Below are 461373 nucleotides of genomic sequence, written 5' to 3'. Positions count from 1 at the left end.
GCTCGTGCTGACGCTGCCGAAGGTGACGTACCCGGAACAGGTCACCGCGTTCGTCCGCCTTCTCGAAGCCTTCGAGGAGGCCCATGGCCTCGACGCCGGCCGGCTCGGTTTCGAGATCCAGATCGAGACCAGTCAGTCGATCCTCGCCGCCGACGGCACCGCCGCCGTGGCCCGCATGATCGACGCCGCTGGGGGCCGGGCGACCGGTCTGCACTACGGCACCTTCGACTACAGCGCCTGCGTCGGTGTCAGCGCCGCGTACCAGGCCAGTGACCATCCGGCCGCCGACCACGCCAAGGCGGTCATGCAGGTCGCCGCCGCGGGCACCGGCGTGCGCGTCTCCGACGGCTCCACCAACGTCCTGCCCGTCGGTCCCACCCCTCAGGTCCACGACGCCTGGAGGCTCCACTACGGACTCACCCGCCGTGCCCTGGCCCGCGCCTACTACCAGGGCTGGGACATGCACCCGGGGCATCTGCCCACCCGCTACGCGGCCGTCTACACCTTCTACCGCGAGGGCCTGGAACAGGCCGCGGCCCGCCTCGCCGCGTACGTCGCCAAGGCGGGCGGCGACGTCATGGACGAACCGGCCACCGCCAAGGCGCTCAGCGGCTACCTGCTGCGCGGCATCGACTGCGGCGCCCTGGACACCGCCGAGGTCGCCCGGCTCACCGGTCTCACCCGCGCGGACCTCGACGCCTTCGCCTCGCCGCGCCGGGGCGGGCTGACGGTCACCGCGCCCTGAGGGCCGTCCCGCGGGCGTTCTCCGGGACACGCCGGACGGTGCCGGGCAACGCCGGACGGCTTCCGGCGGGGCCGGACGGCTTCAGGCGGGCGGCAGTTCGCCGGAGCCGCGTGCGATGAGCGTCGTCGGGAGCTCCACCCGGACCGGGGCGTGGTCGACGCCGTCCAGGCGGCGGAACAGATGCTCGGCGGCGGTGCGGCCCACTGCCGCCGCGTCCTGCGAGATGACGGTGATGCCGAGCAGATCGGCCAGCTCGATGTCGTCGAAGCCGACCAGGGCCACGGGGCGTTCCCGCTCCGCCAGGACGCGTACCGCGGTCACCGTCACCCGGTTGTTGCCCGCGAACAGCGCGGTGACCGGTTCCGGTCCGGCGAGCATCCTCTCGGCCGCCGCCCGGACCCGCCCGGGGTCGGTGGAGCCGAGCGAGACCCAGCCGTCCTCGACCTCGACGCCCGCGTCCGCCATCGCCGCGTGGTAGCCGCGCAGTCGCTCGGTGGCCGTGTGGATACGGGGCTGGTCGCCGATGAAGCCGATCCTCCGGTGGCCGTGCGCGATCAGATGGGCGACGCCTTCGCGGGCGCCGCCGAAGCTGTCCGAGAGGACCATGTCGGCGTTGATCCGGCCCGCCGGGCGGTCCACGAAGACCGTGGCGATGCCCGCCTTCATCTCCGGCTCCAGATACCGGTGGTCGTCGCCCGCGGGGATCACGATCAGACCGTCCACACGGCGGGCGCACAGCGCGAGGACGAGTTCCTGCTCGCGCTCGGGGTCCTCGGCGCTCGAACCGTTGATCAGGAGCGCGCCGTGCGCGCGGGCCACCTCCTCCACCGCGCGGCTCAGCGGGCCGTAGAAGGGGTCGGCGAGGTCTTCCAGGACCAGGCCGATGGAGGCGGTGCGGCCCTTGCGCAGGACGCGCGCGCTGTCGTTGCGGCGGAAGCCGAGAGCGTCGATCGCCTCCTGGACCCGGCGTTCGGTGTCGGGGGTGACACCCGGTTCGCTGTTCACCACCCGCGAGACCGTCTTGAGGCCCACTCCGGCGCGGGCCGCCACGTCCTTCATGGTCGGCCGGTTGCCGTAGCGGGGCTCGGAGTGACGGGTGGTCTCGGCCACGTGCGCTGTCCTGTCGTCGATAAGGTCGGGTCCGGCGGGTCCGGGCGGTCCCGTGAAAGGTGCCGGGAGGGGCCGGAAGGCTGTGGCGTCGAGCATAGGCCCTGGACAACGTTGTCAGCAGAATGGAGACTGTGCAGACCATCGACCGAACTCGCAGGTCCCGCCCCTTCACTTCACCCGGAGAGCCCACACCGATGCATACCGACCTCGTCGCCGCGCTCGACATCGGAGGCACCAAGATCGCCGGTGCGCTGGTGGACGGCGGCGGAACCCTTCTCGTACGGGCGCAACGGCCGACGCCCGCCCGGCGGGATGCCGAGACGGTGATGGGCGCCGTCGGTGAGGTGCTGTCCGAACTGATGGCGTCGCCGCTGTGGAGCCGGGCGGCCTCCGTCGGGATCGGCAGCGCGGGCCCCGTGGATGCCTCGGCCGGTACGGTGAGCCCGGTCAACGTCCCGTGCTGGCGGGACTTTCCGCTGGTGGAGCGGGTGCACAAGGCGACCGGGGGACTGGTCGTCACACTCGTCGGCGACGGGGTGGCGATGACTGCGGCCGAGCACTGGCTCGGTGCGGCGCGCGGCTACGACAACGCGCTCTGCCTCGTGGTGTCCACGGGCGTCGGCGGTGGTCTGGTCCTCGGCGGCAGACTGCACCCGGGCCCCACGGGCAACGCCGGTCACATCGGTCACCTCAGTGTGGACCTGGACGGTGACCCGTGCCCGTGCGGCTCCCGCGGCTGCGTCGAACGCCTCGCCAGCGGGCCGAACATCGCCCGCCGGGCCCTGGAGAGCGGCTGGAGCCCCGGCCCGGACGGCGATGTCACAGCCGCCGCCGTGGCCGCCGCCGCCCGTGCCGGGGACCCGGTCGCCGTCGCCTCGTACGAGCGGGCGGCCCAGGCACTGGCCGCCGGGATCGCCGCTACCGCCACGCTCGTCGAGATCGGGATCGCGGTGATCGGCGGAGGCGTGGCCGGTGCGGGAGACGTGCTCTTCGCCCCCCTGCGCCGGTCCCTGCGTGACTACGCCACGCTCTCGTTCGTCCGTCAGCTCGTGGTGGCGCCCGCCGTGATGGGGACGGACGCGGGGCTGGTGGGAGCCGCGGCCGCCGCCGCGACGGCCGCGCGACGGCCGACGGCCCCCTGACTTCCGGGGGGTGCCCGGTTCGTCAGGCCGGACACCCCCCGGACGATTCCCGGCGCTCCCGCGGCCGGCCGGCGGGCCGGCACCGGAGGGAACCCGTCCCCGGCGGCGGCCCCGGTCCCCGGCTCCCTGGCCGCGGGCTCCGACGACGCCCGGCAGCCCGCCGTTACGGCGCTCCGGGAGCCGGGCCTCGTACAGTGGTACGCCCGGCAACGGGCATCCGGCCGCCACGTCCCGGCAACGGCATCGCCACATCGGGGTTTCCGCGGCAGGGTGTTGCGGGCAAGCCACAGGGGGCTACGGAAGAGGGGGAACCGTGATCGTCTGGGTCAACGGTGCGTTCAGTGCGGGCAAGACGAGCGCCGCGTGCGAACTGATCGATCTGATCCCGAACAGCACGTTGTACGACCCCGAGCTGACCGGCGCCGGGCTGCGCGGCCTGCTGCCCCAGAAGAAGCTGGCCGAGGTGAGCGACTTCCAGGACCTGCCGATCTGGCGGCGGCTGGTGGTGGACACGGCGGCCGCGTTGCTCGCCGAGGTGCCGGGGGTGCTCGTGGTGCCGATGACGCTCCTGCGCCAGGAGTACCGCGACGAGATCTTCGGCGGGTTCGCCTCCCGGCGCATTCCTGTGTGCCATGTACTGCTCTCACCTGAGGAAACGATCCTTCGAAGCCGGATCGCGGGCCGGGAGGAAGTGCCGGCCGACCCCGAGCACAGCGAACGCGTCCGACGGTGGGCATATGAGCACATCGACCCCTATCTGGCGGCCCTCGACTGGATCGAGGCGGACGCCCACACGATCGACACCAGCGCGCTCACCCCGTACGAGACGGCCGAGCGGATCGCCGAGGCGGTACGCACCGGAGCGGCCGGGGCGTGCGAGATAGTCCAGACCCCCGATCCGACCGCGGAGACCGTCGCGTCCGGAGTCCTGCTCTTCGACGAACAGGACCGTGTCCTGCTCGTCGATCCCACCTACAAGCCGGGCTGGGAGTTCCCCGGCGGAGTGGTGGAGGCGGGGGAGGCTCCGGCGCAGGCGGGGATGCGGGAGGTCGCGGAGGAGATAGGGATCCGGCTGGACCGGGTGCCGAAACTCCTGGTGGTCGACTGGGAGTCGCCGAAGCCGCCCGGCTACGGGGGGCTGCGCTTCCTCTTCGACGGTGGCCTGCTGCGCGGTGAGGACGCCGCGCATCTGCTGCTTCCGGGGTCGGAGCTGCGCGGCTGGCGGTTCGTCACCGAGGCGGAGGCGGCGACGATGCTGCCGCCCACCCGCTACGAGCGGCTGCGCTGGGCGCTGCGGGCACGCGAACGGTCGGTCGTGCTCAATCTGGAGGCCGGCGTGCCGGTGGGCTGAGGGGCCGGGGCGCGGGTGGGCCGGGGCGCGGGGAGCACGCCCCGCACCCCGCACCCCGGCCGGACACGAAGGGCTCTAGGGCGTGTGCCGAAAGTGGCGCCGTCCGCCCGAAGGGCGGGGCTCACGGCGTCCGGTGCGTGCGATCGCACGGCGGAGGAGTGTCCTCGTACTGGACGTACAAGGACACCCCGACAACGCCGACAACGCGGACAACGCGGCGAGCGTGCGTGGCGGGCGTCGCGAGCCAGGCGGGACTTTCGGCACACTCCCTAACCCTTCTTGGACTCCGCGTAGTTGCGCAGGAAGAGCGCCTCGGCCACCGAGAGACGTTCCAGTTCCTCCGGGGACACGCTCTCGTTCACCGCGTGGATCTGGGCCTCGGGCTCGCTGAGACCGATCAGCAGGATCTCCGCCTCCGGGTACAGGCTCGCGAGCGTGTTGCACAGCGGGATCGAGCCGCCCATGCCGGAGGACTGCATCTCCTCGCCCGGGTACGCGTCCCGCATGGCGTCGGCCATCGACGTGTACGCCGGGCTCGTGATGTCGGCGCGGAACGGCTGGCCCTGGCCCACCTGTTCCACCAAGACCCTCGCTCCCCAGGGGGCGTGCGACTCCAGATGGGCGGTCAGCAGCTTCGTCGCCTCGGCGGCGTCCTGGCCGGGCGGCACCCGCAGGCTCACCTGCGCGCGGGCGCTCGCCTGGAGGGACGGCGTGGCACCGACCACGGGCGGGCAGTCGATGCCGATGACCGTGACGGCGGGACGCGCCCAGATCCGGTCCGCGACACTCCCCGTACCGATCAGTTCCACACCGTCCAGGACCTTCGCGTCCTTGCGGAACTCCGCCTCCGGGTACTGCAGCCCCTCCCACTCCGTGTCCGTGGTGAGACCGTCGACCGTCGTCGTGCCGTCCTCGGCGCGCAGCGAGGCCAGCAGCTGGATCATGGCCGCCAGCGCGTCCGGGGCCGCGCCGCCGAACTGCCCCGAGTGCAGGTTCCCTTCGAGCGTGTCGAGCTTCACCCGCAGCATCGTCATCCCGCGCAGTGTCGCGGTGACGGTCGGCAGCCCGACACGGAAGTTACCGGTGTCGCCGATGACGATCGTGTCGGCGGCCAGCAGTTCGGGGTGCGCCTCCGCGTACCGCTCCAGGCCGCCGGTGCCCTGCTCCTCCGAACCCTCGGCGATCACCTTCACGGAGACCGGCACGCCGCCGTTCGCCTTGAGCGCGCGCAGCGCGAGCAGATGCATGATGAACCCGCCCTTGCAGTCGGCCGCGCCCCGGCCGAACCAGCGGCCGTCGCGCTCCGTCAGCTCGAACGGCGGGGAGAGCCAGGCGGACTCGTCCAGCGGCGGCTGCACATCGTAGTGCGCGTAGAGCAGCACGGTCGGCGCACCGGCCGGGCCGGGCAGGAAGCCGTAGACGGACTGGGTTCCGTCGGGGGTGTCGAGCAGGGCGACGTCCTGGAAGTCCTCGGCGCGCAGTGCCGAGGCGACCCATTCGGCCGCCGCTTCGCACTCGCTCTTCGGGAACTGGGCGGGGTCCGCCACCGACCGGAACGCCACCAGTTCGGCCAGCTCCGTCCTGGCGCGGGGCATCAGCGAGGCGACGGTCTCGGAAATCGGACGGGCGGTCATGGGCACGCTCCTCGTGGGTGCGACGTTATGAATACGGCGCGGTGTGTACGCGACCGTGGGCGACGCCTTTTGTCCGGCGTTGTTCGTACGACGAAATCATGGCCGATCCTCCCACAGAGGGGCTTGGCCGAATCGCGCCGTAGGATGCCGTGAGCAGCTTGGGGCCACTGGTTGATCGGGAGCAGAAGCACATCGTGAGCAGCGAGAACGCAGACGCCGGACGTGAGTCGGAAGAGCCGTCCATTTCGGAGGAATCGTCCGTTCCGGAGGAGTCGTCCGTGTGGGACGTCGTCGTGGTCGGCGCGGGTCCGGCCGGAGCATCGGCGGCATACGCGGCCGCTGTCGCGGGCCGACGGGTGCTGCTGCTGGAGAAGGCGGAACTGCCCCGCTACAAGACCTGCGGCGGCGGAATCATCGGGTACTCCCGCGATTCGCTGCCTCCGGGCTTCGAACTGCCCCTCAGGGACCGCATCCACGCGGTGACGTTCTCGCTCAACGGGAAGCTGTCGCGTACACGCCGGTCCAAGCGCATGCTCTTCGGGCTCATCAACCGCTCCGAGTTCGACGCGGGTCTGGTCGAGGAGGCGCAGAAGGCCGGCGCCGAACTGCGCACCGGAGTCGCGGTGGCGCGGGTGGAGCAGCACGGTCCCGCCGTCCCCGACCGGCGCACCGTCGCCGTGGTGCTGGCCGGGGGCGAGACCGTGCTCGCGCGGGCCGTCGTCGGCGCGGACGGCAGTGCGGGCCGGATAGGGGCTCATGTCGGGGTCAAGCTCGACCAGGTGGACCTCGGGCTGGAGGCGGAGATCCCCGTCCCGGCGACGGTGGCGGAGGACTGGGCGGGGCGGGTGCTCATCGACTGGGGCCCGCTGCCCGGGAGTTACGGCTGGGTGTTCCCCAAGGGCGAGACCCTGACCGTCGGGGTGATCTCGGCGCGCGGTGACGGCGCGGGGACCAAGCGGTATCTGGAGGACTTCATCGCCCGGCTCGGCCTCGCCGGGTTCGAGCCGGAGATCTCCTCCGGCCATCTGACCCGCTGCCGCAGCGACGACTCCCCGCTGTCGCGCGGCCGGGTCGTGGTGTGCGGCGACGCGGCGGGGCTGCTGGAGCCGTGGACGCGGGAGGGCATCTCCTTCGCGCTGCGCTCCGGACGGCTCGCCGGTGAGTGGGCGGTGCGGATCGCCGAGTCCCACGACGCGGTGGACGCCCGCAGGCAGGCCCTCAACTACGCCTTCGCCATCAAGGCCGGGCTGGGCGTGGAGATGGGCGTCGGACGGCGCATGCTGAGGCTGTTCGAGCGCCGCCCCGGACTGCTGCACGCGGTGCTGACCGGTTTCCGGCCCGCCTGGAACGCGTTCGCCGGCATCACCCGGGGCACCACGTCCCTGGCCGAGCTCGTCCGTACGCACCCGCTGGCGCAGCGCGCGCTGAGCGCGATGGACCGGTAGAGGCTGTCCCGCGGGGCGTGAGCTGGAAGTCCGGCCGCCCGCCCGGACGACGTACTCCCCGGGGAGTACGGGCGACCACCACGCCCGGCGGACGCCCGCGCGGCGGTGGCCCGTCTAGCGTTGCCGTCATGGACGAACAGCAGCCATCACGCACGGGCGGTGCTCCCCCCGGGGGCCGCGGGGGCGCACCGCACTGGCCGGCGGTCCTGGGGGAGCGGTCCGCCGCCGGGCTGCCCTGGCCCTCGACGGCCGCGCTGCTGGTGTTCGTCATGGTCGGCACGGGCTTCGCGGCGCACGGCCAGGACCGGCAGCCGGTGGACCTCTTCGCGCGGCTGCTGCTGTTCGTCGCGGTCGCGGTGCTGCTGGTGCGCCACCGGCACCCCGTGGTGGCCGTCGCCACGACCTCCGCCGTGACCCTGCTCTACATGGGGGCGGGTTATCCGTACGGACCGGTCTTCGTCGCCGTCGCCGTGGGCTGCTTCGGCGCCATCGTGTCCGGGCACCGCAAGGCGGCCTGGTGGTCGCTCGGCGGACTGTGGGCCGGCCATGTGCTGGTGGGCCACTGGCTCTACCGGTGGCTGCCGCCCGCCGGGGACGGCGCCGCCCCCTGGGGGCAGGAGGCGTTCATCGCCGCCTGGGTTCTCGCCATCGCCGCCGCCGCCGAACTGCTGCGGGTACGCCGCGAACAATGGGCGGCGGCCAGGGCACAACGGCAGGCCGCGGAGCAGCGGCGGGCCGACGAGGAACGGCTGCGCATGGCCCGCGAACTCCACGATGTGCTCGCCCACAGCATCTCCGTCATCAATGTGCAGGCCGGTGTGGGGCTCGCGCTGCTCGACTCCGATCCCGAGCAGGCCCGCACCGCGCTCATCACCATCAAGGGGGCCAGCAAGGAGGCGCTCGGCGAGGTGCGCCAGGTCCTGGCCGGCCTCCGTACGCCCGGCGAGGCCCCCCGCGCCCCGGCCCCGGGACTGGGCCATCTGCCCGAACTCGTGGAGCAGGCGGCGAGCGCCGGTCTCACCGTCACCGTCGAGACCGGGGGCGTGCGCGCGGCCGTCCCGCCCAGCACCGACCTGGCCGCTTTCCGGATCGTGCAGGAGGCCCTGACCAACGTCGTACGGCACTCGGGTTCCCGCACCGCACTGGTCCGGATCGGATACGGCACCGGGCGCCTGAGGCTCCGTGTCGACGACGAAGGACCGGCGACCGGCGGCGACGCGGGCGGCAGCGGCAACGGACTCGTGGGGATGCGGGAGCGGGCGGCGGCGCTCGGTGGCACGATCGAGGCGGGCCCCCGGCCCGGCGGCGGCTTCCGGGTGCGGGCGGAACTCCCGCTGGCCGCCACCGAGCCGGACCGTGCCGCCCCGCCCCGGGACCCCGGGGCACACCCGGAGGAGACCCCGTGATCCGTGTCCTGCTCGCCGATGACCAACTGCTGGTCCGGGCCGGCTTCCGGGCGCTGCTGGACGCCCAGCCGGACATCGAGGTGGTCGGGGAGGCGGCCGACGGGGAGGAAGCGGTCCGGCTGGTGCGCGAGCTGCGGCCCGACACCGTGCTGATGGACATCCGGATGCCCCGCCTGGACGGCCTGGCCGCCACCCGGCGGATCACCGGGGACCCCGGGCTCGGCGAGGTGAAGGTGGTCATGCTCACCACCTTCGAACTGGACGAGTACGTCTTCGAGGCGATCCGGTCCGGGGCCTCCGGCTTTCTCGTCAAGGACACCGAGCCCGAGGAACTGCTGCGCGCGGTACGGGCGGTGGTGGGCGGGGACGCCCTGCTGTCGCCCGGAGTGACGCGCCGGCTGATCGCGGAGTTCGCCGCCCGGTCCAAGGAACCCGCGGCGGCCACCGCCCTCGGCCGGCTCACGGAACGGGAGCGGGAGGTGATGGCGCTGGTCGGTATCGGGCTGTCGAACGAGGAGATCGCCCGCAGGCTCGTGGTCAGCCCGCTCACGGCCAAGACCCATGTGAGCCGCACCATGGTCAAGCTGGGCGCCCGCGACCGGGCCCAGCTCGTCGTGCTCGCCTATGAGTCGGGGCTCGTACGGCCCGGTTGGCTGGGCTGAGCGTCGGGCACCCTGCGGCCCTCCGCCGGACGCGGGAAACGCCGGAGCACATGGACGACCCGGGCGAGGAACACCACGGCGGCGGCCCCCACGGCGATCTTGAACAGCAGATGCTCGCCGGTGCGCGTGAGATCGAGGAACATGGCCGGTACGTAGATGCCCGCGCAGGTGACCGCGGCGACCGCGACACCGCTCACCACCGCGTAACCGATCTCGATGGTGATGGCGTCCCGGTCTGCCTGTGTGCGTCGCCCCATACCCGGATTCTCACAGGGGTGCCGGACGGCGGCAAGGGACCCCCGGGTGCCGCGCGCCGGCTCCGCGTCGCTCCTCGTGGAGCTTCAGGTGACCGCGGAGCGGTCCGCCCACAGCCGCGCCACCGCGCGGTCGCCGGTCAGGGTGACGGCGGAGAGCGGCAGCCGGTTCCACAGCGTCAGATAGATCCCCTCGGCCGTCCCGCGCAACTCGCAGTCGGCGGGCGGCAGGTGGCCGCTCCCGTGCTCCCGTACCGCCGTCGGCGGCTCGGCGGACAGCCGTACGGTCCACACCGCGTCCGTCCGTCCCCCGGCTCCGTCGGCCGCGTCCGTGGCCCACAGCCGCAGGGTGCGCGGAGTGCCGGTGCGCACCTTGCTCGTGGAGCGGGCATGGAACCCGGTCAGCAACTCGTCGATGCCGTCCAGCGCGTGCTCCGCGGTCACCGGCGTGAGCGGCCCGCCGAGCGCCGACTCGGCGTCGACCCGGTGCACCGTGGTCTCGTGCAGCTGACGGCGCGCCCAGAACGCCAGGGGTGAGGGCGCGGGCAGGAACGTCCAGCAGTCGAGGTCGGCGGGTGCGGCTTCCAGGGCTTCGACCAGATGGCGATGGCCCGCGCGGAACCAGTCGAGCAGTTCCTCCCCGTCGAGATCCGGCTCACCGTCGCCGGGGCGGTACTTCCTGTGTCCCTCGGTCACCAGATCCGCCGCCCAGCGGTGCACCATGCCGGTGTGCCGCACCAGATGACGTACCTGCCAGCCGGGGCAGGTGGGGACCGAGGCGCCCGGACCCGCCGCTCCGGCCGCCGCCGCGAGCAGACGGCCTTCCGCGGCCAGGGCCGCGATGTTCTCCGAGATCGCCATGAGGCCGATTGTGCCAGGGGCCCGGCGGCTCGGGGGAGCAGGTTTCAGACGCCCTGAGGGTGCGCGGACCGGGCCCCGCCGCCCCGGCGCAGCAGCCGAGCGAACCAGCCGAGCGCCAGCGACTGCACCAGTACCGACACCACGAGGGCGAGATACATGAACCAGGCGGGCCCGCCCGACTCCGCCCCCGCCAGGGAGCTGCCGACGAAGAAGACGAACACGGTCGGCGCGGCCAGCAGGAACAGCCAGACTCCGGCGAACGAGGCGTCGTCGTGCGAGACGAACAGGGTGTCCACGGTCACGAAGACCGCTGCCGCGAGCACCAGGGCGAGGTAGCACAGTGAGGCGGCGTTGCCGAAGGTCAGCCGGACCAGTGCGCGCAGGTGCGGGTGGTTGACGAGCTGGTTCTTCACTGAGGGCTCCCGGGTGAATGGTCGAGACCTCCATCGTGCGCCGGGACAGCCGGTCCGGCCTGAGTACACCTACTCAATCGCTCACGTGTACGCACGCTCAGGTGTGTGTCGCGTTGCGGGCGCCGTAGCCCAGCGCGGCGGCCGCGGCGGCCAGCAGGGCCACGGTCGTCAGAGCCACCGGCAGGGAGGACCAGTCGGCCAGGAAGCCGATCGCGGGCGGACCCAGCAGCATTCCGCCGTAGCCGAGCGTCGAGGCGGCGGCGACCCCGCTCGGCCCTGCCAGCTCCCCGGCCCGGCTCACCGCGACGGGGAAGATATTGGCGAGACCCAGGCCCGTGACGGCGAAGCCGGCGAGGGCGAGCCAGGTGGCCGGCGCGAGCGCGCCGAGCAGCATTCCGGCCGCGGCGATCGCGCCGCCCATGACGAGCGTCCGGGTCTGGCCGAGCCGTTCGAGCAGCGTGGTGCCGGTGAGCCTGCCGATGGTCATGGCCAGGGCGAAGAGCGAGTATCCGGCTGCGGCCAGACCGGGGTGGGCGTGGAGATCCTGTTCCAGGTGCAGCGCGCCCCAGTCGGCGAGCGCGCCCTCGCCGTACGCGGTGCACAGGGCGATCACCCCGAAGAGCAGGACGACCCGGCGGGCCCGTCCGTCCAGCCGCCGATTCGGGGCCGAAGGGGTGCGCGGGGCGGCGGGCGCCGCGGAGCGCGAGGGGTGGCGCAGCAGCACCGGCCCCACGGCGGCGGTGACGACCAGCCCGACTCCGGTCAGGACGAAGAGGTGCGTGGCGGGCGAGAGTCCGCCCGCGACCAGCCCGCCGAGCCCGGCGCCGATCATCCCGCCGAGGCTGAACGCGGCGTGGAAGCTCGGCATCACCGGTCGTCGCAGGGCGGCGACCAGATCGACCGCGGCGCTGTTCATCGCCACGTTCATGCCGCCGTAGGCGGCGCCGAAGACCAGCAGCACCAGGCCGAGCGAGGTCGCCGAATGGGTCTGCGCGGGAAGCGCGATGCTCAGGGAGAGGAGGACTCCGCAGACCACGGTGACGGCATGGCTGCCGTAGCGGCGGCAGAGCCGGCCGGTGAGCATCATGGTGATCACCGCACCCGCCGAGACGCCCAGCAGGGCGAGTCCCAGGGTGGAGGCGGAGGCGCCGGTCTGCTGCTTGATGGCCGGGATACGGACCACCCAGCCGGCGAAGAGGAAACCGTCGAGGGCGAAGAACACGGTCAGCGCGGTACGGAGGCGGGCCGACGAGGGTGGGGCGGTGTCTTCGCCGAGTCCCCCCGTCAGGGCCGTCCGCAGTTTGTTTAGTTGCGGCACAAACTCAGCATAGGGGCGCGCGGCCGAGGGACGCAAGACAGTTGCCGGGGGCGCCCGGCGATGCGTGGGCGGACAGCGGGGGAGTGGCGGTCACCGGTCCCCGGGGCGTCGGCAATGCCTCCGGATCATGGGAGACTCGCCCCCATGAACGGCAAGGTGACCACCACCCGGACGAAGTTGGAGAGGGGCCGCAGCGCGCTCGGGCCCGCCCTGGAGCTGGTCCACACCGGACGCGCGCCCACCCGCGCCGTGCTCACCTCGGAGCTCGGTGTCACCCGTGCCACCGCCGGCGCGGTCGCCGCGGAACTGGAAGCGCTCGGGCTCATCCGGGTCGACTCCAGCCCCGGTTCCGCGGCCGGTTCGCAGGGCCGCCCCTCGCACCGGCTGGCCGTCCGCGAGACCGGACCGGTCGCCCTCGCCGCCCAGGTGCACGCGGACGGCTTCCGTGCCGCACTCGTCGGGCTCGGCGGCCGGATCGTCGCCACCGCACCGGGCTGTGTCGCCGTGATGGCCGACCCCGCGCAGGTGCTCGGGGAGGTCGTCGGGGAGGGCGCCCGGCTGCTGCGAGAGAGCGGGCTGCGCTGCGTCGGCGCCGGGCTCGCCGTGCCCTCGGCGGTGGCCGAACCCGAGGGCACGGCCCTCAACCCGCTCCACATCGCCTGGCCCGCGGGATCGCCGGTCCGCGAGATCTTCGCCTCGTGCGTACGCGAGGCGGGCATCACCGCCCCCGCGTTCACCGGCAACGACGTCAACCTCACCGCGCTCGCGGAGCACCGGCACGGCGCGGGGCGCGGGGCGCAGCATCTGCTCTGCGTCGCCACCGGACACCGCGGTGTCGGCGGCGCCCTGGTGCTCGACGGCCGCCTGCACAGCGGGAGTTCGGGGCTCGCCCTGGAAGTGGGGCATCTCACGGTGAACCCGGAGGGGCGCCCCTGTCACTGCGGCGGACGTGGCTGCCTCGACGTCGAAACGGATCCGCTGGCCTTTCTCACCGCCGCCCGCCGGGAGCCGGGGCCGGAGGAGTCACTGCTGAAGCAGGCCGGAAACCTGCTGCGTACGGAGTACGAGGACGCCGACGTGCGGAACGCCGCCGAGGAGCTGATCGACCGGCTCGGTCTCGGCCTCGCCGGTCTGGTCAACATCCTCAACCCGGACCGCATCATCCTGGGCGGGCTGCACCGGGACCTGCTCGAAGCCGACCCGGAGCGGCTGCGCGCCGTCGTCGCCGACCGCAGCCTCTGGGGGCGCAGCGGCAGTGTGCCGATCCTGTCCTGCACCCTCTCCCACAACAGCCTGGTGGGCGCCGCCGAGCTGGCCTGGCAGCCGGTGCTCGACGACCCGCTCGCCGCCCTCGCCTGACCGCTCCCGTGCGGTACGGAGGACGAGGGGGAGCGGGCCGCGGACTGCCACGTCGACCGGGAGCGGCGGGAGGGAGGGGGGCGGGGGAGCAGCCGGGAGTGCGCCGACTGCTCCCGAGGGGGTACACACACTGCCGCCGGCCGTACGACGCCCCGGACCCCCTGCCGGGGACATTCTCGTAAGCGTCAGGAAAGCACGACAACACCCCCTGCACGAGGGAGCTGACCGAAGATGAACACCCTGGCGTACAACGGCGGACCCGGACCCTGGATCCTCCTCTTCCCGATCATTTGGGCGGCGGTCGTCGTCGGCGCCGTCACCCTGCTGCGGCGCACCGTGTGGCGCGGCCGACGCGGCCCCTGGCAGGCCGCCCGGCCCCTGCACAACGCTCCCGGCGAGCCCTCGCCGATAGCCCTGCTGGGCCGCCGCTTCGCGACGGGCGAGATCGACGAGGACGAGTACTGGCGCCGGCTCTCCGTCCTGGACGAGCAGTTCGGCCCCGCCTCCAAGGGCGGTGCGGTATGACGGAAGACCGCGCGTAGCGGATGGAGCGGCCGGAGCGGCCCGCCCGACGGCGGGCCGCTCCCCGTGCGGTCAGCCGACGACGGCGGGCCGTACGGGGACCGCGACCGCCGCTGCGGGGCCGGTGCGCTCGGCACCGAACGGCCCGTCGGTCATCGACCCGTACACCGGGAGCGGTGGCAGGGTGGAGGTGTCGGACGGCGCCGGCAAGGTGAACCAGACGGCCTTGCCGGACCGGCCGCTCGGCCGTACACCCCAGCTCTCGCTGACCGCGGCGATCAGGGCCAGGCCCCGGCCCGAGGTGGCGAAGGAGTCCGCGTCGTTCACGGTGGGCAGCCGTGGGTCGTGGTCGTGGACGGAGACCGTCAGCCGGTCGAGCAGCAGCTCGATCTCGACGGTGCATGACTTGTCCGGCTGTGCGTGCCGGTGGACATTGGTCAGCAGTTCGGTGACGCCCAGTGCTGCCTGGTCGATCAGAGGATCGAGATGCCAGTAGCGCAGTTGCGCCGAGATGATTCTGCGGACCTGACCGATCCGCGACGGCAGGGCCTGGAGCTCCACCGTGCAGTGCCTGCTTGGCTCGCTGATCACGGCTGCGACTCCCCGAAATAGGTCCGGAAGAAGACGAAGGAACGGATCCAGCATGTGGCTGGCTGCTGTTTCTGGTCTGCTTTTGCTGGGACTGCTGGGACTGCTGGGACTGCTGGGACTGCTGCGCGTCCTGAATGCTGCCGGCCGGCGGACTGGATCACAGTGTCACCACCGGTACACCATCAGTGACGTATCTCCAGAGTGGACCAGGGGTTACCGCGCCGCAACTCGCGGTGCCCGGCCGACGGATCCCCGCCGGCCGCCCTTCACCTCCTCCGGCCCGCTCGGGCCGTCGCCGGGCCTCGCCGGCTCCGGCTCAGCCGCGTCGGCCACCCGTGCTGCCCAGCACCTCCAGGAACCGGCTCACGGGAGCCGCGCCGTCCCGCAGGTGGCTGCGCTGGCCCATCGTCAGCCTGTACCGCACCCCGTTGACCCGCGCGATCGCCGAATCGGCGGCCGCGAACCAGCGTTTGCCCGCACTCACCGTCCCCAGCGGGGCGCTGTCGATCTCGCGCCCATTGCTCGTCAGAAGAGCCACCCGGCCGTCCTTGACGATCACCTGTCCGGCATTGGTGAGCGACCTGGTCCATCGCTCGATCCTGACCCCGGTCGCACTGAACTCGACGTCCGCCATTGTGGCTTCGCCCCCCTTCGTACCGACTCCTGCTTGGGCAGTCTGCCCAAACCGAGCCGGATTCGCCAGGTGGCATCCGGACCGAATCGCGCTCCGGCGGCGTCGCGCGCCACAACCGCCCCACCGGTCAACACCAAGGCAGTGCTATGGGTCATCAAAGTCAATGTTTGCGCAGGTGGGGGGAATATCGTGGTGGGTGGGCAACAGCGATGACACGAGGAGGCACGCGCTGATGGACACCAGTGAGCACGGGCGTGACAGTGGGGCCACGGCGACCCTGGACATCGACCGCAGCGACCCGGAGTACCGGGCCTGGCTCAAGGAAGCCGTACGCAAGGTCCAGGCCGACGCGAACCGCTCGGCCGACACCCATCTGCTGCGCTTCCCGCTGCCCGAGCAGTGGGGCATCGACCTCTACCTCAAGGACGAGTCCACACACCCCACGGGCAGTCTCAAGCACCGGCTGGCCCGTTCCCTGTTCCTCTACGGGCTCTGCAACGGCTGGATCCGCCGGGGCAAGCCGGTCATCGAGGCGTCCAGCGGCTCGACCGCCGTCTCGGAGGCGTACTTCGCGAAACTGATCGGCGTGCCGTTCATCGCCGTGATGCCGCGCACCACCAGCCCGGAGAAGTGCCGCCTGATCGAATTCCACGGCGGACAGTGCCACTTCGTCGACGCGTCGTGGAAGATCTACGAGGAGTCCGCGGCTCTCGCCGCCGAGACCGGTGGACACTACATGGACCAGTTCACCTACGCGGAGCGGGCCACCGACTGGCGGGGCAACAACAACATCGCGGAGTCGATCTACCAGCAGCTGCGGCTGGAGCGGTATCCGGAACCCGCCTGGATCGTCGCCACGGCCGGGACCGGCGGCACCTCGGCGACCATCGCCCGCTACGTCCACTACATGCAGCACGACACCCGGATCTGTGTGCCCGACCCGGAGAACTCCTGTTTCTTCGACGGCTGGACCCAGCACAACCCGCTGGCCACCAGCGACTGCGGCTCCCGTATCGAGGGCATCGGCAGGCCCCGTATGGAGCCGAGCTTCGTGCCGGGCGCCATCGACCGGATGATGAAGGTGCCCGACGCCGCCAGCGTCGCCGCCGTACGCGCGCTGGAGCGTGCTATCGGACGAAAGGCGGGCGGTTCGACGGGCACCGGCCTGTGGAGCGCGCTCAAGCTGGTCGCCGAGATGGTGGAGCAGGGGCGCACCGGCAGCATCGTCACGCTGCTCTGCGACCCGGGCGACCGCTACCTCGACAAGTACTACTCCGACAGCTGGCTGAGGGAACAGGGCCTGGACATCGCCCCGTACACCGAGACCATCGAGCGATTCCTCGGTACGGGAAGCTGGTCCGGCTGACCGTCCCGGGCGCCGGGACACCGCGCGCCGGGACACCGGGGAGCCGGTGCGGGAGCCGGTGCGCCGGGGTGCTGCGCCGCTCTCAGGCCGGTGCCCCCGCCAGCCGCTTGTCGAGCCGGCGCACGGCGCCGCGGAACGAGCGGCCCACCCCGGCGCGGCCCAGCCCGAGCGCGAACCGGAACAGCGCGCTCCCGTCGGCGGCGAACGTCCACTGGACATGCGTGCCGGTCCCGGCGGGGGTGAGCCGCCACTCCTCCAACAGGGCGGTGAGACCGGGTGCGTTGGCGTCGTCGACCCGGTAGGCGTACCGCTCGTCGGGTTCCGCCGCGACGATCGTCTCGCGCAGCAGCGTGCCGCCCTTGAGCCGTACCTCCCGGCCCGCCCCCGCGTCGGTGGACGCGGCACTGGTCACCGCGGTGAACCAGCGGGGCCAGGCCTCCACGTCGTCGGCCAGCGCCCGGTACACGGCGTCGGGGGGTGCGGCCACTTCGGCGGCGAAGACCAGGCGCAGCGGCGCGGACTCGGTGAAGTCCAGTCCCACGGTACGGAGTCGGCGTGCCATGAACGCACCTCCCGGGCGATCGGCGGCGGACGGGCGGGGCATACCATAGCCGTCCGCCAACCAGATGTCTGTACCAATAGACCGATCGGTTCGTACGGCCTGCCAGGCATCGCCACTTCCGTCCCGCGCCGTATCTCCCGTTTCCCGGGCGACATGGGATGGTGCCGCCGCGGTGGGCGGATCCGGCACGGGTGCCGGTACGGAGGAGCGGGCAGGTCCCTCAGCGGTCCCACTGGACCGGGTCGTCGAGCAGATGGTCGAGGACCCCGCCGAACACCCGTCGCCCGCACGAGGCGAGCAAGGGGTCTCCCCAGCCCGGCAGCAGCCGGACGTGCAACTCCTCCACCCACACCACATGGGATCCGGAATTGGTCGGCAGCACATCGATCGAGGCCCGGCCCAGCACCACCGACCCCCGTTTCTCCAGTCTGCAGACCCCGGCACGCCCGACGGCCGGCGGAGTCCACCGCACCACTTCCATCGGATCGTCGAAGCCCAGCGGGCCCATGCCCGTCCGGGCCACGAACAGAGTGCCCCTCGCGGTCGGCAGCCCAGTCGGGACGGTCACCGAGGTGAGCGGGACATGCGTGCCGTGCCGTTCCCAGTCGGTCACCCGCCGCCAGGACTCGGCGGCGGGAAGGGGAGTGAAGCGCTCGATCCGGAAGACGGCCACACATGAATTCTAGGACGCCCGGGGCATACGGCGAGCCGAGCGGAATCTTCCGGCAGCGGCCGGGTCCCCGTACGGGCACCTGTCGGCGAACGGGACATCTGTCGGTGTACGGCCATCGGTCGTCGTACGACGCCCGTCGGCGTGCGGGCATCGGCCGGCGTGCGGGCACCTGTCGGCGCGCGCACGGAAACACGGCCCCGGGTCAGCTCTCCGGGGCCGCCTCGTCACACGATTCGCCCGCCACCACGAGACCCGGCAGATGCTCCTCGATCTCCTCGCGGGCACCGGCCGAGAGGCCCGAATCCGTGACGAAGGCGGCCACCTCGTCCAGCGACGCGAAGGAACTCAGCCCGACCGTGCCCCACTTGGTGTGATCGGCCACCACCACGACCCGCCGCGCCGCCTGTACGAAACGGCGGTTGGTCTCCGCCTCCGCGAGATTCGGCGTCGACAGACCGGCCTCGACCGAGATCCCGTGCACGCCGAGGAACAGCACATCGAAGTGGAGTGATCCGATGGCCCGGTCGGCGACGGGACCCACCAGGGAGTCCGACGGAGTGCGTACACCGCCCGTCAGTACCACCGTCGCCGCCCCCGCCCGTGCCGCGCCGCCCGCCGCGGGGCGCTGCGCGCCGTGGAACACATCGGCGACCCGCACCGAGTTGGTCACCACCGTCAGATCCGGTACGTCCAGCAGATGCTGGGCCAGCGCGTACGTGGTGGTTCCCCCGGACAGGGCGATGGCGCTGCCCGGCACCGCCATCGCCGCGGCAGCCCGCGCGATGTCCTCCTTGGCGCTCAGTTCGAGCGTCGACTTCGCCTCGAACCCCGGTTCATGGGTGCTCGCCTCGACCACCGGCACCGCGCCGCCGTGCACCTTCTCGATGACGCCCTGCCGCGCGAGCGCGTCCAGATCCCGGCGGATGGTCATGTCGGAGACGCTCAGCTTGCGGGTCAGCTCATTGACCCGGACCCCGCCGCGCCTGCGCACCTCGTCGAGGATCAGGGCGCGCCGCTGCTCCGCGAGCAGGTTCTGATTCTCGCTCAACGCCGGGTCCGGTCCTTCCTTCTGGCCATGCGGTTCCGCGTCGGGCCGCAGAACGTGGTTCATCCTGCCACGCAGGAATGTTGGCCGCGTCACTGGGGAGATTCGGTGAGACATCTGCCGTACCCGGCCCGGGTCCGGGATTCTGGTGACCGCGCTTCGGCTCGTGTCCCCGCGCGCCGCCCCAATTTTTGTCGCGCCACTCTTCCCTGTCCGGCTCCCCGTGTCCTCGCCTTCCCGGTCCTCCTGCTGTTCTCCCTGCTCCTTCCACTCCTTCCACCCCCGGCCGCGAGGCCGGACGGCCCAGAGAGCGAGTCACCCCCTTGCCCCCTGCCACCCAGGCCCCGCAGAGCTCCGGGGCAGCGCTCGAACTGCTGGTCCACGGTGTCGGCGGCACCACACCCCAGGAGATGCTCGACGATCCCCGGGCGGTCCGGGTCACCGGTGACGCGACGGCCGCCGTGTACCGGCGTCCCGAGGACATCGACGGCGAGCGGCACCCGGAGCGGTACCGGGAGGAACCCGTCGCGGAGGCGTACTGCTGGTCCAACCTCACCTCCGGCAACGCCTCCCGCGCCCTGTGGCTGCTCCTGCTCCCGTTCATGGTGGTCAACCTCGCCCACTGGATGCGGCCGACCGCCTCCGGCCGTACCCGCGCCGTCCGGCTGTACGGCGTACTGGTGCGGCTCCTCGCGCTCAGCCTGACCGTCCTGCTGACGGCCGCGGCCTGCGAAGTGGCCCTGGATCTGGTGGCCTGGCAGTGTGCGGGCACGCCCGACTGCTCCGGCCGGCGGTCCTGGCTGGGCTTCCTGTCGGCCGAGCAGGGCGGCTGGTGGTCCCAGCCGGGACGCCGCCTGGCGGTCGCGGCCCTCGTGCCCACCTCGCTGGTGGGGCTTCTGTGGTACCTGTCCAACCGCACCTGGAGCGCGTACGAATCGCAGCGCCCACTGGACGGGGCGGAACCGGGCGAGGACACCTCCGGCACTTCCGGCACCTCCGAAACGACCCACACCCCCGACACTCCTGCGGCCTCGCAGCCGGCCGCCGGTCCGGTCCGTCCCGCGCTCGGCCGGCCCGGATTCTGGTACGGGCGCAGGATCGTCGCCCGGCTCCGCGCCGCCCACACCGCGGCCGGGTTCCTCACCGTCGCCTCCTGCGTCGCGGGTGCCGCGGTCCGCCACGACCGGGCCGCGGACGGTCCCGTACCGGAGACGGTCGGCGGCCTGATCGAGGCGGCCGTCGGGGCGTGCGCGCTGGTGGCGGTCTGGGTCGTGTGCCGGCGGGGCCGCAGCGAGCGGCGCCTGGACCAGCGGCTCGACAGCGCCCTCATCACCTTCCTGCCCGGCACCGCGCTGGCCCTGCTCGTTCTCGCCGCCGGATACGCCGCCTGGTCACGTCCGGCCTGGGAGTCCACGGGCTCCCTGCCCGGCGAGACGGCGTTCCGGGCCCTCGCCATCGGCCAGGGCGCCCTCGTCGTCGTGCTCGCCGTCGTGGCCCGCACCCTGTACCGCCGCGCTCCGGAACCCCGCACCACCATGTACGGACTGGGTGGGCCCGCCGTCGCGATGCTCGCCTGCGCGCTCGGCGGTGTCATGACCGGCGGGGTCGCCCAGCGCGTGGCCGACTGGCTCGACGGGCCGGGCACACCGGGCATGGGCCGCGGCGCCGCCATCGAGGGCCCGCCCGTACTGCTCAGCTGGCAGGCATCGGTCATCCCGGTCCTGCTTCTGCTCCTGCTCGTCCCGGTGATCGCGCTGGTCGTCCGCACCGCGCGCGACGCCCGCCGCGCGGGCCCCGGAATCGAGGCGGAGTACGGGGCCGAGCGGCCCGAGCCCGGCCGTACCCGGCGGATCGCGCGGACCCGGGCGCTGGCCGCGCTCACCGACTCCGCGCCCTGGATCGTCGGCGTGGTCTCCGGCGCCTCCCTGCTGCTGGGAGCCGGTGCGGTGGGCGGGGCCTGGCTGAGCGGACAGGTACCGGGCCTGGCGATGGAAGGGTCCAGTCCCTTCGTCGAATCGCTCGCCGAGACCGCCCAGTCGACCGGCTCCTGGCTGGTCGGCTTCGGGTTCGTCCTGTTCGTCGCCTGCGGGCGCCGCGCCTACCGCGACGCCTCCGCCCGGCGCACCATCGGCATCCTCTGGGACGTGGGGACGTTCTGGCCGCGTGCCGCCCACCCCTTCGCCCCGCCCTGCTACGCCGAGCGGGCCGTCCCCGACCTGGCCTCCCGGATGTCCGCCTGGACCGGCGCGAACACCCGCGGCCGGCTCGTCATCTCGGGTCACTCCCAGGGCAGCGTCCTCGCGGCGTCCGCGGTGTGGCAGCTGCCCGACGCGACCCGCCGCCGGGTCGCCCTGCTCACCTACGGCTCACCGATCGAGCGGCTGTACGGGCGGTGGTTTCCGGCCTACTTCGGTCCCGTACCCCTGCACGGGCTGCACCGCTCCGTGCACTGCTGGCGCAATCTGTGGCGGGCCACCGACCCGATAGGCGGCCCCGTCCGCCTCGACGAGGGCCGGCGCACGGAGGTCGACCGAGGGCCGCTGAAGGACCCGCTGGCCTATGGACGTACCCCCGAACTCCCGCTGCCCGAACCGATCCTGGGGCACTCCGATTACCAGGCCGACCCGGTCTTCGCGCAGGAACGGGCCGCGCTGCTCGAACAGCTCGGGCCGCTCCTGCCGACGCAGGCCGACGGGGAGGCTCAGACAAGCTCCGGGAGGTCCTCCGGGTAGAGCAGGGTGAGGTCGTCCGTGCTTGTCTCGACGAGCTGGGCGACCCGGCCCGCATGCCGTTCCACCATCGATTCGAAGGTCTGGCGGGCCGTGCGGCCGTTACCGAAGGCGGGGCCCTTGGGCAGCTCCGAGAAGTACGTGAGCAGGGCCTCCCCGGTGCCGTCCGCGAGGCTGTACTCCTGCTCCTCGGCCTGCTGTTTGACGATCCGCAGCAGTTCCTCGGGCAGATAGTCACTGAAGGTGATGGTCCGGGAGAAACGGGACGCCACACCGGGATTGACGGTGAGGAACCGCTCCATCTCGTGGGTGTATCCGGCGACGATCACCACGACCGCGTCCCGGTGGTCCTCCATCAGCTTCACCAGCGTGTCGATGGCCTCCCGGCCGAAGTCCCGGCCCGAGTCCTCGGGCGAGAGCGCGTACGCCTCGTCGACGAACAGCACCCCGCCGCGCGCCCGGTCGAACGCCTCCTGGGTCCGGATGGCGGTCGAGCCGATGTGCTCGCCGACCAGGTCGACCCGGGACACCTCGACGAGATGGCCGCGTTCCAGGACTCCGAGGGAGGCCAGGATCTCCCCGTACAGCCGGGCCACCGTCGTCTTGCCGGTACCGGGGGAGCCGGTGAAGACGAGATGGCGGCGCACCGAGGCGGCCTTGAGCCCGGCCTCCCGGCGGCGCCTGCCGACCTCGATCATGTCGGTGAGCGCCCGCACCTCGCGCTTGACGCTGTCCAGGCCCACCAGCGCGTCCAGTTCGCCGAGGACGGCCACCGAATCGCGTGCGGCCGCCGCCGCGGGCTCCGGGACCGGGACGCCCTGCGGGGCCGTACGCTGCCCCGGCATCGCCCCCAGCAGCCCGGGGGTCGACTGGGTCGCCGTCAGTACCGCGGGCGCCGGGGGAGCGGCCGCCCCGCGCAGCCCGCTCTCGTCGCTCGTGCAGTCCTCCACCACCGGGCCCGTCCCGCTCCCGTCGCCGCTCGGCGAGCCGCCCTCCGCGAACTCGTAGCCGCCCCGTGCGCACCGCTCGGTGCGGCAGCGCGTGAGGGTGGTGCGGCAGCCGTCCATCACATGGAAGCCGTAGCCGTCGCTGCCGGTGACACGGCAGCCGTGGAAGGTGCCGCGGCCCTCCGCGGAGACGTAGAACCCCGCCTCGGCGGGTGAGGTGACCGTGCAGCGCTCGATGGTCGGGTCGGCCCCCTTGGTGACGATGACTCCGGTCTGGGCGGCGTCGATGGTGCAGTTGTTCAGCGTGCCGCCGCTGCCGTGGTCGCGGAACCAGGCGCCCGTGGAGGCCTCCCGGATCCGGCAGTCGTCCAGTTGGGCGGTGGCTCCGTCGCTCACGGAGACCGCGGTGTTGCGGATCTGGGAGAGATCGCTGTCCACGACATCGGCGCGCGAACCCCGGTCGAGGACGAACAGCGCGTCGGGCACGTCGTGGACACGGCACGCGTCGAGTATCACCGTCGCCCCGTCGCTCACCCAGACCGCCGGATAGTCGCCCGTGCTGTCGTGGATCTCGCACTGGTTGGCGTCGACCCTGGTGCCGGGGTCCCAGACCGAGAGTCCGTTGCGGCCGAAGCGGCGCACCGTGGAGCGGGTCAGGGTGAGCACGGAACGGGACCGCAGATCCACCGCGTTCTCGGGAATGTCATGGATGTCGCAGTCGGCGAGCGTCAGCACGGCGTCGGTGTCCAGCGTGACGCCGTCCGCGGACGTGCGGTGCACGGTGCAGTCGGTGAGATGGGCGGACGCACGGGCGGTGACCTGGATCCCGCTGCCCTTGATCTCGTACACCTCGCAGCCGACGGCCTCCAGGCCGCTGCCCTCGCCGGTGACGCTGAGGCCCGCGCCCGAGGCGTGGTGGATCCGGCACCGGTCCAGGCGGGGATGTCCGCCGTCGCGCACGGCGACACCGGACTGCCCGGCGGAGACGACCTCGCACTCCTCGAACACCCCTCCCGCCCCGTCCAGTACGGCGATGCCGACCCCGGCCGGATTGTCCACGGTGCAACGCCGCACGGTGGGCCGGGCGGCGCCGCGTACCTCGATCCCGGCAGCCGACCGGGTCACGATCCGCAGATCGGCGAACTCGGGCGCCCCGTCCTCGACGAGCAGCGCGGGAGCCGCGGAGTCCTGGCCCTCCACATGCAGGTCCTGGACGATCGCGGAGGCCCGCACGGTCAGTGGCACGCCGTCGACCGGCGCGATGCGTACGGAGCCGACCGAGCCCTCGGGGCCGCGCAGCGTCACCGCGCGGCGGACGACGAGATTCTCCCGGTAGGTCCCGGGCGCGACGGTGAGGACGTCACCGTCGGCCGCCGCTTCCAGAGCCGCGGAGAGGGAGGCGTATTCGCCCGTGCGGCGCCGCCATCGAGATGTGCCGGTGTGCGTCACCTGGACGGTTCCCTGTGCCATGGCGCTGCTGTGCCCCCACCTCGTGCTGTGTGCGATCCCCCGGGTACGTCCGCATTGCGGCGGGCGATGCGCCGGTGCCGCCGTCCAGGGGACGGCGACAGCTCCGGGTCCGCCTGCCGAGGGGGCGGGCGGCCGGTCCACCGTAGCGCGCGCGAGGCGCGGGAGTTGACGGGTCTGCCGCTGATCAGCCGGATGGGCGGCCCTGTGTGACGGTCCGTGGCCCGCCGGTCACGGCCGCACCCGGCGGGAGGGGTGCCGGGGCCGGGAGCGCGGGCGGGGCTGTGCGCGGGGAGGGGCGGTCAGCTGCCGGTCCCGGCTCTGCCCCAGTCCGGACCGGCCCTGGCCCAGGCCCGGTCCAGCTGTGCGTAACGCCGGTGCGCCATGCGCCAGACGATCAGCCGTCTGCCCACTTCGATGAATCCGGTGGCGAGCAGGAACACGCCGACTCCGGCCAGCACCGCGTGGGTGTGGGCGGTGGGCACGTCCATGGGGCGCGGCGCCGGCCGCCCCGCGGCGTCGGTCCAGATCCGGACCCGGGAACCGGGACCCCCGGCCTTGGAGGTGGTGGACACCGTGCCCTTGCGGGGCCTGCCGTCGGGTGCCCGCCACGTGGCTACCACCGATGTGTGCGCGGCCCGTCCGGAGGAGCCCTCCTGCTCCCCGGCGAAGCGCGGCGGGCCCGCCGCGCGGCGCACCACGACCGCGGTCGTGAGATGGCGCTGGGCCCGCTGGGCGCGGACCGACTCCTGGAGGGCGTCGTCGGTGAGCGCGCCGCACACCCAGCCGAGCACCGGCGCCACCAGCACCACCAGCAGCAGGGCGGCCAGCGCCAGCCAGGCTTCGCACCGGTCGGTGGCACGGCGCAGGGGATTGTGGCGCCAACGCCAGACTCCCGAGACGGCTCGCATCTCCGCGCACCCCGTTCCGTATCCGTGACCCACCGAATCCGTGATATCCCGATATGGCACGGATCGCCTGCCGGGGAAGCGAGGAGAGAGCAACCTCACTGCTCCAACGTCCGGCCTGTCCGGGCGAGTTCCCGGCTTTCGGGCCGGGAGGCCGGCCGGTGCTGCGGACAGGATCCCCGACCCGGTCCGCCGCGGTCCGCTCGGGGATCCGATTCCGGCCGAAGAGGAGGTTCATCCCGGCTGCGGTGATCACACGGTGCCCGCACGGCCCGACCGTCCGGGAAGAGGGCTCGCCGATGCCGATCCGCTTCCGGTGCGCGGCTGACACCTGCGTCGTACACGGCTGCTGACCTTGCGTGACGACCTCGCCCGCGCTGTCGACCGGCATCCGGGGGCGGTCGTCGTCGAGTCCCCATGGCTCGACGACGGCTTCACCGGGGGCACCCGCGGCCGGTGGCCCGGCCGGGTGCGGCCCATACGGCGGCGCCCCGGAGCGGCCGTGCGTCCACCCCGCCGGTCCCCTCGGCGCGCACGGCCGTCCGCGATCGGGCCTGCGCCGCGGTCGTGCGTGGCCGCGGGCCCGCTGCGCGGCTCCCCTGTCGTCCGGCTGTCAGTACCCCCGGCCCTGGTACGGGCGGTTGTACGGGTCCTCGTAGGGGGACGGTGCCGGTGCGGGCCGGGGAGAGGCCGGCCGCATCGATTCGTACCCGGTCCCGGGGGCGGGCCGCTGCGGCTGCGGCTGGGGCTGATAGCCGCGTGCCGGGGCCGGCTGCTGCGGGATGTACGGCGCCGGGGCGTGCTGCAGATGGGCGGGCTGCATCGGCGCGTGCTGCACCGGGGCCTGCTGGTACTGAGGGGCCATCGGCTGCTGGTAGCCGTACGACGGGCCCGGCTGCGAGGGGGCGGCCGGAAGGGCCGGCAGTGCCGAAGGCAGCGCGGGCAGATAGCTGTTGCCGGTGTCATAGGCGGCAGGCACTCGGATCGGAGCGATCTGAGGGGTGCCCCGCTCCGCGACCAGGGAGTCGTAGATCGGAGTGTCGGCGAACGACGGTGCGGCGTAGTAGCCGCCGCCGTAGGTGGAGCGAGGGGAGGTCATGACACCTAAGTTAAGCCCACGATGAGCTGGTTGGGGAGCCCGATAAGAGGGTTGTTTTACGTGTTGTGAGTGAACCACGATCCCCAATGCGAGCGAACTTGGCAAAAAAGGGCGCCTGGCGGCGTAGTGATCGTGTAAAGGGCGAGTTCACGGCAGGTTACCGGCGATCGACGGGCGGGTCCCCGCGCCCGCCGGGGTCTGTGGGGGCGTCCGGGGGATTAGGTTTGGCGGGAAAAGCTTTTGGGCACCCGGACTCGCGATGGGGGCGAGCATGACCATGCTAAAAGGAACCAATGTTCCGGTGCCGGCTCGGGCCGTGCGGGTCGAATTGGGTTGGCGGGCCTCTCCGGGGACGCCGGATGTCGATGCCTCGGCACTCCTTCTGGTGTCGGGAAAGGTGCGCGACGACGCGGACTTCGTCTTTTACAACCAGCCCGCGCACGCCTCCGGCGCAGTCCGTCACGAAGGCAGGACGACCGGTGACGGCGGGGTCACCGACACCCTCACGGTCGACTTCACGCGGATCGAACCGGAGATCGACCGTGTCGTCGTCACGGCATCGGCGGACGGCGGCGGTTTCGGACGGGTGAGCGGTCTGTACGTACGGATCGTGGACGCGGCGGACGGCGCCGAGATCGCCCGCTTCGAGAGCGCGGACGCCACGGTCGAGACCGCCCTCATCCTGGGGGAGCTGTATCTGCGTCAGGGCGCCTGGAAGTTCCGTGCCGTCGGCCAGGGATACGGCGCAGGGCTCGAAGGCCTCGCGACGGACTTCGGCATTTCCGTCGATGAACCTCGACAGCCGGCATCACCCCGTCCGCCCCGGCAGCCGCGACCGCACCGGTCCCAGGGGTCACCCCCGCGCCCGTCGTCGCCCGCTGCGCAGCCCCCACCCACCCTGTCCGTCCCCGCGGCCCCGCCGGCACCGCCCGCCCCTCCCGCTCCGCCCGTCCCGCAGCCGGTAAGGCTGACCAAGGTCACACTGACGAAGGAAGCCCCTTCCGTCTCTCTCGCCAAACAGGGCGGTTCCTCCGGAGCACTTCGCGTCAATCTCAACTGGGAAGTGCGCAAACAGTTCAAGGGCTGGGGAGCCAAACTCGGCAGGGCCATCGCCATGCACGCCGACCTCGATCTCGATCTCTGCGCCCTCTACGAACTCACCGATGGCAGCAAGGGAGTTGTTCAGGCACTCGGAAACGCCTTCGGCTCGCTCCGGCAGCCGCCCTATATCCATCTGGACGGGGACGACCGCACCGGAGCGGTCTCCACCGGTGAGAACCTCACCGTCAACCTCGACCACAAGGGCCGGCTCCGCCGCGTTCTGATCTTCGTCACCATCTATGAAGGCGCCCGGAGTTTCGCCGATCTCCACGCCACCGTCACCCTGCAGCCGCAGAACGGCGCGGCGATCGACTTCTCGCTCGACGAATGCACCGTTCCCTCCACCGTCTGCGCCCTCGCCCTGATCAGCAGCGACGGGGGAGACCTCACCGTGCGGCGCGAGGCCCGCTATCTCGTACCGGAGCGCGGAGTGAGCCCGCAGCGCACCATCGACGCCGCCTACGGATGGGGCATGAACTGGACCCCGGGCCGGAAGTAGCCGGCCGAGGCCGGGGCGAGGACCGGGTCACAGGTCGGGGGTGGCCTCGGGGCGGGAGTAGGTACGCCCCTTCCAGGCCGACCCCCGGCCCCGGTAGTGCTGTACGGCCGAGTCCACCGTCATCAGGAGGTACAGCACCGCGGTGAACGGCAGCAGCGGCGCGAGCCACGGCGACTGCCGGTAGTACGCCAGCATCGGCAGATACGTCCCCGTCATCACCGCCCACGCCGCACCGCCCGCCCAGGCCGCCGCCGGATCACCCGTCAGCAGCCCGGCCACCAGCGTGACGGGCGGCGCGAGATAGACGAGCGCCAGCCCCGGAACGGTACCGGCGAGCAGCAGAGGGCTGTGCCGCAGCTGCGCGTACGCACTGCGCGAGACCATCTGCCACAGGTCCCCGAGCCGCGGATACGGCCGCACGCTGTCCACCCGCTCCGCGAGCCCCAGCCAGATCCGGCCACCGCTGCGCTGCACCGCACGGGCCAGCGACACATCGTCGATCACCGCCTGCCGGATGGACTCCGGGATGCCCGCCCGCTCGGCGGCGTCCGTACGCAGCAGCACACAGCCGCCCGCCGCGGCCGCTGTCCGGGCACCCGCACGGTTCACCCGCCGGAACGGATACAGCTGCCCGAAGAAGTACACGAACGCGGGCACCACCAGACGCTCCCAGGCGCTCACCACCCGCAGCCGCGCCATCTGGGACACCAGGTCGAACCCGTCGGCGCCTCCGCACCCCGCCGCCGCCACCAGGTCCCGCAGGCTGTCCGGTTCATGCGCGATATCGGCGTCCGTGAGCAGCAGGAACTCGGGCTTCCGCTGCCGGGCCAGCGCGATCCCGTGCCGCACGGCCCAGAGCTTGCCCGTCCACCCTGGCTCCGGCTCCCCGGGCGAGACCACGGTCAGCGGCAGCCCGCCGTACCGCACCGACAGGGCCCCGGCCAGCTGCCCCGTACCGTCCGTGCTGCAGTCGTCGACCAGGATGACCTCCGCCTCCCCCGGATAGTCCTGGGCCAGCAGCGACGGCAGACTCACCGGCAGCATCCCCGCCTCGTCGCGCGCGGGCACGACAACGGTGACGGACGGCCAGCGCGCGGGTTCGGCCTGCCGGGGCAGCCGCTGGTCGGTGCGCCAGTAGAACCCCTGGCCCAGCAGCAGCCACACCCACGCGATCAGCGAACCCACGGCGATCCAGGCAACGGCGCTCATCCGCCGAAGTCTGCCCCACTTCGGGCGGGCCGCAAGGGCTGTCGACTATGGTGACTGGGTGAAGATCGCGCTCATGGACTCCGGAATCGGCCTGCTCCCGGCGGCCGCCGCGGTACGCCGCCTGCGGCCCGACGTGGATCTCGTACTCTCCTCCGACCCGGACGGGATGCCCTGGGGGCCCCGTACGCCGCAGGATGTGACCGCCCACGCGCTGGCCGTGGCCCGCGCCGCCGCCGCGCACCGTCCGGACGCGCTGATCGTCGCCTGCAACACCGCATCCGTCCATGCCCTGCCGGCCCTCCGCGCCGAGCTGGAACCCGCACTGCCCGTCATCGGCACGGTCCCCGCCATCAAGCCCGCCGCCGCGGGCGGCGGACCCGTCGCGATCTGGGCGACCCCGGCGACCACCGGCAGCCCGTACCAGCGGGGGCTGATCCAGCGGTTCGCCGACTCCGTGGCGGTCACCGAGGTCCCGTGCCCCGGTCTGGCCGACGCCGTGCAGAACGCCGACGAGGCGGCCATCGACCGTGCCGTCGCCGCGGCCGCCGCCCTCACCCCGCCCGATGTGAAGGCCGTCGTCCTGGGCTGCACCCACTACGAGCTGGTCGCCGAACGCATCCGGGCCGCGGTGCGACGGCCGGGCCGGCCGCCGCTCGCCCTGCACGGTTCCGCGGGCGCTGTCGCCGCCCAGGCGCTGCGCCGGATCGGTGCCGTGCCCGCGCCGTCGGACGGACCGTCCGGAGCGCTCGACATCATTCTCAGCGGACGGGCCGCCGCCCTGCCCGAGCCCGCAATGGCCTACGCGGAGGGGCGTCTCCTGAAGGCGGTCAGCCCCGCGTTCTGAGCGCTCCGACCGCCGGTCGCGGCGTCTCGGTCTCCTCCCCGGCGGTGCGCGACGTGAGTACGCTGCTTGACATGACGCACCACGGCGACAGTGCGGGTCACGGCTCCAGCCAGGCACCGTCCAGCGTATGGACCGGCCGGGCCACCAATCGTGTGCAGTGGCTGCTCGCCGCCGTGGGCGCGGGATGCATGGCCCTGGGCATCCAGCTGGCCGTGGTCTCCACCTGGACCTCCGGCATCGCCCCGCTGCTGATGTCCGTGATCGGCTGCGTCGCCGCGGGGCTGCTCATGCTGTTCGGAACGCTCGCCTTCGTCCATGTGGCCGTCAAGGTCGACGGGGACGCGCTGGAGGTGCGCTGCGGCCACGCGGGTCTGCCGCGCCGCCGGATCCTGCTCACCCATGTGGTCGGCGCGGAGTTCGCGCCCACGGTCACCCCACGCCAGTGGGGCGGCTGGGGCTACCGCTGGCGGCCCGAGCAGGGCACCGCCGTGGTGGTGCGCAAGGGCGAGGGCCTGGTGCTCAGACTCGGCGACGGCCGGACCTTCACCGTCACGGTGGACGACGCGGAGGCGGCCGTCCGGTTCATCCGGGACCGTCTGCATCTCCAGGGCACGGGAACGCGCGCCGGAGCCTGACCTCCCGGGCGCCACCCGATGCCGCCCCCGACCCGGCGCCGATACGGTCCGCGTTCTGCCCCGCCCCGACCCGACCCGACCCGACCCGAAGGGACGGATCCGCCCCCGGCCCGATCCGCCCCGGCCCCGTCCGTCCTTGTTCGTCGTCGCCGCTCAGGCCGGTGGCGCACCGCCCGCCGGCTGCTGCCCCTCCGCGCTCCCGCCCACCGGGTACCGCGCCGAGGCGAGACCGGCGAGCAGGCCGGCCCCCGCCGTCACCGGGGTGAAGCTCAGTGCGTTGCCGACGACGGCCAGGGCCGCCAGCGCGGTCAACGCGGCGCCCGCCGTCAGGACCACCGCCGTCGTACGGGGCGAACGCCACAGGACGTACAGCAGCCAGCCGAACGCGGCCGCCAGCAGCCCGACACCCACCACGCCCTGCTCGGCGGCCTGCTGCAGGGGGGCGGAGTGCGGCTTCCCGTCGGAGCCCAGCGTCTCCTGCGCGGTGGAGCTCAGTTCACCGAACCGGTCGGGCCCCACTCCCAGCAGCGGATGCTCCCGCGCCAGCTCCGCCGCGTCGCGCCAGAGCAGCACCCGGTTCCGGGTGAGCTGACCCTCCAGGGAGACCGCGAGACCCCGCGGCAGGGCGTCCTCGGCCACCGCCCAGGAGACCCCGGCCATCAGCCCGGCGATCAGGGCGAGCCCCGCCATGCCCGCCAGCCGGTGCCGCGTCCGGACCGCGGCCAGCGAGCAGAGCAGCACCCCCACGGCCGCGGCGAATCCGACGGCCGAACCGAGCGTCAGAGCGGCACAGGCGGAGCCGAGGGCCAGCAGCCGCAGGGCGGCCCGCGGCGAGGCCCGCCCCGCCGCCGCTGCCGCGCAGCAGGCGGCGCCCGCCGCCAGCACCAGCAGGGCGGCGGCCGCCCCGGTGTGACCGGGGGTGATGTCCGCCGCCGCCGTGGCGCCCGGCATGCCGTGGCGCGACACGAGGGCCATGACCAGTGCGGCGACGGCGACCGCGGTGGCCGCCGCGACCGGCAGCAGGGTTCCGCCGATCCGGCCGCAGGTGAAGCCCGCGGCGACGGCCAGCAGCGCGAGGAGAACGCCTTCCGGCCGGGTGTCCCGCCCCGCGGCGCTGACCAGCGACCAGACCGCGCAGGCGGCCAGGATCACGGCTCCCGCCGCGTCGGAGGCACTGCCGCGTTCCCGGGTGCGGACCCGGCCCGCCGGTGCAGTCATCCTGTCGACCCCCGACCTGTGACCGTCCCGCCCACGACGGCCGGACCGGCCGGTCCGCGGGGGACTGGCGCACACCGTAACGGCCGGAGGCCACAGATGTGAAGGAATGGCGCAGAAACGTTGTGGCAGGAGGCGTCGTACCAGGCCGGGCGCGCGGGCCCGTTCACGGCAGGCGGGTGCGGGCGGCGCGGGCGTTCTCACGGTCCATCGGATCACGTGGTGCCGCGCCGTGCGGGGCGGCGCGGAACCGGCCCGCGCCGCCCCGCACAGGCGCCCACCGTAGACTCCGCCGGGTGAGCGCCACCATCACCACCGTCGACGACCCGTCGCCCGCCGTCACGCCCTCCGGCCGCAGGCTGCTGCCGGGGCTCGTCAGGCCGTCCGCCGCCGTACTCTCCGGCCTGCTGCTCTACGCGAGCTTCCCGCCCAGGCCGCTGTGGTGGCTGGTCCTGCCCGGTTTCGCGCTGCTCGGCTGGGTGCTGCACGGACGCGGGCCGCGCGCGGGCCTGGGCCTCGGACTCCTCGCGGGGCTCGGCTTCATGCTCCCCTTGCTGCACTGGACGGGTGAGGAGGTCGGCCCGGTTCCGTGGCTGGCGCTCGCAGCCGCCGAGGCGCTGTTCATCGCGGTGGGCTGCGTCGGGATCGCCGCGGTGTCCCGGCTCGCGTACTGGCCCGTCTGGGCCGCCGCGGTCTGGACGCTGGACGAGGCGGTCCGGGCCCGGGTGCCCTTCGGCGGATTCCCCTGGGGCAAGATCGCCTTCGGACAGGCGGACAGCCTGTTCCTGCCGCTCGCCGCGCTGGGCGGCACCCCGCTGCTCTCCTTCGCGGTGGTGCTGTGCGGCTTCGGGATCTTCGAAGCGGTACGCCGGTTCCGTATCCACCGCACCACCGGAACGGTTCCCCGCGCCGCGGTCGTGGCAGCGGCGGCGACCGTGCTGGTGCCCGTGGCCGCCGCGCTCGCCGCACTGCCACTGGTCGACGACTCGGCGGAGGACGGGACGGCCACCGTCGCGGCGATCCAGGGCAATGTGCCGCGCCTCGGCCTCGACTTCAACTCCCAGCGCCGCGCGGTCCTGGACAACCACGCCAAGCGCACGGAGCAGCTCGCCCGCGATGTGAAGGCGGGCAAGGTGCCCCGGCCCGACTTCGTGCTCTGGCCGGAGAACTCCTCCGACCTCGACCCCTACCGCAACGCCGACGCCCGGACGGTGATCGACGACGCGGTGAAGGCGATCGGCGTCCCCACGGTCATCGGCGCGGTCGTCGAGCCCGAATCGGCATCGGGCAACCTCCGCAACACCCTCATCGAGTGGGAGCCGGACAAGGGCCCCATCGACACCTACGACAAGCGGCACATCCAGCCGTTCGGCGAGTACATGCCGATGCGGTCCTTCGTCCGCATCTTCAGCAAGGACGTCGACCGGGTCCAGCGGGACTTCGGACCGGGGAAGAAGGTCGGGGTCTTCGACCTGGCCGGTACGAAGGTCGGCCTGGTCACCTGCTACGAGGCTGCGTTCGACGACGCCGTACGCGACACGGTGAAGCACGGCGGGCAGCTGATCGCCGTACCGAGCAACAACGCGACGTTCGGCCGCAGCGAGATGACCTACCAGCAGCTGGCGATGTCCCAGGTACGCGCCGTCGAGCACGGGCGCTCCGTGGTCGTCCCGGTGACCAGCGGGGTCAGCGCGGTGATCAGGCCGGACGGGACGATCGTCGAGCGGACCGAGATGTTCACGCCGGACGCTCTCGTCGACGAGGTGCCGCTGCGGTCCTCGCTGACACCCGCGACCCGGATGGGACCGCTGCCCGAGGGCATCATCGCCCTGCTCGCCGTGACCGGCCTCGGCTGGGTGACCGTCCGCGCGGTGCGTACCCGGCGGGGAACACGCGGGAGCACACGGGCGCAGGGCCCGGGAACGGCCGCGTAGGCTCGCCGCATGGGTACCCCCGACTTCATCCGTGACATCCGCGCCACCTCCGGCCATCAGCTCCTTCTGCTGCCGGGGGTCACCGCGGTGGTCTTCGACGACGAGGGCAGGCTGCTGCTGGGGCGGCGCGCGGACACGGGCAAGTGGGCGCTCGTCGCCGGAATCTGCGAACCGGGCGAGGAGCCCGCGGAGACCGCCGAGCGCGAGGTGTTCGAGGAGACCGCCGTGCGCTGTGTGGCCGAGCGCGTGGTGCTCACCAAGGCGCTGAAGCCGGTGCAGTACGCCAACGGCGACCGGTGCCAGTTCCTCGACATCACCTTCCGCTGCCGGGCGACGGGCGGCGAGGCCAAGGTCAATGACGAGGAGTCGCTGGAGGTGGGCTGGTTCGCGGCCGACGCGCTTCCCCCGCTCTCCGAGTTCCATCTCTTCCGGATCAAGCAGGCCATCGCGGACGGACCCACCTGGTTCCAGCCCACGGCCCGGACCTGAGGCAGCCGCCGCCCGTCCGGCGCTCACCCCGCAGGGGCGTCGGCGGACACGTCCGCGTCGAGCACGCGCGGCGGGTGGGGTCAGGTGACGAAGAGCCGGCCGGCGAGCATTTCGTCGAGGCTCATCCTGAAGGCCCGGAAATGGGCGACGGTGGACCACCGGATCGAACTGATGTCGACGTGCGCCCAAGGCGGAGGAACGCCCGCATGCTGGATGTATGCGGGCGTTCCGACAACGCGGCGAGGTGCCGTAGCTGACGTCGTGCGCCCGCCAGGGATTACGGGACAGCCCTCAGGGCAGGGCCTCGCGGGGTGATCCGTCAGACCGGGTTGCCGCGCAGCTTGCGCCGTTCCCAGCGGCCGGGGTGGCGGATGACGACTCCCGCCATGCCGCCGGACCCGGTGAGCCGGATCAGCGGAGTCCCGGGGAGCCGGTCGGGAGTGGTCCTGTCCTTCAGACCGCCGATGCCGGGATCCATGCCGGTGGTGTCGACGGCCCAGGAGTCGGGAATGACGATGGTGACTCCGGCCATCTCCCCATGCGCCTCCACCGCGACCTCGGTGAGGCGGCACCGCGTCCGGGTGAAGTCGAGCTTGACGCCGCCCATGCCTCCGCGGGCGACCACGTGCCCAGGAACATCCCAGCACCCGGGGCCCCGGGACGCACCGTGCATGCCGCCCTTGAGTACCAGCGGCGGCAGGCTCTGAGGGGAGCTCGCCCCCGGCAGGTCGGCGGTCAGCACGGCCAACTCCGCGTAGGTCCTGGACGTCAGCGCCTGTTCCAGGCGTGAATCCAGCTCGTCAAGATCTATTCGTCCCTCGGCTGCGGCATCGCGCAGCCGCTCCACCACCGCTTCGCGGTCGTCATGAGAGGCGCGGAGCTCTCCTGAGGGAGCGGGGCGCGGAGAGGGCTCCGGAGGCTGGGCAGTCATGGCCACAAGAATAGGCAACCCGGGCCGTCCCGCTCCTGCCGGCCGCACCGTCACCGCGTCACCGCCGCTGCCGCGTGGCCGGGTCGCCCGGCACCAGTACCCCCGTTGGGCATCAGCTCTCATCACTGAGTGATCGGCGAGAACATGGACCTGCTGTCGACACCGGCCTTCGCGTCGGCCGTACCGGCGGTCACCGAACTGCGCGGCCGGGGCGGGCGGATCTGCACTCCTCTCCACAGGTCAGGCGCCGCGCGTCGGCCCCGTACCGATCAGGTCGCTCAGCGGGCGTCCGGGCGAAGGGCGCTCCGTGCGCATGGTTTCCCGCGCGAGCTCCACCAGTTCCCCGGGGGTGAGTTCGGCGAGTGTGGCCCGGAAGTGCGCGAGGAGGCCGGACGCGGCCGTGTGCAGGGAGGCGTCGTCGTTGGGGCGCGGCGCGATCTCGTCACCGGTCAGCAGCAGGGCCCGTGCCAGCGCGTAGAGCTGGGCGGTGCCGGCCTCCCGTACGGTCAGTGACAGGTGCGCCGACGGGGTGTCGCCCACTGCCACGGCGGAGTGCGCGAACGCCCGTGGCACATACAGGACTTCGCCCTCCCCGAGTACCGTTTCCAGGAGCGGGGCGCCCAGGTCGCCCGCCGCCCGTTCGGGCTGCCATTCCCCGTCCGCCGGTCCGCCGTACACCCGCCAGCGCTTCGCGCCGTGGATCTGGACGGCGAGGATGTCGGCGTCGTCGCGGTGCACGGGGCGGCCCTGTGTGCCGGGCGGGGTGAGGAAGTAGAACGCCTCGACCTGCCGTGCGAACCGCTCGGCGAGCCCGTCCGTGAGATCGCGTACACCCGCGTGCCACTGGTCGACGTAGCGGAGGAGCAGGGTGGCCCGCTCCTCCGCGACGATCCGGCGGACCGACCCGGCGTCCACGTACCGCTCGACGATCTCGCCGAGAACCACGCGTGGAAGGCAGAAGCGCTCCGGCGCCACCACGCTCTCCTCGTGGACGAGTTGGACGTAGGGGGTCGCCAGGGTCCCGGCGTCCAGGAGACGGTCCACCTCGGCGACCGTCAGCACATCCACGGGAGGGCTGTCGGGGCGCAGTACGACGGGCTCCTTCCGCCAGTGGCCGGCGAAGAACGTCTCGGGTTCCGGTACGCACCGGGTCAGCCAGTCCATGGTCGTTGCTCTTCCTTTCACGCCGCGGTGGCGCGCGATGGCACCAGCGGTGCGGGGGGCGGCGGATGGTGCCGCCGGGACGGTGTCAGGCGGTCGGGCGGCTGCTGAAGGCGTGCGGCCGGGCCTGGGCCACGAGGGCCTCGGGCGTCACGTCGGCCAACTGCTCCCGGAGGTGTCCGAGCAGGGAGGCCGCGGCGCCGAGCAGGGCGTCGTCGTCCAGCGGACGGCCCGGGAGGGTGATTCCCCCGGAGATCCGGGACAGCAGGGCGTTGCGCAGATGGTCGGTGCCGGCCTCGCGGATCACCACCGTGAGATGGGCCGAGGGAGCGTCCCCCACCGCCGCCGCCGTGTGCGCGAAACCCCTGGGTACGTAAAGGATTTCGCCGGGGTGTACGACGGTGTCGAGGAGCAGCGGCCCCGGTTCGTCCGCCCGGACCGGCTCCCAGTTCGCGTCGGCGGGCCCGGCGTACACGTGCCACCGTTTGGCGCCGCCGAGCTGGATCGCCAGCAGATCGCCGTCGTCGCGGTGCACCGGCCCGTGGCGGCCGGGCTGGGAGAAGAAGTAGAACGCTTCCACCAGGCGCCCGAGCTGTTCGCCGATGCCGGCCGCGAGCGCGCGTACGGGTGGGTGCCACTGGTCGACGTATCGCAGCTGCAACGTGGCGCGTTCGTCCCGGATGAGGTCGCGGACGGCCTGTCCGTCGACATAGCCCTCCACGGCACGTCCGGTGACCCGGCGGGGCGGGCAGAACCGCTCGTCGGGGATCTGGCCGTCCGCCGTGTAGAGGCCCGCGTACGGGGTGCGCAACAGTCCGCCGTCCAGGATCGCGTCGAGCCCCGCGCCGGTCAGCAGCTCAAGCGGCGGTTCGGCGGGCCGGAGGACCACCGGGGCCGTACGCCAGTGGGTACGCAGGAACGTCTCGGTGTCCGGTACGCACCGTTCGAACCAGTTCATGGTCCGCCTCTCGTTGGGGTGGGCCCACCGGTCCGATCGCCGGTGGGCCCACGGGGTCGTGCCGGAAGGTCAGATGACGTCCGGGTAGCATTCGCCGCAGCCCGCGGTGGTCTGCTGTTCCGACGACGACGGCCCCGTGTTCGCGACCGCGGACGGCGCGAAGGCGGCACCACCGATGACGGCGGCCGCGGCCACGGAGAGCGCGGCGCGCTTGGTCAGCCGAGCGCGCTTGGTCGGCTGCGGTGCGGCGGCATCCTGGCGGACGTTCATGAACTCTCCTTGTTCCCGGTGGATCCGGGCGTCGCCGAGCGCCGGCCGTCGGCCGGTGCCCGGTCATCGATTGCGGCCCCGAAATCCGGTGCCGTGATCAATGGTTGCTGCATGCTTCACCTCTTGGACAGGCCTCATACGGGTTCGATACGGCCCTGACGGTTTTCTTGACGCCGGGCCCGGTCAGGCCCGTGGCGCGGCCGTACGCCGTTGTGCGCCCCGGCCGCACGAGCGGGTCGCCGGGCCTCGATAGGATTGCGGGCGCATACGCGAAGGAGAACGTGGTGGGGTACTTCGAGGGCTTCGACGGCACCGGCTTCTGGGAGGACTCGGCGTACGCGCTGGACAACTACGTCGAGGACCCGCCGTCGCCGGAACAGATCGTCTCCCTGGAGAAGGAGATCGGCGGCTACCGTCTGCCCGCCTCCTATGTCGCCCTGATGCGCGCGCACAACGGCGGTATCCCGGCCCGCGACTGCTTTCCCATGACCGAGCCGACATCCTGGGCCGAGGACCACATCGCCATCAACGGGATCATGGGCATCGGACGCACGAAGCCGAACTCGCTCGGCGGCGAGTTCGGCAGCCGTTTCTGGATCGACATGTGGGAGTACCCCGACATCGGCGTCTACTTCGCCGACACACCCTCGGCCGGCCACGACATGCTCGCCCTCGACTACCGCGCCTGCGGCAAGGACGGCGAGCCGTCGGTGGTGCACGTCGACCAGGAGGACGACTTCGCCGTCACCCCGGTGGCGGAGACCTTCGAGGCGTTCGTCGAGGGTCTGGTCGAGGCGTCGGTCCACGACACCTCGGAGGAGGACCGGCTCGCCGCCCTCGCCACGGTGCGCGAGGGCAGCTTCTCACCCGTTCTGCTGCGCGCCTTCCGGGAGGCCGAGGACGTTCTGCCGGACGCGGACGGGCTCCTGAGGCGGCTCGCCGAGGCCATCGTGCGGGAGAAGGGGTTCTTCTCCCTGCACGCCGACGCGCGTTCGACGCTGATGTACGACTGCCTGTTCTGGCTGTTCACCCGCGGCAACCGGGTCGACTCCTTCGCGCGATACCTCAGGGCGCCGGACACGCAGGAGCGCTCCTACGCGAGCCCGGACTACGAGCTCATGATCGTCTTCTGTCTTGTGTCCGACCCCTTCGGCTTCCGCACCGGCGGGTACGCCCCCGGCTTCCTGGAGGACTGGTGGAGTTCCCGTGTCACCCGGGGCGCCATCGTGGAGACGTCAGAAGGGCATCGGATGACCGAGGCCGCCGTCGCCGTGATGATCGAGGAGCTCACCGCCGCGGCCGGTGAGCCGTAGGCGCAGGTCAGCGGCTCCTCTCCGGCTGGAGGCGGATATCGTCGTCCTGCCCGGGTCCCGGAGGTGGCGGAGGGTTTGGTCCCGGTCGGCGCCCCGGACGGACGCGGGCGGGGAGCGGCGTTCGTGTCCCGCGCCGCCGCATGCGATGCCACGGGCCGGCCCCGACCTCGGCGGGCGTCCGTGAGGCGCCCGGCCGGTCCATGGGTCCGGCTCGCCGGCTGGGGCTACCGGCCTGTGCCGGGCGGGGTGTTCAGGGCGCGGGTCAGGGCATCCGTGCGGTAGCCGACGATGCGCGCACTGAGTTCGGCGTCGGGGGCGAGCAGTTCGCCGGCGTGGATGCCGCCGGGGTAGACGTGGAGTTCGACCGGGACGCCTGCCTGCATGAGCCGGTTGGCGAAGGCGATGTTCTCGTCGCGGAACAGGTCGAGTTCGCCCACGTCGAGATAGGTCGGCGGAAGGCCGCTCAGATCCTCGGCACGGGCGGGCGCGGCGTACGCGTCGACCTCGTCGATGCCGGCCCGTTCGCCCAGCAGGGACTGCCACCCCTGGAGGTTGGCCGCGCGGTCCCATATGCCGATGCCGGTGATCTCATGGCTGGACGGGGTGGTGTTGCGGTCGTCGAGCATCGGGTACGGAAGCATCTGGAACGCGAGCGGCGGATTGCCGCGGTCACGCGCCAGCAGGGCCACCCCGGCTACATCGCCCCCTTCGTGGAGCGGTCGGAACTCGGTGTCATTACCGGCACGGTGCTCTTCGTCTTCGGCCTGGGCTCCATGGGGGGCGTCTGGGTCGCCGGCGTCACCGCCGACCGCCGGCCGCGCACCGCGATACTCGGCCTGCTGGCCCTGGCGACCCTGTGCCTGGTGTCCTTCGGTCTGTTCGGCGGCAGCGTGGTGGCCGTACTGCTCGGTGCCCTGCTCTGGGGCGCGACCCACGGCGGCATCCCCACGCTGATGCAGACCGCGGGCGTACGAGCGGCCGCCCACGATCCCGACACCGCCAACTCCCTCTGGGTCACCGGCTGGAACATCGGCATGGCCGGCGGATCGCTGCTCGGGGGCGCGGTCCTCACCGGTGCCGGCACCTCGGCACTGCCCTGGGTGGCGGCGGCGCTGCTCGCGGTGTCCGCCCTGACGGCCGCGCTCGCTCGGCGGAACGGCTTTCCCCCCGCCCGCTGAGGGGCCGGACGTCCGGCGGAGCCGGGCGGGTCCCCGTCGGGCGGCCGGGCGAGCGATTCTGCTGGAAGGGTGGCGGACCCACCGGAGACCGGCGGGCCGGTGAAGGCCGGCCGGGTCGCGGACGCGGTCCGTGAACCGCCCCGCACCTCGCGGGAGTCGCTCGTGCCGGTACGGGAGACGGCCCGGCCGGTGGTCATGTGCGGGCGGGGAAGGCCTGGTCGAGCGTGGGTACGGTGAGCAGTCCAGAGGTCAGTGCCTGCCGGACACCGTCCACCCGCAGATACCGCCCCTGCTGGATCACCGGCCGGATGCTGCCGATCGTGCCCGTCTCGCTGAGGTGGAAGACGGTCCACGGCATCCGGGAGGCCTCCAGCGTCCGTCCGTCACGGACGATCTCGCGGGTCTTCGCGGTCGTGCCGCGGGTCCCCGGGACCTCCTGATTGACCGTTTCCACCGCCGTGACCTCGAAGACCGTGCCCCGGCCTCCCGGCCGGTACGCCACCAGCAGCCGGGGGCGCGCGAGCCCGACGTGGCTGCTGCTGAGCGGGCACAAGTACGCGCTGTACGTGGCGAGTTCATCCATCGCCAGACGGTTGGCCGGCACGATCACCGCATGGTCGTGCAGCGTGCGGAACCAGGCCACCGCGGGCTCCTCCACCCAGACGGACCTGCCGCGGTTGCGGTGGGTCGCGTCCGCGAGGAGTCCGCGGGCCGCCATCAGCTCAAGGCTGCGTCCTCCGCGGCCCGCGATGGACGCGAAGTCCGACCGTGTCAGGACCTCCGGCAATTTCTCGAAGTAGGACAAGTAAGCGCCCTTCCGTGGAGTGGGGTCGAGGAACCGGATCGCTCCTCCTTCAGCACGATAGGGATCCCGGGGGCGGGCAGACGATGTTCCGCACCCTCGTCACCCTTTCCGGGGACGGCCGCCGGGAGCGGTGCCGGCGCTTCCCGGCCCGCGCCCCCTCTGCGGCGGTCAACAGGCCGGAACCATAGGCGGGTTGGCTCTCGCCCATGCTGTTCCCGGCCCGGTGCGACTGTTGCCTACCGGGGGGTAGGCGAGCCGGGCCTCTTGTTATACCTTGTGTCTAACAAGAGGGTCGTGACGGGCCGGGCGTGCCCCCGCCCGACCCCCTTGCCCGGACGCCGGCGGGCAGTCGCCGGCCCGTACGCGAGCAGCGCGTACGCGCGGGCGGCAGCGAAGAGGAACGCACGCATCCGAGCCAAGGAGCCGCAGCATGGCAGGCAGCACTGTTCGGCCGGTCACACAGAACGACGCCCAAGACGACGGTGTGTCCCGCAGGTTGCTCGACTCGGCAGCCGTGCTGGCGTACGACCCGGCCACCGAGGTCGACTGGGACACTCCGCTGGACCTGGACTGCCACGGGGCGAGCCCGGAATGGAGCACGCTCTACGGCACCACCTACTGGGCGGAGCTGACCGAGGCCCAGCGCAAGGCACTGACCAGGCAGGAAGCCGCGTCGGTGGCCAGTACGGGCATCTGGTTCGAGATGATCCTGCAGCAGATGGTGCTGCGCGACGTGTATACGAAGGACCCCGCCGGAGACGAGGTCCAGTGGGCGCTCACCGAGATCGCGGACGAATGCCGGCACTCGATCATGTTCGCCAGGGGCGCCCAGAAGCTCGGAGCCCCCTCCTACCGGCCGTCCCGGCCGGTGATGGAACTCGGCAGGGCCTTCAAGACACTGGCGTTCGGCGAGGCGGCGTACGCCGCGATCCTCGTGGCCGAAGAGGTTCTCGACGTCATGCAGCGTGACTGGATGCGCGACGAACGGGTGGTGCCGTTCGTCCGCACGATCAACAACATCCATGTGGTCGAGGAATCGCGGCACATGAAGTTCGCCCGCGAGCAGACACGTAAACGGCTCAGGGGCGCGGGACGGGTGCGCCGCCAGATCAATGCCTTCGTGGTGGCCGTCGCGTCGTACTACATCGTCACCAGCATGGTGAACCGAAAGGTCTACGAGAACGCGGGACTCGACGAGAAGCGCGCCCTGGCCGAGGCGAAGGCCAACGAGCACCACAAGTCCATGATGAGGTCGAGCTGTTCGGGCCTGATGGAGTTCCTGGCCTCGGCCGGCCTGCTCACCGGGCCCGCCCTCGCCTTCTACAAGCGCGCCCACCTGATCTGAGCCGAGCCGAGCGGAACCGAGTCGAGCCGACGCCATGACCTATGCCATCACCCAGACCTGCTGCAACGACGCCACCTGTGTATCCGTGTGCCCGGTCAACTGCATCCACCCGACCCCCGAGGAGCGGGCGTTCGGCAGCACGGAGATGCTGCACATCGACCCGAAGACCTGCATCGACTGCGGGGCCTGTGCCGACGCCTGCCCGGTCGACGCGATCTTCCCCGCCGACAGCCTGCCCCCCTCGCAGCAGGAGTACGTCGCGATCAACGCGGCGTACTACGAGGACGCTGCTCCCGTACCACCCCCGGACGGTCCCAACTTCCACGTCTGGGGCGAGCCGTCCTTCTCCCGGATCCTTCCCTCGGACTTCGCGCCGCTCAGGGTGGCCGTGGTCGGAACCGGGCCGGCCGGCATGTACGCCGCGGAGGACCTGCTGCTGCACACGAACGCCGAGGTGACCCTGATCGACCGGCTCCCGGTGGCCGGCGGCCTGGTGCGGTACGGCGTGGCGCCCGACCATCCCGCGACCAGGAAGGCCGGCGACACCTTCGCGCGCTTCCACACACATCCGCGCGTACGGATGCACCTGGGAATCGGCATCGGCACAGACATCAGCCCGGAGGAACTCGCCGCGCACCACGACGCGGTCGTCTACGCCGTCGGGGCATCGGCCGACCGCCGGCTCACCGTCCCGGGCGAGGAGCTGCCCGGCAGCGTCTCGGCGCGCGCGTTCGTCGCCTGGTACAACGCCCACCCGGACGCGGCACAGGAGCCGGTCGACCTGTCGTGCGAACGCGTGGTCGTCGTCGGCAACGGCAACGTCGCCCTGGACGTGGCCAGGATCCTGCTCGCCGACCCCGAGGCCCTCGCCCGTACCGACATCGCCGATCACGCCCTGACGGCACTGCGCGGGAGCAAGGTGCGCGAGGTGGTGCTGCTCGGCCGCCGGGGCCCGGAGGACGCCGCCTGCACCCGCTCCGAGCTGCTGGCGCTGCGCCATGTGCCGGGCGTCGAGCTGATCGTCGACGACCACGATCCCCGGATCACCAGGGCCGTCGCCGCGGCCGGGCCGAACGACAGGGCCGCGGTGCTGCGGGGCGTGGCGACCGGCCGGCCGGACCTGGAAGGGCCGCCCGCACCGGGCCGCCGCATCGTGCTGCGCTTCCATTCGACGCCCGTCGGGATCGAGGGCAGGGAACGCGTCGAAGCCGTACGGGTGGAGAGCGCGGCGGGGGAGCGCACCATTCGTGCGGGTCTGCTGATGCGCGCGATCGGCTACCGAGGGGTACCGGTCGCCGGGCTGCCGTTCGACGAGAGTGCCGGAGTCGTTCCGAACGAGGGCGGCCGGGTGACGGGACAGCCGGGGAACTACGTCGTGGGCTGGATCAAACGCGGACCCACCGGCGGCATCGGCGCCAACCGGACCTGTGCCGCGGAGACCGTCTCCGCCCTCCTGGCGGACGCGGTGGCCGGCGCTCTGCCCGCGCCGACCCGTACGGCGAAGGCCTTTCAGCGGCTGGTCCGGCGCCGCAACCGGCATGTCGTCGACGCCCGCGGGCTGGCCGCCATCGAACGGGCCGAGGTGGCGCGCGGCCACCGCGACGGCCGGCCGCGCGTCAAACTCGCGACGGTGGAGGAACTCGTCTCGACGGCGAGAGGGAGCCTCGGCGGGCTGCTGCGCTGAGCCGGGGCCGTCCGGCGTCGTCCCCCGCCGCGGACACCGCGCTGCGGGGGACGACGCCGGACGGGCCGCCCTCAGCCGATGAAACGCACCTCGGGGTAGCGGGCGGACGGACCTTCGAGGACGGGGGCCGGCCGGTGGCGCAGATGAAGGTCGAAACAGGCGCGCAGGAAGTGCCGTTGGACGCGGATGGCCCGCGTCCCGTCGAGCGGGCCGATGAACTCGGCGATCTGCTCCTCGGTCGCCCCAAGACGTTCGGCGGCCTGCGGAATGAAGGCCTCGTAGTCGGTGTACGAGAAGTGCCGCGTCCCGGTCAGCCGGAGATTGCGGCGCCAGCCGCGCAGATGGGGCCAGGCCCTGGCCCAGCTCGGATCGGTGTCCGCGTCCTCGCTCATCAGGAGGAACGGTTTGCGCAGCCCCGAATCCACCACGGGGCCGAACAGGGAACCGTCCAGGTTCGCGCCGGCGCGCAGCGGCACCCCCGACGCCATCGCCGCGGCCGCGGTCGCGCCGCCCAGCGAGTGACCGAACATCGCGACCCGGGACAGGTCGAGGACATCGGCGAGACCGCGCGGGAGCGGCCCGCCGCCCGGACGCCGGGAGCGTACGATCCGCGACAGCTCCTCCAGGACGAAACGGGTGTCGGCGACCCGTACGTCGACCGCCTTGCCGATGACCGGGTCGTCGTCCCCGTCGCCGAGGGGCGGCATGGCGTAGGTCTCGACCCGGCCGCCGGGGAACTCGACCTGGCCGGCGTCGTAGGTGTGGTCGATGGTGACGACGACGTACCCGTGGCTCACGAGGTCCTCGACCAGCGATGTGCTGGACGCGCGGTGCTGACCGTGCCCGTGGGAGTAGAGGATCACCGGGCGCGGGCCCGTGCGGGTATCGGCCGGTGCGCCGTCACGGGCGTGGGTGGCCGGGAGCGTGACATAGCCGTCGAGCAGGTACCCCGTCCTCTGGAAGACCTTCGCCGCCTCGGCGGTCATCCACGGAGCCCGGTGGCGGCCCGTGCCGGTCGGGGCGGGGGCGCTGCGGGCGGGGTACCAGAACTGGACCATCAACTCCCTCACCGGCCGTGCGGGCACCCATGGATCGCGGCGGCCGCGGTCGCGGAGGTGCAGAGCCGCGGTGCCGATGGGCCGGGGACCGGTCGGCCGCGGCAGGACCAGCCGTACGGGCGGTTCCGCGCCGGGGGCCGGTGCCGCGGCACCGGGCGCGCGACGGGGCGCCGCGACGGCGGGGGCGGCGGCTGCCGCGAGGCCGGTGGTGAGACCGGCGGCGATGACCGCGCCCGTGCTCACCACCTGTCTCCTGCTGGGCCGGGGCCGGGGCCGGGGCCGGGGCCGGAGCTGGAGCCGAGCCGGTGCGGGAGCGGGGGCCGAGGCGGGGGCCGGGTCAGGGAGCGGCATGGCGGTCTCCTTCGGTTCGTACGTGCGAGGTGCGGCACGTGAGATGCCCGCCCCCGTTCACAAACTAGGCGCCGCCGGGCCCCTGACCTGTGGTGGTCTCTCACCGCTTTCGCTGACATTTGTCACTGGAAGCACCGTGTCGGCACCGGCGCGACGCGAGGGATGCTCAGGGCCGGTGCCACGGATGCCCCGGGCCGCAGGTGCCCGTGGATGCTTCGGGCCGGCCGGTTGTCACGGAGGGCCGGAGCCGTTCAGCCAGAACGCTCCGTACACGGAGCTGACGACAGCCATCGCGGCCGGCACCGCCCGGGCGAGGGCCGGGCGGGCACGTGCCATCCGGATGGCCAGGGCCAGCAGAAGGGGAAAGGCGGGTATGAGGAGACGTGGTTTCGATCCGAAATATCCGGAAGCCCCTACTGCCATCACGGTGATGATCGCGGAATAGACGATCAGTGCGATCGGCTGCCGTTGCTTCCACGCGATCCAGTGCGGCCATACGCAGAGGAGAACGATGACGGCCAGAATACCCGCTGCGAATACTCCGGAATCCAGGACGGGTGCGGCAAGGAATTTCGCGAAGGCGATGCCGCCGTCGAATCCGTTCCCCCATTCCGCCTGCACGTCCAGATAACCGAAGAGCTTCTGCCGCTGATGTCCGACCCACAGAATGAAACCGACGGCGCCGAGCGGGGAGACCAGGCTGCTCGCGATGATACGGATCCGTTTGTTCCTGCTGAGCTCGGACCATTCGGTCACGAGCACCACGACCGCGGACACGACGATGGCAGCGCTGATCGCCACCCCGACGGGCCGGGTCAGACCGGCGAGAACCGCGAGCAGGCCCGCCGTCATCCACCGGTCGCGCAGCAGGGCGAGGAGAGCCCAGACCGCCAGCGCGACGAAGAGCGATTCGCTGTAGGCCATCGACTGGACGATGGCGACCGGAAGGGTGCCCCACAGACAGGCCAGGATCACTCCGGCCCGCGCGCTGTGCACCTGCTCGCCGAGCCGGAAGAGCCCGAGAGCGGCAACGAGCGAGGAGACCGCGCTGATCACGAGACCGATATCGCCCGTACTCCAGGAGGTGATGCGGGACCCCCCTTCCTCCAGCCAGGGGAGGAGGGGGAAAAAGGCCATGCTGGAGAGGTTTCGCCCATCGGGAGCCTGAAGCGAAAACGCATAGCCGCTCTCGGCGATACGTGTGTACCAGAGCGAATCCCAGCGCTCGCTCAGCAACGTATGAGCGCTCTTCCCGCGGGAAGCGGACCAGATCGTCAGGACGACGAGACCGAGAATCTTGGTCGCGGCGAAGAGGATCACCGCGGAAGCGGCGCTGTCGAGGCGCCCCTTTCCGGGCGCTTCCGGGGGTCGGCCGGGTTTCGATGTGTCGAGCGATGGTGCGTGGATTGCCAACCCCCGTGTCATGACGGACTCTTTGGATCTTTGACTCTTTGCGGGAAACTCTTTCCGCCGCGTTCCGGGTACACGGTACTCAACGAGAGGGAAGCGGCAGGCGGCAGCTCCCTCGGGGTGGGGGCCATCCATCCGTCCGATACGCCGACGGCCCCACCGCACTGTCTGCGGTGGGGCCGTCGGTATGCCGGGCTGCGGTGTGCGCGGATCAGCTGTAGAAGTTCCGCTCCCAGCGGTGCCCGGCCAGGACGGCGAGCTGATCGGCGGAGAGAGGGTGTCCGTCGCTCAGAGCCGTGTTGCGCTCGACATTGCGAAGAGTCCGCATCCCGGGGATGACGGTGGAGACCGCCGGCGAACTCAGGACGAACCGCAGCGCGTTCTCCGCGATCTCGTCGGGGGCGATACCGAGGTCGGCGACGATCGAGGCGACCCGCTTCTCGACCTGTGCCGGGCGGTCGTCACGGAAGTAGCGGTTGCGCCAGTCGCCTTCGGGGAACGTCGTGCCGGCGGTGATCCGGCCGGTGAGACCACCCTCGTCCAGTGCCACCCGCACGATGACGCCGACGCCGTGCTCCTCGCAGGCCGGAAACAGTTCGTCGGCGGGGCTCTGGTCGAAGATGTTGTAGATGACCTGCACACTGTCCACGTTTCCGCTGCGGACGAGTTCGAGCGTGCTGTCGGGCCGGTGGTCGTTCACCGAGACGCCGAACAGGCCGATCTTCCCTTCCTGCTTCAGCTCGGCGATCGTCTCCAGCCAGTCGCCGCGGCCGACCCAGTCGTCGTTCCAGACGTGGAACTGAAGCACGTCGAAGTGGTCCAGGCCGGCCGCGAGCAGGCTGGTCTCCAGGCTCTCGCGGATGTGAGCGCCGGGGAACGTCTCCGAGGGGTCCAGGCCGTCCGGCGCCGGCCACATGCCGTTCTTCGGCGGAACCTTGGTCGCGACACGCACCTGGTCACCGGTCCGTTCGCGGACGACCCGGCCGACGATCCGCTCGCTCTCGCCATAGCCGCGGGCGGTGTCGATGAAGTTCACACCGAGGTCGATGGCGCGGTGCAGGGCGCGTACGGACTCGTCCTCCGAGGCGCCCACCCAGCCCGACTCACCGATGCCCCACGCGCCGTACCCGATCTCGGACACGGACAGACCGCTGCTTCCCAGCTCGCGGTAGCGCACAATCATCCTCCACGTCATGGTTCCGCCCCGGCGGAGCCGAGGCGGCCGCCGGGAATCACGTTGACGATAGGCGACCGGGAAGACGGGGTCAGGTGGGTTTCAAGCCCTTGGGGGCAACGGCCTGAAAACCACCTGACCTCGGGTTTCGGTCTGTGCTCCACAGGCTGGGCGGCGGTCTTCAGCCGTTCTCGGTGCCTCGGTCGGGTGCGTACACCCGGATCTTCGACTGGCCGTGCGGCCGCTCTTCCCAGTCGTCCATGAACCGGGCTTCGAGGCCGTGCTCGGCGGCGAGGGCGATCAGTGTCCCGGTGCGGTAGTAGAAGTCCTCCCGCAGTACCGCGTGCTCGACGCCGTCGGTGCGGTCGAAGGTGAAGTCGAAGAAGCCCCCGGGAGCGAGGATCCGTTCGACGTGCGCCAGGCACTCGGCGATGACCTCGATCGGCGAGTGCGAGAACACGCTGTGCGCGTGCACCACGTCGAAATGGCCCTGAGGAAGGAAGTCGAGGGTCAGATCATGGGTGATCGTGAGATGAGGGAGCTTGTCCTGCAGGTGGTACGTGCTGACCGTTCGCTTGGCGGAGATGAGGATGTCCGGCGAGATGTCGATTCCGTAGTAGTTCCCGGAATCGAGATAGTCGATGAAGCGCCAGCCGGCGCGCAGGTTGCCGCAGCCGATGTCGAGCATCCGGTGGCCGGGCTTCAGCCCGTGCTCCGTCAGATAGTCGAACTGCATCGCGCCGAGCGCGAGCCAGCGCTCGTGCGTCCGGCTTCCGACGGCCGCCTCGGGGTTGCGGCCGGTGTCCGACGCCATCACCGCCCGGTAGTAGGCGACGTGGTCCCGGTGCTTGGCGCTGAGCCAGGTGTCGCGCACGGAACGGCGCACATAGGGAGCGATGCGCCCGGGGTTGCGCAGGGCATAGGACACGCGGTGGGACAGGGCGGAACGGTTGGCAGCCAGGGATGTGGGCGTCTTTTTCGGCATGATGCGACCTTCGTCAGGTGAAATGGGCATGCGGGGGTAGGGAGTTGGCGCCGTCAGGCTCAAGGGAGAAGAGACAGGGACGGGACGGGAGACAGAACGGGAGGGGGAGAAGAGGGTGGTACGAGGGGCGAGGGGACCGGGAGGGGAGTGCGCGGCGCGTCGGTCGGGGCGGGCCGGTTCAGTCCCTGCCGCCGATGACCACCACTCCGTGTTCGTAGGCGTAGATGGCCGCCTGGGTGCGGTCGCGCAGGCCCAGCTTCACGAGCACCTTGCTGACGTGTGTCTTGACGGTGGACTCGGTGACGAAGAGATGGTCGCCGATCTCGGTGTTGGACAAGCCCTGGGCGATCAGTGCCAGCACGGCCGTCTCGCGTTCGGTCAGCTCGGGAATGCCGGTCCTCGCCGGGGGCAGCGGTCCCGCGTGGGCGCGGGCTCCGTCTCCGGCACCGGCCCCTGTTCCGGCCCCTGTTCCGGTTCCGGCGAGGCGGGTGAACTCGGTGATCAGCCGCCGGGTGGAGGAGGGGGACAGCAGGGAGTCACCCGCGGCCACGACCCGTACACCTTCCGCCAGCTGCCGCGCCGAGGCGTCCTTGAGCAGGAATCCGCTCGCCCCGGCGCACAGCGCCTGATAGACGTACTCGTCCAGGTCGTAGGTCGTGAGGATGAGGACCTTGGTGTCCGGGGTGCTCGCGACGATCCGCGCGGTCGCCTCCAGGCCGTCCATCTCCGGCATCCGTACGTCCATGAGCACGACGTCCGGGCGCAGCTCGGCGACCTTGACGAGGGCTTCGACGCCGTCCGCCGCGGTACCGGCGATCTCGATGCCGGGCTGGGACGCCAGGAGTACGGCGAAACCCTCGCGCACCATCTCCTGGTCGTCAGCGATCAGGACTCTCACGGGGGGCTGCTCAGGCATGGTCGGCGTCCTCCTCGCGGGCCTGCGTCACATCGGGCAGGAACGCGGTGACGTCGAACCCGCCTTCGGCGGTCGGCCGCGTCGTCAGCCGCCCTTCGAGCATGGTGATCCGCTCGCGCATCCCGATGAGACCGTGGCCGGCGCCCGGCGAGGCACTTGCCGGACGCTGTGCGGGACCGTTGACCACCCGCAGTCCGAGACCGGTCGTCACATAGGAGAGTTCGACGGTCACCGTCGCGCCGGGCGCGTGCCGCAGGACATTGCTGAGCGCTTCCTGCACGATCCGGTAGGCGGACAGTTCCACCCCCGGGGCCAGTACGCGCACCTTGCCGGTCACCGTCTTCGTCACCTCCGCCCCCGAGGCGCGCACCCCGGCGATCACCGGGCCGAGGCGGGCGAGGGTGGGCTGCGGCGCCCGGTTCCCGGGACCCGTCCCCGGCTCCGTGTCCGCCCGGATGACGCCCAGGATCCGGCGCATCTCGGCGAGTGCGAGCACGGCGTTCTCACGGAGGGCGGCAAAGGTCTCCGTCAGCTCGGGAGGCGGGTTCTTCACCCGGTACTGGGCCGCCTCCGCCTGAATAGCGACCACCGACATGTGATGGGCGACGACATCGTGGAGCTCCCGGGCGATGGCGGTGCGTTCCTCCAGCCCGGCACGCCGGTCGCGCTCGTCCTGCGCGGCCGACGTCTGCTCGGCCGCGCGCCGTCCGGCCCGCTGCCAGCCGCCCATCAGTACGGCGACGACTCCGGCGGGAGCGAGGGCGAGCACCTGGAACGACAAAGGCGTACCGATGCCGAGCACTCCACCACCCCCGAGCACGAACGCCCCGGTGATCAGCCACATCCAGACAGCGGCCCATGACCCCAGCCGCATCGAGGCCACCACGAGCACCACCGGGCATGTGAGAAGCAGGAGTGACAACCCCATGCCCCCGAGGTTCGCCAGGTCGGCCGACCCGACGAGGATCGCGAGCATCGTCAGCCACCAGGCCCCCACCGGCATGACCAACGTCAGCAGCACAGGCGCGCCGGCCAGCAGGAGGACGGGGAACCCGTGGGCGAAGCCCGAGACCCGGAACGCGGCCACCACCGCCAGCACGGCGAGCGCGACGACCGCGAGGTGCGGTGCCCAGCGGGCGGCGTCGCGCAGTCCGGCCGGCAGCGCCGAGCGGGCGCGGTTCAGCGCGGGCGAATCGCTCAGCGGCGGGAGGGGGCGGACGGTGAACGCGTGACGGAAGAGGTCGCCGCGCAGCGCGGCGAGGGCCGGGGAACGGCCGCCGCCCGCGGCGCTCTTCGTACCGCTGGGTGTGCCGCGCACCATGGCCGCCGTCCGGGGTGGTTCGAGCAGATCGGGTTTCACAGGAACGACGCTAAAAGACGCCGGTCGTCGCGGCATCAGTCGCAGGTCCCGTTCGCCGATCTCATACTCACGACCTACGCGGGCGGCGGCACCCGGCCGTCCGGCCGTTCCCCGGCCACCGTTCCCCCGGCTCACCGTGTCCGGTCCCGGTCGGCCCGGTCGGCCCGGTCAGCCCGGTCGGCCCGGTCGGCCCGGTCGGCCCGGGGAGGCTTCGGGGAGGCTCCGGGCCGACCGGGGCCGCTATTCGTCGAACATCGAGACTCTGAAGATCGTGCGGGCGGTGGCCCCGTCGATGTGCCGCGACAACTCCGAGAGCGCCGACTCCCCGTACCGCAGATGCCCGTGCGCCTGCGACGAACGGGCCGCCGTGTCCACCAGATGCCAGAGCGCGGGGTTCGCGGCCAGCACCCGTGGATCCAGCTCGGCCAGCCCCCCGTCGGCATCGCGGATGACGAGCCGACGGACGACACCACCGGACCACCGGGCCGAGACGAGCAGGTCGGTCCGCACCCGCTGCCTGCGCAACGGTCCGCGCGACTCCAGCCAGCCGTGCCCCGCGGTCACCCGGGCAGGCAGCAGGATCACGAACAGCAGCAGCGCCAGCCCGGACCAGAGGGCCACGCGTGGCGCGGTCAGTGTGCCGTCGCCCCCGTCGACGGTCAGCAGCAGTCCCAGGAAGAGCACCGCACAGCCGCACGCCGCCCGGAACTCACCCGGCCAGTGGCTGTCGTGGACCGTGCCGGGTACCGCGGGATCTGCATCGGGCGGCCGGATGCGCCGGGATGCGGGGCGTTGTCGCATGAGGCGACACTAGGAAGGCTTCACCGGGATCCGGAACGGTCTGATGTGCCTTTGACGCTGCGGTCGCCTGTCTTGACGGATGTCTGACACGGCCGGCGCCGCGACCGTGCTCGCCCATGCGGTCCGCGGGGCGGCCGTGCGGCTTCCCGGGGTCCCTGTGCCTCGTGCACGGACGGGGGCCCTCGCATGAATTGCGCTGAATGCGCCACTTCTGTGCAGGTTCTTCCCCGGCGCGCCTTACGTTGGCCCTGTGCTCAACGTGCCGGAACTCCTCAAGCGCCTGGTGATCGGCCGGGCGATGCGCAGCGAGGCACTGGGCGGGACGCTGCTCACCAAACGGCTCGCCCTGCCGATCTTCGCTTCCGACCCGCTGTCCTCGGTGGCGTACGCGACCCAGGAGATCCTGCTGGTCCTGACCCTCGGCGGTCTGGCGTACCTCCACTTCACGCCGTGGATCGCGGCCGCCGTCGTGGCCCTGATGACGGTGGTGGTCCTCTCCTACCGTCAGGTCGTGCACGCCTATCCGAGCGGCGGCGGCTCGTACGAGGTGGCCTCGACGAACCTGGGACCGTCGGCCGGCCTGGTGGTGGCCGCCTCGCTGATGGTGGATTACGTCATGACGGTGGCCGTGTCCGTGGCGTCGGGCGTGGACAACATCATCTCGGCCGTGCCCCGGCTGGCCGACTACCGGGTGCCGATGGCGCTGGTCTTCGTCGCCCTGCTGAGCGCGATGAACCTGCGAGGAGTGCGGGAGTCCGGCCGCGCGTTCGCCGCTCCCACCTATCTGTTCATCGGCGGTGTGCTGATCATGGTCGCCACCGGACTGTTCCGCTACGCGCTGGGCGACGCGCCGGTGTCGGAGAGCGCGGCGTACGGCGTCACCCCCCGGCCGGGGGACGCCGATCTCATGGGCCTGGCCCTGGTGATGCTGGTCCTGCGGGCGTTCTCCAGCGGTTGTACGGCCCTGACGGGCGTGGAGGCGATCTCCAACGGCGTCCCCGCCTTTCGCCGTCCCAAGCCGAGGAACGCCGCGACCACCCTGGCCGCCATGGGCATCATCGCCGTCACCATGTTCGTCGGCGTGACCACACTCGCGCTGATCACCGACGTGCACATCACCGACGACGCCTGCCGGCTCACCGGCCTCGGCGGCGACTGCGCGGACCACACCCAGCGCACGGTCATCGCCCAGGTCGCCTCCGCCGTGTTCGGCAGCGACAGTGTCGGCTTCTACTTCATCCAGGCGGCCACCGCGCTGGTCCTGATCCTGGCCGCGAACACCGCGTACAACGGCTTCCCGTTGCTCACCTCGATCCTCGCCCAGCACCGCTACCTGCCGCGGCAACTGCACAACCGCGGCGACCGGCTGGCCTTCTCCAACGGCATCCTGGCGCTGGCCATCACCGCCGGTCTGCTGCTGTGGGGCTTCGGGGCCAATGTGACCAGCCTGATCCACCTCTACATCCTCGGTGTCTTCACCTCCTTCACGCTCTCCCAGTCGGGCATGGTCCGGCACTGGAACCGTGAACTGCGCACCGAGACCGCCCCCGCCGTGCGGCGCGGTCACCGGATCGCCCGTGTCATCAACGCCACCGGCGCGGTCGTCACAGGGCTGGTCCTGATCATCGTGCTGGCCACCAAGTTCACCCAGGGCGCGTGGCTGGCCGTGCTCGCCGCGACCCTGCTGTGGCTGATGATGCGGGCCGTACGCCGTCACTACGACAGCGTCGCCGCCGAACTCGCCGTCACCGACGCGCACAGCGAACTCGCCCCTCCCTCCAGGGTGTTCGCGATCGTGCTCGTCTCCACCGTGCACAAGCCGACGATGCGGGCCCTGGCCTACGCCCGCGCCTTCCGTCCGGACCGGCTGGAGGCGCTGACCGTCTCGGTCGACCCGGAGGGGGTGGCCGAGGTCCGGAGCAAGTGGCAGGAGTACGACATCCAGGTGCCGCTCACGGTCCTCGACTCCCCGTACCGCGAGATCACCCGGCCGGTGGTGGGGTACGTCCGCTCGATCCGGCGGGCCGGGCCGCGCGACGTCGTGGCGGTCTTCATCCCCGAGTACGTCGTCGGACACTGGTGGGAGAACGCGCTGCACAACCAGACGGCACTGTGGCTGAAGAGCCGTCTGCTCTTCACCCCCGGGGTGATGGTCATCAGCGTGCCGTGGCAGCTGCACTCCTCCCGCCGTGCCGACCGTCCGGCCGGACGCGCCCCGGGCGCGGTCCGCCGCGGCGAACCCGCCCCGCCGGGCCCGTCCGGCGGGGAGCCGGTGGGCGGACACGACGGCCCGGCCTGACCCGCCGGACCCTGCCGCCGCTACCTGCTTCCTGCCCCCTTGCTTGTGCTCCGGTGTCCGCCTCCGCCTCGCGCCCCGCCGGGCCCGGGGTCAGAGCCGCCGGCAGTGCAGGAACAGGTGCGGCTCGGGTTCCCCCGCCGGGTGGTCGGGCGTGAACACACTGCTCTGCTGCCACTCGATCGCGAACCCGGCCTCCTTCACCAGCGCGGTGAACTCCTCCGCGCCGAAACTGGTCACGCGCACCGGCTGCCCCATGAACACGCCGCCCACGTCCTCCACGTCCAGCGGCACCGTCGCCACGACCAGCCGCCCGCCGGGCTTCAGCGACCGGCGGAACCTGTGCAGCAGCCGGGACTGGTCTTCGCGCGGCATCTGGAGCAGCGAGAAATACACACAGACCGCGTCGAACCCCGCTCCCGCGGCGCCCGCATCCGTCTCCGTCTCCGTCTCCGTCTCCGTACCCGCACCCGTACCCGCACCCGTATCCGCGTCGGCGCCGTCCAGCGGCAGCGTACGGATGTCGGCGCACCGGAAGACCGCGTCCGGCACCTGCCGGGCCGCGATCTCCGTCATGACCGGTGAGACATCGACGCCCAGCACCCGGTGTCCCGCGTCCGCCAGCGTCTGCGCGGTCGGCCGTCCCGTACCGCTGCCCACGTCCAGGATCCTGCTGCCGGGCGCGAGCTGTTCGCTCAGCCGGCGCAGCGAGTCGTGGTGGGCCGGTGAGCCGGCGAAGGCCCGCTCGTACTCGGCTCCCAGCGCGTCGAACGCTGCTGCGGCCGAGAGTTCGTGACCTTCACCCATGAAGACGATCCTTACGTCGGTCCGGCATTCCCCGGGATCGTCGCACCGATCACGCAGGCCTTCAACGCCCTCCGGGGAACGGGCCGTTCTCACCGGACGGCGGTGGCCGGTGCGGTGCGACACGGACGAGCCCCGTCCGGTAGGCGATGACCACCAGCTGGGCCCGGTCCCGTGCGTGCAGCTTGGACATCGCCCGGTGGACATGGGTCCGCACGGTCAGCGGGCTCAGATGCATGAGCTCGGCGATCTCGGTGTTCGACAGGCCCTCGGCCGCCTGCGTCATGACCTGGCGCTCGCGTGCGGTCAGCACGGCGAGGGCGTCCGGCGAGGAGATCCCGGCCGGCTCGGGGCGTGCGAGGTAGCGGCCGATGAGCGCACGGGTCGCGGCGGGGGAGAGCAGGGAGTCCCCGGCATTCACCGTGCGGATGGCTGTCAGGAGCGCCTCGGGGCCGACGTCCTTGCCGAGGAAGCCGCTGGCGCCCGCGCGCAGCGCCTGCGCCACGTACTCGTCGATCTCGAACGTCGTGAGAATGAGGACCCTCGTCGAGCCGAGGGAGTCGTCGGCGCAGATCTCGGCCGTCGCCGCCAGGCCGTCGACACCCGGCATCCGGATGTCCATGACGATCACATCGGGGTGTGTCTCGCGCGCCTTGTCCACCGCCTCCCGGCCGTCGGCGGCGATGCCGACGACCTCCATGTCGTCGCAGGAGTCGATCAGCAGCCGGAAGGTGCCCGCCAGCAGTGCCTGGTCATCGGCCAGCAGTACGCGGATGGTCATGGGGCCGTACGCTCGCTTTCCTCGCCGGAACGCGCATCGCTGCCCGCGTCGGCATTCGTACCGGAATCCGCACGGCCGTCCGCAGCCGTGCTCCGGGTGGCCTGCCCGGTCCGCAGGGGCAGCTCCGTGGTCACCTCGAATCCGCCCTCCGCCCGGCGTCCGGCGAGCAGCAGGCCGCCCACCGAAGCGGCCCGCTCCCGCATGCCGATCAGACCGTACCCCGGCTCCGACACCGCCTCCGGCGTGCCCGGTGACCGGCCCCTGTCGGTGACGGAGAGGGCCAGCCGGTCGTGGGTGTAGGTGAGACGCACCGTCGCCGCTGACGTACCGGCGTGCTTGGAGACATTGGTCAGGGCTTCCTGGACGATCCGGTACGCCGTCAGGTCCACGCCCGGCGACAGCGGCTGTTCCTCCCCCTCCGTGACCACGGACACCACCAGACCGGACCGTCGGAACGAGTCGACCAGCGACGGGAGCCGGCCGAGCCCCGGAGCGGGGTCCAGCGGCGCCTCGGCGTCACCGCTCTGCCGCAGCAGCCCGACGGTCGCCTTGAGCTCGCGCAGCGCGGAGGAAGTGGTTTCCGCGAGGTGGTCCATGACCTGCTGGGCCCGCTCGGGGTCGGCGCGCATCAGATACGAGGCGGTGCCCGCCTGGGCGTTGGCGAGGGCGATGTGGTGCGCGACGACATCGTGGAGGTCGCGTGCGATACGGATCCGCTCCTCGCCGACCCTCCGCCGCGCCTCGTCCTCCCGGGTCCGCTCGGCGAGCTCGGCGCGTGCCTCGACGGCCGCGACGTAGTCGCGTCTCGTCCGGACGGCGTCGCCCACCGCACCCGGCAGCAGGGCCCAGGCGATCAGCCCGATCTGGTCGACGACGAAGACCGTTCCGGGCCCGAAGGCCATGGTGAGAGGCAGCAGGACGAGGATGGCACCCAGCGTGAAGGTCCGGGACGTACGGCGGTCGGTGCGGACGGCCAGCGAGTACAGGGCCACGACGACCGGGCCCGAGGTGAACACGGTCAGGGCGAACCCCAGCGACGCCAGTACCGCGCTGCACAGCGCGGTCACGACCGTGACGGTACGCGGGTGACTGCGGTGCCACATCAGCGCGGCGCTGGACACCGCGCCGAGAAGGACGACGGGCACATACGGCGAGCCGCCGGAGTCGGGAGCGGTGCCGGAGCCGGTCTTCTGCCCGGCCCCGTCGAGCGAGCCGACCAGGAACGACAGGCCGAGCAGGGCCAGCGCGAGTGCGGCGTCGGCCGTCCGGGGATGCCGGAGGGCCGGCTGTCGCCAGTCGGTGATCATGTGCGTTCCTTCTGTCGGTTCCGGACCATGGTCGGCCATGAGCCGGACAGTTCCCAAAGGCCACGGGCCGCCCGCGTCAAGGCCACGGGCCGCCCGCGTCGCGCGGGCGGCCCTGCGGAGAGCTGTCGCGGCCGTACCGGGGAGGTCAGACCCGGGTGGGCTCGGGCTCCGTACTGCTCCCCGGTCCGGGGACGGCCGTCTGCCGGCGGCTGAGCCCCTCACCCTCGATGTCCACGTTCGGCAGGATCCTCCCGAGCCGTCGCGGCAGCCACCACGCCCGGTCGCCGAGCAGGGCGAGGACGGCCGGGACGATGGTCATCCGGACGACGAACGCGTCGAAGAAGACGGCGGAGGCGAGACCGAGCCCCATCATCTTGACCATCGAGTCGCTCATCCCGATGAACCCGGCGAAGACGGCGATCATAATCACGGCGGCGGCCACGACGACCCGTGCGCTGTGCCGGAAACCCGTCACGATCGCCTGTCCCGGGCGCTCCCCGTGGACGTACGCCTCGCGCATCCGCGTGACGAGGAAGACCTCGTAGTCCATGGCCAGGCCGAAGACGACCCCGATCAGGAAGATCGGCATCAGGCTCGACACGGGGCCGGTCTCCTGGATGCCCAGCGTCTCGGCGAGCCAGCCCCACTGGAAGACCGCGACGATGACTCCGAACGAGGCCCCCACGGACAGCAGGAAGCCGACCGCGGCCTTCACGGGCACCAGGAGCGAGCGGAAGACGACCATCAGCAGCAGCACGGCCAGTCCCACGACGACCGCCAGATACGGCACGAGCGCGTCGGTGACCTTCTGCGACACATCGATGTTCACCGCGGTCGTGCCGGTGACGAGCAGGGTGGCTCCGGTGCCGGACTCCAGACCGGCCGCCTCGTCGCGGATCGTGCCGACGAGTTCCTTGGTCCCGGTGGAGCTGGGGCCGGTGCCGGGCGTGGCGGTGATCACGGCGGTGTCGCCGGCCTCGTTGAACGCCGCGGGGGAGACCGAGACGATCCCGTCGGTCGCGGCGAGGTCCTCGGCGGCCTGCGCCGCCGCTGCCTTCGGGTCGTCGGAGCCCTTCGCGTCGACGACGACGGTGAGCGGTCCGTTGAAGCCGGGACCGAAGCCGTCGGCCAGCGCGTCATAGGCACGGCGCTCGGTGGTCGAGGTGGACTTCGTCTCGTCGCCCGGCATGCCGAGCCGCAGATCGAATGCCGGTACGGCGATCACACCGAGGCCCAGCACGGCGAGAACGAGAACGCCGAGGGGGCGCCGGATGACCATGCGCGCCCAGCGTGTTCCCATGGCGGCCGCCTCCCGGGCGGGGTCCTGGGAACCGGACTTCGTCCGGCGCGCCCTGCGTGCGCCGCCCACCGGGCGCGCGGAGACCGCCGAGCCCGGCGCACGGGAGGCGCGCGGCAGCACCGCCCGCTGGGCGAATCCGAGCAGTGCCGGCAGCAGGGTCAGGGCGATCACGACGGAGATCACCACGGTCCCGGCGGCGGCCACACCCATCTTGGTCAGGACGGGGATGCCGACGACGGACAGTCCCATGAGCGCGATCACGACGGTGAGACCGGCGAAGACGACGGCGGAACCCGCGGTCCCGTTGGCGCGCGCCGCGGCCTCCTCGGCGGTGTGACCCTCCGCCCGTTCCGACCGGAAGCGGGAGACGATGAACACGGCGTAGTCGATGCCGACGGCGAGGCCCAGCATCATGGCGAGCGTGGCCGTCGTCGGCGAGAACCCGAAGGCGCTGCCCAGCGCGGTGATCGCGGCGATGCCCAGCCCGACGCCGATCAGGGCGGTGAGCAGCGGCAGCCCGGCGGCCGCCAGAGACCCGAAGGTGATCAGCAGGACGACCGCGGCGACGGCGACGCCGATGATCTCGGTCGCCCCCATCTCGGCTTCGGGCGTCAGCGCGGAGCCACCCATCTCCACGGTGAGCCCGGCCTCGCGGCCCGACTCCGCCGCGTCCGTGAGCGCTTCCCTGGTGGCGTCCGTGAGGTCGCTGATCTTCGCCTTGTAGTTGACGGTGGCGTACGCCGTAGTGCCGTCCTCGCTGACCGCCCCGGTGTCGAAGGGGCTGAGAGCGGCGGCGACCTGCGAGCCGCCGCCCACCTCTTCGACGACGTGCTCGACGGCCGCCTTGTGCGCGCTCGCGGTGATCTTCTGGCCGTCCGGGACGACGAACACGATCCGTGCCTCGGCCCCGTCGGAGTTCACGCCGGGGAAGCGCTGGTCCAGCAGGTCGAACGCCTTCTGCGACTCCGTACCGGGAATCGAGACACCGTCGTCCGCGGCTGCGGGCGCCTTGACCGCCGCGAACGTGCCGGCGGCGAGCAGCGCCACCCAGATCAGGACGACGAGTCGTCGTCTCCGGAAGGACAGCCGGCCTAGCCGATAGAGGAAGGTAGCCACGAAGGAAGCGCTCCAGTCTGGATCGTGCGACGGGACGATGCGGTGACACACCCACGGCCGGGCGACCGCCACGCGGCAGGGCGGGGCGGAACCGGATCCGGGGGAGTACCGCAATCCTTCGTGAAAGGGGGCGCCGCGTCGTCGTGCGCGCGCAGGCAGTCCCAGGTACTGCCGTTGCCGTACCCGCGGACGGGCGCGGACCGGGGCGAAAGGCTGTGAGGGCGCGGCGTCCGGCGGCGCACGCCGGGTGCGGGTCCCCGGTGCGGCGGCGGTCCGGCCTGAGTACCTGCCGGGGCGGGGCTGAGTATCCTGCCCGATTCACCGGGGCCCGGAAGCTGTTGGGATGTGGGCATGAACAACGACTCCGGATCGCTGCGGCACCCTCGTATCCAGCACGTCACGACCGCCGGATCCGCCCTGGCCGTGACGCTGCTGCCGCTCGTGATCGGAGTCCTGCTGGCCAGGACGATGGCGGCGGACCCCATGACGTCGGTCAACGCGCTGGTCACCAACGGCGGGCATCGTGCCCGTGTGTCGCCGAAGGAGTGGCGCACCTGCGGCAGGCACGCGCTGCGGCGGTGGAGGACCGCCGAGCGCGTCTGAAGGCTGTCCCGCAACCCCTGACGGGCACGCGACGGCCTCTGGCCTGCGCCCGGGGTCAGACCCCTGCCGAGTGCGACAGCCGTTCGACGGGGAGTTCACCCTCCGCGTACCGGCGGCGCAGCTCCTTCTTGTCGAACTTGCCCACGCTGGTCTTCGGGATCTCCGGCAGGGACGTCCAGCGTTCCGGGAGCTGCCAGCGGGCGACGCACGCACCGAGGTGGGCGTGCAGACCGGTGTAGTCGCCCGGGGCGCCCGGGTCCGCGGCCCAGACCACCACCGCGAGCGGGCGCTCGTCCCAGCGGTCGTCCGGGACACCGATCACCGCCGCCTCCCGGACCGCCGGGTGGGCCATCAGATGGTTCTCCAGCTCGACCGAGGAGATCCACTCACCGCCCGACTTGATGACGTCCTTCGCCCGGTCCGTCAGGCGCAGATAACCGTCGGACGTGAGCGTGCCCAGGTCCCCGGTGCGCAGCCAGCCGCCGTTGAACTTGTCGGCCGGTGCCCCGACGAGGTGGTAGGAGCCGGTGACCCAGGGACCGCGGACCTCGACCTCCCCCACGGTCGCACCGTCGTCCGGCAGAACGGTGCCGTCCTCGCCCGTGAGGCGCAGCTCGACCCCCGCGGGCGGACGGCCCGCCGTGGAGCGGTAGAGCATCGCGCCTTCCGGGGAACGCACATGGTGCGGCGCCCTCGCGACCGTACCGAGCGGTGAGGTCTCGGTCATGCCCCAGGCGGCGACGACCCGTACCCCGTGGCGCTCCTCGAAGCCGGTCATCAGCGAGGGCGGGCAGGCGGCACCGCCGACCAGGACCTCGCGCAGGGAGGAGACATCCCCGCCGTGCGTGTCGAGGTGGGCCAGGAGCGCGGCCCAGACGGTCGGGACCGCGCCCGCGGTGTGCGGCTTCTCGGTGGCGATGAACTCGGCCAGGGGCTCGGCCTGGAGATGCGGACCGGGGAGGAGGAGGGAGGCGCCGGCCATGAAGGCGGCGTACGGCAATCCCCAGGCCATGGCGTGGAACATCGGAACGACCGCCAGAGCGCGTCGCGTGTCGTCCAGACAGAGGGCCTCCGGCATGCACACCTGCATGGAGTGCAGGTAGACCGAACGGTGCGAGTAGACAACTCCCTTGGGGTCGCCGGTGGTTCCGGAGGTGTAGCACATCGCCGCGGCCGTGTCCTCGTCGATGTCCGGCCACTCGAAACCGTCGGGTGCCCCGGCGAGCAGTTCCTCGTAGCCGTGGACCCGCACACCGGGAAGGTCGGGCAGCGGTCCCCCGCCCACGACGACGACGTGTTCGAGATCGGGAAGTCCGGGCAGCAGCGGGGCGATCAGCGGCACCAGGCTCGCGTCCGCGAGGACGACACGGTCCTCGGCGTGACGGGCGATGTGACTCAGCTGATCGGCGGGCAGCCGCAGATTGAGCGTGTGGAGCACCGCGCCCATGGACGGGACGGCGAGATACGCCTCCAGGTGCTCCTGGTTGTTCCACATCAGGGTGGCCACCCGCTGGTCGCCGGTGATGCCGAGGCCGCGCAGTGCCGCGGCCAGTTTCGTCGCACGGTGGGCGACCTCGGCATAGGTGGCGCGCCGGGCCGCCGCACCCGTCCAGGTGACCGCCTCGCTGCGGCCGTGCACCGTGGCGCCGTGGCGCAACAGGGTGGTCACGGTCAGGGGATGACGCTGCATGGTGCTGAGCACAGGGGTCTCCTGGAGAACGGGAAGAGCGGCTTCTGGGCGGACGCACATGGCAGCACCGCGGCGTCGCGGCCGCGAGGGCCGGCGCGTGATCGGTTGCCGGGTACCAAGCAGTCGGGTGCCGTGTTGTGCGCCGTGCACAGTGGCGCGAGGCAATTACGGTCGGGGGTCTCCCTTTTCCGGCCAGGTCGTGCCACTCTCACCGGCCATGGAGCCGATGGCGTTGTCACCCCGCACATCCGGTGCACCGCCCGTCGGCGTGCCTCTGCTCATCGAGGAGGTACGGGACGAGCTGCGGAGCCGGTTCGAGCCGGCGGCCGACCGGCTGGCCGCGCAGATCCTCGCCGAGGACCCCGCGTACGCCAGGCTGATCGGCCGGAAGGAGCTGGGCGACCGGATCCACCGCAACCTGTGCCAGGCGCTGAGCGGGATCGCCCAGGCGGCGCGGGAACAGCCGGTGGACCTCCACGACGCGATGAGCACCGGGAGCCGCCGCGTCGAACAGGGGCTGCCGCTCGCCTCCCTGCTGCAGAGCTACCGCCGGGGCGGCAGGCTGCTCTGGGAGACGATGTACGAGGTGGTCGCCGAGCGCTTCCCCGCCGCTCTGCCCACCCTGCTGCCCGCCGCCGCGGTCGTCTGGGACGTCCTGGAACAGATCACCGACGCGGTCGCCGAGTCCTACCGGCAGGCCGAGGCGGCCCGCGCTGCGCGGGACCGGGAGCGGCGCCACTCACTCCTCGACGCCCTGCTGGACGGCTCGGGGGTGGCCGCCGGGCTGGCCTCCGAGGCCGCCGCCCGGCTGGGGCTCCCCGAGCGCGGCCGCTACGCCGTCATCGTCCTGCGCACGGCCCCCGGCGCGCTGCCGCCCTCGTCCGACCCCGGCCCCGAGCCGCTGTCCGGTCCGCGCATCCTCTGGCGGATCAGGGCGGACGGCGAGACCGGTCTGGTGCCCCTGGGGAGCGGCAGCCCGGAGGACCTCCGCGAGCTGCTGGCCGGGTACGACGTACGGGCCGGGGTCAGCCCGGTCGTGGGTTCCCTGGCCGACCTCGGGCGGGCGCGCTGGCTGGCCGAACTGGCCCTGCGGACCTGGCGGCCCGGCGCGGCGTCGGTCGTACTGCTCGACGAGCGCCTGCCCGAGGCCTTGATCGCGGCCCAGTCGGACCTGGCCGGACGGCTGCGTACGGTGGTGCTGGGACGGGTGCTCGCGCTGCCCGCCGAGGAGTGCGGCACCCTGCTGAGCACGCTCGGCGTCTGGCTGCGGGCCGGGGGCTCCTCGGCCGTCGCGGCCGAGCGTCTGTACTGCCACCGCAACACGGTCTCCAACCGGCTGCGCCGTCTGGAGCAGCTCACCGGGCGGACCCTCACCGACCCCGCCGGTGCGGTCGAGCTGTCACTCGCGTTGGCGGCCGTGGAGCAGTTCGGCGCGCGCTGAGCCTCAGGTCCGCCCGGCCGGGGGAGTCAGCCGACGGGGCGTCCCTCGGTGGCGGCCGGGCGCTCGAACTGGGTGCGGTGCAGCTCCTCGTACCGGCCTCGGGCGGCCAGCAGTTCGGCGTGCGTACCGCGTTCCACGACCCGGCCCTCCTCGATGACCAGGATCAGATCGGCGGCCCGGACGGTCGACAGCCGGTGGGCGATCACCACGGCTGTCCGGCCCGCCAGCGCTTCTGCCAGCGCTTCCTGGACCGCCGCCTCCGAGGTGGAGTCGAGATGGGCGGTCGCCTCGTCGAGGATGACCACCCGCTGCCGGGCCAGCAGCAGCCGGGCGATGGTCAGCCGCTGCCGTTCACCGCCCGAGAGCCGGTACCCGCGCTCGCCCACCACCGTGTCCAGGCCTTCGGGCAGGGAGGCGACGAGCCCGTCGAGCCGTGACCTGCGCAGCGCGTCCCAGATGTCCTCCTCGGTGGCCCCGGGGCGGGCGAGCAGCAGGTTGGCGCGTACGGACTCGTGGAACAGATGCCCGTCCTGGGTGACCATGCCGAGCGTTTCCCGGATCGAGTCGGCGCTCAGATCGCGTACGTCGACGCCGTTCAGCCGTACGGAACCGGAGTCCGCGTCGTACAGCCGGGGCAGCAGCTGGGCGATGGTGGACTTGCCCGCCCCCGAGGAGCCGACCAGGGCGATCATCCGGCCGGGCTCGGCGCGGAAGGAGACGTCGTGCAGGACTTCGGTGCCGCCGCGGTTGTCGAGCGTCGCGACCTCTTCGAGGGAGGCGAGAGAGACCTTGTCGGCGGAGGGGTAGCCGAAGGAGACCCCGTCGAACTCCACCGAGACCGGCCCTTCCGGCACCCGGCGGGCGTCCGGCTTCTCCTCGATCAGGGGCTTGAGGTCCAGGATCTCGAAGACCCGCTCGAAGCTCACCAGCGCGCTCATCACCTCGACCCGGGCACCGGCCAGCGAGGTCAGCGGGGCGTACAGCCGCGTCAGCAGCAGGGCGAGGGCCACGACGGCGCCCGGTTCCAGGCTGCCGCGCAGGGCGTAGAAGCCGCCGAGCCCGTAGACCAGGGCGAGGGCCAGGGCGGAGACCAGGGTGAGGGCGGTGATGAACGTGGACTGCGCCACGGCCGTACGGATACCGATGTCCCGCACCCGGCCGGCCCGTGCGGCGAATTCCGCGGACTCATCGGCGGGGCGCCCGAACAGCTTGATGAGGGTCGCGCCGGGTGCGGAGAACCGCTCGGTCATCCGGGTGCCCATGGTGGCGTTGTGACCGGCGGCCTCGCGCTGAAGTGCCGCCATCCTGGCCCCCATCCGGCGGGCGGGCACGACGAACACCGGCAGCAGGACCAGAGCGAGAAGGGTGATCTGCCAGGAGATGCTGAGCATCACGACGAGGGTCAGCAGCAGCGTGACGACGTTGGAGACGACGCCGGAGAGCGTGTTGCTGAAGGCGCGCTGGGCGCCGATCACGTCATTGTTGAGCCGGCTGACGAGCGCACCGGTCCGGGTCCTGGTGAAGAAGGCGACCGGCATCCTCTGCACGTGGTCGAAGACCGCGGTACGCAGATCGAGGATCAGCCCCTCGCCGAGCGTGGCCGACAGCCATCGGGTGAGCAGGCCGAGTCCGGCCTCGGCCACCGCGATGGCGGCGATCAGCAGCGCGAGCCGGGTGACCCTGCCGGAGTCCCGGCCCTCCACGATCGCGTCGACCACCTGCCCCGCGAGCACCGGTGTGGCCACCGCGAGCAGCGCGGTCACCACGCTGAGCAGCAGGAAGCGGTTCAGCCGGCCGCGGTGCGGCCGGGCGAAGGCCATGATGCGTCCCAGGGTGGCCCGGGAGAAGGGCCGCCGGTCCTGCTGGGCGGTCATCGCGCTGTGCATCGATGTCCATGCCGTGACTTCCATGTCCATGGGGTGCTCCGGAATCTGGTGGCCGACGTGCGGATCCCGCCGACCGTACGGCCTCGGGTACGAACAGCACGCTAGGACCTCAGGCAAGGTTGAGGTCAACCGGGCGCGCGGCGGAGGGCCGTCCCGTACCCTCTGGGCGCATGACGATGGAACACCGCGTGCGGGTACGTGAGTTGGGTGTCGAGCTGACCGGCGAGCCGGGACCATGGAACGCGATCACCGATGTGCCGGGTGTCGAGGTCGGCTATGTGACCCTGGTCGAGGGCGACGGCGTACGGACGGGAGTGACCGCGATCCTGCCGCGCGGCCGGGGCGGTGTGGGCGTGCCCTGCTCGGCCGGGTGGCACTCCTTCAACGGCAACGGCGAGATGACCGGCACCGCGTGGATCGAGGAGAGCGGCTCGCTCGCCGTGCCGGTCGTCATCACCAACACGTACGCGGTCGGGCCGGTGCACCGCGGGGTCATCGAGTGGGTGCGCGCCAACTGCCGCGGCATGGCGCCCGAATGGCTGCTTCCCGTGGTCACCGAGACCTGGGACGGGCACCTCAACGACATCCACGGTGCGGCCGTGGGACCCGGCCACGCGGCGGCGGCGATCGACGCGGCGGCGGCGGGACCGGTAGAGGAGGGCTGTGTCGGCGGCGGTACGGGGATGCGCTGCTACGGCTTCAAGGGCGGCTCGGGCACGGCGTCCCGGGTGGTGGAGTACGGCGCGGACCGCTACACGGTCGGCGCGTTCGTCCAGGCGAACTTCGGCGCACGGCGGGAACTGGTGATGGCAGGGGTACCGGTGGGACGCGAACTGACCGACCCCGCGGGCGGAGCGGCGGACGCCGCCGCAGTGGGGGACGGGGAGCGCCCGGTGCCGCCCGGGGCGGGCTCGGTGATCGTCGTGGTGGCGACCGACGCCCCGCTGCTGCCGGGCCAGTGCAAGGCCCTGGCCCGGCGGGTGTCACTGGGCCTGGCCCGCACGGGAACCACCGGCAGCCACTTCTCCGGAGACATCTTCCTGGCCTTCTCCACGGCCAACCGGGGAGCGCTGACCAGTACGTTCCCCGAGACGGACGGGCCCGCGGGTGCGCCGTACGAGTCTTTGCGCTTCGTGCCGTGGGGGCGGATGGACCCCTTTTACGAGGCGGTCGTCGAGTCCGTCGAGGAGGCGGTGCTCAATGTGCTCACCGGAGCCCGCGCGATGACCGGCCGCGACGGCCACCATGTGCCCGCGCTCCCGCTGGACCGGGTCGGCGCGCTGCTGGCGGCACGGGCGCGCTGAGGGAGGGGCCGAAGGGCACGGGGGTGCGGGGGCTCCGGGCGCCGCGCGGGCGGCGTCCGGGCCCGGGGCGCCGTAGCGTGGCCCGGAAGCGACCGATACGCGAGTCCGGGCCCGGGGTGACGCCATGTGCTGGAGTGCGACCGCCGACCTGGTGGCGGGCACGGGCATCGCGGTGATCGGCGTCGCCGCCGTCGCGGGCACCCGACGCGCCCGCGATCTGCCGCTGGCCGCGCTGCCCCTGCTGCTCGGGGCCCACCAGATCATCGAGTCGGTGGTCTGGCGCTCCGACGGAGGGACCGGCCCGGCCACCGTCGCCTGGGCGGTCGTCGCGCTCCCGCTGCTGGCCGTGTGGGTGCCCCTCGGCGTGTACTGCGCGGCGCGGCACCGGGTCCGCACGCGGCTGCTGGTGCCGCTCGCGGCCGGAGCCGTCACCGCCGTGTTCCTCGGGTACGCCCTCGCCGCCCGTCCGGTGACGGCCGAGGTCCGGGGCCACACCCTCGGATACGTACTCGACCTGCCGCACCCGCAGTGGCTGATCGCGGGCTATCTCCTCGCCACCGTGGGCTCGCTGCTGCTGTCGGGCGACCGTCGCCTGGTCCTCCTGGGGGTGCTCGTCGCGGTCGGTGCGGCGGTCTGCGCGGCGCTGTGGCGGCTGGAGTTCATCTCCACGTGGTGCGCGTTCGCGGCGGTGTGCTCCGTCGTCCTGTTCGACTGGGCCCGGCGGCGCCCGCGGGCCGTCGCCGGGGGCCGGGCCGGCGCGGTGAGCGGCGGCTGACCGCGCACGGCCGGATCGGCGGGGCGGAACGGTCATGCGGTGCTGGCATGATCAAGGGATGGACGAGTGCATCATCGCCGCGTGTGACGGGGCGTCGAAGGGTAATCCCGGGCCGGCCGCCTGGGCGTGGGTCGTGGCCGACGGGCAGGGGCGGCCGGAGCGCTGGGAGGCGGGCCCGCTGGGCACCGCCACCAACAACGTCGCGGAGCTGACCGCACTGCGGGAGCTGCTGGAGTCGACCGATCCCTCGGTACCGACCGAGGTGCGGATGGATTCCCAGTACGCGATGAACGCCGTGACGAAGTGGCTGCCGGGCTGGAAGCGCAACGGCTGGAAGACCTCGGGCGGCAAGCCGGTCGCCAACCGGGACCTGGTGACGCGCATCGATGAGCTGCTGAGCGGCCGGAACGTGACCTTTCGCTATGTGCCCGCCCATCAGGTGGACGGGGACCCGCTGAACGCGCTCGCCGACCAGGCCGCCAGTGAGGCCGCGGTGTCGCAGCGGGCGGCGGGCACGGCGCACGGTTCCGCGGAACTGCCGGTTCCGGCTCCGGCCAGGGCGGTCAAGGGGCGGTCGGAGGCGTCGGGCGGCGGGACGGCGCGGGAGGCGACGGGGGCTTCGCGCGCGGGGCGTTCCACCGGCACGATCCGGGCCCGATTCGCGGGCCGGTGCCACTGCGGAAAGCCGTACGCGGCCAAGGAGATGATCGCGAAGAACCCGAACGGCTGGGGCCATCCGGAGTGCCGGACCGCCGCGGGCTGACCGGTACGGGAGGGCGGGACGGGTCCTGCCCCGTGGGAATCGACCGGTCTGATCCACCGGTGGATTCCGCCGGACCGCCGTCCGCGAACAGCCACCGGTGCGCGCCTGGCCGGGGCGAGCCGATCCGGTGGGCGGCGGAGTGCGGCGCGGTGAGGGCGGTGCGGTCCGATCGCGTGATCAGATGTCGGCCCAGACCAGCCGGCCCGCCAGGGCGGCGCGTGTTCCCCACCGCGCCGCCAGCGCGTCCACCAGCAGCAGGCCCCTGCCGTCCTCGGACAGCGCGGCGATCTCGGCTCCGGGGCCGGAGTCGCCGCTCGCGTCGGGCGCGTCCGTCGCGGGCGCACCGGGTGCTGGCCCCGCCAGGCCCCCGGGTGGGGTCGGAGCCGGGATGTGGGCCCGGCCCCGGTTCCACACACAGATCCGCACCCCGTCCGCCGAGCGGAGCAATCGGCAGCGAATCCGCCGGGTACTGGTGTGCTGGACGGCGTTGGCGACCAGTTCGGTCACTATCAGCGCCGCGGCCTCGACGCGGTCCGCGGGTTCTCCCCACGCCCGCATCGCCTCCTGCACGCGGTGGCGGGCATCCGGAACGCCTTTGGCGATGCGGGGGACCCACCAGCTGTGCGCCCTCGGGCCGCCCGAATCATCTGGAGCGCGTTTCGCGCAACTGACTATTTCCGACATGTATGTACTCTCGGTGCAAAGCGCATACTTTGCAAGCGACAGAATGTGCACCGCGCTCCACATCGGGGCCCCAGCGAGGAAGGTACGAGCATGCGACCCCGATCCGGTCCCACCGTGGAGCACCGCGTCCTGGCCGTACGGCTCCGGCTGCTGCGGGAGCGGGCGGGTATCAGCCTGCAGGCCGCCGCCGAGGCGCTGGACGCCCACCCGGCCACGGTGCGGCGCATCGAACGGGCCGAGACCGGGCTGGACGCCCGGCAGGTCGGAGAACTCCTGGACTGCTACGGGGTCCCGCCCGCGGTCGCCGAGCCGATCATGGCCGGTCTCGGAGCGGCGAACCTGCCCGGATGGTGGCATCGGTGGCGGGACGCGATGGAGACCTGGCAGCAGGACGTCATCGGCGTCGAATCCTCCGCCAGCCTCGTACGGACCTGGCACCCCGCCCTCGTACCGGAACTGCTGCGTACGCCCGCGTACGCCGCCGCCCTGTACCGGACGCAGTACCCCGACGACACGCCCGCCCAGCTGGACCGGCGCGTCGAGCTGCTGCGGGAGCGCCAGCGCCGCCTGCGTGAGCGGGGCGCCGCGCTGTGGGCGCTGATGCCCGCCGCCGCCCTGCACACCACGGTCGGCGACCGCGCTGTCATGGACGAACAGCGCGAGAGGCTGACCGAGGCCGCGCACCGGCCGCACCTCACCGTGCAGGTGGTGCCGCTCGACCATCCGCCGCACGCCATGACCGGCGTGCCGCCCCTGCATCTGCTGCGGGTGCCCGCCCCCGAGATCGGTGACCAGGCCGTGCTGGAGACCCCCGGCGTCCGGGTGGACATCGTCGACGACCCGGAGACCGTGATGAACCACCGCATCCGGCTCGACGCGGCGTGTGCGGCCGCCCCGCACCCCGGCATCCCGCTGCCCGGGAACTGAGCCCGGCCCCGGCCCTCCCCGCGCCCCGCGGAGCCTCCGTGACACCCCCGCCGGACCGGGATGGCGGTGCGGGCCGGTGCCGGACAGGGTGGGGGAGTGGTGCAGCAGCGCAGAGCCCAGTGGATCCCCGTCGGGGTCATCGTGCTGGCCGTGGTGGTCGACCTCGTGACCCCGACCGCGGTGACCTCCGCACCGCTGCTCGTGGTGGCACCCGTCTCCGCCGCACCGCTGCTGGGGCTCCGGGGCATCATCGCGGTGGGCGTGGCCTCGATGGCCGTTCACGCGGCGCTCGCCCAGGTCGACAGGACGTTCGGCTGGCAGCGGGGGGTGGCCAACCAGCTCACCCTTCTGGCCGTAACCGTGCTCGCGGTCTTCATCCACCGCACCCTGGAGGGCCAGCACGCGACGACCCGGCGCGCCCGTCAGGTCGCCGAGGTGGCCCAGCGCGCCGTGCTGCCCAGGCCCCCGTCGCGCCTGGGTGACCTGCTGATCGCGGCGCGGTACGTGCCCGCCGAGGACGAGGCCATGATCGGCGGCGACCTCTACGTCGTCCAGGACACGCCGTACGGCACCCGCGTCATGGTCGGGGACGTGCGCGGCAAGGGGCTCGGTGCCGTGAGCGCGGTCTCCGCCGACCTGGGAGCCTTCCGGTTCGCCGCGGACGAGGCGGAGGACCTGCCCGGCCTGGTGAGATCCCTGGAACAGGCGCTGCTGCGGGAGGGCGAGCGGCGGGGCGGCCAGGAGCAGGAGGAGGGGTTCACCACGGCCCTGATCGCGGAGTTCGCCGCGGACCTCACCTCCGTACGCGTCGTCAACCGCGGACATCCGGCGCCCGTGCTCCTGGACGCGCGGGGGGCCGCCACCGTGCTGGAACCGTCGCAGGCGGCACCGCCGCTGGGGATGGGCGCGCTGGGAGCCTGGACGACCCCCGTCGACACCTTTCCCTTTCCGCCCGGTGCGACCCTGGTGTGCTTCACGGACGGCGTCACCGAGGCCCGGGACGGCACCGGAACGTTCTACGACCCCGCCGAACGCCTGCCGGTCCTGGTCCGGCACCGCGCGCTCGTCGGCGACCCGGCCACCCCGGCGCAGATCCTGCAGGCCCTGATCGAGGACGTCGGACGCCACACCGGCGGTCGCGCCCAGGACGACCAGGCACTTCTCGCCCTGCACCGCCCCCGGCACTGACCGGGACCGGGCCGCCCGTGCGGATGCCGCCGCCCCGTTCGTGGTTTCAGGCGCCCGTTGTCGGTCACCCGCACCGGTACGGACCGAGCAGAACCTAAACCCGAACCCCGGGAGTGAGTCACATGGAGAACTGGCGCATGGGCGCGGCCTGCCGCGAGGAGGACCCCGATCTGTTCTTCCCCATCGGGAGCACGGGCCCGGCGCTCGTGCAGACGGCGGACGCCAAGGCGGTGTGCGCGAGCTGCCCCGTACGGGAGCCGTGCCTGCGCTGGGCTCTGGAGAACGGCCAGGATTCCGGCGTCTGGGGCGGTCTGGGCGAGGACGAGAGGCGCGCCCTGAAGCGCCGTACCCGCCGGCGCGCCAGGGAGAACGGCTGACCGCCGCCACACGGACACCCGCGACACCGGCATCCCGGCCGGTCGGCCGCCCACGGGGCGCGGCGGGGCCCGCAGGGTGCACGATGAACCATGGACACCACCGTTTGGCTTCTCCTCGGCGCTCTCGTCGCACTGCTCACCCTGGGCGTGGCGGCGGTACTCCTGGTCCGGGTCATCAGGGCCAGGAACCTGCTGCGGGACGCGGGGATCCCGCTGCGCGACAAGGCGCTGGTCTGGGCGGCGGTGATCTACACGGTGTCCCCGGTGGACCTGCTGCCGGACCCCGTCTACCTCGACGACATCGGGTTCCTGATGCTGGCCCTGCGCGCACTGCACGCCGCCGCCGCGGACCGGACGGGAGCGGTGCCGGCCGCCCTCCGGAAGCGGGGGAGCCGCCGGGGACCTGTCAGGACGGAAGTGCCCGCCCCCGGCCCGGCCGGCAGCTGATGTGACGATTCGTCAGCACGGGGACGGTGCCGGCCCGATCATCCGGTCGGCACCACCCGAGTGCGGTCCCTCAGGGGTTACTTGAGATACGGTCCCGCCGTCCCGGTCTTCCCCGGGGCGGCGTTCCTTCCGCCGAGGTCGAGGACGTACACGCGCAGGTTGCCCTTGCCCGGTGCCGGGACGGCGGGCGTGCCGCCCGTCACGACCCGGGTGTCACCGGTGACGGCGTCCCGGCAGGTGCCGTCGGGGATACCGGTGTACGTCGCGCTGCCGGATGCCGTCACCAGGGCGAAACTGTCGGTGCCGCTCGCGGTGTCGGTGTAGCGGCGCTTGTACGCCATCGACCCGGTGATGCCCTCGGTGGAGTACTGGCCCATCTGGAGCGCGGGCACCGCCCGGCGGATCTCGTTGAGCCGCTGGAGATGCCTGGCCAGCGGTTTGGCCAGGGTGTCGGCGACCGCTCCGGTCGCGGAGGTGACCCTGCCGAAGCCGGACACCTCCACCTCGCCGGCGAGATGGTCGCCGAAGCAGGCGCGTCCGGTGGTCGCCAGCGGGCAGGAGGGCCCGCAGTCGATCTTCCTGCCCGCCTGGAATTCGATCTCCGATCCGTAGCACAGGGTGGGGATGCCGCGGAACGTACACATCAGGGACAAAACGGCGGTTCCAGGTCGTCCGGGGAATGTGCACGGCCGTGTCGACCCGGAAGCCGTCGACCCCCATGCCGATGTACTTGTCGTAGGCGCCGATCAGACAGTTCTGGACGGGCGCGCTCTCGGTGTTGAAGTCGGCGAGGTCCTCGTGGAGCCGGCAGCTGCGCGAGTCCTCGCCCTCCCAGTTCCCGATCCAGCATTTGTGGTAGTAGGCCTTGGGAAACATGCCCGAAGTGGGGTCGGGTCACTGGCAGTTGTAGATCCGGTACCCCTCGGGTGAGGAACTCCCGGTGGGTTTGCCCCAGTTGAGACAGGTGTTGCCCGACGGCTCGGCCATGGAACACGGATCGCCGTTGTAGTAGAACTTCCCGGACTTCGGCTCGACCGTCAGGCCGTCGTACTCGAACCCCTCGTCGCGCTCGTCGTAGGACCAGCTCCATTGGGTGCCCCGCACCCCGTAGGTCTTCGAGGTGAACGGTCCCTCGGCGCCCCAGCGCGACGAGTGGTTGTGGACGACGTCCTGGTAGATCTTCATGCCCTTGGCGTGGGCCGCGTTGATCAGGTCCTGGTGCGAGGCGCCCGCGGACTCCAGTCGGGGGTCGACCCGGTAGAAGTCGTAGCCGTGGTAGTCGTAGTCGGACCGGTTCAGGACCACCGGGGTGATCCAGACGGCGGAGAAGCCGAGGCCCTTGATGTGGTCGAACTTGTTAACGAGGCCCTTGAAGTCGCCGCGGAACATGGGGTCGTCATTGGCGGCTTTGCCGGACTTCTCGTGCTGGCTTCCGCCCCGGTTGTCGCCGCTGTCGCCGTCGTCGAAGCGGGCGGTCAGCACGAAGCAGACCGGGTCCTTGCGCGGGTCGGTGCTCCACGAGCACCGGCGTGGACCCCGCCGGAGAACCCTGGCGCGCCTCGGGGTTCGGGCGGGCAGCGCGTTCCGTCAGCAAAGGCTGTCAGAACCTTTCCGCAATCTCTTGTGGGAGGGAGTTGCCGGTGCATGACATGGGCGTAAAGGTTCCGGCGGGGCGGTGTGCGGCCGGAGCGAGGAATGGCGCGACGCACGCCGGTGTTGCCACCGTCATGACGTTCTCTGTTGACGTGGCCGTCCGGGGCTACGAGCTCGACACCCAGGGCCACCTGAACCAGGCCGTGTATCTGCAGTACGCGGAACACGCGCGCTGGGAACTGCTGCGCGCCGCCGGACTGCCGCAGGAGAAGCTGCTGGCGAGTGGAGTGGGGCCGGTGCAGCTCGAAGTGCGGGTGAGGTATCTGCGGGAGCTGCGGGGCGGTGAACGGGTCCGGGTGACCTGCCGTTTCGACTACGGCACCGGAAAGACGTTCACCCTGGCGCAGCAGATCATCAAGGAGGACGGCACGGTCGCCGCCGAGATCTCGGGAGTGGCGGGCGTGCTCGATCTGACGGCCCGCAAGCTCGTCGACGACCCGAAGGGGCGGCTGGCCGCACTGGCCGGCAATCCGGACCTGCTCACCGGCTGAACGGACGCCGGGGGGAACGGGCAAGGGGCACCGGCGCCCAAGGGGGCGCGCGCCCTTCGTTTCTGCTGATCCGGGCTCCGCGCGCCCGCACGGGGCGGGATTCAACCGGGCAGGCGGAGCGGGCTGTTGGATGTACCGATGGCGCCGCACCGCCCGCCGCCACCCACCTCCCGCGCAGCGGCCGGGGCGGCGCCGGTGGACGCTCCGACCGGCTCGCGAGGTTCATGACACGGGGCGCGCAAATGCACTCGCCTGCGCGGCGAGCACCCCCTGTGTGCCCTGTCGCTCCGTCAGGTCCCCCTCTGATCGGTTGATTACCGAGTGTGTGTGACATGTTCCCATGGGTTATGGGGGAGGTAGCCGGGGTCTGTTTCCGGGCCCGGAGGCGGCACACCCCTGAACGCCCCGAACCGGTCATTGGGAGAACCTCGGTGGAGAACATGGAATCCGTACGGAGCTGTCCGTTCGACTATGCCCAGCAACTGGATTTCGATCCCCAGCTCCGGGAGCTGCTGACCGAAGCGCCGGTCTCCCGCATCCGCATGGCATACGGAGAGGGCGAGGCCTGGCTCGTCACCCGCTACGAGGATGTCCGGACGGTCACCACCGACCGGCGCTTCAGCCGCAGCGCGGTCCTCGGCCGCGACTTCCCGAGAATGACTCCGGAACCCATCGTCCAGGCGGAATCCATCAACCTGATGGACCCGCCCGACAGCAGCCGCCTGCGGAGCCTGGTCGCCAAGAGCTTCACCCCGCGCCGCGTGGACCACATCCGCCACCGGACCCAGCGCATCGTGGACCAGCTCCTCCAGGACATGGAGGACAGCGGCTCCCCGGCCGACTTCGTGGCCGGAGTGTCCGCACCGCTGCCGCTGATCACCATCTGCGAGGCGCTCGACATCCCCGAGGCGGACCGTCCATGGCTCCGCGCCCACGCCCTGACCATGATGAACACCGGTGCCGCGGGGAAGGACGACGCGGTACGCGCCAAGGCCGAACTGCGCGCGTACTTCGCCGAACTGACCGCCGACCGGCGCCGCTCACCCGGCGAGGACCTCATCAGCACACTGGCCACGGCCAGGGACGGCGCCGAACTGCTCGACGACAACGAACTGGCCGTCATGGCCATGGTGCTGCTCATCACCGGGCAGGACACCACGACGTACCAACTCGGCAACATCGCCTACACACTGCTCACCAGGCCCGCGCTCCTGGAGTCGCTCCGGGCGGCTCCGGAACTGCTGCCCCGCACCCTGGAGGAGCTCCTGCGGTACATCCCGTTCCGCAAGGGGGTCGGCATCCCGCGGATCGCCACCGAGGACGTGGAGCTCAGCGGGGTCCTCATCCGGGCCGGCGATGTGGTCCATGTGTCCTACCTGACCGCGAACCGGGACGACAGGAAGTTCGAACGCCCCGACGAACTGGACCCGGACCGGCCGTCCATCCCGCACATGACATTCGGCTGGGGCGCGCACCACTGCCTGGGTGCGCCGCTCGCCACGATGGAACTGGAAGTGGCCTTCTCATCGCTGCTGACCCGATTCCCGGCCCTGAGCCTCGACGTACCGCCCGAGGATGTCGAGTGGAACACGACCTCCATCTGGCGCTATCCGCTCGCCCTGCCCGTCACGTGGTGACGAGAGCCTCCGCATCACAGAACGAGGAGAACCCATGGCGACTCTGTGCCGGCCGGCCATCGCTGTGCCCGAACATGTCATCACGATGCAGCAGACCCTCGACCTGGCGAGGGAGACGCACGCCGACCACCCGCAGCGCGCCCTCGTCCTGAGGCTCATCCAGAACACCGGTGTGCAGACCCGCCACCTCGTCCAGCCGATCGAGGAGACCCTGCGGCACCCCGGATTCGAGGTGCGCAACAGGCTCTACGAGGCGGAGGCGAAGCGCCGCGTCCCCGAAGTCGTCCGGGGGGCCCTCGCCAACGCCGAACTGGAGCCCGCCGAGATCGACCTGATCGTCTATGTGTCCTGCACGGGCTTCATGATGCCCTCGCTGACGGCATGGCTGATCAACTCGATGGGCTTCCGCTCCGAGACCCGGCAGCTCCCCATCGCCCAGCTCGGCTGCGCCGCGGGCGGCGCGGCGATCAACCGCGCACACGACTTCTGCCTCGCCTACCCGCGGTCCAACGTCCTGATCGTGTCCTGCGAGTTCTGCTCGCTGTGCTACCAGCCCACCGACATCGGCGTCGGATCGCTGCTCTCCAACGGGCTGTTCGGAGACGCCGTCTCGGCGGCCGTGGTCCGCGGACAGGGCGGCAGCGGCATGCGCCTGGAGCGCAACGGCTCCCATCTGGTGCCCGACACCGAGGACTGGATCTCCTACGCGGTACGTGACACGGGATTCCACTTCCAGCTGGACAAGCGGGTGCCCGGCACCATGGAGATGCTCGCGCCCGTCCTCCTGGATCTCGTCGACCGGCACGGCTGGACGGTCCCGGCCATGGACTTCTTCATCGTGCACGCCGGTGGACCGCGCATCCTCGACGACCTCTGCCACTTCCTGAACCTGCCGCCGGAGATGTTCCGCTACAGCCGGGCCACACTCACCGAACGGGGCAACATCGCCAGTTCGGTCGTCTTCGACGCACTCGGGCGGCTGTTCGCGGACGGCGGTCCGGCGGAATCCGCCCAGGGGCTGATCGCCGGGTTCGGCCCCGGCATCACGGCAGAGGTGGCCGTCGGCCGCTGGGGCAGGCATACGGAACCCTCCCTGGAGGGCGACCGCAAGGACCAGGACCTCGCGCCGAGCGTTGCGCTGTCCGGCTGATACCGCTAAGGCACCCCCGGGGTGGGGACGAAGGGACGGGTGTTCGTGCTTCGCAGAACCGTCCCTTCCCTTCCCTGAACGATCCCCCCACCCCGAGGAGAACGCATGCGCCTGCGCGCCCGCTGGACACCGGCCGCTCTGCTGCTGATCGTCCCCCTGATCGGCACCACCGAGGCCACCGCGGACACCGGACCGGGTGGTGTCCCGGTGCGGCAGTCCGCCAGGGCCGTCCCCGGTCAGTACATCGTCACCCTTGAGCCCGGACTGTCGACGGACACCGTCCTGCGGCAGTTCGGGCTCAGCGCGATGTTCACCTACGGTGATATCGCCCGCGGCTTCGCCGCCACGCTCACCCCCGGCCAGCTCAGCGCGGTGCGCGCCTTTCCCGGCGTCCGCTCCGTCGAGGAGAACGGCGAGGTCGCCGTCGTACCCACGACCTCCGCCGCCGGGACGGGCGGACTGCGGACCTCCGCCGCGACCTGGGGCCAGGACCGGATCGACCAGCGGCTGCTGCCGCTGGACGACACCTTCACCACGGCCGCCACGGGCCGGGGAGTGACCGCGTACGTCCTCGACACCGGGATCGAGACCGGGCACAGCGAGTTCGGCGGCCGCGCGGTCAGCGGGTTCGACGCCGTCGCGGACGGCCGGGACGGTCAGGACTGCAACGGCCACGGCACCCATGTGGCGGGCACGGTCGGCGGAGCGACGTACGGCGTCGCCCCGTCCGTCTCGCTCGTCGGTGTGCGGGTGCTCGACTGCCAGGGCCAGGGCACCTGGGCCGGGATCCTCGCGGGGCTCGACTGGGTGGTCAAGGACGTCGCCGCCTCCGGGCGTCCCGCCGTACTGAACGCCTCGCTCGGCGGGGAGAAGTCGCAGACGGTCGACGACGCGATCGACGCCGTCGCCGAGGCGGGCGTGCTGCCCGTCGTCGCGGCGGGCAACGACAACGCGGATGCCTGCGACGTATCCCCGGCCGGCGCAGGCCGCGTGGTGACCGTGGGCGCGACCGACGACGGGGACCGGCAGACCGCGTTCAGCAACTGGGGCACCTGCCTGGAGCTGTACGCCCCGGGGCAGGGCATCGTCTCGGCCGGGCTCGGCGGCGGCTCCGTCGCCCTCGACGGCACCTCCATGGCGAGTCCGCACGTCGCCGGAGTCGCCGCACTCCAGAAGGAGGCGGACCCGACGGTGAGTCCCGAGACCCTGGCGAAGCGGCTGGCCGACGAGGCGACGCCGGGCGTGCTGACGTCGCTGAGCCCGGGTTCGCCGGACCGGCTGCTGTACACCGGTGGACTCTGACGGTCCTCCCGTACACCGCCCGTATCGCCTGCCGTACGCCGCCCGGACCCGGTCCGGGCGGCGTACGGCAGGATCGCGGGGGAGCGGGGGCTGCGGCAGAGTGGGGCGTATGGATGACCTCAACGCCCTCGCCGACGAGCATCTGGCCGCGGCCCGTGAATCCGCCCATGGACGCAGTGCCCACCTCCTGCTCCAGCAGCCGCCCCTGCGCCAATCGGTGATCGCATTGACCTCGGGGACGGCTCTGGACGAGCACAACGCGCCGCCCGCCGCCTCCCTCCAGGTCCTGCGCGGCTCGGTCCGGCTGACCGCGGGCTCCGGCGACGTCGAACTGACCGCCGGGACGCTGCACGCGATCCCGCAGGAACGCCACGGACTGCTTGCCCTCGCGGACGCCGTGGTCCTGCTGACGGCGGTCAACGACTGACCGCGGCCGGTGACCGGCGGGGGTGCGGCCGACGGGACCGGTGTGCGTCGACGGGTACGAGGCATGAGAGAAAGGTGCAGCCGGGGGCGTCCGAGGAGCGGACGAAGGATCCCGGCCCCGTCGCATCTGCCCACGTCCCCGGAGTACGAGCTTGCCCAGCCGGACCGCCACACCCGCCGCCGAACGCACGCCCCGCGCCACCGGGCACACCGGCCACACCGGGCCGTCGGCCCGCTGGTTCGGCGCCCTGCGCCGCACGCCCGTCGCGATCTGGAACGATGACATCTCCGACTGGGCCGCCGCTCTGACGTACTACGCGATCCTCGCGCTGCTGCCGGCCCTCCTCGTCACCGTTTCGGTGATCGGCCTGGCGAACCCAGGGGCCACGAGTGCCCTGATCTCCGACATCACCTCGTTCGCGCCCGCGGAATCCGGCGCGGCGCTCCGCCAGTCACTGGAGGAGGCCACCCATGAGCGCACCGCTGTCTGGCTGCTCGTCGCGACCGGGACCGTGAGCGCGGTGTGGTCGGCGTCCAGCTATCTGGCCGTCTTCCGCCGGGCGCTGCACGCCATGCACCATGTCCAGGACACCCGGCCGGCGCTGCGCAAGGCCCACATCATCGTCGCCTCGGCCGTCGGACTGCTGGTGCTGCTGATGGCCAGCGCCTTCGCTCTTGTCCTCACCGGCCCGCTGGCCCGCTGGCTCGGGCACCGGATGGGCCTGGCCCACGCGGGCGAGGCGCTGTGGGCGGTCCTCAAATGGCCCGTTCTGCTCTGCCTGGTCGCCTGCCTGATCCTGGTGCTGTTCCGTACCGGTCCGCGATCGGCCCGGGGGATGAACCAGGGGCTGCCCGGCGGCATCCTCGCCGCGTTCCTCTGGCTCGTCGCCTCGGCGGGATTCGCGTTCTACGCGACCCACATCGGCAGCTACAGCCGGCTCTACGGTTCGCTCGCCGGCCTGGTCGTCTTCCTGATCTGGGTCTGGTTCACCAATCTCGCCCTGCTGACCGGGGCGCAGTTCAACGTGGAACTGGCCCGCTCCGTACGGGAACCCTCCCGCACGGCCGCCCCGGACTGAGGGGCGCCCGCACGGAAGGGGAAGGGCGAGCGGGCCGGGGACATCCACCAGGACATCCACCGGGCCGGGAGGCCGGGCCGGAACGTTCTACCGCGCCCGGACCCGTTCCCGTACCCACAGGGCCGTGCTCATCGCGGCCAGTGCCGCGCCCAGGGCGCACACTCCCGGCCAGCCCGCACTCGCCCACACCACCGCGGTCAGCGAAGCGCCCGCCGCACCGCCGGCGAAGAACAGCGTCATGAAGGCGGAGTTGATCCGGTTCCGGGCATCCGGGTTGAGCGCGTAGATCACGTTCTGACTGCTGTTGAGCCCCGCCTGCTGGGCGATGTTCAGCATGATCACCCCGGTCGCGAGCCACCACAGCGAGGTCTCGCCCGCGAGCAGCGGCAGCCAGGCCAGCGTCAGGAGAATGCCCGCGGCGCCGGACACCGCCTGGACATGGCCCCGGTCGCCGAGGCGCGCCGCGAAGTTCATGCCCACCACGCCGATGACACCCAGCAGCCCGAAGAAGCCGATGCCGGCGGCTGTCCACCCGTAGGGCCGCTGGGTGAGCAGGAAGGTCAGCGCGGTCAGCTGCACGCTGTACGAGGCCATGGAGAAGGCGCCGATCGCGGCCCGTGAGCGCAGCAGGGGTTCCTGGCGCAGCAGGGCGAGCGTGGAGCGGATCAGCCCGCCGTACGACACCGGCACCGTGCCGGCCGCCGGGGACAGCCGGGGCAGCTTGAGGTGGAGGAGCACCGCCATGATGATCATGAGCAGGGCGTTCACCCAGTAGACGGTCCGCCAGCCGCCCAGCTCGGACAGGGCGCCGGCCGCCATGCGCCCCAGCAGGCCGCCGAGCAGCACTCCGGACATGACGATGCCGACGATCCGGCCCCGGGCCTCCGGGGCGGCGAGCGTGGCCGCGAAGGGCACGACGACCTGGGCGCCGACCGAGGTGAGGGCGACGAGCGCCGTGCCGGCGAGGAGGACCGGACCGGAGGGGGCGGCGGCAGCCAGCAGCAGGAACAGTGCCGTCGCGGCGAACAGCCCCACGGCCAGGCGGCGTCGCTCGGTGATGTCGCCGAGCGGCACCAGCAGGATCAGGCCCAGCGCGTAGCCGGCCTGGGCGGCCGAGACGATCAGCCCGGCCAGGGTGACGCCGATGTCCAGGTCCCGGGTGATCAGGTCCAGCAGCGGCTGCGCGAAGTAGTTGCCCGACGCCGACAGCCCGGCCGCCAGCGCCATCAGAAGGATGAGGCCACGCCCGAGGGACGGGCTCGCGGCGGCAGCGCTGCCGGTGGCCGCTTTCGCGGCCGAAGGGGGCCGAGGGCTCCGGAGCGGGGTGCCGGAGGTGTGAGAGGAGGGGGACATGGACATCAGCGTCCCGCGGCACCCGGCGATCAGTCCAACACATGTTTTTCATTCCAACCATCGTGATTCACGATGGTTGGATGGAACTGCAGCAGATGCGCTATGTCCTCGCGGTCGCCGAGACGAGGAACTTCACGCGGGCCGCGAAGCGGTGCCTGGTCGTCCAGTCGGCGCTCAGCCATCAGATCGCCCGGCTGGAGAAGGAGCTCGGAGCCCGGCTCTTCGACCGCTCCAGCCGTCATGTGCGGCTGACCGCGGCGGGGGAGGCCTTCCTGCCGGCCGCCCGGCAGGCACTGGACGCAGCGGAACGGGCCCGCGCCGAGGTGGCGGCGGCGGCCGGTGAGATCAGCGGGCGCCTGGCCATCGGGGCGATTCCCACGGTCACCGCGGTCGACATTCCGGGCGCGCTGGAGGAGTTCCACCGACGTCATCCGAAGGTGGGGATCGTCCTGCGTGACGGGGCGAGCAAGGACCTGGTCGAGGACGTCCGGTCGGGCGCGCTCGACCTGGCCTTTCTCGGGGTGCTGCCCGACTACCGGCCCAAGGGAGTCAGTGACCACGAGCTGGCCCGCGGCGAACTGGCCGCGATCACGGCCACCGGCCACCCGCTCGCGGACGAGACCGAGGTGGACCTGGCGCGCCTCGCGAGGGAGACGTTCGTCGACTTCCCCGACGGCACGGCGGCACGGGCGCAGTCCGAGGAGGCGTTCACCGCGATGGGACTCACCCGGAACGTCGCGTACGAGGTCAGCGGCGCCGACTACATCGCCCGCCTGGTCCGCAAGGGGCTGGGGGTGGCCCTTCTGCCCGCCGCGTTCGCCGAGGAGGTGCCGGGGGTGCGGGTTCTGCGGGTGCGCAACGCGCCGGGGCGGGTGGAACGGCTCGTCTGGAGCCGCTTCCGCCCCACGCCGGCCGCGGCGGCGTTCCTGGCCGGCCTGGGAGTCGGGCCGCGGGGCGCCGATGCCACGGGTGCGGGATGAGCCGGTCCGGGCCGCCCGTCACCTCCCGCCGCGGTACCCGGCGACGATGGGCAGGGTCGCCCGCAGCACGCGGACACTGTCGTTCTCCGTGTCGCCCAGCCGCCGGCCCCGCCAGGCCCCCTGCGCGCTGGAGAACCGGCTGATCCGCTCGCAGCCGTCGCCGCACGAGGACCGGTACGCCATGATCGTGTAGTACTTGCGGTCCTCGGTGACCCAGCCGGTGTTGTACGGGCGGGTGTGGCTCACGTCCATCGAGCCGTGCGCGTTCTCCTCGATGGTGACGCGGTCGTGGGCGAGGCCGAGGTTGTGGCCGATCTCGTGGCTCACCGAGTCCAGGGCGATCCCGTCGACATCGGCGACCGAATAGGCGTACTCGTCCGATGTGCTGTCGAGCGCCGCCGCGTAGTCCGCGGTCCCGCCGCCGCGCTCGGGCGGGTCCACCATGAGGGTGACCAGATCGGCGCCGTACCGGCCGCGCCGCTCATCGGCCTCCCGGCCCAGGGCGGAGTTGGTGCGGTCCTTGAGGGCGCGGTACGCCGCGTGGAACTGCTCCGGACCGTCGTACCCGGTGGCGGTGTACGGGTGGACGATCCGGATGGCCCCGCAGACCCCGCTCTCGCGGAGGGAGCGGTTCATCCGGATGGCGATCTGCTGGGCGGAGGCCGCGACCCGGTGCACTCCTCCCACCCGCGCGGCGGCCTTCGGGGTGTAGACCGCCAGTACGTCGACAACGGGGCAGCGCGCCGCGGCGTGGCGGGTGGGGGCGGCCTGCGGCGCCGCGTCGAAGGAGGGGGCCGCGTAGAGCGACGCACCGAGGGAGACGACCAGGGTGGTCTTCAACAAGGTCGATTTCATGGGGAGTTGCCTCCAACCGGAGCGGCCGAACGGGCAAATGGGCAATGACACGGAGTGTCCTAGTTTTAACAGTCAGTGACGAGCTCTGCCTGACGTGCCCGTTGGCGGGTGCGGCGCGGGGGTGCCGGGGGCCTTCGCGCGACATCGGTTTCACGGAACTCCCGCGAGGGCACCCGGGGTCGCTGCCCGGTGATGCGAAGCCCGGCCTGCTTCCTTCAAGTGCCTGGGAGGAGAGGCGAGTTGATGGAGCTTCGAAGCGCTGGAGAGGTGGGGGCGGTGGCCGGCGGAGCAGCCGGGTCCCCTGGGGGGTGGGATGAGATGTAAAGACTTGTGCAGATCTATGGGCGAATCGCCGAACGGTGCCGCCATCGGGGAGCGGGAGCGCCCGGGATCCCCGGATCGGGTGAGTGCCGGGTGCCGCGAGAGGCGTGAGGGCCTCCGCCCCGGCCCGACGGCTCCCGGCGGGCCGAGGGGTGCGGTGGCCGTGACGTGGGCAGGTACACCTGTGCGAGCACGGACGAGTGCGTCGGAAGTCGGTGGCGGAGGGGCGTGTGTGACGTGACGGAGCAGGGTCAGTGGCGGTTCTCCGACGACCGGGGCCGGCTGTCCACGGCAGCCCGGCGCCCCACACGGGTGCTCGCGTACGTGCAGGCCGGAGCCACGCTGTGGGATTACGGGATACGGCCGCAGGGCATCTTCGGGTCCGGCCACGACGCCCCCGCCGCCGGACCCGACCGGGCCAGGACCGGGACGCTTCCGCTGGACGAGGTCGCCTACTCCGGCGCGGGCGGCGCCCTGGACGTGGCGACACTGCTGCGTGACGGGCCGGACCTCGTGGTCGGCGTCGGCTACGGCGACGGCCGGGTCTACGGGCTGGCCCCGGACGTCGCCGAGCAGCTGGAGGAGCGGGTCCCCGTCGTCGTCCTCGATGTGGGTCGGGCCCGCACGTTCGCCGGGATCGGTGAGCGTTTCGCCGAGCTGGCACGCTCCCTCGGCGCCGGGCCCCGGCCCGCGGCGGACGGCGAGCTGGAGACCGCCCGGCAGCGGCTGCGCGCCGTCGTGGGCGAAGGGCCCGCCGACGCCGTCCGGGTACTCGCCCTGTCCCCGGCCGGTCCGGCCGAGGCCCATGTGGCCCGCCCCGGGACGTGGCCCGAGCTGCGGGTCCTCGCCGAGCTCGGCGTACACCTCGTGGAGCCGGCCGCGGGGCCCGGTGCGAACTGGTCCACCGTCGGCTGGGCCTCGGTGGCGTCGCTGCGCCCGGACGTCGTGCTCACCGACACCCGGTCCCATGCCACCCCGCTCGATGAGCTCCGGGGGGTCGCCGACTGGTCGACGCTCCGCCGGAGCGCGCCCATCGTGCCGTGGAACCCGGAGCCGCTGTTCGGCCCGGCGGCGCACGCCCGATTCCTCGGCCTGGTGACGGAAGCGGTCGGGGCCGTCCGCAACGGGTGAGTCTTCCGCTCGCCGGGCGGCCCCCGTTCCCGCCGGGGCCCCGCACCCGGCAGGATCGGACTCAACGTGTCCGGGGCCGCGCCGCCTGCCAGGACACCGTCGTCACGGCACTCCAGGAGGCCCCCACCCATGTCTCGCGAGCTCGACGGACCCGATCTGCTGGTCATCGGCGAAAGCGTGGCCGACATCGTCCGGCTGCCGGGCGCCGCCGACCAGGTGCACCCCGGCGGCAGCCCGGCGAACGTCGCGTACGGCCTGTCCCGGCTCGGCCACGGCGTGACCCTGCGCACCCAGCTCGGTGCGGACGCCAACGGCCGGCTGATCCGGGAGCACCTGGAATCCGCCGGGGTCGCGGTGCGGACCGACGCCCCGGCCGCGCCCACCCCGTCCGCGGCCGTGACCCTGGACGCCGCGGGCCGGGCCACGTACACCTTCGAGATCACCTGGACGCTGGGCCCGGCAGCGGAGGAACGGCCGCCCCGCCATGTGCACACGGGGTCGATCGCCGCGGTGATGGCACCCGGCTCGGCCACCGTCCTGGACGCCGTCGGTGCGCTGCGGAGCGCCGCGACCGTCAGCTACGACCCCAACGTACGGCCGGAACTGATGGGCGATCACGCGGAAGCGGTGCGCCGCGTCGAACGGTGCGTCGCGCTCAGCGATGTGGTCAAGGCCAGTGACGAGGACCTGGAGTGGCTGTATCCGGGGGACTCCCCGCGGACGGTCGCCGGGCGGTGGCTGGGCCGCGGTCCGGCCATGGTCCTCGTCACCCGGGGCGGCGACGGCGCCCTGGCGGTGATCCCGGACGGACAGGTCACGGTGGCCGCGCTGCCCACCGAGGTCGTCGACACCGTGGGCGCGGGCGACGCGTTCATGTCGGGCACCCTGCACGCCCTCGCCCGGCGGGGGCTGCTCGGGGCCGACGGCCGCGCACGGCTGTACACGCTGGACCGGGACACCGTCGCCGATGTGCTGCGCCACGCGGTGGCCGCCGCCGCTGTGACGGTCTCCCGGGCGGGCGCCAATCCGCCCGACCGGAGGGAACTGACGGAGGCACTTGCCCGGACCTGACACACGACGCCGCAGCCGCGTGGGCCAACTCGGTTTAAGTCGCGCGGAATAGGGCATAATTTTTTGCCGATTCCCCCGTTTGGCCCAATCGAACGCACCCCCGCCGAGCGCTTCACCGTTCGCCAACCGGTTGGCATGCTCGACAAGGGAATCGGGGCAGTGGGTGGCGAGGCGACGCGCAGTCGACAGCGGTACGGGGCCGGGTGCCCAACGGGGTGTCTTACGGACCGGCGCACGCACGGCGGTACTGGAGAGCGTGGCGGGGTGGGTGCCGGGCGAACCGGTCGGCAATGACCAACTGCCCGCGGCGTGGGGGGTGGACGACTCCTGGGTACGCACCCGGACGGGCATCGGCAGCCGTCACCGGGCGGGGCCGGGACTCGCGACCGGCGATGTGGCGTTCGAGGCGGCCGGCCGGCTGCTCGGCAGGTACCCGGTACCCGGACCCGTGGACGCCCTGGTCCTCGCCACCGCGACCCCCGACCACCTCTGCCCGGGAACGGCACCCGCCCTGGCCGCACGGCTGGGGCTCGGCACCGTCCCCGCGCTCGACATCGCGGCGGTGTGCAGCGGCTTCGTCTACGGGCTGGCGGTCTGCCACGGGCTGGTGGCCTCGGGTCTGTACGAGCGGGTGCTGCTCGTGGGCGCCGATGTCTATTCGGCCTGGCTGGACCCGGCGGACCGCTCGGCCGGTGTGGTCTTCGGCGACGGGGCGGGGGCGGCTCTCGTGGCGGCCGGGCGGACCGGGGCGCCGGGCGAGCTGCTCGCGTTCGACCTGGGCAGCGACGGCACCGGGTACGACCTCATCACCGTACCGGGCGGCGGCGCCCGCGCCCGGTCGACGGACCGGCCGGCCGCGGCGGGCGACGAGTTCTTCCGTATGCAGGGTCCCACCGTGTACCAGCACGCCGTCCAGCGGATGACGGGATCGTGCCGCGAACTGCTCACCAGGGTGGGCTGGGACGCCGCGGAGGTCGATCACTTCGTGCCGCACCAGGCCAACGCACGGATCCTGCGCGCGGTCGCCGAACGCGTCGGCATCGGGCCGCAGCGCTGTGTCACCCATCTGGAGCGGGTCGGCAACACCGGTGCGGCCTCCATTCCCCTGGCCCTGGCGGACGCCGAAGGACGGGGCCGGCTCAGGGCCGGGGACCGGATCCTGATCACCGCCTTCGGGGGCGGGTTGACCTGGGGTTCCGCGGCGCTTCGCTGGCCGGGCACCCCGCAGACGATTTCTATGGAAGGAACACAGAATGGTGCAGTCCGCTGACAAGGACACCGGAGCCGGTACCGCTGTCGCGGTGACGGGAGTGGGCCTGGTGACTCCCGCGGGGGCGGACGAGCACAGCTTCTGGGAAGGGCTGTGCTCCGGATTCTCCACCGCCCGGCGCTGCGAGGAACTGGCGGGACTGGCGGTCGACTTCGCCTGCCCGGTCGACGGCCTGGACCTGGACGCGGCGGTGGGCGGACGCTCGGTGTGGCGGATGGCCCGGTTCGTGAAGCTGGCCGTGGTCGCCGCCCGGCAGGCGGTCGCGGACGCCGGGTTCGACCCGGCCCGCTGGGACGGTACCCGGGTCGGTGTGGTGCTGGGCGTCGGTGTCGGCGGCGTGTCCGTACTCGTCGACAACGCCGCCAGGCTGGCGTCCGGCGGGCCGGACGCGGTGTCACCGCTGCTGGTCCCGATGATGATCCCCAACGCGGCCGCCGGGGAGGTCGCCATCGCGCTCAAGGCGTACGGCCCCAGCCTGGCACCCGCCACCGCATGTGCCTCGGGGGCCACCGCGATCGCGGTGGCGCGCGATCTGCTGATCGGCGGCAGCTGCGACGTGGTGGTGGCCGGCGGTGCCGAGTCCGTACTGACTCCGCTCGTGGTCACCGCGTTCGCGCGGATGGGCGCGCTGTCCACCCGGAACGACGATCCGGCGGGCGCCTCACGCCCGTTCGCCGCGGACCGGGACGGCTTTGTGATCGGGGAGGGCGCCGCCATGCTCGTCCTGGAACGCGCGGACGGGGCCAGGGCCCGCGGCGGACGCCCCCGCGCGCTGCTCACCGGTGCCGGGTCCAGCACGGACGCCCACCACCCCACCGCGCCGGAACCCGGCGGCCGGGGTGCCCAGCGGGCGGTGGAGGCGGCCCTGCGTCAGGCGGGCTGGACTCCGGGCGACGTCGACCACATCAATGCCCACGGCACCTCCACCCCGCTCAACGACGCGATGGAGACCACCCTCATCTCCCGGCTCTTCCCGCACCGCCCCCCGGTCACCGCGCCCAAGGGCGTCACCGGACACACCCTGGCGGCGGCGGGCGCGATCGAGGCGGTGGCCACCGTGCTGACGCTGGAGCGGTCGCTCATCCCGCCGATCGCCAACCTTGACTCCCTGCCGGACGCCTTCCCGCTCGACTGTGTGACCAAGGAAGCCCGCCACCAACGGGTCGAGACCGCGGTGAGCCACTCGTTCGGATTCGGCGGCCACAATGTCGCACTTGCTTTCCAACGGGCATGAACGGTGCACATGTCCGGGAACGGCGAGGGGTGTCCTCGCCGTTCCTTGATCGTTCTACGTCTGTGACCGTAACCATGAACAGTGTGGCCCCTCCGTCCACCAAGGATCTGCTGACCCGGGTGCTCCTCGGCGACAACTTCCGTCAGGAGCACGGGTTCTGGCAGCGACTGATCACCACAGAACCGTTCCGCCGTCTCGCGACCGGCACCCCCGAGGAGCGCCTCGCCCTTTCCTACGACCGGTTGAGGATCCTCAACGATTCCCTCGACAACCCCGCCCGGCTGGCCTCCGACCCCCGCGCTCTCGCCGCCCTGCACGAATGGCTCGGCCCGGTCGACGCGACGCTGATCACCGTCGCCGGCATCCACTACAACCTCTTCCTCGGCAGCCTCCTCGACCACGACCCGGTCGACCGCGACCTGTCCGACTTCATCCGACTCCGGCGCACCGGCACCTTCCTGTGCACGGAAGTGGCGCACGGCAATGACGCGCCCGCCGTCGAGACCACCGCGACGTACGACCGCGAACGCGACGGCTTCGTCCTGAACACCCCGCACTGCGGGGCGCAGAAGTTCATGCCCAACACCAGCCCGGCCGGGGGCCCCAAGTCCGGAGTGGTGGCCGCCCGGCTGCTGGTCGACGGCACCGACCACGGCGTCTTCCTCTTCCTCGCACCGCTCACCGACGAGGCGCGCGCACTGCCCGGCGTACGGGTGCGGCGGCTGCCGCCCCGGATGGGCAGCCCGGTCGACCACTGCCTGACCTCCTTCGACCGGTTCTTCGTGGGGCGCGACGCCCTGCTCGCCGGAGCGCACGGGCACCTCGGCGAGGGCGGGGAGTTCAGCAGCGAACTGGCCAACCGCAGGCGCCGGTTCCTCACCTCCATCGGGCGGGTGGCCCCCGGCAAGATCTCCATGAGCGCCTGCGCGGTCGGTTCCGCCCGCACGATCCTGGCGATCGCCGTCCGCTACGCCGGCCACCGCTTCATCTCGGGGGTCCGCGGCTCCCAGCGGGTTCCCGTGTACGCCCACCGGACCCACCACGGCCCGCTCGCCGGGGCGATGGCCACAGTCTTCGCGATGAGTCTGCTGCACCGCCGGGCGCTCCAGCGCTGGGAGGAGCGCACCGATGCCGACCGGGACGATGCGGAGCGACTGGTCGCCGTGGCCAAGGGGTGGATCACCTGGCAGGCCCGCAGCGTCATCGTCGAGTGCCGGGAGCGGTGCGGGGCGCAGGGGCTGCTGGAGAACAACGGCATGACCGAAGTGTTCACGGGGGTGGAAGGGGTGATCACCGCCGAGGGCGACAACCTCGCCGTCCACGCCAAGGCCGCCGCCGAGATGCTGTTCGGTGCCGCGCGGCAGAACGGGGCCGCCGCCCCCGCCGAGCCCGGCGACCTGGCCGACCCCCGGTTCCTCGGCCGGCTCCTCGCGGCCGTGGAGGACCTCTGGTTCACCCGGGCCGGGGAGCAGATGAGCGGGGCCCCCAACGGTGACCTGCTCAGCCGCTGGAACGCGGCGTCCGGCTCCGCCCTGCGCGGTGTGGAGGCGTACGCGTACCGGCAGGCGGCCGAGGCGTACGCCCAAGCCGTGGCCGGGCTGCCGGAAGGGCAGGCGAGGGACCGGCTGGCCGAGCTGGAGCGGCTGTTCGCCCTCCAGTGGGTGGCCCGTAACAGCGGCGACCTGCTCGCGGCGGGACAGATGACCGCCGAACAGGTGAACGCACTGCCGGATGCCATCGAGGAGCTGATCGCGGCGGTCGCCGAACACGCGCCCGCGCTGATCGAATCCTTCGCGCTGCCGGAGGAACTGCTCGCGGACCGGCCGATCGCGGGGCCCGGCTACGCGGACGCCTACGACGATCCCGAGGGCCCGTGGCACGGTGGCGGGGACCGGGCACCCCTGGGCGGAAGCGCGCCGGTGAGCGGACGGGTGGCGCGGCCGGCGCAGCCGGTCCGGTCGGTGCGCAGGCGCCTGCGGGACCGGAGTCGGCCGCTGCGCGAAACCGCGGCGTCGCTCGGCGTCGGAGGCCTCATGCTGGCGTACTGGGGAACGACCTCCCTGCTCTCCCGCTGGTTGGAGAAGCCGCAGGTGAGCGTAGACGAATCGGTTCGCCGGAAGGCGTAACCGGAAGAAAGGCATCCAGTTATTTCGTTGGTGGATCGCTGCGTTTACCGCCCACCACCGAGGTACCTGCCGATGAGAGGAAGACCGTGAAGACCGCGAGTACCGTGAATACCGCGAATACGATGGAGAGGGAACGGGTGATCCACCCGACGATCACCGAGGTGCTGACCGGGACCTTCAAGGTACCCGCTGTCGAGATCCTCCCGGAGTCCACGATGGACAGCCTGGAGATGGACTCCCTGGCCATCGCCGAATTCGCCGTCATCATCAAGGAGACGCTGGGCGTCGAAGCCGACTCGGACAAGCTCTACAAGGACGCCACACTCACCGACATCTCGGAGTTCATCCGCGAGGGCATCGACGGTGCGGTGCCGGTGAGCCACGCGCGATGAACAAGCCCGCCATCGCCGTCACCGGCCTGGGGATGATCACCCCGGCCGGTAACGACACCGACACCACCTGGGACGGCGTCTGTGCCGGGGTCTCACCGGCCCGCACCGTCCCGGAACTCGAAGGCTGCGCGGTCGACTTCGCCTGCACGGTCTCGGGCATCGATCTGGACGCCGCGGTCGGAGGCCGTACGGCGTTCCGGATGGGCAGATACGTCAAGTTCGCCGTACTCGCCGCACGGGAAGCGGTCGCCGACGCCGGACTCGACCCCGCCGGCTGGGACGGGAGCCGGGTCGCCGTGGTCGTGGGCACCAGCAGCGGAGGCTCCGCCGGTCTGACCGAGCAGGCCGTCGCACTGGAACGGCGCGGCCCCGCGGCGACCTCGCCCTCGGGCATCCTGCTCACGATCCCGAACATGCCCGCGGCGGAGATCGCCATCCAGATGAAGGTGACCGGCCCCAGCCTCGCGCCGTGCACGGCGTGCTCGTCCGGGGTCACCGCCCTGTCCGTGGCCCGGGACCTGCTGGCCACCGGCCAGTGCGACATCGCGATCGCGGGAGCCACCGAGTCGATCGTGTTCCCGGTCGCCATGACCGGCCTCGCCCGCTCGGGAGCCGCGGCGCTCCGGGACGGCGATCCGTCCCGGCTCTGCCGGCCGTTCGGCGCCGACCGGGCCGGACTCGTGATGGGCGAGGGGGCCGCCATCATGGTGCTGGAACGGGCCGAGGACGCCCGTACCAGGGGCGCGATCCTCCGGGCGCTGGTCGCGGGCACCGGTGCCACGACCGACGCCCACCATCCCACCAGCCCGCACCCCTCCGGCACCATCGCCCGCGCGGCCGTCGACGCGGCTCTGCGGGATGCCGGATGGCAGGCCGAAGACGTCGACCACGTCAACGCACACGGCACGTCCACACCGCTGAACGACGCCACCGAGGCCGCCCTCATCAGCCGGGCCTACCCGCACCGGCCGCCCGTCACCGCCCCCAAGGGCGTACTGGGGCATTGCATGGGGGCGGCCGGTGCCATCGAGGCCGGGCTGACCATCCTCACCCTTCAGCACGGTGTCGTACCGCCGATCGCCAACCTGGACGCTCCCGCGCCCGGGTTCGACATCGACTGCGTCACCAAGGTCCCGCGGCGGCTGCCCGTACGGCGGGCCGTCAGCCACTCCTTCGGCTTCGGCGGCCACAACGCCGTGATCGCTCTGCGGCGGCCCTAGGACGTGTGTCGAAAGCAGCGCCGTCCGCCCGAAGGGCGGGACTTTCGGCACACGCCCTCGGGGTGAACGCATCGGTGCGGCCGGGACGACCTCCCGGCCGCACCGGCCGCTGTCGCACCCCGGCTGCCGGGCGTCCGCGGACGTCGCAGCCGGACGGGCCGTGAGCACGGGACCGTCCGGCTGCCGAGGACGTGGGAGCGGCCTCCGGCCGCGGTGTGCGGGAATCAGCGGCGGCGTCCCTGGCCGAACTCGCCGCCCATGTCCTTGCCGGTTCCCATGTCCTTGCCGTCCGCGTAGTCGATCTTCTCCTTGCGGATCTCGGCGGAGACTTCCTTCTGCTCGGTGACCTTGTTGGTCTCCAGGCGGACACGCTCCACCGGAACGGCTTCCTTGCGGACGGTGGCCCGTTCTGCGTGCAGGGTCACCTCGACGTCCTGCTCGCCGATGTTCGTCGTCCCGGTGTTCTTCTCACCCGGCTGCAGCGCCTCGCGGACCACCCGTACCTCTTCGTGGTAGACCGGCACGGTGCGGGTGACGTTCTCGGTCACGACGTACTTGTGCAGACGCGCCTTCCCGCTCTCGTACTCCTCCGTGCTGACGTGCAGCTGTTCCTCGGAACGGATCATCTCCTCCTTGCCGCCGAGACCGGCGGCGGACCGTTCGGCCCCCGCACCGGCGAGCGGCCGTGACGTCGCGGAGGTGTCCATGTCGCGGTTCTTGCCCATTCCGGTACCCGCTCCCGCCATCCCTGTGCCGGCCGCCCCGGCAGCCGCCGTTCCGGTGGTGGTGGCCCTGCCGGTCGTCCCGCCCGCGCCGGCTCCCGCCGCTCCGGCCGTACCCGCTCCGGCCGCGCCCATCGCGCCGGTTCCGGCGGCGGTCGGTGCGCCGGGGCCCGTACGCGCCTTGTCGCCGAGGTTGCCGGCCTTCCTGGTCAGCCCGTAGTGCCGGTACAGTTCCTCCTCCTCCGAGACGGACAGGTGCGCGTCCGCGTCCACCCTCGGGGCGTCCTTGACGCTCTCCTTCGGGTGCGAGATGTGCAGGTCCGAGGCCACGCGCCGGGCTCCGGCGAGCGGGACGAAGCTCTCCTTCATGCCGAACAGGCCGGTCTTGACCGTGACCCAGTCGGGCCTGCCGGTGTCGTCGTCGACATACACCCGGCCCACGCTGCCGACCTTTTCCCCTTCGCTGTCGTAGACGGTCAGACCGTCCAACTCCCCGGAATCCGTGAAACCGTCAGCGGCTCCCATGACCGATTCCTCCTCGCCCGGACACGCCCTGTGGGTGGATCCACCAGGTGAGGCGCCTCCGGCTTCCATCGCGCCTCACCCGGATGGACGCTGCAACCTCCCGGCTCACGGGGCCGGGAGGCCGCGGCCCCGGTCCTGGGTCCAGGGCCCGTACGACACCGATACGGTTCCACGGCTCCGATTAGGCTGATCGGGTGAGCGGCGGGCTGCCGCGGTCATGGGCACCCCCGCGTGGCGCGGTCCGTGCGGCTTCTATGATCGACGGACGACTGTCGGCCGTCGTCCTGCCGTACCACCCGGGGGTGCCCCATCCGTTCCGCCAGTACCCCTCTGCCCGGACAGCGCGGTGTGCTGTCGTCCCGGCGGGACGACGGACAGGACCTGCGTCATCTGGTGTGGCGGCTGGGGCCCGGCGTACGCGTGTGCAGCAGCGCCGTACTCGGCGGCGGGATCGGCCCCCGCGAGTGGATCCTCAACGCACAGGTGCCCGGCGGCTATCCACGGCTGGACCCCGACCGGCACCTGGCCGGGATCGCCGCCGCCGAAGGTCTCACCGGGCCGGGCGCGGGGCTGATGACGGCGGCCGATGTCACCGCCCGCGCGGAAGCCGCCGACGAGGGGGTCACGGCGACCGCCACCTGCGGCCTCGGTGTCCGGGGCTGGGCGGCCGCACCGGCCGGAGCCGCCGCCGGGGCACCGCGTCCCGGCACCGTCAACATCGTGGTCACCGTTCCCGTCGCCCTGTCCGACGCCGCCCTGGTCAACGCGATCGCCACCGCCACCGAAGCCAAGGTCCAGGCGCTCCTGGACGCCGGCCTCGACTGCTCGGGCACACCCACGGACGCCGTGTGCGTCGCCGCCCCGGAGCCGGGTCCCGACGGCGGCGAATCCTTCGCGGGGCCGCGCTCGCCATGGGGGTCCCGCATCGCCAGGGCGGTGCACGCCGCCGTCCTGGCGGGAGCGCGTACCGAACGCGGCTCGCGCCCGGATCACCCCCCGGCCGCGCGGGAGGGACCGGTCCGGGACAGCGGTCCCGACCCGGTCCGGGTGAGCTCCGCCTGAGTGTCAGGCGCCGGGCGGGGGCGGCGCCGCGATCCGCTCCGTCGCGCCGCCGAACGCCAGCACCAGAGTGCGCGAGGCGAGCAGCCAGACCCCATCGGTCCTGCGGAACGTGTCCTCGTAGTGACCGACGTTGACCGGCGGGCGCGGGGCGGGCAGGGTGTCCGTCGCACCGTCGACCCGGTAGGTCGCGAAATACGTTGTCGACGAGGCCGTCGTGGGCGAGTCGACGGTCACCAGAATGTTCGTACACATCCGGCGGGAGCGGCGGTCCGAGGGGCGGGAGCCGAAGTAGGACCGCAGCGCCTCCCGCCCCTCGACGTGGCGCCCGCCCGCGGGCCAGTCCCACCGGCCGTCCGGGGCGAACAGTTCGGCGACGGTGGACGGATCGCCGAGATCGAGCCTGCGGACGAACTCGATGACGAGCCGTTCGCAGGCCCGTTCGGCCAGCAGCTGTTCCAGCGGGTCGAGTGGGTGCGCTCCGGGAATCATGACGGGTTTCTACCAGCCGCCCGCCCCTGCCCGCACGCGCGTTTCCCCGGTCACACCACCGTCACCGGATGCCGGACCACCGCGTCGAACAGATAGCCCTGGGTGTTGTGGACCGCGGTCTCGGGCTGCGTACGTCCGGAGCGGTCCGTCGCGCGGGCGAGGAGCACCCCCGCCCCCCGGTCCCGGGGCACCCAGTCGGCCGACCACCGGACCCAGCTGCCGGCCCGGGGCTCGTCCCGCAGCCGGGCGCGACGCCAGCGGGTGCCGCCGTCGGTGCTGATCTCGACCGAATGTACGGGCGCCCCGCCCGACCAGGAGCGGCCCGTCAGCAGTACCGGGCGGTGTGCCGGGAACGAGGCGCCCGGCTCCAGTTCGAAGGCGCTCTTCAGGCTCTGGCGGGTCAGCGGAGCGCTGCCCTCCGGCGGATAGCCGGGGCCGAACAGCCGGTACAGCCCCGTGTTCCACGGAGTGAGCAGCGGCTCCTCGCTCACCTCGATGTCGCCGACCCACTTGATGTTCGCGATGCCCACCCACGACGGGACGATCAGACGGACCGGATACCCGTGATCGGGCGGCAGCGGCTCACCGTTCATCTCATAGGCGAGCAGTACGTCGTCCAGGGCCTTCTCCACCGGCAGTGGCCTGCGCACCCGGCCCAGGGTGACACCGTCGCTGATGACCTCGTCGTCCAGGCCGCGCGGCAGGACGTCGACCGCGTGCCGGCCCAGCCCCGCCCGGCGCAGCACATCGGCGAGCCGCACCCCGCGCCAGCGCGCCGTGCCGATCGCGCCCAGCGTCCACGCGGTGCCGCCGACCGGCTGGTTCTGCTGCGAGGCGTAGAAGCTCCGGGCATTGCCCGCGCACTCCACGAACGCCGTGCGGGTGACCGCGGGCAGCGCGCGCAGATCGGCGTACGAGAAGTCCACCGGGTCTCCCGTCAGCCCGCTGCCCCAGACGGTCAGCCGCCAGCCGGACACATCGATCCGGGGTGTGGCGGTGTGGTTGCGGACGAAGAAGCGGTCGGCCGGGGTGAGCAGGCCCGTGGAGCGCAGCGCCGCGAAGTTCGTCTCGGCGTTGGTGCCGCGCACCGTGAACAGCTCGGGCGGCAGCGGCTTCACCACCCCCGGCAACGGCGTCGCTCCCGGCACCGGCTCCGGCACGGACGCCCGCGCGGGGGACGCGGCCGAGGCCAGCGGACCCGCCACCGACGCCGCCGCGACCAGTTTCAGCAGATCCTTGCGGTCGATGCCGGCGGAGCGCGCGTCGTCCCGCGCCCACTGGCGAAGCCGTATCCGGTCGTACTGTTCCTCGGCGTCCAGTGCGGTGCCGGTACCGGGATCCGGGCTGTTGCCCGAGCCGGACAGGGGTGCGGGACTCATGGGCGCTCCTGAGGAAGGTGGGAGGGGCGGGGTGGAGGAAGCAACTCCCTCACTATCATGCCCACTTGACCGGTCTCGACAAGGAATCCGTCATGTCCGTACGGTGATTCGACGGTCCTGATCCGGTCCGCGCCGGGCAGCAGCGCCGCCAGTTCCGCCTGCTGCCCCAACGGGTAGAGCCGGTCCGAATCGACACCCGCGACCAGGGCGGGCATCCCCGCACGGCGCAGTGCGGCGGCGACACCGCCCCGGCCCCGGCCGACGTCATGACCGTTCATCGCCTCCGTCAGCACCACATAACTGCCCGCGTCGAACCGGCGCACCAGCTTGGCCGCGTGGTGATCGAGATACGACTCCACCCGGTAGCGGCCGCCCCGGCCCGGCCGCTCACCCGGCTGCGGCTCCCTGCCGAACCGGGAGTCCAGCTCGGGTTCGCTGCGGTAGGTGACATGGGCGATCCGCCGCGCCTGGCCGAGGCCCCGGTGCGGACCCTGGCCCGGGACCGCGTCGTGGTAGTTCCCGCCCCGCCATCCCGGGTCCGCACGGATCGCGGAGATCTGTACCGACCCCCAGGCGATCTGCTCGGCGGACGCGGCGGCCGGGGCCGCCAGTACGAGCAGGGAACCGGTGCGCTCCGGACGGCTCACCGCCCACTCGAGGGCACGCATGCCTCCCATCGACCCGCCGACGACGGCCGCCCATCGCTCGATGCCGAGCGCGTCGGCAAGGGCCGCCTCGGCCGCCACCTGGTCACGGACCGTCAGATAAGGGAACCGGCCGCCCCATCGGACACCGTCCGGCCCGCGGGACGAGGGGCCGGTGCTGCCCTGACAGCCGCCCAGCACGTTCGGCGCGACGACGAACCAGTGATCGGTGTCGAGCGCCCTGCCCGGTCCGACCAGCGCGTCCCACCAGCCGGCGGTCGGATGCCCCGGGCCCGCGGGCCCGGCCACATGACTGTCACCGGTCAGCGCGTGCAGGACCAGCACCGCGTTGGCTCCGTCGGGTGCCCGCCGCCCCCAGGTCTCGTAGGCCAGGCGCACGCCCGGCAGCGCCGCCCCCGACTCCAGCGGCAGCGGCCGGTCCAGGACCACCCAGGAGCGGCGGCCGGGCGGATCCCCCTCCCGCCGGCCTCCGGCGGCCGGCGGGAGGGGAAGCGCGCGGGAGGTGGCCGCGGGGTTCAGGACGCCGCCTTCGCGGCCCGGAACCCCGCCTCCAGATCGGCCTTGAGGTCGTCCACGTTCTCCAGTCCGACCGACAGCCGCACCAGCCCCGCGGTGGCACCGGTGGCCGCGAGCTGCTCCTCGGTGAGCTGGCTGTGGGTGGTCGACGCGGGGTGGATGATCAGGCTCCGGACATCACCGATGTTGGCGAGGTGGCTGAACAGTTCGACCGCGTCCACGAACCGCCGGCCCGCCTCGGCCCCGTCCCGCAGTTCGAACGACAGCACCGCTCCGGCACCGCGCGGCAGATAGCGTTGCGCCGCCCCGTACCAGCGGTTCGACTCCAGTCCGGCGTAGTGCACGGCCGCCACTTCGTCGCGCTGTTCCAGCCACCGGGCGAGCGCCAGCGCGTTGGAGGTGTGCCGCTCCAGCCGGAGGCTGAGCGTCTCCACACCCTGGATCAGCAGGAACGCCGAGTGCGGCGAGAGCGCGGGCCCCAGGTCGCGCAGCAACTGGACGCGGAGCTTCACGGCGAAGGCGCTCGGTCCGAGGTCCGGCCAGTAACGCAGCCCGTGGTAGCTCGGGTCCGGGGTGTGGAAGTCGGGGAAGCGCTCGGAGTGCGTACCGAAGTCGAAGGTGCCGCCGTCCACGACCACCCCGCCGAGGGTGGTGCCGTGCCCGCCGAGGAACTTGGTCGCGGAGTGGACCACGATGTCCGCGCCGTGCTCGATCGGCCGCAGCAGATAGGGCGTCGGCACGGTGTTGTCGACGATCAGCGGCAGCCCGGAGGCGTGTGCCACGTCCGCGACGGCGCGGATGTCCAGCACATCACCGCGCGGGTTGCCGAGCGTCTCCGCGAACAGCGCCTTGGTGTTGGGCCGGATCGCGGCCTGCCACTGCGCGGTGTCGTCGGGGTCCTCCACGAACGACACCTCGATACCGAACCGGGGGAGCGTGTGCCGGAACAGGTTGTACGTGCCGCCGTAGAGCGAGGTGGAGGAGACGACATGATCCCCGGCACCGGCCAGCGTCAGGATCGCCAGGGTCTCCGCCGCCTGCCCGGAAGCGAGCGCGACGGCCGCGACGCCGCCTTCCAGCGCGGCGATCCGCTGCTCCAGGACGTCCTGGGTGGGGTTGTGGATCCGGGTGTAGATATTGCCGGGCTCGGCGAGCGAGAACAGGTCGGCCGCGTGCTGGGTGTTGCGGAAGACGAACGACGACGTCTGATAGATCGGCACCGCACGGGCACCCGTGGCCGGGTCGGGGGAGGCGCCGGAGTGGATCTGCTTGGTCTCGAACGACCAGGCGGGCCCGGCGTCCTGCCGCTCCTGGTCCTCGGGGGTGTGCCCTGCGGTGACGGAGTCGAGGGGCTGGCTCATGTGTTTCCTCGCACGCTGGTTCAGTGGCTGATCGGCAAGAAGCACGCGCTGGCGACGGGCTGACTACGGACCGTAGAGGCGTTCGCGCGGTCCGGGAAGCGTGTCGGCCGCTTGGCCATGAACCTGCAATGCGGAAGCAACACAAGGGCGCCGGCGGCTACTCCTGGGTGAGCATCCCGCTGCGCAGTTTGTGCAGCATGCGGCTGATCAGCCGCGACACATGCATCTGGGAGATACCGAGCTCCGCGCCGATCTGCGCCTGCGTCAGCTCCTGGCCGAAACGCATGTCGATGATGCGCCGCTCACGGTCGTCCAGTTCCCCGAGCAGCGGGGCGAGCGTGTGCAGATTCTCCACGTTCTCCAGGGCGGGGTCCGGTTCACCCAGCACATCGGCGAAGGTGCGCCCGCCCGCGTTGTGGCGTCCCGACTGCGAGGTGTCGGTCGGCATGTCCAGCGAACCCGCGGTGTAGCCGTTGGAGGCGACGATCCCCTCGGTGACCTCCGTCTCCTCGATCCCCAGGTGCTCGGCCAGTTCGGGCACGGTGGGGTCCCGGTCGAGATCGCCCGCGAGGGATTCCTTCGACTTGGCGAGATCGACCCGCAGCTCCTGAAGGCGCCGGGGCACATGAACGGCCCAGCTGGTGTCCCGGAAGAATCGTTTGATCTCCCCGACGATGTACGGGACGGCGAACGAGGTGAACTCGACTTCGCGGGACAGGTCGAACCGGTCGATCGCCTTGATCAGACCGATGGTGCCGACCTGGACGATGTCCTCCATGTCGCCGCTGCCCCGGTTGCGGAACCGTCCTGCGGCGAACCGGACCAGGGACAGATTCATCTCGATGAGCGTGTTCCGCGCGTACTGGTGCTCCCGCGTCCCTTCCTCCAGGACCTGGAGGCGGTCGAAGAAGAGCTTCGACAGCTTGCGCGCGTCCATCGGGGCGATCTTCCCGGCGTCCTCGATCCACGGGAGCCGGTCCGTGGCGCCCGCCCGTCGCGCTGTGTCCGGCAGTTCCGCGGCGCCGGTGACCCCGGTGGTCCCGGTACCGGTGATCCCGGTGGTCCGCCGCGCGGTGTGCGCCGTCATCTCGTCACGCTCCCCTGGTCGTAGGCCATGAGGTGTTAGCGCCTGCCCCGGGGCGTCACTCCCATGCGCGCGACGAGCGTCGATCCGGTCAAACAGGGGGAATTGGCCGAAAGGTGCTGGGTTCGGCCTGAGGTGCCGTCATGAAGAGGTGAGGAGACGGCGAGAGCGGCGACGCGGCGACCGGGCGGGAAGCGGCGTCGGCGGACGCGCAGAACCGCCCCACCGGTACGGGGGAGCCCGGTGGGGCGGTCGGCACCAGAGTGCCACAGCCGGGCGGCTGTTGGGGACCGACCGGCGCGTATTGACCGGTGGTTGAGTCGATTTCGACGGTTCCCGGCTCCGTGTACGCGTGTCAACGGTCCAGGTGTACGCGGGCCGGGGCTCGGGCGCACGCGTGTCAGCGGTTCGGGCCCGCGCCGTCATCCGGTGCCGTCACCGGGACGCGGTGTGCCGGGCGCGCTGTTCAGCGGGACCGGCGAGGGTGGGGAAGCCGCCTCCGCCGCACCGGCCGCCGACGGCGTGCGCGACCGGACGGATCCGTTGATTGCGCGCGCGTGAACAGTTCGCCGGCCCGGGAATACCGGGCGATCTCCCCGGCTTCTGGCTGCTGGCGGCGGCCCGCGGGCCGCCGGAAGGCCGCCGAGACGGACCGGAACGAGGAGCTCATGGCCAAGGCGTACATATTCCACCGCTACGGCGGACCCGAGACGGAAGCCTTCGTCGACCGGCCGGTGCCCGTCCCGGGGCCCGGTGAGCTGCTCGTCGCCGTCCGGGCGGCCGGGGTCAACCCCGTCGACTGGAAACGACGGTCCGGCCATCGCAGGCCGGGGAGCGATCCCGTGCCCCTGCCGGGCGTGTTCGGCAGCGAGGTGTCGGGGACGGTCGAGGCGGTCGGACCGGACGTCGAGGGCTTCGTGCCCGGGCAGGCCGTCCTCGGCTCCCCGCTGACCGGCGGCTACGCGGAGTACGCGCTGCTTGCGGCCTCCGCCACCGCCCACAAGCCGGACGGGCTGTCGTTCACGGACGCGGCGGTCCTGCCGGTGGCGGCGGCCACCGCGTACGACGGACTGCGCCAGCTCGACCCGGCTCCCGGCTCCACGCTCCTGATCACCGGGGCGGGCGGCGGCGTCGGCGTGGCGGCGGTGCAGTTGGCCCGGCACTCCGGGATCCGGGTCATCGGTACGGCGAGCGAGGCGAAGAAGGCCCTCGTCGAGTCCCTCGGCGCCGTCCATGTGACGTACGGACCCGGAGCGGCGGACCGGATACGGGCCGTGGCCCCCGGAGGCGTCGACGCGGCCTTCGACCTGGCGGGCGGCGAGGCGCTGACCGTCGCCGCGGGCCTCGTGGCGGACCGGAAGCGGCTGATCAGCGCCGGGTCGCCCGAGGAGGTAGCGGCGCTCGGCGGCTCCGCCGTACGCCGGAGCCGTACCGCGGCCGTGCTCGACGAACTGGCGCGCCTCGTCGTCGGCGGCGCCCTGCGCACGCAGGTGACCGGCACGTTCCCGCTGGCCGAAGCGGCACGGGCGCTGCGTACCGTGGAGAGCGGTCACGCACGCGGAAAGACCGTGATCGAGGTGGCCCGATGAGCCCGCCCGCCCCCGCCGCCCCCCACGCCCCCGCCGCCACTGAACCCGAGACCGGAAAGGCGCTCCCGCCCGTGCATTCCCCCGGCAGCCACCTGCCCCACCAGCCCCATCCGCTCCACCAGCCCCACCCTCTGGACAATCCGGCCCGCTCCTCGCTGACCGGCCCGCACGCCCGCTTCGCCGAGCGCCGCGGCCGCATCCTGCGCTATCCCGTCGACGTCACCCCGTGGCTCGCCCTTCCGGATGCCCCGGACGACCAGGACTGGGCCGATGTCGCGGCACTCGCCGGCCCCGGCGCGTCGGTCACCCTGACCGCGTTCCGTGAGCCGCCCCCCTCGGACTGGGAGATCGTCTTCCACGCCGAGGGAGTCCAGCTCGTCGACGAGTCCGTGGCCGCGGCACCGGACGCGGAGGCCGTCACCCTGGGACCCGCGGACGTCCCCGAGATGCTGGACCTGGTGGCGCGCACCCGGCCCGGTCCCTTTCTGCCGCGCACCGTGGAGCTCGGCACCTACCTGGGCATCCGCCGCGACGGAGTCCTCGTCGCGATGGCCGGGGAGCGGCTGCACCCGCCGGGCTGGACCGAGATCAGCGGAGTCTGCACCGACGAGTCCGTGCGCGGTCAGGGACTGGCGGGCCGGCTCGTCCGGGCCGTCGCCCACGGCATCAGGGAGCGGGGCGAGACCCCGTTCCTGCACGCGGCCGCCTCCAACACCCACGCCATCCGGCTCTACGAGGCACTCGGTTTCCGGCTCCGCCGCCGTACGCAGTTCCTGTCGGCCCTCGTCCCCCCGAACGCGCCCGGCCTCCGCGCGGACGCGGGCCGGGAGCCGGTGCCGGTCCCGGGCCGGCCATAGGCCCCGCGCGCGGACACCGAAGGCCTTCGGCCCGGGACCCAGGGCCGAAAGACCCGGGCCGAAGGTCACGAGCGGGACCTTCGGCCCGGTCTCGGGGCCGTAAGCCTCGTGTGCCGACGCTCCGGTCCCGGTCCACTGGATGGAGAACCGTCCTGAGGGCTGTCCTGTCAGCGAGTACAGGGACAGCCCTCGACGACGGCCGACCCAGGACCGAGGACCGAGCAGGAGGCATCACCGTGGCCATGGGGCTTCAGCGAGCGGAGACGACGCGCACGCCAGAGCTGCCGGAAGTGGACGCCGGCGAGGCGGCGGCTGCCGCGCCCCGTGTCGGGAACTGGCCACTGGCCGCAGGACTGGCGCTGCTGACCCTGGCGATCGTGCTCCTGCACGTCTTCTCGGGCGACGACTTCGAGGTCGCCCCGCTGCTCGTGGTCGTCCCCGCGCTGGCCTCCGTGTTCTGCACGGTCCGGCAGACGGTGGGGGTGGCCGTCTGGATCATGATCGTGGTCGTCGGCTCCCGGCTGGCCTCGGACGGGTCCTTCTGGGACCTGGCGCTCGGCATCGGTTTCACGGTGCTCGCCTGTGCCCTGGGTGTCGGTTCCTGCGCGGCGCGCATCCGGCACACCACCCAGATCGCCCGGCTGCGCTCCGCGGCCGGCGCGCTCCAGCGCCAGATACTGCGCCCGCTGCCCGTGCTGACCGACCAGATCTTCGCGTACGGGCTCTACGAGCCGATCGAGGAGGACCGGTTCGTCGGCGGTGACATCTACGAGGTCGTCGAGTCGCCGTACGGCACCCGGGTGATCATCGGCGATGTCCAGGGCAAGGGGCTCCCCGCCATCGGGGCGGGCTTCGCCGCGCTCGGCGCCTTCCGCGAGGCGGCCATCCGCGAACCCACGCTCACCGGAGTGGTGGCCGCGCTGGAGGACGCGGTCGTGCGGCACAACGAGTTCTCCTCCCAGACCGGTGAGACCGAACGGTTCGTGACCGCGCTGGTGCTCGGCTTCGACGGCGGGGACCAGGTGCAGGTGGTCAACTGCGGCCATCTGCCGCCGCGCCTGCTGCTCGACGGCGAGGCTTCGATGATTCGGCTGCGACGCACGTACGTCCCACTCGGCATGGCCGAACTCAGCGAGGAGGAGCGTACGGCGGAGTGGTTCGGCTTTCCGCCCGGCGCGACCCTGCTCGTCGTGACGGATGGTGTCACCGAGGCACGTGACGCCTCCGGCGCCTTCTACCCGCTGGACGACCGGCTCGGCCCGTGGGCGCGGCGTGGACCGCGCGAGGTCCTGGACGCGCTCCACGCCGACCTGGAGAAGTTCTCCGGCGGTGTCCGGCGCGACGACATCGCCGCGCTCGCCCTGCGCAGGGCCCCGTCCGGCGGCGGGCCCGGCCTGCGCCGCTCCGAGGCGGTCCATGAGGACGCCCGCCGGGCCACCGAGCCCCTGCGCGACCGGTAACGGGCCGCCCGCCGGCTGTCGGCCCGCGCGGCCGACGCGCCCCCCGCCCGATGCGGTACTCCGCGCCCGGTGGCCGCGGCACACCTCCGCGATCCCCCGTGCAATGTCCTCCTGGGACTAGTGTCGCGTGGGGACATTTTCAGGTGTACGGTGCAACTATGAATCCGGAACGGAAGACCCCGGAGAGGCGCAGCCGCAAGGCCCGCCGGACCCGGGACACGCTGGCGCAGGCCGCCTTCGAGCTCGTGCTCGACCGGGGACTGCGGAACGTGACGGTCGAGGAGATCGCGGAAGCCGCGGACGTCGACCGGCGCACGTTCAGCCGGTACTTCACGAGCAAGGAAGACGCCGTCCTCGACTCCGTACGGGGCGACGGCGACCGGATCAACGACGCCCTGCGGGCCCGCCCCGCCGCCGAGTCACCCCTCACCGCCTACCGGCGCGCCGTGCTCGACTGGCTCGGCGACCCTGTGGCGGAACCCTGGCACCGCCGCTCCCGGATCTTCGAGCTGATGGTCGTCGCCGAGCGGGAACCGACCCTCTACGCGGCCTTCCACCACATCCGGGTGGACGCCCAGGAGGACTCGGTCACCATCCTCGCGGACCGGCTCGGCGTCGATCCCCGGCTGGACATCCGCCCCGCCGTCACGGTCGCCGCGGGGGCGGGCGCGTTGCTCGCGGCCCAGGCGGCCTGGGTACGAGGAGGCCGCCCGGACGCCCTGCCCGAGCTGGTCGTCCAGGCATTCGACGCCCTCACCGAGGACCTGCTCACCCAGCAGCGGGCCGGTGCGGCGTCGCACAGCACCACAGAAGGAAAGGCAGCATCATGAGCACCAGCACCCCCACCGACGCGGAGTTCGCCGGCCGCACGGCCCTCATCACCGGCGGCGCGTCCGGCATCGGCCTCGCCCTGGCCGGGCGGCTCGCCGCGAGCGGAGCGGCGGTCGTCGTCGCCGACTACGACGAGGAAGCCGCCCGCAAGGCCGCCGCCGAGCTGGAGAGCACCGGGGCGAAGGCCGCCGCCGTCGCGATGGACGTGACCGACCCGGCCTCCGTCGAGGCGGCCGTGCGCTTCACCGTCGACACGTTCGGGGCACTGCACCTCGCCGTCAACAACGCGGGTATCGGCGGCCCCAGCAACCCCACCGGTGAGTACGCCGTCGAGGACTGGAACCGCGTCGTGGCCACCAACCTCAGCGGTGTCTTCTACTCCATGCGTTACGAACTGCCCGCCATCGTCGCCGCGGGCGGCGGCGCCGTGGTCAACATGTCCTCGATCCTCGGCACCAACGGCTTCGCCGGTTCGCCCGCGTACGTCGCGGCCAAGCACGGCGTCGTCGGCCTCACCAAGACCGCCGCCCTCGAATACGCCGCCCGGAACGTCCGGATCAACGCCGTCGGCCCCGGCTTCATCGACACCCCCCTGCTGCGCAACACCGAGGGCCCGGCCCGCGACCACCTGATCTCGCTGCACCCGGCCGGCCGCCTCGGCACGGCGGAGGAAGTGGCCGAACTCGCCGCCTTCCTCCTCTCCGACAAGGCCTCCTTCATCCATGGCAGCTACCACCTGGTGGACGGCGGCTACTCCGCCTCGTAGACCGCCCCGAGTGGCGGACCGGGGGCACGGGGGCGAGAAAGAGAACAAGGAAACACCGAGGAGATCCCATGAAAGCCGTTCAGTACCGTGCAGTCGGTTCCGCTCCCGAGGTCGTGACCGTCCCGGATCCCGAGCCCGGCCCCGGGCAGGTGCTGCTGAAGGTCACGGCGGCGGGCGTCTGCCACTCCGACATCGCGGTGATGAGCTGGCCCGCCGACCAGCTCCCCTTCCCGCTTCCCCTCACCCTCGGCCACGAGGGCGTCGGCACGATCGCCGCACTCGGTGACGGCGTCACCGGCTTCGCGACCGGCGATTCCGTCGCCGTCTACGGCCCCTGGGGCTGCGGTACATGCGTGAACTGCGCGGAGGGCAAGGAGAACTACTGCCTGCGCGCCAAGGAGCTCGGCATCACGCCGCCCGGACTCGGTGCCCCCGGCGCCATGGCCGAGTACATGATCGTCGACGACCCGCGCCACCTGGTGCCGATCGGCGACCTCGACCCCGTGAAGACGGTGCCGCTCACGGACGCGGGGCTGACCCCGTACCACGCGATCAAGCGCTCCCTGTCCAAGCTGGTGCCCGGTGCCACCGCCGTGGTCATCGGCACCGGCGGCCTCGGCCACGTCGCGATCCAGCTGCTGCGCGCCATGACCGCGGTGCGCGTGATCGCGCTCGACGTCACCGAGGACAAGCTCGCCCTGGCCCGCACGGTCGGCGCCCACGAAGCCGTACTCTCCGACGGGAACGCGGCGGCCAAGGTGCTCGAACTCACCGGCGGCCTCGGTGCTCAGGTCGTCCTCGACTTCGTCGGCGCCCCGCCCACCGTGAAGACGGCCGGAGCGGTCGCGCGCGTCGACGGTGACGTCACGATCGTCGGTATCGGCGGTGGCGCCCTGCCCGTCGGCTTCGGCACGCTGCCCTACGGCACGACGGTGACCTCCCCGTACTGGGGCTCGCGCAAGGAACTCGTCGAGGTGCTCGACCTCGCCCACGCCGGGGCGGTCGACGTCCATGTGGAGACCTACTCCATCGACGAGGCGCCCCTCGCCTACGAGCGTCTGCACTCCGGCAGGATCAACGGCCGGGCCGTCATCCTTCCCAACGGCTGACCCCAGGCCCCCGACGACTGAGCCCAGGCCCCCCGACGACGGGGCCACGACACGGGCCCCGCCCACACCGGACACGCGGGCCGCCGCAGCACAGCGACGGCCCGCGTTCCCCTGTCCGGTCGCGGCCCCTTCCTGTCCGGTCGGCATGCCGATTCGGGTGCGCCCGGCCCCGTACACGGGCGAGACTGGCCCCATGGAGTTCCTCGCACTGATGACCCTTCCCGGGCTGGTGATCGGGCTGACCGTGCTCGCCTTCGTCGACCAGGTGCTCCTGCGCGCCGGGCGGGCCGGGGTGCTGCCCTGGCGCAACAGCGCCCGGCAGGGCCAGGTCTCGGCGACCGGCTTCGAACAGCTGCACGCGACTTTCTCGCCCGGCAAGCAGAGCGAACTCAAGGAGCGCCGGAGCGCGTTGCTGATCAGGGACGACGAGGAGGACGGCGCCCCGCCGAACAGGACCACCATCGACCTGAACGGAGGCCGGGCGGTCATCCGTCTCCCGAAGGCAGGCTGACCCGTTTATTGCCGAGCAGGCCCGCCCGGCTCTCGCTAGACTCGGACCCATGGGTTCGTACTCGTACTACTTCTTCCGCTGATTCCCGGCCAGGACGCCGCCGCCCGACGCTGAGCGTCGCAGGGTGACCCGCAGGGTCGCCGACGCGTGCCGCAGTCCTCTTCCGCCGTCCGGTATCCATGCCCCGCCGTGCGCTCCCGCGCGCCCTCGCGGGCTTGTCCACAGGGAAGAAGCACCCATGCACCCCCAGCGCGACCGCGCCCAGCTGACATTGAAGGACGTCTCCAAGACCTACGGTGACCGCTCGGTACTCGACCAGGTGACGCTCACGGTCCGCCCCGGCGAGAAGGCCGGCGTCATCGGCGAGAACGGCTCCGGCAAATCCACACTGCTGCGACTGATGGCGGGGGCGGAGACACCGGACAGCGGCGAGATCACCGCCCGGTTCCCCGGCGGCATCGGATACCTCGCCCAGACACTCGTACGCGCCCCCGGCGACACCGTCCAGGACACCGTCGACGCGGCGCTCGCCGAACTGCGTCACCTGGAACGCCGCATCCGTGCGGCGGAGGAGGCGCTGTCCACCGCACCGGAACCCACGGGCGGGGAACTCGCCGCGTACGGGGACCTCCTGACCGCGTACGAGGAACGCGGCGGCTACCAGGCGGACGCCCGCACCGACGCGGCCCTGCACGGTCTCGGGCTGGCACACCTCACCCGCGACCGCCCGGTCTCCACGCTCTCCGGCGGGGAGCAGTCCCGGCTGGCGCTGGCCTGCGTGCTGGCCGCGGCCCCCGAACTGCTGCTGCTCGACGAGCCGACCAACCATCTGGACGTCCGGGCCGTCCACTGGCTGGAGGAGCACCTGCGCGCCCACCGCGGGACCGTCGTGGCCATCACGCACGACCGGGCCTTCCTGGAGCGCGTCACCTCCGTGATCCTGGAGGTCGACCGCGATCTGCGCGGCGTCACCCGGTACGGGGACGGCTGGGACGGCTATCGCACGGCGAAGGCAGCGGCCCGGCGCCGCTGGGTCCAGGAGCACCAGGACTATCTGACGGAACTGGCCCGCATCGAGGAACTGGTGAAGGCGGCCGGGCAGCGGCTCATGGCCACCGGAAAGGACCCGAAGGAGGGGTACGGCAAACACCGCCGCTCGCACGAGGCCAAACTGTCCGGCCAGGTCAGGGCGGCCCGAACCCGCCTCGAAGCACTGCGCCGCTCACCCGTGCCCGCCCCGCCCGCGCCGCTGGCCTTCACCGCCAGGCCGGCCGTCGCCACCGACGCCGGCGGGCACGGGCCGAGGCCTCTGCTCACCCTGGAGTCCGTCGGTGTCGGCGACCGGCTCCACCTGCCCGCCCTGCGGGTGGAACCCGGGCAACGGCTCCTGGTCACCGGGCCCAACGGCGCGGGGAAGTCCACCCTCCTGCGGGTTCTCGCGGGGGATCTCGCCCCGGACACGGGAACGGTCCGGCGCCGGGCCAGGGTCGGCTACCTCCCGCAGGAACTACCCGCCCGGCCGACCCGGCGTTCGCTGCTGGAGACCTTCGCCGCGGGCCGTCCCGGTTTCCCGGACGAGTACGCGCCGGAACTGCTCGGCCTCGGCCTGTTCCGGCCCGAGGACCTGGCCGTTCCCGTCGCCGCGCTCTCCATCGGCCAGCAGCGCAGGCTGGCGCTGGCCCGGCTGGTCACCCGTCCGGCCGATCTGCTGGTCCTGGACGAGCCGACGAACCACATCGCGCTGAGTCTGGTGGAGGAGTTGGAGGAAGCCCTCGCGGAGTACCGCGGGGCCGTCGTCGTGGTCTCGCACGACCGGGGCTTTCGCGCCCGCTTCAGCGGCGACGTGCTGGAACTGCGGGCCGGCCGCCCGGTCAGCGGCCCGCAGGAGGCCGACGGGGCGCGGAACGCCCGACGGGCCCTGGACACACGCGAGACGGCGGACCTGCGGGAAACCGGCTATCCGCCCGTGGAGTCACGCGTCTCGCGGACATGACCGCGCAGGCGGTCGAGGAAGACCCGCTGGCCCGTGACCAGCCGCTCGGCGGCCTGCTCCGGCGCGCACCAGGCGAACCGGTCCATCTCCGGGAACTCCTGCTGCACGCCGGACCCCTTCGGCCACTCCATGGTGAAGGTCCCCGGTACGGCCGTCGCCGGATCCAGCTCCGCCTCCAGCGCCCATACGGTCACCGTCTTGCCGCTCGGCTGCCGCGCGGAGCCGAGCGGTACCCACGCGCCCTCCGGGACCGGTAGCCCCAGTTCCTCCTCGAACTCCCGGCGGGCGGCCGCGGCAGGCTGCTCCTCGGGGCCGTACTCGCCCTTGGGGACCGACCAGGCGGCCGCCTCACGGCGCGCCCAGAACGGGCCGCCCATATGGCCGATCAGCACCTCGAACTCCGGCCCGTCCCCGGTGTCCGTCACCCGGTAGAGGAGAAGGCCCGCGCTGCGCTTGAGCGTCGACATGCCGTCAAGTGTGCGGCCCTCGACGGTGGGCCGCCACGCCGGCGCGGCGCATCTGGGTGATCATGACGGTCATCCGCCCGCCGTGTGGTGTTCCCTCCGATGTCCCCGACGTCCTCTGGTGCCTCCCTGTCCGTGCGGCCATGCTGTCCGCCGTCAGTGCTTTCCGCCCGTGCAACCAGCTTCTTCCCAGGAGGACTTGTGGGCCTTGGCATAGTCGGTACCGCTGTGCGGCCGCTCGTGCTGCTCGCGATGGTGACCGCGATGACGGCCGGGGCACTCGCCCCGGCGGCCGCCGATTCGACCCCCGACCCCCGTCCCCGTGATGCCGCCGAAGTCCTCAGACCCGTCGCCCCGCCCGCCGCGAGCGGCGCGGCCGGCGCGGTCCGCTCCGTGGTGGACGGCGACGGCATCGAGACCGCCCGTACCTCCCGGCCGATCGCTCCCGGTGTCCGCCTCAGCTCGTACGACCGGCTGGAGTCCGACAAGTGGCTGCGGGTGGATGCCCTCTCCGTGGACCTCGGCGGTGACCAGGTGCGCGCCGACTACCTCTCCTCGGGCAAGGTCGCCGACCGGCGCCCGGTCTCCGACCTCGCAGCCCGGCACGATCCGGGACGCGGCCGCCGTACCGTCGCCGCGATCAACGCGGACTTCTTCGACATCAACGAGACCGGTGCTCCGCTCGGTCCCGGTATCAAGGACGGCCGGGCCGTCCACTCCCCGGCGCCGGGCATCCACCGGGCGGTCGGCATCGGCCCGCAGAGCGCGGGCCGGATCCTGGAGCTGTACTTCGAGGGCACGCTGACCCTCCCGTCCGGCGAGCACCCGCTGGCCGCGTTCAACGCCGCCAACGTGCCGGCCCAGGGCGTGGGCGCGTACACCTCGGCCTGGGGCAGCGCGGACCGCGGGCTGACCGTCGACGCGGCCGTCCCGGTCGCGGAAGCCGTCGTACGGGAGGGGAAGGTCGTCTCCGTGTCGGACACCCCCGGCACGGGGCCCGTCCCGGACGGCACCACCGTCCTGGTCGGCCGGGAGGCGGGCGCGGCGCTCGTGACCGCGCTGCGTCCGGGCGACCCGGTCGCACTTGCCCACCGGGCGCGCACGGACGGCGGGCCCGTACCGCGCACGGCGGTCGGCGGCCGGGAACTCCTCGTCGTCGACGGCACCTCCCAGAACCACGACGGCGAGGGCAACAACACCCCGGCGCCCCGTACCGCCGTCGGTTTCTCCAAGGACGGCCGCACCATGCAGGTCGTCACGGTCGACGGCCGGCAGGCCGACAGCGGTGGCGTCACCCTCACCGAGCTCGGCCTGATGATGCGCCGCGCCGGTTCGTACAGCGCCCTCAACCTGGACGGCGGCGGCTCCTCGACGCTCGTCGCCCGCGAGCCCGGCAGCGACACGCTCCAGGTGGAGAACAGCCCGTCCGACGGCAGCGAGCGCACCGTCCCCAACGGCCTCGCCCTCACCGCCCCCGACGGCAGCGGGAGACTGAAGGGCTTCCGGGTGGAGACCCGGACCCCCGCCGGGGCCGCACCGGGCACCGATCCGGTCAGGGGCGGACACCCGGACCGGGTCTTCCCCGGCCTGAGCCGTTCCCTCACCGCGGCCGGTTACGACGAGACGTACGGCCCCGCCGCGGGAGCCCCGCGCTGGGGTACGAGCCCGGCGGCGGGCCGGGTCGACAGCCACGGTCTGTTCACCGCCCGCCGCAGCGGCAGTACCGAGGTGACGGCCCGGCGCGGAGCCGCGCACGGCAGCATCCGGCTGACCGTCCTGGACGAGCTCGCCCGCATCGAGCCGACGACACGGCGCGTCGGCCTCGCGGACGCGAAGGCCACGGGAACGTTCGGCTTCGTCGGGCTGGACGCCCACGGCACCAGTGCCCCCGTCGAGCCGCGCGACATCGAACTCGACTACGACCACACGCTGTTCGACATCCGTGACAACGGACAGGGATCCTTCGAGGTCCGCTCCCGCACCGGCGGCGGAGCCGGCCGGATCACCGCGACCGTCGCGGGCGCCACCACCGTCCTCGCGGCCGGCGTCGGCCTCACCGAACAGGCCGTCGCCGCCTTCGACGACGCCGCGGCCTGGAAGTTCAGCCAGGCGCGCGCCGACGGTTCGCTCGCCGCCACACCGGAGGGCCACACCGGCACCGGACTGAAGCTCACCTACGACTTCACCCGGTCCACCGCGACCCGCGCCGCCTACGCCACCCCGCCCGCGCCGGTCGCCGTACCCGGACAGCCCCAGTCGTTCCGGCTGTGGGTCAAGGGCGACGGCAAGAGCGCCTGGCCGACCCTGCACCTCAAGGACGCGGCGGGCTCCGACCAGTTGCTGCGCGGCCCGTACATCACCTGGACCGGGTGGCGGCAGATCACCTTCGCCGTCCCGCAGGGCGTCGCGATGCCGCTGAGCGTGCACCGGTTCTATCTGGCCGAGACGGCGGCCGCCCGGCAGTACACCGGCGGGATCGTCATCGACGACCTGACGGCGCAGGTCCCGCCGACCGTGGACCTGCCCGCACAGCCGGTGCCGTCCGACCCGCTGATCGACCCGGCCGCGACGACCGAGCGCCGGGACTGGCAGTTCGCGGTGATGTCGGACGCCCAGTTCGTCGCCCGTGACCCGGACAGCGCGATCGTCGACCGGGCCCGCCGCACCCTGCGCGAGATCAGGGCCGCGCGGCCCGACTTCCTCGTCGTCAACGGAGACCTGGTGGACGAGGGCTCGCCCGCCGACCTCGCCTTCGCACGGAAGATCCTGACCGAGGAGCTCGGCGATGCCGTGCCCTGGTACTACGTACCGGGCAATCACGAGGTGATGGGCGGCCGCATCGACAACTTCGTGACCGAATTCGGGCCCGCCCAGCGGACGTTCGACCACAAGGGCACCCGGGTCATCACCCTCGACACCTCCAGCCTCAGCCTGCGCGGCGGAGGCTTCGCCCAGATCAGGCAGCTCCGGGAGCAGCTCGACGCGGCCGCCCGGGACCGCCGGATCGGTTCGGTCATGGTGATCGAGCACGTCCCGCCGCGCGACCCCACCCCGCAGCAGGGCAGCAGGCTCGGCGACCGCAAGGAAGCCGCCCTGGTCGAGCAGTGGCTCGCCGGCTTCCGCCGTACGACGGGCAAGGGCGCGGCCTTCATCGGCGGCCATGTGGGGGTCTTCCACGCCTCGCACGTCGACGGAGTCCCGTACCTGATCAACGGGAACTCCGGCAAGGCCCCGGCGGGTCCCGCCGGGGAGGGCGGATTCACGGGCTGGTCCCTCATCGGCGCCGACCGGGTCCAGGCCGGTGAACAGGCGGCGGCCCGCAACAACCCGTGGCGGGGCGGCCCCGACTGGGTCTCCGTCCAGACCCGGGCGCACGTCGACTCCCTCGTCCTCGACGCACCGACGGTGATCCGCCCGGGGGAGCGTACGAAGGTGGGCGCGAGCGTCGTCCAGGGGGCGCGCTCCGTACCCGTGGCCTTCCCGCTCAGCGCGGACTGGACGGGTTCGCCGAACGTGTACGTCGGTGACCCGGACGACGCCCGGCGACGCCATGCGGCCGTCCTCGACCCGGTCACCGGCGTCCTCACGGCGCTGCGGCCCGGCACCGTCACACTTGCGGTGACGGTCAACGGCACGACGCGGCGGGCCCGCGTCGAGATCGCGGCAGCGGTGGGGGCAGCGGTGGGGGCGGCGGTCCCGGCCGCCTGACACCCGGCCGGCCCCGGTCCCGCGTCCACCCAGGTGGACGCGGGACCGGGGCGTACCCCGGGGCGTCCAGGGCCGGCCCCGAGTCGGGCTGGTCCGGGGCCGCTCCATGTCGGCCCCGGGTCCGTTCCGGGCCGTCCGCCCCCGTCCGGATCAGGCCCCGGGCAACGGCCTCAGGCCTTGCGGTATCCGTACGCCTCCGAGGCCGCGGCCTCCACCGCCGCCAGATCCCCGCCCGCCGACGCGGTGACCAGAGCGGCCACGGCCCCCTCGACGAACGGCGCGTCGACCAGACGTGCCCCGGCCGGCAGCTCGTCGCCCTCGGCGAGCATCGACTTCACCGTCAGCACCGCGCTGCCAAGATCGACCAGCACCGCGATCCCGGCCCCGCGGTCGACCGACTCGGCGGCGCGGGCGATCAGTTCGGCGCTGGTCCCGAACCCCCCGTCGGGCAGACCACCGGCCGCGGCGACGGGTGCGGTGGCACCCCCCGCCGCGAGCCCCCGTGCCAGCTCGGCGACGGACTCGGCCACCGGCCCGCTGTGCGAGACCAGGACGATCCCGACCTGCTCGCGCGCACTCATGCGCCGCTCCCGTCCGTCATCCCGCCGGCCCCGGTGTTTGCGGTGCTCTCCCCGGCCCCGGCCGGCTCTTCGGCCTCGACCAGCGCGGCGACCAGCAGCGCGGACGAGGCGGCCCCCGGATCCTCGTGCCCGATGCTGCGCGCGCCGAGATAGCTGGCCCGCCCCTTGCGCGCCTGGAGGGGAACCGTGGCCAGCGCACCGGCCCGCGCCGCGTCCCCGGCCGCCCGGAACGACGAACCCAGGGCGTCGGCGGCGGGCAGCAGCGCGTCGAGCATCGTCTTGTCCCCGGCCTGCGCCCCGCCGAGCTGCCCCACTGCCGCGACCCCCGCGGCGAAGGCCTCGGCCAGTTGCCCCGGCGTCACCTCGGCGGACTCGCCCAGGGCCTTGCCCGTACGGCGCAGCAGCGTTCCGTACAGCGGCCCGGACGCACCGCCCACGGTGGAGATCAGCTGTCGTCCGGCGAGGGTCAGTACGGCTCCAGGCGTCGAGGGGGCGTCCTTGGCCAGGACCGCCGTCACCGCGGTGAAGCCGCGCTGGAGATTGCTGCCGTGGTCGGCGTCACCGATCGCCGAGTCCAGTTCGGTCAGACGGTCCGCCTCACGGTCCACGGCAGCCGCTACGGCGGCCATCCAACGGCGGAAGAAGTCGGTGTCGAGCACAAGGTCTCCTGTTCCTCGGTCCGGTCCGGCGCGGGGGATCCCGGCGCTGTGCGCGCAGCGGACGGGCGGGGCGGGCGGTACGGGTGAGAGCGGGGCGGTCGGTACGCGGGGCGCCGGGGCTCAGCAGCCCCAGCGGAGCGCGGCAGTCCGCACGGGCGCGTCCCAGAGCCGCAGCAGCTCCTCGTCGACCTGACACAGCGTCACCGAGCAGCCCGCCATGTCGAGCGAGGTCACGTAGTTCCCCACGAGCGTACGGGCCACGGGGACACCTCGCCCGGAGAGCACCCGCTGCACCTCGGCAGTGAACCCGTACAGCTCCAGCAGCCCGGTCGCCCCCATACCGTTCACGAGCACCAGCACCGGGCCGGTGGGCCGAAGGTCGTCCAGCACGGCGTGCACCGCGAAGTCGGCGATCTCCCCGGAGGTCATCATGGGGCGCCGTTCCCGGCCGGGTTCGCCGTGAATGCCGATGCCCAACTCCAGCTCACCCGGGGGAAGATCGAAGGTGGGACTGCCCTTCGCCGGAGTGGTGACCGAACTCAGTGCCACCCCGAAGCTCCGGGACCGCGCGTTCACCTGCCGCGCCACCTCGGTCACCCGCTCCAGCGACGCGCCCTCGTCGGCGGCGGCCCCGGCGATCTTCTCGACGAACAGCGTCGCCCCCGTGCCCCGCCGCCCGGCCGTGAACGTACTGTCGCTCACCGCCACGTCGTCATCGACGAGAACCTGGGCGACCCGTACGCCCTCGTCCTCGGCGAGTTCGGCGGCCATCTCGAAGTTCAGCACGTCACCGGTGTAGTTCTTGACGATGAAGAGGACCCCGGCCCCGCTGTCGACCGCGGCGGCGGCCCGTACCATCTGATCCGGTACGGGCGAGGTGAACACCTCCCCGGGACAGGCGGCGGAGAGCATCCCCGGCCCGACGAACCCGGCGTGCAACGGCTCGTGCCCGGACCCGCCGCCGGACACGAGCCCGACCTTCCCGGCCACGGGGGCGTCGCGACGCACGACCACCCGGTTGTCGACATCGACGGTCAGCTCGGGGTGCGCGGCGGCCATGCCCCGGAGCGCGTCGTCGACCACGGTCTCCGGGACGTTGATGAGCATTTTCATGTCTGTCTCCTCGTGAACCTGGCAGAGGTCTGACGAAGTGCGCCGTTCCTGCTGAGCACGGTAGTGACGTGTACGGACGTGGACGCCGACCGCTGACACGGGCGGTCCATGACCGGCCGGTCTTCGGGCCGCCCGCCGGGCAGTCGCTCTCCACCGTAGACCCGGGCGTGCGGGAGCGTGCTCATGGCGGTGTCGCTCAGGGGACCCGGGCCTCTGCCCGCCCACGAGTCCCGAAGGTGATCCCCGGAGTGTTCGGGGAGTGATTTTCGGCCAGTGGGTCCGTCACCACGGCCGGGCGCAGGGTGATTCCGTGCACCGCGGCCGCACCTTGACGGGTCTCCGTCAAGGCAGGCATCCGCCAGGGCGGAACGGTCGACACGCGAGTTGCCGCCGCGAAAACTCTGTGCAGCACCCGGAACCACCCATTCACCGGGTGCGTGGAGGAGAAGCCATCCATGACCAGATCATCCGCGAGACGGAGGACCAGGCTGCTGGCGGCGGGGCTGTCGCTCGTCCTGCTTCCGGCCGGGCAGGCCGTCGCGGCCGGGGCATCGGGCGCGGCGGGGGCGGGCACCGACCGTGCCGCATCGCCCGTCCGTGCACCCGGCACCGCGCGAACCGTCACCCTGATCACCGGTGACCAGGTGACCGTGACCGACCTCGGGGCGGGCCGGAAGGCGGTCGCCGTGGAGCGCCCCGAGGGCGCGACCGGAGCGGTTCGCAGCGAGATATCGGACGGCCGGATCACCGTCGTACCCGACGAGGTCCGGCCCTACCTCCGGGCGGGCGTCCTCGACGCCGGACTCTTCGACGTCACGGCTCTGATCGAGCAGGGGTTCGGCGACGCGTCGTCCGGTGGCCTCCCGCTCATCGTGACGTATGCGAAGAACGCCCGGAGTACGACACCGCACGGAGCCCGCCAGGTCCGTGGGCTGCCGAGCATAGGCGGTGCGGCCCTGGAGGCATCGAAGTCCGGGGAGTTCTGGCGCACGGTCGCACCGGAAGCCGGCTCCGCCGTACGCGGAGCGACTTCAGGCCGCGCGCGTCTGTCGGGAGGCGTCGAGAAGATCTGGCTGGACGCACGCGTCGACGCCGCGATGGAGGCCAGTAACGCCCAGATCGGCACCCCCGCCGCCTGGGAGGACGGGCTGACCGGCAAAGGTGTCAAGGTCGCCGTCCTCGACACGGGCGCGGACCTGACCCATCCCGACCTCAAGGACCGGGTGAGCGAGACCAGGAGCTTCATCGACGGCCAGGAGGTCGCCGACCGGCACGGCCACGGCACCCATGTCTCCTCCACCGTCGGCGGCAGCGGTGCCGCGTCCGACGGCAAGGAGAAGGGAGTCGCGCCCGGCGCCACGCTCGCCGTCGGCAAGGTTCTCAACAACGAGGGTTCCGGATTCGATTCACAGATCATCGCCGGGATGGAATGGGCGGCCAAGGACGTCCACGCCAAGATCATCTCCATGAGCCTCGGATCGCGGGAGGGCAGCGACGGCACCGACCCGATGGCCCAGGCGGTGAACGCCCTCTCCAAGGACACGGGCGCCCTGTTCGTGATCGCGGCCGGCAACGCCGGCTCACCCGGCAGCATCGGTTCCCCCGGCGCGGCCGACTCCGCGCTGACGATCGGCGCGGTCGACTCCGCCGACAGGCGTGCGGCGTTCTCCAGCCAGGGCCCGCGCTTCGGCGACAACGCGCTGAAGCCCGACCTGTCCGCGCCGGGCGTGGACATCCTCGCGGCCCGCTCGCAGCTCGTGAGCGGCAGTGGCCCGTACACATCGATGAGTGGCACGTCCATGGCCACCCCGCACGTCGCGGGCGTGGCGGCGCTGCTCGCCGAGAAGCACCCCGACTGGAGCGGACAGCAGCTCAAGGACGGGCTGATGAGCACGTCCGAGCAGATCGGCGGTACGTCGTACGAGGTGGGCGCGGGCCGCGTGGACGTCCCGTCCGCGATCGCCGCGCAGATCACCGCGACCGGCAGCGCCGACCTCGGCTTCACCAGCTGGCCCTACGAGATGAACCAGCCGGTCACGAAGACGCTGACCTACACCAACGGATCCGACCGGCCGGTCACCCTGGCGCTGTCCGCCGAGGGCGCTCCCGACGGCGTGATCACGCTCGCGGACCGCACCCTCACCGTTCCGGCACACGGCACCGCGCGGACCACCGTCACCGGTGACGGTACCGCCGCGCCCGTCGGCTCCACCTCCGGACGGATCGTCGCCATGGAAGGCGACACGACGGTGGCGCACACGGCCTTCGGCCTGACCAAGGAGGAAGAGCGCTACACGCTCACCGTCCACGTCAAGGACCGCGACGGCGCGGCGTCCGCCGCAAACCTGACCTTGAAGAGGCTGGCCGAGGACGAGTCGGCCTTCCCGGCCGCGGTCGGCCAGTCCGGCACGCTCGAACTGCGCCTGCGGCCCGGCACGTACTCCCTGTCCAGCTTCCTCGATGTGCGCGGCAGCGGGGGCGGGGACTCGCTCGGCCTCGGGTTTCTCGCCGAGCCCGAGGTCACCATGGACCGGGACCGCGAAGTCACCCTCGACGGGGCGAAGTTGCGGGAGATACGCGCCGAGGTGGACCGGCGGACAGAGACCCGTCAGCTGCTGATGAGGTACAACCGGGCCGCGAACGGCACGTCCCTCACGGGGACCGTGCAGGTCCCGCCGATGTACGACAGCGTCTTCGCCGCGCCGACCCGTAAGCCCGGCACGGGCACCTTCGAGTACCGGACCGTCTGGCGGCTCGGCAAGCCGCAACTCGATGTCGCAGCAGGCGGCAAGCGGCTCGGTGAGGCCACAGTGCAGTACGGATCGGACCAGTTCACCGGGCGGAAGCGGATGTCCCTGGTGGACGCGGGCGCCGGAAGCCCCGCCGACTACGCCGGGAAGGACGTGACGGGCAAGGCGGTCGTCGTGCGCCGCACCGACGGGCTCCCGACCACTGAACTGGCCCGGAACGCGCAGGACGCGGGCGCCAAGGCCCTGTTCGTCACCGACGAGGTTCCCGGGCGGCTGATGGCCGACTTCAGCGTGCCCGGCGGTACGACCCGTCCGCTGTACAGCGCGACGGTGAACGCTGAGGACGGGGCGGCGCTGATCGAGGCCGCCCGGCTCGGCCGGGGCGTGGAACTGACTGGTACCGAGTTCACGCCGTATGTCTACGACCTCAGTGAGGGATACCCGGGGGCGATCCCCACCGATCTCACGTACCGGCCGGGCAGGAGCGAACTGGCCGTGGTCAACAACAAGTTCCATGCGCCGAAGCCCGCCGACGGCGGCGAGTTCCGCTACTCGATCACCGACAGCTTCCCCGTCGGCATCGGATTCCAGGAGAGGATCGCGTTCCCCGCGGAGCGCACCGACTACGTCAGCGTCGGTGCCGGCCAGGGCTGGCACGAGTCCATGTCCAGCGGTCCGGGCGCCCTTGAGCAGCGCAGCGGCGTCGTGCACTACCGCGGCGGCGCGCGCTCAGGGACCGACTGGTTCAAGCCGGTCTGGCACCCATGGCTGGGTACCGGTCTCGGCTGGGGCCAGCGGCGCGCGGGCAACAACCTGGAGTTCAACACGCCGGGCTGGGGCGACTCCGGACCGGACCACACCGGCTTCGGTTACGTGTTCAACCAGAGCTCGATGACCCAGTTCACCGAGGTGTACGTGGACGGGGTACGGGTCGACCGGAAGCAGAGCTCGGGGGTGCACGCCTGGAACGTCGAGCCGACCGAGCAGGACTTCAAGGTGGTCACCGACACCACCCTGGACCCGGGCGTCTGGCGGATCTCCACGAAGGGCCACTCCGAATGGACCTTCAAGTCGTCCGCCACGCCCGCCGACCGGTGGACGTATCTGCCGGTGCTCAACCTCGGATTCGACGTCGACACCGACCTGCACGGTGATGTGAGGGCCGGGAAGCGGCTGGATCTCGGGATCTTCTCCGAGTACATCAAGGGTGCGACGGACACCGGGAGGATCACCGGCTCCGCTCTGGAGGTCTCCTTCGACGACGGCGCGACGTGGACGTCCGTCGAACTCGACGGCGTACGCGGTGAGTCCGCCGCCTGGGCCGGCTCCGTACGGGTGCCGCGCGACGCGCGGTACATCTCCGTGCGGGCCTCGGCCGCCGACGACAGGGGTGGCGAGGTCAAGCAGGAGATCATCCGCGCGGTCGGCGTGCGGAAGTGACCGACCGGGTGGGAGCCGCACGGTCGGCGGCCCGGCTCCCACCCGAACGGCTGCTGTCAGCGGGGCCGGTGGTGTGACCCGAAGGTGTTCCCGCCCACCCCGGGAGCCTGACCGAGTGCCCGTGTCACCTGTCCGGGCCACGAGGCGGTCCGTTTCCGGTGATGGTCCCGGTGACGCACCGGACGTGCGGCACCGGGACCGACACCAACAGGGGCCGGGGAGTGCGGGGTCCCGTGCGGGTGGTCCGAGTTGCCCGGACCACGAAGATGGCTGTCTTGTGAGAGGGGACGAATGCATCCATATGCCTTCCCCGCTGTGTGCATGCCGGAGGGGAGGCCGGACCTGGGCGACGGAGAAACGGCATGGCGAAGAAGAAGTTCATGGCCGAGGCGGTACGGCTGGCCAAGGAGTCGGTGGTGAACGGCTGGGGCGGGCCGTTCGGCGCGGTGGTCACCCGGAACGGTGAGATCATCGCCCGCGGCCAGAACCGGGTCCTGCTGACCGGTGACCCCACCGCGCACGGTGAGGTGGAGGCCATCCGCAAGGCGATCCAGGTGCTCAACCCGGAGGCTCCGACCATCGCGGTGAAGTACCGGAACAAGAGCACGCTGAAGCTCATCCGCCGTGAGCCCGAGTCGCCCGACCGGGTGCCCAGGCGGGCCCGGATGCTCAAGGGCTGCGAGATCTACACCAGCGGCCAGCCGTGTCCGATGTGCATGAGCGCCATCTACTGGTCACGGTTCGACGCCGTCTACTTCAGCCGCGACCTGAAGGCCACCGAGGAGATCGGCTTCAGCGACGAGTACCAGTACGAGGACTTCAAGAAGCCGATCGGCGAGCGGAGCATCCGTATGGTGCAGAGCTTCCCGGAGCTCGGCAGAAGCGCGTACGACGCGTGGCGGAACAGGCCCGAAAAGCACCCCTACTGAGGCGGATCCGCCGGCCTCCGCCCTCCGGACGCCTTCCAGGGACCGGCTACGGGACACGCTTTAGGATGGGCGCCACGACACGAGGAACGCAGGGGGCCACCACATGACGTCTGATCCTTCCGGACCGGATGAGGCCGGGCGGGCCGCGGGACTGGTGGCGGCGCAGGAGAAGGCCGTCGCGCTGTTCGCCGAGGTGGAGGCGCGCGGACTGGTCGCGCCCGGTGCAGGGGAGCGCGAGGCGAGCGACCGCATCCGGGACCTGGCCAACGACATGTTCGGCACCACCAAGCACTGGCACAAGCGGATCATCCGCTCCGGGCCGAACACGCTGCTCCCCTACAGGGACAACCCGCCCGACCGCGTCATCGGCGAGGACGACGTGGCCTTCGCCGACTTCGGCCCGATCTTCGAGGAGTACGAGGCGGACTTCGGCCGCAGCTATGTCTTCGGCGACGATCCGGACAAGCGCCGGCTGCTGGTGGATCTGCCCCGCGTGTTCGACGCGGGGCGCGCGGTGTTCGCGGGGGATCCGGACATCACCGGCCGGCAGCTGTACACCGAGGTCGAGCGGCTGGCGGAAGAGGCCGGCTGGGAGATCGGCATCTGGCACTCCGGGCATCTCGTGGGGGAGTTCCCGCACGAGACGAACGACGGTGCCAAGGCGCGGTCCTACATCACCCCGGACAACACGGCACCGCTGCGGGGTACCGACCGTGCGGGGCGGGTCCGCCACTGGATTCTGGAGCTGCACTTCGTGGACAGACGACGTGGATTCGGCGGCTTCTACGAACAGCTGCTGGACCTGGCCTGACCGCCGCGCGGCCGGAGGCGGGGAAGGGGGCCGGGCCCAGCACCCGGCCCGAACGCCGGCCGGGTGTGCCGCCGGTGCTCGGGCCGGCCCGGCGGCCCGGGGGTCCGTGCCCCCGAGGGCCGCGGAACCCCGGCTCCGGCCCCGTCGCACCTCAGAGGGCCCACCAGCAGTACAGCCGGTGACCGGCCGACCGTGCCCGACCGGCCAGTTCCGCCAGCTGGACCGCCACTTGGGCCGCGGTCTCGGAGGGTATGCCCGAGGCGAGCAGCTCATCCGTACCGGCCCAGGTGCCGGCCGCTTCGCGCAGGGAGTCGTGGGTGGCCGAGGCCAGCGCCTCCTGAAGGGTGTCGGACACGCTCACGATGAACGCGCTTTCCGCTTCGGGGGACGAAAGCAGCTTCCCGGAGCGGGGATGTCCGACCGCCTCGTCATAGGTGCGGCCCGTCAGGATCGACTCCAGCCGCGGCATCACCACGACCGGGTCGATCCCTTTCAGCGACACCACGTCGAAGACCGAAGGATCCGGTCCACCTGGTTCGTCGAGAACGCTGACGGCCGCGTCGTCATCGGAGGCCGAGAAATAGTCACACATCACCATGCCGTGATCCTCGCACCCAGGACTGACAGTCCCCGGACCGCCCGGACCGCCCGGACCGCCCGGACCGCCCGGACCGCCCGGACCGCCCTGACCGCCCGGACCATGCGCCGCGTCTGGGCACCGTTTGAATGATCAAAGTGGCATGGGGTTACCATATGAGCGCCGCCTAGCTCGAAAGATAAACCTGTGACTGTCAATGACGACTCGTTCACCAACTGGAAGACCCGCGAGGAGATCGCGGAGTCGATGATCCCGATCATCGGGAAGCTGCACCGGGAGCAGGACGTCACCGTCCTCCTCCACAGCCGCTCCTTGGTGAACAAGTCGGTGGTCAGCATCCTCAAGACGCACCGGTTCGCCCGGCAGATCGCCGGTGAGGAGCTCTCGGTCACCGAGACGCTGCCGTTCCTCCAGGCCCTCACCACGCTCGATCTCGGCCCTTCGCAGATCGACATCGGCATGCTCGCCGCGACGTACCGGGCCGACGGGCGCGGGCTCTCGGTGGCGGAGTTCACCGCCGAGGTCGTCGCCGGCGCCACGGGTGACAACAAGATCGACCGCCGTGAGCCGCGCGATGTCGTCCTCTACGGATTCGGACGCATCGGCCGTCTCCTCGCCCGTCTGCTCATCGAGAAGACCGGCTCCGGCAACGGTCTGAGGCTGCGGGCCATCGTCGTCCGCAGGGGTGTCGGCCAGGACATCGTCAAGCGCGCCTCGCTGCTGCGCCGCGACTCCATCCACGGCCAGTTCCACGGCACGATCACCGTTGACGAGGCGAACAGCACGATCGTCGCCAATGGCAACGAGATCAAGGTGATCTACTCCGACGACCCGACAGCGGTCGACTACACGGCGTACGGCATCAAGGACGCCATCCTCATCGACAACACCGGCAAGTGGCGCGACCGCGAGGGCCTGTCGAAGCACCTGCGCCCCGGTATCGCCAAGGTCGTCCTGACCGCGCCGGGCAAGGGCGACGTCCCCAACATCGTCCACGGCGTCAACCACGACACGATCAAGCCGGACGAGCAGATCATCTCCTGCGCCTCGTGCACCACCAACGCAATCGTGCCGCCGCTGAAGGCGATGGCGGACGAGTACGGCGTCCTGCGCGGACATGTGGAGACCATCCACTCGTACACCAATGACCAGAACCTTCTGGACAACTACCACTCGGGCGACCGCCGTGGCCGCTCGGCGGCGCTCAACATGGTCATCACCGAGACCGGCGCCGCCTCCGCCGTGGCCAAGGCGCTGCCCGCGCTCAAGGCGCCGATCACCGGCAGTTCGATCCGCGTCCCCGTGCCGGATGTCTCGATCGCGATCCTGAGCCTGCGGCTGGCGCGCGAGACCACCCGCGAGGAGGTCCTCGACCACCTCCGCGATGTCTCGCTCACCTCGCCGCTCAAGCGCCAGATCGACTTCATCAGCGCCCCCGACGCGGTTTCCAGCGACTTCATCGGCTCGCGCCACGCCTCGATCGTCGACGCGGGCGCCACCAAGGTCGATGGCGACAACGCGATCCTCTACCTGTGGTACGACAACGAGTTCGGCTACTCCTGCCAGGTCATCCGGGTCGTCCAGCACGTCTCCGGCGTGGAGTACCCGACCTACCCGGCCCCGGCGGTCTGATCCCGGCCGGCCGGTCCGATTCACCGTCCGGACAGGAGTCTCCTGTCCGGACGAGCGGGCGCGGCGGTGGTGGTGCGGCAAGGATTCCGAGAGGTGTCCGGTTGCCGCCCCGCCACCGCCGCGCCCGTGGTCGTTTCCCCTGACTGAACAGCCTCGTGAACATTCGTGGGACCGGATGGGGGCGGACATGCTCGCCCCTTCCGCCGATGGGTCCAACACGGACTTGGCGAGGTGGGCCGGTCATCCGGAACGCCCCTGGCACAACAGCACTTTGGAAGATGTGGCACCCCCGGGACGCAGCTACTTTGCTAAGTGACGGAAAGTGAAGGAAATACCTTCCGGCATGAAATGTGAAGATCGCCAAGGGTGAGTACCGCGAGGTCACCGAGGCACGGTGGCGGACCTTCCTGTCACTGCTCGGCGCCGTGACCGTGCCGATGGATTCTGGGGGTAGGGATGCGTCAATTCGCTGTGCGGGCCGAGCGCGGAACGGTCGGCTTCTTACCGGTGCGGGCCCTGATCGGCACGGGTGTCACGGCCACGTGGTCCCGGCAGGCGCGCGTCGGTCTGAGGCTGATCGCCCCCGAGGACCCCGCGTGTGCCGCGAACGAGGACGACGGGAGCCCCGCCGAACGGATTCGGCGCCACGGGGCGGGACGGTTCCCGCACCGGGACCGGGTGGTCCACAGCCTCCGGGAGATCGCGCTGGCGTGGCTCGGCCAGGTGGGCCCCTGCCGTGTCGACGTGGTCGACGCGGACCTGCTCGACGAGGGGAGCCGGCTGTTCTTCGCGATCCTCGACGAACTGGGGGAGGGGATGATCACGCTCCGCCGGCCGGCGGACCCCGGCACGGGCCCGGAGGACCTGATTCCCACGGCCGCCAGCCCCCGCGAACGGCACATCGAGCTCCTCGCGTCCTCGGCGGGCCGGCTGAGCGGGGAGGAGGCGGACTTCCTGTACCGCCAGGCGGTCGGCTACCTGGGCACCGGCGACGGCTGGACCGCGGAGCGCATCCTGCGCACGGTCCAGCGGCACCGCCCGACCCCCGCCGGCCGGGCCAAACTGCAGGTTGCCCGCGCCATGCTCGGCCACCCCCCGGGCGGGGGCCACCCTTCCGGGAGCCAGGTGCCGGTGCGGCGTCCGGCCGGTGCCGACCCGGCCGTACGCGGACCGCTCCGGCTGACCGCGGGATGGGAGCTGCTGGAGCGCTGGTCGCGCACGGCCTGCCAGATCCACCGGAACGCCGTGCACAAGGCGCTCTTCGCCATTGCCGACAGATCGGTTTTCCGGGCGTACGAGACCGACGATGTCCCCGGCCGGCCGCTGGAGTTTTCCGTCAGGGTGAGGGACGGGCTCGTTCTCAAGATCCGCATTCGCGACCTGGACACCTTCGAGATCACCCATGTCGGTGCCGAAGGCGAGGCATCCGGAAGGGAGGGGGGAACTCTCCGGGCGGCTTGAAACGTTCCCCTTCGGGCCGGTGTCGAATCCCCAACACCGGCCCGCACAACCGTGCTTGACAGGGTGCAGGGCCTGTGAAAATGTCGTGGGCACTTGCGACACCTGGCTTCCTTTTCGAGAAATCGGGGAGATTTTGATGGCGCCACTGGAAGTGTCCGGAATAGACGTTTCCTCGCGGGTCCGGGCCCGTGACATTCAGATGGCGGGCGTCGCAGACATACGCCGTCATGTGCTGATGATTTCCGGTGCAATTGACACCGTCGACCACGATGTCTCCGTCTGTGTGAATCTCCCCGAGCCGGGTCGCTGGCAGATCATCAAGTCCGAGACCAACCTGACGGACCGTACGTGGGTGGCCATGCAGGCGGCCACCGACGAGGACTCCGTGTTCGTCGACGACGCCGACACCCTGGTGATGTCGCGCCAGTTCTCCAAGTCCTTCATCACCCCCGATCAGCGCCGGCTCACGTTCTACGGCGGCGAAGTGCGCCCCGGCGAAGCCGTGGTGAAGATGTATTCCCTGGAGACCACGGGCCGACGGCCCACCTACGCGTACTCCCGGTACAGCCCGATCGCCACGGACAGCCCGGAGACCAGCGCCAGGACGCTGGAGCAGCTGGTCGCCGAGGGAATGCCCCAACGTCCGGTCATCGAGGTCATCGTCCCGGTGACGGTCATCGGGTGATCACCTTCGTCCCCGAGCCCCACCTGCTGGACTCGCCCCGGGGGCGCGACTGGCTGCCCGCCCCGTACAGCACGCCCACCGCCCCGCCACCCGCCGAGGCGGACGTGGTCATCGTCGGTGCCGGCCCCGCGGGACTCGCCGTCGCCTCCGCGCTCTGGCACCTCGGCGTGCGCGATGTCGCCCTTCTCGACCGGGAAGGGCGGCCGTGCGGCCGCTTCTTCGACCGCGTCGACGTTCTGGGGCAGCGGGTCCTGCGCTCGCCCTACGAGCACCACCCCGGAGTCGAGGGCTACCGCGACTGCGAACTGCTCGACTTCGCCCGGCTCCACTGGTCGCGGCTCACGCCCGTCGAGCGCCGCGAGATCCGTATGGCCCAGGCGGGGCACCGCTCCGTCGTGCCCGTCGATGTCTTCGAGGCCTACTGCGAGCACGTCGCCTCGCTGCACCATGTGGACCGGCGCACCTGGCGGGCCTCCGTCCGCGAAGTCCGGCCCACCGCGGACGGTGTCACCGTCCGCGGCGACGGTTTCGCGGTCACCGCCCCGTACACGGTCCTGTGCCTCGGTGAGGAGCGCCGCCCCGCGCCCTTCGACTGGTGGGACGGCGAGGCCACTCCCCGCAACGTCAGCTACTGGGACGAGCCGGTGCCCCAGGACGCCCAGCGCCTGGTCGTCATCGGTTCCGGTCTCAGCGCGGCCCACCTCATCACCAACGCCCTCAACGACGGAAAGCGCGTGCACTGGGTCCTGCGTGCTCCCCAAGAGCGCTATCAATGCGCCGACGTCAACGCGTCGTTCTTCCGTGCCGAGGGCCGGGCACGTTTCGACGGGACGAGCTGGGAGGACCGCCGGATCCTGATGGGCGGACAGCGCCGGGCGTCGGTCATGTTCGAGTTCCGCCCCCTGCTGCAACGCGCCGAGGCCGACGGCCGGCTGACCGTTCACCGGGGCCGTTCCGTCACCGCCGTGGCACCCGGACGGGCCGGCCGCGCCGCCGTCCGGCTCTCCGGCGGTGCGGAGGTCATCGGCGACCATGTCGTGCTGGCCCTCGGCACCACCGTCTCCAACGGTGAACAGCTCCTGCCCCGCGGCATTCCCTCGCCCCGCGACGGCTGGCCCGACCTGGACGAGCGGACCCTGGCCTACCGCAACGCCCCCCGGGTGTTCGCCGTGGGCGCGGCGGCCGGGATGGTGCTGGGCCCGGCCGCCCGCAACATCGACGGCCACCGTGTCGCGACCGCCCGGGTGGCCACCGCCGTCGCCGCCCGCCTGGAGGCGTCCGCGGGCCTGCGGCGCACCGAGGACAGAGTGGCCGCCCGTGTCTGACCGCGACAGCCTCGGACACCGCGGCGCCCACGAGCACACCGAGTACCGCGACGGCCGCGACCGTCACGGGGACGACTACGATCCCCGGTTCTCCCTGTCCTCGGTCGATGACCCCGCGCTCACCGAGACGGGCGTCATGCTGATGGGCCTGGACGCCGAACGGCTCCTGGCGGGCCTCGGCATGGCCGCCCTCATGGACGATCCCGCCCAGGTGGCCCTGGCCGTCGACCGGGTCCGGCACGGTGTCACCGCCCTCCCCGGTTTCGACGGCCTCCTCGAAACCGGGGTCCGCCGCTGGCGCTCCGCCCGTGTTGCCCTCGCCGCCGCCGGCTCAGGGCCACCGGCACCCGCCTCGCTCCGCAGGGCCTGGGACGAGACGCTGCGCATGCTCGGGTACTGCGACCTCGGCGACGCGGGCTCCGCCACCACCGCCCACCTCGCCGCCTGCTGGCTCCGCCAGGAGGAGATCGACCGGTGCGCCCGCCGCCCGGCATCCGCAGGGAGCTGACCGTCCGATGTCCTATCTGCGCTCCCAGTCCGCCGACGCCGCCCTGTTCGATGCCGAGGGGCTCGGGATCTCCACCGACCCCGGCTACTTCCCCACCTCCGCCGCCCGGCTCCACCAGCACGGCTACGAGGCCCTCAGCCGCACGCCCCCCGCCTGAGCGCCCGCTCGCCGGACACCGGCCGAATCTCCCGGCAGGACCGGGGACAGCCCCGCCCCGCTCTCCGGGTGCTCACGTCCCCGGGCGCTCCGGACCCTGCCCGGCGGGCCCCGTCCGGGCCACGGTGCCGACGCGCTTGACGGTACGCATGACGGGCGCGCTCTCCACCGCGTCGACGCCGTCCAAGGTTCCGACGCGGTCGGTCAGATAGCTGTAGAGGTGTTCGTCGTTTGGGCAGAGGACGGAGGCGAGCAGGTTCGTCCGCCCTGTGGTCGCCGCCGCGTACGCCACCTCGGGATGGTCCGCCAGGGCGGCTCCGACGGCCGCCAGCCGCGACGGCCGCACCGACATCCACAGGGCCGTGCGGACCGGTTTGCCGAGTGCGCGCTCGTCCATGTCCAGGGCGAAGAAGAGGGCCCCGGCCTCACGCAGGTGCGCGATACGGCGGCGCACCGTCGACTCGTGGCAGCGCGCCTCCGCCGCCAGCGCGGCATACGGCGTGCGCCCGTCCCGGGCCAGCGCGCCGATCAGGACGTGGTCGAGGGCGGTGAGCAGGACCGGCGGCGACTGGGCGTCGGGCGACGGGTACGGGGGAGTGAGCGCGGCAGCCGCCTCCCGGCTCAGCACGGACGCCGGGCCGGCCCAGCCGGTCGGGCCCCCCTTGAAGAGCCGCAGCATGCGGTGCGCGGAGACCGCGGTGACCCGGCGGCTCGCCGGAATCCTTTTCATCAGCAGCGCGTCCCGGTCCTGGTCGCTGTGGACCGCGAGATGGCTGATGATCTCCGTTCCGCCGGAGGCGAGCTGGACCCACCGGGTGTCCGCCCGCTCGGCCAGCGCCCGCGCCAGGCCGAGGGAGGCACTGGGCACACAGCTCAGCCGCAGAATCCACACGGACTGTCCGACGGGCCGGGGATTGAGCCGGCCGATGACACGGAGCCCGGCCGTCTCGTGCAGGCGGGCGTAGTGGCGGGCGATCATCTGGTCCGAGACGCCCAGCGCCGAGGCGATCCGGCGCAGCGGCGCGCGCCCGTCGATCTCCAGTGCATGAATGAGCTGCAGATCGAGGCTTTCCACGGTTCACGACTCTAGTCCGCGCAGAAACCGGCAGGGCGGGCCGCACTCGTTGAGCACGGTCGTGGCCGGTCGGAATTCTCGATGTGCGGGCACCCCGCGCGCTCACCATCCACGCGGAGCCGCACCCCTGCGGTGTCGCTCCGGGCGCGGCTGCCGACAGCACGGAAGAGACCGGAAGAGGAGGACGGGAGAGACCGGGCGCACTGTCCGGCTCCCGACGGCACATGACCGCATTCAAGGATCTTCGGCACTACATCGACCGCATGACCGAAACACTCGGGGAGGACGAGGTCCTCCGGATCGACGGCGCGGACCGCGATCTGGACATCGGAGGCATCACCGAACTGCTGGCGGAGCAGGAAGGCCCCGCCCTGATGTTCGACAACATTCCCGGCTTCCCGGCGGGGTACCGGGTCTTCACCAATTTCATGGGGACGGCCGCCCGTACGGCGGTGGCCCTCGGCCTGCCCGCCGACACACCCAAGCTCGACATCGTGCGGGCCTGGAAGGACCTGAGCAAGCGGATCGAACCGGTCCCGCCGGTGGACGTCACCACGGGACCGGTCCTGGAGAACGTCCTGACCGGCAAGGACGTGGACCTGGGCATCTTCCCCGCGCCGCGCTGGCACGACGGGGACGGCGGCCGCTACATCGGCACCGCCTGCATGGTCATCACCCGCGACCCCGACAGCGGCTGGGTCAACGTCGGCACCTACCGGGCCTGTGTCCAGGGCAAGGACCGGCTCTCCCTGTGGATGCTCGGCAACCGGCACGCCAGGGCGATCGCGGAGAAGTACTGGGAGCGCGGCCGGAGTTGCCCGATCGCGGTGGTGGTGGGCCAGGACCCGATCCTCTCGACCGCCGCGGCGATCGCCGCACCTTCCGGAATGTCGGAGTACGACCTCGCGGGCGGGCTGCGCGGCCAGGGGGTCGAGGTCCTGTACCCGCCGGGCAGCGAACTGCCGGTCCCGGCCCACGCGGAGATCGTCATCGAGGGCGAACTGCCGCCGCTCGAAGAGGAGTCCGTACTGGAGGGCCCCTTCGGGGAGTGGACCGGCTACTACACGCACTCGGGCCGGGAGACCGTCGTGCGTGTCACACGGATCCTGCACCGCGACGATCCGATCATCCTCGGCGCCCCACCGATGCTCCCGACCGTGCCCGCAGGTGACCAGGCCGTCCCGCTGTACTCGGCATCGGTGACCTGGGACCACCTGGAAGCCTCCGGAGTGCAGAACGTCCAGGGTGTGTGGGGTTACGCACGCCAGCTGATGATGGTCGTCTCCCTCAAGCAGACCGGGGCGGGCGACGCCATGCACGCGCTGCTCGCGGCAGCCGGGCGCAGGCGCACCGGCGGCATGGAACGGTACTTCGTCGTGGTCGATGAGGACATCGATGTCACCGATATCCATCACGTCCTGTGGGCGGTGTTCACCCGGGTCGATCCGTCCGAGTCCCTCCAGGTGCTGCGCGCCCCCACCACCGCCATCGACCCGAGGCTGTCGCCCGACAAGCGGGTCGCGGGTGATCTCGCGATGGGCATCGTGCTGATCGACGCGACCTAGCCGTTCGCCTGGAAGGACCGCTATCCGGCGGCCAACCGGTTCGACGAGCAGGCCCGCCAGGAGCTGCGCGCACGCTGGAAGGATCTTCTGCCGCTGTAGGCCGGCGGGACAGCCTTGAGTAACCGGACCCGAGCACCGAGGCACCCATCACCTCGGGAATGCCCGGGGAGCCGGCCCGTCCGGGCCGCCTCCCCGGGCCCGGCCCGGACACCCGCACAGCCGGTCCGGCTCCTCGTCCCGCCCCGACCCCGCCCGTCCCTCCCCGACCCGCCCCACCGCACCAGGAGCCCGCTGTGATCACCACACCCCCCACCCGCCTTGTCGTCGGAGTCACCGGCGCCACCGGGGCCCCGTTCGCCGTCCGGCTGTTGGAGATCCTGAGGGACGTGCCGGAGGTGGAGACCCATCTCGTGCTGAGCACCTGGGCCCGCTCCACCATCGAGGTGGAGACTTCACGCACCAGCCGGCAGCTCTCCGAACTCGCCGATGTGACCCACAAGTTCGGCGATCAGGGCGCCACGATCTCCTCCGGCTCGTATCCGGCCGCGGGGATGGTCATCGTTCCGTGCAGCATGAAGACACTCGCCTCGGTCCGGCACGGACTCGCCGACAACCTCATCTCCCGTGCGGCCGATGTGATGCTCAAGGAGCGGCGCCCGCTGGTCCTCGTACCCCGGGAGACGCCGCTGAGCGAGATCCATCTGGAGAACATGCTCGCTCTCTCCCGCATGGGAGCCCGCATCGTCCCGCCGATGCCGGCGTTCTACGACGCGCCGCGCAGCATCGGTGACCTCGTGGACCATATCGCCATGCGGATTCTCGACCAGCTGCCCCTTCCCCCGGCCGTCGCGGATGTCGCGGAGCGCTGGCAGGGCCTCGCCGACGCCCGTCGCGGGCGCCCCGCGGGGTCCACTCCGTGACCCGCACTTGGTCCAGACCTATTGACCGAAGGTCTGGACCACTTTACGGTTTGGCAGGGTCACGACATGGGTGGGCCGGGCGCGAACCCTTCGCGCCGGGCGGCGGCAGGCCCTGGCTGGAGAGGACAGAGATGATGGGTCGGACGTCACGTCTGCTGGGCATCGGCCTGGCAACGGCTTTCGCCGTGCAGATGCTGGTCGCGGCGGCGCCGCCGAGCGCGCCGCCGAGCGCGCCGCAGGAGGAGACCTGCGCGGTGAAGTCGAAGCCCGCGGGCAAGGTGCTCCAGGGCTACTGGGAGAACTGGGACGGTGCGGCGAACGGGGTGCACCCGCCGCTCGGCTGGATCCCGGTCACCGACTCCCGCATCACGGCACACGGTTACAACGTCATCAACGCCGCCTTCCCCGTCATCCGCTCGGACGGCACCGTCCTGTGGGAGGACGGGATGGACTCGACGGTCAAGGTGGCCACCCCCGCCGAGATGTGCCAGGCCAAGGCATCGGGCCTGACCACCCTCATGTCGATCGGCGGTGCGACGGCCGGGATCGACCTGAGCTCCACCGCGGTCGCCGACCGGTTCGTCGAGACGGTGGTGCCGATCCTCAAGAAGTACAACTTCGACGGCATCGACATCGACATCGAGACAGGTCTCGTCGGTACGGGAAACATCAACCAGCTGTCGCCCTCGCAGTCCAACCTCATCCGGATCATCGACGGCGTGCTCGCGCGGATGCCGTCGAACTTCGGCCTGACGATGGCTCCCGAGACGGCGTACGTCACCGGAGGCAGCGTGGTCTACGGCTCGATCTGGGGCGCGTACCTGCCGATCATCAAGAAGTACGCGGACAACGGCCGCCTCTGGTGGCTGAACATGCAGTACTACAACGGCAGCATGTACGGCTGCTCCGGTGACTCGTACTCCGCGGGAACGGTCCAGGGCTTCACCGCCCAGACGGACTGCCTCAACGCCGGGCTCGTCATCCAGGGCACCACGATCAAGGTGCCCTACGACAAGCAGGTGCCCGGACTGCCCGCGCAGCCCGGCGCCGGAGGCGGCCATATGACGACCGGCCTCGTCTCCCACGCCTGGAACCACTACAACGGCGCGCTGAAGGGCCTGATGACCTGGTCCCTCAACTGGGACGGTTCCAAGGGCTGGACCTTCGGAGACAACGTGAAGTCCCTGCAAGGGCGTTGAGCCACCCGGCGCACCGGACGGCATCGGCCGCGTCCGGTGCGCCGTGCTCCTCGCGGCCGGTCCACGGCGTGAACCGGCCGGGGCGGCGGGTCCGTCGGAGCCGGAGCCGCGGATCGGGTACATATCGTGGTGCCCGTCCGACCCGGGTGATGGCACACCCGTGCGGACCGACCGACGACAACGAGGAGAACCGATGGTGCACGAACGGGCCGGGCAGCCGGCACAGCCGGGAGACCTGGTCGACGTGGCACGGCTGGTGACGGCCTATTACGCTCTTCACCCCGACCCGGCGGAACCGGCCCAGCGCGTCGCCTTCGGCACTTCGGGACACCGCGGCTCCGCCCTCGCGGCAGCCTTCAACGAGGACCACATCGCCGCCACCACCCAGGCGATCTGTGAGTACCGGGCCCTGCGGGGCACCGACGGGCCGCTCTTCCTCGGCGCCGACACCCACGCGCTGTCCGAGCCCGCCCGGGTCACCGCGCTGGAAGTGCTCGCCGCCAACGGGGCGGTCGCCCTGATCGACTCCGACGACGGATACACGCCCACCCCCGCCGTCTCGCACGCCATCCTGACGTACAACCGGGGCCGCACCGGTGGTCTCGCCGACGGCATCGTGGTCACCCCGTCGCACAACCCGCCCGCCGACGGCGGTTTCAAGTACAACCCGCCGAACGGCGGCCCGGCCGGTTCGGACGCCACTTCGTGGATCCAGGACCGCGCCAACGCCCTGATCGAGGGCGGCTTGAAGGAGGTCCGCCGCGTTCCGTACGCGCGGGCGCTGTCCGCGGGGACCACCGGGCGCCACGACTTCCTGACCGGATACGTCGACGACCTGCCGTCCGTACTCGATCTGGACGCCGTACGGGATGCCGGGATCCGGATCGGCGCCGACCCGCTCGGCGGCGCCTCGGTCGCGTACTGGGGCCGGATCGCCGAACGGCACCGGCTCGACCTCACCGTGGTCAATCCGCTCGCCGACCCGACCTGGCGGTTCATGACGCTGGACTGGGACGGCAGGATCCGGATGGACTGCTCGTCGCCGCACGCCATGGCCTCGCTGATCGCGCAGCGCGACGCCTACACGATCTCCACCGGCAACGACGCCGACGCCGACCGGCACGGCATCGTCACCCCGGACGGCGGCCTGATGAACCCCAACCACTACCTGGCCGTCGCCATCCGCTATCTGTACACGCACCGCGACGGCTGGCCCGCCGGTACGGGCATCGGCAAGACGCTGGTCTCCTCCTCCATGATCGACCGGGTCGCGCACGAGCTGGGCCGTCCGCTGGTGGAGGTCCCGGTGGGCTTCAAATGGTTCGTCGACGGGCTCTTCGACGGAACCCTGGGCTTCGGCGGCGAGGAGTCCGCGGGCGCCTCGTTCCTGCGCCGCGACGGGCGGGTCTGGACGACCGACAAGGACGGCATCCTGCTCGCCCTGCTGGCCTCCGAGATCACCGCCGTCACCGGATCCACCCCGTCCCAGCACTACGGCGAGCTCACGGCCCGCTTCGGCGATCCGGCCTACGCCCGGGTCGACGCGCCCGCGACACGGGAGGAGAAGGCGGTACTGGCCCGGCTCTCCCCGGACCAGGTCACGGCCGGCACCCTGGCCGGAGAGCCCATCACCGCCGTCCTCACCGAGGCCCCCGGCAACGGCGCCGCCATCGGCGGACTCAAGGTCTGCACGGACAGCGCCTGGTTCGCCGCCCGGCCCTCCGGTACCGAGGACGTCTACAAGGTGTACGCGGAGAGCTTCCAGGGCCCCGGTCATCTGAGCCGGGTGCAGGACGAGGCGCGGGCACTGGTCTCCACCGCACTGGGCGGCGCCGGCTGATCCGGGGGACCGCCCGGCGGACCGTGCCCGGCGTTCAGGCGCCGGGCACGGTCCGGTGCACCTGACGGAGGAACGTGGCGTTGTCCGGGGTGCGGCGGAGCCTTTCCAGAAGCACCTCCAGGGTGGCCTGTCCGTCCCCCCTGGAGCGGAGGGCGCGGCGCAGTCCCCGTACGGCCGTCAGCGTGGCGGCGGGCAGCAGGAGTTCGTCCCGGCGGGTGCCGGACGGGGCGATGTCGACGGCGGGGAAGACGCGCTTGTCCGCGAGCGAGCGGTCCAGACGCAGCTCCATGTTGCCGGTGCCCTTGAGCTCCTCGAAGAAGTAGTCGTCCGCACGGGAACCCGTCTCGACCAGAGCGGTCGCCAGGATGGTGAGCGAACCGCCCTCCTCGGCCAGGCGCGCGGCGCCGAACAGCTTCTTGGGTCCGCCGAGGGCCGCCGCGTCGACGCCCCCGCTCAGGGTGCGGCCGCCCGCGCCCGCCGCGTTGTTGTGCGCCCGGCACAGCCGGGTGAGGGAGTCCAGCAGGATCACGACGTCCCGGCCCTGCTCGACGAGGCGTTTGGCCCGCTCCACGGCCAGGGCGGCGAGAGCGACGTGTTCCCGGGCGGGCCGGTCGAAGGTCGATGCGTACACCTCGCCCCGTACCGAGCGGCGCATGTCCGTGACCTCCTCCGGGCGTTCGTCGAGGAGTACCACCATGAGATGGCACTCGGGATGGTTGGCGGCGACGGCCGCGGCGAGCTGTTGCAGCAGCACCGTCTTCCCCGTCCTGGGCGGGGCGACGATCAGCCCGCGCTGGCCCTTGCCGACGGGTGCGAACAGGTCGATGACACGCATCGCCGCCCCGCCCGCCGGGGTTTCCAGCCGCAGCCGGTCGCGGGGGTGGAGCGGGGTGAGGTCACGGAAGTGGGGGCGGCCGGGCAGGGTCCGGGGATCACGGCCGTTGACGAGACCGACCGTGGCCAGGACACGAGGCCGCTCGCAGATGCCGTCGACGGCATCGCCCTTGCGCAGGCCGTAACGACGGATCAGCGCGGGCGGCACCTGGACGTCCTTGGGGGAGGCGTGGCCGCCGCTGACGCGGAGCGTGCCGTGCCCGTTGTCCGTGGTGTCCAGGAGACCGGCGGTCCGCAGAGGCCGGTCATCCTCGTGGGCTACGGGGCGTTCGAGTGTGGTGGTCATGAGAGGGGTCCTTTCGCGGACATGGCGCATGAGGGGTCCGGCGAAGGGAGGGCGGCGGAATCACGCCCCGTACCAGGGGTACCGAAGGGGTACCACCGGGTACACGGGCGACGGAGCGCCCGGACCGGACAGAGGAATCGTGCGAGAAGCTGGATCGCCGGTCCGTGAGGACAGGTGTCGCAGCGGGAGAAAGAGGATCGGCACCGGCGCCCTCAAGAGGGGGCGTACGCAAATGCCACTCGCACTGTATCACTCATGCCCGAGAGCTGGACAGGGGCAGGCGGAAGAAAAGAAGGACGGGCCGGCGGCGGGGCACCCTCGCCCGGGTGGCCCCGCCGTCCGCGGTCAGGTCCGGCGGAACGCGCCGAGGATCTGCTCGGCGGCGAGAGTGGCCGTCAACTCGCCCTCCCGCACCCGGCGTTCGAGATCCGGGGCGAGCGCCCGTACCGCCGGATGGGCGCGCAGACTGTCCAGCAGCTCGTCGCGGACCATCGTCCAGGTCCAGTCCACCTGCTGCTCGCTGCGCTTGGCCGCCAGCCGCCCGGTGGATTCGAGGAGCGTACGGTGCTGCTCCAGCCGCTCCCACAGGGCGTCGAGACCGCTCGACTCCCGGGCGCTGCAGGTGAGGACCGGGGGAGTCCAGGCGGCATCCGCCGGGTGCATCAGCCGCAGCGCGCCCGCGAGTTCACGTGCCGCCGAGCGGGCGTCACGCTCGTGCGGTCCGTCGGCCTTGTTGACCGCGATGGCGTCCGCCAGCTCCAGCACCCCCTTCTTGATGCCCTGGAGCTGATCGCCGGTGCGGGCCAGGGTGAGCAGCAGGAACGTGTCGACCATGTTGGCGACGGCCGTCTCGGACTGCCCGACGCCGACCGTCTCCACCAGCACCACGTCGTAGCCCGCCGCCTCCATCACCACCATGGACTCACGGGTCGCCCGCGCCACCCCGCCCAGTGTTCCCGCCGTGGGCGAGGGCCGGACGAACGCGTTCCGGTCCACCGCCAGCCGTTCCATCCTGGTCTTGTCGCCCAGGATGGAACCGCCGGTGCGACTGGACGACGGGTCCACGGCGAGCACCGCGACCCGATGCCCGAGCCCCGTGAGCATGGTGCCGAGCGCGTCGATGAAGGTGGACTTGCCCACGCCGGGCACCCCGCTGACGCCGATGCGCCGGGCCCGCCCGGAGTGCGGCAGCAACTCGCCGAGCAGCCGCTGGGCCAGCGCCCGGTGGTCGGGACGGGTCGACTCGACCAGGGTGATGGCGCGGGCGATGAACGCCCGCTTCCCGTCGAGCACCCCGCCGGCGTAGGCGTCGGTATCGATCTTCACAGCCATCCGGTCAGCGGCTCACAGCTCGTGGCCGAGCGCGGCGGCGAGCCGCGTGACCAGATCGTGGGCGGCGTCGGGGATCACCGTTCCCGGCGGGAACACCGAGGCGGCGCCCGCCTCGTGCAGGGCCTCGATGTCCTGCGGCGGAATCACCCCGCCCACCACGATCATGATGTCCTCACGGCCCTCGGCGGCCAGTTCCTCGCGCAGCGCCGGTACGAGCGTGAGGTGCCCGGCCGCCAGCGAGGAGACGCCCACGATGTGCACGTCCGCCTCGACCGCCTGCCGGGCCACCTCGCCCGGCGTCTGGAACAGCGGGCCGACATCGACGTCGAAGCCGAGGTCGGCGAAGGCCGTCGCGATCACCTTCTGGCCGCGGTCGTGGCCGTCCTGGCCCATCTTGGCGACCAGGATGCGGGGACGGCGGCCCTCCGCCTCCTCGAAGCCGTCGACCAGCTTGCGGGTGCGGTCCACCGAAGGGGACTCTCCTGCCTCTTTGCGGTACACCCCGGAGATCGTACGGATCTGGCCCGCGTGCCTGCCGTACACCTTCTCCAGCGCGTCCGAGATCTCCCCGACCGTGGCCATGGCGCGGGCGGCGTCGACCGCCAGCGCCAGCAGATTGCCCTCCAGCCCCGGCCCCGGGTCCCGTCCGGCCGCGTCCGTCAGCGCGCGCAACGCGTCCTGGCAGGCGCTCTCGTCGCGCTCCTCGCGCAGCCGGCGCAGCTTCTCGATCTGCCGGCTGCGGACGGAGGAGTTGTCGACCTTGAGCACATCGATTTGCTCATCGGTCTCCACCCGGTACTTGTTGACGCCGATGACGGGCTGACGCCCGGAGTCGATCCGCGCCTGGGTGCGGGCCGCGGCCTCCTCGACCCGGAGCTTCGGGATGCCCGCGTCGATGGCCTTCGCCATCCCGCCGGCCGCCTCGACCTCCTCGATGTGCTGCCACGCCCGGCGCGCCAGATCGTGCGTCAGCTTCTCCACGTACGCACTGCCGCCCCACGGATCGATGACCCGGCAGGTGCCGGACTCCTGCTGGAGCAGCAGCTGGGTGTTGCGGGCGATCCGCGCCGAGAAGTCCGTCGGCAGGGCCAGCGCCTCGTCCAGGGCGTTCGTGTGGAGGGACTGGGTGTGGCCCTGGGTGGCGGCCATCGCCTCCACACAGGTCCTGGTGACGTTGTTGAACACGTCCTGGGCGGTGAGGGACCAGCCCGAGGTCTGCGAATGGGTGCGCAGCGAAAGGGACTTCGGGTTCTTCGGATCGAACTCCTTGACCAGCTTGGCCCAGAGCAGCCGGGCGGCCCGCAGCTTGGCGATCTCCATGAAGAAGTTCATGCCGATCGCCCAGAAGAAGGAGAGCCTCGGCGCGAACGCGTCCACGTCGAGTCCCGCCTCCCGGCCCGCCCGCAGGTACTCCACACCGTCGGCCAGGGTGTAGGCCAGCTCCAGATCGGCCGTCGCCCCGGCCTCCTGGATGTGGTAGCCGGAGATGGAGATCGAGTTGTAGCGCGGCATCTTCTGCGAGGTGAACGCGAAGATGTCGGAGATGATCCGCATCGAGGGGGCGGGCGGATAGATGTAGGTGTTGCGGACCATGAACTCCTTGAGGATGTCGTTCTGAATGGTCCCGGCCAGCTTCTCGGGCGGTACGCCCTGTTCCTCGGCGGCCACGATGTACAGCGCCAGCACGGGGAGCACCGCGCCGTTCATCGTCATCGACACCGACATCCTGTCCAGCGGGATGCCGTCGAAGAGCTGTCGCATGTCGTAGATCGAGTCGATGGCCACCCCGGCCATGCCGACATCGCCCGTCACCCGGGGGTGGTCGCTGTCGTAGCCCCGGTGGGTGGGCAGGTCGAAGGCGACCGACAGACCCTTCTGCCCGGCCGCGAGGTTGCGCCGGTAGAAGGCGTTGGACTCCTCGGCCGTGGAGAAACCCGCGTACTGCCGGATGGTCCAGGGCTGGTTGACGTACATCGTCGGGTACGGGCCGCGCAGATACGGGGCGATACCCGGGTACGTCCCGAGGAAGTCCAGCCCTTCGAGGTCCTGCCCGGTGTAGAGCGGCTTGACCGTGATGCCCTCGGGGGTCTCCCACAGCAGGTCCTGCTCACTGCCGCCGCTCGACTCCTTCACCGCCGCCCGCCACTGGTCGGCGCCGCCCTCGGGCGCCGCCGGGGAGTCGAGCGCCACGGTGGAGAAGTCCGGAACCGGGCCCACGGGCGCCCCGGAGGACGTCTCACGGGTCCCGGAGGCCGCCCCGGGGGTCTTCGCGGGGGTCGTCTCGGGGGTCTGCATCACGCCACTCCCATGCGGTCGAGTACGGAGGAGAGGACGGTGACCGCGTCGCAGCCGGCGAACACACAGGAGTCGACACCGGGGTACTCACCGGGCCGCCCCGCGAGGAACACCTGTCCGGCGCCCGCGGACCGGAGCGCCGAGGCCACCGCCCCCGCGTGCTCGGCGTACAGCGGGTCGGAGGAGCACAGGCACGCGGCCGACGCCCCACTGGCGGTGAAGGCGTCGGCGGCCGACGACGCGTCCACCGACACCGGGTCGTGCACCGCCTCGATCCCGCCGGCCAGGAAGAGGTTGGACGCGAAGGACGCCCGTGCCGTGTGCGCGGCGGCGGGTCCCAGCGCGGCGATGAACACCTTGGGACGCGATCCCGTGGCCGCGAGGTGCGCGTCCGACCGGGCCCGCAGTGTCTCGAACGCCTCGTCGCGGCGGACGACGGGCAGCCCGCCCGGCGCACCGGAGGCGGCGGGCGCGGGCTCGCGTTCCACCGGCCGCTCCGACAGCTGCGGGAACTCGCTGACGCCGGTCACCGGCTCCTTGCGCCGCGCCAGGTCCTTGGACCGGGCGGCCCAGGTGGCGGCGAGCCGTTCACCCACCATCCCGGAACGCAGGGCGGCGGCCTGGCCGCCCGCCCGCTCGATCTCCTGGAAGAAGGACCAGGCGGCGGCCGCGAGTTCACCGGTGAGCCGCTCCACGTACCAGGAGCCGCCCGCCGGGTCGATGACCCGCGCCAGATGCGACTCCTCCATCAGGATGGTCGAGGTGTTGCGGGCGATCCGCCGGGCGAACGCGTCCGGCAGGCCCAGCGCGTGATCGAACGGCAGCACGGTCACGGAGTCGGCGCCGCCGACACCCGCACCCAGACAGGCCAGCGTGGTCCGGAGCATGTTCACCCACGGATCACGACGCGTCATCATCACCGGTGACGTCACGGCGTGCTGGCGCTGGGCACCCGCCCCGGCGGCCCCGCAGACCTCGGCGACCCGCGCCCACAGCCGGCGCGCGGCCCGCAGCTTGGCGATGGTCAGGAACTGGTCGGCGGTGGCCGCGTAGCGGAACTCCAGCTGTGCGCAGGCCGCTTCGACGGACATGCCCGCCCCGGTCAGCTCCCGCAGACAGGCCACCCCGGTGGCCAGGGAGAGGCCCAGCTCCTCGGCGGCCGAACCACCGGCCCCGTGGTACGGCAACGCGTCCACGCTCAGCGCGCGCAGCCCGGGATGCTCGCGCTCGCACACCTGCGCCCAGTGGACGGCGGCCGAGAAGTCGGCCTCGGTGCCGGTGCGGGCCGCACGGCCGAGCGGGTCCGCGCCGAGACTGCCGCGCACGGCGTCCGCCGCCACCCCGCGCTCCTGGCAGAGTCGGAGCAACTCCCTTGCGGCGGAGTCGAATTCGGTGGGGGCGTCGAGGGCGACGGGGGCCAGGTCGAGATAGACGCCGTCCAGCGCGCGGGCGAGGCCGGAGACCGGGACCCCGTCGGGGCCGCCCACGGCCAGCCACAGCGAGGTGACGCCGTTCTCCAGATCGCCGAGCAGGGCCTCGTTGAGCCGGGCGGGGTCGGTCAGCGCGTGCCGCTGCCGTACGTCCCAGCCGCCCGCCGCGGTCCCCTCGGCCCTGCTTCCCCGGGTGAAGGGGGCGAAGCCGGGAAATCCGGTGTCGGGCGAGGTGTCGTGCGAGGTGTAGAGGGGGCGGGTGGTGAGCCCGTCCTCCAGTGTGGTGGACAGCGCTTCCTCGGCCGCCGCGCCCGAGACTTCCTTGCCCGACTTGCGCAGTACGCCTTCGACAAGGCTCTGCCACTGGTCATGGGAGGGGTCAGGGAACTCGGCGGCCAGGGAGAGCCCGTCAGCAGGCAGGACCGTCATGCTCAGATGTTAGGTCAGGGCATGGAATGAGCAGCAGGGGAACCGCCTGTGACCTTGCCCTCTCCGGAACGCACTTGATCCTTTACGGACCGTGGCGTAACCGGGCCGCCCGTGTGTGTGCCGGGGCGGCGCGGACGGGCGAGCGGTCGATGCCCCGGGTGGTATCCGGCGTTTTCCGTTGTCGATTCGTGCGGCGCGTGCGACTTTGATCCTGATATGCGTAATTCGCTGAACTCATAGGGAAAGAGGCATTTCATCGTGCAGACCGCCCGGGCCGTCCCGGCCGCCACCGTTGTCAATCTGCGCGATCTGGGCGGTATCGCCCTGGGGTGCGGCCGCCGGGTGCGGCAGGGGGTGCTCCTGCGCTCGGGGCAATTGAGTGACTACGACCCGCAGGGGGACATGGCGGTGGCCGCCCTCGGTATTCGTACCGTCGTCGACCTGCGTACCGCCGACGAGCGCCAGTGGGCCCCGGACCGGCTGCCCGCCGGGGCCAGGCTGTTCGTCGCCGATGTGCTCGGTGGGAACCCCGGGGTCGCGCCGGCCCGGCTGCGGGCGCTGCTGGCGGACCCGGCCGAGGCGGGCCGTGCGCTCGGCGGCGGCAGGGCCGAGGGGCTCTTCGCCGACACCTACCGGCAGCTGGTGCTCTCGCCGTCCGCCGCGGCCGCCTACCGGGCCTTTCTGGAGACGGCGGCCGACGCGCGGGCCAGGCCCGTGCTCTTCCACTGCACGGCGGGCAAGGACCGTACCGGCTGGGCGGCGGCCGTCCTGCTGATGATCGTGGGTGCCTCGCGGGAGGTCGTGCGCGCGGAGTTCCTGGCGGTGAACCCGGCGGTGCGGGCCGCCTTCGCGCCGTATGTGCAGAAGTTCCTCGACGCGGGCGGGGATCCCGGCATCGCCGCCGCGATCACCGAGGTCCGTCCCCGCTATCTGGACGTGGCGCTGGACGCGATGGAGGAGCGGTGGGGCGGGCTCGACGGATATGTGCGCAACGGGCTGCGGATCCCCGAACCGACGGTGGAGCGGCTGCGCGGCGAGCTGGTGGTCTCCGGCTGAGTGGCCCCCGGGCTTGACTTCATACCCCCAGGGGGTATGTTTTAGGGGTCGGGAAGAACACCTGTCCGTGGCGTCCGCCATCGACGGCGCCCGTCATCGACATCCGTCGGCCACAGGGAGACCGTCATGAACACCGGACTGAGGATCACCGCCTTCGCCGCCGCGCTCGCCGCGACGTTCGGTACCGCCTACGGCGTGGGCAACGGCGCCGACCCGGTGTTCGAGGCCGCGCCCGGCCATGCCGCGCCCGGTCGTGCCGCGCAGCAGCCGGACGGGCACGGCGGCCACGAGGAGGAGTCCGCGGGGGCGGCCGAAGGAGGGGAGGGCGGGGACCGGGGGGCGGCCGGCGGGCTGCAGGTGTCCGAGGGCGGCTACACCCTGGACCTCGACACCCCCACCCTGACCGCCGGGGCCCGGAGCGAGATCCGTTTCGCGATCAAGGACGAGCACGGCCGCAAGGTCACCGCGTTCCAGCGCGAGCACACCAAGGAACTGCACTTCATCATCGCCTCGCGCGACCTGACCGAGTACCGCCATGTGCACCCCGTGCGCGGGGCGGACGGCACCTGGTCCACCGTCGTCAGGCTGCCGGACGCCGGTGGGTACCGTGTCTTCGCCGACTTCACTCCCGCGGGCAAGGGGGCCACCGGCCTCACGCTCGGGGCGGACCTGGCCGTCGCGGGCGATGCCCGCCCGCAGCCCCTGCCGCCGGTCCGCGGCACCGCCACTGCCGACGGGTACGAGGTCGCCCTCGACGGTGCCCTGCGCGCCGGGAAGCCGGGGGAGCTCAAGCTCACCGTGAGCAGGAACGGCCGCCCGGTCACCGACCTCCAGCCCTACCTCGGGGCGTACGGGCACCTCGTCGCCCTGCGCTCGGGCGACCTCGCCTATCTGCACGTTCACCCGAACGAGGGCGGACCCGGCCCGGAGGTGTCCTTCACGGCCACCGCGCCCAGCAGCGGCGCCTACCGGCTGTTCCTGGACTTCCGGCACGACGGCGAGGTCCGCACCGTCGCGTTCACCGTTCACGCCGGTCACGCGGGGTCCTGACCAACCGCCCGGCAGCCCCCGCCCGGCAGCCTCTGCCCCGGCCGATGGGTAATACTCCCCGTATGACTTCAGGCACGACGTTCCCCGGGGGCGGTACGCACCGCGACGACGTGGTGATCAGGCGGGCGACGGCGGGCGACGCCAAACGGCTCACCCGCCTGGTCAGGACCTCGCGCGCCTACGAAGGCCCCTACGCGCCGATGGTCGCGGGCTACCGGGTCGGGCCGGACTACATCGAGGCGCACCAGGTGTTCGTTGCCGCCACGGTCGCGGGTGGCACCACGGGGCCGGGCGCCGGTACCGGACCGGCCGTCGGTACGGGCGTGGGCGTCGGTACGGGCGCCGGGGCTGTCACCGGGACCGGCCGGGTACTCGGCTTCTACTCGCTGATCCTGTCGCCGCCCGAACTCGACCTGATGTTCGTCGCCGACGACGCCCAGGGTCTGGGCATCGGGCGTCTCCTCGTCGGTCATCTGCGCGGCGAGGCGCGGCGGGCCGGGCTGAGCCGGCTGCGGATCGTCTCGCACCCGCCGTCCGAGGGCTTCTACCGCAGCGTCGGAGCCGAGCGTGTCGGCACCTTGGCCGCCAATCCGCCCGCGGTGATGTGGGACCGGCCCGAACTGGTCCTGCCGGTCGTGTGAGCGGCCCGTGATGCTGAGCCCCGGGCGCCGCGTTCGGCGGTCTCCTGATGTACGAGGTGACGCCGTGCGGTGGCCGGGCCCTCCGCCCGCCCCGCGCGAGCGTCGGACCGATCACCGCGGGGAATCCGGTGTCCCGCGACGCGGTGCGATCTCCGGCGTGAGGGATTCGATCTCCGGCGTGGGGGAGCCGTCGAGCGGGCGGCGTCGGTGGGTGAGGGTTCGGTCGAGCAGCTGCGCCAGGCGGGGGACGGTTGCCGGGGGCAGGTAGGCCTCGGCGCCCGCGTCGAGCAGGCGTCGGACCGGGCCCTGGTAGCTGACGCCGAGTTCGTCGTCCTCGATCTCGGCGACGACGACCCGGGCCTCGGGGAACGCCGACCGCAGGCTCCCGATCAGCTGCGGGCTGACCGGCGGCACCAGCAGGACGTCGGCCGATACGGGCGCCGCGTGGATGTCGAGCACGATGTAGTCCGCGCCGAGCCGGTCGGAGAGCGAGGAGCGGGCCGCATCCGAAAGCTCCATCGCCGTCACGACGACCGTGACGTCCTTGCCGGTGGCCGACGGCTCCTCATCGGCCGCGCTCGGCGTGACCGGATCCATGACGGTGCCGATGACGACGGTGCCGGGGACGCCGGAGATCCTCGCGACCGGTTCGCCGTCCCGGGTGATCACCAGGTCCTCTCCGGGGGCGAGGGCGTCGATGCGTGCCATGACGTCCTCGGGCAGGCGCGTCGCGTCGATCGCACGCGAGGCGCGTTCACCGGAGGCGAATGCTCGGTTCATGATCCTGCTGCGGTGCGCTGCTCCGGCTTCCGGCGGTCACCGTGACCGGTCTTGTGACGCGTACGGGCATTCCTTCTCCAAGCGATCCGTCACATACGAGGCAATGGTTTCGGAGAATAACGCGGGAATGGCTGTCCCCGGGACCGGCTCGCCCGTCGGCGACGGTCCTCACCGGGCGCGTCGTCCCGGAGCCGGAGGGGGCGGACGTCACAAGGACGTGGAGCCGCGGCGACCTGGAGCGTCCGCCCGGCCTCGTCCGCCTGTGCGTGCGCCTCGGCGTGTGTGTGCCGGATGGGCCTGTCCCGTCTCAGTCGGACTGGGCGTCCACCAGGGTCGTGCCCGTGGCCGAGCGGAAGTAGAGGACCGACCGGCCCGCGCGTCTGCGCTGGATCAGGTGGGCCGCGAGCAGGATCTTGAGGTGCCGCCCTACCGAGCCCAGGCCCTGGCCGGTCAGGGCAACCAACTGCGTGGTGCTCTTCGGGGTGTCGAGCAGTACGAGCACGGCAGCGCGCCCGGTGCCGAGCAGCGCACCCAGGGACTCGGGAACCGGGGCGCGGTCGGCTCCGGCGAGCGCGCCGGCGCACGGGTAGACCACGGCACACCGGCGCACTGTGCGGTCCGCGGCCACCCTCGGCGCGTTCCAGCAGACCCAGCTCTGGCTCGGGGTGACGGGGACGAACATCAGCTGTGCGCCGGAGACTTCGAGCGAGGGGCTGTCACAGGTGGTGATCTGCAACCGGTTCTGTCCGAGCCAGCGCATGCCCGGACGCATGCCGGCCAGGGCCGTCACCCAGCCGCCCTGTCCCAACCGGGCCGTGCGGGCCACGACATCGGCCTCGATGATGTGCTTGCGCACCGGCCAGGAGGGCAGCACCGTCTCGGTCCATACCCATGCGAGCAGGTCGGCCGCCCGCTCCGCGAGGTCGTCGCTGTGGTCGAGGGGAGCGGGCAGCGGGCCGGACAGCGACTCGCGCAGATCGGCGCGGGCGGTGGCCGCGGGGGTCCGGCGGACCTGCTCCAGTTCTTCGGCGAACGCGCGGTCGCCCGCGTCGGCGGGCGTCGGCGTCAGGAACGTGGCATTCCAACTGCGCCCGAGCGCCGCCCGTACCAGCGACGCCGTGGTCGCGTCCCGCGCCAACCGCTCCCGGTAGCGCGGCAGATGGGCGTCGAGCCAGTCACGCTCGCCGGCATGCGCCGCCGCGCCCCGGTGCAGGATCTTGAGGCAGGCCGTGGTCTCGGCGAGCGGAGACGTGACGAACCGGCTCGTGGCCAGTGTGTCGGCGCTGACCTGCCACCAGCTCATGGTTCGGCCTCCCGGCGAAAGAATAACGCCGTGCCGATCCGCCGCCGGCTCATTGGGTTCGCCGCCCCGCGAAAATCTGGCGATCCGTCGATGATGCCGGAGAGAATCTCCGCCATGCGTACTTATCGGGAACTCTTCCTTACCAAGGAGTTCACCCCGCTCTTCCTCGCCTCCGCGGGGCAGACCGCGGCTCAGACGGTGAGCGGACTGGCCCTCGGCATCCTGGTGTACCAGCGGACCGGCTCGGCGCTCCTGTCCTCACTGGCCATGTTCGCCCCCGCGCTCGCCCATATGGTGGGGGCGGCCACCGTGCTGTCCGGGGCGGACCGGCTGCCGCCGCGGGCGGCCATCACGGGCCTCAGCCTGCTCTTCGCCACGGGTACGGCCCTGCAGGCGATCCCGGGGCTGCCGGTCTGGGCGCTGTTCGTGGTGCTGCTGGGGCTCGGCGTCGTCGGGTCGGTCAGCGGCGGGGTGCGGTACGGGCTGCTCAACGAGATCCTGACCAGGGACGGCTACCTGATGGGGCGGTCCGTCCTCAACATGTCGGTCGGGATCATCCAGATCTGCGGATTCGCGCTCGGCGGCGCCCTGGTGATGGTGTTCTCGGCGCGCGGCACCCTGCTCCTGTCCGCCGTCCTGTATCTGCTGGCCGGCGTGGTGGCGCGCTGTGGGCTCACCAGGCGGCCGCCCCGGGGCGCCGGGAAGACGTCGGTCGCCGAGACCTGGCGCGTCAACGCGCGGCTCTGGTCCTCGGTTCCCCGGCGGTACGTCTACCTCGCGCTGTGGGTGCCCAACGGCCTGATCGTGGGGGTGGAGTCGCTCTACGTCCCGTACTCGCCCAGCAACGCCGGCCTGCTCTTCGCCTTCGGCGCCGTGGGCATGCTGGTCGGGGACATCGTCGCGGGCCGCTTCCTGCCCGCCCGGTGGCGGGACCGGCTGGCCGTCCCGCTCTGCGTGCTGCTCGCAGCCCCCTACCTGCTGTTCGCGCTGCATCCGGGCCTGCCGATGGCCCTGGTGCTGGTCACGGTCGCCACGTTCGGGTACGCGGCCGGGCTGCTGCTCCAGAACCAGCTGATGGCGCTGACCCCCGACGAGTTGAGTGGGCAGGCTCTGGGCCTGCACAGCTCGGGGATGCTCACCATGCAGGGGGTCGGGGCGGCATTGGCCGGCTCGGTGGCCGAGCTGACGTCGGCGTCCACCGGAATCGTGGTGACGGCCGCGGCATCGCTGGTCACGACCCTGGTTCTGGCCCCCGGACTGCGCAGGGCGACGGCAGCGGGCCAGAAGGAGGGCCCGAATCAGGACGCCGTACCCGCCCAGCCGTAGCGGTCCCGCCGCGTCCGGCACGCCCCGGCGAACGCGACGCCTGCCGCGAGCGCCGGCCGCGTGGGTGCACGTGGCTTCGATGTCGCTTCCATCCGGCTTCCATCCGGGCCGCGCAGCCTGGACCGGTGCTGACTTCGAGCGATGACCTGTCCCGGTTCTGTGCCTTCCTGTTCACTTCGATGTCCCGTGCCGACCAGCGCCGCTGGGGTGAGGTGTACGTGCGCGGCCTGGTGGAGGTCCCCGGCCGGAAGTCGGTGCGCCGGATCTCCGAGTGGGTCCTGGGGCAGCGGGCCGATCAGAGTCTGCAGCAGTTCGTCAACCAGAGCTCCTGGGCGTGGGAACCGGTCCGCCGAAACCTCGCCCAGGAGACCGCCACCGCCCTCCGCCCCACGGCCTGGGTGGTCGGGGAAGTCGTCATGCCGAAGAACGGCAAGAGCTCCGTCGGCGTCGACCGGCAGTTCTCGCAGACCGCCGGCCGGGTGCTCAACTGCCAATTGGGGCTCACCGTCATGCTGGTGTGCCCGGACGGCTCCGTGCCGATCAACTGGCTGCTGCTGCTGCCACCGTCCTGGGACGCCGACGAGGAGCGTCGCTCCCGCAGCAGGGTGCCGGGCCACGAACGGCACCGCTCGCGCTGGCACTATCTGTTCGAGGCCCTGGACGAGATGGTCGTCGCCTGGGGCTTGCAACCGCCGCCGGTGGTGGTGGAGGCGCGTGGAAACCCCGCCGCGGACCTGCTGATCCGCGGTCTGGAGATCCGCGGACTGCAGTACATCGTGCGGGCCTCGGCCACCGCCCCCCTGGCGCGCCTCGGCTCCGGTGAGGTGGTGACCGGCGCCGGAGGTCTGGCCAGGTCGGCCGGCCGCCGGGGCACGACACAGCACTGGCGCCACGGCCGGCCCCGCGGCCCTCGTTACGTCACGGCCCCGCTGCCGCCCAGCACGCCGCCGTACGCCGCGGGCGGCGCCGGACGACCGCAGCGGGCCCGGAAGGTCATCGCGGAATGCCCCCCGGACCGCGGCTGCCCCGAGTCGGTGTGGATCACCAATGTCGAAGTCGCGCAGACCGCGGCGGTGTTCGAGTTCCTGTCCCTGCAGTCCCAGGCCGCCCGGGAGTTGGAGGAGCTGAGCGAGACGGCCGGCCTGAGGCACTTCGAGGGCCGGTCGTTCTGCGGCTGGCACCATCACGTCACGCTGGTGTCGGCGGCGCATGCCTTTGGTCTGTCCCGGCGTGCGGCGCCGAGCTGACACGTGTCGATGCCGGCTCAGGCGGGCGGGCCGCTGGTGAGCAGGTCGAGGGTGCGCACCAGCGCGCCGGACCGGCACCGGGGCGGTTCGAGCTCGGGGTCGGCCGAGAGCAACGCCTCGTGCAGCCGCTTGATCCGGCGGGACGGCTCGATGCCGAGCTCTTCGGCCAGTGTGTGGTGCGGCTTGCGGAAGACGGCGAGGGCCTGGGCCTGGCGCCCGGACCGGAAGAGGGCGACCATCAGTTGCGCGTGCAGATTCTCGTGGACCGGGTACTCCTCGGCCAGGCCCACGAGTTCACCGATCAGCTCGTTGTGCAGTCCGAGCTTCAGTTCGGCCTCGATGCGCAGTTCCAGGCTGTTGAAGCGGACTTCCTGCAACCGGGCGACATGGGTCGCGATGAGCGGGCCCGCATGGATGTCGACGAGTGGCGGTCCCTGCCAGAGCCTCAGGGCCTCGTTGAGTGTCGCCGCCCCGCGCTCACAGTTGTCGTCGGAGAGCGCGCGCTTCGCGTCGTCGACACAGTCCATGAAGCGGAACAGATCGAGTTCGGGCCGCGCGACGCGACGAAGGCCTCATCGATCTCCCTCATGACCTGCGCCACTACCGCAACGCCCCCATGCCGCCCCATCTGGAACCCCTGACCTGGCTCGGCGTCCCGCACTACATGGCCTCACCCCGTCAACCCGGCGACGACGCCCTGCGCTACATCCGCGCTCCCCGCGCGGACCTGCCCTACTTCCAGCGCGCAGAGGCCCACGACCCCCGTGTCGGCGTCATCCATGAGGGCGTTCACGCCTGGCAGTCGGCACTCTCATGGCGCCGTCCCGACCCGGTGCGACGCCACTACTACGACTCCGCCGTCAACGAGGGCATCGCCTTCCACGCCGAGGAACTCACCCTGCACGCAGGGTTGTTCGATGACGCCCCGGCCAGTGCTCTGTTCGTGGTGAACGCGATGCGCCTGCGTGCCCTGCGGGTGGAGGTGGACATCGGCCTCGCCCTCGGCGAAATGACCCTGGAACAGGCCGCCACCCGGCTCGCGGAGTACGTCCCCATGGACTCCGGCACCGCCTGGGAGGAAGCGGCCTTCTTCGCCGGGCACCCGGGCCAGGGGCTGAGCTACCTCATGGGCAAGACGCAGATCCACGACCTCCTCGCCGACGCCGCCCAGCGCGAGGGCGACACCTTCGGGCTCGCTTCCTTCATGGGCCGCCTGTGGCGCGAGGGCAACGTCCCCCTCGCCCTGCAGCGTTGGGAGCTCCTCGGCGACCGGGGCCACGTGGACGCGGCCCGGCGGCTGGGAGGTGACCCCGGTGCGCCCGCTGCCGGCCTGACGGAAGCTGCTCTCGGGTGACGAGGGCGGCACCGGCCCGGACGGCGCGGACGGTCCGCGGTGGGGACGAGTGTGAGGCCGACCGCCCGGAGCCGGCCCCATGGCAGCTGCCCGGTCGTCCGGCGGACGGGGCAGCTGCCATGTCATGTCGTGCTCACAGGCGCCGTACGGCTACGAAATGCCGCCGTACGGACGGGTGATGAGCTCCAGGGCATGGCCGCTCGGATCGAAGAAGTACACGCCCCGGCCGCCGTCGTTGTGGTTGATCTCGCCGGGGAGTTTCTGATGGGGATCGCCGTAGTAGGTCAGCCCCTGCTCCTTGATCCGGGCGAACGCCGTGTCGAACTCCGCCTCCGAGATGAGGAAGGCGTAGTGCTGCATCGCGATCGAGTCTTCGGGAACCGTCGCGAAGTCGAGTGTGACGCCGTTCGCGAGGTCGACCGGAATGAAAGGGCCCCATTCCGGCCCGGTCTCCAGGTCCAGAAGGTGCGCCAGGAACTCGGCGGATTCCCGGTTGTTCCGGCAATGAACGATGGTGTGATTCAACTCTACTGACACTGTGGAATGCCTCCAACGGGCATCTCACGGGCTACCTCCACGCCTCACCCGGCCGGTGACCGACGCGCGATGCCGTGCGGGGATCCTAGGCAGGCGGACGGAGGGACGTCGAGGGCTCCTGGCGTGATGGCTCATTTCCGCCCCCTGCCCACCGCCCCCACCGAGCCCGGGCCACCGACCCCCGCTCCGGTCGGCGGCCCCTGCCCCTGCCCCGGCCACCGGCCTCCCCCCCACTCACCGGCCTCCCCCCCCACTCACCGGCCTCCCCCCTCACTCACCGGCCTCCCGCCGTGCGGCCGTCTCCGGCGGGCGGAGCCGCCCGTGATGCGCTCACCATGGAGGGAGAGGGTTCGCCACGCGGCACCGGAGGAACGCGCGGTACCTCGGGCCCACCGTCGCGGAGAGATCCGTACAGGCGCAGTGAGGAGGCATCCGGTGGTACGGAGTTCTGACGGCGCCCGGGACGGGGATGCGGACGCCGGGGCGGCCGGGGGAGCGGACCGGGCGACGGACCGGGACAGCGGGCGCCGGGAGACCGAGGAGGAACGGGCGGACCGGCGGTGGAGCGATCTGCTCCAGGAACTGCGGGTCGCCCAGACCGGCGTACAGATCCTCTTCGGCTTCCTGCTCGCCGTGGTCTTCCAGCCACGGTTCACCGAACTGTCGGTCACCGACCGCAACATCTACGTGGTGACGGTCCTGCTCGGCTCGGCGACGGCGGCCACGCTCATCGGGCCCGTCTCGTACCACCGGCTGCTCACCGGCCGCCGGGTCAAGCCGGTGACGGTCGTCTGGGCCTCGCGGCTGACCGTGCTCGGTCTGGTGCTGCTGTTCTGCACGATGTGCTCGGCCCTGCTGCTGATCCTCCGCGTCGCCCTGCACAATGGCGCGGCCCTGTGGCTGGTGGGCGGCATGGCGCTGTGGTTCCTGGTCTGCTGGTTCGCGTTCCCTCTGTGGGAGCGCGCCCGCGCGGACGGCCGGGGCCGGCGGCGGCGCTCGGGCCCGCGGGACTGAGCGGCCCGCAGGACCGAACGGCTCAGTCGTCCGTCCGCGCCGGGCTGCGCACATCGGTCACGGTGAAGAGCGCTCCGTCCGGGTCCCGCAGGGTCGCCTCACGGCCGCGGAGCACGGCCTGCTCCTCGACCAGGGTGCCGCCGTGCCGCTGTGCCGCCGCGATGGTTCCCGCCAGGTCCGTCACGGGGAACTGGACCTGCCAGTGCGGGCGCACGACGGGGTCGACGGCCGCCTCCACCGCCCCGGAGCTGATCCGGGCCAGTGGCCGCCCGTCGCACCGCACGATGACCTCGTCCCCCTCGTACGCGACGTCGCAGCAGCCGGGACGGCCACTGGCCCAGTCGAGCACCTCGCCGTAGAAGATCGCGGCATCGAACGCGTCACGGGTGCGCAGCCGCAGCCAGGCGTGCGAATGGCCGTCCGGGGCCGGTGGTGAGGTGGCGGGCTCGGTCCGCTCCCAGAGGCCGAACGCCGCCCCGTCCCGGTCGGCGGCCAGGACCCCGCGTCCCTTGCCGAGCGTCAGCGGACCGACCGCCACCGTCCCGCTGCGCTCACGGATCCGGGCGGCGGCGACATCGGCGTCCTCGACGGCGAAGTAGGGCATCCAGGCGATGGCGACCTGGTACACGGACGACATGGCGCTGATCCCGGCGACGGGCACCCCGCCGCGGCGGGCGACGGCGAACTGCCGGCCGAGCCTTCCCGGGCGGAACGTCCAGCCCAGGACGGCACCGTAGAACCGTTGCGCGGCCTCCTGGTCGCTGGTCATGAGATTGACCCAGCACGGTGCCGCCGCTCCTGTCAGCGGCGCCGCACCGGGTCCCGTGCGCGACTGTCCCGAGGTCATGAACCCACTGCCTTCATCGGTTCTGCGGGGGATCCGTGTCGGGTGGGATCACCTCATTGCCGTGATCACCCAGCTCGTACGGTGACAGGCCGCTGCCGTTCTCCGGGAACCGGTCCGAGCCGTGCTTGTCGGGCTCCTCGATGTGGGCGCGGTGGTCGGGTGCGTGGGGCTGCTCGTCGGGGCGCGGCGGTGGCAGCTCCGTGTCCCGTTTGCGCATGCCCCACCAGAAGGCGCCGATCAGCAAGGCCACCACGGCGACTCCGGCGATGGGCAGGACAACCCCGAGGGCGCCCGCTCCGTCCGCGAGCGTGGTGGCGAGGGAAGCCTGGGCTCCGTTCGTTACGTCCATGCATGCCGCATACCCCGGACCGGGGCCGACAGTCAGTTATTCACACAAATTCATATTTTATGGGGATGTAAGGGAGAAAAAGTTTCACCGCAGTGTCCGACGGCCGAGTGCCGCTCTCGTGTCGCCGCCGGCCGGCTGCGGGGTGAGCCTGGAAGGGGTCCCCGAATTTCCGGCTCCCAGTGGGAAGGAACCACGGTGAACAGCACGCGAGAGCAGAGCCGCGACCACCCGGCGGGCCGCGAGGTGGTGGTCGCGCTGACCGGATGCTCCACGCAGGACGCACGGACCGTGTTCGACGTGCTGCGCCGCTCCTTCGATTCCGACCGCCCGGAGAGCGATTCACCCAGGCAGGCGGAAGGGCCGCGGCCGACCGTGTGGATGGCCACGGTCGATGTCTCCGAAGCCAGGGCCGTGGCCGAACCGGCCCATCTGTCGGCTCCTGTGATGGTCGACGCGCAGGGCGGCTACTGGGCGGTCGAACGGCTGCGTCAGCAGCTGACGGGGGCCTTCGCCGTGCGGGTCGTCGGGACCGCGGCCGGTGACCAGGAGGAAGAAGTCCGTCTGCGCTTGGAGAGCCACTAGTGGACCCCTACAAGGCCGGAAGCCGGGGCGCCGGGCTGCGGCGGGACGCCGGCACGTCCTCGACGCTCACGTTGTACGTCAACGGCACCGCGACGACCCTCACCCTCGACCACCGCACCACCGTCCTGGACATGCTGCGCGAGCACCTCGGACTCACCGGTGCGAAGAAGGGCTGCGACCACGGGCAGTGCGGAGCCTGCACCGTGATCGTCGACGGACGCCGTGCCAACAGCTGTCTCCTGCTCGCCGTCGCCCACGACGGCGCCGCGGTCACCACCGTCGAGGGGCTGGCCGAGGGCGACCGGCCGCACCCCGTGCAGCGGGCCTTCGTGGAGCGGGACGCCCTCCAGTGCGGCTACTGCACGCCGGGACAGATCTGCTCCGCCGTCGGCATGCTCGGCGAAGCCGCGGACGGGTTCCCCTCGCACGCCACGCCCCGGGGCGCCGCCCACGGAGGGCCCGCCGTCCTGGACGCGGACGAGATCCGCGAGCGCATGAGCGGCAATCTGTGCCGCTGCGGCGCCTACCCCCGGATCGTCCAAGCGATCGAGGACGTGGCGCCGTGAAACCGTTCGCCTATCTGCGCCCCGCGTCCGCCGCCGAGGCCGTGCGCCTCCGGGCGGCCCGGCCCGGCTCCCGCTTCCTGGGCGGGGGAACCAACCTCGTCGACCTGATGAAACTCGGGGTCGAGACCCCGGAGCTGCTCATCGACGTCAGCGGGCTCCCGCTGGACCGGGTGACCCGGACCCCGGAGGGCGGCCTGCGCATCGGGGCGACGGTGCGCAACGGCGACCTCGCCGCACACCCGGACGTACGCACCCGCTACCCCGCGCTCTCCCAGGCGCTGCTGGCCGGAGCCTCGGGACAGCTCCGCAACACGGCCACCACCGGCGGGAATCTGCTCCAGCGCACCCGCTGCCCGTACTTCCAGGACACCTCCAAACCCTGCAACAAGCGGTCACCCGGCTCCGGCTGTCCCGCCCGCGAGGGCGCCCACCGCGACCTCGCGGTCCTCGGGCACTCCGCCGAGTGCGTCGCGACGAACCCCTCGGACATGGCGGTCGCCCTGGCCGCGCTCGACGCCACCGTCCTGCTGCTCGGACCCGAGGGCGAGCGCGCGGTACCCGTCACCTCGTTCCACCGGCTGCCGGGGGAGAACCCGGATCAGGACACCACGATCCGGCCCGGCGAGCTGATCACCGACGTGCTGCTCCCGCCGCGCCCCGACGGTGCCGTCTCCCTCTACCGCAAGGCGCGCGACCGGGCCTCGTACGCCTTCGCCCTGGCCTCCGTCGCCGCCCTCGTCCAGGTGCGTGACGGCCGCGTCGCGCACGCGGCCCTGGCCTTCGGCGGACTCGCCCACCGGCCGTGGCGCGCCCGCACGGCGGAAGGGGTGCTGACGGGCGCGCCCGCCACGCGTGCCACCTTCGCGCGTGCCGCGGACGCCGAGCTCGCCGCCGCCCGGCCGCTGCGCGACAACGCGTTCAAGGTGGACCTCGCCCGCCGGCTGGCGGTCGACGTGCTGAGCGAACTGAGCCGGCCGCCAGGACGGGCGGAGCCGGACGGACCTTCCGGACAGCCCGTCCGGCCCGGCTGAGCCCCGTACACCCGACACCCCCCATCCGGATCAAGGACTCCCGCCATGAGCCACGCCCCCCAGCCGCCCGGTGCGCCCGTCGTCCGCCGCGAGGCACTGGACAAGGTCACCGGCAGCGCGCGCTACGCGGCGGAGCACACCCCGCCCGGCTGCCTGTACGCCGTCCCCGTCCCCGCCACCGTCGCCGCCGGGCGCGTCGTCGCCGTGCGCACCGCCGACGCCCTCGCGCTCCCGGGCGTGCGCACGGTCCTCACGCACGAGAACGCCCCGCGGCTCAAGGACCCCGACGACCCGGTGCTCGCCGTGCTCCAGGACGACCGCGTCCCGCACCGCGGCTGGCACATCGCCCTCGTGGTGGCGGACAGCCCCGAGGCGGCCCGGGAGGGGGCCGAGGCCCTGCGGGTCGAGTACGAGCGTGCCCCGGCGTACGACGTCACGCTCACCGACGACCACCCGGGCCTCTACACCCCGGAGCAGGCCAACGGCGGCCATCCGGCCGTCCGGGAACGCGGCGACTTCGACGCGGTGTTCGCGGCGGCGCCCGTACAGATCGACGCGACGTACCGGCTCGGCGCCCTGCACAACCACCCCATGGAGCCGCACGCCTCCACGGCGGTGTGGGCCGACGGGCATCTGACCGTCCACGACTCCAGCCAGGGTTCGACCCGGGTGCGCGACAGCCTCGCCCGGACCTTCGGCCTCGAACCCTCGCGGATCACCGTCGTCTCCGAGCACGTCGGCGGCGGCTTCGGCTGCAAAGGCACCCCGCGCCCGCAGGTGGTGCTCGCCGTCATGGCTGCCCGCCACACCGGCCGTCCGGTCAAACTGGCACTGCCCCGAAGGCAGTTGGCGGCGGTGGTCGGGCACCGCCCGCCCACCGTGCAGCGGGTGAGGCTCGGCGCCGACCTCGACGGGATCATCGGCGCGCTCGCCCATGAGGTGGTCACCCACACCTCCACCGTCACCGAGTTCGTCGAGCAGGCGGCGGTGCCCGCGCGCACGATGTACATCTCGCCGCACAGCCGCACGACCCACCGGGTGACCGCCCTCGACGTCCCCAGCCCGTCCTGGATGCGCGCACCCGGGGAGGCCTCCGGGATGTACGCGCTGGAGTCGGCGATGGACGAACTGGCCTGCGCGCTCGGTGTCGACCCGGTCGAACTGCGGCTGCGCAACGAACCGGCGAGCGAACCGGACAGCGGCCGGCCGTTCAGCAGCAGGGGCCTGGCCGCCTGTCTGCGCGAGGGCGCGGAACGCTTCGGCTGGTACGACCGGGACCCCGCACCCGCCGCCCGGGAGGAAGGGCGGTGGCTGCTGGGCACCGGGGTGGCCTCGGCGACGTACCCCGTGCTCGTCGCCCCCTCCACCGCGTCGGCGCACGCGGCCCCCGACGGCGGCTACCTCGTCGCGGTCAACGCCACCGACATCGGCACCGGCGCGCGCACGGTCCTCGCGCAGATCGCGGCGTCCGCCCTCGGCGCACCGGTGGAGAGCGTCCGTATCGCCATCGGCGACAGCGACCTGCCCACCGCCCCCCTGGCCGGCGGCTCCTCGGGCACGGCCTCCTGGGGCTGGGCGGTGCACAAGGCGGCCACCGCCCTGGCCGCACGGCTGGAGGCGCGTACGGGGCCGCTCCCCGCCGAAGGCCTCACCGTCACCGCCGACACCGAACAGGAGACCTCCGGGGAATCCCCCTACGCACGGCACGCCTTCGGTGCCCACTTCGCCGAGACGGCCGTCGACACGGTCACGGGAGAGGTCCACGTGCGGCGGCTGCTCGGTGTGTACGCGGCCGGGCGCATCCTCAACTCCCGTACCGCACGGTCCCAGTTCATCGGCGGCATGGTCATGGGTCTCGGTATGGCGCTGACCGAGGGGAGCACCATGGACCCCGCCTTCGGTGACTTCACCCAGAGCGACCTCGCCTCGTACCATGTGCCGGTCAGCGCGGACGTGCCCGACATCCAGGCGCACTGGATCGACGAGGACGACCCGCACCTCAACCCCATGGGCAGCAAGGGCATCGGCGAGATCGGCATCGTCGGCACCGCCGCCGCCATCGGGAACGCCGTGCGCCACGCCACCGGGGCGCGGCTGCGCGAACTCCCGCTCACGCCGGACAGGCTGCTGCCCTATCTGCTCTGAGGGCCGCGCGGCATCCACTCATCGGGGCATCCGGCCCATCTGTTGCGCGTTCGACACCCCCGGGTCACTCTAATGAGTGACCCAGAAGTGATAGGTGCTCACGCTTCGTATTCGGGGGTCGGTGGTTCACCGGGGTGAAGCACGTGGGCCTCGCGGTGAGGAGCCTCGACGATGACCGTTCCACTCGACCGGCACTACCTGGTCGAACTGCAGGTATCGGCTGAGCGTGCTGCCCAGCTGCGGCGGATCGTCGCCGCACACCTGCGCCACTGGAGCCTTGATCTGCAGGTCCGGCCGGTGTGCCGGGCGCTGGACGAGCTCCTGACCAATGTCCACCGGCATGTCGGTGACGACAACGAGTGCGTCATCGAGCTCCGCTGGACGGGACGGCACCTCACGGTGTCCGTCGCGGACAACGGCCGCGAGATGCCCCGGCTGCTCGGCGCCGGTGGGGGACTGAGCCGGGTGATGGCCCTGAGCGACAGCTGGGGCACCTGCCGGACCGCCGAGGGCAAAGTGGTCTGGTTCACGCGCTACGCCGAGGCGCCGCGCACCGCGGGACTGCTCCCGCACACGCCCCTGCCCGGAACGGGTGAGTCCCGGCTCCAGCCCCTCGCCGCGCTGGTGTGAGGCGCCGCGCGCGGCTCTCCGGCGGACGCGGATCCGGTGCCCGGGGCACGGGTGATCCGCGTCGGCCGGGCGCGTGCGGCGAGGCGCCGCGTTGCGCCGCCCGGCGTGGCACGGCACGGTCGGAGTACCGAGGCAAGGAGGCCACTGCCATGCCCATCGCGACGGTCAACCCCGCGAACGGCGAACTGATCGAGACCTACGACGCGCTGGACGGGGAGGAGATCGAGCGCAGGCTCGTCGCCGCCCGGACCACCTTCGGCCAGTACCGCGCCACCACCTTCGCCGAGCGGGCGGGCTGGCTGAACCGGGCCGCCGACCTGCTGGACGGGGACCGTGACGAGATCGCCCGCACCATGACCACCGAGATGGGCAAGCCCGTCGGGGCGGCCCGCGCGGAGGCCGCCAAATGCGTCAAGGCGATGCGCTGGTACGCCGCCAACGCCGAACGGCTGCTGGCCGACGAACACCCCACGGACGCCGACGCGCACGACGCCGGCGCCTCCCGGGCCCTCGTCCGCTACCGTCCGCTGGGCGTCGTCCTCGCCGTGATGCCGTGGAACTTCCCGCTGTGGCAGGTGGTGCGCTTCGCCGCGCCCGCCCTGATGGCGGGCAACGTCGGACTGCTGAAGCACGCCTCGAACGTCCCGCGGACCGCCCTGTACCTGGAGGACCTGTTCCGCCGTGCGGGCTTCCCCGCCGGCTGCTTCCGCACGCTGCTCATCGGCTCCGGAGCCGTCGAGGCGGTCCTGCGTGACAGCCGCGTCGCCGCCGCCACCCTGACCGGCAGCGAACCGGCCGGACGCGCCGTCGCGGCGGTCGCGGGCGACGAGGTGAAGAAGACCGTACTGGAACTGGGCGGCAGCGACCCCTATCTGGTCATGCCGTCGGCGGACATCGAACAGGCGGCCGCGACGGCGGTGACGGCGCGTGTGCAGAACAACGGCCAGTCGTGCATCGCCGCCAAGCGTTTCATCGTGCACACGGACGTGTACGACGCGTTCGCCGAGCACTTCACCGCGGGCATGACCGCGCTGACCGTCGGGGACCCCCTGGAGGAGACCACCGACGTCGGCCCGCTCTCCAGCGAGCAGGGCCGCACCGATCTGGAGGCACTCGTCGACGACGCCGTCGACCGGGGCGCGAGCGTGCTGTGCGGCGGGAGCAGGCCCGGGAACCTGGGCGCCGGCCTGGACCGGGGCTTCTTCTACCTCCCCACGGTGCTCGCCGGGATCACCGCGTCGATGCGCATCCACCACGAGGAGGCCTTCGGCCCCGTCGCCACGCTCTACCGCGTAGCCGACCTGGACGAAGCGGTGCACCTGGCCAACGACACCCCCTTCGGGCTCAGCTCCAACGTCTGGACGCGGGACCCGGCGGAGATGGACCGCTGTGTACGCGACCTGGAGGCGGGCGGCGTCTTCTTCAACGGGATGACGGCCTCGCACCCCGCGCTGCCCTTCGGCGGAGTGAAGCGCTCCGGCTACGGGCGGGAGCTCGCCGGGCACGGGATCCGCGAGTTCTGCAACGCCACCACGGTCTGGTACGGCCCCGTCCACCCGTAGCCCGGGTCACCGTCCGCGGCACGGCCGGCTCCTCCACCCCGCGCCCGTCGAGCTGACCCGGGCCTGCCGCTCGGCCCCCCCCCGCGGCCTCTGAACGCCGCGGGGCGGGCCGAGCGGGGCCGGGGGCGGACGGGCGGGGCGGCAGGCCGGGGCCTCAGTAGCGCAGGGCCGCAGCGATCCGGCCGTGCTCGGTGAGGGAGTCGTCGGCGACGAACACGACGTCGGCGCCGTTGTCCAGGGCCGCCTCGACGAGCTCGTCCACGATGTCCTCGCGCACCTGCCCGTCCGCCGACCGCGCACTCTCGTCCCCGGTCACCGGCTCCAGGTGCTCTTCGGTGACCCTGACGGTCCGCTGGACATGCTCCTCGACCGCGACGAGCCCGGCGCGGCCCTCCCGCACCGCCGCCCACACCTCGTCGAGTCCGCCGGCGAACGCGCGGCTGCCGCGTGCGTGCTCGAGCCGGGTGTCGATCTCGGCCGCCCGCTGCCCGGACCCTTCCCTCAGGGCGGGGCGCAGCTCCTTGAGCAGCTCGGCCGGCGGGATGTCGGCGGGCGCCCCCTTGGTGACCCGGCCGGCGGCCGACCTGCCGCACTCACCCACCTCGTCGAACAGCGCGAGCGCGGGTGCCAGGCCGACGAGGTACAGCGGGCGCGGGTCGGTGGCGAGCACTCCGCGCAGCTTCTCGTCGACCGTGCGCAGGAACTGCCGGGTCTCCTCGTCGCTGAAGGTGCTCGGGGTGTCGCCGATCCGCTCCTCGCGCTGCGGGTTCGGGGGTTCCTTGGGGGCGGTCACCGGGAACCCGCCCCGCTCCTCCGGACGGACGCCGTCCGCGGTGCCGCTCCACAGGGCCGCGTGGTCGGCGGCGACCGTGAGCACCCAGAACGGCCGGGCCTGGGCCTTCGCGGCGACGAGGTTGCGGGTGAGGTAGGTGTCGCTCAGAACCACCCGTTCGGGTGCGGTACGGGGCAGCTGCCAGATCTGGTACTCCTCGGCCGTGGCCAGGATGACCAGGGAGTCCAGCGCCCGGCGCGGGTCCACCTCGGTGACCGCGCGGTCCAGCTGTCCCTTGACGGCGGCGGCGGCCTCACGGGTCACCCGCGGATCGGCGTCCAGCCGGCCGCCGGCCTCCGCCACCAGATTGCGCAGCCTTACCGCGTCCTGGGCGTTGTCCGGCGCCCGCCGATGGGTCGGCATGGTCAGGGACACGGCCGGATAGGGCCTGGTCGCCCGCAGCTCCTGCAACAGACCGGCGGTCAGGGCGTCCGTATCCATCGTTCCCTCCGGGGGCTCGCCCCCGCTCCCGGATGGAGCGGGGGAATCAACGAGTCAATTCATACCTTTTCAACCTAATATGGGCGAATTGGTGGTCGGTGGGTATGGCCCTGGACGGACGGCCCTGGACGGACGGAGGGTCCGTGAACCGGAACAGTTCCCCGCAGAACCCCGCGACGTGAGCGCCGCCGATGCCGTGACCGGCGCCCTGCGTGAACTGCGTGCCGAGTTCATCGGCGTACGCGAGGGAGAACCGGCCGACTACATCCCGCAGTTGGCCCTCGCCGACCCGGACGCCTTCGGGCTGGCCCTGGTCAGCATGGACGGGCACCGCTACAGCACGGGCGAGGCGGATGTCCCCTTCACCCTCCAGTCGGTCTCCAAGCCCTTCGTCTACGCGCTCGCCCTGTCCGTCCTCGGGCTCGACGAGGTGGGCCGCTGGGTGAGCGCCGAACCGAGCGGCGAGGCCTTCAACGCCATCAGCCTGGAACCGGTGACCGGGCGGCCCGCCAACGCCATGGTCAACGCCGGTGCCATCGTCACCACCGCACTGGTCCCCGACAGCCCGGACGAGCCCGCGTTCGACCGGATCCTGGGCTGCCTGGGCCGCTTCGCCGGACGGCCGCTGGACGTCGACGAGGAGGTGTACGCCTCCGAGGCGGCGACGGGGGACCGCAATCGCGCGCTCGCCTATCTGCTGCGCAGCGCCAGAACCCTGCCCGTCGACCCCGTGGCGGCGGTGGAAACGTACTTCCGGCAGTGCGCCGTGCGGGCCACCGCCGTCGATCTCGCCACGATGGCCGCGACCCTGGCCCATGGCGGCGTCAACCCGTACACGGGCGACACCGTGGTCTCGGCGCGGGTCGCGGCGCAGGTGCTCGCCGTCATGGCCACCTGCGGAATGTACGACTCCTCCGGCGACTGGCTGCTGCGGGTCGGGCTGCCGGCCAAGAGCGGTGTGTCGGGAGGGCTGATCGCGGCGGGTCCGGCGCGATTCGGCCTGGCCACCTACAGCCCGCCGCTGGACGCGTCCGGCACATCGGTCCGCGGCCACGCCGCGCTCGGCGCGCTGTCGCGGCGGCTCGGACTCCACCTCATGAACAATCCGGCGCTGCCCGGCTCCACCGTCGCCCTCGTCACCACCGCCGACGATCTGCCCTCGGCGCCCGCCGGCGGCCGCGAACGCGCCCTGCGCGAACGGGTGGGGGTCGTGGCCGCGCAGGGTGCCCTCGACTTCCCCGCCGCGGAACGGGTGCTGTACGCCCTGGACGAGTCCGGACCGGACCGGAGCGGCTCCGTCGTGCTCGACCTGAGCGATGTCACCTCCATCGACTCGGTGGCCCTGGCGACACTGCACTCCGGACTGCGCCGGCTCGCGGGCGACGGGCGGCGCGCGGCGGTCGTCGACCCGGCCGACCGCCTCGGTCCGCCGGACCTCGTCCGCGAGCGGACCGGGCAGGACCTGCCGCGCTACGCCTCCCGGGAGGAGGCCGTCCGGCGGTGCGCGCACGCGCCGGACACACCCCCGGCGAGGTGAGGCGGATGCCCGCCCGCGCCGGGGGAGTGTGCCGGAACGGTTCTTCTACCAGATGGCCTCGACCCACTCGGGGTGGTCGATGAACGGGTTCCGGTTGTGCTGGTACTGGTCGAATATGACGTCGTTGCGCCGCTTCTCGAAGGTGTCCGGCGGGTCTTCCTGGCTCCACTGCTTCAGCACGGACAGCTTGCCGATGTTCGGGGCCGAGCCGTTGCCGACCCGCTCGTTGGGTTCGAGGTCGGCGAAGGAGTCGTCTCCCTCGTAGCGCACCGCCATGTAGAGGATCATGCGGGCGACATCGCCCTTGACCGCGTCGCGCGGCTCGAAGGAGTCGCTGTCGGTGTAGTTGCCCGGCGCGTCGCCGAGTTCGCTGCCGCCGTTGTCGAAGTCCTTGTTGCCGCGGGTGGAGTTGACCTTCACGTTGGTCGGGCGCAGGTGGTGGATGTCGGTGCCCGGACCGGTCGCGGTGCCGAAGTCGCCGTGCGACTTGGCCCAGACGTGCTCCCGGTTCCACTGGTTCGTGTTGCCGCCGTTGTCGTTCTTGGACTGGGAGCGCCCGGTGTAGAGAAGGATGACGTTGGAGGTGTTGGCGGGATCCTCGTCGGTTTCCTTGAGGGCGTTCCACACCTGGCTGTAGGAGAGCTTGGTCTGGTCGCTGATGATCGTGTGCAGGGCGCCCTTGAGTTCGGTGCCGGTCTTGCCGAGGGCGTCCTGGTAGTACGTGTCGTCGAGGGCGGTGGACGAGGCTGCCGCCCCGTCCGGCAGGGCCTGGGCGGGCGCGGCGGCCGCGGTGCCCGCGAGCACGGCCACGGTGGCCGCGGTGGCCAGCAGTGGACGCGCGTAGAACAGATGACGACGGGACATGTGGGGTGTCCTCTCCGGAAACACGGGTGACACGACGCCGCCACTGGGTGGAGGCGGTGCCGCGGTCGCGGTGTGATGTGTGGTCAGCCGGGAGCCTTCCACACGCACAGTGACCCGTGTGTGAACGCTGCGTACCTATCATGTGCAGGTCAAGTGAGGGTGCGGCGGCGGCGCCCCGGGAAGAGGCCGGGGGCGGTTCCGCCCTCGGATGCGGCCACGCCCGCGCGGAGCGAGAATTGCCGCAAGGACGAGGAGGCGGCATGAGCGAAGAGCCCGAATCCGTATCCGTGACCACGGCCGTGCCCGAGGGGCAGGGGGTGACTCCCGACCGGCTGCTGCACACGGGCGGGAGTGATCAGCCGACGGCGGAGGACCTGGTGCTCGCCTCGGGGCGGGACCTGACACCGCAGACGCTGGAGTGGGCACGGCGCAAGCTGGCCGCCGAGGGGCGGTCCGCCATCGACAAGCGGCTTCCGTAACGGCCGGGGCGGGGGACGGGCCGGTACGGGGGCCGCCGGACATCCGGGGGCGTGTGGGGCGCCCCCGGATGTTTCCCCGGCGCTCGGCTAGCCTGAGTGCACAATGAACCGTTTGACGACGTCACAGGGCGTTCTCGACCTCGCCCGCTTCCCCGAGCACCCGCGCGACCCGTTCCGCGCGTGGGACGCCGCCGATGAGTATCTGCTGCGGCAACTGGCGGACCCCGGCACCGGGGCGCCCGTGGACCTCTCCGGCACGGTCGTCGTCGTGGGCGACCGCTGGGGCGCTCTGACCACGGCGCTCGCCGGCGAGCACCCCGTACAGATCACCGACTCGTATCTCACCCGGCGCGCCACCCTGGCGAACCTCGCCCGCAACGGCGCCGACGCGGACGGGGTGGGGCTGCTGTCCGCCCGCGACACCCCGCCGGACCGGATCGACGTCCTGCTGGTGCGGGTGCCCAAGAGCCTCGCGTTCCTGGAGGACCAGCTGCACCGGGTGGCGCCCGCCGTCCATGCAGGCACCGTGGTCATCGGCACCGGCATGGTCAAGGAGATCCACACCTCCACGCTCAAGCTCTTCGAGCGGATCATCGGGCCGACCCGCACTTCGCTCGCGGTGAAGAAGGCGCGCCTGATCCTCTGCACCCCCGACCCGGACCGGGCCGCGGTGCCCAGCCCCTGGCCGTACCGCTACGACCTGCCCGCCGATGTCGGCGCCGTCTCCGGCCTGACCGTGACCAACCACGCGGGGATCTTCTGCGCCGAACGCCTCGACATCGGCACCCGCTTCTTCCTCGGTCATCTGCCCGCACGGACCGGCCCCGAGCACGTCGTCGACCTCGGCTGCGGTAACGGGGTGCTCGGCCTGTCCGCCGCGCTCGGCAACCCCGGGGCGGCCGTCACCTTCATCGACGAGTCCTACCAGGCGGTGGCCTCGGCCGAGGCCACCTTCCGGGCCAACGCTCCGGCCGGCGCCAAGGCCGACTTCATCGTCGGCGACGGCCTCGCGGACCTCGCCCCGGGCAGCGTGGACCTGGTGCTCAACAACCCGCCCTTCCACTCCCATCTGGCCACCACCGACGCGACCGCCCGGAACATGTTCCACGGCGCCCGCACCGCGCTGCGGCAGGGCGGCGAGCTCTGGGTCGTCGGCAACCGCCACCTCGGCCACCACACCCAGCTGCGCCGTATCTTCGGCAACTGCTCCACCGTGGCCGGTGACCCGAAGTTCGTCGTCCTGCGCGCCGTCAAGCGCTGACGGCGGTCCGCGGAGCCTTCCGGCTCCCCGGTCCTCGCCCGTCCGCCGCCCTTCCAGATTCTTGCAACACGTTCTACTGTGTGCGCCGCCGCACACGGGCGACGCGAACGCGAGACTCTGGAGGGGCCGTGCACCTCGAATACACGTCTGAGCAGCAGCAGTTGCGCGCCGAACTGCGCACGTACTTCGCCGGCCTGGTTCCCGACAACGCCTATGCGCGCTACGCGGAGCCCGCCGCCCAGAAACGCTTCTACCGCGAGACCGTCCGCCGGCTCGGCACCGACGGCTGGCTCGGTGTCGGCTGGCCCGAGGAGTACGGCGGACGCGGGCTGTCCCCGATGGAACAGTTCATCTTCTTCGACGAGGCCGCCCAGGCCGGCGTACCGCTGCCGCTGATGGCCCTCAACACCGTCGGACCGACGATCATGCAGTTCGGCACCGATGAACAGAAGGCGTACTTCCTGCCGAAGGTGCTCTCGGGGGAGATCGACTTCGCGATCGGCTACAGCGAACCCGACGCGGGCACCGACCTCGCCGCGCTCCGGACCCGCGCGGTCCGCGAGGGGGACGAGGAGACCGGCCGCTACATCGTCGACGGACAGAAGATCTGGACCACCAACGGCGACACCGCCGACTGGGTCTGGCTCGCCGTGCGCACCGACCCCGACGCCCCGCCGCACAAGGGCATCACCATGCTGCTGGTCCCGACGAGCGACCCCGGCTACTCCTGCACCCTGATCAACACCCTCGCCTCGCACGACACCACCGCCAGCTACTACGAGAACATCGAGGTCCCCGTCTCCCGCCGTGTCGGCGACGAGAACAAGGGCTGGCGGCTCATCACCAACCAGCTCAACCACGAACGCGTCACCCTCGCCGCCCACGGCACCATGGCCGTCCGCGCCCTGCACAACGTCCAGCGCTGGGCCTTCGGCACCAAGCTGGCCGACGGCCGCCGGGTCGTCGACCTCGGCTGGGTCAGGGCCCTGCTGGCCCGCACCCACACCCGGCTCGACGCGATGAAGCTCCTCAACTGGCAGATGGTCTCCGCCCTCCAGGACGGCACCCTCACCCCGCAGGACGCCTCGGCCGTCAAGGTGTACGGCTCCGAGGCGCGCCGCGACGCGTACGCCTGGCTGATGGAGGTCGTCGGTTCGGCGGGGCCGCTCAAGGAAGGCTCGGCGGGCGCCGTCCTGCACGGCGAACTCGAACGCGGCTACCGGTCCGCCGTCATCTTCACCTTCGGCGGGGGCAACAACGAGATCCAGCGGGAGATCATCTCGTGGATCGGCCTCGGGATGCCGCGGGTACGGCGATGAACGTGCCACGACGAGGATGTGCGGCGGGCCACAGGAGACGGAGGGCGGGCACGGATGACGGTCCCCCGTTCCGCACGGAGTGATCGGCGGAGTAATCGCTTGATGCGGAAGGTGACTTGGCGGACACTGTCGCGGTGTTCTCCGACGCTGATGTGGCCGCGCTGTACGACGTGCTGAACCCGTGGGAGCCCGTCCGACGGGCCGAGGACGGCTTCTACTTCCCGTTGGTCATGGACGCGGAGTCGGTGCTGGACATCGGCTGCGGCACCGGGGCCATGCTGCGGCTCGCACGTGAGCGGGGCCATCGGGGCCGGCTCGCCGGGCTGGACCCCGATCGTGCCGCGCTGGAGCGGGCCCGGCGCAGGGCCGATGTCGAGTGGATCGAGGGCACCGCGGCGGACGCGAGGAGCGGCGCCGGATTCGCGCTGGCGACGATGACCGGCCACGCGTTCCAGAACCTGCTCACCGATCACGATGTGCGCTCCTCGCTCGCCGCGATCCACGGGACGCTGCGCCGGGGTGGCCGCTTCGTCTTCGACACCAGGCATCCGCGGGCACGGGCCTGGGAGGGGTGGACCCCGGCGAACCCGGACGACATCGTCGATGTCGTCCACGAGGACGGCCGTGCCCTGCGCTACTGGCACGACGTCGAATCCGTCACCGGTGATGTGGTCACGCTCCGCGGGACGGTGGCCGAGCCGGACGGCACCGTGCTCCGCGTGCTCCGCGAGAGCCTGCGGTTCCTCGATGTCGCGGCGCTCGGCCGGTTCCTCGGCGGGGCGGGCTTCCTGATCGAGGCGCAGTACGGCGACTGGCACCGGGGACCTGTCACCGGGGACAGCCGGGAGATCGTCACGGTCGCCCGCCGCGGCTGAGGCCGGCCCGTGGCCCGCGTCACCGCGCGGCCCTCGCGCACCGGGTGCCCGAGGGGCACAGTGTACGGACGTGCCAACGCCAGACCTGGGTCACCGAGCGGGAGGCAGAAGCGGATGGACGACATGGACCCGGGGCTCTTCGGGCCCCGATCGGTCACCTGGCAGATGCACGGCGACCCGATGATGTGGGTCGCGGGAGTGCGGGCGTTGTACCTCCAGGCACTGCACCCGCGCGCCGTCCGGGGTGTCATGCAGAATTCCGACTTCCGCGAGGACGCCTGGGGGAGGCTGATGCGCACCGCCTCGTTCGTCGGCACCCTCACCTACGGCACCACCCCCGCCGCCGAGAAGGCCGGTGCCAGGGTCCGCAAGATACACCGTGCCCTCAAGGCCACCGACCCGGCGACCGGCGAGACCTACGGCATCGACGAACCGGAACTGCTCCTCTGGGTGCACTGCGCCGAGGTCGACTCCTACCTCCAGGTCGAACGCCGCTCCGGCTACCCGCTGACCGACGCCCTCGCCGACCGCTACGTCGACGAACACCGCCGGAGCGCCCGCCTCGTCGGACTCGATCCGGACCGTGTGCCGGCCTCCACCGCCGGGCTCACGGACTACTTCGACCGGGTGCGCCACGAACTCGCCGCAGGGGAGGAGGCGTCGGATGTCGATGACTTCCTGTGCAACCCGCCCGTTCATCCCCTGCTGGTTCCGGCGCGTGCGGTGCTCTGGCGGCGCGTGGCGGCACTCGCCTACCAGTCGCTGCCCTCGTACGCCCATGAGCTGTACGGCCGTCCGGCGCCGCCCCCGGAGGTCGTCGACCGCCGTCTGCGCGCCGCCGGTACCGCCCTGCGTGCCATCCCCGCCCGGCTGCGCTGGCAACTGCCGCCCGGACACATTCTGAAGGCGATGGCACGACTCGGCCCCGGAAGCCGCCCCACCCCGTACAAACTCCGCAGGCAGGAAGCCATACTGGACGAGGGGCCGGGGAGGGCGCGGGCGTAGACGGAGCGACGGGGGCGAGAAGCAGGCGATGGCGGACACCAGGCTGATCCAGAGCCGGTACCGGCTGCTCGATGTGATCGGGCGCGGTGGCATGGGCGAGGTGTGGCGGGCGCGGGACGAGTCGCTCGGCCGCCAGGTCGCCGTCAAGTGCCTCAAGCCGGTGGGATCCCAGCACGACCAGTCCTTCACCCGCATACTGCGCGAACGCTTCCGGCGCGAGGCCCGGGTGGCCGCCTCGCTCCAGCACCGCGGCGTCACCGTCGTCCATGACTTCGGCGAGCACGAGGGCGTGCTCTTCCTGGTGATGGAGCTCCTGGACGGGAGCAACCTGAGCCAGCTCCTGGAGGGGAACAGGCAGCACCCCCTGCCCGTCGAGGACGTCGTCGACATCGCGGAACAGGTCGCCGACGCCCTCGGGTACACCCATCAGCAGGGCATCGTGCACCGGGACCTCAAGCCCGCCAACATCATGCGTCTCGCCGACGGCACGGTGAAGATCTGCGACTTCGGCATCGCCAGGCTCGGCCGGGAGATCGGCTTCACCTCGCGTCTCACCGGCACCGGCATCGCCATGGGCACCCCGCACTACATGTCGCCCGAGCAGATCAGCGGCGGCCAGGTGGACCACCGCAGCGACCTCTACTCGCTGGGCTGCGTGCTGTACGAGATCGCCACGGGCGTACCGCCGTTCGACCTGGACGACGCCTGGTCCATCCTCGTCGGACACCGTGACACCCCGCCGGAACCCCTGCGCAGCCACCGCGCCGAACTTCCGGGCTTCCTCGACCGCGTCGTCCTCGACCTGCTGGCCAAGACGCCCGACGGACGGCCGAGCGACGCGGGCGACCTGCGCCGCAGGATCGTGCTCGGGCGCACGGGCGAGCAGCCGTACGCCGGTGTACCCGGGCGGGTCCACCTGGCCGCGCAGGCCCGCACTCCGCAGGCACTGGCCCCGTCCGTCCCGGCCCTGCCCGTTCCGGTCCCGCATCCGGCCCGTCCGCCCGCCGTCCGGGAGCCGGCCCTGCCGGCCTGGACGCGCAACATGACCACGGGCCACAAGGCGACCGCCGGGCCGCGGCCCGGCGCGCACCTGCCCGACCACTCGGCCGGGCTGACCGGGCAGTGGACGGCCGGCACCGTGCTGCCGGCCCCGTCGGACGCCGACCCGTCCGGCCTGCCGGGGTGCCCCACGACCGCACCCGCCGCCCTGCCCGGCAACGGCCCCCCGCCCGGATTGCTCGCCGCCCTCGCCGCACGCCACGGCGCGGGCGTCGCCCTGAGCCGTCGCGGGCTCTGGGAGGAGGCGGGCGAGGCGCACCGCGCCGTCGCCGTCGCGCGCGAACAGGCGCTCGGCCCCGATCACCCCGACACGCTCGCCAGCCGGTACGAGACCGGGTTCGCCCTCAGCCGCACGGACCGTGCCGCCGATGCCCTGCGGGAGTTCGGCCGGGTCGCCGAGGGCCGCGAACGCACCCTGGGCCCGGACCATCCGGAGACTCTGGCCGCCCGCCAGGAGACCGCGTACGTGCTGGGCAGGCTCGGCCGGCACCTCGACGCCCACCGGGTGTACGCGGCCGTCCTCGCCTCCCGTGAGCGCTCCATGGGCCACGATCACCCGGACACGCTGCGCTGCCGCCACAACCTGGCGTACAACCTCAGCAGGCTCGGGCGCCTGGAGGAGTCCTGCCGGATGGCCCGGGAGGTGGCCGACGCCCGCGCCCGGCTGCTCGGCCCGGCGCACCCCGACACCCTCGTCACCCTGTACGAAGTGGCGTACACCCTCGGTCAGCTGGGGCGCTGGGAGGACGCGCTGGCGACGTACCGGGAGGTGGCGCGGGCCCGCGCCGTCACGCTCGGCGCCGATCACCCCGACACCCTCTCCGCCCGCTACGAGATCGGCATCAGCCTCGGCAGGCTGGGCCTCGGCGCGGATGCCCTGGAGCTGTACCGCGGTCTGGTCACGGACCGGACCAGGATCAACGGGCCCGCCGACGCGGAGACCCTGCGCGCCCGGCACGGACTCGGGGTCAACCTGGGGCGGATGTCCCGCTGGGAGGAGGCGCTCGCCGAGGCGCGCGAGGTGTGCGCGCTCCGGGAGCGGACGCTGGGCCCCGGTCACCTCGACACCCTCATCAGCCGCCGCGAGATCGCCGTGGGTCTCGGCTGGCTGGGCCGTTGGGCGGAGGCCCTCACGGTCTACCGGGAGGTCGCCGAGGCCCGCGTCCGCGTACTGGGCGCGGACCATCCCGACGCCCTGGCCAGCCGGAACGACGAGGCCCACTGCCTGGAACAGCTCGGGCGGACGGGTGAGGCGGCGGAGCTGTACCGGTCGGTCGCCGCGCGACGCGGCCAGCGCGGTCTCCCGCCGCACTGAGCCCACGGCACCCGTGCTCGGCACAGCTCTCCGTACGGCACAGCTTCCGGCACGGCACGGCACGGCACGGCACGGCACGGCACGGCACGCCGCGGCGCACCGCACCGTGCCGGGAAGCGCCGCGGGGGCGGACGCCCGGTGGGCCGGCGGTGCCTGCCGCACCGCCCCGGACGCCCGCCCCCGCCGGACCCGCTACCGGCCGAACACGCCCCGCAGCGCGCCGAGCTTGCGCGGCAGGTCGTACTCCGCGCCGCCTTCGTGCCCGTTGTACGTGAACACCTCGATCTCGGCGGGTCCCGCGTAGCGGTGATAGGCCGCGAACACGGTCGAGGACGGGCAGATCTTGTCCATCAGCCCCACCGAGAACCACGCCGGAGCGGTCGCCCGCGCCGCGAAGTTGACCCCGTCGAAGTACGACAGCGTCTCCATCGCCTCCTCGGCCCGGAAGCGGTGCCCCGACAGCCAGCGGGCGATCTCCGCGTACGGTCCGGCGTCCGTGATCTGCGAGGCGCGCCGGTAGTGGCAGAGGAAGGGCACATCGGCGACCGCCGCCGCCAGATCGTCGCGCAGCCCGGCGACGGCGAGCGCGAGCCCGCCGCCCTGGCTGCCGCCGAGGACCGCCACCCGGGAGGAGTCCACGGCCTCATGTGCCTTCGCCGCGTCGACGGCCCGCACCGCGTCGGTGATGAGCCGGCGGTAGTAGTGCTTGTACGGGTCCTCGATGCCCCGGGTGAGGAAGCCGGGGGAGGAGGAACCGTGTCCCTCGGGCCCGATGTCCGGGGTGTCCGCGGTCTGCTTGCCACCGCCGCCCTGCCCCCGGTTGTCCATGATCAGGTGGGCGTAGCCGAGCGCGCTCCAGGTCAGCCAGGAGTAGGGGATGCCGCGGCCGCCGTTGTAGCCGATGTACTGCACCACGGCGGGCAGCGGGCCCGAGCGGGCCTTGGGGAGCATCAGCCAGGCCTTCACCGGCTGGCCGCCCCAGCCGCGGAACGTCACGTCGAACACGTCGACGGTCGCGAACCCGGCGTCGTACGGGACGAACTCGGCGTCGAGGCCGTGCCGTTCCGTCTCGGCGAGGGTCTTCGCCCAGAAGGCGTCGAAGTCGGCCGGCTCCTGCGGCTCCGGCCGGTATTCGCGCAGCCGCTCCAGGGGCATGTCGAACAGCAAGGGTCTAGCTCCTCTTCAGGGTGAGGTTGAGGGTCGCGCCGTGGTGCGCGGCGGTGTCGGCGGTGATCCTGATGCCGTCGGCGGTGGGCGCGGCGCTGATCCCGGTGTCGGACGAGGCGAGCGTGAGGCCCCGCCCGGTCAGCTCGATGACCACGGAGGACCGCAGCTGGGTCGGGTCGGACAGGGACACGGTCACCGTCTTTCCGGCCGGGCGCACGAGCACCGAGGCCGGACCGTCGGCCTTGAGCTCCTGCGCGGTGCCCGCGGTCCAGAAGTTGGCGGCGAGCAGGCCGTCCGCGCAGCGGCGTACCGCGTGCACGGCGGTGGAGCCCGCGACCAGCTTCACCGGCGGGGCGGCCGACAGCAGCTTCGTGCGCTCGGCGGAGGCGGCCGGGGCCTGGAGGTAGAAGTAGCCCGCGTCGCTCGGCGCGGTGCCGTGGTCCTGCCACAGCGTCAGATACGGGCGGGTCACCGGGGTGTCCGTGCCGTACTTGAGGTTGATCTCCCGCCAGGTCGCGGTGCGCTCCTCGCGCAGACCCCGCAGCGTGGTGGCCGTGGGGAAGACATAGCCGCCGGTGCCGGCGACATGGAGCCATCTCACCTTGTCCAGCTGCGCCGACCAGCCCGCGTCGGTGGGCGCCGCCGTACCGTTGACCAGCAGCGCGGCCTTCGGGTCGCGCAGCTTGCGGTTCTCCACCACCGTCTCGGCCCGGCCCGCGTCCGCGGTGATGCCCGAGCCGACACACGCGATGACATCGTCCAGACAGAACCAGCTCTTCAGCCCGTGCAGCGTGCTGCCGAACGCGCGCAGTTCCATGCCGTAGGCGCCGAGTGTCGTCCCGGGCAGCGCGGTACCGCCCGCCCAGTCGGCCGTGCTGGTGGTGCGCTGGCCCGCCGCGTCCGCCGGCCGGCCCGCGATGACGGTGGTGCCGGGCAGCCTGGCCGGGTCGACGGTCGGCCAGTAGTCCTCGCTGTAGTGCCCGAGGTCGTCCGTGTACAGCAGCACCATGCCGTCGGAGAGGTGCCAGGCGCGCAGGTTCTCGTTCTGGATCGACTCGTAGTTGTAGATCCGGGTCGAGTACGCGGAGATACCGAGCGCGAACGAGGGCCTGTGGTGCGCCGCCTTGTCCATCCGGGGGTGCTGCTTGTGCGCCACCAGCGGGCCGCGGGCGGGCACGGCGGAATCGATGACCTTCCGGGCGGCGACCAGCGAGGCCAGGTCGGTGACCGCGAGGAAGTCCCGGTAGGTGTCCTCGGCGATCCACTGCTTGACCAGTGCGGTGAACCGTTCGCCGCTCTCGCCGGGGAAGCTCGGGATCAGCCGCAGCACCGCCTCGATGACCGTCTGCGCCGAGACATGGCCCTGCTTGCTGGGCCGGGCGATCTCCCGGCCGCAGACCGAGGCCATCATGTCGCCGCGGGTCATCAGGGGGTCGAAACCGTCGTCGACCCAGCTGCGGACGTTGTCGAGATCGGGGTCGGTGACCTTCCAGGCCGTACCGGCCAGCAGGTTCAGCAGCCGGGAGAGGTTGTTGAGCAGTTCCTTGCCGTAGCCGCCGTTGTACGGGTGCTTGTAGTGCTGGAGGAACGAGCCGTCGGAGTAGAAACCCTCGCCGGTGCCGGCCGCGCCACCGGTGCCGTTGAAGGCGAGGACGCTGTTGGCACCGGAACCCTCGACGTCCGAAAGAGCGTCCCGGACCCGGGCCAGCGCGTCGCTGTCGTCGCGCAGCACGGCGTTGACGGCGACGACGGTGGAGATCCAGACCCGGTTGGCGCCGGTCGCGATCTGACGGTCGGCCCGCCAGAGGTTCGGGTCCGGGGTGTAGTGCCGCACCGCGGTGGTGATCCGGGTCAGCCGCTCGGCGCCGAGCACGTCGTACAGCAGCACCGAGGCGTCGTTGAGCGCCAGCGCGGAGCCGATCTCCCAGTCCCAGTCGTTGTCGAACCGGGTGTGTTCGGGGCCGTAGCGGTGGGTCAGCATCCAGTCGATGCCGCCGAGCAGCAGTTCGCGCAGTGCGCTGTCGCCGTACTGCGGGGTGCCCGGGACCGCCCAGGCCGTCGCGGCCGTGGCGAGCCGCTTGAACGACGTGGTGACGTGGTTGGAGAGCGTCGTGCTGGTCAGATCGGGGAACAGCCCGTCGGTACGGGTGGGGTCCAGGTCCTTGGCGGCGGTGGTCGCGGCCCGGCCGATCCGGGCGACCGCGGCGGCGATCCGCGCGTCGCTCTGGTCAAGACCGGGGCCGCCGGTCAGCAGGGTGTGCCAGCGGACGCGCAGCGCTGCCGCGTCCCCGGTGGCGGCCTGCGCGCTGCCGCCGAGAGCCAGCGGCAGCGCGGCGGCGGCGCCCAGCGCGGCGGCACCCGCGAGAACGGTGCGCCGGGTGGTGCCGGGGGGCGTGGTCCGGGGAGTGGTCGGGGAAGTGCCTCGGGTGGTGCCTCGGTTCATCATGCGGGCCCTCACAGGAGGTGTCGGCGGTCCACGGCCGCGGCGAGCGCGGCATGGCCGGAGGGGGTGGGATGCAGGCCGTCACCGCTGTCGTACGCGGGCAGCAGGCGTGCGGGGCGGGCCGGGTCGCGCAGCGCGGCGTCGAAGTCGGCGACGCCGTCGAAGAGCCGTCCGGTGCGTACGGCGCGGTTGATCCGCTGCCGGACCGTGTCGAGCTCCGGTGTCCAGCGGATCCACCCCTCGAAGGGGGTGATGGTGGAACCGATGATCCGCAGCCCGGCGCCCCGGGCCCGCAGCGCCAGCTGCCGGTAGCCGGCGAGGACGAGCGCGGGGTCGGTCTGGCTGGGCGGCTGCTGGAGGTCGTTGATCCCCAGGTGCACGATCACGGAGCGCAGTCCCGGCAGCGAGAGCACATCGCGGTCGAAGCGGGACTGGCCGCCGGGCCCGAAGCGGGCGTCGTCCAGCAGTACCCGGTTGCCGCTGATCCCGAGGTTGGCGACGGCCGAGCCGGGCAGCCGCCGGGCCAGCTGGTCGGGCCAGCGCAGATCGGCGTCGTCGGGGGTCCCGACGCCCTCGGCGATGGAGTCGCCGAGGACGGCGACGACCGGTCCGTGCGCCCCCGTCGTCTCGACGCCCGTCAGCAGGAAGACGGAGGTGGTGCGGACGCCGTCGACGGTGTGCGACGCATGGGTGTTGCGGTGGAAGGACAGCGGCCCGGTGGGACCGGGCAGCCGGGTCGTGACCGTCAGCCGCGACCCGTCCGCCGCCCGCAGCCCCTCGACCGTGTCACTGGTGAGCGAGGCGCCCGCGGCCAGCCACGCCTGGCCGCGGCCGGCGAACGTCACGGGGCGCCCGCCCGCGGTCACCGGACCGATCAGGACCGGTACGGCGCCGAAGGCGTTGCCGTACCGCAGCCGTACCTGCCCGCCCGCCGACAGCCGCAGTACCGCGGTGAACTCGCCGTCGGTGAGACCGGCGCTCGCCACGGTGTCGGTGGGCGTCGGCGCGGTCTGCGCGGTGGCCCAGGACGTGGTCCAGCGCGAGCGGCGCGTACCTGTCCGGTCCGCGGCCTCGGCGGTGGGAGCGGCGAGTGTCACCGCGGCCACCCCGGCGGCCCCGGCGGCCGCCGCCTGGAGTACCCCGCGTCTCGCGGGCCCCCGGCCGGTCACTGGGGGCACGCGCCGGTCGGGTTGTACTCGGCGCCGTAGGTGCCGACCGCGTTGCCGCCGGTGTTGCCGCTCATGGTGTTGGTGCAGACGTCGTTCTGCGGGGTGCGCATGAACTTGATGCCGCCGCCCGCGTTGCCGGTGATGGTGTTGCCGTAGACGCTGGTGTCCGTGCCGTCCGTCGCGGTGTCGCCGCCGAGCCGGATGCCGGCGCCCGTGTTGTCGTGAACGGTGTTGTACCGGAAGATGTTGCCGCTGCCGCGTGCGTCCAGCCCGCCGGAGCTGGAGTCCTTCTGGCCGCTGCAGTCGTTGTACTCGACGTAGTTGTTGGTCGAGTTCTCCTTCACGTCCACGCACTCGTTGCCCTGGGTGGCGATGGTGTTGTGGTGGATGCGGTTGTTCCTGCTGATGTCGGCGGCCGCGTCCGGGGCGCCGTTGGCACCCTGCTGCTCGGGGGCGGTGCCGAGGTAGATGCCCTCGCCGTTCTTGCCGCCGCCGCCGAACTTGAAGTCGGCCACACCGCAGTTGGTGATGGTGTTCTCGTCCACCTCGGCGCCGGTGACGAGATAGCGCAGCCGCAGGCACTCGTCGGCGGCGTTCTTCAGGGTCATCCCGGTGATGCGCAGTGCGCCCACACCGTTACCCGGAGTCGTGCTCATGACATATATGAGCTTGAGGCGGTAGCCCGACACATCGGTGGACGACCCGTGCAGCCCGTCCACCGTGAAGCCGCTCAGCGTCGTCGAGTCGTGCTGGACCTGAATGATCCGGGCGTCACCGGCGCCCTTGACCACCGCGTTCGAGGGGCCCGTGATGGTGACCCCGGCGCGCTTGGTGATGACGTCCTGCTTGTACGTACCGGCCGCGAGGTTCACGACCGCACCCGTCGGGGCCAGATCCACGGCCTTCTGGATCGTGGCCAGCGGGGCGCCCGCCGACGTACCGGCGTTGCTGTCGCTGCCGGACGGCGAGACGTAGTACGCGCTCGCCGCCTCGGCGGCGGCCGCCGGGGAGGGCAGGGCGAACGGGGCGACGCCTGCGGCGAGCGCCGCGGCGAGGGTGGTGCGCATGACACGGCTCATGGGGTATGCCTCCTGGGATCCGCGAAGGACAGAGCGAGCAGTACGGGGATGCTGGGGCCCAGAAGCAGCGGACCCAGCGGTACGACGAGGGAAAGCAGCACGGCGGAGATCACCGCGCCGAGCAGTGCGGTGCCCCGGGCCGGAGACCCGAAGCCGAGCGCCAGCGCGCGGAGCGACCAGGTCCGCGGAGAATCCTCCGGACTGAGGCCGGCCTCCGCGGCGAGCGCCACGTGATGGATGACGAGCGCGGCCGCGATGCCCGCCTGGGCGGCGAGCACCACGAACGTCCAGGGCTCGGAACGGCCCAGGAAGTAGACGATGTTGGCGGCCAGCACGCCCGCCGCGGCGGTGGACAGGAGCCCGTGCCGCCACAGTGCGCGCCAGTACCGCCCGAACGCGGTGAAGGTGTTGGTGAAACAGCGGCTGTCCCCCTCGGCGCGCCACCGCTGCAGGGCGGACCCCATCGCGGCGAGCGCGGGCAGCCACGTCACGACACCCAATGCCAGCACGGCGAACGCGGCACCGGCGGCAACCGGATACGCCACGAACTCCAGGCGGCGCAGCAGTGTCGGCCAGGCGGAGGACTTGGGGGCGCGCTCCGGCGCGGAGAGGGTTGCCCGCATGGTTCAGCCGACCTTTCCTGTGTACGGCTCGGTGACATCGAGGAGGAGCCGGCCCTCCAGCTCCAGCCGGGTGGCCGCCACCACGTACGGCGCGTCCGCGCCGCCGAGGAGGACGGCCGCGGCGTCGGCGGAGAGCGCGGCGGTGCGGATCCGGCGGGCGACGGGGGAGAGGAACACACGCTCCACGGCGTCCTGGCCCGCCCCGTCCGCACCCTCCGCACGGAAGATGACGCCGTGCCCCTCCTCGCACACGGCCGCTTCGGCCGTGCCCGCCCCGCCCGGGGCGATCGTGGTGAGGAAGAGCCCGTCCCGGGACCGGGGGGTCGTGGCCCGCAGCGTGTGCAGGGTGCGGGTCAGACGCAGCTCCGGCGTACTGGACGTCGGATTGGCCTCGACCTCGGTGACCTCGCAGCTCACGGAGGCGTCCAAGGGCGCGAACCGCTGGACGAGGGCGGTGGCCGCCCCCGACCGGATCAGCCGGCCGCCGTCCGCCAGCGGCTCGGTCGGCCGGTCGGTCTGGAGCAGGAACGTCCACGCGCGCTCCTCGTCCGCCTCGGCGAGGTCGAGCAGGACGAGCCGCCCCGCCGGGGTGAACACCAGGGTCCGGTCCAGCCGTCGGACCCCCAGTGCGGGGTCGTACATCGCGGCGATCCCGGCCGTCGCGTGTGCCCACCCGCCCCCGGCCTCCACCAGCACATCGCGCTGACGGGCCTGGCGCTCGTAGGGAATGTCCTGGTAGACGTGGTAGCGGTCCTCATCGGCGTACCCCTGCCCGTCCACCAGCAGCAGATTGTGGTGCGCGGCCCGCTTGCGGTTGCTGTACCCCTCGTCCACGGCGAGGTACGCGCCCTGCGAGACCAGCACGAAGGAACCCGAATCCGGGTGGTGATGCCCCTGGTTCAGGGTCTCCCAGCCCCGCTCCGCCCGGTGCTTCTCACTCGTCTCCCACGCACCGTGGCCACCGCCGGGGCTCGCCTTGAACGACACCAGCGTGGCGTCGTCCTCCCAGCCGGTCCGGGCCGCGAGCAGCCCCAGGTCCGGGAAGAACGCCCGGGTCTCGGTGGGCCGAGCCGCCGCCACGGACGGGTCGTACCAGAGGTATTCCAGGTACGCCTCAGGCAGGATGCCCGGCCGTACCCCGCTCTCGGCCGCCTCGGCCCACAGCAGTTCGCCCGCGGCCAGATCGCCCATCCACTGCGCCTCAGGGATGCCGTACTGCGCGGCCAGCCGGTAGTAGAGACCGGCGCTGTGGCCACTGCGCCGGTCGTGGCAGTCCCCGTGATCGACGTTGAACGCGAAGCCGGGCGCCGTCTGATGCAGCCGGTAGCGGAAGGTGTTGGCCAGGAATCCGCCCCGGTCCCACCAGTCGATGCCCTCGGCCTCCTGGAGGAGATCCAGATGGACCGCGAGGAACGGCACCCCGTAGCGCCAGTACACGACGCCCTCGGCATGCGAACCGTCCTCGGGCATCAGGTCCAGGACCGTGCCCAGATTCTCCTTCGCGCGCTCGGTCCACTCCTCCTTGCCCAGCGCGTAACCGGCCGTCGCCAGACCCGCGTAACAGATCCAGTTGTGGTTCTGCCAGTACGACGACGACCACCAGCGACCCTCGCTCGCCACCGCGAACTCGTACAGCCGCCGCCCCTGGAGCAGCAGCTTGTACCGCAGCAGGGCCCGTACGCCGTCCGGGAGTTCGTCACCGATCCACCGGAGGGCGAGCGAGAGATGGTGCAGCAGCCAGCCCGCGTCCAGGTCGTGGTCGGGCATATGGGCCTTGCCCCAGTGCGGCAGGCGCACCGCCGCCTCGATCCACCGCCGGCTCTCCGCCAGATCGGCGGGGTCCCCGCCGATCCGGTACGCCAGCGCCGGGTTGGACGCCGCCGGGCCCAGCCAGGTGATGCTGGCCGAGGGATGCGTACGGGGCGGAGTCAGCCCGCGATGCCGGGCCGCCTCCTCCCGTACCCGCCTCTCCTGGGCGGGGCGCGGACCGGGCGGCGGGGTCGCCGAGAGCAGCAAGGATCAGCCCTCCGTCCGGAAGCGCGCCGTCGTGCCGTCCGCCAGTTCCACCGTCAGCTCCTCGCCGTCCAGTCGTACCTCGCTCACCGCGGGACCCGCGGACGCCGCCTGGTACACCGAGGCGAACACCACGTGCTCCGACTCCGCGGTGAGGTCGACCCGGGTACGCGTGCGCTGCGGGTCGTCCGCGGGACCCGGTCCGGGCCGCGTCAGCGGACGTACCGTGACCCCGGAGGTGTGGGTGTGCCAGCCGTGCAGGGTCTCGTCGCCGTACCAGGTGGTGCGCATCGGACCGGCCGCCTGCACCTGGACGTCCAGCGAGGTGGCGGGACGCAGCTGCGCCGTGACCCGGCGCGCCTGCCGGCCCGTCACCGTCAGCAGATCCACCAGATAGCAGGCGCCCACCGCGACATGCCGGACCGCGCGCACCCCCTCGTACGCCCCGGTGACCTCGGCGGTCACCGAGACGGCGTCCGAGCCGAGCAGCGTGCCCGCGCACTCGGCCTGCTCGGCGCCGTCCACCCGGAACGCCGGGTGGGCCTCGGTCGACGCGTAGAGATCACGGAACTCGGTGTGGGCGTACGGCACCTGCCCGGGATCCGGTTGCCACGGGGTGGTGTCCCCGTACAGATACAGCGACAGCTTGTCGCGGTGCCCGTGCGAGCCGCCGTGCGGGCCGAAGTCCACCAGGGCGTGGATGCCCGCGGCGCGCAGCACCCCGTACCCGGCCACCGGATACACGGTGACGGGCGTGGCGGGCGCCGGGCGCTCGGGCAGCGGCGGGCCGGCGAACCAGCCGTCCAGCAGCGCGTCGAGCCCGTCGTCGGCCGCGCCCAGCTCCTCCCGGGCCCGCGCGGCCACCGGCTCCAGCGCGGCCGAGGGCACCAACTGCTGGGCCAGCGCGACCAGTTCGAGCCACTCCAGAGCGAGGGGAGCGCGCAGATACGGGCCGTCGTGCAGCGCGGGCAGAATGCCGCCCGGAGTCGCGACCGTGGCCAGCACGTCCGTCATCCCGGCCAGCACGCCCACCACATCGGCGGGTATGGCCGACGGGTCGGTGGAGCGCAGCGCCAGCAGCGCCGCCCGCAGGACGAAGCCGTGGTAGTAGGTACTGCCTTCCCACTCCCAGCCGTCCTCGGCGACGGCGGCCCGCAGATGCGCGTACAGCCCGCCCTCGCCCTCCAGCCACTCCTCGGCCCCGTCCCACTCCCGGCCCCGCACCGCCGCGGCCGCACGGCTCGCGGCGGCTCCGGCGGAGTTCAGCCACGCCGTGTAGTTGGAGGCCAGATGGCCCTGGCCGGTGAGCACCTCACGGGCGTCGAGCGCGGCCTGTTCCAGGTCGTCCAGCAACGGCAGCAGAACGGCCAGCCCCTGGACACCCCGCTCGGCGAGGGTGCTCACCGTGTCGCCGACGTTCACCGCCCAGATGGCGTCCGTCAGCGCCTGGTGGAACAGCCGGCCGCGCAGCATCCAGGTCTGCGCCTCGCCGTGCCGGTCGACGGCCAGCTCCGCGTACAGCGCCGCGTACTCCACCAGCCGCGCCACCGCCTCGGAGTCCTGCCCGCCGCGGTGGGCGAGCACCCGCAGGTGCCGCGCCCACGCCTGGTGCGACAGCACCGTCCAGGCGCCGCGCACCGCCTCGTTGTCCACCCGGCAGCCGTGCGCGCAGCGCGCGCCGCCCGCCGGGAAGACGCCTGCGAGCAGATCGCCGTGCTCCAGCTCCACACCGTGCGCCGGGCAGATGTACGCGTGCCACCAGCCGCCGCGCTCCCGGGCGATCCGCCTCAACGCGGCCATACGCCACCGTCGATGTCCACCGTGGTGGCGGTGAGGAAGCCGGAGGCGGGCGACGCGAGGTGCACCACGGCGGAGGCGACGTCCTCCGGGGTGCCGGCGCGGCCCACCGGGATGCCCGCCTCCATCGCCTGCTGAGCCTCGGGCGCGGTGAACGTGTCGTGGAAGGCGGTGCCCTTGATGAAGCCCGGGGCGACCGTGTTGACGGTGATCCCGGTACCGGCCAGCTCCTTGGCCAGGCCCTTGGTGAACCCGCGGATACCGGCCTTGGCGGCGGCGTACGCCACGGAACCCGGGCCGCCGCCGTTGTGCGCGGCCAGCGAGGACATCGTGATGACGCGCCCGGCGGACGACTGTGTCAGATGCGGCAGCGCGGCCCGTACCGTGCGGAAGGCCGAGGTGAGGTTGACGGAGAGGACCTGGTCGAAGTGGTCGTCGCTCATCTCGGCGATCTTCGCGCGGCCGATCAGGTGGCCCGCGTTGCAGACCAGTACGTCGAGCCCGCCGAGGAAGCCGGTGGCCTCCTCGACCAGGCGGTCCACATCGGCGGTGACCGTCACATCGGCCTTGAACGCCTTCGCCCGGCGGCCCAGTGCCTCGATCGCGGAGACCGTCTTCGCGGCCTCGTCGGCGGAGGAGTGGTAGTGGACGGCGACATCGGCGCCGGCCTCGGCGAGGGCGACGGCGATGGCACGGCCGATGCCGTGGCCCGCCCCCGTCACCAGTGCGCGGGAGCCGTGGAGATCAGCAGACATGGGTGAAGCCCTTTCGATAACCGGTCGTCCGAGGACCGGAACCGGTCACTTGAGACCGGCGGTTGCGAAGCCCTGCACGAAATAGCGCTGGCCGATGAGGAAGAGAATGACCATGGGCAGGGTGGCCAGCGTGGTGCCGGCCATCAGGAAGTGCCATTGGGGACCGTTCTCCGTCTTGAAGACGGAGAGCCCCACCTGGATCACGCGGAGGCTGTCCGTGCGGGTCACCAGCAGCGGCCACAGGAAGTTGTTCCACGAGGTCTCGAAGGTCAGCAGCGCCACGGTGGTGAGCGCGGGCTTGACCTGCGGCGTCATGATCCGGGCGTAGATCCGGAACTCGCCGAGCCCGTCGAGCCGGGCCGCCTCCTCCAGCTCCACCGGGAGGTCCAGATAGAACTGGCGGAAGAGGAAGACCGCGAACGGGGTGACGGCACCGGGGACGATGAGCGCCCACCAGGTGTCCAGCCAGCCGCTGCCGCCCTGGCCGAGGATGTCGTTCCCACCGGCCAGCGGCATGAAACGGACGATCAGGAACTCCGGCAGCACCTTGGTGTACGTCGGGATCATCAGCGCCGCGATGAACAGGAAGAAGATCACCTCGCTGCCGCGGAACCTGATCCGCGCCAGCGCGTACCCCGCCATCGAGGCGATCAGCACATTGAGCACCGTGTGGCTGAGGGCGATGATGAAGCTGTTGCGGGCGTACGTGGCGAACGGTGCCGCCTTCAGCGCGTCGACGTAGTTCCCGAACGCCCAGTGCTCCGGGAGGAGTCCGGCGTCCTGGGAGGCGATCTCCACCGGCGTCTTGAGCGAGGTGAGCACCATCCAGACGAACGGCACCACCATCAGCAGGGAGACCAACGACAGCGTCAGATAGAGCGCGATCCTCCCGCCGGAGACCGCCTTGCGCTTCTGCCGGGGCAGCGGCGCGGGCGCCGGCTTCTGCAGCTCAGCTGTGGCCACGGGTGCCTCCCATGATCCGCCGGTTGACCAGGGTGAAGCCCATCAGCAGCACGAACAGCACCAGTGACTGCGCGCTGGCGTAGCCGACGCGGAACTCCCGGAAGGCGGACTTGTAGATCTCGAACGTCATCATCGTGGTGCTGTTGGCGGGGCCGCCGTCGGTGAGGATGTAGATCTGGTCGAAGGACTGGAACGCGGTGACCATCGAGGTGATGAGCACGAAGAACGTCGCGGGCTTCAGCAGCGGCAGCGTGATGGAGAAGAACTGCCGTGCCTTGGAGGCGCCGTCCACCGAGGCCGCTTCGTACAGCTCCCTCGGCATGGACTGGAGCGCGGCCAAGTAGATGAGCATCTTCATGCCGATGCCCTGCCAGATGCCGACCAGGATCACCGAGGGCATCGCCCAGCTCGTCGAGGCCAGCCAGGCCGGACCGTCGACGCCCACGAACGACAGCAGCGCGTTGAGCAGGCCGTTGCCCGGGTTGTAGATCCACAGCCAGACCAGGGCGATGGCGACGGTCGCCGTGATCTGCGGCAGGAACACCGCGGTACGGAAGAGGCCGCGCGCCTTGAGACCGGTGTGCAGCGCCAGGGCCACCAGCAGGCCGAGCATCATCCCGACGGGCACGGTGAAGAAGGTGTAGATGACCGTGTTGACGACGGACTTGCGGAAGACCGCGTCGTCCATCATGTCCCGGAAGTTGTCCAGGCCCACGAACTGCGGCGCCGTCAGCACGTCGTACTTCGTGAAGGCCAGGACCACCGAGGCCACGACCGGCAGGCCGATCCACAGCGAGGCGTGCAGCAGCGCGGGCGCCACCATGAGCATGCCTGCCCGGCGGCGTCGGCGCCCGGGTCCCGCGGGGACCCGGCCGGTGCGACGCTTCGGCGCCGATTTCTCAGGTGAGGCGGGCGGCCGCGCGGGCCGTGCCTTCAATACGGATGTCGCTCCCACAGTGACGGGTCCTCACATCCGGCCGATGGCGGCCTCGGCGAGCCGGCCGAGTTCCGCGATGGCGTCCTTCGCGGACTGGTCGCCCACGATCGCGGGCTCCAGCGTCGGCTTGATCTTTTCGCGGATCTCCATCCAGGCCGCGGTGCCGCCCTCGGAGACGGCGTGCTGGAGGTTCTGCAAGGAGAGGTCGACGAACTGGTTCTCCTTGACGTAGCTGGAGTCGTTGAGGTCGCGCAGACCCGGCACCGAGCCGCGCTGCGAGGCCGCGCCGAGGATCGATTCGGGGGTCGCGAGGTACTCGACCAGCGCGCGTGCCGCCGCCGGGTGCTTGGAGCTCGCGGACTGGGTGACGAGTGTGCCGCCCTGGAGCATCGCCGGCCTGCGGTTGGCGAGGATGAACGCGCCCAGCTTGTCGTCCTTGATCAGGTCCGGGTTCTGTTCCTTGACCTGGACCCACTGGCCGCTCGTCGACATCATCATCGAGGCCTTGCCGGTCTGTATGTTCGTCGGTGCGCCGAGCTCCGTCTTCTTGGCGTAGACCGCCGAACCGTCCTTGACCAGGTCCTTGAAGAACTGCAGGGCCTCGACCCCGCGGGCGTCGGTGAACAGCACCTTCTTGCCGTCCTCGCTGAACAGCTGACCGCCGTTGGAGAAGAGGAAGGTCTCCCAGCACTGTCGCAGATCGATGGAGAACGGGTCGAATCCGACCCGTCCGTCCCTCGTCAGCTGCTTGGCCACGGCACGCAGCTCGGCCCAGTTGGCCGGGGTCTTCTTGATCCCGGCCTCCGCGAAGTGGTCCTTGCGGTAGACCACGATGCGGGTGTCCAGGATCACCGGAAGCGCGTACAGCTTGCCGTCGTAGCGGGACGGCTCCAGCACCCGCTTCTCGTAGTCGTGCGCGGTGGCCAGCTTCTCCGGCAGTTCGGCGATCGCCTTCTTGGCGGCGAACGGCGGTATCCAGCCAACACCCATCATCAGGACGTCGGGCAGCAGCCCGCCCGCGAGACCGGTGGTGATCTTCTCGTTCAGCTGGGCGTACGTGGTGTAGTCCACGTTCACCTTGACGTCCGGGTACTTCTTCCGGAACCCGCCGAGGATCTCGCCCTCCAGTACCTTCTTGCCCTTGGCGCCTTCGTAGATGGGGGTGAGCAGCGTGATCTCACCCTCGGCGGGGCCGTCGGCCGAACCGGCCGACGAGGAGCCGGTGCCGCAGCCGGTGAGGGCCGCGGCAGTGCCCGCGCCGATGACAGCGAGCAGCGACCGTCTGTTGAGTTCCATGGGACACCCCTTTTGAGGTGGAGACTGTGGATCGATCCAGCGAGGCATGTCCCAGCCATGGCCGAGAAGTGCTGGTAAATCGATGCACTGAGACTAGGAACGCCCGGAGAGCGGCGTCAACAGCTGATGCACAACAATTTTTCGGGAAAGTTAACGGGTGTATCGATGGAGAGAGTTAAGTAAATCGATACACTACGATCGGCACGGTGTTCCGAACCGGAGGTGGCATGAGCGGGGTTACGATCCATCAGGTTGCGGCGGCCGCGGGGGTGTCCGCGAGCACGGTCTCCAACGTCCTCAACGGGCGTACCGACCGTATGCAGGCAGCGACACTGGCCCGCGTCGAGCAGGCCATCGAGCAGCTGAGCTACCGGCCCAACCGGGCCGCGCGGATGCTGCGCACGGGCCGGATCAAGGTGATCGGCCTCATCGTGCCGTCCGTCGCCAACCCCTTCTGGGGGGCGCTCGCCCGCGAGCTGGAGGCCATCGCGCTCGCCGAGGGCTATCACGTCCTGCTCTGCAACAGCGAGCGCGACCCGGCCCGTGAGCTCAAGTACGGCGAGGAACTGCTCGCGGACGGGGTGAGCGGCGTAGTGCTCTGCTCATCGCTGCCCTCGCTCGAACATGTCGCGCCGCTGCTCAGCCGGGGTCTGAAGATGGTCGCCTTCGACCGCACGGCCCAGGCGGGCGACCCGGCGTCGCTGGCCAGCATCAGTGTGGACAACGCGATGGGCGCCGAGCTCGCCACCAGGCATCTGATCGAACTCGGCCACCGCAGACTCGCCTTCGTCTCCGGTTCCGTCAACAGTGTCAACCGCCGCGAACGGCTCCGCGGCTTCCGTGCCGCCCTGGAGTCGGCCGGCCTCGACCCGGCCGACGCGATCGTGTGGCCGGGCGCGGACACCGCGGAGTTCGGTGACAAGGACGCCGCCGAGCTGGGCCGGAACGCGGCCCGTGAGCTGCTGGCCGCGCCGCGTCCGCCCACCGCGTTCGTCGCGATCAACGACATGTGCGCGATCGGGATCTGCCGGGGGGCCAAGGACGCCGGGCTCAGCGCCGGAGCGGACATCTCGGTGGTCGGCTTCGACGACATCCTGCTCGCCGACCTCTTCGAACCCCCGCTGACCACGGTCCGCCAGCCGCTCCCCGAGATGGCCGCGGAGACGTTCCAGCAGCTCAGGGCCCGGATCGACGCGGCCCCCTCGGCAGGGCGCTCGCTGCTCATCCGCCCCCGGCTGGTGGTACGGGAGTCGACGGCACCGGCACCGGTACGGGTGCCCGCACCGACGCCCGCGCCCGCCTCCGCACCGACGCCCGCACCGACGCCCGCGCCGTCGCCGGTGGCGTGAGCACCGGAGCGATCGGGCCGGTGCGGATCGGGCCGGTGGCGCGGAGGCCGGTGCGGGCGCGGACGTCCGGCTCAGTCGGCCGAGGCCGTCCAGCCGGCTGCCTCGATCCGTACGGCATCCTGCGGTCGCGACTCGTCGAAGACCGTGCGGCCGCCGTCCCGGACCCGGATGGCGTCCACGTACGCGCCGCGGCCCACGTACAACTGGTCCGTGGTGTAACGCCAGCGCAGCCGCACCTCCTTGCCGCGCCACGCGACCAGATCCGCCTCCAGGCGGTGCCAGCGGCGCCCCGACCAGCCGGACACCGCGCCCGTCGGGTGGGGTTCGGGCTCCGGCGTTCCGGCTGAGCCCGACGCCGCCGTGGTGAACGGCACCGGCTGCCAGCTCACGCCCGCGTCGGCCGACGCCTCAAGGGCGAGGACGTCGGAGCCGGGCTCGGTGTCCCACCACAGCGCACAGCTCAGCCCGGCCCGCGCGGACACCGGGCGCAGCGCGGGCAGGGTCAGCGTGGCGGTGGTGGCACCGGCCATGCCGGAGAACCAGGCGGTGCGCCCCCGGGCGGGCCGCACCGCGACGGCCCGTGCCATCCGGTTCGCCGCGGCGACACGCGGGGCGCTGCCCGAGCGCCAGTTCCGTACGGGATGCACGGAATTGCCCAGCACGATCAGGAACGAGTCGGTCGACGGGTCCAGCACCAGGCTGGTGCCGGTGAAACCGGTGTGGCCCGCCGTACGGGGCGTGGCCATCGCGCCCATGTACCAGTGCTGGTAGAGCTCGAAGCCGAGGCCGTGCTCATCACCCGGGAACGCGGTGTTGAAGTCGGTGAACAGCAGCTCGACCGAGTCCTCGGACAGGATCCGGGAGCGGCCGTAGGCCCCGCCGTTGAGCAGCGTACGGGCGAGAACCGCCAGGTCCCAGGCGCAGGAGAACACCCCGGCGTGGCCCGCGACCCCGCCCAGGCCGTAGGCGTTCTCGTCGTGCACCTCGCCCCAGACGAGCCCGCGCTCCAGCCCCGACCAGGGCAGCCGGGCGTCCTCCGTGGCGGCGATCCTCGGCTTCCAGGAGGCGGGCGGGTTGTAGCGGGTGCGGTGCATCCCCAGCGGAGCGGTGATCTCCTCGCGGAGCAGTTCGTCCAGGGCGCGGCCGGTGATCCGCTCCAGGATCAACTGGAGCGAGATCAGATTGAGGTCGGAGTAGAGATAGGCGCTGCCGGGCGGGCTCGCCGGTACCTCGTTCCACAGCAGTCGCAGCTTTCCCTCCCGGGTCGGCTCCTTGTAGAGCGGGATCCAGGCCCGGAAGCCGGAGGTGTGCGTCAGCAGCTGACGGACCGTGATGTCCTTCTTCCCGCCGCCCGCGAAGTCCGGGAGGTACGAGGCGACCGTGGCCTCCAGCTCCAGCGCGCCCCGTTCGATCTGCTGCACGGCCAGGATCGAGGTGAAGAGCTTGGAGACCGAGGCGAGGTCGAAGACGGTGTCCTCGGCCATCGCGATCTGCTGCTCGGGGGGGAACTCCACCCCCGTGTCGGTCTTCTCGTCGTACGCGGCGTAGCGCACCGCCTTGCCGATCGGCCGGTGCAGCGCCACCGTGCCGCCGCGCCCGGCGAGCAGGACCGCGCCCGCGTACCAGGGGTGCGCGGGGGAGTCGGCGAGGTATTTCTCCGCATCCGTGACGAGTTGGTCCAGCGGCTCCTGGAGGAGTCCCGCGCGGGCGGCGGAACCGCGCCGCAGCGTGGGGCGCCCCCGCGCCGGTCCGCTGCCCTCGCCCTGGTCCATGCCCGTACCCACGCCCGTTCCTGTGCCCGGCTCCGCCCCGGCGGCCGTCCCCGCAAGGGGGATCGGTGCCAGGACGAGCGCTCCGCCCAGGGCAAGTATCCCGCCGCCCAGCCTCCGGCGGCTGAATCCTCTCCCCGTCGCGTCCCCGGTCATCCGCAACCCCTTCCCGCATCTGGGGGCGCCCACGGGGCGGCACCCGCGTGTCAGCGCCCGCGCGAAAGTAACTTTCGCGATCTCTCCGAAGAGTGAAACTTCTTGCCGCCGCCGAGATTACTGTCACCTCCGCCGCCCCGTACGCCCCCGGCGCCACAAAGAATCTGACACTGCATCAGAAAATCTCTTCCCTCGGTTGTCCGGCTGCGGCATCCTGCGGCCCATGGAGACGGAGCTGAGCAAGAAACTGGGGATCGAGCACGCCATCTTCGGCTTCACGCCGTTCCCCGCGGTCGCCGCTGCCATCACCAGGGCCGGCGGTTTCGGTGTGCTCGGGGCGGTCCGTTACACCGCGCCGGACGACCTGGCCCGCGACCTCGACTGGATGCAGGCGCATACCGACGGCAAGCCGTACGGCCTGGACGTCGTCATGCCGGCCAGGAAGGTGGAGGGGGTCACCGAGACGGACGTCGAGGCGATGATCCCGGAAGGGCACCGCAGGTTCGTCCGGGACACCCTCGCCAAGCACGGCGTACCCGAGCTCGCCGAGGGCGAGGCATCCGGCTGGCGCATCACCGGCTGGATGGAGGAAGTCGCCCGCAACCAGCTCGATGTCGCCTTCGGCTACCCCATCAGGCTCCTCGCCAACGCCCTCGGCTCCCCGCCCCCCGATGTCGTCGAACGCGCCCACGAGAACGGCGTACTCGTCGCCGCGCTCGCGGGCAGCGCCAAGCACGCACGGCGGCACGCCGAAGCGGGCATCGACATCGTCGTCGCCCAGGGATACGAGGCGGGCGGCCATACGGGCGAGATCGCCTCCATGGTGCTGGTCCCCGAAGCGGTGGACGCCGTCGGCCCGCTGCCCGTCCTCGCCGCCGGAGGCATCGGCAGCGGTGAACAGATCGCCGCCGGACTCGCCCTGGGCGCCCAGGGCGTCTGGCTCGGCTCCCTCTGGCTCACCACGGAGGAGGCCGACCTCCACTCCCCGGCGCTGACCCGCAAACTCCTCGACGCCGGATCCGGCGACACCGTCCGCTCCCGCGCCCTCACCGGGAAACCCGCACGTCAGCTGCGTACCGAATGGACCGACGCCTGGGACGACGCCGCCGGACCCGGCACCCTGCCCATGCCGCTCCAGGGACTCCTGGTCGCCGAAGCGGTCTCCCGGATCCAGAAGTACGAGGTCGGCGCCCTGCTCGGCACACCGGTCGGCCAGATCGTCGGGCGCATGAACACCGAACGCAGCGTCCAGGCGGTCTTCGATGACCTGACCCGCGGTTTCGAACGCGCCGTGGACCGCGTCAACCGCATCGCCGGACGGAGCGCCTCATGAACCAGCCGCCCAACGGCTTCTGGGCCCAGGCCACCGCCGACCCCGGCCGCACCGTCCTCGTCGCGCCCGACGGCGAGGAGTGGAGCGCGGGCCGGCTGCACGCCGCCGCCAACCGCATGGTCCACGGACTGCGCGCCGCCGGCCTCGGACGGGGCGACGCGTTCGCCGTCGTCCTGCCCAACGGCGTCGAGTTCTTCACCGCCTACCTCGCCGCCGCCCAGGCCGGTTTCTACCTCGTCCCCGTCAACCACCACCTCATCGGCCCCGAGATCGCCTGGATCGTCGCGGACTCCGGCGCCAAGGTGCTGATCGCCCACGAACGGTTCGCACCGGCCGCGACCGCCGCGGCCGACGAGGCGGGACTGCCCGCCACCCACCGCTACGCCGTGGGCACCGTCGACGGCTGCCGCCCGTACGCGGAACTGCTCGACGGCAGGCCGGACACCCCGCCCGGGGACCGGACGCTGGGCTGGGTGATGAACTACACCTCGGGCACCACCGGCCGCCCCCGCGGCATCCGGCGGCCGCTCTCCGGAAAACTCCCCGAGGAGAGCCACCTCGGCGGCTTCCTCGGCATCTTCGGCATCAGGCCGTTCGACGACAACGTCCACCTGGTCTGCTCGCCGCTCTACCACACGGCCGTGCTCCAGTTCGCGGGAGCGTCCCTGCACATCGGCCACCCGCTGGTCCTGATGGACCGATGGGCACCGCAGGACATGCTCAGGGTCATCGACGCGTACCGCTGCACGCACACCCACATGGTCCCGACGCAGTTCCACCGGCTCCTCGCCCTGCCCGACGAGGTGAAGCGCCGCTACGACGTCTCGTCGATGCGGCACGCCATCCACGGCGCCGCTCCCTGCCCCGACCACGTCAAGCGGGCGATGATCGACTGGTGGGGGCGGTGCGTCGAGGAGTACTACGCGGCCAGTGAGGGCGGCGGGGCGTTCGCCACCGCCGAGGACTGGCTGAAGAAGCCGGGAACCGTCGGCAGGGCCTGGCCCATCAGCGAACTGGCCGTCCACGACGACGACGGGAACCGGCTGGCACCCGGTGAACTGGGCACCGTCTACATGAAGATGAGCACCGGCGGCTTCAGCTACCACAAGGACGAGACCAAGACGCGGAAGAACCGCATCGGCGACTTCTTCACCGTCGGTGACCTGGGCATCCTGGACGAGGAGGGCTATCTCTTCCTCCGCGACCGCAAGATCGACATGATCATCTCGGGTGGCGTCAATATCTACCCCGCCGAGATCGAGGCGGCCCTCCTCGCCCACCCCGCGGTCGCCGACGCCGCCGTCTTCGGCATCCCGCACGGGGACTGGGGCGAGGAGGTCAAGGCCGTCGTCGAAGCGGCGGAGGGCCACGAGCCGGGTGAGGCGCTGGCCGCCGGGATCCTCGCCCACTGCGAACAGCGGCTCGCGGGGTTCAAGCGGCCCAGAAGCGTCGACTTCATCGCCGCGATGCCCCGCGACCCCAACGGCAAGCTGTACAAACGGCGCCTGCGCGACCCGTACTGGGAGGACCGCCCCGGCGCCCTGTGATCCGGCGACCGGTTCCCGGGGGAGGGACGGGGCCGCCCCCCCCCGGGAACCGGCCGGGGTGCCGGCAGCGGTGCCGGTCACTGGCGCCGGTCAGCGGTGCTCGCGCACCCGCTCCACCCGCAGTTCCGGAGAGCGCGCGATGTCCTTCTCGCAGAACCGGGAGGTCACCCAGCGCTCCTGGGAGTACAGCCGGGTCTGATCACTGAAGTGCGCCGACGCGGGGTTCGACGACTGGGAGTACGTCAGCAGCGTCCGGGCGACCGGGCATTTTCCGCCGTCCCAGCCGACCGCCTGGATGTAGCTGGAGCCGTCCGACACCTCGGTGTAGCCGCCGGCCGCCCCGTTCCACCGGGGCTCCGTCTTGTTCCAGATGCCCAGCGACTCCGTACCGCCGCTGATCGGAAGGCGCTGCCCGTTCCGCGCGACGAACTGGTGGTCGCCCAGCGGGGCGTCCGGAGCGATTCCCGCAGCCCGCAGCTCCGCCACGGCGTCGGCGAGCGCCGCCGTGACCCCGGGGGCCGAGGTGTTGAGGGTGTTCGGGGTCCGTACCGGATCGGCGGGGCTGTAGGGCACCTGCCACAGCCGGTCGGCGGGCACCTTCGCCGCCCGGCGCCAGAAGCGGTCGAAGAGCAGCGCGCCCCGGCTGGCGGTGTCCACGCTCCGGTCCCAGCGGCGCAGCACCGGGCAGGCCGCGGACACATCGACCGGTGAGCCGTCGGTGCCCACCGCGATGCCGCCCGGCAGCGCCGAGCACGCCGCCGCCATGTCGGCGGCGGTCAGATCACCGGCGGGCGCGCGGTTCGCGAACTGCTGGCGCTGCAGGTCCGCGACGCGCAGCCGCCCCCGCTCCGCCATCGCCGACACATCCTCGACCGCCCCGCGCGTACGCATCGAGCGGTTCGTCCCGATGGTGCCGAAGACCCGCTCGTAGCCCGTCAGCGGGTGTGCGGCGTTCGTCAGCCAGGCACTGTCGTTGGAGTTCTCGACATACTCGGTGTCCTTCAGCGTGGGCATCCGGCCCGGACCGAAGATCCCCGGCTGCACCGCGTCCGGGTCCGACCCCAACGCGCAGTCGCTCTTCGAGCCGTCCAGCACCGCGAGCCCGGACGAGGGGTAGGTCGCCCTGCCGAGCGCGGTCGAGCAGCGCCGGGCCAGGTCGTCCGTGATCCGGGGCAGGACCTGGGACTGGGAGAAGAAGGAATGCCCGGCGGAGTCGGCGGCGATCGTGTTCACCCAGGGGAGGCCCTGCGTACGGCGCAGCGCGTCCTGGATTCCGGCGGTGCCGCGCGCCCTGCTGAAACCGAGCGCCGTGTCCGAGGCGCGCAGATTCGACGCGTTCGGGTCGTTCAGCGCGTACGCGGTGTCCGCCGTCCACGGCAGCGGCAGCCCGGTGCCGAGCGAGGTGACGACCGGCCCGAACCGGGTCCACCACTGGGTGCGGGTCACCGGGGCGGCGTCCTTCACCGGCACCGAGACCGTGCGCTTCACCATCCGCTCCGGGACGCCGTCCACGAGGTACACGGTCGGGTCGGCCGGGTCCAGGGCCAGCTGGTGCAGATTGAGCGTGACGCCCGTGGCGACCGTATGGCTCCACGCGATGTGCGCGTTGTGCCCGATCGACATCGTGGACGAGCCGAGGAGCGATCCGCCCGAGACGTTCAGTTCGCCCGGAATGGTCTGCTGCGACTGCCAGAACCTGCGTCCGCCCTGCCACGGGTAGTGCGGGTTGCCGAGCAGCAGCCCGCGCCCGTTCGCCGTCGTCGCCCCGTTGAAGGCGACGGCGTTGGAACCCATGTCCGCGTTCTGTGTGGACAGCAGCCGCGCGGCCGCCTGTGCCGCCTCGCCCGGTGTCACACCGGGCTGCGCCGCCGCGCCGGACGGGGGTCGCGCGGCCGTGATGCCGTCGATACCCCGGCCCTGGCCGCCGAGCACGGAGAGCGCGAAGGCCCGGACCGCGACATCCAGCGCGGTGACGGGCCGTACCCAGGAGGCACCCCGGCAGGCCGGGTCGGTGATCCGGTTCTGCTCGATCCAGGCGTTGTACCCGGCCGCGAAGCCGCGCATCGACTCCTTCGCGTCGCGGCTCGGGCCCGCGGGCGCGGGAGTGCCCAGCAGCTTCTCGACGGTGCGGCTCCCGCGGACCCCGCGGAAGTACAGATCGCTGGAGAGGTTCGTGGACGCCGAGGACAGCGAACCGTCCGGCACCCCGTCCGCGCCGAGGTACGCGGAGCGTTCACCGCGCACCGTGAGGAACCCGTCGGCCAGGTTGCAGACCTGATCGGCCGCCTGCGCCCAGCCGTTGCCGAAGCCCAGATTCGCGTAGTCCTTCGCCACGATGTGCGGGATGCCGTACTCGGTGTACCGGATGACGGCGGAGAGACCGCCGCCGGAGGGATGCCGTTCGTGCGGGGCACCGGCCGCGGCGGGTGGCAGCCCGGCCGACACGCCGGCCAGCGCGAGACCGGCGACCGCGATCATTCTCAGACGGTTACGGAGGGACAAGTCTGCTCCCAACTGTACGGGTGGGAAGGATGGTTGCCCGAGGCTGCGGGCAGCCTGGCGTCACTCAGCCAGCAGCCTCGGGCATCTGTCAACCGGTTGATCGCTATCCGGCCTCTTGACCACCCGTTCGTGGCCGCACAGGATCACGCCATGACAGGTGTACGCAGCAGCACAGTCGACGGTGTCGTGACCCGCAGCGCACGGCGCACCCCCGGCCGCACCGCCCTGCGGTACGGCGGGCGGACCTGGACCTACGGGGCCCTGGACACCGCGGTCAGTACCGCGGCCGCCGTCCTGACCGGCGAGCACGGCCTGCGCCCCGGAGACCGGGTCGCCTCCTACGCGCACAACTCCGATGTCTACGTGATCGCCTTCCTGGCCTGCGCCCGCGCCGGGCTGGTCCATGTGCCGGTCAATCAGAACCTCACCGGCGAGGATCTGACGTACCTTCTCGGCCAGTCCGGAAGCTCACTCGTCCTCACCGATCCGGACCTCGCGGGACGGCTTCCGGCCGGAACCGGGGTGCGCGCGCTGCGCGACGCGCCGGACAGTCTGCTCGACGCGCTGGAGTCCCCCCGGCCCTTCACCCCCGAGCGCGAGCCGGGCGCCGACGACCTGGTGCAGCTGCTCTACACCTCCGGCACCACCGCCCTGCCCAAGGGCGCGATGATGACGCACGGGGCGCTGGTCCACGAGTACGTCAGCGCGATCACCGCGCTCGGTCTGGCGGCCGGGGACCGGCCCGTGCACTCCCTGCCGCTGTACCACTCCGCCCAGATGCATGTGTTCCTGCTGCCGTACCTCGCGGTCGGCGCCGAGAACACCATCCTCGACTCGCCGGACGCCGCCCGGATCTTCGACCTGGTGGAGGCCGGGCAGGCGGACAGCCTCTTCGCCCCGCCCACCGTCTGGATCGGGCTGTCCAACCACCCGGACTTCGCCACCCGTGAACTCGGCGCGCTGCGCAAGGCGTACTACGGGGCGTCGATCATGCCCGTACCGGTCCTGGAACGCCTCCGTGAACGGCTGCCGGACCTGGCCTTCCACAACTGTTTCGGGCAGAGCGAGATCGGGCCGCTGGCCCTCGTCCTCGGCCCCGACGAGCACGAGGGCCGGATGGACTCCTGCGGCAGGCCCGTCCTCTTCGTCGAGGCACGTGTCGTCGACGAGGACGGCGAGGAGGTTCCCGACGGAACGGCGGGCGAAGTGGTCTACCGGTCCCCCCAACTGTGCCGGGGCTACTGGGAGAAGCCCGAGGAGACCGCGGAGGCGTTCCGCGACGGCTGGTTCCGCTCCGGCGACCTGGCGGTGCGTGACCCGGAAGGGTTCTTCACGGTGGTCGACCGGGTGAAGGACGTCATCAACTCCGGCGGGGTGCTCGTCGCCTCCCGCCAGGTCGAGGACGTCCTCTACACCCATCCGGCGGTCGCCGAGACCGCCGTCATCGGGCTGCCCGACGAGCGCTGGATCGAGGCCGTCACCGCCGTCGTCGTGCTGCGCGGGGCTGCGACGGAGGCCGAACTGATCGACCACGCCCGCGAGAAGCTCGCCGGGTTCAAGGCCCCCAAGAGAGTCCTGTTCGTGGACGGACTCCCGCGCAACGCCAGCGGGAAGATCCTCAAGCGGGAGCTGCGGGACCGGTTCGCCGGCCGGCCGTAGAGCGGGTTCCGGCCCGAGGCGTGCCCGGGGCCCCGGTCCTGAGGATTCGTCGGGTCCCGGCCCCGAGGAGTTGCCCGGCGGAACGCCGCCCGGTGTCCGCCCCGGTACGCCCGTTCGCCGTCCGCCCGGGGGGTTCACCTCCACGGCCGTCCCCGCGTCGGTGACCTGCGAAAACGATCAAGCAGGAGCCGTCGTTGAGGCTGACCGGGTGAGGCCGGTGGCGATGCGTCATGTTGCGGAGGTGACGGGGTGTCGGTTGCCTCGGAGACGGAGCACAGCAGAGGCGCCGCGCAGACCGGCCGGACCCTGCTCCCGTTGGAGGATCCTCATGCGCAACACACGCGTCGGCGCAGGCGTCGCCCTGCTCATCGGTGCCCTGGGACTGTCGGTGCCGACGGCGGTCGCCGCCGACAGCCCGGCGGGCGAACAGGCCATCACCATCCGCCCGGGGCACGCCTCCGCGGGCTCCACCGTCACCGTCAGCACCGAGGCCTGCGGCAAGGAGACCTATGGCAAGGGGGTCTCCGAGCTGGGCGGGGACTTCCACCTCCTCGCCGGGGACCGCGAGGGAGTGCTCGTCGGTCAGTTCCGGATTCCGCTCGATGCCGAACCGGGCAGCGACACCGTCACCGTCAAATGCCCGCCCCGGATCAAGCTGACGGCAACGTACAAGGTCATCGGCCGGACCCCCAGCGGCTCGGTCGCCGCCGGCTTCGGATCTCCCACGGACCAGGGCACCCAGCTCGCGGTGGGCGGTGTGCTGCTCGCCGGAGCGGCCGCCGGTGGGGTGCTCAGGCTGCGCCGCCGCGTGAACGGCGGCGCCGTCCGCACCTGACGGCACACCACATCGCCTACGCCGTACGGGCCCCGGACGCCGCGTCGATCCGGGGGCCCGGACCGTACCCCCGTCCCACCCGCAGCGAGGCAGAGGCACAGACGCGATGGAAACCGGGCGCAAGACCAGCCAGTCCCCGCACTCGTTCGTCCCTTCGGCCAAGCACCTCGTCTGGGCCCTGCTGGCCGGGACCGTGCTCGTGATCAGCGGGACACGCGACAACGAACCGCCGCAGCCGTCGGCCGCGCAGGCGTTCAGCACCCCGTCGGCCACTCCGTCGGCACGGGTGCCGGCGCTTCCCCCGGCCGTCTCGCCGGCACCCCCCTCGGCAGCTTCCGGGAGCGCGGCGCCGGTGGCTTCCGCCCCCGTGCGGCCCGCCTCCGGAGCCGCCCCCGCGCGGGTCGCTCCACCGCTCGCGCCCCCCGCGGTCCGGCCGGCGAGGCCGCCGATGGCCCAGGCCTACTTCGCCCCCGTACGCACCGCCCCCGTACGCACCGCCCCCGTACGCACCGCCCCCGTACGCACCGCCCCCGTACGCACCGCCCCCGTACGCACCGCCCCCGTACGCACCGCCCCCGTACGCACCGCCCCCGTACGCAGCGCCCCCGCCCGCACCGCGCCCGCTCCGGCCCGCACCGCGCCCGCCCGTACGGCTGCTCCCTCCCCGGCCGCGCGTCCCGCCGTCCAGCCGCTGCCTCCCTCGGATCCGGTGCGCCTGCGGATCCCCGCGCTCCGTGTCGACGCCCCCATGACGCGGCTGGGCCTGGACGCGGCCGGGGCGCTGCGGCCCCCGCCCGACAACGACCCGCTCCTCGCCGGGTGGTACGGCGAGGGCACGGCCCCCGGCTCGACGGGGACCGCGATCACCGCCGGGCACGTGGACACCCGTGTCGGCCCCGGTGTCTTCCAGAAGCTCGGCCTGCTCACCAAGGGCGCCACCGTCGAGATCGTCCGGGCGGACCGGCGTACCGCCGTGTTCACCGTCGACGCCGTCGAGATCTACGACAAGAAGTCGTTCCCGGACAAGAAGGTCTACGGCCCCTCGGAACGCCCCGAGCTGCGAGTGATCACCTGCGGTGGGAACTACACGCGGAAGACCGGCTACCGGAGCAACGTCGTCGTCTACGCGACGCTGACCGCGGTCAAGTCCTGACCGCGCCCCGGACACCGTCGGCGCCACGGGGCATCCCCGGCAGCGGGAGGACACCCGCCGGACCGGCGGAACACCGGCCGGGACGCCCGTGGTTCAGTCCTCGTCCCGCAGGTCCACGATCCGCCTGATCTTGCCGACCGAACGCTCCAGCGACTCGGGGTCCACGATCTCGACCCCGACCGACACCCCGATGCCGTCCTTCACCGCCGCCGCGATGGACTCCGCGGCGGCCGTCCGCTCCTCGCCGGTGGCCTCGGCCCGCGCCTCCGCCCGGACCGTCAGCGCGTCGAGGCGCCCCTGCCGGGTCAGCCGCAGCTGGAAGTGGGGCGCCACGCCGACGGTACGCAGGACGATCTCCTCGATCTGGGTCGGGAAGAGGTTCACCCCGCGCAGGATCACCAGGTCGTCGCTGCGCCCGGTCACCTTCTCCATCCGGCGGAAGACCCGGGCCGTGCCGGGCAGCAGCCGGGTCAGGTCGCGCGTCCGGTAACGGATCACCGGCATGGCCTCCTTGGTTAGCGAGGTGAAGACCAGCTCGCCCTTCTCCCCGTCCGGCAGCACCTCACCGGTGAACGGGTCGACGACCTCCGGATAGAAGTGGTCCTCCCAGATGTGCGGTCCGTCCTTCGTCTCCACGCACTCCTGCGCGACTCCCGGGCCCATCACCTCGGAGAGCCCGTATATGTCGACGGCGTCGATCGCGAACCGCTCCTCGATCTCGCGCCGCATCTCCTCGGTCCACGGCTCGGCGCCGAAGATCCCGGTACGCAGCGATGTCGTACGCGGATCGACGCCCTGGCGCTCGAACTCGTCGAGGAGCGTCAGCATGTACGACGGCGTGATCATGATGACCTCGGGCCGGAAGTCCTGGATCAGCCGCACCTGCCGGGCCGTCATGCCGCCGGACGCGGGGATGACCGTGCAGCCGAGCCGCTCCGCCCCGTAGTGCGCCCCCAGTCCGCCGGTGAACAGACCGTATCCGTACGCCACATGGACCTTGTGCCCCGGACGGCCTCCGGCGGCCCGGATCGACCGGGCGACCACATCCGCCCAGGTGTCCAGGTCCCGCTGCGTGTACCCGACGACGGTCGGCCGGCCGGTGGTCCCGCTGGAGGCGTGGATCCGCCGGACCCGGTCCTCCGGCACGGCGAACATCCCGAAGGGATAGTTGTCCCGCAGATCGGCCTTGGCGGTGAAGGGGAAGCGGGCGAGGTCGGAGAGCGTACGGCAGTCCTCGGGACGCAGCCCCGCCTTGTCGAAGGCCGTCCGGTAGAAGCCCACGTTCTCGTACGCGTGCCGAAGCGTGGCGCGCAGCCGTTCCAGTTGCAGCGCCTCCAGTTCGTCGCGGCCGAGCCGTTCCGCTGCGTCCAGCAGAGCCGTCATGCGCGTGCTCCTCTCCCGAACGGGCGACCGATCATTCGGTCGATCTTCCCGGGAGCAGTAATTCAGGATGGAGAGTCCCTGGCAAGAGGCGTGCGCGGCCGATCGCCGGCCGGTCCGGCCGGTCGCCGTCCCGGCCGTCCGCGTGGGTCAGTCCCGGTGGAGCACGGAGGACAGGGCCTCGTGCAGGGTCGCCTCCGGGTCGGCGACGGAGCCCGTCGACCGCCATGCCACGAAGCCGTCGGGGCGTACGAGCACGGCGCCTTCGGCGGTGATGCCGTGCGCCCCGGCCCAGTCGGTGCCCTCCTCGGTCTCCAGGGCGGAGCCCGGTGCCGTGCCGATACCGAAGGCGTCCAGGCGGACCGACAGCCGGTCGGCGACCCGTTCCGCCGCGCGGCGCCATTCCGTGTCCCCGGCATCGCTGAGCAGCACGAAGGACCGCTCGTACAGATCGAGCGTGGACACACGTTCGCCGGACCGGTGTACCCATAGATGTGGTGCGCGGGAACCCGGTTCGCCGGTCAGCCGCATGCCGTCCGGAACCACCGCGACCTCGGGGTCCACCCCCAGCACGGCACCGTGGACGTAGCGGTAGCCCAGCACCACCGGCAGCATCCCGCCCTTCCGCCCGCCTCCGGGACCTCCGGGACCTCCGGGACCTCCCGGGCCTCCGGGACCTCCCGCCTCCGGCGCGGGGACGTAGCCGGGGTGGCTGTGCTCGCCGGAGCGGGCCGAAGCACGTGCGCTGGTCGCCCTCGCCACGGGAAGACGCTCCGCCTCGTAGGTGTCGAGCAGACCGGGGCCCGCCGCGCCGCCGAGCACCGCGGCCAGCTTCCAGGCGAGGTTGTGCGCGTCCTGGATACCGGTGTTCGAGCCGAACGCGCCGGTGGGGGACATCTCATGGGCGGAGTCCCCGGCGAGGAAGACCCGGCCGGACCCGTACCGCTCGGCCACCCGCTCGGCGGCGTGCCACGGGGCCTTTCCGGTGATCTCCACATCGAGACCGGGTGCGCCCACCGCCCGGCGGATGTGTTCGGCGCACCGCTCGTCGGTGAAGTCCTCCAGCGTCTCGCCCCGGTCGGGCTGCCAGGGGGCGTGGAAGACCCAGCTCTCCTCGTTGTCCACGGGCAGCAGCGCCCCGTCCGCCTCCGGGTTGGTCAGGTAGCACACGATGAAGCGCCGGTCACCGACCACCGCCGCGAGCTGCCGGGACCGGAAGGTGATGCTCACGTTGTGGAAGAGGTCACCGGGACCCGACTGGCCGATACGCAACTGCTCCCGGATCGGGCTGCGCGGCCCGTCGGCCGCGATGACGTAGTCGGCGCGCACCGTGCTGTGTTCACCGCTCTCGCGGTTCTTCACCACCGCGGTGACCCCCGAGCCGTCCTGGGAGAAGGACATCAGCTCGTGGGAGAACCGCACATCACCGCCCTGCTCGCGGGTGTGCTCCAACAGGACCGGTTCCAGGTCGTTCTGACTGCACAGGCACCAGCCGCTCGGGCTGAAACGCGCGAGCGCGCCACCGGGGTCGATCTCCTTGAACAGCCATTCCTGATCGTCGCCGGTCAGCGAGAACGCCTGGAGGATGCCGTGGTTGCCGGCGAGGACCGAGGCGGCGTCCCTGATCAGCGGCTCCGCACCGGCGACCCGGAAGACCTCCATCGTGCGCACGTTGTTGCCGCGCCCCCGGGGATGGGTCGAGGTGGCCGCGTGTTTCTCGACCAGCAGGTGCTCGACGCCGAGGCGGCCCAGGAAGAGTGAGGCGGACAGGCCCACCAGGGAGCCGCCCACGATGAGGACAGGTACGCGGAGGTCGACGTTCTCGTTCATCTGCTGCTCCAGCTCGGACGCCGTGCGGACGCAGTGTCCATGCCCTTGCCGGAAGCGGTTCGGACATCGGCTCACCTGAACGGTTCATTAATCTCGCACCAGCCGTACCAGCGTTCCACGATCAGTGAGGGAACGATGCCCGCGTGATGGGGGGGGCGGACGGCACACATGCGGTCGGGCGGGTCCCCGCTGTGAACCCCACCGGAATCCGACGGTTGACGAAGGGCCACGGACGTGGCCGCCGCACCGTCTTGAAGGAGAGCGAAAGATGACGACCCTCTCGGAACGGATATCGCAGTCCGCCTTCGACGGTTCGAGGCTCCGCGTCGTGCTGCTGCTGGACCTGCACGACGGAGCTCAGAAGCAGTTCCTGGAGGCGTACGAGCACCTGCGCAACCAGGTGGCATCCGTCCCCGGACACATCAGCGACCAGCTGTGCCAGTCCATCGAGAACCCCTCGCAGTGGCTCATCACCAGCGAATGGGAGAGCGCACCGCCCTTCCTCGCCTGGGTGAACAGCGAGGAGCACGTCGAGACGGTCCAGCCGCTGCACGGCTGCGTACGCGACACCAGGTCCCTGCGCTTCAGCATTCTGCGCGAGACGGGCAAGACCTTCGTCGCCGCCCCGGAGCCGGTCAAGGGCCGGCTCCAGTCCGCGCCCCGCCTCGGCGACGGAGTGGTGCGCCACGCCCTCACCTTCACCGTGAAGCCCGGCAGCGAGGAGGCGGTCGCCAAGATCCTGGCCGACTACGACTCCCCGAAGGCGCGCGTCGACGAGAACACCCGGCTGCGCCGCACCTCCCTCTTCATGCACGGCAACCGTGTCGTACGGGCCGTGGAGGTCGAGGGCGACCTGCTGGCCGCCCTGCGCCATGTGTCCCGCCAGCCCGAGGTCAGGGCCGTCGAGGAAGCGATCAACCCCTATCTGGAGCAGGACCGGGATCTCGGCGATCCCGACTCCGCCCGGATGTTCTTCACCCGGGCGGCCCTGCCGACCGTCCACCATGTGACGGCCGGCCGGCAGAAGCCCGAGGACGTCAAGCGGCACGCGCTGTTCTACCAGGCGAAGGAAGGGTGCGGCATGGCGCTCGCCCGGCTGCTGGCGGGACAGGACGAGGAGGCCGCCGACAACCCGGAGAGCCCCATCGACAGCAGCACCATCTTCCAGCGCGACGACGTCGTCGTCCGGCTCCTGGAGGTGGGAGGCCCGCTCGACGCGCAGCCCGCGCAGGCGCTCGGGATCGACGGTCACCGCAAGGCGGCCGTGCTGGGGCGCCTCCTGGCCGGCGGCGCGAACGGCCTGCCGACGACCGATCAGGAGGCCGCGCGCTTCCTCGCCCAGTCCGAGATGCGCCTGATCACCGACCGGCGGGCCACGGAGTCCTGATCCGCGCACGGCACACGCGCACCGTGCCCCCGGCACCACGCACCCGCGGCGTGCGGACAACCACCCGACGCCGTCGGCCATCACGTACAACGCGCCTGGAGGAGAGCAGAATGACCACGTTCCGGCCCCGCATCGTCGACCTCGGCGAGACTCAGCCCAACCGCAGGCGCGGAGGAGATCTGCGCGCCATGCTCACACCCACGGCGGTGGGCGCCACCAGCGGCTTCATGGGCCTGGCCCTGGTCCAGCCGGGGGAGCGCATCGGCGAGCACTACCACCCGTACTCCGAGGAGTTCGTGTACGTCGTGCAGGGCCGCCTGGAGGTGGACCTCGACGGCGAGCCGTACTCCATGCGGCCCGACCAGGGCCTGCTGATCCCGCCGCACGTACGCCACCGTTTCCGCAACGTGGGCGATGTGGAGGCGCGCATGGTCTTCCACCTCGGCCCGCTCGCCCCGCGCCCGGAACTCGGGCACGTGGACACCGAGGAGACCGGCGCGGAAAGCGGTGGGACCCAGGAGCGGGGAGCGCCGCCAGAACGAACCGGGGCGGCTTCGTGAACCGGCGTGTGGCGGTCACCGGAGTCGGAGTGGTCGCGCCCGGCGGCATCGGTGCGCCGGCCTTCTGGGACCTCCTGGCGGCGGGCCGTACCGCGACGCGCGGCATCACGCTCTTCGACCCGGCCGGCTTCCGCTCCCGGATAGCCGCCGAGTGCGACTTCGACCCGGCCGCGCACGGCCTGGACGAGGAGCTGATCGCCCGCTCCGACCGGTACGTCCAGTTCGCGCTGGCGGCCGCGGCGGAAGCACTCGGCGACGCCGGGATCGACCCGGAGAAGGAGGACCCCTGGCGCATCGGGGTCTCCATGGGCACCGCGGTCGGCGGCACCACCCGTCTCGAACACGACTACGTCGCCGTCAGCGGGAGCGGCGCCCGCTGGGACGTGGACCACCGCCCGGCCGGACGCCACCTGGAACGGGCCTTCTCGCCCAGCACCCTGGCCTCCGCGGTCGCCGAACAGGTCGGCGCGCACGGCCCGGTGCAGACCGTCTCGACGGGTTGCACCTCCGGCCTCGACGCGATCGGCTACGCCTTCCACGCCGTCGAGGAGGGCCGCGTCGACGTCTGCCTCGCGGGGGCGTCCGACTCGCCGATCACCCCCATCACAGTGGCCTGCTTCGACGCCATCAAGGCGACCTCCGCCAACAACGACGACCCGGAGCACGCCTCCCGGCCGTTCGACGCGGGCCGGGACGGCTTCGTCATGGGCGAGGGCGGAGCCGTACTCGTCCTGGAGGACCTGGAGCACGCCCGCGCCCGCGGCGCCACCGTGCACTGCGAGATCGTGGGTTACGCCACCTTCGGCAACGCCTACCACATGACCGGGCTGACCCCCGAGGGCCTGGAGATGGCCCGTGCCATCGACACCGCGCTCGGCCACGCCCGTATCGACGCCACACGGATCGACTACGTCAACGCGCACGGCTCGGGCACCAAACAGAACGACCGGCACGAGACGGCCGCGGTGAAACGGGCACTGGGCCAGCACGCCTACAAGGTGCCGATGAGCTCGATCAAGTCCATGGTCGGCCACTCGCTCGGAGCCATCGGGGCGATAGAGCTCGCGGCCTGCGTGCTGGCGCTGATCCATCAGACGGTGCCCCCGACGGCGAACTACGAGACGCCGGACCCCGAGTGCGACCTCGACTATGTGCCCCGTGTCGCGCGCCCCCTGAAGCTGCGCAGCATTCTCTCGGTCGGCAGTGGCTTCGGCGGATTCCAGTCCGCCGTCGCCCTGACCCGGCCCGGAGGGAGGACCCCATGAAAACCCCGCAGGAACGGCGGCCGGTCATCACCGGCATCGGCGTCGTCGCCCCCAACGGGACGGGCGCCGGAGCCTTCTGGAAACAGACCCAGGAGGGAGTGAGCGTCCTGGACGCGGTGTCGCGCGAGGGCTGCGCGCACCTGCCGCTCCGGGTGGCCGGCGAGGTCCGTGACTTCGACCCGGTGGACCTCATCGAGGAGCGGTTCCTGGTGCAGACCGACCGCTTCACGCACTACGCGATGGCCGCGGCCGACCTCGCCCTGGACGACGCCCGGCTCGGCCGGGCCGACTACGAGGACGCTCCGTACGGCGTGGGCGTGGTGACGGCCGCCGGGTCCGGCGGCGGCGAGTTCGGACAGCGGGAGCTGCAACGGCTGTGGGGCCAGGGATCCCGCTACGTCGGCCCCTACCAGTCGATCGCCTGGTTCTACGCCGCGAGCACTGGGCAGATCTCGATCCGCGGCGGGTTCAAGGGGCCGTGCGCCGTCGTGGCCAGCGACGAGGCCGGCGGACTGGACGCCCTCATGCACGCCGCCCGGTCCGTGCGGCGCGGCACCGACGCCGTGGTCGTCGGCGCGGCCGAGGCCCCGCTGGCCCCGTACTCGGTCGTCTGCCAGCTCGGGTACGAGGACCTCAGCACCTGCGACGACCCGGCGCGCGCCTACCGCCCGTTCACCGCGGACGCCTGCGGGTTCGTGCCCGCCGAGGGCGGCGCCATGCTCGTGGTCGAGGACGAGGCGGCGGCACTCGCCCGCGGGGTCCCGGGCCGGGCCGAACTGGCCGGCCACGCCGCGACGTTCACCGGGGCGTCCCGGTGGGAGGAGTCCCGGGGCGGGCTGGCGCGGGCGATCGGTGGCGCGCTCGCGGAGGCACGCTGCGCGCCCGAGGAGATCGATGTCGTCTTCGCGGACGCGCTCGGTGTCCCGGCGGCCGACCGGGCCGAGGCGCTCGCCATCGCCGACGCCCTGGGCGCGCACGGACGGCGGGTACCGGTGACGGCGCCCAAGACCGGCACCGGCCGCGCCTACTGCGGTGCGCCGGTGCTGGACACGGCCGCCGCCGTGCTCGCCATGGAGCACGGCCTGATCCCGCCCACCCCGAACGTCTTCGATGTGTGCCACGACCTCGATGTGGTCACCGGCCGCGCGCGCCCCGCGGAACTGCGTACGGCGCTCGTGCTGAGCCGGGGGCTCATGGGATCGAACGCGGCGCTGGTGCTGCGGTACCTCCCCGGCACCCCCCTGTGAGAAGGAGAAACCCCCCATGACCGCTCAACTCACCTATGAGGAACTCGCCACGCTGATGAAGAACGGCGCCGGAGTCAGCGTCGATCCGCTGGAGATGGAGAGCCGGCCGGCCTCCGCGTTCGACGAGTTCGGTCTCGACTCGCTCGGACTCCTCGGCATCGTCGCCGTCCTGGAGAACCGGTACGGCGTACCGCTGCCGGCCGACGCGGACAAGTGCAAGTCGCCCCGTGAGTTCCTCGACCTCGTCAACAGCAGCCTCGTGACAGGAGCCTGAAAGTGTCCGGACACACCGAGAACGAGATCACCATCGCCGCCCCCCTGGACCTCGTCTGGGACGTGACGAACAACCTGGAGGAATGGCCGCGGCTGTTCAGCGAGTACGCGGAGGTCGAGGTGATCGAGCGGCAGGGCGAGACGACGACGTTCCGGCTGACGATGCACCCCGACGACAACGGCAAGGTCTGGAGCTGGGTCTCGGAGCGGACCACCGACCGGGCCTCGCGCACCGTCTCGGCCCGCCGCGTCGAGCCGGGCCCCTTCCAGCACATGAACATCCGCTGGGAGTACGCGGAGGTCCCCGGCGGTACGAGGATGCACTGGAAGCAGGACTTCGCGATGCGCCCCGACGCCCCGGTCGACGACGAGTGGATGACCGCGAACATCAACCGCAACTCCCGCGTCCAGATGGAACTCATCCGGGACAAGATCGAGCAGCGGGACCGGGAGCGCCGCGCCGCCTCGGTCACGGCCAACTGACCCGGCGGAAAGGCACCCTTCGATGCACCACGCACTGATCGTCGCCCGGATGGCGCCGGGTTCGGCGCCGGACATCGCGGAACTGTTCTCCGCCTCGGACACCACCGAACTGCCGCACCTCGTCGGGGTCAGCCGGCGCACGCTGTTCCAGTTCGGCGACGTCTACATGCACCTGATCGAGTCCGACCGGCCGCCGGGCCCGGAGATCGCCAAGGTGACGGAGCACCCGGAGTTCAAGAGCCTCAGCGACCGGCTCACCGCCTTCGTCAGCCCCTACGACCCGCAGACCTGGCGTGGTCCCAAGGACGCGATGGCCCAGGAGTTCTACCGGTGGCAGCGCGACAGCGCCCGCTGAGACACGCGATCGCCCCGGATCCGGTGTGTGCCGGATCCGGGGCGATTCCCTGTGCGCCCGAGGGCTGGTCCCACAGGGCTGGTCACCGGGCAGGTCTCACCCGGGGACGACGCATTCGAAGGCGTGCAGATACGCGTTGACCGGACGGATCTCGCCGACGGCCAGTCCGGCGTCCGACAGCCGGCCGACCAGGCTGTCCCTGGAGTGCTTCGCGCCGCCGACATTGAGCAGCAGCAGCAGGTCCATGGCGGTGGTGAACCTCATCGACGGGGTGTCGTCGACCAGGTTCTCGATGATCACGACCCGGGCGCCCGGCCGGGCCGCCGCGACCACATTGCGCAGGGTCCGGCGGGTGCTCTCGTCATCCCATTCGAGGATGTTCTTGATGATGTAGAGATCCGCCTCGACGGGGATGCTCTGCCGGCAGTCCCCGGCGACGATGTCCGCCCGCCCGGCGAGGTCGCCGCCGTCGCGCAGCCGGGCATCGGCCCTCGCCACCACGCCCGGCAGGTCCAGCAGGATCCCGCGGACCTCCGGGTGCTTGTCCAGCAGACTGGCGAGCACATGACCCTGACCACCGCCGATGTCGGCGACCACGGACACCCCGGTCAGGTCGAGCAGTTCGGCGACATCCAGCGCGGACTGTCTGCTGGAGGTGGTCATGGCGCGGTTGAAGACCTGGGCCGACTCGGCCGCGTCCTGGTGGAGGTAGTCGAAGAACCCCTTGCCGAACGTCTCGGGGAAGACGCTCGTGCCCGACCGCACGGCGTCGTCGAGCTGCGGCCAGACCTTCCAGGTCCAGGGCTCGGTGCACCACAGGGAGATGTACCGCAGGCTGTTCGGGTCGTCCTCGCGCAGCAGCCGGGACATCTCCGTGTGGACGAACGTCCCGTCCTCCCGCTCGCTGAAGATCCCGTAGCAGCACAGGGCCCGGAGCAGCCGCCGCAGCGGTACGGGCTCGGTGTTCACCACCTTCGCGAGCTCCGCCGCAGTGGCGGGCGATTCACCGAGCGCGTCGGCGACGCCCAGCCGGGCGGCGGCGCGGACGGCCGCGGCACAGGCGGCCCCGAAGACGAGCTCCCGCAGCCGCATGGCCGGGGGCGGGCCGGGGACGGGAGTCTGTCCCGGGGAGGGGGTGGCGGGGGTGGGCGCCGGGGTGGGGCTCACGGTGGTCATTCCGCCTCGATTCTCCTGGTACGGGGGGACACGCCTCAGCACATCCCCGCGGGCTCGGACGTCCCGCACTGATTGCGGGCGAAGGTGTTGCCCGTTCCGGTGTCCCGGTCGGCGAGGTCGGCGGGCTGATTGCCCCGTACGACGTTGTCGCTGATGGAGTTGCCGGTGTTGGGGGCGCCCACGAAGCTCTTGAACAGCACGATGCCGCCGGACAGCGGTGTGGCGCCCACGTTGTTCTCGACGACGTTGTCGCGGACGACGGTGTCCTCGCTGCCGGTGAGGACGATGCCGGTTCCCTGGATGGCCGACAGCCGGGGGGTCTCGGGGCAGAACTTGTTGTTCTCGACGATGCGGTTGTCCTGGACGGTCATCGCGCCGGCCTTCGGCTTCGACTCGTCGCCCACGACGAACACGCCGCTGCAGTTGCCGGTCATGGTGTTGTCGTCGATCGCGAGATTCCTGACCCGACGGGCGGTGACACCGATGCGGTTGCCGGTCAGCCGGTTGTCGCGGATGTCCGTGCCCAGGGTGTCGGTGGCCCCGTCCTCCTCGTCGACCGTGTTCGCGACGAAGACCCCGGCGTCGCCGTTGTCGCGGGCGGTGTTGTGCCGGAACGCGCCCCGGGTGGACCTCTCCTGGGCGATGCCCCAGGTGCCGTTCTTCTCGGACGTCACCTTGTGGACGCCGAGCCGGTCGGTCCAGGAGGCCCAGATGCCGCTCTTGGCGAAGCCCGACACGGTCAGCGAGCGGATGCGGACTCCGTCCACCGGCTTGGCCTTCGTGCCCAGGACGCAGATGCCGTTGCCGCCCTTCGCGCAGGCGTTGGCGGTCTTCTCGGCGGCCGTCCCCGGCAGGATCACGGTCCTGTCCCCGGACCCGGCCAGGGTCAGGTCCGGCTTGGTGATCAGCACGCTCTCCCGGTAGGTGCCGGGCAGGACGACGACCGTGTCACCCGGCTGCGCGGCGTCCACGGCCTTCTGGATGGACTCGCCGGGACGGACGACGTGGCCCGCGGTGGGGGCGGCGGCGGAGGGGACGGCCGTGGCCAGTCCGGTTGCGGCGATGGCGGCGATACCCGCCAGGCATGTGAGGTGTTTTGTTCTCATGAGCCGAAGCTATGGGGGATCACCCACCCCTGCCACACAGGGTGAGCGGATGGATACACCACGTCCCTGAATGGCTTACTCCGGCCCGGTCCGGCGCCCGTCCCGCCCCCGCGCGGCCCGGCCCGCTCAGTCCGGTGCGCCGGGGCGCGCGGCGACGACCGAACGGGCCCACCGGTAGTCGGCCTTTCCGCTGGGCGAGCGCTGGATCCGGTCGGTGAAGACGGCGGTGCGGGGGATCTTGTAGCCCGCCAGCCGGGTGCGGCAGTGCGCCTGCACCGCCGCGAGGTCCAGCGGGCCGGCCCCCTCGCGCAGCTGGAGCACCGCCGCCACCCGGTTGCCCCACCGCTCGTCCGGCACCCCGGCGACCAGGACGTCGTACACATCCGGATGGGCCTTGAGAGCCTGCTCGACCTCCTCCGGGTAGACCTTCTCGCCCCCGGTATTGATGCACTGCGATCCGCGCCCGAGCACGGTGACGATGCCGTCCTCGTCGACCGTCGCCATGTCGCCGAGCAGGACCCACCGCTCCTCGCCCCTGCGGAAGAAGGTCTCCGCCGTCTTGCCCGGGTCGTTGTAGTAGCCGAGCGGTACGTGTCCGCGCTGGGCGATCCGCCCCGGCTCGCCGGGGGCCACCGGCTCGTACGTCGCCGGATCGACCACCGCCGTACGGGAGTTGACCTGGAGCCGGAATCCCCGGTCCGGGCCCGAATCGGCCGTCGCCGTGCCGTTGAAGCCGGATTCGGACGAGCCGAAGTTGTTGAGCAGCATCACCGTCGGCACCAGTGCCTGGAACTCCGCCCGCACCGAGTCGGACATGATCGCCCCCGAGCTGGAGACGGAGAACATCGACGAACAGTCCGTACCCCTGAGCGGCCCCCTGAGCGAGTCGATCAGCGGCCGCAGCATCGCGTCGCCGACCAGCGAGACGCTGGTGACCTTCTCCTTCTCGATCGTACGGAGTACCTCGTCCGGCACGAACTTGCGGTGGACGACGATCCGCTGGCCGAAGTTGAAGCCGATGAACGCGGTGAGCGTGGACGTGCCGTGCATCAGCGGGGGAGTGGGGAAGAAGGTGATCCCGTCGCCGCCCGCAGCCACCCGCTCGGCCAGCTCCTGAGGGGACTTCACCGGCTCGCCGGTCGGTGCGCCGCCGCCGAGGCCGGAGAAGAACAGGTCCTCCTGGCGCCACATCACCCCCTTGGGCATGCCCGTCGTGCCGCCGGTGTAGATGATGAACTGGTCGTCGCCGGAGCGCGGCGCGAAGCCGCGCGCGGGGGACCCGGAGGCCTCGGCGTCCGTGAACGCCACGGCGTCCGGACCCGGGGAGTGCGCGGCCGGTGTCCCCACCCGGAGGAGATGCCGCAGCCTGGCGGCCTGCGGGGCCGCTGCCGCGACCCGCTCGCCGAACTCGGCGTCGAAGACCAGGGCCGCCAGATCCGCGTCGCGGTAGAGGTAGACCAGCTCCTCCTCCACGTACCGGTAGTTGACGTTGACCGGAACGATGCGGGCCTTGAGGCAGGCCAGCACCGTCTGGAGGTACTCGACGCCGTTGTAGAGGTGCAGTCCCAGGTGCTCGCCGGGCCGGATGCCCGCGCCGGCCAGGTGGTGGGCGATCCGGTTGGCGGCGGCGTCCAGCTCCGCGTAGGTGAGCCGGCGCTCGGCCCCCGTACCCGGATGGTCGACGTAGACGAGCGCCTCGCGGTCCGGGACCACATCGACGACCGACTCGAACAGGTCGGCAAGGTTGTACTCCACCGTTCCTCCTGACCCCGGGGGTGCTGAGTGGCTCGGCGGTCATTAGAGCGCCGACCGGCGCAAGTGGGAAGAGGGGCCGCCGAAGAAATCTGACTGAGTGTCAGAAAACTATTGAACTGAACACCCGCCTACTGCAACCTGTTCTGAATCTGGAGACGGAGGCAGGCAATGGGCGGTACGGAACATCTCGGGACACGGCGCGAGGGCGCCACACTGGTGCTCACCCTGAACAGGCCGGAGGCGAAGAACGCACTCTCGCTGCCGATGCTGGTCGGCCTGTACGACGGCTGGCTCGCCGCGGACGCGGACGACTCGGTCCGCTCCGTCGTGCTCACCGGCGCGGGGGGTTCCTTCTGCGCCGGCATGGACCTCAAGGCCCTGGCGGGCGGGGGAATGGCGGGCGAGGAGTACCGGGACCGGCTGAAGGCCGACCCCGACCTGCACTGGAAGGCGATGCTGCGCCACCACCGCCCCCGCAAGCCGGTGATCGCCGCCGTCGAGGGGTACTGCGTCGCGGGCGGCACCGAGATCCTTCAGGGCACCGACATCCGCGTCGCCGGAGCGGGCGCCACCTTCGGACTGTTCGAGGTCCGGCGCGGACTCTTCCCCATCGGCGGCTCGACCGTACGGCTGCCGCGCCAGATCGCCCGGACCCACGCCCTCGAAATGCTCCTCACCGGCCGTCCGTACAGCGCCGAGGAGGCCGCCCGTGTCGGACTCGTCGGCCATGTGGTGCCCGACGGCACCGCGCTGGAGAAGGCGCTGGAGATCGCCGAACGGATCAACGCCTGCGGACCGCTCGCCGTGGAGGCGGTCAAGGCCTCCGTCTACGAGAGCGCCGAGCTGACCGAGACCGACGGCCTCGCGGCCGAACTCGCCCGCGGCTGGCCGGTCTTCGACACCGCGGACGCCAAGGAGGGCGCCCGCGCCTTCGCCGAGAAGCGCCCGCCCGTCTACCGGCGCGCCTGAGCCAAGGAGACAACCGTGCCCGAAGTCCTCAGCGCACCGCTGGTGGTCGAATTCCCCTTCACCCGCTCGCTCGGCCCCGTACAGAGCGCCTTCCTCACCGGACTGCGCGAGCGGACCGTGCTCGGCGTGCGGACCGGCGACGGAAAGGTCCTCGTACCGCCCGTCGAGTACGACCCCGTCACCGCCGAGGAGCTCCGCGAACTCGTCGAGGTCGCCGCCACCGGCACCGTCACCACCTGGGCCTGGAACCCCGACCCGCGCCGCGACCAGCCCCTGGACACCCCGTTCGCCTGGGTCCTGGTCCGGCTCGACGGCGCCGACACCGCGCTGCTCCACGTCCTGGACGCCCCGGGCCCCGAGGCCGTACGCACCGGGATGCGGGTCCGCGTCCGCTGGGCGGCGGCCCGTACCGGCGCGATCACCGACATCGCCTGCTTCGAACCGTACGAAGGGGACGCGGACACCGGCCGGCCAGTCCGGCACAGCGGAGAGTTCAGCGACCCGGTCACCACCATCGTCACCCCCGCCCGGCTCGACTACACCTACACCCCCGGCCGCGCCCAGAGCGCGTACATCAACGCCCTCGCCGAGCGGCGCACGGTCGGCGAGCGCTGTCCGTCCTGCCGCAAGGTGTACGTGCCGCCCCGCGGCGCCTGCCCCACCTGCGGCGTCGCCACCGCGGAGCCGGTCGAGGTCGGCCCGCGCGGCACCGTGACCACGTACTGCATCGTCAACATCAAGGCCGCCCACACGGCGAACCTCGGCATCGAGGTGCCGTACGTCTACGCCCATATCGCCCTGGACGGCGCCGACCTCGCGCTGCACGGCCGGATCGCCGGCATCCCCTACGACCAGGTGCGGATGGGGCTGCGCGTCGAACCGGTCTGGACCGAGGGCGGCCGCTACCCCGACCACTACCGGCCCACCGGAGAGCCCGACGCCGACTACGACACGTACAAGGAGCTGCTGTAGATGCGAGACGTGGCGATCGTGGCCTTCGCGCAGACCGCGCACCGGCGGCGCACCGACGAACTCTCCGAAGTCGACATGCTGATGCCCGTCCTGCACGAGGTCCTCGGCGCGACCGGCCTGAAGGCGAGCGACATCGGCTTCACCTGTTCCGGCTCCAGCGACTACCTGGCGGGCCGGGCCTTCTCCTTCACCATGGCGCTCGACGGTGTCGGCGCGTACCCGCCGATCTCCGAGTCGCATGTGGAGATGGACGGCGCCTGGGCGCTGTACGAGGCGTGGGTGAAACTGCAGACCGGTGAGGCGGACACCGCCCTGGTCTACGCCTACGGCAAGTCCTCGCCGGGCGAGGTCCGCGATGTCCTGACCCGGCAGCTCGACCCGTACTACGTGGCCCCGCTCTGGCCGGATTCCGTGGCTCTCGCCGCCCTCCAGGCGCAGGCGCTCATCGACGCGGGCGCCACCGACGAACAGGGCCTGGCCGAGATCGCCGCCCGCAGCCGCACCGCCGCCTCGGCCAACCCGTACGCCCAGCTCACCGGGGACGTCCCGGCGGGCCGCCAGGTGGTGGGGCCCCTGCGGACCGGCGACTGCCCGCCCGTGGGCGACGGTGCCGCGGCCGTGGTCCTCGCCGTCGGGGACACCGCCCGCGCCCTGTGCGCGCGCCCCGCCTGGATCCGGGGCATCGACCACCGGATCGAGGCCCACGGCCTCGGCGTCCGCGACCTGACCGACTCGCCCTCCACCCGGCTCGCCGCCGAACGCGCCGGTGCCTTCGACCGGCCGGTCGACACCGCCGAGCTGCACGCCCCCTTCACCTCCCAGGAAGTCGTGCTCCGCGCGGCGCTCGGGCTGGGGGACGAGGTCAGCGTGAACCCCTCGGGCGGGGCCCTCGCCGCCAACCCGATGATGGCCGCGGGTCTGGTCCGGCTCGGTGAGGCCGCCGCCCGGATCCACCGGGGCGAGTCCGACCGGGCCCTGGCCCACGCCACCTCCGGACCGTGCCTGCAACAGAATCTGGTCGCCGTCCTGGAAGGGGAGAGCGCTCATGTCTAAGGAGCCCGTGGCCGTCGTCGGCATCGGCCAGACCAAGCACGTCTCCGCCCGGCACGATGTCTCCATCGCCGGGCTCGTCCGTGAGGCCGCCGTGGCCGCCCTCGCCGACGCCGGGCTGACCTGGGCGGACATCGACGCCGTGGTCATCGGCAAGGCCCCCGACTTCTTCGAGGGGGTGATGATGCCGGAGCTCTACCTCGCGGACGCGCTCGGCGCCGTCGGCAAACCGATGCTCCGCGTCCACACCGCCGGATCGGTCGGCGGATCCACCGCGCTGGTCGCCGCCAATCTGGTGGCCGCCCGTGTCCACCGGACCGTACTGACTCTCGCGTTCGAGAAGCAGTCCGAGTCCAACGCCATGTGGGGCCTCTCGCTGCCGATCCCGTTCCAGCAGCCGCTGCTGGCCGGTGCGGGCGGCTTCTTCGCCCCGCACGTGCGCGCGTACATGCGCCGCAGCGGCGCCCCCGACACGGTCGGCTCCCTCGTCGCGTACAAGGACCGGCGCAACGCGCTGAAGAACCCGTACGCGCACATCCACGACCCCGGCATCACCCTGGAGAAGGTCCAGGCCGCGCCGATGCTCTGGGACCCCATCCGCTACTCCGAGACCTGCCCGTCCTCCGACGGCGCCTGCGCCATGGTCCTCACCGACCGCGACGGCGCGGCCCGCTCCCCGCACCCGCCCGCCTGGGTGCACGGCGGTGCCATGCGCAGCGAGCCGACACTCTTCGCGGGCAAGGACTTCGTCTCGCCGCGGGCCGGGAAGGACTGCGCCGCCGATGTGTACCGGCAGGCCGGGATCACCGACCCGCGCCGGGAGATCGACGCCGTCGAGATGTACGTGCCGTTCTCCTGGTACGAACCGATGTGGCTGGAGAACCTCGGCTTCGCCGCCGAGGGCGAGGGCTGGAAGCTCACCGAGTCCGGCGTCACCGAACTCGACGGCGACCTTCCGGTGAACCCCTCGGGCGGAGTCCTGTCCACCAACCCGATCGGGGCATCCGGCATGATCCGTTTCGCCGAGGCGGCCCTCCAGGTACGCGGGCGGGCGGGCGAACACCAGGTGGAGGGGGCCAGGAAGGCACTGGGCCACGCCTACGGCGGCGGGGCACAGTTCTTCTCGATGTGGCTCGTCGGATCACAGCCGCCACCCGGCTGAGACAGCGGCGCGCCCCACGGCGGGCGGGGGCACCCGGTGCCCGCCGCCGCCCACCGTGCGCGCGGGCCCGGCTCCGCGACGTGAGCCGGGACACGTAACATGTCCGCATGTCCTTCCTCCGCCGCCGTAGCGCCGCCACACCCGCGGGCCCGGACTTCGATGTCCTGGCCATGGATCCGGGGGACTGGCCCGGAAACCTCGGCGCGGGTCTGCTTCCCGCTCCCGACGGGAGCTGTCAGGGCGTCTTCCTCCGCTACGACCTGTACGGCGGACGAGGCCCGGCCATGATCATCGGCAACCTCCCGACGGGCTCGCCCGCCCGTGAGACGGAGGAGGGCCAGGTCCCCTTCGAGGTGGCACAGCTGCTGCTCGCCCTGGAGAACGACGAGCCGATCGAGGTGACGAGCACCGAGGACGTCCCGGTGATGCAGGGGGACAACCTGCTGATCGTCCGCCGGGTCAAGCTCTCCGAGAGCCGGATCGCCTGCGTCCAGTTCGACCGCAGTGACGGTGTGCTCGTCACGATCGCCAGCTGGGACCGGCCCATCACCGACGACCTGTACGCGCTGCTGAAGCCGCTGCCGGCGGAGCTCTTCCAGCAAGGCTGAAACGTCCCTGCGCACGGCCGCCCGCACCGCGACGGGCGGCTTTCGGCTGCCTGCGCGCCACCGCCTGCCCGGTGATGAAGGAGGCCGCATGTCTCCCACCTCTTCGCCCCCCATCCGGGCCGGCGGATCGAACCCGGCAGCGAGTGGGCCGACGCGGCCAGGCTCTCGCTGACGGCACGCGGCGACGGCGGAACCGGCTGGTCCAAGGCCTGAAAGATCAACTTCTGGTCGCGGCTCCGGGACGGCGACCACACGCACAGGATGCTCGCCGAACAGCTGAGGGGCTCGCGGGCTGCGGGCCAGGGGCGGCCTCACCGTCGACATCGACCGGGCCGCAGGTGCGGCCCGCCGTGTCGTCATCACGGCGGGACGCAGCCACTCGGTGACCATCGGCAGCACACTGTTCGCGGGCGGCCGGAAGACCTTCCGGGCGCGTGCGGGCGGCCGCTACACGCTGCTGCCCGACAGCTGAGCCATCAGCCGCGTCACGCGCGCGGCGGACGTGCCGAGCCCCGTGGGACCGCCGAGGTGCCACGGGGCGCCGGTGCCGCGCCGCAGATCCTCCTCGCGGTAGCGCCGGCAGCCCCGGTGCCAGATCAGGATGCCCGCCATCCAGTTCCGGAGCTCCAGCACATAGCCCGCCAGGATCTCCCGCGCCTCGGCGTCCAGGCCGAAGTCGTCGTACAGCACGGGCAGTTCCTCCGAGGCCACGTGCTGGAACTGCCGCAGTCGTGAGTTCATCAGGTCGTGCACGATCGCCACGCCGGTCGGATAGTCGACCCCGAAGAAGTTCTGCACGACCAGGACGCCGTTGTGCACCTCACCCTCGTACTCGATCTCCTTCTGGTACGAGAACAGATCGTTCATGAGCGCGGCGTAGTCCGCGGCGGCGTTCTCCAGGGACCGGAGCGGGCCGCTGCGGTAGATCTCCGCAGGAACCTTTCGTCCGTGGCCGACCCGGCACAGGCTCATCGTCAGATCCGAGCCGAAGGTCATACGGCGCATCTCGACATAGTCGACCGGGTCGGGGATACGGTTCTGCGCCTGGTTCGCCAGCTCCCACAGCCAGCTCTCCGTCATCGACTCGATCCCGTACCGGAAGGCGCGCCGCTGCTCCCCGTCCATCGGGGCCACGGTCCGCCGCCACAGATCGGCGAGCCCCCGCTCCAGCGCGTTGACCGGCTCGGGCGTCCCGGTGCCCTCCAGCGGCATGAACTGCGAGAGCCGCTCGTTGGCCAGCCGCGCCCCGGCCAGATCACGGGTCCGCCCGTGCACCACGGGAAACCAGTCGTCGCCGTACGTACCCCAGGCCAGCCACCCCGAGGAGAGGTCCAGCTCCTCCGGTGTCGCGTCGGGATGGATCCCCGCCGCGCACAGCGGCAGATCGATGTCGAGCAGGCGCTTCTCGTCCCAGATGTGCGAGCCCGGCACTCCCGGCTGTGCCTGAAGAATGCCCATCCGCCGCGCCCAGTCGACCATCCGTACCCGCGCGCCCTCCAGATGCGGGCTCAGCGTCGTACGGAACGGGAGGTCGAAGTCGGGCAGCAGGGAGGGGCCGACATGCCGGTACGGCACATGGGTGTGGCCGCGCAGTCGCGACGACTCCGAGCGCGGGGTGAACCTGATCGAGGCGGCGGACATCCCGAGCGCCGGGGCGGCCTGCCCGGCGCCGCCGTCGTTCATGTAGCGGCTGGAGCGCAGGTGCCACTCATGGCCGCCGGACTGCCAGTCCTGGAGCCCCTTGACGTAGGCGAGGACGGCGGTGGTCTCCGCCGGGTCCAGACCCTTCTCCGCGCAGAGCGGCCCCAGTTCTGTCAGCGTGGTGTTCTCGAACTGCTGGAGCCGCGAGGTCAGCAGATCGTTGACGGCCTCGGCGGCCTCCTGGGTGGAGCAGCCGAGGAAGGTCTCCAGGACCAGTACCCCGTTGCTGTTCTCGCCCTCGTCCTCGACCTCGCGCTGGTACGAGAACAGGTCGTTGCGCAGGTGCACCGCGTCGGAGAAGGCGTCCCGCAGCACCCGCAGCGGGCGCGAGCCGGCCACCGCGTCGGGCACCTCGGCGCCGGCGGCGTACTCCACGAGCCCCGCCGACCAGGGGGCGCCGCCCACCTTGCGGCGCATCTCGATGTACTCGACGGGGTTCGCGATGCGCCCCTCGTTGATGTTGGCGAGCTCCCACAGCGACTCGTTCAGCAGATTCTCGGTCGACTCCGCGAACCGGGCCCGCCAGGCGTCCGACATCGCGGGCACCGTCCGCGCCCACAGATCGGCCAGCCCCGCCTCGACGGGGTTGGCGGGCTCGGGCATCGGCGCGCCGCGCTCCATCGGCATGAAGGCCGGCAGCCGGTCCAGATACCGCTTCCCGCCCGGCCGGTCCGGGGTGCGTTTGAACAGTTCCAGGAAGTGGTCGTCGAAGAAGAAGACCCACACGTACCAGTCGGTCACCAGGGACAGCGCCTCGGCGGAGCAGTCGGGGTGGGTGTACGCGCACAGCAGCGCGTAGTCGTGCGCTTCGAGGTCCTTCTCCTCCCAGATGCCCGAACCCTCCAGCATCCCCATTCCGCGCGCCCACTCACGGGTGTGCCGCCGTGCTTCCTCGACATGAGGATTGAGCCGTGCCGGATACGGAACATAGAAGTCCGGCAGTGAGAAGGGCTGTGCCATCTGCGTCAGGCCTTTCCAGGAGCTGCCGCGCGACATCCGCGCGGACCAGTGGTGTCCGCGCCAGCACTACCCTTCGGCCATCCGGGGCACGCACACCATCAATTAGTCAGATGAACGCCAATGGGATCGGGTGGACCGCTTCGCAGGTCAGGGCGTTCGTCAGTGGTCTGGTCCAGTGGCTCAACGAGTTGTCCGCCCAGCACTCTTGACGCATCATCACCACACGCCACAGAGTTTCCGCCCAGAACGGAGATCGCCCCCAGGCACGGATCCGGTACGCCCAGCTTCCAGAAGGGTTGTCATGACGTCCAAGCGGAGGACCAGACTCGCGCTCGCGCTGACCGCGGCCGGTGCGCTGAGCGCCGCCCTGCTCGCCCCGGCGGCCCCGGCGGGTGCCGACGGGGTGCGGCCCGAGTGCCCGCGCGGTCTCGGCTGCGACTGGGTCCCGGCGGCCTATCAGCAGACCGGCGACCCGGCCGACAAGGAGACGTACGGCAACTACGACACCGCGGACCGGCCGCACAGCAACAGGATCAAGTTCATCGTCCTGCATGACACCGAAGTGGACTTCGACACCACACTGAAGATCTTCCAGAACCCGCTGAAGCAGACCTCCGCCCACTATGTGGTGCGCTCGTCCGACGGCCACGTCACGCAGATGGTCAAGAACAAGGACGTCGCCTGGCAGGCCGGAAACTGGTATCTCAACACCCACTCGATCGGCATCGAGCAGGAGGGCTTCGCCGCCGAGGGCGCCACGTGGTACACGCCCGAGATGTACCGCTCGACAGCCAGGCTCGTACGTCATCTGGCGGCCGAGTACGGCATTCCGCTGGACCGGCAGCACATCATCGGCCACGACGGCGTCCCGCCCACCAGTGCCTCCGGGACCAAGAACATGCACTGGGACCCGGGCCCCTTCTGGGACTGGAACCGCTTCATGGCGCTCCTCGGCAGGCCCACCGTGCCGACCGCCCCCAGGGACGGCGAACTCATCACGGTCAGCCCGGACTTCAAGCGGAACAAGCAGGCCTTCCGCGACTGCGAGAAGGGTGCCGATCTGCCCCTCCAGGGGAGCAGCGCCGTCCCGCTGTACACCGAACCGTCCACCGGCTCACCGCTGTTCGCCGACCCGGGTCTGCACCCCGACGGCTCCCCGGGCACCAACTGCGCCGCCGACTGGGGCAGCAAGATCAGTGCCACCCAGCAGGCCGTCGTCGCCGGCCGGGCCCCGGGGTGGACGGCGATCTGGTGGTACGGGAAGAAGGCCTGGCTCCAGACCCCGGACCGGGCCCGGGTCACCACGCCGACGGCCGGTCATGTGGTGAGGCCCAAGGACGGGAAGGCGGAGGTCCCGGTGTACGGGGTGGCGTACCCGGAGAAGTCCGAGTACCCGCAGGACCACGCGTCGCCGGTCGTCGGCAGTCCGCTGGTCTACACGATCAAGGCGGGCCAGGCGTTCCCGGGTGGCGGCGAGGCGCCCACCGGGTACTTCTACGCGCCCACGATCGACTCCTCCAAGCCCTACGACCACACCTACTTCACGGGCGGACAGAAGTATGTGACGGTCCAGATCGGACACCGGATCGGCTTCGTGAGGGCGTCGGACGTGGATGTGGTCCGCGTACGGTGACGCACGGCGCGGCGGGGAGGGCGTGGCCTCTTCCCGCCGTGCGCCGGGTGGGGCTCAGTAGGCCGAGTCGACGTTGTCGATCGAGCCGTAACGGTCCGCGGCGTAGTTGGCCGCGGCGGTGATGTTGGCGACCGGGTCGGTGAGCTTCTTCGGCGTACCGCTGACGTGGTACGCGTCGAAGGTGGGCTGGATCACCTGGAGCAGCCCCTTGGAGGGCACGCCGTTGCGGGCGTTGATGTCCCAGTCGTTGACCGCGTGCGGGTTGCCGCTGGACTCGCGCATGATGTTGCGGTGCAGCCCCTCGTAGGAGCCGGGGATGCCCTTGGCCTTCATGATGTCGAGCGACTCGCGGATCCAGCCGTCCAGGTTGTTCTTGTACTGCGTGGGTGCGGCGGCCTTGCGGTCGGTGGAGCGGTTGGCGGCCTGCTCGGACGTGTGCGCCTTGAGGACGGCGGTCTTCTTGGCCTCCGTCTTCGCGGCCGTGGTCTTCTTGGCGGCCGCGTCCTTGATCACCGCCTCCTTGATCGCGGCGTCCTTGGCCGCCTGGATGCCGGTCGCCGGTATTCCGGCGGCCGCGACCGGCTTGACGTCGATGGAGGAGTGCGCCGCCGCGGGCCGCGCGTCACCGGACGCGCCGGTGGCGGCGAGAGCGGTGACGGAGCCTGTCGCGACGAGCACGGCGGCGGCGATCTTCTGCGAACGGTTGATGCGGATGGTGCGGATGGTGCTGAGGCGAGGCATGCGGGAGCTCTTCCGGTGGGGGACGGGCGTGGCGGCCTTCGGCGGCGCGGGGTGCAGGTACCGAATGGCCCGGCCGCGTTCGCCGGAGGCGTGGGTCGCAGGCTCGTTCTCGGTGCTTGCCGGGATCCATGGTTAACGGGCAGAACGAGGGGAGGCAATGACCCTCTTTACTACCCTTCATCGTGAGATCTTGCGGAATGGTCGTTTTGATCGGTTGATTGCACAGCGAAAGCGGTGTCGCCGCTACTACCGGCAGTCGTACGTGACGAAGGTCCTGTGGCGGGCTTCACCTGTCGGGGCAGGGGAGGCGGCACCGGTGCGCCGCAGGGTCACAGGGGCTTCACCGAGCGTGGAGGAAAACCCGTGGGGGAGTGCGGAAGGCAGCCGGAGGCGAGCGCCGGGAGGAAGGGGGAGGGGGAGCGGAGGCCGCGCCGAGCGGCGGCGGGGCGTGGGGGCGGACCCGGGCGGACTTCGGCGCTCCGGCCCGCTCACCCCCGGTCCTCAGCGGGCGCAGGTGCTTCGCCCGCTCACCACCCGGTCCTCAGCGGACGCCGGCGCTCCGCCCGCTCACTTCCGGTAGGGGGCGCAGGTGCTCCGGCCCGCTCACCGCCCGGTCCTCAGCGGACGCCGGCGCTCCGCCCGCTCACCACCCGGTCCACCTGCTCCACCGACAGGGCGTGTTCGATCGCCAGGATCCCCGCCCCCACCGCTGCCGCGTTCTCGCCCGTCCGGCTCGGCTCGATCCGCAGCACGTGCGTCGCCAGCGGGTGCGAGCGCCGGTAGACCGCCTCCCGGACCCCCGCGAGCAGCTGGTCGTGGACGGCGGCCAGCGCGCCGCCCAGCACGACCGTGTCGGGGTTGAAGAAGTTCACCAGACCGGCCAGCACCTCGCCCACCGCCCTGCCCGCCTCACGGACCATCCGTACCGCGTCCCGGTTGCCGGACTTCACCAGCCGCACCACATCGCTGCCCGATGTCGCCTCCAGCCCGAGACCGGACAGCTTCGCCGCCAGTGACGCCCCGCCCGCGACCGCCTCCAGACAGCCCGAATTGCCGCACCGGCACGGGTCGTCCAGCTCCGCGACCCGGATATGACCGATGTCACCGGCGCAGCCCTGCGCCCCCCGGTGCAGCAGGCCGTCGGCGACGATCCCGCAGCCGATCCCCGTACCGGCCTTGATGTACAGCAGATAGCGGCAGTCGGGGAAGGCACGCCGCTGCTCGGCCAGCGCCATCACGTTCACATCGTTGTCGACGAGCGCCCGCACCCCGAACCGGGCGGCGAAGAACTCCGGGATCGGGTACTGGTGCCACCCCGGCATGATCGGCGGATCCACCGGCCGCCCGGTGGAGAACTCCACCGGCCCCGGCACCCCCACGCCGATCGACCGCAGCGTGTCCGGCTCGCGCCCGGCCGCCGCCAGCAGGGTGCGCAGCGTGCGCTCCACATGGCGCAGGACGGAGTCCGGCCCGTCACCGATCGACAGCGGATCCTCCTGGGCGGCGAGCATGGTGCCGCCGATGTCCATCAGCGCCACCCGGCAGTGCGAGGCCCCCAGATCCACTCCGGCCACGGCGTGCTCGGCTGTCCGCAGCGCCAGCCTGCGCGGTGGCCGGCCGCCGGTGGAACCACCGTCCGCGTCCTCGTCCACGAAGCCGTGCCCGATCAGCGCGTCCACCCGCTGGGAGACCGTCGAGCGGGCCAGGCCGGTGATCCGGGCGATGTCCGCGCGGGTCGCGGCCGCCCCCGAACTGATCAGGGCGAGCACCTCGCCGGGGGAGTTCGAGGCGGTCGAGGAGAGGCGAACCGACGGCGAAGGCATGGCAGTCACCATAGGGACGACTTCCGCTGCTCACAAGGCTTCAATTGTTCGTTCATCGGCCTAAGTGAGGCTCAACTTCCTTGCAAATAAAGCTGCTTGAGCCCTTGACAGGTCAAAGGTGCATCACGAATCTGCTCTGCAGACCGCTTACCGAGGAGCCAGTCGATGCTGACGATGCAGGGCGTGTCCAAGAGCTTTCTCGGGGTCCGTGTGCTCCACGATGTGGGGCTCGACCTCGAAGCCGGTGAAGTGCATGCCCTCGTGGGCGAGAACGGCGCGGGCAAATCCACCCTGATGAAGATCCTCGCGGGTGAGCACACACCGGACACCGGCACCATCACTCTCGACGGCACCACGCACTCCTTCGGCCACCCCGCGCAGGCACAGGCCGCCGGGATCGGCATCATCCACCAGGAGTTCGCGCTGCTGCCGCACCGCACGGTCGCCGAGAACGTCTTCCTCGGCCGCGAACCCACCCGACGCGGTCTCGTCGACCGCCGCGCCATGGAACGCCGCACGGCCGAACTGCTGGCCCGGATCGACGAAACCGGGATCACCCCGCGCACCCCCGTCCAGGAACTCTCGGTCGCCCGCAGGCAGACCGTCGAGATCGTCAAGGCCCTCGCCTCCGACGTACGGGTCCTGGTCATGGACGAACCCACCGCGCCGCTCGCCGGCCACGAGGTCGCACGGCTGTCCGCCCTGGTGCGCAGACTGGCCGCGAGCGGGCTCGGCATCCTGTACATCTCCCACCGGTTGCCCGAGGTCTTCGACCTCTCCCACCGCGTCACCGTCCTCAAGGACGGCCGTCACGTCACCACCCTCACCACCCGCGACACCGACCCCGGCACCGTCGTACGGGCCATGGTCGGCCGTGAACTGGGCGCGTACTATCCGCCCCGGGCCCGCCCCGAGGAGCTGGGGGACACCGTCCTCGTCGTCAGCGGCGGCGCCAACTCCCATATATCCGGGATCGATCTGACCCTCCGGGCCGGCGAGGTCGTCGGTATCGCCGGACTCCAGGGATCCGGGCGCACATCCCTGGCCCGCGCGCTGTTCGGCGCCGCCCCCTTCACCGCCGGCAGCATGACCGTCGCCGGAGAACCACTGCGCCCGGCCCGCCCCCGCGAGGCCATCAGGGCCGGGATCGCCCTGGTCACCGAGGACCGCAAGGGCGAAGGACTCGCCCTGCGCCAGTCCGTCCGCGACAACGCCCTGCTCGTCACCCGCGCCGGAGCCGCCCGGTCCGGAGCCGCCCGGTCCGGAGCCGCCCGGTCCGGAGCCCTCCGCGGCGGACCGCCCGCGGGCCGCGCCGTCACCGCACTGCTCGAACGCGTACGCCTGCGGGCCCGCGGCGAGGACCAGGAGGTCCAGTACCTCTCCGGCGGCAACCAGCAGAAGGTTGTCATCGCCAAATGGCTCGCCGCCCGCCCACGGGTGCTGCTCTTCGACGAACCGACCCGGGGCGTCGACGCCGGCGCCAAGGCGGCGATCCACACCCTCGTCCGGGAACTGGCGCGCGAGGGCCTCGCCGTACTGATCATCTCCTCCGAACTGCCGGAGCTGATCGGGATGAGCGACCGCGTCGTCGTCATGGCCGACGGGCGCCCGGCAGGTGAACTGCCCGCCGGGGCGACGGAAGAGGCCATCATGCGTGTCGCCACCGGCGGCGGCCGTCCGAAGGAGGACGCCGCATGACCGAGGTCCGGACCGGCCCCACACCGGGGAAAACGCGCGGCCGGCCGCGCACACCCGCCGGGCCGCGCCTCACCGGCCCCGTCACCGGGGTCTGGCTCGCCGCCCTCGCCGTCACCGTACTAGGCTGGATCGTGGTCGCCGCCCGGGGCGGGGACTTCCTCACCGTCACCAACACGGTGGCCATCCTGCAGAACTGCGTCGCCCTGGGACTCGTCGCCGTCGGCCAGTCCGTCGTCATCCTCACCGGATCGCTCGACCTCTCGGTCGCCTACCTCATCAGCCTCGGCACCCTGGTCGCCGCCGAGACCATGCGGAGCGGCAGCGTCCTGGTCGCGATCCTGGCCGTCCTCGCCCTGTCCGCCGCCGTCGGACTCGCCAACGGCCTCATCGTCACCGGGCTGAAGGTCAACGCCTTCATCGCCACCCTCGGCACCGCCTTCATCCTGCGCGGCTGGATCGAGAACACCTACACCGGCCCCGCGGGCGAGGTCCCCGCCTCCTTCCAGCGCCTGGGCTACGACCGTGTCGGACCCGTCCCGGTCTCCGTCTTCCTGCTCCTGGCCGTCGCCGTCGTCATCTGGACCGTCACCCGCCGCACCCGGCTCGGCCACCACATGTACGCCACCGGCGGCGACGAGCACGCCGCCCGGCTCTCCGGGGTCCGCACCCGCCGCACCGTCGTCGCCGCCCACGTCCTGTGCTCGCTCTGCGTCGGCACCGCCGCGCTCTTCCTCGCCGCCCGGCTGGGCGCCGGAGCCCCCTGGGCGGGCACCGAGGCGCGCTACGACCTGGAGTCCATCGCCGCCGTCGTCCTCGGCGGCACCGCACTCGCCGGCGGACGCGGGGGAGTGGCGGGCACCCTCGGCGGTGTCCTCGTCCTCGCCGTCCTCGACAGCGTCTTCAACCAGCTCGCCGTCGACCCGTTCTTCAAGAACGTCGTCCGCGGCGTCGTCATCATCGCGGCGGTCGCCCTGTACGCCGGGCGCCGCCGCGCCCCGCAGGGGAGGACCGCATGACCGCCGCCACCGAGGCCGCGCCCGCTGGACGCCGCCTCCTGCGCGCCCTGGGCACCGGCACCCCCGTATGTGTGCTGCTCGCCGTGCTGCTGGCCGCCCTCGCCCTCACCGACCCCGGATTCTACGAACCCGACCGCTTCCTCGCCTTCGTCAAGCGCGCGGCTCCCCTCGTCATCCTCGCGGCGGGCCAGTATCTGGTCATCGTGTGCGGCGAGTTCGACCTCTCCGTGGGGGCGATCGTGACCGCCGGGGTGGTGGTCGCGGCCGAACTGTACGGTTCCTTCCCCGGCGCGCCCTGGCCGCTGGTCACCGCTGCCCTGCTGCTCGCCGGGGCGCTGGCCGGACTGGTCAGCGGACTGATCACCACCCTGCTCAGGGTGCCCTCCTTCATCACCACGCTCGGCATGATGCTGATCCTCGAAGGGGCCGTCTTCTTCTGGACGGGCGGCTCCCCGCACGGTGCCCTGCCCGCCGCGTTCCGGCAGCTCGGCCGGGGCACCGCGCTGGGCTGGCTGCCCTGGGCCGTGCTCGCCTGCCTCGCCGCCGGGCTGCTCGCCGTGGCGCTGATGCGCTCCGACTTCGGCCGCACCCTGATCGCCACCGGCGACAGCGAGCGGACCGCCGGACTCTCCGGTGTCCGGGTCGCCCGCGTCCGCACCATCGCCTTCATCCTCTCCGGCGTCGCGGCAGCCCTCGCCGCCGTACTCGTCGGCGGCTTCTCCGGGGTCTCCGCACAGGCGGGCCGGGGCTACGAGTTCGAGGCGATCACCGCCGTCGTGCTGGGCGGGGTCCTGCTCGGCGGTGGCCGGGGCTCCGTCGTCGGGGCGATGGCGGGGGCCTTCTCCCTCCAGGCCCTGTTCACGCTGCTCAACCTCCAGGGGGTCTCCGGTGCCCTGGAATCGACCGTGCAAGGCGTCATCGTCATCGCCGCCGTCGGACTCGGCGCGGCCGACCGGTCCCGGCCGCGCCGCCGGCGTACCGAACCCTCGGGAGTGAAACCCACATGAGTACGCGACTGACCCGGCACACCCTCCTCCCCGTGACCGCTGTGCTCGGCGCGGCCCTGCTCGCCGGGTGTACGAGCGATGTGCCGTCGAACCCCCCGTCGGCCACGTCCGCCGGTCCCGCCGACGGCTCCGGGACCGGCGAACAGTCGAAGTTCTTCGACCGGACCGAGTACGAACGGCAGCTCGCCCTCGGCGAGGAGGCGGCCCAGGGCCCGGCGGACAGGCCGTGGGAGCAGATGCTCCGGCCCGAGTTCACCGACACCTCCCAGTACCGGCGCAAGGGATCCGGTGGCCTGCACCTGTGCTTCTCCAACGCGGGGGTGTTCAACCCCTGGCGTCAGGTCGGCCTCAGGAACATGAGGGCCGAGGTCGCGCTCCACAAGGAGATCACCGAGTTCACCGTTCTGGACGCCCAGGGCAAGGACGACAAACAGATCTCCGACATCCAGGAGCTCACCGGCAGGGGCTGCGACGCCCTGATCGTCTCCCCGAACACCACCGCGACCCTCACCCCCGCGGTGAAACAGGCCTGCGCGAAACTGCCCGTCATCGTCTTCGACCGGGGTGTGGACAGTGACTGCGCGGTCACCTTCATCAACCCCGTCGGCGGCTACGGATATGGGGCGGCCGCCGCCGATTTCCTGGTCGGGAAGGTCAAGTCCGGGGGCAAGGTCCTCGCCCTGCGGATCTCGCCCGGCGTCGATGTGCTGGAGACCCGCTGGTCGGCGGCGAAGCTCGCGTTCGACCGGAGCGGACTGGACGTCGTGGACGTGAAGTTCACCGACGGCGACCCCGCCAGGACCAAGTCCATCGTCTCCGACGCACTCACCCGCCACGGCAGGATCGACGGCGTCTGGATGGACTCCGGCGCGACCGCCGTCGCCGCCGTCGAGGCGTTCGAGGACGCGGGCAGGGACGTACCGCCGATCACCGGAGAGGACCAGCAGGACTTCCTCCAGGCGTGGAAGGACAAGAAGCTCACCGCCGTCGCCCCCTCGTACCCGACGTTCCAGTGGCGTACGCCCGTCATCGCCGCGCTGAGGATCCTCCGGGGCGAGCAGGTCCCCAGGGAATGGAAACTGCCGCAGCCCACCGTCACCGAGGACACCCTCGACCAGTACCTCAAGCCCGGTATGCCCCCGCTGCACTACGCGATGTGCGGCTGCGAGGACCTGCCCGGTTTCCCGGAGAAGTGGGGAGGGAAGAAGTGAGCCCCGTACGCCTCCCCCTCGGCGCGAACCCGTGGATCTGGCATTCCCCCGTGACGTACGAAGCACTCGGCGACGTCCTGCCGCGCCTGTCCGCCTGGGGTTTCGACTGTGTCGAGATCCCGCTGGAGAACGAACGTGACTGGTCACCCGCGTCGGTGGGCAGACTCCTCGACGTCTCCGGGCTCGCGCCCGCCGCGGTGATCGCCGTGATGCCGCCCGACCGCGATCTCGTCCGCACCGACCCGCGTACCGTCCAGGTCACCCAGGACTATCTGCGCCGCTGCGTCGACGCCGCCCACGCGCTGAACGCCCCCACCGTCGCCGGGCCCCTCTACGCGGCCGTCGGGCGCACCTGGCGGCTGGACCGGCGCGAACGCGAAGCGGCCTACGCGGAGTTGCGCGAGAACCTCGCTCCGGTCGTCCGCCATGCCGCGGACGCCGGTGTACGGCTGGGGGTGGAACCCCTCAACCGGTACGAGACGAGTCTGCTCAACACCGTCGAGCAGACCCTCGACGCCCTCACCGGGCTCCCCGGGGACACCATCGGCCTGGCGCTGGACACGTACCACCAGAACATCGAGGAACGCTCCCTGGCCGCCGCCGTCCACCGCGCCGCGGGCCGCATCGTCCATGTCCAGGTGTGCGCCAACGACCGGGGCACCCCCGGCGCCGACTCCCTCGACTGGACCGGTTTCCTCACCGCGCTCCTGGCGAGCGGGTACCGGGGGCCGCTGTGCATCGAGTCGTTCACCGCGCACAACGACGCCATCGCGGTCGCCGCCTCGGTGTGGCGGCCGCTCGCCCCCGCCCAGGACACCATCGCCACGGAGGGCCTGGCCTTCCTGCGTACCGCTCTGGCCGCCCTGGAACAGCCCCCGGCCGCCGCCCCCTGACCCCCGGGCCGCCGCCGTACCCCGACCCTGCTCGTCCACCCGTCGAGAGAGGACCCATGTGAGCCGCCAACGATGGAAATGTCATGCTCGTGACATAGGGAGGGCGCTGATCGCCTCGGTGGGCGCCCTGCTCCTCGCCCTGACCGCGCTGCCGGCCGGCGCGGCGACCACCGGCAAGGCACCCGCCTTCAACGTCCTGCTCTTCACCCGTGCCGCGGGCTATGTCCACGCCTCCATCCCCGCGGGCATCCAGATGTTCGAGGAGGAGGCGGCGGAGAACAACTTCTCCCTCGTCGAGACCGCCGACCCCGCGGTCTTTGACGACGCGAAGCTCAAGGAGTTCGACGCCGTCGTCATGCTGCAGAACTCCGGCATGGTGTGGGACACCGACGCCCAGCGCGAAGCGTTGCGTTCCTATGTACAGGGCGGAGGCGGCATCGTCGCCCTCCACAACACCCTCGACATGGGAGTCGAGCAGGAGTTCCCCTGGTGGGACGAGGTCATCAACGGCGGCGCGCACATGCCCGCCCACTCGCCCGGTGTCCTGAAGGGCACCGCCAAGGTCGCCGACCGTGTCCACCCCTCCACCGCCGGTCTCCCCGAACGCTGGGAGCGCCCCGAGGAGTGGTACAACTTCGACGCCAACCCCCGCGGTGACGTCCATGTCCTGGTCACCGCCGACGAGACCACCTACGACCCGGGCGGCTCCGCGATGGGCGCCGACCACCCCATCTCCTGGTGCCGCAACACCGAGGGCGGCAGGGTCTGGGCCACCGCCATGGGCCACGACATCCCCGCGTACACGGAGGCCGCCTTCCGCGACCACGTCATCGGCGGTCTCCGGTGGGCCGCGGGCAACAAGCCCGGCGACTGCGGCGGCACCGTGTGGAACGGCTACGAGAAGGTCACCCTCGACGACAACACCGCCGACCCGATGGAACTGGACGTCGCCAAGGACGGACGGGTCTTCTACATCCAGCGCAGCGGTGAGGTGAACGTCTTCGACCCCGCCACGCACGCCACCACCACCGCCGGAAAGCTCGACGTCTACGGCGGTGGCGAGGACGGCCTCGTCGGGATGGAACTCGACCCGGACTTCACGAAGAACCACTGGATCTACCTCTACTACGCCCCCGCGGGCGCCACCCAGGACGTCAACCGGCTCTCCCGCTTCACGGTCGAGGGCAACACCCTCGACCTCACCAGCGAGAAGACACTCCTCGACGTCCCCGCCTACCGCGACCGCACCTTCCCCGAACCGGGCCACACCGGCGGCGCCGTCGAGTTCGGCCCCGGCCGTACCCTCTACCTGGGCGTCGGCGACGACACCCCGCCCAACCTCGATCCGGACTGGCAGGGTTACGCCCCGCTCGACTGGCGCGAGGGCAAGGAGATGCTCGACGCCGCCCGTACCGCCGGCAGCACCGACGACCTGCGCGGCAAGATCCTGCGCATCAGGCCCACCGACGCGGGCGGCTACACCATCCCCAAGGGCAACCTCTTCGCCGAGGGAACCGTGGACACCCGCCCCGAGATCTACGCCATGGGCTTCCGCAACCCGTTCCGCTTCACCGTCGACCCGAAGACCGGCTACGTCCACGCCTCCGACTACGGCCCCGACCGCGGACTGCCCACCACCGACCGCGGCCCCGAGGGCCTCGTCGAGTACAACGTCATCAAGAAGGCCGGGAACTTCGGCTGGCCGTTCTGCCACGGCAACAACCAGGCGTACGCCCCCTACAACCCGGACACGGAGGAGGTCGGCCCCAAGTTCGACTGCGCCAAGCCGGTCAACGCCTCACCCAACAACACCGGGCTGCGCGAACTCCCCCCGGTCCAGCAGCCGGAGATCTGGTACGGATACGGCGCCTCCCCGGAGTTTCCCGAGGTCGGCAGCGGCGGCTCGGCCCCGATGAGCGGACCGGTCTACCACTACGACAGCAAGAACCCCTCCACCACCAAGTTCCCCGCCTACTTCGAGGGCGCGAGCTTCTTCTACGAGTGGGCGCGCGACTACGTCAAGGAAGTCCGCTTCGACAAGGACGACAAGGTCCTGAAGATCAACGACTTCCTGTCCTCGCAGAAGTTCAACAAGCCGATGGACATGACGTTCGGCCCCGACGGCTCGCTGTACGTCCTCGAATGGGGCTCCTCCTTCGGCGGCGGCAACAACGACTCGGGGCTCTACCGCGTCGACTACGCCCAGGGACAGCGCGCCCCGGTCGCCAGGGCCACCGCCTCCGCGACCGACGGTCCCGTGCCGCTGAAGGTCGACTTCTCCGCCGAGGGCAGCGAGGACCCCGACGGCGACGCGCTCGGCTACGCCTGGGACTTCGACGGCGACGGCACCTACGACTCCACCGAGCCCGCCCCCAGCCACACCTACACCGTCAAGGGCGACTACGCGGCCCAGCTGAAGGTCACCGACGCCGGCGGCAAGTCCGGCTACGCCAACATCCCCGTCACGGCGGGCAACACCGCCCCGGAGGTCACCATCGACTTCCCCGTCAGCGGCAGACTCATCGAGTTCGGCGACAGGATCCCGTACAGGGTCACCGTCACCGACCCCGAGGACGGCCCGGTCGACTGCGCCGAGGTCACCGTCAACCCGGCCCTCGGCCACGACGACCACGAACACCCCACCACCGACATCCCCGGCTGCGAGGGCACCGTGGACACCGGTGACCTGGGCGGCCACCCCGAGGGCGCCGACCTCACCTATGTACTCAACGCCAAGTACACCGACAAGGGCGGCGACGGCGTCTCGGCCCTGACCGGCTACGGGCGATCGGTGCTCCAGCCCCGGCACAAGCAGGCCGAGTACCACGACGCCCAGTCCGGCACCCGGATCGTTTCCCAGGAAGGCGCCGAGAACGGCAAACGGATCGGGGACATCTCCGACGGTGACTGGGTCGCCTTCGACCCGATGAGCGTCGAGGGCATCGCCACCGTCAGCTACACCCTCTCCTCGCCCAACGGTGTGGGAGCGGTCGAACTCCGCGCGGACGCCCCGGACGGCACCCTGCTCGCCACCACCCCTGTTCCCGACACCGGAGGCTGGGACACCTACCGGGCCACGCCACCCGTTCCCGTCCAGGCACTGAACGGAACCCACAAGCTCTATCTGGTCTTCACCTCGCCGCAGGACAATTCCTTCGACGTGGACGCGGTGGACTTCGCGACCGGCTGACACCTGACAGCTGCTGCCAGGCAGCTGCCAACTTCCGGCCGACAGAAGGGCCTTGCTGTCAGGACCGGGCTCCTCTGCCAGGCCCTGCTCCCGGGGCACTGGCAGAGGGCCTGACACCGGTCCTGACACTGGTCTGACAACCGGCGCCGGGCAAGGAACAGCGCGCTGCGGGACCGGTGTGTCGGCACCGGCCCCGCAGCGCGTTTCCCCTCCGCCCCGGTCCTGCTCCCGCGGTCCCCGTCCCCGCGCGGACCGCGCAACTGCCGCGGTCCGCTCAGCGGGTGCCGACCGCCGCCCGCACGGCCCGCCGCGCCATGGCGCAGTCGTCGTGCAGCCTGCGCAGCAGTAGCCGCTGCTCCTCGCCCGAGAAGTGCGGACCCGGCCGGTCCTGGACGGCACCCGCCGGCGACGCCTCGCGCATGGTGCGCTGCACGGCCGTCTCGTACTGCCGGATCTCCCGCGTCAGCACCAGCATCAGGTTCACCAGGAACGCGTCGCGCGCCGCCGGACCCGCGGCCTGCGCCAGCTGACTGATCTGCCGCCGCGCCACCGGTGCGTCACCGAGCACCGCCCACAGCGTCGCCAGGTCGTAGCCCGGCAGATACCAGCCCGCGTGCTCCCAGTCCACCAGCACCGGGCCGGTGGGCGACAGCAGGATGTTGGAGAGCAGCGCGTCGCCGTGGCAGAACTGCCCCATGCCCTGCCGTCCGCCCGCGTGCGCCAGACCGTGCAGCAGCTTCTGCAGATCACCCAGATCACGGTCGGTGAACAGACCGAGCTCGTGATAGCGCGCGATCCGCGAGGCGTAGTCCAGCGGTGCCTCGAACAGACCGGGCGGCGGCCGCCAGGCGTTGACCCGGCTGATCGCACCGAGCGCGGCCCGCACATCCGCCCGGGGCGGGGCCTCGGAAGGGTGCCTCGTCAGGGCCGCGACCCGGCCGGGCATCCGCTCGATGACCAGGGTGCAGTTCTCCGGGTCCGCCGCGATCAGCCTGGGCACCCGAACCGGTGGGCGGTGCCGGACGAACGCGCGGTACGCAGCTATTTCGTGCCGGAACCGTTCCGTCCATGCCGGGGAGTGGTCCAGTAAGCACTTGGCCACGGCCGTGGCCCGGCCGGTGGTGCCGACGATCAGGACCGAACGGCCGCTGCGGCGCAGCACCTGGACCGGGTTGAACTCGGGGCAGATGCGCTGCACCGAGACGATGGCCATGCGCACCTGCGCGCCCTGCGGCCCGGACAGGTCGATCCTTCCGCTGAGCGGCCCGGCGCCCGGCCCCCCCGCCCGCCGCGGCCGGCCCAGCACCGGCGTCGGCGCACCGGAGTGGGGAGCGAGATACGGACCGCCCCCCGCTCCCATGGGTCGGATCGGCCGGGGCGGGGCGGACACGGAGGACGATGCTGTGTACATGGGCGAGACAGATCCCTTCGCGCGCCGACAGATTGCGTGCGCCGCCCCGGCCGGCGGCCGTTCGGCACCCTGGGGAGTACCGAGGGCTGCCGGGCGGGGTGGCGCTTTCCTACCTGACACCGGACCGCGGGTGGCAGACCATCTGGCGTGCCCTGGCGAACCCTGGCGAATAGTCGACCCGCATCTGACAGGGGGTTAGTGTCAAGTCAGCCGAGAACCTGGGGGCTTGACGTGACCGGACTACCCAACACCCGTCTCTCCGACCTGTTCGGCCTGGCCGGCTGGTCCAAGGGCGAACTCGCGAGAATGGTGAACCGGCAGGCGGCGGCCATGGGCCACCCCCAGCTGGCGACCGACACCTCGCGGGTCAGGCGCTGGATCGACATGGGGGAATCCCCGCGCGATCCCGTGCCCGAAGTGCTGGCAGCCCTGTTCACCGAGCGGCTCGGCCGTGTCGTGACCATCGAGGACCTCGGGTTCGGCCGACGCGGGCGTGTGGGGAAACGGCGTGACTCCGGGACGGACAAGAATCCCGACGGATTGCCGTGGGCGCCCGAACGGACGGCAGCGGTCCTCACCGAATTCACGGGAATGGACCTCATGCTCAACCGACGCGGCTTGGTGGGGGCGGGCGCCGCGCTCGCCGCCGGATCAGCCATCACCGGCGCCATGCACGACTGGCTGCACAGCGACCCCGCTCCGGCGGCCGATGTGCCACGCACCGACGACCCCCTGCACGCGGACCCGGCCGGCTTCGACCGGTACGAGGCGGCACCCGTCGGGTCCCAGGAGATCGAGGCCCTGGAGCACTCGGTCCAGGTGTTCCGCGCCTGGGACGCCGCCAGGGGCGGCGGACTGCAGCGCAAGGCGGTCGTGGGCCAGCTCAACGAGGTGGGGGGCATGCTCTCCTACCGCCACCCCGACCATCTCCAGCGGCGGCTGTGGGGTGTCGCCGCCGACCTCGCCGTGCTCGCGGGCTGGATGTCCCACGACGTCGGTCTCGAACCCACGGCCCAGAAGTACTTCGTCATCGCCGCCCACGCGGCCCGTGAGGGCGGCGACCGGCCACGCGCCGGGGAAGCACTTTCCCGGGCGGCCCGCCAGATGGTGCACCTGGGCCGGCCCGACGAGGCACTGGACCTGATGAAGCTCGCGAAGTCGGGATCCGGCGACGAGGTGCTGCCCCGCACACAGGCGATGCTGCACACCATCGAGGCCTGGGCACAGGCGGCCCTGGGACGGGGTCAGGCCATGCGGCGGACACTGGGCGAGGCCGAGGAGTACTTCGTCTCGGACAAGGGTGATGTGCCGCCCCCCAGTTGGATGCAGATGTTCGACGAGGCCGATATGCACGGCATGCAGGCGCTCGCCTTCCGCACGCTGGCCGAGCACGATCCGGCGGTCGCCGCACTGGCCCAGCGCCATGCGAAGGAAGCCCTGGAGCTGCGGATCGACGGACGCCAGCGGTCCAAGATCTTCGACTACATCTCGCTCGCCTCGGCCTGCTTCATCGCCGACGATCCCGAGCAGGCCGACCGGTACGCACGGCTCGCCCTGGTGGCGATGGGGGAGACCTCCTCGCACCGCACCTGGGACCGGCTCCACGAGATGTACCGGCTCACCGACCGGTTCACGGGTGACGCGCGGATTCAGGACCTGCGTGAGGAGATCGAGCACCTGCTGCCGCAGACCGCCGCCAAGAAGGCCGGGAGTTCCCGGATCTGATCCGGCGCGTCCGATTCCGGGACGCCGTCCGAACCCGTCGCGCTGTCACCGGCCGCGCACCCTTCCGCCCGTACCCGTCCCGACCTCCCGTGTCCCACCACTCATCGCTCGTACACCCACCGGCGTCCGACAACGGCGTCCGGCACCGGCGGGCGTCACACCGCCTCTCGCTCCGTCATGCCCCGATGCGGGCAATCAGCACACACGCGTCGTCCGGGCGCTCGGTCCCGCCGAACTCCTCGACGACGGTCCGTACGCATTCCTGTGCCGTGCGGGTCCGTGCGAACCGCGGCGCGAGGCCGAGCAGCGCTTCCGGTCCCGCACTCCGGTCGCCGCGCCGGGTCAGTCCGTCGGTGTGCAGAACGAGCACGTCGCCGGGCAGCAGGCGCACTTCCTCCTGCTCGTAGGTGACCCCGGACGCCGCTCCGAGCAGCACCCCGTCCGGCGGGGGCAGCGGACGCCCCGTTCCGCCACGGAACAGCAGTGGTGCGGGGTGCCCCGCCTGTGCCCAGCTGAGGATGCCGGTCGTGCGGTCGAACCGGCAGCACAACGCGCTGCCCAGCGAGGGCTGCATCGACGATTCGAGCACCTGGTTGAGATGCCCCATCAGGGCTCCCGGATCGATCCCGGCCACCGCCATGCCCCGCAGGGCGCCGAGCATCATCGCCATGGCGGAGGTGGCCGGGATGCCGTGGCCGGTCAGATCGCCGACGGTGAGCAGGGTCCTGCCGTCGGGCAGCTCCATCGCGTCGTACCAGTCGCCGCCGATGAGGCTGCTCGACTCCGACGGCAGATAGTGGGCCGCGACGTCCAGTGCGCCCGGTCCCTGCTGGGGGAGGCGTAAGGATCCGCGCCACGGGGGCAGGACCGCCTCCTGCAGCTCGACCGCCATCCGGTGTTCGGTGCGGACGATGTGCTCGCGGCGGCGGGCCGAGTCACGGGTCCGGCCGACCGTCCGCTCACCGCGGCGCAGCTCGCTGACGTCGCGCAGTACCGCCCACATGGAGGCGGTGCAGCCCTCGGGGTCCAGGAGGGGTTCGCCCATCATGTGCAGGGTCCGCGTCCCGCCGTCCGGCCGCAGGACGCGGAACTCTCCGTCTATCGGCTTTCCGTCGACGAGGCAGTCCGTCACCATCGCGGTCAGCAGCGGCTGGTCCTCGGGGGGGAGCACGGAGGGCAGCTCGTCGAGCGACAGCGGTCCCGCTCCGGGCTCCCTGCCGAAGATCCGGTACAGCTCCTCGGACCAGCTGACCTCGTCGGTGAGAAGGTTCCATTCGGCGCTGCCGACCCTGCCCACGAGTGACCCCGGCCGTGGCGCGGCCGGCGCTCCGGGCGCGGGGAGGTCAGGGCCGGGCGCGGCGCCGACGGCGCTCCGCGCCGACGGGCCCGCTCTCAGCTGCCCCAGGTGCTCGTCGAGACCGTCGAGGTGGATGACCGCGAGATCACACAGGGCACGCTGCCAGCGCAGCTGGGGATCGTCCTCGCCGATCACCGCGGAGTCCCGCCGCACGGCGTCCACGTCCCCGCGCAGCCGGCGGGTCCGGTCGATCAACGCGTCGACGGCATCGTGTTCGGGAGACTGTGGTGCGGGGCGGTCCGCGAAGAGAGGGGACGGCATCTCGAACTCCGATACAGGCGCGGCGCGGCCGGTTCTGAAGGGTGGACCGAAGACGACTGTTGCACAGGCGGCGGGAGCCCGTAAGGGATTTGGCAACACTCGATACGTTGTTGCGCCTGGCATATGTCATGGGCTGTGTGGAGCGGTGGCTCGCCGAACACCCTTTCCTCCGTCGGGATGTTGACGCAAGTCGCCCGGCGTGCACCACCTCGTCGCACGCCCGCGCAGGCGGTCCCCACGCGGTGCGCGACCGGGAGTCCGGGGCATATGCGATCCGTGGCGCCCGCTGTGCGGCTGGGGCGTCCGGGATGCCGGGTGGCCATGTGCGGGAATGCGGGCGCGGGGGCTCGCGTTACTCCACCAGAACGAAAACGACACCCATTCCCGAAACGGGGCGGGGTCGCCGTACATGTCGGGAGGTGCCCATGGCACGCAGTGAAGCCAGGCCCGTCGTCACACTCCGCTCGACCGCCGGAACCGGTCACAGCTATGTGACGCGCAAGAGCCGCCGCAACGACCCGGACCGTCTGGAGCTGCGCAAGTTCGACCCGGTCGCGGGGCAGCACGTGCTGTTCCGTGAGGTTCGCTGAGCGCCCGCGAGGCCCACGTCCGTCCGTACGCCACCGCCTCGGAACGCGGTGAGGAAGGAAAACCCATGAAGTCCCGCATTCACCCCGTCTCCCGTCCCGTGGTCTTCCGCGACCGCGCTGCCGGAGTGGCCTTCCTGACCCGTTCGACCGCCGACGCCGAGCGGCGGGTGGAGTGGGAGGACGGCAGCGTCTACCCGGTCATCGATGTGGAGACCTCGTCCGCGAGCCATCCGTTCTACACCGGCGCACGCCAGGTGCTGGACACGGCCGGACGGATCGAGCGGTTCCACCGTCGCTACGGCACCGCCGCGCGGGCCGGAAGCTGACGGGCGCCGGGATGTCCGTGCTCCGGATCACACAGGGGGTGCGGATTCCTGGGAACGCCGCCAGGTGGTTTATCGTTCATCTATAAGTGGGAGTGAGGGGACAGTGTCCCCGGGCCTCAGCCGTAGCCCTTGGGGAAGGTCGTCAGGCTGAAGCCCCATGGAGCCCGCCGCCGGGAGGTGGCCGCCCTTCACACCCGCGCACGAGCCGCCCCGGCTGGATTCCCCCGATCCGGCCGGGGCTTCCCCATGCCCTCGGACGTGCGCGGTCTCGCGGTCACACGGTCTCGCGGAGATCCTTCGCGTACGTCTCGATGGCCCGCCGGTAGCGGCGTACGGACGTGTCGTCGCTGGTCGCGGCGACCAGCTCCAGCAGGATCCGCATCGCCTCGTGGTGCTCATCGGTGTTGAACAGGGCCATCGAGAGAAAGGTCCTGAGCGCGCCGTCGTCCGGGAACTCCGACACGCCCCGGCGCAGCGTCTCCACCGCCTGTCCGTATCTGCCCAGCACCCGGTAGGTGCTGCCGAGACCGAGCAGCGCGCCGGCACGGTCCTCCGCCGTGAGGTCCGTGCCGCGCAGGCACCGCTCGTAGTACGGCACCGCCTCGGCCTCCAGGCCGAGCGTGTCGTGGACCCACGCGGTCTGGTAGGCCACCTCGGCGTCGTCCGGGAATTCGGCCGTGAGGGAGAGGAGGCGTGTCCGGGCCTCCTCGGGACGCCCTTCCGTGCGCAGTCGCACGGCTTCGGCCAGCAGGTCTTCCTTGTTCTGTGAGTTCATCCGGCAATCGTCGCAGGCGTGATCCGGCCATCCGGGCGCAGGGCGTCCTGCCGGATGAGAGGGGGGCGTGAGCCGGTCGGAGCAGGGCGGCGCCCGCCGGGCCGACGGCCATGGCCCGACAGGGCCCCGGCTCCTCCCGGCGGTGTCCGCCCCGTCACGCCTCACTTCGGGGCGGACACCACCAGTCAACAACGTTCGTGATCAATACACCTAGAGTGCCGGGTGGGCGTTCTTCATGAGCTCCTGGAACTGGGCGGAGAACCACTGTCCGGAGATCGGGGCGTTCGGCAGCGCGCCGGGCATGTTGTTGCCGTTGCGGACGTTGCCCGGATACGTGGGGTCGCACATCCGGTCGAAGCCCTTGCCCTCCTCGTTCGGGATCTCCTTGCTGGAGCCGTCGGACTCGCCCGGCGGCTTCATCCAGACGTAGGCGTCGATTCCCGCTTCGGGTGCCGCCTGGGGCCGCTCGCCGAGGCCCGCTCCGGACTGGTTGCACCAGTTGCCCATGTGGATGCGCCGGTCGTAGCGGCCGCCGTCGACGTACGTGTCCACGCTGGTGGTCGCGCCGGGGCCGGTGGGGCGTGCCGTGCCGCCCCAGCCGTTGCGGGAGGTGTCGATCAGCATCCCGATGCCCGAGTCGAAGCCGACCGAGACGAGCTTGGTGCGGAAGGCCTGGGCGAAGGACAGTTCGTCGGTGTAGCGGTTCCAGTCGACCCACTTCGACTGGCGTACGGAGGTTCCGTTGACGGAGTCGCCGATGGTGAAGTTCTCCTCCTTGAGCGCGCTGTAGTTGGCCGTGTTGGTGATGAAGCCGTGCACGTCGCCGACCGTGGCGCCCTCGGCGGTCGCCGCCTGCTTGAAGGTGTCGGCCGACGGGGCGAAGTTGTCGTCCCAGCCGATCCAGCCGTGGTGCCCGGCGTCGATGTAGTTGTAGACATTGGGTGCGTCAGCCAGTTTGTTCAGGGCGTAGCCGACGCCCTTCACGTAGTTCCCGTTGGCCTTCATCGTGTCGCAGGCGGGGGTGGCGGTCGGGCGGCTGCCGGTGTTGGTGACCAGGTTCGGCAGGGAGTCGATCTCGACCGTGGTCACGATGCGCAGCCCCGCGTACTTCGCGTCGCCGAGGATCGCCGCTATCGGGTCGATGTACTCCGTCCTGTACCGGCCCAGATCGTTCGGCCCGAGCTCGCCGTTGGAGGCCAGTGCCGCGCAGTCCCGGCCGGGCAGGTTGTAGATGACGAGCTGGACGACGAGTTCGCCGTCGCCCTTCTGCACCAGGGCTGCGTCCAGGTGGTCGCGCAGGCCCATCCCGCCGTTGACGCCCTCGATGGCGGCGGTCCGGTCGAGCCAGACCCCGGTGGGCTCGTCGGCGATCCGGTCGCCGCCGGGCTCGGTGCCCGCCTTCGCCGCCCACTCCGGGTTCACATAGACCCGGGCGCCCGCGTACGGGTTGTCGGCGCGGGAGGTGGGATCGGTGGGATCGACCGGGCCCGTGGGGTCGGCGTCGCACGTCACCCCGTTCAGCTTGAACGCCGCGGGGACGGCGCTGCTGCCGCCGGCCGTCGCGTTGAACCCGAAGGTGGCCGAGGCGCCGGAGGCGAGGGCACCGTTGTACGTGACGTTCTTCGCGGTGACGGACGTGCCGTTCTGCGAGACGGCGGCGTTCCAGCCCTGGGTGATCCGCTCGCCGCCGGCGAACGTCCACTCCAACTGCCAGCCGGAGAGCGCCTCGCCGATGTTGGTGACGCTGACGGCGCTGGTGAACCCGCCGTTCCACTGGTTCTGGATCGTGTAGTCGACGGTGCATCCGGGCGCCGCGGCGGAGGCCCCGAAGGGCGTGGCTCCGGCGGTGCCCGCCGCAGCGGCGACCAGGGCCGCCGCGGCGATGAGGGACGTACGTGATCGGCGCAGTGCGGTGCGGCTCGTGCGGCTCATACGCATTCCGTTTCCTCAGCTGTCGAGGGCGCGCGGATGATCGCGCGGCCCGATTCCGTACGGGGTGGAGGTTCCTTCGTCGTCACTGGTCAAGGACGGTCCCGGGACGTGGCCCCAGGTGTTCCGGGCCGATCCGGGAGGGGAGGGTCCGCGGTCGTCGGACCACCGCACGACCCGGTCGGCGAAGCCGTGGGAGCCGGTGTTCTCGCCGGTCTCGCCCGGGACGCCAGGGCCGTCGAAGATGCCACGGACCTGTACGCCCTGTACGCGGACGAAGCCGGCGGAGGTGCGGTCCACCGTGCGGGCAGAGCGGGAACCGGAGGCGGAGACCGCGGGCGCGATGGTAGGACCGGCCGTGGTGGGCGCTGCCCCGAAGGGCGGCGCGAAGAGGCGCCGTACGTGCGGTTGGGTGCGGGGGATGTCGCATGAGCGACTCCTTGCAGTTCGGACGTGCCCCTACGACACGTCGACTGGTGGAACCGCTCCCACTGGTGGGGCATGACGTTAGAGCGTCATGAGGTGTCGGTCAACAGACACGTTCTGATCTGTCGCTATCGAATTTATTCGAGTCTTCAACTCTCTTGACTCCCTTTCTCCTCATCTCCATGATGGGAGCGCTCCCACTGGTCAAGGCTTGTGCTCAGCCCCGCACGCCCCCCCATGTCGCCGAGCCGCGAGGAGAAGACCCGCGCATGCCATCGGGAAGCACACGAAGGCCATGATCGCCGAGGAAATCCGGCACAACCGGAACGAGAAATCGCGCCGCGACAGGGGAAGGGCCCCGGTCTCCGGTCGGCAGACCGGAGACCGGGGCCCTCCCGGAGTACGCGCCGTCAGCCGTGAGCGACGGACGGCTTCCGCGTACGGCGCAGCCCGACCGCCGCGAGGGCGGCTCCGAGCAGGCACAGCACGCCGGCCACGGTCACCGCGGTGTGCAGCATGCCCAGCGTCATCGACAGCCGCGCGCCGAACCTCTCGGTGAGCGCCGCGCCCAGCGGGGAGGCGACCACGGAGGCGAGGCTCAGCGGCAGCGTACGGACGCCGGCCTCGACGGGGCTGTAGCCCCGGAGAGACCGTCTCCCATGTGGCGTGCTCGACGAGGAGGCCGCCGACGATGGGGCCGAGCGCGGTGGAGACGGACGAGACCATCGCCAGGGGTTGGCCCGGCGCCCGGCCGTCCCCCGGGACGGTCCGGGTATCGGTGTTCCGGTGGTCGGGGAGCGTGCGCGGGCATGACGAGATCGCCCGCGGAGGGGGAGGATACGGGGAAGTGCCTTTCGGGTGTACGGGGGTCGAGCGGCGGGGAGCGCCGCGGTGCGGGCCGGGGCGTGTCAGCCCGCGGCGGAGCGGACCTGTCGCGCGAGTGCGGAGAGGCCGGGCAGGGCGCGGGCGATGGCGGCGACCTCGTCGTCCCCCAGGGACCGGAGTCCTTCCTCGACGCAGGCGCTGAACAGTGTGTCCACGGCGGTGCTGTGTTCGCGGGCCCGCTCGGTGGTGTGCAGATGGGCCACCCTCCGGTCGGCGGGATCCTGCTTCCGCTCCAGGAGACCTCCGCCGATCAGCTGGGACACCATCGCGCTCACGTTGTTCGGCTTCATGAGCAGGGTCTCGGCCGCCCGCCTGACGGTGATGCCGTCCTGCTCCGTCACCAGTCGCAGCAGGGCGAGCTGGCCCTCCGACGGCTTGGGGTGGGCGTAATCCCGTTCGACCCGGCGGTCCGCCGCCCGCAGGAGCACAGGGAGTACGGCGGTGAGCGCCGAGGCGACCTCGCCGGGGGCGGGGTCGGCCGGGCCGGAGAGGTCGGGAAGCATGGGCGCACTTTAGGTATGAGGGGATAGGTATGTCCAAATAGCCAATTGGCGCGTTCTCCCGGACGCCCCGTTCTGCCCTCACGTCTCCGGACGCCCGCGCCGTGTCCTGTGCCGACCGGGTGGAGCGGCGGCACCCGATCGGCCCGTGGCCGATTGCGGGCCCGTCCCCCCGGCCGGAGCGTGGGGTGATGTCGTACGCGTGGATGCCGTACGGATCACCTGCCGAGGAGACGCGACATGGCCGAAGGCCAGTGGAGCCCGGGGCGTGCCGCGGGGGACGCGGGCGAGTTCCAGCCCGTCCTGGACATCATCGAACCGACGCGCCAGCGCCGGCTGACCGTGCTCCTGCGACTGCTGCTGCTCATCCCGCACTTCATCGTGCTGGTCTTCCTGTACATCGCGGCCGTGGTCACCGCTGTCGTGGGCTGGTTCGCCGCCCTGGTGCTGGGGCGGCTGCCCCAGCCCGTCTTCCGTTTCCTCTCCGGATACCTCGGCTACCACGTACGCGTCTCCGCGAGCGAGATGCTGCTCATCGACCGCTACCCGCCGTTCGCGCTGACACCGCCGCCGGACTATCCGGCGCGGATCGAGGTGCGGCCCACCGGCCTCAACCGCCTCGCTGTCCTGTTCCGGGTGTTCCTGATGATCCCGGCGGCGGTCGTGCAGGGGCTGGCCGCGACCGGCTGGTTCGCGCTCTCCTTCGTGTGGTGGCTGGTCACGCTGGTCCTCGGCCGGATGCCCCGGCCGCTGTTCGAGGCGACGGCGGCCGTGCTGCGCTACCAGACGCGGTTCTACGCCTACGCGATGATGCTCACCCCGGCCTACCCGAAGGGCTTCTTCGGCGACGACGACCTCTCCGTACTGACCGGGCACACGCGCTCCGCCACCCGGCCGCTGGTCATGAGCGGGGCGGGCAAGGCGCTGCTGGTGCTCTTCCTGGTGGTCGGACTCGCCGGCGGCATCAGCTCGTCCGTGAGCGGGACCTGGTCCGACGAGGGCGACGACTACCGGATGAGCCGCCGATAGGGCTCGCGCGTGCGGCCGCCCCCAGGGCATGATCACGTGATGACATGGACCGCGCCCGAAACACTCCGTACGCCCGGCACCCGCACGGCGGGTGAGCGCAAGACACTCGCCGATCTGCTCACCGACGGCTCCCTCGTCGCGGGGGAGCGCGAGACGCTGGCCGGTTTCCTCGACAACTTCCGCGGTTCGCTGCTGAAGAAGTGCGCGGGCCTCACGGGGCAGCAGCTCGCGGAAAGGACCGTGGAGCCGTCCAACCTCACCCTACCCTGCTCGGCCTGGTCCGGCACATGGCGAAGGTCGAACGCACCTGGTTCCGCGAGCGGTTCGCCGGGCAGACGCTCCCCCCGATGTACGAGGCAGCCAAGGGTAAGGACGCGGACTTCGAGGACCTGGACCCCGGCCGGGCCGGTGAGGACTACGACCGCCTGCTGGAGGAGATACACCTGGCCGACGAGGCGATCGCCGACGCGTCCCTGGACGACACCTTCGTCCACCTCGGCACCGAATACTCGCTGCGCGTGGTCCACGTCCACATGATCTCGGAGTACGCCCGTCACGTCGGGCACGCCGATCTGATCAGGGAGAGCCTGGACGGTGTCACGGGCAGCTGATCCAGCACGGCCCGTCCCCACCGGCATCCGGCCGTCGCCCCGGCGCGAGCGTGACGGGCCGGTCCACCCCGAACCACCGGCCCCGGCCGCCCCGGGCGAGTCCCTGATGTGTGGCCGGAATTCCACTGCCCCGCCGTGCGGCGCCCTTGACGTGCAGGCGGCCGTCAGTATGGTCTAGTCCAAGTGCAAGGCTTTTTCGGACAGTTGAGATCCGGAACCGTCCGGAGTGGTTCTTGCCGTGCCCTTCGCGCCCTCTTGGCCCCACACTCGCGAGGCCGCACCGCCGAAGCCGGGTCACCCCACGGCCCGCCACCGCGCGGCACGGTCTCATGTGAAGGAGAAGCATGCACGCGAAAAGGAAGACCGCCCTCGCCGTCGGTGCCGTACTCGCGCCCGTACTCGCCCTGAGTCTCCCGACGAGTTCCGCCAGTGCCCACGGCTACATCTCCTCGCCCCCCAGCAGGCAGGCGCAGTGCGCGGCCGGAACCATCAGCTGCGGTGAGATCAAGTACGAGCCGCAGAGCGTGGAGGGCCCCAAGGGGCTCACCAGCTGCAGCGGTGGCAACAGCAGGTTCGCCGAACTCAATGACGACTCCAAGGGCTGGAAGGTCAGCCCGGTGAGCCGCAGCCAGTCCTTCCAGTGGACGCTCACCGCGCGGCACTCCACCAGCACCTGGCAGTACTACGCGAACGGCCAGAAGATCGCCGAGTTCAACGACAACGGTGCCCAGCCGGGAGCGACCGTCACCCATCAGGTCAACTTCGGCAGCCACACCGGCAGGCAGAAGGTCCTCGCGGTCTGGAACATCGCCGACACCGCGAACGCCTTCTACGCGTGCATCGACGTGAACGTCAGCTGAGGCCGGTCCGGTTCGGACCGCTGCCCGGCCGGAACTCCCGGCCGGGCAGCGGTGCTGTGCGACATGGCCGGAAAACGGCATGGCGCTGCTGCGTCACGTGATCGACCGGTTACCCTTCGTCAGCTGTCTGATTGATCATCAGTGCCCGAGGGGACCTCTGAATGAACCGCATGCGTACCGTACTTGCCGCGCTCGGCATCACCGCCGGCATGATCACGGCACCTGCCGCGAGCGCCGCGCCGCAGCCCGAGAACCGGGCCCCGGCAGTCTCGGCCCGGCACGAACCCTGCACCGGAGAGTTCCAGGGAGACGCCCGGCTCGGCCCCAAGTGGCTGCCCAACAAGAACCTGGCCCCTGTCGGACCGCTCCTGAAGGGGTACAAGCGCACCGGCACGCTGTCACCCCAGGCCTTCCTGAAGAAGTACTGGGAAGGGCCCGCGGACACCGGAAGCTGGAAGTACCCGCCCAACGACGGCTTCGGCGAGGTCAACGGCGCGATCGACAAGGAGCCCGCCAAGCTGCGCCCCGGCCAGCGCCTGGACCGCTTCGGATCCGAGTACGGCGGCTACCTGGCGCCCGCCGGAGACGCCTACGCCGAGCGCGCACTGCCGCCGCAGAACCTCAACACCCGTGACGCGGCGGTGCCCTGCGACTACCGCGTCTACAAGGTCGCCAAGCCGTTCTGGGTGTGGCAGGGAAGCATCGCTCCCTGGTTCGAGCAGCCCGGCGGCGGCCAGCAGATCAAGCTCGACGCCGTCTTCCTGGACCCGGGGGAGGGGCAGCGGCTGAATGTGAAGTGGCTGCTGGAGCACGACTACCTCAAGCCCGCGGGCGTCTGACACCCCGTGGAACGAAGGGAACTGGGGGCGGTTCTCGCCGCGGCGGGTGTGCCCGACGGTTACTACCGCATCGAGGGTGTGCACGAGCCGGTCCCCACGCCCCCGGACTTCCTGTTCCTCCGGAAGGCGGACGACGGGGCGTGGGAGACCGGGGCGTACGAACGCGGTGTGTCCGAGGTCATCGCCCGGCACCCTGACGAAGCGGCGGCCTGCGCGCATCTGCACCACCTGCTCGTCTGAGCCCGCCGCCCGCCGCCATGTTGCTGAGGGGCTCGGTCGACTGCGGGTGGCGGTCCGGCACCGGATTTGCCGGACCGGCAAAAATCCTTGCTCCGGTCGCCCCCGCCACGAATGATCGGGGCGGGGACGGGGGCGGCGCGGCGCAATGGCCGGGCCGCCCCGTTCACTGCCACCGTCCCGGGGCCGGGACACCGAGGAGGACGCATGCCGAACCCCACCCCTTCGACCCCGCTGCCGAGGACGGACCGGGTGTGGCCCTCCACTGAGGTCCCCGGGGCCGTCCATCGCCTGGTGGGAGGCCCCGGCGGCCGCGTCCACCTGGTCGAACAGGGCACCGGCCCGCTCGTTCTCCTTGTCCACGGCTTCCCCGAATCCTGGTACTCCTGGCGCCACCAGCTCCCCGCGCTCGCCGCCGCCGGGTTCCGGGCGGTGGCCATCGACGTACGCGGCTACGGCCGCTCGTCCAAGCCCGCGGCCGTGGAGGCCTACCGGATGCTCGACCTGGTGGCCGACAACGCCGGGATCGTACGTGCGCTGGGCGAGGAGACCGCCACGGTCATCGGCCACGACTGGGGCTCCGCCGTCGCGGCCAACAGCGCGCTGCTCAGGCCCGACATCTTCACAGCCGTGGGAATGCTCAGCGTTCCGTACGCGCCCCGCGACGGTCACCGCCCCACCGACGGCTTCGCCCGGATCGGCGGCGACGAGGAGTTCTACGTCAGCTACTTCCAGTCGCCCGGCCGGGCCGAGGCCGAGATCGAGGCGGACGTACGCGGCTGGCTCACCGGCTTCTACACCGGGCTCTCCGGCGAGACCCATGTGCCGCAGGACCACGCCGGCCTCTTCTTCGTCCCCCCGGGCGGGAAGCTCTCCGACCGGTTCCCCGGCGGGCCGCCGCCCTCCTGGCTCACCCAGGCCGACCTCGACGTCTACAGCGGCGAGTTCGAACGCACCGGTCTGACCGGCGCACTCAACCGCTACCGCAACGTCGACCGGGACTGGTCGGATCTCGCCCCCTGGGACGGGGCGCCCCTCACCCGGCCCGCGCTCTTCATCGGCGGCGGGCTCGACGCGTCCACCACCTGGATGGCCGACGCGATCAGCGCCTTCCCCACCACCCTGCCCGCTCTGAGCGCCGCACACATCCTCGAAGGCTGCGGACACTGGATCCAGCAGGAACGGGCCGACGACGTCAACCGCCTGCTGACCGACTGGCTGCGCGGCCTGTAGCCCCCGGGTCCCGGCCCCGGACCTCGGCCCCCGCTGCCCCGTCCGTCCCCGCTGCCCACGGCCCACAGCCGACCGTGCCCAGGACTGCGCCCGCCGGGCGCACGGGGCATGGTGATCGTATGAACATCGCAGGCTTGCTGGACGATGCCTTCGACCGCATCCGGGAAGCGGTGCACGCGGCGGCCGAAGGGCTCCCGCCCGACGACCTCAACGCGCGGCTCGACGACGGCGCGAACTCGATCGCGTGGTTGATCTGGCACCTCGCCCGGGTCCAGGACGACCACATCGCCGACGCGGCCGGGACCGAGCAGGTCTGGCTCGCCCAGGAGTGGTCCGCCCGGTTCGCTCTGCCCTTCGAGGAAAGGGCGACCGGATTCGGTCACGGCGAAGGAGAGGTCGCAGCCGTGCGTGTGCCCTCGGCGGAACTGCTCCTCGGGTACTACGACGCCGTGCACGAACAGACCCTCGCCCTCATCCGTGGTCTGAACGGCCACGCGCTCGACCGGGTCGTCGACGACAGCTGGTCACCTCCGGTGACCCTGGGCGTCCGGCTGGTCAGTGTGCTCGCCGAGGGGCTCCAGCACGCCGGTCAGGCCGCGTTCGTGCGGGGCTCGCTGCAACGCTCGTAGTCCTCCGTACGGCCCGGTGCGCACCCGGCCCTGCGGAGGCACACCGTGCCGCACAAAAGGGCACCGGACCGCACAGAAGCACCGGACCGCACATCCGTGCGAGTTCGGGTGTCCGGTGTCATAATGGGAAACCAGTCTGCTGGAACGACTGTCCTTGGCCGAAAGGCGACACGTCATGAGCTGGGCATCGTGGACGACCAGCGGTGTCTTCGCGGGAACCGGCGGAGTCCGCACCGAAGAGGTAGGCATCCTGAGCGGTGATCTGACCGTCCACACCACATGGTCCGACGGGCAGGCGTCGGTGGCCGTGCAGTACAGCGGCTCCTCGGACTGGTTCACGCTGGCGGGCAGCCCCGTGCCGTGCTCCTCCGAGGAGGAGAGCCGCACGTTCCACCAGAGCGTGGTGGAGGCGGTACGCGCCGGAGCGGGCGCCACCGTGCCGAGGACCGGGAATACGGTCGGCCCGCCCCCGTCGCCGGCCGGCTGAAGGCTGTCCCACACCGCACTCGACGGCAAGCCACCGATCAGCCGAGTCAACAACGCTGAGGGTCAATACACCTAGAGTGACCCACGGGCCGCTTCCGGTACGGGGCGGGCGGTGAACACGGGGCGGGGAGCGGCGACATGGTGCTGGCGGGGGCACGGCGGACGAAGCCGAAGAAGCAGCGGCCGTTCTGGGTGGAACTACCGCTGCTCATCGGGATCGCGCTGGTACTCGCCCTGCTCATCAAGACATTCCTGCTGCAGGCGTTCTCGATTCCTTCGGAATCCATGCAGAACACCCTGCAGAAGGGCGACCGGGTACTGGTCGACAAGCTGACTCCGTGGTTCGGATCGGAACCCGAGCGCGGGGAGGTCGTCGTCTTCCGCGACCCGGCCCACTGGCTCGACGGCGTGCCCGTCGACAAGCCCAACGCGGTCCAGAAGGTGCTGGGTTTCGTCGGGGTGATGCCGTCGGCCGAGGAGAAGAACCTCATCAAGCGCGTGATCGGTGTCGGCGGGGACACCGTGGAATGCGCGGGCGACGGCCCGCTGAAGGTCAATGGCAGGCCACTGGACGAGCCGTATGTGTTCCCGGGCAACTCCGCGTGCAGCAACGACGACGGCGGCCGGTTCAAGGTGACCGTGCCGGGCGGCCGGCTCTGGGTCATGGGGGACCACCGGCAGGCTTCGGAGGATTCCCGCTATCACCAGGACGATCCCCACGGCGGAATGGTCCCGGTCGACGACGTGGTGGGCCGCGCCGTCCTGGTCGCCTGGCCGGTCACCCGCTGGAGCACGCTTCCGGTGCCCGGCACCTTCGGGCGGGCGGGTGCGGCTGCCGCCGCGTACCCGGGTGGGGCGGCCCTCGCCGGTGCTCTGTCGCTCGTACTGATCCGCAGGCGCCGCGTGAACCGCTGACAGCGGGTGCCGGGCGAACCGCTGGGGAACGGGCCCGCGGATTGCCGGATCGGCAAGGGAAGTCGCCCGCCGGGCGGCGCACGGGCACAGTGACGGCATGAACTCTCACCACTCGGGGCACCACGATCACACCGGGAACACGGACCACCACTTCACCCAGGAGTTCTGGGACGCCCGCTACAGTGCGGGCACCAACTGGAGCGGGAACCCCAATCCCCTCCTGGTGAAGTACGCGGGCGGCCTCACCCCGGGCACGGTGCTGGACGTGGGCAGCGGCGAAGGCGCCGACGCGATCTGGCTCGCCTCGCGGGGATGGCAGGTCACCGGCGCCGATCTGTCGCCGGTCGCGCTGGAGCGCGCCGCGGGGGAGGCGGCCCGTGCGGGCGAGGACATCGCGGGCCGGATCACCTGGCGGCAGGCCGACTTCCTCGACTGGGACCCGGCCCCGCAGCGGTTCGACCTGGTGTCGGCGCAGTTCATGCATCTGCCGAGGCCCTCGCTCGAATCGCTGTACCGCAGGCTCGCGGCCGCGGTGAACCCCGGCGGAACGCTCCTCGTCGTGGGCCACCATCCGGCGGACCTGGACACGTCCATGGGCCGGCCGATGGCGGCGGACACGTTCGTGACAGGTGACGAAATGGCCGCCGTGCTCGACCCCGACGCGTGGGAGGAGATCGAGACGGCGGCCCCCGGACGTACGGCACCGGACCCCGACGGCCGCCGGATCGTCATCCGTGACGCCGTGCTCCGGGCCGTACGCAGCAGCTGACGCGGCGAGACGTGTGAAGGCCGGGCACGTGAGGCGGACGGGGCGGACGGGGCGGGCAGGGGAGGAGCGCGGCGGACTGCCGGGGCCGGGTTTCGGCTACTGGTCGACGGTGAAGATCGCTGCCCGGCCCGCCCGTGCCGCTTCCTTGTAGAAGTCCCGCAGGTCGGGCAGGAAGGCGAGCGCGTACTCGATGTCGTCCTCGCCGCCGCTTCCCTGGTACTCGGGGAACGTCAGAGCGGCGAAACGCTCCCTGAGCCACTCCTCGTCGAGGGGCGCCAGAGCTCGGGCGATGTCATGGACCTGCTCCGCGTCGACGTACGAGATGACGTAGTCGTCGCCTTCGTGGAGCAGGATGCCTCCGAGGACGGCGTGCGAGAGCGGGTACTCACCTCCGTCGAAGGTCAGGCTGCCGTCCGTCAGACAGCGGTGCAGGACGTCCCAGGACTTGTCCAGCTCCATCAGCCATGCCACGTCCCAGCCCTCTTCGACCGTTTCGACGAACTCCATCGCCGCCGCATCGCCCTCGGCCGCCAACAGCCTTTCGGCGTCCGCGGTTTCCAGTGCGAAGAGGACTCCACGACAAGCCATGTGCTTTCTCCCGACCGACGGTGATTGGTTCCCGCTGCGGATCCAACCACACGGTGGCGGGCGCTACTCGGCCTGCCCGAAGCGCCGTACGTATCGACGCTGCCACGGTGTCTCCACCGCGCGCGGGTGGTACTGGCCGCGGACGAAGGCCACGGCCCGGTCCGAGGGAACACCGTCCAGGACCGCCAGGCACGCCAGTGCCGTTCCCGTGCGCCCGATGCCGCCTTCGCACGCGAGCTCGACCCGCTCGTGGTCCGCCCGGCGCCACACCTCTTCGAGGAGGTCCCGCGCCTGCCGACGGTCGGCGGGGAGCCGGAAGTCCGGCCAGCGCAGCCAGCGGGACTCCCAGGCAACGGGTGGCGGCAGGCGGCCCAGCAGATAGACGCCGAACTCCGGTTCCGGCCCGTCGGGACGAGGGCGGCGCAGGCCGCGTCCCCGTATCAGCCGCCCGGAGGGAAGGCGGACGACGGCACGGTCGGTCGGGCTCCAGGTCTCGGTCACACGGCCAATCTAGAGGTTGTCCGCCGGGGGAAGCAGGTCGCCGTCGTCCAGGTTCCCGAAGCGGGCGAGGTACGCCTGCCCGAACGTGCCCGGGCCGACGAGCGGAACGATCCGGCGGGCGGCCGGAACACCGCGCGTTTCCCCGCGGCCCCGGCACCGGCGGGGCGTCCGCCGTCAGCGGGCGGGAGGGCTTCCCTGACTCAGCGGGCGGACCAGCAACGGCACACCGGGAACCTGATGCCCGCCGCTCGCCAGCATGCGCACCTCACCGCGGTCACTGATCTCCGCGCGCACGATCCCCGTCTCGTCCTCGTAGACCGGGTACCCGCCGGCCCCGTCCCGGGCGGTCAGCCGCACGGTGACCACATCGTCCTCGGCACCGAACGACTGGAAGATCAGCTCGTAACTCTCCGGGTATTCCATGACCGCCTCCCGACCGGGCCGCGGCGACAGGAGCCGGCGCCCGTCCAGTCCATTGTTTCCCACCTGCGCGCGACCTGCCCGGGGAACGGCGTCCCCGGTACGGGGTGCCGCACCGCTCGGGGCGCGTACGGGTGCCGGGAGGACGGCCAACGGGCGGAGAGGGCCGTTCGATCGGGTGACTCCGGCAGGTCGGTCAACATGACTGATCGCCGGGAGGGCTAGGCATGCGCATATGAGACTTGAGCCCCGACGAATGACCCGTGTTTCCCCGCGTGCCCGAAACCTCCGCGTCGCAGGAGCCCTCTGCGTGGTCGCCGCCGCCGTGCTGGTGACGGGATGCGGGGCCGGCAGCGGCGAGACGGCGGCCACGGCCACTTCCGAGGCCGCGAAGGTCGTTCCGCAGCGGACGACCACACCGTCGAGCAGCCCGTCGAGCACGGCACAGCTGACCGAGGACCAGAAAGAGCGGAAGCGGGTGATCGAGGCCACCAAGGTCACCTACAACAAGGCAGCCACCACAGCGGTCGGCGAGGTGGCCGGCAGCACCCTGGTCGACCTCGAACTGGACGACTTGGACGACGACAACGACGCCAGCGCGAGCCCCAGCGGGACCGCGAGCCCGAGCGGCACCGCCGACGCCAGTCCCAGCGGCACCGCGAGCCCGAGCGGCAGCGCGAGCCCGAGCGGCAGCGCCAGCGCGAGCCCCGGATCCGAGAAGCCGGAATGGGTCGCGGAGGTCGCCGAGAAGGACGGCACCGCGCACACCGTCCGTATCGACGCGGTCTCCGGAGAGGTGATCGAGGCCAAGGCGGACACGGACCAGGACGCCGAGGACAAGCAGGAACTGGCCAAGTGGATCGCCGAGGCGACGCAGACGCCCGAGCAGGCCGCCAAGGTGGCCACGGACAAGAAGAAGGGAACGGTCACCTCGGTCAATCTGGACGACAACGACGGCAAGGGCGTCATCTGGTCGGTCGACGTGGTCGACACCGACTGGAAGAGGACCACCTTCGACGTGGACGCGAAGAACGACACCATCCTCCGTGAGGAGACCGACGAGGACTGACCGCCGACGAGGCGACACACGTCGGTGGTGTGCTGCGACGGCGCACCACCGACATCCGGGGGTGCGGACGGCACGCCGTCGCGGGCACGGACGGATCAGTGGGGCGGGGCGCTCAGGCCGAGGGTGTACAGGCGTCCGGGGCGGCCGTCGAACGAGGCCTCCCCCGTCGGTTCGAAGCCCGTACGGATCAGCACGGCGTGCGAGGCCGGATTGTCCAGGGTCGTGGCCGCCCGCAGAGTGGTCAGCCCGTACTCGGAGGCGGCCAGAGCGCAGACCTGCCGTACGGCGTACGTCGCCAGCCCCCGGCCGGCCGCCCGCTCGGCGATCCGGTAGCCGAGCTCGGCGGACCCCTCCGCGACATCGAGCAGGTTGACCCGGCCCAGCACCGCGCCGTCGCCGTCCTCCACGAGGTGGAAGTGATGCAGCCCGGCACTCTGCTCGGCGAGCAGCTCATCGTGCCGTATCCCGAAGCGCGTGAAGTAGTCGTCGCCGCGGTCCGGGACCGAAGCGGCGAAGTACGCCCGGTTCCGTTTCTCGAAGGCGAGCAGGGCGGGGCCGTGGTCGGGGCGGAGCCGGCTGATGACGATCATGCGGTCACGCTACCGGATCGGAGTGCCCGTGGGCCGGGCGGAATCACGGCACAGTCCTCAGGGGCTGTGCCGTTCCAGTGCGTGGGCCAGGCCGCGCTCGGCGTCGTCGGCCGAGGCGCGGTGGTAGGCACGCTCGTAGGCCGTGTCACCCGCGGCCTCCCGTGCCTGGCGCTCCCACCGGGCGCGGATCGCGCCGAGCTCGGGGGTACCGCGATGGGGGTGGCCGATCATCCGCCAGTACGTGTGTCCCGTGCCGGAGGTGCGGGCCGCCTCGACCCCGTCCCCCTGGGCGGCGATGGCCCCGGCGAGCAGATCGAGCCCGAGCGCGATGCCGAGACTGTCGTGGAGGTCGTTCTTGCTCGCGAGCATGGAGCGCGCGTGGGCTTCGGCATGCCGGGGGCGCCCTTGGAGCATGTGTATCAGGGCGAGCTGGTGGTCGGCGTACGCGCGGGCCCAGCGTTCACCGTGGCGCAGGCTGATCCGCTGGAGCCGGGTGGCCTCCTCGTACGCCTCGTCCAGGCGACCGAGCGCGGAGAGCGCGAAGAGCCTTATCACCCGGCAGCGCAGTTGTGAGGGGGCGTCGTCCGCGCCGTCCGGCAGATGGCGCAGCGCATGGTCGCTGACGGAGTGGGCCGTCTGCGGACGGCCCATCATCAGGTACGTGAAGCTGATGCTGTGGGCGGCGGAGAGTATCGACTCGGCGTCCTGGTCGCGGCGCGCGGCGCGATTGCACTCCTCGCCGACCCGGCGGGCGGCCTTGTGGTCGCCCTGGAGCGTGAGCGTGATGCCGAGGGCCCAGAGGGCGCGGGTGTGGTGCGGCCCGGGTGAGGGCGGCAGGGCGAGGGCCCGTTCGAGATAGGCACGGGCCTGGTGCAGATGGCCGCAGCAACTCCAGAACAGCCCGGTGCATCCGGCCATCTCGACGGCCTTCCCCGGGTCCTCGGCGAGCAGGTGTTCCAGGGCGGCACACAGATCCGCGTGGGTGTCGGCGATCCTGCGGTACCAGTCGACCTGGGACGGGCCGAGCCAGCCCGCGTGGGCCTGCGCTGCGACGGTGGCGAAGTGCTGGGCGTGGCGTTCGGCGAGAGTACGGTCCTCCGCCAGTTCCGCGAGCCACATGGCACCGTACTCGCGCAGGGTGTCGAGCATCCGGTAGCCGTCCCCGACCCGCTGGAGGACGGACTGGGAGGCGAGCCGTTCCATCGTGGGAGCGATCGTGCCGGCGGTGAGCGGCCCGCCGGAGCACACGGCCTCGGCGTCGGCCGTCCCCACGACCCCCCGGAAGACGGAGAGCCTGGCCCACAGCAGGCGTTCGAGCGGCGCGCAGAGCTCATGGCTCCAGCCGATGGTGGTGCGCAGCGTGCGGTGGCGCCGGGGCCACAGCGCTTCGTCGGTGAGGGCGTCGAGCCGGGAGGCGAGACGGCCGGTGATCTCCCACGCGCTGCTCTCACGGAGCCGGGCACAGGCCAGCTCGATGGCCAGCGGGACTCCTTCGAGGCGGCGGCAGATCTCCACCACCGCCGATGCGGTGTCCGGGTCGTCGAGCATCAGATGGGGAGCCGCGGTGGCGGCGCGGTCGAGGAACAGCCGCACCGCTTCGTCCTGCGGACGGTCCCCTTCCACCGCCCCGTCCTCGTCCACGCCCGTCGACAGCGGCGGCACTTCGACACAGTGCTCCCACTCGACGCCGAGGGGCTGCCTGCTCGTGATGAGCACGGTCAGTCCCGGTGCCGCGTCGAGGAGTTCCTCCACCAGGTGCCGGCAGGAGGTGACGACGCGCTCGCAGCAGTCGAGGACGAGCAGCAGCTGCCGGTCGGCCAGCCATTCGCGCAGCGCCTGCTCCGGGAGACGCGAGCTGTGATCGAGCAGCCCGACGCCGTCGCACACCGTCGTGATGAGCAACTGGTCGTCGTAGAGCGGGGACAGATCGGTCCACCACACACCGTCGGGGAAGCGGTCCCCGACGAGGTCCGCGGCGCGGAGCGCCAGCCGGCTCTTGCCGACGCCCCCGCTGCCCGTGAGCGTGACCAGCCGGTGTTCTTCGAGTGCCCGTTCTATGCGGGCCAGTTCGCTGCTGCGGCCGACGAAACTGGTCCTCACGACAGGAAGGTTGCCCATCACGGAGGACATCCTGCCTCGCAAGCATCCTGGCTCTGCGTTCATGACGGACAACAGTCAGAAACGGCCGACAATGAATCCTGAACAGTCGTGAATTGGCGCGATCTGACGCCGAGTGGGCAGCGGGGGTGCGTACGTGTGGCGGGTAGCCGTAGGTGTCCTGGTAGTGCGTCTACTCTCCGGTCTCGCCGTCGACGGCTTCACGCAGAAGGTCGGCGTGGCCGTTGTGGCGCGCGTACTCCTCGATCATGTGGGTGAGGACATAGCGGAGGCTGAAGACCTCCTCGCGCCACCGCACGGTGGTGTCCAGGGAGTCGACGGATGCGACGATCGCGCGGGAGCGTTCGCAGGCGGCGTGCCAGAACGTGAACGCCTCGTCGGGATCGGCCGATTCGACGTCGAACTCGGCGAAGGTGCCATCGGCGTTCCTCGGCCAGTGGGGGCCCGTCTCCTCCCCGTTCCAGACGTACTGGAACCAGCTTCGTTCGACCTCGGCCGCGTGCCGGACCAGTCCGAGCAGGGACAGCCCGGACGGCGGGCACGCCTTCCGTCTCAGCCGGCCGACGGTCAGTCCGGCGCACTTCATCGCGAGAGTGTCCCGCTGGTACTGGAGGAATCCGGTCAATGACGTGCGCTCGTCCGCTGTCCGTGACGGCTCTGTCCGCTGGTGATCATTCATCGGGTCATCATCCTGGAGGGGTGGCCGAGCCGCGGCACGGCGGGCACGTTCACCCGTCGATGCGCAGACGCTCGGCGGTGGCCGCGGGCGCCGGGCAGACGCGCTCCGGAGGGAGCAGTCGCCGGGCCTTCGAGGCGTGCCCGCTCTGTACGAGCCCGGCGATCCTGCGGGCCTGCGCGGTGACGTCGGTGAGGTCGACGATCCAGTCGTCGACGAACGTCCGGATCAGTCCGCGGCCCACGCCCACTTGGATGCTGTAGTGGTTGAGTGCCGCTCCCCGCAGCGAGCGTTCCGGGTCCCACTGGACGTGCACAGCGGCCCGTGCGACATGCGCCGGGTCGGATGTTGTCAGTACGGCCTGCGAGAGGGCCTCCTCCCACCCTTCCCGGGTGATCCGTACCGCGAGGACGCACTCCTGGCCCGGCTTCTGCGCCCAGTTGCTGCGATGCATGAGCCACAGGAACGAGGGTTTGATCCATGTCATGCGGTTGAACGAGAAGGGTGCCACGAAACGGTCGGCCCGCAGGGCGGGGACCGCGACCGCGGGCGAGTACGCCTGATACACGACGATGGTCCGGGCGTCGTACTGGGCGCGTATCTGGCGCAGGGGAGGCATGCGGTCACAGTGGCAGGGCGCGAATTCCCCGGGCAAACGCTTTTCCGGGCGCTCCCCGGGGCGTTCTCGGGGTGGAGCACGGGCTCCCGCGCGGCTCCCGGCGAATGACTGAAAGTGATCTTCTGTCCACGCACTGTCAGTGACTGCTGCTTTGATGGGGTCGCTGCGCGGGGAGCCGCAGCGGACCGGGAGGGAAACGTCGTGCCCTGGGTGCATTCGTGCGGACGTCGGGACGGCCGGGACGGGACAAGGACGCGGCAACGCCCCTGGAGCGGCCGGTGAATGCCCGCCGCCCTTCCCGCCGTCCTCCCTGGCGTCCTGCGCGCCGTACCGTGCGCAGCCCCGCCGGCTGTACGTCCCGGCGGCCCCGACCGGCCCGCTCGCGGAAGCGTCAGCAGGTACGGGCGGGAGAGGTGCTGGTGGTGGCCGCCGTGGGCCTGTGGGTTCTCGGCGGAATCCTGAACTGGCTCGCGGACCACTTCTGGGCCGTTCCGTCGGCCCTGGCCGTTCTGGTGGCCGGTGGTGTCCTGTGGCAGCGGCATCGGATCCGGCTGAACCGGCAGCGGCGGACGAGGGAGAGCGCCCTGCGCTACCCGCTGGCCCGGCTCGACCAACTGCACCACCGGGACTTCGAGTACGCGATAAGGGACCTGATGATCCGTGACGGCTGCGAGGACGCGGTCCAGGTAGGGGGAGCCGGGGACAACGGAGCCGACGTCAAGGCCACCGATCCCTACGGCCGACGCTGGGTGATTCAGTGCAAACACCGCCGGGACGGCCTGGCGGGGGCGGCCGTGGGCACCCCGGACCTACAGGTCCTCAACGGCACGGGACGGCCCGTGCACAAGGGGGACGTCATCGTCCTGGTGACGAACGGTCGGTTCTCCGCACCGGCTGTGGAGTTCGCGAAGACGCAGCGACTGCATCTGGTGGACCGCCGGACTCTCGGCGCATGGGCCGGCGGCTCGCGTCCTCTGTGGGAGCTGCTGGGTGTGGTGCCGCCGCCGCGCCGGCCGAGTTCGCTGTCCTGAGGAAGCCGCGTCCCGGCCGGCGGGGCGGCCCGGGGCGGCCCGCCGGCTTGCGGGAGAGTCCTCAGCCTTGCCGGCGCCCGAGTCCGGCGAAGGCGCGAGCGGCCCGGGGAGCGACGACCGCGGCCAGGAGCAGGACCGCGGGGATGACCGCGTCGGCCCACGGGGGCCGGATCGGCCGGTACACCGCGGCCCCCTTCCTGATCTCGATGAATCCGAGGGGACGCGCCGTCGCGGCGCCGCCCCCTCCACCACCCTCGCTGGTTTTCCTGTCACCGCTCTCCTGAGCGGCGCCGCCGCCGAATCCGATTCCGGCCGACGCCACAGGGATCACGGTGATGTCGTCGCGGACGACCGGCTCCCCGAAGACGGCCGACACCGATGCCCTGCCGCCGAGGCGCTCGGCCACCCGGTCCAGCAACCGGCCCGCGGCCTCCGCGCTCGCGCCCCGCGTCGTACCGGCTTCCTGCGGCGTCCTGGGTGGCGTTGCCATGGTGTTGCCTCCGGGGCTGGTGTGCTGATGGGCGGGCGTACCGAGTATTGCCGCCGGGGACCGGCCGGGGAATGCCGGAGTACGGGGCGGGGGTCCGCCGGCGGGGCGGCCCCGCCGCCTCCATGCCGCAAACCGCGCCAGTGCGGGGATGGTTCGCACGGTCGCGGACGTGGACGCGTGCCGGACGCCGCAGGCCGGGTGGGGTGTGTCCGGACAGCCCCTAGGGTTGCGGCATGAGCGATGCGCGGGTGGTGCTGATCGGTGGAACGTCCAATGTCGGCAAGTCGACTGTCGCCCAAGCGGTGGCGGAGCGTCTCGGGTTCGTGTGCCTGTCGACCGACGGGCTGGCGCGTCACCCGGGGCGGCCCTGGGCCACGCCGGACCACGAGGTTCCGCCGCATGTCGCCGAGCACTACCGGTCGTTGACGGTCGATGAGCTGATCACGTCCGTTCTCGACCACTACGAACGGCTGTGGCCCCGCATCGAGGATCTGATCGCGTCACATGTGGACGGGAGCGGCGACAGGCCCGGTCTGGTCCTTGAGGGTTCGGCTCTCCGGCCCGCTCGGGTCGCGGAACTGACGGTCCCGTACACCGCCGCCGTGTGGCTCACCGCGGACATGGACGTCGTACGCGCCCGGGTGCACGAGGCGGGTGGATACGAGCGGGCGGCGGAGGGGGAGCGGCATCTGATGGAGAAGTTCCTGGCGCGTACGGAGCGCTATCAGGTCCTCATGGTGGAGGCCGCCGACCGGCTGGGCCTGGACCGGATCGACGCCGGCGGCGGCCGGTCCGTTCCGGCGCTGGCGGACGCGGTGCTCGCGGTCGTCGGAGCGCGGCAGGCGGGGGGACGGCCGTCCGCCCGGCGCTGAACGGGCCGCCGTCGGGTCGCCGTCGGGTCGCGTACGGAATCGGCCGGTGCCGCGTACGGCATCGTCCGGGGAGGGCGATGCCGTACGCGGCACCGGCCGGGAACGGGTGGGTGAGGGGCGGGTCAGCCGTTCAGGGTCTGCTTGAGCCAGTCGACGATGACGGGCAGCACCTCGGGCAGCTTGGAGATGGCGCAGTGGCCGGTGCCGGGGACGAGTTCGACCCGGGTGTCCCGGCGGTTCCTGAAGACGAGTGTGTCCTGCTGGGGGATGTGCACGTCGTCGGCCCCGTTGATCACGAGCATGGGCACCTGGGTGTCCTGGTCGAGCAGCGGGCGCAGGTCGAACCGGGAGAACGCGTCGCTCTGCTCGTCGGGGGTCGGGGGGCGGTTGAAGCCGAGCGCGTTGCCGACGATTCCCTCCATGCCGTACGCGAATCCGCGGCCGGGCGCGAACGCCGCTTCCACCGGCCCGCCCAGGACGATGGAGGCGTCCACCGCGCCGGTGAGTCCGGTGCGGGCGGAGTAGTAGCCGCCCATGGAGATCCCGAAGTGCGCCACCTTGCCGTCGCTGATCCTGCGGGCCTCGGCGATCACCCCCTCGATGATCTCGGTGCCACCGTCGGGAGTCATGGGGATGTGGCTGGTCTCGCCCGTTCCCGCGAGGTCGAACGTGATGACCCGGGTCCGTGAGAGCTGGGCGAGCTGGACCCACAGCGGGTGGAGGTCCATCTTCCAGGAGTCCACCCCGCCGCTCGCGAGGGTGACGGGGGCGTCGGCGGGCAGACCGGGCACCGCCAGGATGTGGATCGCCACCCGCGCCGTGCCGCCCCGGTGCGGGACGGTGAGGATACGCCGCTCGAAGTCCACCGGGAAGCCGGGCGCGGAGAGCTCGTACTGCTCGGCCTGCCGGGCCAGCGCCGTGCGCTTGGGCTCGTCGGCCAGGGTGGGGAACTTCGCCCAGCCGTGGGCGAGCACCGCCAGGTCGTGGCGGCCGGCGGCGGCGTAGCGGTCGGCGAGCCGCGTCCACTCGTGGACCCAGCCGCCCGGCGCGTCCGGCCACATGGCCACGATCGCGGCACGGGCCGCGTCGACGTCCTCGGCGGGCAGTCCGAAGCCGAGCATCTGCGGGTACCGCTCGACGAACAGGTCACGGGGGTCCAGAGGCCATACGTACGACATGTCGACTCCTTACGCGTCACCCTCGGTGACGCTAAAAGTGAGAAAACTTGCTTTAAGCACCATGGATCACTTCGGCGATAAAAGCAAGAAGACCGGCGTTAGTATGGGTGCGAGGAGTGATGTACATGACCGAGGGCGAAATCCGGCGCCGTCCCGGCGGCCGGGGGGCGCGCGTGCGCCAGGCCGTGCTGGACGCGGCTGTCGAGGCGTTGGTGGAGAACGGGGTGACCGGATTCAGCTTCGCCGACGTCGCCGCGAGGGCCGAAGTGAACGAGACGTCCGTCTACCGTCGCTGGCGCACCCGCGAGAACCTGATCACCGACGCGCTGCTCGCCGTCAGTGACCGCCGCATCCCGGTGCCGGACACGGGTTCGGTGCGTGAGGACCTGTACGCCTTCGCCGCCCTGGTGGTGGACTACCTCAACAGCCCGTTGGGCGGAGCGCTCGCCCGTGCCGCTGTGATCACCGTGGACGACCCCGAACTGGCCGCGGCCCGCGAGGAGTTCTGGCGGTCGAGGCTGGAGCTGGCCGGTGCGATGGTGGAACGCGGCATCGCACGCGGTGAACTCCGCGCGGGGACGAATCCACGCGTGGCCCTCGAAGCGCTGATCGCCCCCCTTCACAGCAGGGCGCTGCTGACCCGTGAGCCGCTGGACGAGGATCTGCCGCGTGCGCTGGCCGATCTGGTCCTGGACGGGCTGGGCGCACACGGGGGCGGTCCGGCCTCCCCGGCCTGACCCGTGCCGGGTCAGGTGTCGAATCTCATCGAGACCGCCTGTTCCAGTGTGAGACCGCTCGCGTCCTCGTCCGGTTCGAGGAACGCGTGGATCACGGCGAGAGCGACCGTACCCATGAGGGAGCGGCGGTTCGCGTGGTCGACGACACCGGAAGCGGGGTCACCGATGGCGCGCAGCGTCATTCCGTCCGTCGTCGCGGAGAGGGCGTTGGCCAGGTCGTCGAGGGTGAGCCCCGGGCGCAGCCGCAGGCCGCGCTCCCGCATCACGGCGCTGTACAGCTCCTTCCATGAACCGAGATAGTCCTCGTACATGGCGGAGACGGCCTGCGCGATCTCCTCGTCGCCCTCGGCCGAGGTCATGAGGGCCAGGCCGAGCCGTACGGACGGCATGGCGGCACCATCGGCGGTGTGCCGGTACGCCGTCTCGTGCACCGCGCGCACGAAGTCCGGCCCGTTCACCAGCTTCCTGGTGTTCGCGGCACGCTGCTCGCGGTACTCGGGCCGGTAATTCTCCCGCCACACCGCGAAGTTGATCAGATCGGCGACGTACGCCGACTGCGCGCTCCAGCGGTCCCGCAGCATCGCGACGGTGCCCTGCCGGGGAAACGGGCGAGGGTTGTTGGCGACCTCGGCGGCGATCGCGCGCTGGGAGAGAAAGCTGAGAAACGGACGCTCCCCCTGCGCCCGCCCCGGGGATCCGGGGCCGAGGTGCTGCCCCAGCAGACGCATACCGGCCGCCAGATACGCGGCCGTGACCGGGTCGTTCGCCAGCCGGGAACGGAACGTGCGGGTACGACGGTTGAGATGCCGCAGCACCCCGGAGAGGTCCCGGTCGTAGGGGAAGGGAAGCTCGCGCTTCGGCCCCTTGACCCAGGGAGTGCGCGGCTCGTTCGCGTTTGCCATGCCCGCATCCTTCCCCGGGCCGCGTTCCGCCGGAAGGCGCGCGGCTGCGCGGAGGTGTCACCGCGCGGGCCGCTACCGCGCGCCTGCGGGGCTGCGCACCGTCGGACGATCGCGCTAGACAGGGTCCTCCCGAATGGCGGAGGTGTGATCGACGATGCTCCCGACAGGCATGAGCGGAGCGGCATGGCTGCTGGTGGCCGCCGCGGTCAGCGGCCCGGCTGTCCGGCTGATCCTCGGTGTGCTGACCATCCGCGCGACCCGCGAGGCTCTTCGTCCGACAGCCGGCTCGAAGGCGGCCGACCGGCTCCGCGCCCACCGCCTCGCGGTGCTCCGAGCCCTTCTCAACAGCCTGAAGCCTCCTGGAAGGTGAGGAGTCCGCGGCGCGGGGCTGCCCGGTTCCGGCCAAGGTACTGGCGTTTGGCCATTGTCAGTTGTTCAGGAGTGCCCTGTAGACCAGTGGGATAGAAAGCACCGGACGTTCGACGGTATTTCTCTCGGCAGCTCGGTGAATACTGGGGGGTTCCTCGCGTGATCGGCTTCATGGACCTGGATGCGCAGCTGGAGAACTTCGACAAGAGCGGCTACCTGGTACTGCCCGGATTCCTTCCTCCCGGTCTGGTCGGGCGGCTCGCGCCCGAGGTCGACCGGTGGGTCGACACGGGCCTGCGGCAGATATCCATCGACGCGTGCCTGCGGCCGGGGGAATGCGCCCCGCCGTCGACGGTGGAGTTGGAGATGGAGGCGCACGGGGAACTCGCCTCCTGCACCCCGCTGCTGGAACTGCTCGGTGACGACCGCCTGCTGGGGGCCGACTTCGTCTTCCATCACCTGCACAGCGACCGCCGTCCGCCCGGCGGCAGCGGCAAGAACTGGCACCACGACTACGAACAGCGCCCACAGCGGGACCGCGACCACCCCATGATCCACGCTCTGCACTACATCGGCGGGCTCACGCCCGCCATGGGCTCCCTCGCCGTCATGCCCGGATCGCATGGGCAGGTGACCGAGAAGGACGCCTGGAACCACCTCGGCACGGCCTGGCAGCCGGGCGAAGTGCTCATCGACGAGCTTCCGCCGGGCTCCACCGTGCTGCTGCACTCCGCGCTGTTCCACACCCGGCGCGCCGCGACCGGTCCGGCGACGGGCGGGGGCCCCCGGTACATGATCGACGCGTCGTACTGCCGGACGGGCACGCTGTGGCCCCCGGTCAAGCCGTACTGGCGCAGGGTGCTGGCCGCGGGCCGGGACCGGGGGCTGGGCCACGGACGCTGGCCGGAGCTCTTCTCCGACCGGCATTTCAGCGAATATGTCCGCACAGGCAGGGGAACACCGGCATGAAGGTGCTGGAAGCCGTCACGTTCGACGCGCTCATGAGGCGTTTCGGCCAGGAACACCCGTACGACCGGAACGACGAGGCCAACTCCAACGACGAGGCCGAAACCCATATCCGTAACGCGCAGTCGGCCCTGGGCGGGCGCTGGCACGAGGTGCTGCTGGAGGGCACCGAAGTGCTCGATGTCGTCCTGCCGTGGCACCTGGGGGAGGACGGCGATGTCGAGCTGATCCCGAGGACCGGACTCACCGTGGCCGCGGCGGCGTCCCGGCTCGCCGCGCTGGGGCCGTCGTACGCCCGTACCAATCCGCTGTGCGGACTCAAGCTGGCACGCCAGATCCACGCCCCGCCCCGGGCACTCTTCCTCAGCACCGGAGCGGTGCCCGGGGCGGACTACGAAGAGCTGACGGTGCGCGAGGGGCTGATCCATCTGGACGGCCTCCACCGGATGCTGGCCTGGCAGCGGGCCGGGCAGCTGGTCCCGGGCCGATGGGTGAAGGCGTATGTCGCGGGGCTATCCCCGGCCGACGTACGGCATGGAGCTCGGCATGACCAGGACGGACTGAATGTTCACCCCGGCGGGTAGTGCGGCCATGGCACGGACCATGTCGACGACATGGCGCATATCCATGGTCGGCTCGGATCGGACCGAGCCGTCCGCCTGGCGTACGGCGGGCTGCGGCCGGTCCTGCGGGGTCACATTCCCGATGTCGATCTGGCCGCAGGAGATGTCGTGCCGGCGGCCGTCGAGGGAGAGCGAACGCGTCAGTCCGGCCACCGCGTGCTTGGCGGCGGTGAAGGCGATCGAGTCGGGCCGGGGAGCCTGGGCGGAAGGGGCACCGTTGTTGATGATCCGGCCGCCGCGCGGGGACTGCGCCTTCATCATCCGGAACGCGGCCCGGGAACAGAGGAAGGTACCGGTGGCGATGGAGTCCATGACGCGGTGCCAGTCCTCGGCGCTCACCTCCTCGGTCGCGGTGTACGGCATGGTGTCGGCGGCGTTGTTGAACAGCAGGTCGAGCCGGCCGAACCGGCCCTCCACCGCGGCGAACAGGTCATCGACGGCCGCCGGGTCGGTGATGTCGGCGCGGACCGCGACAGCGCGCTCCCGGTCCCGCTCGGGCGCGAGGGCGGCCGTCTCCGCCAGGGCGGCGGCCCGGCGGCCGGTGAGTACGACCGTCCAGCCGTCGGCCAGCAGCCCCAGCGCGCAGGCCCGCCCGACGCCGCTCCCGGCCCCCGTGACTATCGCCGTTCTCACCGTCATGTCGCACACACCCTCTTTCCGTGAGCCACCGTCTCCACGCATGGCTCCCGGAGCGTGTCCCACGGCTTTCCCATCCAAACAGGAGCAGCGATGAATGACGCTTTCCCGGCGCTGGGCGGAACCGACGGCAGCCGATCCTGGTTCGAGCGGGCGCAGGCGTCCCTGGCCGGCGGTATCAGTTCCTCCGCCCGCCTGACCTCGACCGGACCGCACCCCTATCCGCTCTACATGCACAGCGGGTCGGGCTCCCGCATCCGGGACGTCGACGGCAACGAGTACATCGACTACCTCATCTCCTACGGCAGCGCCATCCTGGGGCACGCCTCTCCGCTCCTCACCGACGCCCTCACCGACGTACTGCACAGCGGCACGATGTTCGGCACCTGCAACGTTCCCGAGGTCGAACTGGCCGAACTGATCTGCCGGATGGTGCCCTGCGCGGATCTGGTCCGCTTCGCGAACTCGGGCAGCGAAGCGGTACAGGGCGCGGTGCGCGCGGCACGCGGGTACACCGGACGGTCCAGGATCCTGAAGTTCGAGGGCCACTACCACGGCTGGTCCGACACCCTCGCCATCTCCAACCGTCCCACCGTCGCCGAAGCCGGGCCCTACGGCACTCCGCACCCCGTGCCCCACTCGCCCGGCATTCCGGCCGGAGTCGTGGACGATGTGGTGGTCTGCCCCTGGAACGACCCCGCCGCACTGCGGGACGTCCTCGACGCCCATCCCGAACTCGCCGCCGTCATCTGCGAACCCATCGTGGCCAACAACGCCTGCACCATGCCCGATCCGGGATTCCTGGACCTGCTGCGCGAGGAGTGCACCGCCCGCCGGATCGTGCTGATCTTCGACGAGGTGTGCACCGGATTCCGGACGGGCCCCGGGGGAGCGCAGACCCTCTTCGGGGTGGTCCCCGACCTCGCGGTGTTCTCCAAGGCGCTGGGCGGCGGGCTCCCGATCGCCGCCTTCGCCGGGCGCCGCGAGGTGATGGAGCCGCTGGCGCGGGCGCGGGTGAAGCACGGCGGGACCTACAACGCGTCACCGCTGTGTGCCACGGCCGCCCTGGTGACGCTGCGTGCCCTGAACGATCCCGCCGTCACCAAACGGATCGACGAGACCGGCCGCCGCGTGATGGAAACCGTGCGGCGCGCGGCTCATGACGAAGGCGTCCCCTGCGCGGTACAGGGCGTCGGAGCCATGTTCCAGGTGGTCTTCTCCCCGGACGGCACACCCACCCGCCAGTACCGGGACCTGCTGCGGGCCGACCAGCCCCGCTACGACGCCTTCCGCCACGAGCTGCTCAAACGCGGTGTGCACACCAACGCCTACGGCATGGCCTGCTGGTTCGTGCCCGCCACCGTGTCGGACGACGACCTCGACGCCACCTGCCGGGCGGTCGGGGAGGCCTTCAAGGCGCTGTGAGGCCTCCCCGGCATCAGGCGAGGCCCACCCACGCCTCGGCCCCGAACGTGCCCTTCACGTCGGAGGCGACGGTGGCGGCGTTCACCGTGGCGTTCAGGGCGTAGACGGTGGTCTTCCGCGCGCCGCGCACGCTGAGGTGGACCGGGCTGTCTCCCGGGTGGTCCGTGAGGATTCGCTTCAGGTCGCTCACGGACCGCTCGGTGATGCGGTGGGCGGGCAGCGCGAGCCGTACGGGAGGCCGCCCGCCGTGCTCGGCCGCGGACACGTCCAGCACCCGCAGTTCCCTGCCGAAGATGTTCACGGTGCCGTCGCGGTCCTCGATCCTGCCCCTGACGGAGACGACGTTGTCCTCGGCCAGCGCATGCCGCACGAGCTGATAGGACGCCGGGAAGAAGAGGACCTCGATCCCGGCGTCCCGGTCCTCGAGATTCACGATGGCCCAGGCGTTGCCCTGTTTGGTGACCTTCAGCTGGATGCCGGTGATCAGTCCGGAGAGCTGTACGTCCCCGGCGGTGCGGCCGGAGGCGAGGAGTTCGGCGACGGAACAGTCGCGGGCGCCGGAAAGAATGTGCTCGGCTCCGTCCAGCGGATGGGCGGAGACGTACAGGCCGAGCATCTCGCGTTCGGTCGCCAGCAGCCGGTGGCGGGGCCACTCGGCGTCGTCGACGGGGAAGTCCAGCCCGAACGCCGTCCCGCCGTCCTCCTTCCCGCCCAGCCCCGCGAAGAGGTCGTCCTGCCCGAAGCCGGCCGCTCGCTTCACGGGGATGACCGCGTCGATGGCCTCCTCGTGGATGGCGGTGAGGCCCTTGCGCGAATGCCCCAGGGAATCGAAGGTGCCGGCCTTGACCAGGGACTCGACGGCCCTCTTGTTCAGGGCGGGCAGGGCGGCCTTGTCCAGGAAGTCGGAGAAGGAGGTGAACCTGCCCCTGGCGCGGCGGGCGCCGACGACGGCGTCGATGACGTTGTCGCCGACATTGCGCACCGACCGCAGCCCGAACCGTACGTCGTCGCCCACGGCGGTGAACTCCGCGACGGACTCGTTCACATCGGGCTGGAGGACCCGCACGCCGTTCTTGCGGGCGTCGGCGAGGTAGACCGCGGCCTTGTCCTTGTCGTCGCCGACGGAGGTGAGCAGGGCCGCCATGTACTCGGCCGGGTAGTTGGCCTTGAGATAGGCGGTCCAGTACGAGACGAGGCCGTATCCGGCGGTGTGGGACTTGTTGAACGCATAGCCGGAGAACGGCAGCATGACGTCCCAGAGCGCCTTGACGGCCTCCTCGCCGTAACCGTTGCCCCGCATGCCGTTGTGGAACTTGTCCCACTCCGCGGCCAGCACCTCCGGCTTCTTCTTGCCCATCGCCCGGCGCAGCAGGTCGGCGCCGCCCAGTGTGTACCCGGCCAGTTCCCGGGCGATGGCCATGATCTGCTCCTGGTAGACGAGCAGATGGAAGGTGTTGCCGAGGATCGGCTCCAGGGCGTCGCGCAGCTCGGGGTGGATCGGGGTGATCTCCTGGCGGCCGGTCTTGCGGTGCGCGTAGTTGGTGTGTGCGTTCGCCGCCATCGGACCCGGGCGGTAGAGGGCGTTGACCGCCGCGATGTCCTCGAACCGGGTGGGCTCCATCTGCTTCAGCAGGACCCGCATGCCGCCGCCGTCGAGCTGGAACACCCCGAACGTGTTCCCCTCGGCCAGCAGCCGGTACGTCCTCGCGTCATCGAGCGGGATCACGGTGTCGCGGGAGCCGTTGTCCATGGGGTCCACGGTGGCGAGGCCGACCCCCCGGTTCTCGCGGATGTTCTCGATGGCCTGATCGATGACCCCCAGGTTCCGCAGCCCCAGGAAGTCCATCTTGATCAGTCCCATCGCCTCGCACGACGGATAGTCGAACCCGGTGATCCGTACGCCGTCCGAGGCACGCATGTGCAGCGGGATACGGTCGGTCAGCCTCGTCCTGGACAGGATCACCGCGGCGGCGTGCACACCCGTCCCGCGCGTCAGGCCCTCCACCCCCAGGGCGGTGTCGATCACCCGCTTCACATCGGGTTCGCTCTCGTACATCTGCCGGATCTCCCCGGCCTCGCCGTACCGCTCGTGCGAGGGGTCGAAGACGGCCGCCAGCGGGGCGGACCTGCCGTTCTGGTCCGGCGGGAGCGCCTTGGTGATCCGCTCCCCGTGCGAGAAGGGGTAGCCCAGGATCCGTGAGGAGTCCTTGGTCGCGTTCTTGGCCTTGATCCTGCCGAACGTGTTCACCATGGCGGTGTACTCGCCGCCGTACTTCTCGGTGACGTAGCGGACCATTCTGTCGCGCTGACGGTCGTCGAAGTCGAGGTCGACGTCCGGCGGGTTGATGCGTTCGGGGTTGAGGAACCGCTCGAACAGGAGGCCGTGTTCCAGCGGGCACAGTTCGGTGATCCGGGTGGCGTACGCGACGATGGAGCCCGTGGCCGAGCCGCGGCCCGGACCGAGGGGAATCCTGTTCTCCCGGGCGTGCCGGCAGATGTCCGCGACGACGAGGAAGTACGAGCTGAAGCCCATGGGGCCGATGACCGCCATCTCGGTCTCGAAGCGGTCCAGGACGTGCTGGGGGACCGGGCTTCCGTAGCGCAGGGCCAGGCCCCTGAGGACTTCCCCGCGCAGCCAGGACTCCTGGGTCTCGCCTTCGGGTACGCCGGGGAAGCGCGGCATTTCGTCGATGTAGTCGAAGACCTCGTCGTAGGACTCGATGCGCTCGGCGATCAGGAGGGTGTTGTCGCAGGCCTGCGGAAGCTCCGAGAACAGGGCACGCATCTCGGCGGCTGTCCTGAGGTAGTAGCCGGAGCCGTTGAAGCGGAAGCGGTCCGGGTCGTCCTTGTTCCTGCCGACGCCGATGCACAGCAGACTGTCGTGGGCGTCGGCCTGGTCCTCGGTGACGTAATGCGCGTCATTGGTGGCCAGCAGCGGGATGCCGAGCTCCCCGGCCAGGCGCAGCAGCCCGCCGCGGACCTCCCGCTCGATGTCCAGGCCGTGGTCCATCAGTTCGAGGAAATAGTTCTCTCGGCCGAAGATCTCCTGGTACGCCGCTGCGGTGGCCTTCGCCTCGTCGTACTGGTTCAGCCGCAGACGGGTCTGGATCTCGCCGGACGGACAGCCGGTGGTGGCGATGATCCCCTCCGGCCGCTCGGCGATCAGTTCCCGGTCCATGCGCGGCTTCCCGGCGGGGAACTGGCCCTCGTAACTGGCCTGTGTGCTGAGCCGGAACAGGTTCCGCAGCCCCTGGACATTCCGTGCCCACATCGTCATATGGGTGAAGCGGCCGCCGCCGGAGACGTCCTTCGAACCCTCCCCGCCGGCGCCGACGGCACGGCGTCCTCCCGGCCCCCAGAACTCCTGCTTCCGGGCGAACCGCGAGGAAGGAGCCACGTACGCCTCGATGCCGATGATCGGTGTGATGCCCTCGAAACCCTTCGCGACCTGGGCGAACTCATGGGCGCCGAACATGTTGCCGTGGTCGCTCATGGCGATCGCGGGCATGCGCTGCCGGGCGACCTCGCCGAACATCGGTTTCAGCTTCTGCGCGCCGTCCAGCATCGAGTATTCGGTGTGGTTGTGCAGGTGGACGAAAGAATCCGGCACGGGTGGGACACCTCCGGGGCGAGCGCATCGGCGGATGCGGCGGCCGGGTCCCCCGCTGCCGCGCCGCTGCGAAACCAGACGTTGACCGGAGACATCAAAGCGAGCCGGGAGAGTGGGAATCAAACAACCATGTGACCGCGATCAATCAACGATTGGTTGAGTACCTATGATGTCGGCGTGGACCTCACCGCTGTGCGCACCTTCGTCACCGCCGTCGACGCGGAGCAGTTCCAGGAAGCCGCCGTCGCCTTGTCGATCACTCCACAGGCCGTCTCCAAGCGCATCGCCGGGCTGGAGACCGACCTCGGTGTGCGGCTGTTCCACCGCACCGCGCGCGGGGCCCGGCTCACCATCGACGGACAGGCGTTCCTGCCCCATGCCCGCACTCTGCTCCGGGCCGAGGAGCGGGCCGCCGCCTCCGTACGGCCAGGCAGCCGCGCACTGCGGGTCGACGTGATCGGCCGCCGTCTCTCGGTGGCGGGGCTGCTGCGCGGATTCCACCGCGCGCACCCCGACGTCGAGCTCGATGTCGTGACCCTGCTCGACTCGGACGCGGCCGTCGCCGCCATCCTGTCCGGCACGATCGACGCGACCTTCCGGGCCGTGACCATGCCCGGCCGACAGCTGCCCGAAGGCATCGAGTCCACCCCGGTCCTCGACGAGCCCCTCCGCCTGTTCACCGGTCCGGCCCACGAGTTCGCCTCGGCTCCCGCCGTCGCCCTCGGCCGGCTCGCCGGGCGCCGGATCTGGATGCCCGGCAACCGCCCCGGAACCGAGTGGGCCGCCTACTACGACGAACTCGCCACCACGTTCGGGTTCACCATCGACCCGATCGGCCCCGACTTCGGTATCGAGCACCTCCTCGACACGATCGCGGACTCCGCCACACTGGCGACCTTCGTCAGCGAACAGACCCCGCTCGTCTGGCCCGCCGGCCACGACCTGAGGCTCATCCCGCTGCGCGACCCGACCCCCGTCTACCCGCACTCACTGCTCTGGCGCGCCGACAACCAGCACCCCGCTCTCACCGCCCTCCGCGCCCACCTCGTCGCCACCTGCCCCGCCCGCCCCGACGGCGAGATCTGGACACCGGCATGGGCCCGGCGATCGGGACCGCCGTGATGGCGGAGCGGTGACCTTCCCGGCCGTCAGCGCCGGGGCCGCGGTGCGGTCCGGGACCTGGCCGGCGCCACCAGGGCCGCTCCCAGCACCGCGCCGAGCACCGGACCGAGCAGGTAGATCCACAGATGGGTGAGGTCCTGGGCCAGGAGCGCCGGACCGAACTGCCGTGCCGGATTGGCCGATCCGCCGCTGACGGGGCCGAGCGTCGCGATGATGACCGCGGTGGCGAGGCCCACCGCACAGGGGAGCAGCCTGCGGCCGGCCGGGTGGGCCAGAAGGACGGACAGCATCATCGTCAGCAGCACGAGGACTCCGGTCTCCGCCGTGAGCACCGCGCCGGCGGGCCATGAGGGATCGGCACGGACGGTCGCGTAGCCGACCGGGAAGCGGGATACGGCCGGTCCCCAGACAAGCCGGCCGAGCGCCGCTCCCGCGACGGAACCGGCCAGCTGGGCCATGACGTACGGGACGACGGCGCGGGCCGGGAAGGCGCCGAGCCGCCACAGTGCGACGGTGACGGCGGGATTGAGATGTCCGCCGGACCGTCGTCCGGGCGGGGACGCCATGAACGCCATGAGGAGCACACCGACGGCGGCGCCCAGGATGGCGAGGGCGCCGTGGATGTCATGGACGGCGATCGGTGAGTCGGGTGCGAGGAGCCAGCGCACGCCGGTGACGACGAGGAACAGCAGCATGCCGGTAAGGGCGAATTCGCAGGCCGCGCGTCGTGGGATGCCGGGTTCCGCGGTGGTGGGCGCGCCGGTCCGTACCGGCACGGCCGGAGTGGTGGGTGTCATGAACGTGGTCCTCGGAGATCGCTGTTCGCCGGGCCGCGCCGAGGAGAGCCCGGGGCGCGGGGCCCGCCCTGGAGCGGCGGGGATCCCCTGATCAGCAGGGGATCCCCGCCTGTGTGCGCGGACGGAGCTCACGCCTGGGCGTGTGCGCCTTCCAGCCAGTTGGTGAACTCGCACGCGAAGTGCCACTGGTGTCCGACGAAGACGTGCTCGGGAGCGCCGGCCGGGAACTGGATGGTCAGACGGATGCGCAGACCGTCGGGACCGTCGCCGAACTCGTGCATGACACGGGCGATCTCGGTGCCGTCGGCGAGGCGTCCGGTGCCGCCGATGCGCACGGGGTACTCCTCGTGGCCCTCGTCCGTGATGTCGACGTCGTCGTGGAAGGTGAGGAAGAACCGGAGCGGGCCCGAACCTATGGTCTCGATGATCTCGACCACTCCGCCGCCGGAGTCGGCGAGGTAGTGCTCGGGGTTGGCCGAGAGCAGCGCGGACCGGTCACCGCCCGCGAGCCGGCCCTGCCACCAGGTGAGGAACCGGTCCGCGTCGAGCCCGGCGACCGTCATCTCGGTGACGGCAGACCTCCAGGCTCCCGCGGATCCGCTCGGCAGCGGCGCCATCGCCGCGTCCGACGCGGCGAGATCGGGGGCGAGGAGCTCCCGCATCCGACGGTCCCCGATCCGCTGCTTCAGCAGGGTGAGCGCGGCCCGGGACCGCTCCAGTTCCCACCGCCGAACGGCCTCGTCCCCGTACTCGACACCGTCGATGACCGTGCGGACACGCAGCGCGCCAGTGTTCATGGCGAACCCCTTTCGAGCGAAGCGGAGAAATTTTCTCCGCCTACGGCACGCTAGCATAGGCGGAGAGAAGTTCTCCGTTTCATTGATGGAAGGTGGGTCTCATGCGGGCGGACGCCGAACGCAGCAGACGACGGATCCTGGATGCCGCCCGCGATGTGTTCCTGGAGCGGGGTCTGGGCGCTCCGCTGGACCTGATCGTGCGCAGGGCGGGCGTGGGGCCGGCCACGCTCTACCGCCGCTACGCCGACCGCGAGGCACTCGTACGCGATCTCACCGGTGACCTGCTCTCACGCCTTGAGGCCGCGGCCCATCGGGCGGGGCGGGAGGAAGGTGACGCGTTCGAGGCGGTGCGGCGCTTCGTCCACGCGGCGGCGGACCTCCGGATGGGTGCGGTGATCCCGGTCCTGCTCGAACAGCTCGTCGTCGACCAGGAGTTGATCGACAGCCGGAACCGTACGTCGGCGGCGCTCGATGACCTGATCCGCGCGGCGCACGACTCCGGCCGGCTGCGCCCCGAGGTGGGGTCGGGCGACCTGATCCTCCTGTCGATCCGGCTGTCCCGTCCCCTGCCCGGCAGCCTCTCCCGGCTCGACGCGGACGGCGCGCTGCTGCACCGCCACCTCGACCTCGCCCTCGACGGCCTGACCACGCGGGCCGCGCCGGCTTCCGATCCGGCTTCCGGTTCGGCTTCGGGTCCGGCCCCGGGTGAGCCGCTTACCTTCGCCGACCTCGTCGCCGCCGCCGACCGCCCGAACGTGACCGACTGAGCGCGCCGGGCCGGATGGGGCGTTCGCCTGCGCGGACGGGCCGCGCCGCGGGGCAAGTCTGTCAGCGGCCCGTCCGCGGCGTGAGCGAGCGGCAGCGGTTCCGCTCGATCTGATGGGACAAAGTGTGATATAGCGCCGAATCGATGCGGCTGAACCGGCCGAGAGGCACAGTGCTGCCATGACTACTCACGAGAGCAGGTCCGATCTGCTGGCACCCGCCGTGCTGCTGGAGTTCTCCGACGACCTGCGATACGAGGACATCGAGCCCCTGCGTACGTTCCTGGAAGGCCGGCTGGCCGAGCTGGTCGCCGGTCAGGAAGAGGGCGGGGAGGCCCGCTTCGCCGCTGTCAGGCTGCGGGACATCACCGTTTCCGACTGTGTGCACCTGGCCGATCTGCTCACCGAATGGGAGCCGGTGGTCCTCGCGCGCATGCAGGAACAGTGCGGCCATGTCCAGACCCTGCGTCAGAACATCGCCGAGTGGTGGAACCGCCTCACCCTCACCGCGCAGCGCTTCTCCGGTCACCCCGGGTACCGGCCCCGCTGGCGCCCTCTGTGCCACATGTGCGTGGCCCACGCGGAGTTCCTCGAGTCGGACGGCGGCGGCATGAGCCGCCATGGCTACGAGGGCACGAGCGCCCACCCGTGACCGCGGCCGCCGGCGCCGGTGCGCACAGGGGCCGGCGTGCACCGCCTCCGGCCGGGCGCCCGGCGCCCGGCCCTTCGAGCCGTCGTCCCGCCGTCACCGCGGTCCGCGGTCACCACGGCGCACCGGGGTGCCGGGTACGGGTCACGGCAGTTCGCGCCGTACGAGCGACCTGGCGATGGGCTCACCGGTCCGCTCCGCGAACGCCATCCGCTCACGTACCTCGTGCAGCGTGCGCGGCCGGTAACCCGGTCCGCCGCAGCAGCTCTTGTGGAAGCGGACGCCCGCGTTGAGCAGGACGGAGAGTGTGCGCCAGGCCGCCGTGTCCCGGCGCCGGGGCACGGCGAAGGCCGACCCCACGTGGATCAGCGATCGTGCGCAGCGCGGGCAGATCCGCTGCCTCTCGCTGTCATAGGGCTGCTTGTACGAGGCCCGGCAGGGCAGACAGACGTACGAGGTCTTCGTATGGGTCATACGGTCAGCCTAGGTACCGCCCCTCGGCGGCCGCGACGAGATTTCGGGGCCGCCAAGGGCGTACGCCCCCAGCGGTGCGGCAGCGGCCGGCCGGCCGGGCACGACGGGACGGGTCCTCAGTGATCCGACGGGGCGGGGACGAGGCCGTCGGCGACCAGGCCGGCGAGGACCGCCTCGCTCAGCACATGCACCGCGGACTGCGGACGGACCATCACGGTGAACTCCTTGATCCGCCCGTCGTCGTCGAAGTGGAGCAGGTCGATGCCGTGGATCTCCTTGCCCTTCACGGTGGCGCGGAAGAGCAGGGCGGCCGAGGGGGACTCGGTGCCATCGGTGCCCGTCTGCGCGGCGCCGTCGAAGCGTCCGACGTAGCGGAAGTCCGCGAAGGTGCGCAGGAGGACCCCGAGGAGCCCCAGCACCATCGGCCTGCCTTCGAACGGCGTGAACTTCACCGGGCTGTAGAAGCGGACGTCCTCGGTGAACAGGTCCTCCAGGGCGGTGGGATCGCGGCTGTCGACGGCGGCACGGAAGCGGTCCGCGGCGGTCATGACTCCTCCTGGATACTCATGGAAGTGATTAGTCATTTTCTTGACTATCATGGAGGTGGTGTTCGTGGACAGAGGTGAGAAGGGGGCGGTCCGATTGGCCTTGCGTCACGCCGTGCTGGCGGCGCTGCTCGACGTGGAGCTCAGCGGGTACCAGCTGGCCAAGGCGTTCGGCACGGGAGTGGCGAACTTCTGGCACGCGCTGCCGCAGCAGCTGTACGCCGAGCTGACGAAGCTGGAGAAGGAAGGGCTGATCACGGGCCGTGAGGTGGTTCAGGAGGCCCGGCCCAACAAGCGCCTGTTCCGTGTCACCGACACCGGCCTGGCCGAACTGGAACAGTTCGCGGAATCGGCCACCAAGCCCTCCTTCATCCGTGACGACCTGCTCGTCAAGGTGCAGGCCGCCGACCATCTGGACACCGGGACCCTGATCGCACAGCTCACCGAACGGGCCACCTTCGCCGAGGCGAAGATCGGACGGTTCGGCGAGCTGCTGCGGAACATGCGCGGTGAGCGCAGCGAGGAGGAGTTCCTGCGCCACGGCGAGCGGATCGGGCCCTATCTGACCTGCCGGCGCGGCCTGGACTTCGAGCTGGGCAACCGGGACTGGTGCACGCACACCGCGGCGATCCTGCGGGAGAGGGAGGCGGCCCGTGCCGGGCGATGACCGGGTGCGGCGCTTCGTCGCCCTCGGGGACAGCCAGACGGAGGGGCTGGGCGACGGCGACGACACCACAGGGCTGCGGGGCTGGGCCGACCGGCTCGCCGAGCGGCTCGCGCCGCACAACCCCGGTGTCCAGTACGCCAATCTGGCCGTACGCGGCCGGCTCGCCGGGCAGGTCCGGGAAGAGCAGCTCGCCCCGGCCCTGGCTCTGCGGCCGGACCTGGCCACCGTCGTCGCGGGCGTCAACGACCTGCTGCGGCCCCGCTTCGACGCCGACGAGGTCGCCGGCCACCTGGAGGCGATGTTCGCGGCGCTCACCGGCGGGGGAGCCCGCGTCGCGACCCTCACCTTCCCCGACATGGCGCGGATCACCCCGCTCGCCCGCCCGGTCGCCCCACGTGTCACCGCCCTGAACCACCGCATCCGGCGGGCGGCGCACCGGCACGGCGTCGTGGTGGCCGACACCGCGCACCACTCCGTGGTCACCGACCCCCGTCTGTGGAGCCCCGACCGGCTCCATGCCGGACCGCTCGGCCATGACCGGATCGCCGCCGCGGTCGCCGAGGCCCTGGGCGTGCCCGGCGCGGACGACTCCTGGACCCACCCCCTGCCCGGCCCGCGGGAAACCACCCCCGCCGGATGGCGCACCGCGGCGGGCGACCTGCGCTGGGCCGCCTCCTTCCTCGGCCCCTGGCTCGTCCGCCGCCTCCAGGGCCGCTCCTCCGGCGACGGCCGCACGGCCAAGCGCCCGGACCTCCTGCCCGTACGCAGGTGAGGTGGGGGAGGAGGTCAAAGGCGGTCACTCCCGCATGCCGTGATCCCCCACCGGGTGCCGTCCTCATGGTGCGGCGGACTCCGGTCGAAGACTCAGGCATGACGAACTCACGCACACGACGCGCGGTCCTCACGGGCGCGGCCCTCCTCGGAGCCGGCGGACTGCTCGGTGCCGCCCCGGCCCCCGGCGCCACGGGCCGGGTGATCGCGGAGCGGAGGCCGGACGAACGGCTGGTCGAGCTGACCCTCGACTCCCCGGCGCTGGGCGGCCCCGCCACCGTGGCGCTGCTGACCCCGCGCGGCTGGGACCGGCGCCGTCCCGGTGACCGCTGGCCCACCCTCTATCTGCTCGCCGGCGGGGACGGCGACCACACGACCTGGACGACCCTGTTCCGGGTGCAGGAGCTGGCCGAACTGCGCGATGTCCTGGTCGTCATGCCGGGCATGCCGTTGTTCGGGTTCTGGACCGACTGGTGGAACCAGGGGAAGAAGGGCGCGCCCCGGGTGCGTACGTACTTCCTGCGCGAAGTCATGCCCCTGATGGAGGAGAGTTACGGGGCCGGGCCCGTCCGGGCGGCGGCGGGGGAGTCCCAGGGAGGCTTCGGCGCACTGGGTTTCGCGGCCAGGACTCCAGGGCTGTTCGGTGCGGTCGCCGCCTTCGGGGCCCCCGTGCACCCGGTCCGGCACCCGGAGATGTGGCTCTCGGGAGCCAGGTTCCTGGAGGTGGACGGCTACGCGATCTTCGGCGACCCGTGGAAGGACTGGGAGGTCTGGCTCGACTGGGATCCCTACCACCGCGCCGAGGGACTGCGCCGTACGGCCGTCTATCTGGCCTCCGGCGACGGAACCCCCGGCCCCCTCGACGGGGAGGAGCCCGATCCGCATATTCCGGGCACGGAGAAATGGGTCGCGCTCGCCGATGACGATGTCGTCTCCGTCACCGAAGCCGTCTGCTGCGAGGAGACGCGGATGCTCAGCGGCCGGCTCACGTCCCTGGGCGCCCCCGTGACCACGCACATCTACCCGGGCACCCACAGCGGGACCTACGGTTACCGCGAGCTGCGCCATGCGCTGCCGGTGCTGATGCCGGCCCTGCGCCGGTGAAACGGACAGGCGCCTGCCACCCCGTCGAGGCCGGTCCGCCCGGCCGGGATCCGGCCCCGGCGGCCGGACCGATCACAGTTCCCTGACGAGCGGGTGGTGCGAGCAGCGGAAGCCGCCGGCGAACGGGGTGACCGCGTCGTAGGGCAGCGTATGCACCGTGACGTCATGCGCGGTGAGCGCTTCCGCCAGATGGGAGAGCCGTTCGTCGACGACGACTTCGCCCGGTGCCAGCACCAGGCTGTTGCCCGCCAGCAGGTTGACGGCTTCCCGGAGACCGATGTCGATCAGTTCCCAGTCCGCGACCGGTGCCGGGACGCCATCGGCGAACTGTTCACGGCAGATGACCGCCAGCCCCTCCCGGACGGTGGTGAGGCCGTCGTCCAGATGGATGACATCCGCGGTGAGAGGCACCTCATGGACGCGGTATCCGCCGCCGAGCCGCTGTGCCAGCCAACGGGCGCCGGCCGCGTCGGACGCCGCGCCGCCCCGCCCCAGCCCGACGAGGATGTCGCGGCCCATGAGCAGGACGTCGCCGCCCTCCAGGAAGGGGCCGGTGGCCGCCGCGATGTCCGGGACCGGTACGGGAGCCGGTGGCGGCATGACGGCCCAGCTCGCTCCCCTCGCCACGGCCTCCTCGAACACCGGCCGCAGGCCGAAGCGTTCCTTGTAGCGAACCGGCAGCCGGAGCGCCGATTCGACGACCAGGTCGCCGACCACGATCATCGGGTCGCGCACGAACGTCTGCATATGGAACGTGCCGCTGTCGCCGTACGGCGCGAGTTCGCTCTCCGTCAGCTCGCGCGGACGATGGACCTTCACCCCGCGGCCGGTGAGGAAGCGGGCGAGCCCCTCGACCTGTTCGACACACCGGCCGTAGCCGTCGGGATCCGCCACCGACCACGGCAGACCGGCCCACCGGGGCATGTCGGCCCTGGTCCGTTCGGGCAGGAACCCCAGGGACGCGGGCACCCCCGAGGCGAGCGCGGCGGGGAACGTGAAGTCGATGACACGTCCGACGACCGTTTCCCTGAGGACGCCCCAGTCGTGGGTGACGTTGATCCGTTCGGATGCGGTCATGAGTCCGTCTCCTTTCCTGTCCGTACGGCGGGACGTACGGCAGCGATGACCTGCGGAACCTGCGGAACGTGCGGCTGTGCCGGACAGCCGCGGCGGGCGGGCGTGCCGGCGGGGCCCGCCCGTCAGGGCAGGCGGTGCCAGAAGGCGAGCCGGTGCCCGGCGGCGTAGTCGACGGGCCCGATGTGGTCCGGGGCCAGTGACTGGGTGTACGGAATATCGGCCTCCGGCATGAACCGGGGCCACTTCGGCAGGCCGGGACCGTTCGGCGTACCGGTGCGGGCGAACCGTGCCCAGTAGTCCGTCATCGTGTCCGAGAGCCGGACCTGGGCAGGGGTGAAGCGGGACGTGGCCTCCTTGTCCTCGAAGAGGTACGGAGTGTCCCCGGCATGGTAGGCGCCGAACGGGAACCCGCCCGGCAGCGGGAGGTACATCGGGGCGTCGCGGTCGGCGAACTCGTAGGCGTAGGTGGGTGTGTGCCGGCCGAGCGCGGAGTTCTGGGCCCAGGTGCCGCGGGCCCACATGCGGTCGGTGACCACGGTTGCCCAGGCCAGCGCGGGCGAGGCGAAGCCGTCGGCCGGATACCGGTCGCGCACGGTGCCCGCCAGCGCCCCGAAGGCCGTGTCGAGCGCCCGGTCGTAGTCGTCCTCGGTGAAGACACGTCCCACGGCGTCGTACAGCATGCCGACGAACAGCCGGTGCTCGTCCCGGGTGGCCCCGGACAGCACGGGAATCCGCGGGAAGCGGCCCGCGCGCAGTGGTTCTTCGGGAAGCTCCGGCAGCACGCGGTTGCCGAACGCGAAGGCTTGGAAGAGGTTCATGACGTGCGGCATTTCCAGCACCTTCTTCACCGGCAGCGCGCGCAGACATCGCAGCGCCCGTTGCGGGACCGGGTCGGAACAGCCCAGTGCCCGAGCCGTCGTGACGCCGGTGTCCGCCATCTCCCGGCCGGTCCGCCAGGTGTACCAGGGATAGGCGGGAATGCCCGGCCCCATCACCCCGGCGGGCATGTCCATCATTCCCTCTCCGCTGGAGAGGATCGCCCGGTGGAACAGCCCGCGGGCGCCGGGCGAGACCAGATGCGCGGTGATCGCGGCCGCGCCGAAGGACGAGCCCGCCACCGTCACCCTTCCGGGGTCGCCCCCGAACACGGCCGCATTCCTCCGTACCCAGCGGAGCGCGGCCTGCTGGTCCTGGAGCGCGAACGTCCCTGATCCCTCCAGCCCGGGGTGGGCGAAGCCGCCGAAGACGCCGAGCCGGTAGTTGACCGTGACGACGACCACGCCGCGGGCCGCGAGACGCCGGGCGTCGAAGAGGCTGCCCCCTCCCACCGTGCCGTCCCCGTGGATCCAGACCATCACCGGTGCACGGCGGCGGGAGACGGACGGTGCGGGAGCCGTGACATTCAGAACCAGGCAGTCCTCCTCCAGGCTTGAGACATCGGCGTACTGGGACGGGACCTGCGGGCACAGCGGGCCGGGTTCCGTGGCATCCCTGACTCCCTTCCAGGGGCGCACCGGGCGAGGTGGCGCCCATCTGTGCGCGCCCTTCGGCGCTCCGGCGTACGGGATGCCGAGGAAGACGCGGTGGCCGGCGGTCCGGATGCCGCGTACCCGGCCGTCCTCGGTACGGACCACGGTGGTGGTGTCGTTCCGGGCCGCCGCGGCCGGTGCGCCTGCGGGAGCCGCTGCCGCTGCCATCGACACGGTCACTCCCATGAGTGCGGCTGCCACGGCACCGCGCTTCCCTGTCATGTCCGGACTTCTCCTTCGGGAGGATCTGAAGGCATCCGAGCGCACCGCAAGGATGGTTCCTTGTGGTGTGATCGGCCGGTTTGCCCTCCCGCTCCACGACGGCGGCGGGATATCACCTGAATGTCGTCCCCGCTGCGCAGGGGATCGGCGCGGTGCGCTGTGTCAGGGTTGGCGGGTGAACGCCTCTCGATGTGAACTGCTGCGCTGGCAATTCGACTTGACCTGGTCGTTGTTCGACTATCACCTGGACCGGCTGGAGCCCGAGGACTTTCTGTGGGAGCCCGCCGAGCTCTGCTGGACGGTACGCCGCGGCAGTGACGGAACATGGGTGCCGGACTGGGCCGAGAGTGAGCCCACGCCTGTTCCGGTCCCGACGTCGGGCTGGGTCAGCTGGCATATCGGCTGGTGGTGGAGCGTGACCATCGACCACCTCCAGGGGCGGGTGCCGAGGGAGCGGGAAGAGATCACCTGGCCCGGTGACGGAGAGGCCGCCATCGCGTGGCTGCGTGATCTGCGTACGGACTGGCTGTCGGTGCTGGAACGGCTCACGGACGCCGACCTGGATGCCGTCGCCCCGTTCTCCTGGCACGACGACCCCGCCCACACCGTCGTGCACACGGTGGCCTGGGTGAACGCCGAGTTGATGAAGAACGTGGCCGAGATCGGCCAACTCCGGCTCCTGCGGGCGGTGTCCACCGGCTGATCCCCGCCTGTCCGGAGAGGCTTCCCCCGCGGCCCCGGATCCGCCTGCCGCGGGGGTGCCGAGGCTCCCGGGCGGGCGGCGTGACGGCGTCGGCCCGGGAACCTCGGGGGGCTGGCGCCAAACAGGGGACTCGGACCTGGGCGCAGCCCGTTCACCTTCTCGCGCCGGACGGAACCCGCGCGGTGACGCGCGGGCGGAGGGACCGGGCGTCACCTCATCGGCTGCCCGCCGTCCCTGCCCCGCGCCTCCACTCCTTCCAGGTGAGCGCGCGGATCCCGTGACGGGCGCCGGTCAGCAGCGGACCGACGCCAGGGGGCTCATCATGTGTGGGGCATCGGTCCGCGACGCGGTGGACATCGCCTACCCCCAGGTGAGCGGGTCGAGATGGAGATAGAACCGTTCACGGTCCCGGTCGAGCGCGATGCCGTACCGGTCGGCGAACGCGTCGTCCGCGGAGCGCGCCTGCCGGGCGTCGGTCCAGGTCTCCCGGGAGTTGGCGAGAAGCAGCGCGATGTCGGCGTACGGGTCGGCCGCTCCCAGGCGGCCGAGATCGATGAAGCCCGCCACATCCATCGTCTCCGGATCGAGGATGATGTTGGGCAGGCACAGGTCCCCGTGACAGACGACGGCCTCGGCGGCCTCCTGGGCCAGGCGCCGGTCGAGTTCGGGGACGAGGCGCGCGAGCAGTTCCGCGGGGGGAGTCCGCCGCTGGTCCTCCGGCAGGAACTCCGGATCGACCGCACCTCTCGCGACGACATCGCGGGCCCGCGCGAACATCCGCGCGAGGTCACGGGTGAACGGGCACCCCCGTAGGGGCAACCCGTGCAGACGGCGCACCGCATCAGCGATCGAACCCCATGCCGCCCGGAGTTCCGGAGCCGGGACACGATCGGCGGTGACCCCCACGACGGCACTGGTGACCAGGCAGGACCCGTCGGGAGTGACGCGCCAGTCGAGCACGCGTGGACCTGGAACGCCCTGCCGGCTCAGCCATTCGACACGGTCCCGTTCCTCCGCCAACGGGGTCGCACGGTCCGCCGGGACACACTTGGCGAACCGTGAGCCATCCGCCGAACGAAAGACAGCGGCGTCGGACTCACCGGCCGTGACGGGCTCCCAGCCGCCCTCCCGCAGCAGCTCTCCGAATGACGGACCGATCACATCGACCATCCCCACGAAGCGCGACCGAGGCCGCCGGAGGCAGCGGGAAACCGCGCGTATCCGGCTTCGGAGGCAGAGGTTCTCCTGGGCATCAGGCGTCGATCACGGCGGCGACAGCCTCGATCTCGACGAGCTGATCGTCGTACCCGAGCACCGTGACACCCATCAGGGTGCTGGGAACGTCATGGTCACCGAACGCGTCCCGGACCACCTCCCACGCGGTCACCAGGTCCTCCTGGCGAGTGGAAGCGACGAGGACCCTTGTACTGATGACGTCCTGCGGAGACGCGTCGGCGGCGGCGAGAGCGGCCCGCATGTTCTCGAAAGCCTTCGCCGCCTGGCCCGCGTAGTCCCCGACCGCCGCCGTGGAGCCGTCCTCGTCGAGCGGACACGCCCCGGCGAGGAAGATCAGCCGGGACTCCGCGGGCGCGGTGGCGGCGTAGGCGTACTCGACGACGTCGGACAGGACGGAGGAGCGGATCAACGTAACGGCACGAGCCATGGTCGTACACGTCCTTTCGCTTCAGGCATGGGACAGAGGCCATCCTCGCAAGGTCCCTCGGACGGCGCCCCAGCTTTTTCGCCCGTTGCCAGGAGGGCTCGCGGGCCGCGGCCCCCCCCGGCCGTACGGGCGAGTCCCGTACGGCCGGAGCCACCGCCCGGCCGCGTCCGGCCGCTGCGTCACGCGAGGACCCCGGCCTCCACCGGAGTCAGCGGCCGGTCAACAGCGCCTCCAGAGCTTCCGCCGTCGCGGGGTGGCGGCCGGTGAGCATCGCGCCGGACGCGGTGGAACCGGGTGTCTCCCACACTCCGTCGCAGCCCAGCAGGGCGGCCACCGCGTCGCAGGCCGCCGGGTGAGCGGCGAGCAGCACGCCGGTGCCGGTGCCGGGCGCGGGGCGCACAGCCTCGTCGGCAGACTGGTCCAGCCAGGGCGGCACCCATGCGTCCAGCGCCGCGAGCCGGCCCGGGAAGATCCGCCCCGCCTCGCGGATCAGCAGGGGAGCCAGCTCCGCGCCGTCGGCGCGCAAGGTGCTGATCAGGGTCGGCAGCCACGGCAGCAGCACCGGATCCGGCAGGCGTGCGAACGCGCTCGACACCCGCTCCACGACGAAGTCCGACAGCTGCGGCACCGGTTCCAGCGCATGGAGGAAGCCGCTGAGATAGCGCGGATAGGCGGACACCACCAGGGGGTTGCCCAGCATGTCCTCGCAGCGCGTCCGAAGGCTCGCCCGGGACAGCTGCCCCAGATGCGTCTGAGCTGCCCACAGCAGCGCCACCTTGGCCTGCTCCTGCGGATGCGCCTGTGCGACCGCCAGCTCCAGCTGGGTTCGGTCGCAGCCGAGCGACAGCGCCAGATTCTCCATGCTGAACAGGAAGCCCAGCATCGCGGCGACCTGACGGACGGTCGCGTCCTCGTCCGTGAACGCCGTCGGCAGCAGGGTGCAGTAGTGCGCGTAACCGGCCTTGACGAAGGACTCGATCCACGGCGGCAGCACCGGTTCGGCGGTCCGGTAGTACGCCAGGAGCCGGCGCACCCGGCGCAGCACCTCCGGCGCGCCGTCCACGCCGCGCTCGGTCGTCAGGATCTCCAGGGCGCGCGTGCCCAGCTCGTCGGCCAGGCGACGGCTGCGCAGATACAACGTCGCGTCCTCGACGGCCTGGAGGGCGGTCGCCGCGGTGGCGTGCGGGCCGTACACGGTGCGCCGCAGACGCTGCTCCAGGACCTGCTCGATGCTGACACCCTCGTAGCCGAGCTCGATGAGGGCCCGCTGATGGGTGCCCAGCGCCAGGTCCCAGGACTCCTGGATCGGCCGCTCCCCGAGCTTCCGCTCACCCATGATCGGCCGCGCGGCGTTCTGCGGCAGCAGCCGGCGCAGCATCCACAGAACGTCGGAGCACCGCTCCAGTTCGGGCCGGGACGCCATGTCGAGCAACGCCCGTTGCACACCACGCTGCTGGAGCTTGAGATCCAGCGGCGCGAGCCGGTCGTGGACGTCGCGGGCCAGGGGCGGCAGCGCGTCGTAGCCGACCTGGCCGACGCGGTCGCCGCCCATCATGATCTCCACGAGCCGGCGCACATCGCGCCGGCCCGGCACGGCGTCCTTCTCGATACAGGTGATCGCCGCGTCCTGGAAGTCGTACGGCGTGGGCCTGGCCCGGTCGCGCATCCCGGCCAGCAGGATCGATGTCTCGAACACGGCGATGGCGTCGGCGGTGGAGGCGAGGTAGCCGTTGCGGCGCGCGGCGCGCACGATCTCCACCGACCAGCCGAGGAGTTCGCTCTCGTCCAGGTGGTCCAGGGCGGGCGGACGCCGCAGAAAACCGGTGAGCCTGTCCGAGGGCGCTTCCGCCGCCGGGGGGACGGGCTGCGCCGCGGGCCTGCCGGGCTTCGACGCCTTCTTCGTACCCGCCTGCCCCACGAGCCGGAACGGCCGTACCTTCGCGCGCTTGAGGTTCGTCGCCCACTGGGCCGCGGCGATGGACACCGAACCGGCGGCAAGGCCGAACTGCGCCTCGATGGCCGCGTGACTGGAGGGGATCAGGCCGTGCTGCCAGGTGCTCGCGCCGGGCGGGCTGATCTCGAACGTGTCGGTGCCGTGGACGCCGAACTCCGCGACCCGGCTCGCCGCGTGGAAGGCGCCGCAGACGTAGAGGCAGTCCGCGGGGTCGGTACCGGACGCGGCGAGGTGTTCGCGCATCCGGGTCCACATGTAGCGCTCACGGTCCTCGTCCGTGCCGGCCCGCTCGGGATCACCGGGCGCCAGCCGTCGGAACAGGCTGCCGATCAGGAGCATGACCTGCCGGTAGGTGTCGTGATCGCTGTCGCCCAGGGGGAGTTCGACGTACTGGTGCCACCACTCCGACCAGTGCCGCACCCGTCCGTGGTGCAGCAGGTGTTCCTCCAGTTCGGCGAAGCGCGGCCGCAGGTCGCCGATCTCCACACCGACCGCGTCGCCGTGCAGCGCGGCCTCCTCCTCGGCGGGCGGCGCGTCGGGACCGGCGGCCGGTTCGGCGGACCCGGTGCCCTGAGTCTGCCACTGGAACACATGGTCCGAGGAGCGGTCGACGAGGACCAGCTCGACGCCCGGTGTGTCCAGCGCGTACGCGATCGCCTGGTACTCCGCCGACGCCTCGGTGATCGGAGCGACGACGGACAGCGGCGCCCATTCCGCCGGGAAGCCCTGGACCTCGCTGGCGAACGCCTGCACCGCCACCGGGAGCCGGCAGTTGCGCAGCTCGGGCAGGAGCGGCGCCATGTCCTCGCACAGCTCCAGATAGACGACCTTCGGCTGCTTCTCCCGCAGCCGCCGCGCCATCGCGATCGCCGAGGCGGGTGAGTGATGGCAGACGGGGAAGATCTCCAGCGGTTCGCGCACCGCGCGGTCGACGTCGTCGACCATGCCGAGCAGGATGCCCTCCAGCGCGTCGGGCCCGTCGGCGAACACGGAGGCGGCCTCCTCCAACTGCGCGCGCAGCGCGTGGAAGGCCGACCCTTCGGGCGCGGTGCTCATGACAGGGTGGCGATCGCGTCGCGGCCGCCCTCCAGGAACTCCGGCCAGGACCCGCCCTCCTCCTTGCTGCGCGGCTCGACGACGCCGTGCAGGTACTTGTTGAGGATCGCCAGGTCCTCCGGCTCGCGCCGCGCCAGGGAGCCGACGAGTGACGAGGCGAGGGCACGGGCGGTCAGCGTGTGTTCGCCGAAGAAGTTGCTGTGCAGGATCGCGTCCTCCAGCACACCGATCTGCTCGGCGCTCGACAGCGCGGACTCCAGCTTCTCGTCGTCGCTGCCCGCCGCGGCGGCGGAGGCGCGCAGATCGGCGAAGCTCTGCAGCAGTACATCCAGCAGCGTCGGCGGCACATCCAGCTCGATCCGGTGGCGGCGCAGCAGCTCCTCGGTGCGGAAACGGACGATCTCCGCCTCGGCCTTCCTGTTCGTCACGACAGGGATGCGGACGAAGTTGAAGCGGCGTTTGAGCGCGGACGAGAGGTCGTTGACGCCCCGGTCGCGGCTGTTGGCCGTGGCGATCACGGAGAAACCGGGCTTGGCGAAGACGATGTTGTCGCTGTCCAGCTCCGGGACGGAGACGTACTTCTCCGACAGGATCGAGATCAGCGCGTCCTGGACATCACTCGTGGAGCGGGTCAGTTCCTCGAAGCGGCCGATGGCTCCGGACTCCATCGCGGTCATGATCGGCGAGGGGATCATCGACTCCCGTGACTGGCCCTTGGCGATCACCATGGACACGTTCCACGAGTACTTGATGTGGTCCTCGGTGGTGCCGGCCGTGCCCTGCACCACCAGGGTGGAGTTGCGGCTTATCGCGGCGGACAGCAACTCGGCCAGCCAGCTCTTGCCCGTTCCCGGATCACCGATCAGCAGCAGGCCGCGGTCGGACGCCAGAGTGACAATGGAGCGCTCGACGAAACTGCGGTCGCCGAACCACTTCTGCGGGATCTCCCGGTCGAGGCCGTCGGAGCGCTCCGACCCCAGGATGAACAGACGGACCATCTTCGGGGAGAGGCGCCAGGAGAACGGCTTGGGGCCGTCGTCGACCGACTCCAGCCAGTCCAGCTCCTCCGCGTACTTGATCTCGGCGGGGGCGCGCAACAGGTCGGACATATCGGGGCCTTTCTTAAGTCTTAAGCGAGAAAAGTCTTGAGCTCATGAACAAGCTTGCGAATGTGGCCGGAGAGCACCGGCGTGCCGAGATCCTTGAAGCGCTCCCGGAACCACGGGTTGACGCTGCCGCGGCCGGCACTGTTCACCGATCCGACGGGGATGAACCTGGCCCCCGAGCGGTGGATGGCGGCCATGTTCTCGAACAGTTGTTCAACGCGTGTCTCGTAGAAGTCCGAGATCCACACCACGACGGTGTTACGGGGCTCGGCGATCTTGGGCTGGGTGAGCGACATGGCGACCATGCCGTCGTTGCCTCCACCGAGACGGGTGCGCAGCAGGGTCTCGAAGGGGTCGTGCACCCACGGCGTGAGGTCGAGCGCCCGGGTGTCGTACGCGATGAGGTGGACGTCGACCTTGGGCAGCCCGGCGAAGATCGAGGCCAGGATCGTGCAGTTGACCATCGAGTCGACCATGGAGCCCGACTGGTCGACGACCACGATCAGCCGCTGGGGCGTCGTCCTGCGGGCGGTGTGGCGGTAGTGGAGGCGGTCGACGTACAGCCGCTCCTCCTCGGGGCTCCAGTTGGTGAGGTTCTTCCAGATCGTGCGGTCGATGTCCAGGTTGCGGAAGACCCGCTTGGGCGGCACCGAGCGGTCCAGCGCGCCGACCGTCGTTCTCTCCACCTGCGTACGCAGCACCTCGGCGACTTCATCGACGAAACGGCGGATCAGGGCCTTGGCGTTGGCCAGGGCCACACCGGACAGGTTGTCCTTGTCGCGCAGCAACTGCTCGATCAGCGACATGCTCGGCGTCAGCTGCGCGGCGAGCCGCGGATCGGCGAGCACCTCACGAAGGCGCATCCGCTTGACGAGGTCGGCCTCGATGGCACCGAGCTCCGGGCCGAGGGCGGGAATCAAGCGGCTGAGATCGGGTGCCGCCCTGCGGCTCCCGGACCCGTGCGGTCCCACGCCGTGGCCCACCGCGCCCCCCGCCGGCCGGCCGCCGCGCAGCCCGCCCGGCTCACAGCCCAGCGCACGCTCCAGCCAGCCCGCGTCGGACTGCCAGCGCGACAACTGCCCGGCGGTGACCGTTCCGGAGCCGGGGGCGAAGACATTGAGCAGCACCTTCGACACCAGCGCCGCGCGCCGTACCTCGGCGGCGCGGTCACGTCCCTCGTCCCCCGGGCCGCCGTCCGCGGCGCTCCCGGGTGCGGGCACCATCAGCCCGTCGAACTCGTCGGCCAGCTCGGGGTGGCGCTGCACGATCGCGCCCACGGACGCCTGCGGGTCCAGCAGCGCGGCGGGCAGGTCCATGTTCTCGACGACCGCGAGGCTCGACGACTCCAGCGTCGCCTGCTCCTCGGGGTCGAAGAGCCTGGCGAGGAGCCGCCAGTAGAGAACCTGTCGCCGGTTGTCGTGGGCACTCACCCCGGGATCCTGTTCCGTCATTTCCGCAACAGCCTTCCGGCGCGCTCGCGCAGTACCGCGGCGGCATCGGTCGCGGCCTTCTCGGCCCTGGCTCCCGCCTTGTCGGCGGTGCCCCCGGCCCAGGCCCCGGCGTGAACCGCGACGGCCTTCTTCCGTACGAGCGTCTCGACGGCGAGCGGCTGCACGCTGTACGTTCCGTCGTCCCAGCGCAGCAGTCCGACGCATGCCTTCGACGCCGCCACGGCCTCGGGGGTGAGCGGTCCGGCGGCAGGCACGCGGTCGGTGTCGACGGCCAGGCCGTACCCGGCGACGGTGAAGGTCAGCTTCTCCCCGTCGGTCCGCGCCTCGTACCCCTCCAGGAAGACGGGCACAGCGATGCGTGCCGGGTGCCGGTCCAGAGGGGCGGTCGGCGAAGCGGTCGCGGTGGGCAGCGCCACCCGGGCCGTGGTGAGCGCGTCGGCGGGCTCGCCCCGGCGCGCGTGCGCGTCGCTCCAGAGGAGGTCTCCCTCGGCGGTGAGCGGCATGCCGGTCAGGTGCATCGAGAGGCCTTCGCCCAAGGCCGCGAGAAGTGACATGTGCGGGCGGAGCAACTGCCAGAGACCGGCTCCGAGGACCGTGTCGGGCTTCGGCACCGATACGGAGGCACGCACCAGCCGGGGTGCCGTGCCGTCCGCCGGCTCGAACACCGCGTGCACCTGGGCCTGTACGGCGGTGGGGTGCTCGTGCACATCCACGCCGAGGGGCAGGAGGCGGCCGGTGGCCGGACCGGTCATCGGTACGCCGGCGGCACCCGGCAGGGTCAGCAGCATCGCGCGTGACCACAGGTCGGCCCAGCGGCGTGCCGGAATCCGGTCCAGCGCCGCGCCGGGGCAGGAGGCGGCGAGTTCGGCGGCGAAGCCGTCGAGGAGCGCGGCCGGGCGGCGCAGGGCCGGGTCCGGAAGCATCGCGGAGACGACCGGCGCCGCCCCGGACACCAGGTCGTGGTCGATACCCCGCCACCCGGCGCGCGCCAGATCGGACAGCCAGGACCGGGCCGCGACGAGCAGGTTCGTCTCCTGACGCGCGCCGGGCGCCGGCACGGTTCCCTCGCCGCGCGACCGGCCGGTCGCCTCCTCGACGCGGTCCATCAGCGCGTCGTGGACGGAGCCGAGCAGCGCGGTGCGGGCGGCGGCGAGGGCGACGAAGTGGTCCTCGCCCGCCGCTCCGGCCGCGGCCTTCTCCGCCGCTTCGGTGACCCTGGCGGCCAGCGGTGTCCCGGCGACCGCCCGGGCGATGTCCGCCAGTCCGGCGGCCTCGGCCGGCCGGGGGCGGAGGAGGCCCGCGACCAGGGCCCGGTCGAAGGAGTCGACGGCGGTCAGTGCCTCGTCCAGACCGGCGATGGACTCGGCGAGCAGGTCGGTGCGCATCAGGCCGCCGCCCTGGTGGGCGGGAACCACTGCATCTCCGGCAACGGCACGGTGGCCGGGGCGAGTTCCAGATAGGCGAGGTGGCGCAGGAAGCGGCTGAAGACGGGTGCGGCGGCTCCGGTGTCCCCCTGCGGGGGACGTGCGCCGGTCATGCCGGAGGTGATGGACTGCGCGCTCGGCTCCCCGTCCGCGTCCTCGACCCGGAGGTAGCGGGCGACGCGCTCGGCGCCGTACTGGAGCACCGCCTCGCTGATCAGGGCCCGGAGGTGATTGCAGAACGAGCCCCGGGCGCCGCCGCAGGGCCGGTTGTTGTTGGTGCTGCACGTGAACGCGTAGGTGCCGGCCGCGACCGACGAGACATAGACCCGCGCGATGTCCGAACCGCTGGACACCACACCCTGCAGGCGTCCGTCGGCCAGCTCGACGAACGGCACCTTGGCGAGTTTGCGTGGCCGAGCGGGTGGGATCACCCGTGCGGTACTCGACCTCTCCCAGTCGGACAACTCACCATCTCCTGTACGCCAGAGGGAAGTCCACGCCACAGCGGCGGGACACGACTGAACATACTTGCGACCACTGACAACGCCGATCGGATGCGCCGTCGGCCGCCCGCGGCACGGGGCCTGGAGTGATGGGCGTACGGGAGGGGGAGGGCCCGGCAGAGGCTTTGCCGCGGCGGCGGCCGCAGCACCTGTGGTGCGGGACGGCGTCGATCTGTTCGGTCACCCGTCACCCCGTCCGTCCGCTCCCGCAGGAAGTCGGCATGGCCGTTGTGGCGGGCGTACTCCTGGATCAGCAGCACATGGACCCAGCGCAGGCTGAGCGGCAGGCCGCCGGAGGACAGGAAGGTCTCGTCGAGGTCATGCCCGGCCGCCGCGGCGTCGCACGCCTCGATCTCGTCCCGGAATCGTCCGAAGTCCCGCTCCGCGTCGGCTGCGCGAACTCCGACGAGCCCCTCGTCGCCGTCCGCGGGGCCGGTGAACACGGCACCGACCGCCTCACCGGCGAAGCCTCGCCGGAACCACCAGCGCTCCACCTCCGCCATGTGCCGTACCAGCCCGAGGAGGGTGAGGTCAGACGGCTCGACCGTCGTCCTCGCCAACTGGGCCGGTGTGAGCCCCGCGCACTTGGCGAGCAGGGTCTCCCGGTGCCAGTTCAGCCGGCCCTCCAGCATCTGACGCTCGGGAACGGTGCCCAGGACGTCCAGCAGTACGGTGCGCTCCACCAGCGGTGCTTCCCATGTCATGCACCCACCCTCGTCGCCGTCCGGGTGAATGCCAACAGACATACCGCCCACGTCCGTCCGGAGCCGGGCGGGCGGCCGTGCCGCCTCCGCTCCCGCCGGCGGTCCGATCCCCGCGGAACGGACCGGTCGCTTCAGCCGACGGGCAGGCCGCGACGCGTGTGCGGTTGCGGTGTCTCCGGATTCCCGGGTCTCACGAAACGCCGGCATAGAGGTAGACACCGGGCTGCGCGGGATCGGCGACCATCAGCACCTGCTCGCCGGCGCGGGGTATCTGCAGCTTCGACACGATGGTCTGGAGCTCGATCCGGCCGGCCACCCCGGACGGCTGGGGGACCAGATCGACGACGAGTTCGACGACCGGGTCGAAGTTGACCAGCTTGCCCGTGTCGGTGATCGATACGACGACGGCGGGCACGGGGGGCACCCCCATGGCGATCAGCTGCTGGGCGGTGAGGCCGGTGTTGTAGGCGCCGACCGACTCCTGGAGCCGGGCGAAGTCCTCGCCGCCCACGAACGCGCGCGTGGCCCGGCCGTAGAAGCCCTTGCCGCTCGCGACCTTGTTGGCGATCTCGTGAGCCCGCTCTTCGCGGCTCTTGCGGTGTCCGAAGAGTCCCATGATGTGCTTCCTCTCTGCTGCTGCCATGCGTCGGCGTGCCGGGCACCGGTGGTGAGCAGCCCGGCCGGCACGCGCCGGGCGGGCTCGCCTGGCCCTGCCGCGAGGACCGTGCGGTTGGCCGTGGCGGTCATCCGGTCTTCTTCACACCGTCGGACCTCCCGACACCCTGGAGGCTAGGAGGCCGGGGCAGCCTACCGATCCCAGGTTCGCCCGCCCGTTTCGGTCCGTCGTACTCTCGTGCCATGCCGTCCTCGACCCAGCCGACCGGCGAACGCGTTCCGCGCGCCATGGTCATCGACAGAGCCTGGCGCGGCCTCGGGCAGGGACTGGAGCCGCTGAGCGGCCCCGGGGGCGCACCGCTGACCCGGACGGTCAAGCTGATCGTGCTGCCTCTGCTGGTCAGGCCCTCGCTGCGGCCGGAACTCGCGACGGACTACCTCGGCCCGGCGGAGGCCGCGTGCCTTGAGGAGCTGATCCACGACGACCGCGAGCGCCTCGCGGCGACGGCGCGGTGGTTCACCCTGCTCAAGAAGACCCGCCGGGCCCTGGGCATCGTGGTGGGCAACCCCCAGGACCTGTACTTCCAGCTCTGCTTCGAGCTGGCCGCCGAACACGGAACACCTTCGGCCGGTGCCGACGCGCTGGCCAGGGCCACCCTCGAAGGGGTCGCGGACGCGGCCGGCGGCCGTACGGTGCAGGCGCTGAAGGACCATCTGGCCGACCCCGTCCGGCGTACGGTGCTCGAACGGGACCTGGCCGCCGCCTGGGAGAGCCGTCGGCCGGCCCCGGCCGGTGATGCGGTCGCCGCGGCCGCACTGGCCACCGAAGTGCTCGAAGCCTGTGGTGCGACAGGTATCGGTGATGCCGCGGGTACCCGTGGTGCGACAGGCCCGGAGCCGCGTTCGCCGGCCTTCACGGCCCTGATCGACGGCGGGTACGGGAGCCTGCTCGGCCGTGCGCTGTGGGCACACCCGCACGGAGTCTGGGGGCGCGAGGACCTGCCGGCCCACCTGAAGCTGACCGGACACCAGCTGCCCCCGCGTCCGGAGGTCGGCCGGGGAGCCTCGACCGCCACACTTCCGGCACCGCTGGACCGCACGCTCTTCGAGCGGGTCTTCGCCGCGCTCCAGGCATCGGCGCGGCGCGAGGAACTGCCGACGGTGCCGGAGCTGGTCCGGCGGGAGGCCGGCCGCAGCTGCGCTCCGCTGGGCCTGAACGACGAGAGCCTGCGGGTCGCCGTGGTCCTCGGCGGCCGGCTCGCGGTGGGTCTCGATCCACTGGGCTGCGGGGGAACCGGCGGACCGGGGCGACCCGGGGAACCGGGGGAAGCCGGGCTGGGCCGTACCGCGGCGCACCGGGCCGTCAACAGCCGCTGGCAGCGCGAGGCGTCGGTCCTCCACGCCCGCAGGATGACCGTTTCTCCCCGGCGCGACCCGGACGGGGGTGTCCTGGACGCGCTCGCCCAGGACCTCCGGACGCCGTGGGTGGCCTACATGCGGCGCCTGTGGGTGAGGCTGCACGGGCGGGACGTCCGCGACGCGCCGCTGGACGGCATCGGCCCGGCCTGGGCAGTCCTCGACGGGGTGGCCCGTTCCGTGATGATGGACCACCGTGCCAGGGTCCGGGCCGCGTTGCGCACGCTCTCCGCGAAGGCGCCGGACCCGGGCGGCGCGGCGCAGCCGGCCGGGCCGAGGAGCGCGTGATGCCTGAGCCCGACATCACGGTCACACGCGCCGGGGACGGCACGATCCTGGTCACAACAGGGCAGGCCGCACCCGGTGCGCCGGGAGGGACCGGCGGGTTCGGGCCGGCCTTCGCCCGGTCCGTCCTCGATGTGGCGGGTGCGATTCTGACCTGGCCCGTTCTCCGTGCCCCGGGCCTGCCGGTGGCGGAGGTCCATGACGCCGGGAGCGCGCAGCAGTGGCTGTGGGCGGTCTACGGCGAGCGCACCGCAGCCGCTGTGCAGGCGTGCGCGGAGGGCGGAGCGGACCGCGCCGGGGTGGCGGCGGAAGGGACCGCGCTGGCGGACCGCGCCGCCCGGCTCGCCCTCGGACACTGGGCGGCCCGATGGTGGCCGACGTCGTACCTGGACGGAATCTCCGGGCTCGAACCGGACCTGCTGGGGCTGGAGCTGGCCGCGCTCACCCATGAGTGCCAGCAACTGTTCGGCACGCCCTACGACACCGCCCCCGACGCCGCGTACGACATCCCGTACGGGACCGCCCACCACTCCGTGTACGGCACCGCGTACGGCATCTCCGGAGACCAGCCCGACGACTGCGTGGCCGAACTGGTCGAGGACCATCGGGCCGGGCTCGCCCCACTGATCCAGTGGTGGCGCTCGGCACCGGAACCGTCCGGCACGGCACACCGTCCGCGACGGCACGTGGAGCACGTCCTGCGGCTGATCGACGAGGCCGCGGACAACGCCGGTCTGGATGGTCCGGCGCTGCGCCATCTCCGTATCTCCCTCGGTCAGGACCGCCCGGCAGACACGCCGGCCGACCTCGGCGCGCTGTTCGCCCGGACCGGTGACCATGACTACGCCCTCGCGGCGGCGGGCGAACCTCCCGTCGCGGGCGGCCGGGTGATCGGACAGGGCTCGGGGACCAATGAATGGCATCGCTATCCGCCCGGCTTCGTCGACGCGGCCGAGAACGCCGTGTCCTGGACCGCCCGCGCCGTCGGTGCGCGACGGGAGATCGAGGTCGAGGTCGTCACGGACGCCGCGGCGCCCGATTCGGGTGTGCCCCTCGTCGCGGAGGTCCGCGTGGACGGCGGCCCGGCGAAACGGGTCCCCCTGAGCAGACGGGGCGACGTATGGACCGGCCGGGCGCACCTGGAACTGATGGCTTCGACGGTGACGCCGCGGATCGACGTGGGCGTCCTGCTGCCCGGGTTCGATCCGGGCCCCGGTGACGCCGGCGACGCCGCGTACCGTGAGGCGATCCGCTCCCTGGCCCGGCGGCGGCTGTCGGACGCCGCCGCGGAACCCGTGCCGCGCGAGACGTTCCCGGGGCCGTTCCTCGCCGAGATCGTCGCGGCGACCACCACCCAGGACTTCTAAGGGCTGTCCCGTAATCCCTGGGGGATCAGCGCGCGGCGTCAGATGCGGTGCATCGCAAGGCGGAGGGACGCCCGCATACTGGAATGTATGCGGGCGTTCCGACAACGCCGCGAGGTGCCGTAGCTGTCGTCGTGCGCCCGCCTTAGGGCGTGTGCCGAAAGTTCCGCCTTGCGATCGCACGCACCGGACGCCGTGAGCCCCGCCCTTCGGGCGGACGGCGCTACTTTCGACACACGCCCAGTGCCCCTCCCGGCAAGCCGGGCCGGCCAACGTGCCGGACAACTCCCCGGGCAGGCGGAGAACCCGATGGACCCCATGGACGGGAGGAACCCGATGGACCCGGAGCCGGCCGACAACGTTGCGGCGCCGCTGTTCGGCGAGCCGTTCGACAGTGGCCTCGCGCTGGTGGAGCACCATCAGACGACCCCGGATCTCGCCGCGGCCGGGGCTGTCTGCGCGGAGCTGCTCACCCTGGCCGGGAGCATGGAGGACACGGCCGATGTGCGGTTCCTGCGGGCACACCTGATGTCCAACATCGGAGTGCTCCGGCTCATGGCCGCGGATCCGGCCGCCGCGGCGGAACCGATCGAGCGGGCTCTCGGACTCCTGCGCGGCATCCGGTCCGAGCCGATGGGGCCGCTGGGCCGCCAGCGGTGGCTGGAGGTGCTGGTGAAGACGCTGCTCGGCAGCGCCGACCTGCTGCGCGGGTCCGGGAGGCTGGACGAGGCACTGGCATCCCTGGACGAAGCGGCGGCGCTGCTGCCGGAATTCGACGATCCCGAGGGATGGCGCACCGCCGAACTGGGCCTGAACCGGGTACATCTGCTGATCGAGCGCGGCGAATGGGGCATGGCCGAGGAACTGGCCTCGGCGCTGGTGGCCACCACGCCCGCGACAGTGGTCCCCGCCGTGCCGCGCCTGCTGAGCGGACTCGGGCTGATCTGCGCCTCGACCGGCCGGTTCGCATCCGCCGAGGACTACTTCGCCCGCGCGGAGGAGGGCTATCGGGCAACGGCGGACACCGGTGAGCGGCAGCAGCTGACGGCGCACCGGGCGTATGCCGCGATGCGCCGGGGCGACCTGGACCTCGCTGAGCGGCTGTACGCCGAGGCGTCCGCGGTCTTCGAGCGGCAGCGGCAGTTCGGTGATCTGGCGGTCTGCGAGCAGGCGCGGGGCTTTCTCGCCGGGCTGCGCGGCGATCCCGCCCGCGCGGCCGGCCTGATGGACTCGAGCCTGGCCCGCTTCGAACGGCTCGGTGCCGCTGTCGCCACCGCCGACACCAGGCTGCTGTCCGCCCAGCAGGCCTACGCCCGGGGGGACATCACCGGGATGCGCCGGCTGTCCCAGCAGGCGCGCGAGGTGTACGAGGCGCAGGGAGTGTACGAGCGGTGCGCACAGGTGGACCTCATGCTCGCCGCGGCCCTCGAGGACAACATGAACCGGACGGATCACGGGGACCGGCTGATGGAGTCCATCGGCACCGCTGTCTCCCTCGCGCTGCCCGCCGCGCTGGCCCTGGAAGCGGCACGGTACGACTTCGTCACCACCCACGCGCGCAGCCAGTGGCTGGAACTGGCCGACGACGCGATGCGCCTGGTCTTCCGCCTCGCCGTACGCCGCCAGGATCAGGGGCTTCTCTTCGAACTCGTGGAGCACCGCTGCGCGGGTGCCTCGCTCGCCCTGGACCGTACGCCGCCGGAGACTTCGCTTACGGCCCCCGTGAGGGTGTGGTCCGGCAGGGACGCCGAAGGCGTGTTTCCGGCCTCCGGGATGAAGACCCACGGGCACGGCGGCGGTCCGACGCTGATGGGGGGCGGTGCGGCGGAGGCCGCCGCCTCGGTCGGACTGCGTGTGGCGCCGCCGCCGAAGGTGCGGATGTCGCCGGAGTCCGGCCGCACCGCGCTCCAGGAGTATGTCGAGGCGGCCGAATTCCGCTATCACCGGCGGATCGTGAGTGAGGAAGAGGTGTCGCTCTGGATGCCGACGACGTGACGGACCGTCCGGTGGTTCAGGTCCGGCTGGCCGACGCCGGTGACCTGTTCATGACCTGGACATGGACGAGCGGGGCCCGCGGGTTCGGCACCGGGCACGCGCCCGGCGCCGAGGTCGACCGGGCGGTCGGCGCGCTGGCCGCCGCGCTGCCGGGAGCGGGCCCGGCCGACGGCACCGGTGCGGGCGGCGCGGACGGTACGACGGGAACGGCCGGCCGAGCGATCCGGGCCGACGGTGCGGAGGGGATGCGGCGCGCGTTCGACTCCGGGGCGATGGCCGGGCACGCGAGCGAGTACCGCCTCGCGCGGATCCTCTCCGAGGCATTGTGGCCGCCGGGGCTGACCGCGCAGATCCGCCATGTGTCGGCGGGCGGCGTGCGGCCCCGCATCCGGATCCAGCCCTCGCCCCGGGTCGCCCAGGTGCCGTGGGAACTGCTCGCCGTCGACGGTGACGACGTCCGGCTCATCGACCTCGCGGATGTCGTGACGACCGCACCGGTCTCGTTGCGGCGCCCGGACCGCGCCGGACGCCCGGCCTCGGACGGGGGCGCCGTCGTCCTCGTCCTCGACCCCAGGGTGCCCGGCTTCCGGGCCGACTCCCCGCTCGGCTCCGTACTCGGGCCTCCGGGCTCGGACCCCGCGCTGCTCTCGCTCGTGCGGAGCCGCCTCGACTCGGGCGGTGTCGTACCGCCGGTACGTACGGCGGCGGAAGCCTTCCGGCGTACGGACCTGGACCGGGACTGGCTGAGCCGTGTGCTGCGCGAGGGCGCGGACAGGCTGATGTATGTCGGACATGTGAGCAGTGCGCCTGTCGGGGGCGGGCAGAGCGAGGACGTCACGCTCCATCTGTGCTGCGGTCCGGGAACGGAAGGCCTCACCGATGTGGTCCGCACCCACCGGCCGCTGTCGGCCAAGGACCTCCTCCTCGGCACTCTGCCCTTCCGGGCGGACGGTGCGGCGGGGGCCGAACTGTGGCCCGCGCCACGCCGGGTCGCGCTGATCGCCTGTGAGAGCGGTGGCGATCTGCGGTTCGCCGAATCCTTCGGCCTGGCGACGGCGATGATCCACAACGGTGCGGAACTGGTCACCGCCACCCGCTGGGCGCTGCCGACGAACCTCGCGTTCCACCGGCTGGCCGGAGTGGCGGAGTCCGTACGGCCGCTGTCGGAGGCGGTCATCGCCGTCGACACCGCCCATGAGCACCGTGACCCCGTGCACCGGCTCGGCCGCTGGCAGCGGGAGCAGCTGGACCGCTGGCGCACCGGCGGACGCATCGAACACTCCCCCCTGTTGTGGGCGGCGATGACCTGCATCGTGGTGTGACAGGCGGACGTCCACCGGTACGGGGCGGACGCATTGCGGCGTCCCGGTCCCACCCGGACCCCTGGGGCAGCTCGATTGCGGCATGCGGTCGTTCGGCGTTCACCTCAAGGTCCTCAATCTGTTCGTATAGACCGACAGGTTGTACTGAGGCATGAAGCATCCGGCTTGACGAGTCGGATTTCCGAGATGTCCGGACACCCTTTCGCGGGTTTGGGCCCGCGCGGGTTCGGAGAGCTGCCGAACGAAGATTTTTTTCGTACGATGTTCCACCGTGCATCGCGGTATCCCAGTAGATTGTCAATCACCACCACGAGATCGATCATGATCTGTCAACTGCCTTTCACCAGCTGGCATTTGGCGGTCAATCACCATGTATGGAGTTCCTGGCGAACACCGAGTCCGGTCAGTCTGCCGGTCCGCACCACCGCCCCGGTCGGGTCGGCAGTGCTGGACGGGCGCGGCGTTCGCCGTCGTTTCTGACCTGATCCGGTTGTCCGGGGACACCCCCCACGCGGCCGGCCGAGAGTATGAGGCACGTTCTGTGAAGGTTCGTACGAGGCGGCCGATCACCCTTATCGCCGGGGTACTGGCAGCGCTGATACTGGCGGGTTGCGGTTCCCAGGACGACAAGGAAAGGATAGTTGTCGGGATGTCCGACGACATTCTGGCCACGGATCCGGCTGCGGGATACGACCCCGGCTCCTGGCTGCTGTTCAACAATGTCTTCCAGTCCTTGTTGAGCTTCCCGCCCGGGGGTTCCACCCCCGTCCCGGAAGCCGCGAAGGAGTGCAAGTTCTCGGACGGCAGCAAGACCTATACGTGCACCCTGCGGGACGGGCTGAAGTTCAGCAACGACAACAGCCTCACGTCGGCGGACGTCAAATACTCCTTCGACCGGACGATCAAGATCAACGACCCGGCCGGTCCGGCACCGCTGCTCTCCACGATCGCGTCGATCGACACCCCGGACGAGAAGACGGTCGTCTTCCGCCTCAAGGTGCCCGACGCCACCTTCCCCAGCAAGATCGCGTCGGGTGCCGGTTCCATCGTGGACCGTCAGATCTACCCCAAGGACGGTCTGCTGGAGGGCGGCAAGGCGGTCGGCTCCGGCCCCTACAAGCTGGACTCCATCGAGGAGTCGAAGGCCGTCTTCTCGGTCTACTCCGGGTACCGGGGAACCGCCGAGGTGAAGAACTCCGGCGTCACGCTCCAGCTCTTCCGGGGCAACCAGCAGGCCCTTCAGTCGTCCCTGGAGAAGGGCGATGTCGACATCGCCTACCGAGGCCTCAGCGCCAAGGCGATCGCCGCTCTGGACACCTCGTCCACCGAGGAGAAGGAAGGGATCGACGTCGTCCAGGGCAACAGTGCCGAAGTCCAGCACATGGTGTTCAACGTCGACGACCCCGTGGTCGGGAAGCTCGCGGTGCGCAAGGCCATCGCCTATCTCATCGACCGCTACTCCCTGGTCAGCGAGGTCTACCAGTCCACGGCGACACCGCTCTACTCGGTCGTCCCGGTCGGCATCACCGGCCACGGCACGTCCTTCTTCGACACGTACGGCGACAGCCCGCAGCCGAAGCAGGCCAAGGAGGAGCTGCGGGACGCGGGGATCACGGACAAGGTGGAACTCACCCTCTGGTCCACCCCGAGCCGCTACGGCCCCGCCACCGACGACGAACTGCGGACCATCGCCGACCAGCTGAACCAGAGCGGACTGTTCGACGCCAGGATGAAGTCCGTCCCCTTCGACGAGTACGAGAAGGGCATCGCCGAAGGCAAGTACGGCGTATACGTCAAGGGCTGGGTGCCGGACTATCCCGACCCGGACAACTTCACCCAGCCGTTCTTCGGCGCGGGCAACGTCCTGTCGAACAACTACGAGAACAAGGAGATCACCGACAAGATCATCCCTCAGACCTCGTCGATGACCGACCGCGCGAACACCCGGCAGGAGTACATGAAGCTCCAGGACATCGTGGCGCAGCAGCTGCCGATGCTGCCGCTCTGGCAGGGCAAGCAGTACGCGGTCGCCCACGAGGACATCCGAGGCCTGCAGAACTGCCTGGACACCTCCACCGTCTTCCGGTTCTGGGAACTCAGCACCGCCTATTAGGGCGTGTGCCGGCAGACGTCCGGCCGGGGCCCATCCTTGTGAGGCCGCGGTCCCGGCGGGCGGGGCGGGACCGCAGCGTGGAGTACGGCGGGGCCACGGCTTCGGCCGCCCCGATTCATGGGCGGACGTTCCGGGCCACGAACCTGCCCTGGCCGAGTTCGATGACGAAGGACACCAGTTGGCCCTCCGAGAGGACCCGGCGTTCGGCGTCGATGTCGTCAGCCGTGAGGTACAGCGGCTCCTTGCGGCCGTGCGGGACGACGAATCCGTACCCCTCGGCGGAGCTGTAGAACTGAACGATCCCCTCGCAGCGCTCGCTCACGACGGCGTGCCTGTCGGCCGTGCCCGACCCGGCGGAACGGGTACCGGGCGGTCGGCGGAACGGCGAAGCCGCGGAACGGAACCGCAGAGGTGGGCGAAAACCGTGCGAAATCCCATGCTCGGCTACCTTCCCGAACCCTTCATGGGCACGCGTGTTGCACAGGGGTGGGAAGGGGCGTGCGGGGTCACAACTGGGCTCGCGGAAATGCGTGGGGCCGCGCCCCTCCGGCCGCCCGGAGGGATGGCGCCGCTGATCCGCCGATCCGGGCGCGCCCCGTCGGCCCGTCGCGTAGGGTCCCGGAGGTATGAAGATCCTTATCTCGGTCGATATCGAAGGCGTTTCGGGGATCGTGCATCCCACCGAGACGAACCCGGACCGCTACGACTTCGAACGAGGCCGGGCACTGATGACGGCCGAAGCGAACGCCGTGGTCGCCGGAGTCCTGGACGCCGAACCGTCCGCCGAGGTTCTGGTCGCCGACGCCCATGGCACGTACCGCAGTCTGCTGCCGGAGGAACTGGACCGACGGGTACGGCTGGTACGCGGGAAGCCGCGCCCGTTCGGCATGCTCGGGGGGCTGGACGAGGACACCGACGCCGTGTTCCTGATCGGCTATCACGCCCGTGCCGGCGGCGGGCCCGGCGTGCTGTCGCACTCCATGAGCGACGACATCCTCGATGTGCGCGTGGCCGGACGTTCCCTGGGGGAGATCGGTCTCAACACGGCCATGGCAGGGCACCTGGGCGTGCCGGTCGTACTGCTCAGCGGCGACGACGCGGCCTGCGCCGAACTCCTCGCCCTGGTCCCCGCCGCGGCCACCGTTCCGGTCAAGCAGGCACTCGGCCAGGCCGCCGCTGTCACCCTGCACCCCGAGGTGGCCCGGGAGCGCCTGCGCGAGGCGGCCGCCGAAGCGGTGAGGCGGACCGTGCCGGTCCCGCCGCTGACCATCGCCGGGCCGCTCGATGTCGAGATCGATCTCCACAACCCGTCCACGGCCGACCTGGCGACACTCGTACCGGGAGTCTCCCGCGCCGAGGGCAGCCGGACGGTCACCTTCACCGCCGCCGACTTCGCCGATGCCTACAAACTGGTCCTCCTCTTCGTACAGCTCGCCACCATCAAGCCGCGCTGAGGGCCGGTCACTCGGGCGCGCGGGGGCCGGAAATCCGTCGACATCGCCGCTCGCCCGAGGAATTCTTGGCGGCATGCGACAGAACCAGATCTGGAACACCGAAGCCGCCCGGAGCTATGACACGCCCGGCACCGGAATGTTCGCGCCGGAGACCCTGGACCCGGTGCTCGACCGTCTCGCCGAACTCGCCGATGGCGGGCGGGTGCTGGAGTTCGCCATCGGAACCGGCCGTGTGGCCGTCCCGCTCGTACGGCGCGGAGTGCCGGTCACCGGCATCGAGCTGTCACAGCCGATGATCGACCGGCTGCGGACGAAGGCGGATGCCGCGACGATCCCGGTCGTCGTGGGAGACATGGCGACCGCCGGAGCCCCCGGCACATTCCAGCTGGTCTTTCTCGTCTACAACACCATCTCCAACCTGCTCACCCAGGCGGAACAGGTCGCCTGCTTCCGCAATGCCGCCCGCCACCTCGCACCGGGCGGACGGTTCGTGATCGAGCTGTGGGTCCCGGAACTGAGGAAGCTCCCGCCGGGACAACAGGCCGTGGTCTGGCAGTCCGAGACCGGCTACATCGGTCTGGACACCTACGACGTGCTGCGCCAGCAAGTCGTCTCCCACCACTTCCGGTTCGACGACGACGGGACGTCGCAGGTGTTCCGCAGCCCGCACCGCTACATCTGGCCCGCAGAGCTGGACCTCATGGCCGAGTTGGCGGGCTTCGAGCTGGAATCCCGGCACGCCGACTGGCGGGGAGGCGAGTTCACCGCCGATTCGCGCTCACATGTCTCCGTCTACCGGCTCCCACACGGGTAGCTCGTGGTGCGGAGAAGCCGCCTTCGCCGGGGCGCCCCTGTCCGCACGACGCACTGCCGCGTCAAGTCCCCGGCCCGTTGCGGGCCGGGCGTCACAGCAGGACCACGCCCGCGACGGTCGCCGCCGCGCGGAGCAGCCCGTGCGGCCTCGACGCGTATCAGGGTACGCAAGGTCCACCACGGGCGGGCCGCGCCCGGACGGGGCGGTACCGGCGCGCATGTGCCGCCCGTGCGCGACGAACTACCGGGCGGACACAGGTTTCTGACAGTTTCCTGACACCCACCGGCGACTCTCGTTCTCCGGCTCCACGCCGGACGTTCCGCCCCTGCCCTCAAGGAGAGAGTCCCGCATGGACATATCCCGCCGGATCCGGCGCACGGGCGTGGTGCTCGGCCTGTGTGCGGCCCTGGCCGCCGCCCCCGCCGCAGCCGCGTCCCCACCCCCGGAGCAGAAGTCGCCGCACGCCCCCGTGGTCACCACGGAACAGGTCATGCCGCACCTGCGGGCCCTCCAGGCCGTCGCGGACCGTACCGGCGGCAACCGCGCCCACGGCACCAGGGGATTCCAGCAGTCGCTGACGTATGTGAAGGGTGTGCTGGACAGGGCGGGCTTCCGTACGAGTCTGCGGCCGTTCACGCACAACGGCGCCCCCGGGTACAACCTCATCGCGGACTGGCCGGGCGGCGACCCGGACCACGTCGTTCTCGTCGGCGCCCATCTCGACAGCGTCGAGGCGGGGCCCGGAATGAACGACAACGGCTCCGGCTCGGCCGCCGTGCTCGCCACCGCCGTCGCCATGTCGCGGGCGGGCGTCGCGCCCGAGCGTCACCTGCGGTTCGCCTGGTGGGGTGCGGAGGAACAGGGCCTGATCGGCTCCAAGGACTATGTGGGCAAGCTCTCCGCCGCCGAGCGAAAGGAGATCGACGTCTATCTCAACTTCGACATGACCGGCACCAGGAGCGTGCGGCAGTGGCTTGTCGTCCATGACGAGCCCAGGGCCACGGAGGCGTTCGAGGCGTACTTCGCGGCCGAGGGGCTGCCCACGTTCGACGTCGGTATCGGAGGTTCGGACCACGAGTCCTTCGGCGACGCCGGAATCCCGGTCTCCGGCTTCAGCACCGGCCTCGGCGACTGCTACCACGACGCGTGCGACCGTATCGGCAACGTGGACCCCGGAGTCCAGACCCTCAGCGCCAACGCCGTCCTCGGTGTGACCTGGCAGCTCGTCACCCACTGATCACCGACCACCGCCACCACGGCTGGGAACAGGACCTATGCACAGCACAACGAGACGGCACCGCTATCCCGCGCTGGTGGGCATCCTGGCGGGCAGCGTACTGCTGACCGCCGTGCCCTCCGCGGCCACCGCCGTCGGCGCCGGGACCGGCATCGGGGACCCGTACTTCCCCGACGACGGGAACCCCGGGTACGACGTCTCCCACTACGACGTCCGCGTGGCCTACGACCCGGCCCGCCCCGACCGCCTCACCGGCGACACCACCGTGAGCGCCACGGCCACCGGCGGCCTCGACCGCCTCAACCTGGACCTGGAGGGCTTCGAGGTCGGATCGGTCACCGTCGACGGCAGCCCCGCCAAGAGCTTCACCCGCAGCGGGGCGCACGAACTGGTCATCACCCCGGCCCGCCGGATCGCCAAGGGGCAACACTTCGCCGTACGCGTCCGCTACTCCGGCAAGCCCGTCGGCAGGAGCTGGCACAGATTCGCCGACGGCGGGGCGAACGTGACCGGCGAACCGCACTCCGCCACCGCCTGGTACCCCGCCAACGACCATCCGTCCGACAAGGCCACCTTCCGGCTCACCGCGACGGTCCCCGATACCTGGACCGTGATCGGCAACGGCCGCCCCGGCCCGGCCACCTCATCCGCCGACGGCACCAAGACCTTCCGCTGGTACGAGGACAAGCCGCTCGCCACCTACGTCAGCACCATCGCCATCGGCAAGTTCACCGTCAACACCTCGAAACTGGCCGACGGCACCCCGGTGATCAACGCGTACGGCCCCGGTGCCGTGATCGATCCCGACGCCGAGGCACTGCTCCCGGAGATCATCGGCTTCCTGTCCTCGAAGTTCGGCCCGTATCCCTTCTCCTCGGCCGGCGGCATCGTCACCGGCCGGCCGATCGACGACGGCAGTGGCCCCCTCGCACTGGAGACCCAGAGCCGTCCGACGTACGAGGGCATGATGTTCGACGCCTCGATGGTCCACGAGTACGCCCACCAGTGGTTCGGCAACAGCGTCTCGTTCTCGGACTGGCGCGACGGCTGCCTCGCCGAGTGCTTCGCCCAGTACACGAACCAGCTGTGGGAGGAGAAGGGCGGTGCCGACCTCGACACCGGCTTCTACGCCGACACGGTGGAGGAGAACAGGGAGAACCCCGGGTTCTGGAACGTGAAGCTCTACGACCCGGGCCAGGGCAAGGAACTGGACCCGGCGTTGTACGACAAGGGGCCGCTGATGCTGCACGCCCTGCGGCGGACCGTCGGGGACGCGGCCTTCTTCGGGACCCTCAGGAGATGGCAGAAGGAACACCGTTACGGGAACGCCTCCTGGCCGCAGTTCGAGGCGCTCGCGAAGAAGGTCTCGCCGCAGCGGGACCTCACCGGGTTCTTCGACGCCTGGGTGCACGGCACCGTCATTCCGGAGCGGAAATACCTGTACCCCACGAGCCTCGGCGCCGTCGCGGCGGCAGGGGACCGGTAGCCGGGAACGGCGGCCCTTCCCGGAGGCGGGGAACGGCCGGGGGAATGCCCGGCCGCCCGTCCCGGTGACGAAGACGACGATGCCGGGGTGCCGTTCGGCACCCCGGCATGATGTCGAGGGCAAGGAAAGCGGAGGGACTGGATCTGTGAGAGGAGTGAGAAGGAAGTCCGTCCATGGCCTCGCCGGGGCACACGTTAGCAGTCAGCCGGGGATCAGGGCACGCAGGTTTTCCGGGGTGATGACCAGTGAATCCGGGTGCAGCCCGTCCGGGCGTTCCCGACCGATGTAGGTCACGGGGCCGGCCGGGACCGAAACGCCGTCCCAGCGCGTGACGGCCGTCGCGCGACCGGCCATCAGGCCGGTGAGATACCGGACGGTGAGGTGATCGCGCTCGACGATGCCCCGCACCAGCGTCGCGACGGACACCCGGTTCCCCTCGACGCGGTTGGCGTGCGGAGCGCCCCGGAGATACAGGTGGAGCCACTTGGCGTACCACCGGCCGTCGCTCCCGCGCAGGAACACCAGGGGCAGCGCGACCCGGCCCGGACCACGCAGTTCCGACTTCATGCGCACGGTACGCGGCTCGAAGGGACGGCCCCGCTGCTCGGCGTCGCGCAGCATGAAGCCGAAGAACGACTCCTCGACCTCTTCGAAGCCTTCCCCCGCGAAGATGTTGACCTGCGGAACGATGAATGTGCCGCGCACGGCGTCCAGGCGCAGATCGATGAACTCCGAGGCGCCGTCGGGCGCGTCGGTGATGTCGCCGGAATGCACGCCCCCGACGTCCGAGAGAGCGGTGTACGACAACCAGGAGACGGTCGCGTACGAGGCGTCCAGCATCAGCGCCGACAGGTCGTAGTCGGTTCTGTGCTCCGTCTGTTTCCAGTGGACGAAGAAGCGCAGCAGCTCACCGTCGACGGGGGAGAGGGAACCGCGTGGCAGCACGCCGAGACCGGAGGCCGTCGCCCGGCCGCTGAGCGGGAGTGCGACATCGAGCATGCCGGGGTCGATCAGGAGGTGCTCCGGCTCCGGAAGGCGGCTGCGCGTCTGAGCGTCGAGAACTGCGGTCAGGCGCTCGCGCTCGGGCAGCGGCACGGGAGGGCGGGTGTCGGCGGTGACCCAGGCCCGGCCGTGGCCGTTGACGAAGACGCGGCGGCCGCCCGTCTCCCGCACACGGTTGTGGAAGTGCTCGCGGACCGACAACAGGACCCGGCCGGAGACCTGCGGGGCGACCTGCTCGGCAGCGGCCACGACGGCATCGCGCTCATCCTGGGTGCGGCAGACGCGCAGCAGACGGTCCAGGGAGCGGAACAGCTTGCCCGGGGCCGCCGTCAGCAGCCGCACAGCCCCCGTGACGTCGTTCAGGCCCAGCAGCTCTTCGACGTGGCTGTCGAAGGACCGGGCCTCCTTCTCCCCCCGGGCCACGGCGAACACATCGGCGGCGTGCGGCCGGCCCGGGTACTCGTGCGGGTGGAGGCGCTCGCCGAGCCGCTTGAACGCCTCGCGGTGCGCGGTGACATCGGCGAGCTTGGCGGGGGCCGCCGCGACGACCGCGTCGAGTCCGGCGATCAGGGCGCGGCGGACCGGCCGGGACAGCGACCGGAACCGGGTGGGTTCCACCAGGGTCACATCGCCGTCCGACAACGCGCAGGCGAGACGGAGCACATCGGTGACCGTGTCCAGCAGCAGGTCCCCGCCGGCGCGGAGGCGGGCGAGGTTGATGACGGCACGGACCTCCCGTACCGGGATCGCCTCCGGCTGGGGGCCGTCGGCACAGTGCCCGGCGAGAGCCCCGAGGTCGCGCAGCCCGTCCTCGCCCAGCGGGGTGCTGCTGCCTGCCAGGGCCAGGTACAGGGCGGTGACCTCGTCCTCCGGGCTGCCGCCCAGATGCAGCACCGTCATCCGGTCGCCCGCCGCCGCGATCAGCTCGTCATGAGCGGCGAGCATCTCGGCGTACGTGTGCCGGTAGTTGCCGTACGACGGGAGGGTCAGCAGGTCGAGCACACCGGTGCTGAGCCGGGCAAGGACGCTCTCCCGTGAGGCATCGTCGGCGAGCGCGTCGGCGAGGCACCGCATCCAGAAGTCGTACGTGTCCGGCACATTGTCCGGGAAGTCGACGAAGTAGACGTTGTGCCGGACATGGTCGCCGGTCATCTCGCGGACGGTGTCCAGCGTGCGCACGGCCGTGTCGACGACGGTCTCCTCGGCCAGCCCCGACAGATGCTCCATCAGGGCGGCCGAGAGCTTGAAACCGACGGACATCAGCGCGGCGTCGAACCGGCGTGCCGCGCCCTCGCCCCGGCCTTCGGGTCCGAAGGGGGCCGGGAGGCGGTGCGCGTGCCGGATGACCAGGGGTTCGAGGCGGTGTGCCATCCGGGCATGCTCCCAGAACCGCGCAGGCCGACGCATTCGGGTTTTCGCACACCGTACGTACGACCGGGCGGCGCGGTCGGCGGCGAGAGCTACCCCCGGCGCGTGAACGTGGCCGGCGCATAGCCGGACTGCTGCTCCCGGAACACCCTGCCCAGATGGTGCTGGAGCCGGATATGACGGAACTGGTAGACGGCACCGGCCCGGCGCAGCACCCCTCGGCGATAGGCGTCGTCCAGGAACGCGGCCGTGTCCCAGGGCAGTTTGCCGGTCAGAGGCAGCCAGATACGGCACAGGACCACCCACCGTCCCCAGGCGGTGAAGGAGAGCGCGTACGAGAACGCACCCCCGACCCCGCCGACCGAACCGATGACGAGCCCGTCCGACACCTTCCAGTTCATCGGCCCCAGAACCCCCTGGAGCAGGGAGGTGACCAGATGCCCGACCAAGGCGATCGCGAGGGTGAGCGCCGGTACGAGAACGAGGACCTGGCGGCGCACTGTCGCGCGGTTCGAGGACAGCAGACCGGCCGGCGTGGCGGCCGAGGAGATGTCCAGCGGCGCTTCGAGCGCGGCCAGGAGCCCGAACACCAGCCCGGCGCCCGCCCCGAAGATCAGCCCGAAGGCCAGCATGTTGATGAGCATGCCCTTGATCACCGCATCATCGACGAGCGGGAGCCCGTGGTAGAGCCGGCGCTGGAGGACGAGGGCACACGCACACCCGACCCCCATCACGAAGCCGCCCAGCAGTACGGTTCCGAACCGGGCGGTGAACGTGCGGACCGGCCGGCGGCCGACGCCGCCCCCGGTGCCGGGCAGCCGCAGCCGCACCTGGGCGGGCTCGAACTCCTCGGCCCCGAACGAGGCGATGAGCCCGTACACGGATCCGAAGGCGAGTCCGGCCACCGACCCCATCAGGCTGCCCAGCAGCAGGACCTCGCCGATCGTGTACGACGCGAACAGGAGGGCGACGAGCCACTCGGAGACGGCGACGCACACGGCGGACGCCACCACGACCGTCATGACGCGTGTCGGGAGAGGCAGCGAATTGCCTATCTGCCACCAGGCGAGATCCTGCTGCTCACGGTCGAGCCGGGCCAGGTGGTGAGCGAGATGGCCGAGCCAGCGCTCGGCGCGCACCGCGCCCCAGTCCCGCTCCGGGGACCGGCGCCCGTCGGCGGTCCGCTCGGCGGCGCGGTGCCGGTAGACCGTCGGTACGAAGCCCGCCAATAAGTGTTCCTCAAGTGAGTGCGCGTCGGGGAACCGCTCGGAGTCCAGCAGCTCCATCGGATCGCTGCCGGGCGCTTCGCTGTACATCGTCCGCGCCAGGGTGATCATGAGAGGGGTGCTCAGCACCCTGGCGAGGGCGGGCTCCGTGCCGCCCTCCCGGGCACGCAGTTCCCTCAGTACGGGATCCCATGACGCCCCACCGTCGCTGTGGCCGTGCCCACGGGCGACCGGCCGGGCCGTCCGGGGCAGATAGACGGTGAGGTCGTCGAGGGTGAGGTCGCCGAGTTCGATACCGGCCGCCCACACCAGCGGGGAGCCGGCCTCCTGGACCGCCTCGGCGAACTCACCACGCCGACAGGTCACCACAAGGGGGAGAGAGGTGGTGTTGAGTGCCTCCAGCGCCGTACGCCGGAGGCCTTCCGCGATCTCGTCGAACCCGTCCAGGACCGGGAGTACGAGATCCGCGTCGACCAGGGCGGCGGCCAGCGTCGACCCGCCGGGGGCCCGCCGGGTGAGGTGCGGATGGTCCCGCACCAGCCGGTCGATCAGCCAGTCCCGCAGCGCGACGGCCGTCGGATCCCAGGACCCGACACTGAAGATCACCGGCACCCGGTCGAGAGGGGCCCGGGTCTCCAGGAAGTCCAGGACGAACCTGATCGTCAGAATCGACTTGCCCGATCCGGCCCGGCCGAGAACGATCAGCCGCCCGGACGGGATCCGCCGGTAGACCTCGGCCACATTCCGCAGATCACCGCCGAGGTCCAGGTGCGGGGACGTCGCTCCCGACGGCAGGCGCTGAATGTTCTCGGGGTGGTCGGTCAGTGAGGACGGCGCGTACTGCCAGCGCACCGGCAGGGGAAAGGGGTCGTGCACCCGGCGCTGCTCCTCCTCCCGTCGCCAACGACGCCTGATCTCCCTCGCCAACTCGTCGGCCGCGGTGGGGAGTACGCCGGGATTCGGAGACGCCCGCCGCTCATTTCCGGAAACAGGAACAGGAACGGAAAGGGGAGAGGGAAGGGGAACAGGCGCGGGAGCGGGAGCGGCGGCACGCTGTGCCGAGGGGCGGCCATCGACCGCTTCGAGCACGGGGGCTGCTTCCGGCGCTTCGACCGCTTCGAGCACATGGGCGGCCGGCTCGGGCGTCGCGGGAGCCGGTACGGTCCGCGAGCTCGTGAGGGTGGCCGCAAGCCGCTGGCGGTCCTCCGCCCCGGCCTCCAGCGCATCCGCCAAGAGGTTCAGCGTCCCCAGCCGGTGATCTCTGGACTTGCCCGTCTCCAGTCTGCGGATGGTGCGCACACTCACCCCGGACCGCTCCGCCATCTGCTCCTGCGTCAGCCCCGACCGGGTCCGCAGCCGTCGCAGCAACGGGCCCAACTGCTCCGCCACTTCGATTCCCCCTCCACACCGAGCGCGGTCGGCCGTGAGCCTACCGTGACGACCGGTCATACATGGCCGGTGCCATGGCCTGTCCTCCGAACCGCGGGAACGCCACGATCAGTGGTGCCCGGCCGGCACCGCCGCCGGGTGACGCACTCCGTGGGGCCCCGAGCGGCCCCCCACCACCCCGCACGGACGCCTCCCGTCCCATGGACACACCAGCGACCACCGACCACGGCCCCTGAGGAGTCGACATGGCATACCGCTACTGGTGCGGCGAGTGCGGGTTCAAGACGCCGTGGCTCGGTGAATCCCAGGGCGAGCAGCGGCAGATGGACCACTACGCCAAGCGGCATCCCGGAATTCCCCCCGGCGGCCAGGTCGAGACCGGCCGGAAGGGTGTGGAGAGCGGCTGCGGATGTGTGCAGGCGGTGGGAGTCCTCCTTCTGCTGCTCCTCATCGCGGCCGCGTGCCGGCGCTGAGGGCTGAGGGCTGAGGGCCGAGGCCGGGGACTGTCCCGTGATCGTCACCGAATTCCCGTAGACCCCGGATTGCGTCCGCTCGTCGAACCACACGGCGCCCGGGTGGAATCGGGTCACTCAACACCATGGAGAACACAGAGATGAGCATGCTCGCCACCCTTGCGGCCCGTACCTCGTCGGACACGGGGAACGCACCTGCAGACGGCGCCGGCAGGCGGCCCGCGCCGGGGCCGAAGCACCGGCGATGGCTGCTGCCGGCCGCCGTGATGACCTGCCTCCTGCTGAGCGGTGTCGGCCCGGCGAACGCCGCGGACAGGACCCCGGCCGACCTGCTGCGGGCCGGCGCCGAACTGGGGGTCGCCGATGGATACCCGGGCGTGATCGGCATGGTGCGCCAGGGCGACACCACCGAGTACGTGCGCGCGGGCGTCGGCGATCTCTCCACCAAGGTGCCCGCCGACCCGAAGGCGAAGTTCCGGATCGGCAGCAACACCAAGGCCTTCACCGCCGCCGTACTGCTCCAGCTCGAAGGCGAGCAGCGGCTCTCCCTGGACGACACCGTTGCCCGCTGGCTCCCGGGAGCGGTCGACGCCAATGGCTACGACGGAACGAAGATCACGGTCCGTCAGCTGCTCAACCACACATCGGGCCTGCCCGAGTACTCCAGCAGTCCGCAGATCGCCGGCCCCTATCTCCTCAACTCCAACCCGCGGCAGACCTGGGCCCCGCAGACGCTGGTGGACATCGCCCTCTCGCAGCACGCCCCGAACTCCGCACCGGGCCAGAAGTTCGGCTACGCCAACACCAACTACGTGCTGGCAGGCATGATCATCAAGGCCGTCACCGGCGCCGACGCGGCCAAGGAGATCACGCGGCGCATCATCGAACCCCTGGGCCTGACCGACACCGGCTTCCCCACCACCGATCCCGTCATCTACGGCAACCACCTGCGCGGCTACGTACACCCGGTGACGTTCATCACCTACGACGTCACGGTCTCCGACGTGCAGATCTTCGGGCCCGCGGGTGCCATGGTGTCGACCCTCGACGACCTGGCGGCCTTCGGGAGGGCGCTGCTGACCGGAAAGCTGCTGGCACCCGCGCAGATGACGGAACTCAAGACCACCGTGCCCGCGAACAGTTCGGGAACGTCCGCCTACGGACTCGGAATCCAGCATCTCCAGCTGCCCTGCGGAAAGTGGGGCTGGGGGCACAACGGCGCGGTGCTCGGCTACTTCAGCCAGTGGCTGACCAGCGAGGACGGCGACAAGCAGGTGCTGCACGCGAACAACGAGTTCCACATGATGGGCGGCACCAAGGGACAGCTCGACACCGGCAAGGCCGCGGTGGACGCCTTCTGCGCACTGTAGGACGCCCGCAAGCCCGGTGGACCCCGCAACCCCCGCACATCGCGGGAACCCGTACTCGGAGAGGACAACCGTGAAATCACCGCTCGCCGCTTGGCGACCGCACATGAAAGCAGCGGTCGTTGCCACGGCAATGACCGTCACCGCGATACTCGCGACGCCGTCCGCACACGCCGAGGGCTCGGCCCCTCCGGTGCTGGCCGACGGGTTCGGCCTGACCCAGGTCGCCGACGGCACCGTGACGCACTCCGACACCGACTTCACGATCACCGTGACCACCCCGGAGGTGTCCGGCCCGCACAGGATCCGGATCTTCCTTCCCCGCGACTACCGGGCCGACCCCGCCAAGCGGTGGCCGGTGACGTACTTCCTGCACGGCGGAGGAGGGACCGTGGACGACGCCGCGGCCGCCCCCGCGCTGCGCTCGGACTCGATGATCACCGTGGTGCCGGACGGCGGCCTGAAGAGCTGGTACGCCGACTGGGTCATGCAGAACACGCCCGTCGGCGCGGCGAATTGGGAGACCTTCCACCTGAACCAGGTCATCCCCTTCATCGACGCGAACCTGCGCACCATCGCCGACAGGGACCACCGGGCCGTCGTCGGCCTGTCGATGGGAGGTTCCGGGGCCCTGCACTACGCCGAAGCCCGGCCCGATCTCTTCGGCCATGCCGCCTCCCTGTCGGGCGGCCTCGACTTCGACATGGCGGAGATCCGCGGCGCGGTCCTGGCCACGGAACTCAACCTCACGGGCGCATGGTGCGCCGTGAGCACATCCAGCCCGTCCGGCACCGGAAAGTGCACCGGCTACGGACCCACCGTCGACAGTGACGCGATCTACGGCTCGCCCTACCCGGTCTTCGACGCGGATCGCGTCTGGAAGGCGGTCAACCCCGCCGCCACCAGCAACCTGGCCAGGCTCACCGGCGTCGAGACCACGATCTACACCGGTGACCAGGGCCTCATCGACCACTTCACCGACATCGCCGCCCGACGGGTCAAGGCCCGCATGGACCAGCTCGGAATCGACAGCCGGCTCGTCGCCTACGGCAACGGGGCGACACTGGCCCCCACCTGCGACGGCGGTCACAACTACGGCTGCTGGTCCGCCGCGCTCGCGGACTACATCCCCCGGCTCCAGGCCTCGTTCGACCGGCCGGGAGCGGCGTGACACCGGAATAGGGAAGGCCGCCGCCCGGCATCACTCGTCGCGCCGTCCCGGTGTGCGCGGGCGCGGCGTCATCCCCGGATCATCCGCCGGACGACCTGGAGCGTCCGGCCGGTTCCGTCCTCGGCCCGCATGTGCCGCGCGGCTCCCGAAGCGGCTCTCGTGTACGTCTCCTGCCGGACGACCCGGCCGAGTGCGTCGGCGAGCCGTTCGGCGGTGAGGGACCGGAAGGGGATCGGGGCGGTGGCGGCGCCGATGGCGGCGAGCCGTCCCGCCCAGAACGGCTGATCGGCGGTCACCAGTACGGTGACCGAGGGCACCCCGGCGCGCAGCGCGGCGGCGGAGGTGCCCGCCCCGGCATGGTGGACCACCGCGGCCAGCCGTGGGAAACAGCGGGGCGTGCGGCACGTCCCCGATGGTGAGGACATCCTCGTCGTCGGCAGCGAGACCGGCACTGCCGGCCTGCAGGATGCCGCGCAGACCGGCGCGACGCAGCGCCCGTACGGCGATCCCGCTCAGTCGCTCCCCGTCGCCGCCCGCCATGCTCCCGAATCCGATGAGGACGGGCCGGGGCCCGGCCCCGAGAAAGTCCTCCAGGTCCGTGGGCAACCGGTCGGCGCGGTGGGCTGGAGGTACACGCCGAGGCTCGGCGTACCCGTGGCCTCGGCGATGTGCCAGCCGAGCGGGGCCGTGGTGGCCGACAGCAGGAGCAGATCCGTTCCGGCGTCCGTCGCGTCGGCGAACCCCTGGCCCAGCTCCGTGACGAACGCGGCGGCGCTGCGCATCAGTTCACGTCCGCCCGTGCGGCCGCCGCCCACGCGTGGGTCGCCGGGGAGAGCGCGGAACTCCAGCCCGGCGTCGCGTACGAGAGGCGCGAAGGTCTCCGTGGTGGCGAGGGCGACGTCGTACCCCGCCCGGCGCAGCCCGGCGCCCAGACCCGCATGGGGGGCGACGTCTCCACGCGAACCGGCCGCGGCGATCAGGATCCTCATCGGCTCTCCTGCTCCTTCTCGGTGCGGGGGCGGCCCGGCGTACGGCGACCCGCGTTCGCGTGGACCGCCGCGCGGGTATAGGAGGCCAGTCCCGGGCGTTGCTGCGACGGGGGCACCACGAGGGCGAAGGCGCGCGGGTCGGCGACGAAGTCGTCCGCGATGCGCCGGTGCATGTCGCGGGGCAGGAGGTGAACCAGTGGGCGATGTGCAGGCGGTGCTCCTCCGCCAGGTCCATGGCTCGCGCGCTGTCGCTCGGTTCTCCGTCGTCGAAGGCGGCGAGCAGCTCCGCGCGCCAGGCGGCCATCGGCGTTGCTCCGCTCGCCCACCGGGCGCACTTTTCGAGGCGCACCGGCGGAGACCGGCTGACCATCCGGCGTTCCGGGGCGGGCCAGGTTCAGGAGGCCCCGAGGCCATCGGGCTGACGCCCGGGACGGCGCCGGGGACCGTGCCCGGGTCGGTGGCCGGGCGCCGCCGGGGTGTCTGCGTTCCCAGGGGGTTCCGTGGCGAAGAGCCGCCCCTTGCCGACGACTGACGCACACGGAATCATGGCTGCCTTCACCCCTTCGGACATTCGACCGTCAGGCATACCGGTGCCCGAGGCCGGGCCGTGAGCATTCCGGGAGAACCATGGTCATCGCTGTCGTCTATCTCGTCGTCTCCCTGGGCGCGAGCGTGATCTGCGGCCGACTGCTGGACCGCCAGCTCAAGGGCCCGCAACTGCGGGCCGCCTGGGCGGAGGGACTCACGGCCGAGGCCCGGTGCACGGCCGTGCGTACCGAGGAGGGCCAGGACGCCGAGGGCGGTCTCGTCACCCACCGTTACCCCACGCTGGAATTCCGTACGGCCGACGGGCGCACCGTCAGCTTCGAGGAGCGCCAATCGCGTCATGTCCCGGCCGAGGGGGAGTTCGTGACGGTCCACTACAGCGCCCGGAATCCGGAGGGTGCGACCACCCGTGCCGCCTCGTTCGGCATGCTCCACGCCAGAGCCCTGATCACCGGGGTGGGCGCGGTGCTGTCGGTGGCCATCGCGTCCACCCTGGCCCTGGTGATCTGACCCCGCGGCCTCGTACACCGGGCTTCATCCGGCCGGCCGCGTGGCGTGCGCGGTTTCGTTCGCGGCCGAGGCGTTGAGGGACCTCTGACAGCCCGCCCCCGGCGGCTCGGCAGCGACGGAGCGCCGTTCGGTGCGTGGCTACGGCCTCCGGCGGCTCACCAGTTCATCGGTGAGGCGGTGCAGTCGCAGCGCTGCCTCCCGGTCGAACGCGGGCCCCTTCAGGGGGAGTCGGCGGGAGGTGCGGTAGGCGGTGAAGCGTTCGCCCGGCGGCTCGTCCAGGAGCCGGGCCATCGGAGCCACGGCCTTGGTCACGGACGTGGCGATCAAGGCGAAGGACGCCTTGGTCAGGGCGCGAAGCGGCGGGGGCAGATGGTCGGGCATGCCGGTCGACACCACGCCGGGGTTGTAGCCGACGTAGCGGATCGGTGTGCCGGGGTACAGGGCGGCGAAGGCCACGCCGAGCAGGTCGTTGGCGCGGAAGGACTGGAGTGTGGCCCTGGTGCCGCTGTAGCGGCGCGTCAGTTGGGGGTCGTCCCAGTGGATGCGGCCCAGAGGAGTTCCCGGGGTGCCGACGTTCATGATGACCGGTCGCGGCGCGGACTCCATCGCTTCGCGCAGGCCATGACTGAGGATGTACCGGCTCAGGTAGGCGAGGGCGAAGCTGTGCTCGAACCCTTCGGGGGTGACGGTGCGGGGGCCGAAGAGCCGGTACCGCTGGGCGCACAGGACGAGTGTGTCCACCGAGGGGCAGGTGCTCCTGATCGCTGTGACGAGTTCCCGGGCCGCGGTGACCGAGGTCAGATCGGCCCGCAGGAAGACAGCTCGGTCCGCGGCCGATAGGGCTGCCGCCTCTTTCAGCAGAGCCTGCCCCTTGGCGGGCGTACTGCCCACGGCGACCACGCGTGCTCCCCGGCGCAGGTAGTGCGCGGCGAGCCCCCTGCCGAGTCCGTCGGTTCCTCCGGTGATGACCACGGTCTGCATGCCTGGCTTCCTTCCCCTCCGAGCCGTGCGCCGACGCGCGGTGGGCGCATCGGAACCGTTATGTGGATACTGAATATCCACTTAGATGGACCGTAGCATGAACCGGATATGCTGTATCCGGTTGTGGTCGGTGCACGTGAGCGGAAGGGAGCCGTGGATGGGTGCGCGGAGGGCGGACGGGGAACCCGGTGCTGCGGAGCCACGCCCGTTGAGACGGGATGCCGAGCTCAATCGCCGGCGCATCCTCCGGGCCGGGCACGAGGTCTTCGCCGCGCGTGGCCTTCAGGCGACACTCAACGACGTCGCGCACCACGCCGGGCTCGGAGTGGGCACCGTCTACCGGAAGTACCCGGACAAGCAGGCGCTCGCAGCGGCCGTCTTCGCCGAAGAGCTCGACGGGATCGCGGCGATGGCGCGGGAGGCGCTGGCCGAGGACGACGGGTTCGACGCTCTGGCAGGATTTCTGGAAAAGGCCCTGGGGCGGGCCGCGGACAACCGGGGACTGCGCGAGCTGATGCGCGACGGCAGCATCGAGGGAACCGGTCTGGCGCGAGCGCGGCAGGAGATCAACGCGCGCTGCGAGCAGTTGGTGGCGCGGGCGCACGCCCAGGGCGCGTTGCGCGACGGCGTCACCGGGGCCGACGTCGTACCCATCGCGGCGATGATCGATGCCGTCATGGGTCTGTCGGCCGAACGACCGCTGGAGACATGGCGCCGGTATCTGGTGATCATTCTCGACGGGCTTCGGGCCCACCCGGACCGGGCGCCGCTGCCCACTGCCGGCGGCACGGACTGACCTCGACGATGAGCGCGTCTCGCTCCGGGGGCTTCCCGTGCGGGGGCGCGCGTGGTGATCCTTGGGAGGATTCGTGGAACTGCTCACCTTGCTCGACGAGGCGGTGGCCGCCCTCAAAGCCCCTCTGGAGGAGGCCGACCGGGAACAGGGCTGGACCGATGACCTGCGCAGAGAGTTCCAGGAAGAGATCTCGATCAGCCGTTCGGTGCTGCGCCGCCACGGCACAGGCATGGCCCGGCATCTGCGTCCGCGCTTCGACGAGTGGCTGGACCACGAGGGCGTACGGCAGGGGAGGCTCCGGGACCTGGTCGCGGATGTGCAGCGACGGCTCGTGAACGCACGCGGCGAACCGGGAAGCCGCGAACCGGGAAGCCGCGAACCGGGAAGCCGCGAGCCGGGAAGGCGCGGTGCCTGACCGCCGCACCGTGCGACGTTCGGACAACTGCCCGGGGTAGAAACGGGACTTCGAGGAGAGACACAGGACGTACGCCACCGGGGCCTGGGCCGGGCGCCGACAACCGCCGCCCGCCATCTGGTGCCCGCGGGAGAACCGGTTCGGTCGCAGCAGGCAACAGGCAACGCCCGCAGCGTACGTGCCTTTCGGACAGCGGGGTTCCGGCCGGTCGGCGCGGAGGCACTGCTCGTCGCCGCTTGAGAGCATACGCGTGGTGGATGTGTGCGGGCCGGCCATGCGGCCGAGGGCGCTCAGGTGCCGCGCCGCACTGATGGCCGGACGGCTCAGCCGAGCTCCTGGACGCGGACCAAGTTGCCCGCGGGATCGCGGAAGGCGCAGTCGCGGATGCCGTACGGCTGCTCGGTGGGCTCCTGAACGACCTCGGCGTGCCCGGCCCGGACCTGCGCGAAGGTGCTGTCGAGGTCCCGGGTGGCCAGCAGGATCCAGCCGTATGTGCCCTTGGCCATCATCTCGGCGATGGTGCGGCGCTCGTCCTCGGTGATCCCGGGGTCGGTGGCCGGCGGCGCCAGAAGGATGGAGGTGCTGGGCTGGCCGGCGGGGCCGACCGTGATCCAGCGCATCTTGCCCTGTCCCACGTCACTGCGGACCTCGAAGCCGAGGACGTCGCGGTAGAAGGCCACGGACGCGTCCGGATCGTCGTGGGGGAGGACGCTCGTGTGAATGGTGATGTCCATGATGATCATGCTAAAGGCTGTCCCGTGATCTCCGGCGGATCAGCGCGCGGCGCCGGATGTGGTGCGTCGCGGGGCGGGGGCGTACGCGCAGGGGATTGCGTGCGGGCGTTCAGGCGGACGCCGCGCCGACCGATCCGCCTGAACAGACGTGTGCAGGCCGGAACGACGCGAGTTCGCCCCAGGTTCGCCCGGCAGCGGCAGCGGCAGCGGCAGCGGCAGCGGCAGCGGCAGCGGTGGCGGTGGCTTCCCGGGCGGTGGGTACCGTCAGAGGCTGATGACCGCCCAGAGGCTGCGGCCGTCGGTACCGGTGTCCGTGCCGCACGCCGTCACCCCCGTCTGCGCCGTGATCCGGTGAAGGACATCGTCCCCGTCCGGGCTGTGCCCGGGAGCCGGGCCGGCCCGGTGCGACAGGGCGACGATGCACGCGTGCCCGTCCTGGTCGGAGAGGTGGACACTGACGCGGCGCCCGGTGTCGGCGACCGCGGCGGTCACCAGGAGCGTGGTCACCGCCCGTACTGCCTCCAGGACCGCGGTGCCGGGCTGGTGCCCCCACTCTCCCAGCTGGGCCACCACCCTGCCTCCGGCGTTGCGCACCGACCACGGGGCGGATTCGAAGGTCCAGTTCGCTCCGCGCCGGTCCCGCATGCCCACACCGATCCGCGTGGTGCCGGTGAGTGGTCCATCGGCTCCGACCTTCGGACGAGGCGGCGAGGACGGCTTCTTCGGAGGGGGCGGAGTCTTCGGCGGGTAGCTCGGCGGCGTACCGGGCTCTTCCGCTACAGGCGCGGCCATGAGGATCTCCCGTCATTCCGGGCATGTGGGGGATGTGCCCGGAGCCAGGGTAGGCCGAATGGCGGACTGCCGACGCCGGGCCGGCCTCGGACCTTCCTGCTCATCGGGCTCGTCCGGCTCGGTCGACCCGGTTGACCAGGGAGTCACCGGCCGGTGCTGAACGTCGGCCATCGGGGTGTGCGGGATGTCTTCGACCCGGACGGGTGACTCGGGGGCCGAGGGGTGAACCTTCTGCGAGTCCTCACCACGACCCGGCCGGTGACGCGGTGACGCGGTGACGCGGTGACGCGGTGACGCGGTGACGCGGTGACGCGGTGACGCGGTGACGCGGTGACGCGCCGGCCGACGGCCGGCGGCGGGGACGGCGACCACCGCCGCGCTGTGAGGGGCGCGGCACAAGAAGGCATCGCGCGCCCTCATTCCCTTCGTGGGCCGAAGTGCGCGGTGTTGTACGTGGCGTGGGGCTGCTTCCTCTGGGTCAGGCGCGGGCCCGGCGGATGTCGATGTTGCCGTGCCGGGTCCTGGCGCGGACCTCGACGGTGTCCTCGGTCTTCCCCGGGGTCTCGGACGAGGTGAGCGTGTTGCGCACCTGCCCGGAGCTTGAGCTGACGTCGAGCCAGGCTGCCGTGCCCTCGCGGACGCCGACCTCGATGGCGCCGTAGCTGGTTTCCAACTGGACGGTGCCACGGGCGACTTCGGCGACGCGCAGGGCGCCGTGGGCGGTGGTGGCGGTGACGGAGCTCTCGGCGCGCTCGATGTGGATGTCGCCGTTGGCGCCGCTGACGCGCAGTTCGCCGGTCGCGGCGCCGACGGTTGTGGTGCCGTGCGAGTTCTTGAGGACGGCGGTGCCGTCGACGAGGCCGACGCGCAGGCTGCCGGAGCTGGTGGTGATCTCGGCGGGGCCCTCGACGCGGTCGACGGTGATCGATCCGTGGGCGGCGGTCAGTTTCAGCGGGCCGGTCGTGTCGAGGCGGACGTCGCCGGACGAGGTCTTCACCTGGACCTCGCCGAGCCGGCCCTCGCCGAGCACCTGGGTCCAGGCCCCGGTCAGGTCGATGCGCGAGTCCGCGGGCAGGTCGACCGCCACATCGACGATGCCGGTGCGGCCGAACAGGTTGGACTTGGGTGTTCTGACGGTCAGTACGCCGCTCGCGTACGTGGCCTCGGTCTGCTCGGCGGCCCGTACGTCCTTGTCCTTCTTCGGGTCGCGGGGCCGTACCTCGACGACCGTGTCGGGGCGGTCGGCGGCGGTGAACTGGATGGATCCCGCGTCCACCCGGGCGGTGACCGAGATCGGCTGGGGAGTGTCGAACGAAGGCATGGCTGTCCCGTCCTCTTGGCTCTCTGGCACGTCCTCGCTGGTGGGACGTGTGTGTGGGTGGGTGAAGCAGTACGGGGCGGGGGTGCGGCTGGGGCGTGTGCCGAAAGCAGCGCCGTCCGCCCGAAGGGCGGGGCTGCTTTCGACACACGCCCTAGTGCACCCAGCCCGTGAAGCTCTGGCCGATGGTCCTGGCCTTCTCCGTCGTACGTGTCCGGGTGCCGCCGTCGACCGCGGCCGACACGGCGCGCACCAGCCATGCGTTGAGCGACAGGCCCTCGTGGGTCGCCGCCTCCTCGGCGCGGGCTTTGAGGTGGGCCGGCAGGCGCAGGTTGACGCGGGCGGTGCCGCCGTCGTCCCCCTCGGCCTGGACGGGGGCCGGTGCGTTGAGCGACTCGACGGGCGAGGCCGGCTCGGCAGGGGCGGCGCCGTCGGTGGGCGGCCGCGTCACCACGAAGTCGGGGTCGAGTCCGCGCAGCCGTACGTCGACCGAACCGGGGGCGAGTTCACGGGTGATCTCGTCCGTCGCGGCGGAGAGCACATTGAGCATGGCCAGCCGGGTGGCCGACTCCAGCGGAGCGGTGAGCCGCTCCGCCAGCTCGCGGGCTTCGTCGCCACCGGCTTCGGCGGCCACCGCGAGCTCGCGGCGGAGGTTGTCGATATACGGCGTGAGGTCCATGATGCCATCATGGCATCACTGTGGCCCTATGTGCAAGCTGCGGGGTGGTGCCGTCGGGACGGGGATGGGGCGGAGCATTCTGACCTGCGAAAATGTGAGGGTTCCTCGCTGTGTGGGTGTGGCGTCACCCATGCGCATGCGCCCTTTGGGGCAAGAAATGGCGCCACCCGACACCACATGGCACAGAGTGGCGCCATGTGGCGTCAGGTGGTTGTCCAGTGGTGTCGAGCCACACTCCGACGTGTCAGAGATCGGAACGGGTTTCCGGTTTGCGTGCCATGAAGGTGGCAATCGTCCGCGTCGCCCCGTCGCAGGGCTCCTCCACCATGCGCGCGCTGACGGCCAGCCCGGCCAGGCCCAGCAGTTCGGCGATCCGGGCCGGTGGCAGCAGGTGGGACTCGTACGTCACGGTATGCCCGCCGTAGGCCTGCGTGGGGCGCCGAATCTCGTCGTCCCCCACATGGCCGACCAGCATCAGATGACCGCCCGGCGCCAGGGTGCGATGGAACTCGGCGAACACCACCGGCAGCAGCTCAGGTGGCGTGTGGTGCGTGGAGTAGTAGGCGAGGATGCCGCCGAGTCCGTCCTCGTCGAGCTCCAGCGAGGTCATCGAGCCCACAGCGAACCGTAGGTTCGGAAAGGCCTCCCGGGCCAGCTCGATCATCTTCGGCGACACGTCGATCCCGAAAGCCGGCACTCCCTGCGCGGCCAGGTGGGCCGTCACCTTTCCGGGCCCGCACCCCAGGTCCGCGACCGGTCCGAGGTCGGCGACCCGGACGAGTTCGGCGAACGCGGTCAGCATCGCGCGTGACAAGGGATCAAGCTCGGCAGGGGACTTGACGCGGTCGGCGTAGTCGGCGGCAACGGTGTCGTACGACTCCCGGACCGCGGCGAGGTAGGCGGGTTCAGTCACGCCAGGAATATAGTGCCCCTCTCCGCCGGCTCTTGCCCGAGGGGCGGCGGAAGCCCCGTTCTTCGCGGTGAGGGAGCGCGTCAGCAGTCGCGTGGTGCTGCCGTCGTCCTCGACGATGTCCCGGACGTGCGCGAAGCCGATTCTGCTCAGCAGGGCCAGCGATCCGCTGTTCGGCGCGGAAACGGTGGCATGGACGGCGGACAGCCCGAGGGTGGCGAAGCCGTGGGCGACGACGGCCTCGGCCAACTCCGTACCCAGGCCCGAATCCCAGGTGTCGGAGCAGAACCGGGGTCATGGACACCGACGCTATCCAGCGGACGCCGGGCACGGCAAAGCACTTTCACCACGGGCGGGCGGCCGGATCCGGGCGGTCCTGGAGTCCGGCACGGCTTCTGCCCTCCTGGAATCGTCGGGGCGCACGAACCGGCCGCCAGCGTTTCGTCCGCCCGGATGAACAGCGGTTGCGGGTTCTCTCCTAGGGTCGCCCGGAAGACCAACCGGTGCTCCGCGATCCTGAGGAGACGAAGAGTGCAGACACTTTTGCGCGGCGGCCGTGTCATCGACCCGGGAACCGGGCTCGACACCATCGCCGATGTGCTCGTATCCGATGGCGTGGTCAGCGCCGTCGCCCCGGGGCTCGACGCACCGCCGGGCTGCGCGCTCATCGACGTCACGGGTCTGATCGTCGGCCCGGGGTTCGTCGACCTGCACAGCCATGTGCACTCGGTGGCAGGGCAGCGGCTGCAGGCCATGGACGGCGTGACGACAGCGCTCGACCTGGAAGCCGGCCTCATGCCCATCGAGAGGGCGTACGCAGAGGCCGCCGCGCAGGGACGGCCGCTGCACTACGGGTTCTCGGCCTCGTGGAGCAGCGCCCGGGCACAGGTGCTCTCGGGCATCCAACCCGACGCGGGGGCGGTGAGCAGCCTCGCGGTGCTGGGACATCTCACGTGGCAGCGTTCTTCCTCGGACCGTGAACTCGCTCAGTGGCTGGCACTGATCGAGGGAGAGCTGGCCGCCGGAGCGCTCGGCATCGGAGTGCTCCTCGGGTACGCGCCGCACAGCGAGCCCGCCGAGTTCCTCGCGGTCGCCCGGCTCGCGGCGAGGGCCGGAGTGCCGACGTACACACACGTCCGCGAACTCGTCGAGATGGACCCCGGCACGCCCGCCGACGGCTCCGAGGAGATCGTCATCGCCGCAGCCGAGACCGGCGCCGCGATGCACCACTGTCACGTCAACAGCACATCGGGCCACCACATCGATCGCGTGTTGAGCACTTTGGACAGCTCACGGCGGTCGGGATCGCGCGTGACCGTCGAGGCCTACCCGTACGGTGCGGGCAGCACGGCGATCGGAGCCGCCTTCCTCGACGCCGAACGGCTGCGGATGAAGGGCTTGTCCCCGTCGAGTGTCGTGATGCTCGAATCGGGGGAGCGCATCGCCGACGAGGGCCGCCTGCGGCAGTTGCGGAGCAGTGACCCCGGGGCCCCGTGCATTCTGGAGTTCCTCGACGAGGGGAACCCACGCGATCTGGGGATGCTGCGCAGCGCTCTTGCCTTCCCGGACGCGATCGTCGCCAGTGACGCGATGCCGGTCTTCTGGAAGGACGGCAGCAACGACAGCACCGTCTGGCCGCTTCCGCCGGGTGGGAGGACGCATCCGCGGACGGCGGGTACATTCGCCAGGTCGCTGCGGGTGATGGTGCGGGAGAGCGGCGCCTGGGACTGGCCGGAGGCCTTCCGGCGGTGTGCCCATCTTCCTGCGCGCGTCCTCGACGAGGTGGCGCCCGGTGCGCGGGCCAAGGGACACCTCGGGATCGGTGCGGACGCCGACATCGTCGTCATCGACCCCGCGACGATCACCGATTCCGCCACGTACGTCGACTCCACACGGCCTTCCGTGGGTGTGCGGCATCTGTTCGTCGGCGGTGTGCCGGTGGTCAGCGCGGGGGAGTTGCAGGTCGAAGCGTTTCCGGGGAAGCCGTTGAGGGGCGAGTCGCGTTGACGTGCCCGACGTGCGCTGACGCGGCGGTGTGACGGGAGGCCCGGGAGCGCTACCGCACAGTGGCCCGCGGCGGACTCCGCGTTGTTCGCCGATGCGCGAGAGGCCGGGCAGCACTTGGAGTGCATGGGCGAGCGCTGGGGTCGGGCGTATCGTGCCGGGATGATCGCGATTCCAGAGGCGTTCGCGCGGTGCACCGTCGAACGCGAGGGAGAAGCCGGGGCGACGTGGCTGGCGGAACTGCCCAGGACCGTGGAGGAGTTGCTGGGACTCTGGGCGTGCGTTCCGGACGGCCGGGTCGTGCACGGGGGCGTCGGTGTGATCGTCCCGGTGCGGCGGCGGGACGGGGCGGCCGCCGTACTGAAGGCGTCGTTTCCGCATCCCGGCAATGTCCATGAGCCGGACGCCTTCATGGCATGGGGTGGGCGCGGCGCCGTTCTGCTCCACGAGCGCGCGGACGATCGGTTCGCGATGCTGCTGGAGCGCGTCCGGATGTCGACCCTGGCGGAGATCGAGGACGGCGACCTGGTGGTGACGGTGGCCGGAAGGCTCAGCCGCCGCCTGGCCGTCCCCGCTCCGCCCGGCCTGCCACGGTTGAGGGAACAGGCCGACGCCTGGGAGGAGCAGTTGCGCGTCGATGCCTCGGAGCTGACCCACACGCTCCCGCACCGGGTGCTCGACGCCGCCGTGGCGACCGTCCGGGAATTGGGCCGGGACCAGCCCGACACCCTCATCCACGGCGACCTGCACGCCCGCAACATCCTGCGCGCCGAGCGCGAGCCATGGCTGGCCGTCGACCCCAAAGGGTATGCGGGGGATCCCGCGTACGACGGCGGTACGTTGCTCAGGTCCCGTGCGTTCGCGCTCCTTGCGGCGGACGACCTGCGCAAGGCCGTTGACCGTGTCCTGGATGTGTTCGCCGAGGCTGCGGAACTCGACCGCGAACGCGTCCGGCGATGGGCCCAGTTCCATGCCGTCCAGGGTTCCTTCTGGGGCCGCCGCCACGGATTCCGTGTAGCCCGAGGCGGACCACGATTGAGCAGGCTCACCGAATTCACCGACGAGTTGGCGGAGTTGCTCACGGAATGCCCGTAGGCCGGGGTGGCGCCGGTCGGTGAGGCTGCCGGAGTGCATGCTCCCGTCGATCGCCGTGAGGTGTGCGGACCGACGCGGAGACGGCTGTGTTCGTGGCGCCCGTGGGTTCAGTCCAGACCGGTCGCCCAGTCGGTCAGCGCGACGAAGTCGTCGTCGGCGAGACCGCGTCGCGGGTCGATCCGGCGCAAAAGGGCGGGTCCGTCGTGGTGCTCCCTCACCCAGGCGCGATCCGCCTCGGTGATCTCGTCGTCGATCCAGGCGAACGCCCGGCCCGTCGTCCGCGCGACGATTTCCGGAGTCTTCCAGAACACGCCTCCCCGGGGCATGGGCTGCGTCGAGGACCAGGCGATGAAGGGCAGTTCGGGCAGCCCCAGAGCAGGAGCGATGAAGTCATTGGCCTCTTCCTCCCACGTCGTGGCCCAGACCAGGTCGAAGGGAAGCGCGGCCAGGGCCGGCCCATGATGCGGATTGAGCCACACCCGCAGTGGTTTCGGCGGCATGTCCGGCAGTCCTCGCTCGGTCAGCCGACGTCGTTCTGCGGCCTTCCAACGAGGTGTCAGCAGCCGGTGTGTCTCATAGCCCTCGGGCCGGCGGTGTGGCTTCGCGGCGTACGGATTGAGCGGGCCGTCCACGTCCACCAGCAGTATCGGTCGCATCGGCTCCTCCCTCCAGCTCATTCCCGGCATGCTACTGGCCGGTGCCGGGCGCGCCCGGTGAATTCTCGGCGGGCGGGTTTCTCGCGTACCGCCCCCGACGTGCTCGTGTTGCCGCTGACGTGGTCCGCCCTCAGCATGGCTTGTGGGGCCCGGAGCGCGTACCACCCCCGGAAGCTCCCCCGACCGATGCCGTCCCGCCCCGGTACGAAGGCCCTCGGCGCCGGTCCGCCTCGAACCTTCGGAAGGACGGACGCATGCCTACGGTGACCACACGTGACGGTGTCGAGATCTTCTACAAGGACTGGGGCAAGGGGCGCCCCGTGGTCTTCATCCATGGCTGGCCGCTGAATGGCGACGCCTGGCAGGACCAGCTCAAGTACGTGGCCGACAACGGTTTCCGGGGCATCGCGCACGACCGGCGCGGTCACGGCCGCTCCACCCCGGTGTACGAAGGCTACGACTTCGACACCTTCGCCGATGACCTCAACGACCTCATCAACGCCCTCGATCTGCGCGACGTGACACTCGTGGCCCATTCGATGGGCGGCGGTGAACTGGCCCGCTACATCGGACGGCACGGCACCGGGCGGATCAGGTCCGCGGTCCTGCTGTCCGCGATCACCCCGCTGATGCTCAAAGGGCCCGACAACCCCGAGGGCGTGCCGCAGGACGTTTTCGACGGCATAAAGGAAGGCATCCTCAAGGAACGCTCACAGTTCTGGAAGGACACCTCGGAAGGGTTCTTCTCCGCCGGCCGTCCGGGCAGCAAGGTCACGGAGGGGAACAAGGACGCCTTCTGGTACATGGCCATGGCCGAGACCATCGAGGGCGGCGTCGCCTGTGTCGATGCCTTCGCACACACGGACTTCCACGAGGACCTCAAGAAGTTCGACATCCCCACCCTCGTCGTGCACGGCGATGACGACCAGGTCGTACCGATCGAAGCCACCGGCCGCAAGAGCGCGAAGCTCATCCCGAACGCGACCCTCAAGGTCTACGAGGGTGGCTCCCACGGCATCGCGCTCGTCCCGGGTGACAAGGAACGGTTCAACCAGGACCTGTTGGACTTCCTCAAGGGCTGAACGAGGGCGGCCGCGGCGAGAGGGCGCAACGCGGCCGCCGGAAGGCTGTTCTGTCCTCTGTCCGTCCATGACGGACGCGCGGAGACGTCGGCAGCGGCCAGTGGCTACTCTCCGGCGGCGCGGTGCTGCTGGCGTTCCTGCTCCCGCGCCCTGACGTCCTCCAGGCGCGCGAAGAGCGCCTTCCACTGGCGCTTCGCCGCTGCCTGCTTCTGCTGCTTGGGCGGATCGATGAAGCCCGTCTTGCCTTTCCCCTTGCGCTTGTCCTTCGGCCCGCTGTGGCTGCCGCTGGTCAGCTGGGCGCGTTTGGGAGCACCATCGCGGCGGCGCTGTCGATTTCCGCTGGTCATGGCGTCACGCTACGCGGCTGCCGCGTAGCGGGGAACAGCAGGGCAGTGGGTACGGGAACGGCGGGGCGGTGCGTACGGCAACGTCATGGCGGTGGGCGGCGGCCGATGAGTTTCTCCACGGCCGGCAGTCGTTCAGTCAGCAATACTCAGTACGCCGCGCTTGTCGGTCCGGTCGAGGCGTGCACCGGACGGACCGGCCGAGAACAAGACAGAACACCGGGAGACACTGTGCGTACCCTGATCAGCACCGCCTTCATCTCGCTCGACGGCGTCGTGGAGGCCCCGGGCGGAGAGCCCGGCTACCGGAACTCGGGCTGGACCTTCAAGGACGTGGAATTCCTCCCTGAGGCATTCGCCATCAAGAGCCAGGAGCAGGAGGACTCCACCGCGATGCTGATGGGCCGGGTCAGCTACGAGGCGTTCAGCCCGGTCTGGCCGGGCATGGAGGACTTCGCCGGCTACAAGGCGATGCCGAAGTACGTGGTCTCCACCACGCTCACCGAGGACGACCTGGTCACGGACTGGGGCGGGACCACGATCCTGCGCTCGCTCGACGAGGTCGCCGCGCTGAAGGAGACCGAGGGCGGTCCGATCATCGTGCACGGCAGCGCCACCCTGAACCGGAACCTGTCGGACGCCGGGCTGATCGACCGATACCACCTGCTCGTGTTCCCGCTGCTCCTCGGCGCGGGCAAGCGCCTGTTCAGCGACACGGACAAGGACACCCAGAAGCTGAAGCTCGTCGAGCACGAGGCGTACGCCAACGGCCTGCAGAAGAACGTCTTCGACGTCGTCCGCTGACGGCGCTCCCGTGCGGGGACAGGGCTCCCCTGCGGGGCGACTGTCGTGACGGACATGACCGGTGAGTGTCCGACGGGTCGTTCCGGGGCAGTAGTCGGTTCATGGTCGTACTGTCGAACGAAATCCGTCTGAGGGTCGAGGCGCCGCACATCTGGTACGTCGGAACGGTCAGCCCGGACGGGGCTCCCCATGTGAGCCCGATGTGGGTGGGCATGGACGGGGACCTGCTCCTGTTCAACACCGCGATCGGCCGTATCAAGGAACGCAATCTGCGCCGTGACCCGCGCGTGTGCCTGTCCCATGCGGATGCCGCCGATCCCTTTGACCGGGTACAGATCCGCGGCCGTGCCGTCCGGTTCGTGGAGGGACCGGAGGCGGACCGGAACATGGACAGGCTCGCGCGCGTCTACCTGGGCACCGAGCGATTCGAGTGGCGCGTTCCCGGCGAGCGGCGGGTCATCGTGCTGATCGAGCCGACGCGCGTACGCCGTGTGGTCGGAGTCGAGCCGTTCCCCGCAGGGGCGCCCGGGGCGCCCGGAGTGCGGGATCCGTCGGACACACGCTGACGTTGTGCCGAGGACTGCGGACGCCGGGATCCGCAGCACCTCCGCAGCACTTCCGCTGCGGCCTGCGCTCATCGGCCCGTGCGCCATCCTGGCCGACTGGCCGAGGGGCTGACCGGGCTGGCTGCCGGACGGCAGATACGTCCGCTGCTTCAACCGGCGAGGGCTTCGGCGATACAGGCCACTGCGCCCACAGCCGCCCCGTATCCCGGTATGGCCATCAGCGGCCATGGCACGGGGCGGGGTACGAGCGCACGTACATGAAAGGCGAAGTCGCGGTACTCGGCCATGCCTTCGGTGCCGGGAAGCACCATGAAGCGCGGCTGCACGGTGCAGAACAGCCACCAGTCAAGGACCACCAGGTCGAAGAGCGTGAGGGCGAGGAAACCGACCGCGCCGAGGGCGAACGGCGGCCAGAAGCCGAGTGCGCCCACCGTCCGGTCGTGCAGATCGAGTACGCCGATCACCGGCACCACGATCAGGGCGAGGAGATTCAGCAGCCCTGCCGCTGCCGCCGTCCGACGGCCCCGGGCGCTCTGCGGCCCGTATCGCTCGCGGATGGCCTGGGGGTAGTCCGGGAGCAAGGAGTCCCGGGAGACGTGGAGAGACCCTACGACGACGACGGCGAACAAGGTCATCAGCAGAAGCGCGTAGCCCATGCCCACCCTTGCCACTTCCCAGAAGCCCATGAAGGACACCATAGAGAAAGTTAGGCATGCCTCGCCTAATATTTGGACAGGGAAGGGGGGCAGGGCAGGGGCGGCCGGCGGTCCCGCGCCGTCCGGCTGTCAGTGCCGGGTGCGAGACTTCCCGGCATGACCGAACCGAACGCGAAGGCGGACCTTCTCCGCTATCTGCAAGACGCTCGTGAAGCCCTGTTGTGGAAGCTCGACGGGCTCTCGGAATACGACGTCCGTCGTCCGCTGACACCCACCGGCACGAACTTGTTGGGGGTGGTCAAGCACTGCGCGGGTGTGGAGTTGGGGTACCTCGGCGATACGTTCGGCCGGCCGTTCTTCAGTGAGGAGCCGCCTCCCTGGTGGTACACGGAGGACGCCGAGACCAATGCCGACATGTGGGCGACCGCGGACGAGTCCCGCGAAGAGATCGTGGGGCTCTACCGCCAGGCGTGGGAGCACTCGGACCGTACGATCGAGACACTGGCGCTCGACGCGATCGGACACGTCCCGTGGTGGCCGGAGGAACGGCGCGAGACCACACTGCACCATGTCCTGGTACGCGTGATCGCCGATGCCAGCCGGCACGCCGGCCACGCGGACATCGTGCGGGAACTCATCGACGGGGCAGTCGGGTGGGTGAACGGCAACGACAGCATCCCGCAGGGCGACCAGGCGTACTGGGAGACCCACCGGAGCCGGCTGGAAAACGTGGCACGGGAAGCCGGTAACGGCTGAGCCGGCCCACAGCCGTACGGGCGCCGGCCACCGCCGTATCAGTGGCCGGACCGCGCACGTTCGTCGCGCGGGGGCCTTCACGCCGGAAGTCTCGCGACCGGCCGTCCGAGGATCTTCGGAGGGACGGTACTCCGTCGGCCGGAGCGAGAACAGCTGCCGCCCCGGGGAGCGCCGACGGCGAACCGGACTCCGCCCGGAATCCACCGGCCCGGTCGGGTGATCTGTGGTGAGACAAACGGTTCCCAGTGAGTGTCCCGTACGGACCATCCCTCGCGTGCGTGCGAGAACGCCTGGTATGAAACTCCTCACCCAGCTATCCGGCCGGGGCCACACCAGACGCACCCGTGCCTGGGCGGCCGGTCTCGCCTATGTGGTCGCCGCCGCGTCGGCCCCCGTGATCGCCCTCGGAGCCACGGCGACACCGGCCGTCGCGGCTCCCCTCCCCGGCGGCCTCGGACCCTGCGTCCCCGGTGACTGCCCGGATCCTTACCCGCCGATCGACAACGGCCCGATCATGGGTCGCGACAACGGCATCAACATCTTCACGGGCGGCGACTACCGCGTCCGTGACCGCGCCGTCGAGGCCGAGGGCCGCCTCGTCGTTCTGGGCGACTTCGACCAGAACAAGAGTGCCGCGGGCAGCGCGATCTACAACATCGGCATCGTGGGCGTCGGCTCGCGGGTCCCTCCGCCGGTCGGCGCGGACTTCCTCACCACGGGCGGCAACGTCACCGTGGCCACCGACCAGCGCCTGCTCGCCGACGACGGGGTCGTCCGGCACGCGGGCACCGCCACCGGCACGATCACCGGGACGGTCATCGCCGACCCGGACGCCGCCGCTCCGTACAGCGCGCTTCGCGGCCAGCTCACCACGGCGAGCCAGTGCTACGCGCGCACCGAGAGCGGACAGCGGCCCGCCACCGGCACCGCTGTCAACCAGGGGGGCCAGACCCTCTTCACCGGCGACAACACCTCGGCCCTCCAGGTCTTCAACGTCGACTTCGACATGACCACGAGTACCGGTGCTCAGCAGGGCCTCGTCTTCGAGGACATTCCCGCGGGCGCCACTGTCCTGGTGAACGTCCTCGGAACCTCCCGCACGCTCAGCACCTTCAGCGGTGGCATCGCGGATTCCGACCCGCTGAACCAGCTCCGTCCGCGTCTGCTGTGGAACTTCCCGGACGCCACGACGGTGAACCTGGCCGGAACCGGCCAGTTCCAGGGCAGCGTCCTGATCGGCAACCCGGCCTCGGAGGTCACCGTCACCCTGCCGGGTGTCAACGGCCGTTTCTTCACCACCGGTTCCCTCACCCACACCAGCCCTCCCGCTGGGGGTGGCGGCCAGGAGTTCCACGCCTACCCGTTCGACGGCGACCTGCCGGACTGCTCGGCCCCGACACCCCAAGCACCGGTAACGGTCGTCAAGACGGACTCGGTGACCGGTGAGGTTCTCGCGGGTGCGGTGTTCGAGCTGTGGGAGGAGACCAACGGTGTGACCGGTCTTCAGACCACCGGTGGGACTCCCGACACGCAGGTCGGTGCCTCCTGCACCACCGGCGCCGACGGCGAGTGCACGAGGACGGTGGACCTCGGCACGTACTACTGGCGTGAGACAGCTGCCCCGCCCGGCTACGAACTGCCCGCGCAGACGGTCTTCGGACCCTTGGTACTGACCCAGGCAGAGGTTCCGGACGGTGTCACCATCACTGTTGAGGACGACAGGACGGCTGTTTCGGGTTCTGTGTCGGTCGTCAAGGAGGACTCGGCGACTAGTGAGGTTCTTGCGGGTGCGGTGTTCGAGTTGTGGGAGGAGACCAATGGTGTGACTGGCCTTCAGACCACTGGTGGGACTCCTGACACGCAGGTCGGTGCTTCGTGCACGACTGGTGCTGATGGTGAGTGCACGAGGACGGTGGGGACCGGTACGTATTACTGGCGTGAGACCGCTGCACCTGCCGGGTACGAGCTGCCCGATCCCGCGGTGTTCGGGCCGCTGGTGCTCACTGATGAGAACGCGTCCGACGGTCTCACCGTCACCGCGGAGAACACCAAGTCCTCGGTGCCGTCCGAGGAGTCGACCATCAAGGTCGTCAAGACCGATGCGAAGAACGGCAACCCGCTCGCCGGGGCCGTCTTCGAGCTGTGGCGCGAGTCCAACGGGGTCACGGGTCTGCAGACCCTGCCGAACGGCACCGTGACGCCGGACACCCGCACCGGTCCGGGCTGCTCCACGGACCGTGTCGGAACGTGTGTCTTCGACGAACTGCCGCTCGGGACGTACTACCTGCTGGAGACAGCCGTACCCGAGGGGTACGTCCTGCCGGGAGACCCGGTGAACGGGCCGTTCGTGATCACTGAGCAGAACGCCGGTGAGACCGTGACGGTCAAGGTCGCGAACAAGCGGGGAGAGCCCGGCACGTACAAGTGACCCGGTTACCTCCGAACCGGTGAGGCCCCCGGACGGCCGCGCTCAGCGCGTGCCGTCCCGGGGGCCTCACCGGTTCGGCTCAACTCCGCGGGGCGCGGACAGACCGCTCCTGATAGCTGTGGGGTGCGGGGCCGACGGTCGCCCGGTGTGCAGGGGCGGCCACACGCCGCCGGAGGGTGTGCCGCACGAGGCGCGGAGGTCGGCATGAAGCTCACGGACGCCATCGGACGTAGGGGCAGGCCATCCACGGAGGGCGACCGGGCCACGGCGGTACGGGGGAGAGGCGCCCGGAGGAGTCGCGAACGGACCGGACGCGCACGGACCGGACGCGCACGGGCAGGGCTTCGCAGCGGTACGGTGCGGCGGCGGATCGCGGCGCTGGCCGTGGTGGGTGCGGGACTGACCGCCGCGCTCCCCGGGACGGCGGCGGCCACGACGGCGCCGTCGGCGGCAGCGTCGGGGCCGGCGGTCGTGGCAGAGACATGCGCAGCCTCCACCGGCCCTTACCAGCGGCCCATGGAGGAATACCTGAAGCTGACCGTCGACGGTGCACAGTCCCCCGAGGACTGCGCGGCGATCCGTACGTTCCAGCGGTCCCGGTCGATCACCCCCGCCGACGGCTACGCCAACCTCGTCACCTACCGGACGATGACGGCGGTCGAAGCCCGCGCCAACCCCAATGCCGCCGGTGACTGCCCCCAGTGTTCCTACCGCGTCACGTGCGTCGACCTCGGACGTCAGCTCCTGTGGGTGCAGACGGGCAGGAACGTCGACTTCGACCCCGTTCCGATCCGTACCGGGCGCGACGACGAGGAGACCCGGACCGGCTGGCACGCCGTCTATTGGCGGGACCGCGACCACGTCTCCACGATCTACAACAACGCGCCCATGCCGTATTCGCAGTTCTTCGACGGCGGTCAGGCACTGCACGGGCGTCCCGACGGCCTGTTCGACGGGGGCGGGTCGGCCGGCTGCGTGAACCTGCGGCTCGCGGACGCGGCGGCGCTGTGGGACCTGCTGGACATCGACGACGCGCTGTACATCTGGGGCACCAAGCCGGGTACGGCCGACTGACCCTGCGGCCGGCGCCGGGGAGACGTACCGGGGAAGACGTACCGGGGGCGACGTACTCGGGGGCGACGTACTCGGGTGCGCCGATTGCGCGTGCTGGACCGACCCGACAGCCGATGCGTTGACGGCCGCTTGCGTTCGCCGGCGGTGTCGAGGCTCCGACACCCAGCGCTGCACACCTGCCGCACACGCGGCACGCGCCGTCCCCTATCCGAGTGCGAGCATCGCCTCGGCGAACTCGTCGGCCGCTGCGTCGGGGATCGCCGTGGCCGCCTGACCGAGGACGAGCAGCCGCGCCCCGGGGATCTCGTGCGCGATCGCTTCGCCGTTGCCGACCGGGAAGAACCGGTCGTGACGGCCGTGGACGACGAGCGTGGGGACACCGATCTCGGACAGGCGCTCGCGCCAACGGGGTCCGCAGTCGAGCCTGGAGAACACCATGCCCAGTTGGTTGGCCATCTGGACCGGGGGTGCGGTGCCGGGTGTACGGTCCCAGACGCGTGCGGCGGTCCTGCGAGCGGCGTCGGGGTCGTCGCCGAGGATCTCCGCACCGGCGGCGGCGAACTCCGCCACCGCCTCGCGGTCGGTCCAGTCGGGCATCGCATGCGCGAACAGTCGGCTCATCGTGGCCTGGTCGTGATCGGGAAGGTCGTCGTCGGGCGGGCCGGGCGCGACCGGACGGGTGCCGACCAGAGTGAGAGCCGAGAAAGCGCCCGGGTGGTCGAGCGCGGCAACCTGGGCGACCATTCCACCGACGCCGATCCCCGCGAGGTGCGCGGGCCCGCCACCGAGCGCGCCGGCCAGAGCCGCCGCGTCGGCGGCGAGGTCGCGCAGGGTGTAGGCGGGCGCCTCCGGGTCCGCCGTCGTCGACTCGCCACTGTCGCGCAGGTCGTAACGCACCACGCGTCGCCCACCGTCGGCGAGTCGACGGCAGAGCGCGTCGGGCCAGGAGAGCATGGTCGTCCCGCCCGCGAGCAGGACGAGTGGTGCGTTGTCGTCGCCGAAGGACTCGATGCCCAGGGCGACCTCATTCGCGTTCACAGTGGCCATCGCATCACCCTAAGGGCTGCCGGCCGGCAACACGGTCGGCGGAGCGAGGGCGCCGTCGGAGTCCGTCGCAAGCCGAGCGCGTGTGTTCCGGCGGATGGAGAAAGCTGTACGGCTGTACGGCGTCTCGTGATCGGGCGAACCAACAGGGCATCGGATTCGCCACGTTGGCCGCTCGGACGCACCGTGCCGAGCGGCAGAGGACCACGATGCCCAAGTGAGGGGGGCCTGCGGGGGCAGTCGGATCCGTCCTCCCGTGGCACACCGGCCGGTGCCGGACCGTGGAGACCGGTCACGCCGGCCGGGGTGCCGCCGCCGGTGGTGGACGGGCCACATGTCGACGGCCGCGAAAAGACCACTCGCTTCCGGCCGTTCGGTTTCCTGTTGACGCCCGTCCGGCGCAGGGCTTAGCTTTTGGTAAGCGCTTTCCAGTCGTACGGGAGACTACGGACACATGAGCAGTCCACTGGGCATCACGCACGTCCACGGTGACCGGATCACGGTCACGGAGGAGCGGGGCGGCATCGATCTGATCAGTTACGTGTACCGCCCGGAAGCGGCCTGGGAGGCCCCGAAGCCGTACGTCCATCCCCTGCGCACGCTGGCTGATAACGTTGTCACCGATTACCGGCCCCATGACCACCGCTGGCACAAGGGCATCCAGATGACCGCCTCCCATCTCTCCGGGCAGAACCTGTGGGGAGGCAACACCTATGTGCACGGCCAGGATTACCAGCCGCTGCCCGAGCGCGTCGGATCGATGGCACATGCCGGGTTCGACGAGGTGGCGGCGGAGGCCGGACGCGCGGTCATCGCGGAGCGGCTGACATGGCATCACCACGACGGTACGCACTGGGCGGACGAGCGGCGGCGCATCGAACTCCACGATGTGGAACACGCCGGTTCCGGCACCGACGCGGCGCGTCGCGGCGGCAGTTGGACGCTGACCTGGGCGAGCGCGATCACCAACCGGCGCACGGAGCCGCTGCGCTTCGGCAGCCCCACGACACACGGCCGGGAGGCGGCGGGCTACACCGGTCTCTTCTGGCGCGGGCCGCGCGCGTTCCGGGGCGGGCAGATCCTCGGGCCGGACGGTGCGGGCCCCGAACTGATGGGAACGCAGGCACCCTGGCTCGCCTACAGCGGTGAGCACGACGGCGCCGACGGGCACGCCACACTGATCTTCCAGCACGCCCCGGAGAACGATCACGCGGGGGAGCGCGGCACCCACCCCTCGCACTGGTTCGTCCGCAACGAGCCCTTCGCGGCGGTCGCGCCTTCCTTCGCCTTCTACGACGAGCTGGAACTCGCCCCGGGCGACACCCTGTCCCGCCGCTACCGGGTCACCGTCGCGGACGGAGCCTGGGACCGCGTGCGGATCGCCGAGTACCTCGCGGAGCACCCGTGGTGAACGGGAACGAAGACGGCCTCGCCCTGTACGTGGAACTGCCGCTCGACGACTCCGGCCGTGCCCGCCTGGGCGGTCTCGGTTCCGGGCCCGTGTGGTTCGCCGAACCGGGGACCGCCTCCGCGGCGGACGCCCGTGCGCTCGCCGACGCCGACATCGCGCTCGGCAACCCCCGGGCGGTCTGGGTGGCCGAAGCCTCCCGGCTCCGGTGGCTGCAGCTCGCCTCGGTCGGGATCGACGGCTATCTCGCTCTCGACTGGCCGGTTCTCGGGCGTCGGCTGGCCGTCACCAACCTGGGTGACGTCTTCGCCGACCCGGTGGCGGAGTCGTGCCTCGCGGGCGTCCTGGCCCTGTACCGCGGCATCGACGAACTGACCGGGCTGCGCACGCACGGCACCTGGGCGAAGTCCGCCGTCCGGTCTCGGCTGCGCCTGCTGTCCGGGGCGCGGGTCCTCGTGCTGGGCCGAGGATCCATCGCCAGGAGGTTCGCCGAACTGCTGGGGCCGTTCGGCTGCCCGGTGTCGCACTTCGCGCGTGGCTCGGGCGATATCCGTACCCTCGCAGAACTCGACGAGCGGCTGCCCGGCTTCGACGTGGTGGTGGCGCTGCTGCCCGGGACTCCCGGGACGAGCGGGCTGCTCGACGCGCGACGGCTGGCGATGCTGCGGCCGGGGGCTGTACTGGTGAACGCCGGCCGGGGGTCGCTGGTGGACGAGGAGGCGCTGGTGTCCGAGCTGTCCTCGGGGCGGCTCGGCGGAGCGGTGCTGGACGTGACGGCGCAGGAGCCGCTGCCTGCGGGGCATCCCCTGTGGACCTGCCCGAACGTCGTTCTCACGCAGCACACCGCTGGAGGTTCGACGGACGAGGGGGCGCGGGTCGTCGAGGTGTTCGCCGACAACCTGATCCGGTTCCGGAGCGGTGCCCCACTGCGCAACACCGTGCAGTGGTCCAGAGGATTCTGAGGACGTGACCGACATGCCCGAACCCGCTTCCGCGCACCTCGCCGCGCTCGCCGACAGCGGGGTACGCGTCGCGGCGGTCCGGCCGGTCCTGCTCAGCGCTCCGTACGCCGATCCGGAGAATCTGGAGGTGCGCGTCGCGCTGCCCACGGGATGGCGCACGACGGGTCTGGTCGAGGTGACGCTGGACGACGGCACGACCGGTCTCGGCGAGGGCTATCTCGCCGTGTTCGCACCGCACGTCTTCGTGTCGACGGTCGACCTGCTGGCTCCCTACCTGCTCGGACGGCCGGCCGCGGACCTGGCGGAACGTTATCGGGACATGGTGCTCGTCACGGGGTACTGGAGTCTTCAAGGGGCGGCCCGTCATGTCATCTCCGCCGTGGAGGCGGCCCTGGTCGACGCCCTCGGCAAACGGGCCGGCGTACCGGCGTACGAGCTGCTGGGCGGCCGTCGTACGGACCGGATCCGGCTCTACGCCAGCGGGGGCGACTCGACTTCCCCGGCGGCGATGAGGAGCGAGATCGCCGCTGTTGCCGCCCTCGGGATCAGCACCTTCAAGATCAGGGCACGGGGTCACGAGGCGGACAAGGCGGTGTGGACGCTGGACCACGCGGCCCCGCACGGCGTCGGCATCGCCGTCGACATGGCGCAGAACCTCGATGACCCCGGCCAGTCGGTGGCGGACGCGCTGGCGTTTCTCGACGCGGTGAAGGCCGGCACTCAACAGCCGTTGCGATTCCTGGAGGAGCCGCTGGGTCCTGCCCTCGCGCATGAGTACCCCGCACTGCGACGGGCGGCCGGTTGCCCGGTGGCGGGCGGGGAGACCGTCACCACGGCGCGGGAACTGCTGGGGCGCATGGCCTCGGGGTACTACGACATGGTGCAGCCGGACGCCACGGTCGTCGGCGGGCTGCGGCAGACGCTGGCCGTCTTCGCGGCGGCCGAGGAACACGGCGTCGACACGGTCGTCCACTGCTGGGGCAGTGCGGTGTGCCAGGCGGCCAACTATCACGCCGCGTTCGTCGGCGGCGGCCGGCTGGCCGAGTGGCCCCTGCCCGCATACTCCCTACGGTCCGAACTCCTGGTCGAGCCGTTCCGTATCGAGGCGGGCCACCTGCTCGCCCCGCAAGCGCCGGGGCTCGGCGTCCGGCTCACTCCGGAGACCGAGCGGCGCTACGCCTTCCGCGGCGATGCCGTCTACCGCTGTCTGGCCACGCTCCCGCCGCCCGTACCGGGCCGATGGCGGGCGGACTGAACTAGGGCGTGTGTCGAAAGTAGCGCCGTCCGTCCGAAGGGCGGGGCTCACGGCGTCCGGTGCGTGCGATCGCAAGGCGGAGGAGTGTCCTCGTACGGGACGTACAAGGACACGCCGACAACGCAGACAACGCGGACAACGCGGCGAGCGTGCGTGCCGGGCGTCGCGAGCCAGGCGGGACTTTCGACACACGCCCGAGAGGCGGAAGCCGTGCGGGCGATGGAAGTGGCCTCTCGGGCGAGGTGATGGGAAAACGCTTTCAGCGGGGTGCGCGTGCCGCCGCCGGGCTGCGCGTGCCCGCAGCTTGCGTGTGTGCGGGCGCCGCCGTCGGTCGAGGCGTATGGGGAAGGCGGGCGGATACCTCCGGCCTCCGGGGAACCGCGAGATGTTTGCGCGAGGCGGGTCGTTGCGGTCCGCCCGGCTCCGGCTGGGAAACTGGTGCTCATGGATGCGATAGAGCGGTTCCGCGGGGCGGTCATCGAGTGGGCAGCGGGCGGTGCGGGGGCTCCAGCGGCCGCCGAGGCCGCACATGAACTGGCTGCCCGCGGCGCTGTGCGTACGGCGGTACTCGTGGAAGGAGTCAGCGACGAGGTCGCGCTCGAAGCCCTGGCGGCGCGTCATGGCCGTTCCCTCGGTGCGGAGGGTATTTCCGTCATCCCGCTCGGAGGCGCGACCAGCATCGGCAGATTCCTGAATCTCCTCGGTCCTCAGGGGCTCGACGTCGGACTGGCGGGCCTGTGCGACGCCGGAGAGGAGAGCCACTTCGCGCGCGCCCTGGAACGGGCGGGTCTCGGCCGTGACCTCGCTCGCGCCGACATGGAGCCGCTCGGTTTCCACGTGTGTGTCGCCGACCTGGAAGAGGAGTTGATCCGCACTCTCGGTGCCGCCTCGGTGCAACAGGTCGTCGAGGCACAGGGCGACCTGCGGGCGTTCCACATCTTCCAGAAACAGCCCGCCCAGCGGGAGCGGAGCGTTGAACAGCAGTTGCGGCGCTTCATGGGCACCATCAGCGGCCGGAAGAGCCAGTACGCACGATCACTTGTCGATGCCCTGGACCTCGGTCGCGTACCACGGCCGCTGGACCGACTGCTCGCACATCTGTAGTTGTGAACCCAGACCCTGACCGGGCGGTTGTCCCGGCGCCCTCGTGCGCCCTCTTCATCCAGGACCTTAGCTTCCGCCAGGACCTAAGCTTCCGCCAGGACCTAAGCTTCCGCTGTGAACGACACCACCCAACAGGGCATTCGGATCAGACCGGGCAGCCCGGCCGACGCACCGGCCGTGCTGAGCATGCTCGACTCCGCGGTCGCCTGGATGAACGAGCGCGGCAACACCGAGCAGTGGGGTACGACGCCGTTCTCGCGGAAGTCGGGCGGGGTGGAGCGCGTCGAGCGGTACATGACCGAGAACACCCCCTACATCGCCGAGTCGGGTGGAGTACCCGCCGGAGCGCTGGTGCTGGACCGCGGGCCCAGCGCTCAGATGCCGATCGCGCCTGCCGGAGAACCCGAGCGGTACGTCCGGCTGCTGGTCTCCGACCGGCGGTACGCCGGTCTGGGAATCGGGGCGGCGTTGCTGGCCCACGCCGCGGAAGAGACGCGGCGGGCAGGCGTGGCGCTGCTGAGGGTCGACTGCTGGGCGGGCGGCGAAGGCGAACTGGTCGCGTTCTACGAACGTCACGGGTTCATCCCCACCGACCGGTTCCTGTACGAGGCCTGGCCGGGACAGGTACTGGCCCGGCGGGTCGGCTGACGGCGAGGGCCAGGAGCCCGGCGTTCGGCGGTTCCACCTGCCGGGGCGGCCGGTTGAGCCGGCCCCGCGTCCCTGTCCGTACCCCGCCCGCCGGACCGAGCCCCCGCACCCGGCGGGCGGAGTGGCCGCTATCGTCGCAGGATGCCTGAAGCTCCTGAGAAGTCGGACGCCGCGATGAAAGCCTGGCAGGAATGGCAGGACGCCCCCTGGGGCCGACTGCGTTACTCGATCGCCGAGGCGAACCTGCTCCGTCACCTCGACGCGTCGGGTGGCGAGCCGCTGCGGATTCTCGACCTCGCCGGTGGCGACGGCGGTGACGCCATGCGTCTCGCGGCCCGCGGGCACCATGTCACCATTGTCGACCACGCGCCCGCCATGCTCGCCGCGGCCACCGGGCGCGCCGTGGCAGGCGGGGTGACAGAGCTGATCGACTGTGTCGAAGCCGACGCGACCGATCTGCCCCGGGACCTCGCCGACGGGGAGTTCGACGTCGTGCTCTGCCACAACTTCCTGCAATACATGGACGACGTCCCAGGAACGCTCGCCTCGGTGCTTGCCCCGCTGAAGTCCGGCGGCCTGGTCTCCGTCATGGCGATCAACCGGCATTCGGCACCCTTGACCATCGCCGTCCGGGAGATGGACCCCGCGGCCGCCCTCGCCGCACTCGACACCGATCAGGCCCGGACCCGGATGTTCGACTCCGCGCTGACACTCCACACGGCCGAGGAGATCATCCCCACCCTGCGGACGCTCGGATGCCGGGACATCTCCCACTACGGCATCCGCAGCTTCTGCGACTACATCAGCGACGACGCACGCAAGCACGAACCGGACTACTACGCGGACCTCGAACGCCTCGAACTCGCCACCACCGCCCGCCCGCCCTATATGCACACGGCCCGGCTGTTCCAGCTCACTGCCTGGAAGCACACCGACTGACGCCGGGACCGGCCCCGGGCCGGGTGTTCGCCGGTACGTCGAGCCGCCTCCTCGCCGGAAGTGGTGGAAACACTCCAAGACCGGCTCGTGATCGTTGTCCCTGGTGGAACCGCTGTCCGAGTCCGTCCTGCCGCAGACTTGCAGGACGCGGCGGCCCGGTGGGCCGCCACGCCTCCGTCCCGGCCGACCCCAAGGACTGCAATCGTGAGCGAGCGCGTTCTCATTCCCCGCAACCGGGGATTCCTCTTCCTCGACTCCCACCCGGCGGGCTGCGAGCGGCTGGTGGCCGACATGTGGCAGGCCTGCCCCGGCTCCGCCGAGGTGCCGGAGGGGGACGGGCCGGTAGCTCTGATCATCGGCTCCTCGGCCGGATACGGCCTCGCGGCCACCCTGGCCGGACTCAAGCGTGCCGGCATCCGCGGCATCATGGTCTCCTTCGAGAAGGCCCCCACCGAACGGCGTACCGGTACGGCCGGCTGGTACCGCACCGCTGCCACCGCCGACATCGCCCGCACCGCCGGGCGGGATCTGGTCTTCCTCAACGGCGACGCGTTCTCCGACACGATGAAGAACCAGGTCGCCGACCTCGTCGAGCAGCGGTTCGGCGGCAGGCTGGACTACCTGATCTACTCGGTGGCTGCGCCCCGGCGTACCGACCCCGCCACCGGCACCACGTACGCCTCCGTCCTCAAGCCGATCGGCCAGGCGAACCGCACCAAGACCCTTGTCTTCGACGGCGAGGGCGTACCCGAGGTCCGCGAGGTCGAGACCGGGCCGGCCGAGGGCGATGACATCGAGCAGACGGTGGCGGTGATGGGCGGCACGGACTGGGAACGCTGGATCGATCAACTCGCCGGCCGGGGCCTGCTCGCCGACGGTTTCGCGACCGCCGCGCTGTCGTACATCGGCTCGCCGCTGACAGCGGCGATCTACCGGCAGGGCACGATCGGCACGGCCAAGGCACACCTGGAGGCCACCGCCCGCAGCCTGAACGAGCGGCTCGGCAGGACGGTGGGCGGCCGGGCCGTGACCTCCGTGAACGGCGCCGCCGTCACCCAGTCCTCCACCGCCATCCCCGGCATCGCCCTGTACACCGGCCTGCTGCGCGGCGTACTCGGAGAGGACCTGGTCCCGCCGGTGCACCAGCTCGCCGCTCTGTGGGATCAGCTCACCGGCGCCGCCCCGTCTGATCTGGACGACGAAGGCCGTATCCGTCTGGACACCTGGGAGCTCACCGACGACGTCCAGGCGGCCGTCGCCGAACGCTGGGAGGCCGCCACCACCGACAGCATCGCCGACCTCGCCGATCTCGCCTGGTTCCGCTCCGAGGTCCAACGCCTCTACGGATTCTCCGTGCCGGGCATCGACTACGCCGCCGCTGTTGCCACCGACATCCCCTGGCCCGACCACACAGCCTGACCCCGGCCCGACAAGGGTGTTCCTCAAGACCCTTCGAGAGGCACACAGCGGCCGAGGGCCCCGGCGATGGAGATCATCCGCCGGAGCCCTCGGAGCCCTCGGAGCCCTCGGAGCCCTCGGAGCCCTCGGAGCCCTCGGAGCCGGACCGAGTGGCCGGTGTCAGGGAGTGCAGTTCAGCGTGCCGGCGCGCAGCGCGTGCCCGCCGTCATTGGCGTCGTCGGACCAGATGACCGGCTTGTGGCCGCCGCCGCAGGCTGTGTTCGGGGCGATGGCGAAGCCCTCGTTGTTGTAGTCGCCCATGCCGGTGGGGCGGTCGTGGGTGTGGGTGATGGCGAACTTGCCCTGGGCGTTGATCCCCAGGGTTGAGCTGCGGCCCTCGCACGTGTCGTCGCAGACCGCCCACAGGCGTCCGGTGGCGGGCTCGAACTCCAGGTCCATCACACCGGAGAAGCCGCTGGTGATGGTCGCGACCCGGGTGTATCCGCCGCCGGACTGGTCGAGGGCGTAGGCGTAGACCGTGCCGTTGTCCTCGACCCCGACGAAGAAGAGGCCACTGCCGTGGCCGGGGTAGCCGGCCGGGTTGTACGCGGCACCGGTGCGCTCGTCACGGAAGCCGTTCGCGGTCAGGAAGGTGTCCGGGATCCACGAGATGGCTTCGGGCCCTGCGTTGGCCGGCAGGGAGGGCAGATCGGAGGTGAGGTTCCACTCCGCGGCCGCGTTCAGCGAGGACGCCGTGGAGGAGGTGTCGAAGCGCAGGATCTTCGGTGCGCTGGTGGAGCCCTTGCTGTTGTCGCGTTCGGTGGCGACGAACATTCCGTCGGGAGTGACGACCACGCCCTCGGCGTCGGGCTCACCACTGCCGCCCGCGTAGCGCAGAGTCTTGCCCGACGCCCAGCCCCCGGCCGGGTCGGGCCGCCATTTCGCACCATCGGGCACGAGCCGGAAGAGCTTGCTGGGGCCGTTCCGCACCGCCCAGAGGACACCCGAGTTCTCGAAGGAGAGACCGCTGAGGTTCTCCCCGAACACGTTCGAGCCATCGGCGACGGTCACCTCCGCGCCGCCCGGCCACGTGGTGCCGGAACCGCCACCGGTGTCGCCGCAGGCGTTCGCCGCACCCTTGGTCGGGGCGGTGGTGGCGCGGAAGCCACCGGTGCCGTCCTCGCACCGCCCGAAGGTGGTGGCGGCGTGGTCGGTCCAGGTGTACGTGTCCACCGCGGTGGAACCGCCCGCCGTGAACAGCCGTGCGGAGTCCGCACTGCCCAGACCGAACGAGGGGCCGACGTCCAGTGCCAGGAAGGCGCCCGGCGCCAGCGACGTGTTCTTGCCGAGCGTGTAGGAGTGGGAGTTGTCGTTGTCCTTGACGACCCACTTGGATACGTCGACCGCGGTGGTCCCCGTGTTGACGAGTTCGATCCAGTCGCCGGGGCTTCCGCCGCTCGACTCGACCTCGTTGATCCGCACCGTGGGCTGCTCCTGCGCCGAGGCCGGCGCACCGGACAGGCCGAGGGTCAGAAGGGTCAGAAGGGTCAGGGCGACGGCGGTGATGTGGGCTTGTCCACGCCAGTGGGTACGCAAGGTGGCCGGTCCTCTTTTCAGGGGTCGGGCAGGTGGAGGAGCGCGCTCACGCTCCTGGCGAAGCTTCGGCCATACCGACGGCCATGGGATGAACATGTCACAACAGTGCGGGGAACTCGTGGAAAGAGCTTGGTCGGTTGGCTGACGATTGGCCGGCCGGTTGATGGGTTCGCGCTGTACGTCCCCGGTGTGGCTCGGCCGGGATTCGGGGGGCAGAGCTGTCCCCGTCACTGGTTCCAGTTTCAGCGATCAGGCCCATGCGTGAAATCTGCCCGCCATGGGCGAGATTCACCGGATCGCGGGTGGAGATGCTGCGGAGCGTGCCCTGCGCGAGTACCCGCCAGACCGTTCCGACGCAGGTGAATTCGCGGGTCCGGGTGCCGTCTCCGTACAGAGGATGCCACGGTGAGGTGCCCCAGCACCCTACGTGGCGCCGGCGGGCCGGCCACGTACGACGGACGCGAATCACCGGTCTGCGTCAGGATCTGGGCCGCCTGCGGAAGGCCTCACCATCCACCTTCGAAGAGGGCGAGGAGTGGCGGCGCCGGGTCTGCCGCAGTGGTCATGTTTGCCACGAGGACGACAGTCACGACCAGGGTCAGCACCGCCGAGAGAACCCCGAACGACCCCAGTACGCGTCTCGTCCGCCTGTCGGACTGCCCTGTTGCCGCACGCTTCTTCAACGACGCCACGCTGATGCCGACGAAGACGACCGCCACGATGCCGGACAGCACGACCATCGCCACGTGGTATCGAGCAAAGTCGCTGATCATTACATCGAGGACAGGCGGGGGCGGTCCATCCGTACTCAGCGAGTCGGCCAGTCGCTGCCTGACCTGATCGAGCGTATCGGCGAGAATCCCCTCACCGGTGTTGGTGCCGGTGCCCGTGACGGTGCCCAGCATCGGCAGCAGTGAGGCGAAGGGCGCTTTCGCACCTTGGATGTTGGCCACGACCGCCGCCAACGAGAGCAGTGCGAGCACCGTGACAAGAACGCCGGCCGACGCGAGGCCTGCCTGTCTGCCCGTCTTGTCACCCGTAGTTCCGAGGAATGCCCTCCAGAGAAGAATGCCGAGGGCGACGAGCACGACCAGCAGGACCGTGGCGATCACGGCTTTCGCCACGTGGTAGTGGAACCAGTGATCGACCACCCTTTCCAGGCCCGGGGAGAACTCCCGGTCGCCGGAGCTCCAGTACCCGGCGAACGCCCTGCGGAAGGATGCTGCGAGGTCCTGCTCGTCGTCGAAGCCGCTGCCCGACGTGCGTGCCGCCAGCGTGCGCGGGGCTACGACGAAGGCGGCGATGAGGGCCACCGTGAGAGCCGAGAGCGTAGCGAGTGTGCGACCGGGTATCCCTGCGGTCCGTGGCGGTGCTGCTGCGCTGTGCAAGGAGAATCCTTCGGCTCGATCGAGTGCGTGGCCGGCACGCCGGACCGCGGGCCGACGGGTTGATGAGTTCGGTTCAACGACGCGCGCAACCAGGTCGTTCGAGGCGTGGTTGCGACGCCGGGGCGCACGCCCGGGGCGAAGGACGCAGGACGCAGAACCGGATGGTGACGGCACCCCAGGTGCTGTTGCCGTCCCGGCCACCATTCCGTACCGGTGGTCGTCCGGTCACGGGGGTCCGCCGCACACTTGCAGGTAGGGCAAGCCCTACCTGCCGGGGCCCGGAAGGCGCTGCCGCGGTTGTGCGGCGAACGCTGATCCGGGCACCGCTGCCGGACTGGCCGCAGGGCACCGCACGTTCGTCAGCATGCCTCGCCAGGAGGCACGTTCGGGTACATATGGCGCCAACTAATGTCCCGGATCGCCGCTGTTGGAAGACAATGTCTGCCTTGTCAGGAACAGCCCCGAGGGAGACCATGCGCATCCGTACGACCGTGGCCGCGGCACTCGCAGCGACACTCCTGGTCATGGCTCTCACCGCCTGCACGCAGTCCGAAGCAGACGTGCGTGCCACGTGCGAGCGGGCTCTGGACAACCACTCGACGCTCAGCTTCCGGCCGAAGGCGTGCCTGGACGTACCCGACGAGGCCTATCGAACGCTCCTCTTGGTGTACGAACTGAAGGCGGAGGGGCTCGACTGAGAGTCGTCCCGCAGCGGTCGCCCGCTCACGGCATCCGTTCGGGCGGCCGGCGATCAGTCCTTGCGTCCCGTCGCGGCCACGGTGACACCGAGGCCGATCATCGTGAGCCCGCCAACCCCTCCGACCAGGGAGAGCCGCCGGGGTGAGCGGGCGAACCAGTCCCGTCCGGTTGCCGCGATCAGTCCCCACAGACTGTCGCAGGCCATGGCGATGATGTTGAAGACCAGCCCGAGCAGGAGCATCTGAAGCACGACGTTTCCTTGGGCGCGGTCGACGAACTGCGGCAGCACGGCGGCGAAGAACACGAGGGTCTTGGGGTTGGCCACACCGACGGCGAACCCCTCCCACATCGTGCGGCGGCCGCCCTGCTGGGCCTGTTCGGCAGTGAACGTGGTCTGCAGCGAGCCGCGTTGCCGCCACGCCTTCACACCCAGATACACCAAGTAGGCCGCACCGGCCAGCTTGAGCACCGTGAAGACCAGGACGGAGCGCTCAACGATCGACCCGATCCCGAGAGCCACGGCCAGGATGAGTACATAGGCACCCATCGTGTTCCCCACAACGGTGGTCAGCGCCGCGCGCCGCCCCTGCGCCAACGCCCGCCCGATCACGAACAGCACACTGGGCCCGGGGATCACGATCAACAGGAATGACATAGCCGCGAAGGCGAGCAAACGCTCAGCAGACACCATGGCGCTCATGCAAGCACAGGCCTGGCACGCACGCTCGCGGCATTTCCGGGATTGTCCCCGTACGCCCGGAAGAATGCTCTCCGGCCGTGCACATGCTCGGCTTCGCAGCGCCCATCGACGCCTACGGTGGTGCCTGCCGACAACTGGCCGACCGGAGCGCTCACACGAAGGTGCTGGGCGGCGCGGCCTCCGCAGGCGCGCCGCCCGGTGCACGGTCAGCTGGTGGCGAGGAGTTCGAGCGTATCGATCACGCGGTTCGAGAAGCCCCACTCGTTGTCGTACCAGGCGACCACCTTGACGTGGCGGCCGTCGACGCGGGTAAGGGCCGAGTCGAAGACCGCCGAGGCGGGATTGCCCGTGATGTCGGACGACACGAGCGGGTCGTCCGAGTACTCCAGTACGCCGGCGAGCGGCCCCTGCGCCGCGGCGCGGTACGCCGCCAGCACGTCCTCGCGCGTCACGTCGCGAGCGACGGTCGTGTTGAGTTCGACGATCGATCCGACCGGAACCGGCACACGGATCGAGTCGCCCGACAGCTTGCCGTCGAGCTTCGGCAGCACGAGGCCGATCGCCTTGGCGGCGCCTGTCGTGGTCGGCACGATGTTGACAGCGGCGGCGCGGGCGCGGCGGGCGTCGCGGTGCGGACCGTCCTGCAGGTTCTGCTCCTGCGTGTAGGCGTGCACCGTCGTCATGAAGCCGTGCTCGATGTCTGCGAGATCGTCGAGCACCTTGGCCAGCGGGGCAAGCGCGTTGGTCGTGCACGAGGCGTTCGAGACGATCGTGTGCACGGCGGGGTCGTACGCGTCGGTGTTGACCCCGAACGCGAGCGTGACATCGGCACCGTCCGCCGGCGCGCTGACGAGTACCCTTTTCGCGCCCGCGTCGAGGTGGCCGCGGGCGGCCGTGGCCGATGTGAAGCGGCCGGTCGCCTCAAGCACGATGTCCACGCCGAGCTCCGCCCACGGCAGCTGCGCCGGTTCGCGCTCCGCGAGCACGGTGATGCGGCGGCCGTCGACGACGAGGGTGTCCCCGTCGACCGTCACCGGGCGGCCGAGCCGGCCCGCCGTCGTGTCGTAGGAGAGCAGCCGCGCGAGGGTGGCGGGCTCCGTGAGGTCGTTGACGGCGACGACCTCCAGATCGCTCTTGCGTTCGAGCAGTGCGCGCAGCACATTGCGTCCGATGCGGCCGAATCCGTTGATGGCGATGCGAGTCATGAGTGGTGTCCCTTCGGGTTCGCCATCAGGTTCTCGCGCGGCATCCCCTGGTAACAGCGGCGTGATCGCCACGGTCCGCAAGGATCGCGCCACGGGGTGGTGACGGGCTACTGCCCCTGGGTGAAGGTGCGCCGATACTCGCTCGGCGTGGTGTCGAGGATGCGCTGGAAGTGCAGCCGCAGATTCGCACCGGTGCCGAGGCCGACGTCGGCGGCGATCTGTTCGATGCTCCGCTGCGAACGCTCGAGCAGCTCACGGGCCAGGTCGACACGGGCTCGCATGACCCACTGCATCGGCGTGTACCCCGTGTCCTCGACGAAGCGCCGCGAGAACGTGCGCGGCGACACCGCCGCATGCCGGGCGAGCACGTCAAGGGTGAGGGGCTCGCCGAGCCGGTGCAGCGCCCACTCCCGCGTGGCGGCGAACCGCTCGCCGAGCGACTCGGGCACACTCCGAGGCACGTACTGTGCCTGACCGCCGCTGCGGTAGGGGGCCGCCACCAGGCGCCGCGCCGCGTGGTTCGAAGCGGCCACTCCCAGATCGCCGCGCAGAATGTGCAGACACAGGTCGATGCCCGAGGCGGCGCCGGCCGACGTCAGTACGCTGCCCTCGTCGACGAACAGAACGTTCTCGTCGACCTGGACCCGTGGACGCTTCGCCGCGAGCGCCCGCGTGTAATGCCAGTGCGTCGTGGCGCGCTTGCCGTCGAGCAGGCCCGTGGCAGCGAGCGCGAAGGCGCCCGTGGAGATGGCGGCGAGCCGGGCGCCCCGATCGTGGGCGGCGATCAGCGCATCGACGACGGCCTGCGGCGGGTCGTCACGGTCCGGGTGCCGGTAGCCGGGAACGAAGACGAGGTCAGCCCACGCAAGTGCGTCGATGCCGTGGGCGACGTAGTACGACAGGCCGTCGCCGCCGGCCACGAGACCGGGTGCCGCGCCGCACACCCGCACCTCGTACGGCATGCTCGCGCGAGTCGTGAACACCTGTGCGGGAATACCGACATCAAGAGGCTTCGCGCCTTCGAGTACGAGGACGGCGACGTGGTACAGGGGTGAGGCTGGCACGAGGAAGAGGGTACGGGGGCTGCGGAGTGCATCGGCCCGGTTCCCCGAGCCGCGCAGGAGCCGCACAGACGGATCCGATGGACAGCCTCTAGCCCACCCATCCCCGCAACAGCTCCTCCCGCTGCGCCTCGCGAGGTGAGCCCCCCTCCCACGCCCGGCCCCACTCCGACATCGCCGCCAGCGCCGTGGACATCGTCGCGGCGCCCTCGGTGAAGCGGGACAGGAGGGTTCGGGAAAGACCGACCTCCGTGGGGGAGTAGCCCACGGCGGCGGCCACGTAGGCATTGAGCTCGTGGCTGCCGGAGGGTGACTCCACGCGCACCGACATCATCGCCGGGGCTTCGTCCGCACGGCCCAGGCCCACGGGCGCAGCCAGGTTCAGCACCATGCCCAGGGCCACGTCCTTGAGCGCGCCGACCTGCCGCCCGAAGGATTTCACGGGGACGTCGGCCACCGTCAGGGCTCGCACGTCCTCCCACAGGTAGAGGCCGGACTGCCCGTCGCCGAGAGCCACCACGCCCTCGGAGGTCAGGCGTACCCCGGGACCCGGACCGGACGGCTTCGCGCCCACATACACATCGCCGCCGACGATCCAGAACAGGCCCACCATGGCCATGTGTTGCCCACTTCCCACGACGAGAGCACTCTGTCGTGTCACACATCAAACGAATCGGGACGCCCTCCGCAACCTGCGCAGGAACCGGGAAGTTCCAGTTCCCGGCTCCGTACACTCTGCCCCAACCGACGGGCAGACGTCTCACCGGCCTTCGCGGGCTGTGCCACGAAGACCGGGAAGGTTCGCCCGAATCGGCGCAATCAGCTCGGCCGAATCGGCCGAATCAGCAGGGCGGAGCCAGCACGGCGGACATCTCTGAGGCCGCGCGGGATCAGAACAGCCGGACCGGCTCCGGCATCGCCGGGACCACGAACAGCACCGGGTCGCCCTGCGGTGCCTGGACCGGCTTCAGGCTTCCGGGGCACGACTTCAGCTCCGCGGTCCTGCCCGACGCGGGGTCGTGGCGGTAGACGAGACCCTTGCGGCTGACCGCGACATCGCGGCCGCACCCGGGCTCGGGGCACTCCGTACGAGGAAGAGACATTCCCCCAGTCTGGCGCCTCCCCTGCCGGGCCCCGCCCCCGCCCCGTCGAACTCGCCCCCGGCACCCGGACCCTGCCCCGTATCGGACCATCCGAAAGGGGTCCTCACGCCGCGCCGCTCCCGGCGAACGGTCATGACACGGTCACAGGAACCCGGCCGGGACCGCGGAGAGACAACGAGTGTGCTCTCTCAGCTCTGACGTACGCGTCTCCTCTTCGGTGTTCGGTCCCCAGTTCTGGCAGCGGCAGACCTCGGCGAGGGAGGCCCGGGAGTGGACAACTCGCCTGTCCGCGAGCTCGATTCTGTTCAGGGTCACCGAACGAACAGCTATGAGGCGATTTTGTCAGGTGCCTGCCGTTGTGCGGGCGGTGTTCCCGGACATCGCGTGCTACCGGAAGCGGCGTCGCCGCCCTCGTGGGGCCGTCTCCCGGACCCCGGTCCCTCGGGTCGGCCACCGGATGCGGTACGAAGTCCGGTGTGAACGAACAGACTCAGCCCGCGACCGTTCGCGTGTTCATCGCCCTCGCCCCGCCCGACCACGCGAAGGAAGAACTGGCCCGGGAACTGCGCCCCGCCTACGACACGCATCCGGACATGCGGTGGAACCGTATCGAGGACTGGCACATCACCCTGGCGTTCCTCGGGGAGCTGCCGGTCGGGACGGTACCGTTCCTGCGCCCGCTGCTCGCCCGCCTCGCGGCGGACCACCGGCCACCCCGGCTGGCACTGCGCGGCGGCGGAAGCTTCGACGACCGGGTGCTGTGGAGCGGAGTCGACGGAGACCTCGACGCGCTGCACATGCTCGCAGACGAGGTGCGTACCGCGGTCAAGAGCTGCGGTGTCGCCTTCGAGGACCGACCCCTGCGCCCCCATCTCACGTTGGCCCGTGCCCGCCGTGGGGACCGGACCTCGGCCGGGGAAGTCGCCGAGACGCTCGCCGGATTCGCCGGCCGTCCATGGCCGGCCGAACGTCTGCACCTGGTCGGCAGCAACGTCGGCCGCAGCCGTGGGCCGATCCACTACCGCGACATCGAGGCCTGGGCGCTCGGCGACAGCGACGGCGACGGCATCCGCACCGGAACCTGAACCGGTCGGCCGGTGACGTCCGGCACCGGCACCGGCACTGGTGCCGACGCCGTCCCGCGCCGGGCGAGCACAGCACCGTACTCACTGGTTCCGCCGGTCGGAGGGATCAGGAGTGCGGCCGGTGTGATGGAGGCGCACGTTGTGTTTTGGCCCGGGCGGCGCGGAACTCCTCGCTACGGTTGACGAGTTCGCCGATGAGACCGGTCAGCCCGGTGTCATGAGGAGCTCGTCCCGCCTCGGTGCGCAGCAGGGAGACGGTGGTGTTCAGGGCCTCGTCTCGAGGCCGTCGCCGAAAAGGCCACGGGGCTGCTGGCGCAGGCCGAGGGCTCGCGCGAGCTGGGCGGCTGCCTCGCCCACGACGACGCCGCCTGACCCCGCCTACGCGGGCACCGCCCCGTTCCGAGCGGCCTTGCGGTGGCGCGTGATCAGCCGGGATCCGGACTCACGCCGGGCGGCGCGGCGCAGCAGCGGAATCGCGAGAAGAAACCCGAGGACGGCCCAGGCGGTCAGCACGAGGGCGACTGTGGGGAGTTCCCACGAACCGACCGGCTCGGCGGCCCGCGCGGCGTCCGGCAGCAGTGCCGAGCGCAGCCCCTGCGCCATCCACTTCAGCGGGAAGACAGAGGCCACCGGCTGAACCGGCACAGGCATCGAAGGCGGTACGGCCGCGGTCCGTCAGCCGTACCTTCGTACGCCGCTTGCGGCCGCCGCCCTCCTTGTGGATCTCCAGGTATCCGGCCTCTCCCAGGGTGTGCAGCTGCTTGGAGAGCTCCGAGTCGCTGAGCGAGAGGCTGTCACGGATGAAAGCGAAGTCGGCCCATTCGGTGGCGGCGAGCAGCGCGACCACCGACAGCCGGGTGGAGGGATGGATCAGTTCGTCGAAGCCGGTGGGAGTGCTCATCGGCCCGCCCCTCGCCCGGCTGTTCCCTCGTCGGCTGTTTCCCCGCCGGCCCGACGAACAGCAGGAACGCGGCCGAGGTGACCGTGGCCGGGACCGGACCGGCGGCCATCGGCTCCAGCGACTCGACCAGCGGGCCGGACACCAGGGCCGTCCCGCCGGTCACCACTGCTCCCGCGACGAGCGTGGCGAGCATGCGCCAGTTGGAGCGGGAACGGTGCAGCCGCATCCGGATCCTGCGGCTGTGGATCACGGCCAGCACGCTCAGCAGCGCGACGTACGCGGCGGAGGCCGGCGCGACGCCCCACCGGGGGAGGTCCAGGCCCAGACCGGCCAGGAGGACCCACATGATCGCGGCCGTGACGTAGGCCGTGCCGGGGCCGCCGGACGACCATCGTTCGAGCTCGGTCACGAGCAGCAGCCGCCTGATGATTCCTCGTTCCGGGCGGTCACGATGGGCAGGGCGGTGCCGGCGGTGCCGGGCTGTGCGGGTTCGGGCGTCGGCGCGGTGCAGCAGCTTCCGGTGTCTGCCGTTCCGGCGGTGGGGTCGTCGAAGAGCCCGGCGCCACCGCAGACTCCGGTTTCGGGGAGGGTGAGTTCGACGCGGTCGGCGGAATCGGTATCGCCGGCGAGGGCGGCGGTGACGGAGCGGACCTGTTCGTAGCCGGTCATGGCGAGGAAGGTCGGGGCGCGGCCGTAGGACTTCATCCCGACGAGGTGGACGCCTGTCTCGGGGTGGGACAGTTCGCGGTGGCCGTGGGGGTAGACGGTGCCGCAGGAGTGCTGGTTGGGGTCGATCAGTGGTGCCAGTCCGGTGGGTGCCTGGAGGCGTTCGTCCAGGCCGAGGCGGAGTTCGGAGAGGAACGAGAGGTCGGGGCGGAACCCGGTGAGCACGATCACCTCGTCGACCGGGTCGAGGTGGCGTCCGTCCTCGCCGGTCAGGGCGAGGCGGCCGTCGTCGGTGCGTCGGATGCTCTCGGTGCGGAAGCCGGTGACCGCGTCGGCTTGGCCGTCGTCGACGGCGGCCTTCGCGGCGAGTCCCAGGGCGCCGCGGGCGGGCAGTTGGTCGGCCGCCCCGCCGCCGAAGGTGGAGCCGTTGATGCCGCGGCGCAGGATCCATACGGCGTGGGTGCCGGTTTCGTCCTTCGCGAGGCCGGCGAGAGCGGCCAGGGCGGTGAACGCGGAGGCGCCGGACCCGATCACGGCCGTGCGCCTGCCGGCGTAACGGGCGCGGACGGCCGGGTCCTTGAGGTCCGGGACGCGGTAGGTGACGCGGTCGGCGGCGGCCTTCTCCCCGAGGGCGGGCAGACCGCTCGCCCCGGCCGGGCCCGGGGTCGTCCAGGTGCCGGAGGCGTCGATGACGGCGCGGGCGAGGACGCGTTCCTCGCCGTCCGGGGTGGTGAGGTGCAGGACGAAGGGCTGGCTGTCGCGGTCGGCGTCGACGATGCGGTCGCGGCCGGTGCGGGAGACCCCGGTGACGGTCGTGCCGTAGCGGATGCGGTCGCCCAGGACGTCGGCCAGCGGCTGGAGGTACCGGGCGGCCCAGTCCCCTCCCGTCGGGTACGTGTCCGCGTCGGGCCTGGTCCAGCCGGTCGGTGCCAGAAGCTTCTCGGCGGCCGGGTCGGTGATCTCGCCCCAGGTGGAGAACAGCCGCACGTGCGACCAGCCGCGCACCGAGGTGGCGGCGGTGGGGCCGGCCTCCAGGACCAGTGGTTCGATGCCGCGCTCGGTCAGGTGGGCGGCGGCCGCCAGTCCGATGGGGCCGGCGCCGATGACGGCGACCGGAAGGTCTGCGGTGGTGGTCATGGCGGTGATGTCCTCCGGGATGAGCGACCTGCCCCGGCCGCTGTTTCGATTGCTGTCGATATTCGAAGCTTGCCACCCGGTATTGATAAGTGTCAACATAGACGCATGTCGAAGTCTGAGGTTGTGGAACTGCCGGTTCTGGACCCCGCCCCGGCGGTGCCGTGCTGTCCGCCGATCACCGCCGGGGAGCTGTCGCAGGACGACGCGGAGAAGATGGCCGCCATGTTCAAGGCGCTGTCCGACCCGGTACGGCTGCGCCTGTTCTCCAAGGTCGCCTCCCATCCGGGCGGCGAGGCATGTGTGTGCGACATCTCCGACGTCGGTGTCTCTCAGCCGACCGTTTCCCACCACCTGAAGAAGCTCCGCGAAGCCGGGCTCCTGACCTCCGAGCGGCGGGGGACCTGGGTCTACTACCAGGTCGCCCCGTCCGTGGTGGCGGCCATGTCCGCCATGCTCGACCTGCGTACCGCCCCCGCTCGCGGCCGCTGACCGCCGTACCGTCCGGCTCTTCCGTCGGCCGGTGGGGCCGGCGGGTGCCCGGAGGCCGCGGCGGTGTGTCAGCCGGCCCTGTCCGGTGTGATGAGTGCCGAGGGGGCGAACTTCTCGCGCCAGGCGAGCGCGACGTACACGAGCCCGATCAGGACCGGCACCTCGATGAGCGGGCCGACGACGCCGGACAGCGCCTGGCCCGAGGTGACGCCGAAGGTGGCGATGGCCACGGCGATGGCCAGTTCGAAGTTGTTGCCGGCCGCGGTGAACGCGAGCGTGCTCGTGCGGTCGTAGGCCAGTCCGAGGCTCTTGCCGAGAAGGAAGGAGCCGAAGAACATGATGGCGAAGTACACGAGCAGCGGCAGCGCGATCCGGATGACGTCCAGCGGCTGCGAGGTGATCGTCTTCCCCTGCAGGGCGAACAGGATCACGATCGTGAAGAGCAGGCCGTACAGCGCCCAGGGGCCGATCCTCGGCAGGAACGTCGCCTCGTAGGACCGGCGGCCCATCTTCTTCTCACCGATGCGGCGGGTGAGGAACCCGGCGAGCAGCGGGATGCCGAGGAAGACGATGACGTTCAGCGCGATGTGCCACACCGGGACGTCCAGGCCCTGGCCGTCGCCCAGGCCCAGCCACTGCGGCAGCAGGTCGAGGTAGAACCAGCCCAGCACGCCGAACGCGATGACCTGGAAGACGGAGTTGAGCGCGACGAGTACGGCTGCGGCTTCCCGGTCCCCGCAGGCGAGGTCGTTCCAGATGATGACCATGGCGATGCAGCGGGCGAGGCCGACGACGATCAGGCCGGTCCGGTACTCGGGAAGGTCGGGAAGGAAGATCCAGGCGAGGGCGAACATGACGGCCGGGCCGACGACCCAGTTGATGACCAGCGAGGACACCATCAGTTTGCGGTCGCCGGTGACGCTGTCGAGCCTGTCGTAGCGGACCTTGGCCAGTACCGGATACATCATGACGAGCAGGCCCAGCGCGATCGGCAGCGAGATCCCGCCGACCTCGATCTTCGCCAGCGCGTCGTTCATTCCCGGGACGAGGCGGCCCAGGGCGAGGCCGGCGGCCATGGCGAGCAGGATCCACACCGCGAGGTACCGGTCGAGGGTGGAGAGCTTCCGGACGATCGAGTCGCCTTCGCCGTCGCTCCCGGCCTGATCGGCGGAGGCCGTCGTGTTGCGCTCGGCGGTCATGGGCAGGCCCTCTTGTTCCGGCCCGCGGTACGGGCGGACTCGGCCAGCCCCGCGAACTGCTCCGAGAGGCCGGCGAGGACCTCGGGGCGCAGCTTGTAGTAGGTGAAGCGGCCGCACGGCTCGGTATCCACCACGCCGGCCTCGCGCAGGACCTTCAGATGGTTGGACAGATTGGTCTGCTTCGCGCCGGTCTCCTCGACCAGGTGCGTCGTACAGAGCGTCTCGCGCGCCAGCAGGGTCACGATCCGGAGGCGGAGCGGATCGCCCAGCACCCGGATCAGATCAGGATCGACTGAAGTCAGCATGCGCTGATATTCTCACATCATCGCCCACTGATAACAGTGGGGGCTGATTCATTTGGCGGCTTCCGTCGCCGCGAGACGGGAGAGTCCCCCATGTCCGAGCCTTCCGGCAGGCCGACGGTCCTGTTCGTCTGTGTCCACAACGCCGGCCGCTCCCAGATGGCCGCCGCCTGGCTGACCCACCTGGCCGGGGACCGCGTCGAGGTCCGCTCCGCCGGCTCCGCCCCCGGTGATGCCGTCAATCCCGCTGCCGTCGAGGTCATGGCCGAGGTGGGGATCGACATCTCGGCCGAGGTCCCGAAGGTCCTCACCGCCGACGCGGTCCGCGAGTCGGATGTGTGCATCACCATGGGCTGCGGCGACACCTGCCCCGTCTTCCCCGGCAAGCGCTACCTCGACTGGAAGCTGGAGGACCCGGCAGGCCGGGGTGTGGCGGCGGTCCGTCCCGTCCGCGACGAGATCAGAGCGCTGGTCGAGGACCTGATCGCCGATATCGCGCCGGAGGCCGCGGTGTGAGCGCGCTGCGCGATGCAGCCGACCGCGCATGCCGACGGGCACCGGCGACCGTGGCCGCCGCGTTCGGAGCCCTCGACTCCGGGCGGATGGGGTGAGTATTTTTGTACAATTTGGGCTACTCATCCCATATGGATGAACTTGATTACTCCGACAGGACCGACTTCGACGACGCCGAGCGGGGCTTCGTCGCCGCCCTCGAACCGGCCGTCATCCGGGCTGACGACGGCCGGGTGATCTGGGACGGGGGCGCGTACGCGTTCCTGGCCGGGGAATGCCCGGACACCGCGCACCCCAGCCTGTGGCGGCAGAGCCAACTGTGCGACAAACAGGGCCTGTTCGAGGTGACCGAGGGGATCTACCAGGTCCGGAACCTGGATCTGTCGAACATGACGCTGGTCGAGGGCGATACCGGTGTCATCGTCATCGACCCGCTGATCTCCGCCGAGACCGCAGCGGCGGCGCTCGCGCTGTACCGGGAGCACCGGGGTGACCGCCAGGTCACCGGGCTGATCTACACGCACTCGCACGGTGACCACTTCGGCGGTTCGCGCGGCGTCCTGCCGCACGGCCACGCCCCGGTGCCCGTGATCGCCCCGGCGGGGTTCCTGGAACACGCCGTCGCGGAGAACGTGTACGCGGGCGGTGCGATGACCCGCCGCGCGGTGTACATGTACGGCGCCGAACTGGACAAGGGGCCCGCGGGCCAGATCAGCGCGGGCCTGGGCATGACGACCTCCAAGGGCACCATCACCCTCATCCCGCCGACGCTCGACATCACCCGCACCGGCCAGGAGGAGACCGTCGACGGCGTACGGATCGTCTTCCAGATGACACCGGGCACCGAAGCACCGTCGGAAATGAACTTCTACTTCCCCGACCGGCGCGCGCTGTGCATGGCGGAGAACGCCACGCACAACATGCACAACATCCTGACCCTGCGCGGAGCACTGGTCCGGGACACCCGCATCTGGGCCCACTACCTCAACGAGACCATCGAGCTGTACGGCGACGGCGCCGACGTCGCGTTCGCCTCGCACCACTGGCCGACCTGGGGCAAGGACCGCATCGTCGAACACCTGGCGGGCCAGCGCGACATGTGGGCCTATATGCACGACCAGACCCTGCGCATGACCAACCAGGGGCTGACCGGCGCCGAGATCGCCGAGCGGATCGAACTGCCGCCCGCCATCGCGCGCCGGTGGGCGAACCGCGGGTACTACGGTTCGCTCAGCCACAACGTCAAGGCCATCTACCAGCGATACATGGGCTGGTTCGACGGCAACCCGGCCCACCTCTGGGAGCACCCGCCGACCGAGCAGGCCAAGCGTTTCGCCGCGGACTACGGAGGTGTCGCCGCACTCGTCGCCAAGGGCGAGGAATACGCACACGCGGGAGACCTGCGCTTCGCCGCCACGCTTCTCGGGCACGCGGTGTTCGCCGAACCCGGCGACGCGGCGGCCAAGGAGGCGCTGGCCTCGGTGTACGAAAAGCTCGGCCACGGCTCGGAGAACGGCACCTGGCGCAACTTCTACCTGATGGGCGCCCAGGAACTGCGCGGTGCGGTCGCGCACACCGCCCTGGAGACGACCAACCCCGAGATGGCGATGGCGCTGACCGTCGACATGCTCATCGACTCGCTGGCCATCCGCATCGACGGGCCGCGCGCGTGGGACAAGAGGCTCCGGATGGCCTGGAACGTCACCGACGAAGGCCGCACCTGGCACCTGCTGCTGTCCAACGGGGCACTGACCTTCCGCAGCACCGATGAGACATCCGGGACGCGGGGACCGGCGCCGGCCGCCGACCTGACGCTGACCCTGACGAAGCGGCAACTGCTCGGTGTCCTGGCCGGCGGAGGCTTCGACGACGTCGAAGTTCAGGGCGACCCACAGGTCTTCGCCACCCTCACAGAACTGCTCGACACCCCCGATCCCGACTTCGCCATCGTCACGCCCTGACCGCGACCACGCGAACGACGCGGCTGCCCCGGGCCACGGCCCGGGGCAGCCGCACACGCGTGGGGGAGCAGGTGGCCATGGGCGGTTTTCCGCCCCTTCCATGGCCTGCGCGGCGTTCTGGTCGAAATGGCACGCTCATGCTTAGCTATGGCGCGCGGGCCTGTCGCGGATCACGCCCCTCACCTTGGTATCCCATGCATAGCCCCGTGCTCACCGTGCGATTCCATCCAACCGAGGAAGAGGCCTTCATGCGCTTAGCCCGACGTCTCACCGTCATGACCGCGGCCATCGCCGCGCTCACGCTGTCCCTCCTCACTCCGGCTTCCGCCGCTCCCGCCCCCGGCTCCGCTCCCGCTCCCGCAGAGCGGGCAGCCGCGTCCGTCGGACCGGTGCAGCTCTACATCGGCGGCCTGGGAAGCGGCCCGTACAACGTCGCGGTGCAGTCAGCCGTCGGTACCGCGATGGACAGTGCGGTGGCCAAGGGGTTCGACCCCGCCCGGTGCAGCCTGGTCAAGGGCCCCACCGTCGTCAACCAGCTCCCGAACGGATACGTGCAGGTCGCGGTCGAGTACCTCTGCGCGGGGGAGCCCCACACCCCCGGACCGACGTTCGTCCTGAACCGCTATCACAAGAGCTCCGACACCCAGAGCAACAGCTGGTACCACCCCACCGGCTACCAGTTGCAGGGGCCGCTCGGTTCGTTGTACACCTACGCCGCCCCGGACACCGCGCCGCTGTATCTGTGCCAGGTCAGGGGCGACCACTTCACCAGTACGGACGTCGGCTGTGAGGGCCAGCAGTACGTGACCCGCCTCGGCTGGCTTTATACGGCCCAGCCGGCCGGCGTGGCCACCGTTCCGCTGCTCCGCTGCCTGCGGAACGAGAACCGCCAGATCTTCGACTCGATCCAGCTGAACTGCGAGGGCCAGATCCACGGCGGCGTGCTGGGATACACGCTGGCCTGAGGCCGGCCCGCTCGTGCGGACCCGCACTTCCCGGACATGCTCCGCCCGCCGGGGCGGGGCATGTCTGTGCGCACTCCCGCTTCCCCGTCCGGCGGCCTCCTCCATGTGCCCCGCTCATCCGGTGTGTTCGGGCCCGCCCCGCCGGCAGGCCCGAGCGGTCCCCGTCCGGCCGGTACTCTTCCGGGGTGAAGCAGCAGCCCAGGGCGGACGAGCGGCGGCCCGCGAACGACGGGCCGAAGGCCGCCGCCCGTAATCGCGCCGCTCTGGTCGCCGCCGCACGGGAGGTCTACGCGGAGTCCGGTCTGGACGCTCCGCTCTCCGCCGTCGCGCGTCGTGCCGGCGTCGGGCAGGGCGTTCTGTACCGGCACTTTCCCGACCGGGCCGCCGTGGCGACCGCGGTTCTGGAGGAGAACGTACGGCAGATCGAGCAGGCCGCGGCGGCCGAGGGAGCGACCCTGGCCGACGTCCTCGGCGTGATGACGTGGCACCTCACGGAATCGGCGGCTTTCATCGGGCTCATGCACGCCGATGGAGCCGGAAGCCGCTCCGGTATCCGCGCGCATGCCCTGGCCCTCTCCGAGAGGGTCGAGCGGGGTCTGCGGGGACACCTGCCGGACGGGTACCGGCTCGGTGGGGCGAACGACCTGATGCTCGCGGTCGCCATGGTCTCCGGAGCGGTCACCGGCCCCACCCGCGAGGAGCGCGAACAGCGGGCGCTGGCCGCCTGGCGGCTGCTCGGCATCGAGGTGGGACCGGTACGGCCTTTCGAGGGATGAGCGCGGGCCGGCGTCAGCCGCCGTTGGACTGCCGGATACCTTCCGCCGGAGCGTCGAAGGAGTACAGGAACCCTCCGGCGGGCCCGCTGACGGTCATGTAGGCCTTGGTCCCGCCGGGCGTGATCGCCACGTTCGTCACCGATTCGAGGCCTTCGGCGCGGGAGGGGATCTCCACCGTCGCGATGCGCTCACCGTGCTGGTCGTACACGGCCATCGCGGCCCGGCCGTGCAGTCCCAGGTAGAGGTTGGCGTCCGCGTCCACGGCGATCGAGTCGGTCTGGGCGATTCCGCCGTCGACACGGATGGCGGTGTGCCGGGAAGCCACGCCGCCCTTTCCGTCGAGGCGGAGGTAGGAGATCCGGTTCTGGGTCAGCTCGCTGATCCAGAGCCCTCGGTAGTCCACGTCGAAGGAGATTCCGTTCGTCGAGGCCAGATCCTCGGCCAGGACGCTGGCCTTCTCGCCGTCGCGGTCGATCCGCACCACACGCCCGTGCTCCTTGCCCTCGCTCAGGCCGCGGGAGTCGCTGACGTACAGGTTGCCCTCCTCGTCGAAGGCGATGTCGTCGGGGTTCATCTGTGCCCCCTCGACCTCGCCGGAGAAGAAGGTCCGCTGATCACCGCCGTCCGGGGCCAGGCTCACGACCTCGCCGTGGGCGTAGTCGGTCAGGTAGAGCCGTCCGTCGTAAGGGCTGAACTGCGCCGAGGTGTAAGCCCCCCGGTCGTCGGTGTGGACCGCCCGCGACGTCTTCTTCCCGACATCGACGCGTATCACCTTGGGCCGGCCCGAGGGCGCGGTGACGTCCACGACGAAGAGGCCGCCGTCCTCGCCGAAGGCCGGGCCCTCCAGCAGCGTCATCCCGGTCTCTTCGTGGACCTTTGTCAGCTGCATGACCTTGTGCGCGCGGATGATCCTGTCCGCGCCGACGGGGGCCGCCCGACCGCCCGGGTCACCTGTCTGCGTGCCGCACCCGGTGAGGATCAGGGTGCCGGTCATGGCGAGGACGGCCAGGGGCCGGATGGAGAGTCGTGGCATGGGGGATCACTCTTCCTGTCCGCTGTGTGCGGGTGCCTTCGGCCGGGGCCCGCGGCTGCCGCCCGGGGCGTGGACGGGCTCAGGGCGAGCGCCATATGCACCCGTGCGTCAACCGGACACCGTTGTCCGGTAGTTGCTACCGTAGCGGACGGCCGTTCGATCCGGGGCGGCCCGATCGACAGGATTGAGGTCCCCCCACATGACAACCTCTCAAGCGTCGGCCCCCGACGGACCCGCCGCGCTGAGGGAGCGGTACCGCCTCGAACGTGAACGGCGTGTACGGCCCGACGGTGCCCGCCAATACCGCGACACCGACGCCGAGTTCGGCTACTACGCCGCAGATCCGTACGCGGGGGAGCCGGTCGGGCGGGAGCCGCTGCACGACATCGTCGATGTCGCGGTGGTCGGTGGGGGATTCGGCGGCATTCTCGCCGGGGCGCGGATGCGGCAACAGGGCTTGGAGCGCGTCCGGATCGTGGAGAAGGGCGGCGACTTCGGGGGCACCTGGTACTGGAACCGGTACCCGGGCATCCACTGCGACATCGAATCGCACGTGTACCTGCCGATGCTCGACGAGACCGGGTACGTTCCGGAGTGGAAGTACTCTCCCGGTGAGGAGATACGCCGCCACGCGATGCGGGTCGCACGGAAGTTCACCCTCTACTCCGACGCACTGTTCTCCACCGCGGTCACCTCACTCGCCTGGGACGAGGCGTCCGGGACGTGGATCGTCTCCACCGACCGCGGCGACGCGTTCCGGGCCACGTACGTCGTCACGGCCACCGGCACCCTCTCCGAGCCGAAGCTCCCCGGGATACCCGGCATCGAGGACTTCAGGGGCCACACCTTCCACACGTCACGGTGGGACTACGCCTACACCGGCGGCACCCCGGACGGAGGCATGACCGGCCTCGCGCGGAAACGGGTGGGCATCGTCGGCACCGGGGCCACCGGCGTCCAGGTCATACCCATGCTGGCCGAGGACGCCCGGCACGTCTACGTCTTCCAGCGCACCCCCTCCACCGTGGACGTGCGTGCCAACCGCCGTACCACCGCCCGGGACGTCGGCGCCGACCACGACGGCTGGGCGCGAGAACGCCGTGAGAACTATCTGCGGATCGTCTCCGGTGAGACGGCCGGACAGGATCTCGTGGCGGACCGCTGGACCCTGTCGGCCCACCTCCTGGAGAAGCTCCTGCCGAGCTTCCGCCGGCAGGGCGACCGGAAGGTCTTCGAAGCCGCCTACGAGGCGGCCGACGCCGCCAAGATGAACGAACTCCGCACCCGCGTCGAACAGTCCGTCACCGACCCGGACACGGCGGAGAAGCTCAAACCCTGGTACCGGTACGCCTGCAAGCGCCCCACCTTCTCCGACACGTACTACCCGGCGTTCAACCGCGGCAACGTCACCCTGGTCGACACCGCGGACACCCATGGCATCGAGCGCATCACCGAACACGGCGTCGTGGTCGGCGACACCACGTATGAACTCGACTGCCTGATCTTCGCCACCGGGTTCTCCGTCGGGACCTCCGGCATCCACTCCGGCAAGCTCCCCGTCCACGGCCGCGGCGGCGCCCAGTTGCTGCACACCTGGGCGCGACAGGGCCCGCGCACTCTGCACGGCTTCACCAGCAACGGCTTCCCGAACCTGATCCAGATGGGGACGCTCCAGAACGCCAGCAGCGTCAACTTCACGCACATTCTGGACGAGCAGGCCGTCCATGCCGCAGCCCTCGTCGCGGCGGCCGAAGCCGAGGGCGCGCTCATCGAACCGTCCCGCGCGGCCGAGGACGCCTGGCTCGCCGTCCTGGCCGAGGACGCCCCCGACCACGAGTGGTTCCACGCCGAGTGCACCCCCGGCTATTACAACCGCGAGGGGCGCGGCCGGCCGAACGGCCCGATCGCCTACCCTCACGGCGCGTACGCCTTCCACGAACTCCTGAGCCGATGGCGCGAAGAGTCCATGGCCGACATCCTCCGGGCCGGGAACGGGAACTCGCCACGGCGGCCGGGAAGATGAGTACGAGGACTCACGCCCCAGCGGCCTCCCGCCGCCGACGATGAGGAACACCATCGTCGAAAACGGAGACCACACATGCTCAGTCGAATCGCCGGCATCCTGGCGCCGGGCGTCGGCCGTCTGTCGGTGACCACCGACTCCGGCACCGGCCTCACGCCGGGCAGCGTCATCGTCGCGAACCACACCTCGCTCGCCGACCCCGCCATCGTGCTCGCCGCCCTGTACCGCCTCGGCGTCGAGCCCGTCGTCATGGCGGCGGCCGGACTGTGGCGCGTTCCCCTGCTCGGCCGGGTCCTCGCCCGGGAGGGGCACATCCCCGTGTTCCGCCGGGACCGCCGGGCCGCGGCCGCGATCGACGCGGCGGCGGAGGCCCTCGCGCACGGCAGGCTGATCCTCATCTACGCCGAAGGCGGCCTGCCCCGCCGCACGGACGCGGCGGAGGCGGCCCCGGGCACCTTCCACAGCGGCCTGGCCCGGCTCACCGAACGCACCGGAGCCCCCGTCGTACCCGTGGGCCAGGCCGGCGCCCGCCGCGTCACCTCGGGAAGCGTGGCCAAGCAGCTCGCCGGACTGGCCACGGCACCGCTGCGCCGGCCCGACCTGCATGTCCACGTGGGGGCGCCGCTGGAACTCAGCGGCGACCGGGCCATGCGCACGGCGCGGGCCCGGAGCGCGGTGACCACGGCGTGGCGTACGGCGGCCGCCCGCCTCGGCGAGCCCGCCGCCCTCGCCGTGCAGGCCGCGCCCGCGGTTCACGCCGCGGGCCGGCCGGCGACGGGAGGGCGTCCTACCGGCCGTCCCGGCGGGCAACCGGACTGCCGGTGGCGGGCGTGACCCGTGCGGAGCCGTGCACCGTGCGGTGCTGGCTCGGTGTGGTTCCGTAGTGCTCCAGGAACACCTGCCTCATCGTCTCGGCCGAGCTGAACCCGCAGCGTCTCGCGATCGAGGCCAGGGAGAGCGGTGTGGAGACCAGGAGCTGCGCGGCCGCCTCGGCCCGTGCGGTCCGTACGAACCGGGCGGGACTCTGCCCGAGGTGGTCGAGGAACAGCCGGGCCAGATGGCGCCCGCTGACTCCCGTGTGCGTGGCGAGGGCCGTAGTGGTGAGATCGCCGTCGAGGTGCCCGGTGATGTGCTCCACCGCCTGCCGCACGGTCCGGTGCTCCGGGGCCGGTGCGTCGACGAACATGCTGATCTGAGCCTGATTTCCCGGACGCTGGAGATAGGTCACCATCATCCGCGCCAGCGTCCGGGCGAGGGCCGGGCCGTGGTCCTCCTCGACGAACGCGAGGGTGAGATCGAGCGCCCCGGTGACCCCCGCCGACGTGCAGACGTGCTCGTCGCGCAGGTACAGCGGCGCGGCGTCGACGTGGACGGCCGGGTGACGCTCCGCGAGGTCGTGCGCGTACGCCCAGTGGGTCGTGGCGCGCCGGCCGTCGAGCAGGCCCGTCGCCGCCAGGACACTCGCGCCCGTGCACACCGACGCGACCCGACGGCCGAGACCCGCCAGGCGGCGTACATGCTCGACCAGCCGGGCGTTCCGCGCCGCCGCGGCATGGCCCGGTCCGCCGACCACCAGCAGGGTGTCGACCGGGCCGCGGGTACGTTCCAGAGCCGCCTGCGAGCCCAGGACCAGCCCGGAGGAACAGCGCACCGGGCGGCCCTCCGGGGTGACCAGTCGGACCTCGTAGGGCGGGCTCGCGCCGAGGCGGTTCGCCCCGTCGAAGGCGCTGGTCACGCAGGCGACCTCCACGAGTTCCACGTCGTCGTAGGCCACGACCACCACATGGTGGCGGACAGCTTTCGTCATGCCGACGACCCTAAAGGCTGTCCCGCGAATGTGTCTGGAGGACAGGTATCCCAGAAATCCGGACAGGAAGCCCGGACTCGTCCGTTCTCGCCGTCGACGCCGGGCGAGGCTTGCCGGGCGGCAGCACGCCGTCCGGAGAATCCGCCGGGAATCCGCCACCCGATCGCCTGCGTCCAGGAGCCCTGTCATGACCGAGACCACGCCCACAGCCTCGCCCGCGCCGACCGAGGCCCCGACGAAGACCATCGCGTTCGTGCTGTACCCCGGGATCACTCCGCTGGACATCGTCGGCCCGCTACAGGTGTTCGCGGCGCTGGGCGATCTCGTTCCCGGCTACCGCACCGTCGTGGTCGGTGAGCGGATCGAGCCGATGGCGAGCGACACCCCGCTGTCCCTCGTGCCCAGTCACACCTTCGACGGGATACCGGATCCGCACGCGATGATCGTGCCCGGTGGCCTCGTTCCCACCCTCGCCGCGATGGCCGACGAGAATCTGCTCCGGAACCTGCGGGAGACCGCGGCGCGTTCCCAGGTCGTCGGCTCCGTGTGCACCGGCTCGCTGCTGCTCGCGGCGGCAGGGCTCCTGGAGGGCCGCCGGGCCACCACGCACTGGATGTACCGGGACCTCCTGGCGAGGTTCGGGGCGACCCCGGTCACCCGGCGCTGGGTCGAGGACGGCCATGTCATCACCGCCGCTGGAGTCTCGGCGGGCATCGACATGGCGCTGCACCTCGTCGGCCGCCTCGCCGGCGACGAGGTCGCGCGGATGGTCCAGTTGTTCATCGAGTACGACCCCGAGCCGCCCTTCGGCCCGATCGACTGGAAGGCCGCCGACAGCGGCCAGTACGCGCCCTTCGCCCGGGAACTGCTCCAGAAGGCCCTGGCCGGCCACCCGGCCCTGCTGGCACAGCTGAGCGATCAGTGAGTGGCCGGCCGCGCTTGCCCTGAAGGAAGGGGCACCTGCTCGCGCGTGCCCGCCGGCCGCAGGGGAACATGATCCGGGAGATGACGGGTTCCGGGGCGGGGACAGCCTCCGTTCGGTGTCCCCGGAGCCCTGCCGTTGCCGGAGCCGATCGACGTACGACTGGGGAGACCTGAGGATGTTCAGCGTGGAGTTGCGGCTGTCGGCGCGCGATCTGGTGCCCGCGGACCTGGCGTCGTGCGGGTGGTCGGGGTCCGAACACCATTTGGCAGGCGTCGCGAAGCAGCTGGCCCGCGTACGGCTCGGAGAGGTCGACTACCTCGCGGTCTGCCCCGTGACGGACATCCCCGTGGCGAAGGGTGGTGTCGACTACCTGGTCAAGCGGGGCGTCGGCACGCTGTGGCAGCTCGCGGTGCATCCCGCCCTGCAGTCGTGCGGGATCGGCACCTTCCTCGTCGGTGCCGCGGAGCAACGCATCAGGGCCCGGGGACTGAGGCACGCCGAGCTCGGCGTGGAGGAGAGCAATCCCCGGGCGCGGGTGCTGTACGAACGACTGGGCTATGCCGCATATGACCGTCAGCCGGATGCGTGGGACGAGCAGGCCCCGGACGGGTCGGTGCGGCGCTACGAAACCATGTGCACCCTGATGCGTAAGGACCTCTCCTGAAGGCAGGCCCCGGTGTGCCTTCGCGTGCGAGGACATGAGTGAGCGAGGACATGAGTGAGCGTTGACTCCTCCCCGCGGGCAATCGGCGGCGCGTCGGTGACCAAGAACTCGTTCCGTGGCCGAATTCCGTACTGCTCCGATGCCGGACGGTGAATTCGCCGCACGCGGCGGTTTGCGCTCTCTTGGGCAGTGGCAGAATCCACGGGGGCGGCCGGAACGTCGACGGCCTATGCATCCTGTTTGATCGGAGCACGCACGGCAGGCATGGGACTACGGCTGCTGATCGGGCACGCCGGTCCGGGGAGCCAGGAGGGGCGTTGCAGTGCTGAGTCGAGTCGAAATCATGGCGGTTGACAAGGGCGCCGCATTTTGGGATGACCGGTCGGCTCTCCTGGCCGGCCTCGGGGAGGAGCCGCCGCGGATTCCAGCTCATTTCGGGTACGACGCTCTCGGGTCGGACCTGTTCGAGTTGATCACCGAGCTGCCCGATTACTATCTCACTCGGGTCGAGTTCGGGCTGCTGAAGCGTCACGCCGACGAAATGGCCGACCTGATCGGATGCGGGTCGATCGCCGAACTGGGCAGCGGGAGCGCCAAGAAGACCCGCTTGTTGTTGGCGGCCTGTGCCGCTCGTCGCCCGACCTCCTACCTGCCGATCGACGTCAGCCGCGAGATGCTCGAGGCCAGCGGGCGAGATCTGGCCGCCACGCTTCCCTCCGTGAGAGTGCGGGGGCTGTGGGGCCGGTACGAGGCCGGGCTGGCCTGGCTGCGGGACAGTGAGCCCGAGCCGGTGGTGGTGTCATTCCTCGGGAGCAATCTCGGGAATATGACATCGGCAGAACTGGACGGACTGATGTCCGAGATCGTCGGTACGCTCCGGCCCGGCGACGGATTCCTGGTATCCGTCGATCTCCTGAAGTCGGCCCGGACACTCGAAGCCGCGTACAACGATCCGGAGGGCCGGTCGGCGTTCACGCGATTCCGGTTCAATCATCTGGATCACCTCAATCGGCGCTTCGACGGTAATTTCGACTCCCGGAATTTTCAGGTGCGGGCCCACTTCGACTCCGATGCCTCTGCCGTCGAGGCCCGGGTCTACGCGAGGGAAGACCATTCCGTCGCGCTCCGCGCATTGAATCTTGAGCTGAACCTGAGGCGCGGAGAATCGATCAACGTCGGGCTTTCCCGCAAGTTCCGGCGCGAGCAATTCGTAGCCGATGTCACCTCGCGCGGTCTCGATCTCCGCGCGGAGTGGATCGACGAGGAATGGCAGTACGGAATCTTCCTTTTCACCCGCTCGCACGATCTCCGTGAGCGCACGCATGAGATCTGACATGGGAAAGGGCAGTACTTTCGATGTGCGGATCGTGCCGTGTGGTTACTGAGACCTCCTGGTGTCTACCGGCCTCAGGCCGATACCTGGTTGCTGGCCCAGACGCTGCGTGATGCGGGAATCCCCTTCGGCGCACGGGTCCTGGACATGTGCACCGGCACCGGCGCCCTGGCCATCGCCGCCGCCGGCGTGGGTGCGGGGCACATCACGGCCGTGGACATCTCGCGCCGTGCCGCGCTCACGACGCGGTTCAACACCCGGGTGCGCCGGCTCCCCGTCCGGGTCGAACGCAGGGACGCGCTGACACTCCCCGCGCACCGGCAGTTCGACGTGATACTCGCCAACCCGCCGTACGTACCGTCCCCCCGGCAGGAGCTGCCCCGGAGCGGACCGGCCAGGGCCTGGGACGCCGCGCGGGACGGACGGGCACTGCTGGACCCCCTGTGCGCCAACGCTCCCGGGATGCTCGCCGACGGCGGCATGCTGCTGATCGTGCACTCCGATGTGTGCGGGGTGGAGACCACGGTGGACCTGCTGCGCGGGGGAGGCCTGAAGGCCGCGGTGGTGGCCCGGCGGACGGTGCCCTTCGGACCGGTCATGAAACGCCGCATCGCGCTGCTGGAGGACCGGGGGGTCATCAGGGCCGGACAACGCGAAGAGGAACTGGTGGTGATCCGTGGTGACAGACGCGATCCCACGCCGTAGTGCGGAATCGGAGCAGGGCGCGGGAGGGCGGTGACAGCGGGTTCTCGACACGGACGTCCAGGGGGGACACCAACGCTCGTTTGCGTGGCTCCGCTCCTGGACGGGTGCGGTGCGTGGGGCGTACGTCAACAGGTTCACGCAATGTGGATGAGCACCTGGCCGTGGACTCTCAGCCCGCACCGCCTTGCCCAGGCCCTGGCGGCTCGGCCCGCGGCCGGCCCCCCAGAACACACATACTCACAGTCTGCGGATCGATGCGGGGTGAGGGACGGTTCGGGCCGTGCAGAAGGATGGCTGGAGTCGGCCGGTCAGCGCCAGGAAGGCGACGAACGCGCCTGTGACGATCCAGCCGGGCCATCCGGCCATGCTCATGTGCAGGGGATCCAGTGCTGCCTTGGAATCGGCGAACTCCGTGACCATGGCGACACTCACCGAACTCACGAACGCATGGCCGATGACGGCGGGCACGACCGAGCCGGAGCGCAGACGCAGCCATGTGAAGACCGGCAGGACGAGGAGGCAACTCACCAGCATGGCGGGCACCGACACATACCAGGGCCGACCTGGGTACTGGCCGCCCATCAGCAGCGTGGGCAGGTGCCACAGGGCGAAGGCCGCGCCGGTGATCGCGTACGCCCGTATCAGGCTCCGGCGGTCACCGTCCCGTGCGAGGCGCGGAAAGAGGTAGCCCTGCCAGCCCAGTTCCTCGCCGAAGAACAGCGGAAGCGACACCAGCATGTTCAGCACCGCTGCGGCCGCCCACGAGCCGAGCCCGTTCCAGTGCACTCCACCGAACGGGTAGCGGCCGGCGAAGGTGCCGATGACAAGAGCAGCCGTGGTGAGGCCGGCGGGCACGACGAAAGCCATCAGGCACGCCCGCGCGGCACGCCCCCAGGGCTTCGTCCAGCGCAGGGCGAGCGAGTCCCGCACCCGGCCGCTGCGCTCGACCCAGCGGACGACGAGGATCGCGGCGAGGGCAGGCGCCAACATCGCGGCCGCGATGCACACCTGCTCCAGTGCGCCGGTCTCCTCGCGTGCGTCACCGCGCTGGTAACCGCCGGCCAGGAGTGGTGACATGGCCGCCCACATGCCGATGTAGGCGACACCGAGGAAGACGAACGGACCACGTCGCCGGTTGACGAGCGGTAAGGGCCTGGTTGAAAGCGTCATGACGTGAAACCTACGGATCGGCGCGGCAGCGGGGAATTCAGCTGGAGCGCATATCGACGGTGGAGCTGACTCCCCTTCCTGCGGGGAGACCTCTCCACCCATCGAAGACAGTCGGCGGTTGACTTCGATGTTCGTCAGGACCAGCGGAGCGCGCAGGAGGTGGGTGGCACGAGCGGGAGCTCCAACGGCCACCGGGGGCGCCCCGGTTACGCCGCACCGCACGCGATCGCCCGGCCGTCGACCGCCGGCCGCATCTCCGGCCGCATCTCCGGCCGTTCCCGGACGCTTCTCCCATCGCTGAGGGCCGGTTGTTCCCCGCACGGACCGTCAGCCGGTTGTCCGGGGGCCGGATGACAGAGCAGCCGTTGGTGCGTGAGGTGCCGGTGGTGTGCCGGGGGTGATCAGAGGCCTGTGGCAGGCGACCGTTCGGCGCGGGGCGATCTCGCGCAGGGCGGGTGTCTCGTCGGCGCAGCGGGCGTCGGCGAGCGGGCAGCGGGTGCGGAAGCGGCAGCCGGAGGGCGGGTCGAGCGGGGACGGCGGGTCGGTGGGAAGCAGGCCGGTGTCGCCGAGGGGGCGGCCGGGTTCGGGGACGGCGGCGAGCAGCGCGGCGGTGTACGGATGGGCCGGGGCTGCGAGGACCTCTTCGGTGGGGCCCTGCTCGCAGAGCCGGCCGAGCTGGAGTACGGCGACGTCGTCGCTGACCGCCCGTACGACGCCGAGGTCGTGGGAGATGAACAGGCTTGCCAGGCCGCGTTCCTCGGTGAGTCTGCGGAGCAGGTTGAGCACCGTGGCCTGGGCGGAGACGTCGAGGGCGGAGACGGCTTCGTCGGCGATGAGCACGCGGGGTTCGGCGGCCAGCGCCCTGGCGATGGCGACGCGCTGGGCCTGGCCGCCGGAGAGCTGGCCCGGCCGGCGGTCGCCGAACAGGGCGGGCGGCAGTCCCACCGCGTCGAGCTGTCGCTCGATAACGGCCGTGCGGTCGCGAGCGGCGTCGGGGTGGGCGTCGAGCGGTTCGGCGACCAGGTCGCTGACCTGACGCCGTGGGTTGAGCGAGGAGAGCGGGTCCTGGAAGACCATCTGTATCCGGGGACGCAGGGCGCGCAGCGCACGGGGAGTCAGGGTGGCGAGGTCGGTGCCGGCGAGGCTGACGGTGCCGGCGGTGGGCGGGGGCAGCCGGAGCAGGGCTTTGGCGATGCTGCTCTTGCCGGAGCCGGACTCGCCGACCAGGGCGAGGGTGCGGCGTTCGTGCAGCGTCAGGTCGACGTCGCTGACGGCGTGCAGCGGTCCGGAGCGGGTGCGGTGGACCACCGAGAGTCCGGTGGCGTGCAGGACGGCGGTCATGCGGCGTTCTCCGACCTGGTCAGGGGGAAGTGGCAGGTGGCCGTGTGGCCGGGGCCCGCCGGGTGGACGGGCGGGGCGGTCGTGGTGCAGACGGCCTCGGCGCGCTCGCAGCGCGGCGCGAACGGGCAGCCGGCCGCCGGTCGCGAGAGGTCCGGCGGTGTGCCGGGGATGGCCGGCAGGGTGCGCCGCAGCGGGCCGGTGACGCGGGGGACGGAGCGCAGCAGCGCGGCGGTGTAGGGATGGGCGGGGCGCTCGGTGACGGTCTCGGTGGGGCCGGTCTCGACGATCCGGCCGCCGTACATGACCGCGACCCTCCGTGCCCGGCCGTAGAGCAGGCCGATGTCGTGGGTGATGAGCAGGGTGGCCAGGCCGCGGGTCTCGCGGTGCCGGTCGAGCAGGTCCAGGACAGTGCGCTGGACGGTGACGTCGAGCGCGGTGGTGGGTTCGTCGGCGAGCAGGAGGGCCGGGGAGCCGGCCAGGGCCGCGGCGATGCCGACGCGTTGACGCAGACCGCCGGAGAGCTCGTGCGGGTAGGCGCGGGCGCGCCGGGCCGGGTCGGGGACGTCGACGGCGGCGAGGAGCCCGGTGGCCCGCTCATGGCGGGCGCGGCGGGAGAGGCGGCGCCGGTTGGTGATCGATTCGGTGACCTGGTCGGCGATCCGCACGACGGGGTTGAGCGAGGTCATCGGGTCCTGGTGGACCATGGCGACGCCGGTGCCGAGGAGCTCGGAACGCCGTACGGGGGAGGCGGCGAGCAGGTCCTCGCCGTGGAGGAGCACCTGCCCGGTGGTGCTGACGGTGGTGGTACGCGGGTGGACACCGAGGACCGTGCGGGCGAGGACCGACTTTCCGGAGCCGGACTCACCGACCACCCCGAGGCATTCGCCCGCGCCGATGGTGAGGCTGACGCCGTGCAGGATGTGCAGCGCCCGGCCGTCGGGGGTGTGCAGGGTGGTGTCGAGCGAGCGGACGTCCAGCACCGGGCTGGTGCGGGGGCCGGGACCCGTTGCGGTGCTCGGCGTGGGGGTCGGGGCGGTCATGCGCGTGCTCCCTTCCGGTCGGGCGAACGCAGCTGTTCGCCGAGGTAGTTGAGGGCCAGGACGGTCAGGCAGAGCACCGCGGCCGGGGCGAGCGAGATCCAGGGAGCGCTGCCGAGCATGGTGCGGCCCTCGGCGATGACTCCGCCCCAGGACGGCTCCGGCGGGCGCAGTCCGAAGCCGAGGAAGCTGAGGGATCCCTCGGCGACGATGGCGACCGTGGTCGCGGTGAAGGCGAAGGCCAGGGAGGCCGACGCGACGTGCGGAACGATCTCGCGTCGCAGCACGCGCAGCGGCGCGGTGCCGATCATCCGGGCGGCCTGGACGAAGCCGCGCTCGCTGAGCGAGAGCACCACGGCGCGCACCACCCTGGTGAAGTGCGGAACGGTGAACACGCCGATCAGCGTGCCGATCACGGGCAGGCTGGGGCCGCGCAGCGAGACCACGATCATCACGAGGATCAGCGTGGGCACGGACATCAGGACGTCGGTGGCGAACCCGATGGCCCTGTCGACCGGGCCGCGGAACCAGCCTGCGGCCAGCCCCAGCGCGCCACCGCCGAGCAGACCGACCGTGATGGTCAGCCCGGCGACCGCGAAGGAGGCGCGGGCGCCGGCGACGGTGCGCTGGAGGACATCGCGGCCCGAGGCGTCGGTGCCCAGCCAGTGACCGGGACCCGGTGGCGCGGAGGGGGCGGCGAAGTCGCCGTGCAGCGGGTCGAATCCGGGCAGCAGCGGCAGCACCAGTGCCGCGAGCGCGACGGCGCTCAGCCACGCGCCGGCGACGAGTACTCCTGCCGAGGGCCGCCGCCGGGCGAGGCGGGCGGGAGCGGTGGCGGTGGGCTTCGCCGGGGCGGTGTCAGCGGTGACCATGGGCGATCCTCGGGTCGAGCGTGCGGTACAGCAGGTCCACCGCGAGCGTGGCGGAGACGACGGCGGCGGCGCTGATCACGGTGACGGCCTGGATGACGGGGAAGTCGCGGGCGTTGATGGAGCCGGCGGCGAGGCTGCCGACGCCCGGAACCCCGAACAACGTCTCGACCAGCACGGATCCGCCGAGCGAGGTCCCGACGCCGATGCCGATCAGGGTGACCAGCGGCAGCGAGGACGGCCGCAGCGCGCGCCTCAGCATCAGCCGTGCCGTGCCCATGCCGCGGCTGCGGGCGGCGGAGATGTACGTCTGGTCGAGGGTGTCGAGCAGTTGCCCGCGCAGTGTGCGGGTGAAGACGGCGGCTTCGGTGAGGCCCAGGGTGAGCGCGGGCAGCACCAGGTGCCGCAGATTGCCCAGCGGGTCCTCGCTGAACGGCGTCCAGCCCGTCGCGGGCAGGATCCGCAGCTGGACGGCGGCGATCCAGATCAGCAGCAGGCCGAGGACGAAGCCGGGTACGGCGAGCCAGACGAAGGCGCCGGCGGTGGCGATCCGGTCCACCGGCCCGTCCGGCCGCCAGGCCGAGAACAGCGCCACCGGTACGGCGATGCAGAGCGCCACCAGCTGCGCGGCGACGAAGAGTTCGAGCGTGACCGGGATCCGGTCCGCGAGCTCGCCGGTGACGGGGGTACCGGTGCTCAGGGACTGCCCGAGGTCGCCGTGCAGGGCGTCGCCGAGCCAGCGCCAGGTGGCCGACAGCACATTCTCGTCCAGCCCCAGCCGCGCCTCGTACGCGGTGATCTGTTCCGGGGTGGCGGTGGGCCCGAGCGCGGCGAGCGCCGGGGAGCCGGGCATCAGGTGCGGCAGGGTGAGCGCGGCGAGCGTGACCAGCAGCAGTACGGCGACGGCCCGGCCCAGTGGCGCTGCCGCGCCGAGGATCCGAGGGGTCACTTCTTCACCCACAGGCCGGCCGGGGACAGGCTGATGACGGTGCGCCGGGACAGGTCGGGCAGGCCGCCGACCTCGGCCGTGGCGAGGAAGCCGGTCCGGTTCTCGGTGAGGAAGAGCATCGGGGCATCCCCGACGATCGTCCTGGCCGCCTTGTTGTAGGCGGTGCCGCGCTTGGCGGCGTCCGGCTCGGCCCGCCCGGCCACGATCGCCTTGTTCACCTCCGGGCTGCTGTAACCCATGAAGTTGTAGGGCGAGTTGGCGGTGTAGAGGCTGTTCAGCGCGGTGTCGGTGTCACCGAACATGCTCGTGACGAAGTCCAGCACCTGGAACTTTCGCTGGAACATCGCGGTGTTCAGGCTCGCGGCGTCCATCGGCTTGATGGTCATCCTCACCCCGGCCTCGGCGAACATCTGCTGCAGTACGGTGGCGCGCTGCTGGCCCTCGGGCCGGTTGTCGACCAGGTACTCGAAGGAGAGATCCGGGTGGCCGGCCTCCGCGAGCAGGGCACGGGCCTTCGCCGGATCATGGGCGGGATAGGCGTCAGCGGCGTTCGCGGCGCGGTAGGGGGAGTGGGAGCCGATCGGGCCGTCGGAGGGCTTTCCCCGGCCGAGGAAGACGACCTTCTCCACCGCCTCGCGGTCGACGGCGTACTGGAGCGCCCGGCGCACGCGCGGGTCGTCGAAGGGCGCGGCCTTCGTGTTGAACAGGACGGTGGATGTGGAGCCGGGCCCGGTGGCGGCGCGCAGGCCGGCGCCGCCGGCCTGCTTGAGCTGGGCCGGGGTCTCGGTCCAGATCAGGTCCGCGTCGCCGGAGCGAAGGGACTGGTAGCGGCTGTCGGAGTCGGGCAGCACCTTGTAGACGATCTTGTCGGCGTGGCCCTTGTCGCCCCAGTAGGCGGGGTTGCGGGTCACGGTGACCGAGACGCCGGGCTGGACGCTCTCCACGGTGTACGGACCGGATCCGACCGCCGGTGCCGCTCCGGCGGGGGCCTGGGAGACATAGCCGAGAGAGCGGGTGAAGAGGCTGGGGAAGCTGGCGTTGGGGGCCTTGAGGGTGAAGTCGACGGTGGTGGGGCCGTTCGCCTCGATGGCGCCGATGGTGGCGGCGTCGGCGGCGCAGGTGCAGGTGCTCTCCGGCTTCGCGAGGCGCTTCACATGGTCGACGACGGCCTGGGCGTCCAGCGGCTTGCCATCGCTGAACTTCACCCCCTCGCGCAGCTTCAGGGTCCAGCCGGTGGCGTTCGCGTCAGGGGTGAACGCCTCGGCCAGATAGGGCTCCACGACGCCGTCGTCGCCGTTGATCATCAGCGGGTCGTACAGCGCGTTGGCCAGGATCATCATCGGCATCGAGGTCAGCGTGCCGTCGGCCGGGTCGAGCTTGGTGAAGGGGCGGTCCAGGCCCACCCTGAGCGTGCCGCCGTCGACCGCGGGCCCGTCGGCGGGGGCGGCCCCGGTGGAGCCGTCGCCCGACACCGCGCTGTCGGAAGCCGTGCAGGCACCGGCGGTCAGGGCGAGGGTGAGCGCGCAGGCGGAGGCCGCGAGCAGATGCGTGTGCCGCTTCATGATTCCTCGGGTTTCTCGGAACAAGGGGTGGGAACGACAGCGCGGGGCTGCCGCCACCCACACCATTTCGGAACTGGCAGTACTGCCAAAAGGCAGTTGTGCAAACAGCCCGTGACCAGCTGCCGAAGAGTTGGCGCGCGCCTTGAGCGGGCCTTGCCGGGCATGGTTCGGTACTGCTCGTGGCGGCATACGACGTACCGTCACGACCGACGCCCGGCGACGGGCACACGACAAGGAGCGGCAGACCGATGCAGGAGACGGGCCCCCTGACGGAACTGGGAATGCGCGACCGGAAGAAGGCGCGTACCCGAGAGGCCATCCGCACGGCGGCGCTCGACCTCTTCGAGGAGCAGGGCTTCGAACACACCACGGTCGACCAGATCTGCCGACGGGCGGACGTCGCCCACCGCACCTTCTTCCGCTACTACGCGACGAAGGAGGCCCTGCTCTTCGGCAGGGCTTTCGGCCAGGTCATCCTCGACGCCTTCGCCGAAGCGCCGGCGGACCTCGGTCTCTGGGAGGCGCTCAGCCACGCGGTGGCTGTCTCCGACGGCCGCCTGGAGGAGTCCGCCGAGCACACCGCCCGGCGCCGCCGGCTGCGCCGTGACCTTCTGGAGGTGCGCTCGGTGCGCGACCACGCCCTCATCCTGGTCGACACGTTCGGCCGGCGGGCCTCCGTCATCGCCGCCGAACGGATCGGTGCCGACCCGCAGACGGATCTGCGCCCCTGGGCGCTCGGCGCGATGCTCAGCGGCATGCTCCAGCGCCATCTGCTGGTCGACTCGGAGACCGGCCCGCTGACCGCGTGGGCCGAGGCGTACCAGGAAGTCCTGCGCCCCGGCCGCTGACCGGCTCTCCCGCGCTCATCCCTCGCTGAAGCCCTCTCGCGCTACCCCCAACTTCCGTACCAGCTATTTGTCACGAAAGGTTCACTTATGTCCCTGGTCAATTTCCGCGATCCCGCACTCGCCGCCGATCCCCACGGCTCATGGATCCGACCGGGCGTCCTGTACCGCTCGGCCCAGCCCTCCCCCCGCGCCGACCACGCCACGGTCGCCCAGCTGCGCGACCACGGCATCCTCACCGTCGTCGACCTGCGGGGTGCCGCGGAGAGCGAACCCGCCGACTGGGCCGCCGCCGAGGCCGCGGGGATCGATGTCATAGCCGCCCGGATGGATCCCACCACCGACGCCGTCATGGCGGCCATGGGGACCATGACCACCGCCGCGGATCTCGGCGCCTTCTACCTCCTGATGGCCGAGCAGGCACCCCACGCCGTCACCGCCGCGGTCGAGGCCGCCGCCCGCCCCGGCGGTGTCCTGCTGCACTGCGCCGCAGGCAAGGACCGCACCGGCCTGATCACCGCGCTGCTGCTCGAACTGCTCGGTGTCCCGGCCGAGGCGATCGTCGCCGACTACGCCCGAACCTCCGAAGCCCTGACACAGATCTTCGCCAACCTCGCCGAGCGCCACCCCACCCACCCCGCCGCCCTCAACGCCCGCGACCTGGCTCCCGCCCCGCTGCTGGAGGCCCCCGCCGAGGCGATGACCGCCTTCCTCGGCCTCGTCCGTACCCGGCAGGGCGCCGCCGCCTTCCTGACCGCCTGCGGAACCTCCCCCGCCACCCTCGACGCCTTCCGCGCCAAGGCCGCCGCGGAGGCCGTCGCATGCTGAACCTGCTGCGCCACCACGACGGAACGCCGTTCCGCGATCTCAACCACAACGGCACCATGGAGCCCTACGAGGACCCCCGGCTGCCGGTCGAGGAACGCGTCGAGGACCTGGTGAACCGGATGACCCTGGCCGAGAAGGCCGCGCTGATGTGCCACGGCCGGATGCTGCCCGACAACGCCCGCCGGGCCCTGCCCGGCAACGGCGTCCCGACCGGCGCCGACCTGATCGCCGGGCGTGGTCTGACCGCCTTCGCGATGATGGCCGTCCCCGACGCCCGCGCGATGGCCGAGTGGAACAACCACGTCCAGGATCTCGCCGCCGCACAACGCCTCGGTATCCCGGTCACCCTTGCCTCCGACCCCCGGCACGGCTTCACCGCCAACCCCGCCACCGCGCACACCGGCGGCGGCTTCAGCGCCGGACCGGAACCGATCGGGCTCGCGGCCACCGACGATCCGGCCCTGGTCGAGGGGTACGCGGCCCTGATCGGCCGTGAACTGCGGGCCGTCGGGATCCGGCTCGCCATCCACCCGATGGCCGACCTGGCCACCGAACCTCGGTGGGCCCGGATCAGCGGCACCTTCGGCGAGGACGCCGACCGTGCGTGCCGCATGATCACCGCTTACATCCGCGGCCTCCAGGGCGAGGCGATCGGCCCCGACAGCGTCGCCTGCATGACCAAGCACTTTCCCGGCGGCGGTCCCCAGGCGCACGGCGAGGACTCGCACTTCATGGCAGGCCGTCGGCTGGTCTACCCGGGCGGTGCGTTCGAGCACCACCTGCTGCCCTTCGAGGCCGCCTTCCGGGCCGGAACCGCGCAGATCATGCCCGCGTACGCGATCCCCTCGGGCGCGGGCCTGTCCGAGGTCGGTGCCAACTTCAACCGGGACGTCATCACCGGTCTGCTGCGCGGCAGGTACGGCTTCGACGGCGTGGTCTGCACCGACTTCAACGCGATCACGGGCACCGAGGTCCCCGGAGTCACCACCTTCCCGCCGCGTCACTGGGGCGTCGAGGAACTGTCGGTGGCCGACCAGGTCGTGCTGACCCTGGACGCCGGTGCCGACCAGCTCGGCGGCGAGACCGACCCCGGGCTGATCCTGGCGGCCGTTCACTCGGGCGCGGTCAGCGAGGCGAGGATCGACGAATCCGCCCGGCGCATCCTGCGCGACAAGTTCCGCCTCGGCCTCTTCGAGGACCCCTATGCCGACCCGGACGCCGCGGCCGAACTGGTCGGCGACGCGGCCGGCCGCGACCAGGGCCGCCGAGTCCAGCGGCGCTCACTGGTCCACCTCTCCGGCCGTCCCGTCACCGGGCGGCGGCTGTACGTCGAGGGAATCGATCCGGCGGTCGCCGCCCGGTACGGCACCGTCGTGGAGCGGCCCGAGGACGCCGACGCCGCCGTTCTCCGGATCGCCGCACCGTACGAGAAGCGCGAGGGTTTCCTGGAACAGTTCTTCCACAGCGGCTCGCTGGAGTTCCCGACCGTGGAGGCGGAGCGCCTGAGATCCCTCGCCGCCGCCGTGCCCACCTGCTTCGCCGTCCACCTCGACCGCCCCGCGGTCCTCACCCCGCTGACCGGCCAGGCCGCCTTCCTCATCGGCGAGTTCGGCGCCGCCGACGATGTGGTTCTCGACGCGGCCCTCGGCCGGGCCCCGCTGTCCGGAACCCTTCCGTTCGACCTGCCCTCCTCCATGGCCGCCGTCGAGGACGCCCGGGAGGACATCCCCTTCGACACCCGTGCGCCGCTGTTCCACTGCGGTCACCCGACGGCCGGTGAAGCACCGTCGCGGAGGTAGTGCCGGACCCGTGGGGCACGGGCAGCCCCCGCGCACCGGACCGTGCCTGAACCACCCGCAGCGGCACCGGCCCCGCGGCGAACGACGACGCGGTGGCCGGTTCGCACCGCCGTACGAGGGTGTCAGTCGGCGCAGCCGGGAACGGGGGTGGGGGAGCCGGCGCAGTTGTTGGGCGGATTGTGGGTGACGGCCCGCTCGCCGTTGTTGAAGAGCACGCCCCCGAACTCCTCGCCCTGTTGCCGGTGAGCGCGCTGTGGTTGAGGGTCAGCGTGCCGAAGTTGTTGAAGATGCCGGCGCCGCTGCCGACCGCACCATTGCCGAGGGTGATGTGGTCCAGGACGAGACGCCCGCCGGTCTCGACTTCCATGACCCGGAAATCCGGCGTCCCGACGTCATGGCCGCGTGCGATCACGGCCCTGTCGGGGCCGTCGGAGGTGATACGCAGGTGTCCCGTGACCGGCTCCAGACCGTTCGCACCGCCGAAGGGCCGTGTGAGTGTGTACGCGCAGCCGGCCCGTCGGTTCATGGTCCGCGCCTGCCCGCCCGGCCTCGGACCGCCCGCCTCCGTGACCTGATCAGTCGTGGAATGCCTCCGGAAGGGTGAGGCGGATCAGGGGAGGGCGGGCGGATCCGCAGGGTCAGGCGGAAACCGTGACCGGGCACTCGGCCTGGGTGGACAGGCGCCGCAGCGCCGCTTCGGCGAGCAGGGCGACCGAGGCGAGAGCCAGCAGCGGCTGTACCGGGGCCCAGTAGCTCAGGGCTCCCGAGCTGCCCAGGAACAGCAGGACGAGCTTGTTGCAGACCGGGCAGCCCACAGCGAAGAACGACAGCACCCCGCCCACCGCGCCCCATCGGCTCTCCGGGCCGGAGGACCGGGCGGCGGGTGGGGCGTCCGGCCGGCGGACGTACGTGCTCAGCACGATGCCGGCCAGGACCGAGGTGAGGGCCAGGGTGGGGTAGTTCCACCACTGCACAGGGATGGAACGGCCGAACAGCGGATTGGGCACCACATCGGTGGGCGCGCCGACGACGACGGCCGTGGCCAGGGCTCCGACGCCCGCCACACACCATTGCCTCGTCCGCCACGCACGCAGCGCCTCGCCCGCCCGGCCGAAGGAACGCCGGGAAGAGGACATGGGTAAGAACTCCGTTTCCAGTCGGGAACAGCAGGACGTGACCGCGAGGTCCGGCCTACATCCGCAGGACGGAGGAGAGCGCCACCGGAGGCGGTGGCGCCGGCCCGTTGGGGAACGGGAGGTCCCTACGGGGTGCTGGACGTACGTGACGGACCCCGGGCTCCAGCAGGCCGAGGGCCGGAACCAACTGCGGAGCGGCGTCGGCACGGCGCGCGGCGGACTCGTTCACCGCCGTCTTCTTCCCGCACGGCGCTGTGCCCTCGGCCGCGGGCACGGCCGCGGCCTCGGTCATCCGGGACAGGGACACCTGATCGGAAGGGGGAGCGTGGTGCTGAGTCGCGCGAGCGAACAGGCACAGCAGACCCACCGCGAGCAGCAGCAGCGCGAGCACACCGCGCAGCGCGGCCGTGGTCGCCCCCTGCTCCGGTACTCGCTTCATGCGCCCGCTCTTCCTGTGTTCTTCCTGGGGAGGTCGACGACACCATAGAACACCCCGTTCCGGCATCGGTCCCCGCGGGTCGTGCGCGGGTCGTCGCCGTCGTCTTGTGCGCACATCCCGGCGGGTATTGCGGGGCGTGTGTGACGGCGGTAGGAATGGCGGGTCGGCCGCGTTTGATACGTGTACCCCCAGGGGTATCCTTCGGTGACGATGTCCCTGGGGGTACCGGACCTCGGGGCTCTCCGCGCCGCACCCTCTTCCGCGGCCTCTCCTCTCCATCAGGTTTCCTCGCGGGCGGCCGAGTCGCAGATGCTCCCCCAGTCGCGGCCCCACGCACGCGTACACCCACGCGGTGGGAGCGGAAGGGGACATGGTCATGCCGCATCGCGCACCCAACCGGAAACTGGCCGTCCTTCTCGAAGCCACGTCCTGGAGCGCCGCGGATCTGGCCCGCGCGGTGAACACGCTGGGAGCGGCCCAGGGGCTGCGGCTGCGTTACGACCGTACGGCAGTGGCGCACTGGCTCAAGGGCTCCCGGCCCCGTGGACCGGTGCCCGACCTGGTCGCCCAGGCGCTCAGTCACCGGGCCGGCCGTCTGATCTCGGCCGAGGACACCGGACTCACCCCTCCCGGCCGCCTGCCGGGTGCCGGCATGCCGCCGCCCGGCACCGGGCAGGAAGGGGGCGGCGGTCTTCCCGGCCTCATCGCGTTGTGCAGCCAGGACGCCGACCCGAACCAACGCGCCGCCCTCATCGGCACCGTCTACTCGCCGGCTCCGCATACTCCGCCGGTATGGAGACCCGACCCGCCCGGTCCCGGGCCGGGCGGGGAGCCGTACGCGTCGGCGGACGAACAGTTCCTGAGCGCGATGGTGGAGCTCTTCGCCGGCCTGGTCCGGGCCCACGGCGGTGCCTACATCCGCTCGGCCCTGGCGGCCCATCTGGCGGACAACGCGGCCCGGCTGGCATCGGTTCCGGCAGCGGACGGAATCCATCCTCCTGTGCTGGACCACTGCGCCCGGCTGGTGCACGTGCTGGCCTCCATGACGGCCGACGCCGGGCACCACGGGCTGGCCCACCGGTACTACGCGCTGGCCCTGGAGCTGGCCCGCGAGGCCGGGAACCGGGCCTCCTACGCGATCACTCTGCGCGTCATGAGCGTCCAGGCCCTCGGCCTCGGTCATGTCCATCAGGCGCACAGCCTCGCCGACTCCGCGGTCGAGTGCGCCGGGAGGAACGATCCGGCGGTGCTGGCTTTCGTCCTCGCTCAGCGAGGCCACACGCACGCGGCGCTTCGCGACGGGAAGGGTGCGATGGCCGACCTCGTGGGCAGCGCCGACGCCCATCGTCGCGCGGACAGCCACGGCGGTGCGTTCGCCGTCTACCCGGAAGCGGGAATCGCGTACCGACGGGCCCGGACGCTGCAGGTTCTCCAGCGTCCGGCGGAGGCTGTTCTCGCCTTCCAGTCCTCGGTGCTGCACCGGGACCCGGGGCAGCACCGCCCCTACGCCCTCACCCAGGCGCGCCTCGCGGAAGCGCTGGTGGCCGACGGTCAGCTCGAAGAGGCCTGCGCGCACTGGCACATCTTCCTCGACCACTACCCGTATGTCGTCGGCTCCAACGAGGCCGGCCGCGCGCTGGCCCGCATGCTCCAGCACGCGCGGAGCTTTCCGAGGCAGCGTCAGGCCGTCGAGCTGATCGAGCGGGGCCGTGCCTCCTCAGCCCGGCTGCCACGGTACTGACTCGGTGACGTGAGCCGGAGCGGGCTTCGTCCCGGTGGCGGCTCCGGCCGGACCGGTCCGAGCGTCAACGGGGTTCGGCACCTCGTCGGACGGAGGCGCGTCCGGCGGAGCTACGTCCAACGGCGAGGTGTCCAACGGTGCGGTGTCCGTCCGTAAGGGACATAAGGCAAAGGGATCGTCCATCTGCCACAACTACCGTGTGCGCGTGCCGCTGTGCGCGAAATGCCCCAGCGGCTCGCGTCCGTACGGTCAGGGAATCGTTTCCCCCACCCCCTATCGGCCGAATATGCCAGGGGCATGCGTGGAAGTCCGTACGGCATTCAACGCGTTCACGCTCCGGACCTCACCCGGGTCTTCCCTCACGCGGGCTGTTTCGCCTGACTGGAAGGGCACGTGAACGTCCGAGAGAGGAACACCCATGACCATCCAGCACATCGAGACCCCCGGCTGTCTCTGTACCGCGCACACCGCGCTCAGCTCCGAACGGCCGACCGCACACGGCACCGGTTTCGATCCGCAGGCCGTCCGCCCCGACTTCCCGGTACTGCGGCGCACCGTCAACGACGGCCGGCCCCTGATCTACCTCGACAGCGCGGCCACTTCGCAGAAGCCGCAGCTGGTCCTCGACGCGGAGAGAGACTTCTACGCGCTCCACAACGCCAATGTGCACCGCAGCCACCACCAGTTGGCCAGGGAAGCGACGTGGCTGCTGGAGGCGGGCCGGGCCCGCATCGCGGCCTTCGTCGGCGCGCGGGCCGACGACATCGTCCTGACCAAGAACGCGTCCGAAGCGCTCAACCTCGTCGCCTACGCCCTGGGCAACGCGTCCCGCTCCGAGCGGGACCTGCGCTCACTGGCCCTCGGGCCGGGCGACCGGGTCGTGATCACGGAGATGGAGCACCACTCCAACCTCATGCCCTGGCAGCAGCTCTGCCGCCGCACCGGAGCCGAGCTCGCCTGGCTCACCATCACCCCCGAGGGCCGCCTGGACCTCGACCGTCTCGACGAGATCGTGGACGAGCGCACCAAGGTGTTCGCCTTCACCCACCAGTCCAATGTGTACGGAACGGTCAACCCGGTCGATGTGCTCGTCAAACGCGCCAGGGAAGTGGGGGCGCTCACGGTCCTCGACGCCTGTCAGTCGGTGCCGCACTTCCCCGTCGATGTCACCGAACTCGGTGTCGACTTCCTGGCGTTCTCCGGGCACAAGATGTGCGGACCCACCGGAATCGGTGTGCTGTGGGGTCGCAAGGAGTTACTGCGCGCTCTCCCCCCGTTCCTGACCGGGGGCGAGATGAACGATGCCGTGACGATGGAGAACTCCACCTACGCGGCACCGCCTCAGCGTTTCGAGGCAGGTACCCCCGTCATCGCGCAGGCGGTCGGGCTCGGTGCGGCCTGCACCTATCTGGACCGGATCGGCATGAGGGAGATCGCGCGGCACGGCGACCGTCTCACCCGGCACGCCCTGGATGCCCTCGGATCCGTCAAGGGCCTGCGCATCGTCGGCCCCGGCGACAGCACCGACCGCGGGCCGGTGATCTCCTTCGCGCTGTCCGACCGGTTCCCCGACGACATAGGGGAGTTCCTCGACGCACGCGGCATCGCCATCCGGGTGGGACACCTGTGCGCCCGGCCCGCCTGTGTACGTTTCGGACTGCCCGCCACCACCCGGGCCTCGTTCTACGCGTATACGACGACCGGCGAGATCGACGCCTTCGTCCAGGCGCTGGCCGAACTCGCCGAACCCGCCCTGCACGCGGTCCCGGAGACAGCCGTCCTCCCGACCGCGCAGGAGGACAGCACGCCGGCGGAGGCCTCTTTCGAGCCTGCGGGGATACCGTCCACCGGTGTCTCCGCACCGGCCGCCGCGGCCGAATTCCTCGACCGGGTCCTGGGGGACGCCGCGACAGCCGCCACCGGGCTCGCCGTCTCTCTCGGCGACCGCCTCGGCCTCTACCGTGCCCTGTCCGGCAGCGGCCCCATGTCAGCCGCCCAACTCGCCGACCGTACGGGCACCCACGAAATCTACGTACGGGAATGGCTGCACACCCAGGTCGGCGCAGGGTACGTCCACCGGTCGCCGGACACGGCCGAGGGACAGCCCGTCTACCTCCTGCCCGCCGCACACGCCGAAGTGCTCGCCGACTCGGACGCCCCCACCGCAGGAGTCGGTATCTTCGCCTCCCTGCGGACCCTCTACGACGTCGAGGACCGGCTCGCCGAATGCTTCCGCACCGGAGAAGGAGTGGACTGGGGTGAGTACCCGCCCCAGATGTTCCGCGCGATCGCCCGCTTCTTCCGTCCCGCCTACAAGGCCAACATCGTCCAGAAGTGGCTGCCCGAACTCGACGGGATGACCCGGCGCCTCGACGCCGGCGCACAGGTGGCCGACATCGGCTGCGGAATCGGCTACTCGACCCTCCTGATGGCCCAGGCCTTCCCCCGGTCGGCCTTCCACGGCTTCGACAACCACCAGCCGTCCATAGACCGGGCGCGCATCATCGCCGAGGACCGGGAACTCGACGACCGTGTCCGCTTCCACGCCGCCGCCGCCCGCGACCTCGACGCCGCCGACGCCGGCCGGTTCGATCTGATCACCCTCTTCAACTGCCTCCACGACATGGGCGACCCGTTGGGGGCACTCGACGGCGCGCGGCGCGTCCTGAAGCCCGACGGTGCGATCATGCTGGTCGAACCCAACGCGGAAGCCGACCCCACGCACAACACCCACTCCACCGGCAGGCTCTTCATGAGCCTGTCCACCGCACTCTGCCTGCCCGCGGCCGTCGCCCAGCGAGGGCCACTCGCCCTGGGCAACCACGCGGGAGAGAAGGCCTTGCGGTCACTGGCCGAAGCCGCCGGGTTCACCCGGTGGCGCCGCGTGGCGGAGACCCCCCGCAGCGCCGTGTACGAAATCCGGTTCTGACATGCCGTCCATTACCGCGTGCACCGCTCCGGCGGGAGCGGCTGTTCCGGCGGGCATCGACGGGCAGTCCCGGAACTCGCTGGAGAGACAGCTCTTCGAGGCGATCCGGGCGACCCCCGCGACCGACCCGCGCAGCCGCTCCCACGCACGTCGTCTCGCCCTCGCGCTGATCCACCTGCGCAGAACCCACGCCGCAGTCTACGATCCCGGCGACCACGCGCGGTTCCGTCGTCGGGAAAGCCGGTGCTTCGTCGCGGAACTGGCCGAGCAGAGCCTTCAGAACGGCTACCCTCCCGGCTCCGCCGTGCATGTGATCGGCGAACCGTACGACGGCACCGTCATCCACGTGGCACCCGGCTGGGACGCGGGGGACCCCTACCCCGCGATGTGGTACGTCGTCGCTGTCGCCTCTCTGAAGCTGTGCCGCGGACACGGAGCCGACGAGATCGAGCCGGTCGTCCCCCATCGGTGAAGGCGGCTCGCCGGGGCCCGACCCGGTAATCCGTCATCACGTCACGCGCCCCGGCCCGAACCGCCGATCCCCGGCCTCCCTCCCGCTCCGCTCGCCTGCCGCACGGGCACGCCGTGTGACGCCGTCCCCGCCGACAGGGCCGATAGGCCCTAGCGGTGTCGGACCCACGATCGGTTCACTGCAGTGCGTCGCATGCGCCGGCGGGGTCCGGTATCGGCACCCGGGCGGGGCCGCGGCGTGCGGAAGCGTTGGACGGTGCGGATACGCGCAGGAAGGAAACGTGGTGATCGCAGTCGTCGGGCACAGGGACCTCAGCAACAGAACCCTGGAACTGGTGGAGGCTGAACTGAGAGCGCGGCTGGACCGCTTGGCGGAGGGCGCGGCCGCCCTGGTACGCGCCGGGGCAGGTCTGCCGGTGGTGTTCGGGAGGGCCGCGCGGGAGGCCGGGCGGAAACTGACCGTGCTGCTGCCCGCCCAGGGCGCCGTTCCCGCCGTGCTGCCCGAGCGGGACCGGCCGGCCGCGGGCGAACTGCTGGTCCTGGCCGAGCACGTACGGCTGCTGGCCTTCGATCCGGCCGACCGCGACGCGTGTGTCAGCGCCGACGAGCGTCTGGTGCAGACGTGCGGCACCGTGCTCGCCGTGTGGGACGGATCGCCGTCGGACGGCCGGGACGCCACCGCACATCTGGTCGCCTTCGCACGTGCGCGAGGAATCCGGGTGGAGGTCGTCTGGCCGGACGGGTCCGTACGGGGGCGGGGATGAAACTGGCGGAGCGTGGGGCGGGGAAGGAGGTTCAAGGGGGCGAGGCCGGGGACCGGGTCTGCGCCGAGGCGTCCGGAACGGGATACGAGCGGGAGTGCGCCGGCGCACGGCGTGGCTTCGCATGGTTGCTGGTGATCACCGCCGCGCTCGGGCTGCTCGGTTCGTTCGTCATCACGATCGACAAGTTCGAACTGCTCGCCGATCCCGGCTTCGTGCCCGCCTGCTCACTGAGCCCCGTGGTGTCCTGCACGAGTGTGATGCGCAGTGAACAGGCGGCGGTCTTCGGCTTTCCCAACCCGCTCATCGGGCTGGTCGCCTTCGGAGTGGTGATGGGGGCCGGCATGAGCCTGCTCGCGGGCGCACGCTATCGGCGCTGGTTCTGGCTGGGGCTGAACGCCGGCACGCTGTCCGGGGCAGTCTTCTGCATGTGGCTGATGACACAGGCGCTGTACGACATAGGCGCCCTCTGCCTGTGGTGCGTGCTCGTGTGGATGGCCACCATCTTCATGTTCTGGCACACCACGGTGCACAATCTGCGCCACGGTGTGCTGCCCGCCCCACGCCCCCTGGTCGCGGCGGTGCTGGAGTTCCCGCACGTGGTGCCGGTGACCTGGTGTCTGGGCATCGTCATGCTGATAGCAACCCGGTTCTGGCCGTACTGGCAGACGCTTCTGTGACCGCGACGATGCCGTTGGTCTCGTGATGGATGTGCGCGGCCGGAACTCCGGCGGCGGCCAGACGCGCGGAGACGTCCCGCGCGTACCCGGCGGCGGCTGCCTCGGGAGCCTCGGGGGCCAGGGACAGAAAGGCGTGCTGCCGGGCGGCGGCTCCGCGATACGGGGTCGTCGTGCCGTTCAGGGCCCGCAGCCCGGCACCGGCGAAGCGGGCCTCGGCCGCCTCGGCCGCGACGACGGTCAGCCAGGGGCGTCCGCGCCGGAACGCCTCCAGATACGCCCCGTCGTACAGCTCTCCGGCCGCCGCGCTCTCCTCGGGCGCGGTGAGACCGAGCAGCAGCCGTACCCGGTGCGTACGGGAACGGTCGGTGTCGATCCGCTGGAGCAGCGCCTTCATCGGAGCCCAGCCGGTACCGGAGGCGACCAGCAGGATGTCGGCGGAGGGCAGGTGCTCCGGCAGGGCCAGCGCCCCGCGCGGAGCACTGAGACGGACGGCGCCGCGCACCCGCGTACCGTGCACCAGCGCATCGCTCACCCCGCCCGCGCCCCGGGCCCGTACATGGAACTCCAGTTCACCGTCCGGATGCGGTGCGCGGGCCAGATAGTAGGAACGCCAGGCCTGTTCCAGCAGCGGTGACTCCAAGGACGCGTACTGCCCGGCCTCGAAGGCGTAGGGCTGGTGCGGTCGCACCCGCAGTACCGCGAGATCGGGCGCGCGGAGTTCGTGCGAGGTCACCGTCGCGTCCCAGCTGGGCGGCTCGGCGATCGCCTCGTCGGCGCCCCTGACCATCGCCGAGACGGCCAGCCGCAGCATCCGCAGCCAGGCGTGCTCCAGCGCACGGGTCCACCGGACGCCCGCGCGCACGCGCAGCGCCTCCAGCAGCGCCGCCTCGAAAGCCTCGAAATGCGCGGGGCGCACACCGAGCTTGCGATGGTCGCGCCCCAACTGTCCGAAGACTCCGATCATCTCTTCCGTGCGGTGCAGATTGCTGATCAGATAGCGGAAGATGCCTACGAGATGGACCTGTTGGAACGCCATCGACTCGGGGAACAACGACCGTAGATACGGATGCCGTTCGAAGAGAAGCAGGTACAGCTCGGCGACCAGCTCCTCCAGCGGGCTCACCAGTGCCAGCGAGTCGCTGATCAGCAGCTGGTCGGCCGAACCGTCGTACGCCTGGGGGGCCTCGGCGCTCCACGGTTCGGCACTGCTGCCGGCCGGGGCCAGGATGCGTCGTCGCAGACGCATCGCGTCATGCCGTGCGAGCAGTGCGTGGTAGTCCTCGCTCGGGGTGTTCATGGGCCGGTGACTCCTCGGTACAGGGCAGTGGGGTGGCCGGGAAAGGGAGATGTCCGTTGCGCCCGGACGATCTTGGCGGCGTCAGTATGGCACCGCGTCCGGCCCGCTGACCGGCCCCTGGCCACGGGGACTTTCGGCCCTGTTCAGACGCTGTTCGCCATGCTGTGGCACCCCGGCGGTAACGGGCCCGCGGCCGGGCACATACTGTTCCCGGCCCTCTCCCCGACCGATCGAGCATGATGTGAATCAGTCCGAGAATTCCCCACTGAGCACGGCCCCGTCGCAGTCCTCGGCCCCCATCCGCGTCTTCATCCTCGACGACCACGAGGTCGTACGGCGAGGGGTACGCGATCTGCTGGAAGCCGAGGACGACATCGAGGTCGTCGGCGAGGCATCCGACGCCAGGGAGGCGCTGGCGCGGGTACCGGCCGGCCGGCCGCAGGTCGCCGTGCTGGACGTACGCCTCGGCGGCGATCAGGGCGGTGACCACGCGGGTATCGAGGTGTGCCGGGAGCTGCGCGCCCTGATGCCCGATCTCGCCTGCCTGATGCTGACGTCGTTCGACGACGACGAGGCGCTGTTCGATGCCATCATGGCGGGCGCCGCGGGGTACGTGCTGAAGCAGATCAACGGAGCCGATCTGATCACCGCCGTACGCAGGGTCGCGTCGGGCACCTCGATGCTCGACCCACGGACGACCGCCCGTGTGATGGCACGGCTGCGGGATCCCCGGCGAACCCCTGCCGAGGCGTCGGAACTGGACGGACTCACACCCAGGGAGAGGCAGATCCTGGAACTCATCGGCGAGGGTCTTACCAACCGTGAGATCGCGGAACGCCTCTTCCTGGCCGAGAAGACCGTCAAGAACCGTATCTCCTCGATCCTCGCCAAACTGGGCGTGGGACGCCGGATCCAGGCGGCGATGCTCGTCGGACGGATCAAGAGCCGCCAGGCGTGGCCACCCGCTCCGGGAACCTGAGAGGCACGGGGGCGTCAGTCGTGGAGCGGCGCGCGCCAGATGATCCGGGTGCCCCCGTCCGCCGGCTGTCCGATGGTCAGCGTGCCGCGGCACAGCGCCGCCCGCGTACGCATATTGGCCAGCCCGCCGCGGCGCCCGGCCGGCGGGCCGGCCGCATCGGCCGCGGTGCCCGGCCCCGGCGCGGCGACACCGTCCCGGATTCCGACGCCGTTGTCGGTGACGGTCAGCGTCACCGCGTCGTCGGCCGACAGTACGATGCCGATCCGCGTGGCACGCGCATGGCGCGAGGCATTGGACACCGCCTCCGCGGCGACCGCCAGGACGTGTTCGGCGAGATCGTCCGGCACCGTCGTGTCGACCGGTCCGTCGATCCGCACGGAGGGCCGGAAGCCGAGGGCGTTCTCCGCGGTACGGGCGGTCTCCGTCATCCGGCGCCGCAGCCCGCCGCCGCCCGGACCGTCCGCCGTCCGCAGATCGAAGATGGTGGACCGGATGATCCGGATCGTGGTGTCCAGATCGTCCACCGCCCGGCTCACCCGCTCCGCCGCGTCCGGCCGGTCCGCGATGGCCCGTGTGGTGCTCTGGAGAGTCATACCCGTCGCGAAGAGACGCTGGATCGCCAGATCGTGCAGATCGCGGGCGATCCGGTCCCGGTCGTGCATGACGGCGAGCTCCTCGGACTCGGCCCGTCCACGGGCCAGTTCCAGGGCGATGGCGGCCTGGTCGGCGAACCCCGAGATAAGAGCGATCTCGGATTCGTCGAACGGCGGCCGGTCCACCGGACGCCCCAGACGCAGTGCGCCCCTCGCCCCCGTGTCGACCCGCAGGGGCACCGTCACCACCGGACCGGGACCGTCCTCGGCACCGTCGCCGAACTGGTGGGCCCGGGGATCGGTACGGACATCCGCGCAGTGAACCGGTGTTCCGGTACGGGCGGCGAGTCCGGCCAGCGATCCCCGTGCGGGCACGGACAGCCCCGTGACGCGTTCGGAGTCCTTGCCGTGGGCGACGGCGACGGTCAGCCGCGCCTCGGCCTCGCACGCCTCCGGATCCCCGGAGGGACGTGCGGGGGAGGGCAGCAGAATCGCGGCCCGGTCGGCCCCGGCCACCTCCATCGCCCGCTCGGCGATCAGATGCAGCACCTCGGCGGCGTCCGTCCCCGAGAGCAGGCTGCGGGTGATCTCGCCCAGCGCCTCCAGGCGCCGCTCCCGGCGACGGCTCTCGTCGTACATGCGGGCGTTGTCGATGGCGACCCCGGCCGCGATCGACAAGGTGGTCAGCACCGCCTCGTCGTCGGCGTCGAAGCTCACCCCGCCCCGCTTCTCGGTGAGATAGAGATTGCCGAACACCTCGTCGCGGACCCGGACCGGCACCCCGAGGAAGGTACGCATCGGGGGATGCAGGGGCGGGAAGCCGAAGCTGCGCGGATGGCTGCTGAGATCGGTGAGCCGCAGCGGTTCCGGGTGATGGATCAGTTCACCGAGAATCCCGCGCCCGCACGGCGTCTGGCCGATCACGGCGGCGAGTTCCTCCGATATGCCGACGGGCAGGAACTCCAGCAGTTTCTGCCCGTCCCCGACTATGCCGAGCGCCCCGTACTCCGCGTCGGTGAGGGTCACCGCGGCCTCCACGATCCCGCGGAGCACCTCGGGCAGTTCCAGGCCCCGCCCCAGACTCATCACCGCATCCAGCAGACTGCGCATCCTGTCCGGCCGGCTGGGGCCGGGCCAGTTCTCCGGACCGGGGCGGAGAGCTCCGGGAGCGGCGCGAGCGGGGGAGGCGGCGTCGGGGGCAGGGACGCCGGACGGGTGGCCGGGCGCGGCAGGTGCAGTGTCTGTCATCGGGGGCGCCGCTCTCTGGGGCCGTTGTGCCATGTACGGGAACGCTCGGCCGGATCACCACGGGAAGGGGACCGGTCCACGGACGGTCAGCCTACGGCAGCCACGGGGCCGGGCGGTGCGCCGCAGCCTCGGGGACCGGCCCCGGGCCGGGCCCGGGGCCGGCCGGTCGCCCTGATGGACCGGCAGGGGAGCCGGCTGCCGGGGGCTGTTTCCGCTCCAGTCGCCGTACTGGGCGACAACGATCGCGCCCCGGTGATCGTAGACGCGGACTTGCCCCGACTTGCATCCCTGAATGGTCGCACTGGGACTTGCCTGTGTTGAACCGGCGGCCCCGGCGAGCAATGCGAGGGCGGCCACACCGGTGAATGCAGCAGTATTGCGTATACGCATTGAGGAACACACTTCCCTTCCGGTGTGCGAACAGGACGGATCGGCAGGCTCTCCGGGACCGGACCTCACCCCCCGTCGCGGTACGGGGGCCCTGCGAAGGCTCCGGCGCCGGAGCGGGGGAGCCTTCGCACGGTGGAGACTGCCGGACAACCCCGTCCGTGAGCTGTGCCGAATGACGGTGCGATCAGCCGACTTCGCGCAGGTAGACGTTTGCCGAGCTGCCGGCGTCCGCGATGTTGAAGTTCTGCACCTCGCCGGACGGACAGGCCTTCGGGCTGTACAGCGTGCGATGAACGCCTGGTGGTAGGTGCGCAGGTTCCCGCCCAGTGTGCTGAGCGCCGCGACGTCGCCGCGCGCCGGCTCCGAACCCGCCCACGGCCGGCCGCCGCTCGCCGGCAACAGGGCCAGCTCGTGGCGCAGACGGCGTCGCGGTGTCGCGAGTACCCGGTCGATGCCTGATCGAAGATCGTCGGTTTCGTCCTCGACGGGCGGGGTGAGGAAGTGGGGGAAGTACGCGGCGCGCGGGACCAGCCCGCCGACCGCCCGCCGCCATGGATCGAAGGCGATAGCGCCTTCCCGGTTCTGCAGCCTGCACAGGCTGCAGACGATCTCCCACAGCGGATCGGGGCGGCGTGCCAGCCGCACGCTCGCCAGGTCTCTGCCGGTGAAGTGGATGCGCAGCATGGTTTCCCCCCCGTTGACCAGTGAAGCTCAACGGAGAATCCTGGTGACGCGTATTTCCCCGGACAAGGGCGAACTCGGCCATGCCACAGCCCAGGAGGTTCGCCGGTGGCGGTGGCAGCCGCCGGTCGTGGCGTCTCAGCCGAGACGGGCGACGACGTCCGCCCGTGGTATCCGCTGTACCCCCGGGAGGGGGGCTGTCCCCCGTAACGATTCGGGAGCGGGCTCCCTTTCGAGGCCCGGGAACCGCGGGCGACGATTCTCTCACGTCGCAGAGCACAACGTGCAGAGCACAACTTGAGGGGTAGAACAGCGTGAACAGGCACCGGAAGAGCATCAGCCGACGGGGACTGCTGGTCACTGCGGTGGTGGCGGTGGGAGCAGCCATCGTTCCTGTGGTGGTTCAAGCAGCACCGGCCGACGTGCCTGAGAGGACGCAGAACACGGTCCGCGCGCTGGAGCGGGCGGCCCACCCGCTGCGCTCGACCGAGCCCGGGGGAAGCACGGCCGACCTGCGAGCCCTGACCTCGATGATCGGCGACGCCAAGGTGGTCGGCCTCGGCGAGGCCACTCACGGCTCCCATGAATTCTTCACCATGAAGGAGCGGATCTTCCGCCAGCTTGTGGAGAAGAAGGGTTTCACCACTTTCTCCCTGGAGATGAGCTGGTCCTCAGGGCTCCAGATCGACGAATACCTCCAGACCGGCAAGGGCGACGCCCGCAAGATCGCCAAGGAGGCGCTGGGCAACTCCCCTTGGGAACGGGAGGAGTTCGTGAGCCTGATCGAGTGGATGCGGGACTACAACCGCAGCCACCCCGGCCGTACTGTCCACTTCATGGGCAACGACCTCGGCGCTCCCACACTGAGCGACGAGTTCTTCGGCCGGGTGACCGGCTACGTACAGCGCAACCACCCAGCGGCGCTGCCGCGGCTCGACGAGCTCTACACCGGCCTCCGCCCGATCGACGACGTCTTCGCCTACCTGGGCAAGCCCCTCGCGGAACGACAGCAGCTCGCCGCCAGGGCACAGCAGGCCCTGGAACTGGTCAGCAGCCAGGAGGACTCCGGCGAGGAGGCCTTCATGTGGGCTGAACAGAACGCCCGGTCGATCGCCCAGACCACCAAGTTCCTCACGATGGACGTCACCGACCCCGACTCGGTGGCTGCCTCGCAGCGCTTCCGCGACGAGGTGATGGCCCAGAACGTCACCTGGTGGCAGCGGCAGACCGGCGACAAGGTGCTGCTGTCCGCACACAACGACCACGTCGGCTACGTCGCCGGCGACCCCACGATGTATCCCAAGACGCAGGGCTCGTTCCTGCGCGACACCATGGGCAAGAACTACCTCCCCATCGGCTTCACCTTCAACCAGGGTTCCTTCCTCTCGAAGGACGCCGCCCTCGGCGGCGAATGGAAGAAGTTCACCGTGGGCGCCGCCGGCCCCGGCAGGAACGAACACACCCTCGACCAGGTCCGGCACCGGGACTTCTACCTCGACGTCCGCCAGGCCCCCGTCCCCGCGCGTGCCTGGCTGAGCACGGCCCGGCCCACGCTCAACGTCGGCACCCAGTTCCCCTACGAGCCGCGCGACATCGCGATCGCCAAGTCCTTCGACGTCCTCATCCACCTGCACGAAGTCCGGGAGGCCGTCAAAATGGAGCCGTGACGGCTCCACCACAGCAGACGCCTCACAGCCGAAAGCCCCAAGGCCGAAGCCTTCAGTGACGGTCCTCGCCCCGCAGGCGGTCCCGGGAGGCTGAGTGTGCGCCCCCGGAAGGGTGAAGGTGCGGCTTCTCCCTTACGGGGCCGCCCCGCCTGTGCCATGAAGGTGGGGCAGCCGGGAAGGTCCCGGGGGCTGATCGATACAAAGGAAACACCATGCGCGTACCGCACGCCGGGCACCGGATCACCTCCGTCCTCGTGGGTGTTCTGCTGGCCGGGACAGCTCTTGCCGCTCCCGCCCTGGCCGAAGGCCACCACGCGGGCACGGCGGACACTCCCGCACGGACCGCGAAAGCTGCCGCACCCGCCGCTGAGCCCGAGGGGCAGGTCGTGTCCCGGACGGCACTCAACGTACGGGAGGAGCCGGACACCCGCTCCCGCGCCCTCGGCAGCCTCCCGCCGGGCGCCATCATTCGCCTGCACTGCAAGGTCGTGGGGGAGAACGTCGACGGCAACAACAGGTGGTACCTGCTGGGCGGCGGCCGTCCCGGCTACGTGAGCGCCCGCTACGTGCGCAACCTCAGCACGGTGCCCTGGTGCCAGTAAAGATGGGCTGAGCATGCTCGGAACCGGTGCTCCGGCACCGGTTCCGACGTCCGTGCGACGAACCGTCCGGCCCTCCGGAGGGAGCATGCCCCTCCCCGCACGAGGCGGTGGAGCGGTCGCTCGGCCACACGGCGTCCTGGACTCATCATCCTGGTCCGGCGCTGACGCGCGGACCGGACGGGCGTAAGCTTCGCTCGGCATGGACGCGGCGGGGGGCGGGGCGGAGCACATGACGGCTGAGCCGGTACAGAGGTGGGCATCGACCCTCGATTCGGTCGTGGTGTACGCGCAGGGCGCGGTCTGCCGGCGCCTGGCCCGGGGCAGCGCGTCGCCCGACGGCCGGGTGCGGGTGACGGGGCTGCCCCGCTCGCTGGACCCGGGCTCGCTGCGCGCCAGAGTCCTCGGCACGTCCGGGGTGCGCGTCACCGAGGCACGGGTGGAAGTGGAGGCCGCGCCGCACGGCAGGGGCACGCCCGACGAGTTGCGGCGCGAGGTCGCGCGTCTGAGCGACGCGTACGCGGCGGCCCAGGGGCGCGTGGACCGGCAGTTGGGCCTGATCGAGGAGGTCCGTGCCCTTCACCCCGTCGCGCCCTCCCGCAGGCGCGAGGATCCGCACCGCCGTACGCCGGTCGACGCGTGGCTGGAGCTCGCCGACTTCGTCGACGAGCGGCTCACGGGACTGCACGACCGCCTCGCCGTACTGGAGGAGGCGCTGCGCGACGTCGGCCACGAGCTGTCCGTCGCCACCGACCGGCGCGCCCGCGCCACCACCGACGCCCCGACGGCGCACGTGGAGACCTCGGTCTGCGCGGCCCTGACCCTCGACGGGCCCGGTGACGCGGCGGTGGAGGTGGAGCTGGAGCTGGAGTACGGCGTGCCGGGCGCCGTCTGGGTGCCGGCCTACCGCCTCACTCGCCGTCAGGGAGACGGCAGCGGCCGACTGGTGCTGCGCGCCTCGGTCGCCCAGCGGACCGGCGAGGACTGGACCGGCGTCCACATCGCCCTGGCCACCGCCGATCTTCGGCGCCGCACCGACCTGCCAGGACTCCGCTCGATCCGGATCGGACGAAGCCAGCCCGCCCCCACGCCCTCCGGCTGGCGCGAGCCCCCGGCCGGGCTCGTCGACCTGTTCTCCGGGTACGACGCGGCAGGCCCCGGCCCCGCCAAGGCTGCCGCACATGCGGCTGCGGGCGGCTCCGCGTCCGGTCCCGTTGCCTCGCCTCCGCCCCCGCCTCCACCCCCGCCGTCGGCCTACGGCGGCCCGCAGGCCGCGGTCCCGGTGCCCGGCGGCGGGATGCCCTTCGGGGGTGCCCCCGCGGGCATGCCGCCCGCACTCACGGGACCTGCCGCCATGGCACCCGCTGCTCCTGGCCGGGCCGCACCGTCACCCCCGCCGGCCCCGGTGTCCGGTCCGCCGTCATGGGCACCCGGCCCGCCGCAGCCGAGCGGCGCCGAGCTCGACTATGCCGCGCTCGTCCTGTGCGGCCCCGATAAGCGGGGCGGTCGCCGAGGCCGGCTGTTCCCCGGTTCCCCCTCCGACCCGGTGGCGGCCGAGTACCGCCGACGCGCCGAAGCGGTGGCCGCGCTGCCGTTGCCCGGACAGGCGGTACGGCCCCGCGAGTCGGCGGGTTCCTTCGACCACCGCTACGATGCCGCCGCCCGCGCCGACGTTCCGTCGGACGGCACCTGGCATACCGTCACCATCGGCGAGATCCCCGTCGGTCTGCGTACCGAGTACCTCTGCGTGCCCTCCGTGGAGCAGACCGTGTACGCGACATTGGTGCTCTCCAACGCCACCGACCGGGCACTGCTGGCCGGACCGGTGGAGGTCATCGTCGATGACGACTTCCTGCTGACCGCCGCCCTGCCCACGCTCGCCCCCGGCGGTGTCCGCAGGGTGGGGCTCGGGCCGGCCGAGGGCATCCGGGTCACCCGCCGTACGAACCAGCGCGAGTCGACCTCGGGGCTGCGTGGCAACACCACGGTGCTCGATCACCGGGTCCACGTGGAGTTGGCCAATCGGCTCGCGAGCCCCGTCACCGTGGAAGTCCGCGAGCGGGTGCCCGTCACCTCCGAACCGGACGTCCGGATAGAGGAACGGGCGGACTGGACGGCGCCCGACGAAGGCGCCGGGCCCGATCGGCACGCGCCGGGCACCCGCGTCTGGCGGCTGGACCTGGCCGCAGGTGCCACGGCCGCGCTCGACGGCGGCTACGAGATCCGCATTCCGACCGGCAAGGCCTTGGCCGGCGGCAACCGCAGGAGCTGACACACACCATGTCCACGGCCTCGAAGCCGATCGCCCTCCCCGTCACCGCGGTCACATGTCTCGAAGACCGGGCCCACATCGAGCGTTCCGTCGTGCTCGATCTGGAGGCCGGGGTCCAGCGGCTGCGTCTCGGGCCGGTCAGCGCGCTGGCCGTCGACCGGACCCTCCATGCCGAGCTGACCGGCGATCACCCCGCGACGGTGCTCGATGTACGGATCGTCCGCAGCTGGACGCCGCGCGCGCCGCTGCCTTCCGCCGAAGACTCGGCCCTGCGCCGCCGGGTACACACCCTTCAGGAGGAGCGGCTGGCCCTGGGGCGGCAGGGCGACCGGCTGCGTGCCCGCCTCGATCTGCTCGGCCGCCTCGCCGTCGATCTGCTGCGGGAGATCGGCGAAGGAGCGGGCGCCGGGGAGTCCGAACGTACCCGCTGGGCCGGCGAACTGGACCGGGTGGACGGCGAACGCGACGCACATGGCGAGCAACTCCGCGCCGTTGAAGCCCGGCTGGCTGTCCTCGCCGCCAGAATCGGCGCGGCGCAGCGGGCCATGGACCTCTCCGAGGAGGAGCCCGCCGAGCTGGTCGGCCATATCGAGCTGACGGTGGAGGCCGCGGCCGCAGGGCCGGTGGAGCTGTGCCTGAGCCACCTCACCCCGTGCGCGCTGTGGCGGCCCGCCTACCGTGCCGTGCTCGACGGGGGCTCGCTGACGCTGGAGACCGACGCGGTGATCTGGCAGCGCACCGGGGAGGACTGGTCCGACGTACGGCTGACCCTGTCGACGGCCCGCTCGGCGCTGGCCACCGATCCGCCCCGGCTGGGCGAGGACCGGCTGACGCTCAAGGACCGCTCGGCGGAGGAACGCCGCACGGTCGACGTCGAACTGCGCGAGGAGGAGACGGGTTCCATCGGCCCGGCTCCGGTGCTCGGCCTGCCGGGGGTGGACGACGGCGGCGAGGCGCGGGTGCTGAAATCCTCCGTGCCGGTGTCGGTGCCCGGTGACGGCCGCGCCCACCGGGTGCGGCTGTCGGCCTTCACCACGGACGCACCGAGTGAGTACGTATGCTCACCGGAGTTGTCCCCCTTGGTCACGCAGGTGGTGCGGTTCGACAACCTGTCCGGTCATGCCCTGCTCGCCGGGCCCGTGGACCTGGTCCGCGGCAGCGGATTCAGTGGCCGGGGCATCCTTGACTTCACTGCCCCCGGTGCAGCCGTCGAGCTGGCCTTCGGCAGTCGCGACGACCACCGGGTGGTCCGGAACACGGAGGAGTCCCGCGACTCCGCCGGGTTCACCCAGCGGACCGTTGTCACCCGCACCGTCCGGCTGCACCTGTCCCGGTTCTCCGCCCCCGGGGAACACGGTGATCGGGTGGTCGCCGTCCGGGAGCGGATCCCGGTCTCCGAGGTCTCGGCGGTGGAGATACGCCTGCGCAAGGATTCATGCTCCCCGGCCCCCGACGCGGTCGACGCCGACGGCATCGTCCGCTGGGACATCACCCTTCCGCCCGGCAGCCGTCGAACGGTCACCCTGGTCTACGAACTGTCGGCGAGCGCCAAAGTCACGGGTCTGTGAGTTCGGCGGCCCGCTCCACGCCTCTGGGGGCGGGCCCGTTCACGGTTGCCGCCGCCCCGGACAACGAGCCGCGTCGCGCGCCCGGCGCCCCGGAGCGGGCCGGGTAACTCCGAGGCCGGCGTGACCGATTCCCTGTGGGATCAGTCATCTCGATCGGCACGCCGGAAGCGGAAGGGATCCCCGCCCCGCAGGCCCGTGGGAGTGGCCTCCAAGGTGTCCCCGTCGACCACGACCTCCAGGCTCACCGGAACGTTCACCGTGATGCACGCGGAACTGAACGCGATGCGGTACCGGGCGCCTGCGCCGTCGCCCTTGTCCTTGTTCTTGTCCTCGGCCGTCACCTTCGCGTCCCCGCACAGCCTCGTCGGCGAGGTACCGAGTACGGCCTTGCCGGCCTGGTCGACGCGGATCATCGCCCGGTCCGCGAAGTCGGAGAACCCCGGCGGCTGCGGCCCGTACGCGGCCCACTCCCCGGTGATCGGCTCCGATTCCTCGGAGCACCCGACGAGCAGCAGCCCGGCGGCGAGGGCGGTCACAGCGAGCGTTCGACGCATTCGGGTCTCCCGGAGACGGACGGCAGGCTGGGCTGCATTCAAGCAGATGAGGTGCGGGGTCAGTACACCTGAACGCGGGCGGGAGCGTCTTGTCCCCGTACATGGTCCTTTCGGCCACGAGGAGCTCGAAGCCGAAGTCATGGAAGACGGCGATGGGCCCGGGACACGTATATCAACGGGATGTGACAGACCCGTCGGCCGAGCGGTGTCCCATCAGGTCTCGCGGAGGTACGCCTCCAGCTCGGCGGCCCCGGTGAGCATCGCCCGCCCACGGGTGTTCAGCCGGCCGCGCCAGTCGCGCAGTGCGGCCTCCAGCGGCTCCAGCCCGCCGGCCGCGCGCAGTTGGGCGAGCAGCGGGGCGATCTGCTCCAGCAGATAGCCGCCCCGCCGGAGCTGGTGGGCCAGCCGGGCGTCCCGTACATCGTCCTCGCCGTAGACGCGGTACCCGGTCAGCGGGTCGCGGCGCGGGCGGACCAGCCCGGCGCGCTCCCATGTGCGCAGCGTCGCGGGCCGGATTCCCAGCTTCTCCGCCAGCGTCCCGATGAACATGCCGCCGGGCCCGGACTTGGCCGCTGGGCCAAACCCCGTGCCGGACCCCGTGCCGGACCCCGTGCCGGACCCCGTGCCGGGCGCGGCTGCCGAGGTGGGCTCCAGGTCGCGGAGGGCGCTCTCCACGGCTTGGAGGGTCCGCCGGTCGTCGAGGAGCTGGGCGTGGCTCTCGTCGATGAGGTGGAACGCCCGCTCGACCGCTCCCTGGTTCACAGCCCGCATGATCGACGTCGCCGTCCGGTGGCCGTGGCCGGACACCAGGGCGAGGAACGCGCGGAGGGCCCCCATGTGCAGCGACGTATAGGTCCGGTAGCCGTGGGGCGTGCGAGCGGCAGGCGGAAGGATGCCGGCCGCCTCGTAGTTCCTCACCGCCTGAGTGGACAGACCGTGTCCGCGCGCCAGATCAACAGGCCTGAGCCGTTCGGTGCTTTGAAGGTTTTGCCGCATGAGCCTGCCGTTGGCGTGAAAAAGTTTCAACCGAAGGTTCAACGATACCGTTGAAGGCATGGTTACCGACATCAAGGACACCGCCCGGGCCGTCGATGCTGCCGCCGTCATGAGGCTGCTCCCGGCCCGGCCTCGGCTGCTCGCCCTCGGCGAGCCCACCCACGGTGAGGACGCGCTGCTCGACCTGCGCAACGAGCTCTTCCGGCAACTCGTCGAGGAGGAGGGCTACCGGACGATCGGGATCGAGAGCGACTGCCTGATGGGCCTGGTCGTGGACGACTACGTCACCTCGGGCGCGGGCACCCTCGACGAGGCGATGGAGCACGGATTCAGCCACGGCTGGGGAACCTCCGCGTCCAATCGCGAGCTCGTGCGCTGGATGCGCGCCTACAACGACGGCCGGCCCGCGTCCGACCGGCTCCGCTTCGCCGGTTTCGACGGCCCGCTGGAGACGGCCGGCGCCGGAAGCCCCCGGCAGGCCCTCACCGCACTCCACGGCCATCTCGCGGCCCGGGTGGACGCGGACCTGCTCCCGTGCGCCGCCGGAACACTCGACCGGCTCCTCGGCGCCGACGACCGGTGGACCGATCCCGCCGCGATGATGGACCCGTCCCGCTCCGTGGGGCAGTCGGCCGAGGCCGGTCGGCTGCGGCTGCTCGCCGACGATCTGGTGGCGCTGCTCGACGCGCACATGCCGCACCTGCTCACGGAGACCTCGCGGGACGACTGGGACCGGGCGCGGTTGTACGGGCGCACCGCCACCGGTCTGCTGCGCTACCACCACTGGATGGCCGACACCTCACCGGCTCGTATGACCCGGATGGTGGGCCTGCGGGACCAGATGATGGCCCACAACATCCTCGCCTTCGCCGAACGGGGCCCGGCACTCCTCCACGCCCACAACACCCACCTCCAGCGGGAGAAGAGCACGATACGGATGGGCGGGGCGCCGCTGGAGTGGTGGAGCGCCGGTGCGCTGGTGAGCGCCCGGCTCGGCGCGGAGTACGCCTTCGTGGCCACGGCCCTCGGCACGATCCGGCACCAGGGAGTGGACACCCCGGCGCCCGACACCGTCGAAGGACTCCTGTACGCCCTCCCGGAGGACCGCTACGTCATCGACGCCCCGCGGCTGGCCACGGCCCTCGGCGACTCGCGGCCCGTACCCCGCGTATCGCCCTGGTTCGGCTACGCTCCGCTCGACCCGGCGCATCTGGCGGCCGGCGACGGCTTCGTGTTCGTCAAGGACGTCCCGCGGGCCTGAGGGCGGCCGGGCGCGGCCGCCGGTTCCACGGCTTGCCCCGACGCCGCTGACCGCTGCGGCGGTCCGCGCCGCAGCGGTCAGCAGATCCTGCCCGGCGCGGCCGCCGTGGCCCTGAGCAGATCCCGGAGAAGCGCGAAGTCGATCTTCTCCGGCCTGCGGAAGCGCAGGCAGCTCCTGCCCATGTCCTGATCCGCCAACCGCGCGGCGAATGCCTCGCGGACATCACCGCGCAGCAGATAGAAGGAGATGTACTGCTTCTGGCTCGCGAAGGCGATCTCCCCGACACCGTCCCGCTCATAGGCGGGCATCCCGTACGCCATCACCTCGGTGAATCCCCGCAGTTCCGTACGGCACAGCTCACGCAGCCGGGTCAGGGCCTCTTCGCGTTCTTCGGGCACCTCGGCAAGATAGCCGTCGACGTCCTTCGCCTGACTTTGCACCATGAACCGAGCGTAAGGGCTGTCCCGTATCGGGAACGGGCAGGAGCGCGTCAGCCGGCCGAGCCGGGGGCCGGACCGGCCGGGTCCGGCGGGGGCTGGGGAATCGCGGGCGGCTGCTGTGCCGTCGGGGCCGTGACGGCCGCCGACGGGACCGCGGCGGGCGGAGGCGTCGGCGCCGGGAAGCCCACCGGAGCCTGCTGCTCGGCCAGGATCAGGGCGCTGGACGGGACGGCGACGCGCAGTTCGTGCAGGCCCAGGAGAGCGGTGTGCAGATGCGCGGTGCCCTCGTAGGCATCGTGGGCCAGAACGAGCCGGGCGCGCGTCTCCAGAATCTGCCAGGCGTAGCGCCTGCGGAGGTTCGTCATGTGACGGGCGTCCGCCCGCAGGAACGTCGACCCGGCCGAGAACCCGGCGGCCAGCAGCGCCAGGACGGCCGCGGGCACCCGTGCCCCGGCGGAGGCCAGACCCGCCGCGCCCGAGATGCCGGCGAGGACCGCCGAGGGGAAACCCAGGCTCAGATAGGTCGCGTGCCAGAGCTTGGCGCGGCGCTGCGCCCGCCGCGCACCGACCTGGGCCTCGGTGATGAGTTTCTCGACCTCGGCGCGCAGCGCGAGCAGCCGTGCGTCGTCGGCGGAGGCTTCGGCGGAGGTGCTGTCAGGCATGAATCCCCCGGTCTGGAGCGGTAGTCGGTGGTCCAGGCCCGGAGTTTAGGTGCGGCGCCCGGGTGGGCGGTAGGGGAAGCACTCGCGCGTTCTCGCGGCCCTCGCCTTCACTGTCCGGCATTCCGTTCCTGATCGCCCGGAGCGGGAACAGGCCTCCCCGGGTGGGTGCCGAATCGAATCAAGTACGTTACCCGCGAGGTCAGTTGTGCCCGAAGACGTAGGGGCTGTGACTCCGGTCCGCGGCGCGCGTTAGACCTGTTGTGTCGAAGACTGTATCTAGCCCCCGCAATGTCAGTGCTGCTCCGGCCGAAACGCCTCAGCAACTGCCCTTCCTCTTGACGACCCGGCAGGGTGAGGCGGCGCGCGCGCTGCTCAGCTACGTGGCCTCGCTGGGCCTTCCCGACCCCGACGCGCAGCTCATGGCCGTGGTGGTGGCCATCCGGGCCGCGCGTGGCGGGATCGGCAACTTCTCCGGGGCAGATCTGTCCGCCCTGCGGCTGGGCGACGCGCGTGCGGCTGTTGACGCCCTTCGCGACCTGGGCTGGCAGGTGGATGATGTGCTCCTCGACGGAGATCCGGCAACGCCGGTCCCCATCGACGTCCCTGACCTGGTCGATGGAGCCGGCCACCCACTGCCTTTGGGGAAGAACATGCGCTCCCGGGTGTCCGGGTGGACCACACGGGCGCTGTCCGCCAAGCCGGTCAAGAAGCTCCCTCCCGCCGCGCGGCTGGCGAGCCTGTTCCTTGCCGCGCACAGTACGTCCCAGCTCCTCGGTCAGATCCCGTCCGAGCTTCCCGAAGCCTGCCGGGCCGCCCTGCCCGACCTCCTGCGGAAGGGCTATCTCGCCGAACTGTCCGAGGACCGTTGCCGTCTCGCCCCCGTGGTACGCCATCTGTCGGGCAGGCGCCCGCCCACGGAGGAGGAAGAGGCGGCGGAGCCCTCGGAGAGCGAAGTCGGGACCGTACCCGCTTCCACGAGGTTCCGGTTCAGCGCGGAGGCATGGGCCCAGTGGAAGATCTCGGCTTCCCCCGCGCTGCGACGTCACGTCGAGGCTGTCGAGTACTGCGCGGTGTGCGCTCTGGAACCGGAGCGGGTGGCGGAGGCGTTCATGGTTCCCGGCCGCCCTCAGCCCTGCCCCCAGAAAACCAAGACCGCCTACGGTGAGTGGAAGAGCAGGCACCCGGACCGTGGCATGCTGGCGGCCGAGTTCACCGTGGCCTTTCGGGCCGAGCACGCACACGGACCCTCGTACACCCAGCTGTGCGCGGGCTTGAACTGGAACCTGAAACGCACGTTGCGCGGCCTTGTCGTGCGGCGTCTGCTCGCGAACGAGTGGCTGACGGACACGGCCCCCGTGCCGTGGACGTTGCGTCCGGGGCAGGCCGCCCGGGCCCAGGGCGTCACGTTGCCCCAGGCGCGGGGCTCAGCGGCCGTCGCCCGCGCCCGGTCGTAAGTGATCGGAAGGGGCGGCCCGGGCTCCCCGGCCCTGCCGGAGTGGGACATCGGCTGTCGTCGGCGTGCACGACGACCCGGCCGGGCCCGCGCACGCCGGTCCTCGCGCTGAGTACGGGAACTCATGTGGGCCAGGACTCCGGCTGACAGGATCCGCGGTATGACGAGCGGCAGACGGACACTGACAGCACTGCATCTCCTCCTGGTCTGGGCGACGATGACAGCCGCGGTGCCGGCCCTCGGCTTCGGGCTGTTGGCAGCGGCCTGGGCCGGTGGGTCCGGTGCGGCGCTGCTCAGCGTGTTGGGTGTGCCGCTGGTGGTCGGCCTGCTGGCCGTGGCGGGTGTCCCGGCCAGGACCGTCGTGCCGTTGTGCGACTCCGTGCGGCGGCGGTTCGGCTGGGCGCTCCTGGTCTTCGTCATCGGCACGCTCGGCGTCCTGGCAGGTCTGGCCGCCTACGGAGAGGATGTCGACCTGGGGAGCGCGAGTACCCGGATCGCTCTGACGGGGGCGCCGTACGCGGTGGCCGCGGCGTTCTTCGTACCGAGCCGTTGGGTGCGGCTCGGGGCGGTTGCCGCGCTGGCGGCCGGGGTGGCCTACGGGGGCTTCGTCGGCCCGGCCCAGTCGCAGCAGCGGCGGCACGATGCGGAGGCCGCGCGATACCGGGAGCATCCGGAGCTGCTGTACGTGGGCACTCCGCCCCCGGGCATGCGGGTGTCCCGTGCCGAGGCCGGCCCCGCCCACTTCAGCGTCGACTACCGCACCGCCCGGGAGAACGAGTTCGGGTTGGTGTCCCTCATCGCGCGCTCGCCGCTCACACCGGCACCCCGATGCCCCGAGCTCTTGGAAAAGGGGGTGATCTGCACGGTGGACGCGCACGACGGCATGCGCATGGTCCGTGATGTCCCCGGCGGACGCACCATCACCCTCACGCGCCGTCAAGGGAGCGCGGAGGTCGAGGTCACCAGCCAGACCCTCGACGAACCCGGACTACGCCGCTTCCTGAACACCCTGCACCCGTTGTCCGACGCGGAGCTGGAAGAGTTGATGCGGGAAAAGCTGATCGCCCACAGACTCTGAGCTTCGAACTTCGAACTTCGAACTTGGGCCTTGATCTTGGGCCTTGATCTTGGGCCGACCCCGATCGCCCCGCAGCGGGTTCGGCACGTGGCCGTGACGTCCGGCCGCTTATAGGCTGTTCCGGCACATCGAGGGGCGGAGGGCGGACGGCACCCTGCGAGGAGAACACGTGGAGCTGACGGAGCGCGAGCTGACCGATCCGTGGGAAGGCGTTCTGATCGCTCCCGCGGCAGGCGCTCATACCGGCGTTCTGGTCCTGGCGGGCTCCAGCGGACGCGTCGAACGTGAGAGAGCGCGGCTCCTCGCCGGGCAGGGCGTTGCGGCCCTGGCGATCCGCTGGTTCGGTGGGCCCGGACAGCCTCCGGGGATCTGTGAGATCCCCCTGGAGACCTTCACCGACGCCGTCGGTCTTCTCCGCTCCGGCGGGGCACGCCGCATCGTCGTCCTCGGCGCTTCCAAGGGCGCCGAAGCAGCACTGCTCACCGCGGTGCACGACGCGCGCGTGGACGTGGTGGTCGCGCTGTCGCCGACCTCCCGGGTCTGGTGCAACGTCGGCCCCGGCCACGACGGCGAACGGCTGCCCTACCGGTCGTCCTGGACGTGGAGGGGGCAGCCGGTTCCCTTCGTCCCGATGGACGATTCCTGGCCGGCCGCACAACCGTCGAGCGGTCCGATCGCCGTCCGGGAATGGTACGAACTCAGCGGGAGGACCTTCAGCCGACTGGTTCCCGCGGCGGAGATCCCCGTGGAGAAGGCACGGGCCGACCTGCTGCTTGTCGCGGGCGGCGACGACGCGATGTGGCCGTCCCTGCCCTTCGCCGAACAGCTGGCGCGACGCCGGCGCTCGGCCGGGGCCCCCGTGCGTCTGATTTCCCGCCAGGACGCCGGCCACCGTCCACGTCTTCCGGGTGAGGGCCCGGCGTCGGCCTCCCCGCACTTCCACCACGGTGGCACGCCCGAAGCCGACGCACTCCTCGGCGCGGCTGCCTGGCCCTGCATCCTCCGCGCGCTCGGCGGCGGAGGCTGACGGACGGGCCCCTCGGGGCCCACCAGGCACCGGCCACCCGGCCGGGCTCGTCGCCGTGGTCGTGGTCGTGGTCGTGGTCGGGAGAGTGTGTGCGGCTCAGTCCGAGGGGGCCGGGGCAGGGCAGTACTCGGCCTCCATGATGCTGTCCGCAGGTCCCGCACTCCAGTCCCCGTTGCGGTTGTACGCGAGTTGGTGGAGGCCGTCCTCCGTGGTGACGGCCAGGGAGACCGACCCCACCATGCCACCGCCGTGGCCCCAGACGGTTGGACCGCAGCTCGTCCGGAACCGGGTGAGGCCGAGCCCGTAGGACACATTGGGGCGGCCGGGGGCCGGGACGGTGGTCTTCATGGCCTTGAGCTGTTCCGGCGGGAGCAGCTTGCCGCGCAACAGGGAGCTGTAGAACCGGTTCAGGTCGCCGGTGGTGGAGATGATGTCTCCGTCGGCCCAGCCCTGCGACCCGTTCATGCTGGTGACGTCGTCGATGCGTTCGGGGTCCGACGCGAACAACTTGGCGTAGCTCCGGCTGCTGGGCCGGGGCAGGTGGACGCTGTTGCCGGGGTTGGACGTGTTCCTCAGCCCCAGTGGTTCGATGATGCGGTCGCGGACCTCGGCCTCGTATGTCCGCCCGCCCGCCTTCTCGATGATCAGCGCGGCCAGGACGTAATTGGTGTTGGAGTAGGCGAGCTCGGCACCTGGGGTGAACAGTGGCCGGTGGGAGAGTGCCACCTTCACTTGCTTCCCGGGCGGCAGGGTGTCGTAGCGGTGCCTGAGGAAGCTCTCGCCCCGCATATACGTGTCGAGGTACTCCTCGTCGGCCAGGTAGTCGTACAGGCCGCTGGTGTGGTGGAGAAGCTGACGTACGGTGATCCTGCGCCCGTCGTTGCCGTTGCCCCGTACCAGACCGGGGAGATGGCACTCCACGGTGTCGTCGAGATCGAGCCGCCCCTCCGCTTCCATCTGGAGCAGGACGGTCGCGACGAACGTCTTGGTGATACTGCCGATCCGGAACCGGTCGTTCTTGCCGCGCGGCGCGCCGGTCGCCAGGTCGCCGACGCCCGACGTCGACGTCCAGACGCCCTCGGAGTCGCGTACCTGGGCCGTGATGCCCGGGATGCCCGCCTTCACCTCCGCGTCCATCGCGCGCCGCGTCGCCTCGTGCCCCACGCTCGCGCGGGCGGCGTCCGACGAGGCGGGGGCGGGCACCGCGAAGGCGGTGGCCGCCATCGCGGCCGCCGCGAGACCCACCGCGCCGGCCTGTGCGGTCTTCCGTAGCGTCATGTCGTACTCCTCCGGGATGCGGACGTCGGCCGGGGGCTCCCGGCCGGTCTCCAGACCATCACCCGCAGGGGCCGCAGGGCGTCGTGGCAGCGGATGATCCGGACCGGGGCCCTGGGACCCGTCCAGGCCCGCGACCAGGCCCCTGGTCCTCGTCCTCGTCCTCGTACGGGCGTTGGCCCTCGTACTCCTTGGAACCGGCGTGCCCGTCCCCGCTATCCGGCGTGCCCGTCGGGGGACGGATCGCCGGCTGTCGCGCGGGCGGTGACCAGTCCTGATTCGTAGGCCGCGATGACGGCCTGGGCGCGGTCGCGGACGGCCAGCTTGTCGAAGATGCTGGTGATGTAGTTCTTGACCGTGGACAGGCTGATGTCCAGGGCCCGGGAGATCTCGGTGTTGTCGAGGCCGGTGGCCATCAGATGCCACACCTCGACCTCGCGGGGGGTGAGTTCACCCGGGTTGGCTGCGAGGGCGGGCCGAGCACCGCCCGGTGCCCGTACGTAGGTGGAGATCAGCCGGGTGAGCAGGCGCGGCGCGACGGCGGCCTCCCCGGCGTGGACGGTGCGGATCGCCGCGCTCAGGTCCTCCGGCGAACTGTCCTTGGGCAGGAACCCGTACGCTCCGGCGCGCAGGGCGCCCACGACGTACTCGTCGAGATCGAAGGTGCTGAGGGCCAGGACCCGGCAGCCGGGCAGGGTCGCGGCGAGTTCCCCGGTCGCGCCGACCCCGTCGAGAACGGGCATCCGGATGTCCATCACCACGACATCGGGGAGCAGTTGGCGGGCGAGGCCGACGGCCTGCGCGCCGTTCTCGGCCTCACCCACCACCTCGAAGGACGGGTCGGGGGAGAGGATCAGCGACAGGCCGCGCCGGACCAGCGGCTGGTCGTCCACGATCAGCACCCTGATCCTCTCCGGCGTCGCTCCGCTCCCGCTCATCGGCGTGCTCCCTCGTGCTGGACGGCAGTCTCGGCCACCTCGTCCGTGGGCAGCGGCAGGTCGGCCACCACGGTGAACCCTCCATCGGGCCGCGGACCGGCGGTGAGGGTGCCACCGTGCAGCGCGACGCGCTCGCGCATTCCCATGAGTCCGTAACCGCCCGAGGCCGTCGGCGCCGCTTCCTGCGGCGCGGCGTTCCCTCCGTCGTCCCGTACCTCGATGGAGACCCGCTCGTGGCGGTACGTCACCTGTACGGACGCGCGGGCGGACCCCGCGTGCCTACGGGTGTTGGTGAGGGCCTCCTGGGCGATTCTGAACACGGTGAGGCCGACGGTCGGTGGCAGCGGCCGCTCCGGCCCGCTGACGCCGAGCTCGGTCGGAAGTCCGGCAAGGCGGGACTCGGCCACCAGGCGGCCGAGGTCCTCGACGCCGGGCTGGGGGAGCGCAGGGGTGGTCTCCGGCTCGTCGCCGGCCCGCAGTACGTCGAGGAGCTGACGCATTTCGCGCAGCGCGAGCCGCCCGGAGGACTCCAGGGTGACCAGGGCGTCCCGGACCACCTCCGGTTCGGCGAGGTTGGCCCGAGCTCCGCCGGCCATCAGCTGCATGGTGGTGATGTGGTGGGCCACGATGTCGTGCAACTCCCGTGCGATACGGCGCCGTTCGTCGGCCACCGCACGGTCGGCGAGCAGCCTGCGGTTGGCCGCCACCTCCTGCTGCCAGCGGTTGATCGCCAGGGCTCCGGCGACGACGATCAGGGTGGTGAGGGGCGAGTAGACGGCGTCCTGCCAGGCAGGAATACGGCCGCCGCTCTGGCTCAGCAGTGTCAGTGACACCGTCGCGGCCGCCGCCGCAGCCGTCACCCGGCCGGGGCAGGCCCTGGCGACCGCGTAGAGGGCGACCACCAGGACGGCGCCGAAGTGCCTGGGCAGCGGTACGGCCAGGGCGGCTGTCGCGTCGAGCGCGAGTACGGCGGCGAGCGCGGCCACCGGGTGGCTGCGCCGGGCGAGCAGCGGCACGGCTGCCAGCGCGACGAGGAGGAACCCGGCCACCGTCACGTCGTGGCGGCCGTCGGGGTCGTCGAAGAACACGTAGCTGAGCAGGTTCATCACGCAGGCGCCGGCGGTCACGAGTGCGTCGTTACGGGTCCACGGCGGCTCGGCGCTGCCCATGCGCGGCACCTTTCGGGCATCGCCGGGGTCGGTGTGTCGGCTGCTGGGCATCTCAGTTTCTCCCTGTGTCCGGCCTCCCGGCCCCCGGGACAGGGTTGCACAGCACCCGCGGCGGGCAGCACCGGTGGCGTCGAACCGCGGCCACCGCCCCGGGCACCACCGGGTGCCGGCCTGGCCCGCGACCAGGACCAGGGTCCTGGTCGCGGGCCAGGCCGGGTCCCAGGGCCCCGGTCCGGATCATCCGCTGCCACGACGCCCTGCGGCCCCTGCGGGTGATGGTCTGGAGACCGGCCGGGAGCCCCCGGCCGACGTCCCCGTCGCGGGGACGTCCCGTCCTGGCCGGACCTCCCTGTCCCGGCCGATGTCCGCATCCAAGTCCGTCCACCGGAGGACAGTGTGATCCGCGCCCTGACCGGATATTCCACCCGGCACCCGTGGAAGGTCATCGCTCTCTGGGCGGTGCTGGGTGTCGTACTGAGCGCCCTGGCCCCGACGCTGATCGCCGGTGTAACCCAGCACCGGAGCGGTGACCTCCTGCCGCGCGGCTACGACTCCGCCGCCGCGCTGCGGATCGCCCAGGAGCACTTCGGGGAGAACCCCGACGCCACCACGGTGACGTTGCTGGTCGCCCGATCCGACGGCAAGGCCCTCAGCGCCGCCGACCGGAAGCGGATCGACGCCGGAGCGGCGGACCTGGCCCAGCGCCGGGTGACCATGCCCAGAGAAGACGACATGCCGGAGTTCCTGGTCCCGGACCGCTCCCAGACGCCCCGGATCGCCCCGGCGATGACGGCGCCCGACGGCAGTTTCGAACTGCTCTCGGTCCAGCTGACCGGGAACCCCTCGGACCAGGGGGTCCAGGGCGTCTACCGGACTTTCCGCGACGCCGCCCGGACGCAGTTCTCGGAGGTGGGGATGCGCACCGGGTTCACCGGGAGTCTCGCCGACACCGTCGACACCACCGATGCCCACGAGACCGCCACGAAGGTCGGGGGCGGTCTCGTCCTGGGGTTCATCATCCTGCTCAATGTGCTGGCCTTCCGCAGCGTGCCGGCGGCTCTCCTGCCGCTGCTCGCGGTCGCCGTCATCGGCGGCGTGGCGGTGGGAGCCGTCGCGGGGGTCGCGATGATCACCGGGCACAGACTCGACGCGAGCACCCCGGACCTGATCAACGTGGTCCTGCTCGGCATCGGCATCGACTACCTGCTGTTCCTGCTGTTCCGCTTCCGCGAACAACTGCGCGACCGGCCCGAGCAGCCCGCCCGCGAGGCGGCCGAAGAGGTCTCCGGCCGGGTGGGCACCGCGATCACCTCGGCGGCACTGACCATCGTGGCCGCGTTCGCCACACTGGGCCTGGCGACCTTCGGACAGTTCCGCTCGCTGGGCCCCGCCATCGCCGTAGCGGTCCTGGTGATGCTGCTCGGCAGCCTCACCCTGCTGCCGGCACTGCTCGCGGCCGCCGGGCGCAGGATGTTCTGGCCCTCGCGAACCCTGTGCCGGAAGCCGCGCGAAGGCCGTGCCGCCCGCCTCGGCGCGCTGGTCACGCGACGACCGCTGATGATGCTGACGGCCTCCGTCGCCCTGCTCGGCTCACTTGCCTGCGGGTTGGTCGGCATACGCATGGACTACGGCCGGGGCGACTCCGGCGACCGGACCTCCGCCGCGGCCACCGCGGCCGAGATCTCCCGCAGGCTGCCGGCCGGCGTGTCGGACCCGACGAGTGTCTTCGTCATCGCCAAGGACGGCGGGACCCTCCCCACGGCCGGACTCGACGGCCTCTCCCGGGCGCTCACCCAGGTCGGCGGCGTGGGCAAGGTCGCACCGACCGTCCTGAACGGGGACCACCGGGCTGCCAGGATCGACCTCTACCCGAACGCCGACCCGCAGAGCCAACAGGCCCGCGACCTGGCCTCCGGGCCGATCCGCGCGGCGGTCGCCCGCCACACACCCGCCGGGACGACGGCGCACGTGGGCGGGACAGCGGCGGTCTTCGCCGACATCTCCACCGCTGTCGACCACGACCTGAAGACCGTGTTCCCGGTCGCGGCCGCACTCATCGCACTGATCCTGCTGCTGCTCCTGCGGAGCCTGCTGGCACCCGTGGTGCTGATGCTCGCCGTCGGGCTCGGGTTCGCCGCCACACTCGGCGCCGCCACCCTGCTGTTCCAGCACGGTCTCGGCGAGCCGGGCGTCAACTTCACCCTGCCCCTTGTGCTGTTCCTGTTCGTCGTCGCACTGGGCACCGACTACAACATCCTGGTCGCCGACCGGATCCGGGAGGAGATGCGGCGACCGGGCCCGCCCCGTGCCGCCGTCGCCCGCGCGGTACGGCATACGACACCGGCCATCGCGACGGCCGGGCTGGTGCTGGCCGGCTCCTTCGCCACGCTCGCCACCTCGCCGGGAAACGAACAGATCGCTTTCGCGTTGACGACCGGCATCATGCTCTCCGCGCTCGTCCTCTCGCTGGTGCTCGTCCCCGCCCTCGCCGCACTCCTCGGCCGGGCCATCTGGTGGCCGTTCCGCCCGCGCCCCGTCGTGCCGGTGGCGAATGGGGCCGCCGCCCGGGACGAGCCGCGTACTGCTTCCGCAGCGCGCGGCAACGAACCCAGGCAACCCGCGTCGCGGTGAGGAGGCGGGGCATCGAGGGACGGCCGTGTTGTCCAACCGCCGTGATTCCGCGGTCACATGGCGTACGTGCCGAGCCGGTACGCACCTGTACTCACCGGACACGACGTGGGCTCGCGGATGGTCGCCCCGCCGCCCGGATACCCGTCCGCTCAGCGCTGGGCGCGGCGGCGGGCGAGGTACAGGCCGAGCCCGATACCCACGATGAGGGTGACGGTGAGGACGCTCCAGAGGGGGAGCGTGACCGTCGGGACCCACATTCGGACGGTGACGGACCCCGTATTCGCCGCGATGAACCAGATGGCCAGAGCGGCGACTACCACGAAACCGATGGTGCGCAACCGCATGTCCCGCCCCTTGACCGTCACGGTCGACGGCTCATGCGGCTTCTTCGTCGATTTCTCGGACATACCAATCATTATGTACAGATACTGCTGAATGCTCGACTTGGAACTCGCTCGGCCGCCGCTGAGCTGCGGTGATCGAACGCGCCCCGCGCGCGTGATCGCCGGGTGCGGGTGCGTCACGCTTCTCCGGCTCTCACGGGAGATGTGCTCACATGTATGTGTTCAAGCGAACAGAAGCGTGTGAGAATACTCCTGGGAGTCGTCGGCCACCGGACCTGACCCGGTGGTCGGCGCGGGGCTCCGGCCGGTGTACCGGGTCGGAGCCCTCCCGCCGTCGGAGGTGCTGTGAACCGACCGGCCCGGCGGACCGTCCTTCCGAGGGCTGCCCCGATCAGCCCGTCGCCAGCTTGTCGGTTCCCATGTCCAGGCGCATGGCGGCTCGGACGTCGGCCAAGGTATCCATCACCTCCCGGAAGACGCGCTCGCACTCCTCGTCGCCGTCCTCCATGCCTGCGGCGGTGGCGTCCCTGAGCTTGCGTACAGCCCGGAAGTAGCTGACCGCCGGCTCGACGACCGACGCGGGTGCGAAGACCTCCAGCTGATAGCGCAGTTCGTAGCAACCGGCGAAAGTCTGGCGTGACACGACGGTCCGCTCGGTCGCCGGGAGGGACCGGTCAAGGACGGTGAGCTGTAGATCGCTTCGAACCTGGGCGAGCTTCGCCAGGTAGGTGCCGTACAGCTCGCGCTTGCCGAGTCTCCACTCGGCGGACGTCTCGCGCCGGTCCTTGCGTATCTCCACGAGGACCGCCGACCCCATGGCGATGCTCGCGCCGACGAACGTGGCCACCAATGCTGTCCATTCCATCTCCGCAACCTAGATCATTTCTGCGGCCTGGCGTGTCCATCCCATTCCACGGCCAACCAAGCTGCGTGCTATGCCTACTTCGCCCCGACCTGTGCAAGGGTGCGGTGCTCCTGCCGGCGGGTCAGGTATCTGTTCAGCGTCCGGTTGGGGGAGGGGTAGCCCCTGACCGGTGTTCCGGGCCCGGCGCCCGTCAGTTCTCCGTCCGGCAGTCGTCGGCCTGGCGGAGGTTGAGGTTCCAGTTCTGGCCGACGAGGTCGTGGCCGAAGCTGTGGTGGGGCTCCTGATCGGTGAGAGTGAAGCCGAAGTGCTCGTAGATCTTCCTGGCCGACACCAGGACGTCGTTGGTCCACAGCGTCACCTGCCGGTAGCCGGCTTCGCGGGCGAACGCCAGGCACTCCCCGACGAGCCGGGTACCGAGACCGAGTCCCCTGGCGGCCGGAGTGACGAGCAGGATGCGCAGCTTGGCCACGCCCGGCCGGGCGCCGGAGACCAGGAAGACGCAGCCCGCCCGCTCGCCGTCGACTTCAGCGATCCAGGCCGCTTCCGTGGCCGGGTCGTGCTCCGTGCCGTACTCGGCGACGATCTTGGCCACCAGGGCCTCGAAGTCGGCGTTCCAGCCGAACTGTTGGTCGTAGACCTCGCCGTGGGCCATCACCGCCCAGCCCAGATCGCCCGGACGGTCGGCGCGGCGCACGATGACGCGCCGCTGGGGTTCCCGCTTCGGCATCGCTCGTCCTTCGGTGACTATTGATCACGAACATTGCTGACACGATCGTGCCAGCGCCTTTGGGCCAGGTCCATGTACCCGAGAACGGCAATCCCGTCCGCACGCCAGGCCTCCAGCCGGAACCCCAGTCGCCTGACGACTGGCCTTCTACGCGGTGTTCTGCCAGGACTGGCGGTTCCGGCCGAAGAACTACCGGGAGTACGCCCGCCTGACCGAAGCCGAACTGCGGGCCGCACCGCATCTGCGCGGCTCTCCACGCGTACACGCGGCGGTGGCCGGATGCGTCGGCTGGCCGAACCGGGTGAACAACCCGCAGCACCGTCTGCGTATCACCGAGGCACCCAAGATCCTCATGCTGCATTCGCGGCACGAACGGACTTCGCGAGCGGCGGCGCCTCGGTCGGGTGATCGGGGCGGGCATCCGGCGGAGGTGTGGCGGGTGTGACCGTGCCCGGAGCGTATGAGCCGCGCACAGTGGGGCTGTGGATGTCGAAGAGGTGGCTGAGGAGCTGTACGGGCTGAAGCCGGCCGAGTTCCTGGCAGCGAGGGGTGCGTACGTCGCTCAGGCGCGGAAGGCGAAGGACACGGCCGGGGCGAAGGCCATCGCCGCGTTGCGCCGGCCGGTGCTCGCGGCGTGGGCCGCGAACATCCTGGCCCGTCAGCAGCCGCGGGAAGCGGAGCGGTTTCTGGCGTTGGGGGAGAGCCTGCGGGAGGCTCACCGGGCGCTCGATGCCGGGCAGTTGCGTGCGGCGGGCAGGCAGCAGCATCAGCTTGTGACCGCTCTGGCCCGTACAGCTGCTGATCTGGCCCGCGCAGCCGGGCAGCCGGTGAGTGGCACGGTGCTGCACGAGATCGAGCAGACCCTCCACGCGGTGCTCGCCCACCCGGACCTCGCCGAGCAGTGGTCGAGGGGCCGGCTCGTGAAGGTGCCCGGAGCCGCGGTCGGATTCGCCGACGTCGCTCCCCGGACGGTGCCCACCCGCCCGGACCCGGCTGAGAGACCGGTGCCGGAGAGCGAACCGGGGCGGTCGGCGGAGCGGCGGCCGAGCGGCCTGGAGAGTGCTCGTACGAAGGCGGAGGAGGCCGACGCGGAGGTCGGCCGGTGCGAGCAGGAGCTCGGCGAGGCCCGTGACAGGCAGGGAACGGCCGGACACGGGGCCGAAGAGGCAGCCGACCGGGTTCACCGTGCGGAGCAAGAGCTGAGGGAGGCCCGGAGGGCCGAGTCCGAGGCCGGGGCGGTCGTGGTGGAGGCCGGTACGGCGGTGGAGGCGGCGGAACGTGCCCTGCGGGACGCACGCCGGGCCGCCGGTCAAGCCGCCCGTGCGGTGCAACGCCTGGATCAGCAGCAGCGGTAAGCCGAATCGTGGACGGCCGTGCCGCGTCCCGTCGCGCCCGATGAGGACGGTGAGAGGACCGGGTGGGAGCCGGCCGCCCCGGACCGTGACTCGTCATGATCTCCCGTTGCCGGGGTTTCGAGGCCCGGTCCGACCGCGATCTCGGGCTCCGCGGTGGGCATGCGTCGTGTCAGCCGCTCCTGCCCGCCCTCCGTGTTGTCAGTGCAGGGTGGTATCTGTTCTCCATGAACGTTGATCATGGAGATCCTGCGGAGCTGTCCATGCTCCGCGGCGCGCTCAAGAGCGGGGACCTTCCGCTCGGCTGGGACGCGGTGCGGGCCTTCGAGTCCCAGCACGGCATCGTGCTGCCGGAGCCGTACCGTACGTGCGTGGCGGAGACAGCCGACGGCTGCGAGCAGGGTCCGCCGGACTACGGGCTCCTGCCGCTGGCCGCACTGCCCCGGGACTGGGGCGACGCCCGCGATGAACGGCGGCTCGACCTGCCCTTCCCCCTCACGAAGGCGTGGATGTGGGAGGCGGACGATGACGCGGACCCGGACGAAGGCGTTCCGCGTTCCGTCTTCGATCATGGGTCGATCGTGCTCGGTACCGATGGGTGCGGCATGTACTGGCACCTGATCGTCACCGGCCCTCAGCGCGGGCACATCTGGTGGATCAGTGGCGAGGGAGCCTACCCGTTCTCCCGGAACGGATCAGGCTTCGCGGCCTGGGTGAGGCACTGGACCAGTGGCGATGCCTGGTGACCCGAGCATGGGTGCGGCGACTTCGGATGCCGGCTGCGTGTAGTCCTCGATCATGAGCCGAGCCGGCCGAGAGGCGGGGCCGGGATGATGATGCCGAGCACGACGTATCACCGCTTGTCCAGCAAGCGGTGACGGTTCCGCGCTGCCCGACCCTATAGATTGTCCGCTCGGCGGTGACTGTCGAAGCCGGGAGGAAGGCCTGGCGCCGCGTGAATCCGTGGACAGGCGGGCGGACCAGGTGCCGCGCCCGTCCGGGATCTCCCGCAGCTCATGAACCCAATTCGGCCTGGACCGGGAGCAGCGGCCCACCAGCTCGGGCGGCCCGGTCGGCCAGTCGCTGTCAGCCTTCCATGTCCGCAGACGATATCCGCAGGAAACCTTCCCCATCAGCAGAAAGCAGTTGCGCCCGTGTTCCCGGAGACTCCGATCTACAACCGCCTCATCGCCGAGCAAGGCGACATCCCGGCCCAAGTACGCGGCGAAGCCCAGAGACTGGGACAGGAACTGGAGCGAGTCATGCCGCCCGGGTTCCGGCTCGCCTCGGCCGTGCTGAGACAGGAGAACGCGCACCCCCGACCGCACGCCTGACCACGGCCCCCGGCCGAGCGACAGCATTCCCGCCGCTGAACGGACCGTGCGGCCGTGGGCCGGATCGTTCGGGCGGCGCTGTCCGGCCCGGGGGCTGTCGGGTCTGACGCGCGGCGAGGCGTGGGCCTGGGGCGTCGGACGGGTCCGGCGGATGAGTTCCCGGTTGGCGGCGTACGCCGTGTGCGTCAGGCGGGCGAGTGCTGCTCGCCCGCCACGTACCGCCGGAAGACGGGAGCGACCGGCCCCTTCCCGGCGGCAGGGTCGAGCACGCCGAGGAGACCCGTTCGACGCGGTGACCCGGGAGGTCGCCGAGGAGACCGGACTGCGACGCTGTGGTCGAACGCCTGCTGGGTGTCGAGCCTTCCGCGCCGCCCGGCCGGTGAGGTCGGTCGCGGCCGTGCAGCCGAGCGGCACGACCGGGAGTCGGAGCGCCTCGCCGGCCCTGTACGCCTGGCTGACAACGCGATCACGGTTCCACGTGATCACGGTTCCACGCGATCACGGTTCCGGGACCGATCAGATTGCCGGTTCGTTCATCGGTACGCGCGTTGCGGCGGTGATGAGGATGTCGCGGGGAACCCGCGCCGCGGCTGCGAGGGCGCGGCCCACCGGGTAGGCGTGGGCGCCTGCTGGGAGATTTCCGGGGCGACCGCTGAGCAGCACGTCGATGGAGCCCGTGGTGCTGTGCGATGTCGTGGTCCGGTCCAATCGTTGGAGTGTTCGGCGGGCGACGGCCTCCGCGCTGTCGTACAGGGTGGTTCCGGTGGGCAGGTACTGGAGAATCTCCGGTGCCACCAGGGGATAGTGGGTGCACCCCAGCACCACGGAGCGGCAATTCCGGGGAGTCCGCTCGGCCGCGTCGGTGATCGCTTCCGTTGCTGCGGCCATGTCTCCGTGGTCGATGGCCTCGGCCAGACCGGGACATGCGACGCGGGCGACAGGCCGGCCGTTCGCGAAGTCCGCGATCAGGCGATCCTGGTAGGCACTCGCCGTGGTCCGGACGGTTGCCCACACGGCGATCCCTTGGCCGGCCGCCGCGGCCGGCTTCACGGCGGGCACGGTTCCGATGACAGGGACACGTGGTTCACAACTGCCGCGCAGCGCGTCGATCGCGGTGACGGTGGCGGTGTTGCAGGGAACCACGATGGCCTCAGCGCCTCGCTCGACCGCCGATCGGGCGGCAGCGAACAGACGGTCCGTGACGAAGGACGCAGTTCTCGATCCCCAGGGGGCGCCGTCGGGATCCAGAAGCAGAAGGAGATCGAGATCCGGGGCGAGATGCCGAAGCCATCCTGTGGTGGAAAGGAGGCCGAGCCCTGAGTCGATCAATGCCACCATCATGGAAGTCAAGCTACCAGCCGATCCCTGCCGCAGGTGACGGTCCGTCACGGGCGGAGGTGGTGCGGTCCTCCCGGATTCAGGGGTGTCCGCGACCGTCCCGGGGGCGGACACCCCTGAATCCGTCCCGGGCCGTCACCCGGCGAGCGCCTCCCAGGTCTTCGGGCCCGCCAGGCCGTCGACGGTCAGGCGGTTGGCCCCCTGGTAGCCGCGGAGGGCGGAGCTGGTCACCGTACCGAAGGAACCGTCGACGGCGAGTCCGGCGCTGTGCTTGTTCAGCAGTGCCTGAAGGCCGCGTACGTGGGACCCCGAGTGTCCCTGCCGGAGTGAGTAGACCAGGCTGGGCCAGGTCTTCGGACCGACCTCACCATCGGCCACCAGGCCCCGGGAGGACTGGAACTTCTTGACCGCGCCGACCGATACCGACCCGTAGGCACCGTCGGCGACCAGCGCGGTGCCGCGCTGGGTGATCAGACACTGTACGGCCGTGACGGTCGCCCCCGCGGCCCCGGGGGCGATGGCCGGCCAGCCGCCGCCCAGGTCCACGCCACGGGCGGAGAGGTAGGTGACGGGGTTGGTCGTGGACCCCAGCCCTCCGGTGTGCGTCTCGAAGTGGAGGTGAGGGCCGGTCACATTGCCCGTGGCGCCCATGTCGGCGATGCGCTGGCCGACGGCGACCTTGGCGCTGAGGGCCACCCGGAACGCGCTGAGGTGCCCGTAGTAGGTGTACCGCCCGCTGCCGTGCGAGATGACCAGGCCGTACCCGGTGCGCCCGGACAGGACGCCGGTGCCCCGGCGCACCACGGTGCCGGCGGCCGCGGCATAGACGGCCGTGCCCACCGAGTTGGTGACGTCCTGGCCCGCGTGCGGGTAGCCGCCGCGCGGTGCCCCGTAGTGTCCGCCCGAGGGGAAGTGGCCCCGCGCGGGGTTGCACCACCGGCCGTCCTTGAGCGTTGCTGCCGAAGCCGGCGATGCCAGGGCCGGTATACCGGTCAGCGCCACCCCGAGTCCGGCGCCGGCACCGAGCAGCAGCCTCCTGCGTGACGGGCCCGAGGCGCGGAGGTCCTGCGACTCCTCCACCGCACCGCCGACCGGACCGCATTGCTCACACATAACCCGTCCTCCTGGTGTTCCTGCGGAATCTACGCGCGTTGCGTTGGCGAGAGCATGCCAGAGAAGGAGTCGGGGCTCCAGAGTTGCGGCGTACTCCGTGCCGTCGCCGCCTGAACAAGGCCGGTTGGGACTTCGATGGCAGGCTCGCCACACCCGCACCACGCATGGTGGGCCGGTGACCAGGCACCGCAGCTGCTTCAGATGTGACGGGATCGCCGTGATTCTCATCGTCCGGTGACGGGTCCGCAGCGCATCGCCCTCCCACCGGAAGCCCGTATCGGCCTCCCACTGGACGCTCCCGACGGACTCCCCCCGCCGGAGGCCCCCGCCGGACGCCCCCGTCCGGCGGGACTGTCGGTGATCCGTAGGCGATGTGTCGGTGGCCGCTGGAACCATTGGTGTCACTCGGCCCGGCAGAGCCGCCGCGGCCGTCCTCACCAGCAAGGGAGCCCCTCGCCATGTCGCCGACGTCGTCCTCCACCCCGCCCTGGGATGTCCGGCGGCTGCCGCGTGCCGATGGCAGGGTCTTCCTGGTCACCGGCGGCAACGCCGGCATCGGGTACTTCATCGCGGAGCAGTTGTCGGCCACAGGCGCCACCGTCGTCCTCGGCAGCCGGAATCCCACCAGGGCCGAGGCCGCCATGGCCTCGATCAGTGCGCGTGTCCCCGGCGCACGGGTGCGGGCCGCGCGACTGGACCTCGCCGACCTCTCGTCGCTCGAAACGGCGGTGGAATCGCTGGAGGTGGGATGCCTCGACGCGGTGGTCCACAACGCCGGCGTCGCGCTCGACGCCCCGCCGCGCAGGGAGACCGGGTCTGGTCACGAGCTCATGTTCGGCACGAATCACCTGGGGCACTTCGCGTTGACCCAGTGGCTCATGCCGCTGCTGTCGGCCGCGCCGGCAGCCCGCATAGTGACCATGGGCAGCTACGCGGCCAAGTCCGAGCGGCTCGACCTGGACGACCTGCAGTCCCGGAACGACTACCGGCCCAAGCGCACCTACGGGCGCTCCAAGCTGGCGCAGATGCACTTCGGCGTCGAACTCGACCGCCGGCTGCGCGCCGCCGGAAGCACGGTGGCGAGTGTGGTGGTCCATCCCGGCGGCGCGCTGGATTCCCTCACCCCGTCACGACCGCCGGTCCATGTGCGTACGACCGGCGCGCGCCTGAGCGCGGCACCCGCGGCCCTCCTCGTCCAGGGCAAGCACGCCGGCGCATGGCCCGCCGTCCGAGCGGTGCTCGACCCGGCCGTACGGGGAGGCCAACTGTGGGGACCCCGCGTTTTCGGCCTGCGCGGCGAGCCTCGACCCGAACCGGTGTGGAACCACCTCGCCGACACCTCCGTCGCGGCGCGGTTGTGGGACGCGAGCTGTGATCTGACCGGCCTCGGCCTCGGTGCCCTCCCCGGACAGTTCCGTTGAGGGATTCGCGGCCTCCCGCCTTCATGGTGGCCAGTGCGCACGGGACATCCGCTCCGCAGGTCAGGCTCCGGCAAGTGCCGCGCGAGAAAAGCGATGGAAGCCCGGTGGGCTCCATGCTGGGATGGGCCGATGCAGAATGAGGGATCGATGGTCGTGGACCGGGGGCAGTACCAGGATGCGATGACGCCCTGGGAGCAGGTCGCCTGGCGGGACGCGGCCCTCGGATGGGCGGAACATGAGCTCACCGCGCGCGGCCTGCGCGAAACAGGCCGACGGAGAGTCCGGCTACGACCGTGGTCGGTCCTGGTGCGCCTGGGCGTCGTAGGTCATGGCGCCGTCTGGTTCAAGGCCAATCCGCCCGCCGGCGCCTTCGAGGCGGCACTCATCTCCGCGCTGTCCCACTGGGTGCCGGAGCACGTACTGGAACCACTCGCCGTCGATGTCGACCACGGCTGGTCGCTGCTCCCCGACGGTGGTGATCTCTTCAGGGACGTACTCAACCGCGGCCCCGCCGATCCGCGTGCCTGGGAAGAGCCGCTGCGGCAGTACGCGAGCATGCAGCAGGCTCTGATCCCGCACGCCGAGGAGATCGAACTGCTCGGCGTCCCCAGCGCGCGCACGACCGCACTCCCCGACATCTTCGACCAGGTCATCGCCGAGAACACCGCGCTGCAGCCGGACGATCTCACGAGGCTGCACGAACTTCGGCCACGCCTGGTCGACTGGTGCATGGAGCTTGCCGACGTGGGCGTCGCGGACACGCTCGACCATTCCGACCTGCACGACGGTCAGCTCTTCAACCCTGAGGCGGGTCGGTTCACCTTCTTCGACTGGGGCGACGCCGCCGTCTCCCACCCCTTCTGCAGCTTCCTCGTCCCTGCCCGAACAGCCGGCGAACGGTACGGTCCCGAGGCACTGCCCCGACTGCGGGACGCCTATGTGGAGCCCTGGACGGGAAACGGTCGAACGGCAGCGGAACTGCGCCGCGCGGTGACCCTTGCCGGACGACTCGGCGCTATCGGCCGTGCCTGTTCCTGGGGCCGCCTCTTCCCCGGGGCGTCCGACACCGCGGACGCCACGGGTGCCGAAGAGAGTGCCAAGTGGCTACTGGAGCTCTGCACGGAGCCATCGTTCTAAGGGCTGTCCCGTAATCCCTGGTGGATCAGCGCGCGGCGTCAGCTGCGGTGCATCGCAAGGCGGAGGGACGTCCGCATACTGGATGTATGGGGGCGTTCCGACAACGCGGCGAGGTGCCGTAGCTGTCGTCGTGCGCCCGCCAGGGATTACGGGACAGCCCTCAGGGCGAGTACCGGAAGCGGATCATGCACATAGGGTGTCGGCATGTCGCTGAGCCACATAGTCCTCTCGTCCGGTCGTTCGATCGAGCTCACCGAGCTGCGGATGTCTTCGGCCTATGGGGGGATGCTGGAGGGCTATCCGTGCAAGCGCGTCAACGACATGAAGGTCGGCGGCCTCCAGCGGCAGGCCGAACGTGCGTTCTCCTTCGCGCCGGTCCATCTCGTTCCGCCCGTCCGTGCGTACCCGGACCAGACCGCCGGCGCCTTCGGCCCTGTTGAGGTGCTGCCTTCCGTGGCCTGCATCGGTGTCTTCGGCTCGACTCCGGTCGCACCTGAGCTCGACCCGGTGCTGCACCGCTCCGCTCTCATCGTGGTCTGGTTCCAGCCCACCCCGGATGTCCCGTCGGGCGAGGACGCTGATCTCTCGCTTCGCGGCATTCGCTGGGAGGAACTGGCCCAGGACTACGAGCTCTAGAGACGTGTGCTGAACACCGCCACTCGTCGTCGACCAGCTCTGGGGTGCCTGCTACCACCGACTGCTCGTCCACAGGGTGCCCTTCGACGACATGCTCGTCGTCCTCCTGACCGATCACGCCCTGCTCGGGGCCGCACCGGTGGACCGGGCCGGGCCGCCGTGAGACGCGCCGGGCCGACCCAGCTGTGCCGGCGACCGGCCGGAGACCGCGGCCACGGTTCGTCGGCCGGCGCGACCACCGCGGCCACACCTGCCGCACGGTGGCAGGCGGGGGAGCGGGCCGGACAGGACCGTGGGCGCGGCATCGCCGCGGCCGAGTCCGGCTCCGCCCGGGGTCGGTCCCAGGAGTCGCTGTCCTGTCACGGCAGCTTCCATAGGGCCACGTCGCTGGAGAGTCCGGCGGTGATCATGGTTCCGTCCGGGCTGATCCGCATCGGATGCGCGATGTCATAGTCCGCGCCGTCCTGGTAGGTGCGCTTTTCCTCGATGTCGACGACCTTTCGGGTGGCGACGTCCCACAGCACGATCAGGGGGTCGCCGTTGACCGAACCGATAATGGTCTCGCCGTCGGGACTGAATTGCACGGAATTCACATACTGAGCGATGCGCTCCTTACGGGGGATCGCCTCTCCGGGGGTGGTGACGTAGGGCACCGTGAGGGTCGCGACCTCCTCCTGACTGTCCGCCGACCACAGCTTGACCTGCCCGTCCCTGCTGCTCAAGCTCGCGGTGCCGCCAGCCAACAAGGATCCGTCGGGGCTGTAGGCGAGATCGAGTACCGGCAGTTCGAGGCCGTCGATCGTGCTGATGATTTCGCCGGTGGAGACGTCCCAGAAGCGTACGTTGCACGCCTCGTGACTGGTAGCGATCGCACTCCCGTCGCGGCTGAAGGCGACCGACTCGACCGACTTCTGCCGGCTTTTCGTGTAGCCGATCGGGTCGATCAGCGTCGCGAGTTTCTCATGGGTGCCGGTGTCCCACAGATTGACCGTCGCGTGCATGTTGGCGCAGGCCAGGACGTCGGCGTGCGGATGGAACGCCAGTGACTGCACCTTGACGGGATCGATCTCGGTGTCGGTGAGCGTCGCGATCTCCTCGCGTGCGGCGACGTTCCACAGAGTCGTGCTCACGCCGTCGCAGCCGGCGAGCAGCGTCCCGTCGCGGCTGAAGGCCAGGTCGTGGACCCCGTCGTACCGTTCGCTGGGCTTTCTGAGCTTGACGGTGGGGGTCAGGGTCCTCGGGTCCCAGAATTCGATCCCTCCGTCGAGCAGTCCGACAGCGAGGATCTTGCTGTCCGGGCTGAAGGCCAGGGCGTACACACCTCTGAAGTTCGTTTTTGCGATCAAGGGGCGAGGCAGTCGCTGTTGGCTGCGCGGTCCTGGGGGCCGGGAGGACGGGGCCGGATCCGACCGCCCGGAGGACGACATGGTCAGCGCGGTGGGTACGACGACGGCCGCAGCGGCCGCGGTCCCGAGCGCGCCCAGGAGGAGGGCGCGTCGGTTCGGCCGCCGCGCCGGACGGCCGATTCGGGGCCGGGATGCACCGGCGTCCGCGCCGGGCTGGTCCGCGTCGGGCTGGTCCACATCGGGTGTCATGGCCCTTCCTCCGCTGTGTGGCCCTTGCAGGTGTCCGTGGCGGACGGGCATCCCTGATCTGTCGTGTGCCCGCCCTGAGGAGCGGGCAGAACTAACTCATATGACATGACGGCACGATATGTTGGGGGGTGGCGGGCGCGTGTCCGCGAGGAGGACATTCACCTTTCCCACACTCGGCACCGGGCAGGCGACGCGGATTCAGTACGCCTTGTGAGCAGGGGCTGGGGACACGGTAGAGGGTACGGAGCAGTACCTGGAAACGGTACGCGCGAATGCCGGACCGGCCGCTACGCTCGATCTCGCCCGGGGCCCGTCGAGCAGGAGTACGCGTACGGGACGCCGGGCCGGGGCACGGGAGCGGTGCCGGTCGGCCTGACCGTGGCAACAAGGGATGCGTGAGCCACCGGGGGGGTGGGGGACGGGTGAGGAATCGGACCACGTTGCGGGTGGGTTCGCGTACGTCACGGCCCGGCACGTCACGCGGGACACCGGATACCACCGCCGAGCCGTGGTGGAGGAAGCACGGACGGCTGCTCTATCTCGGGGTCGGCATACCTGTGCTCGGCGCGGTGCTGACCGCCCTCGCCCTCAACGGCATGGGCCTGGGCGGCGAGCCCGAACCTGCCGAGCCCGCCGCTACGGGCAGCCCCTCGGCGAGCCCTCCGTCCGCGCCGTTCACCGTGTCCGCCCGGCATGACGGCGACGACGGCGGCTGCACGGCCCTGGAGGACAGGATCTCCTCGCCGCAGGATCGGGCGGAGATCGTGACCGGCGGTGACGTGGCCGCGGTCGTCCGGCGCCATCGTGGCGCACGGGCCGGTGAACTCACCACCGGACTCACGATCGAAGGCGGTACGCAGCCCCTCACCATCACCTCGATCGACATCGAGCCCGAACAGCCACGTCCCGCACCACCGTTCGCCGGAACGCTGCTGTGCGAGGCGAGCGCCGGAGGTGAGCCGAAGATCCAGCTGTACGCGGACCTGGACAGCACCCGGCCGGTGTTCTTGACCGGGAAGGGCTCGGCCGATCGATACTTCGACGAGCACGTCGTCACGCTCGCGCCGGGCGAGCAGGTCAACCTGTCGGCGACCTTCGTGGCCGCGAAGGGGTCCCGCGAGTTCCGGCTGGTCGTCCGCTACGTGCGGAACGGGAAGGCAGGCGCGGTCCCCGTGCCTGCCCCGAGCGGGAGCCGGTATGCGGTGACCGGATACGCCGCGGAGTACGGGGCCGTGTACTCGGGGTCGCCGAACGGAGGGTTCCGGCTCGAGGACGACTCCCGGCCCTGCCGATGGTCGCCCGCGGCGCGGTGCTGACCGGCGCGGTGCTGACCGGCGCGGTGCTCACCGCTCCGGGAAAGGCCGGCAAGAACCTGGGAAGACCCGCAAAGTTCCGGGAAGTTCTGAGAGACGGGGAGTGGGATGGCACGTCGGAGTTCGCGTACGGACCTGCGTGCGGCGGGAACGGGCCTGCTGGTCATGGTGCTGCTGGTGCTGCTGGTCGGCGACGGAAGGACCGTCGGCAAGCCGTCCGGGCCTCCGAACACCCTGGAGGTGGCCTGGTCGTACGTGACCACCGGGCGGGCGCTGGACGCACGCGACGTGCCATCAGCCCTCAGCGACGAGGCGTTGGCGATTCCGGTGGGACGCTCCGTCCGCGTCGTGGACACCCGGAGCGGTCAGCTCCTCTCCATCGTGAACGGCTTCGCGGAGGAGGCCCCCGACCTGGGGCTGTCGGGCGGTGTGCTCTTCCTCGTGGACACGAAGGACCACTTCAAGGACACCTTGCGGGCGTACGACCCCGCGAGCGGGCGGGAGCTGTGGCACCGCAGGGCGGCCCCTGGGCTGGATGGGAAAGGGGCCGGTGACTTCGTCGCCGGAGGCGTTCTCCTGGCGGACTGGGGACCGGTGGTCATGGACGGGGACCGGGCGCTGGCCCTCGATCCGCGTACCGGCGCGGTCCGGTGGAAGGTCCGGTTGGACACCCACTGCGCCAACCCCCACCCCTACGTGGACGTGCCCTACCGCATGGCGGCGACATCGACCCGTCTGCTCCTGCTCCGCCACTGCACGGGCGAGACCGCGAAACTCCAGGCGGTGGACGAGCGGGACGGAAGGTCCGTATGGCGAAAGCGGCTGGGGCGTGGGAAGAACATCAGTGTCAGTGCGGCGGACGGGGCCCTCGGCGTACGCATGGACGACGAGTTCCGGTTGCTCACGGAGCCGGGTGAGGAGATCCTGCGGCAGGCGGGGTTCGGATATCCGCTGGGGGAGGAACAAGGGGTCGTGTACGCGGGCGTCGGCCAGAAACTGCGGGCCTTCCGGGCGGACACCGGGAAACCCGCCTGGAAACGTGCCCGTCCCCTGACCGGCTTCGCCTTCATGAAGGACGGGCTGATCGTGGAGGACACAAGCACTGACGGCTCGTACTCCGGAGACGTGCGCTGGTCCGTCGGGGACGCCGCCGGGCAGGGGCCCGGAGCCAGCACCTTCGTGGATCCTGACGGCCGCCGGACCGCCTCGGTGCCGTGGCCGGTCGCCGGGACACTGCTGGGGGCGAGCGGGGAACTGCTCGTGGTCCGCAGTGAGGAAGCGAAGGGAACCCGCTACACCGGACTGCGACCGGGGCATCGCGCCAAGGACGCGGCCCGGCCCGTCGCGCTGGGGGGAACGGAACCGCGGCACTGGCCCGACGCCTGTGGCCTGGTGGACGCCGGACTCCTCTCGGAACTCGCCCCGGACTATCTCGCGCTGCCGGAGAAGCAGAGTCGCACCATGCACGGAGTCCGGCTGCCGCAGCCGAGTGTGTGCCGCTTCGCCACGGAGTCCGGTGACGGCAGCGACGTCTTCTCCGTCACCGTGCGCTGGGCCGCGCCCGACGCGACGGCCGCCCGGACATACGCGGCCAGCGCCATGCCCTGGGGCTGCGCCCCCGCACTCGGTGGGTGCGTGACGGCCGGGATCGAGGAACCGCGGAGCGGGGCCTGGCTGTACACCTACCGGACGGGCCTGGAGGCGAGACCTGTGGCCCACGCCACTGTGGTGTCCGGCCGGTACGTCCTCGGGGTCGCCGCGGGCGAGGACGAACCCGCGCACAGGGCGCTGGTACGACGGGTCGCCCTGCACCTGTCCGAGCGTGGCAGGCCCGCCGGACAGGCGCTCTCGTGACTGCCTGCCGAGGCGGGCGAACATGAATGCCCTGGACGAGCTTGCGGTACCGAGATGTGGGCGAGCAGGGCCGAGGGAGCTCAGCTTCGACATCGAGACCGGCTGGGCCGCTATACACACGGCACAGGGCCAAGAACTTCCCAGTGAGCCATCACCTGGCGCAGACGCCGGCGGTGGTCAGCAATCAAGTCGTCCGGCGGGACGAGCGGAATCCGTATGGTGACCATGGACCCGGACTCGTCCCCGGCAGCCTCGGCGCGGTTGAATGCTCAGGTGGTGAACTGGGAGATGTACGACTGCTACGGGGACGCCGCCCTCTCATGTGAGCGGTGTACGGGAGCGAGCGCCTCTGTCTCCGGTGCGGTGCCACAGCCCGATCAAGGCGACAGCGACTGTGCGGCTGACGCTGGAGACAGCCTGCCACCCAGTCACCGCATGCGCGCTGCGGCTAGGCTTTCGCCGCCGCGCAGTGTCCCGGCGGCCGTCGGAGAGGGTTGATCATGCAGTTCACCGTGGTGAGGTGGGAGAGCGAGCTGCCCGTCGGCTACGACGGTGCGTACCTGATTCCCGACAACTGGAACGACTACGGTTTTGTGACCACGTTCGAGTTGGGCATCAAGCGACCCGCGGCGAAGCCGGTCTCCATCGGCGCCGTTCGGATCGCGCACCAGGACATGGCCCGCAACCCTGGCGACGAATTCTGGCGTACGGATGAGCGATTGCCCCAGCAGTTCGAGGCCCTGGGCGAGGAGTACTTCAGCCTTGGGACGCGGGACACGTACTACGAGGCTCTCAACGATTTCGCCGACGAGACCAGATCGACGATTCTCACCGCGCTGCGCGACATCGCCTACGACTACAGCGTGGACCTCCTCAACCGGGTACGGGACCTGCGCGTGTACCGCAAGTCCCTGCTGCGCGACGTCACCCACCGCGACGCCGAGTTGGAACGTCTCCACCTCATCGCGCATGGCCGCCGACGCGTTGTCGACTTCCATTGGAGCTATACGCCCACCACCCCGGCGGGCTCCCACCACGCCCCCTCGACCCTGGACTTCCACGCCAGCCCCACCTCGCTGCCCCCGACGAACGTTCACGCCCTGATCGGACGCAACGGAGTGGGCAAGACCAGCATGATGCGCGGGATGGCGCTGGGTGTGGCCGGCGGGCAGATCGAAGTCGCGCAGTCCGCCGCACAGACCGCCAAGTTCGCACCCAACGTCGTGCTGGTGTCCTTCAGCGCCTTCGATGATCTGCTCAACGATCCTGTCCCCTCACCGCACTTCACCTACATAGGCCTGCGCGACGGAAACGACCCTCGGCGTCTCAAGACAGGGGCGGACCTGGCCGAGGAGTTCGCGAGCAGCCTCGCGATCGCCCGCATCGGTGCCCGGCGCGAGCGGTGGGAGAAGGTCATCAGCACCCTCAGCTACCCGGAATCCGGGTTCCTCGACGACTTCGGCGGCGATCTCGGCAGCCTGCTCACGGAGGGCTCCGACCGCCGGTTCCGCGAAGAGGCCGTCGGCCTCTTCGCGCCCCTCAGCTCCGGACACAAGATTGCGCTGCTGACGCTCACGCGGCTCATCACCGAGGTTGCCGAACGGACGGTCGTGTTCATCGACGAGCCCGAGGCGCACCTGCAGCCCCCGCTGCTCTCCGCCTTCGTCCGAGCACTGTCGGACTTCCTCTCAGAGCTCAACGGGATGGCTGTGGTCGCCACTCACTCACCCGTCGTTCTCCAGGAAGTGCCCGCATCGTGCGTGTACAAGCTGCGCCGCTACGGCGACGTCCTCACCGCGGAGCGCCCTCAGGTGGAGACCTATGGTGAGAACGTCAGTGAACTCACCCATGAGGCCTTCGGCCTGGAGGTCACGGCGACAGGCTTCTACGCGGCACTGGCCGATCTGGCCGAGAGTGGCCTGAGCTATCAGGAGATCGTGGAGCGGTTCGACTCACTGGGAACGGAAGCGCGGGGCCTGCTGAGGGTGATGACGCTCCGAAGGGATTCGGCGACCTCATGATTCCTCTGGATCCTCCGAAGATGAGAGTGAAGGACACTCTGGCCGCCAGCTGCGCCGGGATACGGGAAGCCGCTCTCAAGGACAGACTGCTGGACAGGGAAGCCGACTTGACGGCGGCCGAGGAGAACTACACGGACGCGGGGGCCAGCGGTGGCCTCTACCTCCTCGCCCTCGCCGGGCAAGCCGGCGAGAAGCTGAAACCGGACCCTGACGGAGCCCTCCTGCGGGATGTGTACAGCAGGGGCCTCGTCGCGCGGACGGAGGGGCGGGTCAGATACGACGAGCTCAAGGCGAGGGCACCGTTCGGGCGGTGCCTGCTGTGCGGGAACGGTGAAGTCGGCGCTCTGGACCATCACCTTCCGAAGGACTCGCTCCCGCTCTACACCATCTGCCCGGCCAACCTCGTTCCCGTGTGCGGCACATGCAACCTCGCCAAAGGCAACCGCATCGGAACCTCTCCCGGCGAACGGACGCTTCACCCTTATTACGACCGGCCGGGCACCACGGGCCGCTATCTCATGGCAGACGTCTCCAGCTGGACCGTACAGTTCCGGATTCAGCCGCTGCCCGACTGGGACTCCGAACTCAGGCAACGTGTCGACCACCACTTCCGGTCGTTCAAGCTGGCGGAACGGTACGCCGAATTCGCCGTCTCGCCGCTCACATCCCAGCAGTGGCTCCACAGATCCATCTGGCGGGCAGGCGGGTCCCAGGCGCTGGCCGCGCACCTGAAAGAGGACGCCGACCATCATGCCCGCACACACGGCCCGAACATGTGGGACACCGCGCTGCGATACGGCCTCGCGGACAGCGACTGGTATCTCAGCGGCGGCGTGAACCAGGACCTGTAGCTGGGGACGTCCGAGCGTACGAGCGTACGGGCCCGGCGCACACCGCGGACCGCACACCGCGGGCAGCGGTCCGCGGCAGAAAGTCAGTCCACTTATCCGGAATTGGACTTGGTTCGGTCGCGATTGGCGTCGTTATGGTCGCGGCATGCGTATCCATGTCGTAGACGCCTTCACCGACCGGCCCTTCGCCGGCAACCCCGCGGGTGTATGCCTGCTCGATGCCGGAGACTGGCCTGAAGTCTCCTGGATGCAGCAGGTTGCCGCCGAGATGAACCACTCGGAGACCGCCTTCGCACGTCCGCTTCCCGCTGACGAGGGCGTCGAGGGCGCCGACTGGGAGATTCGCTGGTTCGCCCCGCTCGTCGAGACCAACCTGTGCGGCCATGCCACATTGGCCACGGTGCACACGCTGCGCAGGGAGCGAGGAGTGGTCGGCGAGCTACGGTTCCGCAGCAGGTTCAGCGGCATCCTCACCGCCCATGCGCACGAGGACGGCCGCATCACCCTGGACTTCCCGGCCGCGCCCGGCACCGAGGCCCCGGTGCCGGCGGGCCTCGCGGAGGCCCTGGGGGTGAAGCCGGAGGCAGCCTTCCGCACCGGTGCGCTCGGCGATCTGCTGACCGTCCTGCCCGACGAGGCCACCGTCCGGGCGGTGACCCCCGACCTCGACGCCGTAGCCGACGTGACCCGCCGCGAGAGCCTGCGCGGCATCATCATCACAGCCCCTGCGCCCGGACCCGGCCTTGAGTACGATTTCGTCTCCCGCTTCTTCTCACCCGCCGAGGGCATCCTGGAGGACCCGGTCACGGGCAGCGCCCACACCGCACTGGCCCCGTACTGGTCGGCGCGGCTCGGGCGCAACGGGCTCACCGGCCTGCAGGTCTCCACGCGCACCGGGCTCGTCAGGACCGCCGTGCACGGCGACCGCGTCCATCTCACCGGAAACGCGGTCACCGTCCTTGAGGGAACCCTGCACGTGTGAAGCTCCAGCCGAGGACGGGGAAGGGCTGATGATCAAGGTCGGCGGGTGAGCAGGGGACGCGGATCGTCGAAGCATTCGTCCCGGTCGTCCTGCTCCGCCCGGTCGGATCCCCTCGCGGTATGGGGCACGGGGCATGGGGCACGGGGCATGGGGCACGGGGCATGGGGCGTGAGGCGGGCCGCATCGGAGCCGCCGCCCTTCCGCGCCGAGGATTCACGTGGTCACAAGCGTTCAACGCGTACATACCCCGGTCACGCGGGCCCCTTCCCGTAGCTGTGGGAACGGTGCGCACACCTACTACTACCTCGTCGCGACCACCGACGGGCCGGGTATGCGCAACATCCCCCGGCATTCTCAGCAGCGAACGCGAGGCCCCGGCCGGCCGGGTTGCGTGCCTCCGGTCGCGTCGCGGCGCTCAACGAAGAGGTGTGACCCACTGTCGTACGAAACCGGCCAGGACGGCGCGTGAGCTTCAGGAATCCACCGCTGCCCGGTCGGACTCGCTGCGAAGAACGCAGAATTCGTTGCCTTCGGGGTCGGCGAGGACTGCCCAGCCGGAGCCATCGGGGTTCCGGTGATCGGCGACAAAGGTGGCACCGATCCCCAGCAGCCGTTCCACCTCCTGATCACGCGAGGTCTCAGGGCGCACACACAGATGGATCCGGTTCTTGGTCCTCTTGGGCTCGGGCACCTGGTTGAAGTACAGCATCGGGCCCTCCGCCAGCAGCACCTGCGTCTCCCGATGCCCCGGTTCGTCCTCCGGATGCAGGGGCCGGCCAGTCACCCTGCTCCAGAACCGGGCCAGTTCGTAGGCATCCGCACAGTCAATCGCCACGTTCTGCAATACCGAAACCATGGGCGCCAGCCTTCCCGATTTCGACTCCGGACGCCACCGACTTGCGCGCCCGCTCGCGTGCACAGCCGCTGCGTTCGCCAACGCTCTCCACGACACCGAGCCCCAGCATGCGACGCCCTGATCCGAGGTGTCCTCACCCGTCGGCACGCACCGTGGCGCTGCGGTGCTGCGACCCTGCGACCCTGCGTCCGGAAGCCGAAGCCGAAGCCGAAGCCGGGACCCGGGATTCAGGACCCGGGACACAGCCTCCTCGGGCTGAGGTCAGTCAGCCTCGGCGGAGTCGAGGTGGCGGGTGTCACCGAGGCTGACGACTTGCCGGTTGTGGAAGAAGTCGTCCTCGCGGAGTGTGGTGATGCTGCCGGTGGGCGCCCGGAAGTCGGCATAGCCGGCCGACTCGATCGGCATCCTGATCCAGGACGCCACGACACATGTCAGTGAGCCGCCGTGCGTCACGATGACCTGGTGCTCGCAAGGGCTCTGCAGGATCTCGTCCATGGCCGCGTAGACGCGCTGCGCCCAGGCCGCCTTGGTCTCCGCACCCTCCACACCCTCGTCGTGTTCCATCCGCTCCCCGACAGCCGGCGGTGGGATGAACCGCTGGTCCAGCCATTCCTGCGGCCTGCCCCCCGCCACACCGTAGGACTTCTCCCGCAGCCTGCGGTCCAGGACCGGCTTCACACCGAACACCTCGGCTATCTCTTCGGCCGTCCGCAGCGTGCGCAGCAGATCGGAGGAGAACAGCTCCATCTCCGCGTCGTGCGGGATCCGGGCCCGCAGCGCCTGGGCAATGGAGACCGCCGCGCGGACGCCGGCGGGTGTCAGCCGCGAGTCGTGCCATCCGCCGACGACTCCTTCGACGTGGTGGGTCGCCTCCGGATGGGTGACGACGTAAAGAGTGCGCATGGGTGCGGGCCTCCTGTAGGTAGCGTCCTGCCTGGTTGCAGGCTGAAACGATCGAGGGCCGACGTGAAGGGGTACCGCATCACGAAGCAGGATATCTACGCAACTCGCTTGCGAAGCCTGCGATACTCTTGCGCGCATGACGCGACGACTTGCTCAGGTGGCCAAGAAGGTGGGAGTCAGCGAGGCGACGGTCAGTCGTGTCCTGAACGGCAAGACCGGTGTCTCCGAGGCGACGCGCAAGTCCGTCCTCACGGCGCTGGACGTGCTCGGGTACGAGCGGCCCACACAGTTGCGCGGTGAGCGGGCGCGGCTCGTCGGCCTCGTGCTGCCGGAGCTGCAAAATCCCATCTTCCCGGCGTTCGCGGAGGTCATCGGCGGTGCGCTGGCGCAGCAGGGGCTGACTCCGGTGCTGTGTACGCAGACGAAGGGCGGCGTTTCCGAGGCCGACTACGTGGACCTCCTCTTCCAGCAGGGGGTCTCCGGCGTGATCTTCGCGGGTGGTCTGTTCGCGCAGGAGGACGCCCCGCACGATCACTACCACCAGTTGGCGGAGCGAAGCATCCCGGTGGTCCTCATCAACGCCTCGATCGCGGGGCTCGACTTCCCCTGTGTCGCCTGTGACGACGCTGTCGCCGTGGAGCAGGCCTGGCGTCACCTCGCTTCCCTCGGCCATGAACGGATCGGGCTCGTTCTCGGCCCCGGTGACCATGTCCCCTCGCGCCGCAAGCTCGCGGCGGCCCGCGCCGTCGCGGAGGCCGCGGGCACGAAGCTGCCCGACGAGCACGTCGTACGGTCGATCTTCTCGCTCGAAGGAGGACAGGCCGCGGCCAACCGCCTTCTGGAGCGAGGGGTCACCGGGATCGTGTGCGCCAGCGACCCGCTGGCGCTGGGCGCCATCCGCGCCGCACGCCGGCGGGGACTCGCCGTTCCGTCGCAGGTCTCGGTCGTCGGTTTCGACGACTCCGCGTTCATGAACTGCATCGAGCCGCCGCTCTCCACCGTGCGTCAGCCCATCGAGGCGATGGGGCGGGCCGCGGTGGAGCTGCTGTGCGCGCAGATTCAGGGCACGCAGACGGAACCCGACGAGCTCCTCTTCGAGCCCGAGCTCGTCGTACGGGGATCGACGGCGCCGCCGCCCGCCGGCTGACGGCCCATCACCCCCCTTCCGTCCCTCCTCGCGTCTCCTCCTTCTTTCCCGGCTCCGGCTCCGGGAGGCCCACCGCCTCCCGGAGCCGGAGCCGTTCTCCCGTGAGGACACCCCGAACCCTCCTGCCGCAGACCGCAGACCGCAGACCGCCGTTCGCCGCACTGAGCGGTTGAGCTGACCTGCGGGGATGCGTCGCCGCTCGCCCGGGTTCTGTCGCGGCTGTTGACAAAGCGGTGACCTGCTAGAAACCTGACCCTTCGACGATGCAAAAAATTAACTGAAATGCTCAATATATTGGTAGAGCGTCGTCATTCATCGCCAGAATCCTCCTTCCCGACCCTGCTCATCTTCCTGGTCTTCCAGCGCAACATCATGAGCGGCCTCACCGACGGCGGCCTCAAGGGCTGACCGGCGCATGCCGCCCCCGGCCACGAGCCCCGCACCCGGAGAACACCCGAACTGCCCGAAAGGACCGTCACATGGCAGCCCCTCACTTGCTTCGCACCGACGACTGGTGGCGCGACGCCGTCATCTACCAGGTGTACCCGCGCAGTTTCGCCGACGGTGACGGTGACGGCACCGGAGACCTCGCGGGTGTCCGGGCGAGACTGCCCTACCTCGCCGAACTCGGCGTCGACGCGGTCTGGTTCACGCCCTGGTACCTCTCCCCGCTGGTGGACGGCGGCTACGACGTCGCCGACTACCGCACCATCGACCCCGCCTTCGGTACGCTCGCCGAGGCCGAGAAGCTGATCGCCGAAGCCCGGGAGCTCGGCATCCGGGTCATCGTCGACATCGTCCCCAACCATGTCTCCGACCAGCACGCCTGGTTCCGTGCCGCACTGGAGGCCGGCCCCGGCAGCCCCGAGCGGGAGCTCTTCCACTTCCGGCCCGGCTGCGGGGAGAACGGAGAGCTCCCGCCCAACACCTGGCCCTCCCAGTTCTCCGGGCAGACCTGGACCCGCGTCGCGGACGGCGAGTGGTACCTGCACCTCTTCACCCCCGAACAGCCGGACCTCAACTGGGCCCACCGGGCGGTCCGCGCGGAACACGAATCCATCCTCCGCTTCTGGTTCGAGCGCGGAGTCGCGGGCGTACGGATCGACTCGGCCGCCCTGCTCGCCAAGGACCCGGCACTGGCCGACTTCACCGAGGGCGTCGACCCCCACCCGTACATCGACCAGGACGAACTCCACGACATCTACCGGTCCTGGCGCGCCATAGCCGACGAGTACGACGGAGTCTTCGTCGGCGAGGTCTGGCTGCCGGACACCGAGCGCTTCGCCCGCTATCTCCGCCCCGACGAGCTCCACACCGCGTTCAACTTCAACTTTCTCGCCTGCCCCTGGGCCGCGGACCGGCTCCGCCGGACCATCGACGACACCCTCGCCGAACACGCCCCCGTCGGCGCCCCCGCGACCTGGGTCCTGTGCAACCACGATGTGACCCGCACGGTCACCCGCTACGGGCGCGAGGACACCGGCTTCGACTTCGCCACGAAGGCCTTCGCCACCCCCACGGACCTCGGCCTCGGCACCCGGCGCGCCCGCGCCGCCGCGATGCTGACCCTCGCCCTGCCCGGATCGGTCTACCTCTACCAGGGGGAGGAACTCGGTCTGCCCGAGGCCGACATCCCCCGCGACCGCATCCAGGACCCCATGCACGCCCGATCCGGTGGCACCGACCCCGGGCGGGACGGCTGCCGTGTCCCGCTGCCCTGGAACGCCGAAGCGCCTTCGTACGGATTCGGTTCGACGTCCGAGCCATGGCTGCCCCAGCCCCGGGACTGGTCCCGCTACGCGGTCGACCGGCAGCGCGCGGACCCCGGTTCGATGCTCGCGCTCTACCACGAGGCCCTCCGGCAGCGCAGAACCGCCGAGGGCTTCGGCGACGGACCGCTGACCTGGCTCCCGGCCGGCGACGGTGTCCTGGCCTTCACCCGCGGGCATGGCCTGATGTGCGTCGTCAACCTCTCCGACGAGCCCGCCGCCCTCCCGGCGTACGGGGAACTGATCCTGTCCAGCGGCCCACTGGACGCCGAGGGCCGGCTGCCCCGCGACACGGCGGTGTGGCTGCGCTCCCCGGCACCGGGACGGACGGCGATCGAGGTGACGGGCGGGAACTCCGTGATCATGCCGCTGCCCGGAGGGGAGCCGCTACCGTGACCCCATGTCACACGCTTCCGCGCTCCTCGTCATCGACATGCAGAACGGCCCGGTGGCCATCGCCCACCGGGCCGCCGAGACCGTCGCCGTGATCGTCGGCCTGCGTGAACGCGCCACAGCCGCCGGCATACCGGTCGTCACGATCCAGGACCGGGGTGCCGGGCTGGAGGCCGGGACCGAGGGCTGGCGGATCGTGCCCGAACTCGCGCCCGCCGCCGGCGAGACCGTCGTCCACAAGAGCAGTCCGGACAGCTTCCTGGGCACCGACCTCGACACGGTCCTGAAGGCGCGGGGCATCACCGAGGTGGTCGTCACCGGGTTCGCGACCGAGATCTGTGTGGACACCACGGCGCGACAGGCGCTGAGCCACCAGTACGACCTGGTGCTGGTCGCCGACGGGCACACCACGTCCGTCCGGCCCGACAGCGGCGAGTACGCCGCGCCCGGGCGGTCGATCGCGCACCACAACGAGATCTTCCGGAACCTCGGTTTCCCCGGGCGGAGCATCCGCGTGCTCCCCGCGTCCGAAGTGACCTTCGCCGCGGCCGAGGAACTGCCCGGGTAGGCGCGACCTGGCCACGGCCACGGAACGACCGCTCGCTGTTCCCTCCAGGGTCCGCCTCGCGGAGACCACCGGCCCGGGTGAAGTGAACCGAGCCGATATCGCGGCCGTCCTCGCCGCACCGCTCGCCGAGCCCTCGACAGCGGGCCGGACCCTGGAGCGCGGGAGGCCGTGCCGCAGGCGCACTGGCACGGCCGCGAGGCCTGGCCCGCTGTCCACCGGAGCGGACAACCCGTTCCCTTCCCGCAGTTGACCGCCGGACCACTCCGCGGCGCCCACCACAGTCCGCCGTATCAACCCGTTCGCCGTATCAACCCGTTTGCGGTATCCACTCGTTCATGGTGCGGGAACGCGTCTACTCCGTCGCCCGAGAGCTGTCGCTCTCCGGCCGGGGACGCGGTCGACGGAGCATGATCATCAAGAACGCGGACACTGCGAGCGCGGTCCCGAGCACGATGACCGCAAGGGCCGTGAATTCGATGACGTGCCACGTGGTGCTGGTCCCGGGCCGGCATGTCGGGTCGCAGTCCCATGATGTCGCCCAGCGACCCGTAGCGGACCAGCCGGCCGCCAGGCCGAGCCCGAACAGCGATACACCGGACCAGAACATCCTGCGGGCCGCGAGCAGGTATCCGCGCGAGTGGGTGTCGACCATGGGGCCACGGTCCCAGGCACCGGGGCCGTGAGGCAATACGGCGAAGGTACCGCCGAACCGGTGCGCTCAGTAGTAACACGTGATGCGCAGGTTCCGGAAGACGAACTCGTTGGCCTGTATCGGCATGTAGCGCGTCGGATCGGCCGCGTCCTCCTGGCGCCACCGTTTCCCGGAGCACCGCAGGTGCACGGTCTCGTTCATCGAGTCGTTGCGCACCGTCCCGACGCACACCCAGTCGTGGGCATCGACGTCGTTGCGGGTGTACGCGGCGAAGCAGGCGCCGCGCCGCTCCAGCCGCAGCCGGGCCGCGAGTACGCGCCCGTCGCCGACGGGCGGCCCGTACTGGTTGGTGTCGTAGAGCGTGCCCAGGTTCCAGTTGATCCGGTAGCCGTCGTCCTCGTCGTGCTCGGCGCCGACGAACGGTGGTGCGCCGTGGGGGTCGTAGAAGGCGTCTTTGTCCCGGAAGGACCGCGGGAACCACGGCGAGCCGTCGTCGTTGTACGGCGGGCGGTGTGTGCCGGGGTCGGCGTTGACCGCCGCCATCTCGCACATGGTGGCCTGGGCCGCCACGGCCGAGTCGACCCGCACCTCGGCGGCGAAGTCGCCGCGCAGACCGTGGACCACGCCGAAGCCGCCGCCGCTGTAGAACGGCCAGTCGCCGAGGGCGTCCCAGGTGCGCTCCTCCAGCCCGGCGAGGCGGCGCTCGACCGGGTCGGCGGGCCGGGGCGGCTGGGGGTCGCCCGTGTAGGGGGTGATACGAACGTGGATGCCGTCGTCCTGGAAGACGTGGCAGTACGCGTTGGCCTTGGCGTAGCCGAGCGCGTAGCGGCGGGTGTCGATGTGGGTGCCGGCGAAGGTCTCGTCGAGCCGGCGGGTACCGGGGCGAAGGGTTTCGGCGGTGTCGAAGGTGGACTCCGTACCGACGGCCCACGTATACGGCTGCGCTGCGGCGAGCGCGAAGTCATCGATGCCCCGGTCGGCCCGGGGCAGGACCAGGACGCCGAGCCGCACGTCCTTCGTGTGTCGGGCCTCGCCGAGCCGGAGGCCGAGGCCGGTGGGCCGGCCGTCGGGGCCGATCAGATCGTCGAGGCCGGCGAGGACCAGGTCGAGAGCCCCGTCCCCGAGGGCCGTGTCGAGCGCGCCCGGGTCGGGTCCGGCACCGGGGCCGTGCAGCGTGGGTCCGGTCAGCGCGGTGCCCACATCGAGGTCGAGCCCACGCGCGTGGCGCAGCAGAGCGGGGTCGGACGCGGCGACGACGAGACGTGCGGTGGCGGCCCGGCGGGTGAAGACGTCCATGACGGCGGCGACCGTGTCCGCGCCTCCGGTGCTCACCCGCACCACATAGGTGAGGTCGTCGGGCAGAGCGTCGAGGAGGTCGTCGAGGGCCTCGGCGCGCACGGGCGCGTGGCCCTGGGGCCGGTAGCGGAAGTCCGGGGAGCCGCGCGGTCTGAAGACCGCGCTCAGGTCGAGCGCGCGCAGTCGGGTGAAGGTGAGTTCGCCGACGGAGGCCGTCGAGCCGGCCTGGCGGGGCAGCCCCTGATCGGAGCCGGGCACGACGCGTCCGTCCGCGGTCACGGCGACGTCGAAGACGAGGATGTCGGCGCCCTGGACGTAGGCGGACGTCAGCGCGGTACGGGTGTGGGGCGGGGCGTGCAGGGCGTTGCCGCCGACTGCGGCGATCCTCATGGTGTCGTCAGCTCCTCTTCGCTGATCGGACCGGCGGCGCACACCGCGTAACCCTGTGCGGGGAAGGGCGTGTTCTGCGCGAACACCTTGATCGAGTAGGTGCCGGGCGCCGGGTTGCCGATCCGGACGGCTTCGACCGTGTTGGCGCGGTCGAGCGGGAGACCGGTGAGCTGCGCCACGGCGTTGCGGTCGAAGCCGGGGACCTTGTTGTAGGTGTGCTCCTCGTTGCCGGCATGAATGGTGCCGTCCGGTGTGGTCACCGCGAGGTCGAGGTTGTTCTGCACGGCGTTGCCGGGGCGGTCGGTCCAGGCCAGGACGACTCTCAGGTCGTCGGTGTGGGGGCCGTCCGGCACGGTGAGGCGGTACGTGTGGCTGCCGCGCCGGGTGCCCTCCGGGTCCGCGAACGCTTCGAGCGCGCCGGGATCGGCGTCGGACAGATCGGCCCACACGAGCCGGCGATCCGCCGGCGCGTCGGGGGTGGGCAGGACGATGGCCAGGTCCAGCCGCCCGAAGCCCTGGTCGAAGTCGGGGTAGCCGAGATCCTGTGCGGTGTGCGGCGTACGCAGCGAGGGCAGGCGGCGCGTCGCGGCGATGAGGACGGCTTTCATGAGCGCGGCGGAGGGCGAAGTGAGCCGGCGGACCTCGCGCAGGTACTGCCGGAGGACGGCGGCGGCACCGGCGACGACGGGAGCGGCCATGCTGGTGCCGCCGATGTACATGTAGTGCCCGTCGTGGTCGGGGGAGTCACGCCAGGGGAGCCGCGGGTCCATCCGCGCGCTGCTGCTGCGGGCCGAGAGCACGAAGGTGCCCGGGGCGAGAAGGTGCGGCACGACACTGCCGTAGTCGCTGGGGCCCCGGCTGCTGATCGCGGCAGGCAGGTCGGGGTTGCCGCACACATGCTCGCCGCCGGCCGGCGGCAGCGGGAACTGGGGTTGACGGAAGCGGTTCCAGGTCAGATCGGCGAGGCCGTCGTTGTCGCGGTCGGTGGTGCACGCGCCGACGGTGAGCGCGTTCTTGGCGGTGGCGGGGGTGCCGCAGGTGTTGAACTCATGGGTCCCCTTGGGCGCGACACCGCTGTTGCCGGCCGCGACGATGACGAGGACATCGGGATGCTCGGCGACGAAGCTGTCCACGGCGAGCGAGTACTGGTCGTAGGTGCCCGACAGCGGGTTGCCCCAGCTGAGGTTGATGATGTGGGCTCCCGCGTCGACGGCACGGGTGAGCATCGGGCCCAGACTGGGGCCCACGTGCAGGCGGTTGTCCTCGTCGAAGACGCGGAACACGGCCAGCCGGGCGCCGGGGGCGACACCGGTGATCAGGCCACCGCTCGCCGCACCGGAGCCGACGACGATGCCGGCCACATGGGTGCCGTGGCCGCAGAAGTCGAACGCCTCACCCCCGACCAGGGATTCGTTGACGACGATGCGGTCGACGAGGTCGGGGTGGGTGCCGTCGACGCCGCTGTCGAACACGCCGACGATCTCGCCCGTCCCGGTCCAGGGCACCTGGGCCGGCGGCTCGGCGACGTCGGCCCGCGGTCCGACGCGGTCCACGCCGACCAGCCGGCGGGCATGGTCGGCATAGAGCAGCGGCGGCCGATAGGGGGAGACCTGACGGGTTTCGTCCCGGGCGGCGACGACGGCGAGCAGGTCGCGCCGCCGGTCCCCGGTCAGGTCGGTGCGAAAGCGCAGCATCACATCGACGGCGGCGAGCACCTCGACACCGGGCGTGGCTTCGAGAACGGGCCGGAGCGTGGCGAGGTCGAGGGCATCGTGCACAAGAACGTCGAACGTATCGAGGTAGGGGTCCGGAGCGGCGACGCCCTCGTCGGCGAGCAGCCGCGGACCGGCGGCACCCGGGGCCGCCGGGGCGAGCGCGTCGTCGAGCGCGGGCGTGACCGTGTCGGCGAGGCCCCACGGGCGCACCGCGGTCACCCACGGCAGGCCGGCGACCAGGTCGCGTTGCCCGGGGGTGAGGCGGAGCCGGTAGGTTCCGGGCGGCTGGAACTGTACGACGTGGGCACCGATGCCGGAGAGGACGGCGCGGCGGGTCCGGTCCAGCGGTCCTCGCAGACGTACCAGAAAGGTGTTGTGGTCCGGCTCGCCCGACGGGACGGCAAGGGGCACCGCGCCCTCCGTACCGGCCGCGTCCTGTGCGTACGCGTCCACGGCACGTTCGGTGAGGTCCGCCACGAACTCCGGGTCCGGAGCCGCCCGGTCGGTGGTGCCGGAGGCGCCCGCCCCGCACGGAGGCAGCATGCTCTGCGGGCCGTCACTGCCGGGCGGGGCGTCCGTCGCGGTGGACTCGTTCCGGGCCGCGTGTTCGGCTGTGAGATCGGCGCGGACATCGACGATGCGGCCGGCCGCGCGAAGCCGGGCGATCCGCTCCCCGGAGGTCTCGGCGAGGACGACCCCCTGGTAGCGGTGCGCCCGGTCCCCGACGATCGCCTCGATGCGCTCGGCCTCCGGGTCGGTGTCGAAGTAGACGGCGATGCGGTACTGCCTGTCGGGGGCTCCCTCGGAGTCGGCTCTGCCGGACATCGTGGTCTCGCTTTCGGAGGGTGGTGGCACTGATGGGGCGCTTCGGTGTCAGTCCTCCCGGTCGTCGGTGTGTGCCCAGACCTCGGCGACGGGTGCGGCCCGCTCGGTGATCCCGTCGAGCAGCCGCAGCTGGGTGCGTTTCTCCGCCCCGCCGGGCGCTGTTCCGTCGGCGAGCAGGGCGGGGCCGCCGCCCGGGAGCGGTGTGAGCACCTCGGCGTACGGGCACGGGCCGATGTCGAGCAGCGGACAGAAGGAGCACGAGCCGCGGGGGCGCGTCAGGTGCCCGATGCGTTCGTCCTGAGCCAGCCGGCCGGAGCGGGCCTCGTGCAGGAGCTGTTCGACGAGCAGCGGCCGGGCCCGCGCGTAGTCGTCGGGGTGCCCGGTGGGATGCGGGGCGAAGAGCACCCGGGCGTCGAGTTCCTCGCCGTCGTCGAGGGTGCCGTAGGTGAGCCGGATCTCGGTCGCCATCAGCTGCGCCATGGGGGTGTCCGGAGCCGGGACCGGCGCCAGGCGGTCGCCGAGTTCGCCGGTGAACGCGTTGGCGGTGCTCTGTCCGAGCACGAGGATCACGGCCGGCAGCGACTGGAACATCTGGCGCAGCAGATGGCGGCGGGTGCGGAAGCACTCACCGACGATCCCGACGCGCTGGTCGTCGGTCATCGGCGGAAGACGGGGGTCGTCCGGATCGCTACGGGTGGTCCACTTGGCCGAGGCGCAGGCGACCATGTTGCCGTACGACAGATCCTCGCCGACGGCGAGCGTGCCCCGGTCGAGGCCCAGTTCGGCGCCGAGGGCGTCCAGCAGTCGCTGGTAGACGAGGTACATGCGCTGCGGCTGTTCGCGGACCGGGATCCCGTGGCGGCCCTGCGCGTCCTCGGGAACGCTCAGCGGGACCCCGGCCAGGGGATCGTCGTCGGGTCCGCCGCCGAAGGCGCGGTACGCGTCCTCGGGCAGCTCGGGCTTGAACACCCCTCGGTGCCGGAAGTAGTGCGCGTACTGGCGCACGGAGTCGAAGTCGGGGGTGAGCGAGCCGTGGCTGTCGGGCCACCAGCCCGGGAGGTTGGGGTTGATGCCGACGGCGAGGATCGGGGCCTTGCGGCAACCGGACAGCGGTTCCGGCAGCGGGGTCATCCGGCCCGTGTAGTGCGAGGGCCGCACGATCGAGGCGTCCGGCGGCGGCCCGTCGGCGTCGTAGTCGTACGAGTGATACGTACCCCACGAGCGGAAGTACGCGCACGGATGGGCTCCTGGTCCGGCGTACTGCGAGGTGCGCAGCGCATTGCACGGCATCAGCTCGAACAGCAGCTCGACCTCGATGGGGAGCCGGGTGACGGCCGGCGGGTCAGGCATGGTCGAAGCCCGCCTCGGAGACTCCCGCGAGCAGGCCCCAGGTGGTGAGCGCGCCGCAGACGCTGGTCCAGTAGCCGTACGCCTCGTAGTAGGCCACCGCCCACATGGTCTGCTGGTTGAGACGGAACTCGCGAGTGGGGAGTTCGCCGTTGATCTGGGGGTCGGACATGTTACGGACCACCACCCAGTCGGGCACGTGGTCCGAACCCGCGTCGGTGAGGTCGGCGCAGGCCAGCCCGAGCGCCGCGTCGCCCATCTCGACGGCTGCCCCCTCCTGTTCCAGGCCGTTCGTGGACGTGCCGTACTCGAAGTAGTCGGTGGTCAGGATCGGGTGGAACTCGGGCATGTCCCGGGCGCCCTGCTCGATGCGGACGGTCGGCTCGTTGTCGGGCGGCACGAGCAGCGGTCCGACGAAGGGGAAGCGGGTGGACGGCGGGCCGAACGGCGGTTCGGTGAGCCGGTCGGAGAAGCCGCGCATCATCTTCTGCGCCTCGTCGATGCGGCCGAGCGGGAGGCTCCAGTCGCACTGGAACGCGCGGCCGTTGAACTCATCGTTGCGAAACTCCTTCTGGCAGCGGAACTTCGCCGCGCGTGTGACCACCACATCGCCCAGGGGGAACTCGCCGAAGACGCTGCCCGAGGTGCCGATGGTGGCGATCACCCGCGGCCGGACCTCCTCGATGATCTGCTCGAAGAAGTCCCGGACGGGCAGGGTGGCGGTGCCTTCACCGGTCTTGAGACCGTCCTGATTGAGGTGGAGTTCGGACTTCACGCACAGCACGTCCAGGTCGCCGAGCTTGACGGGGAAGTACGAGCCCAGGCGCGGTGGGCGGGCGGAGAGCGAGGGCGCTCCGCCTCTGATCAGCGGCCGGTAGTGCTCCTCGAAGCGGCGTGTGTACCGATACCAGCGCAGCCGCCCGAATCCCTGGGTGAACACATCCGCGAGGGCGTTCTGTTCGGCGACGGTCCAGGTGATCACGACGATGTCCGCGCGAGGCAGCGCGGCGTCGGGGGACGGCTCGACGTCGAACGGCTGAGGGACGGGCGCGAGCCCGTCGGGGAAGACGATCCCGAGATCGGCGGCGAGGACGGGGCCTTCCGGCGCCGCGGCCAGGTCGGGCGACAGTTCGAGGTCCGCCTGGGTTACCCCGGCGGACAGCAGTGCGCGGGCGATGTCGACTCGCTCGTCGAGGGTGTCCATGATGCTGCCTTTCGAATCGATTCCCGGTTCGCCCGGAGCCGGTGTGCGGGTCGCTCGGTGTGCCGGTGGCTCGTCGAGGACCTGCGCCTCAGCCGGGGTCAGGGAGCTGCTCGCACACCCGGTAGGCGTTGGCGAGGAGCGTGAGGGTGGGGTTCGAGGCACCGGCGGTCGGCATGAACGCGCAGTCGAGGACATAGAGTCCGGAGACGGTGTGCGACTGGCAGTTCTCGTCGAGTACGGAGGCGTCGGGATCGGTGCCGGCGCGCAGTGTGCCCTGTACGTGTCCGTAGCCGGGGTTCTCCGCGCCGGGAACGTCGTAGCCGCGCAGCTCGCCGCCCGCTTCCCCCATCACCCGCACCACACGATCGATGGCGTAGCGGGCCGCGGCCAGGTCGTAGCTGTGGTGCCGGTACCAGATCCGGGCGGCGGGCATGCCCCACGGATCGGTGACGTCGGGGTCGAGTTCGACCCGGTTGTCGTACAGGGAGAGCGCCTCGCCCGTGAAGGAGAAGTAGACGCCGCCCTGGTGCCGCAGTTCGTCGAGGTAGGTGTACAGGTCCTCGCCCCACAGACCGCCGCGGCCGGGTCCGAGCGCGGCGCCCTTCACGAGCCGGACCGGCGGCACACACGTGTAGGGGTCGTACACGGAGAACTTGCCGGCCTTGGTGACCGGGGTGGCGGGGTCGTCGACCACGTACAGGTCGCGCAGCTGCAGTGAGCCGATCGCGGTGGAGGGCTGTCGGTCGCCGCCGCCGGTCCACACGGGCTGGAGCGGGAAGGTGAGTTCGGCGTTCCCGTGGGTGTGATACGTCAGATAGTGGCCGATCATCCGGTTGGGGTCGGGCACCTGCGACACGAGGAACAGCCGCGCCGACTCGATGGTCTGGATGGACACCACCACCTGGGACGCCCCAAGGAACCGTTCGGGCCCGCCGGGCTCGGTGCGGTACATCACGCCGCGCACCCGCCCGTTCTCATGGACGAGCCGGGTCACGCAGTGTCCGGTCAGCAGGTCGCACCGGCCGGTGGCCAAGGCACGCTGGAGCACCGTGTTCAGCGCCGAGGCCCGTGAGTTGAGAGCGCAGCCGAAGAACTGGTTGAAGCCGCAGAACGAGCAGGCCGGACGGCCGTCGTACACCCGGGAGTTGATGGCGCGGGGCCCGAGGTAGGGCCGCATTCCGGCGCGGCCGAACGCCTCGGTGAGGAACGGCACGGCCGCGTGCGGGCGCAGCGGCGGCATCGCGTAGTCGTATCCGGACCGGATCGGTTCCTGAGCGGGGGACTGCCGGGCCCGCCCGGAGACGCCCCATTCGTACTCGGCCCGCTCGAACCACGGCTCGAACTCGCGATAGCTCCACGGCCAGTTCACCATGTCCGCGTCGGGCGGCACGTCATGCAGGTGGTCCAGGACGCGGAAGTCCTCCTCGGTGTAGCGGGGCACGTTGGCGTCCCACACGTTCGTCGCGCCGCCGGCCATGTTGACGTTCCACCAGCGCTCGACCCGGGTGGGCCGGTCCTGGGCCGGGCCGGCCATGTAGATGTTGGGGTCGGTGTCGCGGTGCGGGATGAGTGTCTTGTGCGTATGGAAGTGGAGTTCGTCGTACGGAAGGAAATCGTCGGATGCCGGGAGCGGGCCCTTCTCCAGCACGGCGACGCGGCGTCCTCGCGCGGTGAGCACGCGGGCCGCGGTGCCGCCGCCCGCGCCGGCTCCCACGACGATCACGTCGTATGCGCCGGGTGCGTCGGTCGTGGCGGTCATGAGCCCTCCCCGGGCCGGCCGGCGGTCAGGACGGTGGGGCGGGTGAACGGTTCGGCCGGTGTGAGATAGCCGTACCAGCGCCAGATCACCGCTTCGTGGTTGCCGCCCCAGCGCGGGTCCCCGAAGCAGCCCTCGATGCAGTGGGCCCGCAGCAGGGCGAACGCGGCCGGCTGGGCGAGAGCGTCTGCGGGCCAGTCGGGCAGGGTCCCCGCAGCCAGGTCGCGCAGCAGCACGGTGGCCTCGGCCCGGTCGAGTGCGGTGACGCCGCGTCCGGCGTGCGCCTGTCGCGCGGCGGTGTCGAGAGCGGCGAGCAGCACCGGGTAGGCCAGGCGCCACGCCGGAATCTCCGGATGCGTCCCGGGGCCCATGGCCAGGAGCCGGTCGACGTATTCGGCGGCATCGGCGTCGGCCGCGCCGGGCCGCCGGGCGCCGCCGGGCAGGATCGCGTCGAAGAGCACCTCCACGGTTTGCCGCTGGTCCGTGTCGAAACCGCTGGTGTCGGGCGGTCGGAGGATCCACATGGTCAGCCCTTTCCGGCGATCCGGGTCGCCCCGTCCGCCCCGTCCGTCCTGTCCGCCCCGTCCGCCCCGTCCGTGCCGTGCGCGTCGTCCGGGCTGTCCGCGTTGTCGAGCGCCTCTTCCGTCGCGCCGACGATCGCCGCGTAGGGGCCGATGTCCGGCGGGCCGGTGTGGCGGACGATGCCGAGCACGGTCGCGTCGTCCGCGTCGGTGAGGTAGCGGCCCAGCTCCGGATACAGCTCGTCGTTCTCGCGCACCGCATGCGACCGGAAGAGCAGGACGAAGCCCTCCGTGCAGCGGCGGAAGTCGGAGATCGCGTAGGACACGTCGCCGGGGTCGCCGTTCTGGATCCGTTGCCAGGCGACGCGGATCGCCTCCCAATAGGCGCGGGCCTGGTCGTGCTGGTCGAACATCCAGCGGGCATGCTCGGGCGGCATGCCGCGCGCGACGGCCAGTGGCACGATCGCTTCCTCGGCCTTCAGGTGCGCCTGGTCCGCGAAGTTGGTGAGCGTGTAGACGAACATCCCCATCGCGGTGCGCACTTCCGGCGGAATGTCCTGTGCCCGGTGCACCGAGTCGAGTGCTTTGACGATTCGGCTGCCACACGCGAAGATGCGTTCGCCGAGCAGATGCTCCTGTTTGAGGACCTCCTCGAAAGCACGGCCACTGTCGCGGACCGACATCCCGTGGCGCGTGATCACCGCGGGCTGGAATTCCTTGCCGGGTGGCGACGGCTTGAGCAGGCCTCGCATACCGGCCGCCTGGGCGGCGAGGACTTCGATGAGGTTCTCCCCGACGAACAGGCACCGCTCGATCGGTACGCGCATCTGATCGGCCGCGAATCGGTAGATGGCGGGATCGGGCTTGTCCAGCTTGGCCTCGTGGTTGATCACGATGCCTTGAGGGTCCAGGATGTCGGCGAGGTGGACGACGCTGCCGTTGTGTTCGGTGACGACGGCCTCGGCGATCATCCGATGTCCCTGCTCGGCGCTGACCTCCGCGGGCAGGTTGGTGATCACGCCGACCCGCAGTCCCACCAGATCCCGCATGGCGTCGAGCAACTTCTCGGTGCTGGGCCGATACAACGCGAGATGACCGGGCCGGTCGACGTCTCCGAGAGTGTCGCGCAGGTCGAAGAAGACCACGTCGCAGTCGACGGTGGTGGCAGGCATGGGTCGGCCCCTTCCCTGGCGGTGTACATGCGACCGCGGTGTACATGCGACCCGGACGCGCCGTCGTGGGGCGGGGCGCCGGTCTGCGTTCCGGAGAGCATGGGGCGCACCGGTTCTCCCGGGCGACCCGCTGAGATCGTCATGGCTGCCCGTACGCGCTGTGCCGGTGCGCGCTGTGTCCGTGCGCGAAATGTGCGTACGTCGGCGTCCTGCGCCGAACACCGAGCACCGCGCACCGCGCACCGAGCACCGTGCACCGGGGGAGACGAGGGCGTCCGGTTGCCGGCGCGCCTGCCTCCTCGACCGCCCCGACACGCAGCAGCGCATGAGGCTCGCAAGCAGTGCGGGTGGCCGAGTCTTGAGCCGCTCGCACTCTCGGGGCCGCTGATCGGCGGCTGCTCCGCCGGAGCGCTGTCGGTGAGGATCCGCCCGATTTCTTCGCTCAGATCTCCGGATCAGGAGATGAATACCTTCATGGCGTCATCCCCTCAACCATGGTCGCCCTCGACCGGCGCCGCCGCCACTTGGCTGGGGGAACGGCGAGGCCGCGCCGCGTCACCGCCCTGAGCGCGTCGGGTATCCCCCTTCCCGCCCACTGTCAGGTTCTTCACGCTGACCATCGAGTAACGGGCTGCCCGCGATTGATCATGAGGCGTGTCGGCCTGGGGAGTTGGCCGGTGGGTGATTCAGCGGGCCGTCGTGCGGACGGGCACGGGTCCGGTACGCGTCCTGTGCCGGGGGGACCGCTGGGCGGCGCGGTCGGGAGACGAGGGCGGCGATGGCCCGGTGGGCGTGTGTGCGGTCCGGGCCGGGGCCCCCGGGGCCGGGCCGGGGCGCCCCCGGGCGTTGCGTGGCCGACCCTTCGACCGGACTACGTCAGCACGAGAGGCACGGTGATGGTGAGGTGTTCGTCGGGGGTCGGCAGGGCGGTGGCCGGCGCTTTCATACGGGCTGCGAGGTGGCCGATCACCCGGCCGGTCAGCTCCTCGTCCCACTCCGCTGTGCCTTCCGGTGGCAGGCGCATCTCGTCCCTGGCAGGTGGGTTGTCACCGAAGTAGCGCGCGGTGTCCATGTTGACGACCCAACAGGCCAGCGCGATCTCCACCTGCCCGGGTGCCGCCCACCGCACCCGTATGTGGGCGCACATGCTGAAGTCGTCCCCGCCGAATGTGACCGTCGTGGCGAACGACCTGCCACGGGGGTATTGCCGTATCAGCTTGAGTACTGCTGGTTCCACAACGGCTCGCGCCATAGGTTCCGTATACACCGTCTGCCTCCCTGTCTAGCCTGGCCTTCAGCATCCCGGACGGGGCCGGTGACGGACAGGCCGACTGCCGTCCCGAACGTTTCCCCTCCCAGGGAAGCTGTATGCTGGCCGGCTGGGGCGGCAGCCGGCCCGACGCCCAAAGGACCCCGCCGGTCGCTCTCTTGACCGGCAACCGGACAGCGAGTGCGGGGGAGCGATCGTGGTGGCCTTCAGGGCGCGCCCGGATACGCGGCTCTTCGGTGAGCCGACCCATGGCGTCCCTACGGGAAACGCGACGTACCGACTGTCCGACGCCGACATGCCACGAGGCCCGGGGGACCAGCCGAAGGTGTGGTTTGTGTCCGGTTGTTGGGGATGCGGGTGCCCGAACGTCTGACTCTGGTGGGGGCAGCACAGCAGTCCTTCGAACCGTGCTGGCCGAACCGAGGAGCAAGGAGCGGACATGGCTACGTACGAGACCGAGATTCACACTGGCGGGGGAGGGTGGCAGCCGGACGAGCCGCTCACGCTCTCCCTGGCCAACCGCGCAGAGGTCGTTCCCGCGGACGGTGCTCCCTCCACCGGCACGACCGTCACCTGGTCCAGCGACGCGGGAAACGGCAGCGTCACCTTCTTCGACGGCGGCAGCTCGTTCCATGGGTCCGCCCAGTTCCCCGGAGAGGGGCCGGTGGGCTACCGGGGGACGCGGGTCGAGTGATCCGCTGATCCGACCGGTGTGCGGGGCGGGCCCTGCCGGACACCCCGGCAGGGCCCGCGCACGTCTCCACCGTCCCTGGCCCCGGTCGCCGGACGAGCCGCGTCCCACCGCACCGCTGCCGCCGCAGTGTGCGGCTCGTGCCGGTCCGGCGGTGGCCGCGGCGGCACCACGGAGGCGGGGTTCGCCGGTGGATGGGGTCACGGGCGTGGAATCGCCGCGGTCGGCTCGGACGTCACCCCGGGTGGGCCACGGGCACGAGAATCGCCCCGGCGCCGCGCGGAGAGGGCGTGCTAGCCTTCTGGGATGTTCATCGTGATGTTCATCTGACGGTCCTGGGTCTCTCCCGCCCAGGTTCTGATCCGTCGAGGGTGTGCTTCTTCACGCCCTCCGGACCTTGGCAACCGTCGGATCCCGGCGACCGCGCGCAACGCCGGTCGCGCATCAACGGAGCTTCTTCGTGCTCGCAGTTCTTCTCCTTCCCGGCGCGCTTCGCGCCTTCCTCCCCGCCCTGATCGGCCGGTCCGCTCTCGCGATGGGCGGTCTGGCCCTCCTCCTCGCCGTCCAGGACAGTACGGGTTCGTACACACAGGCCGGTTTCGCGACAGCCGTGTTCGGTATCGCCAATGTCGTCGCCGCCCCCTGGCGTGCTCGGGCCGTCGACCGTTTCGGTCAGCGAACCGCGCTCACCACCATGGCGTCGGGACAGGCCGCAGGGTTCGTCGCGCTCGCGCTCATCGCGGACGCGGAGGGAACCGCGGCTGTCTGGTTCCTGGTTCTCAGCGCGGTGGTCGGCCTGACGGCGCCGCCTCTGGGAGCGGCGATGCGCATGATCTGGGCATCGCTCACCACGGCCGGTGACCAGCGGACAAAGGCGTTCAGTATCGACGCGGTCTGCGAGGAGCTGCTCTTCGTCGGTGGTCCCGTCATCATCACCGCGGTCATCGTGGCCGGCTCGCCCGGCGTCGGGCTCTGGGTGACCGCGGCCGCGGTTCTCCTCGGCACCGCGGCGATGACGTCCAGCGCGTCGTCGGGGGCGCTGCGCGGGACAGGAGGGGGTGGCACGCGCGGTGATCGTCCGCTGCGCCGGCCGGGATTCGCCAGGGTACTGGTCGTCCTGCTGGGTGTCGGCGGTGTACTCGGCGTCGCGGAGATCGCGGCGCCGGCGGTCGCCGCGCAGCATGATGCCGTCCCGGCCTCGGGCTGGCTCCTGGCGGCCCTCGCCGGGGGAAGTGCTCTCGGCGGGGTCCTCTACGGGCAGTTGAAGCTCAAGTCGGGAATCGCGAAGAGGCTGTTCGTCCTGTGCGTCGGCATGGGACTCGCGGCGGTGTTCGTGTCCCAGCTGGACACGCTCGTTCTCTTCGGTGCGGGCCTCGCTCTTCTCGGCCTCTGCCTCGCTCCGTCGCTCATCACCGGGTACCTCATCGCCGACACCATCGTCCCGGAAGCCGGCCGGACGGAAGCGTCGACCTGGATCAACACCTCCGTGAACCTCGGCGCATCGCTCGCGTCGGCGGCGGCCGGAGTCGTCATCGACGACTCCGGCGCCTGGCTCGCCCTGCTGCTCATGGGAATGATCGCCCTCGCGCTCGCCTCCGCCGTGCCGTTCACAGGGCTGCGCGGGATCGAGCTGTCGGCGGTTCCCGCTCCCGATCGCTGCGAGAACGGCTGATCAGCGGGCGTTACGGGCCGGGGGGCGGGGGGCGATGGCCGCGGTCGCACCGGCGGCCATGGCCCGCAGTACGGCTTTGCGTCCCCGCCCTCCTGGGTGAACTGGCCCTCGGTAACCAGGTGTTTGATGCGCAGCCGGACCTGCTGGTCGGTCATGCCGTCGTGCGCCTCCGTATGTCCGACCTCTACCGCTGAACGTAGTACGCTCGTATCGGCAGCGATCGTTTTGGTTTCGATGGTTTGGAGTCCGATGAGAGTCCGGTCGCGTACGGAGAACCCCTCGCGCCCCGTCCCCACGGCAGCGGAGCGGAAGCAGAGCGGCGGCGCGAGGCTGGCGCAGGTCGACGCGCTGCGCGGCTTCGCGCTGTTCGGCATCCTGATGGTCAACATCACCTACATGGCCTCCGCCTACCACGGCACCGGCCTGGAGGACCCCGGTCTCGGCGGCCCGCCGAGCGAGGTCGTCCGCGGACTGGTGGCGGTCTTCTTCGAGGCCAAGTTCTTCCTGTTGTTCTCGTTCCTCTTCGGCTACAGCTTCACGTTGCAGATCGACTCGGCCGAGCGGCGCGGCGCCCGGTTCGCACCACGCTTCCTGCGCCGCCTGACCGGCCTGTTCGTGATCGGCGTCGTACACGCCGTGGTGCTCTTTCCCGGCGACATCCTCACCCTGTACGCCGTCCTCGGCCTGATCCTGTTCGCGCTGCGCCGTGTCCGGCCCCGCACGGCGGTGCGGATCGCCATCGCGTTGCTGGCGGTCGCCGCCATCGGATTCGGGCTCCTCGCACTGGCCGTCGGTCAGGCGGGCGGGGACGGCGGCACCTCCCCGTCCGCGGCCTCCGCCGCGGCACAGGCGACCGAGGCCCTGCGCGGCGGACCGGGATCCGTCATAGGTGCGCACCTGGAGCAACTGCCGGACGTCGTCCTCCTGCTGGCCTTCTTCCAGGCGCCGTCCGCGCTCGCCGCCTTCCTGCTGGGCCTGGCGGCCGGGCGCCGACGGGCCCTCGCGGACCCCGACCGTCACCTGAAGCTTCTGCGCCGGCTCCAGTGGGCCGGATTCACGGTCGGGCTGCTCGGCGGCATCGTCTACGCGGACGCGAGCCGGAACCACCCCGGGACCGCGTACCAGCTCTTCGCCCTCGGCCTCGACATCGTCACCGCCCCGCTGCTCGCCGCCGCCTACGCGGCGACCGTGCTGCGCCTCGCTCATGGCCGCTACGGCCGGGCCGTGGTCACCACGCTCGCGCCGGCGGGACGGATGTCGCTGACCAACTACCTCGGCCAGTCCCTGGTCTGCGCCCTGATCTTCACCGGCTTCGGGGCCGCGCTGGTCGGCCGCGTCGCGCCCATCGGCGTCGCGGGTATCGCCCTGGTCCTGTTCGCCGCGCAGACGGTCGCCAGCCGATGGTGGCTGCGGCACCACGCCTACGGCCCGCTGGAGTGGCTGCTGCGCGCCTGGACGACGCTGTCGATACCGACGTGGCGCTCGCAGGGTGCGACCGGGTCACCCCGCCCGTGATTCTCCCGCCCATTGATTCCTGACCGGCCGCAAGAGGAAAGGTGCTTAGTGCCGTGACCAGAGAGGTCCACCGTGTGGTGATCCCCCCTCACACGGCACCAGGCCAGACTTGCCTGACCACGATGCGGGTCGCGTCGATCCGGGCGCTGCCCGTGTCAGTGGCACCCGCTACATTCCCGGAATGGTCGAACTGGACTCCCTCCCCGCCACCCGTGATGCCTACGACGCCGTCGCCACGCGCTACGCACAGCACTTCACCGACACTCTGCGCGACCGGCCGCTGGAGCGTGCGCTGCTCGCCGCGTTCGCCGAGTCGGTACGCGCTGGTGGTGACGGCGAGGTTGCGGATGTGGGCTGCGGGCCTGGGCATATCACTGCTCATCTGGGGCGGTTGGGACTGCGTGCCTTCGGTGTCGACGCGTCGCCCGCGATGATCGGGCTGGCTCGGGAGGCCAACCCGGAGCTGCGGTTCGAGGTGGGCTCGATGGCCGCGCTCAACATCGCGGACGGCGCGCTGGGCGGGGTACTTTCGCGATCCTCGATCATCCACATCCCACCACAGGACCTCCCGACCGTGGTCGCGGAGTTCGCCCGGGTCCTGGCCCCTGGGGGCCACCTGCTGATCAGCTGCTTCGCCACCGACGACTCCGCGATCCCGACGCAGTCCTTCGACCACTCGGTAATGACGGCCCATCGCTGGTCGCCCGACCATCTGGCGGGGCTGCTGCGCGATGTCGGCGTGAGCGAGATCGCCCGGGTGCTGTGCGAGCCGAAGCCAACCGACAAGCGGCAATTCCAGGAGCTGCAATTGCTGGCGGCCAAGAACTAGCTATTTCACGAGATGGTTCGCCGGGTCAGGCAGCGGCTGTGAGTGGGCGTCCGCCCCAGCGGATGCCCTTCTCGCGCCGGACTCGGGCGGGTTCTTTCAGCGCCGGATCTTCTCGCCCTTGTGGGCGGATGGATTGTCCAAGATCACGTAGATGGGGGCGCCGTCCGGGCGGGCCGCCCGGATCGACCTCAGAGCGGCCAGCGTGTTCGCGGCGCCCTTCTCGTTTGCGGACCGACCAGCGGGTGAAGGGCTGGCCGAGCTCGGTGGGTGACCCGCTGTTCTCCGCGGCCGTTCGCCCGACTCGGTGCCGAGCGGCGCCGCGCACCACACACAGACCGCGTCCACGCTGCCGGGATTCGGCCGGTCACCTTCACGGGGTACAGGTGAACGGGTGATCCATCGCGCCGGAGTCCTTCGGCGGGCGGTGTCGCGGGCCGGCGCATGGCTCCGGCCTGAGTGAATGGGCACCCATCTGAAACGAAGGAGCCATCCGCGCTTCAGTAGCGAGCGGATGACGAAGCCTGGGGTTGTTCTGTGAGAGCTGTATTGGATGCGGTCGGGCCGGCCCCGGACACCGCCCGCCGCTACCGCGAACAGGGCTGGTGGCGCGGTACGACCTTCTCCGACAGCCTGCGCGACGCCGCACGGCAGGACCCCGGAGGCACCGCCCTGCTCACCTGGAGACGGTGCGAGAACAGGCTGATCAGCCTGACGTTCGCGGAGTTCGACGTGCGGGCCGACGCTGTCGCCGAGGCGCTGCGCGGGCTCGGGGTACGGCGCGGCGATGTGGTGGCCTGCCGGCTTCCGTCCTGGTGGGAGACGGCGGTGTTGATGGTCGCCTGCCTGCGGGCGGGCGCGGTCGTGGCTCCGTTGCCGCTGCTGTTCGGCCCGTACGAGACGGAGCGGGTGCTCGCCGCCACCGGAGCGGTCGCGTGTGCCGTACCGGACGAGTGGGGTGGTGTCGCCCACGCGCGCGTGCTTGCCGAACAGGCGGGCCGGCTCCCGCGGTTGCGGCACCGTATCGTCATCGGCGACGCGGCCGACACCGGTGCGGTGAGCCTGCGGGGGAGCTTCGACGGTGAGCGGACGGCGGCGGCCGGGCCCGGCGAACCGCTCGCGCCCGACGACGTGTGCGCGCTGCTGTTCAGCTCGGGAACGACCGGCCGGAGCCACGTGGTGGCGCACAGCTCGAACACGCTCCTGGCAGGTCTGTACGACCGGGGGCAGGCCTGCGGCTCCGGTCGTTCCGTATGCGCGACGACCGGAGGGCTGAACCACTCCAGCGGGTTCCGCCAGCTCATGCGCACCCTCGATCTGCGGGTACCCGCCCTCTACAGCGACTGCCGCGACCCGGGCCGGTGGCTCGACCTCATCGCGGAGACCGGTGTCACCCATGTGCGGACCTCGCCCAGGAAGCTGCGCACCCTCACCGACGAACAGCGCCGCCGCCCGCGCGACCTGTCCCGGCTGCGTGTTGTCCACAGCCTGGCCGGCCCGCTGCCGCCCGTACTCCTGGCGGCGGCACGGGAGACGCTGTGTCCGGTGGTGCTCAACACCTGGGGGATGACGGAGACCAGCAGCCTCATCTCCACCGGCCCGGCCGATCCTCCGCACAGGGCGGGCCGGAGTATCGGTGTACCTCACGCATCGGCGGAGATCCGGCTGAGACCCGCATACGGGACCGGCGCCGGGACCGGGGCGGGGGCCGTTCCAGCGGAAGAAGGGGTGCGGCATGTCTTCCGGCTGGAGGTGCGCGGGCCGCAGGTGTGCCTGGCCACCCTTGACCGGGACACCCGCCAGGTGCTCTGGTCGCCGATGTGTGACGACGGCTGGCTGGACACCGGTGACCTGATGAGCCACGACGGTGAGGGCGGGCTGCGCTTCGTGGGGCGGGTCGCCGAACGCATCGGCGACCGGTGGTTGATCCCGGTCGCCGACGTGGAGCATGCGCTGCTCACGTACCCCGGCGTCCGGGACGTGGTGCTGGTGCCCTGGACGGACGCCGACGGCCACGAGGTCCCGTGTGCCGTTGTCGTCGCTTCCGTCCTTCCCGATCTGTGCGCCCTGCGCGACCATCTGACGGCCCGATACGGATTTCACGAGTCGTACCTGCCCGTCAGGGTCGAGAGGGTCACCGCGTTTCCCCTGACCGAACTGGGCAAAGTGCGCCGCGGCGTCCTGGCGGACCGGCTGAGGACGGCATAGGCGCACGCCGCCGGACGATCCCGGCGGCGTGCGCCCGTGTGCGGTGACCGGATGGATCAGTGGGCGATGCTGTCGATCAGGTCCCGTGCGCCCTGGCGCAGCAGCGCGACGGCGACGGACGTGCCCAGAGTGGCCGGGTCGAGCTGGCCGGCCCATTCGTGGGCATTGAGGACGGTCTTGCCGTCCGGGGTGAACACGCTGGCGCGCAGAGAGAGATCCCCGTTGCGGTGGGAGGTGGCGTAGCCGGCGACGGGGCTGTTGCAGTGCCCCTGGAGGATGTGGAGGAGCATGCGCTCCGCTGTGGTCTCGCGGAAGGTCCGAGGGTCGTTGAGACCGCCGGCCGCCTCGATGGTGGCGGAGTCGTCCTCACGGCACTGCAGGGCGAGGACCCCCGCGCCGATGGGCGGACACATCGTCTCGCGGGACAGGATCTCGGTGATCACGTCGGTACGGTTGATGCGCTGCAGGCCGCAGACGGACAGCAGCAGCGCGTCCGCCTCGCCCGCCGCGAGCTTGTCCAGGCGGCGGTTGGCGTTGCCGCGCAGCGGTACGCAGCGCAGGTGCGGGTGCGAGGCCGCGAGCTGCGCGATGCGGCGGACCGACGAGGTGCCGATCGTGCTGCCCGGAGGGAGTTCGTTCAGGGTGCGGCCGCCAGGATGGATGAGGGCGTCGCGCATGTCGTCGCGCTTGAGGAACCCGGTGATGACCATGCCCTCGGGCAGTGGCCGGTCGGCGGGGATGTCCTTGGCGCAGTGGACCGCGAGGTCGGCCTCGCCTGCCAGGACGGCCGCGTCGACCTCCTTCGTGAACGCACCCTTGCCCTCGACCTCGGAGAGGTCGCCGAGCCATGTGTCGCCGGTCGTGGTGACCGGAATGAGTTCGGTCGTGAGATCAGGGGCCAGCGCGGCCAGTCCGCTGCGTACGCGCTCCGCCTGGGCCAGGGCCATCGGCGAGTCACGGGTGGCGATACGGATCAGTTTGGGGAGTGACATGACGCTCACGATAAGGAGCTATATCCGCAATTGAGCGCCAGATCCGGCTGGTCATTCGGGTGGTCTCCGGTCGCTGCCCACGAACGGCGTGCGAGGAGAGGACCCGCCCCTGGTGATCATCGACATCCGGTCGGTCCGCGTCGCGGCGGGGGTGCCGAAGGAGACGACGGGACTGGATGCGCAGAGCCCGCCACCCTCCACCAGCGCGTCGTGACCGCCTTCAACGAGCATCCCGGGCGGATCTTCCGGGTTCGTGACCCGCACGAACTGCTCGGGCTGCCCACCGACGAGCCTTCGATCAACGTCACCCGCTCCCGCCTGGGACGTCTCGCCTGTCAGGGTCTCCCCGACCAACCCGGGGACGCGGCCGGTGCCAGGAACGGACTAACGCCGCACTTCGTGGGCTGGAATCGGAACGGCCGACGGCCGCCACTCTCGCCTGATCAACCCGAACACCCACGAGTCGGATACCTCGCCGTTCACGACGCAGTCTTCCCGCAACGTCCCTTCACGCACGAATCCGATCTTCTCCAGGACCCGGGCAGACGCCACGTTGCGCGTATCGGTCTCAGCCTGAACCCGATTCAGGTCCAGTGCGTCGAATGCCCACTGCAGCACGGCGTGCGCGGTCTCCGTCGCGAAGCCATGGCCCCACATCGCATCGTCGAGGCAGTAGCCCAACGACGCGCTGCGGTACTCCGGGTTCCATCCGGTCAGACCGCACCAGCCGACGAAGGCTCCGTCAGAAGCACGGTCGATGGCCACCCGCGCCCCGGTGCCTTCGTCCTCCATCTTCCGGCACATCGCGATGAAGCGCTCGGCGCGGGCCTGTTCGTTCCACGGCGGGGAGTCCCAATAGCGCATCACGTGGGTGCTGCTGTGCAGCGCGAACAGGGAGTCCGCGTCGGCGTCGGTGAAGGGGCGCAGTCGCAGGCGAGCGGTGTGCAGTATGGGGGTGGCCAAAGTCATGCGCACCATCTTGTGTCCTCATGGGCAGGCAGAACACCGAATATCCGATCCCGGTCCGGCTCTTACGGGCAAGGCATCGCCCACCAGCAGATCGTGTACGTCTTCAACCAGCAACCCGACCGCAGGCAGACACATCGACGCGACGGCAGCCACCGCACGGCGTAGCAGTGTTCTGTCCTCGGCCGACGAGGCCGAGGACAGAACACCGCTGCGGGACCGGGCGTCAATCGTTCGCGGGCGTACGTGATCGGGTCCGTCGCCTGTGCCCGATGCCTGGTGGTTCACGTGTCGGGTGGTGGGGGTTTGCGATATTGGCAAGGCTTTTTGTTGGCCTGTTGTCCGGTGGTACACGCTCGGGGTGGAGGTGATCGCCATGGGCGGTACGACGGACAATGTGCGGGACAGTACGGGGAGCGCCACTTTTGACGGGGGCGTGTACGACGTGGTGGTGGTGGGCGGGGGTGCGGCGGGGCTGAGCGCGGCTCTGGTTCTGGCCAGGGCGCGTCGCCGGGTCGCGGTGGTGGATGCGGGCGGGCCGCGCAACGCTCCCGCCGCGCATATGCACGGTTTCCTGTCCCGGGACGGGATGTCCCCGGCCGACCTGCTGGCGGTGGGCCGGGCCGAGGTCGCCGGTTACGGGGTGGACGTGTTCGAGAGCCGTGTGGATCAGATCGACCCAGGCTTCTCCGTCCGTCTGGACGGTGGTGCGGTGCTCGGTGCCCGCCGGGTCGTGGTGGCCACCGGACTGCGGGACGAGCTCCCCGCGATCCCCGGCGTGCGGGAGCGGTGGGGCAGGGACCTGCTGTTCTGCCCCTACTGCCACGCGTACGAGGTGCGCGACCAGCCGATCGGGGTGCTGGGTACCCACCCCGGCGCGGTGCGGCACGCGCTGCTCTTGCGGCAGTGGTCGCACGACGTCGTGTTCTTCCCGCACACCCTGGACCTGGGTGCGCGGGAGCGCGAGCAGTTGGCTGCCCGCGGGATCGTCGTCGCCGGGGGGACCGTCAAGCGTCTGGTGACCGAGGACGACCGGTTGCGCGGGGTCGAGCTGGCCGAGGGGCATGTCGTCCCGCGCTCCGCAGTGTTCGTCTTCCCGCACATGGTGCCCCACGACTCCCTGCTCACCGGTCTGGGGTGCGAGCGGGACCTCAACGGCTGGGTGACCACCGACAATGCGGGCCGGACCAGTGTGTCCGGGGTGTGGGCGGTCGGCAACGTGTCCGATGCGAAAGCGCTCGTGATCACCGCTGCGGGGCAGGGCGCGGCGGCCGCGTTCGCCCTCAATCATGACCTGGTCGAGGAGGACGTCGAGCGGGCGGTGAAGGACGCCGGCCCTTCGCCCCGGGAGCCGCGGTATGTGCCGCGGCCGGCCCCACGAGGCGCCGCGTCCGACTGACCACCGGTCATTGAGCCGGCCGGCCCCCGGCAGACGCGGCCCCGGCCAGCCGGAAGCCGTACACATGCAATCACGAACACACCAACAAGGGAGAGTTTCATCATGGCGGTAAAGCCCGCAGGTTCCGTGGAAAGCGTCACCGAGCAGACATTTCCCACGCGCGTGCTGGAGGCGAAGCGCCCCGTCCTGATCCAGTTCTGGGCCGAGTGGTGCGGGCCGTGCATCAGGGTCACGCCCATCGTCGAGCAGATCGCCGCCGAGCAGGCGGGCGTCTTGGACGTCGTCAAGGTCAACGTCGATGAGGAGCCCGCACTGGCGGACCGGCACGGGATCTCCTCGATCCCCGCTTTCGTCGTCTACGCCGACGGCGCTCCCGCCAAGGCGTGGACGGGCGCCGCCCCGAAGCCCCTGCTGGAACGGAGCCTCGGCCCCTTCCTTCGCTGAGCCCCGGTGCGCATCTCCTGTTCGGCGCGGCGGTGGCCGGGCCGGGCAGGTGGTGCCCGCCGTCCGTGCTGCTGGAACTGGAGGACTCATGGACTCACATCATGGTCAGGACATCGAGTGGGACGTGCTGGGTGTGCACCGGGAACGCGAGGCAGGTCTGCACGCTCCCGCCCTCGCCCGGACGATGGACTGGTTGCGGGATCTGCTGCGGACCAGCGGTGGCGGACGCACACCGGTCCACCGTGTGCTGGACATCGGCAGCGGGCCGGGGGTGGTCACGTGTCTGCTGGCACACACGTTTCCGGACGCCGAGGTTGTCGCTGTCGACCAGTCGCCGGGCATCCTGGAGAGGGTCCGCTCGCGTGCGGCGGCCCAAGGAATGGGAAGCCGCGTCGTCACGCGGCTGAGGAAATCCCCGGGCGATTTCGGCTCGCCGGATTCCGCGGATCTGATCTGGATCCGGAACGGCTTCTGCCGTATCGGGGATCAGGAAGCGGCATTGCGCTCCGTGGCCGGCTGCTTGCGGCCGGGCGGGCTCCTTGCCGTCGCGGGAAGCGGGCTGCCCCCGCGGTTTCTGCCCCGTGACATCGGCATGGGGCGTCCGGGCCTGCAAGCCCGCCTGGACGCCGCCTCGGAGGATGCCTTCGGCGACATGCGCGACCGACTGCCCGGCTCGGTCAGGACGGTGGAGGACTGGCCGGCCATGCTGGCCCGCGCGGGGCTCATCCCCAGCGGGACACGCAGCTTCTTCACCGACCTCCCGTCACCCCTCGGAATGCCGGCGCGCGAGCATCTGCAGATGCACCTGATCCGGCTGCGCGATCAGATCGGTGACCGACTGGATCCGGAGGACCGCGCGACCCTGGAGCATCTGGCGGACAGCGACACATGCACCGGCATCCTCGGCCGCCCGGACGCCTTCTACCTCACGGCCACCACTGTCCACACGGCCCGCTCATGCCGCAGCTTCTAGTTCTGCAGCCGGAGGCCGGCCGCGGTACCGGATCACGCGAGGGTTCCGCCGGGCCCGAGTGGTCTGCTGTCCAGACAGCAGCGGACGAAGTCCTGGACGATGGGGTTGGCGTCGTCGGCGGGTGCCCAGGCGACGCCGACCTGGCTGGGGGCTGACGCCGCTGACGGGCCGGTAGACGATGCCGGGGCGGGCGTAGAAACGGGCGGAGGATTCGGGGGCGAGAGCGATGCCGTAGCCGTTGGCGATCGCGCTGAGCCAGTCGTCGGGCTGGTCGGTGACGGCGCCGATACGGACCGGATGGCCCTCGCGTTCATCGGTGGCCGGCCGCAGTCGGCCCCCGTGCCACCAGGGCCCGGCCCGGTTCGGTCAGGGCCATGCCGGCCCGGGACCGGGTGAACAACGGCATGCCGAGCTGGGTCTCCAGCTGCTTGATCTGTCTGGTCAGCGCCGGTTGGGAAACGAACAGCAGTTTCGCGGCCCGGGTCAGGCTTCCTTCCTCCGCCACGGCGGCGAAGTAGCGCAAAAGCCGGGTGTCGACATCCATGCCATCAGGTTATGGATGCAGGTATTGGACGCAAGACCGGGGCTCGCCGAGAGTGAACACAGCACATGAGCAGCAGCTCACCAAGCCAAATGAACAGGGCGGTGCCATGACTGTTCTGATGATTCGCCACCAGGTGGCCGATGAAGGTGTCGCGGAGGTTGTCGATGCGATTGAGGCGGCGTTCACGGCAGTGGAGGAGCAGCGGCCGGAAGGCATCCGGTACGCGTATCTGCGGCACGCCGGCACTGCCGGATTCGTTGCCTTGCCGGACCTCGACGAGGGGATCGAGAATCCTCTCCCAGGCGTTGGGGCGGCGCGTCGTCTGCAAGCGACCGTGGCCAAGTGGGCTGTGGGGACAGGCACGACACCACAGCCGTTCGACGTCCTCGGTTCCTACCGCATCCTCTCCTGAACGGCTCATGCCATGCATATCGCCTACATATGCGTCACCGTCATCACGATCGCGGCCACTGCCGGGATCGCCGTCGCGGACTTCGCGAAGGCCGATTTCGTTCTCGCCAACTCGGCCGAAGTGAATCTGCCGCAGTCCTGGCTCCCGGTGCTGGCCACGCTGAAAGCCGCTGGGGCTGCAGGGCTCGCTGTCGGACTCCTGGGCGTTCGGGCTGTCGGAACCGCCGCCGCCATCGGCCTCGTTCTGTTCTTCGTCGGCGCCATGGCCGCCCACTTCCGTGCCCGCGTGTTCCACAACATCGTCTTTCCCGGTGCCTACCTCGTGATGGCCGTCGCTTCTCTCGGACTCGTTCTCACTCGGTGATGTGGCTGTTCGTGGCCGACGGGCAGATCTTGCGGCTGCCCACTCCGCCGGGTCGGCCCGGTTTTCGTGAAGCACCCGGCAAGTGTTCGTCTCAGATGTCAGTGGGATGGACACCACGCATTCCGCCCCCGTGAGCGGCCCGACGAACCGTCACCACATGGAGCACGGATTTAACCAGTTCTTTTCGCAGTTTTCGGTCGATACGATCGGCGGCAGCGGGTGCAGTCGGAACGGACTGGCAGTGGCAGTGGCGGTCCTCCATGGGACGCCGGTGACCGGCGAGTTGTGCCCTGTCGCGTTGTCCGGCAGGCACCTGCGCACGCTCGCTCGTGGCATTGACCGAAAGCTTTGGTGATTCCGCTGCAAAGACCTTCGGCCCCCTTGCGATCGTACGCACTGGACGGCCCTTTTCCAGGGCACACCATCGCCGGTCACCAGCACCAACGCACCTTTCCCCCACCCAACGCCACAGCAGCCCCGGAATGCGTGTGCTCAGCACCGAGAAAGGACCTCCCGTGAGTGGGACCGCACATCACCACCCCGAACTCAGCGCACTGTGCGACCGGGTGACCGCTCCGTCAACCGTCGAGCTGCCCACGGTCGGCGACGGGCTCACCTGGAGACCTGCCAGCCCTGGTGACATCGGCCTGATCCTCGACCTGGCGCTTGCCGCCGGAAAGATCGACCATCCGCGCTCGCTGGTGACGAGGGACGCGCTGGAGGAGGAGTTCGGCAGCGAAGTCTTCGACCCCGAGCGTGACGCGGTGATCGCCGTCGATGCCGCCGGTCGGGCCGTCGCCTTCGGCTCGGCCATGGCCCCGGCGGCCCAGGAGACGATCGTCTGGGTCGGACTCGACGGAACGGTGGCTCCGGACCGCCGTGGTGAAGGCATCGGCACAGCCCTGCTGGCATGGCAGGAGGCCCGGGGCCTTCAGCATCTCGCGGCAAGCGATGCGACCCTGCCCGGTTGGCTCGCCGCCGGCGCGCAGGACCACGCCACTCCCGCGATCCGGCTCCTGGAGGAGCACGGCTACGAGCGTGCCCGGTGGTGGCTGGAGCTGGAGCGCGATCTCAGGGTGCCGCCGGCCGAGCCGCCGCCCGCCCAGGGAGTGCGGCTCGTGCCCTACGGCGAGGAGTGGACGGAGCGGGCCAGATCCGCGATGAACGACTCCTTCCGCGACCATTGGGGCAGCCAGCCGGTGACCGCCGCCGAATGGGCCTCCGGTGACCGGCTCAAAGCGTTCCGTTCCGACCTGTCCCTGCTCGCCGTCACCCCGGACACCCACGAGGGCGAACGTGTCGTCGGGTTCGTCTTCGTCGACGTGGAGCCGGACGAGTGGCCGCTGCGTGGCGTCTCGTTCGGCTACATCACGGCCGTCGGCGTACGGAGGGACGCGCGGGGACAAGGGCTGGCCCGCACCATGCTGGCCCACGTGCTGCGGGCGCTGCGGGCGGACGGCCTCGACCACGCCGTACTCGACGTCGACGCCGAAAGCCCCACCGGTGCCCTCGGCCTCTACCAGAGTCTCGGTTTCACCGTCACCGACCGCTCGATCAGCCTCGTCAAACGCTTCTGACCTGCCCCCGAACCAAGCCCATCAGGACTACATCCAGCGGCTGTTGACGCGCCGCAGCCAAGGAAACTCCACACCGAGGACTTCCCCCGGTACGACGTGCGGCACGTCGCCCGGCCGCCCGACCACAACGAGCAGAAAGCACCCGACATGTTCCCCTCCGCCATCACCGACTTCTGGCTGGTACCTTCCCCCACGAGCCGGCTCCTCCACGGCGACAGCGCTTTCAGCGTCACCGTCGACACCGCGCTCGACGAGGATGAACGGCTTACCATCCTCACGACGACCGAGGGCAGGACGCGCGTCCTGCTCACCCCCGCGGTCGCCGGGGCGGTGGGCCTGGAAGACGGTCAGCCGGTCGACGAATCCGGCTTCCGACAGCGGCTGGAGAAGGCCGGAATCTCACTGCACGGCGCCGACAACCTGTTCTACTTCACCCATGAGGCCCGGGAGAATCTGCTCGGCGAACCGGACAGCCCCTCGATCCGTCCACTCACTGATGCCGACGCGGACGTGTTCGGACAGTTCGAGGAAGCGGCGTCCGAGCAGGATCTCGACGACGCGTCCGTCGAGCTGGATCACTGGGCGGTCTACGGGGCGTTCGAGGACGGGCAGTTGGTGTGCGTGGCGAGCATGTACCCGTGGAACGACGCGCCACTGGCCGATCTCGGAGTACTGACACTTTCGCAGTACCGGGGCAAGGGACACGCCCGCCGCCTCGTGCGCGCGATCTCCCGGCACGCCCTCGCGCGGGGCCACGAGCCCCAGTACCGCTGTCAGCTCGACAACCACGCCTCGGTGGCGGCGGCCGGATCGGCGGGCCTGACCCTGTTCGGAACCTGGGACATCGTCTCCCCGGAATCCGCCGCGTAACACTGTCCGCCCGCTTCCGGGCACGGAGCGACGTCCACGCACACGAGGTCGGAGCGGGCCCGGGAATCTACGGACCGGCAGGGCGAAAGCCTGGCAACGGCACATCTGCGAAACGGGTGTGGCCCGGACGACGGGCCACACCCGGGCGAGCCCGCGGGGGATCGGGCCGGGGCGGACGAGGGAGCCGGGCTTTATCGGAACCGGACGTCATAGGAGCCTGGCGGGGACAGGGGCGACGCGGGTACCGCGGCAGGCCCGGCCCGGCCCGCGGGGCTCTCCCGGATGCGGTTTCGCCCGTATGCCGACCGAACACCGGGCAAATGCCGTGGACTTGCACAACCCGCGCCCGGGGATCGGCGGCCCCACGCTGATCGCGCAGGGCCGCCGAAACCGTTGTCGGGCGGCTTCGCCGTTGCCGAGACACTCTCCCGCACCGGCCGGTGCCGGTCGGCTCCGGCCGCGACCACGCCGGTGAGCGCCATGGCGCCGAGCGAATCGTCACGGTCGGCGCGGCATCCCGGTGCGCACGGCCCCACGCCCATACTCCACTCCAACTATGAGGCCAATCGGCGCAGTTACTGGTCGAGATACGCGGACGGATACCGGCCCTGGCCGCTCTCCTGCTGCTGTTCCTCACCGCTTTCGCGGCCACGCAGCCGTTGCGCGCCTCCGAGCCCCGGCCGGTCTCCGCCCCCGTCGGTGAATTCTCGGCGTCCCGTGCCGTTGCCCTGCTCGGCGGAGTCGCGGAAGGTGCCGCACCCGGCGTGTTCGGCCGCGCAGGCGGACGTACGGGAGTATCTCGTCGGTGAGCTGCGGAAGGTGGGTCTGCGGCCCGAGGTCCAGACTCGGGTCGCCCCCTCCGACGCCGAGGACAGCCCGGCCGTGGTCGGTTCCGTCTCCAACATCCACGCCACGATTCCCGGCAGGAAGCCCCCGGCCGGGTCCTCCTCGTCGCCCACGCCCACACCATCGCCGTACACGCCGACACCCGTGCCCACCAGATCTTCGACGTCACCGTCGAGGGTGCGCAGCTCACCGGCGGACCGAAGCGACAGGGGAGCGGCCTGGGCTGGAGTTGCAGCTACGCGGCCCCGCCCGCCGACGGCATCGACCTCGTCCTCCGCACCTGCGGCAAGGGCCCC

General features: G+C 71.3%; 406 protein-coding genes and 16 pseudogenes (2 of these 422 cut by a window edge). 233 read left to right on the top strand and 189 right to left on the bottom strand.

What is annotated here, in order from left to right; genetic code table 11:
* Nucleotides 1-745: the 3' portion of an aldolase/citrate lyase family protein gene (locus OHA98_RS24325; RefSeq protein WP_266928867.1), read on the top strand. 554 nt of this gene lie to the left of the window's left edge; the window shows 745 of its 1299 coding nt (coding positions 555-1299); its start codon lies off the left edge, out of view; its stop codon occupies nt 743-745.
* Between the two features lie 81 nt (nt 746-826).
* On the opposite strand, the gene OHA98_RS24320 is transcribed toward OHA98_RS24325, so the two are convergent.
* The gene (locus tag OHA98_RS24320) at nt 827-1855 is read right to left on the bottom strand and encodes a LacI family DNA-binding transcriptional regulator (protein ID WP_266928866.1); all 1029 of its coding nucleotides are present in this window, start codon (nt 1853-1855) and stop codon (nt 827-829) included.
* 194 nt (nt 1856-2049) lie between these two features.
* Here OHA98_RS24320 and OHA98_RS24315 point away from each other — a divergent pair, with 194 nt between their 5' ends.
* Complete coding sequence (locus OHA98_RS24315; RefSeq protein WP_266928865.1) at nt 2050-2997, top strand: ROK family protein; 948 nt, start codon at nt 2050-2052, stop codon at nt 2995-2997.
* A 313-nt stretch (nt 2998-3310) separates the two neighbouring features.
* Complete coding sequence (locus tag OHA98_RS24310; RefSeq protein WP_266928864.1) at nt 3311-4348, top strand: NUDIX domain-containing protein; 1038 nt, start codon at nt 3311-3313, stop codon at nt 4346-4348.
* A 269-nt stretch (nt 4349-4617) separates the two neighbouring features.
* On the opposite strand, the gene OHA98_RS24305 is transcribed toward OHA98_RS24310, so the two are convergent.
* Entirely contained in the window at nt 4618-5982 is a 1365-nt protein-coding gene (locus OHA98_RS24305) for a dipeptidase (RefSeq protein ID WP_266928863.1), read from the bottom strand.
* A gap of 278 nt (nt 5983-6260) precedes the next feature.
* On the opposite strand from OHA98_RS24305, the gene OHA98_RS24300 reads away from it, so the two are divergent.
* From OHA98_RS24300 to OHA98_RS24290, 3 genes are all read left to right on the top strand, one after another.
* Nucleotides 6261-7427: a geranylgeranyl reductase family protein gene (locus OHA98_RS24300; RefSeq protein WP_323179668.1), complete on the top strand. Its 1167-nt coding sequence runs from the start codon at nt 6261-6263 to the stop codon at nt 7425-7427.
* Between the two features lie 128 nt (nt 7428-7555).
* Entirely contained in the window at nt 7556-8833 is a 1278-nt protein-coding gene (locus tag OHA98_RS24295) for a sensor histidine kinase (RefSeq protein WP_266928861.1), read from the top strand.
* Complete coding sequence (locus OHA98_RS24290; protein ID WP_266928860.1) at nt 8830-9495, top strand: response regulator transcription factor; 666 nt, start codon at nt 8830-8832, stop codon at nt 9493-9495. The genes OHA98_RS24295 and OHA98_RS24290 overlap by 4 nt, the downstream gene beginning before the upstream one ends.
* Here OHA98_RS24290 and OHA98_RS24285 read toward each other — a convergent pair.
* The 4 genes from OHA98_RS24285 to OHA98_RS24270 all read right to left on the bottom strand — a co-directional run bounded on the left by OHA98_RS24285 (nt 9456) and on the right by OHA98_RS24270 (nt 12245).
* On the bottom strand, nt 9456-9752 hold the full coding sequence (locus OHA98_RS24285; protein WP_266928859.1) for a DUF6332 family protein: 297 nt from the start codon (nt 9750-9752) through the stop codon (nt 9456-9458). The two genes, OHA98_RS24290 and OHA98_RS24285, sit on opposite strands and share 40 nt — an antisense overlap.
* A gap of 84 nt (nt 9753-9836) precedes the next feature.
* Complete coding sequence (locus OHA98_RS24280) at nt 9837-10610, bottom strand: maleylpyruvate isomerase family mycothiol-dependent enzyme (RefSeq protein ID WP_266928858.1); 774 nt, start codon at nt 10608-10610, stop codon at nt 9837-9839.
* A gap of 44 nt (nt 10611-10654) precedes the next feature.
* The gene (locus OHA98_RS24275) at nt 10655-11023 is read right to left on the bottom strand and encodes an SCO4225 family membrane protein (RefSeq protein ID WP_266928857.1); all 369 of its coding nucleotides are present in this window, start codon (nt 11021-11023) and stop codon (nt 10655-10657) included.
* 97 nt (nt 11024-11120) lie between these two features.
* Nucleotides 11121-12245 carry an MFS transporter gene (locus OHA98_RS24270; protein WP_266930886.1) on the bottom strand — a complete coding sequence of 375 codons (1125 nt, stop codon included), beginning with the start codon at nt 12243-12245 and terminating at the stop codon, nt 11121-11123.
* Between the two features lie 240 nt (nt 12246-12485).
* Here OHA98_RS24270 and OHA98_RS24265 point away from each other — a divergent pair, with 240 nt between their 5' ends.
* Both OHA98_RS24265 and OHA98_RS24260 read left to right on the top strand, forming a co-directional pair.
* Nucleotides 12486-13700, top strand: coding sequence for an ROK family protein (locus tag OHA98_RS24265; protein WP_266928856.1), 1215 nt, complete (start codon nt 12486-12488; stop codon nt 13698-13700).
* Between the two features lie 231 nt (nt 13701-13931).
* Complete coding sequence (locus OHA98_RS24260) at nt 13932-14225, top strand: SHOCT domain-containing protein (RefSeq protein ID WP_266928855.1); 294 nt, start codon at nt 13932-13934, stop codon at nt 14223-14225.
* Nucleotides 14226-14294: 69 nt separating this feature from the next.
* Here the strand turns inward: OHA98_RS24260 and OHA98_RS24255 are convergent, their stop codons facing one another.
* Nucleotides 14295-14813 carry an ATP-binding protein gene (locus OHA98_RS24255; RefSeq protein WP_266928854.1) on the bottom strand — a complete coding sequence of 173 codons (519 nt, stop codon included), beginning with the start codon at nt 14811-14813 and terminating at the stop codon, nt 14295-14297.
* 316 nt (nt 14814-15129) lie between these two features.
* The gene (locus OHA98_RS24250; RefSeq protein ID WP_266928853.1) at nt 15130-15447 is read right to left on the bottom strand and encodes a hypothetical protein; all 318 of its coding nucleotides are present in this window, start codon (nt 15445-15447) and stop codon (nt 15130-15132) included.
* Between the two features lie 232 nt (nt 15448-15679).
* On the opposite strand from OHA98_RS24250, the gene OHA98_RS24245 reads away from it, so the two are divergent.
* Entirely contained in the window at nt 15680-16813 is a 1134-nt protein-coding gene (locus tag OHA98_RS24245) for a PLP-dependent cysteine synthase family protein (protein WP_266928852.1), read from the top strand.
* Nucleotides 16814-16895: 82 nt separating this feature from the next.
* On the opposite strand, the gene OHA98_RS24240 is transcribed toward OHA98_RS24245, so the two are convergent.
* From OHA98_RS24240 to OHA98_RS24230, 3 genes are all read right to left on the bottom strand, one after another.
* Nucleotides 16896-17375, bottom strand: a complete 480-nt coding sequence (locus tag OHA98_RS24240) for an SRPBCC family protein (RefSeq protein ID WP_266928851.1) — start codon at nt 17373-17375, stop codon at nt 16896-16898.
* A gap of 220 nt (nt 17376-17595) precedes the next feature.
* A complete protein-coding gene (locus OHA98_RS24235; RefSeq protein WP_266928850.1) occupies nt 17596-18048 on the bottom strand; it encodes an SRPBCC family protein in 453 nt (150 codons plus the stop codon).
* A gap of 202 nt (nt 18049-18250) precedes the next feature.
* Nucleotides 18251-19096, bottom strand: a complete 846-nt coding sequence (locus OHA98_RS24230) for a DeoR/GlpR family DNA-binding transcription regulator (RefSeq protein ID WP_266928849.1) — start codon at nt 19094-19096, stop codon at nt 18251-18253.
* A gap of 320 nt (nt 19097-19416) precedes the next feature.
* Between OHA98_RS24230 and OHA98_RS24225 the strand changes: the two genes are divergently transcribed.
* Entirely contained in the window at nt 19417-21825 is a 2409-nt protein-coding gene (locus OHA98_RS24225) for a hypothetical protein (RefSeq protein WP_266928848.1), read from the top strand.
* On the opposite strand, the gene OHA98_RS24220 is transcribed toward OHA98_RS24225, so the two are convergent.
* From OHA98_RS24220 to OHA98_RS24210, 3 genes are all read right to left on the bottom strand, one after another.
* Nucleotides 21795-24239 (bottom strand): right-handed parallel beta-helix repeat-containing protein, encoded by a 2445-nt coding sequence (locus tag OHA98_RS24220; protein ID WP_266928847.1) that lies wholly within the window; start codon nt 24237-24239, stop codon nt 21795-21797. The genes OHA98_RS24225 and OHA98_RS24220 overlap by 31 nt on opposite strands.
* Before the next feature lie 299 nt (nt 24240-24538).
* Nucleotides 24539-25147, bottom strand: a complete 609-nt coding sequence (locus tag OHA98_RS24215) for a hypothetical protein (RefSeq protein WP_266928846.1) — start codon at nt 25145-25147, stop codon at nt 24539-24541.
* Nucleotides 25148-25757: 610 nt separating this feature from the next.
* Nucleotides 25758-26243, bottom strand: coding sequence for a DUF6643 family protein (locus OHA98_RS24210; RefSeq protein ID WP_266928845.1), 486 nt, complete (start codon nt 26241-26243; stop codon nt 25758-25760).
* 259 nt (nt 26244-26502) lie between these two features.
* Here OHA98_RS24210 and OHA98_RS24205 point away from each other — a divergent pair, with 259 nt between their 5' ends.
* Nucleotides 26503-27843: a TerD family protein gene (locus OHA98_RS24205; protein ID WP_266928844.1), complete on the top strand. Its 1341-nt coding sequence runs from the start codon at nt 26503-26505 to the stop codon at nt 27841-27843.
* Between the two features lie 27 nt (nt 27844-27870).
* Here OHA98_RS24205 and OHA98_RS24200 read toward each other — a convergent pair whose 3' ends face one another.
* A complete protein-coding gene (locus OHA98_RS24200) occupies nt 27871-29052 on the bottom strand; it encodes a glycosyltransferase (protein WP_266928843.1) in 1182 nt (393 codons plus the stop codon).
* A gap of 58 nt (nt 29053-29110) precedes the next feature.
* On the opposite strand from OHA98_RS24200, the gene OHA98_RS24195 reads away from it, so the two are divergent.
* Both OHA98_RS24195 and OHA98_RS24190 read left to right on the top strand, forming a co-directional pair.
* Nucleotides 29111-29896: a glutamate racemase gene (locus tag OHA98_RS24195; RefSeq protein WP_266928842.1), complete on the top strand. Its 786-nt coding sequence runs from the start codon at nt 29111-29113 to the stop codon at nt 29894-29896.
* A 71-nt stretch (nt 29897-29967) separates the two neighbouring features.
* Nucleotides 29968-30531: a hypothetical protein gene (locus tag OHA98_RS24190; protein ID WP_266928841.1), complete on the top strand. Its 564-nt coding sequence runs from the start codon at nt 29968-29970 to the stop codon at nt 30529-30531.
* A gap of 153 nt (nt 30532-30684) precedes the next feature.
* On the opposite strand, the gene OHA98_RS24185 is transcribed toward OHA98_RS24190, so the two are convergent.
* Nucleotides 30685-31749 (bottom strand): O-antigen ligase, encoded by a 1065-nt coding sequence (locus OHA98_RS24185; RefSeq protein WP_266928840.1) that lies wholly within the window; start codon nt 31747-31749, stop codon nt 30685-30687.
* A 293-nt stretch (nt 31750-32042) separates the two neighbouring features.
* Between OHA98_RS24185 and lnt the strand changes: the two genes are divergently transcribed.
* Nucleotides 32043-33680 (top strand): apolipoprotein N-acyltransferase, encoded by a 1638-nt coding sequence (gene lnt / locus OHA98_RS24180; RefSeq protein WP_266928839.1) that lies wholly within the window; start codon nt 32043-32045, stop codon nt 33678-33680.
* A gap of 9 nt (nt 33681-33689) precedes the next feature.
* Nucleotides 33690-34169: an NUDIX domain-containing protein gene (locus OHA98_RS24175; protein ID WP_266928838.1), complete on the top strand. Its 480-nt coding sequence runs from the start codon at nt 33690-33692 to the stop codon at nt 34167-34169.
* Between the two features lie 319 nt (nt 34170-34488).
* Here the strand turns inward: OHA98_RS24175 and OHA98_RS24170 are convergent, their stop codons facing one another.
* The 4 genes from OHA98_RS24170 to OHA98_RS24155 all read right to left on the bottom strand — a co-directional run bounded on the left by OHA98_RS24170 (nt 34489) and on the right by OHA98_RS24155 (nt 37489).
* Nucleotides 34489-35100, bottom strand: a complete 612-nt coding sequence (locus OHA98_RS24170) for a DUF1707 domain-containing protein (RefSeq protein WP_266928837.1) — start codon at nt 35098-35100, stop codon at nt 34489-34491.
* 240 nt (nt 35101-35340) lie between these two features.
* Nucleotides 35341-36264 (bottom strand): cupin domain-containing protein, encoded by a 924-nt coding sequence (locus OHA98_RS24165; RefSeq protein WP_266928836.1) that lies wholly within the window; start codon nt 36262-36264, stop codon nt 35341-35343.
* Nucleotides 36265-36349: 85 nt separating this feature from the next.
* Nucleotides 36350-37219, bottom strand: a complete 870-nt coding sequence (locus OHA98_RS24160; protein ID WP_266928835.1) for a cupin domain-containing protein — start codon at nt 37217-37219, stop codon at nt 36350-36352.
* 69 nt (nt 37220-37288) lie between these two features.
* Nucleotides 37289-37489, bottom strand: a complete 201-nt coding sequence (locus OHA98_RS24155; RefSeq protein WP_266928834.1) for a hypothetical protein — start codon at nt 37487-37489, stop codon at nt 37289-37291.
* Nucleotides 37490-37773: 284 nt separating this feature from the next.
* Between OHA98_RS24155 and OHA98_RS24150 the strand changes: the two genes are divergently transcribed.
* Nucleotides 37774-38802, top strand: a complete 1029-nt coding sequence (locus tag OHA98_RS24150; protein ID WP_266928833.1) for an SMI1/KNR4 family protein — start codon at nt 37774-37776, stop codon at nt 38800-38802.
* A gap of 224 nt (nt 38803-39026) precedes the next feature.
* Here OHA98_RS24150 and OHA98_RS24145 read toward each other — a convergent pair whose 3' ends face one another.
* The gene (locus OHA98_RS24145; RefSeq protein ID WP_266928832.1) at nt 39027-39491 is read right to left on the bottom strand and encodes an alpha/beta hydrolase fold domain-containing protein; all 465 of its coding nucleotides are present in this window, start codon (nt 39489-39491) and stop codon (nt 39027-39029) included.
* A gap of 21 nt (nt 39492-39512) precedes the next feature.
* Between OHA98_RS24145 and OHA98_RS24140 the strand changes: the two genes are divergently transcribed.
* Nucleotides 39513-39980 (top strand): hypothetical protein, encoded by a 468-nt coding sequence (locus OHA98_RS24140; RefSeq protein ID WP_266928831.1) that lies wholly within the window; start codon nt 39513-39515, stop codon nt 39978-39980.
* A gap of 193 nt (nt 39981-40173) precedes the next feature.
* Here the strand turns inward: OHA98_RS24140 and OHA98_RS24135 are convergent, their stop codons facing one another.
* Nucleotides 40174-40785 carry a hypothetical protein gene (locus tag OHA98_RS24135; RefSeq protein ID WP_266928830.1) on the bottom strand — a complete coding sequence of 204 codons (612 nt, stop codon included), beginning with the start codon at nt 40783-40785 and terminating at the stop codon, nt 40174-40176.
* Nucleotides 40786-41215: 430 nt separating this feature from the next.
* Between OHA98_RS24135 and OHA98_RS24130 the strand changes: the two genes are divergently transcribed.
* Together OHA98_RS24130 and OHA98_RS24125 are read left to right on the top strand one after the other, a co-directional pair.
* A complete protein-coding gene (locus OHA98_RS24130) occupies nt 41216-42130 on the top strand; it encodes a diiron oxygenase (RefSeq protein WP_266928829.1) in 915 nt (304 codons plus the stop codon).
* A gap of 34 nt (nt 42131-42164) precedes the next feature.
* Complete coding sequence (locus OHA98_RS24125; RefSeq protein WP_266928828.1) at nt 42165-43814, top strand: FAD-dependent oxidoreductase; 1650 nt, start codon at nt 42165-42167, stop codon at nt 43812-43814.
* 71 nt (nt 43815-43885) lie between these two features.
* Here OHA98_RS24125 and OHA98_RS24120 read toward each other — a convergent pair whose 3' ends face one another.
* The 7 genes from OHA98_RS24120 to OHA98_RS24090 all read right to left on the bottom strand — a co-directional run bounded on the left by OHA98_RS24120 (nt 43886) and on the right by OHA98_RS24090 (nt 51869).
* A complete protein-coding gene (locus OHA98_RS24120) occupies nt 43886-45115 on the bottom strand; it encodes a hypothetical protein (protein ID WP_266928827.1) in 1230 nt (409 codons plus the stop codon).
* A gap of 339 nt (nt 45116-45454) precedes the next feature.
* Nucleotides 45455-46543 carry a mannosyltransferase family protein gene (locus tag OHA98_RS24115; protein WP_323179667.1) on the bottom strand — a complete coding sequence of 363 codons (1089 nt, stop codon included), beginning with the start codon at nt 46541-46543 and terminating at the stop codon, nt 45455-45457.
* 301 nt (nt 46544-46844) lie between these two features.
* Nucleotides 46845-47810 (bottom strand): aldo/keto reductase, encoded by a 966-nt coding sequence (locus OHA98_RS24110; protein WP_266930883.1) that lies wholly within the window; start codon nt 47808-47810, stop codon nt 46845-46847.
* Between the two features lie 178 nt (nt 47811-47988).
* The gene (locus OHA98_RS24105; RefSeq protein ID WP_266928826.1) at nt 47989-48792 is read right to left on the bottom strand and encodes a class I SAM-dependent methyltransferase; all 804 of its coding nucleotides are present in this window, start codon (nt 48790-48792) and stop codon (nt 47989-47991) included.
* A gap of 178 nt (nt 48793-48970) precedes the next feature.
* Complete coding sequence (locus tag OHA98_RS24100; RefSeq protein WP_266928825.1) at nt 48971-49708, bottom strand: response regulator transcription factor; 738 nt, start codon at nt 49706-49708, stop codon at nt 48971-48973.
* Nucleotides 49701-51068 carry a sensor histidine kinase gene (locus OHA98_RS24095; RefSeq protein WP_266928824.1) on the bottom strand — a complete coding sequence of 456 codons (1368 nt, stop codon included), beginning with the start codon at nt 51066-51068 and terminating at the stop codon, nt 49701-49703. The genes OHA98_RS24100 and OHA98_RS24095 overlap by 8 nt, the downstream gene beginning before the upstream one ends.
* A 240-nt stretch (nt 51069-51308) precedes the next feature.
* Nucleotides 51309-51869: a hypothetical protein gene (locus OHA98_RS24090; RefSeq protein ID WP_266928823.1), complete on the bottom strand. Its 561-nt coding sequence runs from the start codon at nt 51867-51869 to the stop codon at nt 51309-51311.
* Nucleotides 51870-52167: 298 nt separating this feature from the next.
* On the opposite strand from OHA98_RS24090, the gene OHA98_RS24085 reads away from it, so the two are divergent.
* Nucleotides 52168-54168 carry an APC family permease gene (locus OHA98_RS24085; RefSeq protein WP_266930882.1) on the top strand — a complete coding sequence of 667 codons (2001 nt, stop codon included), beginning with the start codon at nt 52168-52170 and terminating at the stop codon, nt 54166-54168.
* A gap of 90 nt (nt 54169-54258) precedes the next feature.
* Here the strand turns inward: OHA98_RS24085 and OHA98_RS24080 are convergent, their stop codons facing one another.
* The 4 genes from OHA98_RS24080 to OHA98_RS24065 form a co-directional block, all read right to left on the bottom strand.
* Nucleotides 54259-54972: a class I SAM-dependent methyltransferase gene (locus OHA98_RS24080; RefSeq protein WP_266928822.1), complete on the bottom strand. Its 714-nt coding sequence runs from the start codon at nt 54970-54972 to the stop codon at nt 54259-54261.
* A gap of 61 nt (nt 54973-55033) precedes the next feature.
* A complete protein-coding gene (locus OHA98_RS24075) occupies nt 55034-55750 on the bottom strand; it encodes a response regulator transcription factor (RefSeq protein ID WP_266928821.1) in 717 nt (238 codons plus the stop codon).
* Complete coding sequence (locus OHA98_RS24070; RefSeq protein ID WP_266928820.1) at nt 55747-57057, bottom strand: sensor histidine kinase; 1311 nt, start codon at nt 57055-57057, stop codon at nt 55747-55749. The genes OHA98_RS24075 and OHA98_RS24070 overlap by 4 nt, the downstream gene beginning before the upstream one ends.
* A 145-nt stretch (nt 57058-57202) precedes the next feature.
* On the bottom strand, nt 57203-59473 hold the full coding sequence (locus OHA98_RS24065; RefSeq protein ID WP_266928819.1) for an MMPL family transporter: 2271 nt from the start codon (nt 59471-59473) through the stop codon (nt 57203-57205).
* 351 nt (nt 59474-59824) lie between these two features.
* Between OHA98_RS24065 and OHA98_RS24060 the strand changes: the two genes are divergently transcribed.
* A complete protein-coding gene (locus OHA98_RS24060) occupies nt 59825-60076 on the top strand; it encodes a hypothetical protein (protein ID WP_266928818.1) in 252 nt (83 codons plus the stop codon).
* A gap of 55 nt (nt 60077-60131) precedes the next feature.
* Here the strand turns inward: OHA98_RS24060 and OHA98_RS24055 are convergent, their stop codons facing one another.
* Complete coding sequence (locus OHA98_RS24055) at nt 60132-61778, bottom strand: fatty acid--CoA ligase (protein ID WP_266928817.1); 1647 nt, start codon at nt 61776-61778, stop codon at nt 60132-60134.
* Nucleotides 61779-61992: 214 nt separating this feature from the next.
* Here OHA98_RS24055 and OHA98_RS24050 point away from each other — a divergent pair, with 214 nt between their 5' ends.
* The gene (locus tag OHA98_RS24050; RefSeq protein WP_266928816.1) at nt 61993-63207 is read left to right on the top strand and encodes a CdaR family transcriptional regulator; all 1215 of its coding nucleotides are present in this window, start codon (nt 61993-61995) and stop codon (nt 63205-63207) included.
* 26 nt (nt 63208-63233) lie between these two features.
* On the opposite strand, the gene OHA98_RS24045 is transcribed toward OHA98_RS24050, so the two are convergent.
* Nucleotides 63234-65123, bottom strand: a complete 1890-nt coding sequence (locus OHA98_RS24045) for an ABC transporter ATP-binding protein (protein WP_266928815.1) — start codon at nt 65121-65123, stop codon at nt 63234-63236.
* Between the two features lie 140 nt (nt 65124-65263).
* Here OHA98_RS24045 and OHA98_RS24040 point away from each other — a divergent pair, with 140 nt between their 5' ends.
* The 3 genes from OHA98_RS24040 (at nt 65264) to OHA98_RS24030 (ending at nt 67935) form a co-directional block, all read left to right on the top strand.
* A complete protein-coding gene (locus OHA98_RS24040) occupies nt 65264-66397 on the top strand; it encodes a P1 family peptidase (RefSeq protein ID WP_266928814.1) in 1134 nt (377 codons plus the stop codon).
* A 124-nt stretch (nt 66398-66521) separates the two neighbouring features.
* Nucleotides 66522-67172, top strand: a complete 651-nt coding sequence (locus tag OHA98_RS24035) for a DUF6629 family protein (RefSeq protein ID WP_266928813.1) — start codon at nt 66522-66524, stop codon at nt 67170-67172.
* A 58-nt stretch (nt 67173-67230) separates the two neighbouring features.
* On the top strand, nt 67231-67935 hold the full coding sequence (locus OHA98_RS24030) for a ribonuclease H (protein ID WP_266928812.1): 705 nt from the start codon (nt 67231-67233) through the stop codon (nt 67933-67935).
* A 177-nt stretch (nt 67936-68112) separates the two neighbouring features.
* On the opposite strand, the gene OHA98_RS24025 is transcribed toward OHA98_RS24030, so the two are convergent.
* Nucleotides 68113-68538: an ATP-binding protein gene (locus tag OHA98_RS24025; RefSeq protein ID WP_266930880.1), complete on the bottom strand. Its 426-nt coding sequence runs from the start codon at nt 68536-68538 to the stop codon at nt 68113-68115.
* A 171-nt stretch (nt 68539-68709) separates the two neighbouring features.
* On the opposite strand from OHA98_RS24025, the gene OHA98_RS24020 reads away from it, so the two are divergent.
* From OHA98_RS24020 to OHA98_RS24005, 4 genes are all read left to right on the top strand, one after another.
* Nucleotides 68710-69546 carry a helix-turn-helix transcriptional regulator gene (locus OHA98_RS24020; protein ID WP_266928811.1) on the top strand — a complete coding sequence of 279 codons (837 nt, stop codon included), beginning with the start codon at nt 68710-68712 and terminating at the stop codon, nt 69544-69546.
* A gap of 96 nt (nt 69547-69642) precedes the next feature.
* On the top strand, nt 69643-70734 hold the full coding sequence (locus tag OHA98_RS24015; protein WP_266928810.1) for a PP2C family protein-serine/threonine phosphatase: 1092 nt from the start codon (nt 69643-69645) through the stop codon (nt 70732-70734).
* Between the two features lie 122 nt (nt 70735-70856).
* On the top strand, nt 70857-71111 hold the full coding sequence (locus tag OHA98_RS24010; RefSeq protein ID WP_266928809.1) for a WhiB family transcriptional regulator: 255 nt from the start codon (nt 70857-70859) through the stop codon (nt 71109-71111).
* 90 nt (nt 71112-71201) lie between these two features.
* Entirely contained in the window at nt 71202-71558 is a 357-nt protein-coding gene (locus tag OHA98_RS24005; RefSeq protein ID WP_266928808.1) for a YkvA family protein, read from the top strand.
* Between the two features lie 77 nt (nt 71559-71635).
* Here the strand turns inward: OHA98_RS24005 and OHA98_RS24000 are convergent.
* Nucleotides 71636-73070: pseudogene (locus OHA98_RS24000) on the bottom strand (alpha-amylase family glycosyl hydrolase); the annotation flags it as partial.
* A gap of 215 nt (nt 73071-73285) precedes the next feature.
* On the opposite strand from OHA98_RS24000, the gene OHA98_RS23995 reads away from it, so the two are divergent.
* The 6 genes from OHA98_RS23995 to OHA98_RS23970 all read left to right on the top strand — a co-directional run bounded on the left by OHA98_RS23995 (nt 73286) and on the right by OHA98_RS23970 (nt 79296).
* Entirely contained in the window at nt 73286-73702 is a 417-nt protein-coding gene (locus OHA98_RS23995) for a thioesterase family protein (protein WP_266928807.1), read from the top strand.
* 440 nt (nt 73703-74142) lie between these two features.
* A complete protein-coding gene (locus OHA98_RS23990) occupies nt 74143-75339 on the top strand; it encodes a cytochrome P450 (RefSeq protein WP_266930879.1) in 1197 nt (398 codons plus the stop codon).
* Nucleotides 75278-76489 carry a type III polyketide synthase gene (locus OHA98_RS23985; RefSeq protein ID WP_266928806.1) on the top strand — a complete coding sequence of 404 codons (1212 nt, stop codon included), beginning with the start codon at nt 75278-75280 and terminating at the stop codon, nt 76487-76489. The genes OHA98_RS23990 and OHA98_RS23985 overlap by 62 nt, the downstream gene beginning before the upstream one ends.
* A 105-nt stretch (nt 76490-76594) precedes the next feature.
* Complete coding sequence (locus tag OHA98_RS23980; protein WP_266928805.1) at nt 76595-77791, top strand: S8 family peptidase; 1197 nt, start codon at nt 76595-76597, stop codon at nt 77789-77791.
* 109 nt (nt 77792-77900) lie between these two features.
* On the top strand, nt 77901-78218 hold the full coding sequence (locus OHA98_RS23975; RefSeq protein WP_266928804.1) for a cupin: 318 nt from the start codon (nt 77901-77903) through the stop codon (nt 78216-78218).
* 151 nt (nt 78219-78369) lie between these two features.
* Nucleotides 78370-79296 (top strand): YihY/virulence factor BrkB family protein, encoded by a 927-nt coding sequence (locus OHA98_RS23970; RefSeq protein ID WP_266928803.1) that lies wholly within the window; start codon nt 78370-78372, stop codon nt 79294-79296.
* Between the two features lie 87 nt (nt 79297-79383).
* On the opposite strand, the gene OHA98_RS23965 is transcribed toward OHA98_RS23970, so the two are convergent.
* Entirely contained in the window at nt 79384-80649 is a 1266-nt protein-coding gene (locus OHA98_RS23965; RefSeq protein WP_266928802.1) for an MFS transporter, read from the bottom strand.
* 80 nt (nt 80650-80729) lie between these two features.
* Here OHA98_RS23965 and OHA98_RS23960 point away from each other — a divergent pair, with 80 nt between their 5' ends.
* On the top strand, nt 80730-81629 hold the full coding sequence (locus OHA98_RS23960; protein ID WP_266928801.1) for a LysR family transcriptional regulator: 900 nt from the start codon (nt 80730-80732) through the stop codon (nt 81627-81629).
* A gap of 18 nt (nt 81630-81647) precedes the next feature.
* Here OHA98_RS23960 and OHA98_RS23955 read toward each other — a convergent pair whose 3' ends face one another.
* Nucleotides 81648-82484, bottom strand: a complete 837-nt coding sequence (locus OHA98_RS23955; RefSeq protein ID WP_266928800.1) for a M12 family metallo-peptidase — start codon at nt 82482-82484, stop codon at nt 81648-81650.
* Between the two features lie 558 nt (nt 82485-83042).
* Here OHA98_RS23955 and OHA98_RS23950 point away from each other — a divergent pair.
* From OHA98_RS23950 to OHA98_RS23920, 7 genes are all read left to right on the top strand, one after another.
* Complete coding sequence (locus OHA98_RS23950) at nt 83043-83936, top strand: ABC transporter substrate-binding protein (protein ID WP_266928799.1); 894 nt, start codon at nt 83043-83045, stop codon at nt 83934-83936.
* Between the two features lie 129 nt (nt 83937-84065).
* Nucleotides 84066-85007, top strand: coding sequence for a carbohydrate kinase (locus tag OHA98_RS23945; RefSeq protein WP_266928798.1), 942 nt, complete (start codon nt 84066-84068; stop codon nt 85005-85007).
* 163 nt (nt 85008-85170) lie between these two features.
* A complete protein-coding gene (locus OHA98_RS23940; protein ID WP_266928797.1) occupies nt 85171-86277 on the top strand; it encodes a beta-ketoacyl-ACP synthase 3 in 1107 nt (368 codons plus the stop codon).
* Nucleotides 86261-87511 carry a beta-ketoacyl-[acyl-carrier-protein] synthase family protein gene (locus OHA98_RS23935; RefSeq protein ID WP_266928796.1) on the top strand — a complete coding sequence of 417 codons (1251 nt, stop codon included), beginning with the start codon at nt 86261-86263 and terminating at the stop codon, nt 87509-87511. Before OHA98_RS23940 ends, OHA98_RS23935 begins: the two co-directional genes overlap by 17 nt.
* Nucleotides 87512-87585: 74 nt before the next feature.
* A complete protein-coding gene (locus tag OHA98_RS23930) occupies nt 87586-89637 on the top strand; it encodes an acyl-CoA dehydrogenase (RefSeq protein ID WP_266928795.1) in 2052 nt (683 codons plus the stop codon).
* 122 nt (nt 89638-89759) lie between these two features.
* Nucleotides 89760-90029 carry an acyl carrier protein gene (locus OHA98_RS23925; RefSeq protein ID WP_266930877.1) on the top strand — a complete coding sequence of 90 codons (270 nt, stop codon included), beginning with the start codon at nt 89760-89762 and terminating at the stop codon, nt 90027-90029.
* On the top strand, nt 90026-91249 hold the full coding sequence (locus tag OHA98_RS23920; protein WP_266928794.1) for a beta-ketoacyl synthase: 1224 nt from the start codon (nt 90026-90028) through the stop codon (nt 91247-91249). The genes OHA98_RS23925 and OHA98_RS23920 overlap by 4 nt, the downstream gene beginning before the upstream one ends.
* Before the next feature lie 224 nt (nt 91250-91473).
* Here OHA98_RS23920 and OHA98_RS23915 read toward each other — a convergent pair whose 3' ends face one another.
* Nucleotides 91474-92496: a PRC and DUF2382 domain-containing protein gene (locus OHA98_RS23915; protein WP_266928793.1), complete on the bottom strand. Its 1023-nt coding sequence runs from the start codon at nt 92494-92496 to the stop codon at nt 91474-91476.
* Nucleotides 92497-92844: 348 nt separating this feature from the next.
* On the opposite strand from OHA98_RS23915, the gene OHA98_RS23910 reads away from it, so the two are divergent.
* Nucleotides 92845-93558, top strand: a complete 714-nt coding sequence (locus OHA98_RS23910; protein WP_266928792.1) for an adenosylcobinamide amidohydrolase — start codon at nt 92845-92847, stop codon at nt 93556-93558.
* A gap of 3 nt (nt 93559-93561) precedes the next feature.
* Here OHA98_RS23910 and OHA98_RS23905 read toward each other — a convergent pair whose 3' ends face one another.
* The 5 genes from OHA98_RS23905 to OHA98_RS23885 form a co-directional block, all read right to left on the bottom strand.
* Complete coding sequence (locus OHA98_RS23905; protein ID WP_266928791.1) at nt 93562-94047, bottom strand: nuclear transport factor 2 family protein; 486 nt, start codon at nt 94045-94047, stop codon at nt 93562-93564.
* A 50-nt stretch (nt 94048-94097) separates the two neighbouring features.
* Entirely contained in the window at nt 94098-95426 is a 1329-nt protein-coding gene (locus OHA98_RS23900) for a sulfite oxidase (protein WP_266928790.1), read from the bottom strand.
* The gene (locus tag OHA98_RS23895) at nt 95423-96610 is read right to left on the bottom strand and encodes a homoserine O-acetyltransferase (protein WP_266930876.1); all 1188 of its coding nucleotides are present in this window, start codon (nt 96608-96610) and stop codon (nt 95423-95425) included. The genes OHA98_RS23900 and OHA98_RS23895 overlap by 4 nt, the downstream gene beginning before the upstream one ends.
* Nucleotides 96607-97968, bottom strand: coding sequence for a bifunctional o-acetylhomoserine/o-acetylserine sulfhydrylase (locus OHA98_RS23890; protein WP_266928789.1), 1362 nt, complete (start codon nt 97966-97968; stop codon nt 96607-96609). Before OHA98_RS23890 ends, OHA98_RS23895 begins: the two co-directional genes overlap by 4 nt.
* 157 nt (nt 97969-98125) lie before the next feature.
* Nucleotides 98126-99055, bottom strand: coding sequence for a SigB/SigF/SigG family RNA polymerase sigma factor (locus OHA98_RS23885; RefSeq protein ID WP_266928788.1), 930 nt, complete (start codon nt 99053-99055; stop codon nt 98126-98128).
* Between the two features lie 665 nt (nt 99056-99720).
* Here OHA98_RS23885 and OHA98_RS23880 point away from each other — a divergent pair.
* The 8 genes from OHA98_RS23880 to abc-f all read left to right on the top strand — a co-directional run bounded on the left by OHA98_RS23880 (nt 99721) and on the right by abc-f (nt 108168).
* Nucleotides 99721-100641, top strand: coding sequence for an NADP-dependent oxidoreductase (locus OHA98_RS23880; RefSeq protein WP_266930874.1), 921 nt, complete (start codon nt 99721-99723; stop codon nt 100639-100641).
* Nucleotides 100638-101498, top strand: a complete 861-nt coding sequence (locus OHA98_RS23875) for a GNAT family N-acetyltransferase (RefSeq protein ID WP_266928787.1) — start codon at nt 100638-100640, stop codon at nt 101496-101498. Before OHA98_RS23880 ends, OHA98_RS23875 begins: the two co-directional genes overlap by 4 nt.
* Nucleotides 101499-101740: 242 nt before the next feature.
* Nucleotides 101741-102958, top strand: a complete 1218-nt coding sequence (locus OHA98_RS23870; RefSeq protein ID WP_266928786.1) for a PP2C family protein-serine/threonine phosphatase — start codon at nt 101741-101743, stop codon at nt 102956-102958.
* Between the two features lie 158 nt (nt 102959-103116).
* The gene (locus OHA98_RS23865) at nt 103117-103788 is read left to right on the top strand and encodes a TetR family transcriptional regulator (RefSeq protein WP_266928785.1); all 672 of its coding nucleotides are present in this window, start codon (nt 103117-103119) and stop codon (nt 103786-103788) included.
* Nucleotides 103785-104555: an SDR family NAD(P)-dependent oxidoreductase gene (locus OHA98_RS23860; protein WP_266928784.1), complete on the top strand. Its 771-nt coding sequence runs from the start codon at nt 103785-103787 to the stop codon at nt 104553-104555. The genes OHA98_RS23865 and OHA98_RS23860 overlap by 4 nt, the downstream gene beginning before the upstream one ends.
* 68 nt (nt 104556-104623) lie before the next feature.
* Nucleotides 104624-105664 carry an NAD(P)-dependent alcohol dehydrogenase gene (locus OHA98_RS23855; RefSeq protein ID WP_266928783.1) on the top strand — a complete coding sequence of 347 codons (1041 nt, stop codon included), beginning with the start codon at nt 104624-104626 and terminating at the stop codon, nt 105662-105664.
* A gap of 193 nt (nt 105665-105857) precedes the next feature.
* Entirely contained in the window at nt 105858-106175 is a 318-nt protein-coding gene (locus tag OHA98_RS23850; RefSeq protein WP_266928782.1) for a DUF6191 domain-containing protein, read from the top strand.
* 238 nt (nt 106176-106413) lie between these two features.
* A complete protein-coding gene (gene abc-f, locus OHA98_RS23845) occupies nt 106414-108168 on the top strand; it encodes a ribosomal protection-like ABC-F family protein (RefSeq protein WP_266928781.1) in 1755 nt (584 codons plus the stop codon).
* On the opposite strand, the gene OHA98_RS23840 is transcribed toward abc-f, so the two are convergent.
* Nucleotides 108132-108635 (bottom strand): NUDIX domain-containing protein, encoded by a 504-nt coding sequence (locus OHA98_RS23840; RefSeq protein WP_266928780.1) that lies wholly within the window; start codon nt 108633-108635, stop codon nt 108132-108134. The genes abc-f and OHA98_RS23840 overlap by 37 nt on opposite strands.
* Nucleotides 108636-108884: 249 nt before the next feature.
* Between OHA98_RS23840 and OHA98_RS23835 the strand changes: the two genes are divergently transcribed.
* A complete protein-coding gene (locus OHA98_RS23835) occupies nt 108885-112340 on the top strand; it encodes a phosphodiester glycosidase family protein (RefSeq protein WP_266930873.1) in 3456 nt (1151 codons plus the stop codon).
* Between the two features lie 170 nt (nt 112341-112510).
* On the opposite strand, the gene OHA98_RS23830 is transcribed toward OHA98_RS23835, so the two are convergent.
* From OHA98_RS23830 to dhaK, 3 genes are all read right to left on the bottom strand, one after another.
* Nucleotides 112511-112921, bottom strand: a complete 411-nt coding sequence (locus tag OHA98_RS23830; protein WP_266928779.1) for a PTS-dependent dihydroxyacetone kinase phosphotransferase subunit DhaM — start codon at nt 112919-112921, stop codon at nt 112511-112513.
* The gene (gene dhaL / locus OHA98_RS23825; protein WP_266928778.1) at nt 112918-113580 is read right to left on the bottom strand and encodes a dihydroxyacetone kinase subunit DhaL; all 663 of its coding nucleotides are present in this window, start codon (nt 113578-113580) and stop codon (nt 112918-112920) included. Before dhaL ends, OHA98_RS23830 begins: the two co-directional genes overlap by 4 nt.
* 120 nt (nt 113581-113700) lie before the next feature.
* Complete coding sequence (dhaK, locus tag OHA98_RS23820) at nt 113701-114693, bottom strand: dihydroxyacetone kinase subunit DhaK (protein ID WP_266928777.1); 993 nt, start codon at nt 114691-114693, stop codon at nt 113701-113703.
* Between the two features lie 455 nt (nt 114694-115148).
* On the opposite strand from dhaK, the gene OHA98_RS23815 reads away from it, so the two are divergent.
* From OHA98_RS23815 to OHA98_RS23805, 3 genes are all read left to right on the top strand, one after another.
* A complete protein-coding gene (locus OHA98_RS23815; protein WP_266928776.1) occupies nt 115149-118883 on the top strand; it encodes a S8 family serine peptidase in 3735 nt (1244 codons plus the stop codon).
* A 362-nt stretch (nt 118884-119245) separates the two neighbouring features.
* Nucleotides 119246-119812 (top strand): nucleoside deaminase, encoded by a 567-nt coding sequence (locus OHA98_RS23810; protein ID WP_266928775.1) that lies wholly within the window; start codon nt 119246-119248, stop codon nt 119810-119812.
* 103 nt (nt 119813-119915) lie between these two features.
* The gene (locus OHA98_RS23805; RefSeq protein ID WP_266928774.1) at nt 119916-120623 is read left to right on the top strand and encodes a M24 family metallopeptidase; all 708 of its coding nucleotides are present in this window, start codon (nt 119916-119918) and stop codon (nt 120621-120623) included.
* 151 nt (nt 120624-120774) lie between these two features.
* On the opposite strand, the gene OHA98_RS23800 is transcribed toward OHA98_RS23805, so the two are convergent.
* Nucleotides 120775-121221 (bottom strand): hypothetical protein, encoded by a 447-nt coding sequence (locus OHA98_RS23800; protein WP_266928773.1) that lies wholly within the window; start codon nt 121219-121221, stop codon nt 120775-120777.
* Nucleotides 121222-121407: 186 nt separating this feature from the next.
* Between OHA98_RS23800 and OHA98_RS23795 the strand changes: the two genes are divergently transcribed.
* From OHA98_RS23795 to OHA98_RS23770, 6 genes are all read left to right on the top strand, one after another.
* A complete protein-coding gene (locus tag OHA98_RS23795; RefSeq protein WP_266928772.1) occupies nt 121408-122853 on the top strand; it encodes a glyceraldehyde-3-phosphate dehydrogenase in 1446 nt (481 codons plus the stop codon).
* 456 nt (nt 122854-123309) lie between these two features.
* Nucleotides 123310-124314, top strand: coding sequence for a DUF6235 family protein (locus OHA98_RS23790; RefSeq protein WP_266928771.1), 1005 nt, complete (start codon nt 123310-123312; stop codon nt 124312-124314).
* A gap of 235 nt (nt 124315-124549) precedes the next feature.
* Nucleotides 124550-124999 (top strand): DUF6423 family protein, encoded by a 450-nt coding sequence (locus OHA98_RS23785; RefSeq protein WP_266928770.1) that lies wholly within the window; start codon nt 124550-124552, stop codon nt 124997-124999.
* Complete coding sequence (locus OHA98_RS23780) at nt 124996-126324, top strand: FAD-dependent oxidoreductase (RefSeq protein WP_266928769.1); 1329 nt, start codon at nt 124996-124998, stop codon at nt 126322-126324. The genes OHA98_RS23785 and OHA98_RS23780 overlap by 4 nt, the downstream gene beginning before the upstream one ends.
* Nucleotides 126317-126832, top strand: coding sequence for a DUF6187 family protein (locus OHA98_RS23775; RefSeq protein WP_266928768.1), 516 nt, complete (start codon nt 126317-126319; stop codon nt 126830-126832). Before OHA98_RS23780 ends, OHA98_RS23775 begins: the two co-directional genes overlap by 8 nt.
* Nucleotides 126833-126839: 7 nt before the next feature.
* A complete protein-coding gene (locus OHA98_RS23770; protein WP_266928767.1) occupies nt 126840-126989 on the top strand; it encodes a hypothetical protein in 150 nt (49 codons plus the stop codon).
* 72 nt (nt 126990-127061) lie between these two features.
* Here the strand turns inward: OHA98_RS23770 and OHA98_RS23765 are convergent, their stop codons facing one another.
* On the bottom strand, nt 127062-128063 hold the full coding sequence (locus OHA98_RS23765) for an Lrp/AsnC family transcriptional regulator (protein WP_266928766.1): 1002 nt from the start codon (nt 128061-128063) through the stop codon (nt 127062-127064).
* Nucleotides 128064-128287: 224 nt separating this feature from the next.
* Here OHA98_RS23765 and OHA98_RS23760 point away from each other — a divergent pair, with 224 nt between their 5' ends.
* From OHA98_RS23760 to pgm, 4 genes are all read left to right on the top strand, one after another.
* Complete coding sequence (locus OHA98_RS23760) at nt 128288-129628, top strand: UbiD family decarboxylase (RefSeq protein ID WP_266928765.1); 1341 nt, start codon at nt 128288-128290, stop codon at nt 129626-129628.
* Between the two features lie 293 nt (nt 129629-129921).
* Nucleotides 129922-130548 carry a UbiX family flavin prenyltransferase gene (locus tag OHA98_RS23755; RefSeq protein WP_323179631.1) on the top strand — a complete coding sequence of 209 codons (627 nt, stop codon included), beginning with the start codon at nt 129922-129924 and terminating at the stop codon, nt 130546-130548.
* Nucleotides 130549-130682: 134 nt separating this feature from the next.
* Entirely contained in the window at nt 130683-131747 is a 1065-nt protein-coding gene (locus tag OHA98_RS23750) for a chitinase (protein ID WP_266928764.1), read from the top strand.
* A gap of 193 nt (nt 131748-131940) precedes the next feature.
* Nucleotides 131941-133587, top strand: a complete 1647-nt coding sequence (gene pgm, locus OHA98_RS23745) for a phosphoglucomutase (alpha-D-glucose-1,6-bisphosphate-dependent) (protein ID WP_266928763.1) — start codon at nt 131941-131943, stop codon at nt 133585-133587.
* 34 nt (nt 133588-133621) lie between these two features.
* Here the strand turns inward: pgm and rho are convergent, their stop codons facing one another.
* The 4 genes from rho to OHA98_RS23725 form a co-directional block, all read right to left on the bottom strand.
* The gene (gene rho, locus OHA98_RS23740) at nt 133622-134767 is read right to left on the bottom strand and encodes a transcription termination factor Rho (protein WP_266928762.1); all 1146 of its coding nucleotides are present in this window, start codon (nt 134765-134767) and stop codon (nt 133622-133624) included.
* Between the two features lie 345 nt (nt 134768-135112).
* A complete protein-coding gene (meaB, locus tag OHA98_RS23735; RefSeq protein ID WP_266928761.1) occupies nt 135113-136099 on the bottom strand; it encodes a methylmalonyl Co-A mutase-associated GTPase MeaB in 987 nt (328 codons plus the stop codon).
* A gap of 12 nt (nt 136100-136111) precedes the next feature.
* Nucleotides 136112-138394, bottom strand: coding sequence for a methylmalonyl-CoA mutase (gene scpA / locus OHA98_RS23730; RefSeq protein ID WP_266928760.1), 2283 nt, complete (start codon nt 138392-138394; stop codon nt 136112-136114).
* Complete coding sequence (locus tag OHA98_RS23725) at nt 138394-140253, bottom strand: methylmalonyl-CoA mutase family protein (RefSeq protein WP_266928759.1); 1860 nt, start codon at nt 140251-140253, stop codon at nt 138394-138396. The genes scpA and OHA98_RS23725 overlap by 1 nt, the downstream gene beginning before the upstream one ends.
* A gap of 258 nt (nt 140254-140511) precedes the next feature.
* On the opposite strand from OHA98_RS23725, the gene OHA98_RS23720 reads away from it, so the two are divergent.
* The 3 genes from OHA98_RS23720 to OHA98_RS23710 all read left to right on the top strand — a co-directional run bounded on the left by OHA98_RS23720 (nt 140512) and on the right by OHA98_RS23710 (nt 143000).
* Nucleotides 140512-141309, top strand: coding sequence for a tyrosine-protein phosphatase (locus OHA98_RS23720; protein ID WP_266928758.1), 798 nt, complete (start codon nt 140512-140514; stop codon nt 141307-141309).
* Nucleotides 141310-141435: 126 nt separating this feature from the next.
* Nucleotides 141436-142359, top strand: coding sequence for a hypothetical protein (locus OHA98_RS23715; protein WP_266928757.1), 924 nt, complete (start codon nt 141436-141438; stop codon nt 142357-142359).
* Between the two features lie 62 nt (nt 142360-142421).
* Nucleotides 142422-143000: a GNAT family N-acetyltransferase gene (locus OHA98_RS23710; RefSeq protein WP_266928756.1), complete on the top strand. Its 579-nt coding sequence runs from the start codon at nt 142422-142424 to the stop codon at nt 142998-143000.
* A 111-nt stretch (nt 143001-143111) separates the two neighbouring features.
* Here OHA98_RS23710 and OHA98_RS23705 read toward each other — a convergent pair whose 3' ends face one another.
* Together OHA98_RS23705 and OHA98_RS23700 are read right to left on the bottom strand one after the other, a co-directional pair.
* Complete coding sequence (locus OHA98_RS23705; protein ID WP_266928755.1) at nt 143112-143780, bottom strand: hypothetical protein; 669 nt, start codon at nt 143778-143780, stop codon at nt 143112-143114.
* A 307-nt stretch (nt 143781-144087) separates the two neighbouring features.
* Nucleotides 144088-145083, bottom strand: coding sequence for a helix-turn-helix transcriptional regulator (locus tag OHA98_RS23700; RefSeq protein ID WP_266928754.1), 996 nt, complete (start codon nt 145081-145083; stop codon nt 144088-144090).
* A 114-nt stretch (nt 145084-145197) separates the two neighbouring features.
* Between OHA98_RS23700 and OHA98_RS23695 the strand changes: the two genes are divergently transcribed.
* The gene (locus OHA98_RS23695) at nt 145198-146409 is read left to right on the top strand and encodes an MFS transporter (protein WP_266928753.1); all 1212 of its coding nucleotides are present in this window, start codon (nt 145198-145200) and stop codon (nt 146407-146409) included.
* A gap of 125 nt (nt 146410-146534) precedes the next feature.
* Nucleotides 146535-147656: a transposase gene (locus OHA98_RS23690; RefSeq protein WP_266928752.1), complete on the top strand. Its 1122-nt coding sequence runs from the start codon at nt 146535-146537 to the stop codon at nt 147654-147656.
* A gap of 17 nt (nt 147657-147673) precedes the next feature.
* Here the strand turns inward: OHA98_RS23690 and OHA98_RS23685 are convergent, their stop codons facing one another.
* Nucleotides 147674-148195 carry an AfsR/SARP family transcriptional regulator gene (locus tag OHA98_RS23685; protein ID WP_266930871.1) on the bottom strand — a complete coding sequence of 174 codons (522 nt, stop codon included), beginning with the start codon at nt 148193-148195 and terminating at the stop codon, nt 147674-147676.
* 77 nt (nt 148196-148272) lie between these two features.
* On the opposite strand from OHA98_RS23685, the gene OHA98_RS23680 reads away from it, so the two are divergent.
* Nucleotides 148273-149010, top strand: a complete 738-nt coding sequence (locus tag OHA98_RS23680) for a DUF885 family protein (protein WP_266928751.1) — start codon at nt 148273-148275, stop codon at nt 149008-149010.
* A gap of 150 nt (nt 149011-149160) precedes the next feature.
* On the opposite strand, the gene OHA98_RS23675 is transcribed toward OHA98_RS23680, so the two are convergent.
* Nucleotides 149161-149547 carry a VOC family protein gene (locus tag OHA98_RS23675; protein WP_266928750.1) on the bottom strand — a complete coding sequence of 129 codons (387 nt, stop codon included), beginning with the start codon at nt 149545-149547 and terminating at the stop codon, nt 149161-149163.
* A gap of 435 nt (nt 149548-149982) precedes the next feature.
* Between OHA98_RS23675 and OHA98_RS23670 the strand changes: the two genes are divergently transcribed.
* Nucleotides 149983-150561, top strand: coding sequence for a DUF6328 family protein (locus OHA98_RS23670; protein ID WP_266928749.1), 579 nt, complete (start codon nt 149983-149985; stop codon nt 150559-150561).
* 22 nt (nt 150562-150583) lie between these two features.
* On the opposite strand, the gene OHA98_RS23665 is transcribed toward OHA98_RS23670, so the two are convergent.
* Both OHA98_RS23665 and OHA98_RS23660 read right to left on the bottom strand, forming a co-directional pair.
* Complete coding sequence (locus OHA98_RS23665; protein ID WP_266928748.1) at nt 150584-151408, bottom strand: VOC family protein; 825 nt, start codon at nt 151406-151408, stop codon at nt 150584-150586.
* Between the two features lie 13 nt (nt 151409-151421).
* Entirely contained in the window at nt 151422-151757 is a 336-nt protein-coding gene (locus tag OHA98_RS23660; RefSeq protein WP_266928747.1) for a DUF6479 family protein, read from the bottom strand.
* 195 nt (nt 151758-151952) lie between these two features.
* On the opposite strand from OHA98_RS23660, the gene OHA98_RS23655 reads away from it, so the two are divergent.
* From OHA98_RS23655 to OHA98_RS23630, 6 genes are all read left to right on the top strand, one after another.
* Nucleotides 151953-152339 (top strand): hypothetical protein, encoded by a 387-nt coding sequence (locus OHA98_RS23655; protein WP_266928746.1) that lies wholly within the window; start codon nt 151953-151955, stop codon nt 152337-152339.
* Complete coding sequence (locus OHA98_RS23650) at nt 152339-152905, top strand: 2Fe-2S iron-sulfur cluster-binding protein (RefSeq protein WP_266928745.1); 567 nt, start codon at nt 152339-152341, stop codon at nt 152903-152905. Before OHA98_RS23655 ends, OHA98_RS23650 begins: the two co-directional genes overlap by 1 nt.
* Complete coding sequence (locus tag OHA98_RS23645; RefSeq protein WP_266928744.1) at nt 152902-153936, top strand: xanthine dehydrogenase family protein subunit M; 1035 nt, start codon at nt 152902-152904, stop codon at nt 153934-153936. Before OHA98_RS23650 ends, OHA98_RS23645 begins: the two co-directional genes overlap by 4 nt.
* A gap of 45 nt (nt 153937-153981) precedes the next feature.
* Nucleotides 153982-156081: a xanthine dehydrogenase family protein molybdopterin-binding subunit gene (locus tag OHA98_RS23640; RefSeq protein ID WP_266928743.1), complete on the top strand. Its 2100-nt coding sequence runs from the start codon at nt 153982-153984 to the stop codon at nt 156079-156081.
* A 171-nt stretch (nt 156082-156252) separates the two neighbouring features.
* Complete coding sequence (locus OHA98_RS23635) at nt 156253-156711, top strand: ATP-binding protein (protein WP_266928742.1); 459 nt, start codon at nt 156253-156255, stop codon at nt 156709-156711.
* Nucleotides 156712-156860: 149 nt separating this feature from the next.
* Nucleotides 156861-158273: an NADP-dependent succinic semialdehyde dehydrogenase gene (locus OHA98_RS23630; RefSeq protein ID WP_266928741.1), complete on the top strand. Its 1413-nt coding sequence runs from the start codon at nt 156861-156863 to the stop codon at nt 158271-158273.
* Nucleotides 158274-158427: 154 nt separating this feature from the next.
* Here OHA98_RS23630 and OHA98_RS23625 read toward each other — a convergent pair whose 3' ends face one another.
* Complete coding sequence (locus tag OHA98_RS23625) at nt 158428-159546, bottom strand: chemotaxis protein (protein WP_266928740.1); 1119 nt, start codon at nt 159544-159546, stop codon at nt 158428-158430.
* A gap of 178 nt (nt 159547-159724) precedes the next feature.
* On the opposite strand from OHA98_RS23625, the gene glsA reads away from it, so the two are divergent.
* Nucleotides 159725-161083, top strand: coding sequence for a glutaminase A (glsA, locus tag OHA98_RS23620; protein ID WP_266928739.1), 1359 nt, complete (start codon nt 159725-159727; stop codon nt 161081-161083).
* A 45-nt stretch (nt 161084-161128) separates the two neighbouring features.
* On the opposite strand, the gene OHA98_RS23615 is transcribed toward glsA, so the two are convergent.
* A complete protein-coding gene (locus OHA98_RS23615) occupies nt 161129-161947 on the bottom strand; it encodes an endonuclease I family protein (protein WP_266928738.1) in 819 nt (272 codons plus the stop codon).
* Between the two features lie 260 nt (nt 161948-162207).
* Between OHA98_RS23615 and OHA98_RS23610 the strand changes: the two genes are divergently transcribed.
* The 6 genes from OHA98_RS23610 (at nt 162208) to OHA98_RS23585 (ending at nt 169260) form a co-directional block, all read left to right on the top strand.
* A complete protein-coding gene (locus OHA98_RS23610) occupies nt 162208-162426 on the top strand; it encodes a hypothetical protein (protein WP_266928737.1) in 219 nt (72 codons plus the stop codon).
* A 103-nt stretch (nt 162427-162529) separates the two neighbouring features.
* Complete coding sequence (locus tag OHA98_RS23605; protein WP_266928736.1) at nt 162530-163687, top strand: methyltransferase; 1158 nt, start codon at nt 162530-162532, stop codon at nt 163685-163687.
* 128 nt (nt 163688-163815) lie between these two features.
* The gene (locus tag OHA98_RS23600; protein WP_266928735.1) at nt 163816-165006 is read left to right on the top strand and encodes an acyl-CoA dehydrogenase family protein; all 1191 of its coding nucleotides are present in this window, start codon (nt 163816-163818) and stop codon (nt 165004-165006) included.
* A gap of 134 nt (nt 165007-165140) precedes the next feature.
* Nucleotides 165141-165881: a trans-aconitate 2-methyltransferase gene (locus OHA98_RS23595; RefSeq protein WP_266930870.1), complete on the top strand. Its 741-nt coding sequence runs from the start codon at nt 165141-165143 to the stop codon at nt 165879-165881.
* A 114-nt stretch (nt 165882-165995) separates the two neighbouring features.
* Nucleotides 165996-166886 carry an oxygenase MpaB family protein gene (locus OHA98_RS23590; RefSeq protein WP_266928734.1) on the top strand — a complete coding sequence of 297 codons (891 nt, stop codon included), beginning with the start codon at nt 165996-165998 and terminating at the stop codon, nt 166884-166886.
* Nucleotides 166887-166914: 28 nt separating this feature from the next.
* Nucleotides 166915-169260: a serine/threonine-protein kinase gene (locus OHA98_RS23585; protein WP_266928733.1), complete on the top strand. Its 2346-nt coding sequence runs from the start codon at nt 166915-166917 to the stop codon at nt 169258-169260.
* Between the two features lie 192 nt (nt 169261-169452).
* Here the strand turns inward: OHA98_RS23585 and OHA98_RS23580 are convergent, their stop codons facing one another.
* The 11 genes from OHA98_RS23580 to OHA98_RS23530 all read right to left on the bottom strand — a co-directional run bounded on the left by OHA98_RS23580 (nt 169453) and on the right by OHA98_RS23530 (nt 183502).
* On the bottom strand, nt 169453-170427 hold the full coding sequence (locus OHA98_RS23580; protein ID WP_323179630.1) for an acetylxylan esterase: 975 nt from the start codon (nt 170425-170427) through the stop codon (nt 169453-169455).
* 4 nt (nt 170428-170431) lie between these two features.
* Complete coding sequence (locus OHA98_RS23575; RefSeq protein ID WP_266928732.1) at nt 170432-172870, bottom strand: polysaccharide lyase 8 family protein; 2439 nt, start codon at nt 172868-172870, stop codon at nt 170432-170434.
* A gap of 11 nt (nt 172871-172881) precedes the next feature.
* Complete coding sequence (locus OHA98_RS23570; RefSeq protein WP_323179665.1) at nt 172882-174039, bottom strand: SGNH/GDSL hydrolase family protein; 1158 nt, start codon at nt 174037-174039, stop codon at nt 172882-172884.
* Nucleotides 174036-175118 carry a right-handed parallel beta-helix repeat-containing protein gene (locus OHA98_RS23565; protein ID WP_266928730.1) on the bottom strand — a complete coding sequence of 361 codons (1083 nt, stop codon included), beginning with the start codon at nt 175116-175118 and terminating at the stop codon, nt 174036-174038. Before OHA98_RS23565 ends, OHA98_RS23570 begins: the two co-directional genes overlap by 4 nt.
* Complete coding sequence (locus OHA98_RS23560) at nt 175115-175741, bottom strand: DUF624 domain-containing protein (RefSeq protein WP_266928729.1); 627 nt, start codon at nt 175739-175741, stop codon at nt 175115-175117. The genes OHA98_RS23565 and OHA98_RS23560 overlap by 4 nt, the downstream gene beginning before the upstream one ends.
* Before the next feature lie 3 nt (nt 175742-175744).
* Nucleotides 175745-177757 (bottom strand): hypothetical protein, encoded by a 2013-nt coding sequence (locus OHA98_RS23555; RefSeq protein WP_266928728.1) that lies wholly within the window; start codon nt 177755-177757, stop codon nt 175745-175747.
* Between the two features lie 3 nt (nt 177758-177760).
* A complete protein-coding gene (locus tag OHA98_RS23550; RefSeq protein WP_266928727.1) occupies nt 177761-179554 on the bottom strand; it encodes a heparinase II/III family protein in 1794 nt (597 codons plus the stop codon).
* Nucleotides 179542-180306 (bottom strand): SDR family NAD(P)-dependent oxidoreductase, encoded by a 765-nt coding sequence (locus OHA98_RS23545; RefSeq protein ID WP_266928726.1) that lies wholly within the window; start codon nt 180304-180306, stop codon nt 179542-179544. The genes OHA98_RS23550 and OHA98_RS23545 overlap by 13 nt, the downstream gene beginning before the upstream one ends.
* Nucleotides 180307-180351: 45 nt before the next feature.
* On the bottom strand, nt 180352-181269 hold the full coding sequence (locus OHA98_RS23540) for a carbohydrate ABC transporter permease (RefSeq protein WP_266928725.1): 918 nt from the start codon (nt 181267-181269) through the stop codon (nt 180352-180354).
* Nucleotides 181256-182092, bottom strand: a complete 837-nt coding sequence (locus tag OHA98_RS23535) for a carbohydrate ABC transporter permease (RefSeq protein ID WP_266928724.1) — start codon at nt 182090-182092, stop codon at nt 181256-181258. Before OHA98_RS23535 ends, OHA98_RS23540 begins: the two co-directional genes overlap by 14 nt.
* Before the next feature lie 144 nt (nt 182093-182236).
* Complete coding sequence (locus OHA98_RS23530; RefSeq protein ID WP_266928723.1) at nt 182237-183502, bottom strand: ABC transporter substrate-binding protein; 1266 nt, start codon at nt 183500-183502, stop codon at nt 182237-182239.
* Between the two features lie 227 nt (nt 183503-183729).
* Here OHA98_RS23530 and OHA98_RS23525 point away from each other — a divergent pair, with 227 nt between their 5' ends.
* Nucleotides 183730-184851, top strand: a complete 1122-nt coding sequence (locus OHA98_RS23525; RefSeq protein WP_266928722.1) for a LacI family DNA-binding transcriptional regulator — start codon at nt 183730-183732, stop codon at nt 184849-184851.
* Nucleotides 184852-184922: 71 nt separating this feature from the next.
* Here OHA98_RS23525 and OHA98_RS23520 read toward each other — a convergent pair whose 3' ends face one another.
* Nucleotides 184923-186776, bottom strand: coding sequence for a serine hydrolase (locus OHA98_RS23520; RefSeq protein ID WP_266928721.1), 1854 nt, complete (start codon nt 186774-186776; stop codon nt 184923-184925).
* 223 nt (nt 186777-186999) lie between these two features.
* On the opposite strand from OHA98_RS23520, the gene OHA98_RS23515 reads away from it, so the two are divergent.
* Nucleotides 187000-188109, top strand: coding sequence for a nitronate monooxygenase family protein (locus OHA98_RS23515; RefSeq protein WP_266928720.1), 1110 nt, complete (start codon nt 187000-187002; stop codon nt 188107-188109).
* Nucleotides 188106-189656 carry an acyl-CoA synthetase gene (locus tag OHA98_RS23510; RefSeq protein ID WP_266928719.1) on the top strand — a complete coding sequence of 517 codons (1551 nt, stop codon included), beginning with the start codon at nt 188106-188108 and terminating at the stop codon, nt 189654-189656. The genes OHA98_RS23515 and OHA98_RS23510 overlap by 4 nt, the downstream gene beginning before the upstream one ends.
* Before the next feature lie 90 nt (nt 189657-189746).
* On the opposite strand, the gene OHA98_RS23505 is transcribed toward OHA98_RS23510, so the two are convergent.
* The gene (locus OHA98_RS23505; protein WP_266928718.1) at nt 189747-192158 is read right to left on the bottom strand and encodes a penicillin acylase family protein; all 2412 of its coding nucleotides are present in this window, start codon (nt 192156-192158) and stop codon (nt 189747-189749) included.
* Between the two features lie 150 nt (nt 192159-192308).
* Here OHA98_RS23505 and OHA98_RS23500 point away from each other — a divergent pair, with 150 nt between their 5' ends.
* From OHA98_RS23500 to OHA98_RS23490, 3 genes and pseudogenes are all read left to right on the top strand, one after another.
* Entirely contained in the window at nt 192309-193817 is a 1509-nt protein-coding gene (locus tag OHA98_RS23500; RefSeq protein WP_266928717.1) for an acyl-CoA synthetase, read from the top strand.
* A 328-nt stretch (nt 193818-194145) separates the two neighbouring features.
* Nucleotides 194146-194652, top strand: coding sequence for a sortase (locus OHA98_RS23495; RefSeq protein ID WP_266928716.1), 507 nt, complete (start codon nt 194146-194148; stop codon nt 194650-194652).
* 676 nt (nt 194653-195328) lie between these two features.
* Nucleotides 195329-195805 (top strand): annotated as a pseudogene (locus OHA98_RS23490) (class F sortase); the annotation flags it as partial.
* A 93-nt stretch (nt 195806-195898) separates the two neighbouring features.
* On the opposite strand, the gene paaK reads toward OHA98_RS23490, so the two are convergent.
* A complete protein-coding gene (gene paaK / locus OHA98_RS23485) occupies nt 195899-197188 on the bottom strand; it encodes a phenylacetate--CoA ligase PaaK (RefSeq protein WP_266928715.1) in 1290 nt (429 codons plus the stop codon).
* Nucleotides 197189-197335: 147 nt separating this feature from the next.
* Nucleotides 197336-199015 carry an FAD-dependent monooxygenase gene (locus OHA98_RS23480; RefSeq protein WP_266928714.1) on the bottom strand — a complete coding sequence of 560 codons (1680 nt, stop codon included), beginning with the start codon at nt 199013-199015 and terminating at the stop codon, nt 197336-197338.
* A 268-nt stretch (nt 199016-199283) separates the two neighbouring features.
* Between OHA98_RS23480 and OHA98_RS23475 the strand changes: the two genes are divergently transcribed.
* From OHA98_RS23475 to OHA98_RS23445, 7 genes are all read left to right on the top strand, one after another.
* A complete protein-coding gene (locus OHA98_RS23475; protein WP_266928713.1) occupies nt 199284-200402 on the top strand; it encodes a TcmI family type II polyketide cyclase in 1119 nt (372 codons plus the stop codon).
* A gap of 110 nt (nt 200403-200512) precedes the next feature.
* Nucleotides 200513-200962 carry a cupin domain-containing protein gene (locus tag OHA98_RS23470; RefSeq protein ID WP_266928712.1) on the top strand — a complete coding sequence of 150 codons (450 nt, stop codon included), beginning with the start codon at nt 200513-200515 and terminating at the stop codon, nt 200960-200962.
* Entirely contained in the window at nt 200959-202227 is a 1269-nt protein-coding gene (locus OHA98_RS23465) for a beta-ketoacyl synthase (RefSeq protein ID WP_266928711.1), read from the top strand. The genes OHA98_RS23470 and OHA98_RS23465 overlap by 4 nt, the downstream gene beginning before the upstream one ends.
* The gene (locus OHA98_RS23460; RefSeq protein WP_266928710.1) at nt 202224-203474 is read left to right on the top strand and encodes a ketosynthase chain-length factor; all 1251 of its coding nucleotides are present in this window, start codon (nt 202224-202226) and stop codon (nt 203472-203474) included. The genes OHA98_RS23465 and OHA98_RS23460 overlap by 4 nt, the downstream gene beginning before the upstream one ends.
* A gap of 16 nt (nt 203475-203490) precedes the next feature.
* Complete coding sequence (locus OHA98_RS23455) at nt 203491-203748, top strand: acyl carrier protein (protein WP_266928709.1); 258 nt, start codon at nt 203491-203493, stop codon at nt 203746-203748.
* A 2-nt stretch (nt 203749-203750) separates the two neighbouring features.
* Nucleotides 203751-204230, top strand: a complete 480-nt coding sequence (locus tag OHA98_RS23450; protein WP_266928708.1) for an SRPBCC family protein — start codon at nt 203751-203753, stop codon at nt 204228-204230.
* A 22-nt stretch (nt 204231-204252) separates the two neighbouring features.
* A complete protein-coding gene (locus OHA98_RS23445; protein WP_266928707.1) occupies nt 204253-204585 on the top strand; it encodes a TcmI family type II polyketide cyclase in 333 nt (110 codons plus the stop codon).
* A gap of 96 nt (nt 204586-204681) precedes the next feature.
* Here OHA98_RS23445 and OHA98_RS23440 read toward each other — a convergent pair whose 3' ends face one another.
* The 3 genes from OHA98_RS23440 to OHA98_RS23430 all read right to left on the bottom strand — a co-directional run bounded on the left by OHA98_RS23440 (nt 204682) and on the right by OHA98_RS23430 (nt 208622).
* Nucleotides 204682-205761, bottom strand: a complete 1080-nt coding sequence (locus OHA98_RS23440; RefSeq protein ID WP_266928706.1) for a methyltransferase — start codon at nt 205759-205761, stop codon at nt 204682-204684.
* A 35-nt stretch (nt 205762-205796) separates the two neighbouring features.
* Nucleotides 205797-206867, bottom strand: coding sequence for a nitrous oxide reductase family maturation protein NosD (locus tag OHA98_RS23435; protein WP_266928705.1), 1071 nt, complete (start codon nt 206865-206867; stop codon nt 205797-205799).
* Between the two features lie 126 nt (nt 206868-206993).
* A complete protein-coding gene (locus tag OHA98_RS23430) occupies nt 206994-208622 on the bottom strand; it encodes an acyl-CoA synthetase (RefSeq protein ID WP_266928704.1) in 1629 nt (542 codons plus the stop codon).
* Between the two features lie 168 nt (nt 208623-208790).
* Here OHA98_RS23430 and OHA98_RS23425 point away from each other — a divergent pair, with 168 nt between their 5' ends.
* The 6 genes and pseudogenes from OHA98_RS23425 to OHA98_RS23400 all read left to right on the top strand — a co-directional run.
* Entirely contained in the window at nt 208791-209591 is an 801-nt protein-coding gene (locus OHA98_RS23425; protein ID WP_266928703.1) for a crotonase/enoyl-CoA hydratase family protein, read from the top strand.
* A gap of 15 nt (nt 209592-209606) precedes the next feature.
* Nucleotides 209607-210563: a Zn-ribbon domain-containing OB-fold protein gene (locus OHA98_RS23420; protein ID WP_266928702.1), complete on the top strand. Its 957-nt coding sequence runs from the start codon at nt 209607-209609 to the stop codon at nt 210561-210563.
* On the top strand, nt 210564-211616 hold the full coding sequence (locus OHA98_RS23415) for a thiolase domain-containing protein (RefSeq protein WP_266928701.1): 1053 nt from the start codon (nt 210564-210566) through the stop codon (nt 211614-211616).
* The gene (locus OHA98_RS23410; protein ID WP_266928700.1) at nt 211609-212775 is read left to right on the top strand and encodes a thiolase domain-containing protein; all 1167 of its coding nucleotides are present in this window, start codon (nt 211609-211611) and stop codon (nt 212773-212775) included. The genes OHA98_RS23415 and OHA98_RS23410 overlap by 8 nt, the downstream gene beginning before the upstream one ends.
* A gap of 107 nt (nt 212776-212882) precedes the next feature.
* The gene (locus tag OHA98_RS23405; RefSeq protein ID WP_073728595.1) at nt 212883-213383 is read left to right on the top strand and encodes a hypothetical protein; all 501 of its coding nucleotides are present in this window, start codon (nt 212883-212885) and stop codon (nt 213381-213383) included.
* A gap of 87 nt (nt 213384-213470) precedes the next feature.
* Nucleotides 213471-213855 (top strand): annotated as a pseudogene (locus tag OHA98_RS23400) (glycoside hydrolase family 95 protein); the annotation flags it as partial.
* Here the strand turns inward: OHA98_RS23400 and OHA98_RS23395 are convergent.
* Nucleotides 213831-216044, bottom strand: coding sequence for a terpene synthase family protein (locus tag OHA98_RS23395; protein ID WP_266928699.1), 2214 nt, complete (start codon nt 216042-216044; stop codon nt 213831-213833). The pseudogene OHA98_RS23400 and the gene OHA98_RS23395 overlap by 25 nt on opposite strands.
* 301 nt (nt 216045-216345) lie before the next feature.
* On the opposite strand from OHA98_RS23395, the gene OHA98_RS23390 reads away from it, so the two are divergent.
* Nucleotides 216346-217677, top strand: coding sequence for an N-acetylmuramoyl-L-alanine amidase (locus OHA98_RS23390; RefSeq protein ID WP_266928698.1), 1332 nt, complete (start codon nt 216346-216348; stop codon nt 217675-217677).
* A gap of 54 nt (nt 217678-217731) precedes the next feature.
* Here the strand turns inward: OHA98_RS23390 and OHA98_RS23385 are convergent, their stop codons facing one another.
* Nucleotides 217732-218418 (bottom strand): transglycosylase SLT domain-containing protein, encoded by a 687-nt coding sequence (locus OHA98_RS23385; protein ID WP_266928697.1) that lies wholly within the window; start codon nt 218416-218418, stop codon nt 217732-217734.
* A gap of 617 nt (nt 218419-219035) precedes the next feature.
* Complete coding sequence (locus OHA98_RS23380; RefSeq protein ID WP_266928696.1) at nt 219036-220241, bottom strand: ROK family transcriptional regulator; 1206 nt, start codon at nt 220239-220241, stop codon at nt 219036-219038.
* Between the two features lie 165 nt (nt 220242-220406).
* On the opposite strand from OHA98_RS23380, the gene OHA98_RS23375 reads away from it, so the two are divergent.
* The 6 genes from OHA98_RS23375 (at nt 220407) to OHA98_RS23350 (ending at nt 229256) form a co-directional block, all read left to right on the top strand.
* On the top strand, nt 220407-221939 hold the full coding sequence (locus OHA98_RS23375; protein WP_266928695.1) for a sugar ABC transporter ATP-binding protein: 1533 nt from the start codon (nt 220407-220409) through the stop codon (nt 221937-221939).
* Nucleotides 221936-222955: an ABC transporter permease gene (locus OHA98_RS23370; RefSeq protein ID WP_266928694.1), complete on the top strand. Its 1020-nt coding sequence runs from the start codon at nt 221936-221938 to the stop codon at nt 222953-222955. Before OHA98_RS23375 ends, OHA98_RS23370 begins: the two co-directional genes overlap by 4 nt.
* Complete coding sequence (locus OHA98_RS23365) at nt 222952-223962, top strand: ABC transporter permease (protein WP_266928693.1); 1011 nt, start codon at nt 222952-222954, stop codon at nt 223960-223962. Before OHA98_RS23370 ends, OHA98_RS23365 begins: the two co-directional genes overlap by 4 nt.
* Entirely contained in the window at nt 223959-225173 is a 1215-nt protein-coding gene (locus tag OHA98_RS23360; protein WP_266928692.1) for a substrate-binding domain-containing protein, read from the top strand. Before OHA98_RS23365 ends, OHA98_RS23360 begins: the two co-directional genes overlap by 4 nt.
* A complete protein-coding gene (locus tag OHA98_RS23355) occupies nt 225170-226066 on the top strand; it encodes a sugar phosphate isomerase/epimerase (RefSeq protein WP_266928691.1) in 897 nt (298 codons plus the stop codon). The genes OHA98_RS23360 and OHA98_RS23355 overlap by 4 nt, the downstream gene beginning before the upstream one ends.
* Nucleotides 226067-226172: 106 nt before the next feature.
* Entirely contained in the window at nt 226173-229256 is a 3084-nt protein-coding gene (locus OHA98_RS23350; RefSeq protein WP_266930866.1) for a ThuA domain-containing protein, read from the top strand.
* A gap of 274 nt (nt 229257-229530) precedes the next feature.
* Here OHA98_RS23350 and OHA98_RS23345 read toward each other — a convergent pair whose 3' ends face one another.
* Entirely contained in the window at nt 229531-230667 is a 1137-nt protein-coding gene (locus OHA98_RS23345; RefSeq protein WP_266928690.1) for an aminoglycoside phosphotransferase family protein, read from the bottom strand.
* Nucleotides 230668-230898: 231 nt separating this feature from the next.
* On the opposite strand from OHA98_RS23345, the gene OHA98_RS23340 reads away from it, so the two are divergent.
* The gene (locus OHA98_RS23340) at nt 230899-232392 is read left to right on the top strand and encodes a hypothetical protein (RefSeq protein ID WP_266928689.1); all 1494 of its coding nucleotides are present in this window, start codon (nt 230899-230901) and stop codon (nt 232390-232392) included.
* Nucleotides 232393-232567: 175 nt separating this feature from the next.
* On the opposite strand, the gene OHA98_RS23335 is transcribed toward OHA98_RS23340, so the two are convergent.
* Complete coding sequence (locus OHA98_RS23335; protein WP_266928688.1) at nt 232568-234010, bottom strand: PP2C family protein-serine/threonine phosphatase; 1443 nt, start codon at nt 234008-234010, stop codon at nt 232568-232570.
* Between the two features lie 425 nt (nt 234011-234435).
* Between OHA98_RS23335 and rpmG the strand changes: the two genes are divergently transcribed.
* Together rpmG and OHA98_RS23325 are read left to right on the top strand one after the other, a co-directional pair.
* Nucleotides 234436-234600: a 50S ribosomal protein L33 gene (gene rpmG, locus OHA98_RS23330; RefSeq protein ID WP_266928687.1), complete on the top strand. Its 165-nt coding sequence runs from the start codon at nt 234436-234438 to the stop codon at nt 234598-234600.
* Between the two features lie 65 nt (nt 234601-234665).
* Nucleotides 234666-234926: a type B 50S ribosomal protein L31 gene (locus tag OHA98_RS23325; RefSeq protein WP_266928686.1), complete on the top strand. Its 261-nt coding sequence runs from the start codon at nt 234666-234668 to the stop codon at nt 234924-234926.
* 274 nt (nt 234927-235200) lie between these two features.
* Here OHA98_RS23325 and OHA98_RS23320 read toward each other — a convergent pair whose 3' ends face one another.
* From OHA98_RS23320 to OHA98_RS23300, 5 genes are all read right to left on the bottom strand, one after another.
* Nucleotides 235201-235701 carry a tetratricopeptide repeat protein gene (locus tag OHA98_RS23320; RefSeq protein WP_266928685.1) on the bottom strand — a complete coding sequence of 167 codons (501 nt, stop codon included), beginning with the start codon at nt 235699-235701 and terminating at the stop codon, nt 235201-235203.
* 210 nt (nt 235702-235911) lie between these two features.
* Nucleotides 235912-237633 carry a glycoside hydrolase family 6 protein gene (locus OHA98_RS23315; RefSeq protein ID WP_323179627.1) on the bottom strand — a complete coding sequence of 574 codons (1722 nt, stop codon included), beginning with the start codon at nt 237631-237633 and terminating at the stop codon, nt 235912-235914.
* 15 nt (nt 237634-237648) lie between these two features.
* A complete protein-coding gene (locus OHA98_RS23310) occupies nt 237649-237930 on the bottom strand; it encodes a hypothetical protein (protein ID WP_266928684.1) in 282 nt (93 codons plus the stop codon).
* Between the two features lie 536 nt (nt 237931-238466).
* Nucleotides 238467-238643, bottom strand: coding sequence for a hypothetical protein (locus OHA98_RS23305; RefSeq protein ID WP_266928683.1), 177 nt, complete (start codon nt 238641-238643; stop codon nt 238467-238469).
* Nucleotides 238644-238964: 321 nt separating this feature from the next.
* Nucleotides 238965-239444 carry a MarR family winged helix-turn-helix transcriptional regulator gene (locus OHA98_RS23300; protein WP_266928682.1) on the bottom strand — a complete coding sequence of 160 codons (480 nt, stop codon included), beginning with the start codon at nt 239442-239444 and terminating at the stop codon, nt 238965-238967.
* Nucleotides 239445-239681: 237 nt separating this feature from the next.
* On the opposite strand from OHA98_RS23300, the gene OHA98_RS23295 reads away from it, so the two are divergent.
* The 10 genes and pseudogenes from OHA98_RS23295 to OHA98_RS23250 all read left to right on the top strand — a co-directional run bounded on the left by OHA98_RS23295 (nt 239682) and on the right by OHA98_RS23250 (nt 247049).
* Nucleotides 239682-240470 carry a DUF4389 domain-containing protein gene (locus tag OHA98_RS23295; protein WP_266928681.1) on the top strand — a complete coding sequence of 263 codons (789 nt, stop codon included), beginning with the start codon at nt 239682-239684 and terminating at the stop codon, nt 240468-240470.
* Between the two features lie 39 nt (nt 240471-240509).
* Nucleotides 240510-241081 (top strand): annotated as a pseudogene (locus OHA98_RS23290) (DinB family protein).
* Between the two features lie 344 nt (nt 241082-241425).
* Nucleotides 241426-241941 carry a lytic polysaccharide monooxygenase auxiliary activity family 9 protein gene (locus OHA98_RS23285; RefSeq protein ID WP_266928680.1) on the top strand — a complete coding sequence of 172 codons (516 nt, stop codon included), beginning with the start codon at nt 241426-241428 and terminating at the stop codon, nt 241939-241941.
* Between the two features lie 161 nt (nt 241942-242102).
* Entirely contained in the window at nt 242103-242780 is a 678-nt protein-coding gene (locus tag OHA98_RS23280) for a TNT domain-containing protein (protein ID WP_266928679.1), read from the top strand.
* A gap of 6 nt (nt 242781-242786) precedes the next feature.
* Nucleotides 242787-243020, top strand: coding sequence for a hypothetical protein (locus OHA98_RS23275; RefSeq protein WP_266928678.1), 234 nt, complete (start codon nt 242787-242789; stop codon nt 243018-243020).
* 204 nt (nt 243021-243224) lie between these two features.
* Entirely contained in the window at nt 243225-244250 is a 1026-nt protein-coding gene (locus OHA98_RS23270) for an alpha/beta fold hydrolase (RefSeq protein ID WP_266928677.1), read from the top strand.
* Nucleotides 244251-244369: 119 nt separating this feature from the next.
* Nucleotides 244370-244879: a DinB family protein gene (locus OHA98_RS23265; protein ID WP_266928676.1), complete on the top strand. Its 510-nt coding sequence runs from the start codon at nt 244370-244372 to the stop codon at nt 244877-244879.
* Nucleotides 244880-245054: 175 nt separating this feature from the next.
* Nucleotides 245055-245366 carry a hypothetical protein gene (locus tag OHA98_RS23260; RefSeq protein ID WP_266928675.1) on the top strand — a complete coding sequence of 104 codons (312 nt, stop codon included), beginning with the start codon at nt 245055-245057 and terminating at the stop codon, nt 245364-245366.
* Nucleotides 245367-245503: 137 nt separating this feature from the next.
* Entirely contained in the window at nt 245504-246280 is a 777-nt protein-coding gene (gene lepB, locus OHA98_RS23255) for a signal peptidase I (RefSeq protein ID WP_266928674.1), read from the top strand.
* A 97-nt stretch (nt 246281-246377) separates the two neighbouring features.
* On the top strand, nt 246378-247049 hold the full coding sequence (locus tag OHA98_RS23250) for a bifunctional 2-polyprenyl-6-hydroxyphenol methylase/3-demethylubiquinol 3-O-methyltransferase UbiG (RefSeq protein WP_266928673.1): 672 nt from the start codon (nt 246378-246380) through the stop codon (nt 247047-247049).
* 96 nt (nt 247050-247145) lie between these two features.
* Here OHA98_RS23250 and OHA98_RS23245 read toward each other — a convergent pair whose 3' ends face one another.
* The 3 genes from OHA98_RS23245 to OHA98_RS23235 form a co-directional block, all read right to left on the bottom strand.
* Nucleotides 247146-247637, bottom strand: coding sequence for a YfbM family protein (locus tag OHA98_RS23245; protein WP_266928672.1), 492 nt, complete (start codon nt 247635-247637; stop codon nt 247146-247148).
* 63 nt (nt 247638-247700) lie between these two features.
* Complete coding sequence (locus OHA98_RS23240) at nt 247701-248138, bottom strand: protein-tyrosine phosphatase family protein (protein ID WP_266928671.1); 438 nt, start codon at nt 248136-248138, stop codon at nt 247701-247703.
* Between the two features lie 174 nt (nt 248139-248312).
* A complete protein-coding gene (locus OHA98_RS23235) occupies nt 248313-248561 on the bottom strand; it encodes a DUF6296 family protein (RefSeq protein ID WP_266928670.1) in 249 nt (82 codons plus the stop codon).
* Between the two features lie 253 nt (nt 248562-248814).
* Here OHA98_RS23235 and OHA98_RS23230 point away from each other — a divergent pair, with 253 nt between their 5' ends.
* Complete coding sequence (locus OHA98_RS23230) at nt 248815-249627, top strand: PepSY domain-containing protein (protein WP_266928669.1); 813 nt, start codon at nt 248815-248817, stop codon at nt 249625-249627.
* A gap of 95 nt (nt 249628-249722) precedes the next feature.
* Here the strand turns inward: OHA98_RS23230 and OHA98_RS23225 are convergent, their stop codons facing one another.
* The 4 genes from OHA98_RS23225 to OHA98_RS23210 form a co-directional block, all read right to left on the bottom strand.
* Nucleotides 249723-250217, bottom strand: a complete 495-nt coding sequence (locus tag OHA98_RS23225) for a GNAT family N-acetyltransferase (protein WP_266928668.1) — start codon at nt 250215-250217, stop codon at nt 249723-249725.
* A 57-nt stretch (nt 250218-250274) separates the two neighbouring features.
* Entirely contained in the window at nt 250275-252335 is a 2061-nt protein-coding gene (locus tag OHA98_RS23220) for an NB-ARC domain-containing protein (protein WP_266928667.1), read from the bottom strand.
* A 172-nt stretch (nt 252336-252507) separates the two neighbouring features.
* Complete coding sequence (locus tag OHA98_RS23215; protein WP_266928666.1) at nt 252508-253014, bottom strand: DinB family protein; 507 nt, start codon at nt 253012-253014, stop codon at nt 252508-252510.
* 49 nt (nt 253015-253063) lie between these two features.
* Nucleotides 253064-253630 (bottom strand): DUF4291 domain-containing protein, encoded by a 567-nt coding sequence (locus tag OHA98_RS23210; protein WP_266928665.1) that lies wholly within the window; start codon nt 253628-253630, stop codon nt 253064-253066.
* Nucleotides 253631-254046: 416 nt separating this feature from the next.
* Between OHA98_RS23210 and OHA98_RS23205 the strand changes: the two genes are divergently transcribed.
* Nucleotides 254047-254661 carry a restriction endonuclease gene (locus tag OHA98_RS23205; protein ID WP_266930863.1) on the top strand — a complete coding sequence of 205 codons (615 nt, stop codon included), beginning with the start codon at nt 254047-254049 and terminating at the stop codon, nt 254659-254661.
* 61 nt (nt 254662-254722) lie between these two features.
* Here OHA98_RS23205 and OHA98_RS23200 read toward each other — a convergent pair whose 3' ends face one another.
* The gene (locus OHA98_RS23200; RefSeq protein WP_266928664.1) at nt 254723-255151 is read right to left on the bottom strand and encodes a spore germination protein GerW family protein; all 429 of its coding nucleotides are present in this window, start codon (nt 255149-255151) and stop codon (nt 254723-254725) included.
* A 233-nt stretch (nt 255152-255384) separates the two neighbouring features.
* On the opposite strand from OHA98_RS23200, the gene OHA98_RS23195 reads away from it, so the two are divergent.
* Complete coding sequence (locus OHA98_RS23195; protein ID WP_266928663.1) at nt 255385-256023, top strand: hypothetical protein; 639 nt, start codon at nt 255385-255387, stop codon at nt 256021-256023.
* Nucleotides 256024-256145: 122 nt separating this feature from the next.
* On the opposite strand, the gene OHA98_RS23190 is transcribed toward OHA98_RS23195, so the two are convergent.
* Nucleotides 256146-257201 carry an alpha/beta hydrolase gene (locus OHA98_RS23190; RefSeq protein ID WP_266928662.1) on the bottom strand — a complete coding sequence of 352 codons (1056 nt, stop codon included), beginning with the start codon at nt 257199-257201 and terminating at the stop codon, nt 256146-256148.
* 125 nt (nt 257202-257326) lie between these two features.
* On the opposite strand from OHA98_RS23190, the gene OHA98_RS23185 reads away from it, so the two are divergent.
* On the top strand, nt 257327-257938 hold the full coding sequence (locus tag OHA98_RS23185; RefSeq protein WP_266928661.1) for a TetR/AcrR family transcriptional regulator: 612 nt from the start codon (nt 257327-257329) through the stop codon (nt 257936-257938).
* 11 nt (nt 257939-257949) lie between these two features.
* Here OHA98_RS23185 and OHA98_RS23180 read toward each other — a convergent pair whose 3' ends face one another.
* The gene (locus OHA98_RS23180; RefSeq protein ID WP_266928660.1) at nt 257950-258840 is read right to left on the bottom strand and encodes a hypothetical protein; all 891 of its coding nucleotides are present in this window, start codon (nt 258838-258840) and stop codon (nt 257950-257952) included.
* Nucleotides 258841-259009: 169 nt separating this feature from the next.
* Here OHA98_RS23180 and OHA98_RS23175 point away from each other — a divergent pair, with 169 nt between their 5' ends.
* From OHA98_RS23175 to OHA98_RS23165, 3 genes are all read left to right on the top strand, one after another.
* Entirely contained in the window at nt 259010-259210 is a 201-nt protein-coding gene (locus OHA98_RS23175; RefSeq protein ID WP_266928659.1) for a hypothetical protein, read from the top strand.
* Between the two features lie 158 nt (nt 259211-259368).
* Complete coding sequence (locus OHA98_RS23170) at nt 259369-260178, top strand: phytanoyl-CoA dioxygenase family protein (RefSeq protein WP_266928658.1); 810 nt, start codon at nt 259369-259371, stop codon at nt 260176-260178.
* On the top strand, nt 260175-260759 hold the full coding sequence (locus OHA98_RS23165; RefSeq protein ID WP_266928657.1) for a DUF6309 family protein: 585 nt from the start codon (nt 260175-260177) through the stop codon (nt 260757-260759). Before OHA98_RS23170 ends, OHA98_RS23165 begins: the two co-directional genes overlap by 4 nt.
* On the opposite strand, the gene OHA98_RS23160 is transcribed toward OHA98_RS23165, so the two are convergent.
* Nucleotides 260688-261437: an SDR family oxidoreductase gene (locus tag OHA98_RS23160; protein ID WP_266928656.1), complete on the bottom strand. Its 750-nt coding sequence runs from the start codon at nt 261435-261437 to the stop codon at nt 260688-260690. The two genes, OHA98_RS23165 and OHA98_RS23160, sit on opposite strands and share 72 nt — an antisense overlap.
* A gap of 90 nt (nt 261438-261527) precedes the next feature.
* Between OHA98_RS23160 and OHA98_RS23155 the strand changes: the two genes are divergently transcribed.
* Complete coding sequence (locus OHA98_RS23155) at nt 261528-262859, top strand: aspartate aminotransferase family protein (protein WP_266928655.1); 1332 nt, start codon at nt 261528-261530, stop codon at nt 262857-262859.
* Between the two features lie 13 nt (nt 262860-262872).
* Here the strand turns inward: OHA98_RS23155 and dnaE are convergent, their stop codons facing one another.
* Entirely contained in the window at nt 262873-266469 is a 3597-nt protein-coding gene (gene dnaE / locus OHA98_RS23150) for a DNA polymerase III subunit alpha (protein ID WP_266928654.1), read from the bottom strand.
* 177 nt (nt 266470-266646) lie between these two features.
* Here dnaE and OHA98_RS23145 point away from each other — a divergent pair, with 177 nt between their 5' ends.
* Nucleotides 266647-267591 carry a LysR family transcriptional regulator gene (locus tag OHA98_RS23145; RefSeq protein WP_266928653.1) on the top strand — a complete coding sequence of 315 codons (945 nt, stop codon included), beginning with the start codon at nt 266647-266649 and terminating at the stop codon, nt 267589-267591.
* Between the two features lie 26 nt (nt 267592-267617).
* On the opposite strand, the gene OHA98_RS23140 is transcribed toward OHA98_RS23145, so the two are convergent.
* Nucleotides 267618-268388, bottom strand: coding sequence for an MIP/aquaporin family protein (locus tag OHA98_RS23140; protein ID WP_266928652.1), 771 nt, complete (start codon nt 268386-268388; stop codon nt 267618-267620).
* Between the two features lie 128 nt (nt 268389-268516).
* A complete protein-coding gene (locus OHA98_RS23135) occupies nt 268517-269185 on the bottom strand; it encodes a hypothetical protein (protein WP_266928651.1) in 669 nt (222 codons plus the stop codon).
* Between the two features lie 101 nt (nt 269186-269286).
* Here OHA98_RS23135 and OHA98_RS23130 point away from each other — a divergent pair, with 101 nt between their 5' ends.
* Both OHA98_RS23130 and OHA98_RS23125 read left to right on the top strand, forming a co-directional pair.
* Nucleotides 269287-269952: a TetR/AcrR family transcriptional regulator gene (locus OHA98_RS23130; RefSeq protein ID WP_266928650.1), complete on the top strand. Its 666-nt coding sequence runs from the start codon at nt 269287-269289 to the stop codon at nt 269950-269952.
* Between the two features lie 178 nt (nt 269953-270130).
* Nucleotides 270131-270601: a hypothetical protein gene (locus OHA98_RS23125; RefSeq protein WP_266928649.1), complete on the top strand. Its 471-nt coding sequence runs from the start codon at nt 270131-270133 to the stop codon at nt 270599-270601.
* Nucleotides 270602-270742: 141 nt separating this feature from the next.
* Here the strand turns inward: OHA98_RS23125 and OHA98_RS23120 are convergent, their stop codons facing one another.
* Both OHA98_RS23120 and OHA98_RS23115 read right to left on the bottom strand, forming a co-directional pair.
* Nucleotides 270743-271072: a deoxyxylulose-5-phosphate synthase gene (locus OHA98_RS23120; protein ID WP_266928648.1), complete on the bottom strand. Its 330-nt coding sequence runs from the start codon at nt 271070-271072 to the stop codon at nt 270743-270745.
* A gap of 116 nt (nt 271073-271188) precedes the next feature.
* Nucleotides 271189-271620 carry a nuclear transport factor 2 family protein gene (locus OHA98_RS23115; RefSeq protein ID WP_266928647.1) on the bottom strand — a complete coding sequence of 144 codons (432 nt, stop codon included), beginning with the start codon at nt 271618-271620 and terminating at the stop codon, nt 271189-271191.
* A gap of 94 nt (nt 271621-271714) precedes the next feature.
* On the opposite strand from OHA98_RS23115, the gene OHA98_RS23110 reads away from it, so the two are divergent.
* From OHA98_RS23110 to OHA98_RS23100, 3 genes are all read left to right on the top strand, one after another.
* Nucleotides 271715-272284, top strand: coding sequence for a PadR family transcriptional regulator (locus OHA98_RS23110; protein WP_266930861.1), 570 nt, complete (start codon nt 271715-271717; stop codon nt 272282-272284).
* Entirely contained in the window at nt 272271-273056 is a 786-nt protein-coding gene (locus tag OHA98_RS23105) for an SGNH/GDSL hydrolase family protein (protein WP_266928646.1), read from the top strand. Before OHA98_RS23110 ends, OHA98_RS23105 begins: the two co-directional genes overlap by 14 nt.
* Before the next feature lie 98 nt (nt 273057-273154).
* On the top strand, nt 273155-274159 hold the full coding sequence (locus tag OHA98_RS23100) for an alpha/beta hydrolase family protein (protein WP_266928645.1): 1005 nt from the start codon (nt 273155-273157) through the stop codon (nt 274157-274159).
* A gap of 72 nt (nt 274160-274231) precedes the next feature.
* On the opposite strand, the gene OHA98_RS23095 is transcribed toward OHA98_RS23100, so the two are convergent.
* Nucleotides 274232-275236 (bottom strand): amidinotransferase, encoded by a 1005-nt coding sequence (locus OHA98_RS23095; protein WP_266928644.1) that lies wholly within the window; start codon nt 275234-275236, stop codon nt 274232-274234.
* Nucleotides 275237-275358: 122 nt separating this feature from the next.
* Nucleotides 275359-276987, bottom strand: coding sequence for a carboxylesterase/lipase family protein (locus tag OHA98_RS23090; RefSeq protein ID WP_266928643.1), 1629 nt, complete (start codon nt 276985-276987; stop codon nt 275359-275361).
* Nucleotides 276988-277162: 175 nt separating this feature from the next.
* Between OHA98_RS23090 and OHA98_RS23085 the strand changes: the two genes are divergently transcribed.
* Nucleotides 277163-277690, top strand: a complete 528-nt coding sequence (locus tag OHA98_RS23085) for a DinB family protein (RefSeq protein ID WP_266928642.1) — start codon at nt 277163-277165, stop codon at nt 277688-277690.
* A gap of 360 nt (nt 277691-278050) precedes the next feature.
* On the opposite strand, the gene OHA98_RS23080 is transcribed toward OHA98_RS23085, so the two are convergent.
* From OHA98_RS23080 to OHA98_RS23040, 9 genes are all read right to left on the bottom strand, one after another.
* A complete protein-coding gene (locus OHA98_RS23080) occupies nt 278051-278860 on the bottom strand; it encodes an APH(3'') family aminoglycoside O-phosphotransferase (protein ID WP_266928641.1) in 810 nt (269 codons plus the stop codon).
* A gap of 82 nt (nt 278861-278942) precedes the next feature.
* Nucleotides 278943-279353, bottom strand: coding sequence for a RidA family protein (locus OHA98_RS23075; protein ID WP_266928640.1), 411 nt, complete (start codon nt 279351-279353; stop codon nt 278943-278945).
* Nucleotides 279354-279561: 208 nt separating this feature from the next.
* Complete coding sequence (locus tag OHA98_RS23070) at nt 279562-282363, bottom strand: DUF5682 family protein (protein ID WP_266928639.1); 2802 nt, start codon at nt 282361-282363, stop codon at nt 279562-279564.
* Nucleotides 282360-283472, bottom strand: coding sequence for an AAA family ATPase (locus OHA98_RS23065; protein ID WP_266928638.1), 1113 nt, complete (start codon nt 283470-283472; stop codon nt 282360-282362). Before OHA98_RS23065 ends, OHA98_RS23070 begins: the two co-directional genes overlap by 4 nt.
* A 20-nt stretch (nt 283473-283492) precedes the next feature.
* Entirely contained in the window at nt 283493-284920 is a 1428-nt protein-coding gene (locus OHA98_RS23060; RefSeq protein WP_266928637.1) for a VWA domain-containing protein, read from the bottom strand.
* Nucleotides 284917-286335 carry a hypothetical protein gene (locus OHA98_RS23055; RefSeq protein WP_266928636.1) on the bottom strand — a complete coding sequence of 473 codons (1419 nt, stop codon included), beginning with the start codon at nt 286333-286335 and terminating at the stop codon, nt 284917-284919. Before OHA98_RS23055 ends, OHA98_RS23060 begins: the two co-directional genes overlap by 4 nt.
* Nucleotides 286305-286808: a hypothetical protein gene (locus OHA98_RS23050; RefSeq protein ID WP_266928635.1), complete on the bottom strand. Its 504-nt coding sequence runs from the start codon at nt 286806-286808 to the stop codon at nt 286305-286307. The genes OHA98_RS23055 and OHA98_RS23050 overlap by 31 nt, the downstream gene beginning before the upstream one ends.
* Nucleotides 286772-287551: a DinB family protein gene (locus OHA98_RS42755; protein WP_323179625.1), complete on the bottom strand. Its 780-nt coding sequence runs from the start codon at nt 287549-287551 to the stop codon at nt 286772-286774. Before OHA98_RS42755 ends, OHA98_RS23050 begins: the two co-directional genes overlap by 37 nt.
* Before the next feature lie 190 nt (nt 287552-287741).
* On the bottom strand, nt 287742-288167 hold the full coding sequence (locus OHA98_RS23040) for a hypothetical protein (RefSeq protein WP_266928634.1): 426 nt from the start codon (nt 288165-288167) through the stop codon (nt 287742-287744).
* 242 nt (nt 288168-288409) lie between these two features.
* Between OHA98_RS23040 and OHA98_RS23035 the strand changes: the two genes are divergently transcribed.
* From OHA98_RS23035 to OHA98_RS23015, 5 genes are all read left to right on the top strand, one after another.
* The gene (locus tag OHA98_RS23035; RefSeq protein ID WP_266928633.1) at nt 288410-289870 is read left to right on the top strand and encodes a hypothetical protein; all 1461 of its coding nucleotides are present in this window, start codon (nt 288410-288412) and stop codon (nt 289868-289870) included.
* Entirely contained in the window at nt 289870-291234 is a 1365-nt protein-coding gene (locus OHA98_RS23030; RefSeq protein ID WP_266928632.1) for a hypothetical protein, read from the top strand. Before OHA98_RS23035 ends, OHA98_RS23030 begins: the two co-directional genes overlap by 1 nt.
* 306 nt (nt 291235-291540) lie before the next feature.
* Nucleotides 291541-293226, top strand: coding sequence for a hypothetical protein (locus OHA98_RS23025; RefSeq protein WP_266928631.1), 1686 nt, complete (start codon nt 291541-291543; stop codon nt 293224-293226).
* Nucleotides 293223-294548 carry a CHAT domain-containing protein gene (locus OHA98_RS23020; protein WP_266928630.1) on the top strand — a complete coding sequence of 442 codons (1326 nt, stop codon included), beginning with the start codon at nt 293223-293225 and terminating at the stop codon, nt 294546-294548. Before OHA98_RS23025 ends, OHA98_RS23020 begins: the two co-directional genes overlap by 4 nt.
* A gap of 541 nt (nt 294549-295089) precedes the next feature.
* Nucleotides 295090-296661, top strand: a complete 1572-nt coding sequence (locus OHA98_RS23015; RefSeq protein ID WP_266928629.1) for an ABC transporter substrate-binding protein — start codon at nt 295090-295092, stop codon at nt 296659-296661.
* A 115-nt stretch (nt 296662-296776) separates the two neighbouring features.
* Here OHA98_RS23015 and OHA98_RS23010 read toward each other — a convergent pair whose 3' ends face one another.
* Nucleotides 296777-296983, bottom strand: a complete 207-nt coding sequence (locus OHA98_RS23010) for a cold shock domain-containing protein (protein ID WP_266928628.1) — start codon at nt 296981-296983, stop codon at nt 296777-296779.
* 304 nt (nt 296984-297287) lie between these two features.
* On the opposite strand from OHA98_RS23010, the gene OHA98_RS23005 reads away from it, so the two are divergent.
* From OHA98_RS23005 to OHA98_RS22990, 4 genes are all read left to right on the top strand, one after another.
* A complete protein-coding gene (locus OHA98_RS23005) occupies nt 297288-298115 on the top strand; it encodes a M55 family metallopeptidase (RefSeq protein WP_266928627.1) in 828 nt (275 codons plus the stop codon).
* 73 nt (nt 298116-298188) lie between these two features.
* Nucleotides 298189-298929: a bifunctional 2-polyprenyl-6-hydroxyphenol methylase/3-demethylubiquinol 3-O-methyltransferase UbiG gene (locus OHA98_RS23000; protein WP_266928626.1), complete on the top strand. Its 741-nt coding sequence runs from the start codon at nt 298189-298191 to the stop codon at nt 298927-298929.
* 349 nt (nt 298930-299278) lie between these two features.
* Nucleotides 299279-300166 carry a M20/M25/M40 family metallo-hydrolase gene (locus tag OHA98_RS22995; protein WP_266928625.1) on the top strand — a complete coding sequence of 296 codons (888 nt, stop codon included), beginning with the start codon at nt 299279-299281 and terminating at the stop codon, nt 300164-300166.
* Nucleotides 300167-300203: 37 nt separating this feature from the next.
* Nucleotides 300204-301652: a M1 family metallopeptidase gene (locus tag OHA98_RS22990; protein WP_266928624.1), complete on the top strand. Its 1449-nt coding sequence runs from the start codon at nt 300204-300206 to the stop codon at nt 301650-301652.
* 201 nt (nt 301653-301853) lie between these two features.
* On the opposite strand, the gene OHA98_RS22985 is transcribed toward OHA98_RS22990, so the two are convergent.
* Nucleotides 301854-304025: a TerD family protein gene (locus OHA98_RS22985; protein ID WP_266928623.1), complete on the bottom strand. Its 2172-nt coding sequence runs from the start codon at nt 304023-304025 to the stop codon at nt 301854-301856.
* Nucleotides 304026-304114: 89 nt separating this feature from the next.
* Nucleotides 304115-306637, bottom strand: coding sequence for a helix-turn-helix domain-containing protein (locus OHA98_RS22980; protein ID WP_266928622.1), 2523 nt, complete (start codon nt 306635-306637; stop codon nt 304115-304117).
* 245 nt (nt 306638-306882) lie between these two features.
* On the opposite strand from OHA98_RS22980, the gene OHA98_RS22975 reads away from it, so the two are divergent.
* From OHA98_RS22975 to OHA98_RS22965, 3 genes are all read left to right on the top strand, one after another.
* Complete coding sequence (locus OHA98_RS22975; RefSeq protein ID WP_266928621.1) at nt 306883-307110, top strand: hypothetical protein; 228 nt, start codon at nt 306883-306885, stop codon at nt 307108-307110.
* A gap of 125 nt (nt 307111-307235) precedes the next feature.
* The gene (locus tag OHA98_RS22970; protein WP_266928620.1) at nt 307236-308480 is read left to right on the top strand and encodes a serine hydrolase; all 1245 of its coding nucleotides are present in this window, start codon (nt 307236-307238) and stop codon (nt 308478-308480) included.
* Nucleotides 308481-308583: 103 nt separating this feature from the next.
* The gene (locus OHA98_RS22965; RefSeq protein ID WP_266928619.1) at nt 308584-309648 is read left to right on the top strand and encodes an alpha/beta hydrolase family protein; all 1065 of its coding nucleotides are present in this window, start codon (nt 308584-308586) and stop codon (nt 309646-309648) included.
* 68 nt (nt 309649-309716) lie between these two features.
* On the opposite strand, the pseudogene OHA98_RS22960 reads toward OHA98_RS22965, so the two are convergent.
* Both OHA98_RS22960 and OHA98_RS22955 read right to left on the bottom strand, forming a co-directional pair.
* Nucleotides 309717-310637: pseudogene (locus OHA98_RS22960) on the bottom strand (glycosyltransferase).
* Nucleotides 310634-310938: pseudogene (locus OHA98_RS22955) on the bottom strand (TipAS antibiotic-recognition domain-containing protein); the annotation flags it as partial. The pseudogenes OHA98_RS22960 and OHA98_RS22955, both read right to left, overlap by 4 nt.
* Nucleotides 310939-311264: 326 nt before the next feature.
* Between OHA98_RS22955 and OHA98_RS22950 the strand changes: the two are divergent.
* On the top strand, nt 311265-311693 hold the full coding sequence (locus OHA98_RS22950; protein WP_266928618.1) for a DUF3592 domain-containing protein: 429 nt from the start codon (nt 311265-311267) through the stop codon (nt 311691-311693).
* A gap of 138 nt (nt 311694-311831) precedes the next feature.
* Here OHA98_RS22950 and OHA98_RS22945 read toward each other — a convergent pair whose 3' ends face one another.
* Nucleotides 311832-312674, bottom strand: a complete 843-nt coding sequence (locus tag OHA98_RS22945; protein WP_266928617.1) for an SDR family NAD(P)-dependent oxidoreductase — start codon at nt 312672-312674, stop codon at nt 311832-311834.
* A gap of 208 nt (nt 312675-312882) precedes the next feature.
* Between OHA98_RS22945 and OHA98_RS22940 the strand changes: the two genes are divergently transcribed.
* From OHA98_RS22940 to OHA98_RS22930, 3 genes and pseudogenes are all read left to right on the top strand, one after another.
* Nucleotides 312883-313470 (top strand): TetR/AcrR family transcriptional regulator, encoded by a 588-nt coding sequence (locus tag OHA98_RS22940; protein ID WP_266928616.1) that lies wholly within the window; start codon nt 312883-312885, stop codon nt 313468-313470.
* A gap of 73 nt (nt 313471-313543) precedes the next feature.
* Nucleotides 313544-313885, top strand: a complete 342-nt coding sequence (locus OHA98_RS22935) for a hypothetical protein (protein WP_266928615.1) — start codon at nt 313544-313546, stop codon at nt 313883-313885.
* A gap of 63 nt (nt 313886-313948) precedes the next feature.
* Nucleotides 313949-314125, top strand: a pseudogene (locus OHA98_RS22930) (GNAT family N-acetyltransferase); the annotation flags it as partial.
* 83 nt (nt 314126-314208) lie between these two features.
* Here the strand turns inward: OHA98_RS22930 and OHA98_RS22925 are convergent.
* The 6 genes and pseudogenes from OHA98_RS22925 to OHA98_RS22900 form a co-directional block, all read right to left on the bottom strand.
* Nucleotides 314209-314619 carry a VOC family protein gene (locus OHA98_RS22925; RefSeq protein ID WP_266928614.1) on the bottom strand — a complete coding sequence of 137 codons (411 nt, stop codon included), beginning with the start codon at nt 314617-314619 and terminating at the stop codon, nt 314209-314211.
* Between the two features lie 264 nt (nt 314620-314883).
* Nucleotides 314884-315411 (bottom strand): hypothetical protein, encoded by a 528-nt coding sequence (locus OHA98_RS22920; protein ID WP_266928613.1) that lies wholly within the window; start codon nt 315409-315411, stop codon nt 314884-314886.
* A gap of 478 nt (nt 315412-315889) precedes the next feature.
* A complete protein-coding gene (locus tag OHA98_RS22915) occupies nt 315890-316732 on the bottom strand; it encodes a DUF4097 family beta strand repeat-containing protein (RefSeq protein ID WP_266928612.1) in 843 nt (280 codons plus the stop codon).
* 151 nt (nt 316733-316883) lie between these two features.
* Nucleotides 316884-317408 (bottom strand): toxin-antitoxin system HicB family antitoxin, encoded by a 525-nt coding sequence (locus OHA98_RS22910; RefSeq protein ID WP_266928611.1) that lies wholly within the window; start codon nt 317406-317408, stop codon nt 316884-316886.
* 244 nt (nt 317409-317652) lie between these two features.
* A complete protein-coding gene (locus OHA98_RS22905; RefSeq protein ID WP_266930859.1) occupies nt 317653-318321 on the bottom strand; it encodes a trans-aconitate 2-methyltransferase in 669 nt (222 codons plus the stop codon).
* A 144-nt stretch (nt 318322-318465) separates the two neighbouring features.
* Nucleotides 318466-318591 (bottom strand): annotated as a pseudogene (locus tag OHA98_RS22900) (GNAT family N-acetyltransferase); the annotation flags it as partial.
* A gap of 258 nt (nt 318592-318849) precedes the next feature.
* Between OHA98_RS22900 and OHA98_RS22895 the strand changes: the two are divergent.
* Both OHA98_RS22895 and OHA98_RS22890 read left to right on the top strand, forming a co-directional pair.
* Nucleotides 318850-320325 (top strand): amidohydrolase family protein, encoded by a 1476-nt coding sequence (locus OHA98_RS22895; protein ID WP_266928610.1) that lies wholly within the window; start codon nt 318850-318852, stop codon nt 320323-320325.
* 159 nt (nt 320326-320484) lie between these two features.
* Complete coding sequence (locus OHA98_RS22890) at nt 320485-321417, top strand: aminoglycoside phosphotransferase family protein (protein ID WP_266928609.1); 933 nt, start codon at nt 320485-320487, stop codon at nt 321415-321417.
* 107 nt (nt 321418-321524) lie between these two features.
* Here the strand turns inward: OHA98_RS22890 and OHA98_RS22885 are convergent, their stop codons facing one another.
* Nucleotides 321525-322073, bottom strand: coding sequence for a hypothetical protein (locus tag OHA98_RS22885; protein WP_266928608.1), 549 nt, complete (start codon nt 322071-322073; stop codon nt 321525-321527).
* Nucleotides 322074-322327: 254 nt separating this feature from the next.
* Between OHA98_RS22885 and OHA98_RS22880 the strand changes: the two genes are divergently transcribed.
* Nucleotides 322328-323155, top strand: a complete 828-nt coding sequence (locus OHA98_RS22880) for an alpha/beta fold hydrolase (RefSeq protein ID WP_266928607.1) — start codon at nt 322328-322330, stop codon at nt 323153-323155.
* A gap of 104 nt (nt 323156-323259) precedes the next feature.
* Here the strand turns inward: OHA98_RS22880 and OHA98_RS22875 are convergent, their stop codons facing one another.
* Nucleotides 323260-323502 (bottom strand): hypothetical protein, encoded by a 243-nt coding sequence (locus OHA98_RS22875; RefSeq protein ID WP_266928606.1) that lies wholly within the window; start codon nt 323500-323502, stop codon nt 323260-323262.
* Between the two features lie 228 nt (nt 323503-323730).
* Between OHA98_RS22875 and OHA98_RS22870 the strand changes: the two genes are divergently transcribed.
* Both OHA98_RS22870 and OHA98_RS22865 read left to right on the top strand, forming a co-directional pair.
* The gene (locus OHA98_RS22870) at nt 323731-324303 is read left to right on the top strand and encodes a dihydrofolate reductase family protein (RefSeq protein ID WP_266928605.1); all 573 of its coding nucleotides are present in this window, start codon (nt 323731-323733) and stop codon (nt 324301-324303) included.
* Between the two features lie 101 nt (nt 324304-324404).
* The gene (locus OHA98_RS22865; RefSeq protein ID WP_266928604.1) at nt 324405-324869 is read left to right on the top strand and encodes a PPOX class F420-dependent oxidoreductase; all 465 of its coding nucleotides are present in this window, start codon (nt 324405-324407) and stop codon (nt 324867-324869) included.
* Between the two features lie 149 nt (nt 324870-325018).
* Here OHA98_RS22865 and OHA98_RS22860 read toward each other — a convergent pair whose 3' ends face one another.
* Entirely contained in the window at nt 325019-325555 is a 537-nt protein-coding gene (locus tag OHA98_RS22860; protein WP_266928603.1) for a hypothetical protein, read from the bottom strand.
* Nucleotides 325556-325681: 126 nt separating this feature from the next.
* Here OHA98_RS22860 and OHA98_RS22855 point away from each other — a divergent pair, with 126 nt between their 5' ends.
* The 3 genes from OHA98_RS22855 to OHA98_RS22845 all read left to right on the top strand — a co-directional run bounded on the left by OHA98_RS22855 (nt 325682) and on the right by OHA98_RS22845 (nt 329783).
* Nucleotides 325682-326281, top strand: a complete 600-nt coding sequence (locus tag OHA98_RS22855; protein WP_266928602.1) for a DinB family protein — start codon at nt 325682-325684, stop codon at nt 326279-326281.
* Between the two features lie 295 nt (nt 326282-326576).
* On the top strand, nt 326577-328709 hold the full coding sequence (locus OHA98_RS22850) for a choice-of-anchor A family protein (RefSeq protein ID WP_266928601.1): 2133 nt from the start codon (nt 326577-326579) through the stop codon (nt 328707-328709).
* Between the two features lie 471 nt (nt 328710-329180).
* Nucleotides 329181-329783: a L,D-transpeptidase family protein gene (locus OHA98_RS22845; protein WP_266928600.1), complete on the top strand. Its 603-nt coding sequence runs from the start codon at nt 329181-329183 to the stop codon at nt 329781-329783.
* Between the two features lie 204 nt (nt 329784-329987).
* On the opposite strand, the gene OHA98_RS22840 is transcribed toward OHA98_RS22845, so the two are convergent.
* Entirely contained in the window at nt 329988-330830 is an 843-nt protein-coding gene (locus OHA98_RS22840) for an alpha/beta fold hydrolase (RefSeq protein WP_266928599.1), read from the bottom strand.
* A 451-nt stretch (nt 330831-331281) separates the two neighbouring features.
* On the opposite strand from OHA98_RS22840, the gene OHA98_RS22835 reads away from it, so the two are divergent.
* The 7 genes from OHA98_RS22835 to fabV all read left to right on the top strand — a co-directional run bounded on the left by OHA98_RS22835 (nt 331282) and on the right by fabV (nt 338562).
* Nucleotides 331282-332238: a PmoA family protein gene (locus OHA98_RS22835; protein ID WP_266928598.1), complete on the top strand. Its 957-nt coding sequence runs from the start codon at nt 331282-331284 to the stop codon at nt 332236-332238.
* On the top strand, nt 332235-333197 hold the full coding sequence (locus OHA98_RS22830) for a D-2-hydroxyacid dehydrogenase (RefSeq protein ID WP_266928597.1): 963 nt from the start codon (nt 332235-332237) through the stop codon (nt 333195-333197). The genes OHA98_RS22835 and OHA98_RS22830 overlap by 4 nt, the downstream gene beginning before the upstream one ends.
* Before the next feature lie 13 nt (nt 333198-333210).
* Nucleotides 333211-334452, top strand: a complete 1242-nt coding sequence (locus OHA98_RS22825; RefSeq protein ID WP_266930858.1) for a mandelate racemase/muconate lactonizing enzyme family protein — start codon at nt 333211-333213, stop codon at nt 334450-334452.
* 444 nt (nt 334453-334896) lie between these two features.
* Complete coding sequence (locus OHA98_RS22820) at nt 334897-335556, top strand: ATP-dependent endonuclease (protein WP_266928596.1); 660 nt, start codon at nt 334897-334899, stop codon at nt 335554-335556.
* A 114-nt stretch (nt 335557-335670) separates the two neighbouring features.
* Nucleotides 335671-336204, top strand: a complete 534-nt coding sequence (locus tag OHA98_RS22815; RefSeq protein WP_266928595.1) for a GNAT family N-acetyltransferase — start codon at nt 335671-335673, stop codon at nt 336202-336204.
* Between the two features lie 141 nt (nt 336205-336345).
* The gene (locus OHA98_RS22810; RefSeq protein WP_266928594.1) at nt 336346-337143 is read left to right on the top strand and encodes a bifunctional 2-polyprenyl-6-hydroxyphenol methylase/3-demethylubiquinol 3-O-methyltransferase UbiG; all 798 of its coding nucleotides are present in this window, start codon (nt 336346-336348) and stop codon (nt 337141-337143) included.
* A gap of 204 nt (nt 337144-337347) precedes the next feature.
* Nucleotides 337348-338562, top strand: a complete 1215-nt coding sequence (gene fabV, locus OHA98_RS22805; RefSeq protein ID WP_266928593.1) for an enoyl-[acyl-carrier-protein] reductase FabV — start codon at nt 337348-337350, stop codon at nt 338560-338562.
* A gap of 159 nt (nt 338563-338721) precedes the next feature.
* On the opposite strand, the gene OHA98_RS22800 is transcribed toward fabV, so the two are convergent.
* Nucleotides 338722-340137: a lamin tail domain-containing protein gene (locus tag OHA98_RS22800; RefSeq protein ID WP_266928592.1), complete on the bottom strand. Its 1416-nt coding sequence runs from the start codon at nt 340135-340137 to the stop codon at nt 338722-338724.
* A 506-nt stretch (nt 340138-340643) separates the two neighbouring features.
* Nucleotides 340644-341450, bottom strand: a complete 807-nt coding sequence (locus OHA98_RS22795; protein WP_266928591.1) for a hypothetical protein — start codon at nt 341448-341450, stop codon at nt 340644-340646.
* A 521-nt stretch (nt 341451-341971) separates the two neighbouring features.
* Between OHA98_RS22795 and OHA98_RS22790 the strand changes: the two genes are divergently transcribed.
* Nucleotides 341972-342223 (top strand): hypothetical protein, encoded by a 252-nt coding sequence (locus OHA98_RS22790; RefSeq protein WP_266928590.1) that lies wholly within the window; start codon nt 341972-341974, stop codon nt 342221-342223.
* Between the two features lie 53 nt (nt 342224-342276).
* Here OHA98_RS22790 and OHA98_RS22785 read toward each other — a convergent pair whose 3' ends face one another.
* From OHA98_RS22785 to OHA98_RS22765, 5 genes are all read right to left on the bottom strand, one after another.
* A complete protein-coding gene (locus OHA98_RS22785; protein ID WP_266928589.1) occupies nt 342277-342915 on the bottom strand; it encodes a LysE family translocator in 639 nt (212 codons plus the stop codon).
* Nucleotides 342916-343130: 215 nt separating this feature from the next.
* Nucleotides 343131-344129, bottom strand: a complete 999-nt coding sequence (gene gap, locus OHA98_RS22780) for a type I glyceraldehyde-3-phosphate dehydrogenase (RefSeq protein ID WP_266930857.1) — start codon at nt 344127-344129, stop codon at nt 343131-343133.
* A 107-nt stretch (nt 344130-344236) separates the two neighbouring features.
* Nucleotides 344237-345193 (bottom strand): GlxA family transcriptional regulator, encoded by a 957-nt coding sequence (locus OHA98_RS22775; protein ID WP_266928588.1) that lies wholly within the window; start codon nt 345191-345193, stop codon nt 344237-344239.
* Nucleotides 345194-345281: 88 nt separating this feature from the next.
* A complete protein-coding gene (locus OHA98_RS22770; RefSeq protein WP_266928587.1) occupies nt 345282-345809 on the bottom strand; it encodes a hypothetical protein in 528 nt (175 codons plus the stop codon).
* Nucleotides 345810-346080: 271 nt separating this feature from the next.
* Complete coding sequence (locus tag OHA98_RS22765; protein WP_266928586.1) at nt 346081-346293, bottom strand: hypothetical protein; 213 nt, start codon at nt 346291-346293, stop codon at nt 346081-346083.
* Nucleotides 346294-346769: 476 nt separating this feature from the next.
* Here OHA98_RS22765 and thpR point away from each other — a divergent pair, with 476 nt between their 5' ends.
* Nucleotides 346770-347378: an RNA 2',3'-cyclic phosphodiesterase gene (thpR, locus tag OHA98_RS22760; protein WP_266928585.1), complete on the top strand. Its 609-nt coding sequence runs from the start codon at nt 346770-346772 to the stop codon at nt 347376-347378.
* A gap of 114 nt (nt 347379-347492) precedes the next feature.
* Here thpR and OHA98_RS22755 read toward each other — a convergent pair.
* From OHA98_RS22755 to OHA98_RS22740, 4 genes and pseudogenes are all read right to left on the bottom strand, one after another.
* Nucleotides 347493-347655, bottom strand: a pseudogene (locus OHA98_RS22755) (transcriptional regulator); the annotation flags it as partial.
* A 165-nt stretch (nt 347656-347820) separates the two neighbouring features.
* Nucleotides 347821-348279, bottom strand: coding sequence for a transcriptional regulator (locus OHA98_RS22750; protein WP_266928584.1), 459 nt, complete (start codon nt 348277-348279; stop codon nt 347821-347823).
* Nucleotides 348173-348688, bottom strand: coding sequence for a hypothetical protein (locus OHA98_RS22745; RefSeq protein ID WP_266928583.1), 516 nt, complete (start codon nt 348686-348688; stop codon nt 348173-348175). Before OHA98_RS22745 ends, OHA98_RS22750 begins: the two co-directional genes overlap by 107 nt.
* The gene (locus OHA98_RS22740; RefSeq protein ID WP_266928582.1) at nt 348685-350082 is read right to left on the bottom strand and encodes an FAD-dependent oxidoreductase; all 1398 of its coding nucleotides are present in this window, start codon (nt 350080-350082) and stop codon (nt 348685-348687) included. The genes OHA98_RS22745 and OHA98_RS22740 overlap by 4 nt, the downstream gene beginning before the upstream one ends.
* Before the next feature lie 105 nt (nt 350083-350187).
* Here OHA98_RS22740 and OHA98_RS22735 point away from each other — a divergent pair, with 105 nt between their 5' ends.
* Complete coding sequence (locus OHA98_RS22735) at nt 350188-350571, top strand: helix-turn-helix transcriptional regulator (RefSeq protein ID WP_266928581.1); 384 nt, start codon at nt 350188-350190, stop codon at nt 350569-350571.
* 68 nt (nt 350572-350639) lie between these two features.
* On the opposite strand, the gene arsB is transcribed toward OHA98_RS22735, so the two are convergent.
* Nucleotides 350640-351770, bottom strand: a complete 1131-nt coding sequence (gene arsB / locus OHA98_RS22730; RefSeq protein ID WP_266928580.1) for an ACR3 family arsenite efflux transporter — start codon at nt 351768-351770, stop codon at nt 350640-350642.
* Nucleotides 351767-352075 (bottom strand): helix-turn-helix transcriptional regulator, encoded by a 309-nt coding sequence (locus OHA98_RS22725; RefSeq protein WP_266928579.1) that lies wholly within the window; start codon nt 352073-352075, stop codon nt 351767-351769. The genes arsB and OHA98_RS22725 overlap by 4 nt, the downstream gene beginning before the upstream one ends.
* A 90-nt stretch (nt 352076-352165) precedes the next feature.
* On the opposite strand from OHA98_RS22725, the gene OHA98_RS22720 reads away from it, so the two are divergent.
* From OHA98_RS22720 to OHA98_RS22705, 4 genes are all read left to right on the top strand, one after another.
* On the top strand, nt 352166-352588 hold the full coding sequence (locus OHA98_RS22720; RefSeq protein WP_266928578.1) for an arsenate reductase ArsC: 423 nt from the start codon (nt 352166-352168) through the stop codon (nt 352586-352588).
* Nucleotides 352589-352716: 128 nt separating this feature from the next.
* Nucleotides 352717-354546 carry an alkyl/aryl-sulfatase gene (locus OHA98_RS22715; protein ID WP_266928577.1) on the top strand — a complete coding sequence of 610 codons (1830 nt, stop codon included), beginning with the start codon at nt 352717-352719 and terminating at the stop codon, nt 354544-354546.
* Between the two features lie 248 nt (nt 354547-354794).
* Complete coding sequence (locus tag OHA98_RS22710) at nt 354795-355511, top strand: hypothetical protein (protein WP_266928576.1); 717 nt, start codon at nt 354795-354797, stop codon at nt 355509-355511.
* Nucleotides 355512-355696: 185 nt separating this feature from the next.
* Nucleotides 355697-356287 (top strand): TetR/AcrR family transcriptional regulator, encoded by a 591-nt coding sequence (locus OHA98_RS22705; RefSeq protein ID WP_266928575.1) that lies wholly within the window; start codon nt 355697-355699, stop codon nt 356285-356287.
* 13 nt (nt 356288-356300) lie between these two features.
* On the opposite strand, the gene OHA98_RS22700 is transcribed toward OHA98_RS22705, so the two are convergent.
* A complete protein-coding gene (locus OHA98_RS22700) occupies nt 356301-357320 on the bottom strand; it encodes an SMP-30/gluconolactonase/LRE family protein (RefSeq protein ID WP_266928574.1) in 1020 nt (339 codons plus the stop codon).
* A 199-nt stretch (nt 357321-357519) separates the two neighbouring features.
* Between OHA98_RS22700 and OHA98_RS22695 the strand changes: the two genes are divergently transcribed.
* Nucleotides 357520-359343, top strand: coding sequence for an NAD(P)/FAD-dependent oxidoreductase (locus OHA98_RS22695; RefSeq protein ID WP_266928573.1), 1824 nt, complete (start codon nt 357520-357522; stop codon nt 359341-359343).
* Between the two features lie 75 nt (nt 359344-359418).
* Nucleotides 359419-360177, top strand: coding sequence for a lysophospholipid acyltransferase family protein (locus tag OHA98_RS22690; RefSeq protein ID WP_266928572.1), 759 nt, complete (start codon nt 359419-359421; stop codon nt 360175-360177).
* Here the strand turns inward: OHA98_RS22690 and OHA98_RS22685 are convergent.
* Nucleotides 360131-361150, bottom strand: coding sequence for a GlxA family transcriptional regulator (locus OHA98_RS22685; RefSeq protein ID WP_266928571.1), 1020 nt, complete (start codon nt 361148-361150; stop codon nt 360131-360133). The two genes, OHA98_RS22690 and OHA98_RS22685, sit on opposite strands and share 47 nt — an antisense overlap.
* Nucleotides 361151-361337: 187 nt before the next feature.
* Between OHA98_RS22685 and OHA98_RS22680 the strand changes: the two genes are divergently transcribed.
* From OHA98_RS22680 to OHA98_RS22665, 4 genes are all read left to right on the top strand, one after another.
* The gene (locus OHA98_RS22680) at nt 361338-362075 is read left to right on the top strand and encodes a DJ-1/PfpI family protein (protein ID WP_266928570.1); all 738 of its coding nucleotides are present in this window, start codon (nt 361338-361340) and stop codon (nt 362073-362075) included.
* A gap of 175 nt (nt 362076-362250) precedes the next feature.
* Nucleotides 362251-362739: an N-acetyltransferase gene (locus tag OHA98_RS22675; protein WP_266928569.1), complete on the top strand. Its 489-nt coding sequence runs from the start codon at nt 362251-362253 to the stop codon at nt 362737-362739.
* Between the two features lie 343 nt (nt 362740-363082).
* Nucleotides 363083-364072: an L-histidine N(alpha)-methyltransferase gene (locus OHA98_RS22670; protein WP_266928568.1), complete on the top strand. Its 990-nt coding sequence runs from the start codon at nt 363083-363085 to the stop codon at nt 364070-364072.
* A 39-nt stretch (nt 364073-364111) separates the two neighbouring features.
* The gene (locus OHA98_RS22665) at nt 364112-364777 is read left to right on the top strand and encodes a HemK2/MTQ2 family protein methyltransferase (RefSeq protein WP_266928567.1); all 666 of its coding nucleotides are present in this window, start codon (nt 364112-364114) and stop codon (nt 364775-364777) included.
* Nucleotides 364778-365014: 237 nt separating this feature from the next.
* On the opposite strand, the gene OHA98_RS22660 is transcribed toward OHA98_RS22665, so the two are convergent.
* From OHA98_RS22660 to OHA98_RS22635, 6 genes are all read right to left on the bottom strand, one after another.
* A complete protein-coding gene (locus OHA98_RS22660) occupies nt 365015-365947 on the bottom strand; it encodes a CPBP family intramembrane glutamic endopeptidase (protein WP_266928566.1) in 933 nt (310 codons plus the stop codon).
* Between the two features lie 327 nt (nt 365948-366274).
* Nucleotides 366275-367288, bottom strand: coding sequence for an ABC transporter ATP-binding protein (locus OHA98_RS22655; protein ID WP_266928565.1), 1014 nt, complete (start codon nt 367286-367288; stop codon nt 366275-366277).
* Nucleotides 367285-368328, bottom strand: a complete 1044-nt coding sequence (locus tag OHA98_RS22650) for an ABC transporter ATP-binding protein (RefSeq protein ID WP_266928564.1) — start codon at nt 368326-368328, stop codon at nt 367285-367287. The genes OHA98_RS22655 and OHA98_RS22650 overlap by 4 nt, the downstream gene beginning before the upstream one ends.
* Nucleotides 368325-369197 carry an ABC transporter permease gene (locus OHA98_RS22645; protein ID WP_266928563.1) on the bottom strand — a complete coding sequence of 291 codons (873 nt, stop codon included), beginning with the start codon at nt 369195-369197 and terminating at the stop codon, nt 368325-368327. Before OHA98_RS22645 ends, OHA98_RS22650 begins: the two co-directional genes overlap by 4 nt.
* Nucleotides 369184-370143, bottom strand: coding sequence for an ABC transporter permease (locus OHA98_RS22640; protein ID WP_266928562.1), 960 nt, complete (start codon nt 370141-370143; stop codon nt 369184-369186). The genes OHA98_RS22645 and OHA98_RS22640 overlap by 14 nt, the downstream gene beginning before the upstream one ends.
* The gene (locus OHA98_RS22635; protein WP_266928561.1) at nt 370140-371705 is read right to left on the bottom strand and encodes an ABC transporter substrate-binding protein; all 1566 of its coding nucleotides are present in this window, start codon (nt 371703-371705) and stop codon (nt 370140-370142) included. The genes OHA98_RS22640 and OHA98_RS22635 overlap by 4 nt, the downstream gene beginning before the upstream one ends.
* A gap of 248 nt (nt 371706-371953) precedes the next feature.
* On the opposite strand from OHA98_RS22635, the gene OHA98_RS22630 reads away from it, so the two are divergent.
* The 3 genes from OHA98_RS22630 to OHA98_RS22620 all read left to right on the top strand — a co-directional run bounded on the left by OHA98_RS22630 (nt 371954) and on the right by OHA98_RS22620 (nt 375177).
* Nucleotides 371954-372553, top strand: a complete 600-nt coding sequence (locus OHA98_RS22630) for a TetR family transcriptional regulator (protein ID WP_266928560.1) — start codon at nt 371954-371956, stop codon at nt 372551-372553.
* A gap of 87 nt (nt 372554-372640) precedes the next feature.
* Nucleotides 372641-373378 carry a tyrosine-protein phosphatase gene (locus OHA98_RS22625; RefSeq protein WP_266928559.1) on the top strand — a complete coding sequence of 246 codons (738 nt, stop codon included), beginning with the start codon at nt 372641-372643 and terminating at the stop codon, nt 373376-373378.
* On the top strand, nt 373372-375177 hold the full coding sequence (locus OHA98_RS22620; RefSeq protein ID WP_266928558.1) for a glycoside hydrolase family 3 protein: 1806 nt from the start codon (nt 373372-373374) through the stop codon (nt 375175-375177). The genes OHA98_RS22625 and OHA98_RS22620 overlap by 7 nt, the downstream gene beginning before the upstream one ends.
* A 638-nt stretch (nt 375178-375815) precedes the next feature.
* Here the strand turns inward: OHA98_RS22620 and OHA98_RS22615 are convergent.
* Together OHA98_RS22615 and OHA98_RS22610 are read right to left on the bottom strand one after the other, a co-directional pair.
* Nucleotides 375816-376313 carry a hypothetical protein gene (locus OHA98_RS22615; protein ID WP_266928557.1) on the bottom strand — a complete coding sequence of 166 codons (498 nt, stop codon included), beginning with the start codon at nt 376311-376313 and terminating at the stop codon, nt 375816-375818.
* 55 nt (nt 376314-376368) lie between these two features.
* Nucleotides 376369-376752, bottom strand: a complete 384-nt coding sequence (locus OHA98_RS22610; protein ID WP_266928556.1) for a hypothetical protein — start codon at nt 376750-376752, stop codon at nt 376369-376371.
* Between the two features lie 376 nt (nt 376753-377128).
* On the opposite strand from OHA98_RS22610, the gene OHA98_RS22605 reads away from it, so the two are divergent.
* The 5 genes from OHA98_RS22605 to OHA98_RS22580 all read left to right on the top strand — a co-directional run bounded on the left by OHA98_RS22605 (nt 377129) and on the right by OHA98_RS22580 (nt 383334).
* Nucleotides 377129-378493: a tol-pal system YbgF family protein gene (locus tag OHA98_RS22605; protein ID WP_266928555.1), complete on the top strand. Its 1365-nt coding sequence runs from the start codon at nt 377129-377131 to the stop codon at nt 378491-378493.
* Nucleotides 378494-378911: 418 nt separating this feature from the next.
* Entirely contained in the window at nt 378912-381422 is a 2511-nt protein-coding gene (locus tag OHA98_RS42750) for a SufS family cysteine desulfurase (protein ID WP_323179623.1), read from the top strand.
* Between the two features lies 1 nt (nt 381423).
* Complete coding sequence (locus tag OHA98_RS22590) at nt 381424-381894, top strand: hypothetical protein (RefSeq protein WP_266928554.1); 471 nt, start codon at nt 381424-381426, stop codon at nt 381892-381894.
* A gap of 283 nt (nt 381895-382177) precedes the next feature.
* A complete protein-coding gene (locus tag OHA98_RS22585) occupies nt 382178-382657 on the top strand; it encodes a hypothetical protein (RefSeq protein ID WP_266928553.1) in 480 nt (159 codons plus the stop codon).
* A complete protein-coding gene (locus OHA98_RS22580) occupies nt 382654-383334 on the top strand; it encodes a vitamin K epoxide reductase family protein (protein WP_266928552.1) in 681 nt (226 codons plus the stop codon). The genes OHA98_RS22585 and OHA98_RS22580 overlap by 4 nt, the downstream gene beginning before the upstream one ends.
* Here the strand turns inward: OHA98_RS22580 and OHA98_RS22575 are convergent.
* Nucleotides 383285-384631, bottom strand: a complete 1347-nt coding sequence (locus OHA98_RS22575) for a globin domain-containing protein (protein ID WP_266928551.1) — start codon at nt 384629-384631, stop codon at nt 383285-383287. The genes OHA98_RS22580 and OHA98_RS22575 overlap by 50 nt on opposite strands.
* A gap of 241 nt (nt 384632-384872) precedes the next feature.
* Between OHA98_RS22575 and OHA98_RS22570 the strand changes: the two genes are divergently transcribed.
* Nucleotides 384873-385610, top strand: a complete 738-nt coding sequence (locus OHA98_RS22570; RefSeq protein WP_323179622.1) for a response regulator transcription factor — start codon at nt 384873-384875, stop codon at nt 385608-385610.
* A gap of 14 nt (nt 385611-385624) precedes the next feature.
* On the opposite strand, the gene OHA98_RS22565 is transcribed toward OHA98_RS22570, so the two are convergent.
* Complete coding sequence (locus OHA98_RS22565; RefSeq protein ID WP_266930853.1) at nt 385625-387313, bottom strand: GAF domain-containing protein; 1689 nt, start codon at nt 387311-387313, stop codon at nt 385625-385627.
* Between the two features lie 1631 nt (nt 387314-388944).
* Between OHA98_RS22565 and OHA98_RS22560 the strand changes: the two genes are divergently transcribed.
* From OHA98_RS22560 to OHA98_RS22545, 4 genes are all read left to right on the top strand, one after another.
* Entirely contained in the window at nt 388945-390189 is a 1245-nt protein-coding gene (locus tag OHA98_RS22560) for an erythromycin esterase family protein (RefSeq protein WP_323179621.1), read from the top strand.
* 212 nt (nt 390190-390401) lie between these two features.
* On the top strand, nt 390402-390791 hold the full coding sequence (locus tag OHA98_RS22555; RefSeq protein WP_266928549.1) for an SH3 domain-containing protein: 390 nt from the start codon (nt 390402-390404) through the stop codon (nt 390789-390791).
* Between the two features lie 229 nt (nt 390792-391020).
* Complete coding sequence (locus OHA98_RS22550) at nt 391021-393060, top strand: DUF4139 domain-containing protein (protein ID WP_266928548.1); 2040 nt, start codon at nt 391021-391023, stop codon at nt 393058-393060.
* A gap of 8 nt (nt 393061-393068) precedes the next feature.
* Nucleotides 393069-394628, top strand: a complete 1560-nt coding sequence (locus OHA98_RS22545) for a mucoidy inhibitor MuiA family protein (RefSeq protein ID WP_266928547.1) — start codon at nt 393069-393071, stop codon at nt 394626-394628.
* A gap of 140 nt (nt 394629-394768) precedes the next feature.
* On the opposite strand, the gene OHA98_RS22540 is transcribed toward OHA98_RS22545, so the two are convergent.
* Together OHA98_RS22540 and OHA98_RS22535 are read right to left on the bottom strand one after the other, a co-directional pair.
* Nucleotides 394769-395182 (bottom strand): hypothetical protein, encoded by a 414-nt coding sequence (locus OHA98_RS22540; RefSeq protein ID WP_266928546.1) that lies wholly within the window; start codon nt 395180-395182, stop codon nt 394769-394771.
* Between the two features lie 213 nt (nt 395183-395395).
* Nucleotides 395396-396178, bottom strand: coding sequence for a TioE family transcriptional regulator (locus OHA98_RS22535; RefSeq protein ID WP_266928545.1), 783 nt, complete (start codon nt 396176-396178; stop codon nt 395396-395398).
* 58 nt (nt 396179-396236) lie between these two features.
* Between OHA98_RS22535 and OHA98_RS22530 the strand changes: the two genes are divergently transcribed.
* Entirely contained in the window at nt 396237-397439 is a 1203-nt protein-coding gene (locus tag OHA98_RS22530; RefSeq protein WP_266928544.1) for an erythromycin esterase family protein, read from the top strand.
* A 77-nt stretch (nt 397440-397516) separates the two neighbouring features.
* On the opposite strand, the gene OHA98_RS22525 is transcribed toward OHA98_RS22530, so the two are convergent.
* Nucleotides 397517-397882, bottom strand: coding sequence for an iron chaperone (locus tag OHA98_RS22525; protein ID WP_266928543.1), 366 nt, complete (start codon nt 397880-397882; stop codon nt 397517-397519).
* A 47-nt stretch (nt 397883-397929) separates the two neighbouring features.
* The gene (locus OHA98_RS22520) at nt 397930-398541 is read right to left on the bottom strand and encodes a hypothetical protein (protein WP_266928542.1); all 612 of its coding nucleotides are present in this window, start codon (nt 398539-398541) and stop codon (nt 397930-397932) included.
* A gap of 335 nt (nt 398542-398876) precedes the next feature.
* On the opposite strand from OHA98_RS22520, the gene OHA98_RS22515 reads away from it, so the two are divergent.
* The 3 genes from OHA98_RS22515 to OHA98_RS22505 all read left to right on the top strand — a co-directional run bounded on the left by OHA98_RS22515 (nt 398877) and on the right by OHA98_RS22505 (nt 402099).
* Nucleotides 398877-399995 carry a hypothetical protein gene (locus OHA98_RS22515; RefSeq protein ID WP_266928541.1) on the top strand — a complete coding sequence of 373 codons (1119 nt, stop codon included), beginning with the start codon at nt 398877-398879 and terminating at the stop codon, nt 399993-399995.
* A 159-nt stretch (nt 399996-400154) separates the two neighbouring features.
* Entirely contained in the window at nt 400155-401072 is a 918-nt protein-coding gene (locus OHA98_RS22510; RefSeq protein ID WP_266928540.1) for a hypothetical protein, read from the top strand.
* Nucleotides 401073-401241: 169 nt separating this feature from the next.
* Nucleotides 401242-402099: an acyl-CoA thioester hydrolase/BAAT C-terminal domain-containing protein gene (locus OHA98_RS22505; RefSeq protein ID WP_266928539.1), complete on the top strand. Its 858-nt coding sequence runs from the start codon at nt 401242-401244 to the stop codon at nt 402097-402099.
* A gap of 96 nt (nt 402100-402195) precedes the next feature.
* Here the strand turns inward: OHA98_RS22505 and OHA98_RS22500 are convergent, their stop codons facing one another.
* The 3 genes from OHA98_RS22500 to OHA98_RS22490 all read right to left on the bottom strand — a co-directional run bounded on the left by OHA98_RS22500 (nt 402196) and on the right by OHA98_RS22490 (nt 405532).
* On the bottom strand, nt 402196-403377 hold the full coding sequence (locus tag OHA98_RS22500) for a serine hydrolase (protein WP_266928538.1): 1182 nt from the start codon (nt 403375-403377) through the stop codon (nt 402196-402198).
* 212 nt (nt 403378-403589) lie between these two features.
* Nucleotides 403590-404312 carry a response regulator transcription factor gene (locus OHA98_RS22495; protein WP_266928537.1) on the bottom strand — a complete coding sequence of 241 codons (723 nt, stop codon included), beginning with the start codon at nt 404310-404312 and terminating at the stop codon, nt 403590-403592.
* On the bottom strand, nt 404309-405532 hold the full coding sequence (locus OHA98_RS22490; protein ID WP_266928536.1) for a sensor histidine kinase: 1224 nt from the start codon (nt 405530-405532) through the stop codon (nt 404309-404311). Before OHA98_RS22490 ends, OHA98_RS22495 begins: the two co-directional genes overlap by 4 nt.
* A gap of 345 nt (nt 405533-405877) precedes the next feature.
* Here OHA98_RS22490 and OHA98_RS22485 point away from each other — a divergent pair, with 345 nt between their 5' ends.
* Entirely contained in the window at nt 405878-408112 is a 2235-nt protein-coding gene (locus OHA98_RS22485) for an MMPL family transporter (protein WP_266928535.1), read from the top strand.
* A 149-nt stretch (nt 408113-408261) separates the two neighbouring features.
* On the opposite strand, the gene OHA98_RS22480 is transcribed toward OHA98_RS22485, so the two are convergent.
* The 3 genes from OHA98_RS22480 to OHA98_RS22470 all read right to left on the bottom strand — a co-directional run bounded on the left by OHA98_RS22480 (nt 408262) and on the right by OHA98_RS22470 (nt 410048).
* On the bottom strand, nt 408262-408519 hold the full coding sequence (locus OHA98_RS22480; RefSeq protein ID WP_266928534.1) for a DUF1049 domain-containing protein: 258 nt from the start codon (nt 408517-408519) through the stop codon (nt 408262-408264).
* A gap of 328 nt (nt 408520-408847) precedes the next feature.
* Complete coding sequence (locus tag OHA98_RS22475) at nt 408848-409321, bottom strand: hypothetical protein (protein WP_266928533.1); 474 nt, start codon at nt 409319-409321, stop codon at nt 408848-408850.
* Nucleotides 409322-409511: 190 nt separating this feature from the next.
* The gene (locus tag OHA98_RS22470; protein WP_266928532.1) at nt 409512-410048 is read right to left on the bottom strand and encodes a GNAT family N-acetyltransferase; all 537 of its coding nucleotides are present in this window, start codon (nt 410046-410048) and stop codon (nt 409512-409514) included.
* A gap of 482 nt (nt 410049-410530) precedes the next feature.
* On the opposite strand from OHA98_RS22470, the gene OHA98_RS22465 reads away from it, so the two are divergent.
* From OHA98_RS22465 to OHA98_RS22450, 4 genes and pseudogenes are all read left to right on the top strand, one after another.
* Nucleotides 410531-411403 (top strand): hypothetical protein, encoded by an 873-nt coding sequence (locus tag OHA98_RS22465; RefSeq protein WP_266928531.1) that lies wholly within the window; start codon nt 410531-410533, stop codon nt 411401-411403.
* A gap of 224 nt (nt 411404-411627) precedes the next feature.
* Nucleotides 411628-412146, top strand: coding sequence for an SMI1/KNR4 family protein (locus OHA98_RS22460; RefSeq protein ID WP_266928530.1), 519 nt, complete (start codon nt 411628-411630; stop codon nt 412144-412146).
* A gap of 408 nt (nt 412147-412554) precedes the next feature.
* A complete protein-coding gene (locus tag OHA98_RS22455; protein WP_266928529.1) occupies nt 412555-412734 on the top strand; it encodes a hypothetical protein in 180 nt (59 codons plus the stop codon).
* Nucleotides 412735-412885: 151 nt separating this feature from the next.
* Nucleotides 412886-413093, top strand: a pseudogene (locus OHA98_RS22450) (NUDIX hydrolase); the annotation flags it as partial.
* Nucleotides 413094-413250: 157 nt separating this feature from the next.
* Here the strand turns inward: OHA98_RS22450 and OHA98_RS22445 are convergent.
* Nucleotides 413251-414075: a glutamate racemase gene (locus OHA98_RS22445; protein ID WP_266928528.1), complete on the bottom strand. Its 825-nt coding sequence runs from the start codon at nt 414073-414075 to the stop codon at nt 413251-413253.
* A 132-nt stretch (nt 414076-414207) separates the two neighbouring features.
* On the bottom strand, nt 414208-415074 hold the full coding sequence (locus OHA98_RS22440) for a peptidoglycan-binding protein (protein ID WP_266930851.1): 867 nt from the start codon (nt 415072-415074) through the stop codon (nt 414208-414210).
* 569 nt (nt 415075-415643) lie between these two features.
* On the opposite strand from OHA98_RS22440, the gene OHA98_RS22435 reads away from it, so the two are divergent.
* The 3 genes from OHA98_RS22435 to OHA98_RS22425 all read left to right on the top strand — a co-directional run bounded on the left by OHA98_RS22435 (nt 415644) and on the right by OHA98_RS22425 (nt 418379).
* Nucleotides 415644-416606 (top strand): SDR family NAD(P)-dependent oxidoreductase, encoded by a 963-nt coding sequence (locus OHA98_RS22435; protein ID WP_266928527.1) that lies wholly within the window; start codon nt 415644-415646, stop codon nt 416604-416606.
* Nucleotides 416607-416735: 129 nt separating this feature from the next.
* Nucleotides 416736-417743, top strand: coding sequence for a phosphotransferase (locus OHA98_RS22430; RefSeq protein ID WP_266928526.1), 1008 nt, complete (start codon nt 416736-416738; stop codon nt 417741-417743).
* A 204-nt stretch (nt 417744-417947) separates the two neighbouring features.
* Nucleotides 417948-418379 (top strand): hypothetical protein, encoded by a 432-nt coding sequence (locus tag OHA98_RS22425; RefSeq protein ID WP_266928525.1) that lies wholly within the window; start codon nt 417948-417950, stop codon nt 418377-418379.
* A gap of 359 nt (nt 418380-418738) precedes the next feature.
* Here the strand turns inward: OHA98_RS22425 and OHA98_RS22420 are convergent, their stop codons facing one another.
* The gene (locus OHA98_RS22420; protein WP_266928524.1) at nt 418739-419698 is read right to left on the bottom strand and encodes a WD40 repeat domain-containing protein; all 960 of its coding nucleotides are present in this window, start codon (nt 419696-419698) and stop codon (nt 418739-418741) included.
* 698 nt (nt 419699-420396) lie between these two features.
* Between OHA98_RS22420 and OHA98_RS22415 the strand changes: the two genes are divergently transcribed.
* Together OHA98_RS22415 and OHA98_RS22410 are read left to right on the top strand one after the other, a co-directional pair.
* Nucleotides 420397-421290, top strand: coding sequence for a hypothetical protein (locus OHA98_RS22415; RefSeq protein ID WP_266928523.1), 894 nt, complete (start codon nt 420397-420399; stop codon nt 421288-421290).
* A gap of 105 nt (nt 421291-421395) precedes the next feature.
* Nucleotides 421396-423141, top strand: coding sequence for a PQQ-binding-like beta-propeller repeat protein (locus OHA98_RS22410; RefSeq protein ID WP_266928522.1), 1746 nt, complete (start codon nt 421396-421398; stop codon nt 423139-423141).
* Nucleotides 423142-423251: 110 nt separating this feature from the next.
* Here the strand turns inward: OHA98_RS22410 and OHA98_RS42975 are convergent.
* Nucleotides 423252-423371 (bottom strand): annotated as a pseudogene (locus OHA98_RS42975) (hypothetical protein); the annotation flags it as partial.
* A gap of 270 nt (nt 423372-423641) precedes the next feature.
* Here OHA98_RS42975 and OHA98_RS22405 point away from each other — a divergent pair.
* The 3 genes from OHA98_RS22405 to OHA98_RS22395 all read left to right on the top strand — a co-directional run bounded on the left by OHA98_RS22405 (nt 423642) and on the right by OHA98_RS22395 (nt 426995).
* A complete protein-coding gene (locus OHA98_RS22405; RefSeq protein ID WP_266928521.1) occupies nt 423642-425162 on the top strand; it encodes an AAA family ATPase in 1521 nt (506 codons plus the stop codon).
* A gap of 20 nt (nt 425163-425182) precedes the next feature.
* Nucleotides 425183-426013 carry a hypothetical protein gene (locus OHA98_RS22400; protein ID WP_266928520.1) on the top strand — a complete coding sequence of 277 codons (831 nt, stop codon included), beginning with the start codon at nt 425183-425185 and terminating at the stop codon, nt 426011-426013.
* Between the two features lie 145 nt (nt 426014-426158).
* Entirely contained in the window at nt 426159-426995 is an 837-nt protein-coding gene (locus OHA98_RS22395) for a PhzF family phenazine biosynthesis protein (RefSeq protein ID WP_266928519.1), read from the top strand.
* Between the two features lie 472 nt (nt 426996-427467).
* Here the strand turns inward: OHA98_RS22395 and OHA98_RS22390 are convergent, their stop codons facing one another.
* Both OHA98_RS22390 and OHA98_RS22385 read right to left on the bottom strand, forming a co-directional pair.
* A complete protein-coding gene (locus tag OHA98_RS22390; protein WP_266928518.1) occupies nt 427468-427851 on the bottom strand; it encodes a VOC family protein in 384 nt (127 codons plus the stop codon).
* A gap of 261 nt (nt 427852-428112) precedes the next feature.
* Nucleotides 428113-428754, bottom strand: coding sequence for a histidine phosphatase family protein (locus OHA98_RS22385; RefSeq protein ID WP_266928517.1), 642 nt, complete (start codon nt 428752-428754; stop codon nt 428113-428115).
* A 136-nt stretch (nt 428755-428890) separates the two neighbouring features.
* On the opposite strand from OHA98_RS22385, the gene OHA98_RS22380 reads away from it, so the two are divergent.
* The 5 genes and pseudogenes from OHA98_RS22380 to OHA98_RS22360 form a co-directional block, all read left to right on the top strand.
* The gene (locus OHA98_RS22380; RefSeq protein ID WP_266928516.1) at nt 428891-429901 is read left to right on the top strand and encodes a LacI family DNA-binding transcriptional regulator; all 1011 of its coding nucleotides are present in this window, start codon (nt 428891-428893) and stop codon (nt 429899-429901) included.
* Between the two features lie 282 nt (nt 429902-430183).
* Nucleotides 430184-430309, top strand: coding sequence for a hypothetical protein (locus OHA98_RS22375; RefSeq protein ID WP_266931017.1), 126 nt, complete (start codon nt 430184-430186; stop codon nt 430307-430309).
* Between the two features lie 71 nt (nt 430310-430380).
* Nucleotides 430381-432066, top strand: coding sequence for a glycoside hydrolase family 13 protein (locus OHA98_RS22370; protein WP_266928515.1), 1686 nt, complete (start codon nt 430381-430383; stop codon nt 432064-432066).
* Nucleotides 432067-432070: 4 nt separating this feature from the next.
* The gene (locus OHA98_RS22365) at nt 432071-432631 is read left to right on the top strand and encodes a cysteine hydrolase family protein (RefSeq protein WP_266928514.1); all 561 of its coding nucleotides are present in this window, start codon (nt 432071-432073) and stop codon (nt 432629-432631) included.
* Between the two features lie 49 nt (nt 432632-432680).
* Nucleotides 432681-432881, top strand: a pseudogene (locus tag OHA98_RS22360) (hypothetical protein); the annotation flags it as partial.
* A 102-nt stretch (nt 432882-432983) separates the two neighbouring features.
* On the opposite strand, the gene OHA98_RS22355 reads toward OHA98_RS22360, so the two are convergent.
* The 9 genes from OHA98_RS22355 to OHA98_RS22315 form a co-directional block, all read right to left on the bottom strand.
* Nucleotides 432984-433283, bottom strand: coding sequence for a hypothetical protein (locus OHA98_RS22355; RefSeq protein WP_266928513.1), 300 nt, complete (start codon nt 433281-433283; stop codon nt 432984-432986).
* 66 nt (nt 433284-433349) lie between these two features.
* Complete coding sequence (locus tag OHA98_RS22350; protein ID WP_266928512.1) at nt 433350-434969, bottom strand: glycerophosphodiester phosphodiesterase family protein; 1620 nt, start codon at nt 434967-434969, stop codon at nt 433350-433352.
* Nucleotides 434966-437509 (bottom strand): S8 family serine peptidase, encoded by a 2544-nt coding sequence (locus tag OHA98_RS22345; RefSeq protein ID WP_266928511.1) that lies wholly within the window; start codon nt 437507-437509, stop codon nt 434966-434968. The genes OHA98_RS22350 and OHA98_RS22345 overlap by 4 nt, the downstream gene beginning before the upstream one ends.
* 48 nt (nt 437510-437557) lie before the next feature.
* Entirely contained in the window at nt 437558-438859 is a 1302-nt protein-coding gene (locus OHA98_RS22340) for a hypothetical protein (protein WP_266928510.1), read from the bottom strand.
* Nucleotides 438852-440060: a hypothetical protein gene (locus tag OHA98_RS22335; protein ID WP_266928509.1), complete on the bottom strand. Its 1209-nt coding sequence runs from the start codon at nt 440058-440060 to the stop codon at nt 438852-438854. The genes OHA98_RS22340 and OHA98_RS22335 overlap by 8 nt, the downstream gene beginning before the upstream one ends.
* An 88-nt stretch (nt 440061-440148) precedes the next feature.
* Complete coding sequence (locus OHA98_RS22330) at nt 440149-441819, bottom strand: GMC oxidoreductase (protein WP_266928508.1); 1671 nt, start codon at nt 441817-441819, stop codon at nt 440149-440151.
* Nucleotides 441816-442340: a gluconate 2-dehydrogenase subunit 3 family protein gene (locus OHA98_RS22325; protein WP_266928507.1), complete on the bottom strand. Its 525-nt coding sequence runs from the start codon at nt 442338-442340 to the stop codon at nt 441816-441818. The genes OHA98_RS22330 and OHA98_RS22325 overlap by 4 nt, the downstream gene beginning before the upstream one ends.
* Nucleotides 442341-442342: 2 nt before the next feature.
* Nucleotides 442343-443509 carry an HAD family hydrolase gene (locus OHA98_RS22320; RefSeq protein ID WP_266928506.1) on the bottom strand — a complete coding sequence of 389 codons (1167 nt, stop codon included), beginning with the start codon at nt 443507-443509 and terminating at the stop codon, nt 442343-442345.
* Between the two features lie 871 nt (nt 443510-444380).
* Entirely contained in the window at nt 444381-444656 is a 276-nt protein-coding gene (locus tag OHA98_RS22315; RefSeq protein WP_266928505.1) for a hypothetical protein, read from the bottom strand.
* A gap of 248 nt (nt 444657-444904) precedes the next feature.
* Between OHA98_RS22315 and OHA98_RS22310 the strand changes: the two are divergent.
* The 5 genes and pseudogenes from OHA98_RS22310 to OHA98_RS22290 form a co-directional block, all read left to right on the top strand.
* Nucleotides 444905-445068, top strand: a pseudogene (locus OHA98_RS22310) (S41 family peptidase); the annotation flags it as partial.
* A gap of 150 nt (nt 445069-445218) precedes the next feature.
* Nucleotides 445219-445473 carry a hypothetical protein gene (locus OHA98_RS22305; RefSeq protein ID WP_266928504.1) on the top strand — a complete coding sequence of 85 codons (255 nt, stop codon included), beginning with the start codon at nt 445219-445221 and terminating at the stop codon, nt 445471-445473.
* Nucleotides 445474-445930: 457 nt separating this feature from the next.
* Entirely contained in the window at nt 445931-447142 is a 1212-nt protein-coding gene (locus OHA98_RS22300; protein ID WP_266928503.1) for an MFS transporter, read from the top strand.
* Nucleotides 447143-447391: 249 nt separating this feature from the next.
* The gene (locus OHA98_RS22295) at nt 447392-448657 is read left to right on the top strand and encodes a DUF418 domain-containing protein (protein ID WP_266928502.1); all 1266 of its coding nucleotides are present in this window, start codon (nt 447392-447394) and stop codon (nt 448655-448657) included.
* A gap of 181 nt (nt 448658-448838) precedes the next feature.
* Nucleotides 448839-449486: a class I SAM-dependent methyltransferase gene (locus OHA98_RS22290; protein ID WP_266928501.1), complete on the top strand. Its 648-nt coding sequence runs from the start codon at nt 448839-448841 to the stop codon at nt 449484-449486.
* 25 nt (nt 449487-449511) lie between these two features.
* Here the strand turns inward: OHA98_RS22290 and OHA98_RS22285 are convergent.
* Nucleotides 449512-449705, bottom strand: a pseudogene (locus tag OHA98_RS22285) (IS630 family transposase); the annotation flags it as partial.
* Nucleotides 449706-450020: 315 nt separating this feature from the next.
* On the opposite strand from OHA98_RS22285, the gene OHA98_RS22280 reads away from it, so the two are divergent.
* On the top strand, nt 450021-451691 hold the full coding sequence (locus OHA98_RS22280; RefSeq protein ID WP_266928500.1) for an AMP-binding protein: 1671 nt from the start codon (nt 450021-450023) through the stop codon (nt 451689-451691).
* Nucleotides 451692-451747: 56 nt separating this feature from the next.
* On the opposite strand, the gene hemC is transcribed toward OHA98_RS22280, so the two are convergent.
* Nucleotides 451748-452683, bottom strand: a complete 936-nt coding sequence (gene hemC, locus OHA98_RS22275) for a hydroxymethylbilane synthase (protein WP_266928499.1) — start codon at nt 452681-452683, stop codon at nt 451748-451750.
* 91 nt (nt 452684-452774) lie between these two features.
* Between hemC and OHA98_RS42745 the strand changes: the two are divergent.
* Nucleotides 452775-452864: pseudogene (locus tag OHA98_RS42745) on the top strand (IS5/IS1182 family transposase); the annotation flags it as partial.
* A gap of 203 nt (nt 452865-453067) precedes the next feature.
* Here OHA98_RS42745 and OHA98_RS22270 read toward each other — a convergent pair.
* Complete coding sequence (locus OHA98_RS22270) at nt 453068-453652, bottom strand: GNAT family N-acetyltransferase (RefSeq protein ID WP_266928498.1); 585 nt, start codon at nt 453650-453652, stop codon at nt 453068-453070.
* 373 nt (nt 453653-454025) lie between these two features.
* Between OHA98_RS22270 and OHA98_RS22265 the strand changes: the two genes are divergently transcribed.
* The 3 genes from OHA98_RS22265 to OHA98_RS22255 all read left to right on the top strand — a co-directional run bounded on the left by OHA98_RS22265 (nt 454026) and on the right by OHA98_RS22255 (nt 456465).
* Nucleotides 454026-455048, top strand: a complete 1023-nt coding sequence (locus OHA98_RS22265) for an NAD(P)/FAD-dependent oxidoreductase (RefSeq protein WP_266928497.1) — start codon at nt 454026-454028, stop codon at nt 455046-455048.
* Between the two features lie 102 nt (nt 455049-455150).
* Complete coding sequence (locus OHA98_RS22260) at nt 455151-455492, top strand: co-chaperone YbbN (RefSeq protein WP_266928496.1); 342 nt, start codon at nt 455151-455153, stop codon at nt 455490-455492.
* An 88-nt stretch (nt 455493-455580) separates the two neighbouring features.
* Nucleotides 455581-456465, top strand: a complete 885-nt coding sequence (locus tag OHA98_RS22255) for a trans-aconitate 2-methyltransferase (RefSeq protein ID WP_266928495.1) — start codon at nt 455581-455583, stop codon at nt 456463-456465.
* A gap of 32 nt (nt 456466-456497) precedes the next feature.
* On the opposite strand, the pseudogene OHA98_RS22250 reads toward OHA98_RS22255, so the two are convergent.
* Nucleotides 456498-457009 (bottom strand): annotated as a pseudogene (locus OHA98_RS22250) (LysR family transcriptional regulator).
* A 106-nt stretch (nt 457010-457115) separates the two neighbouring features.
* Here OHA98_RS22250 and OHA98_RS22245 point away from each other — a divergent pair.
* The 4 genes from OHA98_RS22245 (at nt 457116) to OHA98_RS22230 (ending at nt 460231) form a co-directional block, all read left to right on the top strand.
* Nucleotides 457116-457421 (top strand): hypothetical protein, encoded by a 306-nt coding sequence (locus OHA98_RS22245; RefSeq protein WP_266928494.1) that lies wholly within the window; start codon nt 457116-457118, stop codon nt 457419-457421.
* A 12-nt stretch (nt 457422-457433) separates the two neighbouring features.
* Nucleotides 457434-457784, top strand: coding sequence for a DoxX family protein (locus tag OHA98_RS22240; RefSeq protein WP_266928493.1), 351 nt, complete (start codon nt 457434-457436; stop codon nt 457782-457784).
* A gap of 515 nt (nt 457785-458299) precedes the next feature.
* Entirely contained in the window at nt 458300-459361 is a 1062-nt protein-coding gene (locus OHA98_RS22235) for a GNAT family N-acetyltransferase (protein ID WP_266928492.1), read from the top strand.
* Nucleotides 459362-459457: 96 nt separating this feature from the next.
* Nucleotides 459458-460231, top strand: coding sequence for a GNAT family N-acetyltransferase (locus OHA98_RS22230; protein ID WP_266928491.1), 774 nt, complete (start codon nt 459458-459460; stop codon nt 460229-460231).
* Nucleotides 460232-460806: 575 nt separating this feature from the next.
* Here OHA98_RS22230 and OHA98_RS22225 read toward each other — a convergent pair.
* Nucleotides 460807-461373 carry the 3' portion of a hypothetical protein gene (locus OHA98_RS22225; protein WP_266928490.1) on the bottom strand. It continues 360 nt past the right edge of the window, so only the last 567 of its 927 coding nucleotides appear in the window; its start codon lies beyond the right edge, outside the window; the stop codon is at nt 460807-460809.

The organism is Streptomyces sp. NBC_00654 (assembly GCF_026341775.1).
In the GTDB taxonomy this organism is placed as follows: Bacteria; Actinomycetota; Actinomycetes; order Streptomycetales; family Streptomycetaceae; genus Streptomyces.
Note: the sequence above shows the minus strand (reverse complement) of the source record. Positions and strands in the feature narration are given on the sequence as shown.

Coding starts and splice junctions, on each gene's coding strand:
- OHA98_RS23070 (WP_266928639.1), bottom strand. CDS start 282,363: ATGAGCACCGCGCCCGAAGGGTCGGCCTTCCACGCGCTGCGCGCGCAG.
- OHA98_RS24190 (WP_266928841.1), top strand. CDS start 29,968: ATGACGCACCACGGCGACAGTGCGGGTCACGGCTCCAGCCAGGCACCG.
- OHA98_RS23615 (WP_266928738.1), bottom strand. CDS start 161,947: ATGTCCCGTCGTCATCTGTTCTACGCGCGTCCACTGCTGGCCACCGCG.
- OHA98_RS22410 (WP_266928522.1), top strand. CDS start 421,396: ATGGCACGTCGGAGTTCGCGTACGGACCTGCGTGCGGCGGGAACGGGC.
- OHA98_RS23575 (WP_266928732.1), bottom strand. CDS start 172,870: ATGAACCGAGGCACCACCCGAGGCACTTCCCCGACCACTCCCCGGACC.
- OHA98_RS22880 (WP_266928607.1), top strand. CDS start 322,328: ATGCCTACGGTGACCACACGTGACGGTGTCGAGATCTTCTACAAGGAC.
- OHA98_RS42755 (WP_323179625.1), bottom strand. CDS start 287,551: ATGACATGGGAAGCACCGCTGGTGGAGCGCACCGTACTGCTGGACGTC.
- OHA98_RS22535 (WP_266928545.1), bottom strand. CDS start 396,178: ATGCGGCAAAACCTTCAAAGCACCGAACGGCTCAGGCCTGTTGATCTG.
- OHA98_RS22700 (WP_266928574.1), bottom strand. CDS start 357,320: ATGCCACGACTCTCCATCCGGCCCCTGGCCGTCCTCGCCATGACCGGC.
- OHA98_RS24125 (WP_266928828.1), top strand. CDS start 42,165: ATGACCTATGCCATCACCCAGACCTGCTGCAACGACGCCACCTGTGTA.
- OHA98_RS24035 (WP_266928813.1), top strand. CDS start 66,522: ATGTGCTGGAGTGCGACCGCCGACCTGGTGGCGGGCACGGGCATCGCG.
- OHA98_RS22920 (WP_266928613.1), bottom strand. CDS start 315,411: ATGGCCGCGCCTGTAGCGGAAGAGCCCGGTACGCCGCCGAGCTACCCG.
- OHA98_RS23640 (WP_266928743.1), top strand. CDS start 153,982: ATGAGCCACGCCCCCCAGCCGCCCGGTGCGCCCGTCGTCCGCCGCGAG.
- OHA98_RS22380 (WP_266928516.1), top strand. CDS start 428,891: ATGACGCGACGACTTGCTCAGGTGGCCAAGAAGGTGGGAGTCAGCGAG.
- OHA98_RS24295 (WP_266928861.1), top strand. CDS start 7,556: ATGGACGAACAGCAGCCATCACGCACGGGCGGTGCTCCCCCCGGGGGC.
- OHA98_RS22635 (WP_266928561.1), bottom strand. CDS start 371,705: ATGAAGCGGCACACGCATCTGCTCGCGGCCTCCGCCTGCGCGCTCACC.
- OHA98_RS24280 (WP_266928858.1), bottom strand. CDS start 10,610: ATGGCGATCTCGGAGAACATCGCGGCCCTGGCCGCGGAAGGCCGTCTG.
- OHA98_RS22865 (WP_266928604.1), top strand. CDS start 324,405: ATGGTCGTACTGTCGAACGAAATCCGTCTGAGGGTCGAGGCGCCGCAC.
- OHA98_RS22520 (WP_266928542.1), bottom strand. CDS start 398,541: ATGCCTGACAGCACCTCCGCCGAAGCCTCCGCCGACGACGCACGGCTG.
- OHA98_RS22885 (WP_266928608.1), bottom strand. CDS start 322,073: ATGCGACCGATACTGCTGGTGGACGTGGACGGCCCGCTCAATCCGTAC.
- OHA98_RS23335 (WP_266928688.1), bottom strand. CDS start 234,010: ATGCCGTCCCCTCTCTTCGCGGACCGCCCCGCACCACAGTCTCCCGAA.
- OHA98_RS23210 (WP_266928665.1), bottom strand. CDS start 253,630: ATGCCTCCCCTGCGCCAGATACGCGCCCAGTACGACGCCCGGACCATC.
- OHA98_RS22580 (WP_266928552.1), top strand. CDS start 382,654: ATGAAACTGGCGGAGCGTGGGGCGGGGAAGGAGGTTCAAGGGGGCGAG.
- OHA98_RS23030 (WP_266928632.1), top strand. CDS start 289,870: ATGCCTGAGCCCGACATCACGGTCACACGCGCCGGGGACGGCACGATC.
- OHA98_RS23545 (WP_266928726.1), bottom strand. CDS start 180,306: ATGTCTGCTGATCTCCACGGCTCCCGCGCACTGGTGACGGGGGCGGGC.
- OHA98_RS22365 (WP_266928514.1), top strand. CDS start 432,071: ATGTCACACGCTTCCGCGCTCCTCGTCATCGACATGCAGAACGGCCCG.
- OHA98_RS23040 (WP_266928634.1), bottom strand. CDS start 288,167: ATGGGACTCTTCGGACACCGCAAGAGCCGCGAAGAGCGGGCTCACGAG.
- OHA98_RS23060 (WP_266928637.1), bottom strand. CDS start 284,920: ATGACGGAACAGGATCCCGGGGTGAGTGCCCACGACAACCGGCGACAG.
- OHA98_RS23865 (WP_266928785.1), top strand. CDS start 103,117: ATGAATCCGGAACGGAAGACCCCGGAGAGGCGCAGCCGCAAGGCCCGC.
- OHA98_RS22305 (WP_266928504.1), top strand. CDS start 445,219: ATGGCTACGTACGAGACCGAGATTCACACTGGCGGGGGAGGGTGGCAG.
- OHA98_RS22375 (WP_266931017.1), top strand. CDS start 430,184: ATGCTCAATATATTGGTAGAGCGTCGTCATTCATCGCCAGAATCCTCC.
- OHA98_RS22260 (WP_266928496.1), top strand. CDS start 455,151: ATGGCGGTAAAGCCCGCAGGTTCCGTGGAAAGCGTCACCGAGCAGACA.
- OHA98_RS23140 (WP_266928652.1), bottom strand. CDS start 268,388: ATGACACCCACCACTCCGGCCGTGCCGGTACGGACCGGCGCGCCCACC.
- OHA98_RS23345 (WP_266928690.1), bottom strand. CDS start 230,667: ATGTACACAGCATCGTCCTCCGTGTCCGCCCCGCCCCGGCCGATCCGA.
- OHA98_RS22605 (WP_266928555.1), top strand. CDS start 377,129: ATGCCGCATCGCGCACCCAACCGGAAACTGGCCGTCCTTCTCGAAGCC.
- OHA98_RS23875 (WP_266928787.1), top strand. CDS start 100,638: ATGAGCCCGCCCGCCCCCGCCGCCCCCCACGCCCCCGCCGCCACTGAA.
- meaB (WP_266928761.1), bottom strand. CDS start 136,099: ATGGCTGTGAAGATCGATACCGACGCCTACGCCGGCGGGGTGCTCGAC.
- OHA98_RS23550 (WP_266928727.1), bottom strand. CDS start 179,554: ATGGCCGCGTTGAGGCGGATCGCCCGGGAGCGCGGCGGCTGGTGGCAC.
- OHA98_RS22615 (WP_266928557.1), bottom strand. CDS start 376,313: ATGTCCTCTTCCCGGCGTTCCTTCGGCCGGGCGGGCGAGGCGCTGCGT.
- OHA98_RS23385 (WP_266928697.1), bottom strand. CDS start 218,418: ATGCCTCGCCTCAGCACCATCCGCACCATCCGCATCAACCGTTCGCAG.
- OHA98_RS23885 (WP_266928788.1), bottom strand. CDS start 99,055: ATGACGGCGCACACCGCGCGGCGGACCACCGGGATCACCGGTACCGGG.
- OHA98_RS23900 (WP_266928790.1), bottom strand. CDS start 95,426: ATGAGTCCCGCACCCCTGTCCGGCTCGGGCAACAGCCCGGATCCCGGT.
- OHA98_RS23930 (WP_266928795.1), top strand. CDS start 87,586: ATGAACAGTGTGGCCCCTCCGTCCACCAAGGATCTGCTGACCCGGGTG.
- OHA98_RS22855 (WP_266928602.1), top strand. CDS start 325,682: ATGACCGAACCGAACGCGAAGGCGGACCTTCTCCGCTATCTGCAAGAC.
- OHA98_RS23090 (WP_266928643.1), bottom strand. CDS start 276,987: ATGACAGGGAAGCGCGGTGCCGTGGCAGCCGCACTCATGGGAGTGACC.
- OHA98_RS23360 (WP_266928692.1), top strand. CDS start 223,959: ATGAGTACGCGACTGACCCGGCACACCCTCCTCCCCGTGACCGCTGTG.
- OHA98_RS24305 (WP_266928863.1), bottom strand. CDS start 5,982: ATGACCGCCCGTCCGATTTCCGAGACCGTCGCCTCGCTGATGCCCCGC.
- OHA98_RS23245 (WP_266928672.1), bottom strand. CDS start 247,637: ATGGCTTGTCGTGGAGTCCTCTTCGCACTGGAAACCGCGGACGCCGAA.
- OHA98_RS22385 (WP_266928517.1), bottom strand. CDS start 428,754: ATGCGCACTCTTTACGTCGTCACCCATCCGGAGGCGACCCACCACGTC.
- OHA98_RS22915 (WP_266928612.1), bottom strand. CDS start 316,732: ATGCCTTCGTTCGACACTCCCCAGCCGATCTCGGTCACCGCCCGGGTG.
- OHA98_RS22770 (WP_266928587.1), bottom strand. CDS start 345,809: ATGGCCATGGTGGGCCTGTTCTGGATCGTCGGCGGCGATGTGTATGTG.
- OHA98_RS22670 (WP_266928568.1), top strand. CDS start 363,083: ATGGCGGTTGACAAGGGCGCCGCATTTTGGGATGACCGGTCGGCTCTC.
- OHA98_RS23560 (WP_266928729.1), bottom strand. CDS start 175,741: ATGCGGGCAACCCTCTCCGCGCCGGAGCGCGCCCCCAAGTCCTCCGCC.
- OHA98_RS22545 (WP_266928547.1), top strand. CDS start 393,069: ATGTCCACGGCCTCGAAGCCGATCGCCCTCCCCGTCACCGCGGTCACA.
- OHA98_RS24160 (WP_266928835.1), bottom strand. CDS start 37,219: ATGAACTGGTTCGAACGGTGCGTACCGGACACCGAGACGTTCCTGCGT.
- OHA98_RS22500 (WP_266928538.1), bottom strand. CDS start 403,377: ATGACGCTACGGAAGACCGCACAGGCCGGCGCGGTGGGTCTCGCGGCG.
- OHA98_RS22340 (WP_266928510.1), bottom strand. CDS start 438,859: ATGCCTGACCCGCCGGCCGTCACCCGGCTCCCCATCGAGGTCGAGCTG.
- OHA98_RS22270 (WP_266928498.1), bottom strand. CDS start 453,652: ATGACTTTGGCCACCCCCATACTGCACACCGCTCGCCTGCGACTGCGC.
- OHA98_RS23800 (WP_266928773.1), bottom strand. CDS start 121,221: ATGGTGATGTGTGACTATTTCTCGGCCTCCGATGACGACGCGGCCGTC.
- OHA98_RS23770 (WP_266928767.1), top strand. CDS start 126,840: ATGTCCTATCTGCGCTCCCAGTCCGCCGACGCCGCCCTGTTCGATGCC.
- scpA (WP_266928760.1), bottom strand. CDS start 138,394: ATGCAGACCCCCGAGACGACCCCCGCGAAGACCCCCGGGGCGGCCTCC.
- OHA98_RS22850 (WP_266928601.1), top strand. CDS start 326,577: ATGAAACTCCTCACCCAGCTATCCGGCCGGGGCCACACCAGACGCACC.
- OHA98_RS22725 (WP_266928579.1), bottom strand. CDS start 352,075: ATGCTGACTTCAGTCGATCCTGATCTGATCCGGGTGCTGGGCGATCCG.
- OHA98_RS23980 (WP_266928805.1), top strand. CDS start 76,595: ATGCGCCTGCGCGCCCGCTGGACACCGGCCGCTCTGCTGCTGATCGTC.
- OHA98_RS24085 (WP_266930882.1), top strand. CDS start 52,168: ATGCGCAGCGAGGCACTGGGCGGGACGCTGCTCACCAAACGGCTCGCC.
- OHA98_RS23225 (WP_266928668.1), bottom strand. CDS start 250,217: ATGATCGTCATCAGCCGGCTCCGCCCCGACCACGGCCCCGCCCTGCTC.
- OHA98_RS22435 (WP_266928527.1), top strand. CDS start 415,644: ATGTCGCCGACGTCGTCCTCCACCCCGCCCTGGGATGTCCGGCGGCTG.
- OHA98_RS23435 (WP_266928705.1), bottom strand. CDS start 206,867: ATGAGAACAAAACACCTCACATGCCTGGCGGGTATCGCCGCCATCGCC.
- OHA98_RS22680 (WP_266928570.1), top strand. CDS start 361,338: ATGACCGAGACCACGCCCACAGCCTCGCCCGCGCCGACCGAGGCCCCG.
- OHA98_RS22330 (WP_266928508.1), bottom strand. CDS start 441,819: ATGACCGCCACGACCGACGCACCCGGCGCATACGACGTGATCGTCGTG.
- OHA98_RS23725 (WP_266928759.1), bottom strand. CDS start 140,253: ATGACGGTCCTGCCTGCTGACGGGCTCTCCCTGGCCGCCGAGTTCCCT.
- OHA98_RS23200 (WP_266928664.1), bottom strand. CDS start 255,151: ATGGCAACGCCACCCAGGACGCCGCAGGAAGCCGGTACGACGCGGGGC.
- OHA98_RS23635 (WP_266928742.1), top strand. CDS start 156,253: ATGACCGTTCCACTCGACCGGCACTACCTGGTCGAACTGCAGGTATCG.
- OHA98_RS24240 (WP_266928851.1), bottom strand. CDS start 17,375: ATGGCACGCCGACTCCGTACCGTGGGACTGGACTTCACCGAGTCCGCG.
- OHA98_RS22985 (WP_266928623.1), bottom strand. CDS start 304,025: ATGGCACACCGCCTCGAACCCCTGGTCATCCGGCACGCGCACCGCCTC.
- OHA98_RS23880 (WP_266930874.1), top strand. CDS start 99,721: ATGGCCAAGGCGTACATATTCCACCGCTACGGCGGACCCGAGACGGAA.
- OHA98_RS23590 (WP_266928734.1), top strand. CDS start 165,996: ATGGACGACATGGACCCGGGGCTCTTCGGGCCCCGATCGGTCACCTGG.
- OHA98_RS23515 (WP_266928720.1), top strand. CDS start 187,000: ATGGAGACGGAGCTGAGCAAGAAACTGGGGATCGAGCACGCCATCTTC.
- OHA98_RS23605 (WP_266928736.1), top strand. CDS start 162,530: ATGAACCGTTTGACGACGTCACAGGGCGTTCTCGACCTCGCCCGCTTC.
- OHA98_RS22925 (WP_266928614.1), bottom strand. CDS start 314,619: ATGGACATCACCATTCACACGAGCGTCCTCCCCCACGACGATCCGGAC.
- OHA98_RS23295 (WP_266928681.1), top strand. CDS start 239,682: ATGGCCGAAGGCCAGTGGAGCCCGGGGCGTGCCGCGGGGGACGCGGGC.
- OHA98_RS24045 (WP_266928815.1), bottom strand. CDS start 65,123: ATGGACATGGAAGTCACGGCATGGACATCGATGCACAGCGCGATGACC.
- OHA98_RS23750 (WP_266928764.1), top strand. CDS start 130,683: ATGGGTCGGACGTCACGTCTGCTGGGCATCGGCCTGGCAACGGCTTTC.
- OHA98_RS23440 (WP_266928706.1), bottom strand. CDS start 205,761: ATGACCACCGTGAGCCCCACCCCGGCGCCCACCCCCGCCACCCCCTCC.
- OHA98_RS23810 (WP_266928775.1), top strand. CDS start 119,246: ATGGCGAAGAAGAAGTTCATGGCCGAGGCGGTACGGCTGGCCAAGGAG.
- OHA98_RS23660 (WP_266928747.1), bottom strand. CDS start 151,757: ATGGACGTAACGAACGGAGCCCAGGCTTCCCTCGCCACCACGCTCGCG.
- hemC (WP_266928499.1), bottom strand. CDS start 452,683: ATGTCACTCCCCAAACTGATCCGTATCGCCACCCGTGACTCGCCGATG.
- OHA98_RS22740 (WP_266928582.1), bottom strand. CDS start 350,082: ATGACCACCACCGCAGACCTTCCGGTCGCCGTCATCGGCGCCGGCCCC.
- OHA98_RS23565 (WP_266928730.1), bottom strand. CDS start 175,118: ATGAGCCGTGTCATGCGCACCACCCTCGCCGCGGCGCTCGCCGCAGGC.
- OHA98_RS24060 (WP_266928818.1), top strand. CDS start 59,825: ATGAACAACGACTCCGGATCGCTGCGGCACCCTCGTATCCAGCACGTC.
- OHA98_RS22550 (WP_266928548.1), top strand. CDS start 391,021: ATGACGGCTGAGCCGGTACAGAGGTGGGCATCGACCCTCGATTCGGTC.
- OHA98_RS23935 (WP_266928796.1), top strand. CDS start 86,261: ATGGTGCAGTCCGCTGACAAGGACACCGGAGCCGGTACCGCTGTCGCG.
- OHA98_RS22245 (WP_266928494.1), top strand. CDS start 457,116: ATGACTGTTCTGATGATTCGCCACCAGGTGGCCGATGAAGGTGTCGCG.
- OHA98_RS22625 (WP_266928559.1), top strand. CDS start 372,641: ATGTCCCTGGTCAATTTCCGCGATCCCGCACTCGCCGCCGATCCCCAC.
- OHA98_RS24165 (WP_266928836.1), bottom strand. CDS start 36,264: ATGGACTGGCTGACCCGGTGCGTACCGGAACCCGAGACGTTCTTCGCC.
- OHA98_RS22525 (WP_266928543.1), bottom strand. CDS start 397,882: ATGGTGCAAAGTCAGGCGAAGGACGTCGACGGCTATCTTGCCGAGGTG.
- OHA98_RS24200 (WP_266928843.1), bottom strand. CDS start 29,052: ATGAGCGCCGTTGCCTGGATCGCCGTGGGTTCGCTGATCGCGTGGGTG.
- OHA98_RS23265 (WP_266928676.1), top strand. CDS start 244,370: ATGAACATCGCAGGCTTGCTGGACGATGCCTTCGACCGCATCCGGGAA.
- OHA98_RS23760 (WP_266928765.1), top strand. CDS start 128,288: ATGACCGCATTCAAGGATCTTCGGCACTACATCGACCGCATGACCGAA.
- OHA98_RS22975 (WP_266928621.1), top strand. CDS start 306,883: ATGGCATACCGCTACTGGTGCGGCGAGTGCGGGTTCAAGACGCCGTGG.
- OHA98_RS24105 (WP_266928826.1), bottom strand. CDS start 48,792: ATGCCGAAAAAGACGCCCACATCCCTGGCTGCCAACCGTTCCGCCCTG.
- OHA98_RS23325 (WP_266928686.1), top strand. CDS start 234,666: ATGAAGTCCCGCATTCACCCCGTCTCCCGTCCCGTGGTCTTCCGCGAC.
- OHA98_RS24250 (WP_266928853.1), bottom strand. CDS start 15,447: ATGGCGGACGTCGAGTTCAGTGCGACCGGGGTCAGGATCGAGCGATGG.
- OHA98_RS22540 (WP_266928546.1), bottom strand. CDS start 395,182: ATGCGTCGAACGCTCGCTGTGACCGCCCTCGCCGCCGGGCTGCTGCTC.
- OHA98_RS22430 (WP_266928526.1), top strand. CDS start 416,736: ATGCAGAATGAGGGATCGATGGTCGTGGACCGGGGGCAGTACCAGGAT.
- OHA98_RS22555 (WP_266928549.1), top strand. CDS start 390,402: ATGCGCGTACCGCACGCCGGGCACCGGATCACCTCCGTCCTCGTGGGT.
- OHA98_RS23860 (WP_266928784.1), top strand. CDS start 103,785: ATGAGCACCAGCACCCCCACCGACGCGGAGTTCGCCGGCCGCACGGCC.
- OHA98_RS22325 (WP_266928507.1), bottom strand. CDS start 442,340: ATGTGGATCCTCCGACCGCCCGACACCAGCGGTTTCGACACGGACCAG.
- OHA98_RS23665 (WP_266928748.1), bottom strand. CDS start 151,408: ATGACCTCGGGACAGTCGCGCACGGGACCCGGTGCGGCGCCGCTGACA.
- OHA98_RS23960 (WP_266928801.1), top strand. CDS start 80,730: ATGGAACTGCAGCAGATGCGCTATGTCCTCGCGGTCGCCGAGACGAGG.
- OHA98_RS22875 (WP_266928606.1), bottom strand. CDS start 323,502: ATGACCAGCGGAAATCGACAGCGCCGCCGCGATGGTGCTCCCAAACGC.
- OHA98_RS23850 (WP_266928782.1), top strand. CDS start 105,858: ATGGAGTTCCTCGCACTGATGACCCTTCCCGGGCTGGTGATCGGGCTG.
- OHA98_RS22425 (WP_266928525.1), top strand. CDS start 417,948: ATGTCGCTGAGCCACATAGTCCTCTCGTCCGGTCGTTCGATCGAGCTC.
- OHA98_RS22405 (WP_266928521.1), top strand. CDS start 423,642: ATGCAGTTCACCGTGGTGAGGTGGGAGAGCGAGCTGCCCGTCGGCTAC.
- OHA98_RS24005 (WP_266928808.1), top strand. CDS start 71,202: ATGGACACCACCGTTTGGCTTCTCCTCGGCGCTCTCGTCGCACTGCTC.
- dhaK (WP_266928777.1), bottom strand. CDS start 114,693: ATGAAAATGCTCATCAACGTCCCGGAGACCGTGGTCGACGACGCGCTC.
- OHA98_RS23695 (WP_266928753.1), top strand. CDS start 145,198: ATGCGTACTTATCGGGAACTCTTCCTTACCAAGGAGTTCACCCCGCTC.
- OHA98_RS23220 (WP_266928667.1), bottom strand. CDS start 252,335: ATGGGCAACCTTCCTGTCGTGAGGACCAGTTTCGTCGGCCGCAGCAGC.
- OHA98_RS22710 (WP_266928576.1), top strand. CDS start 354,795: ATGCGCTTAGCCCGACGTCTCACCGTCATGACCGCGGCCATCGCCGCG.
- OHA98_RS23125 (WP_266928649.1), top strand. CDS start 270,131: ATGACTACTCACGAGAGCAGGTCCGATCTGCTGGCACCCGCCGTGCTG.
- rho (WP_266928762.1), bottom strand. CDS start 134,767: ATGACCACCACACTCGAACGCCCCGTAGCCCACGAGGATGACCGGCCT.
- OHA98_RS24170 (WP_266928837.1), bottom strand. CDS start 35,100: ATGACTGCCCAGCCTCCGGAGCCCTCTCCGCGCCCCGCTCCCTCAGGA.
- OHA98_RS22890 (WP_266928609.1), top strand. CDS start 320,485: ATGATCGCGATTCCAGAGGCGTTCGCGCGGTGCACCGTCGAACGCGAG.
- OHA98_RS23805 (WP_266928774.1), top strand. CDS start 119,916: ATGACGTCTGATCCTTCCGGACCGGATGAGGCCGGGCGGGCCGCGGGA.
- OHA98_RS23585 (WP_266928733.1), top strand. CDS start 166,915: ATGGCGGACACCAGGCTGATCCAGAGCCGGTACCGGCTGCTCGATGTG.
- OHA98_RS22490 (WP_266928536.1), bottom strand. CDS start 405,532: ATGCCCAGCAGCCGACACACCGACCCCGGCGATGCCCGAAAGGTGCCG.
- OHA98_RS23120 (WP_266928648.1), bottom strand. CDS start 271,072: ATGACCCATACGAAGACCTCGTACGTCTGTCTGCCCTGCCGGGCCTCG.
- OHA98_RS23075 (WP_266928640.1), bottom strand. CDS start 279,353: ATGGCTCGTGCCGTTACGTTGATCCGCTCCTCCGTCCTGTCCGACGTC.
- OHA98_RS23510 (WP_266928719.1), top strand. CDS start 188,106: ATGAACCAGCCGCCCAACGGCTTCTGGGCCCAGGCCACCGCCGACCCC.
- OHA98_RS23155 (WP_266928655.1), top strand. CDS start 261,528: ATGAATGACGCTTTCCCGGCGCTGGGCGGAACCGACGGCAGCCGATCC.
- OHA98_RS24220 (WP_266928847.1), bottom strand. CDS start 24,239: ATGGCACAGGGAACCGTCCAGGTGACGCACACCGGCACATCTCGATGG.
- OHA98_RS23715 (WP_266928757.1), top strand. CDS start 141,436: ATGAACACCGGACTGAGGATCACCGCCTTCGCCGCCGCGCTCGCCGCG.
- OHA98_RS22370 (WP_266928515.1), top strand. CDS start 430,381: ATGGCAGCCCCTCACTTGCTTCGCACCGACGACTGGTGGCGCGACGCC.
- OHA98_RS22835 (WP_266928598.1), top strand. CDS start 331,282: ATGAGCAGTCCACTGGGCATCACGCACGTCCACGGTGACCGGATCACG.
- OHA98_RS22950 (WP_266928618.1), top strand. CDS start 311,265: ATGGTCATCGCTGTCGTCTATCTCGTCGTCTCCCTGGGCGCGAGCGTG.
- OHA98_RS23530 (WP_266928723.1), bottom strand. CDS start 183,502: ATGGAACTCAACAGACGGTCGCTGCTCGCTGTCATCGGCGCGGGCACT.
- OHA98_RS22575 (WP_266928551.1), bottom strand. CDS start 384,631: ATGAACACCCCGAGCGAGGACTACCACGCACTGCTCGCACGGCATGAC.
- OHA98_RS23625 (WP_266928740.1), bottom strand. CDS start 159,546: ATGGATACGGACGCCCTGACCGCCGGTCTGTTGCAGGAGCTGCGGGCG.
- OHA98_RS23955 (WP_266928800.1), bottom strand. CDS start 82,484: ATGAAATCGACCTTGTTGAAGACCACCCTGGTCGTCTCCCTCGGTGCG.
- OHA98_RS22825 (WP_266930858.1), top strand. CDS start 333,211: ATGCCCGAACCCGCTTCCGCGCACCTCGCCGCGCTCGCCGACAGCGGG.
- OHA98_RS23065 (WP_266928638.1), bottom strand. CDS start 283,472: ATGTCCGACCTGTTGCGCGCCCCCGCCGAGATCAAGTACGCGGAGGAG.
- OHA98_RS24210 (WP_266928845.1), bottom strand. CDS start 26,243: ATGACCTCCCCTCGCTCCACCTACGGCGGCGGCTACTACGCCGCACCG.
- OHA98_RS22660 (WP_266928566.1), bottom strand. CDS start 365,947: ATGACGCTTTCAACCAGGCCCTTACCGCTCGTCAACCGGCGACGTGGT.
- gap (WP_266930857.1), bottom strand. CDS start 344,129: ATGACTCGCATCGCCATCAACGGATTCGGCCGCATCGGACGCAATGTG.
- OHA98_RS22750 (WP_266928584.1), bottom strand. CDS start 348,279: ATGAGCACTCCCACCGGCTTCGACGAACTGATCCATCCCTCCACCCGG.
- OHA98_RS23500 (WP_266928717.1), top strand. CDS start 192,309: ATGACAGGTGTACGCAGCAGCACAGTCGACGGTGTCGTGACCCGCAGC.
- OHA98_RS23445 (WP_266928707.1), top strand. CDS start 204,253: ATGCACCACGCACTGATCGTCGCCCGGATGGCGCCGGGTTCGGCGCCG.
- OHA98_RS22475 (WP_266928533.1), bottom strand. CDS start 409,321: ATGGAATGGACAGCATTGGTGGCCACGTTCGTCGGCGCGAGCATCGCC.
- OHA98_RS23840 (WP_266928780.1), bottom strand. CDS start 108,635: ATGTCGACGCTCAAGCGCAGCGCGGGCCTTCTCCTCTACCGGGTGACG.
- OHA98_RS23985 (WP_266928806.1), top strand. CDS start 75,278: ATGTCGAGTGGAACACGACCTCCATCTGGCGCTATCCGCTCGCCCTGC.
- OHA98_RS23700 (WP_266928754.1), bottom strand. CDS start 145,083: ATGAGCTGGTGGCAGGTCAGCGCCGACACACTGGCCACGAGCCGGTTC.
- OHA98_RS22645 (WP_266928563.1), bottom strand. CDS start 369,197: ATGGTCACCGCTGACACCGCCCCGGCGAAGCCCACCGCCACCGCTCCC.
- arsB (WP_266928580.1), bottom strand. CDS start 351,770: ATGACCGCCGAGCGCAACACGACGGCCTCCGCCGATCAGGCCGGGAGC.
- OHA98_RS23905 (WP_266928791.1), bottom strand. CDS start 94,047: ATGATTCCCGGAGCGCACCCACTCGACCCGCTGGAACAGCTGCTGGCC.
- OHA98_RS23025 (WP_266928631.1), top strand. CDS start 291,541: ATGGACCCCATGGACGGGAGGAACCCGATGGACCCGGAGCCGGCCGAC.
- OHA98_RS22675 (WP_266928569.1), top strand. CDS start 362,251: ATGTTCAGCGTGGAGTTGCGGCTGTCGGCGCGCGATCTGGTGCCCGCG.
- OHA98_RS23115 (WP_266928647.1), bottom strand. CDS start 271,620: ATGACCGCCGCGGACCGCTTCCGTGCCGCCGTCGACAGCCGCGATCCC.
- OHA98_RS23235 (WP_266928670.1), bottom strand. CDS start 248,561: ATGGAATACCCGGAGAGTTACGAGCTGATCTTCCAGTCGTTCGGTGCC.
- OHA98_RS23990 (WP_266930879.1), top strand. CDS start 74,143: ATGGAATCCGTACGGAGCTGTCCGTTCGACTATGCCCAGCAACTGGAT.
- OHA98_RS22610 (WP_266928556.1), bottom strand. CDS start 376,752: ATGAAGCGAGTACCGGAGCAGGGGGCGACCACGGCCGCGCTGCGCGGT.
- abc-f (WP_266928781.1), top strand. CDS start 106,414: ATGCACCCCCAGCGCGACCGCGCCCAGCTGACATTGAAGGACGTCTCC.
- OHA98_RS22480 (WP_266928534.1), bottom strand. CDS start 408,519: ATGTCCGAGAAATCGACGAAGAAGCCGCATGAGCCGTCGACCGTGACG.
- OHA98_RS22970 (WP_266928620.1), top strand. CDS start 307,236: ATGGAGAACACAGAGATGAGCATGCTCGCCACCCTTGCGGCCCGTACC.
- OHA98_RS23365 (WP_266928693.1), top strand. CDS start 222,952: ATGACCGCCGCCACCGAGGCCGCGCCCGCTGGACGCCGCCTCCTGCGC.
- OHA98_RS24185 (WP_266928840.1), bottom strand. CDS start 31,749: ATGACTGCACCGGCGGGCCGGGTCCGCACCCGGGAACGCGGCAGTGCC.
- OHA98_RS24090 (WP_266928823.1), bottom strand. CDS start 51,869: ATGCGACAACGCCCCGCATCCCGGCGCATCCGGCCGCCCGATGCAGAT.
- OHA98_RS22240 (WP_266928493.1), top strand. CDS start 457,434: ATGCATATCGCCTACATATGCGTCACCGTCATCACGATCGCGGCCACT.
- OHA98_RS24265 (WP_266928856.1), top strand. CDS start 12,486: ATGAACGGCAAGGTGACCACCACCCGGACGAAGTTGGAGAGGGGCCGC.
- paaK (WP_266928715.1), bottom strand. CDS start 197,188: ATGACGGCTCTGCTGGACGCAGCGGAACGGCTCGGCCGCGACGAACTG.
- OHA98_RS23520 (WP_266928721.1), bottom strand. CDS start 186,776: ATGACCGGGGACGCGACGGGGAGAGGATTCAGCCGCCGGAGGCTGGGC.
- OHA98_RS22295 (WP_266928502.1), top strand. CDS start 447,392: ATGAGAGTCCGGTCGCGTACGGAGAACCCCTCGCGCCCCGTCCCCACG.
- OHA98_RS24175 (WP_266928838.1), top strand. CDS start 33,690: ATGGGTACCCCCGACTTCATCCGTGACATCCGCGCCACCTCCGGCCAT.
- OHA98_RS23185 (WP_266928661.1), top strand. CDS start 257,327: ATGACCGAGGGCGAAATCCGGCGCCGTCCCGGCGGCCGGGGGGCGCGC.
- OHA98_RS24040 (WP_266928814.1), top strand. CDS start 65,264: ATGACGATGGAACACCGCGTGCGGGTACGTGAGTTGGGTGTCGAGCTG.
- OHA98_RS22945 (WP_266928617.1), bottom strand. CDS start 312,674: ATGCAGACCGTGGTCATCACCGGAGGAACCGACGGACTCGGCAGGGGG.
- OHA98_RS24020 (WP_266928811.1), top strand. CDS start 68,710: ATGCGACCCCGATCCGGTCCCACCGTGGAGCACCGCGTCCTGGCCGTA.
- OHA98_RS22965 (WP_266928619.1), top strand. CDS start 308,584: ATGAAAGCAGCGGTCGTTGCCACGGCAATGACCGTCACCGCGATACTC.
- OHA98_RS23425 (WP_266928703.1), top strand. CDS start 208,791: ATGGGCGGTACGGAACATCTCGGGACACGGCGCGAGGGCGCCACACTG.
- OHA98_RS24260 (WP_266928855.1), top strand. CDS start 13,932: ATGAACACCCTGGCGTACAACGGCGGACCCGGACCCTGGATCCTCCTC.
- OHA98_RS22510 (WP_266928540.1), top strand. CDS start 400,155: ATGACGAGCGGCAGACGGACACTGACAGCACTGCATCTCCTCCTGGTC.
- OHA98_RS22655 (WP_266928565.1), bottom strand. CDS start 367,288: ATGACCGCCGTCCTGCACGCCACCGGACTCTCGGTGGTCCACCGCACC.
- OHA98_RS23995 (WP_266928807.1), top strand. CDS start 73,286: ATGACGTTCTCTGTTGACGTGGCCGTCCGGGGCTACGAGCTCGACACC.
- OHA98_RS23460 (WP_266928710.1), top strand. CDS start 202,224: ATGAAAACCCCGCAGGAACGGCGGCCGGTCATCACCGGCATCGGCGTC.
- OHA98_RS23405 (WP_073728595.1), top strand. CDS start 212,883: ATGTCCTTCCTCCGCCGCCGTAGCGCCGCCACACCCGCGGGCCCGGAC.
- OHA98_RS23705 (WP_266928755.1), bottom strand. CDS start 143,780: ATGAACCGAGCATTCGCCTCCGGTGAACGCGCCTCGCGTGCGATCGAC.
- OHA98_RS23525 (WP_266928722.1), top strand. CDS start 183,730: ATGAGCGGGGTTACGATCCATCAGGTTGCGGCGGCCGCGGGGGTGTCC.
- OHA98_RS22785 (WP_266928589.1), bottom strand. CDS start 342,915: ATGGTGTCTGCTGAGCGTTTGCTCGCCTTCGCGGCTATGTCATTCCTG.
- OHA98_RS23195 (WP_266928663.1), top strand. CDS start 255,385: ATGAGCGATGCGCGGGTGGTGCTGATCGGTGGAACGTCCAATGTCGGC.
- OHA98_RS23175 (WP_266928659.1), top strand. CDS start 259,010: ATGAGCGGAGCGGCATGGCTGCTGGTGGCCGCCGCGGTCAGCGGCCCG.
- OHA98_RS22395 (WP_266928519.1), top strand. CDS start 426,159: ATGCGTATCCATGTCGTAGACGCCTTCACCGACCGGCCCTTCGCCGGC.
- OHA98_RS22460 (WP_266928530.1), top strand. CDS start 411,628: ATGAACGTTGATCATGGAGATCCTGCGGAGCTGTCCATGCTCCGCGGC.
- OHA98_RS23280 (WP_266928679.1), top strand. CDS start 242,103: ATGAACCGCATGCGTACCGTACTTGCCGCGCTCGGCATCACCGCCGGC.
- OHA98_RS23410 (WP_266928700.1), top strand. CDS start 211,609: ATGTCTAAGGAGCCCGTGGCCGTCGTCGGCATCGGCCAGACCAAGCAC.
- OHA98_RS22990 (WP_266928624.1), top strand. CDS start 300,204: ATGCACAGCACAACGAGACGGCACCGCTATCCCGCGCTGGTGGGCATC.
- OHA98_RS22265 (WP_266928497.1), top strand. CDS start 454,026: ATGGGCGGTACGACGGACAATGTGCGGGACAGTACGGGGAGCGCCACT.
- OHA98_RS23975 (WP_266928804.1), top strand. CDS start 77,901: ATGGATGACCTCAACGCCCTCGCCGACGAGCATCTGGCCGCGGCCCGT.
- OHA98_RS22530 (WP_266928544.1), top strand. CDS start 396,237: ATGGTTACCGACATCAAGGACACCGCCCGGGCCGTCGATGCTGCCGCC.
- OHA98_RS23130 (WP_266928650.1), top strand. CDS start 269,287: ATGCGGGCGGACGCCGAACGCAGCAGACGACGGATCCTGGATGCCGCC.
- OHA98_RS23390 (WP_266928698.1), top strand. CDS start 216,346: ATGACGTCCAAGCGGAGGACCAGACTCGCGCTCGCGCTGACCGCGGCC.
- OHA98_RS23535 (WP_266928724.1), bottom strand. CDS start 182,092: ATGGTGGCGCCCGCGCTGCTGCACGCCTCGCTGTGGATCGGCCTGCCG.
- OHA98_RS23160 (WP_266928656.1), bottom strand. CDS start 261,437: ATGACGGTGAGAACGGCGATAGTCACGGGGGCCGGGAGCGGCGTCGGG.
- OHA98_RS23475 (WP_266928713.1), top strand. CDS start 199,284: ATGACGACCCTCTCGGAACGGATATCGCAGTCCGCCTTCGACGGTTCG.
- OHA98_RS23270 (WP_266928677.1), top strand. CDS start 243,225: ATGCCGAACCCCACCCCTTCGACCCCGCTGCCGAGGACGGACCGGGTG.
- OHA98_RS23250 (WP_266928673.1), top strand. CDS start 246,378: ATGAACTCTCACCACTCGGGGCACCACGATCACACCGGGAACACGGAC.
- OHA98_RS24010 (WP_266928809.1), top strand. CDS start 70,857: ATGGAGAACTGGCGCATGGGCGCGGCCTGCCGCGAGGAGGACCCCGAT.
- OHA98_RS23945 (WP_266928798.1), top strand. CDS start 84,066: ATGTCTCGCGAGCTCGACGGACCCGATCTGCTGGTCATCGGCGAAAGC.
- OHA98_RS24245 (WP_266928852.1), top strand. CDS start 15,680: ATGGACACCAGTGAGCACGGGCGTGACAGTGGGGCCACGGCGACCCTG.
- OHA98_RS22335 (WP_266928509.1), bottom strand. CDS start 440,060: ATGGACACCCTCGACGAGCGAGTCGACATCGCCCGCGCACTGCTGTCC.
- OHA98_RS22860 (WP_266928603.1), bottom strand. CDS start 325,555: ATGGGCTTCTGGGAAGTGGCAAGGGTGGGCATGGGCTACGCGCTTCTG.
- OHA98_RS24070 (WP_266928820.1), bottom strand. CDS start 57,057: ATGATCACCGACTGGCGACAGCCGGCCCTCCGGCATCCCCGGACGGCC.
- OHA98_RS22355 (WP_266928513.1), bottom strand. CDS start 433,283: ATGGTCGACACCCACTCGCGCGGATACCTGCTCGCGGCCCGCAGGATG.
- OHA98_RS22995 (WP_266928625.1), top strand. CDS start 299,279: ATGGACATATCCCGCCGGATCCGGCGCACGGGCGTGGTGCTCGGCCTG.
- OHA98_RS22565 (WP_266930853.1), bottom strand. CDS start 387,313: ATGCGCAGTCTGCTGGATGCGGTGATGAGTCTGGGGCGGGGCCTGGAA.
- OHA98_RS22350 (WP_266928512.1), bottom strand. CDS start 434,969: ATGAGGATCGCCGCAGTCGGCGGCAACGCCCTGCACGCCCCGCCCCAC.
- OHA98_RS22765 (WP_266928586.1), bottom strand. CDS start 346,293: ATGTCTCTTCCTCGTACGGAGTGCCCCGAGCCCGGGTGCGGCCGCGAT.
- OHA98_RS22715 (WP_266928577.1), top strand. CDS start 352,717: ATGGATGAACTTGATTACTCCGACAGGACCGACTTCGACGACGCCGAG.
- OHA98_RS22495 (WP_266928537.1), bottom strand. CDS start 404,312: ATGAGCGGGAGCGGAGCGACGCCGGAGAGGATCAGGGTGCTGATCGTG.
- OHA98_RS22345 (WP_266928511.1), bottom strand. CDS start 437,509: ATGTCCGGCAGAGCCGACTCCGAGGGAGCCCCCGACAGGCAGTACCGC.
- OHA98_RS23870 (WP_266928786.1), top strand. CDS start 101,741: ATGGGGCTTCAGCGAGCGGAGACGACGCGCACGCCAGAGCTGCCGGAA.
- OHA98_RS23815 (WP_266928776.1), top strand. CDS start 115,149: ATGACCAGATCATCCGCGAGACGGAGGACCAGGCTGCTGGCGGCGGGG.
- OHA98_RS23965 (WP_266928802.1), bottom strand. CDS start 80,649: ATGTCCCCCTCCTCTCACACCTCCGGCACCCCGCTCCGGAGCCCTCGG.
- OHA98_RS23100 (WP_266928645.1), top strand. CDS start 273,155: ATGACGAACTCACGCACACGACGCGCGGTCCTCACGGGCGCGGCCCTC.
- OHA98_RS23395 (WP_266928699.1), bottom strand. CDS start 216,044: ATGGCACAGCCCTTCTCACTGCCGGACTTCTATGTTCCGTATCCGGCA.
- OHA98_RS22315 (WP_266928505.1), bottom strand. CDS start 444,656: ATGTGCGCCCACATACGGGTGCGGTGGGCGGCACCCGGGCAGGTGGAG.
- OHA98_RS23920 (WP_266928794.1), top strand. CDS start 90,026: ATGAACAAGCCCGCCATCGCCGTCACCGGCCTGGGGATGATCACCCCG.
- OHA98_RS22290 (WP_266928501.1), top strand. CDS start 448,839: ATGGTCGAACTGGACTCCCTCCCCGCCACCCGTGATGCCTACGACGCC.
- OHA98_RS24315 (WP_266928865.1), top strand. CDS start 2,050: ATGCATACCGACCTCGTCGCCGCGCTCGACATCGGAGGCACCAAGATC.
- OHA98_RS23300 (WP_266928682.1), bottom strand. CDS start 239,444: ATGCTTCCCGACCTCTCCGGCCCGGCCGACCCCGCCCCCGGCGAGGTC.
- OHA98_RS23495 (WP_266928716.1), top strand. CDS start 194,146: ATGCGCAACACACGCGTCGGCGCAGGCGTCGCCCTGCTCATCGGTGCC.
- OHA98_RS24075 (WP_266928821.1), bottom strand. CDS start 55,750: ATGACCATCCGCGTACTGCTGGCCGATGACCAGGCACTGCTGGCGGGC.
- OHA98_RS23215 (WP_266928666.1), bottom strand. CDS start 253,014: ATGAATGATCACCAGCGGACAGAGCCGTCACGGACAGCGGACGAGCGC.
- OHA98_RS23790 (WP_266928771.1), top strand. CDS start 123,310: ATGCGTCAATTCGCTGTGCGGGCCGAGCGCGGAACGGTCGGCTTCTTA.
- OHA98_RS22390 (WP_266928518.1), bottom strand. CDS start 427,851: ATGGTTTCGGTATTGCAGAACGTGGCGATTGACTGTGCGGATGCCTAC.
- OHA98_RS22685 (WP_266928571.1), bottom strand. CDS start 361,150: ATGACGAAAGCTGTCCGCCACCATGTGGTGGTCGTGGCCTACGACGAC.
- OHA98_RS22590 (WP_266928554.1), top strand. CDS start 381,424: ATGCCGTCCATTACCGCGTGCACCGCTCCGGCGGGAGCGGCTGTTCCG.
- OHA98_RS24050 (WP_266928816.1), top strand. CDS start 61,993: ATGGCGTTGTCACCCCGCACATCCGGTGCACCGCCCGTCGGCGTGCCT.
- OHA98_RS23915 (WP_266928793.1), bottom strand. CDS start 92,496: ATGGGAGCCGCTGACGGTTTCACGGATTCCGGGGAGTTGGACGGTCTG.
- OHA98_RS22735 (WP_266928581.1), top strand. CDS start 350,188: ATGTCGAAGTCTGAGGTTGTGGAACTGCCGGTTCTGGACCCCGCCCCG.
- OHA98_RS23380 (WP_266928696.1), bottom strand. CDS start 220,241: ATGCCTTCGCCGTCGGTTCGCCTCTCCTCGACCGCCTCGAACTCCCCC.
- OHA98_RS23260 (WP_266928675.1), top strand. CDS start 245,055: ATGAGCTGGGCATCGTGGACGACCAGCGGTGTCTTCGCGGGAACCGGC.
- OHA98_RS23610 (WP_266928737.1), top strand. CDS start 162,208: ATGAGCGAAGAGCCCGAATCCGTATCCGTGACCACGGCCGTGCCCGAG.
- OHA98_RS22255 (WP_266928495.1), top strand. CDS start 455,581: ATGGACTCACATCATGGTCAGGACATCGAGTGGGACGTGCTGGGTGTG.
- OHA98_RS24030 (WP_266928812.1), top strand. CDS start 67,231: ATGGACGAGTGCATCATCGCCGCGTGTGACGGGGCGTCGAAGGGTAAT.
- OHA98_RS23035 (WP_266928633.1), top strand. CDS start 288,410: ATGCCGTCCTCGACCCAGCCGACCGGCGAACGCGTTCCGCGCGCCATG.
- OHA98_RS22630 (WP_266928560.1), top strand. CDS start 371,954: ATGCAGGAGACGGGCCCCCTGACGGAACTGGGAATGCGCGACCGGAAG.
- OHA98_RS24205 (WP_266928844.1), top strand. CDS start 26,503: ATGGGGGCGAGCATGACCATGCTAAAAGGAACCAATGTTCCGGTGCCG.
- OHA98_RS23285 (WP_266928680.1), top strand. CDS start 241,426: ATGCACGCGAAAAGGAAGACCGCCCTCGCCGTCGGTGCCGTACTCGCG.
- OHA98_RS23370 (WP_266928694.1), top strand. CDS start 221,936: ATGACCGAGGTCCGGACCGGCCCCACACCGGGGAAAACGCGCGGCCGG.
- OHA98_RS23190 (WP_266928662.1), bottom strand. CDS start 257,201: ATGTCGTACGTATGGCCTCTGGACCCCCGTGACCTGTTCGTCGAGCGG.
- OHA98_RS23855 (WP_266928783.1), top strand. CDS start 104,624: ATGAAAGCCGTTCAGTACCGTGCAGTCGGTTCCGCTCCCGAGGTCGTG.
- OHA98_RS23470 (WP_266928712.1), top strand. CDS start 200,513: ATGACCACGTTCCGGCCCCGCATCGTCGACCTCGGCGAGACTCAGCCC.
- OHA98_RS23835 (WP_266930873.1), top strand. CDS start 108,885: ATGGTGACCGCGATGACGGCCGGGGCACTCGCCCCGGCGGCCGCCGAT.
- OHA98_RS22720 (WP_266928578.1), top strand. CDS start 352,166: ATGTCCGAGCCTTCCGGCAGGCCGACGGTCCTGTTCGTCTGTGTCCAC.
- OHA98_RS23925 (WP_266930877.1), top strand. CDS start 89,760: ATGGAGAGGGAACGGGTGATCCACCCGACGATCACCGAGGTGCTGACC.
- OHA98_RS23000 (WP_266928626.1), top strand. CDS start 298,189: ATGCGACAGAACCAGATCTGGAACACCGAAGCCGCCCGGAGCTATGAC.
- OHA98_RS24100 (WP_266928825.1), bottom strand. CDS start 49,708: ATGCCTGAGCAGCCCCCCGTGAGAGTCCTGATCGCTGACGACCAGGAG.
- OHA98_RS22620 (WP_266928558.1), top strand. CDS start 373,372: ATGCTGAACCTGCTGCGCCACCACGACGGAACGCCGTTCCGCGATCTC.
- OHA98_RS22400 (WP_266928520.1), top strand. CDS start 425,183: ATGAGAGTGAAGGACACTCTGGCCGCCAGCTGCGCCGGGATACGGGAA.
- OHA98_RS22650 (WP_266928564.1), bottom strand. CDS start 368,328: ATGACCGCCCCGACCCCCACGCCGAGCACCGCAACGGGTCCCGGCCCC.
- OHA98_RS23830 (WP_266928779.1), bottom strand. CDS start 112,921: ATGAGTGCGCGCGAGCAGGTCGGGATCGTCCTGGTCTCGCACAGCGGG.
- OHA98_RS23455 (WP_266928709.1), top strand. CDS start 203,491: ATGACCGCTCAACTCACCTATGAGGAACTCGCCACGCTGATGAAGAAC.
- OHA98_RS23680 (WP_266928751.1), top strand. CDS start 148,273: ATGCCGCCCCATCTGGAACCCCTGACCTGGCTCGGCGTCCCGCACTAC.
- OHA98_RS23095 (WP_266928644.1), bottom strand. CDS start 275,236: ATGACCGCATCCGAACGGATCAACGTCACCCACGACTGGGGCGTCCTC.
- OHA98_RS23890 (WP_266928789.1), bottom strand. CDS start 97,968: ATGAGCCAGCCCCTCGACTCCGTCACCGCAGGGCACACCCCCGAGGAC.
- OHA98_RS24130 (WP_266928829.1), top strand. CDS start 41,216: ATGGCAGGCAGCACTGTTCGGCCGGTCACACAGAACGACGCCCAAGAC.
- OHA98_RS23080 (WP_266928641.1), bottom strand. CDS start 278,860: ATGGTCGATGTGATCGGTCCGTCATTCGGAGAGCTGCTGCGGGAGGGC.
- OHA98_RS23135 (WP_266928651.1), bottom strand. CDS start 269,185: ATGAACACTGGCGCGCTGCGTGTCCGCACGGTCATCGACGGTGTCGAG.
- OHA98_RS23320 (WP_266928685.1), bottom strand. CDS start 235,701: ATGAACTCACAGAACAAGGAAGACCTGCTGGCCGAAGCCGTGCGACTG.
- OHA98_RS23630 (WP_266928741.1), top strand. CDS start 156,861: ATGCCCATCGCGACGGTCAACCCCGCGAACGGCGAACTGATCGAGACC.
- OHA98_RS23480 (WP_266928714.1), bottom strand. CDS start 199,015: ATGAACGAGAACGTCGACCTCCGCGTACCTGTCCTCATCGTGGGCGGC.
- OHA98_RS23415 (WP_266928701.1), top strand. CDS start 210,564: ATGCGAGACGTGGCGATCGTGGCCTTCGCGCAGACCGCGCACCGGCGG.
- OHA98_RS22470 (WP_266928532.1), bottom strand. CDS start 410,048: ATGCCGAAGCGGGAACCCCAGCGGCGCGTCATCGTGCGCCGCGCCGAC.
- OHA98_RS23375 (WP_266928695.1), top strand. CDS start 220,407: ATGCTGACGATGCAGGGCGTGTCCAAGAGCTTTCTCGGGGTCCGTGTG.
- OHA98_RS24285 (WP_266928859.1), bottom strand. CDS start 9,752: ATGGGGCGACGCACACAGGCAGACCGGGACGCCATCACCATCGAGATC.
- OHA98_RS22810 (WP_266928594.1), top strand. CDS start 336,346: ATGCCTGAAGCTCCTGAGAAGTCGGACGCCGCGATGAAAGCCTGGCAG.
- OHA98_RS23165 (WP_266928657.1), top strand. CDS start 260,175: ATGAAGGTGCTGGAAGCCGTCACGTTCGACGCGCTCATGAGGCGTTTC.
- lepB (WP_266928674.1), top strand. CDS start 245,504: ATGGTGCTGGCGGGGGCACGGCGGACGAAGCCGAAGAAGCAGCGGCCG.
- pgm (WP_266928763.1), top strand. CDS start 131,941: ATGGTGCACGAACGGGCCGGGCAGCCGGCACAGCCGGGAGACCTGGTC.
- OHA98_RS23180 (WP_266928660.1), bottom strand. CDS start 258,840: ATGGCAAACGCGAACGAGCCGCGCACTCCCTGGGTCAAGGGGCCGAAG.
- OHA98_RS23785 (WP_266928770.1), top strand. CDS start 124,550: ATGATTTCCGGTGCAATTGACACCGTCGACCACGATGTCTCCGTCTGT.
- OHA98_RS22910 (WP_266928611.1), bottom strand. CDS start 317,408: ATGGACCTCACGCCGTATATCGACAACCTCCGCCGCGAGCTCGCGGTG.
- OHA98_RS23710 (WP_266928756.1), top strand. CDS start 142,422: ATGACTTCAGGCACGACGTTCCCCGGGGGCGGTACGCACCGCGACGAC.
- OHA98_RS22690 (WP_266928572.1), top strand. CDS start 359,419: ATGCTCAGTCGAATCGCCGGCATCCTGGCGCCGGGCGTCGGCCGTCTG.
- OHA98_RS22840 (WP_266928599.1), bottom strand. CDS start 330,830: ATGGCCACTGTGAACGCGAATGAGGTCGCCCTGGGCATCGAGTCCTTC.
- OHA98_RS23005 (WP_266928627.1), top strand. CDS start 297,288: ATGAAGATCCTTATCTCGGTCGATATCGAAGGCGTTTCGGGGATCGTG.
- OHA98_RS22820 (WP_266928596.1), top strand. CDS start 334,897: ATGGATGCGATAGAGCGGTTCCGCGGGGCGGTCATCGAGTGGGCAGCG.
- OHA98_RS24080 (WP_266928822.1), bottom strand. CDS start 54,972: ATGGGTGAAGGTCACGAACTCTCGGCCGCAGCAGCGTTCGACGCGCTG.
- OHA98_RS24155 (WP_266928834.1), bottom strand. CDS start 37,489: ATGAACGTCCGCCAGGATGCCGCCGCACCGCAGCCGACCAAGCGCGCT.
- OHA98_RS22320 (WP_266928506.1), bottom strand. CDS start 443,509: ATGCCTGCCACCACCGTCGACTGCGACGTGGTCTTCTTCGACCTGCGC.
- OHA98_RS23315 (WP_323179627.1), bottom strand. CDS start 237,633: ATGAGCCGCACGAGCCGCACCGCACTGCGCCGATCACGTACGTCCCTC.
- OHA98_RS22695 (WP_266928573.1), top strand. CDS start 357,520: ATGACAACCTCTCAAGCGTCGGCCCCCGACGGACCCGCCGCGCTGAGG.
- OHA98_RS42750 (WP_323179623.1), top strand. CDS start 378,912: ATGACCATCCAGCACATCGAGACCCCCGGCTGTCTCTGTACCGCGCAC.
- OHA98_RS22445 (WP_266928528.1), bottom strand. CDS start 414,075: ATGATGGTGGCATTGATCGACTCAGGGCTCGGCCTCCTTTCCACCACA.
- OHA98_RS24215 (WP_266928846.1), bottom strand. CDS start 25,147: ATGCGAGCCGTCTCGGGAGTCTGGCGTTGGCGCCACAATCCCCTGCGC.
- OHA98_RS23230 (WP_266928669.1), top strand. CDS start 248,815: ATGACCCGTGTTTCCCCGCGTGCCCGAAACCTCCGCGTCGCAGGAGCC.
- rpmG (WP_266928687.1), top strand. CDS start 234,436: ATGGCACGCAGTGAAGCCAGGCCCGTCGTCACACTCCGCTCGACCGCC.